The 461373-nt window shown below is 58.7% G+C and carries 357 protein-coding genes, 2 tRNA genes and 1 pseudogene (2 of these 360 running past the window's edge); 186 read left to right on the plus strand and 174 right to left on the minus strand.

All coding sequences use genetic code 11. From position 1 onward, the window contains the following. Nucleotides 1-191: the start of an arylsulfatase gene (locus tag LOC68_RS07730; protein ID WP_230217409.1), read on the minus strand. It extends 1369 nt beyond the left edge of the window; only the first 191 of its 1560 coding nucleotides appear in the window; it begins with the start codon at nucleotides 189-191; the stop codon falls past the left edge of the window. A gap of 253 nt (nucleotides 192-444) precedes the next feature. Continuing rightward, on the minus strand, nucleotides 445-1377 hold the full coding sequence (locus LOC68_RS07735) for a LysR family transcriptional regulator (protein WP_230217411.1): 933 nt from the start codon (nucleotides 1375-1377) through the stop codon (nucleotides 445-447). A gap of 225 nt (nucleotides 1378-1602) precedes the next feature. Here LOC68_RS07735 and LOC68_RS07740 point away from each other — a divergent pair, with 225 nt between their 5' ends. The 6 genes from LOC68_RS07740 to LOC68_RS07765 all read left to right on the plus strand — a co-directional run bounded on the left by LOC68_RS07740 (nucleotide 1603) and on the right by LOC68_RS07765 (nucleotide 10245). Then, a complete protein-coding gene (locus LOC68_RS07740; RefSeq protein ID WP_230217413.1) occupies nucleotides 1603-4056 on the plus strand; it encodes a PSD1 and planctomycete cytochrome C domain-containing protein in 2454 nt (817 codons plus the stop codon). A gap of 2 nt (nucleotides 4057-4058) precedes the next feature. After that, nucleotides 4059-5471, plus strand: coding sequence for a DUF1501 domain-containing protein (locus LOC68_RS07745; RefSeq protein WP_230218469.1), 1413 nt, complete (start codon nucleotides 4059-4061; stop codon nucleotides 5469-5471). A 40-nt stretch (nucleotides 5472-5511) separates the two neighbouring features. Next, on the plus strand, nucleotides 5512-6684 hold the full coding sequence (locus LOC68_RS07750; protein ID WP_230217415.1) for an aminotransferase class V-fold PLP-dependent enzyme: 1173 nt from the start codon (nucleotides 5512-5514) through the stop codon (nucleotides 6682-6684). Nucleotides 6685-6770: 86 nt separating this feature from the next. Then, on the plus strand, nucleotides 6771-8021 hold the full coding sequence (locus LOC68_RS07755) for a M20 family metallopeptidase (RefSeq protein WP_230217416.1): 1251 nt from the start codon (nucleotides 6771-6773) through the stop codon (nucleotides 8019-8021). A gap of 32 nt (nucleotides 8022-8053) precedes the next feature. Further along, a complete protein-coding gene (locus LOC68_RS07760; protein WP_230217418.1) occupies nucleotides 8054-9307 on the plus strand; it encodes an MFS transporter in 1254 nt (417 codons plus the stop codon). Continuing rightward, the gene (locus LOC68_RS07765) at nucleotides 9304-10245 is read left to right on the plus strand and encodes an amidohydrolase family protein (RefSeq protein ID WP_230217420.1); all 942 of its coding nucleotides are present in this window, start codon (nucleotides 9304-9306) and stop codon (nucleotides 10243-10245) included. Before LOC68_RS07760 ends, LOC68_RS07765 begins: the two co-directional genes overlap by 4 nt. A gap of 215 nt (nucleotides 10246-10460) precedes the next feature. On the opposite strand, the gene LOC68_RS07770 is transcribed toward LOC68_RS07765, so the two are convergent. Continuing rightward, a complete protein-coding gene (locus LOC68_RS07770; RefSeq protein WP_230217422.1) occupies nucleotides 10461-12599 on the minus strand; it encodes a DUF7133 domain-containing protein in 2139 nt (712 codons plus the stop codon). Nucleotides 12600-12630: 31 nt separating this feature from the next. Then, nucleotides 12631-14178, minus strand: a complete 1548-nt coding sequence (locus tag LOC68_RS07775) for a N,N-dimethylformamidase beta subunit family domain-containing protein (protein WP_230217424.1) — start codon at nucleotides 14176-14178, stop codon at nucleotides 12631-12633. Nucleotides 14179-14446: 268 nt separating this feature from the next. Between LOC68_RS07775 and LOC68_RS07780 the strand changes: the two genes are divergently transcribed. From LOC68_RS07780 to LOC68_RS07800, 5 genes are all read left to right on the plus strand, one after another. Then, nucleotides 14447-15889, plus strand: coding sequence for a purple acid phosphatase family protein (locus LOC68_RS07780; RefSeq protein ID WP_230217426.1), 1443 nt, complete (start codon nucleotides 14447-14449; stop codon nucleotides 15887-15889). A 225-nt stretch (nucleotides 15890-16114) separates the two neighbouring features. Then, entirely contained in the window at nucleotides 16115-16561 is a 447-nt protein-coding gene (locus LOC68_RS07785) for a hypothetical protein (protein ID WP_230217428.1), read from the plus strand. A 169-nt stretch (nucleotides 16562-16730) separates the two neighbouring features. Beyond that, on the plus strand, nucleotides 16731-18113 hold the full coding sequence (locus LOC68_RS07790) for an efflux RND transporter periplasmic adaptor subunit (protein ID WP_230217430.1): 1383 nt from the start codon (nucleotides 16731-16733) through the stop codon (nucleotides 18111-18113). 63 nt (nucleotides 18114-18176) lie between these two features. Continuing rightward, the gene (locus tag LOC68_RS07795) at nucleotides 18177-21380 is read left to right on the plus strand and encodes an efflux RND transporter permease subunit (protein ID WP_230217432.1); all 3204 of its coding nucleotides are present in this window, start codon (nucleotides 18177-18179) and stop codon (nucleotides 21378-21380) included. 71 nt (nucleotides 21381-21451) lie between these two features. Then, nucleotides 21452-21985, plus strand: a complete 534-nt coding sequence (locus LOC68_RS07800) for a hypothetical protein (protein ID WP_230217434.1) — start codon at nucleotides 21452-21454, stop codon at nucleotides 21983-21985. 83 nt (nucleotides 21986-22068) lie between these two features. Here LOC68_RS07800 and LOC68_RS07805 read toward each other — a convergent pair whose 3' ends face one another. The 6 genes from LOC68_RS07805 to LOC68_RS07830 all read right to left on the minus strand — a co-directional run bounded on the left by LOC68_RS07805 (nucleotide 22069) and on the right by LOC68_RS07830 (nucleotide 29105). Further along, nucleotides 22069-22593 (minus strand): hypothetical protein, encoded by a 525-nt coding sequence (locus LOC68_RS07805; protein WP_230217436.1) that lies wholly within the window; start codon nucleotides 22591-22593, stop codon nucleotides 22069-22071. A 100-nt stretch (nucleotides 22594-22693) separates the two neighbouring features. Further along, nucleotides 22694-23119, minus strand: a complete 426-nt coding sequence (locus LOC68_RS07810; RefSeq protein ID WP_230217438.1) for a hypothetical protein — start codon at nucleotides 23117-23119, stop codon at nucleotides 22694-22696. Between the two features lie 193 nt (nucleotides 23120-23312). After that, complete coding sequence (locus tag LOC68_RS07815) at nucleotides 23313-24767, minus strand: TolC family protein (protein ID WP_230217440.1); 1455 nt, start codon at nucleotides 24765-24767, stop codon at nucleotides 23313-23315. Between the two features lie 251 nt (nucleotides 24768-25018). Then, nucleotides 25019-25429 carry a hypothetical protein gene (locus LOC68_RS07820; protein ID WP_230217442.1) on the minus strand — a complete coding sequence of 137 codons (411 nt, stop codon included), beginning with the start codon at nucleotides 25427-25429 and terminating at the stop codon, nucleotides 25019-25021. A gap of 132 nt (nucleotides 25430-25561) precedes the next feature. Further along, entirely contained in the window at nucleotides 25562-26302 is a 741-nt protein-coding gene (locus LOC68_RS07825; RefSeq protein ID WP_230217444.1) for an IclR family transcriptional regulator, read from the minus strand. Between the two features lie 100 nt (nucleotides 26303-26402). Further along, entirely contained in the window at nucleotides 26403-29105 is a 2703-nt protein-coding gene (locus LOC68_RS07830; protein WP_230217445.1) for a sulfatase-like hydrolase/transferase, read from the minus strand. A 189-nt stretch (nucleotides 29106-29294) separates the two neighbouring features. Here LOC68_RS07830 and LOC68_RS07835 point away from each other — a divergent pair, with 189 nt between their 5' ends. From LOC68_RS07835 to LOC68_RS07850, 4 genes are all read left to right on the plus strand, one after another. Then, complete coding sequence (locus LOC68_RS07835; protein WP_230217447.1) at nucleotides 29295-31649, plus strand: RHS repeat-associated core domain-containing protein; 2355 nt, start codon at nucleotides 29295-29297, stop codon at nucleotides 31647-31649. Further along, nucleotides 31646-32074 (plus strand): hypothetical protein, encoded by a 429-nt coding sequence (locus LOC68_RS07840; protein WP_230217449.1) that lies wholly within the window; start codon nucleotides 31646-31648, stop codon nucleotides 32072-32074. The genes LOC68_RS07835 and LOC68_RS07840 overlap by 4 nt, the downstream gene beginning before the upstream one ends. Nucleotides 32075-32213: 139 nt before the next feature. Further along, nucleotides 32214-32651 carry a hypothetical protein gene (locus LOC68_RS07845; protein WP_390623353.1) on the plus strand — a complete coding sequence of 146 codons (438 nt, stop codon included), beginning with the start codon at nucleotides 32214-32216 and terminating at the stop codon, nucleotides 32649-32651. Further along, the gene (locus LOC68_RS07850; RefSeq protein ID WP_230217451.1) at nucleotides 32627-33367 is read left to right on the plus strand and encodes a hypothetical protein; all 741 of its coding nucleotides are present in this window, start codon (nucleotides 32627-32629) and stop codon (nucleotides 33365-33367) included. The genes LOC68_RS07845 and LOC68_RS07850 overlap by 25 nt, the downstream gene beginning before the upstream one ends. Before the next feature lie 197 nt (nucleotides 33368-33564). On the opposite strand, the gene LOC68_RS07855 is transcribed toward LOC68_RS07850, so the two are convergent. Next, nucleotides 33565-34179 (minus strand): MurR/RpiR family transcriptional regulator, encoded by a 615-nt coding sequence (locus LOC68_RS07855; RefSeq protein ID WP_230217453.1) that lies wholly within the window; start codon nucleotides 34177-34179, stop codon nucleotides 33565-33567. Nucleotides 34180-35422: 1243 nt separating this feature from the next. Here LOC68_RS07855 and LOC68_RS07860 point away from each other — a divergent pair. The 3 genes from LOC68_RS07860 (at nucleotide 35423) to LOC68_RS07870 (ending at nucleotide 38111) form a co-directional block, all read left to right on the plus strand. Further along, nucleotides 35423-36391, plus strand: a complete 969-nt coding sequence (locus LOC68_RS07860) for a hypothetical protein (protein ID WP_230217455.1) — start codon at nucleotides 35423-35425, stop codon at nucleotides 36389-36391. Nucleotides 36392-36734: 343 nt separating this feature from the next. Next, entirely contained in the window at nucleotides 36735-37232 is a 498-nt protein-coding gene (locus LOC68_RS07865; protein ID WP_230217457.1) for a hypothetical protein, read from the plus strand. Nucleotides 37233-37484: 252 nt separating this feature from the next. Next, nucleotides 37485-38111 carry a hypothetical protein gene (locus tag LOC68_RS07870; RefSeq protein ID WP_230217459.1) on the plus strand — a complete coding sequence of 209 codons (627 nt, stop codon included), beginning with the start codon at nucleotides 37485-37487 and terminating at the stop codon, nucleotides 38109-38111. A gap of 205 nt (nucleotides 38112-38316) precedes the next feature. Here LOC68_RS07870 and LOC68_RS07875 read toward each other — a convergent pair whose 3' ends face one another. From LOC68_RS07875 to LOC68_RS07900, 6 genes are all read right to left on the minus strand, one after another. After that, nucleotides 38317-39579, minus strand: a complete 1263-nt coding sequence (locus LOC68_RS07875) for a PQQ-binding-like beta-propeller repeat protein (RefSeq protein ID WP_230217461.1) — start codon at nucleotides 39577-39579, stop codon at nucleotides 38317-38319. 321 nt (nucleotides 39580-39900) lie between these two features. Continuing rightward, nucleotides 39901-40956, minus strand: a complete 1056-nt coding sequence (locus LOC68_RS07880) for a DUF3500 domain-containing protein (protein ID WP_230217463.1) — start codon at nucleotides 40954-40956, stop codon at nucleotides 39901-39903. A 399-nt stretch (nucleotides 40957-41355) separates the two neighbouring features. Next, on the minus strand, nucleotides 41356-41967 hold the full coding sequence (locus LOC68_RS07885) for an REP-associated tyrosine transposase (RefSeq protein WP_230217465.1): 612 nt from the start codon (nucleotides 41965-41967) through the stop codon (nucleotides 41356-41358). Between the two features lie 162 nt (nucleotides 41968-42129). Further along, nucleotides 42130-43380 carry an NAD(P)/FAD-dependent oxidoreductase gene (locus tag LOC68_RS07890; protein ID WP_230217467.1) on the minus strand — a complete coding sequence of 417 codons (1251 nt, stop codon included), beginning with the start codon at nucleotides 43378-43380 and terminating at the stop codon, nucleotides 42130-42132. A 25-nt stretch (nucleotides 43381-43405) separates the two neighbouring features. Further along, nucleotides 43406-44368 (minus strand): proline racemase family protein, encoded by a 963-nt coding sequence (locus LOC68_RS07895; RefSeq protein ID WP_230217469.1) that lies wholly within the window; start codon nucleotides 44366-44368, stop codon nucleotides 43406-43408. A 9-nt stretch (nucleotides 44369-44377) separates the two neighbouring features. Continuing rightward, on the minus strand, nucleotides 44378-45280 hold the full coding sequence (locus tag LOC68_RS07900; RefSeq protein ID WP_230217470.1) for a dihydrodipicolinate synthase family protein: 903 nt from the start codon (nucleotides 45278-45280) through the stop codon (nucleotides 44378-44380). A 141-nt stretch (nucleotides 45281-45421) separates the two neighbouring features. On the opposite strand from LOC68_RS07900, the gene LOC68_RS07905 reads away from it, so the two are divergent. The 4 genes from LOC68_RS07905 (at nucleotide 45422) to LOC68_RS07920 (ending at nucleotide 51612) form a co-directional block, all read left to right on the plus strand. Then, nucleotides 45422-46297 (plus strand): GntR family transcriptional regulator, encoded by an 876-nt coding sequence (locus LOC68_RS07905; RefSeq protein WP_230217472.1) that lies wholly within the window; start codon nucleotides 45422-45424, stop codon nucleotides 46295-46297. Nucleotides 46298-46471: 174 nt separating this feature from the next. Further along, nucleotides 46472-49135, plus strand: coding sequence for an AMP-binding protein (locus tag LOC68_RS07910; protein WP_230217474.1), 2664 nt, complete (start codon nucleotides 46472-46474; stop codon nucleotides 49133-49135). A 38-nt stretch (nucleotides 49136-49173) separates the two neighbouring features. Beyond that, entirely contained in the window at nucleotides 49174-49938 is a 765-nt protein-coding gene (locus LOC68_RS07915; protein ID WP_230217476.1) for an ABC transporter ATP-binding protein, read from the plus strand. Nucleotides 49939-50064: 126 nt separating this feature from the next. Next, nucleotides 50065-51612, plus strand: coding sequence for an ABC transporter permease/substrate-binding protein (locus LOC68_RS07920; protein WP_230217478.1), 1548 nt, complete (start codon nucleotides 50065-50067; stop codon nucleotides 51610-51612). Here LOC68_RS07920 and LOC68_RS07925 read toward each other — a convergent pair. The 4 genes from LOC68_RS07925 to LOC68_RS07940 all read right to left on the minus strand — a co-directional run bounded on the left by LOC68_RS07925 (nucleotide 51596) and on the right by LOC68_RS07940 (nucleotide 56134). Next, nucleotides 51596-52474: a hypothetical protein gene (locus LOC68_RS07925; RefSeq protein WP_230217480.1), complete on the minus strand. Its 879-nt coding sequence runs from the start codon at nucleotides 52472-52474 to the stop codon at nucleotides 51596-51598. The two genes, LOC68_RS07920 and LOC68_RS07925, sit on opposite strands and share 17 nt — an antisense overlap. Before the next feature lie 151 nt (nucleotides 52475-52625). Next, entirely contained in the window at nucleotides 52626-53852 is a 1227-nt protein-coding gene (locus tag LOC68_RS07930) for an esterase-like activity of phytase family protein (protein ID WP_230217482.1), read from the minus strand. Nucleotides 53853-54311: 459 nt separating this feature from the next. Further along, nucleotides 54312-54974 (minus strand): 3-keto-disaccharide hydrolase, encoded by a 663-nt coding sequence (locus tag LOC68_RS07935; RefSeq protein ID WP_230217484.1) that lies wholly within the window; start codon nucleotides 54972-54974, stop codon nucleotides 54312-54314. Nucleotides 54975-55069: 95 nt separating this feature from the next. After that, nucleotides 55070-56134: a PA0069 family radical SAM protein gene (locus tag LOC68_RS07940; protein ID WP_230217486.1), complete on the minus strand. Its 1065-nt coding sequence runs from the start codon at nucleotides 56132-56134 to the stop codon at nucleotides 55070-55072. 180 nt (nucleotides 56135-56314) lie between these two features. On the opposite strand from LOC68_RS07940, the gene LOC68_RS07945 reads away from it, so the two are divergent. Then, on the plus strand, nucleotides 56315-57184 hold the full coding sequence (locus LOC68_RS07945; protein ID WP_230217488.1) for a S1 family peptidase: 870 nt from the start codon (nucleotides 56315-56317) through the stop codon (nucleotides 57182-57184). Nucleotides 57185-57286: 102 nt separating this feature from the next. Here LOC68_RS07945 and LOC68_RS07950 read toward each other — a convergent pair whose 3' ends face one another. After that, on the minus strand, nucleotides 57287-58165 hold the full coding sequence (locus LOC68_RS07950) for an SMP-30/gluconolactonase/LRE family protein (protein WP_230217490.1): 879 nt from the start codon (nucleotides 58163-58165) through the stop codon (nucleotides 57287-57289). Nucleotides 58166-58457: 292 nt separating this feature from the next. Here LOC68_RS07950 and LOC68_RS07955 point away from each other — a divergent pair, with 292 nt between their 5' ends. Continuing rightward, nucleotides 58458-59408, plus strand: coding sequence for a 3'(2'),5'-bisphosphate nucleotidase (locus LOC68_RS07955; RefSeq protein WP_230217492.1), 951 nt, complete (start codon nucleotides 58458-58460; stop codon nucleotides 59406-59408). Between the two features lie 21 nt (nucleotides 59409-59429). On the opposite strand, the gene LOC68_RS07960 is transcribed toward LOC68_RS07955, so the two are convergent. The 3 genes from LOC68_RS07960 to LOC68_RS07970 form a co-directional block, all read right to left on the minus strand. Further along, the gene (locus tag LOC68_RS07960; protein WP_230217494.1) at nucleotides 59430-59744 is read right to left on the minus strand and encodes a Rieske (2Fe-2S) protein; all 315 of its coding nucleotides are present in this window, start codon (nucleotides 59742-59744) and stop codon (nucleotides 59430-59432) included. Between the two features lie 6 nt (nucleotides 59745-59750). After that, nucleotides 59751-60815 (minus strand): 3-deoxy-7-phosphoheptulonate synthase, encoded by a 1065-nt coding sequence (locus LOC68_RS07965; protein WP_230217496.1) that lies wholly within the window; start codon nucleotides 60813-60815, stop codon nucleotides 59751-59753. A gap of 174 nt (nucleotides 60816-60989) precedes the next feature. Then, nucleotides 60990-61439 (minus strand): hypothetical protein, encoded by a 450-nt coding sequence (locus LOC68_RS07970; RefSeq protein ID WP_230217498.1) that lies wholly within the window; start codon nucleotides 61437-61439, stop codon nucleotides 60990-60992. A 26-nt stretch (nucleotides 61440-61465) separates the two neighbouring features. Here LOC68_RS07970 and LOC68_RS07975 point away from each other — a divergent pair, with 26 nt between their 5' ends. From LOC68_RS07975 to LOC68_RS08040, 14 genes are all read left to right on the plus strand, one after another. Further along, nucleotides 61466-62839 (plus strand): ATP-binding protein, encoded by a 1374-nt coding sequence (locus tag LOC68_RS07975; protein ID WP_230217500.1) that lies wholly within the window; start codon nucleotides 61466-61468, stop codon nucleotides 62837-62839. Between the two features lie 74 nt (nucleotides 62840-62913). Continuing rightward, complete coding sequence (locus tag LOC68_RS07980) at nucleotides 62914-63447, plus strand: response regulator transcription factor (protein ID WP_230217502.1); 534 nt, start codon at nucleotides 62914-62916, stop codon at nucleotides 63445-63447. Nucleotides 63448-63715: 268 nt separating this feature from the next. Beyond that, nucleotides 63716-64417 (plus strand): cytochrome c3 family protein, encoded by a 702-nt coding sequence (locus tag LOC68_RS07985; protein WP_230217504.1) that lies wholly within the window; start codon nucleotides 63716-63718, stop codon nucleotides 64415-64417. Beyond that, nucleotides 64414-67590, plus strand: coding sequence for a TAT-variant-translocated molybdopterin oxidoreductase (locus tag LOC68_RS07990; RefSeq protein ID WP_230217506.1), 3177 nt, complete (start codon nucleotides 64414-64416; stop codon nucleotides 67588-67590). Before LOC68_RS07985 ends, LOC68_RS07990 begins: the two co-directional genes overlap by 4 nt. A gap of 43 nt (nucleotides 67591-67633) precedes the next feature. Continuing rightward, nucleotides 67634-69046, plus strand: coding sequence for an NrfD/PsrC family molybdoenzyme membrane anchor subunit (nrfD, locus tag LOC68_RS07995; protein WP_230217508.1), 1413 nt, complete (start codon nucleotides 67634-67636; stop codon nucleotides 69044-69046). Next, nucleotides 69039-70490 (plus strand): quinol:electron acceptor oxidoreductase subunit ActD, encoded by a 1452-nt coding sequence (locus LOC68_RS08000; protein WP_230217510.1) that lies wholly within the window; start codon nucleotides 69039-69041, stop codon nucleotides 70488-70490. The genes nrfD and LOC68_RS08000 overlap by 8 nt, the downstream gene beginning before the upstream one ends. 2 nt (nucleotides 70491-70492) lie before the next feature. Beyond that, nucleotides 70493-71725, plus strand: a complete 1233-nt coding sequence (locus LOC68_RS08005) for a quinol:cytochrome C oxidoreductase (protein WP_230217512.1) — start codon at nucleotides 70493-70495, stop codon at nucleotides 71723-71725. A 20-nt stretch (nucleotides 71726-71745) separates the two neighbouring features. Continuing rightward, a complete protein-coding gene (locus LOC68_RS08010; protein ID WP_230217514.1) occupies nucleotides 71746-72111 on the plus strand; it encodes a hypothetical protein in 366 nt (121 codons plus the stop codon). A gap of 6 nt (nucleotides 72112-72117) precedes the next feature. After that, nucleotides 72118-73005, plus strand: coding sequence for an SCO family protein (locus LOC68_RS08015; RefSeq protein WP_230217516.1), 888 nt, complete (start codon nucleotides 72118-72120; stop codon nucleotides 73003-73005). Between the two features lie 6 nt (nucleotides 73006-73011). Continuing rightward, nucleotides 73012-74010, plus strand: a complete 999-nt coding sequence (coxB, locus tag LOC68_RS08020; protein ID WP_230217518.1) for a cytochrome c oxidase subunit II — start codon at nucleotides 73012-73014, stop codon at nucleotides 74008-74010. Between the two features lie 11 nt (nucleotides 74011-74021). Next, entirely contained in the window at nucleotides 74022-75722 is a 1701-nt protein-coding gene (locus LOC68_RS08025) for a cytochrome c oxidase subunit I (protein ID WP_230217520.1), read from the plus strand. A gap of 14 nt (nucleotides 75723-75736) precedes the next feature. Then, entirely contained in the window at nucleotides 75737-76645 is a 909-nt protein-coding gene (locus LOC68_RS08030) for a cytochrome c oxidase subunit 3 (RefSeq protein ID WP_230217522.1), read from the plus strand. Nucleotides 76646-76661: 16 nt separating this feature from the next. Then, nucleotides 76662-77042, plus strand: coding sequence for a cytochrome C oxidase subunit IV family protein (locus LOC68_RS08035; protein ID WP_230217524.1), 381 nt, complete (start codon nucleotides 76662-76664; stop codon nucleotides 77040-77042). Between the two features lie 156 nt (nucleotides 77043-77198). Next, on the plus strand, nucleotides 77199-77789 hold the full coding sequence (locus LOC68_RS08040; RefSeq protein WP_230217526.1) for a cytochrome c oxidase subunit 3: 591 nt from the start codon (nucleotides 77199-77201) through the stop codon (nucleotides 77787-77789). Nucleotide 77790: 1 nt separating this feature from the next. Here the strand turns inward: LOC68_RS08040 and LOC68_RS08045 are convergent, their stop codons facing one another. Next, on the minus strand, nucleotides 77791-79686 hold the full coding sequence (locus LOC68_RS08045) for an ATP-binding cassette domain-containing protein (protein ID WP_230217528.1): 1896 nt from the start codon (nucleotides 79684-79686) through the stop codon (nucleotides 77791-77793). Nucleotides 79687-79807: 121 nt separating this feature from the next. On the opposite strand from LOC68_RS08045, the gene LOC68_RS08050 reads away from it, so the two are divergent. After that, nucleotides 79808-81196 (plus strand): sulfatase family protein, encoded by a 1389-nt coding sequence (locus tag LOC68_RS08050; protein WP_230217530.1) that lies wholly within the window; start codon nucleotides 79808-79810, stop codon nucleotides 81194-81196. Here LOC68_RS08050 and LOC68_RS08055 read toward each other — a convergent pair. Continuing rightward, entirely contained in the window at nucleotides 81193-83148 is a 1956-nt protein-coding gene (locus tag LOC68_RS08055; protein WP_230217532.1) for a vWA domain-containing protein, read from the minus strand. The genes LOC68_RS08050 and LOC68_RS08055 overlap by 4 nt on opposite strands. Before the next feature lie 280 nt (nucleotides 83149-83428). Next, a complete protein-coding gene (locus tag LOC68_RS08060) occupies nucleotides 83429-85255 on the minus strand; it encodes a vWA domain-containing protein (RefSeq protein ID WP_230217534.1) in 1827 nt (608 codons plus the stop codon). A gap of 284 nt (nucleotides 85256-85539) precedes the next feature. Here LOC68_RS08060 and LOC68_RS08065 point away from each other — a divergent pair, with 284 nt between their 5' ends. After that, complete coding sequence (locus LOC68_RS08065; protein ID WP_230217536.1) at nucleotides 85540-87045, plus strand: LysM peptidoglycan-binding domain-containing protein; 1506 nt, start codon at nucleotides 85540-85542, stop codon at nucleotides 87043-87045. On the opposite strand, the gene LOC68_RS08070 is transcribed toward LOC68_RS08065, so the two are convergent. Both LOC68_RS08070 and xylB read right to left on the minus strand, forming a co-directional pair. Next, nucleotides 87034-87993, minus strand: a complete 960-nt coding sequence (locus LOC68_RS08070) for an ornithine cyclodeaminase family protein (protein ID WP_230217537.1) — start codon at nucleotides 87991-87993, stop codon at nucleotides 87034-87036. The genes LOC68_RS08065 and LOC68_RS08070 overlap by 12 nt on opposite strands. A 30-nt stretch (nucleotides 87994-88023) precedes the next feature. Then, entirely contained in the window at nucleotides 88024-89550 is a 1527-nt protein-coding gene (gene xylB, locus LOC68_RS08075) for a xylulokinase (protein ID WP_230217538.1), read from the minus strand. A 243-nt stretch (nucleotides 89551-89793) separates the two neighbouring features. On the opposite strand from xylB, the gene LOC68_RS08080 reads away from it, so the two are divergent. Together LOC68_RS08080 and LOC68_RS08085 are read left to right on the plus strand one after the other, a co-directional pair. Then, a complete protein-coding gene (locus LOC68_RS08080) occupies nucleotides 89794-91203 on the plus strand; it encodes an ABC transporter substrate-binding protein (protein ID WP_230217539.1) in 1410 nt (469 codons plus the stop codon). Between the two features lie 131 nt (nucleotides 91204-91334). Then, nucleotides 91335-91407 (plus strand) — tRNA-Ala (locus LOC68_RS08085). Nucleotides 91408-91511: 104 nt separating this feature from the next. Here LOC68_RS08085 and LOC68_RS08090 read toward each other — a convergent pair. From LOC68_RS08090 to LOC68_RS08135, 10 genes are all read right to left on the minus strand, one after another. Beyond that, nucleotides 91512-91967, minus strand: a complete 456-nt coding sequence (locus LOC68_RS08090) for a hypothetical protein (RefSeq protein ID WP_230217541.1) — start codon at nucleotides 91965-91967, stop codon at nucleotides 91512-91514. A 32-nt stretch (nucleotides 91968-91999) separates the two neighbouring features. Next, entirely contained in the window at nucleotides 92000-92710 is a 711-nt protein-coding gene (locus LOC68_RS08095; RefSeq protein ID WP_230217543.1) for an ABC transporter permease, read from the minus strand. 194 nt (nucleotides 92711-92904) lie between these two features. Next, nucleotides 92905-93975 (minus strand): hypothetical protein, encoded by a 1071-nt coding sequence (locus LOC68_RS08100; RefSeq protein ID WP_230217545.1) that lies wholly within the window; start codon nucleotides 93973-93975, stop codon nucleotides 92905-92907. A gap of 49 nt (nucleotides 93976-94024) precedes the next feature. Beyond that, nucleotides 94025-94834 carry a PspA/IM30 family protein gene (locus tag LOC68_RS08105; RefSeq protein WP_230217547.1) on the minus strand — a complete coding sequence of 270 codons (810 nt, stop codon included), beginning with the start codon at nucleotides 94832-94834 and terminating at the stop codon, nucleotides 94025-94027. Nucleotides 94835-94896: 62 nt separating this feature from the next. Then, the gene (locus LOC68_RS08110) at nucleotides 94897-95616 is read right to left on the minus strand and encodes a hypothetical protein (protein ID WP_230217549.1); all 720 of its coding nucleotides are present in this window, start codon (nucleotides 95614-95616) and stop codon (nucleotides 94897-94899) included. A gap of 38 nt (nucleotides 95617-95654) precedes the next feature. Beyond that, the gene (locus LOC68_RS28505; RefSeq protein WP_230217551.1) at nucleotides 95655-97202 is read right to left on the minus strand and encodes a phosphate ABC transporter substrate-binding/OmpA family protein; all 1548 of its coding nucleotides are present in this window, start codon (nucleotides 97200-97202) and stop codon (nucleotides 95655-95657) included. A 90-nt stretch (nucleotides 97203-97292) separates the two neighbouring features. Continuing rightward, nucleotides 97293-98249, minus strand: a complete 957-nt coding sequence (locus tag LOC68_RS08120; RefSeq protein ID WP_230217553.1) for a vWA domain-containing protein — start codon at nucleotides 98247-98249, stop codon at nucleotides 97293-97295. Nucleotides 98250-98300: 51 nt separating this feature from the next. Continuing rightward, nucleotides 98301-100139 carry a hypothetical protein gene (locus LOC68_RS08125; protein ID WP_230217555.1) on the minus strand — a complete coding sequence of 613 codons (1839 nt, stop codon included), beginning with the start codon at nucleotides 100137-100139 and terminating at the stop codon, nucleotides 98301-98303. 153 nt (nucleotides 100140-100292) lie between these two features. Beyond that, entirely contained in the window at nucleotides 100293-102068 is a 1776-nt protein-coding gene (locus LOC68_RS08130; RefSeq protein ID WP_230217557.1) for an AAA family ATPase, read from the minus strand. Further along, nucleotides 102065-103159 (minus strand): aromatic ring-hydroxylating oxygenase subunit alpha, encoded by a 1095-nt coding sequence (locus LOC68_RS08135; RefSeq protein WP_230217558.1) that lies wholly within the window; start codon nucleotides 103157-103159, stop codon nucleotides 102065-102067. Before LOC68_RS08135 ends, LOC68_RS08130 begins: the two co-directional genes overlap by 4 nt. 103 nt (nucleotides 103160-103262) lie before the next feature. On the opposite strand from LOC68_RS08135, the gene LOC68_RS08140 reads away from it, so the two are divergent. Then, entirely contained in the window at nucleotides 103263-104174 is a 912-nt protein-coding gene (locus tag LOC68_RS08140; RefSeq protein ID WP_230217561.1) for an ABC transporter ATP-binding protein, read from the plus strand. 86 nt (nucleotides 104175-104260) lie between these two features. Here the strand turns inward: LOC68_RS08140 and LOC68_RS08145 are convergent, their stop codons facing one another. The 6 genes from LOC68_RS08145 to LOC68_RS08170 form a co-directional block, all read right to left on the minus strand. Next, on the minus strand, nucleotides 104261-106897 hold the full coding sequence (locus LOC68_RS08145; RefSeq protein ID WP_230217563.1) for a M1 family aminopeptidase: 2637 nt from the start codon (nucleotides 106895-106897) through the stop codon (nucleotides 104261-104263). Between the two features lie 117 nt (nucleotides 106898-107014). Beyond that, nucleotides 107015-109210 (minus strand): FdhF/YdeP family oxidoreductase, encoded by a 2196-nt coding sequence (locus LOC68_RS08150; RefSeq protein WP_230217565.1) that lies wholly within the window; start codon nucleotides 109208-109210, stop codon nucleotides 107015-107017. A 132-nt stretch (nucleotides 109211-109342) separates the two neighbouring features. Further along, complete coding sequence (locus LOC68_RS08155; RefSeq protein WP_230217567.1) at nucleotides 109343-110386, minus strand: glucose 1-dehydrogenase; 1044 nt, start codon at nucleotides 110384-110386, stop codon at nucleotides 109343-109345. A gap of 182 nt (nucleotides 110387-110568) precedes the next feature. Further along, nucleotides 110569-111453 (minus strand): carbohydrate kinase family protein, encoded by an 885-nt coding sequence (locus LOC68_RS08160; protein WP_230217569.1) that lies wholly within the window; start codon nucleotides 111451-111453, stop codon nucleotides 110569-110571. 108 nt (nucleotides 111454-111561) lie between these two features. Further along, entirely contained in the window at nucleotides 111562-112236 is a 675-nt protein-coding gene (deoC, locus tag LOC68_RS08165; RefSeq protein WP_230217571.1) for a deoxyribose-phosphate aldolase, read from the minus strand. 50 nt (nucleotides 112237-112286) lie between these two features. Further along, the gene (locus tag LOC68_RS08170) at nucleotides 112287-114728 is read right to left on the minus strand and encodes a cytochrome c3 family protein (protein WP_230217573.1); all 2442 of its coding nucleotides are present in this window, start codon (nucleotides 114726-114728) and stop codon (nucleotides 112287-112289) included. Between the two features lie 260 nt (nucleotides 114729-114988). Here LOC68_RS08170 and LOC68_RS08175 point away from each other — a divergent pair, with 260 nt between their 5' ends. Both LOC68_RS08175 and LOC68_RS08180 read left to right on the plus strand, forming a co-directional pair. Next, entirely contained in the window at nucleotides 114989-116833 is a 1845-nt protein-coding gene (locus LOC68_RS08175; protein ID WP_230217575.1) for a sulfatase-like hydrolase/transferase, read from the plus strand. A gap of 142 nt (nucleotides 116834-116975) precedes the next feature. Beyond that, nucleotides 116976-118493 carry an AAA family ATPase gene (locus tag LOC68_RS08180; protein ID WP_230217577.1) on the plus strand — a complete coding sequence of 506 codons (1518 nt, stop codon included), beginning with the start codon at nucleotides 116976-116978 and terminating at the stop codon, nucleotides 118491-118493. Between the two features lie 141 nt (nucleotides 118494-118634). On the opposite strand, the gene dcd is transcribed toward LOC68_RS08180, so the two are convergent. From dcd to LOC68_RS08205, 5 genes are all read right to left on the minus strand, one after another. Next, nucleotides 118635-119210, minus strand: a complete 576-nt coding sequence (gene dcd / locus LOC68_RS08185) for a dCTP deaminase (protein WP_230217579.1) — start codon at nucleotides 119208-119210, stop codon at nucleotides 118635-118637. A gap of 119 nt (nucleotides 119211-119329) precedes the next feature. Continuing rightward, nucleotides 119330-119989 carry an endonuclease III gene (gene nth / locus LOC68_RS08190; protein ID WP_230217581.1) on the minus strand — a complete coding sequence of 220 codons (660 nt, stop codon included), beginning with the start codon at nucleotides 119987-119989 and terminating at the stop codon, nucleotides 119330-119332. Nucleotides 119990-120073: 84 nt separating this feature from the next. Beyond that, on the minus strand, nucleotides 120074-122017 hold the full coding sequence (locus LOC68_RS08195) for a DUF4129 domain-containing protein (protein WP_230217583.1): 1944 nt from the start codon (nucleotides 122015-122017) through the stop codon (nucleotides 120074-120076). 16 nt (nucleotides 122018-122033) lie between these two features. Continuing rightward, nucleotides 122034-123347 (minus strand): DUF58 domain-containing protein, encoded by a 1314-nt coding sequence (locus tag LOC68_RS08200; RefSeq protein WP_230217585.1) that lies wholly within the window; start codon nucleotides 123345-123347, stop codon nucleotides 122034-122036. Next, a complete protein-coding gene (locus tag LOC68_RS08205; protein ID WP_230218470.1) occupies nucleotides 123347-124300 on the minus strand; it encodes an AAA family ATPase in 954 nt (317 codons plus the stop codon). Before LOC68_RS08205 ends, LOC68_RS08200 begins: the two co-directional genes overlap by 1 nt. A 272-nt stretch (nucleotides 124301-124572) precedes the next feature. On the opposite strand from LOC68_RS08205, the gene LOC68_RS08210 reads away from it, so the two are divergent. The 18 genes from LOC68_RS08210 (at nucleotide 124573) to LOC68_RS08295 (ending at nucleotide 144467) form a co-directional block, all read left to right on the plus strand. Further along, nucleotides 124573-125796, plus strand: a complete 1224-nt coding sequence (locus LOC68_RS08210; protein ID WP_230217587.1) for an SHD1 domain-containing protein — start codon at nucleotides 124573-124575, stop codon at nucleotides 125794-125796. Nucleotides 125797-125867: 71 nt separating this feature from the next. Continuing rightward, on the plus strand, nucleotides 125868-129365 hold the full coding sequence (locus LOC68_RS08215; protein WP_230217589.1) for a PVC-type heme-binding CxxCH protein: 3498 nt from the start codon (nucleotides 125868-125870) through the stop codon (nucleotides 129363-129365). A 277-nt stretch (nucleotides 129366-129642) separates the two neighbouring features. Beyond that, nucleotides 129643-130302, plus strand: coding sequence for an LON peptidase substrate-binding domain-containing protein (locus LOC68_RS08220; RefSeq protein WP_230217590.1), 660 nt, complete (start codon nucleotides 129643-129645; stop codon nucleotides 130300-130302). 198 nt (nucleotides 130303-130500) lie between these two features. Further along, entirely contained in the window at nucleotides 130501-130734 is a 234-nt protein-coding gene (locus LOC68_RS08225; protein WP_230217592.1) for a hypothetical protein, read from the plus strand. Nucleotides 130735-130751: 17 nt separating this feature from the next. Continuing rightward, nucleotides 130752-133712, plus strand: coding sequence for an FAD-binding and (Fe-S)-binding domain-containing protein (locus tag LOC68_RS08230; protein WP_230217594.1), 2961 nt, complete (start codon nucleotides 130752-130754; stop codon nucleotides 133710-133712). Further along, nucleotides 133709-133954, plus strand: a complete 246-nt coding sequence (locus LOC68_RS08235; protein WP_230217596.1) for a MoaD/ThiS family protein — start codon at nucleotides 133709-133711, stop codon at nucleotides 133952-133954. The genes LOC68_RS08230 and LOC68_RS08235 overlap by 4 nt, the downstream gene beginning before the upstream one ends. Before the next feature lie 42 nt (nucleotides 133955-133996). Then, a complete protein-coding gene (locus tag LOC68_RS08240) occupies nucleotides 133997-134428 on the plus strand; it encodes a molybdenum cofactor biosynthesis protein MoaE (RefSeq protein ID WP_230217598.1) in 432 nt (143 codons plus the stop codon). Next, nucleotides 134425-135426: a GTP 3',8-cyclase MoaA gene (gene moaA / locus LOC68_RS08245; RefSeq protein ID WP_230217600.1), complete on the plus strand. Its 1002-nt coding sequence runs from the start codon at nucleotides 134425-134427 to the stop codon at nucleotides 135424-135426. Before LOC68_RS08240 ends, moaA begins: the two co-directional genes overlap by 4 nt. A gap of 6 nt (nucleotides 135427-135432) precedes the next feature. Further along, nucleotides 135433-136605, plus strand: coding sequence for a cysteine desulfurase (locus LOC68_RS08250; protein ID WP_230217602.1), 1173 nt, complete (start codon nucleotides 135433-135435; stop codon nucleotides 136603-136605). Between the two features lie 55 nt (nucleotides 136606-136660). Continuing rightward, nucleotides 136661-137077, plus strand: coding sequence for a YkgJ family cysteine cluster protein (locus LOC68_RS08255; protein ID WP_230217604.1), 417 nt, complete (start codon nucleotides 136661-136663; stop codon nucleotides 137075-137077). 382 nt (nucleotides 137078-137459) lie between these two features. Beyond that, nucleotides 137460-137882, plus strand: a complete 423-nt coding sequence (locus tag LOC68_RS08260; protein ID WP_230217606.1) for an HU family DNA-binding protein — start codon at nucleotides 137460-137462, stop codon at nucleotides 137880-137882. A gap of 153 nt (nucleotides 137883-138035) precedes the next feature. Continuing rightward, nucleotides 138036-138254 carry a hypothetical protein gene (locus tag LOC68_RS08265; protein ID WP_230217608.1) on the plus strand — a complete coding sequence of 73 codons (219 nt, stop codon included), beginning with the start codon at nucleotides 138036-138038 and terminating at the stop codon, nucleotides 138252-138254. 163 nt (nucleotides 138255-138417) lie between these two features. Further along, complete coding sequence (locus LOC68_RS08270) at nucleotides 138418-139371, plus strand: dihydroorotate dehydrogenase (protein ID WP_230217610.1); 954 nt, start codon at nucleotides 138418-138420, stop codon at nucleotides 139369-139371. Between the two features lie 42 nt (nucleotides 139372-139413). After that, nucleotides 139414-140382 carry a tryptophan--tRNA ligase gene (gene trpS / locus LOC68_RS08275; protein WP_230217612.1) on the plus strand — a complete coding sequence of 323 codons (969 nt, stop codon included), beginning with the start codon at nucleotides 139414-139416 and terminating at the stop codon, nucleotides 140380-140382. 18 nt (nucleotides 140383-140400) lie between these two features. Beyond that, nucleotides 140401-140814: a holo-ACP synthase gene (gene acpS / locus LOC68_RS08280; RefSeq protein ID WP_230217614.1), complete on the plus strand. Its 414-nt coding sequence runs from the start codon at nucleotides 140401-140403 to the stop codon at nucleotides 140812-140814. 236 nt (nucleotides 140815-141050) lie between these two features. Further along, the gene (locus tag LOC68_RS08285; protein WP_230217616.1) at nucleotides 141051-141311 is read left to right on the plus strand and encodes a PLDc N-terminal domain-containing protein; all 261 of its coding nucleotides are present in this window, start codon (nucleotides 141051-141053) and stop codon (nucleotides 141309-141311) included. Nucleotides 141312-142305: 994 nt separating this feature from the next. Continuing rightward, nucleotides 142306-144138, plus strand: coding sequence for an ABC transporter ATP-binding protein (locus tag LOC68_RS08290; RefSeq protein ID WP_230217618.1), 1833 nt, complete (start codon nucleotides 142306-142308; stop codon nucleotides 144136-144138). A 122-nt stretch (nucleotides 144139-144260) separates the two neighbouring features. Beyond that, complete coding sequence (locus tag LOC68_RS08295; protein ID WP_230217619.1) at nucleotides 144261-144467, plus strand: hypothetical protein; 207 nt, start codon at nucleotides 144261-144263, stop codon at nucleotides 144465-144467. 96 nt (nucleotides 144468-144563) lie between these two features. Here LOC68_RS08295 and LOC68_RS08300 read toward each other — a convergent pair whose 3' ends face one another. From LOC68_RS08300 to LOC68_RS08315, 4 genes are all read right to left on the minus strand, one after another. Then, the gene (locus LOC68_RS08300) at nucleotides 144564-145463 is read right to left on the minus strand and encodes an FkbM family methyltransferase (RefSeq protein WP_230217621.1); all 900 of its coding nucleotides are present in this window, start codon (nucleotides 145461-145463) and stop codon (nucleotides 144564-144566) included. Between the two features lie 406 nt (nucleotides 145464-145869). Further along, on the minus strand, nucleotides 145870-146076 hold the full coding sequence (locus LOC68_RS08305) for a hypothetical protein (protein WP_230217623.1): 207 nt from the start codon (nucleotides 146074-146076) through the stop codon (nucleotides 145870-145872). A 73-nt stretch (nucleotides 146077-146149) separates the two neighbouring features. Then, entirely contained in the window at nucleotides 146150-146818 is a 669-nt protein-coding gene (locus LOC68_RS08310; protein WP_230217625.1) for a hypothetical protein, read from the minus strand. Nucleotides 146819-146927: 109 nt separating this feature from the next. Further along, nucleotides 146928-148979 (minus strand): hypothetical protein, encoded by a 2052-nt coding sequence (locus tag LOC68_RS08315; protein ID WP_230217627.1) that lies wholly within the window; start codon nucleotides 148977-148979, stop codon nucleotides 146928-146930. Nucleotides 148980-149261: 282 nt separating this feature from the next. Between LOC68_RS08315 and LOC68_RS08320 the strand changes: the two genes are divergently transcribed. Both LOC68_RS08320 and LOC68_RS08325 read left to right on the plus strand, forming a co-directional pair. Further along, nucleotides 149262-150218: a bestrophin family protein gene (locus LOC68_RS08320; protein ID WP_230217629.1), complete on the plus strand. Its 957-nt coding sequence runs from the start codon at nucleotides 149262-149264 to the stop codon at nucleotides 150216-150218. 102 nt (nucleotides 150219-150320) lie between these two features. After that, a complete protein-coding gene (locus LOC68_RS08325; protein ID WP_230217631.1) occupies nucleotides 150321-151292 on the plus strand; it encodes a hypothetical protein in 972 nt (323 codons plus the stop codon). Nucleotides 151293-151351: 59 nt separating this feature from the next. On the opposite strand, the gene topA is transcribed toward LOC68_RS08325, so the two are convergent. Beyond that, on the minus strand, nucleotides 151352-154141 hold the full coding sequence (topA, locus tag LOC68_RS08330) for a type I DNA topoisomerase (RefSeq protein WP_230217633.1): 2790 nt from the start codon (nucleotides 154139-154141) through the stop codon (nucleotides 151352-151354). A gap of 402 nt (nucleotides 154142-154543) precedes the next feature. On the opposite strand from topA, the gene LOC68_RS08335 reads away from it, so the two are divergent. Further along, nucleotides 154544-156976 carry a hypothetical protein gene (locus tag LOC68_RS08335; RefSeq protein ID WP_230217635.1) on the plus strand — a complete coding sequence of 811 codons (2433 nt, stop codon included), beginning with the start codon at nucleotides 154544-154546 and terminating at the stop codon, nucleotides 156974-156976. A gap of 319 nt (nucleotides 156977-157295) precedes the next feature. Here LOC68_RS08335 and glgB read toward each other — a convergent pair whose 3' ends face one another. Both glgB and LOC68_RS08345 read right to left on the minus strand, forming a co-directional pair. Continuing rightward, nucleotides 157296-159503, minus strand: coding sequence for a 1,4-alpha-glucan branching protein GlgB (gene glgB / locus LOC68_RS08340; protein WP_230217637.1), 2208 nt, complete (start codon nucleotides 159501-159503; stop codon nucleotides 157296-157298). Nucleotides 159504-159563: 60 nt separating this feature from the next. Then, nucleotides 159564-160076, minus strand: coding sequence for a hypothetical protein (locus LOC68_RS08345; RefSeq protein WP_230217639.1), 513 nt, complete (start codon nucleotides 160074-160076; stop codon nucleotides 159564-159566). A gap of 471 nt (nucleotides 160077-160547) precedes the next feature. On the opposite strand from LOC68_RS08345, the gene LOC68_RS08350 reads away from it, so the two are divergent. Together LOC68_RS08350 and LOC68_RS08355 are read left to right on the plus strand one after the other, a co-directional pair. Continuing rightward, on the plus strand, nucleotides 160548-160805 hold the full coding sequence (locus tag LOC68_RS08350; RefSeq protein WP_230217641.1) for an acyl carrier protein: 258 nt from the start codon (nucleotides 160548-160550) through the stop codon (nucleotides 160803-160805). 32 nt (nucleotides 160806-160837) lie between these two features. Beyond that, complete coding sequence (locus LOC68_RS08355) at nucleotides 160838-161425, plus strand: DJ-1/PfpI family protein (RefSeq protein WP_230217643.1); 588 nt, start codon at nucleotides 160838-160840, stop codon at nucleotides 161423-161425. A 218-nt stretch (nucleotides 161426-161643) separates the two neighbouring features. Here LOC68_RS08355 and LOC68_RS08360 read toward each other — a convergent pair whose 3' ends face one another. Continuing rightward, nucleotides 161644-162861 carry an anhydro-N-acetylmuramic acid kinase gene (locus LOC68_RS08360; RefSeq protein WP_230217644.1) on the minus strand — a complete coding sequence of 406 codons (1218 nt, stop codon included), beginning with the start codon at nucleotides 162859-162861 and terminating at the stop codon, nucleotides 161644-161646. A gap of 319 nt (nucleotides 162862-163180) precedes the next feature. Next, on the minus strand, nucleotides 163181-163939 hold the full coding sequence (locus LOC68_RS08365; protein ID WP_230217646.1) for a gamma-glutamyl-gamma-aminobutyrate hydrolase family protein: 759 nt from the start codon (nucleotides 163937-163939) through the stop codon (nucleotides 163181-163183). Between the two features lie 585 nt (nucleotides 163940-164524). On the opposite strand from LOC68_RS08365, the gene LOC68_RS08370 reads away from it, so the two are divergent. Further along, the gene (locus tag LOC68_RS08370; protein ID WP_230217648.1) at nucleotides 164525-165667 is read left to right on the plus strand and encodes a 3-oxoacyl-ACP synthase III; all 1143 of its coding nucleotides are present in this window, start codon (nucleotides 164525-164527) and stop codon (nucleotides 165665-165667) included. Here LOC68_RS08370 and LOC68_RS08375 read toward each other — a convergent pair. The 10 genes from LOC68_RS08375 to LOC68_RS08420 all read right to left on the minus strand — a co-directional run bounded on the left by LOC68_RS08375 (nucleotide 165642) and on the right by LOC68_RS08420 (nucleotide 176199). Next, nucleotides 165642-166445 carry an enoyl-ACP reductase FabI gene (locus tag LOC68_RS08375; protein ID WP_230217650.1) on the minus strand — a complete coding sequence of 268 codons (804 nt, stop codon included), beginning with the start codon at nucleotides 166443-166445 and terminating at the stop codon, nucleotides 165642-165644. The genes LOC68_RS08370 and LOC68_RS08375 overlap by 26 nt on opposite strands. A 4-nt stretch (nucleotides 166446-166449) precedes the next feature. Further along, complete coding sequence (locus tag LOC68_RS08380) at nucleotides 166450-166881, minus strand: 3-hydroxyacyl-ACP dehydratase FabZ family protein (protein ID WP_230217652.1); 432 nt, start codon at nucleotides 166879-166881, stop codon at nucleotides 166450-166452. 5 nt (nucleotides 166882-166886) lie between these two features. Then, the gene (locus tag LOC68_RS08385; protein WP_230217654.1) at nucleotides 166887-168338 is read right to left on the minus strand and encodes a phytoene desaturase family protein; all 1452 of its coding nucleotides are present in this window, start codon (nucleotides 168336-168338) and stop codon (nucleotides 166887-166889) included. Nucleotides 168339-168408: 70 nt separating this feature from the next. Then, nucleotides 168409-169800, minus strand: a complete 1392-nt coding sequence (locus LOC68_RS08390) for a phytoene desaturase family protein (RefSeq protein WP_230217656.1) — start codon at nucleotides 169798-169800, stop codon at nucleotides 168409-168411. A 77-nt stretch (nucleotides 169801-169877) separates the two neighbouring features. Continuing rightward, nucleotides 169878-170129, minus strand: a complete 252-nt coding sequence (locus LOC68_RS08395; protein WP_105334797.1) for an acyl carrier protein — start codon at nucleotides 170127-170129, stop codon at nucleotides 169878-169880. 25 nt (nucleotides 170130-170154) lie between these two features. Beyond that, nucleotides 170155-171408, minus strand: a complete 1254-nt coding sequence (locus tag LOC68_RS08400) for a beta-ketoacyl-[acyl-carrier-protein] synthase family protein (RefSeq protein ID WP_230217658.1) — start codon at nucleotides 171406-171408, stop codon at nucleotides 170155-170157. Between the two features lie 91 nt (nucleotides 171409-171499). Further along, nucleotides 171500-172486 carry an NAD-dependent epimerase/dehydratase family protein gene (locus LOC68_RS08405; RefSeq protein WP_230217660.1) on the minus strand — a complete coding sequence of 329 codons (987 nt, stop codon included), beginning with the start codon at nucleotides 172484-172486 and terminating at the stop codon, nucleotides 171500-171502. Between the two features lie 33 nt (nucleotides 172487-172519). Then, nucleotides 172520-173518: a zinc-ribbon domain-containing protein gene (locus tag LOC68_RS08410; protein ID WP_230217662.1), complete on the minus strand. Its 999-nt coding sequence runs from the start codon at nucleotides 173516-173518 to the stop codon at nucleotides 172520-172522. 37 nt (nucleotides 173519-173555) lie between these two features. Then, the gene (locus tag LOC68_RS08415; protein WP_230217664.1) at nucleotides 173556-175244 is read right to left on the minus strand and encodes a fatty acid CoA ligase family protein; all 1689 of its coding nucleotides are present in this window, start codon (nucleotides 175242-175244) and stop codon (nucleotides 173556-173558) included. 46 nt (nucleotides 175245-175290) lie between these two features. Continuing rightward, entirely contained in the window at nucleotides 175291-176199 is a 909-nt protein-coding gene (locus LOC68_RS08420) for an ATP-grasp domain-containing protein (RefSeq protein WP_230217666.1), read from the minus strand. A 178-nt stretch (nucleotides 176200-176377) separates the two neighbouring features. Between LOC68_RS08420 and LOC68_RS08425 the strand changes: the two genes are divergently transcribed. Further along, the gene (locus LOC68_RS08425) at nucleotides 176378-176746 is read left to right on the plus strand and encodes a hypothetical protein (RefSeq protein ID WP_230217668.1); all 369 of its coding nucleotides are present in this window, start codon (nucleotides 176378-176380) and stop codon (nucleotides 176744-176746) included. Between the two features lie 424 nt (nucleotides 176747-177170). Beyond that, on the plus strand, nucleotides 177171-178868 hold the full coding sequence (locus LOC68_RS08430; RefSeq protein ID WP_230217670.1) for a WD40 repeat domain-containing protein: 1698 nt from the start codon (nucleotides 177171-177173) through the stop codon (nucleotides 178866-178868). Here the strand turns inward: LOC68_RS08430 and mch are convergent. Continuing rightward, nucleotides 178865-179806 carry a methenyltetrahydromethanopterin cyclohydrolase gene (gene mch / locus LOC68_RS08435; RefSeq protein ID WP_230217671.1) on the minus strand — a complete coding sequence of 314 codons (942 nt, stop codon included), beginning with the start codon at nucleotides 179804-179806 and terminating at the stop codon, nucleotides 178865-178867. The genes LOC68_RS08430 and mch overlap by 4 nt on opposite strands. Before the next feature lie 138 nt (nucleotides 179807-179944). Here mch and LOC68_RS08440 point away from each other — a divergent pair, with 138 nt between their 5' ends. Next, nucleotides 179945-180607, plus strand: a complete 663-nt coding sequence (locus LOC68_RS08440) for a metal-dependent transcriptional regulator (RefSeq protein ID WP_230217673.1) — start codon at nucleotides 179945-179947, stop codon at nucleotides 180605-180607. Nucleotides 180608-180624: 17 nt separating this feature from the next. On the opposite strand, the gene LOC68_RS08445 is transcribed toward LOC68_RS08440, so the two are convergent. After that, on the minus strand, nucleotides 180625-181134 hold the full coding sequence (locus LOC68_RS08445) for a DinB family protein (protein ID WP_230217675.1): 510 nt from the start codon (nucleotides 181132-181134) through the stop codon (nucleotides 180625-180627). Between the two features lie 343 nt (nucleotides 181135-181477). Here LOC68_RS08445 and LOC68_RS08450 point away from each other — a divergent pair, with 343 nt between their 5' ends. The 8 genes from LOC68_RS08450 to LOC68_RS08485 all read left to right on the plus strand — a co-directional run bounded on the left by LOC68_RS08450 (nucleotide 181478) and on the right by LOC68_RS08485 (nucleotide 191837). After that, nucleotides 181478-182428 (plus strand): DnaJ C-terminal domain-containing protein, encoded by a 951-nt coding sequence (locus tag LOC68_RS08450; RefSeq protein WP_230217677.1) that lies wholly within the window; start codon nucleotides 181478-181480, stop codon nucleotides 182426-182428. A 4-nt stretch (nucleotides 182429-182432) separates the two neighbouring features. After that, on the plus strand, nucleotides 182433-182810 hold the full coding sequence (gene rnpA, locus LOC68_RS08455; RefSeq protein WP_230217679.1) for a ribonuclease P protein component: 378 nt from the start codon (nucleotides 182433-182435) through the stop codon (nucleotides 182808-182810). Then, on the plus strand, nucleotides 182807-183055 hold the full coding sequence (gene yidD / locus LOC68_RS08460; protein ID WP_230217681.1) for a membrane protein insertion efficiency factor YidD: 249 nt from the start codon (nucleotides 182807-182809) through the stop codon (nucleotides 183053-183055). The genes rnpA and yidD overlap by 4 nt, the downstream gene beginning before the upstream one ends. A gap of 127 nt (nucleotides 183056-183182) precedes the next feature. Next, the gene (locus tag LOC68_RS08465) at nucleotides 183183-184970 is read left to right on the plus strand and encodes a flagellar basal body P-ring protein FlgI (protein ID WP_230217682.1); all 1788 of its coding nucleotides are present in this window, start codon (nucleotides 183183-183185) and stop codon (nucleotides 184968-184970) included. Nucleotides 184971-185089: 119 nt separating this feature from the next. Beyond that, on the plus strand, nucleotides 185090-188719 hold the full coding sequence (gene smc / locus LOC68_RS08470; RefSeq protein ID WP_230217684.1) for a chromosome segregation protein SMC: 3630 nt from the start codon (nucleotides 185090-185092) through the stop codon (nucleotides 188717-188719). A 738-nt stretch (nucleotides 188720-189457) separates the two neighbouring features. After that, the gene (locus LOC68_RS08475; RefSeq protein ID WP_040351967.1) at nucleotides 189458-190030 is read left to right on the plus strand and encodes a helix-turn-helix domain-containing protein; all 573 of its coding nucleotides are present in this window, start codon (nucleotides 189458-189460) and stop codon (nucleotides 190028-190030) included. Nucleotides 190031-190268: 238 nt separating this feature from the next. Continuing rightward, nucleotides 190269-190781 (plus strand): cyclic pyranopterin monophosphate synthase MoaC, encoded by a 513-nt coding sequence (moaC, locus tag LOC68_RS08480; RefSeq protein WP_230217686.1) that lies wholly within the window; start codon nucleotides 190269-190271, stop codon nucleotides 190779-190781. A 39-nt stretch (nucleotides 190782-190820) separates the two neighbouring features. Next, nucleotides 190821-191837, plus strand: coding sequence for a polyprenyl synthetase family protein (locus LOC68_RS08485; protein WP_230217688.1), 1017 nt, complete (start codon nucleotides 190821-190823; stop codon nucleotides 191835-191837). A 189-nt stretch (nucleotides 191838-192026) separates the two neighbouring features. Here LOC68_RS08485 and nrdR read toward each other — a convergent pair whose 3' ends face one another. Next, the gene (nrdR, locus tag LOC68_RS08490; RefSeq protein ID WP_230217690.1) at nucleotides 192027-192503 is read right to left on the minus strand and encodes a transcriptional regulator NrdR; all 477 of its coding nucleotides are present in this window, start codon (nucleotides 192501-192503) and stop codon (nucleotides 192027-192029) included. Between the two features lie 243 nt (nucleotides 192504-192746). On the opposite strand from nrdR, the gene LOC68_RS08495 reads away from it, so the two are divergent. From LOC68_RS08495 to LOC68_RS08520, 6 genes are all read left to right on the plus strand, one after another. Continuing rightward, nucleotides 192747-193283 carry a PH domain-containing protein gene (locus tag LOC68_RS08495; RefSeq protein WP_230217692.1) on the plus strand — a complete coding sequence of 179 codons (537 nt, stop codon included), beginning with the start codon at nucleotides 192747-192749 and terminating at the stop codon, nucleotides 193281-193283. A gap of 220 nt (nucleotides 193284-193503) precedes the next feature. Further along, complete coding sequence (locus LOC68_RS08500) at nucleotides 193504-195123, plus strand: efflux transporter outer membrane subunit (protein WP_230217694.1); 1620 nt, start codon at nucleotides 193504-193506, stop codon at nucleotides 195121-195123. 192 nt (nucleotides 195124-195315) lie between these two features. After that, the gene (locus tag LOC68_RS08505) at nucleotides 195316-196611 is read left to right on the plus strand and encodes an FG-GAP repeat domain-containing protein (protein WP_230217696.1); all 1296 of its coding nucleotides are present in this window, start codon (nucleotides 195316-195318) and stop codon (nucleotides 196609-196611) included. Then, nucleotides 196608-197990, plus strand: a complete 1383-nt coding sequence (locus LOC68_RS08510) for a tetratricopeptide repeat protein (RefSeq protein ID WP_230217698.1) — start codon at nucleotides 196608-196610, stop codon at nucleotides 197988-197990. Before LOC68_RS08505 ends, LOC68_RS08510 begins: the two co-directional genes overlap by 4 nt. 227 nt (nucleotides 197991-198217) lie before the next feature. Then, the gene (locus LOC68_RS08515) at nucleotides 198218-198622 is read left to right on the plus strand and encodes a carboxypeptidase regulatory-like domain-containing protein (protein ID WP_230217700.1); all 405 of its coding nucleotides are present in this window, start codon (nucleotides 198218-198220) and stop codon (nucleotides 198620-198622) included. A gap of 181 nt (nucleotides 198623-198803) precedes the next feature. Beyond that, a complete protein-coding gene (locus tag LOC68_RS08520; protein WP_230217702.1) occupies nucleotides 198804-199790 on the plus strand; it encodes a DUF1559 domain-containing protein in 987 nt (328 codons plus the stop codon). Between the two features lie 95 nt (nucleotides 199791-199885). Here the strand turns inward: LOC68_RS08520 and LOC68_RS08525 are convergent, their stop codons facing one another. The 13 genes from LOC68_RS08525 to LOC68_RS08585 form a co-directional block, all read right to left on the minus strand. After that, nucleotides 199886-200983 carry a peptidase M42 gene (locus LOC68_RS08525; protein WP_230217704.1) on the minus strand — a complete coding sequence of 366 codons (1098 nt, stop codon included), beginning with the start codon at nucleotides 200981-200983 and terminating at the stop codon, nucleotides 199886-199888. Next, nucleotides 200980-201393, minus strand: a complete 414-nt coding sequence (locus LOC68_RS08530) for a hypothetical protein (RefSeq protein ID WP_230217706.1) — start codon at nucleotides 201391-201393, stop codon at nucleotides 200980-200982. Before LOC68_RS08530 ends, LOC68_RS08525 begins: the two co-directional genes overlap by 4 nt. Before the next feature lie 94 nt (nucleotides 201394-201487). Continuing rightward, entirely contained in the window at nucleotides 201488-204949 is a 3462-nt protein-coding gene (locus LOC68_RS08535) for an efflux RND transporter permease subunit (RefSeq protein ID WP_230217707.1), read from the minus strand. Nucleotide 204950: 1 nt separating this feature from the next. After that, a complete protein-coding gene (locus tag LOC68_RS08540) occupies nucleotides 204951-206996 on the minus strand; it encodes an efflux RND transporter periplasmic adaptor subunit (protein WP_230217709.1) in 2046 nt (681 codons plus the stop codon). 240 nt (nucleotides 206997-207236) lie between these two features. Then, a complete protein-coding gene (locus LOC68_RS08545; RefSeq protein ID WP_230217711.1) occupies nucleotides 207237-207689 on the minus strand; it encodes a hypothetical protein in 453 nt (150 codons plus the stop codon). 130 nt (nucleotides 207690-207819) lie between these two features. Then, nucleotides 207820-209244 (minus strand): TolC family protein, encoded by a 1425-nt coding sequence (locus tag LOC68_RS08550; protein ID WP_230217713.1) that lies wholly within the window; start codon nucleotides 209242-209244, stop codon nucleotides 207820-207822. Between the two features lie 247 nt (nucleotides 209245-209491). Further along, nucleotides 209492-209827, minus strand: coding sequence for a hypothetical protein (locus LOC68_RS08555; protein ID WP_230217715.1), 336 nt, complete (start codon nucleotides 209825-209827; stop codon nucleotides 209492-209494). Nucleotides 209828-209900: 73 nt separating this feature from the next. Then, nucleotides 209901-210818 carry a hypothetical protein gene (locus LOC68_RS08560; protein WP_230217717.1) on the minus strand — a complete coding sequence of 306 codons (918 nt, stop codon included), beginning with the start codon at nucleotides 210816-210818 and terminating at the stop codon, nucleotides 209901-209903. A 40-nt stretch (nucleotides 210819-210858) separates the two neighbouring features. Then, the gene (locus tag LOC68_RS08565; RefSeq protein WP_230217719.1) at nucleotides 210859-214308 is read right to left on the minus strand and encodes an efflux RND transporter permease subunit; all 3450 of its coding nucleotides are present in this window, start codon (nucleotides 214306-214308) and stop codon (nucleotides 210859-210861) included. 12 nt (nucleotides 214309-214320) lie between these two features. Continuing rightward, a complete protein-coding gene (locus LOC68_RS08570) occupies nucleotides 214321-215727 on the minus strand; it encodes an efflux RND transporter periplasmic adaptor subunit (protein ID WP_230217721.1) in 1407 nt (468 codons plus the stop codon). 130 nt (nucleotides 215728-215857) lie between these two features. Next, nucleotides 215858-216274: a hypothetical protein gene (locus LOC68_RS08575; RefSeq protein WP_230217722.1), complete on the minus strand. Its 417-nt coding sequence runs from the start codon at nucleotides 216272-216274 to the stop codon at nucleotides 215858-215860. A 914-nt stretch (nucleotides 216275-217188) separates the two neighbouring features. Beyond that, nucleotides 217189-217923, minus strand: a complete 735-nt coding sequence (locus LOC68_RS08580) for a hypothetical protein (protein ID WP_230217724.1) — start codon at nucleotides 217921-217923, stop codon at nucleotides 217189-217191. A 29-nt stretch (nucleotides 217924-217952) separates the two neighbouring features. Continuing rightward, nucleotides 217953-222257 (minus strand): NACHT domain-containing protein, encoded by a 4305-nt coding sequence (locus LOC68_RS08585; RefSeq protein ID WP_230217726.1) that lies wholly within the window; start codon nucleotides 222255-222257, stop codon nucleotides 217953-217955. Between the two features lie 645 nt (nucleotides 222258-222902). Between LOC68_RS08585 and LOC68_RS08590 the strand changes: the two genes are divergently transcribed. The 5 genes from LOC68_RS08590 (at nucleotide 222903) to LOC68_RS28755 (ending at nucleotide 229604) form a co-directional block, all read left to right on the plus strand. Further along, entirely contained in the window at nucleotides 222903-223928 is a 1026-nt protein-coding gene (locus LOC68_RS08590; RefSeq protein ID WP_390623361.1) for a phospholipase D family protein, read from the plus strand. Nucleotides 223929-224119: 191 nt separating this feature from the next. After that, on the plus strand, nucleotides 224120-225706 hold the full coding sequence (locus tag LOC68_RS08595; RefSeq protein WP_230217730.1) for a class I SAM-dependent DNA methyltransferase: 1587 nt from the start codon (nucleotides 224120-224122) through the stop codon (nucleotides 225704-225706). Next, on the plus strand, nucleotides 225696-226805 hold the full coding sequence (locus LOC68_RS08600; RefSeq protein ID WP_230217732.1) for a Fic family protein: 1110 nt from the start codon (nucleotides 225696-225698) through the stop codon (nucleotides 226803-226805). Before LOC68_RS08595 ends, LOC68_RS08600 begins: the two co-directional genes overlap by 11 nt. 327 nt (nucleotides 226806-227132) lie before the next feature. Further along, on the plus strand, nucleotides 227133-228293 hold the full coding sequence (locus LOC68_RS08605; protein ID WP_230217734.1) for a hypothetical protein: 1161 nt from the start codon (nucleotides 227133-227135) through the stop codon (nucleotides 228291-228293). 162 nt (nucleotides 228294-228455) lie between these two features. Then, nucleotides 228456-229604 carry a tyrosine-type recombinase/integrase gene (locus LOC68_RS28755; protein ID WP_390623362.1) on the plus strand — a complete coding sequence of 383 codons (1149 nt, stop codon included), beginning with the start codon at nucleotides 228456-228458 and terminating at the stop codon, nucleotides 229602-229604. On the opposite strand, the gene LOC68_RS08610 is transcribed toward LOC68_RS28755, so the two are convergent. Next, a tRNA-Ile gene (locus LOC68_RS08610) sits at nucleotides 229564-229637 on the minus strand. The two genes, LOC68_RS28755 and LOC68_RS08610, sit on opposite strands and share 41 nt — an antisense overlap. A gap of 177 nt (nucleotides 229638-229814) precedes the next feature. Continuing rightward, on the minus strand, nucleotides 229815-230309 hold the full coding sequence (locus tag LOC68_RS08615) for a hypothetical protein (RefSeq protein ID WP_230217736.1): 495 nt from the start codon (nucleotides 230307-230309) through the stop codon (nucleotides 229815-229817). Nucleotides 230310-230486: 177 nt separating this feature from the next. On the opposite strand from LOC68_RS08615, the gene LOC68_RS08620 reads away from it, so the two are divergent. Beyond that, nucleotides 230487-231110, plus strand: coding sequence for a hypothetical protein (locus LOC68_RS08620; RefSeq protein WP_230217738.1), 624 nt, complete (start codon nucleotides 230487-230489; stop codon nucleotides 231108-231110). A gap of 13 nt (nucleotides 231111-231123) precedes the next feature. Here the strand turns inward: LOC68_RS08620 and LOC68_RS08625 are convergent, their stop codons facing one another. The 3 genes from LOC68_RS08625 to LOC68_RS08635 all read right to left on the minus strand — a co-directional run bounded on the left by LOC68_RS08625 (nucleotide 231124) and on the right by LOC68_RS08635 (nucleotide 234126). Next, the gene (locus LOC68_RS08625) at nucleotides 231124-231582 is read right to left on the minus strand and encodes a hypothetical protein (RefSeq protein WP_230217740.1); all 459 of its coding nucleotides are present in this window, start codon (nucleotides 231580-231582) and stop codon (nucleotides 231124-231126) included. 55 nt (nucleotides 231583-231637) lie between these two features. Beyond that, nucleotides 231638-232705 carry a DUF1559 domain-containing protein gene (locus LOC68_RS08630; protein ID WP_230217742.1) on the minus strand — a complete coding sequence of 356 codons (1068 nt, stop codon included), beginning with the start codon at nucleotides 232703-232705 and terminating at the stop codon, nucleotides 231638-231640. A gap of 386 nt (nucleotides 232706-233091) precedes the next feature. Next, nucleotides 233092-234126: a hypothetical protein gene (locus LOC68_RS08635; RefSeq protein WP_230217744.1), complete on the minus strand. Its 1035-nt coding sequence runs from the start codon at nucleotides 234124-234126 to the stop codon at nucleotides 233092-233094. 204 nt (nucleotides 234127-234330) lie between these two features. Here LOC68_RS08635 and LOC68_RS08640 point away from each other — a divergent pair, with 204 nt between their 5' ends. Together LOC68_RS08640 and LOC68_RS08645 are read left to right on the plus strand one after the other, a co-directional pair. Further along, nucleotides 234331-235188, plus strand: coding sequence for a deoxyribonuclease IV (locus LOC68_RS08640; protein ID WP_230217746.1), 858 nt, complete (start codon nucleotides 234331-234333; stop codon nucleotides 235186-235188). A 194-nt stretch (nucleotides 235189-235382) separates the two neighbouring features. Further along, a complete protein-coding gene (locus LOC68_RS08645) occupies nucleotides 235383-236084 on the plus strand; it encodes an ankyrin repeat domain-containing protein (protein WP_230217748.1) in 702 nt (233 codons plus the stop codon). On the opposite strand, the gene LOC68_RS08650 is transcribed toward LOC68_RS08645, so the two are convergent. Genes LOC68_RS08650 through LOC68_RS08665 form a run of 4 tightly spaced genes read right to left on the minus strand, consistent with a single transcriptional unit; the run spans nucleotide 236081 to nucleotide 239801 of the window. Next, entirely contained in the window at nucleotides 236081-237622 is a 1542-nt protein-coding gene (locus LOC68_RS08650; protein ID WP_230217750.1) for a metal ABC transporter permease, read from the minus strand. The genes LOC68_RS08645 and LOC68_RS08650 overlap by 4 nt on opposite strands. Further along, nucleotides 237619-238404 carry a metal ABC transporter ATP-binding protein gene (locus LOC68_RS08655; RefSeq protein WP_230217752.1) on the minus strand — a complete coding sequence of 262 codons (786 nt, stop codon included), beginning with the start codon at nucleotides 238402-238404 and terminating at the stop codon, nucleotides 237619-237621. Before LOC68_RS08655 ends, LOC68_RS08650 begins: the two co-directional genes overlap by 4 nt. Beyond that, nucleotides 238401-238901, minus strand: a complete 501-nt coding sequence (locus tag LOC68_RS08660; RefSeq protein WP_230217754.1) for a hypothetical protein — start codon at nucleotides 238899-238901, stop codon at nucleotides 238401-238403. Before LOC68_RS08660 ends, LOC68_RS08655 begins: the two co-directional genes overlap by 4 nt. A 6-nt stretch (nucleotides 238902-238907) precedes the next feature. Further along, nucleotides 238908-239801, minus strand: a complete 894-nt coding sequence (locus LOC68_RS08665) for a metal ABC transporter solute-binding protein, Zn/Mn family (RefSeq protein ID WP_230217756.1) — start codon at nucleotides 239799-239801, stop codon at nucleotides 238908-238910. Between the two features lie 230 nt (nucleotides 239802-240031). Here LOC68_RS08665 and LOC68_RS08670 point away from each other — a divergent pair, with 230 nt between their 5' ends. The 7 genes from LOC68_RS08670 (at nucleotide 240032) to LOC68_RS08700 (ending at nucleotide 249647) form a co-directional block, all read left to right on the plus strand. Continuing rightward, nucleotides 240032-240640: a GNAT family N-acetyltransferase gene (locus LOC68_RS08670; RefSeq protein ID WP_230217758.1), complete on the plus strand. Its 609-nt coding sequence runs from the start codon at nucleotides 240032-240034 to the stop codon at nucleotides 240638-240640. A gap of 217 nt (nucleotides 240641-240857) precedes the next feature. Then, entirely contained in the window at nucleotides 240858-242117 is a 1260-nt protein-coding gene (locus LOC68_RS08675) for a M16 family metallopeptidase (RefSeq protein WP_230217760.1), read from the plus strand. Further along, nucleotides 242101-243333 (plus strand): M16 family metallopeptidase, encoded by a 1233-nt coding sequence (locus LOC68_RS08680; RefSeq protein ID WP_230217762.1) that lies wholly within the window; start codon nucleotides 242101-242103, stop codon nucleotides 243331-243333. Before LOC68_RS08675 ends, LOC68_RS08680 begins: the two co-directional genes overlap by 17 nt. Nucleotides 243334-243665: 332 nt before the next feature. After that, complete coding sequence (locus LOC68_RS08685) at nucleotides 243666-244070, plus strand: hypothetical protein (RefSeq protein ID WP_230217764.1); 405 nt, start codon at nucleotides 243666-243668, stop codon at nucleotides 244068-244070. Nucleotides 244071-244175: 105 nt separating this feature from the next. Beyond that, entirely contained in the window at nucleotides 244176-247619 is a 3444-nt protein-coding gene (locus LOC68_RS08690; protein WP_230217766.1) for a pyruvate carboxylase, read from the plus strand. A 3-nt stretch (nucleotides 247620-247622) separates the two neighbouring features. Continuing rightward, nucleotides 247623-248408, plus strand: coding sequence for a biotin--[acetyl-CoA-carboxylase] ligase (locus LOC68_RS08695; protein ID WP_230217768.1), 786 nt, complete (start codon nucleotides 247623-247625; stop codon nucleotides 248406-248408). Between the two features lie 87 nt (nucleotides 248409-248495). After that, the gene (locus tag LOC68_RS08700; RefSeq protein ID WP_230217770.1) at nucleotides 248496-249647 is read left to right on the plus strand and encodes an FG-GAP repeat domain-containing protein; all 1152 of its coding nucleotides are present in this window, start codon (nucleotides 248496-248498) and stop codon (nucleotides 249645-249647) included. Between the two features lie 132 nt (nucleotides 249648-249779). Here LOC68_RS08700 and LOC68_RS08705 read toward each other — a convergent pair whose 3' ends face one another. Both LOC68_RS08705 and LOC68_RS08710 read right to left on the minus strand, forming a co-directional pair. Continuing rightward, on the minus strand, nucleotides 249780-250577 hold the full coding sequence (locus LOC68_RS08705) for a TrmH family RNA methyltransferase (RefSeq protein WP_230217771.1): 798 nt from the start codon (nucleotides 250575-250577) through the stop codon (nucleotides 249780-249782). A gap of 194 nt (nucleotides 250578-250771) precedes the next feature. After that, nucleotides 250772-251053: a hypothetical protein gene (locus LOC68_RS08710; protein WP_230217773.1), complete on the minus strand. Its 282-nt coding sequence runs from the start codon at nucleotides 251051-251053 to the stop codon at nucleotides 250772-250774. A gap of 291 nt (nucleotides 251054-251344) precedes the next feature. On the opposite strand from LOC68_RS08710, the gene LOC68_RS08715 reads away from it, so the two are divergent. Both LOC68_RS08715 and LOC68_RS08720 read left to right on the plus strand, forming a co-directional pair. Then, nucleotides 251345-251575 carry a hypothetical protein gene (locus tag LOC68_RS08715; RefSeq protein ID WP_230217775.1) on the plus strand — a complete coding sequence of 77 codons (231 nt, stop codon included), beginning with the start codon at nucleotides 251345-251347 and terminating at the stop codon, nucleotides 251573-251575. Between the two features lie 100 nt (nucleotides 251576-251675). Next, complete coding sequence (locus LOC68_RS08720) at nucleotides 251676-252623, plus strand: NAD(P)-dependent alcohol dehydrogenase (protein ID WP_230217777.1); 948 nt, start codon at nucleotides 251676-251678, stop codon at nucleotides 252621-252623. Nucleotides 252624-252632: 9 nt separating this feature from the next. On the opposite strand, the gene LOC68_RS08725 is transcribed toward LOC68_RS08720, so the two are convergent. Then, nucleotides 252633-253091, minus strand: a complete 459-nt coding sequence (locus LOC68_RS08725; RefSeq protein WP_230217779.1) for a hypothetical protein — start codon at nucleotides 253089-253091, stop codon at nucleotides 252633-252635. A gap of 1521 nt (nucleotides 253092-254612) precedes the next feature. On the opposite strand from LOC68_RS08725, the gene LOC68_RS08730 reads away from it, so the two are divergent. After that, on the plus strand, nucleotides 254613-257465 hold the full coding sequence (locus LOC68_RS08730; protein ID WP_255671101.1) for a 2-oxoglutarate dehydrogenase E1 component: 2853 nt from the start codon (nucleotides 254613-254615) through the stop codon (nucleotides 257463-257465). 62 nt (nucleotides 257466-257527) lie between these two features. Next, entirely contained in the window at nucleotides 257528-258769 is a 1242-nt protein-coding gene (gene odhB / locus LOC68_RS08735) for a 2-oxoglutarate dehydrogenase complex dihydrolipoyllysine-residue succinyltransferase (protein WP_230217783.1), read from the plus strand. A 134-nt stretch (nucleotides 258770-258903) separates the two neighbouring features. On the opposite strand, the gene LOC68_RS08740 is transcribed toward odhB, so the two are convergent. The 3 genes from LOC68_RS08740 to LOC68_RS08750 form a co-directional block, all read right to left on the minus strand. Further along, the gene (locus LOC68_RS08740; RefSeq protein WP_230217785.1) at nucleotides 258904-260061 is read right to left on the minus strand and encodes a hypothetical protein; all 1158 of its coding nucleotides are present in this window, start codon (nucleotides 260059-260061) and stop codon (nucleotides 258904-258906) included. Nucleotides 260062-260119: 58 nt separating this feature from the next. After that, on the minus strand, nucleotides 260120-261253 hold the full coding sequence (locus LOC68_RS08745; protein ID WP_230217787.1) for a hypothetical protein: 1134 nt from the start codon (nucleotides 261251-261253) through the stop codon (nucleotides 260120-260122). 71 nt (nucleotides 261254-261324) lie between these two features. Continuing rightward, entirely contained in the window at nucleotides 261325-262494 is a 1170-nt protein-coding gene (locus LOC68_RS08750) for a hypothetical protein (protein ID WP_230217788.1), read from the minus strand. Nucleotides 262495-262847: 353 nt separating this feature from the next. Between LOC68_RS08750 and LOC68_RS08755 the strand changes: the two genes are divergently transcribed. Next, nucleotides 262848-263675, plus strand: coding sequence for a hypothetical protein (locus LOC68_RS08755; RefSeq protein WP_230217790.1), 828 nt, complete (start codon nucleotides 262848-262850; stop codon nucleotides 263673-263675). A gap of 5 nt (nucleotides 263676-263680) precedes the next feature. Here the strand turns inward: LOC68_RS08755 and LOC68_RS08760 are convergent, their stop codons facing one another. Beyond that, nucleotides 263681-263965 carry a hypothetical protein gene (locus LOC68_RS08760; protein WP_230217792.1) on the minus strand — a complete coding sequence of 95 codons (285 nt, stop codon included), beginning with the start codon at nucleotides 263963-263965 and terminating at the stop codon, nucleotides 263681-263683. A gap of 139 nt (nucleotides 263966-264104) precedes the next feature. Between LOC68_RS08760 and LOC68_RS08765 the strand changes: the two genes are divergently transcribed. Further along, the gene (locus LOC68_RS08765) at nucleotides 264105-264353 is read left to right on the plus strand and encodes a hypothetical protein (protein WP_230217794.1); all 249 of its coding nucleotides are present in this window, start codon (nucleotides 264105-264107) and stop codon (nucleotides 264351-264353) included. A gap of 598 nt (nucleotides 264354-264951) precedes the next feature. On the opposite strand, the gene LOC68_RS08770 is transcribed toward LOC68_RS08765, so the two are convergent. The 3 genes from LOC68_RS08770 to LOC68_RS08780 all read right to left on the minus strand — a co-directional run bounded on the left by LOC68_RS08770 (nucleotide 264952) and on the right by LOC68_RS08780 (nucleotide 267409). Continuing rightward, complete coding sequence (locus tag LOC68_RS08770) at nucleotides 264952-265137, minus strand: hypothetical protein (RefSeq protein WP_230217795.1); 186 nt, start codon at nucleotides 265135-265137, stop codon at nucleotides 264952-264954. A gap of 138 nt (nucleotides 265138-265275) precedes the next feature. Further along, on the minus strand, nucleotides 265276-266823 hold the full coding sequence (locus tag LOC68_RS08775; protein ID WP_230217797.1) for a bifunctional aminoglycoside phosphotransferase/ATP-binding protein: 1548 nt from the start codon (nucleotides 266821-266823) through the stop codon (nucleotides 265276-265278). 22 nt (nucleotides 266824-266845) lie between these two features. After that, entirely contained in the window at nucleotides 266846-267409 is a 564-nt protein-coding gene (locus tag LOC68_RS08780; RefSeq protein ID WP_230217799.1) for an aminoacyl-tRNA deacylase, read from the minus strand. A gap of 83 nt (nucleotides 267410-267492) precedes the next feature. Here LOC68_RS08780 and LOC68_RS08785 point away from each other — a divergent pair, with 83 nt between their 5' ends. Then, nucleotides 267493-267996: a hypothetical protein gene (locus tag LOC68_RS08785; RefSeq protein WP_230217801.1), complete on the plus strand. Its 504-nt coding sequence runs from the start codon at nucleotides 267493-267495 to the stop codon at nucleotides 267994-267996. A gap of 46 nt (nucleotides 267997-268042) precedes the next feature. On the opposite strand, the gene LOC68_RS08790 is transcribed toward LOC68_RS08785, so the two are convergent. Further along, entirely contained in the window at nucleotides 268043-270085 is a 2043-nt protein-coding gene (locus LOC68_RS08790) for a methyl-accepting chemotaxis protein (protein WP_230217803.1), read from the minus strand. Nucleotides 270086-270434: 349 nt separating this feature from the next. Beyond that, nucleotides 270435-271220, minus strand: a complete 786-nt coding sequence (locus LOC68_RS08795; RefSeq protein ID WP_230217805.1) for a DUF1028 domain-containing protein — start codon at nucleotides 271218-271220, stop codon at nucleotides 270435-270437. Between the two features lie 123 nt (nucleotides 271221-271343). On the opposite strand from LOC68_RS08795, the gene LOC68_RS08800 reads away from it, so the two are divergent. Beyond that, entirely contained in the window at nucleotides 271344-271637 is a 294-nt protein-coding gene (locus tag LOC68_RS08800) for a DUF2185 domain-containing protein (protein WP_230217807.1), read from the plus strand. Between the two features lie 9 nt (nucleotides 271638-271646). Here LOC68_RS08800 and LOC68_RS08805 read toward each other — a convergent pair whose 3' ends face one another. Next, the gene (locus LOC68_RS08805) at nucleotides 271647-272522 is read right to left on the minus strand and encodes an alpha/beta fold hydrolase (protein WP_230217810.1); all 876 of its coding nucleotides are present in this window, start codon (nucleotides 272520-272522) and stop codon (nucleotides 271647-271649) included. 179 nt (nucleotides 272523-272701) lie between these two features. Here LOC68_RS08805 and LOC68_RS08810 point away from each other — a divergent pair, with 179 nt between their 5' ends. Further along, nucleotides 272702-273400, plus strand: a complete 699-nt coding sequence (locus LOC68_RS08810) for a hypothetical protein (protein ID WP_230217812.1) — start codon at nucleotides 272702-272704, stop codon at nucleotides 273398-273400. A gap of 110 nt (nucleotides 273401-273510) precedes the next feature. Here the strand turns inward: LOC68_RS08810 and LOC68_RS08815 are convergent, their stop codons facing one another. From LOC68_RS08815 to LOC68_RS08825, 3 genes are all read right to left on the minus strand, one after another. Next, a complete protein-coding gene (locus LOC68_RS08815; protein ID WP_230217814.1) occupies nucleotides 273511-275055 on the minus strand; it encodes a sulfatase family protein in 1545 nt (514 codons plus the stop codon). 172 nt (nucleotides 275056-275227) lie between these two features. Next, nucleotides 275228-276808 (minus strand): sialidase family protein, encoded by a 1581-nt coding sequence (locus LOC68_RS08820; protein ID WP_230217816.1) that lies wholly within the window; start codon nucleotides 276806-276808, stop codon nucleotides 275228-275230. A gap of 60 nt (nucleotides 276809-276868) precedes the next feature. Further along, nucleotides 276869-278185: a HEAT repeat domain-containing protein gene (locus LOC68_RS08825; RefSeq protein WP_230217818.1), complete on the minus strand. Its 1317-nt coding sequence runs from the start codon at nucleotides 278183-278185 to the stop codon at nucleotides 276869-276871. A 232-nt stretch (nucleotides 278186-278417) separates the two neighbouring features. On the opposite strand from LOC68_RS08825, the gene LOC68_RS08830 reads away from it, so the two are divergent. Next, a complete protein-coding gene (locus tag LOC68_RS08830; RefSeq protein ID WP_230217819.1) occupies nucleotides 278418-278750 on the plus strand; it encodes a hypothetical protein in 333 nt (110 codons plus the stop codon). 129 nt (nucleotides 278751-278879) lie between these two features. On the opposite strand, the gene LOC68_RS08835 is transcribed toward LOC68_RS08830, so the two are convergent. Next, the gene (locus LOC68_RS08835; protein ID WP_230217821.1) at nucleotides 278880-280241 is read right to left on the minus strand and encodes an SGNH/GDSL hydrolase family protein; all 1362 of its coding nucleotides are present in this window, start codon (nucleotides 280239-280241) and stop codon (nucleotides 278880-278882) included. Nucleotides 280242-280789: 548 nt separating this feature from the next. Between LOC68_RS08835 and LOC68_RS08840 the strand changes: the two genes are divergently transcribed. Together LOC68_RS08840 and LOC68_RS08845 are read left to right on the plus strand one after the other, a co-directional pair. Beyond that, entirely contained in the window at nucleotides 280790-281704 is a 915-nt protein-coding gene (locus LOC68_RS08840; RefSeq protein ID WP_230217822.1) for a hypothetical protein, read from the plus strand. A 504-nt stretch (nucleotides 281705-282208) separates the two neighbouring features. Next, nucleotides 282209-282688: a hypothetical protein gene (locus LOC68_RS08845; RefSeq protein ID WP_230217824.1), complete on the plus strand. Its 480-nt coding sequence runs from the start codon at nucleotides 282209-282211 to the stop codon at nucleotides 282686-282688. Between the two features lie 794 nt (nucleotides 282689-283482). On the opposite strand, the gene LOC68_RS08850 is transcribed toward LOC68_RS08845, so the two are convergent. Beyond that, nucleotides 283483-283923 carry a hypothetical protein gene (locus LOC68_RS08850; protein ID WP_230217826.1) on the minus strand — a complete coding sequence of 147 codons (441 nt, stop codon included), beginning with the start codon at nucleotides 283921-283923 and terminating at the stop codon, nucleotides 283483-283485. Nucleotides 283924-284030: 107 nt separating this feature from the next. After that, nucleotides 284031-284918: a hypothetical protein gene (locus LOC68_RS08855; RefSeq protein WP_230217828.1), complete on the minus strand. Its 888-nt coding sequence runs from the start codon at nucleotides 284916-284918 to the stop codon at nucleotides 284031-284033. Nucleotides 284919-285587: 669 nt separating this feature from the next. On the opposite strand from LOC68_RS08855, the gene LOC68_RS08860 reads away from it, so the two are divergent. From LOC68_RS08860 to LOC68_RS08895, 8 genes are all read left to right on the plus strand, one after another. Then, nucleotides 285588-286085, plus strand: coding sequence for a DUF4240 domain-containing protein (locus LOC68_RS08860; protein ID WP_230217830.1), 498 nt, complete (start codon nucleotides 285588-285590; stop codon nucleotides 286083-286085). Nucleotides 286086-287420: 1335 nt separating this feature from the next. Beyond that, a complete protein-coding gene (locus tag LOC68_RS08865) occupies nucleotides 287421-288809 on the plus strand; it encodes a Gfo/Idh/MocA family protein (protein WP_230217832.1) in 1389 nt (462 codons plus the stop codon). 208 nt (nucleotides 288810-289017) lie between these two features. Beyond that, a complete protein-coding gene (locus tag LOC68_RS08870) occupies nucleotides 289018-290784 on the plus strand; it encodes a sensor histidine kinase (RefSeq protein WP_230217834.1) in 1767 nt (588 codons plus the stop codon). Nucleotides 290785-290913: 129 nt separating this feature from the next. After that, complete coding sequence (gene phoU / locus LOC68_RS08875) at nucleotides 290914-291579, plus strand: phosphate signaling complex protein PhoU (protein WP_230217836.1); 666 nt, start codon at nucleotides 290914-290916, stop codon at nucleotides 291577-291579. Nucleotides 291580-291653: 74 nt separating this feature from the next. Continuing rightward, nucleotides 291654-292397, plus strand: coding sequence for a response regulator (locus tag LOC68_RS08880; protein ID WP_230217838.1), 744 nt, complete (start codon nucleotides 291654-291656; stop codon nucleotides 292395-292397). Between the two features lie 143 nt (nucleotides 292398-292540). Beyond that, on the plus strand, nucleotides 292541-292999 hold the full coding sequence (ndk, locus tag LOC68_RS08885; RefSeq protein WP_230217840.1) for a nucleoside-diphosphate kinase: 459 nt from the start codon (nucleotides 292541-292543) through the stop codon (nucleotides 292997-292999). A gap of 303 nt (nucleotides 293000-293302) precedes the next feature. Next, nucleotides 293303-295210 carry a redoxin domain-containing protein gene (locus tag LOC68_RS08890; protein WP_230217842.1) on the plus strand — a complete coding sequence of 636 codons (1908 nt, stop codon included), beginning with the start codon at nucleotides 293303-293305 and terminating at the stop codon, nucleotides 295208-295210. A gap of 167 nt (nucleotides 295211-295377) precedes the next feature. Next, entirely contained in the window at nucleotides 295378-296274 is an 897-nt protein-coding gene (locus LOC68_RS08895) for an alpha/beta hydrolase (RefSeq protein WP_230217844.1), read from the plus strand. A gap of 484 nt (nucleotides 296275-296758) precedes the next feature. Here the strand turns inward: LOC68_RS08895 and LOC68_RS08900 are convergent, their stop codons facing one another. Together LOC68_RS08900 and LOC68_RS08905 are read right to left on the minus strand one after the other, a co-directional pair. Continuing rightward, nucleotides 296759-297556 carry a hypothetical protein gene (locus LOC68_RS08900; protein WP_230217845.1) on the minus strand — a complete coding sequence of 266 codons (798 nt, stop codon included), beginning with the start codon at nucleotides 297554-297556 and terminating at the stop codon, nucleotides 296759-296761. Between the two features lie 138 nt (nucleotides 297557-297694). Next, nucleotides 297695-298138, minus strand: a complete 444-nt coding sequence (locus tag LOC68_RS08905) for a hypothetical protein (RefSeq protein ID WP_230217847.1) — start codon at nucleotides 298136-298138, stop codon at nucleotides 297695-297697. 207 nt (nucleotides 298139-298345) lie between these two features. Between LOC68_RS08905 and mutS the strand changes: the two genes are divergently transcribed. From mutS to LOC68_RS08925, 4 genes are all read left to right on the plus strand, one after another. Next, nucleotides 298346-300967 carry a DNA mismatch repair protein MutS gene (mutS, locus tag LOC68_RS08910; RefSeq protein WP_230217849.1) on the plus strand — a complete coding sequence of 874 codons (2622 nt, stop codon included), beginning with the start codon at nucleotides 298346-298348 and terminating at the stop codon, nucleotides 300965-300967. Beyond that, complete coding sequence (pyrF, locus tag LOC68_RS08915) at nucleotides 300960-301874, plus strand: orotidine-5'-phosphate decarboxylase (protein ID WP_230217851.1); 915 nt, start codon at nucleotides 300960-300962, stop codon at nucleotides 301872-301874. Before mutS ends, pyrF begins: the two co-directional genes overlap by 8 nt. A 712-nt stretch (nucleotides 301875-302586) precedes the next feature. Beyond that, nucleotides 302587-303576, plus strand: a complete 990-nt coding sequence (locus tag LOC68_RS08920) for a DUF1559 domain-containing protein (protein WP_230217853.1) — start codon at nucleotides 302587-302589, stop codon at nucleotides 303574-303576. A gap of 262 nt (nucleotides 303577-303838) precedes the next feature. Further along, on the plus strand, nucleotides 303839-304153 hold the full coding sequence (locus LOC68_RS08925; RefSeq protein ID WP_230217855.1) for a hypothetical protein: 315 nt from the start codon (nucleotides 303839-303841) through the stop codon (nucleotides 304151-304153). A gap of 81 nt (nucleotides 304154-304234) precedes the next feature. Here LOC68_RS08925 and LOC68_RS08930 read toward each other — a convergent pair whose 3' ends face one another. Next, nucleotides 304235-304726 (minus strand): DUF423 domain-containing protein, encoded by a 492-nt coding sequence (locus LOC68_RS08930; protein WP_230217857.1) that lies wholly within the window; start codon nucleotides 304724-304726, stop codon nucleotides 304235-304237. Nucleotides 304727-305165: 439 nt separating this feature from the next. On the opposite strand from LOC68_RS08930, the gene LOC68_RS08935 reads away from it, so the two are divergent. From LOC68_RS08935 to LOC68_RS08985, 11 genes are all read left to right on the plus strand, one after another. After that, nucleotides 305166-305837 (plus strand): hypothetical protein, encoded by a 672-nt coding sequence (locus tag LOC68_RS08935; protein ID WP_230217859.1) that lies wholly within the window; start codon nucleotides 305166-305168, stop codon nucleotides 305835-305837. A 9-nt stretch (nucleotides 305838-305846) separates the two neighbouring features. Next, nucleotides 305847-307355 (plus strand): SLC13 family permease, encoded by a 1509-nt coding sequence (locus LOC68_RS08940; protein WP_230217861.1) that lies wholly within the window; start codon nucleotides 305847-305849, stop codon nucleotides 307353-307355. 160 nt (nucleotides 307356-307515) lie between these two features. Beyond that, a complete protein-coding gene (locus tag LOC68_RS08945) occupies nucleotides 307516-307863 on the plus strand; it encodes a Dabb family protein (RefSeq protein WP_230217862.1) in 348 nt (115 codons plus the stop codon). Between the two features lie 6 nt (nucleotides 307864-307869). Next, nucleotides 307870-308676: an SDR family NAD(P)-dependent oxidoreductase gene (locus tag LOC68_RS08950; RefSeq protein WP_230217863.1), complete on the plus strand. Its 807-nt coding sequence runs from the start codon at nucleotides 307870-307872 to the stop codon at nucleotides 308674-308676. A gap of 122 nt (nucleotides 308677-308798) precedes the next feature. Further along, complete coding sequence (locus LOC68_RS08955) at nucleotides 308799-310385, plus strand: OprO/OprP family phosphate-selective porin (RefSeq protein WP_230217865.1); 1587 nt, start codon at nucleotides 308799-308801, stop codon at nucleotides 310383-310385. Nucleotides 310386-310449: 64 nt separating this feature from the next. Then, nucleotides 310450-311016: a hypothetical protein gene (locus tag LOC68_RS08960; RefSeq protein WP_230217867.1), complete on the plus strand. Its 567-nt coding sequence runs from the start codon at nucleotides 310450-310452 to the stop codon at nucleotides 311014-311016. Nucleotides 311017-311308: 292 nt separating this feature from the next. After that, the gene (locus tag LOC68_RS08965; RefSeq protein WP_230217869.1) at nucleotides 311309-311620 is read left to right on the plus strand and encodes a hypothetical protein; all 312 of its coding nucleotides are present in this window, start codon (nucleotides 311309-311311) and stop codon (nucleotides 311618-311620) included. Nucleotides 311621-311819: 199 nt separating this feature from the next. Beyond that, a complete protein-coding gene (locus LOC68_RS08970) occupies nucleotides 311820-312476 on the plus strand; it encodes a carbonic anhydrase (protein WP_230217871.1) in 657 nt (218 codons plus the stop codon). A 55-nt stretch (nucleotides 312477-312531) separates the two neighbouring features. Then, on the plus strand, nucleotides 312532-314169 hold the full coding sequence (locus tag LOC68_RS08975; RefSeq protein WP_230217873.1) for a SulP family inorganic anion transporter: 1638 nt from the start codon (nucleotides 312532-312534) through the stop codon (nucleotides 314167-314169). A 90-nt stretch (nucleotides 314170-314259) separates the two neighbouring features. Beyond that, nucleotides 314260-315027 (plus strand): universal stress protein, encoded by a 768-nt coding sequence (locus LOC68_RS08980; RefSeq protein WP_230217875.1) that lies wholly within the window; start codon nucleotides 314260-314262, stop codon nucleotides 315025-315027. Nucleotides 315028-315087: 60 nt separating this feature from the next. Continuing rightward, complete coding sequence (locus LOC68_RS08985; RefSeq protein WP_230217877.1) at nucleotides 315088-316068, plus strand: bestrophin family protein; 981 nt, start codon at nucleotides 315088-315090, stop codon at nucleotides 316066-316068. A gap of 76 nt (nucleotides 316069-316144) precedes the next feature. On the opposite strand, the gene LOC68_RS08990 is transcribed toward LOC68_RS08985, so the two are convergent. The 4 genes from LOC68_RS08990 to LOC68_RS09005 all read right to left on the minus strand — a co-directional run bounded on the left by LOC68_RS08990 (nucleotide 316145) and on the right by LOC68_RS09005 (nucleotide 320564). After that, entirely contained in the window at nucleotides 316145-317272 is a 1128-nt protein-coding gene (locus LOC68_RS08990) for a redoxin family protein (RefSeq protein WP_230217879.1), read from the minus strand. A gap of 263 nt (nucleotides 317273-317535) precedes the next feature. Further along, nucleotides 317536-318807 carry a lactate racemase domain-containing protein gene (locus tag LOC68_RS08995; RefSeq protein WP_230217881.1) on the minus strand — a complete coding sequence of 424 codons (1272 nt, stop codon included), beginning with the start codon at nucleotides 318805-318807 and terminating at the stop codon, nucleotides 317536-317538. A gap of 100 nt (nucleotides 318808-318907) precedes the next feature. Continuing rightward, nucleotides 318908-319150 carry a hypothetical protein gene (locus tag LOC68_RS09000; RefSeq protein ID WP_230217883.1) on the minus strand — a complete coding sequence of 81 codons (243 nt, stop codon included), beginning with the start codon at nucleotides 319148-319150 and terminating at the stop codon, nucleotides 318908-318910. Continuing rightward, a complete protein-coding gene (locus tag LOC68_RS09005; RefSeq protein WP_230217885.1) occupies nucleotides 319137-320564 on the minus strand; it encodes a YeiH family protein in 1428 nt (475 codons plus the stop codon). The genes LOC68_RS09000 and LOC68_RS09005 overlap by 14 nt, the downstream gene beginning before the upstream one ends. 308 nt (nucleotides 320565-320872) lie before the next feature. Between LOC68_RS09005 and LOC68_RS28510 the strand changes: the two genes are divergently transcribed. Further along, nucleotides 320873-321844, plus strand: coding sequence for an HNH endonuclease (locus tag LOC68_RS28510; protein WP_230217887.1), 972 nt, complete (start codon nucleotides 320873-320875; stop codon nucleotides 321842-321844). Between the two features lie 93 nt (nucleotides 321845-321937). On the opposite strand, the gene LOC68_RS09015 is transcribed toward LOC68_RS28510, so the two are convergent. After that, a complete protein-coding gene (locus tag LOC68_RS09015) occupies nucleotides 321938-323605 on the minus strand; it encodes a hypothetical protein (RefSeq protein WP_230217889.1) in 1668 nt (555 codons plus the stop codon). Between the two features lie 286 nt (nucleotides 323606-323891). Between LOC68_RS09015 and LOC68_RS09020 the strand changes: the two genes are divergently transcribed. The 5 genes from LOC68_RS09020 (at nucleotide 323892) to LOC68_RS09040 (ending at nucleotide 328569) form a co-directional block, all read left to right on the plus strand. Then, on the plus strand, nucleotides 323892-324683 hold the full coding sequence (locus tag LOC68_RS09020; RefSeq protein WP_230217890.1) for a sensor histidine kinase: 792 nt from the start codon (nucleotides 323892-323894) through the stop codon (nucleotides 324681-324683). Nucleotides 324684-324754: 71 nt separating this feature from the next. Beyond that, on the plus strand, nucleotides 324755-325504 hold the full coding sequence (locus LOC68_RS09025; protein ID WP_230217892.1) for a (Fe-S)-binding protein: 750 nt from the start codon (nucleotides 324755-324757) through the stop codon (nucleotides 325502-325504). Next, nucleotides 325501-326889, plus strand: a complete 1389-nt coding sequence (locus LOC68_RS09030) for a lactate utilization protein B (RefSeq protein WP_230217894.1) — start codon at nucleotides 325501-325503, stop codon at nucleotides 326887-326889. The genes LOC68_RS09025 and LOC68_RS09030 overlap by 4 nt, the downstream gene beginning before the upstream one ends. Continuing rightward, the gene (locus LOC68_RS09035) at nucleotides 326882-327487 is read left to right on the plus strand and encodes a LutC/YkgG family protein (RefSeq protein WP_230217896.1); all 606 of its coding nucleotides are present in this window, start codon (nucleotides 326882-326884) and stop codon (nucleotides 327485-327487) included. Before LOC68_RS09030 ends, LOC68_RS09035 begins: the two co-directional genes overlap by 8 nt. A gap of 131 nt (nucleotides 327488-327618) precedes the next feature. Beyond that, entirely contained in the window at nucleotides 327619-328569 is a 951-nt protein-coding gene (locus LOC68_RS09040) for a hypothetical protein (protein ID WP_230217898.1), read from the plus strand. Nucleotides 328570-328722: 153 nt separating this feature from the next. On the opposite strand, the gene LOC68_RS09045 is transcribed toward LOC68_RS09040, so the two are convergent. From LOC68_RS09045 to LOC68_RS09060, 4 genes are read right to left on the minus strand one after another with little or no spacing between them, the layout of a single operon-like run. Then, on the minus strand, nucleotides 328723-330102 hold the full coding sequence (locus tag LOC68_RS09045) for a hypothetical protein (RefSeq protein ID WP_230217900.1): 1380 nt from the start codon (nucleotides 330100-330102) through the stop codon (nucleotides 328723-328725). A gap of 56 nt (nucleotides 330103-330158) precedes the next feature. Continuing rightward, nucleotides 330159-330554 (minus strand): hypothetical protein, encoded by a 396-nt coding sequence (locus LOC68_RS09050; protein ID WP_230217902.1) that lies wholly within the window; start codon nucleotides 330552-330554, stop codon nucleotides 330159-330161. Then, entirely contained in the window at nucleotides 330551-332080 is a 1530-nt protein-coding gene (locus LOC68_RS09055) for an outer membrane protein assembly factor BamB family protein (protein WP_230217903.1), read from the minus strand. Before LOC68_RS09055 ends, LOC68_RS09050 begins: the two co-directional genes overlap by 4 nt. A 44-nt stretch (nucleotides 332081-332124) precedes the next feature. Beyond that, nucleotides 332125-333114, minus strand: coding sequence for a DUF1559 domain-containing protein (locus tag LOC68_RS09060; RefSeq protein WP_230217905.1), 990 nt, complete (start codon nucleotides 333112-333114; stop codon nucleotides 332125-332127). Between the two features lie 312 nt (nucleotides 333115-333426). On the opposite strand from LOC68_RS09060, the gene aqpZ reads away from it, so the two are divergent. The 3 genes from aqpZ to treZ all read left to right on the plus strand — a co-directional run bounded on the left by aqpZ (nucleotide 333427) and on the right by treZ (nucleotide 337072). Further along, nucleotides 333427-334158 (plus strand): aquaporin Z, encoded by a 732-nt coding sequence (aqpZ, locus tag LOC68_RS09065; protein ID WP_230217907.1) that lies wholly within the window; start codon nucleotides 333427-333429, stop codon nucleotides 334156-334158. Between the two features lie 188 nt (nucleotides 334159-334346). Next, nucleotides 334347-334970, plus strand: a complete 624-nt coding sequence (locus LOC68_RS09070; RefSeq protein WP_230217909.1) for a hypothetical protein — start codon at nucleotides 334347-334349, stop codon at nucleotides 334968-334970. 239 nt (nucleotides 334971-335209) lie between these two features. Next, nucleotides 335210-337072: a malto-oligosyltrehalose trehalohydrolase gene (gene treZ, locus LOC68_RS09075; protein WP_230217911.1), complete on the plus strand. Its 1863-nt coding sequence runs from the start codon at nucleotides 335210-335212 to the stop codon at nucleotides 337070-337072. A gap of 125 nt (nucleotides 337073-337197) precedes the next feature. Here treZ and LOC68_RS09080 read toward each other — a convergent pair whose 3' ends face one another. After that, complete coding sequence (locus LOC68_RS09080; protein ID WP_230217913.1) at nucleotides 337198-338307, minus strand: alpha/beta hydrolase family protein; 1110 nt, start codon at nucleotides 338305-338307, stop codon at nucleotides 337198-337200. A gap of 182 nt (nucleotides 338308-338489) precedes the next feature. On the opposite strand from LOC68_RS09080, the gene LOC68_RS09085 reads away from it, so the two are divergent. The 3 genes from LOC68_RS09085 (at nucleotide 338490) to LOC68_RS09095 (ending at nucleotide 342174) form a co-directional block, all read left to right on the plus strand. After that, nucleotides 338490-339470 carry a Gfo/Idh/MocA family protein gene (locus tag LOC68_RS09085; RefSeq protein ID WP_230217915.1) on the plus strand — a complete coding sequence of 327 codons (981 nt, stop codon included), beginning with the start codon at nucleotides 338490-338492 and terminating at the stop codon, nucleotides 339468-339470. Between the two features lie 56 nt (nucleotides 339471-339526). Continuing rightward, on the plus strand, nucleotides 339527-340975 hold the full coding sequence (locus LOC68_RS09090; RefSeq protein ID WP_230217917.1) for a Gfo/Idh/MocA family protein: 1449 nt from the start codon (nucleotides 339527-339529) through the stop codon (nucleotides 340973-340975). A 119-nt stretch (nucleotides 340976-341094) separates the two neighbouring features. Further along, a complete protein-coding gene (locus tag LOC68_RS09095) occupies nucleotides 341095-342174 on the plus strand; it encodes a LacI family DNA-binding transcriptional regulator (protein ID WP_230217919.1) in 1080 nt (359 codons plus the stop codon). 123 nt (nucleotides 342175-342297) lie between these two features. Here the strand turns inward: LOC68_RS09095 and LOC68_RS09100 are convergent, their stop codons facing one another. Both LOC68_RS09100 and LOC68_RS09105 read right to left on the minus strand, forming a co-directional pair. Next, nucleotides 342298-343275, minus strand: coding sequence for an N-acetylglucosamine-6-phosphate deacetylase (locus LOC68_RS09100; protein WP_230217921.1), 978 nt, complete (start codon nucleotides 343273-343275; stop codon nucleotides 342298-342300). Between the two features lie 17 nt (nucleotides 343276-343292). Beyond that, entirely contained in the window at nucleotides 343293-344042 is a 750-nt protein-coding gene (locus tag LOC68_RS09105) for a glucosamine-6-phosphate deaminase (RefSeq protein ID WP_230217923.1), read from the minus strand. A gap of 199 nt (nucleotides 344043-344241) precedes the next feature. On the opposite strand from LOC68_RS09105, the gene LOC68_RS09110 reads away from it, so the two are divergent. The 5 genes from LOC68_RS09110 (at nucleotide 344242) to LOC68_RS09130 (ending at nucleotide 348264) form a co-directional block, all read left to right on the plus strand. Continuing rightward, nucleotides 344242-344490, plus strand: coding sequence for a hypothetical protein (locus LOC68_RS09110; protein WP_230217925.1), 249 nt, complete (start codon nucleotides 344242-344244; stop codon nucleotides 344488-344490). Between the two features lie 398 nt (nucleotides 344491-344888). Further along, the gene (locus LOC68_RS09115) at nucleotides 344889-345818 is read left to right on the plus strand and encodes a DUF1559 domain-containing protein (protein WP_230217928.1); all 930 of its coding nucleotides are present in this window, start codon (nucleotides 344889-344891) and stop codon (nucleotides 345816-345818) included. A gap of 99 nt (nucleotides 345819-345917) precedes the next feature. Further along, nucleotides 345918-346319 (plus strand): hypothetical protein, encoded by a 402-nt coding sequence (locus LOC68_RS09120; RefSeq protein WP_230217930.1) that lies wholly within the window; start codon nucleotides 345918-345920, stop codon nucleotides 346317-346319. Nucleotides 346320-346426: 107 nt separating this feature from the next. Beyond that, entirely contained in the window at nucleotides 346427-347710 is a 1284-nt protein-coding gene (locus LOC68_RS09125; protein ID WP_230217932.1) for an NRAMP family divalent metal transporter, read from the plus strand. 95 nt (nucleotides 347711-347805) lie between these two features. Next, nucleotides 347806-348264, plus strand: a complete 459-nt coding sequence (locus tag LOC68_RS09130) for a hypothetical protein (RefSeq protein WP_230217934.1) — start codon at nucleotides 347806-347808, stop codon at nucleotides 348262-348264. Nucleotides 348265-348274: 10 nt separating this feature from the next. Here the strand turns inward: LOC68_RS09130 and LOC68_RS09135 are convergent, their stop codons facing one another. The 3 genes from LOC68_RS09135 to LOC68_RS09145 form a co-directional block, all read right to left on the minus strand. Next, nucleotides 348275-349180, minus strand: a complete 906-nt coding sequence (locus LOC68_RS09135; RefSeq protein WP_230217936.1) for a fructose bisphosphate aldolase — start codon at nucleotides 349178-349180, stop codon at nucleotides 348275-348277. Between the two features lie 261 nt (nucleotides 349181-349441). After that, nucleotides 349442-350035 carry a DUF6940 family protein gene (locus LOC68_RS09140; protein ID WP_230217938.1) on the minus strand — a complete coding sequence of 198 codons (594 nt, stop codon included), beginning with the start codon at nucleotides 350033-350035 and terminating at the stop codon, nucleotides 349442-349444. Between the two features lie 38 nt (nucleotides 350036-350073). Further along, complete coding sequence (locus LOC68_RS09145) at nucleotides 350074-351594, minus strand: DUF1254 domain-containing protein (RefSeq protein WP_230217940.1); 1521 nt, start codon at nucleotides 351592-351594, stop codon at nucleotides 350074-350076. 264 nt (nucleotides 351595-351858) lie between these two features. On the opposite strand from LOC68_RS09145, the gene LOC68_RS09150 reads away from it, so the two are divergent. After that, nucleotides 351859-352296, plus strand: coding sequence for a hypothetical protein (locus LOC68_RS09150; protein WP_230217942.1), 438 nt, complete (start codon nucleotides 351859-351861; stop codon nucleotides 352294-352296). Between the two features lie 1081 nt (nucleotides 352297-353377). On the opposite strand, the gene LOC68_RS09155 is transcribed toward LOC68_RS09150, so the two are convergent. After that, on the minus strand, nucleotides 353378-355156 hold the full coding sequence (locus LOC68_RS09155) for a hypothetical protein (protein ID WP_230217944.1): 1779 nt from the start codon (nucleotides 355154-355156) through the stop codon (nucleotides 353378-353380). Between the two features lie 376 nt (nucleotides 355157-355532). Between LOC68_RS09155 and LOC68_RS09160 the strand changes: the two genes are divergently transcribed. From LOC68_RS09160 to LOC68_RS09190, 7 genes are all read left to right on the plus strand, one after another. Then, on the plus strand, nucleotides 355533-356903 hold the full coding sequence (locus tag LOC68_RS09160; protein ID WP_230217946.1) for a Gfo/Idh/MocA family protein: 1371 nt from the start codon (nucleotides 355533-355535) through the stop codon (nucleotides 356901-356903). Nucleotides 356904-357177: 274 nt separating this feature from the next. Next, nucleotides 357178-358284, plus strand: coding sequence for a choloylglycine hydrolase family protein (locus tag LOC68_RS09165; RefSeq protein WP_230217948.1), 1107 nt, complete (start codon nucleotides 357178-357180; stop codon nucleotides 358282-358284). Between the two features lie 542 nt (nucleotides 358285-358826). After that, nucleotides 358827-359852: a DUF1559 domain-containing protein gene (locus LOC68_RS09170; RefSeq protein ID WP_230217950.1), complete on the plus strand. Its 1026-nt coding sequence runs from the start codon at nucleotides 358827-358829 to the stop codon at nucleotides 359850-359852. Nucleotides 359853-359916: 64 nt separating this feature from the next. After that, nucleotides 359917-360453 (plus strand): hypothetical protein, encoded by a 537-nt coding sequence (locus LOC68_RS09175; protein WP_230217952.1) that lies wholly within the window; start codon nucleotides 359917-359919, stop codon nucleotides 360451-360453. A 214-nt stretch (nucleotides 360454-360667) separates the two neighbouring features. Beyond that, nucleotides 360668-361963, plus strand: a complete 1296-nt coding sequence (locus LOC68_RS09180; protein WP_230217954.1) for an aminopeptidase P family protein — start codon at nucleotides 360668-360670, stop codon at nucleotides 361961-361963. A 242-nt stretch (nucleotides 361964-362205) separates the two neighbouring features. Beyond that, nucleotides 362206-364821: a PSD1 and planctomycete cytochrome C domain-containing protein gene (locus tag LOC68_RS09185; protein WP_230218471.1), complete on the plus strand. Its 2616-nt coding sequence runs from the start codon at nucleotides 362206-362208 to the stop codon at nucleotides 364819-364821. A 14-nt stretch (nucleotides 364822-364835) separates the two neighbouring features. Further along, nucleotides 364836-366293 (plus strand): DUF1501 domain-containing protein, encoded by a 1458-nt coding sequence (locus LOC68_RS09190; protein WP_230217955.1) that lies wholly within the window; start codon nucleotides 364836-364838, stop codon nucleotides 366291-366293. 68 nt (nucleotides 366294-366361) lie between these two features. Here the strand turns inward: LOC68_RS09190 and LOC68_RS09195 are convergent, their stop codons facing one another. From LOC68_RS09195 to LOC68_RS09240, 10 genes are all read right to left on the minus strand, one after another. Beyond that, a complete protein-coding gene (locus LOC68_RS09195; protein WP_230217957.1) occupies nucleotides 366362-367084 on the minus strand; it encodes a YebC/PmpR family DNA-binding transcriptional regulator in 723 nt (240 codons plus the stop codon). Between the two features lie 205 nt (nucleotides 367085-367289). Further along, nucleotides 367290-368666 (minus strand): DUF1552 domain-containing protein, encoded by a 1377-nt coding sequence (locus tag LOC68_RS09200; protein WP_230217959.1) that lies wholly within the window; start codon nucleotides 368664-368666, stop codon nucleotides 367290-367292. A 33-nt stretch (nucleotides 368667-368699) separates the two neighbouring features. Continuing rightward, entirely contained in the window at nucleotides 368700-370946 is a 2247-nt protein-coding gene (locus tag LOC68_RS09205; RefSeq protein WP_230217962.1) for a DUF1592 domain-containing protein, read from the minus strand. 216 nt (nucleotides 370947-371162) lie between these two features. Beyond that, entirely contained in the window at nucleotides 371163-372992 is a 1830-nt protein-coding gene (locus LOC68_RS09210; protein ID WP_230217964.1) for an arylsulfatase, read from the minus strand. Between the two features lie 74 nt (nucleotides 372993-373066). Continuing rightward, entirely contained in the window at nucleotides 373067-374017 is a 951-nt protein-coding gene (locus LOC68_RS09215) for an ABC transporter permease (protein WP_230217966.1), read from the minus strand. Beyond that, complete coding sequence (locus tag LOC68_RS09220; protein WP_230217968.1) at nucleotides 374014-375558, minus strand: sugar ABC transporter ATP-binding protein; 1545 nt, start codon at nucleotides 375556-375558, stop codon at nucleotides 374014-374016. The genes LOC68_RS09215 and LOC68_RS09220 overlap by 4 nt, the downstream gene beginning before the upstream one ends. Beyond that, nucleotides 375555-376511 (minus strand): sugar ABC transporter substrate-binding protein, encoded by a 957-nt coding sequence (locus tag LOC68_RS09225; RefSeq protein ID WP_230217970.1) that lies wholly within the window; start codon nucleotides 376509-376511, stop codon nucleotides 375555-375557. The genes LOC68_RS09220 and LOC68_RS09225 overlap by 4 nt, the downstream gene beginning before the upstream one ends. Then, nucleotides 376508-377446 (minus strand): ribokinase, encoded by a 939-nt coding sequence (gene rbsK / locus LOC68_RS09230; RefSeq protein WP_230217971.1) that lies wholly within the window; start codon nucleotides 377444-377446, stop codon nucleotides 376508-376510. Before rbsK ends, LOC68_RS09225 begins: the two co-directional genes overlap by 4 nt. A gap of 4 nt (nucleotides 377447-377450) precedes the next feature. After that, a complete protein-coding gene (locus LOC68_RS09235; RefSeq protein ID WP_230217973.1) occupies nucleotides 377451-378512 on the minus strand; it encodes a nucleoside hydrolase in 1062 nt (353 codons plus the stop codon). Continuing rightward, on the minus strand, nucleotides 378509-379546 hold the full coding sequence (locus LOC68_RS09240) for a LacI family DNA-binding transcriptional regulator (protein ID WP_230217975.1): 1038 nt from the start codon (nucleotides 379544-379546) through the stop codon (nucleotides 378509-378511). Before LOC68_RS09240 ends, LOC68_RS09235 begins: the two co-directional genes overlap by 4 nt. Before the next feature lie 667 nt (nucleotides 379547-380213). On the opposite strand from LOC68_RS09240, the gene LOC68_RS09245 reads away from it, so the two are divergent. From LOC68_RS09245 to glsA, 3 genes are read left to right on the plus strand one after another with little or no spacing between them, the layout of a single operon-like run. Then, nucleotides 380214-381488, plus strand: coding sequence for an efflux RND transporter periplasmic adaptor subunit (locus tag LOC68_RS09245; RefSeq protein ID WP_230217977.1), 1275 nt, complete (start codon nucleotides 380214-380216; stop codon nucleotides 381486-381488). Continuing rightward, nucleotides 381488-384589 (plus strand): efflux RND transporter permease subunit, encoded by a 3102-nt coding sequence (locus LOC68_RS09250; RefSeq protein ID WP_230217979.1) that lies wholly within the window; start codon nucleotides 381488-381490, stop codon nucleotides 384587-384589. Before LOC68_RS09245 ends, LOC68_RS09250 begins: the two co-directional genes overlap by 1 nt. 9 nt (nucleotides 384590-384598) lie before the next feature. Continuing rightward, complete coding sequence (gene glsA / locus LOC68_RS09255; protein ID WP_230217981.1) at nucleotides 384599-385612, plus strand: glutaminase A; 1014 nt, start codon at nucleotides 384599-384601, stop codon at nucleotides 385610-385612. Between the two features lie 24 nt (nucleotides 385613-385636). Here glsA and LOC68_RS09260 read toward each other — a convergent pair whose 3' ends face one another. Together LOC68_RS09260 and LOC68_RS09265 are read right to left on the minus strand one after the other, a co-directional pair. After that, nucleotides 385637-388162, minus strand: coding sequence for a 4Fe-4S binding protein (locus LOC68_RS09260; RefSeq protein WP_230217983.1), 2526 nt, complete (start codon nucleotides 388160-388162; stop codon nucleotides 385637-385639). Nucleotides 388163-388242: 80 nt separating this feature from the next. Beyond that, nucleotides 388243-389550 carry an FMN-binding protein gene (locus LOC68_RS09265; RefSeq protein ID WP_230217985.1) on the minus strand — a complete coding sequence of 436 codons (1308 nt, stop codon included), beginning with the start codon at nucleotides 389548-389550 and terminating at the stop codon, nucleotides 388243-388245. Nucleotides 389551-389915: 365 nt separating this feature from the next. Between LOC68_RS09265 and LOC68_RS09270 the strand changes: the two genes are divergently transcribed. Both LOC68_RS09270 and LOC68_RS09275 read left to right on the plus strand, forming a co-directional pair. Continuing rightward, entirely contained in the window at nucleotides 389916-391580 is a 1665-nt protein-coding gene (locus LOC68_RS09270; RefSeq protein ID WP_230217987.1) for a DcaP family trimeric outer membrane transporter, read from the plus strand. A 134-nt stretch (nucleotides 391581-391714) separates the two neighbouring features. Continuing rightward, a complete protein-coding gene (locus LOC68_RS09275; protein ID WP_230217989.1) occupies nucleotides 391715-393526 on the plus strand; it encodes an SLC13 family permease in 1812 nt (603 codons plus the stop codon). A 21-nt stretch (nucleotides 393527-393547) separates the two neighbouring features. Here LOC68_RS09275 and LOC68_RS09280 read toward each other — a convergent pair whose 3' ends face one another. From LOC68_RS09280 to LOC68_RS09290, 3 genes are all read right to left on the minus strand, one after another. Further along, on the minus strand, nucleotides 393548-394402 hold the full coding sequence (locus LOC68_RS09280) for a transglutaminase family protein (RefSeq protein ID WP_230217991.1): 855 nt from the start codon (nucleotides 394400-394402) through the stop codon (nucleotides 393548-393550). Nucleotides 394403-394913: 511 nt separating this feature from the next. Then, nucleotides 394914-396221 carry an AAA family ATPase gene (locus tag LOC68_RS09285; RefSeq protein ID WP_315858829.1) on the minus strand — a complete coding sequence of 436 codons (1308 nt, stop codon included), beginning with the start codon at nucleotides 396219-396221 and terminating at the stop codon, nucleotides 394914-394916. A gap of 721 nt (nucleotides 396222-396942) precedes the next feature. Further along, nucleotides 396943-397416, minus strand: coding sequence for a DinB family protein (locus tag LOC68_RS09290; protein WP_230217995.1), 474 nt, complete (start codon nucleotides 397414-397416; stop codon nucleotides 396943-396945). A 430-nt stretch (nucleotides 397417-397846) separates the two neighbouring features. On the opposite strand from LOC68_RS09290, the gene LOC68_RS09295 reads away from it, so the two are divergent. Next, nucleotides 397847-398419, plus strand: a complete 573-nt coding sequence (locus tag LOC68_RS09295; RefSeq protein ID WP_230217997.1) for a hypothetical protein — start codon at nucleotides 397847-397849, stop codon at nucleotides 398417-398419. Between the two features lie 221 nt (nucleotides 398420-398640). On the opposite strand, the gene LOC68_RS09300 is transcribed toward LOC68_RS09295, so the two are convergent. Then, nucleotides 398641-400191: an amidase gene (locus LOC68_RS09300; RefSeq protein WP_255671099.1), complete on the minus strand. Its 1551-nt coding sequence runs from the start codon at nucleotides 400189-400191 to the stop codon at nucleotides 398641-398643. Nucleotides 400192-400364: 173 nt separating this feature from the next. On the opposite strand from LOC68_RS09300, the gene LOC68_RS09305 reads away from it, so the two are divergent. After that, nucleotides 400365-401408, plus strand: coding sequence for a carbon-nitrogen hydrolase family protein (locus LOC68_RS09305; protein ID WP_230218000.1), 1044 nt, complete (start codon nucleotides 400365-400367; stop codon nucleotides 401406-401408). 195 nt (nucleotides 401409-401603) lie between these two features. On the opposite strand, the gene LOC68_RS09310 is transcribed toward LOC68_RS09305, so the two are convergent. From LOC68_RS09310 to LOC68_RS09340, 7 genes are all read right to left on the minus strand, one after another. Next, nucleotides 401604-402506 carry a dihydrodipicolinate synthase family protein gene (locus LOC68_RS09310; protein ID WP_230218002.1) on the minus strand — a complete coding sequence of 301 codons (903 nt, stop codon included), beginning with the start codon at nucleotides 402504-402506 and terminating at the stop codon, nucleotides 401604-401606. A 30-nt stretch (nucleotides 402507-402536) separates the two neighbouring features. Further along, entirely contained in the window at nucleotides 402537-404267 is a 1731-nt protein-coding gene (araD, locus tag LOC68_RS09315) for an L-arabinonate dehydratase (protein WP_230218004.1), read from the minus strand. 99 nt (nucleotides 404268-404366) lie between these two features. Further along, on the minus strand, nucleotides 404367-406016 hold the full coding sequence (locus LOC68_RS09320) for a GntP family permease (RefSeq protein ID WP_230218006.1): 1650 nt from the start codon (nucleotides 406014-406016) through the stop codon (nucleotides 404367-404369). 260 nt (nucleotides 406017-406276) lie between these two features. After that, nucleotides 406277-407575 carry a DUF1552 domain-containing protein gene (locus tag LOC68_RS09325; protein WP_230218008.1) on the minus strand — a complete coding sequence of 433 codons (1299 nt, stop codon included), beginning with the start codon at nucleotides 407573-407575 and terminating at the stop codon, nucleotides 406277-406279. 10 nt (nucleotides 407576-407585) lie between these two features. Next, complete coding sequence (locus tag LOC68_RS09330; protein WP_230218009.1) at nucleotides 407586-410294, minus strand: DUF1592 domain-containing protein; 2709 nt, start codon at nucleotides 410292-410294, stop codon at nucleotides 407586-407588. 45 nt (nucleotides 410295-410339) lie between these two features. Continuing rightward, entirely contained in the window at nucleotides 410340-411323 is a 984-nt protein-coding gene (locus LOC68_RS09335) for a hypothetical protein (protein WP_230218011.1), read from the minus strand. Continuing rightward, nucleotides 411320-411835 carry a sigma-70 family RNA polymerase sigma factor gene (locus LOC68_RS09340; RefSeq protein ID WP_230218012.1) on the minus strand — a complete coding sequence of 172 codons (516 nt, stop codon included), beginning with the start codon at nucleotides 411833-411835 and terminating at the stop codon, nucleotides 411320-411322. Before LOC68_RS09340 ends, LOC68_RS09335 begins: the two co-directional genes overlap by 4 nt. Nucleotides 411836-412212: 377 nt before the next feature. Here LOC68_RS09340 and LOC68_RS09345 point away from each other — a divergent pair, with 377 nt between their 5' ends. The 8 genes from LOC68_RS09345 (at nucleotide 412213) to LOC68_RS09380 (ending at nucleotide 421165) form a co-directional block, all read left to right on the plus strand. Continuing rightward, nucleotides 412213-413487: a bile acid:sodium symporter family protein gene (locus tag LOC68_RS09345; RefSeq protein WP_230218013.1), complete on the plus strand. Its 1275-nt coding sequence runs from the start codon at nucleotides 412213-412215 to the stop codon at nucleotides 413485-413487. A gap of 284 nt (nucleotides 413488-413771) precedes the next feature. Continuing rightward, complete coding sequence (locus LOC68_RS09350) at nucleotides 413772-415100, plus strand: MBL fold metallo-hydrolase (protein ID WP_230218014.1); 1329 nt, start codon at nucleotides 413772-413774, stop codon at nucleotides 415098-415100. A 39-nt stretch (nucleotides 415101-415139) separates the two neighbouring features. Further along, nucleotides 415140-416012: a hypothetical protein gene (locus tag LOC68_RS09355; protein ID WP_230218015.1), complete on the plus strand. Its 873-nt coding sequence runs from the start codon at nucleotides 415140-415142 to the stop codon at nucleotides 416010-416012. Next, nucleotides 416002-417036 carry a helix-turn-helix transcriptional regulator gene (locus LOC68_RS09360; RefSeq protein WP_230218016.1) on the plus strand — a complete coding sequence of 345 codons (1035 nt, stop codon included), beginning with the start codon at nucleotides 416002-416004 and terminating at the stop codon, nucleotides 417034-417036. Before LOC68_RS09355 ends, LOC68_RS09360 begins: the two co-directional genes overlap by 11 nt. A gap of 296 nt (nucleotides 417037-417332) precedes the next feature. Continuing rightward, complete coding sequence (locus LOC68_RS09365; RefSeq protein WP_230218017.1) at nucleotides 417333-417839, plus strand: hypothetical protein; 507 nt, start codon at nucleotides 417333-417335, stop codon at nucleotides 417837-417839. An 86-nt stretch (nucleotides 417840-417925) separates the two neighbouring features. Further along, nucleotides 417926-418408, plus strand: coding sequence for a hypothetical protein (locus LOC68_RS09370; RefSeq protein WP_230218018.1), 483 nt, complete (start codon nucleotides 417926-417928; stop codon nucleotides 418406-418408). A 185-nt stretch (nucleotides 418409-418593) separates the two neighbouring features. Then, entirely contained in the window at nucleotides 418594-419985 is a 1392-nt protein-coding gene (locus LOC68_RS09375; protein ID WP_230218019.1) for a sodium:calcium antiporter, read from the plus strand. A 40-nt stretch (nucleotides 419986-420025) separates the two neighbouring features. After that, on the plus strand, nucleotides 420026-421165 hold the full coding sequence (locus LOC68_RS09380) for a PrsW family glutamic-type intramembrane protease (RefSeq protein ID WP_230218020.1): 1140 nt from the start codon (nucleotides 420026-420028) through the stop codon (nucleotides 421163-421165). Between the two features lie 59 nt (nucleotides 421166-421224). Here LOC68_RS09380 and LOC68_RS09385 read toward each other — a convergent pair whose 3' ends face one another. The 12 genes from LOC68_RS09385 to LOC68_RS09440 form a co-directional block, all read right to left on the minus strand. After that, nucleotides 421225-422658, minus strand: coding sequence for a hypothetical protein (locus LOC68_RS09385; RefSeq protein WP_230218021.1), 1434 nt, complete (start codon nucleotides 422656-422658; stop codon nucleotides 421225-421227). Between the two features lie 21 nt (nucleotides 422659-422679). Further along, on the minus strand, nucleotides 422680-424113 hold the full coding sequence (locus LOC68_RS09390) for a protein kinase domain-containing protein (RefSeq protein ID WP_230218022.1): 1434 nt from the start codon (nucleotides 424111-424113) through the stop codon (nucleotides 422680-422682). Continuing rightward, a complete protein-coding gene (locus tag LOC68_RS09395; protein WP_230218023.1) occupies nucleotides 424110-425474 on the minus strand; it encodes a PP2C family serine/threonine-protein phosphatase in 1365 nt (454 codons plus the stop codon). Before LOC68_RS09395 ends, LOC68_RS09390 begins: the two co-directional genes overlap by 4 nt. Before the next feature lie 39 nt (nucleotides 425475-425513). Further along, entirely contained in the window at nucleotides 425514-426188 is a 675-nt protein-coding gene (locus LOC68_RS09400) for a vWA domain-containing protein (RefSeq protein WP_230218024.1), read from the minus strand. A 96-nt stretch (nucleotides 426189-426284) separates the two neighbouring features. Then, nucleotides 426285-426941, minus strand: a complete 657-nt coding sequence (locus tag LOC68_RS09405) for a VWA domain-containing protein (protein WP_230218025.1) — start codon at nucleotides 426939-426941, stop codon at nucleotides 426285-426287. Between the two features lie 83 nt (nucleotides 426942-427024). Beyond that, nucleotides 427025-428044 carry a TerY-C metal binding domain-containing protein gene (locus tag LOC68_RS09410; RefSeq protein WP_255671097.1) on the minus strand — a complete coding sequence of 340 codons (1020 nt, stop codon included), beginning with the start codon at nucleotides 428042-428044 and terminating at the stop codon, nucleotides 427025-427027. Nucleotides 428045-428144: 100 nt separating this feature from the next. Next, a complete protein-coding gene (locus LOC68_RS09415; RefSeq protein WP_230218027.1) occupies nucleotides 428145-429230 on the minus strand; it encodes a vWA domain-containing protein in 1086 nt (361 codons plus the stop codon). Nucleotides 429231-429317: 87 nt separating this feature from the next. Then, the gene (locus LOC68_RS09420) at nucleotides 429318-430373 is read right to left on the minus strand and encodes a vWA domain-containing protein (RefSeq protein ID WP_230218028.1); all 1056 of its coding nucleotides are present in this window, start codon (nucleotides 430371-430373) and stop codon (nucleotides 429318-429320) included. Nucleotides 430374-430436: 63 nt separating this feature from the next. Then, complete coding sequence (locus LOC68_RS09425) at nucleotides 430437-431381, minus strand: hypothetical protein (protein WP_230218030.1); 945 nt, start codon at nucleotides 431379-431381, stop codon at nucleotides 430437-430439. A gap of 208 nt (nucleotides 431382-431589) precedes the next feature. Then, nucleotides 431590-432330, minus strand: a complete 741-nt coding sequence (locus LOC68_RS09430) for a hypothetical protein (RefSeq protein WP_230218031.1) — start codon at nucleotides 432328-432330, stop codon at nucleotides 431590-431592. Next, entirely contained in the window at nucleotides 432327-433328 is a 1002-nt protein-coding gene (locus tag LOC68_RS09435) for a cysteine protease StiP domain-containing protein (RefSeq protein ID WP_230218032.1), read from the minus strand. The genes LOC68_RS09430 and LOC68_RS09435 overlap by 4 nt, the downstream gene beginning before the upstream one ends. After that, nucleotides 433321-434139, minus strand: a complete 819-nt coding sequence (locus LOC68_RS09440; protein ID WP_230218033.1) for a phosphoribosyltransferase domain-containing protein — start codon at nucleotides 434137-434139, stop codon at nucleotides 433321-433323. Before LOC68_RS09440 ends, LOC68_RS09435 begins: the two co-directional genes overlap by 8 nt. A gap of 793 nt (nucleotides 434140-434932) precedes the next feature. On the opposite strand from LOC68_RS09440, the gene LOC68_RS09445 reads away from it, so the two are divergent. Genes LOC68_RS09445 through LOC68_RS09460 form a run of 4 tightly spaced genes read left to right on the plus strand, consistent with a single transcriptional unit; the run spans nucleotide 434933 to nucleotide 441627 of the window. After that, entirely contained in the window at nucleotides 434933-435319 is a 387-nt protein-coding gene (locus LOC68_RS09445; RefSeq protein ID WP_230218034.1) for a BlaI/MecI/CopY family transcriptional regulator, read from the plus strand. Further along, the gene (locus tag LOC68_RS09450; protein WP_230218035.1) at nucleotides 435316-437898 is read left to right on the plus strand and encodes a M56 family metallopeptidase; all 2583 of its coding nucleotides are present in this window, start codon (nucleotides 435316-435318) and stop codon (nucleotides 437896-437898) included. Before LOC68_RS09445 ends, LOC68_RS09450 begins: the two co-directional genes overlap by 4 nt. Before the next feature lie 41 nt (nucleotides 437899-437939). Continuing rightward, nucleotides 437940-440336 (plus strand): DUF1549 and DUF1553 domain-containing protein, encoded by a 2397-nt coding sequence (locus LOC68_RS09455; protein ID WP_230218036.1) that lies wholly within the window; start codon nucleotides 437940-437942, stop codon nucleotides 440334-440336. A 22-nt stretch (nucleotides 440337-440358) separates the two neighbouring features. Then, the gene (locus LOC68_RS09460; RefSeq protein WP_230218037.1) at nucleotides 440359-441627 is read left to right on the plus strand and encodes a DUF1501 domain-containing protein; all 1269 of its coding nucleotides are present in this window, start codon (nucleotides 440359-440361) and stop codon (nucleotides 441625-441627) included. Nucleotides 441628-441726: 99 nt separating this feature from the next. Here the strand turns inward: LOC68_RS09460 and LOC68_RS09465 are convergent, their stop codons facing one another. The 3 genes from LOC68_RS09465 to LOC68_RS09475 all read right to left on the minus strand — a co-directional run bounded on the left by LOC68_RS09465 (nucleotide 441727) and on the right by LOC68_RS09475 (nucleotide 446916). Next, on the minus strand, nucleotides 441727-442779 hold the full coding sequence (locus LOC68_RS09465) for a hypothetical protein (protein ID WP_230218039.1): 1053 nt from the start codon (nucleotides 442777-442779) through the stop codon (nucleotides 441727-441729). Between the two features lie 516 nt (nucleotides 442780-443295). Then, nucleotides 443296-445419 carry a vWA domain-containing protein gene (locus tag LOC68_RS09470; RefSeq protein ID WP_230218041.1) on the minus strand — a complete coding sequence of 708 codons (2124 nt, stop codon included), beginning with the start codon at nucleotides 445417-445419 and terminating at the stop codon, nucleotides 443296-443298. Nucleotides 445420-445539: 120 nt separating this feature from the next. Then, nucleotides 445540-446916 carry a hypothetical protein gene (locus LOC68_RS09475; protein WP_230218043.1) on the minus strand — a complete coding sequence of 459 codons (1377 nt, stop codon included), beginning with the start codon at nucleotides 446914-446916 and terminating at the stop codon, nucleotides 445540-445542. Nucleotides 446917-447351: 435 nt separating this feature from the next. Between LOC68_RS09475 and LOC68_RS09480 the strand changes: the two genes are divergently transcribed. Then, nucleotides 447352-448812, plus strand: coding sequence for a hypothetical protein (locus LOC68_RS09480; RefSeq protein ID WP_230218045.1), 1461 nt, complete (start codon nucleotides 447352-447354; stop codon nucleotides 448810-448812). 79 nt (nucleotides 448813-448891) lie between these two features. On the opposite strand, the gene LOC68_RS09485 is transcribed toward LOC68_RS09480, so the two are convergent. Both LOC68_RS09485 and LOC68_RS28760 read right to left on the minus strand, forming a co-directional pair. Next, entirely contained in the window at nucleotides 448892-451606 is a 2715-nt protein-coding gene (locus tag LOC68_RS09485) for a caspase family protein (protein WP_230218047.1), read from the minus strand. Nucleotides 451607-451783: 177 nt separating this feature from the next. Further along, nucleotides 451784-452296: pseudogene (locus tag LOC68_RS28760) on the minus strand (WD40 repeat domain-containing protein); the annotation flags it as partial. 119 nt (nucleotides 452297-452415) lie between these two features. Here LOC68_RS28760 and LOC68_RS09490 point away from each other — a divergent pair. Both LOC68_RS09490 and LOC68_RS09495 read left to right on the plus strand, forming a co-directional pair. Next, nucleotides 452416-453021: a sigma-70 family RNA polymerase sigma factor gene (locus LOC68_RS09490; RefSeq protein WP_230218049.1), complete on the plus strand. Its 606-nt coding sequence runs from the start codon at nucleotides 452416-452418 to the stop codon at nucleotides 453019-453021. After that, complete coding sequence (locus LOC68_RS09495; protein WP_230218051.1) at nucleotides 453018-456722, plus strand: serine/threonine-protein kinase; 3705 nt, start codon at nucleotides 453018-453020, stop codon at nucleotides 456720-456722. The genes LOC68_RS09490 and LOC68_RS09495 overlap by 4 nt, the downstream gene beginning before the upstream one ends. A 17-nt stretch (nucleotides 456723-456739) precedes the next feature. Here the strand turns inward: LOC68_RS09495 and LOC68_RS09500 are convergent, their stop codons facing one another. Then, nucleotides 456740-458947 carry a bifunctional serine/threonine-protein kinase/formylglycine-generating enzyme family protein gene (locus LOC68_RS09500; protein ID WP_230269184.1) on the minus strand — a complete coding sequence of 736 codons (2208 nt, stop codon included), beginning with the start codon at nucleotides 458945-458947 and terminating at the stop codon, nucleotides 456740-456742. Between the two features lie 205 nt (nucleotides 458948-459152). Between LOC68_RS09500 and LOC68_RS09505 the strand changes: the two genes are divergently transcribed. From LOC68_RS09505 to LOC68_RS09515, 3 genes are all read left to right on the plus strand, one after another. Beyond that, nucleotides 459153-460271, plus strand: a complete 1119-nt coding sequence (locus LOC68_RS09505; protein WP_230218055.1) for a CpaF family protein — start codon at nucleotides 459153-459155, stop codon at nucleotides 460269-460271. A gap of 188 nt (nucleotides 460272-460459) precedes the next feature. Then, nucleotides 460460-460636, plus strand: a complete 177-nt coding sequence (locus tag LOC68_RS09510; RefSeq protein ID WP_230218056.1) for a hypothetical protein — start codon at nucleotides 460460-460462, stop codon at nucleotides 460634-460636. A gap of 4 nt (nucleotides 460637-460640) precedes the next feature. Beyond that, on the plus strand, nucleotides 460641-461373 hold the 5' portion of the coding sequence (locus LOC68_RS09515; RefSeq protein ID WP_230218057.1) for a prepilin peptidase. 5 nt of this gene lie beyond the right edge of the window; only the first 733 of its 738 coding nucleotides appear in the window; its start codon is at nucleotides 460641-460643; its stop codon lies off the right edge, out of view.

Raw genomic sequence — 461373 nt, forward strand, 5'->3', positions numbered from 1 at the left:
CCTTCGCGGGCGATGCGGTCAATGTTGGGCGTCTTGTAGCCCATCATTCCCATCGAATAGGCGCTGATCTGGGGAATGCCGATGTCGTCACCCCAGATCACCAAAATGTTTGGCTTCTTGGCGTCTGCCGCCCAGGCGGATGAGGCGAATATCGCGCACGCGAATAGCGCAGTGACAAACAGTCTTTTCATGTGGAGAACCTTCGAAAGTGTACGGCGAAGAAAAGAAGAGCTACCGGGCTGGCCAGCAGTGTAATATGCCACAGAAATGGGGGAGGAGAAGACGGTTCTCTGGTTCCGGCTGCAAAATCGTTCTATTTTAACGGACTTCTCTAGCTTTTCCCCTGTCAAGCAGACGTTTTCGGGGGTTTGCCGAAGTCTCGGTTGCGGGGCAATACGGCTAAGCCCGAACGAGTGCCGTAGATTCGTCAGGCCAAGGCCTGGCCTACCGGGCCAAGCGTTCTTTCGCCAAATCCATGAACGTCCGCAAGACCGGATCTTCGGTGATCCGGCGATTGCGATAGCCGTTGATCACCGTCGGCGGGAGGCAATGTTTGAGCGAGCGTTCGACCAGTTCCGGATCTCCGACGGCGTCGGGAATGACGCGGCCGACCAGGCCGATGCCGTAGCCTTGTTTGACGCAACTGCGGATCGAGGAGGCGAGGATCAGATCGAAGCCGCGCTCTGGATTGTCGAAGACGCCGGCCTTGGTCAAGATCGCGCGTCCTTCGTCGTCGGCATAGGAGGCGCGGTGATTGAGGACCGGGTACTTGGCGAGATCTTTGGGCAGAATGCGGCGGCGTTCGGCCAACGGATGTCCGACCGGCATGATCACCATCGGCTCGATCTCGTACATCTTTTCGACCAGCAATTCTTCCGGGTTGCGGCAACATTTGCTGTCGCCGATCACCAGGTCGACTTCCCCGGCTTCAAGCATTTCGTTCCCGAGCGACTCGAACACTTCCCGCATCACCAGGCGGACGTCGGGATAGGAGGTGCGAAAGTCGTTGATCACGCCGAGCAGGTCGTCGGTGTAACTGCGCGGGGGAGCGGCGATCGAGAGGGTTCGCGGCGCCGTTTCGCAGGCATCCTGGAAACGATGCCGGAGAGTTTCAAATTCCGAGATGATCGGCATCGCCAGTTCCGCCAGAACGCGGCCGGCCGGGGTGATCTCGCTCCGGCGGCCGTCCGATTCGATCAACGTCTGCCCCAGGAGCTGCTCGAGGGCCCGGATCTGCTTCCAGACGGTGGGGTGGGAGACTTCCAGCGAGTCGGCGGCGGCCGACATGCTGCCGTGGCGGACCGTTTCGCAATAGCTGCGGAGCTGCGGGTAGGAGATGTCTTTGTAGAGCAGCGTTAGCGGCGTTTTCTGGGGCATCGATCGACTCCCGGGAGGTTATTGCATGGCGTGCAATCGGTCGTTGCAAATTATTGTATCAAATGAAGCGTCGATTTAAATCGTATCCAGGATATACTCGTTTTCATAGCGATCGACGCCAACTTTCGATTCGCTCGCTTTTGAGCTGCTGGAAACGCCCGCCCAAGAGAGAACTGCATGTCGACTCCCACCTGTTATCGACGACGCCTGGCAACGAGTGCCTTGTTGTTGATTCTTGTCGTTCTGTACAGCCTGCCTGGCAGCGCTGCGGCGGAAGAGCCGGGGGCGCCAAGCGGCGAGGCGCTGAAGATCTTCGAGACGAAGATTCGCCCACTGCTGGTAGGGAAATGCGTCGAGTGCCACGGGGCCGATTCTGCGGAGTCCGATCTACGGCTTGATTCCTATTCCGGAATGTTGACAGGCGGAGCTTCGGGCCCGGCGGTTGTGCCGGGGAAGCTGGACGAAAGTCTGCTGCTGACGGCGATCAGTTACAAACATGAACTGCTGCAGATGCCGCCGGACGAAAAACTGTCCGACGACGAGATCAAGCTTTTGCAGCAATGGGTCGAAAAAGGGGCGCCGCATCCCGATAGCAACGCCGGCGGTTCGATCGCACCACGCCGCGGCGCGATCGACATGAAAGAGGCCCGGCAGTATTGGGCGTTCCAGCCGATCGTCCGCCCGGCTGTTCCGCAAGTTGATGGCCAACCGGCCAAGCCGAACCCGATCGACGCGTTCCTCTTTACCAATCTGCAGAAGGAAGGGCTGACTCCCAGCTCGCCAGCCGACAAGCGAACGCTATTACGCCGCGCGACGCTCGACTTGACCGGTTTGCCGCCGACGCCGGAAGAGATGGAAGCCTTTCTGGCTGATGAGACCCCTTCGGCATTTGAACATGTCGTCGACCGGCTGCTCGCTTCCCCCCGCTATGGTGAACGTTGGGGACGGCATTGGCTCGACGTGGTGCGCTACGCCGACAGCAACGGGCTCGATGAGAACCAAGGGTTTGTCGACGCGTGGCGTTATCGCAACTACGTGATCGATTCGTTCAACGCTGACAAGCCGTTTGATCGCTTCGCCGCCGAGCAAGTCGCCGGCGATCTGATCGAGCTAGAAGAACACAAGGGAGAAAAGCAGGGAGACTATTCGTCGGTGATTGCGACCGGCTTTCTGACGCTGGGACCGAAGGTTCTGGCCGAGAAGGACGAGGTCAAAATGGAGATGGATATCATCGACGAGCAGATCGACACCTTCGGCCAGGCGTTTCTCGGCATGACGATCGCCTGTGCTCGCTGCCACGATCACAAGTTCGACCCGATCTCGACCGCCGACTATTACGCGTTGGCGGGGATCTTCAAAAGCACGAAGTCGATGCAGTCGTACAAGGTGATCGCCAAGTACAACGAGGCGACGCTCGCGACCGAAGCCGAAATCAAACGAAAGGCGGAGCTTGACGCCGAGAAAGCGACGAAGCAGAAAGAGCTCGACGCACTCGTAAAGTCGGCCAATGCCGAGTTGCTGAAGTCGATGGGCGTCGCCGCTGACGCGAAGGTTCCGGACGACGCCGAGCAAAAGTATCCGGAAGAAACGAAAACGAAGCTCGCCGGGTTGCGTGCAGAGATCGCAAAGCTGACCGCCGACGCGACCGAGTTGCCGACCGCGATGGCGGTCACGGAAGGAACGCCGGCCGATACGCGGATTCATGTCCGCGGCAGCCACTTGATGCTGGGACGTGCGGTCAAACGGGGCGTGCCGGAAGTGATGAATCTCTCGGACTCGCTGACGATCGCCGAGACCGAAAGCGGCCGTAAACAATTGGCCAGTTGGCTGACGAGCCCGCAGAATCCGCTCACCGCGCGGGTCTTGGCGAATCGCGTCTGGGGTTGGCATTTCGGCGAGGCGCTGGCGCCGTCGACCGACAACTTCGGCAAGCTAGGTGAAGCGCCGACGCAGCCGGAACTGCTTGATTGGCTCGCGGCCGAATTGATCGAAAACGGCTGGTCTCTCAAGAAACTGCACAAACGCATCATGCTGAGCGACGCCTATCAGTTCAGCAGCCAGTCGATTGCGGCGAATGAAAAGGTCGATCCCGAAAACCATGCCCATTGGCGGGCCAACGTGCAGCGAATGGACGCCGAGTCGCTCCGCGATTCTCTTTTGGCGGTGAGCGGTCAGCTTGACCCGAGTCGCGGCGAGAAGGTCATCGAGCTGGCGAAGTGGACGCTCGTTTTCGATCATACCTCGAAAGATGCGACCAGCTACGATACCAATCGCCGCTCGATCTATCTGCCGGTGATTCGCAATAACCTGTATGACGGCTTCTCGCTGTTCGACTTTGCGACCGCCGACGTGACGACCGGTAGCCGGGGAACTTCGACCGTGGCGCCGCAGGCACTGTACGCGATGAATAGCCCGATGTTTATTTCCGCTTCCGAAACGCTCGCAAAGCGGTTGATCGAAGAGTTTCCGAGTAACGTTGAGGCCCGCGTGCCGCGGTTGTACGAGATTGCACTAGGACGTTCGCCGGAGACGCACGAGACGACGCGTCTGCTCGACTATGCGACGCGGCTGCAGCCGCTGTTGACTGGGAAAGCGGAGATCGAGAATCCGGAGCTGGTCGTTTGGGCGGCGATTTGCCAAAGCGTCCTGGCGTCGAACGAGTTCGCATACGTGGAGTAATGATGCACGACCAAGGATCGCACAACTCGCTCAGTCGCCGCCAACTGCTCCGCCGATCGGCCGTTGGTTTCGGCTATCTCGCGCTGCAGTCGATGCTGCAAGGTCCAGCCGCCGCGTTTGCGGATGCGGCGCCGGCTCATTTTCCGGCGCGGGCCAAGCGGGTGATCTTCCTCTTTATGAAGGGAGGTCCGTCGCACGTCGATACGTTCGACTACAAGCCGAAACTACAGAAAGATGACGGCAAGCCGCTGCCGTTTGAAAAGCCGCGGGTGCAGTTCGCCCCGACCGGCAACTTGCTCGGCTCTCCCTGGAAGTTTCAGCAGTATGGCGAGAGCGGCATCCATGTCAGCGAGCTGTTTCCGAACGTCGCGAAGCATGTCGATGATATTTGCTTCCTGAATTCGGTCCACGGCACGAATCCGTCGCACGGGGGCGCACTACTGAAGCTGCACACCGGCAGCGACAACTTCATTCGGCCGAGCATGGGGTCGTGGGTTACCTACGGACTGGGGACAGAAAACGCGAATCTGCCGGCGTTCGTCACGATTTGCCCGACGTTCGCCCACGGCGGCGCCAAGAACTGGGACTCCGCCTTTTTGCCGGCCCGGTTCCAAGGAGTTCCGCTCGGCGTCGCTTCGCAGCCTTCGACCAAGGCCCAGGTCAAATACATCGCGAATCCTCGCTACAGTTCCGAGGTGCAGCGGCTGCAACTCGATCTGATGCAGGCAATGAACGAGGATCACCTGAAGACGTCAGGGCCGGAGGCTTCGCTCGAAGCGCGGATCCAGTCGTTCGAGCTGGCCTACCAGATGCAGACCGAAATGCCGCAGGCGCAGGATCTGAGCGAAGAGACCGCCGCGACCCTCGAGATGTACGGGCTCAACGATGCAGTGACCGAAGACTTCGGTCGGCAATGTCTGCTCGCTCGCCGGTTCGCCGAACGGGGCGTTCGCTTCATCCAGGTAACCCACAGCGACACGAAAGTGCAGTGGGATCAGCATGGCGACTTGAAAGCGGGACACACCAAGAACTCCGCCGAGGTCGACAAGCCGATCGCTGCGCTGCTGACCGACCTGAAACAACGGGGCTTGCTCGACGACACGTTGGTGTTGTGGGGGGGCGAGTTCGGACGGACGCCGACTTGCCAAGGCGCCGGCAACGACGGCCGCGACCACAACCCGGAAGGGTTCACCATGTGGATGGCTGGGGCTGGCGTCAAAGGTGGCTATCAATATGGCGCCACCGACGAGTACGGCTACTACGCCCTGGAAAACAAGATGCATGTCCATGACCTGCACGCGACGCTGCTCCACTTGCTGGGGATGAATCACGAGCAACTCACCTATCGCCACGCAGGCCGAGACTTCCGGCTGACCGACGTGCATGGCGTCGTTCATCACGGCATATTGGCTTAGCATAAAACGACCAGACTTTCCCCTCTCCCAAAGCTCCGACATGACTGCTACTGTTTCGATCAACGCGATTTCCAACGCCCAGCACTGGGAAGGAAAATCGTATCTGAATACGGCGGCCGAAGGGTTGCCGCTGCTATCGGCGGTCGACGCCGTGCAGGAGTATCTGTTCGACAAAACGCACGGCGAACCGGGACGCGTCCAGTTTTGGCATCGCTACGAGCGAGCGAAAGAACTGGCCGGCGAACTCTTCTCGGTCGACGCCGATCAAATCGCCCTGATTAGCAGCACCACCGAAGCGCTGAACACGATCGCCAACTCGATCGACTGGCGGCCGGGGGACGAAGTCGTCTTCACGTCGAGCGAGTTCCCGTCGAACATCTTCCCGTGGGTCACGCTGCAAAAGCGCGGCGTTAAATTGCGAATTGTTCATCCTGGCGCCGACGGCGTTTCGGTCGATGAATTGCTGGAGCAGATCAACGAGCGGACCCGACTGGTGACCGTCAGTCAGGTGAGTTACGCGACCGGTCAGCGAATTGACCCGGCGCCGATTTGGCGGCGGGTGAAAGACACGGAGACGCTGCTGTGCGTCGATGCGACTCAGGCGGCCGCCCGGGTTCCGATTGACGGCCAGATGGCTGACTTCACGGTCGCCAGCGCGTTCAAGTGGATGAACTCGATCCATGGCGCCGCAGTGATGTCGGTAAGTCGTCGCGTGCTCGCTCAAGATGTGGTCGGCCCGGCCGGTTGGCTCTCGACCGAGAACTGCTTTGCGGACGATCGCCTCGAAGCGTTTCATCCCCGCGGTGACGCGCAGCGGTTCCAAGCCGGCATGCCGAACTTCGACTCGATCTATTCGCTAGCGGCGGCTCTGGAGTTTCATACGCCCGATGCTGTTGCGGCTCGGGCGAAAACGATGGCGCCACTGGTCAGTTCGCTCCGGGCGAGCCTGGTCGAGATGGGACTTACGCCGCTGGTTCCCGAAAGCGAAGCGAGCCAGGCGGGGATCGTGCCGTTCGCCTACAACGGGTCGGCCGAAATGAAAAAACAACTCGCTGAGCGGGGGATTTTCGTCCAAGGGGACGATCGCCGGATCCGCGCGGCGCTTCATTGGTACAACACGGAAGAAGACGTGCAGCGTTACTTAGGGGCGCTGCGTGAATTGATCGATGAGTCGCAACTGCCGACGGCGCCGCTGGCCGGCAGTCGCCGTTGATCGAAGGCGGTTGAGCGAGAAGAACAGCGACCCAGCGGGTTGCGCACGGTGAGAATTGAAAGATACCCCGTAGAGGACGAACTGCAGTGAAAGTGGAACTCCGAAAAAAGCCCAAGTTTGTGGGCGCCGAATTCTTCAGCGACGCCGACCCGCTTGAGATCTTGCAGCAGTTGATTGCGATTCCGAGCGTCAATCCGTGCGGCGGCGAGGCGGCTGGTCCCATCTTCTATGAGCATGGGATGACGCGCTGGCTGATTCAGTTCTTTACGCAGCTGGGGACCCCGTACGAAGTGCAGGAAGTGGCCGACGGCCGCTGCAATGTGATCGCCCGGTTGGACTTTGATCCTGACGCGCCGACGATCATGCTCGAAGCGCATCAAGATACCGTGCCGGTTGACGGCATGACGATCGCCCCGTTTGTGCCGGAGCTGAAAGAAGGACGGCTCTATGGCCGCGGCGCCTGCGACGTAAAGGGGGGCATGGCGGCGATGTTGGCGGCGTTCGCGCGGCTCGCGACGGAACGCCCCGCTGGCTGCGCCAACGTCATCATGGCTTGCACGTGCGACGAAGAGTTCTCGGCGACCGGGGCTCGCCACTTAGGGCGAAGCTGGCATAGCGCCGAACCGGCCGATTCGTTTTTGACCGGTCCCCCTGATTTTTGCGTCGTCGCCGAACCGACCGACTTGAACGTGATCGTCGCGCACCGCGGCGTCGTTCGCTGGAAGCTGCAAACGTTGGGGTTGGCTTGTCACAGTTCGCGTCCGCACGAAGGCCGCAGTGCGATTTACGCGATGGCCGAAGTGATTCAGGCGTTGCAAAAATATGCGGCCGAATTGCCGCAGCGCGTCGGCGTCCATCCGCTTTGCGGCGCTCCGACGTTGAGCATTGGCAAAATCGTCGGCGGGACCAGCGTGAATATCGTGCCGCACGAATGTGAAATCGAGATCGATCGGCGGACCAGTCCCGGCGAGCGAACCGATCATGTGCTCGAAGAGCTGGAAGCGTATCTGCGACAGGAGACGAACGTTGAGTTCGTGATGCTGCCCCCGTGGATCGAAGCCGATTCGCTGGCTGATGACCAAGATCCGCGGTGGGTCGATCGGTTGCTGCAGCAGATCGAAGCGGTCTCGGGACCGCGAGAAAAGGTGGGAGCGTGGTACTGCACCGACGCGAGCAGCTTCGCCGCAGCCGGCGCTCCGTCGGTCGTCTACGGACCAGGTTCGATCGCCCAGGCGCACACCGCCGACGAATGGATCGAGGTCGAACAACTTCGCCAGGCGTGCGAGACCTACTATCAGTTTTGCACGAGTCCGGTCGTGACCGAAATCCCGGCTTAAACTTTTTCGCCCGCCGGCGTCAGGAAGAATACGTGACCACGAAATCGGCCAGTTCGCTTACGCTGCTCGTCTTGATGGTGTTGGCCATCGGCATCAACTACATCGACCGCGGCAGCTTGTCGATCGTCAAGACCGACGTGGCAGGCGAGTTTGAACTCGACGCCGCGCAGATGGGGCTCTTGTTCTCGGCGTTCTTTTGGAGCTACGCCCTGTCGCAAGTTGCGACCGGGTGGCTGGTCGATCGGTTCGACGTGAAATGGCTTTACGCCGGGGGCTTCTTGGTTTGGTCATTGGCGACCGTCTCGATGGCCTTCGCCAGCAGCTTTACCATCTTCCTGCTGTTGCGTCTGGTACTTGGCCTCGGCGAAAGCATCGCCTATCCAGCGACGTCGCGGATGATTGTGATGAACTTTCCAGAGCGGCGCCGCGGGCTCGCGAACGCGCTGATTGATGCGGCGACGAAGCTGGGGCCGATGTTGGCGCTGCTGTTGGGCGGGCTGTTGGTCGCCAGCAATGGTTGGCGTTCGCTGTTTATCGTGGTTGGTATCGGCGGGATGCTCTGGTTGCCGGCATGGCTCTGGCTCGTTCCGTCGCAAGAGAAGCCTGCCGAGGGGACCAAGTCGTCGATTCCAAAAGTACCGTACGTCGCGCTGTTCACACGTCAGGAAGTGTGGGGAACGTCGCTCGGCTTCTTCTGTCTCGGTTACACGTGGGCCTTTTTGCTCTCGTGGTTGCCGGCCTACTTGGAAGAGTCGCGCGGCTTTACCAAAGAATCGATGGCGCTGTTCGGCAGTTTGCCTTTTGCGGCGATGGCGGTCACCGCGATTTGCGGCGGTTGGCTCGCGGATCGTTGGATTCATTCGGGCGCCACGCCGACGACGGCTCGCAAGTCGTTCCTGATCGGCGGGCTCGTGTTGTGCTCGGCGTTCATGTTTGCCGCGGTGCTGGCGCAAGACGTAAGCGTCTGCATCGCACTCCTTTGTTTGGCGTGTGCGTCGCTGGGGCTTTACACGTCGAACGTCTGGGCGGTTACGCAGACGCTGGCCGGGCCAAACGCCGCTGGATCATGGACCGGACTGCAGAACGCGATCGGCAACATCGGAGGCGCCATTTCACCGGCGCTGACCGGTTGGCTCGTCAAAGAAACGGGAAGTTATTATTCGGCATTCGCCGCCGCTTCGTTTATCCTGGTGATCGGCGTCTTCGCCTACATTGCGCTGGTGCGACAGGTCGAGCCGCTCGACTGGGAACTGGAAAAACAAGAACTACAAGGTGCACTACGATGAGCCAATCTTCTGGTCAGCCGCTCCTCTCGCGTCGACATCTTCTGCAAGCAGGCGCCGCCGTCGCGGCCAGCGCCTCGCTCGGTCTGGCGAAGGAAGAGAAGAAGCCGGGCTACATCGACGCCCACGTTCATATCTGGACGCCTGATACGAGCGCCTATCCGCTCGGCAAGCATTACGACAAGTCGGCGATGAAGCCGGCCAGCTTTACGCCGGACGAATTGTTCGCTTATAGCCGTCCGGAAGGAGTGGATCGGATCGTCTTGATCCAGATGAGCTTTTACGAGACCGACAACAAATACATGCTCGACGCGATCGAAAAGTACCCCGACACCTTCCGCGGCGTCGCGATCATCGATCACGAGGCGCCCGGCGTGCTGGAAACGATGCGCGGCCTGAAAGAGCAGGGGGTCAACGGCTATAGACTGTATGCCGACGCCAAGTCGACCGCCTCTTGGGTCGATTCGCCCGAAATGGCGACGATGTGGAAAGGCGCCGCCGAAACCGGCCAGGCGATCTGCTTGCTCTCGAATCCCGACGCGCTCCCGTCGATCGAAAAGCTGTGCAAAAAGTTCCCCGAGACGACGGTCGTGATCGATCACTTCTCGCGGATCGGCGTCAGCGGCACGATTCAGGGAAGCGATCTCGATAACCTCTGCAAACTGGCGACCTTCCCCAAGACGCATGTGAAGACGTCGGCCTTCTACGCGCTCGGCAAAAAGAAGCCGCCGTATCTCGACCTGGGACCGATGATTCGCCGCCTCCGCGATACGTTTGGCGCCGATCGACTGATGTGGGCGAGCGACTGCCCCTACCAGGTCGAAAAGGGAAACACCTACGCCGCATCGATCGCGCTGATCCGCGACAAACTCGACTTCCTTACGGACGTCGATAAAGAATGGATGCTCCGCAAGACGGCGGAGAAGGTTCTCTGGAGCTAGGCGAGAATAATAGCCCGAAGCGCCAGCGAGGGAAATGCGGTCGCAATCAAGCCGTTTGAGCCAGCGCAGCTCAACACTAACCCGAGGCGCGAGCCGAGGGAATGTGCACGCAAGCAAACGCAAGATGTCGAAGCGCAAAATTAGAGCGATTCGACATTGCACTTTTCATCCGAGCGCATTCCCTCGGCTCGCGCCTCGGGTTAGTGTAACTATCGCTATTTCCGCGATTCTAGATAGGCGATTAAGTCGGCCAATTCTTGATCGCTCAGCGCCTTGTGGAAATCGGGGGGCATGATCGAGACGTCGCTCGCTCGGATCTCTTCGATCGCTTCGTTCGGGATGCGGACGTTGTTTTCTTTATCGACGCCGAGGTGCAGTTCCTTGGTGTTTTCGCCCAGGATGATGCCGCTGTAGAGCTTTCCTTCGTCGGTCAGAACGACGTACGGTGCGAAGCCGCGAGCGAAGGTGGCGTTGGGATAGAGAATCGATTCAAGCAGATCGCGTCGTTCGCGGCTGCGGCCGATGGTGGTGAGATCGGGACCGACCTGGCCCCCTTCGCCGGCGACCTGATGGCATTTATTGCAGGCGATCTTGGCCGAAGCGAAGACGAACTTGCCGCGCTCCGCATCGCCGGCGGCGAGATTCTCGACGCGAGCGAGCAAACTGCTCCGCTCCTCCTCCGTGAGCGGTTTGCCCATCGATGCGGCGGGAATCTCGAGCCAGTTCTGGCTCGCCAGATCGACTTGGGGACGACGGAGTTGTTCCAACGCGATGGCGGCGGCGCTCGATACGCTTTCGCGTGGGTCAAGAACCGACGTGCTAAGTTGCTGCCGATCTCCACTTTGAATTAGGCCCAGGATCAAGGCGTGACGCGTTCCGGCATCGTTGTCTTTCCGCGCCAATCCTTCCAACAACGGCAGGATGGTCGACGGCTGCTCTTTGACGAACGTCCCTAGCACCGTGGCCGCCACACGACGTTCACTCGGTTGGCCAACGCTAAGTTGCCGATACAGCCAGGGCGCAAAGGGAAGCACTTCGCTCGATCGGGGCCAATCGAGGAGCGATTGTGCGGCGGTCTGCCGGATCAAGCTGTTTTCATCACGCAGATACGGCGCGATCTGGGCGAGCGACTCGGCCGTTTCGGTCTGACGAAGGGACCAGATCTTCTGTTGCGTGGCCAGCACGGGATCGTCGTTCGTTGCATCGGCAGGCGACGACTTCGTCTTCCGAATCCGATAGATCGCCCCGCGAATATCAGGCTTCGCCAATTCCGATTTCGGACAACCGATCCGGAACCAACCGCCGGTGTCGATCACCAGCAGCGAACCGTCGGCGTCTTGCAGGACGTCGGTCGGGTGAAAGTCGTGACTTGGCGAGACGGCGAAGTCGGATTGATTGGCGACGGCGAAGGTGGAACCGCTCGGTTTGAGTTCGACCCGGACGATGCGGTTGGTGTTGAACTGCGTCACGAACACGACGTTCGGATTTGCCTTGTCGAGGCAAAGGCCCGAGACGGCGACATGGCCGAAGTTCAACACCTCCGGCAGCAGATCGCCGGTCCGGATGAATTCGCTTTCCAGCCCTTCGGCAAAGTCGGTGCGCGGGTAGACTCCTCCCTTTTGCCAATGGACCAGGCAATCGCCCCGCGGTTGCGAGTACATCAGGTTGACCGTTCCCAGCATTTCGCCGGCCGGGGTGAAGACGATCTCGACCGGGTTGTCCATCCCGCCGGCGCAGTACGTCTGCACGTCGCTGCCGTCGAAGTTCGACGAAAAAATGCGCGCCGCTTTTCCTTTGCTGATCAGGTTGCCGGCGGCGTCTTTGATCTCGTGACCATGCCGCCCTTCGCACCAATAAAGTCGACCTTCCGGGCCGAGAAACGGGCCATGGACGTCGGCCGCATTGCCGGTGTAGCCGAAGTCGCCGACCAGTTTAACCCGCTCATCGGCGACGCCGTCATCGTCGGTGTCGGTCAGCTTCCAGATCGCGCCGCTCGATGCGACGTAGAGCGAGCCTTTGTGCCAAAGACAACCTTGCGGAAAGGTCATCTTGTCGGCGAACATCGTCACCTTGTCGAAGACGCCATCTTTATCGACGTCTTCTAGACGCTGGACGAAGTTGGGAAGCTCTTTTTCGAGTTCGGCGCGAGGGAGGTTTTGACCGGAGTTTGCCGCGACATAGAGACGCCCCTGTTCGTCGAAGTCGGCCATCAGCGGATGGGCGATCAGCGACGAAGGAGCGGCGACTTCGACCGTGTAGCCCTCGGGGACCTCGAGGATCGATTCGGCGGCGTTGGTAACCGTCGTAGCGCCAAATAGGAGCAGGACCAGCACCGCGAAATATCGGCGATTCATCAGGAGTCTTCCGTCGTTCTAGTGAATTGAATTAGGCGGTGATCGCTCGCTGCAGCAAGTTGTGCGTGATCTGTTGGACGCGGGCATCGGGGCCATGCGGGCGACTCCAATGCGACCAGGGCAACACATGCCCCGGCGGAGAGCTTAGTCCCTGCGCCCAAAAAATCGTCGCCGCGTTAAAGACGAAGTTTCCTTTGGGGCCGGGATAGATGGTCGCGGTCCATTGTTGCGGATTGACGCCACCTTGCCACGCGGTACCAGCGCCGACCACTTGTAGGCCGGGGATATCGGCCGGTTCGCCGTGATATTCCCAGCCGATCAAACCGGGGATGGAGTCTCCTTTTTTGACGCCGGTTCCGGCGAACATCCAGTGATCCGGTTGCGTGACGATCCAGTCGCCGCCGCCGTTAACCGGCTCGACATTCCGGGCGCCCATCAGCAGTCCTTCGTCGGGACCGTGATGCGGAAACGGACCATGGTCTTTCTCGCGATTGACGGCGTAATCGTTCGTGCCGCCGTAAGGTCCACCGCGAGAAATGGTCCGATTCGGTATGCCGACGCTGTTGTCTTGGAACGGGGTGACCCAACAGACGGCGTTGCCGGAGAGGAAGAGGAGGTTGACCCCTTCGTCTCGCATTTTCTCGACCGAGCGGAATTGCCGGATGTCCCAGTATTCGTCGTGCCCGACGCTGATGAAGGTCTTGCAGCGCAGACCGCGATCAGGGGTCAGCATGTCGCTGTTAGAGCAATAGCTGACGTCGTAGCCATGTTGTTCGAGCCAATAGGCGAGCGGGAACTCGAACGGGAGGAATTCGCCGGAGCCGACGGTGCGAGGATCGTTGACGACCCCTTGATGTTGCGCTTCGCGGCCATAGGGGCGATCAAAGCTGACGTCGGCCCAGGGCCCCTGGTTTCCTTTCGGATGGGTGTAGATTGAGTAGTTGTTGGGCCAGCGGTTGTAGGCTTGCCAGGTGTTGTCGCTGACTTGAAACAAGATGTCGGCGGGACGTTCGTCGCGAACGACGAAGACGACGTAGCTTTGCCAGTACGCTTCGCCCGGTTCGGGGATGGTGGTGAGTCGCCCCAAGTAAACGCCGCTGATCCAGTCCGTTGGAATCGTCAGCGAAACCGTCGCTGGCCAGCGGCATTCGTGGATATTGCGTTCGCCGGGAGTCGGCGTCGCTTCGGTCTGGCTTTCCAGCGGACCGAGCGTCTTCATCAACCGCGCTCCGTCGCCGCCGTAGTACCCCATCCGGAAGATTTCGAGCTGAAACGACCGGGCCGGATTGGTCGAGACCATGATGTCGATCGACTCGCCCGGGAGGACGCTTTGCTTGCTGCAATATCCCTCGATCCAAGGAGAGCGGAAGCCGACGCTGTCGACGCGAACGCGGGTGATCTGCCAGTCCTTGGCGCCGGGAAGGGCGTTTTCGGCAGGGATCGTATCGCGGTTGGGCTTCGGCTCGTCGGCGCGAACCGATTGTGGGGCATGAGTGACGCCGGTCGCGAGCGTGGTGGCGGCGATCGCCCCTTGCAGGAACTGGCGCCGTGGCAACTTGGCCAAGGGATCGTCAGGCATGGCGAGACTACGCGTTTTGAGGTGGGAACGGGGGGAGGTGGACCTTCATCGTAGTAAAGAAAAAAGTCGATGTCACGTGGAATCTTGCTCTGGCCGCGAAGCTTGCGCTTTAAGTGGCTTTCGATGAGCGGGTGGTGCGCCGATTGTAAAGATTTGCAGCCTTTGGGGGCTCCCAGGGAGATAATCAAGCGGGGTGATTGGTGAAGCGAAACGGGTGAAGTAGCATTTTGTTGTTCAGGTTCTCCTTTCTTGATTTTGGAATCGTTGGATGACAAACATTCATTTGCTCGCTTGGTGTGCGCTGATTTTGGGTACGTCGGCGAGCGCGGTATTCGCTCACGAGGGAGAAGAGGGGCACGCGCACGAGCCAATCGCCGTCAAACCGGCTGAGATGTACCAACCGACCGCAATGCCGGACCGCATTGTTTTGACCTGGAGCGGCGATCCCCGCACGACCCAGGCCGTAACCTGGCGGACGTCGGTCGAAGTCGCCACGGGATTGGCTGAAATTGCCGAAGCGGAAGGAGGCCCGAACTTTCCGAAGCAGGCGACGCAGCACAAAGCGATTACCGAAGCGCTGAAAACCGATCTGAACACCGCCCACTTCCATAGCGTGAATTTCGAGAACCTGATTCCGGGAACGCGTTATGCGTATCGCGTCGGCGACGGAGTGAATTGGAGCGAGTGGTTCCAGTTTTCGACCGCCACCGAACAGCCGGAGCCGTTTTCGTTCATCTATTTTGGGGATGCGCAGAACAACATCCGTTCGATGTGGTCGCGGGTCATTCGCGAAGCGTACCGCGACGCTCCGAAGGCGGCGTTCCTGCTGCATGCCGGTGACCTGATAAACCACGCCGACTCGGACGCCGAGTGGGGTGAGTGGTTTGGCGCCGGAGCGTGGCTGAACGCGATGACTCCGAACGTGGCGATTCCCGGCAACCACGAGCTGGCGGAAGGTCCGAACGGAACGCGGCGCCTGACCCGACATTGGCGAACGAGTTTCGCGTTTCCCGAGAACGGACCGCGGGGACTGGAAGAAACCTGCTTTACGTTCGTCTATCACAACCTGCGGATCATTGGTCTGAACAGCAACGAACTGCACCAAGAGCAGACCGTCTGGCTTGAGAAGGTGCTGGCGGAGAACAAGTCCCCCTGGGTCATCTGTACGTTCCATCATCCGATTTACGCGACCAATAAGTATCGCGATAACGCTGATCTGCGGGCGCTTTGGAAGCCGCTCTTCGATCGCTACAAAGTCGATCTCGTGCTGCAAGGTCACGACCATGCGTATGGGCGAACCGGATTCAACGTCCCCGGCGTCAACGTCCCGCAGAGCGAGTTCTCGACCTTCGGAGCGGCCGTGGAGCAGGCAAAGCAGGGCGCGGATGGCAAAGTGAAGGTCGGGATGGTGAACGTTCCGACCGGCGTGCAAAACGTCGACCAACAGAACGGAACGGTCTACGTCGTCTCGGTCAGCGGGCCGAAGATGTACGACAACGCACGTTTTCCGTTCATGCTCCGCAACGGCGAAGACATTCAGCTCTACCAGATCATCCACGTCGACGGCGACAAGCTCCGCTATGAAGCGCGAACGGCGATCGGCCAGTTGTATGACGCCTTCGAACTGCGGAAGCAGGGGAAGGGAGTGAACAACCAGCTTGTCGAGATCCCGGGCGAAATTCCGGCAGTTCTCCGCGGAGCTAAACCGTAGAAACCTGCGCGGGATTGCCTCACTGGCGTATTGCTGACCTCTATATTCCGAAAGCGAGATAAATATGCTTGCGGATTTGCCCCTATTTTATCCCCGGAATCCTGCGGGAACGGCCAGTTTTCGCGGGGCCCGTCGTCGCAGGGGGCAAAAGTCCTGTTGATCGTTGAGGGCATTCGCCGATAATTTAGCCTAGTTGGCGGGATTTCCCTGACCGGAACTAGGTACGTGATGCGACATCTAGCAGTCATTCTGACGATAACGGCCATGCTGTGGCATGCGATCGTCGGTTGCTGCGCCCATCACGTCCATGCCGAAGACGCTTGCTGCCAAAGCACTTCCGGCAAATCCGCCGTCGCTGACGACCATCATGGTGGCTGCGGTCATCATCATGCCGTCGCCGAACCCGACGAAGTTGCGAACCAGACGCCGGCTTCCGAAGAGTCCGATCCGCATTCCCATTGCTCGGAACTGCGTTGCGTTTATGTGACGACCGGATCGGACGAGATGCCGAGTGCCGACGATTGCTGGTCGCAACCCTGTTATCTGGAAACGAGTTGCGCGATTAGCCTAGTCGCTGATTGCAGCCTGCTCGAAGCTCGCCAACGCGAGGATCTTTCGCCCGACGGCCCTGCTATGCGCCGTCATCTTCTGATGGGCGTTTTGCGGATTTAAGTCCGTTGTAGTGCACGTTTTCCGTTTGCGCTTAGCAGAGAGGGCGACTTGCTTGTCGCCGTCATTCGCTTCGCCTAAGCGTTCTGTCGAGTTCTGGGCTGATATTGAGTTTTTCGTGCAAGTCACGAAGCATGCGTGCGTCGCCTGACGCCGGATCGGAAACAAAGAGATGAACGTTCCGCAAAAAGCAGGTTCGAATGGTTTCGGGACGACGTTTGTCGTCGCCGTGATTGTCGCCGCGGTCGCGGCTGGATCGGTCTACGTCGTGATGCGGTCGACGCAGTCGGCGGCAGCTTCCGGCGATGCGCATGACGAACATGCGCATGAGGATGAACATGCCCATGATCACGCAGGGCATTCGGAAGAAGCGTCAATCAAACTAAGCGCCAACGGCTTGAAGAACATTGGCTACCGTCCCCTGACGCTGGAGTTGGGAACCTATACGCGCCGGATCAATTTGCCGGCGATGGTGGTCGAACGCCCTGGCCGGACGCAGATCTATATTTCATCGCCGCTCACCGGCGTCGTGTCGAAGATTTACCCGATGCCGGGTGCGGCGGTTGCGGCGGGGAGCCCGCTGTTTGAGATTCGGCTAACGTTTGAAGAACTGGTCACCGCTCAGAGCGACCTGATTCGCACGCAAGAGAACCTGGACGTGGTCAATGCGGAGATCGCGCGACTCAAGTCGCTGACCGCCGGGGTCGTGCCGGGCAAACGCGTTTTGGAACAGGAATACGAGAAACAAAAGCTGGAAGCGTCGCTCAAAGCGGAACGCCAGGCGCTGCTGTTGCATGGACTGACCCAGGCTCAGATTGACGCAATCACCGAAGAGCGGCAGTTGTTTCAGACCTTGACGGTGGTCGCGCCCGACTATGAACGAGACGGAGCGGCCTGCTCGATGGATCATTTCTTTCATGTTCAGGAGATCTCGGTCAACGTTGGCCAGCAAGTCAACGCCGGCGAGCGTTTGGGAATTCTCGCCGATCACTGCGAACTCTACATCGAAGGAAGCGCGTTTGAAGACGACGCGTCGCGTCTGCGTGAAGCGTCCGCCAAAGGTTGGCCGGTGACCGCCCAGCTGACGTCGGGCAAGGGAGAACGCGAAACGATCGAGGGATTGCAGTTGCTCTATCTGTCGGACGTGGTTGATTGGCAGTCGCGGGCATTTCGCTTTTACATGGCGCTGCCGAACGACGTCGTCAGCGACAAGGTCGCGGCGAACGATCAGCGTTACGTCGAATGGCGATTCAAGCCGGGGCAGCGAATGGAAGTTCGCGTGCCGGTAGAACAGTGGGAAAATCGGCTGGTCTTGCCGGTCTCGGCAATCGTCGACGAAGGCGCCGAGAGCTACGTCTATCAGCAAAACGGCGACCACTTTGACCGGGTTCCGGTCCATGTCGAGTTTCGCGATCAAGAGTCGGTCGTCGTCGCCAACGACGGATCGGTTTATCCGGGCGACGTGATCGCGGCCCGCGGAGCGTATCAGATTCATTTGGCGATCAAGAACAAGTCGGGTGGCGCGGTCGATCCGCACGCTGGGCACAACCACTAGGCCGTGCCGAAAGCCGCACGTCGTAACCACGCCTTCCACGACCTTTAACCGAAGCGCCGACGCATGCTCAATTCCATCATCCGATTTTCCCTGCAAAATCGCCTGCTGGTGATCGCCTTCGCCGTATTTCTGCTGATTTACGGCGGATGGCAAGCGTATCACCTGCCGATCGACGTCTTTCCGAATCTCAACCGCCCACGCGTCGTCGTCATGACCGAAGCGCCGGGGATGGCGCCGGAAGAAGTCGAAACGCTGATCACGTTTCCGCTGGAAACGGTCCTCAATGGTGCGACCGGCGTGCAAGCGGTACGCACGCAGTCGGGCGTCGGGCTGTCGGTCGTCTACGTCGAATTCGACTGGGGGACCGACATCTACAACGACCGGCAGATTGTCGCCGAGCGTCTCGCCCTGGCGACCGACCAATTGCCCCGCAACGTCAAGCCGCAGTTGATGCCGATTTCCTCGATCATGGGACAAATCATGATCATGGGGATGTACAGCGAGGGAGGGAAAACGCCGCCGATGGAGTTGCGAACGGTCGCCGACTGGGTCGTGCGGCAACGTTTGCTGACGATCCCCGGCGTTTCGCAAGTCGTGGTGATGGGGGGCGAACGGAAGCAGTTTCAGGTGTTGGTCAACCCGAACGACATGCTTCGCTACGGCGTGACGCTCCATCAGGTCAAGCAAGCGCTGGCCGAAAGTAATCAGAACACCGCTGGCGGTTATCTCGACGAACAGGGACCCAATGAGTACCTGGTTCGAGCGTTGGGACGCGTGACGACGGTCGACGAACTTTCCCGGATTGTGATCGCGCACCGTGAGGGGCAATCAATTCGGCTGTCGCAAGTGGCGCGAATTGTCGAAGGCGCCCAAACCAAGCGGGGCGACAGTTCCGCCTTCGCGCGTGACGAAGAAGGAAATTTCAGCGGCGGCCCGGCGGTCGTGCTGACGGTCCAGAAGCAGCCGAACGCCGATACGCGGAAGGTGACCGAGCAGGTCATCGCAGCGCTCGAAGAGTTGAAACCATCGCTTCCGGGGGACGTGCGGATCTTGCCTGATCTCTATCAGCAAAAGACGTTCATCGACTTGGCGATTCAGAACGTGATCGAGGCGCTCCGTGACGGAGGCATCTTGGTCGTGATTATTTTGTTCCTGTTTTTGATGAACCTGCGAACGACGTTCATCACGCTGACGGCGATCCCGCTTTCGATCGTGATTACGGCGCTGGTTTTTGCGTTTTTTGGGTTGTCGATCAATACGATGACGCTCGGGGGACTAGCGGTCGCAATCGGCGAATTGGTCGACGATGCGATCGTCGACGTCGAAAACATCTTTCGCCGACTGCGCGAAAACCGGCATAGCGATCATCCGAAGCACCCGCTGCTAGTCGTGTTTCAGGCGAGTTGCGAAATTCGGAACTCGATCGTCTACGGGACGCTGATCGTGGTGTTGGTCTTCGTTCCTCTCTTCGCACTGTCGGGGATGGAAGGGCGGCTGTTCGCTCCGCTGGGGGTCGCCTACATCGTGTCGCTGGTTTCTTCGCTGTTCGTCTCGCTGACGGTAACGCCGGTACTTAGCTACTGGTTGCTGGGAAACCAGAAGTTGTCGCACGACGAAAAAGATGGAATTCTGCTTCGCGTTTTGAAACGGGTCGCCGACGTGGTGATGAGTTTCAGTCTGCGTCTGGCCGGGCCAATTTTGTTGATTGCGGGGATCGTGGTCGCGGTCGCTGGTTGGGGAATGTTGCAACTGGAAAGCGACTTCCTGCCGCCGTTTAACGAAGGCGCCGTACAGATTAACGTCGTCTTGCCGCCGGGGACTTCGCTGGCGAAATCGAACGAAATCTCCGATCGCGTCGAACAGCGATTGCAGCAGATCGACGACATCGCCGCCTTCGTCCGGAAGACGGGACGCGCGGAACTCGATGAGCATGCCGAAGGGGTCAACATCAGCGAGTTCGTCGCGACGATAAATCCCGACACGACTCGTTCGCGGGAAGAGGTGATCGAAGAAATCAGCGAAGCGTTGGCCGACGTGCCGGGGATTGTGACTGCGGTCGAACAACCGCTGGCGCACTTGATTTCGCACATGCTCTCCGGGGTGAAAGCGCAAATCGCGATCAAGTTGTACGGAGATGATCTGGACGACTTGCGGCGCTACGCCCAACGAATGCAAGCGGCGATCGCGACGGTTCCCGGCGTCCGCGACTTGCAGATCGAGCAGCAAGTCAACATCCCGCAATTGCGGATCGAAGCGGATGGCCACAAGCTGGAACAGTACGGCCTTCGCCGGATGGACGTCAATGAGTTCGTCCAGACCGCAATGCAGGGGGAAATCGTTTCGCAGGTCTTGGATGGACAGCGGACGTTCGATCTGTTGGTGAAGTTGGACGAGCCGTTCCGGGAAGATCGGAGTGCGATGAACCGGCTGGTGTTAGAAACGCCGACCGGAGGCGCGGTGAAGCTGGAAGACGTTGCGCGGATCTACGAGTCGGATGGGCCGAACACGATTAATCGTGAGCAAGTTCGCCGCCGGATCATTGTGCAATGCAACGTGAGCGGTCGCGGGCTGGTCGACGTAGTCGAAGACATCAAGACGCGGCTGGAGCCGATCGAAGCGAGCCTACCGACGGGATACTTTACCGAGTACAGCGGCCAGTTCGAGAGTCAACAGTCGGCGTCGCGAATGATCGCAGTGCTTTTCGCGATCTCGATGATCGGCATGTTCCTGGTGCTTTATAAGATGTTCCATTCGGTCAATCTGTCGCTGCAGGTGATGATTGCGTTGCCGATGGCGTTTATCGGCTCGGTCGCCGCGCTCTACCTGACGCAGCAAACGTTGACGGTGGCCAGCATGGTCGGCTTCATTTCGTTGTGCGGCATCGCGTCACGCAACGGGATTCTGTTGATCAACCATTATCTGCACCTGGTGAAGTACGAAGGAGAAACCTGGTCGCAGGAGATGATTGTCCGCGCCGGCAAAGATCGGCTTGCGCCGGTGTTGATGACGGCCCTTACCTCCGGAATCGGCCTGGTGCCGCTCGCAATGGCGGCCGGCGAGCCAGGCAAAGAGATTTTGTACCCAGTGGCGACGGTGATCATCGGCGGTTTGATCACCAGCACCTCGCTGGAGTTTTTGGTACGGCCGGCGTTGTTCTGGACTTTAGGAATCGGCGCGGCGCGAGCTGTCGTCGAATCGAACGAGCGACAAGTGGAACTTGTGGAAGAAGACGAAGAGGGACGCCTGTACGAAGAGCAGGCGTCTTGATGCGATGATTTCAGTGCGATCGTCGCACGGCGATCGCTTTCCGTTTACTAGCAACTAGGGAGAGATGACTCATGAAATTGACTCAATTATTCGCCGGTCAGGCGATGCGACTTGCGGCGACAGGACTGCTTGCGTTGTCGCTCGCTTCGTTCGGATGCACTAGCGGTGGTCCGGCTCCGACGAAAGGCGACGCGCATGGAGATCACGATCACGGCGATCATGAACACCCGAGCGAAGGCCCGCACGGCGGCTCGTTGATCGAATTGGGGAACGAGGAATACCATGCCGAGTTGATCCATGACGAAAAAGCGGGAAGCGTCACTATTTACATCCTCGACTCGGCCGCCAAGGCGGCGATTCCGATCGAAGCGACCGAGCTGACGATCAACCTGAAGCACGACCGCATGGGCGAACAGTTCAAAGTGGCCGCGGCGCCAGACGCCGGAGATCCGGAAGGAAAGTCGTCGAAGTTCGTTTCGACCGACGCCGAACTGGCGGAAGACCTCGATCACGAAGGCGCCGACGCACAGTTGGTCGTCACGATCGACGGCAAGCAGTTCCGGGGAGCTGTGGCCCATGATCATGATCATGACCACGCTCACTAATCGTTATGAAAATGCGAAAGCCCGGCAGGACAAGCGAGTTGTCTTGTCGGGCTTTTTTATTGCGTGAGGAACGTACGCGATATTTAGCGGAAGCGGAAGTGGCGACGCATCTCAGTCGTCAGTTCGACCGCTTCAGCTTCGGGAAAGCGGCGTAGCAGCCGGCTTTGAACCACTTCGCCCAGATTCTGCACGACTCCGTCGTACTTCAAGACTTTGTCTACGCCGCAGAATTTGCCATAGCGGCGGGCGACCGCTTGGGGATTGGAGGAATAGAGCCAGACGATCGGCAGGCAGTGGTTCAGTCGCATCTTGTTGGCGATCAGACAACCTGATTCGTCCGGCATCGATTCGTTGATAATGACTAACTGCGGGTCGTAGATGTTCATGCAGGAAGCGACGTCGGCGGCTCGTTCGGCTCGGATCACTTTCCAGCCGAAATCTTGCAGTCGTGCTCGCAACTCCACGAACACTTCGTCCCGAAATTCGACGATCAGCGCCGTCTGGTCAAACGGGGTTTCTTCCAAACGGCGGACAATCGCGGGAAAGAAGGATGGATCGATGCGCGAGCTGAACAATTCTCGACGATCAGGTTTCTGGTTTCCGTGCATATAGGACTCTCCTAAGGAAGCGATCAACAGGTAAAGCGGGGCAGAGAAGGCCAGGCTCGACGCCGCTCTGCATAGGGGCGCGGCGAGCGGCGGCTTCGCTTTACAGCAGAAAGCGCGAGAGGGTAGCGCAGAGCGCTAGTGCGGGCAGTGCGCGTGGGGATTGGTCAGGGACCGAAAAGCGATCGTGCGGCATGTAGACGCAACGATGTTGCCGAGTGCATGCGGCCAGACGAACGGCGGAATCGATATCGTCGGCGGAGCGATTTTCGCGGGGCGTAATCGCCGTTTGTTGCGGCGATCGGTGATCGCACTGACACGGCGAGTGATCGCCGTCGGAGGACGACGCGGCGACATGCAGATGCGACGGCATCGCGTCGCAGTGCTGTGCGCCGGCGCCGCCGAAGTGTATCAGCGACTTCCAGCAAACGCAGTTGTCCAACCCTTGCCCCGGCAGAGAAAGCAAGATCCCCACGACCCAAACGGTGGTTCGCATCGCGAGCGATTTTAGGGAGAGGGACGATGACATGAAGTCGTCTGCCGTCACGTGAGGGAGGGAAGTGCGGGATCGTCGCGACGGGATCGCGTCGATCCACTGAGGCTAACACACAACGAGGCGCGTTGGAACTGCGTTTTCCATTAACAAAATTTAATCATGCAGCGAATGAGGGGGACGCTGTCCTCCGGCGTTCCCCCGCGATTGGCTTGTATTGTGAGATCGCTTACTTGCTGAGGCTGCCTTGCAGCATCAAGCCGCGAATCTCGGTCGCCGAGATCCAAAGTTCGCGCTGCGAATCGAGATAAGCCAGATTCGTTTGGAAGTAGGTGCGCTGTGCGCTGAGCAGATCAAGCACGCTGAACTCGTCCGCTTCGTAACCGACGCGGATCAGCTCGAGCGAACGCTGCGCGTTTTCCAGAATGCCGCCTGGCCGAGCGTATTGGTCGACCTGATTGCGAGCGCTCTCGTAACGTTGGAATGCGACGGCCAAGCGTGCCTGGAGGTCCATCGAGAGCTTGTCGGCGGCGCGGTTGGCGGCTGCCGCTTCGGCGTGCGCTTGTTGGATACCGCCTTGGTTGCGATTCCACAGCGGGAGCGGCAAGGTGACTTGCAGGTTGCCGTCGGTCCCGCGAGTGCCGCGGTCGTCTTGAATAATCGCTTGCACTTCGATGTTCGGAATAACTTCGGCGTAGGCGCGTTGGACAGCCCAATGAGCCGCTTCGACGTTGGCGAGCGCCGCCGCCAGTTCGGGGCTTTCCTGCATGAGATTGGCCAGCGTTTCGTCCCACTGCAAATTGATGTCTTCCGCTTTGATTTCTCCATGGACGGGCTGGATTTGCATCTCCGGCATGCCAAGGACGGCGGTCAATCGGCGCCAGGCTTCGATATGCTGATTGATCGAGTTTTGCAACACGATCCGCGCGGTGTCGGCTTCGACGCGAGCCCGCAGCGGGTCGGCCTGGCTTACTTCTTGCCCTTTGAAGAGGGCTTCGGCGCTTTGCTCCCCTCTTTCTGCGATCTGCACCAACTCCATCGCCAACTCGCGGCGGCGCTGGGCGATGAGGACGTCGTAATAGCCGATGCGGACGTCGGTCAGCACGCGGAGCCGAAACGCATCGAGATCACGCTCCGCCTTTTGAATCTCCCAGGCGGCGACTTCGCGGTTCAAGCTAAGCTTGTGACCGGTGACGAATTCCTGGCCGACGTACATGCCAGTTTGCGTCGCCAGGCCGCCGCTGCCGAGCTGTTGTCCCGAGTAACCAAGGACGGGGTTCGGCGCTAGCCCAACTTGCACCCAATTGCCGTGAGCTGCGTTCACCCGTGCGACCGCTTCGGCCATCGCGGGATTGTTTTGCAGCGCCATTTGTTCCAGTTCGGAAAGCGACCATGCGCCGGCCGGTTGAACCGGCGACGGCACGGCAGGCGGCGCGATCGGTTCGCCCGGTTCCGAATCCTGGTGGAACGAGACGAGCTTCGTGGCCGGAAGATCGTGCGGCGCGGTCGTGACCGGTGGAAGGTCGCTCGATTGCGAGAGCGCCTGTTCCGCCGAGGCGATCGCGGTCGCCGTCGGAGCGGCGGTGGAAACGATCGTCGGCGCTTCGTGTCGAGTCGAAGTGGTGCGACAACCGCTGGTGATCGCCGCTAGCCCAAGCGTGAAGGCGATGCTTGCCTTATGCATAATGTCCATCCAGTGGGATCTTGATGTTTGGGTTCGGTTCCGGTGGCGCGCAAGCGACATCATGTTCACGAGAGGGATATGATGGTTTATTCGGTTGCGACGATTGAAAGCGTTGATGGGATGATCCGCCGTGTGGCGATTAAGCCGCTCTGCCGTTCCGCTGGTTCGGGTTGGGAAAACCTTAACGCGCGGGCGCGTGACCGCTAGCGAAAGAGGCGCTGGCGCCGCTTAACTAACGCCAGGGAAAACCCTTACATCAGAAAACGGCAGAGCCGAGCGCAGTGATCGAGAGATCGCTGAGGAGGTCCGGCGAATGCGACGCCGGCAGATGTCGCTGGGGGTGAGAACGCGCGAGCCGAGGGGGTGGTCATGCCCCACTGAACTGCTACTTCGTGACGAAACTCGAACGACGGTGAGCCTGGTTGCTGCGGCTGCGAGCTACGTTGGCAACAGCAGTCGGAATGCCCCGGCGAGTCGTCGTGCTCATGCCCGATCGCGCCGTGATGATGGAGGTACGCGGCGTCGCAGACGTGCTGGCGACTGGCGAACTCGTGCTCGCGGCAATGTTCGCAGCGGCAGTGCAGCGCGAAGATCGCTTGGGCCGGCGCAAGCAGCGCCGCCATCCAAACGAAGCACTTCGCGATCAAGGAGATCCGCTGCACGTCGACCAACGCCTAGTGAGAAAATAAGGTTTCGCTCTAGGTCGGATCGGTCGTGACGTTTATGCCCCTTGAAGAATTCGTAGCGGCCGCGAAAAGGTTAACACTGGCTGCAGCATTCGCCGCCTCGCGACGCTAGCTCGCCAACTGCGTCGAGATCTTCGCGGCCGTCTGCTGAACTGCCGCGATTAACTCTGACTGCGGGGCGCTGTCGAAGCGAGCCGTTGGAATGCTGATGCTGACCGCGGCGACGATCTCGGATCCATCCCGGATCGGAGCGCCGATGCAGGTCACGCCGATGTCGTTCTGGTCCTGCTCAATGGCGAACCCTTCTGATCCTGCGCGCTGATGAATCTCGCGCAGCTGCTCCGGATCGATCACCGTCTGCGGCGTGCGCGCGACCAGCTTGGTATGGGCGATCAGTTCGTTCCAGTCGTCGTCTCCCAGGGCGGAAGTCAAAGCCCGGCCGAGGGCGGTCGAGTAAAACGGGTCGCGACTACTCGCGTCCGCCACGAGGCGAAACGGATGTTTGCTTTCGAGGATTTGCAGGTAGCGAACTGACGTCCCCCGCAAGACGCCCAGGTTGACCGTCTCGCCGGTTTGATCGTGCAGCTCACGCAGGAACGGATCGGCCGCTTCGAGCAGGTGGTCATCCAGCTTGCCGAGCGTCAGCCGCCGTAGCTTGCCGGTCAGTTGGTACTTTCCCTTGTCGATGCGGCAGACGTAACCCAACTCGACCAGGTCTTGCAGCAAGCGATGGACGGTCGGCTTGTGGTATCCCAATTGACTGACGATCTCGGCCAGCGGCAACTCGCCGTCGGCCGCGGCCAAGACTTCCAGGACGTGAAACGCTTTTCCTAGCGAAGATGTCAGCATCGATCGATCACAGGTTTGCGGGTGAGCTCTTGCGAACCCACAATTCTAAGCCGTGACCGGCGACTGTTCGACGGTAGGAGGAGCAAATTCGCCGCGTCAGCTATTTCGCCCCTTTTTTCCCGGTCGAAACGCCGTCGAGCGGCAGCGTTTCGTTCCATGCAAGGACCGCTTGTTTCAGGCGATTGGTGATTTTTGGGTGCGTACTGGCGACGTTCTTCGTTTCGCCGATGTCTTCGCTCAGGTCGTATAGCTGAACCGCCGAGCCGTTGATGTCGCAGAGCAGCTTCCACTTGCCGTCGCGCACCGCAAGGTCCGGATGGGGCGCCTTCGGCGGGCCAGGGCGATCAGGAGGGCGCCGCCAGAAGAGCGGCCCGCTCCGATCTTCCTGCGTTTTGCCGAGCAGCGCCGCGGCGAGATCTTCGCCGTCTCCTTGATAACCTTCCGGCGCCGTCGCGCCGGTTAGCGTGATCATCGAAGCGACCAGATCGACGCTCGAAAGAACCGTCGTATCGTTGGTCTGCCCGACCGCTTTCTCTTCCAGAAGGCTGGGCGACCAAACGATCAGCGGGCTCCGAATGCCCCCTTCGTACAGATTCCCTTTTTCGCCGCGCAGCGGACCGCCGCTGCCGGCGCCAGGTTCATGCCCATTGTCGCTGGCAAGCAGAATGAGCGTGTTGTCGCGCAGCTTCGGATCGTTGCGAACGCGATCGATCAGCACGCCCAGCTGTTCGTCCATCGTTTTCAGCACGCCGAGATAGAGCGTTCGTTTCGCCGCATCGCCGCGACGGGCTTGCGGGGGAAAGAAGGGGGAGTGGACGTCGTCGGGCCAGACGTTGATGTAAAACGGTTTGTCCTCGGCGACCGACGCGTCAATAAACTTCAGCGCCTCGGCGACAAAGCTGGCGGTGATCTGCGAGCGATCTTCCCACATGATCGGACCCCGGCCGAGGTTCGCGCTGCCCAGGTCGTGGCGCCGCGGCTGTTTGCCGTCGTAGGCGTCGCACAAGGGAAGGACCCGCGGGCCGAGCCCTTCAAAATTGGTGAGCGACGCGTCAAAGCCGTACTCGGTGATTAGCGGCGCTTCGCCGACGTCGCGCTGGCCGCCGAGATGCCATTTGCCGAAGTGCCCTGTCGCGTATCCTTTCGCCGACAGCATCCGCGGGAAAGTCGCCGCGTTCACATCAAGCCACTGCGCGATGCCGCGCTGGTCATTCATCTTGCGATCGGCCAGGTACGACGTGATCCGATGCCGCGCCGGATAATTGCCGGTCGTCAGGGCGGTGCGCGAAGGAGAGCAGATCGGCGAGTTGACGTAGAAGTTCGTGAACTTCAGCCCTTCGCTCGCCATCCGGTCGATATTGGTCGTCTCGACGTCGGTTCCACCAAAGCAAGAGAGATCATGCCAACCCATGTCGTCGATAAACATCATAATGACGTTCGGCGGACGCTTTGTTGGGGGCAACAAGGTCGGCGAGCCGTAGACGATCTGTTGATCGTTCTGAGCGATCATCCAGTCGTTGAGTTGCTTACGCAGTTGCTCGACAGTCTCCGCCTGCGCGGGATCGTCAATCAAGTTGTTTTGTTCAAGCGGATCGGCCTCCAGGTCGTACAGCTCTTCGGCGACCCGCTGTTGGTAGCGCTTCACCTTGCGGGCCGCTTCCTTACTCGTCTTCCCCTTTTCAACCCAGCTCTTCCAATAGCCTCCGTCTTTCTCGACCTTGGTGACGTGCGATTCGTAGAGAAACTCTGGATGGAGGTTGCGGATGTACTTGAAGCGATCGTTGCGGACGCTGCGCGTCGGGTAGACGTTGAAATTGCCGTCGCCGCTATGCGTGGTGAAGATCGTGTCGCGGTGCTTGTCGGCCTCGCCGCGCAGCACCGGCAAGATCGACTTGCCGTCGAGTTGTTCGTCGGGCTTACCGCCGGCCGCTTCGACGATCGTCGGCAGCAGATCGACCCACGAGACCATCGCCGCAGTACGCTTCTGCTTTTCGATCTGACCCGGCCAAACGACGATCAGCGGCGTGCGGATCCCGTCGTCGTACAAGTTCCATTTGCCAAACGGCCACTGGGCGCCGTGGTCGCTGGTATGAATGAAGAGGGTGTTGTCGCCCAGCTTGGCGTAGGCGGCGTCGTAAACCTGGCCGAGCTCGTCGTCCATGGTGCGGATCGCCTGGTAGTATTTCGCCCGGGCGTCGCGGGTCTCCGGCGTATGGACATGCTTCAGCGGAATCTGGATCGCATCGCGATCGATTGTCGTCGCTTGGGGCCACGGCACATGAGGCCAGTTGGTGCCGACAAACAGACAGAGAGGCTTATCGCTCTCACGAGCATTGAGCCACTCGATCGCCTTGCCGACGGCGACGTCTTCGTGATAACCGAAGTGCCGCGCGATGTCGAAACCATACTCCGGCGTCTGCGCGTAGTGGCCGACCTTGCCGAACGAAACGACTTCGTAGCCAAGCTCTTGCAGATAAGCCGGCAGCTTTTTGATTTCGGCCTGCGGGCGAGCATGGTTCCGTTCAGCGCCATTACGAGCCGGCATCAGCCCGGTCAACAGCGCGGCTCGACTTGGCGCACACGACGGCGAAGCGACGAACGCCTTGTCAAACGTCATCCCGGCGTCGGCCAGACGCTGCATGTTGGGGGTATCAATATCGGTCGCGCCGTAAACCGACGAATCGGCCAGCGTGTGATCGTCGGACAGGAAGACGACGATATTCGGCGGCGACTTTTCGGCGGCTGCGGCGATGCACGGAACCAAAGCGGCGACAGCCAATATCAAGAGCGACAGACGGGGCATGACGAGTTGCTCAGATGGGCGAAAGGGAATTACGAAGTCTTGAGTTTCATCGATCCGAAGGGCAACGTCAAACTACCGCAGCATTTGCGTGCGGATTCCTAAATCGGCTTGAGATTCGTTGTCAAAACAGGACCAGACCGCCGAAAAACTAGCCCGCAGCGCAAACAAGGGAATGCGGACGCTGGGGCAATGACGAATGTCGAAGCCCGAATGACGAAAACGGGACCCGGAAAAATAGGACCGGACCCCAAACGATTTTTTTTGCAGGGGTGGCCCACCCAGTCTCCCAGAGACTGGGCGGGTCGCGCAGCGACAAGATGCCGCGCCATCCGCCAGGATCCCTCGGTCGCATTCGCCCAACAAACTGGCGTCCTGACCCTCACGCTCTCTGACGGCCGGACCCTCACGTACGATCTGCTCTATAACGCTCCTGACGCCGAGATCACCCTCACGCTAGATGGAAGCGAAGTTTCTACCAGCGACAAGCTCGCGTTCGGCCTGACGGGCGAAGGTCAATCGGTCAACAAGTCGCTGGTGATCGCCAACAACAGCGCGAACACGCTTTACCTGGCGGACTGGGACATCCCCGCTGGATTCTCGATTGCCAATCTAGCGGGACTCGCGTCCATCGCCCCGAACTCCACGGCGACGCTTGCGATCACGTTGAATGCGATGATTCCAGGACTGAATAGCGGCACGCTCCAATTCGTCACCAATGACGATAACGAAAGCGCGTTCTCGATCGCTCTCTCGGGGTTCGTCACCAGCGACGGTGATGGTCAAAGCGTTGTGGCCGGCTACACCTATAGCTACGACGTCGGCAATCGCCTGACCGGATCCACCGTCTACGGCCATTCCACCGAAGACGCCGCGTATAGCTATGACGCGACCAATCAGATCACCGCCGCCGATCGGAGCGGATCTGCCAATGACGAGTCGTTTACCTACGACGACAACGGCAACCGAATCGACGGCAGCAAGGTCATCGGCGACAACAACCAGATCCTCTCTGACGGGACGTACACCTACGGCTACGACGACGAAGGAAACATTGTTCTTCGCACCAACATCGCCGACGGCAGCTACGCCGTTTACGAGTGGGACTACCGCAACCGCCTGACCAGCGTCACCGATTACGACGTTTCCGACGTCAAACAACAACAGGTCGTTTACGGCTACGACGCCTTCAACAACCTGATCAGCCGCGACTTCGACAGCGACGGCGACGGCACGTTCGACGTATCAGGCTATTTCATCTACGACAACGGCCAGATCCTGCTTCAGCTCGACAGTTCTGGCGATGTCGATCACCGGATGCTCTGGGGCCCGATGGTCGACCAGATCCTGGCCGACGAAAATGGCGCCGGCGACGTCTCCTGGATGTTGACCGACCACCAAAACACGGTCCGCGACGTCGTCCAGTATGACGACGTGAACGACATGGCGACCATCGTCAACCACATCGCCTACAACGTCGTCGGCGAGATCACCAGCCAGACCGACGATTCGCTCGATACGCTCCCCTTCCACTACACCGCCCGCTACTTCGACGAAGCGACCGGCCTGCAGTACAACACCAACCGTTGGTACAACGCGGAACTAAGTCGCTGGATGAGCCAGGACCCGATTGGGTTTGCGGCGGGGGACGCGAATCTTTATCGATATGTGGGGAACGCGCATCTGAATGGTGTGGATCCAAGTGGGCTTTACGTCTTCCCTGGTATTCTCGATCCAGATAGCCCGGGCGCTCCGCCGCTGCCCCCGCTAACTCCGGTCGAAGAGATGATGCTGATTGCGAACCGACCCGGCGGAATATATAACGACGAAAAGAACTACCGGGATTTGGTGAATTTTATTGCGAAACACCATATCCAAACATCCAGCGGATCGTGGGGCTTGGACAGAACGGTATTTGATGCCGCAGTAAACGAACTGGCTAGACAGAATAAGGAGGCTCGGCCAAACGAATGGTATTGGCTTATCCATTGCATGACAGACATGAAGCTCGCTGATCATGTGACTCAAGAAACACGCCGGATTACCGGAGCGCCACTCGTCACTCCTGCCGAAGAAGCGCGTATCGCGATAGCGAATGGTTCAGAACTCGGACCAGATGTTGCAGTAGTAGTACTTGGTAGACTCGGTACCAATGGAGGTCGCTGCCCATCAAGTAGTACTTCAAATAGAACTCCTAAGAATACACCTCCTTCTAAAAAGGAGATGGTTCCCCAAAAAGCACAGCTTCAGCAAGCAAAGGCCAGAAACGCTGCGAAACTGCCAAACGGATATTGGGATTCAGGAAAGCGGGTCTTTCCTACTAAGACCAACTCTGGACTCAGTGGCAATGCACTTGCAGCCGAGCAAAAAGAGTTCTTCAAAAAGGGACTTGCAGCAGGAACGGATTCTGGAATACTTCGCGGTCAAGCATCCGAGGCAGGATATGAACGTCTGGGGGGTACTGGTCGTCCCGGCGATCGTCTGACTGACCCATCAGCGGAGAAGGCTTTACAAGATGCAATTAGCGAAATCTTAGGTGGTAAATGAAAGTCCGCAAGTTAAATCATCAGATATTCGAATTGCCATCGAATCATCCAGCGAGAGCTTTTTTGGAGGAGTTTATTGAGTGTCGCACGGAATGCGTAGGTCGCGAAATTGCCCTCAGTGGCGATACTCCTGTAGATCAGGAGTGGTTTTCAAGGATCGATGGCAAGCACTGGCTTTTTTCCAATCTCATGTACAAGTACATATCGTTTGATATTCAGTTGGATGGCTGGCTAACCGGTGCGCCAACTCTTACGGATTCAGAACGATATGATCTTGAAATGATTCCAGTTGTACGTGGTCTCCTGCTTGAATGTCGTGAAGAGGCTATTCGACATAAAAATGATTCTGTGCTGGAATTGATTTCACGTGTCGAGCATCTTCTTTGGCTATGGGAGAATTGTATTCACTCTAGAGTATCGAATTGAGTCAGATCGATTGGATGCAACAAAACTTGGCGAAGAAAAGAGACCAGGCCCAACACTGTTCGGCACGCCATTTGCGCATCAGATTGAGTAACGTATCGCCTTGCCAGATTGGCAGTGGCAACTACCGTCTCGACCTCGCATGCGGCGATATTCAATCGTGCAGGCGCCTTCCCCCAACGACAACGCGGATGACCAACGACCGATCCATTTGCGGGGGCTGAAGCACTTCGCCAAGCCTCGGCCCTTGCTAGCGGAACTGCGTCACGACGCCACCGCTCGCGACACGTCGGGCAATCGAACTCTGCACTTTGACCAGTACTGCCTGCTGGTGCTGCTTTACGCTCTGAATCCCGGCATCTCGAGCCTTCGCGCCCTCTCACAGGCGAGCGAACTGACCAAGGTTCAACAGAAGTTGGGCAACGCGAAGGCCTCGCTTGGTTCGCTTTCCGAAAGCGCGCGGTTGTTCGAGCCGGAGTGGTTGAAAGCCATTATCGGCCAGTTGGCCGAGCAGGTTCAAGCCGGAGAACTTGACGCCCAATTAAGACTACTGACATGGGGCAGGTTGAGGATGTCGTGAAGTATTGGAATGTTGAAGAAAAGTTGAGGCCTTGGTACCCCATGAAATTCTACGGAGTCACAAAGATCTCCTGTTTCATCGACAACCCGCGAATTAAATCCTTCCACGCGAACATGTTTCATGGATTAGCTGAGCGCGATGGAAAAGAGTTTCCCGGTTGTCCCCCGGTTTACGCAAATACAGAGTCGCCAAGTCTTCTGACGATTTCACGTAACGCAAGTCGCGTGCCCAAGATTTTTCAACCCATGAATCACCTAGTCGTCCACGAGTCTTACGAGAAAACGCTCAGCGAACTTCCAAATATACGTCTTGCACCGGTCGAGTTCAGGAGACTTGTCGACGTCGAGTTCGCAGAGGGAGATATGTCGTGGGCGGAAAAATGGGGAAACGTAGACCCATGCCAACTCTTGCGAACGCTTCCTGACGTCCCCGAATTTCATCAAACCATCGGTCGCTACATTGAAGTGCAGTGTTATCGAAATTGTGATGCGGCGAAAAAATACCCGACCGCGTCGCCCGTTACCATTGTGGAAGGGACGCCGCCTTGGGAAGAAAAATCCGAAATGCGACTATCTGCGGAAATGCTGGAACAATTCCCGATCATGTGTGGATCGCTTATCGTTAGCGCGCCAGTCTACGAGCTTCTTAAAGAAGGACTAGATCCTACCTACTTTGTAGTGCGAGAATTCGACTTGGATTCTTGCCACAGCCAATAGAATTCGGCGGGATGGCATCCAACGCTGGCAACGATTGCATCTCCGCCCAGACAGTTTGGCGTACTTGACTTGCAGGCAAAGGAAAGGGAACCTTGGACTCGTCCTATGCAAAAAGTAAAAGCACGGGGAAGAAAAGAGGGGCCTCCTTCAGGCCGGCGAAACCCGATACCCTGCAGAGATTGAGGTCAATTCCACCGCTACAGTTTTCGATCCGACACCGCGCGTGACGACTGCAGGAGATGGTCGCGGCGATCGGGGGCGATGGTCAGCAGCTTTTCCAGCAGCATTTCGAGGACCGCTTCTCCGGCGATGATGGCGGGGATCTCGGCTTTGACCGGATCGCGATTGGCGGTGGTGAAGAGGGAGATGTCGGCGATCTGGCTGAGCGGGGAACTGGAAAAATTGGTCAGCGCAATGACGGTCGCCCCTTGCTGCTTGGCGACGTCGGTCGTGTGCAGGATATCCTTGGTGGCGCCAGAGGAACTGATCGCCACCAGCACGTCGGCATCGGTCAGCAGCGTCGCGTTGACCGCCATCACGTAGCCTTCGGTCGATGGACGCGCATCGATGCCGATTCGGCTCAACTTCCAGGCCAGACTCAGAACCAGCGGCGCCGAACTGGCGACGCCGACGATCAGCGCTCCCCGGCAGTTCAGCAGCCGGTTGGCCCCCTTTTGCAGATCGGCGTCTTCCAGCAGGCGGAGCGTTTCGCTGAGATCGCTCTTCAGCCGCCTGGCCGTCTCGCTGTCATGGCGACCGCTCGACTCTCCCTCAGACGACCGTTCGTTGACGGCGCCGTCGGTCGCCAGCATCAATTTGAACTCTTGAAACCCTTTGCAGCACGGGTGCCATTGCCACGGTCTTACGTGGCAATGATTGCGGCAGGACAAGCCTCGCGGGTGGATCCTGTTGACAAGGCGAATTGAAGCTCGAACCGTTTGACCGAATGCGGCTGCACGCGTCACGGTTTCAGTTCGCTCTGCCGAAAAACATAGCACGTCTACAAAGAGCGTTCCCTTCGGGGAGCCTCCAAAAGCCTGGCCATTTCGCCAGGCTTTTTTTGTGCGCACTCTTCGCGCCTCACGGCGGACTTATCCGCCAGCTCCACCCTAGTCGTAGGTCAGGCCTTGGCCTGACGAACCCGCCCTTCCTAGTCGTAGGCCAGACCTTGGCCCGACGAACCGCCCTTCCCAGGCTGTACCCGGCAGCGCCTCCCCGCCGACGAGCAAAGGAAGTTGCCGCCAAAGTTAAACCCAGAAAACGTCAAATAGGCGGAAGACAACATGAACATCTGGAAAGAGTTGTTTCATTTGTGCGAAGCCATTCGAGCCAACAGTGACCCAAGTGACTCTTTCGCAGTAAATCAGCGGCAGTTCAATGAATTAGAACGGTTGCTCAAGCTACTTCCTGCAGATGACGAATCGATTGATGGGGCAGAAGGGGGACGGCAAGGTCGCGCAAGGACAATTAAGACTGCGATGCACCTTTGAGCGGGATGTGGAAAAATAGCCGATCAAGCTTTTATTTACCGACCTGAAATCGGCCACGTGCGAGCGAGAAATCGACGTCCCCGGGCTGTTTTGCCGCTTGCGCATCAGAGGCGACTGACGCAACATATTGAGACAAAAGACGTTACGGGATTCACTTTCAAAGTGGAATTACCAATAGTTGTGTCCACGACTAGCGTTAATTCAACTTTCGTGATCCAGTCAGCGTGTCGACGATAGTCCTGTGAGTGCGGGAGGCAGGAGTCGCGCGTTCAAATCGCGCCACCCCGAACTTGATATGGATGGCTCGCCGCAGCAAGTTGCGGCGAGTCGTTTTTCGATTGGAAGCAGCGACTTACGAAAAAATCTGCGTCCCGTTCGAATGGTTCAAACAATATGTGATTTGCACGGACCAATGGGCCTTGTTGCAGCAAGCCCTTTATCTGCAATATGCTGCTGGGTTCAAATCCCATCGTCTGTTTCGCCATCCATCGACCATATGGTAGCAATGAACCTCAACGTCTGCCCCTGTCTCTGGTAAAATGAGTACGTGTCTGGAGGACCAGAGATGACCGCACAAGATGACCACGATCGACGCGAGGCGTACTTCGCCTCCCGCTACATGAAGATCGCCGAGCACTGGTTCCACACCGAGGTGAGGACCGAATTTCGCGACCACGAAGCGGTCACGGACCGCCGGTGCCGGTTCTGCGGTCGGGGCCGGCCCGAGGTACGGTTCAAGAAGCTCGCGCACGCGATCTCCGACTTTCTCGGCAACCTGTCGATCATCTCGATGAATGAGTGCGACGAGTGCAACACGTTCTTTGGTGAGGGGTGCGAGGACCACCTCAGTAAGGCGACGATGCTGCTCCGCACGCTCGTTGGTATCCCGCGCAAGAACAGCGTCGAATCGACCTTCAAGGACCGGATCCGCGACGAGGAGCTTCGTATCGACTCGAAACCCGGGGCGGTGAACATTCGCGTTCCTGAGCCGAACTCGATCGATGGCCTGCTCGTCGATGGTGTGTTGCCCGATATGATCCCGCTCCGTGGTGACCTCCGGTCGCAACCTTACGTCCCAATTGAGGCCGTGAAGGCCCTCGTCAAGTTCGCCTGTTCGGTATCTCCGAAGGTCGAGTTGGCCCAGATTCAGGGTGCGATTGATTGGGTCGGTGGCCGACACACGGTGCAATTCTCTTCATTTCCTGTTGGATTCGCGTTCACGCCGGGTGCCGAAGCAGCTGGCGAAAAGGTGAGTCACGTCATCTTGATTCGCCGGAGAGACGCCGGCCCGGAACCGTATCTGTGGTTCCTCATACAGTTTCGGAACTTTCGCTTCCAGGTTCCAGTGCCGTTCTGCTCGGCAGACGACGGCGTCACCTGGTTGAGAATGGAGCACTTCCAGTCGCTGTTCCAACCCTCCTGGCCACGTGGCGAGACCACGTTCTCGTGGCTGAACTGGTCGGGAGAGAAAAAAGTTCGGACTTCTTGGGACGTATCGCCGGGTGCCACTGTCGTCTGCGACAGTGCTCTTTAATCTGTTCAGGCGATGGGGGCGGCATCGCAAGGGTTTAGGCGATTCCCTTCAAGCCATTATTCTTTTGACGTTCCACAAATCATGCAATACTGAGATGAATTGAGGTCTCTGTCAGAAGGTAAAAGACACTGTCGCAGACGACAGTGGCACCCAAGAGGAGAATGGCTAACAGTGCCACCCCGCCGCGACGGACGGGGTTAGGCTATACGCTACGCGCGCGTGGTCGCCCTCGAAAACCCCAAACTGAAAAAGACCCCCGTCCCCTTTCTTCGCCATCAAATAGAACAATTTGTTGACGGAAACTGGATTTGCGTACCACCAAACAGTTCGCGAGGATAGCTCGATGAATACGAATTGGCTTCATCACGAAGAAGCAAGAAATTACGCCGTCGCGATTGAGGACAGACAAGCGCGAGCTGCATTGCGCGGCGTGCATACTTTGCTTCTGGAAAGCTGCGGCGCCACGCCGCTATATTCACTCGAGCGTCAACTACGTCCTATATTCCCGCTTGATCTTCGAGTCGTATATCGTTGCGTTGCCTCTCTCTTTTCGGAATGGAAAGAGAATGCCCGAGAAGCGCATCTCACAAAGAACGAGAATGTTAGAAATCTGGACAACGCCAAGGAATATGTTTCTCGGCTAAATGGCGAGCGAGAGAAAACGGCGCAGCTCAACTTCGTGCAGCTTTTATGCGAAGCCGCGCTCAAGGAGAACAAAGTTATTGACGTATTGTTTTGCTGCGAGCTTCTCCATCCAATTCTGTCGGATGATGATGCGCTCGACAACATCTTGAGTGGAAGAGCAGAGAATTGCTCCGTTGACGTCTGGCAAGACTATTAGGCTCTGACGAAGAAAAGGGGACGACGTGGAGAAGGGGACGACGTGGAGAAGGGGACGACGTGGAGAAGGGGACGACGTGGAGAAGGGGACGACGTGGAGAAGGGGACGACGTGGAGAAGGGGACGACGTGGAGAAGGGGACGGGGGTCATTTCCGAGCCCGACTTAAAAAGACCCCCGTCCCCTTTTCTTGCCCGTCCCCTTTTCTTACTCTTCGCCGTCCCCTTTTCTTCGCCACCCGTGGAGATTGCCCCATGACCAAACTACAGAAGCTTCTTTCGATAGCATCCGAGCCGTTGTCGCTACTTCGGCCCTCCGATGGCCATTCGCTGAAATTGTCCCGCCAACTTAAGACACTTGTCGAATGCCGGAACGGCTTCTCGGCCTTTGAGTGTGCGTTAGTCGTATTTCCGAGCATGGATTCCAAGGGGGTGCCCGGAATTCACGAGTGGAATGACCTGAACGGCTGGCGTGGCCATTATCGAGATGTGATAGACGATGAGGACTATTGCTTCGCTCAAGATCTGTTTGGATTACAATTCGCCTTGGCAAAATCAGGGATCGTCAGACTTAACCCCGAAAGCGGCAGTGTGAGCTTGTACGCCAAGTCAATCGAAGACTGGGCGAAACGGCTGTTGGAGAACTATGAGGAGGACACCGCTTGGCCGCTGGCCCACGAATGGCAGATTGTGAACGGAGTCCTACCACCGCAAATGCGACTGCTCCCAAAAATCCCTTTTGTTCTTGGCGGTGAATTCGAGGTGGACAACTTGGTTGCGGTTGAATGTCATCAGGCAATGGAATACTGGGGCAAGCTCTATGATGCCATTCGGAACGTGCCCGAAGGGCAAAGAGTCAGCATACCAGGCTGGATTGACTGATGGGCTCAACATGCGATCGAGCCGGGAAAAATTGTCGTCGCCGCGCGCTCTACTAGCCATTCTTTATTGACCACTGCGCCGGCAATCTAATTGGTGCGAACTCCCCTCGCTTCCTCTATGGAAAAGAAAAGGGGACGGGGGTCTTTTTTCGTTCGCGCCCTTTTTTCGCCCGTGGGTAGCGGTTCGCCGCGCCAGTTCGACAGGTTTACTCTTCGTTCGCTTGCCAGCGAAAGAGGTTGACGGCATTCAGATCCCGCACGATCACATCATTTCCGCTGATCGCAAGGTGCGCCCAGGCTTCGTCTTCGCTAACCTTTCTCTCGTCCAGCAACTCGAACTTTTCCGGATTGGCTCGCAGCAGTAAGAGGAGTCCACGTTCGTCGAGGGCAAGGATCTGGTCGTCCTGAGCGACCAGGCTGCAATACTTGCCGTACGGCTGGGAGGTCCATTGTCGTTCGCCGGTACGAAGATCGATGCAAGTGAATCGCTGGTTTTGCAAATGCAGGTAGGCGTGTCCGGCGATGACGACCGGAGTCGACATGTACCCAGCGGCGTTGTTACTCCAAGTCTCGTCGCAAGTGAACTTCCCGTCCGTTTGGGTGACCGTGAATAACCACGACTTGTTTTGGTAGGAGCTTGTAAAGACGCCGTCTTCAAATGGGGTGGGCGTGAGGATATTCATGCCGCGAAAACTTGGCACTTCATGTTCCCACAGGAGTGCGCCATTTTCGGGATCCACCCCAACCAGTTTCTCCCGCGTCTGTACGACGAGTTGACGCTTGCCTGCAAGGGTTGCGATGGTCGGCGAGGAAAATGCGCTCCCCATCATTCCTCCATCGTCGATCAGCACGCGCCAGACGATCTTGCCGGTCGCTTTCTCCAACTTGATAAACGAGGCGCCTGCCTGGACGTAGAGTGAGTCGCCGTCGAGCAGCGGAGAACTGGCGAACCCGAAAGAGGGCAACGGCGTTTTCAATTGCTCGACGAAATCGACTCGCCACTGCTCCTCGCCGGTTTGAGCGTTGAGAGAGACCAGGACGTCTCGCATGCCAGCCACGTAGAGACTTTCGCCATCGAAGGCCGGAGTGGATCGAATCCAGCTTCCATTGGCCGCGGCGAAGAACGGCACGGTCATCGCGCCAGGCCACTTGGTCTTCCATAACTCCTTTCCGCTCTCGCGATCGAGCGCATACGCGACTTCAAACTCGTTGTTCTCTGTGCCGGTCACAAAGATGGCGGAGTCCGAGACGACGGGACCGGAATAGCTGGGAGGGAGTTCGACTCGCCAGGAGCGCTTAAGCGTCTGCTCGTTTAAGGAAGATGGCCAGGCGGGGCCTTGGACCACAGCGTCACGTTGGGGACCGCGCCATTGATTCCAGAGTGGGAGCGTTTCCTGTCCGACAAGCGACGTCTGACAGGCCAGGGCGATCAATACGACGAACACGTCGCCGAGCAAACGCTTTAACATCCTCACGTTTTCCTTGTTGGAGCCGGATTGATCTGGGTTTGGTCGTCGTCATGGAGGCCGAAAGGTTTACCAGAGGGTTGTAGAGGCGACCTGCAAAATGACAACTGCATCCGGCGAAATCTTTTCCCTTGCTGGCGCTGCGAACTACGATTTCGAATTACAGAATCTGTTATCGATGGTGGGATGCCGGCTTCGTAGTATCGCAGGCGGAGGGCGGTAAATCGCCTACGATACTACTCGGCCAGTTTTGGTTCTTTGCGGCCGCATTTCCCTCGCTTGCGCTTCGGGCTACTATTGGGGCGGCTTGGCGTTTAGCCTCGTTTATTTAGGGCCGCCGGCTAGGCCGTTTACCCATGGTTCCGGTTGCAGGACGCCGCCGTAGTCGGTCGCTTTGTCGCGCCAGACGGCGTGCAGGTGAATCGGGAAGACCGTTTGGCTCGCCTGGCACGAGAGTTCGATCCAGAGGTGCGGGCCGTCGATGCGGACGTAGTCGCCCGCTTCTTTCAGGTCGCCGGTTCCGGAGAAGGCGATGCAGGTTTGATCCAACTCGGCGAAGTAGCGGCGTCGATAATCTTCCGCTTGGGGCGAATCGCCGGTCCAGGCGAGGATCGCTTGTTGGACGAAGACTTGCGATGCATTGCTGAGGCGGCTGTAGGCAATTCCATGTCGCGATTTCGGGAAGAGTCCGTCGCGGCCGGGACCGACGGCGACGTCATTAAATTGCCGTTTGATCCGAGCGATGCGAAGTTGCTCCGGCGTAAGCGATCGCATCAGACCTTGGATCGACTCGTGCATCGGCTTGAGAGGATCATGCGTGACGCGATCGCGACCGGTCCAGCGAATCGGTTCGACGCCGACGAAATAGGGAGTCGCCGAAGCTTGTGCGCCGTGGTAGTAGTGATTGACGGCGAGGTGATCTCCGCCGAACTGGAGCATCCAAGGCTTTTCCTTCGAGGGAACGCCGAGCATTGCGATCGAGTAGTTGTTGCGTCCGAACAAGTCGGTGTGGCCTGCGATGCCGGTATGGGCGAAGGCGTCGTCGGCCAGGCGAATCTCCATCATGCGGTCAAAGCCTTGCTGTCCCAAGCTGACGCGGGCGACTTCGAGTGCTGATTCCAGTTGCTCAGGAGACATATCGCGAAAGTCCAAGCCGTTACGCTGCACGATGTCGGCCGGAAAGTTCGACCAGCGGCTCGCGTTGGCCGGTGAGAAATCAGTCAACACTTCGCGGCGCTGAAAGCCGCGCAAGGATTCGAGAAACGCTTCCGCGGCGTCGACCACTGCATCGGTATGGCTCGCCGGGGGAAGGCCTGTATTGATCTGCGACGGTAAGAATCCAGAGCTTGCAAAGTTGTCGCCGCAAACTAATCGCGGCATCCAGGTCGTTAGAGCGGCAGTCGCCAGACCGGCCAGAACTGTGCGGCGAGTCGGCGGGGTCGAATCTGCGCATAATGAGCCACCGTTTTCCATAGGAAAAGTCCTCTTCTCTCCGAGTGAACGTGCGGCGGCGATCCAATCGATTGATTGTCGCCGCCGTCGGTCGGCATGCGTTCCAATAGTTAATGCGTAAACTATTTTGGCGAGAGGCCAGGAATTTGTATTGCAGCGTCGCGGTTCGCCGCGAGTGGTGAGAAAGCGTAGTCACCTTGGCCGGAAAGAGGCCCGGCAGAATGTGTGTAGAGGTAGAACTCTTGTTTCCACGAAGGAGTCAAGGCGGCGGGTTTACGCCGGCGAGCGCATTTCTTACTTGGGTGCCACTGGCCTTAGCCAGTGTCTTCACTCGGAATGCGGCGTTTGCACGCCCCCAATATCCCAAAACTCCGTCGGCGGCTTCGTTAGCCTGGGAAGATGCGAATCTTGAATTCCGGTCTGATAAAAGCGAACGCTCGACCATTTCCAATCAACGGCTCGACGGCAAAGTCCGCGACGAACCGGGTTTTCGTGAATGTATTCGATGGCCGCTTTGACCGCACTCGATTGGAACAGATTGCGATCGTAGCCGGAACCTTCCTGCCAGAATCGAAACGTCCGTTTGCCGGGCCGTTCTGCGATCGTCAATTCGTCCAATAGTCGAGACTGGGCCGTGATCAGGATTTCCTTAATCTGCACCGACGTCGGCTGTTTCATTTGTTGCAGCAGGCGGCTAATGTTGACGTCGAAGCCCGTCGGCAAAACCAGCAGATGAACGTGCTCCGGCATGAAGACCATCGCGATCAATTGGCATTGCTCGGCTTGGCAAGCGTCATCGATTGCACGAGCGAAAATAGAACGCCACGTGTCATTGGTCAGCAGCGGGCGGCGACGATAACAGGAAAATGTCAGTTCGTGGAAGTGCCCCGGCACATGAAAATGCTTGACGCGTTTTCGGTGTTGCGGCTGGCCGTTCATGTTCGGCAGGGTAGAGAATTATTGACTTCACGTCAAAAGAATTCTTGACTTAGGTAAGTGCGTATGAAGGGGTGTGGAATGGACGTCGGAGTTTGATATTCGGAAGAGAAGACACTGGCTAGGGCCAGTGGCACCCGTTCCGATCGTACTCTTGATCGCCGATTAGATCTTGCGTTTGAGGGAATAACGCGTCGCGTCTAGATGCGGCGTTTCGTCGTTCATGATCTCGGCGATCAGTTTGCCGGTGCCGGGGGACATGGAGAGGCCCAGCATGTTGTGGCCGGCGGCGACGTAGACGTTGCCGTATTTAGGGGAGCGGTCGATGTATGGCGTGCTGTCGGGGGTCATCGGACGCCAGCCGTACCACTTTTCGAGGATCGGTTCGCAGTGGGGAGTTTTTAGATAGACTTCGGCGCCGCGCGTCAGGATGCCAAGACGCTTCTCATTGATACGCGTGTCGTAGCCGGCGAACTCCATCGTCGAGCCCAAGCGATAGCCGCTTTCCCATGGCGTGACGCCGACGTGATGTTGTTCGAGCAGCATCGGGAACTTCGGGCAGATCTCCGGGCGGGGCATCGTCATCGAATACCCTTTGCCTGGTTGGATCGGAATCTTGCAGCCGAGTTGATCGTTCAGGAAGGGAGTCCACGCGCCGGCGGCGATCAAGAAGTCTTCCGCTTCGATCGTGTCGGTCGACGTTTCGGCCGCGGTCGCCGTCTTGCCGCCGCTGGTGAATTTTTGAAATTCGCAGTTCTCGCGGATCTCGACTCCCATCCGCTCCAGCACTGTCCGCCACGCCGTCATCAGGCGATCGGGACGGAGATGGGCGTCGCCCCCAAAGAGCCAACCGCCGGCCAGACCGGGTTTGAGCGCCGGCTCGAGTTCGTTGAGCGCTTCGCCGACATAGGGCGCGGCGACGACGTTGAACTCGCGGGCGAGGAGTTCGTTGACGTGGCCGAATTCATCGAAGTGCGGCTTGTCTTGAAAGACGAAGAGGAGCCCGCGTTCTTCAAACTCACACTCCATTTGCTCTTGCGCGATGATCTCGCTGTAGAGATGTCGCGACGATTGCAGCAGCGCATGAATGCCGGCGGCGGCTTGCATCATCGGCGCGCGGCGGCAGCGGAGGGCGAACTTCGTCAGCCAACTCCAGAGCGACGGCGAAAAGCGGAAGCGAATGGCGAAGGGGGAGTTCGACTGCAGCATCGACAACATCGACGGCAACAACACGCCGGGTTGCGCCAGCGGCAAGACGTGACTTGGCGAAACGTAACCGCAGTTCGCGTGCGAGCAGCCGGCGCCGAAGGTTCCTTTTTCGAGGATGACGACTTTACGACCTGACTTGGCGAGATAGTACGCGGCGGCGGCGCCGACGACCCCTCCACCGATGACGACGGCTGGCCGATTGCTCACGGGCGGTCTGCTTCTTGCTTGCGGATTAGCGGGGAGGAATGCCGAACGCAAATCGATCGGCCGGGTCGATGATCAGCTGGGAGACGGCCGTGACAAACGCCGAGCCGCGAATCGTGGGAATGATCTGACCATCGACTACAGCATAACTTGCTTGGAAAATGCTGCCAGTGATCGATTCTTGTCGCCAGACTTCGCCGGGCGCCAGTTTTTCTTCGGCGGCGAGGACCGCGACCTTGGCCGACGTGCCGGTTCCGCAGGGAGAACGATCGTATTCGCCGCCGGGGCAAAGGACGAAATTGCGGGAGTCGGCCGCGAGCTCGTTGCTGGGATTGCCATAGAGCTCGATGTGATCGATTTTCCCGTTACTCGCGCCGGTGATCTTCTGCTTGTCGATCGTTTTGCGAATCGCCTTGGTAAACCAGAGGAGTTCGTCTCGATCAGAGTAGTTGAGCTCCATCGACGGCGACTTCACCAGGAAAAACCAATTTCCGCCGTACGCGATATCTCCCACCACGTTGCCATAGCCGGGGACGCTCAGCTCGACGTCCGCCTTGTAGCGATAGCTGGCGACATTGCGGACGCTCACTTCGCCGTTGTCATGCAGCGTCGCCAAGATGTCGCCGACTGGAGTTTCGATCCGATGCGGGCCTGGCTTGATTCGCCCGAGATGGGCGAGGGTCGCGACGACGCCGATCGTCCCGTGCCCGCACATGCCGAGCACATCGACGTTGTTGAAAAAGATGACGCCGGCGGTAGCGTCCGGATTGGTCGGCGGCGTCAACAGCGCGCCGACCATCGCTTCCGACGCCCGGGGCTCGGTACAGGTGCTGCTGCGGATCCAGTCGAACTTCTTTTTGAAGATGGTGCGACGTTCCGACAGCGGTCCGCTGCCAAGGTCGATCTCTTGGTCAATCACGCGAGTCGGCTCGCCCCCGGTGTGCGAGTCGACCACCGAGAGCGTCGTTACCGAGCGGGGAGTTTTGGCCACGGCAGCCTCTTAAGCAGTAAGAACCGGACGCGTGGCGATCGCTTTACGAATCACGCTCAAGACCTTGTCACGTTCGGCGCCGACCAGCGGAAGCCGCGGCGGACGGGTCGTTTCGGTACCGTAACCGCATTCCTGAACCGCCAGTTTAATGTACTGGACCAGTTTGACGTCGGTGTCGAGGTGCAGCAGCGGCGTGTACCAGCGATAAACTTCGACCGCTTCGGCGTAACGCCCTTCGAGGGCCAGGTCCCACAGCAGGCGATTTTCGGCCGGGAAGGCGTTGACCAGGCCCGAAACCCAGCCGTCGATTCCCAGGACCATGCTTTCGAGCACGACGTCGTCGACGCCGCAGAAGAGCAAGTAGCGATCGCCGCAGACATTGCGGATGTCGGTGATCCGGCGGGTATCTTCGGTCGATTCCTTGATCGCGACGAACTTCGGCTCGTCGGCCAGTTCGGCGAATTCTTCCGGGGTAATGTCGACCTTGTAGGAGACCGGATTGTTGTAGATCATGATCGGCAGGTCCGACGCAGCGGCGACCGCGCGGAAGTGAGCGGCCGTTTCGCGGCTGTCGGAGCGATAGACCATCGCCGGCAGCACCATCAGCCCGTCGACCCCAATTTTTTCGGCGTCAGCCGCATAGCGGCAGGCGGTTGCGGTGGTAAACTCGGCGACGCCGGTCAAAACCGGGACTCGGCCGTTAATGTGGGCGACGGCGGCCTTCAGGACTTCCAGCTTTTCGTCGTAGCTGAGCGAACAATTCTCGCCGACGGTCCCCAATAGGATCATGCCATGCACGCCGGCTTCGATCATCGCGTCGAGGTGCTGCAGCGTGGCGGGGATATTCACGGAAAGATCGGCGTTAAACTGGGTAGTCGCAGCCGGAAAAACTCCGCTCCAATCGACGTTCATTCGTTTGGTCCTTTGGACGAACAAGATGAGGTTTTTTGTGTACAAAGACACGATAAGCGATCTGGTTCGCTTCGTCAACAGAATTGCGTAAAATCTTAGGTTTCGCTTTTTCGCCCACCGCCCCACTTAGGATTAGCGCCTGTGTCGTTGTCGGATCGCATTGCGGAAGAACTCTCGGATCGCATCAACGCTCGCGAAGACTTGCCAGAACCCTTTTCGATCGCCAATGTAGCCCGGCTGTTTGACGTCAGCGCCTCCCCGGTTCGGACGGCGTTCGATCAGTTGGTCGAGGAAGGGCTGCTCATTCGGGACGAGTCAGGGCGTTTGACCCCCAATCCAGGCCGGAAGCCGAAACGCCGCACCAATCGGAGCGACGCCCACGAGCCGTCGCTGGAAGTCCGGATCCGCGAATTCATTATTCGCCGCAGCCTGGCGGGAAACGACTCCTTTTTGCGAGAAGAGGCGACCGCCGAGCATTTTGGCATCAGCCGGACCGTCTTGCGACATTGGCTGGGGAAACTCGCCGGGCAGGGCTTCGTCGAACATGTCCAGCGGCGCGGTTGGCGGAGCCGACTCTTTTTGCCGCAAGACCTGGAGCATTACTCGGAAGTGCGGGAGACGCTCGAGCTGTTGGCGCTGCGAGACGTGCGGGAAAATCTCGATCCCGAAATGCTGAAGTCGATCTTGGCCGGCAATCAGCCGCTGCCGGACGGAACGCCGCAGCTCGACAACCGTCTGCACGCCTACTGGATCAATCTCTCGGGCAACTATTACATCCGCGACTTCTTCGATCGTCACGGCGTGTTCCACGCGGCGATCTTTGATCTGGCGACCACCGAGACCTCGGCCGTCGCCGAAATGGCGGAGCAGCATCGGGTGATCCTTGAGTCGCTGCTGGAGAAGAACTGGAAGAAGGCGGAAGCGGTTCTGTCGAAGCATATCCGCTCGCAGATCCCCCGCGTCGAGCGGATGCTCGAGGAAATTCGGTCGGAAGGGAAAAAAGGCCCGGCCGAATAGGGGGAAATGCCCAGTTGTGAGGGGCATTCGCCTGGATCTTGGCGGCTCAGTCGGGGTATAAACGTGCGTGCATTCAACCGATGCACAACTTTTCCCCGTTTCTTGTCTCTTCTCGCTGGCCTTTACGCCTAAGTAGGCGGTAGTCACGAAACTGCTTACGAGGAATCCCGGCCGATGAACGGTCTGCTGCAGAAAATCATGTGGGCGACTTTGCGGTTTTTTCTCCGCTTTCGCTATCGAGTCCGCGTGCATGGTTTGGAAGAGTTGCGCAGCGTCAAAGGGCCGGTCCTGGTCCTGCCGAATCATCCCGCTTACGTCGATCCGCCGACCGTGCTGAGCCATCTCCGCTTTGGGCGATCGCTCCGGCCGCTGGTCTTTACCGATACCTATCGCAGTTTGCTTTTTCACCCGTTCTGCATCGCGAGCAACGCGTTTGAAGTTCCCAACCTGAAAAGTCACAGTCGCGACGCACATCGTCAGACGACCGAGATGATCGACAAGGTGGTGGCCGGCGTTGAAGCGGGGAACGACTTTTTGATCTATCCGTCCGGACGGCTGAAGCGTCAGGGAACCGAAGTGATCGGCGGTGCGCGGATCGCCTACGAACTGCTGACCCGCTGCCCCGACTTGCAAGTCATCTTGGTCCGGACCGAAGGTTTGTGGGGGAGCCACTTTGGTTGCGCCCAGACCGGCGGCTTGCCCGATCTAGCCGGCGGCGCGAAAACCGCCTTCTGGAGCCTGGTCACGAGCTTGCTCTTCTTCGTGCCGAAGCGAGACGTTTCGATCACTGCCGTGGCGATCGATCGCGATCAACTGCCGCTCGACAGCAAAGAGTCGCTCAATCGTTATCTGGAAGCGTGGTACAACGTTCACGGCGGCGAAGAGCCGAAGTACGTGCCGTACAATCCCTGGTTTGGCCCTCGCGACTTTGACTTCGAAGCGGTGAAGCGAGAGAACGCGATCGATGCCGATGCGATCAAGCCGGCGACCAAAGAAGCGATCAACGCGATGTTGGTCGAACATCTCGGCCGCGAACTCGATCCGAGCGAACTGGCGCCGGAGACGACGCTCGACACGCTGGGGCTTGATAGTCTTGAGCGGATGGACATGGCGCTCGAGATGGAGCGGGAGTTCGGTTTCCGCAGCAACCATGTGCCGACCAACGTTGGCGAACTGTGGCTGTTGGCCGAAGGGCAGCTTTCGTCGGGAGACGACGAAGAGCTGATCGTGCCCGAGCTCTGGAGCAAACCTCCTAAGGTCAACAAAGAGGTTCCGCACGCGCTAGCCGACACACTGGCCGAAGCGTTCGTGCGACGAGCCTTGGAGCGCCCTGATTCGGCCGCCGTCGCCGATCAACTCTCGGGCGTTCTTACCTATCGCAAGTTGCTAACCGGCGCGACGCTGCTTTCCAAGCGAATCGCCAAGCTGGAAGGGCATGCGATCGGCATTATGCTCCCCGCTTCGGTCGCCGCCGACACGCTGTTTCTGGCGGTCCAGATGGCGGGCAAGTTGCCGGTGATGCTCAACTGGACGACTGGCGACGCCGGCTTGGCGCATGCGGTCGAAAAGTTGGAAGTGAAGAACGTCGTCACCTCGCAGCGGTTTCTCGATCGTTTGGGGATCGAAGTCCCCGGCGCCGACATCGTCGCCCTGGAAGAGATGCGGGAAGGAATCAGCAAGTGGGAGCAGACGACGACTTACCTGGCGACCTATATCGCGCCGAAGTCGTTCCTTCGCAGCTTGCCGAAAGTTGATCGCGACGCCCCGGCCGCGGTGCTGTTCACCTCGGGATCGGAGACGCTGCCGAAAGCGGTCCCGCTGTCGCATCGTAACCTGATCGCCGACATCGACGCCGGCGTCAAACTGATTCAATTCGATCAAAGCGACATCCTGTTCGGCTTCCTGCCGCCGTTCCATAGCTTTGGGATGACCGCCGCGTTTTTGATGCCGGTACTGACTGGGATTCGAGTCGTTCACTATCCCGATCCGACCGACGCACGGGGCTTGTCGCGAATCATTCGCGGGTACGGCGCGACGCTGATGTTCGCGACGCCTACCTTTTTGCAGTACATCTTCGGCGTCAGCACGGACGAAGACCTGAAGTCGCTGAAGACGGTGATGGTGGGCGCTGAGAAATGCCCCGACTCGCTGCATGATCGTTTTGAGGCGACCTTGCCGAGCGCGGTGCTGCTGGAAGGTTACGGCATCACCGAGTGCTCGCCGGTCGTCTCCGGCAGCAGTCCCACCGATAGCCGACGGGGGACGATCGGTAAGCCGCTGCAATGCGTCGAAATGCTGGTCGTCCATTCCGAAACGCATCAGCCGATCGATGACGGCGAGACCGGCTTGCTGTTGGTCCGCGGCGAAAGCATCTTCCATGGTTACCTGAAACATGACGGCCCGCAGCCGTTCCTCGAAGTGAGCGGCGCGTCATGGTACAACACCGGCGACCTGGTGATGAAAGATCCGGACGGCTTCTTCCACTTCCGGGGACGAATGAAGCGGTTCTTGAAGATCGGCGGCGAAATGGTTTCGCTGCCGGCGCTGGAAGAGCCGCTCGCCAAAGCGTTTCCCGCCGACGAGTCGGGACCGCAGATCGCCGTCGAAGGGATCGAGATGGAAGGGGGCCGCAAGATCGTCCTCTTCACTTGCCAGGAAATCTCGCTGCGTGACGCCAATGCGATGATTCGCGAAGCGGGGATGCAAGGGGTAATGCGACTCGACGAGGTTCGTCTGGTCGAACAGATTCCGGTCTTGGGGACCGGCAAAACCGACTATCGCACGCTGCGAAGTTGGGTCAAAGAAACGCCGTCTGGCGCCGAGCGAGAATCGGCGTAACGTCAGCGGATCAAGATAAAGACAGGGGATACTGCGCCATGATCGCATTACGCGACGTTTGCAAAACCTGGGACGGCGGAAAGTCGTTCGCGGTGAAGGATCTATCGCTCAGCATTGAGCAGGGAGAAGTCCTCGCCCTGCTCGGCGGTTCCGGCTCCGGCAAAAGCACCACGGTCAAGATGATCAACCGCCTGATCGAGCCGAGCAGCGGCGTCATCGAGATCGACGGCGAAAACGTGATCGAGCAAGACCCCGTGCAGCTCCGCCGCCGGATCGGCTACGTTTTTCAAAGCATCGGGCTCTTCCCCCACATGACGATCCTGGAGAACGTCAACATCCTGCCGAAGATGCTCGGCCAGGATCCCGCGGCCTACAAGGAAAAGGGATCGCGGCTGCTCGACATGGTCGAACTGCCGGCCGCGCAGTACGCCGATCGCTATCCGCATCAACTCTCTGGCGGACAGCGCCAGCGAGTTGGCTTCGCCCGGGCGTTGGCGGTCGATCCGAAGGTGATGCTGCTCGACGAGCCATTCGGCGCGCTCGATCCGGTGACCCGCGATAGTTTGCAAGCCGAATTCTTACGTCTGCAAGGAGAGCTGGGCTTTACTGCGGTGATCGTGACGCATGACATGGCCGAAGCGCTGCTGTTGGCTGACAAGATCGCGGTAATGAAGGATGGCAAGCTGCTCCGTTTTGGAACGCCGCGAGAATTATTGCAGGACGCCGGCGACGAGTATGTCGCGCAGCTGTTGGAAACGCCGCGTCGCCATGGACGTTTGATTCACGATCTGGAAACCACCTAAAACCAACCCGATGGAAAAACAGGGGCGGCACTGCTGGCTCGTTCAGCCGTGTAAAGCGTGTACCAACGCTCCACTGCTGGACGAGCCAGCAGCGCCACCCTGCGACGAAGGGCGAAGTAAATAATCATGTCCGAAGTTCTCGAACAACTGCAGTTCCTCCCCGATCGACTGGCGGGACACGTCTTTCTCTCCTTCACGGCGCTCTTGATCGGCGGTTTGATCAGCGTGCCGCTGGGGATCTGGTGCTCGCGCCGCAAACAGGTGGAGCGGATCTCGCTGACCACCGCCAGTTTGATTCAAACGATTCCGAGCTTGGCGCTATTGGCGGCGATGGTCTTCGCGTCGGGAGAAATTGGTTGGGGACCGGCGCTGGTCGCGTTGGTACTGTACAGCTTACTGCCGATGCTCCGAAATACGATCACCGGAATCCAGTCGGTCGATCCTGCCTGCCTGGAAGCGGCCGAAGGTTTGGGGATGGACAGCTACCAGCGGCTACGCATGGTCGAATTGCCGCTCGCGGCGCCGACGATCGTCGCCGGCGTGCGAACCGCGGCGGTCTGGGTGGTCGGCGCTGCGACGATTGCGTTTCCGGTTGGGGCGACCAGCTTGGGGGACTACATTTTCGCAGGGCTCTTCACGAACAACCCGTACGCGCTCGGCGTCGGTTGTTTCTTCTGCGCCGCGTTGGCGTTGGGGCTGGATGCGCTGTTGGGAACGCTTGAGTCGGGCGTACGCACCCGAAATCGTGCGGCGCGTATCGGTTCGGTTATCGGGATCGCGGCGCTGGCGATCAGTCCGCTGCTGGTCTCGTTCCTTCCGCTCGGCGGCGGATCGTACGAAGAGGCCGGGCCGCGACCTGTGGCGAATGCCACGGAGTTTGACGATCGCAAATACGTGATCGGCTGCAAAGGTTTCACCGAGCAATTGATCTTAGCCCAGGCTCTCTCGGACGAACTGGCCGAAGCGGGGCGCCAGGTCGAACGGAAAGAGGGAATCGGCTCGGCGATGATTTTCGAGGCGCTCAAGAACGGCAAGATCGACTGCTACGTCGACTACACCGGGACGCTGTGGGCGAATGTGCTGGAGCGGGAAGACCAGGTCTCGTCGCCGGAGATGCTGATCGACCTGGCGACCGAACTGAAAGGCAAGCATCAAGTGATTTCGCTTGGCCCGCTCGGTTTCCGCAACGATTACGTCTTTGTGATGAAGCGCGAGAAAGCGGAGGAGCTGGGGATCAAGACGCTCGACGACTTGGCGAAACATGCAAGCGAGCTGCGGGCTGTCTCGGAAGCGGAATTCTGGGAACGACCGGAGTGGGCCGCCGTGCGGAGCGCTTATCAGTTCGATTTTGATCAGAAGCGGGCGATGGACGCCGGGTTGATGTACGGCGCGGTCGCCAACGACAAGGCGGACGTCGTCGTCGCGTTCCGCACCGACGGGCGGATCGTCGCCAACGACCTGGTCGAAATCGCCGACCCGGCTCGCGCCTTGCCCCCGTATCAAGCGGTGTTGCTCGCATCGAAGCGTCTGGCCGAAGATCCGGACGCGGTGGAACAACTCCGCCGGTTCGTCAACTCGATTTCAACTGCCGAAATGCGCAACGCCAACCGTTCGGTCGATAGCGACGGAGCGTCGATCTCGGCCGCCGCGGACAAGATCAAACCAGAGGAATAAGCTCGATCGATTCGTCGCTCCCATAACGCGAGCCGATCAGAATCGTCCGCTCGTCGATTTGTGCGCCACGCACGCGGACTCGATCGCCGGGCGCCAGCGACGCTTCGTAGCCAATTTGAAACGAGACGACGTCGACGTGGTCGGTCGTCTCGTAAACGACCGGAAAGAAAAGGGATTGGCGATTGTCGGCGATCGTTAACTGGCGTTCCACCGAAGAACCGGCGATCAGCGGAAGGGACGAAGGCGTTTCATCCCAGTTGCGCACGCCGCGGACGCTGAATCGCGTGCCGCGGAAATAACCTTGATTCCATTTGCGTGCGCAGAAGTGGGCGAACATCGCATCGCTTAGATGCGGCGGACGCTGAATGAACTCCGGTGCGATCGGCTCGATCTCCGGCAATTCGAAGGCCGCTTCGGCGGACTGCAGCCAAGTGAAGCAGTTGGCCATGCCGTAGATCACCAGGTCGATATCGGAGTCTTCCGTCCCTTCGCCCCAGAGCAGCGAATCGGTCAGGCCAATTGCTTTCCGCGGCAGATTCAAGGTCTCCGCACACAGGTCGGCCAGCTCTACCGCTTTCTGCAGGAGCCCGCTTGGCTGCGAACTTCGCAATTGGGGAAGACGGTCTTCGCTACGGTAGATTTCGGCGACGTATGCGAAGGGAACGCGAATCAGCTCGTCGACGTAGTGCGGGTAATTCTCACGAAGATATTCGCTCGCTCGTTGGTAGCTGTCGAGCCATTTGACGCCGTCGACATATTTCAGTCCGCAGGTCGCCCCGTCATCGGCATGGTCATAACCGAGGACGTTAAAAACTAAGCCGTCAGTCGTGCGCAGATAATCTTTGTCGCGAAGTCGCATCACGGAAGTAGCCAATGCAGGGCAAAAAAAAGAGGGACGCCCGGTTCAGGCGTCCCTCGAGTGATCGACTTCGATCTAGGGTTTGACGCGGCGGACGCGCCGATATTTTACCTTACGAAGCGGCTTCGTTGGTCAGCGGTGCTGATGACGCCGGCTACCGAGCGGCGAACTGCGCGGTGTTGATGGCGAAGACCCAGAATTTCGACGGGGCGTTTCCTTCAAAGTCGTTGTCGATGGCGCAGACGATCGTTTGTCGTCCGTCCGGCAACTTCGGTCCGTAGGTGATTCCTTCGATCTTTTCGGGCATATTCGGACCAGCGAGCTTAAACTCAGGCGAGTTGAAATCGAGATAGGTTCGTTTCCGAACCGGCTTGATTTCGGCCGGCAACGCATCTGCCGGCAAAGCGTCGATCTGGGCGATGTCGGTCGCACCGCTCAGGTCAATCCAGTTCAAGTGACGATACTTGGCTTCTTCACCCTGTTTTCCGTCTCGCTCGAGCACGAGAAACTGCCCCGGCCCGCACTCCAGGATTTCGCTGATGCCGTAGCTGGGATCCTCCATCGGGTAGGCGAATTCGCGAATCGCGCCCGAAGCGACGTCGATTTCGATCAAGCGGCTGTAACGTCCCATGATCTTACCGCTGGGAGTGCGAACTCCATCCTGCAGCAGGCTGCTTTGCATGATGCCGTACAGCTTTTGACGATCTTGCGAGATCGCGAGTCCTTCCATGCCGCGATTGAAGACTCGGCCGCTGGAGTTCCCTTCGTTTTCCTCTTGCGGGGACGCGGACGGACGCGACACGCAAAGATGCGACGGCATCGTGAAGCGGCGCGTTTCGTGATCATCGGCGTCAAGCTCGATGACCAGCGGACCATATTCGTCGGCGAGATACTTCCGTCCATTGGCCAGGACGCGGATCCCTTCCGGGTCAAAACGGCCAGCGCATTTTTCGGTGCATTCGATCGCCGTCGACGCGCCCACGAAGGGGCGACCCTTCCCGTCGCACAGCATGTGGGTCTCTTTCAGTTCGACCTTCACGGGGACGGTCGTTCCCGGACGGACGACAATTTCGACAACTTGGTAGCGGCACCGATAATCGGTCGCGCCGTCATCCGGACCACGATCAGGCAGGGCGATGTAGCGGTTGCCGACGCCGGTATACTCCAGAGCCGAGATCCCGCCAAAGCGATTCTGCGGCTCCCCATTTTCGAGCGACTCGGCATGGCCCGATAAATCGGTCGCGGTTCCCGAGATCTGCGCTTCTCCAATGAACTCGATGACGGGAACTCCGGGGAATTCCGCGCCGGAGGTCACAACCGGGAAGAGGAGACACGCCAGGCTGATCGACAGCGGCCAGAGCGAACCAAAACCGAATTTCATAATCGGGAACTTTGCAGAAACAACGGATGGGGGAATCGGAAATCTTAGGTCAGGGAGAAGGAACCGGCCGCAGTTCTAGATGGCCCCAAGTTTGGTTATGGGGCGGCGATTGGGTGTCCCAGGAGCGTTGTCCAATTGGTCCCATCGCAGGGATGCGGTGGCCGACAGAGTTCAGGTTACGGTTCTCGTAGGAGACGTTGTATGTCCTTAAAAACTCTTGAATTCCTCCTGACATTTCGACGCGAATATCCTTGGCCGCAAATGTGAAGAATTGATGATGAGAGTATGTAGCTTGGGTGAAGTTGAGCGGTGGGAGGGTTTGCCTCCGGCAGCGGCAGGATTGCGGTGGGCCGCAACCCTTTTTACCAATTCAATTGGCGAGTTGGCGTCAGCGCAACAGAAAAGGGACGCCCTGTTGGGGGCGTCCCTTTTGTCGATTCGAGCTAAAGCTGCGTAAGCTTACAGCGACTTAATCTTGATGTTCTTCCAACGAACTTCAAACGGGCCTTGGCCTTTGCCGATGCCGTGGACCTGCAAACCGATGAAGCCGGTCGGGTGAGTCTTGTAGATTTCTTCGTCGGTCAGGTCTTCAATCGGTTCGCCGTTGATGAAGGTCTGAATACGCGGGCCCTTCGCGATGACGCGATAGTGGTTCCACTCGCCATTCTTGAAATGGTCGTGCGGCTTCAGGCGGCTTTCCGGGGTCAACCAACCGCGGCCGGTCGCTTCGCCGTAGACGTAGCCGGCTTCGCCGGTGCTCTTTTCGATTTCGACTTGCGGGCCGTTCACGCGACCGAACTTTTCGTCACCCTTGGCGGCGGCGGTCTGCGAACGAATCTGCACGCCCGAGTTCAGGCCATCGTCGCACTTGACGTCAAATTCGATTTCGAAGTCGCCGTAATCCTTGTCGGTGCAGAGGAACGAGTTCGGGCTTCCTTCGTTCGTCTTGCCGCGGATGACTCCGCCTTCTTCGACGACGTAGGTCGCGGTGCCGTTCTTTTGAGTCCAGCCGGTCAGATCTTTACCGTTAAACGGTTCAGTCCAACCTTCTGCGGCCGATAGGACGCCAGCAAAGCTCAGCGTCAGCGTGGTCAGCAGCGCCGGGATAATCATCTTACGCATTCAGAATTCTCCTGATTCACGGGGCGGGTAGACATGGGTGGGGGAGGGCGGAAGGTCGCATTATGTACCGAACCTGCCCGACTCGCAACTTGCCGCTAGAACAAGCTTTTCTGCCGTCCATTGGGATCCGGGCGGCGAAATTGGGTCGTATCGAAGCGAAATTCGCTGCGGTCGAGCTGGTGACGCTTCCGGAAAACCCGAAACGTCTGGTCAATCTGCTGGGCGATCAGCCCTTCGCCGCGCATCCGCGTACCGAACTGGCTGTCGTTCAGCTCGCCCCCGCGGACCGCCCGCAGTCGCGACTCGACCCGCTCTTTCGCTTCGGGCATTTGCTGCTCGAGCCAATGGAGGAAGATCTCCTGCACGCCGTGCGGCAAACGCAGGATGGTGTAACTTGCGCCGCTGGCGCCCGCTTCGGCCGCCGCTTCCAAGATCTTGGGAATCTCGCTGTCGTTCAGCCCGGGGATGATCGGCGCCGTCATCACATGGACCGGAACGCCGGCGTCGGTCAGTTCGCGGATCGCGCGAAGTCGCGCGGCGGGACTGCTGGTCCGCGGTTCCATCTTTCGCGTCAACGTCTGATCGAGCGACGTGACGCTGATGTTGACCTGCACCAGGTTACGGGTCGCCATGTCGGCGAGGATATCGAGATCACGCGTCACCAGCGCGTTCTTGGTGATCATGCCAAGCGGCTGATTCGCTGCGGCCGCAACTTGCAGACAGGCCCGCGTCACGCCGAACTGACGTTCGATCGGCTGGTAACAATCGGTGACGCCCGACATGACGATCAGTTGGCACTTCCAACTCGGCTGCGCGAGGAATTTGCGAAACAGCGCCGCCGCGTCGCGCTTGACCATGATCTTGGTCTCGAAGTCGAGCCCGGCGCTGAAGCCGAGAAACTCGTGATAGGGCCGCGCGTAGCAATATGAGCAACCATGCACGCAGCCCCGATACGGATTCAAGCTGAAGCGAAACGAAAGGTCGGGGCTGTTGTTCTCGGTAACGATCGATTGCGACTGATCGTCATACAGCTCCGTCGCTACTTTTCGGGGCGCGTCGTCGATCTCGGCTTCGTCGAGATGCTCCCAATCGTCGACCGTCGCCAAACGTTCAAAACGGTTGGTCGGATTAAAGTCGGCGCCGCGCCCGATTACGTCCATGGTCACTTCCCTGAAGATCGAATTACCGCCAGGGTAGTGTACGTGCGTATATATTTCAAGATGGTTTTCGTCTTAGAATCGGCGCAATTCGACCCATCTTTTCCTGACGCCTACGCGTCGGACGGTTTTGGACTAAGTTGGAAGCTGGTCTCCCTAACTGCTTTCTCTTGAGGTTGTCCCGTGCTCCGTTCGCCGCTGTTGGTTTTTTCGGCCCTGGTTTGCTTCGCGAGTTTCGCCGCTCCCTTGCTGGCCAAACCGGGAGATAAAACGCTCGTCGCTTCCGCCGTTTATCGGTTTGGGGGAACGGGATCGAACGCGACCGGCTGGGTCGTTAAGCGAGTCGATCCGAAGCATGCCGAAAAGACCGAGTATTGGCTGGTCACCGCGACGCACGTGCTGACCGCGATGCAAGGAGAGAAAGCGACGCTGACCCTGCGGAAGTTCGACGCGGAGAAAGATCTGTGGGAACGGGCTCCGCTGGAAGTGGCGATTCGCTCTGGCGAGAAAAACCTGTGGACCGAAGCGGGGGACCTCGACGTCGCCGTGATGCGACTGCCTGACGACATTGATCCGGCGGTCGACTCGATTCCGTTTGCGTGGCTTTCGCCGGCCTCGGATTGGGAATCGCTGCCGATCGAAGCAGGCCAGATGGTTCGCTGCGTCGGTTTTCCTCACGCGTCGCAATTCAACCCCAGCAAGGCGGGCTACCCGATGGTGCGACTCGGCTGCATCGCTTCGGTCACGCGAGAAAAGGAGCCAATGTTCTTGGTCGACTTCAACACGTTCGAAGGAGACAGCGGCGGACTCGTTTATCTTGAAACGGAGGCCGGCGACATCAAAGTGATCGGCCTGACCCGCGCACAGCATTTTCTCGATGAACGTTACAAGCTGGTCTACGGCGAAGGTTTGATCCGGCAGCGACTGGGCCTGTCGATCGTCGTGCCGAGCGAACGAATCCGCCAATTGATTGAATCAGCCGATCAGACCGAAGCGCCGACCGAACAAAAGACGAAGATCGAAGAAACGGTCAAATCGGCGGCGGTAGAGTAGGTACGCTTGGGTGGCACTGCTGGCTTGTCCAGCAGTGGGAACCTGGTGCTCGCTGCGCACTGCTGGACAAGCCAGCAGTGGCACACGATGCGAATCGCTCGTCTAATAGGCGAACTTCACGCCGGCCTTGCCGGTAACGCCGACGTCGGCGACGAAGATTCCGCCGGCGAGCGGTTGTTCGGCGACTTGTTCCGGCGTCAATCCTTGTCGCGCGCAGGTGATGTACAACCGATCCAGATTCTCTCCGCCGAAGCAGCAAGAGGTGACGTTAGAGCAGGGGAGCTCCACCTTCGCGAGCAGCTCGCCGCTATTCGGATTCCAGCGGCTCACGCCGCCGCCGCTCCACTGGGCGACCCAGAGCATCCCTTCGCTGTCGATCGTCATGCCGTCCGGTTTTCCCATGTCGTGCGGCAGGTCGAACGCTTTCCGGCGATTGCTGAGCGCGGCAGTGGCGACGTCGTAATCGAAGGCGTCGATCTTGCGCGTGGCGGTGTCGATGTAGTAGAAGGTCTTCTCGTCCATCGACCAGGCGAGCCCGTTCGAGTTGACGACCTTCTCGACCACACGTTGCGGCTGCAGCGATTCGTCGAAGAGGTAGAGACTCGACTCTTCGATCCGCTTGTCGGAAATGGTGCCGCCGAAGAGGCGCCCACGGGGATCGCATTTGCCGTCGTTGAAACGCGTCGTCGGAATATCGCTTTCCGGATCGACGACCGGCGTGACCACGCCGCTCTCGACGTTCAAGCGCACGATTCCCTTGCGCGTCCCCGCGATCACATCACCGGAGGTGGTTGGAATGGCGAACCCGACCTGGCAGCCGACCGACCATGATTCATTTTTTTCGCTGACCGGATCCCAGCGGTTGATGAGATAGCGTTCGATGTCGACCCACCACAACTTGCCTAAATCGGCGTCCCAGACGGGCCCTTCGGCCAAAATCGCCTTGCCGTCGAACGCACATTTTGCCTGGATGGTCTGCATCGGGTCTTCTCCTTCCGGCGACTCGCCCCTTGGGGAGCCGGTGAACTTGGCGTATTCTGGTTTCTCTTGCGAGCCCCACACTAGCCCGCAGCGCATGCGAGGGAATGGGGACGCAAGTGAATGACGAATGTCGAAGCTCGAATGACGAAGTCTTTTCCCATTCGACATTCTGGTTTCGTCATTCGTCATTTCCCACCGCGTGTGGGCCGCATGTTGAAACACTAGTGGGCGTTGTGGTTTCTGGCAACCATGGGCGCCATGCGACCTGACCCCAAGAATCAAAGCGAAACTTATGTCTGCTTACCAGCAAGAAGTCGAGATCGCCCTGCAGGCCGTGACGTCGGCTGCCGTTTTGTGTCAAAACGTTCGCCATGGCGACGATTTCGCCGCGCTGGCCAAATCGGATAAAAGTCCGGTCACGGTCGCCGATTTTGGGAGTCAGGCGATCGTTTGTCGCGCAATCCGCGAGGCCTTCCCCGACGATTTGATTATCGCCGAAGAGAACGCCGATGCGCTGCGTGCCGCGGATCAAGCTCCGCTGCTGGGTCGCGTCGTTGCCGAAGTGCAAAAGGTCTTGCCGGGCGCCGACGAGGCGCAGACCTTGGCCTGGATCGACGCCGGCGTCTCGCGCGACGCCGCGCCGCGGGTTTGGACGCTCGATCCGATCGACGGGACGAAAGGCTTTTTGCGCGGCGGACAGTACGCCGTGGCGCTGGCTCTGCTGATTGACGGTCAGGTCGAAGTTGCGGCGCTCGCTTGCCCGGCTCTCGATGATGATGGAGCGATCTTCTGGGCGGTTCGCGGGCAGGGAGCTTTTCATCGAACCGCCGATGGCGACAAAGCGATCGCCGTTACGCCGACCGTCAATTCGGCCGAAGCGGCTCTCTGCGAGTCGGTCGAATCAGGCCATAGCGACCACGACCAGTCGGCGCAAATCGCCAAGACGCTGGAGATCGCGCGTCCTAGCGTGCGGATGGATAGCCAGGCCAAATACGCGGCGGTCGCACGCGGCGACGCCGACATCTATCTGCGGCTGCCGACCATCGCCGGCTACGAAGAAAAGATCTGGGACCACGCCGCTGGTTTCCTGGTGATCAACGAAGCGGGCGGGAAGGTGACCGACATCGACGGCAAGCCGCTCGACTTCTCACTTGGTTCGACGCTGAAGAACAACCGCGGCGTGGTAGCGACGAATGGACGCTTGCACGACGTGGTGATCGCGGCGATTGCTTCGGCTTCGTAGTTGAAACTGCGTGCCACGGTTCTAGACGTCCGGCAGGTCGACTTCGATCTGCCCGTCGACGATGCGGACTGGGAACATCCGCAAGTTGTATCGTGGCGAATCTTCGTCGAGATACTTGCCGTCGCAGATCCGGAATCGCCAATGATGGATCGGGCAGGTAAGGATCCCTTCGCAGACTTCGCCGCGCGTCAGTAGCGCGCCGGCGTGCGGACAGCGGGCGTCGATCGCGAAGACTTGCCCGCCCAGTTGATAGAGCCCGACCCATTCTTCGCCGCTGACTCGAAAGAGAACCTCTTGCGAGAGGAGTTCGTCACGACGAGCGAGCGGCCGGAACATGGTTGGTTACGTCGCGCCGACGGCGGCTTCCGAAAGTTTGGCGTGGGCTTCACGCAACAGGTCGGCGGTTTCGTCCCAGCCGATGCAGGCGTCCGTAATCGAAACGCCGTAGGTCAACGCTGACGGTTCGCTGCCGAGCTTCTGGTTGCCTGGGGCGATATTGCTTTCGAGCATCATGCCGATGATTGAGCGGTTACCTTCGATCCGCTGGGCCAGCACGTCGCGCCAGACGTTCTTTTGTTGCGTGTGATCTTTGTTGCTGTTCGCGTGGCTGCAGTCGACCAGCAGGTTCGATTGCAGGTTCGCCTTTTCGAGCTGGGCGATCGCGTCTTTGATATCTTCGCGCGAGTAGTTCGGGCCGCTACGACCGCCGCGGAGGATCAGGTGACCCCACGGATTGCCGTTCGAGTGCACGACGCAAGTCGCTCCTTCGGCGTCGATACCGAGGAAACTGTGCGGACTGCCGGACGAGGTCATCGCGTCGAGGGCGATTTGCAGCGAGCCGTCGGTTCCGTTCTTATAGCCGACCGGCATCGATAGGCCGCTCGCCATCTGACGGTGGGTCGGCGATTCGGTGGTGCGAGCGCCGATCGACGCGAGCGAGATCAGGTCGGCGATATATTGCGGCGTGATCGGCTCGAGCGCTTCGCTCGCGGCGGGGAGGCCGATTTCGGCGATGTCGACCAGCAACTTTCGCGCGATGCGGAAGCCGGAGCCGACGTCGAAGGTGTCATTGAGGTGCGGGTCGTTGATCAACCCCTTCCAACCGACGGTGGTCCGCGGCTTTTCGAAGTAGACCCGCATCACGATGAAGATGCGATCTTTGACTTCTTCGGCCACTTCCTTCAGGCGTCGCGCGTAATCGATCGCCATCTTCGGATCGTGGATCGAGCAAGGGCCGACGACCGCCAGCATCCGATCATCTTCGCCTGAGAGGATGCGCTTGATTTGCTCGCGGGATTCGAAGATGAAGTCCTGCGTCTCCTCGGTCACCGGGATCTCTTGCTTGATTTCTCGCGGCGAAACGAGCTTTTCAATGCTACGGACGTTGACGTTGTCGGTCTGGTGCATGGCGAGTGGGCTATTTTTCACGGCGCGATTAACTGGACACGGTGGAAAGCAAAGGGGCAAACCTCCATTTTCGCACGGATCAGGCTAAACCTCTAGCCCAGCCGCACTTTTCGACGAAAAAAGAGGGGCGGAAAGCCGCTGTAACTTGGCCTTTTGGGGCCGGTTCTTGCGATTCTACGGATCTTGTCCCTGCTCGAACGAGATATCACGCGTCGCTCGGTGACCGCTAACTCGGCGAGCGGCCACGTTTACGTCGTTGATTTCGACTGCAGCCGGGTCAAACGGCAATCCGCTGCGACGGAGAAACGCCGTGACCGGCAGCGAAAGCTCCTTCCCCTGCGGAAGGGCATGTTTGTAGTAGTGGTAGAATGCCCCGTTGATCGAGACGCTCAGATTCGACCAGTCGCAATCATCCTGGTTATGGATCACCAGCGCCGGGGGATTGGCGTCACGGTCGATTTTCACGTCGACTGCCAGCGGTTTGCTCGAAGTGGCCGGCAGCGTGACGTATAAAATGCCGACAATCACAATCGGGAGGGTCGCCAGTCCGACGAGCAGCAGGGTCAAGCCGCGGCTGGTCAGCCGGGGCGAATCGGGTCTCGATTGAGCGACTTCGTCTGTCATTGTTTCACTTTTGGTCTAGTCAGCGCATGTCACCGAACACTGTTCCGCCGGTCACGCCTGTTTCCACAGGCGATCGGATGTCGATCAACGCCGCATGGTTGATCAAGTTGCGGTGGGTCGCCGTGTTTGGGCAGCTGGGCACCATTTTGGTGGTCGGTTTCCTGCTGCACGTTTCGATTCGCTGGGGCGTGCTATTGACCGCGATCGCGATCACCGCCGGCAGCAACATCCTGTTGACCCTCTTTTATCGACGAATACGTAGCTCGCCCGAAAGTGGGCGTTTGTCGGAAAAGGTCTTGCTGGGGGTCATGTTGCTCGACTTGTGTTCGCTGACCGCGCTGCTTTACTTCACCGGCGGCATGACGAACCCGTTTTGCATTTTCTACATGGTGAATCTTACGCTGGCGGCGATCGTTCTCCCAGGTCGCAGCGTCTGGGGATTGGCCGCGATTACCGCGGTGGCGATCGCGCTGCTCTTTTACGACCATGTCGACGTCCCGGTTTTGACGCAGCCAGAGCGGATGCAAACCCTGCGCGAGCTGGGTCTGATTCCGATGGCCCAGACCGGCATGTACGTTGCGTTTGTGACCTGTATTTTCGTGATCGTCTACTTCACGACTCGTCTGACCGACGAAGTTCGCCGCCGCGACGCCGTTTTGCGTCGCGCCGAGATGCAGCGAGCTCGTAGCGAAAAACTGGAGGCGCTCGGTACGCTCGCCGCCGGAGCGGCTCATGAACTTTCGACGCCGCTGGCGACCATCGCCGTGGTCGCCAAAGAGGTGCAGCGGGAATTGGCCGAAATGCCGGTTTCCGACGACCTGAAGTCGGACATTTCGCTGATTCGGACCGAGCTAGATCGCTGTCGGCACATTCTCGATCAGATGTCGACCGACGCCGGCCAGGCGACCGGCGAAACGTTGGCCGACGTCACTTCGTCGCAATTGGTCGAAGAGATCCGGAGCCTGCTCGACGCCCGCTTGATCGATCGGCTTCGCATCATCGATCGCTCGGACGACGCGGTAATTCGTTCGCCGCGACTGGTGCTGGCTCAGGCGCTACGCGGGTTGATCAAGAATGCGTTCGACGCTTCGCCGGAAGGACGCGAAGTAGTGGTGCTGCTCGAGCGGACCTCGAAGCACCTGGTGATGACGATTCGAGATGAAGGGCCAGGGATGCCGCCGGAAGTCTTGGCCCGCATCGGCGAACCGTTCTTCACGACCAAGGATCCCGGCGCCGGGACCGGGCTCGGAATTTTCCTGGCCAAGAACGTGATCGAGCGGATCGACGGGACCCTCCGAATCGAGTCGAGCTCGAATGACGGGACGACGGTCGTTGTGCAATTGCTCCGCAAACCCGATCCGTGGGATGCGACCTCCGCTGGGGGTGTAAGGGGAAAATAGCGGGGATCGAATGGCAATTTTGGAGCGGTCTTTTTATATTAGAGATCGCTGTTCACTTCGCTTTTGGGACCAACATGAGTCGCCCTACGCTACTGCTTGTCGATGACGACGACACTCTGCGAAACCGCCTGACGCGGGCCTTCTCGGCGCGCGGCTATGACGTGTATGCAGCGGCGAATTACGACGAGGCGATCGCCCAGGCGAGCGAAGCGAAGCCCGAACGCGCGGTCCTGGATCTAAAGATGCCGGGGAAGTCGGGCTTGGATTTGCTGCGCGATCTGCGAGAGGTCTCTCCTCACACGAAGGCGGTCTTGTTGACCGGCTACGGGAGCATCTCGAATGCGGTCGACGCGATACGGTTGGGCGCAGTCAACTACGTGACGAAGCCTGCCGACGCGGATGAGATATTGGCGGCGTTCGACGAGAAGGCGGCGGAGAGCACCGCTACAACTCCGATCGAATATCAGCCGCAATCGCTGGCCGAAGCGGAATGGGAGCATATCCATCGGGTTTTGGATGATTGCGGCGGTAATCTTTCCGAAGCGGCGCGGCTTTTGGGCATTCCACGACGCACTTTGCAGCGCAAATTAAAGAAGCTCGCGCCATAGCGCGGCGCGAATTTAGGGCGGCTGGGACAGCACCCCTCACAGTAGTGTGACTCTTTGACGCATAGCGCTCGGCGGATGATTTAGCTACCATCCAAGTCTTTCCGGGGCGGTTATATTAGCCGCCGAAGAGCAAAGCCAAGCAACCTTCTGTGGTAATTTTTTGCCCAATAGGTGGTTGTGGGCTTGGCGCTGGAAGGTCTCGCCGGAGAGACTTGTCAGTTTGCGTGCTCAAAAAAAGACCAGCCGTCCCCTAGGACGAAACGCAGTCATGGACCGTTTCTTATTTCCCCGTTGGGTAAACCGTTTTGTGCCGCTAGCCGGCGCCGGTTTTGTTGCGCTCGCCATCTACAGCGGCGTAGTTTTCGTCTTTGCGGTTGCTCCGGAAACGATTAGCGTCGGGCATGCCCCGATTCAGCCGGTTCCGTTCAGCCATCGGCTGCATGCCGGCCGCTTGAAGATGGACTGCCGCTACTGCCACAACACCGTGGATAAAGCGGCCCAAGCGGCGGTTCCGCCGACCGCGACTTGCGGCAACTGCCATAGCCCGGCCGCCGCCGACGGCAGTGCGAAGTTCGCCGCCGTGCTGACGAGCAGCCCGCTGCTGGAGCCGGTGCACGAAAGCATTGCGACCGGCGACTCGGTCGACTGGCAGCGCGTGCATGACCTGCCCGACTTCGTTTACTTCGATCACAGCGCTCACGTTACGCGTGGCGTCTCTTGCGTTAGCTGCCATGGCCGTGTCGACACCATGGATGTCGTCACCCAGGTGAAACCGCTCTCGATGGCCTTCTGCTTGGATTGCCATCGCAACCCTGACGCTCATGTTCGTCCGCTGGACGAAGTGACGAATCTCGCCTGGACCGCTCCGGGCGTTGATAAGGATCCGAACGCCGCGGCGCTGTTGGGCGCCGAAATTCGTAAAGAAAACGGCATCCAACCTTCCACGAATTGTTCGACGTGCCATCGATGAAGTCCGACTCGCAAAAAAAATATTGGCGAAGCCTCGAGCAGCTCGAAAACACGCCTGAGTTCGAGCAGTTCCTGCATCGTGAATTCCCTGTCGCCGCTTCCGAATTTCCGGAAGGCATGTCGCGTCGTCGCTGGATGCAGCTGATGGGAGCTTCGCTCTCGTTGGGCGTCGGCGTCGCCGGTTGCCGTTATCCGGAAGAGACGATCATCGGTTGGCGTTACCCGGAAGAAACGGTCGCTCCGTTCGCCGTGCGTCCCGAGAATCGCGTTCCCGGCAACACCGAGAAGTTCGCCAGCACGATTGAAATCGCCGGCGAAGTTCGCCCGATCGTCGTGACCAGCTACGACGGCCGCCCGATCAAAGTCGACGGCAACGCCGAGCATCCGGAAGGTCATGGTTCGAACCAGTACATGCAGGCGACGGTGCTGGAAGTCTACGATCCCGATCGTCTTCGCGGTCTCGCTGAAACGACCGGCGAAGAAACGTTTGACGATCGTAAGTGGGATGACTTCGAAGGCGCTTGGAAGAAGATCGCCTCAGAACTGGGCGCCGGCGGCAAGTTGGCCGTTCTGACGCAGAAGTCGGCTTCGCCCAGCTACCACGACTCGCTCGGCAAGCTGCGTCAGCGCTTCCCGCAAGCGAAGGTTTACCAATACGATTCGATCACCCGCGAAACCGAAACGGCCGGCGTTCAGAAGGCGTTCGGTAAAGCGGTCACTCCGAAGTATCACCTCGACAAAGCGGACGTGATCCTGGTCATCGACGAAGACTTCTTCGGCGATCATCCGACCGGACAACGCAACTCGCGCGACTTCGCGCAGCGTCGGGCTCCGGAAGAAGGCGAAATGAATCGCCTGTACGTGGTCGAAAGCCAGTTCACCACCTGCGGTCTGGCGGCCGATCATCGCGTGGCCGTGCCGGCTTCGCGGATCGCCAGCTTCGTGGCTGACTTGGAAGCGAAAATGGCCGGCGGCGAAATCGCCGAGCCGGGCGAAGACGCCAGTCGCCAAGAGAAGTTCATCGCCGCGCTGGTCGACGACCTGAAGAAACATCAAGGCAAGGCGGTCATCGCCGTCGGTCCTCGTCAGCCGGTCGAAGTTCAGGCCGCCGTCTGGAAGCTGAACCAACAGATCGGCGCCATCGGCGAAACGGTCGAACTGATCGACGCCGGTTTGCCCAGCTCGGGCGACGTCGGAACGTTGGCGGAACTGACCGCTCAGCTGACCGGCGGCGCGGTCGACACGCTGGTCGTCATCGGCGGCAACGCTTGCTACGACGCTCCGGCCGACGTCGCTTTCGCTGAAGCCCAGAAGGGGGCGGCTCGCCGCTTGTTCTTCGGCTACTACGACAACGAGACTTCCGAAGGCGCCACTTGGGTTCTGCCCGAAGCGCACGGCCTGGAGTCATGGGGCGACTTTATCGCCGCCGACGGAAGTTACTGCGTCGCGCAGCCGTTGATCGAATCGATCTTCGGCGGTCTGTCGAAGGCCGAATTCGTCGCGCTATTGGCTGGTTCGGACGAACGCGAAGGACGAGAGATCGTTCGCCGCGTCGCCAAGGATCGCATCGGTTACGCGACCGAATCGGCCTGGAAGAAGATTGTGCATGATGGTTTTGCGAGCGGAACCGCTGGCAAGACGCAAAGCGTTCAGCTGGCCGGCGACATCGCCGCGCTGACCGCCGACACGGAAGCCTGGAAGACGGCTCCTGCGAAAGACGAAGTGGAACTGGTGTTTACGCCGGGGACGTCGACCTACGACGGCCGCTTCGCCAACAACGTTTGGTTGCAGGAACTGCCCGACACGCTGACGAAGCTGACTTGGGACAACGCACTGTTGGTCAATCCGACGACGGCCGGATTGCTAGGTCTGCGGCAAGGTATTTTGGCGACGGTGACTTCTGGTGGGGAGTCCATTAACGCGCCGGTTTACCTGATGCCGGGCCTGGCTTTGGGAACGGTCTCGCTCGCGCTTGGCTACGGACGTACGCACGCCGGCAAGGTCGGCGGCGAAGTCGCTTCCGGCATTGACCCGGTCGGGGTCGACGCCGGCAAGCTGCGTAAGTCGGACGCGATGAGCGTCGTGACCGGCGTCAAGGTTGCGTCGACCGGCAGATCCTATCTGCTGGCGACCACGCAAGACCATCATGCCATCGACGAACTTGGCTTGAAGGAAATCGCTCGCCGCATCCCGACCCTCGTTCGCGAAGGGACGCTGGAGCAATTCAAGCATCACCCGGACTTCGCTCAGCACGTCGTCCATCACCCGCCGCTCGAATCGCTGTGGACCGAAGCGTCCTACGAAGGGCATGCGTGGGGGATGTCGATCGACCTGACGAAGTGCCTTGGCTGCAACGCGTGCGTCGTCGCTTGTCAGGCGGAAAATAACGTGCCGATCGTCGGTAAGGAGCAAGTCGCGAAGGGACGCGAAATGCACTGGCTCCGCATCGATCGCTACTTCGCCGGCGACGTCGAAGACCCGGTTGCGGTCACCCAACCGGTGACTTGCCATCACTGCGAAAACGCCCCGTGCGAACAGGTCTGCCCGGTCGCGGCGACGATTCACAGCAGCGAAGGCTTGAACGACATGGTTTACAACCGCTGTATCGGTACCCGGTACTGCGGCAACAACTGCCCGTACAAGGTTCGTCGCTTCAACTTCCTCGACTACCGCGCCACCGATTACCGCTTTGAAGCGTCGAATCGCCAGTTGGCCGAGTTGGTCTTCAATCCGGAAGTTACCGTTCGTAATCGCGGCGTGATGGAAAAGTGCACCTACTGCGTGCAGCGAATCCAGAACACCAAGATCGACGCTCGTCGCGATCGCCGTGCGATCGGCGCCAACGAGATCAAAGTGGCCTGCCAAGAGGCTTGTTCGACCGGCGCCATTCAATTTGGCGACTTGAACAATCCGGAAAACCTCGCCGCCAAGAACCATGCGAACCCGCGTGCTTACGCGATGCTCGCCGAGTTGAACATCAAGCCGCGTACGAAGTACCTGGCTCGCATTCTGAACCCGCATCCGTGGTTGGCCGAACCGTTCGTCGAAGACGAACACATCCCCGGCCACGAAGGACATGTCGAGTCGGATGGCGAACATGGGCACGATCATGACCATGATCACGACCATGAGAAAAAAGAAGAGCACGCGACCGAAGCCGGCGCTGAGAAATAGCGAATCCATCACACGCGAAACCCTGTAGTCCACGCGAAGAAACATGGCCACAGTAGAAGAAGTCGCCGACATTACGCTGGAAACCCCAGGCAAGCGCGCGCCGCTTGTCACGGGCGGGCTCAAGTTCGGCTCCATCACGGAGATCGTCGCCGGCGTACCGGAACAAGAGAAACCGCCGCTGGCGTGGTACATCGGTTTTTGCGTCTCGGTAGCCGCACTCGGCATGCTGTTCGCGCTGATCGGTTACCTGGTGATGACCGGCGTCGGGGTCTGGGGCAATAACGTCCCGGTCTACTGGGGCTGGCCGATCGTGAACTTCGTGTTCTGGGTCGGTATTGGTCACGCCGGTACGCTCATTTCGGCCATTCTCTGCATCTTCCGTCAGAACTGGCGTACGAGCATCAACCGCTTCGCCGAAGCGATGACGATCTTCGCGGTCGCTTGTGCCGGTATCTTCCCGGCGATCCACATCGGTCGCGTCTGGGTCTTCTATTGGCTGTTCCCGTATCCAAGCTTGTATCTCAACATGTGGCCAAACTTCCGCAGCCCGCTGCTGTGGGACGTGTTCGCCGTGTCGACCTACGCGACCGTGTCGATTTTGTTCTGGTACATGGGGATGATTCCGGATCTCGCGACCCTTCGCGACCGCACCAAGTCGCGCGTTCACCAGATCGGTTACGGCATCGCTTCGCTCGGCTGGACCGGGTCGGCTCGCCAATGGCATCGGTACGAAAAAGCGTACATCCTGCTGGCCGCGCTCGCCGCTCCGCTGGTTCTCTCCGTCCATACGATCGTTAGCTTCGACTTCGCCGTTTCGCAGTTGCCGGGTTGGCATACCACGATCTTCCCGCCGTACTTCGTCGCGGGCGCCGTGTTTAGCGGTTTCGGGATGGTGCTGACCTTGATCGTGCCGGCACGCCAGTGGTTTGGGTTGAAGGAGCTGGTCACCACGCGTCACTTGGAAAACATCTGCAAGATTCTGCTCGCGACCGGTTCGATGGTCGGTTACGCCTACGCGATGGAATTCTTCATGGCGTGGTACAGCGGCGTGGCGGCTGAGCAGTTCACCTTCCAGAATCGCGCCTTCGGGCCTTACTACTGGGCCTACTGGACGATGATCACCTGCAACGTGGTCGTTCCCCAGATCTTCTGGTTCAAGAAGTGCCGCACCACTCCTTGGATCATGTTTGTCGCCAGCATTTTTGTGAACATCGGCATGTGGTTCGAGCGGTTCGTGATTACGGTCACGTCGCTGTCTCGCGACTTCCTGCCGTCGAGCTGGGGTTACTTCACCCCGACTTGGGTCGACATCGGCATGTTCATCGGCAGCTTCGGTTTGTTTTTCACGCTGTTCCTCTTGTTCCTGCGGTTCCTGCCGATGGTAGCCATGGCGGAAGTCAAGAGCGTTATGCCGCACGGCGAACATGATCCCATTGCACAGGCCGACCATGTCTAAGAGCACGGAAAAGACGAGTCCTAAATCGCTCGGCCTTTTGGTCGAGTTTGAAGATCAGCACCAACTGCTGAAGGCATGCGAAGCGGTGCGTGACGCAGGGCTGACCAAGACCGACGCGCACGTTCCGTTCCCGGTGCACGGCATCGACGAAGCGCTCGGCATTCGCAAGACCATGCTGCCGTGGTTGGTGCTGGCGATGGGGCTGACCGGCGGTATCTCCGGCCTGGCGATGCAGTACTACATGAACGCGACCGAACAGCCGGGGATGCTGCTCTCGGGTTACCCGTACATGATCTCGGGCAAGCCGACCTTCAGCTTGCCGGCCAACATTCCGGTCACGTTCGAGCTCACGATTCTGCTGTCGGCGTTTGGCGCCTTCTTCGGCATGATCGCTTTGAACAAGTTGCCGGTATTCTCGAATCCGCTCTTCCGCCACAAGAACTTCGCCCGTGCGACGAATGATCGCTTCTTCCTGACGGTCGACGCGACCGACCCGAAGTACAAGGGGCAGAAGCATCGGGAAATGCTCGAGAAATTCTCGCCGGTTGCGATCGATGAGATCGAAGCCGATCCGAGCTGCGACCAGATTCCGAAGTTCATGAAATACGTCGTGATCGTCCTGCTGGCCGCGCTGACCGTGCCGCCGATGATGGTTTGGAACGCACGTAACACGACTTCGCCGCACCCCCGTATCCATCCGATTCAGGACATGGATAACCAACTGAAGAAGAAGACGCAGACCACTTCGCCGATCTTCGCTGACGGCCGTGCGATGCGTCCCCGCGTGCCGGGCTCGGTTGCTCGCGGAGAATGGCAGCCGCTCGAATTCTTGACCGGCGTCGTCCCCGGCGGTGAAGCGACCTCGAACGTCGCGCTGCTGCAAGACGAAGAGAAGCCAGCCGAAGACAAGCCCGCCGCCGAAGATAAACCGGCGGAAGAAAAGCCTGCCGATGAAGCCAAGCCGGCGGAAGAGAAACCGGCCGACGAAAAGCCCGCCGGCGACAAGCCTGCCGCTGCGGACGCCGCCGCCGAAGAGAAGCCGCCGGAACCCGATTGGGTGACGACCTTCCCGGAAACGCTCGAGATCAACGCGAAGTTGATGGAACGCGGGCAGCAGCGCTACAACATTTACTGCGCCGTCTGTCACGGCGTGTCCGGCGAGGGGAACGGACTCGTTTCGCTCCGCGCCTTTGAGTTGCAGCAGCCGACCTGGGTTCAGCCGACCAACCTGCATGACCCCAACGTTACGAAGCAGCCGGTTGGCCGAGTCTTCAACACGATCACCAACGGTATTCGCAAGATGCCGAGCTATGAAGCTCAGATCACGCCGGAAGATCGCTGGGCGATCGTCCTCTACCTGAAAGCGCTGCAGAAATCGCGTGACGCGACGATTCAGGATGTTCCGCAAATCGAAGCCGACGCGCTGAAGGGTCAAGGAAACTAACCATGGGCCATCATCAAAAACAGATCAAAGTTTCCAACGACGAAACGATTCGCCTGGGCGATATTCGCTCCGTCCTGATGGTCGGCGGATATGGCGCGGGTTTGGCCGGGATGCTGGTCGCGCTGGTGATGGGGATTATGGCTGGAGATCGCCTCCGCCATTTCTTCTTCGCCTATCTGACCAACTATCTGTTCTTCCTGAGCATCGCTCTCGGAGCGCTCGGCTTCATCGCCTTGCAACACCTCACGCGAGCCGGCTGGAGCGCCTCGGTCCGCCGCATCACGGAAATCATTGCAATGACTTTGGCGCCGATGGCGCTGTTGTTCCTGCCGATTTTGTTCTCGGTTCTGTCGGGCAGTCACTCGCTGTACGAATGGAATAACTCCGAACTGGTTGCGACCAACCATGTGTTGGCCGGGAAGGCCCCGTACCTGAATTCGACCTTCTTCGCGATCCGCGCGGTCCTGTACTTCGCCGTTTGGATTGCCGCGGCCCGCTTCTTCTTTGCGAAGTCGACGGCCCAGGACGAATCGGGGGATCCGAGCCTGACTCTGCGGATGGAGAGCAAGAGCCCGCTGGTCGTCGCCGCGTTCGCTTTGACGGTCACGTTCGCTTCGATCGACTGGGCGATGTCGCTCGACCCGATGTGGTTCAGCACCATGTACGGCGTCTACTTCTTCGCCGGGGCGATGGTGGCGTTCTTCTCGTTCACGCTGATCTGCTGCTCCGTTCTGCAATCGTGGGGCAAGCTGACCGAAGTGATCACGGTCGAACGTTATCACGACTTGAGCAAGTTTATCTGGGGCTTCACCCTCTTCTGGGGTTACATCGCCTTCAGCCAATACCTGCTCTATTGGTACGGCAACATTCCGGAAGAAACCGGTTGGTATTTAGTGCGACAAAATGACGCATGGCGGAACGTTTCGCTACTGTTACTATTTGGGATGTTCATTATCCCGTTCCTGGGAACGATGGGCCGTGCAGTGCGCCGCAATCGCGCGTTAATGGTCGCCTGGGCGATCTTCCTGCTGGTGATGCACTGGGTCGACATTTTCTGGCTCGTCATGCCGCAATACTCGCCGGATAAACTCCCCTTTGGGCCGATGGAAATCGCCTGCCTGATTGGTCTCGGCGGCTTCTTCATCGGGAACTTGGCTTGGATCGCTGCCGAACGTCCGTTGTTGGCCTTCCGTGATCCGCGTCTCACGGAATCGCTTACGCTGGAAAACATGTAATAAGCTAGGGGTTTTGCGTAATGTCGGAAACTGAACACGTCGAAACGCAAGTCGCGCCGGAAGTCCATGTGACCCACCAGGCCCCGCTGCCGGCTCAGGCCGACGACTTGAACACTCCGGTCATCGCGGTGGTTGGTTTCGTCAGCGCTATTTTGACGTTCGCCATCGTGATGGGGCTGCAAGCCGGTTATCATCAATTTGCGAACGCTTTGCGTACGGAAAAAGTGATCACCACGCAGACCGATCAGTCGGCTGCCGTCATTGCCGCTCAAAAGGCGACGATGAACAGCTACGGTTGGGTCGACAAGCAAGCGGGCAAGGTGAGCCTGCCGATCGACCGCGCGATGCAGTTGGTCGTGAACGAATACTCGACGAAAGCGAAATAGGATCCCATGTCGCCGGTCGCCAAGTTCGCCAACGCCGCCCTTCTGCTGCTCGCCCTTACGGCGACATCGCAGCAGTTGCGCGCCGCTGTGCCTGGGACCGACCCACCCGAAATTCGCGACCTCGAAATTGTTGAGCATCCGAACGAAAAGCTGCCGCTGGATCTCACCTTTCAAGATGATCGCGGCGAGACGGTTCGCTTGGGAGATCTCTTCCGGGGGACGAAGCCGGTCATTCTTTCGATGAACTACTCCAGCTGCCCGATGCTTTGCCGCGTGCAGTTGAACGCCTTGGTGGTTGGCCTCGATCAGGTGCTTTGGACCGCCGGGGAAGAGTACGAAGTGATCTCGGTCAGCATCGATCCGACGGAAACGTCGGAGAAGGCGCACGCGACCAAGGAAAAATATCTCGAACTCTACGGTCGGCCCGAGAGCGCCGACGGTTGGCACTTTCTGGTCGGCGACGAGAAGAGCATCAAGACGCTGGCCGATTCGATCGGCTTTCCGTTTCGATATTTGCCGGACGAAAAGCAATACGCTCACCCGGCGCTACTGACCTTGTGCACTCCCGACGGGCGAATCTCCCGTTACATGTATGGTGTAGAATTCCCGCCGCAAACGTTGCGGTTGTCGTTGGTGGAAGCGAGCGAAGGAAAGATCGGAACGACCACGGATCGGTTCTTGCTGTTCTGCTTTCATTACGACGCCACCAAAGGCGCTTACGGCCCAACGGCTGCGAATATTATGAAACTCGGCGGAGCGGCCATGTTGGTCGCATTGCTGGCATACCTCGTTCCGTATTGGGCGGCTTCTCATTTCCGTAAGCGAAAGCGAGCGGAAGAAGCGTCCGCGGCGAACTGGCCTGTCGAAGAGAACGTCTCTGTCACCACGCGCTAAAGCACGATGAACTTGCTCAGCAATTTACCTTTGTTGGCGGACGCCGGCAGTATGTTTTTCACTCCGTCGAACTCGACGTTCGCAGGAGAAGTCGATGGCCTGTTCGATTTTATCTACTGGCTCTCGGTCTTCTTCTTCGTCCTGATCATCGGCGTGATGGTTTACTTCGTCCTGGCGTACTATCGCCGTCCGGGGCATGAGCCGCAGCATTCGTCGTCGCACAACAACTTGTTGGAAATCACCTGGTCGGTGATTCCGTCGTTTCTGGTGGTCGTCATCTTCGTGATGGGCTTCACCAGCTACATGAACATCCGCACTCCTCCGGATGACGCCTACGAGATCAACGTCGTGGCGCGGAAATGGGCTTGGTTGTTCAAGTATCCGAACGGCGCCGAATCGGAAAACTTGCATATTCCGGTGGGCCGTCCGGTCCGGTTCATCCTGCAATCGGAAGACGTGATTCACAACATGTTCGTCCCGGCGTTCCGCACCAAGATGGACTGCGTGCCGGGCCGCTATAACGAAATCTGGGTCGAAGCGACCAACGTGACCGGTACCGGCATCAACCCGGAAGATCACGATCCGCTGTGGCTGTTCTGCGCTGAATACTGCGGCCGCGACCACTCGAACATGAAGGCTCAAGTCTACGTGTACGAAACCGGCGATTTCGACGCCTGGGCTGTAAAGGCGGCGAACTTGTACGAAGGCCGCACGATGGCTGAAGTGGGCGAGATCCTTTACAAGCGCAAGGGATGCGTCAGCTGCCATTCGGTCGACGGAAGTCGTAAAGCGGGCCCGTCGTTTAAAGCAGGCTTCGGCGTCGCGCATAAGATGGCGGACGGTAGCGAAGTCGAAATGGATGAAAATTACATTAGCGAGTCGATTCGCAACCCGCGGGCGAAAGTCGTTGCGGGATACGAGCCGGTCATGCCGGTGTTCTCAAGCTCACAGCTGAGCGACCAGGACATCACGGCGATCGCCGAATACATCAAGAGCCTTAAGTAACGAGAACTCCCATGAGCGTTGGCGCCACGCCAGATCGTTTTCAAGCCGCGGATGCCGGCGGCCACCATGACCGGGAAGACAACTACCTGTTGGCTTCCAGCGGGATTGGGTCGTGGTTGTTCACTCTCGATCACAAGCGGATCGGGGTGATGTACCTCGTTGGCATTATGGCCTCGTTTTTCCTCGGCGGCATCTTCGCATTGGTGCTGCGTGCCGAGCTGTTCACGGGGCAAAAGCTCTTCCTGTCGGAAGACGCCTACAACCAGATGTTTACGCTGCACGGTGCGGTGATGACCTTCTTGTTCATCATCCCGAGCATTCCGGCCGCGCTGGGTAACTTTGTGCTGCCGATGATGCTGGGGCAAAAGGACGTCGCGTTTCCGCGAATGAACCTGGCCAGCTTTTACCTGTGGGTGATCGGCGCCATCTTCTTCCTGGCGGCGATCATCTTCGGCGGTCTCGATACCGGCTGGACGTTCTATACGCCTTACAGCGTGACGACCAATACCCGCGTCATCTTGGCCCTGCTCGGCGTGTTCGTGCTCGGCTTCAGCTCGATTTTCACCGGGCTCAACTTCGTGGTGACGATCAATACGATGCGTCCTCACGGGATGACCTGGTTCAAGATGCCGCTCTTCCTGTGGGCGACTTACGCGACGGCGATCATTCAGTTGCTGGCGACGCCGGTTCTCGGCATCACCGGTCTGCTGCTGATCGCGGAACGTGCCCTTCGCATCGGCATTTTCGATCCGGAAATCGGGGGCGACCCGGTGTTGTTCCAGCACTTCTTCTGGTTCTACTCGCACCCGGCCGTGTACATCATGATTCTGCCGGCGATGGGCATTATCAGCGAACTGGTCGCCGTCTTCAGCCGCAAGCATATTTTCGGTTACCGCTTTATCGCCTATAGCTCGATCGCGATCGCCTTGCTGGGCTTCCTGGTTTGGGGGCACCACATGTTCGTCAGCGGTCAGTCGCAATTGGCGGCGGTGGTCTTCAGCGGTTTGACCTTTAGCGTGTCGATTCCGTCCGCGATCAAGGTCTTCAACTGGACCTCGACCATGTATAAGGGATCGATCAGCCTGGCGACGCCGATGTGCTACGCCTTGGCGTTCATCTTCCTGTTCACGATCGGCGGTCTGACGGGGCTCTTCCTGGGCGCCTTGGCGACCGACGTTCAGCTGCACGACACCTACTTCGTCGTCGCTCACTTCCACTACGTGATGATGGGCGGAACGCTGGTCGCGTTCGTCGGCGGTTTGTATTACTGGTGGCCGAAGATGTTCGGCGTCATGTACAACGAAAACGCCGGCCGCTTCTTCTCGTTGATCGTCTTCCTGGGCTTCAACCTGACCTTCTTCCCGCAGTTCATCATGGGCTCGCGCGGGATGCCGCGTCGGTACGCTCGGTACGTTGACGAGTTCCAGATTTATCACCAGCTCTCGACGATGGGCGCCTTCCTGCTCGGTATCGGCATGGTCGGCGCGATCGCGGTCCTGATCTATTCGCTCTATCGCGGCAAGAAGGCTCCGGCCAATCCGTGGGGCGCCAATACGCTGGAGTGGATGTGCAGCTCGCCGCCGCCGCTTCACAACTTTGAAACTCCGCCGCCGGTTGGCGATCCCTACGATTACAGCAATTTGCGTTACGACGAACGGGAAGGCGGATATGTCGTCGATCCCGGCTCGGGCAAGAAAACGTATAGCCACTGATGGAAACAAGCACGATGACGACGGTCGCTGAGACGACGCACGAACACCACGGGCACGGGCACGATCACCCGGAGCATGTCGCGCATCACTTTGAATCCGCGCGTCAGCAATACGATGCGGGGAAGCTCGGGATCTGGATGTTCCTGATTACGGAAATCCTGTTCTTTAGCGGGATGTTTTGCGCGTACGCGGTTTACCGGTCGCTGCACCCCGAAATCTTTATTGACGCGGCGAAAGAGCTCAACACGATGCTCGGCGCCTTCAATACGGTGGTGCTGATCGTCAGCAGCTTCACGATGGCTTGGGCGGTTCGCGCCGCTCAGCTGAGCCAGAAGAAGCTGTTGGTCGTGTTGCTCTGGTTGACGCTATTGCTGGCCGGCGTGTTCCTCCTCGTGAAAGCAAAGGAATACACCGACAAGTTCAATCACGGTCTTTACCCCGGCGTCTTCAATCGCTTCGCGCAAGAGCAATACCCGGCGGTCACCGAGGCGGTAATTAGCTCGTACGTTTCGACCGAAACGCCTGCCGCTCCAGCGGAAGAATCGAAGGAAGCTCCGGCCCATGGCGAAGAGCATGGCTCTACCGAAGAGCCCAGCTCGGGCGCCGAAGCGGGACATGAAGAGCATGCCGAAGAGCACGGCCACGATGACCATGAGCACGCCGCCGAAGGGGACGCGCATCATGGCGGGGCCCAAGGGGTGCACAACATCCATATTTTCTTCGGCATCTATTACATGATGACCGGGATTCACGCGATCCATATCATCGGCGGTATGGGCGTGATCATTTGGCTGATCGTTCGGGCCCATCGCGGCGAATTCAGCAGCGAGTACTTCGGGCCGGTCGACTTCACGGGGCTCTATTGGCACCTTGTCGACTTGATCTGGATTTTCCTCTTCCCGCTTTTGTACCTGATCCACTAATCGGAAAATCGACGCGATGAGCGATCACGCACAACATACGGACCATTCGCACGACGACCACGGCATCGCCCACGTGATGCCGATGAGCACGTTGATCGGCACCTTCGTCGCCCTGTTGGCGCTGACGGCGCTGACCGTGGCGATTTATGAAATCGACTTTGGCTGGATCGACATCTGGGTCGCCTTGGGAATCGCCACCGTCAAGGCGTCGCTGGTGGGGATCTACTTCATGCACTTGCGGTATGAAAAGCCGTTCATCACCCTGTCGTTCGTCTTCTCGCTGGGCTTCGTCGCGCTGTTTCTCATCATTACGCTGAAAGACACGCAGGAATATGAGCCTCAGGTCGAAGCGCTTCACAACGCCAAGTTGGAAGCGATGGCCAATCCCAACCCGTAATTGCGGGCTTAGTCGCCCGCCTGCGAAACGCCGATTTGCACTAGCGCTTCGGCGACGCGGATTGCGGGCTGCGTCCTCCCATTTTTCAGATGCCCTGGATTTGGGGCGGCTTAATCCTTGTTGCGGGCGTGAGTCGTCCCTTTCAGGAGTCCGCCGGTGATCAAAGATTCCCTCTCGGTCCTGCCGATGCGCCGTGACATTTATCAACTCCGGCTGGGATTCTTCCTCTTCATCGCGACGCTGACCGTCTTTTTTGCGGCCAGTCTGATCGGTTACTTGCTGATTCGGTTTTCCGATTCGGCTGACCGAGCAGTTTCGTTAAACGGCGTCCCCGTCAGCTTGTGGGTCAGTACCGTCTTCATGTTCGGCGTCGGCTACTCGTTGCATCGCGCGGTGGGCGCGGTTCGTTTCGAGAAGCAGACTTGGTTTCGCCGCTGGTTGTTTATCGCCGGCGGAATGGCGCTGGTGTTCCTGGTCTTTCAGTCGCTCGGTCTGCGCCGCCTGTTAGCGGAGCATGATGCGAGCGGCGGCGACATCAAGATGTATGGCCTGATGTTCTTCCTGGTTCTCGTTCACGCGCTACATGTGATCGGCGGTCTGACGACATTGGCGGTGGTGACCAATCGGGCCAACCGTGACGGTTACGATCACGAGAACTACGTCGGCGTTTCGATCTGCGCCGACTACTGGCATTTTCTCGACGCCGTCTGGGTCGTGATGCTGATCGTCTTCGCCGTGACTGGTTAGTCTAGCCGCCGGCGATCGTTTCCAGATCTTCCCATCGCTCCATCGCGGCGAGAACTTCGTCGCCGATCGCGTCTAACCGCGTCGTGATCTTTTTGATCTCTTCGGGCGACTTTTGATAGAAGGTCGGATCGGCCATCTTCTCTTGCAGCTCGGCTTGTTCCGCTTCGAGCGCTTCGATTTTGCCCGGCAGCGTCTTCAGCTCTTGCTGCTCTTTGTTGGTCAGCTTGCGGACGCGGCCGGCCTCTTTCTTGTCCAGCTCTTTGGCGACCGGCTTGGCCGCCGCTTTGGCGTCCTCTTCGGCCCGTTTCCGCTGGGCGAGCCAATCGTCGTAACCGCCGGCGTATTGTTTGACGACTCCGTTTCCTTCAAAGGCGATCGTCGACGTGACGACATTGTTGAGGAAGCTACGATCGTGGCTCACCACGATCAACGTCCCGGCGTAATTGACCACCAGGTCTTCCAGCAGTTCAAGCGTATCGGCGTCGAGGTCGTTCGTCGGTTCGTCGAGAATTAGCAGGTTCGACGGCTTGGCGAACAATCGGGCGAGCAGCAAGCGATTGCGCTCTCCGCCAGAGAGATGCTTGATCGGGCGGTTCGATTGTTCCGGCGTAAACAGGAACTCCTGCAAATAGCCGATCACGTGCCGCGATTTGCCGTTGATATTGATGAATTCGTTCTCTTCGCCGATGTTCTCGCGCAGCGTCTGCTCTTCGTTGAGCGCGGCATGCAACTGATCGAAGTAGGCGATTTCGACCTTGCTGCCGACGGTGACGTCGCCGGAGTCAGGCTTCAACTCGCCCAGCAAGATTCGCAGCAGCGTCGTCTTGCCGACGCCGTTGGGCCCCAGAACGCCGATCTTGTCGCCACGCATGATCGTGGTCGAAAAATCGCGGCAGATCACCAGGTCGCCGAATGAGTGGCTGATGTTCTCGGCTCGCACGACCATCTGCCCCGAACGTTCGGCCTGCTGAACGTCGAACTTGACCGTGCCGACCCGCGAGCGGCGGCTTTGGTATTCCTCACGCAGCTTTTTGAGGGCCCGGACGCGACCTTCGTTGCGAGTGCGGCGAGCCTTAATCCCTTGGCGGATCCAGGCCTCTTCAATCGCCAGCTTCTTATCGAACAGCGCGTTCTGCTTTTCTTCCGCTTCCAGGGCCGCTTCTTTGCGGACGACGTAGTCGTCGAAGCCGCAGGCCCAGCTGGTTAGCTTGCCGCGATCGATATCGACGACGCGGGTCGCGAGCTTCTGGGCGAAGGTGCGGTCGTGGGTGACGAAGACGATTGTTCCGTCGAACGACAGCAGGAAGTCTTCGAGCCAGAGGATCGATTCGATGTCGAGGTGGTTCGTCGGTTCGTCGAGCAGCAGGACATGCGGCTTGCTGGCGAGCGCCTGGGCGAACAACGCTCGGCGTTTCTTGCCGACTGACAGTTTCGCGAAATTGGCGTCCCCATCCAGCTTGGTCGACGAAATCGCCTGCTCGACCCATTGGTGCTGGTTCCAGCCATCTTCCATGTCAAGCTTGTGCTGCAGCTGATCGAGCCGCTGGATCTCTTCGTCGGTCGCCCCCTGGGCGATCCGCTGGGTCAGGTGGTGGTACTCGGCGAGCGTCTCCCCCATTTCCCCCAGACCGGCGGTGACCAGGTCGTAAACCGATTGGTCCTCGCCGGCGGTGGCGGTTTGCGACAGCGTGGCGACCCGGACCTCGGGCCCGACGATCACTTCGCCCGCATCGGTCGGCTGCTCGCCGGCCAGCATCCGCAGCAGCGTCGATTTACCGGTTCCGTTGCGACCTACCAGACAGATTCGCTCGCCCGGCTCAATCTGTAGATTGGCCTGATCCAACAGGGGCGCGGTGTGAAAGGAGATCGAAACGTCTCGAACAGAAATTAACGCCATTGCGGTCCTTCGAAAATCTCAAAATCGTCCCAATTTGATCGTGCGCGTCTCGGTTGACTAGAATAGGGGCCTTCGCCCACCGTTACCGAGTATCCCGCCACCCACCGAAACAGGACGAATCATGCCCCGGTTTTTGTCGCTTTTCCTTGCGGCGTTGTGTGTGACCAGCGCTTCGCTGGCAGTCGCCGAGCGTCCTAATTTTATCATTATTATCGGAGATGACGTGGGGTGGAATGACGTTAGCCCCTACGGTCATCCCCATGTGAAAACGCCCAATCTCGATCGGATGGCGGCGGCAGGAATGCGTTTCGATGCCGCATTTTTGACTTGCAGCTCCTGCAGCCCGAGTCGCTGCAGCATCATGACCGGGCGTTATCCCCACGCGACCGGCGCAGCGGAGCTTCATATGCCGCTGCCGGAAGAGCAGGTCGTCTTCGCCGGATTGCTGAAAGAGGCCGGCTACTACACCGGGGCGGCCGGCAAATGGCATCTCGGCAAACCGGCCGAAAAGAATTTTGATCGAATCATGGGGGGCGGGCCGAGCGGCTGCGAAAACTGGGAGACTATGCTCCGCGAACGTCCTATGGACCAGCCGTTCTTCTTTTGGTTCGCTTCGTTCGACGCTCACCGGCCTTACAAAGAAGGAACGATCGAAAAGCCGCACGGCCATGACGAGATCGTCGTGCCGCCGTTCCTGCCCGATCAGCCTCCGGTCCGGGATGACCTGGGGATGTACTACGACGAAATTTCGCGGCTTGACGACTACGTCGGCAAAGTGCTGGCCCTGCTGAAAGAGCAGAACGTTCTCGACAACACGTTCGTGATTTTCATGTCGGACAACGGTCGTCCTTTCCCGCGCAGTAAGACGACCATCTACGACAGCGGCGTGAAGACGCCGTTCATCGTCCAGTGGCCCGCCGTCGTGAAAGCCGGCGCCACGACCGACAGCCTGGTCAGTTCGGTCGATATCGCGCCGACGATCCTGCAATTGGCCGGGCTGCCGATGGCGCCCACCTTCCAAGGCAAATCGTTCGCGCCGATCTTGAAGGATCCGAAAGCGGAAACTCGCGACTACGTTTTCTCGGAGCACAACTGGCACGACTACCAAGCCTTCGAACGAAGCGTCCGCTCGAAGGAGTTTCTCTATATCTACAACGCGCTGCCGCAGCTTAGCGGATCGCCCCCGGCCGACGCGGTCAACAGCCCGACTTTCCAGACGATGTTGCAGCTGGAAGCGGAAGGGAAGCTGACCGCCGATCAGCGTGGGCCGCTGGTGACGCCGCGTCCGCAGGAAGAACTGTACGACGTGGTGAAGGATCCGTACCAGCTGAAGAACCTGGTCGACGATCCTGCCTACGCGAAAACGCTCGCGACGATGCGGAAGGAATACCAGGAGTGGGCCAGCCGGACCGAAGATGAGGTCCCGCAAGAGTTCACGCCTGACAAGTTCGACCGCCGCACTGGCAAGCAGTTGGACGCGTTCAAAGCGAAAAAGAAGAAAGCGAGCTAGAGCTTCGGGATCGGCGTCGGCGGCGGGGCGGGACCATTGCCTCGCCGCTGGGGGAATCGGGTCGTATCGAAGAACGACGGCACGAGCGCGATGCCGAAGCCGCGCTCCAGTTCCCACTTGGCCCGCGAAGCCCAAGGGGTGCCGGGATGTTCTTCGATAATTTCCTTCAGCAGTTCGCGGGAATGTTCGATGTCCCCCTGGGTGATCGATTCGGCAGACAGCTTATTAACCGTGTCGAGGGCCCAGCCGCGGAATTCATGTTTCGGCGTCGGCGGATTGGGGACCGGCGGCGGATTCTTGACGAACTCGGTCAGGTACGCGCCATACTCGTACGCACGGACGCGATAGGCGAGTAGCTGAGCGTACAGCAGGTCGAAGTTCGCCTGCTGACGAACGCTAGGGGACGCATCACGCAGCGGCTGCGCCTTCTCGGTCGCGGCGATCGCCTTGTCGAGGTAGTCGATGTAGGTGAGCATCTTCGCTTGTTCCATCCGAACCTGCGTCGATAGCTGATCAAAATTCGGAGAGAAGAAGCGGCGGATCTCGATGACGTTGGCGACCGACTCCTCATATGGATTGAGGTCGTAGATCACCTTCGAGATTACCCCTTGCAGCGGATCTTGCATCGCATCGCGGGCCTGATCGCGACGCGGCCGCAGGTCAGGGCGATAGGGCTCCATCGCGGCGACGTCGTAACGATGGTCGTTCAGCTCGTTGATGTTTTTCTCTTCGCCGGGGAGCATAAAGAAGATGCCGCCGGTTTCGCGGGCAAGGCGAACTTGCTCATACGGACCATAACCGCTCGGCATCGCATCGCGGCGAATCCCGAAGCCGTCGGTCTGCAGTTGTTCGATCAAGGCCGTTTCGGGACCGCGATCGATCGGCAGCAAGTGAATGTTGCCGTTCTGCGGATCTTCCCAGCGGACCTTCGCTTCTGGATAGCCGAACATCGCTTCGCGGCCGAGAACATAAACGCGGGCATCGGCGCGGCGGCAGGCTTGAATCGCGTCTTCCAGAAAACGCTGGTTATTGTCGCTATTGCCGCTCTCGTCGGTGACCAGAATGATCGCCATCTGGCGTTTGGCGATCTGGGCGTAGCGGCGATGACGATTGACCGCTTCGATAATCGCCTGGCAGGTCATCTCTTCGCCGCTGGGATCGACCGGAACTTCGGCGATCGCGGCGTCGATGTCTTCGCGATTGCTGGTCGGCGTGCGAGTATGCAGTTCAAAGCCGCCGCCATAGCTGGCGACGCCGGTCGTGAGCGCTTCGTCTTTGGCGACGCCGACAATTCCCAGTTCGTCATAAACGCGTTTGATGCGCTGACGGATTTTGGCCTGGTCGTCTTTCATGCTCTCCGATTGGTCGAAGAGCCAAACGGCGACGACTTCTCCCTTGTCGAGCATCCAGACCAATTCTTGCGTGAGCCGGTCCATCGCTTCGTTGTAGTCGCCGACGACGACGTTGGCGACCCCTTGCGTGCCGACCGGCAACTCTTTCATCAGCGAGTCGTTAGGCTTGTTGATCAGTTGCAGATCGACCTGCGAAATCTGAGGCCCGATCATGTCTTCCAGCAGTTTCGTTTCGAGCTGCGGCGCTGAAAGCGACGCCGGAGCCATTCCTGCCAGGCCCGATACTGCGCTCGGCATCTTCGTGATCGACATCTCGGTCGCCAGATGCTCAAGCTCATCGAGCTCATCTTCGAGCGGTCGTTCGAGCGGCTCTTCGACCACGTCATCCAGGATGACGGCGTGGGCGGCGCGGTCCTTCGGCGGATCGAACGTCAGCAGCGCCAGGAAGATCACCAGCACCATATGAAAGATCAGCGAGGCCAAAAAGGAACTGCTCCCCCGGAACAGATCGTTCGTCGCCCCATGATCATCCTCAAGGGGAGGGATCTCCGGAGCCGGCGCGTCAGCCGGCATTTGGATGGGTGCAGTGGCCTGAGACATGAATTGCTAGTAGGCGTGGGGGGATTGCTAGGGGGATATAAAGCTCCACCATTGAATATCTTACGGCGAAATGGGGATTTCGCCAAAGGTTTGTTTCTAACGAATTGCCCTGGAATGGGCTGCGCCGAATTCGAGACGGCTGAATCCGCCGGGTGGAGGAGGCACGCCGCCAAGAATGCGCGACGGAGCGTTTTGTCGCCACCGCGGCAAATGCGCAAGAGAAGGAGAAGATTCGATGAGCCGGGGAGGGGAGACTCTCTCCTCCTTTGCCGAAGCGGAACTACAGCTTCGGCACCTTGATCGGCGGCGCGTTCTTGGCGTCCGGGAACCGAGTTCCATCAAAGATCCAGGGAGAAAAGGTGCAACCGAAGCCGCGATTGAGTTCCCATTTCGCACGTTCCGCCCAAGGAGTTCCTGCGTATTCTTGCATGATTTCCTTGAGGAGTTTGGAAGAGCGGGCGACGTCCTCGGCGGTCTGCTCCTCGGCGAGCAATCTCTTGGTCGTATGGCGTTCCCAGGCGCGAAATTCATGCTTGGAAGAAGGAATCTTGGGCTGCTCCGGCGCCTTTTTCATGAACTCGGTCGCATACGCTCCATATTCGTACGCTCGAGCGCGATAGGCGATTAACTGGGCGAGGAGCAAATCGTAATTCGCTTGTTGCCGGTAAGAAGGAGAGGCGTCTCGCAGCGGTTTCGCCTTTTCGACCTCGGCGATCGCGCGGTCGAGGTACTTCACGTAGGGACCCATCTCCCCCAGTTCGACCTTGACCTGCTCGACAAGCTTAGGGAATTCGATCGAATAGCGGTGACGGATTTGAACGATGTCGGCGACCTCCTTGTTGTACGGATTCAGGTCGTAGATCACCTTGGTCATGATGGTTTGCAAGCGGTCTTTCGTCGCTTCGCGCATCAGGTCGCTCCGCTGGCGGAGATCGGGGCGATACGGTTCCATCGCTTCGACGTCGTATTTGAAGTCTTTCAGCGCGACGAGATTTTTTTCTTCACCGGGAAGCATAAAGAAAATGCCGCCGGTTTCCTTCGCCAGGCGAACCTGTTCGTAGGGACCATAGCCGCTGGTCAGCGAGTCGTACCGCTTTCCGAACCCGTCGGTCTGCAATTGTTCGATCAAGCCGGTTTCGGGACCGCGATTGATCGGTAACCAGTGAACCTCTCCGGTGCGGGGATTTTCCCAGCGAACATGGGAGTAGGGATAGCCGAACATCGCCTCGCGTCCCAGGATGTAGACGCTGCACTTCGCGATATTCGCCGCTTCAATCGTCTCTTCGAGATACTGCTGATTGCCGTCGGGATCGCCGCTTTCGTCCGAAACCAGAATCACCGCCATCTTTCGCTTGGCCGTCTGGGCATAGCGTTTGTGACGTCCGATGACTTCCATGATCGCCGGCAAGGTCATCTCTTTGCCGGACGCGTCGATCGGAATGCTGGCGATGGCGGCGTCAATTTCTTTGCGATCGCTGGTAGGAGTCGGCGTATGCAATTCGAAGCTTGCGCCATAGCTGGCGATCGCTGTGGTCAACGCTTCCTCTTTCGAAGCGCCGACAATCCCCAGTTCGTCGTAGACGCGTCCGATTCGTTCGCGAATTTTCGCCTGGTCGTCCTTCATACTTTCGGATTGGTCGAACACCCATAGGACGACGACCTCACCCTTGTCGAGCATCCAGACCAATTCCTGCGCAATTCGATCCATCGCTTCGCTGTAGTCGCTCACGACGGCGTTGGAGGCGCCTTGCGTGCCGACCGGCAGTTCCCGCATCAGCGTTTCCGTGGGTTGCGTCAGCAACTGAATGTCGACGTAGGCGACTTCGGGAGCGTCGGGACCGTCCAGCAGTTCCGTTTGCAGCTGCGGCGCCGAGAGTGACGCTGGCGCCATGCCCGCTAATCCTGCGACCGCTTCCGGCATGCTGGCGACCGTCATCTCGGTCGCCAACTCGGTCAATTCGTGCAGATCTTCCTCCAATAGTCGTTCCAGCGGTTCCTCGGCCGCTTCGTCCAAGATGATTTCCCGCACCCCTTTGTCCTGCGCAGAATCGAACGTTAGCAGCGCCAGCAGGATCACGAGGGCCAGGTGGAAGATGAGCGACGCCATGAACGAACTGCTATCGCGAACGAATTCGCCGTAAGTTCTTTTAAACGATCCCGTTGCGGCTTCTCTTGTCATGGGCTCAATCCAAAGAGAACGGTTGCATGGAATAGCGTCGGCGGAAGGCCGTTTATCGGGGGGGATAGGCCCCTGCGTTCGCCCAGTCTAGCGAAAGTAATCGCCAATTGCCAGCAACTGGTTCCAGCGAATTGCTCTAGAACGAGCTGCGCCGATTTGGTAATGGAGGTGACAGCATTGGAAGTTACCGACGCAAAACGGAGTGGGCCGCAGTGTCAATTGTTCGAAATCTGTTTGTTCTGGTACTGATCGCCTGCGTCGGATACTCGGGCTACGTGATCTATTTGACGCACTACGCCGGGGCGAATCAGACGCAGCTAGACTCGTCGCTGGACGAAGCGCCCCTGTTTGCGCCGCAGTCTTTTACGACGCTGGGAAGCAACAAGACGTCGCTCGAGCCGACGATCGTGTTGTCGACCAGCCCGGCGCCGGAGATTTCGTTGCCAAGTCCGGCCGATATCGCGCCGCCGATGGCGACCGAGCCGAAGATGGAAACGCCTGCCGCGGCCAGCGGCGCGATCAGTAAGACGCAAGCCGCCGAAAGCTGGGAGTCGCTGCCAACTGTCGAACTGTTAACGGAGGCTGAGAAAAATCTTGCCGATGGCAAACCCTTTCTCGCCTATCGGATGCTGTCCACCGCCTTGCAGCGGGAAGACCTCAGCGACGACGAGCGGACCAAGTTGCTGGCGACGCTTGAGCCGCTCGCCGACAAAGTCGTCTTCGCTCCCCACAAGCACTTGGCGCTGCCGCCGGTAACGGTCAAGTCAGGCGTCACGCTCGAACAAATTGCGAAAGAACATCAACTTCCCCTCACGTTCCTCTGTGCGATCAACGAACTGGGAGTTGGCGAGCAGTTGGAACCGGGCGACGCACTCAAGGTGATCGACGGTCCTTTGACACTGCGTCTGAAGGCGGATCGCAATGAGCTTACGCTCTGGACCGCCAATGGGTTCGCGCGACGTTTCGCCTTGGACCAATTGCCGGCCGAACTGCAAAATGGCCGCAGCCAACTGCAACGCACCGCCAACGCAGAGAAGACGACGCTGCAAGTGGCGGACGTAACGATCTTCGACAGCACCGCCGCTGCGACGGCTGAACCTTGGAATCAAATCGCCGCTTTGCTGGCTGCCGAAACGACGCTGATCGTTTCCGGCGTTCGCCCGGTCGAGGCCGAAGCGGTTGCGGCTGAGCCGCCGATGACGGAAGCTCAGGTCGTTTCGGCCGAAGCGCCGGTCCCGGCCGAGATGGCCGCGCCGGAAGAAGAGTTCTCGCTGGAAGCGACCGCGCCGACCGATGCGCTGCGAGTCGAAGTCTTTTCGCCGTCGAAGCCGATCGCGGTTGGCAATGGAGCGACCTTCGGTTTGCGGATCATCAACCTGAGCGATAAGCCGGCGCCCGACGTTGCGGCGATCGTCTTTTTCTCGGAAGGGCTCGAACCGATCAAAATCGAAGGCGCCGAAGGAAAGCTGGCCGTCGGTCAGGCCGCCTTCCGCCCGATGACGCTGGCTCCGCGCGGGCATGTCGATCTGGAGATTCTCGCCACGGTGAACGATTACGGCCGCCAGATCTATCGGGTCGAAGTTCGCTGCGACGCTTGGGAATCGCATCTGGTATCGGAAGTCGCCGTCTCGGCGCTGAACAAGGCGCCGGAACCGCCGAGCTTGGAGCTGACCGAGAAGCCGCAGGATCCGGCCAATCCGAATCCGTCAAAACGGTAGCGAGATGCCGAGCCCCGGATTGGCCGCGGCTCGCTGATAGAATTTTTCGGCCAAGGCGACGTCTTCAATCGCCAAGCCGACCGATTTGAAGATCACAACGCTATCTTTGTTGTTGCGACCGACCGCCAGGTTGGCCAGCACCGCGCCGAGTTCGACCGGTTTGTCCCAGTCGAAGTACCCTTTCTCCTGGGCGACGACGAAATCGCCGGCTTCCAGTTTGCAGGCTTCGATTGAGTCGCAAACGATGTTGTCGGCCAGACGAATGGCGTCGACGTCGAGCTCCGCCTTCTGCAGCCAGTTGCTCCCCATCGCACAGACCAGGGCGCCTTCGGCCAGCAGCGTGCCGTCAAACACCGGCGCTTTGGCGCTGGTCGCGGTGATGACCAGCGGCAGGTCTTCGACCGCTTCGCGCGGATCGTGCACCGGGATGATCTCGATTTTCAACTCTTCGCTCATCCGCGCGGCGAACGATTGCCGCCGCGACTCGTCCCGCGAATAGACGAAGGCCCGCGTCAGCGGGTGGACCGCCTTGATCGCTTCGAGCTGCGCTTCGGCCTGCCAACCGGTGCCAAAGAGGCCAAGCTGCGTGATCGGGCATGGCGCCAGATAACGAGCCGCAACTCCGGTCACGGCGCCGGTCCGCATTTGACCGAGACGATCGGCCTCGATGATCGCCTTCATGCGGCCGCTCTCACAGTCGTAGAGCCCCACATGAAAGCGTGCGCCATTCTTGGTCGTGGCGTACTCTTTCCAGCCGGCGACGTTCAGGTAGCCGGCCGTCGCGCTCATCGAGTGAAGAATGAAACCCGAGGTGCGAGAGCGATGACGCGGCACGTTTTCGGCGCCGCCGATCGCAAGTTGTTTCAGACACTCGTCGACCACTTCGACCGCGGTGGTCATGTCGAGAATCTGTGAGACTTCCGATTCGCGATAAAAACGAGGCGTCATCTGGCTCTCCTTCGCTGCGCTGGACTGAGCTTATTGGCTCAACGCCGAAATTCGCTGGAAGTCATTTTTCAGCGACTTATATAGTCCTTGATATACCGGAAACGCCTCGTTGTAAATCTTCGCCGCCTTGCGATCGACCGAGGTTTCGCTGACCACCTGGATCGTCGCAGCGCACGCTTCCTGGATATTCTTGTAGGCGCCGGCGCCGGTCGCGGCCAGCAAAGCGACCCCGTAAGCCGGGCCTTGCTCGGCGTTGATCGTCACCACCTTCTTGCCGAAGACGTCGGCTTGGATCTGTCGCCAGAGCGGGCTCTTGGCGCCGCCGCCTCCGGCGCGGATCTGACGAACCGGAACGCCGAGGTCGGAAATAATCTCCAAGCTGTCGCGGAGCGAGTAGGCGACCCCTTCCATGATCGAGCGGGTAATGTGCCCGCGGGTATGGCTAAGGGTCAAACCGATAAAGCAGCCGCGCGCGTTCGGGTCGGCGTGCGGGGTCCGTTCGCCGGCCAGATAAGGAAGCGTGAAAAGTCCTTGGCTGCCGGGGGCGATATCAGCCGCTTCGGCGTTCAGGATCGTATAAGGATCTTGCTTGCCGCGACCATTCCGCAGATCGGCGCAGAGACGCTGCACGAACCATTCGAGCGTCCCGGCGGCGCAGAGGGTGACCCCCATCATGTGCCACTTGCCGCGGACCGCATGGCAGAAGGTATGGAGGCGACCTTCCGGATCGATCGCAACTTCATCGCTGTGGACGAACATCACGCCAGAGGTGCCGAGCGAACTGGCGAGGACGCCTTGTTTGACGACGCCGTTGCCGACCGCGTTCGCCGCGCAGTCGCCGGCGCCGCCGACCACCACGCAGTCGGTGGTCAAGCCGAGCAACTTCGCCGCATCGGCGGTCAACTTGCCGGTCACTTCTTCCGACTCGTACACCTTACCGAGCAACGACTCATCGAGTTCCAGCTTCGAGAGTAGTTGCTTCGACCAGTCGCGCTTCGCGACGTCCAACAGCAACATCCCGCTCGCGTCGCTCACTTCGGTCGCGTACTCGCCGGTCAAGCGGCGACGGATTTCGTCTTTCGGCAACAGTACTTTCGCCAAGCGAGCGAAGTTGCGCGGCTCGTTGTTGCGGAGCCACAAGATCTTCGGCGCGGTGAAGCCGGTCAGCGCCGGGTTGGCGACCATCTTGATCAACTTCGATCGACCGCCGGCGCGCTCTTCGATCTCGGCGCATTCGGCGACGGTTCGCTGGTCGTTCCAGAGCAGGGCAGGGCGGATCACCTTATCTTCCTTGTCGAGGAAGACCGAACCATGCATCTGACCTGACAGGCCGATCGCTTTGACGTCGCCGGGGCGAGCCTTCGCTTCTTTGACGACGCGCCGCACCGTCTTCACCACGGCGTTCCACCAATCATCCGGGTCTTGTTCGCTCCACATCGGTTTGGGGTGATGCAGCGGATAGGTCGCGCTCGACTCGGCGAGGATTTCACCTCCTTCGCGGATAGCGATGGTCTTGGTGCCGGAGGTGCCGATATCAATTCCCAGATAGATGCTCACGGGGATTCCTTAGGTGCGGGGCGTAGCGAATCAGCGATAAGGGGTTGTGCGAATCGCCTATTGTGGCTCATTTTTCTTCTGCCACCAACGGCGCCGGAAAGTTTTCTTTTTCGTGAAGTTCGCCGAAAATTAGACTCGCGGCCGCTTCGCAGCGAATCAGACCCTTTGACCCGCGGCGAATTGGCCGACTACGATGCTTTCTGGACTATCCCTGCTCGTCTCTCTTATCCGATGCGCCGCCTCATGAGTCGCTATTGCTGTTTCGCATTATCTCTGATCACCTTAGTTTTCACGCTAGGTTGTCCGCAGCCGAAGCCGCCGGTAGTGGAAGAAAAACGCCCGTCCGGTCCGTTCAAACTGCTGGTACTGGATGATCCGCAGCTGGCCGACGCAATCGAACGCGAATGGCAAGCTCGCGAAGAGCGTCCGCTCGAACTGACGAAGTCGACCGCCGCTGAGTTGCTAAAAGGGGAGAAGGTCGACGCCGACGCAGTGATCTATCCGCCGCAGTTGCTCGGAGAGTTGATCGCGCGTGAGTGGATCGAGCCGCTGCCGGAGAGTCTGCAAGACAACGAGGCGCTCGACTTGAACGACATCTTTCCGGCGGTCCGGCGGATGGAACTCGATTGGGGCGGCAAAACGTACGGCGTTCCGTTTGGTTCGCAGACGTTGGTCTTGATGTATCGTCCGGAAGTTTTTGAAAAGCTGGAACTGGAAGTGCCGACGACCTGGGTCGAATATCAATCGGCCGTCGATCGAATCGCGAGCAGCGAGTTCTGCACCGGCGACGCGCCGAAGTTCGTCTCAGCGACGCTGGAGCCCTTGGCCGCCCAGTGGCGGAGCAAGTTGTTTCTCGCCCGCTCCGCCGCCTACGCGAAGAACCCAAGCAACTACGCCGTCTTGTTTGGGCTCAGTTCTGCAGACGCGCTGATTGGTCAGCAGTCGTTCGTCAAAGGAGCGGAGGAGTTGAAGGCGGTTGCGGAAACGATTCCTGCCGACCTGCAAGCGTTATCGCCGGCCGAAGTAGGGCGGCAGTTTCTGGCCGGCAAATCGGCGATGGCGATCGGTTGGCTCTCGCTGAAGTCGCAAGAGAACGAAGCGAAGCTGGAATTCACGCCGGACTTCGCGCCGCTCCCTGGCTCTGCGAAGTATTGGAACGAACTGACCGAGACCTGGGAGGAGCGTCGCGGCGGTCGCCCGGCCGAAGTTCCCTTTCTGACGATCAGCGGACGGATCGGCTCGGTATCACGCAGCAGCCGTAGCGCTCGCGATGCGGCGCTGGGACTGATTCTGCTGTCGGCCTCTGACTCGGCGGTCCAGGTTTCCCCCGCTAGTGAGGCGACCACCGTCTATCGCAATACGAACGTCGGCGGGATCACCCAGTGGATCGATCCGCGGCTGACCTCCGAGGGAGCCAGCACCTATGGCGAAGCGGTTGCGTTGACCCTCAGCTCGAGCGAAGCGATCAATTTGAACCTCCCGGGCGTCGAGCAGTACCTGGCGGCACTGGACGTCGCCGTCGGGAAGATCCTGGAAAGCGACGCAACCCCGCAGGAGACGCTCCAGAAGACCGCCCAGGAGTGGAACGATATCACCGACAAGATCGGCCGCCCTGCCCAAATCAAGGCGAACAGCGCCAGCCTGGGCCGCTGATGGAGGTCGATTTTGCGGCCCTTACGCTTTGTGCGAGCCGCGGCGCGAACCGAAAAGCTGGAAGGGGCGTCTAGCCGATGTGGGACCTAGACAGCCACTTGGCGACCCACTAAAATCCGACAATCCAATTTGGGGCTGTAGCTCAGCTGGGAGAGCGCTGCGTTCGCAATGCAGAGGTCGTGAGTTCGAATCTCATCAGCTCCACTTTTAAAGCCTTTCGTAACTGCTTGTTACGAAAGGCTTTTTGCGTTTCTTGGGTTCGGATGGGGGGAACTTGATCGAGCGAAAGCCGATTCGGATCGACACGCTCAAATCCCGACATGCAGTAGGTAAAACTCGCCAGAGATGGCCCCTTCGGCGAGTTCGGCGAGATCGAGGATCGTTTTCGCAATGGACTCCCTCGGCATCGTGATCTTTTCGTACTGACCGGATGATTCCGGGGCGCCTTCGAGCCACTGGTAGCTGCCGGTCAGCTCAATTTTGTCTGGCCCTTCTTGAAATAGCGAACCCCACATCAGAAAGATGCGCGCCGCTTTGGGGGCGCCTGTTTTGTTGATGACGGTCGGGCCATAGTAGTTGAGCCCGTAGCCGTTCCAGGCAGCTTGATTCGCCGGGTTGATGGAGGGAATCCAGTTCAGCGTATCGAGCATGTAGCGGATGAGGTCGTCCGAGACTTTGAGGGCTCGTGGGTCGCTGACATGCTGCGCGTAGGCGGCGTAGTCCCCTTCATTTTCGGGCAATAACAAGAACTTGTGCGTCGGCATCTCGCGATTCTTAACTAGGGCCGTTCCGGGCGTTAGTCGCCAAACCAAGGGCACGTTCTTCGTCGCAGTTGGATCAGCAGCCAATCAAGCGTCAGCCCGGTGACGCCGAGCAGGGCGAGGTAGGTGTAGACGATGTTCATGTTTTGCAGACGCGACTGCATGCGGAGGGTGTAGCCGAACCCCTGGTCCGCCAGAGCGAATTCAGCTGCGACCAGGAAGACCATCGCCGGGCCGATTTGCAGTCGGGCGTTCTCAATAATACGGGGGAGGATCTGGCGAATCACCACTTCCCAGACCACTTCAAAATCGGTCGCCCCCAGCGTGTACGACTTGTAGAGCGTGTGATCGTCGACATCTTTCTGGGCGGCTTGGGCGATCGCTTGGGCCAAGGTTGGAAAGATGCCGAACGCGATCAGCGCCACGAAGATCTGCATCCCCGTGACGCCGAAGAACACGAAATAGACCGCCAACATTGCGGTAGGCGGAATCTTGGCGAAGAAGGAGATCGGCGGCATCAGAATCGCTTCGACGATGGGAAAGCAGCCCATCGCCAGGCCGATGACGAAGGCCGCCAATACGCCGACGCCGACGCCCATGGCGAGCCGAGCGGACGAAGCTTTCACGTCGGCCCAGAGGTTGATTCCATTTTCGCCGGTCCAAATATTGCGCCAACCTTCTTGGAACTGCGAGAAATTGGGGATCGTCTTGTTGCGGGGATTCTCGACATGCGCGCGATGCGACATCCAAGAATACGCGACAAGCAGCAGAAAGAAGCTGGCGACTCCCAGCAAGAGGCGGTTCCGGTTGCTTATGGGCCGGCGAATCATTCGGGGCGTCTCACGGTGACAGGCAAGCGGGATGTCGAAACGCGCGAAGGCACGAAGCGACGCTTCGTGCCTTATCCGCGACTGGTTTAAATCAAGATGGAGCCAAGCGACTACTTGGACTCGATCTTCTTCATATACGACGCGTCGAAGTTGAGCTGTTTGTCCGCTTCGCCGAAACCAACAGTCGGTTTCTCCGCGACGATGTCGTGCGACACGCAAAATTCAACAACGTGCGGCATCGTCTTTTCCTGGAACTCCTTGTTTTCAAACAAGCCGACGCCTGCTTCCGGAGTCGCGTACATCTTGGTCTCTTCGACGACGACTTCCATGTCCTCGACGCCAAGGCTCGAGAACTTCTCGCCGAGCGCCTTGAGCGTGGCGTCGCGCTGCGACTCGTCGGCCAGCATCTTGTTGACGGCGTAGAAGGCGTCGATCACCGCAGCGGCGAACTTGTCTCCGCCCGGCTTGGCCAGGCTCGACTTGCTGACGACGACCATGTCGATGATTTCTTCCGGAATCTTCCGCGAGTCGAACAATCGCTTCGAGCCTTCGCGATCACGCAGCGTTTGCAGCACGAAGGGGTTCCAGACCATGATCGACTTCACGCTGGCGTCCCCCGACTGCATCGCTTGAGCGGCGACGCCGGGATCCATGTTCTTGAACTCGAAATCGGCCGGCTTGGCGCCTTCAAGTTCCAGGCAGCGTTCAAACGCGTATTGCGAAACCGACTTTTCGAGTCCGTAGGTCGGAACGCCTTTGAGCGCGTCGATCGAGTCGACGCCAACCGTGATGCAGGCGTCCGCGCCAACGCTGGTTGAGGTCGGCAAGATGGCGACTGAATCGCGGCCCGAGGCTGGGGCCAAGCTGTCCATGTTGGTCATGCAGACTGCATCGACGGTCGAGTTGCCGTATTGGCTGAGGCACGAATCGTAGTCGGCCTGAACCAAGACGATGTCGACGCCCCATTTCTTTTCAAGTTCGCCAAGGGCGCCTTCGTCTTTGTTGAGCAAGCCTTTTTCGTGAGCGACGCCGAAGACCGACCAGCTCGGATATTCGCTCCAGGCCAGGCTGAAGACCGGCGTCTCTTCCGAACCGCCGCCACCGACGTCTTTTTTGGTCGTGTTGCAGCCGACGGCGATCGCCAGCAGCGTTACGCAGGAAACTAGTTTGAAAACTCTCACGGGTGACTTCCTTTCTGTAGACATGAATATGCGTCCGCCAAGCTATTCGTTACGCCTCCGGAATTCTTGTCGCTTCCGGGCCGTTGTCGTCGGTTTCCTTGGTTTCGGTCAAGCCGATCAACGCGTCGAACTCGTCGTTGGCCTGGCTGTTGACCGCGAATTCCAAAAACTCCGCTTCCGCCTGTTTGGTGTCGAGGCCGGCCAGTTCGCGACTGACCCGGGCCTTGGCCGAAGCCTTCTGACGCAGTTCGCGCAGCTCACGCAGCTCTTCGCTGGTGCGATCTTCGGAGAGCCCGGTCATCAGGTCGGCGATTTGCTGCTCTTCGCGGGCCGAGAGGACGGTCGCCACGGCGTCGTGCTTCTCCTCCGCGAGCTTCTCCAGATCGCGAAGTTGCGTTTGGATTTGCAGCTTGTGGCCGTTGACGTTTTGCATCAGTTGCTCCAGGTCGGCTTCGATTTCGGCGATGCGGGCCTGTTTCTCGGTCAATGTGCTGCTGAAGTCGCGAAACGCCGTCTGGCACTTTTGGTATTCGGGGTCGTTGCGGGTCGCTTCCGCATCGCCGCTGTACTTGGCGGCGACTTGGCGCGCCTTGGCGGCGGCTCCGGCCTTCAGTTTTTCCAGGTGCTCGACCTCTTCCGTAAGCGTTTTGAGCTTGTTTTTCTTGTTCTCTTCCTGAGCGATCATAGCGCTGATCGCGTCTTTGTATTGGTTGATGCGGCTCCGCTTCTCATCAATGATGCGATCGTAATTGGCGGAGATCACGCCGGGGTTCATGCGCAGCGTTTCGCTCGCTTTGTCGATGCGAAACGTGACCAGGTACCATACCGCACGTACGTACTTGCCGACTGCCTTGAACATACAGAAACCTCGCTTCGGAAAAATGCGGTTCGTTTTACTAGGTGGTCAATATCTCGGTTCGTCTAACGTTCGTATTTCGCTTCATCATGGTCCGGAGGCGCGTCGATCGAATCCATGACCTGCTCGGCTCGACGAGCGACTTCCATCGTTCGGTCCAATTCTTGACGCAGTTTCGACAATTCGTGATCGTCATCCTTCAGTCGGAAGGAATGATACTGCTGAACGGTGCTGGCCAGGTGTTCGACCGTTTCGACCACCTCGTCGACCGCCTTTTGACGCTCGGTCAACAGGGGCCGACCTGCGCCGTGCGGCAAGCGGTTCGCCTTCTCCCAAAGTTCCAGCGATCGTTCCAGTTGTCGGATCGCCGCGTAAAACAGGGCGTCGACCTGCTCGCGAAACGCGTAGGCGGTCCCGCGCGGATTCGTTTCGGATTCAAGCGACGCGTAGAGCGTTCGCAATTTCATCAAACACTCTTCGCTGCGAGGATCCTCATCTTGTTCGAGTCTGCGGGAAAGTTCGTCCAGCCTCGCTTCTCGTTCGCGGCGTTGTTGCTCGGTCAGGTATCCGTACGCCTTTTGCGTCAGCTCCTCAAGGCCGAAAATCAGCCGAGAAGCTTGAATCCCGACGCCGGTCAACACGCCGACCAATCCTAGTAAGTTTAACGTTGTATTTCCGTCGACGCCCCATGAAATCAGCCATGCGCTCAAACCGCCGACAATCGGCACGATGGTCCACGGCGAGACGAAGAGATCAAGCAACACCTTTTTCTTAAGTTCGTCCATGGGCCCAAGTCGATTCGATTCGCTGCCGCCTGCCAGGCTCAATAGGCAAGTTCGCCAAGCACAAAGGAAACCGACGTATCGCCGCTCGGCTCGACGCCGACGGCGCGAATGCGATCGCGATCGACCCCTTGCTCGACCAGGTAACGTTCGACCTCCTGCGCGCGTTCGGCGGCGAGTCGACTGTTCGCCTCCAAATCGCCTTGTCGCGACGCATTTCCCCGTACAATCACGTAGTATCGCGTCGACTGCAGGGTCCCGGCAAGATCATCCAGCAGTACGCGACTCCGCTCGGTCAGGCGAGCCGTGCCGCGGGCGAACACCAAAGTCGGCGCTCGAGCCGTTCCGACGGGAACCAACGACGCCCACTGTTGGTCGCTCAACTTCGGCATGACCGCGCCCCGCACCGATTCGGCGTCTTCGCCGGGGTGGAAGTCGCTCAGGTCCTTGAGAATCGAGTCGTCATACAGATAGTTGGGGCGTCCGTCGGTTGGATCCTTGTCGATCGAACCTGATTCGAGCATGACGCGCGTCACGCCGGCGATCATATCTTCGATGTGGGGAAGTTTCGCCGCCGGCTTGGCGCCAATGTGGGCTAGGTTCTCCTGGGTGTTTTTCCACCAGACCCCTTCAACCAATTGAGCCGCTTCGTCGCGCGTCAGCGGCGCATCAAGGGCCGCCGCGTCTTCCATCACCAACTGAACGCGGTCGGGCTGATTGCGGTAATGGTAGTTGATCGTCAGGTACGCTTTCACGACCTCGAGGACCGTCTCGCGATTCTTGGCGATGAAGTCGTCGCTAGCGACCAGCACGTCGACGATCGCCGAGGGAAATCGGGAACTGTCGACCACCACGTGCATCCGCTGGTTCTTCAGCATCTGCGCGACGAACGGTTGCCAGACGACGTAGGCCTGCTTATCGCCCGGCTTGGCCGCTTTGTATTTTTCGACCACTGCGGCGGCGTCGGCCACCTTAATGAAAGGATCGGCGGTCAGTTTATCGAGTTGGAACCGGGAGATGACGACCCGCGTGAGAGTTTCGCTCGGAGAGTCCGGCGTCAGTACAAAACGGGTCTCCGAATCGTTTAGCGCATCGACGTTCGGATAGGTGTCTTTGTAAGCGACGATCGCGTCGGCGCCGACCGTTTCGTCGATCAGAGCGACGATGGTCGCAGGCAAGTCGCCTTCCTCAGCGCAAGTTTTGACCAACGCATCGATGGTGAAAACCGCCAGATCGGTTTTTCCTTCCTTGAGCGACTTCAAACGCTGCGGATAGTCGGCGCCGTCATCCGTCAAATCGAGCTTGATCCCTTGCTTGCTCAACTCTTCGGCGAATTCGGGAGAGCGGAGAACTGCGTAGCCGCTGAATCCGTCTAGCGCAATATTCACCTGGGTGTTGTAGCGACTGGCCGATCCGCCGCGTCGCAGCGCTTCTTCCCGCTCTTTACGGGCTTTTTCCGCCGCCAGACGCTCTTGTTCGGCGCGTGAGACTTCTACGGCCGGCGCAAAGACGACTTTCCATGTGACCACGCCGACTGCAAGGATCAGCAGCCAGACGATACCAGCGGCAAGCAGCTTGCCTTTCGACACTCAAGGGTTCCTCGGAGATGTTGATTGGACGAGTGGAAAAGTGCAGGGGGCGTCGCCGTTGCGAAGAATTTTTTCCCCATTGTGACTTGCCTAGCGTTGCTTGGCAATGAAGGAAAATGCTCGCAGCACGACGATGATGATGGCGATCACGATCACCATGCGGCCAAAAGTCAGGCCTCCTCCGCCGTTATCGCCGCCGCCATGTTGGGGTGGTGCGGGAGCGGCGTTCCCCGGAAAATTCGGTTGATTGGCGACTTGCGTCCCGGAGTTGGGATAGATTGGCGGCAGATTGTCCGCCCCGGCTCGTCCCGACTCTCCGACTGGATCGTTCGCCATGCCGGTCAGCGCCGCAAGCGAAGCGGCGGCCAACTCGGACGGCACGGACGCCAAGAGCTCGAAATCGGACTCTCCTGCGTCATTCGCGTTGCTCGCACTACTTTCCCCCAGCACGACCGCCGAAATCGCCTGTTCGAGCGATTTCGGATCGCCGGCGTTGCGATAAGTGCTGGTCCGAGTCGCCAGGCTATGTTCTCGCGCCATGTTGACGCCGATCACGTCGATCAACAGTCCGCGGGCCTGGATTTCCGGAAGGAAGCGTTCAACAAGATTGGCGTCGGACGCTTCGCCGTCCGAAACGATCAGCAACTTGTAGTCGCCGTAGCGCTGGCTTTCGCGCAACTGGAGCAGAGCGTCGGCCGCCGACTTCATCGACGCTCCCAAAGGAGTTCCGCCATCCGCACGCAAATTCGAGACGGCGTCTTTGATCTCACTTTTGTCGACCGGCGCAAGCGGGATCAACCAATTGCCGGTTGGTCCGGCGTTTAGCAGAAAAACGCCCACTTTGGCGCCGGCAGGCGTTTGATCCAAGACTCGCAGCAGTGCGCTCTTGGCGGCGTCGATACGCGTACCGCCTGAATGCATCCCCTCGTTCATCGAGCCGGAGTTGTCGAGGATCACGACCACGTTCAGGTTGTCGGCTCCCAGCGTAGAGGAGATCTGCGAGAGACCTCCTGCGACAAGGAACGCTGCGATCAGCAGACGGTTCATGACTTCTTCCTCAAGGAATATGTGAACGGATGCCAGCACGCACTCGCACGACTAAAAGTCGAAGTCCGACTCGCTTAACGTTTCCGGATTGACTTTGACGATTCGGAATTCGACGCGCATATTCTGCTTCGCTTCGGCCATGCTGGCTGGTTTCGAGACGACCGGGTCCGAGATGCCGGCGCCGACTGGTTGCAACTGCGACAGGTTGACGTTCACCCCTTTCTTCTCGGCGTAGTCGGCGATCGCTTGCTTGACCTGTTCGGCCCGGGCATGCGAGAGGTTGAGCGCCGCTTGCATCGTTTGCAGCGGGCTGTCGGCGGAACCTTCAAAGGCGCCGCTCTTGATCAATTTCACCATCGCCTCGGTCTGGCCCAGGTCGAGTTCATTCGAACCGTTTTGCGTGTTTAGGTAGTACTTGTACGCTCCTTGTTGGCCAGTGCGACGGATGATTCCTTTTTCCATCCCGGCTTTCAGCAGTTGAACGAGCGTCTTTGTCGGATCGGAGTGTCCGCGAATTACCACCGCGGCGCCGCCGAAGGTGCTGGCCGATTGCAAAGCTCGGTCAAACTCCATGCCGTATCGGTCGACCGAGAAGTCGGTCTGGTTGGGTTCAAACGAAATCGTGAAGCTGACGATCGTATCGTTGTCGAAGTCGTCGTCGGGGAATTCCATCACGCCTTCCCCCTGGACGATCCGCGGGGGCTCGGAGTATTCGATTTTCGCCAACTCGGCGATCTTGTGATAATCGAATCCAGAAGGATCAAATCCTTTGCGCGACGAGGCGTAACCCCATTGGGTCGCCAGGTCAAGCGCGGCGGACAACTTCGAGTTGAAACCGCTCAGGTTCCCCGTCTGTTCGAAGAAGGCGATCTGCCCCGGCAGGCTGACGAAGTTGCAGTCGAGCAACAAACCGTGGGCGTCGACTTCCAACGTAGGCAGCACTTCTTCGCCGAAGATCGTCTGGCATTGCGCCAGCAGGTTGCGATACTCGGGCGACATCCGCTGCGTCTTTTCAAAGTCGTCGCGAAGTTTCTTCACTTGGACGGCGCCTTGCAGATAACCGGCGACGAACTTTTCGACCTTGTCCCGGTTCGCTTCATACCAGTCGTGCCGAACAGCGTAGACGTCGGCGATCGAACGCGACATGTTCTGCGTCGAGACGAGGACGTGGGCGCCTTTGACGGTTCCTTCGGCGCCGGTTCCTGCCGAATCAACGCCGCCGGTCAAACCGATCATGTCTGGCGTGATCACGCAGCAGGCGTCAATCGTCGGATCGGTGCGGAATTTTTCGGCCGCGCCGTTGGGGCCGGTCAAGTCGTCGACGAAGACGATTTCAACGTCTTGGTTGGTAAGTTGCGCCGCTGCGAGCGCGTCATAGAGCAAGCCGACGTGCGGTCCGCCTTGCTGGCAAGCGATCTTCGCCTTCTTGCCATCGCGTTTCAGGTCGTTCAGAGTCTTCAGATTTTCGCGAGAGACGATATGGTCGCCGGCGCTCCACGAAAGTTGCAGCACGACGACCGGCTTGGTTCGCGGATCTGTGCCGATCACTTCGCTCGCCTGGCCGAGCATTCGCATCGTGCCGCGGAGGAACGGCGACTTGCCTCCCATGTAGTCTTTGACTTGCTGGACGAAGTCGTCGCCGGGAGTCAGCTTCAGTTTCAAGCCGCTCTTGCCGTAGATCGACTCAGGCTTTGTGTCGAGACCGCCGTTGGCGTAGAACGTCGCCGCGTCGCCACCCCACGTAATGAACGGGACCTGAATTGGTTCGCTTGCCTGGACCGGTTTTACGTCGAGCGGACCGGTAATGCTGGAAAACTTTTCCTGCGCGGTCGCTTGCGATGCGAAAAACAGAAGCGATGCTGTCAACGCAAATAGGGTCGTTCGGAACATCAATATCTCCCGTGAGTTGATTTACGCGTCTATTCGTCGGCGAAGCGTTGTTATTGCGGAAATTACGGGGCAAGGCTGCAATAGCCGCGGAGATCGCGGTACCGCATTTCGCCCATTATTGCATATCTGGCGATCGATCGCTGGCTTTCCCGACTAGCGAACGCCTTGAAGCTCTAGCTGCTGGATTCGTTTTCGCCAATCTTCACGAACTTCATCGGTGACGTCGGGATCCGGCAACAGAGAGCGCCGGGTGCAGTTTAGCAGGGCCTGCAAGGTCTGATACTCGCGCGTGGCGCCAATCTCAGGCGGAATTTGGTCGTGAATTGCGGCGCGAACTTCTTCCCAAGTCTTCGGTTCGAGTGCGGCGAGCAGTGAGCGGAGCGAAGCGAACGCCGCCGCCGAATAGTCCGGCGCCAGCACCGATTGGTCCAATTCCTGCACTTGCTGTTCGACCGTCGGCCCCTCTTCTACCTCGAACTCTACCGCGCCAAGCAGCCAGCGGATGAACGCGAGACGATCTTCGCCGACCGGATCGAGCACCGGAATGATCAAGTCGCCGACGCGGCCTGGGCGACGAATGTCGGGAGAAAGCAAGTGAATTCGGGCGGTCATTAGCAACCAAAGGACACGTCCACGAAGTTGTCGGTCGCTCATCATCGCCTGGATCTTGCCGGTCAGACGGCGCTCGGTCTCATGGGCGTTGGCGTCGACGCTGCCAAATTGCGTGTCCGCCTCGTCGACGAAGATGACGACTTTGTCGAGCGCATCGAGCACGCGGCGGAGACGTTCAAAAATAACGTCGGTCTGTCCGAACCATTGACTGCGAATGTTTTTCAAGACCAAGACCGGCAAGTCGAGTTCGGCGGCGACCGCCTCGAAGATGAACGTCTTGCCGCTGCCGATCGCACCCGCGACCGCCGCGCCAGGAAGCGCTTTGGAGCCCTTCGCCTTGAAGCGGGGAATCAGCTCTCGATGGAGAAAATCTTTGAGATCCGAAAACCCGACGACGTCCTGGAGCGTGTGGCTCGGTTTCTTGAATTCGACGACGTCGTCGCCGAGTTGCGTACGAATGTATTCTTCGACCTTGTCGAAAACGCGATCGACGGTGAGCGAATCGCCGGAATAGGCGGCGCCGGCCAGCATTTGCCGTAGGGCCTGAATCGAGAGACCAGCGGTGCATTCGGCAAGCGCCCTGGGCGTCGACCAGAGTTTAGGCGCCGGAGTCTTGTTTTCCAGGAAGTGTTTGACGTACCCCTCACGATGTTCAAGCGATGGAGCGGGCACGTCGACGCTGAGAACCTGCGGCATCCGCGAAATGCGGCTATGGATCAAGCTCCGCGATTCGGCTAACAAGCAGACCGAGTCCGAACCTTCGGCGAATTCGGGGTCGCCGAACCAATCATGGACGATGCTGATGCGGTGCAATTGACGGTCATTGAGCGCGGCGAGGTTCCCCGCTTCCGGAAGAAGCATGTCAGCCGCTTCGATGATGATCAGCAGATTCTCGCGAAGCGCCGCTCGCGAACAAATCGTTAGTTGCCGCAGCAATTCAAGCGCCAGCGTCGGATTGCCGGTGGCGTCGCGCATGTGGCGATCGAACTCGGCCTGATAAAACTCGAGTTTCGAGCCCTTTTGTTGGAGATCCTGCAAGGCGAGCAAATTGGCGTCGACGCCAGATTTCCATTCGACCCAAGCGCCGCGGAGCTTCATCAACGCGGCTTCGTCGGTACGGATCGGGCCGTTCAGTTCATAGACCAGTTGGATCAACCCGCTGGTTTTGGTCTTTTGAAACAGAAACGAGTTGAGGGGAACGTAATTGGATCCATCCCACAGCAAATCGTAAATATTTCCGCACAACACCACGCTGCGCGACTGGCCCGAGTTCAACAGACGCGCCAGTTCGGAAAAGAACTCGTGATTGGGGTTCATGACGGCAGGGCTTTCTGGATCTCGTTCCACAGCATCGAGTGAAAAGCGTGTACCGATCGTTCCAGCTTCGAGGAATATCGGCCGCGAGTGAAAGAGAGCGACTGCAACCCGACCTGCGCCGACTCGCATACGGCGATGTCTTCTAGTTGGATGACGTGACTCTGGTGGATCGAATTGCGAATCATCCGCTTGGCGCGCCACTCTTCGACGTCGTCAAAGTCGGCGTAAAAGTCGAATACGACCTGGCACTTGTCGACGCCGAGCGGCAGGACCAGGTTGGTATCCATCATCCTTCCATAGCGATTGATAAAAAAATTCGGATAAAGCCAGGCGTACGTAACCTTCTCGCCCAGCCGTCCATCGGTTCCCTTGGTTTGGCAGATCTGCACGGACGAGCGGTCATAAATATGAGTCGCGTAACCCTCAAATTCAAGCCCGGCCGCAAGTTGCTCGTGCGCGTAAGAGACGTGATAGCCTCCGTCGAGGGAGTTGTCGACGAAAACCTTCCAATTGCATTCGATCGTATAAACGCGCCGTTCAATCCAATTCATGTTCTCGAAGCCGAGTTCCTGAAGGGGCGCCACGATCGGATTGACGTCGCAGGGAAGGTCCCGAGGATTGTTTTCGCCTCCAGCCGGACCATCGAGATCGACCAGAACAAAGGGGCCCCACGCTTCGACGCTGATCGGCGGCAGCGAAAAATCAGGAAGGCGAAAATCGATCATTTTTCCCATCTGCGGCGCCCGTTTCAGGCGACCGTCCAAATGATACGTCCAGCCGTGATAGGGGCACACCAATTCACAGGCGCGTCCGCTCTCTTGGGCGACGACGGCGGCGTGATGCCGGCAAACGTTGTGCATCGCGCGCAACGTTCCGGCTTCATCGCGGAGGACGAGGATGGGATTGCCGCTCAGGTTGGCGGTGAAATAGCTGCCGGGTTCAGCGACCTGGTCGGCTCGGCCGACGACGATCCACGCTTTTTCAAAGACCTCCGCTTTTTCGACTGCCAGGAAAGTAGGATCGGTGTACCATGAGGCAGGCGGAGTCGGCGCCGCTTCGATCGGAATGGAGGGATCGAAAGAATAATCCATCGTTTTTGATTCCAAGACGCCCTACTGGTCCCAGCAAGTTCGCCGGTTGATAATTCACCGCCGTAGTATCTTCGCTCTTTGATCTCGAATATTCGTAAGCCGTATGACCGTTCTCGATATTGTTGACGTTTCGCACGCCTACGGTCCGAAAAAAGTGCTCAACCATGTCAACCTGCGCGTCGGCGCTGGGCAGATTATGGCGTTGATCGGCCCCAGCGGCTGCGGCAAGTCGACTTTATTGCGAGCAATTCTGGGGACGCACCCACCGACATCCGGCCAAGTTCTGGTTGGCGAGAGCGAAGTCACCTCCCCCAATCGCGACGTCGGCATCGTCTATCAGCATTACAGCTTGTACGATTTTTTAACCGCACGCGAGAACGTAGCGTTTGGACTCAAGCTGGATCAGACGTCGACGCCGTTTCGCGTGTTCAATTATTTCGCGTGGCGACAGCTTCGCAAGCTGCACTTGGAGCAAGCGGACGATTTTCTAGAGAAAGTCGGGCTCAGCGCAGCGCGAGATCTCTATCCCAATCAGATGTCGGGCGGAATGCGGCAGCGCGTCGCCATCGCCCAGGCGTTGATCATGCAGCCGAAGATCCTGCTCTTGGACGAACCGTTCGGCGCCTTAGACGAGGCGATGCGCGAGGAGTTGCAGTTGATGCTGTTGCACCTCTATGCGGAAAACGTCCGGGCTCGCGGCGAGGGGCTCGTTCCGCCGCATACGATCGTCATGGTGACGCATGAATTGAACGAGGCGTTGTTCGTCAGCGACCGCGTCGTCGGCCTGTCGCAATTTCATGAAGACGGCGCTAATGGCGCGACGGTCGTGTACGATCGCCCGGCGCCGATCTTCAAGCCGGACGAGCCAAAAGATATCAGCCGGTTCGTCGAGCAGAAGGAAGAGCTGATTCGCTGCATTTTCAGTCCGAAGTTCCAGCGTGATCACCGGAAGTTCATCACCTTCTGGGACGAGCTGGAAAAACAGCAAAACGCTCAGACGGCGTCCTCGTCGTAGAAACAGAGCGGAAATTCCAAAAAAAGAAGGCCTGACCGGTTTTATTGTCAGGCCTTTTTCGTTGGCGATTCGTCGCGTTCGCTTACTTAGCCGGCCTTCGCTTCGACCTTTTTCTTCAGTTGGTCGATATCCTCGGTCAGCTGCTTGTTCTGCTTTTTCAGCTCGTCGATCAGCTTCCGCAGTTCGGTCAGTTCGCGAGGAGCGGCCGGTTTGTCGGAGCGGAGCTCTTCGATCGCCTTTTTGGCCGCTTCTTCCGCTTCCGTTTCATCGGCGGTTTCGGCGAAGGTTTCCAGCACGCTCAGCGCTTCGACGTCGCCGAGCAACCCGAGCGCTTCCAAGGCGCCTTTGCGGACCGGCGTGCGCTGGTCGCTTAGCTGGGCGAGTAGCAATTTCCGCTGGGCCGACGTGTCGTCCAGGTTCTCGCTGATGCGGGCGAGCGTCGTCAGGGCCGCCGCGAGACCGCCGGTGGTGAACGCATCGCGGCGCGACTCAATGGTCGCCATCAAGGCGCCAGCCATGTCGGAGTCGCGACGAGCGTTGATCGCGGCGACGGCGGCGCTCAGCAGTTCGTTCCGGAAGGTTTCGGACTTCAGCAGCTCTTGCAGCAAGCGATCGACCTCTTTGTCGTGGTACTTGCCGAGCGAGCGGACCAGCGACGACTGAATCGCCGGGTTCGCTTCGCTCCGGACCATTTCGATAAAGTCGCTGACCTTTTCAGGGCGGTAGAAGCCGCCGATCGCATCGACTACCTGCAACCGCACGCGGGCGTCGCTCTGTTCGGTTGAGGCGAGTAACGCGTCAAACGCCTTGTCGCTATGGATCTTTTCGAGGGCGTCGGCCGCTTCGCGACGAACGCCGTAGAACGAGTCGTTTCGCAGCGCGTCGGCCAGGGCGGCGACGACGTCGTCCGACTTCTTCTTTTCGAGCTGTTCAATCGCCCAAAGACGTCCGATCACGTCGTCTTGGTTCTTCAGCTGAGCGAACAGCATCTCGTTCGGCTTCTCGAACGTCACCCGAGCGAGCAATGCGTAGTCGGGATCGAAGCGAACCACTTCCGGCTTTTCGGCGAGCGGGACGAACCACTCATGCTTTTTGCCGTCGGCCTGGAAGGTCTTGGTGACTGAGCCGTTCTTGCCGTCAAACCGGAAGGTCGCCGGGAAGCTGTAAAGCAGAACGTCGTCGTTCACTTCCTGCGTTTGTTCAAGCGTTAGGTGGGCCAGCTTTTCGTTGGGGAGCCAGCGGTAGCTGATTTTGACGTCGGGGAAGCGAGCGTGGTAAACCCACTGGTCGAAGAATTGGTCGAAGCTCCGGCCGCTCACTTCTTCGATTGTCGATTGGAGGGCCGGGGTGGCGACGCTCTTCAACGCGTTCCGTTCGAGGTAGGTCTTCACGCACTCGCGATAGAGATCGTCTCCCAATCGGTTGCGGAGCATGTGCAGTACCCAGCTGCCCTTGGGATAGGCGCGATAGTCGAACTGTTGTCCGGAGTTGGTGTACTTGTTCCAGACGATCGGCTTCTTGTCGCCGGTCTGCGTCAAGATGCGCCCCGACGCGTCGCGGTAGAGCCCGTACAGCATCGCGTCGCGACCTGACTTGTGCCCTTCGTACAAGTGCGTATAGTAGGTGGCGAACCCTTCGTTCAGCCAGAGGTGGCTCCAGTCGACGCAGGTCACATAGTCGCCAAACCACTGATGCGCCATTTCATGGGCGTCGAGCCCATGCGACGTTTTCACGTTTTCGGTCGCCGATGAATAGATCGTCTGGTCGGTCAGGGTGGTGATCGTCGTGTTTTCCATCCCGCCGGCCAGGAAGTCGGCGATGGTGACCTGGTCATACTTGGGCCAGGGATACGGAACGCCGATTTCCTTCTGGAAGAAGTTCATGATGTCGGCCGTATCGGAGAACGAGTTCTCGGCGTGCTCTTTCCACGACGGTTGCGTGTAGAAACCAAGCGGCACGTCGCCGGCCATCTTTTCGAGCTTTTCCAGGTTGCCAGCTACCAGGCAAATCAGATAGTTCACGTGCGGTTTGTCATGCAGCCAATGGACGACCCGCAGGCCCGACTCGGCGTCGACTTTGTCGCTCAGCTTGTTGCCGTTTGAGACGACCGACATCGCCTTGGGAACGCGGCAGATCACTTCGGTGGTCGAGCGTTCGTTCGGATAGTCGAAGCAGGGGAACCAGTGCCGTGCGAAGTGCGATTCCCCTTGCGTCCAGCAATGGACGTCCTCGGCCGGGTATCCCATCTCCGGCGTGCGGAAGTAGAAACCGCCGGTCGGTTGGTTGTGATGCGCGATCTCGATGAACGCTTCTTCTCCGACCGGGATCGGTTCGGCGAAGGCGATCGTCAGGTCTTTTTTGGTTGAGGAGTAATCGGAGATCTCGGCCGATCCGCGGACGCCGTCGATCGAAATGTCGAGCGCGTCGAGCGTCAGCGTTCGAAGCGGCTCGCGGAGCGGGATGAACTTAATCGTCGTCACGCACGAGACGGTCCGATTGGTGAAGTCTGGCGTAACGTCGAGCTTGATGTGCAGCACGTCGATGTGGCGAATCGGCGCGTAGCGACGTCCGTCTCCTTCCAGATCAACGCCGAACATCCCGGCGGCGTCGTGCGACTCGCCGCAGTACCGACAGATACGATACTCTTCGGCCGAGGCGGTGAAAATCGTAGAAAAAACGGCAAGAAAAGAGAACACGCCCAGCGCGAATAGGCGATGCGTCATAAGTCTGCTCTGACGTTGGGTAGGAGATTAGGGGGCTACCTAATAATTTAGTCGCCCCGCCCAATTCGTACACCCACCAATGGGCATTCTGCGCACAATGCGTGGCGCGACGACCAATTATGCGGGGGTCGCGCTGAGGGGCGCGACTTCGACGATCACCCCCTTAAATGCCGGGGTTTTCGACTTCGGATCGGCGTGCCGCGCAACCAGAACGTTCGCCTCGGGATAGTACATCAGCGCGTTGCCGGGGCGAATATCTGCGTACTCCCGCACCAGGAAACCGCGGATCGAACCAATGTCCGACTTGATCTCAACCGGCTGATCGTTGGCCACGCCCAAGCGGCGGCAATCGTCGGGATGCATCAAGATGACGTCGCGACGATCAATGCCGCGGTAGATGTCGGTCTCTTCGTAGACGACCGTGTTGAATTGACCTTCGCTGCGGACCGTCATCAATCGCAATTGGTGTGAATCTCCTTTCAGCGGAGGAATCTCATGCGTGAAGAGTTGCAGCTTGCCGGTCGGCGTCGGAAAGATCGGCGTGTGGAACGTGCGGCCGTCGATCTGGAACTCCTGCTTCGTCTTGTCGATCGTTTCGATCTTCGCAAAGCCAGGGACCACCTTGGCGATCGCATCCCGAATTTTGCCGGTGTCCTGCATCGACTGCCAATCAATCGGGCCGGCATTGCCAAGCACATCACTGGCGATCCTCGCGATCACTTCGACTTCGCTCAGTGGACCTTGCAGCCGTCGCGGACCGCCGTCGGAAAGTCGCACGTAGTTGAACATCGACTCCTGGGTGGTCGGATGGGGCTCTTCATCGCGCGCGAGAACCGGCAGGATCAACGTTTCTTTCGCCAGGCCGTTGGCATGGCCGGTATTGAGCGTCGTGCTCATGAAGACCAGCATCTCGAGTTGCTCGAGCGCCTCGGCTGCAAACTTTTGGTCGGGGTTGGAGCCATAGAGGTTTCCGCCTAAACAGAACCCCATCTTCAGCGCTCCGGTATGCGCCGCTTCCATGCAGGCGAGCGTATCGAGCCCGGTGGTGGTTGGCAGTTGGAGGTTGAAGTTCGACTCCAAGCGTTCAAAAATCGCCTGTTTCAGTTGCGGCGTTACGCCGACTGAGCCGATCCCTTGTACGTTGGAATGGCCGCGAATCGGCATCAAGCCAGCGTTTGGGCGACCGACCATGCCGCGCAGCGCCGCCAAGGCGGCGATTGCCTGGACGTTGTCGACCCCGTGGGCGTGATGGGTGATTCCCATCGTCCAGCTGAAGACGACGTTCTTCGCTTTGGCGTAGCGTGCGGCGATGTCGTTGATCTGCTCGCGGGTGACGCCGGACTTGATGACGATTTCTTCCCAGCTCAAGCCGCGGATGTGAGCGAGCCACTCTTCGTTGTTGTCGCAACGTTCCGCTAAGAAGCGGGCGTCTCCAGCGCCCATTTCGTCGATCTGCTTGGCGATCCCTTTGAGCAGCGCCAAGTCGCCGCCGATGTGAGGCTGCACATAAAGCGTCGCGATCTTGGTGCCGAAGAGCAGACTGATTGGATCGCTCGGTACGCGGAAGTTGACCAGGCCGGTTTCGATCACCGGGTTGATGACGATCACTTCGCCGCCGTGCCGCCGGACATGCTTCAGCGTCGACATCAGACGCGGGTGATTGCTGGCCGGATTGCCGCCGATCAAAAAGACAAGGTCGGCATGTTCGACGTCGTCCAGCAACAGCGTCGCGGTGCCGCTGCCGATGGTCGAAGCGAGACCGACGCCGCTCGCCTGGTGACAATAGTAGCTGCAATTGTTGACGTTGTTGGTGCCGTAGATCCGCGCGAAGAGTTGCAGCAGAAAGCCGGCTTCGTTCGAGCTGCGACCGCTGAAGTACCAGAAGGTGTCGTCGGCCGGCAGCCTCTTCAGTTTGTCGGCGATGCGGCGAAACGCTTCGTCCCACTCGATTGGCCGATAGTAGTTGGCGCCGCGCTCGTAGAGCATCGGCTGCGTCAGACGGCCGCTATGCTCCATTTGATAGGGAGTGAACTTCGAGAGCTGCGCGACGCTGTAGGTTTGCCAGAACTCCGGTTTAACGGCGCCTTGCATGTCGGCGACCATCGCTTGCAGCGACTTTTTGCAAACCTCGGGGAAGTTCCCCAGTTCGTTGACCATGCCCCCTTTTTGCCCGCCCATGCCGAGCGCGCAGGTCTTGCAGGCATTCTTGCTGCGCATCGCCTTCCAAAGCTTCCAGATACCGCCGGCCTGGCGGGCTTTGGTGAAGGTGTATTTGATCGCTTGCCAACCGCCGCCGCTGGAAAGTTTGCGCATGATGTTCGTGGGGAGAGGAGGGTGGGGTGGGGGTTCACCCGAATCATAGCAGACGGAGCGAATGCCGACAAAAAAACGCTCGGCGATTTGCGGTTCGCCGAGCGTTTTATGGTTCCGATTGTCGCGGCAAGGTTAGCCTTCGGCGACGTTGACGAAGACCTTGAGGGCCGAGCTGTCTTCGACCAAGAGACGCATCATCTCTTTGTAGTTGTCGAGACCGTCGACCGGGTTGGTCAAGATCTTTTCGATGACGCCGGGATAGGTGACGTCGCCGAGGGCCAGATCGCGAATGCCGAGTTCAAAGTGCTCGCGGTTGGCGTTGACCGAACCGAGGAGCAGCTTGTTGCCGAGCACCCATTCGATGTTCAACTTGTCGGTCGGCAGTTCGTGATGCACGTTGGCGCCGGTGATCGAGGTCCACGCCAGCACGCCGTTGTGACCCAGGTACTTCATCGCGTCGAAGGCCATGCGGCTGCTGCCGGTGGCGTCGACGATCAGTTGTGGGCGACCGGTCTTCTTGACCAGGTCGTCCAGGTCGGTTTCCTTCGAGCTGACGTAGGTCGCTTCCAGCCCTTCGACGATTTCCGACTTCAGGTGCGGGCCCGGAGCCCGAGCGATCGTGTAGACCTGCAAGCCGCGCAGCTTCAGCACCAAAGTCGAGAGCAAGCCAATCTGGCCGGCGCCCATCACCCACGCGACTTCCGGACGCCAGACCTTCATGCGGCGTTGAACTTCGTAGGCCTGATGAATCGCCTTGGCGGCGCAGCTCATCGGCTCCATCAGCACGTGCAGGTGTTTCAGGCCGACCGGCACTTTGACGATGTAGTCTTCTTCGTCGGCGAAGTACTCGGTCAGGTAGCCGTGCAGCAGGTTAATGCCGCGCTCGTAGTAGACCTCTTCGCTGGTCATGTCGTAGGTGCCGATCTGATCGTAGATCGAACCGCCGGGACGACGGACGGTGGCGGTGACGTAATCGCCCGGCTTGATGCGGGTGACGTTGGGGCCGACCGCTTCAACGATGCCGAACGACTCATGGCCGAGAACGAGATACTTGTCCCCGGGAGGGGCGCCGCCGTACAAGGCTTCGTTGATCTCTTTGTCGGTCGCATCAACGCCGACTTTCAAGACCTTCACCAAAACCCCGTTTCCCTTGGGAAACTGGTCCAGCGACGGCATGGGGATGTTTTCTAGGTGGACGCTGTGGGGGGTGCCGGGCGTGACCGCGACTGCCTTCATTGGTGAGTTACTCTCATCAGATGGTCCGAGCGACGCCGCTAGGATGCGGCTAAGACTGCTCATCGTACCAAAGGGGGCGGCCGATCGAAAAGTAGGCCCCGCCCAACCTTGAGGGCGTTTTCTTAGGAGATTTCCGCGATTTTGGCCCGTAAATCGGGCATGGCGCCAGCATGCGACGCGACCAGCGCCGCCACCTGATTGGCGAAACCGGCCATCTCCGCGACCGACTTTTCGTGAACCAGTCCATGGGCGATCGCCGCGGTAAACGAGTCGCCGGCGCCAACCGTGTCGGCGATTGTGATCGGAATGCCAGGCTGCCGGCACTGCTCATCGCCGCGAGCGACCAAACAGCCATCGCCCCCCAGGGTGATGCAGACCGCCTGGAGACCAAAAAATCGCTGGACCTCGGCGGCGAACGACTCGATCTCGGTCGGCAGGTCGAAGTTTTCGGCCAAGTAGGCGACTTCGTCCTCGTTCAGTTTCAACGCGTTGGCCAGCGCCAGCGAAGACTCGATCGTCTCTTTGCTAAACCACGGGGGGCGAAGATTGATGTCGTAGATCTTCCACGCGTCGGTCGGCGCGGCGCGGAGACAATCGTAGATCATCGACTGGCTATCGCGGCTCCGCTGAGCCAAGGTGCCGAAACAGATGACCGCCGCTTTCGAACAGAGGACCGCCGTCTCCGGCGTGAACTCCAAGTGATCCCACGCAACGTCGTCGACGAAGGTGTAGGTAGGATCGCCGTCGACGAATTCGACGCGCACCTGACCGGTTGCATGCGCCGGATCGCGCTGCACGTATTGGTCGCTCAGTCCGTGATGGGCAAGATACTGGAGGAATTCATCCCCTAACTCATCGGTTCCAACTCGCGACAGGACGACGCCGTTGAGACCGAGCTGACCCGCATGAAAGGCGAAATTGGCCGGGGCGCCGCCGGGACGTCGTTCGTCCGGAAAGCAGTCCCACAAGATTTCGCCAAGTCCGATTACGGGTCGAGAATCTGTCATCGCGTCGTCACTCGCCTGGATCTGTTCGTCAAAGGGAATAGCCCCAGTCTAGGGATCTGAAAGCGTGCGCCCAGTCGAAACTGAGATTTGGCGGCGAAGCGGCTGCTACTATTCGCTCGAAAAACGAGCGTCGTATTCGTGGAGAATCGCAGCGGTGCGGCTCAGCCCGATGCGATCGGCGCCAAGTTCGCAGTATTGAAAAAAGGTGGTGAGATCGCGGATTCCGCCAGCCGCTTTGACCAGACAACGCGAATGTTGCCACATCAGACGGACGTCGTCCAGCGTGGCGCCGCCGGTTCCGAAACCGGTCGAGGTTTTCACCCAATCGACGTTCGCTTCGTTGCAGACCTGGCAAAGCCGAATTTTTTCGAGCTGCGAGAGATAGCAGTTCTCGAAAATGACTTTGATCTTTTGCCCCGCGTCGTGCGTCATCTGGGTCAGCTGCAGGATCTCTTTGCGGATCTGACGCCAGTGCCCGCTTTTGACGTCGCTGACGTTGACGACCATGTCAAGCTCTTGGGCGCCTTCAACCAGCACCTGTTCCGCTTCGTGCAGTTTGACCCGGAGCGGCTGATTGCCGTGGGGGAAGCCGATCACGGTGCAGGTTTTGACGAAGGTGCCGGCCAACATCCGAGCGCACCGCCCGGCGAAGAAGGACGGTACGCAGACCGCCGCCGTTTGCAGGTGATGCCCCAGAAGGCAGGCGTCTTCCAATTGGTGCTGCGTCGCATTCGGCGCCAAAAGCGTGTGATCGATGCGGGCCAGCACTTGAGCGCGAGTCATTGTCACAGGCGAATCCATTCCAGAATGAACCTCAGGACGATGAAACCATTTTAGCGTTGATCGTCAGGTTGTCTCCGCTGAAGAATTTCTTGCTCCACCTCGGCCAGGCCGGGGTCATTCGGGCGAAGCTGACGCAGGGTTGCGATCGTCTTCTTCGCCTCCTCCCATTTTTCCCGTTTTTGCTGCAAACGAACCAACGCCGTCAGGAAGGTGGTCGAATTTGGTTGCAGCTCGGTGGCCCGGGCGATCGCTTCTTCGGAGGCCGACAGTTGGTTTGCCTGGTAAAGGGCCAGGCCGAAACGGTATTGAACCTGGGCGACGTTGGGCAATTGCTCGGCGTCGCGGGCCAGGTTGACCAATTCTTCTTCCCGCAGGTGGGCAATTTCAAATTCGCGGATCGCGAGCTCTTCCACCATCTGGCGAGCTTGATCGCGCTGTCCGCTGGCCGCCAACTGTTCGAAGCGTTGCCGCTGCGGCGCCATCTTGCGGGTGAGCAATTCGGCCAAGTTCGACCGGGGACCGGTCACGTTCGGCTGAATCCGAACGGCGTCGCGATAATACTTTTCCGCACCGGCGTCGTCTCCCATCCGTTCGGAAAGGGCGCCCAAGGCGAGCAATGCGCCGGCCTGATCGGCGTTACGCAGGAGCGACTCCTTCAATTCGCCTAGCGCCTTCTCGAACGCTCCCGCTTTGCCGTTCAGTTTCAGGAATTCGATCGGTGTTCCCGCGAGGGCATTCGCGGCGTCGGTCCGAACCAGGCGGGTCGGATCGTCGAGGCCCGCCATCATCAGCTTCAGCGCTTCCGGATGGGGGACGACCGACGGCGAGAGGAACTCGGTCACGATCATCGCGGCGCTGCGGAGCTGCGGGTCGGAATCGACTAGCGCCAGTTTGATGGCGCGGCCTGTTTCGGGTTGATCGGCGTAGGCGCTCAGCTGCGTCACGGCGCTGGCGCGGACGATCGGCGGTTGTTGGCGGTCTCTTGCGAGGTCAATCAGCTTCGGGAAGCTATGCGGATCTTCGTTCCAAGCTTGGGAAAGGGTGTAGGCGAAGCTCGGCTCTTCTTCCGAGTAGTCTCGGCCGTACCATTCTTTCACCGCTTTCGCCGCCCAGGCGTCGACTTCGGCGAGCGCCTTCGCGACTTCTTCGTCGCCGTTGCGAGCGGCGGTCATCCAGTCGCCGTAGTTTTTCAGACTGGCGCGTTTTTCGTCAGAAACCTTCGCCCGGTCGAGATGGCACTTGGTGCAAGCGTTCGGCGTTTGCAATGCGACCGACAGGTCAGGGCGGGGGACCCGAATGCTATGGTCACGACGCGGATCGACTTCCATGTAGGTCGTCTCCGGCATGTGGCATTCGACGCACGACGAGCCGGTTCCATCCGCTTTGTGGCGATAGTGGGCTTCGGTGTCGTACTTGCCGGCAGGGTGTTGATGGCACGACGTGCAGAGCTTGTTTCCTTCAAACTTGACTTTGGTCGAGTGAGGATTATGGCAGTCGGTGCAGCGGATGTTCTTGTGATACATCTTGCTTTGCAGGAACGAGCCGAAGACGTAGTCCTCGTCGAGGATCTGCCCGTCGCAGTAATAGGTCTGCGGCATGATCAGTTCGTTCGAGTATTGATCGTAGTAGCTGTCGCCGCGCTGGTAGGTGGGACAAACGACGCGACGTCGCGAATGGCAGTCGGCGCAAGCTTGTACCTGCGCGACGTTGCTCTCTCCCTTCAACTGCTTCAGGCCGTAGCCATGATTGCGGTCCCAGAAGAGCGAATAGCTATTGGCGAGTTCGACATGCAAGCTGCCGGGACCGTGACACGCTTCGCAGCTGACGTCGATCTCGGTGAAGGTGGTGTGGTAGCTGTTGCTCGCGAGGTCGAAGTTTTTGTGCAGATTGGTCGAGTGGCAATCGGCGCACATGTGGTTCCAGTTTTGCGCTGCGCCGGTCCAGTGGAGCGGATCGTTTGGCTCGAGCTTCTCATCCACGTCGGGCGGCGGAAGATAGAACCACTCTTTCTTGTTCGTATCCCACGAGATCCGCAGCACTTGCACGCGACCGATCGATCCAGCCGGCGAGCCCGGCGTCGGCGGTTCGATTTCGACCATGTATTGCTGCAGCGGATCGACGCCGAAGACGTACTTCACCTCGAAGTCGGCCAGCTTGCCGTCGGGGCCTTCGGTATTGATGAAGTACTTGCCATCTTTGCGGAACATCTTCGACGTGATGTCGAAGTGGGTGAACTCGGCGTCGTTGAAGTCGCCGAGGACCGTCTCTTCGGTCGCCAGGTCCATCGCCTTGTCATGGAACGAGCCCATGAAGTCCTTGTGCTCGGCCTGGTGGCATTCGATGCACGAATTGCGCCCGACGAAGGTCGCTTGGCGCGTGGTGGGAATCGCCCAATACCAATCGGCCAGCGCCAGTCCACCCAGCAGCAAAGCGACCAGAAATGGAATCGCGACGAGGGGGATGCGGCGGAATATCGACAAACGAGAGGGCATTCGATTTATCAAAAAAAGATGGGAAAATTGAGGCGGTTTCCACTATCATCATTAGCATAGCTCTCGGCTGGGGCCGAGGATGCTGACGAAAATACCGAAGAAATCGAGTGAAGGGGAGTCGAATCGGCCGCGATTCGCCTTAATTCGCTCGAGACCCACCCTTTTTCGCCAACAGCTATTCCCATCAAGTTAGCGGCCCGGCACGCCTTCGTCTGCCGCCCTTTCCCACCTTCCTGGTTTCGCACCCTCAGGCAAAATCGATGCGCAAACTGCTCGCCCTCGCTCTTCTTCTCGTTTCGCCCGCCATGTTGTGGGCTGATCAGAAACTGCCGAACATCCTCTGGATTTCGAGTGAAGACAACGGGCCGCAGCTGGGCTGCTATGGGGACAAGTACGCTGACACGCCGAACCTCGACGCGTTGGCCGCCAAGGGGATGAAGTATCTCCACTGCTGGTCGAACGCGCCGGTTTGTGCGCCGGCTCGCACGACGATCATTTCGGGCATCTTCCCGCCGGCGACCGGCGGCGAGCACATGCGCAGTGAGACCGTCTTGCCGGCGCAGTTCAAGATGTTCCCGGTCTACTTGCGACAGAAGGGGTACTACTGCACCAACAACAGCAAGGAAGACTACAACCTGCTGCGCACCGGCAAGGTCTGGGATCAATCGAGTAACAAGGCGCACTGGCGCGGTCGCGACGAAGGCCAACCCTTCTTCTCGGTCTTCAATTTCACCGTCAGCCACGAGAGCCAGATTCGCAAACGTCCGCATACGGCGGTCCATGATCCGGCGAAAGCGCCGCTGCCGGCGTATCACCCCGATCTCCCGGAAGTTCGCCAAGACTGGGCGCAGTACTACGACAATCTGACCACGATGGACGCCCAGGCTGGCCGCATCTTGCAGCAACTGAAGGAAGACGGCCTGGAAGAAGATACGATCATTCTCTACTGGGGGGATCATGGAAGCGGCATGCCCCGCAGCAAGCGGACGCCGGTTAATTCCGGTTTGCAAGTTCCGCTGATCGTCCATGTGCCGGAGAAGTGGAAGTCGCTCGCGCCGAGCGAATACAAGGTCGGCGGCGACTCGGAGCGTCTGGTCAGCTTTATCGACCTGGCGCCTACCATGCTGAGCCTGGCCAGCGTCGACGTGCCGGAGTGGATGCAAGGGGTCGCGTTCATGGGGGCCCAGGAAAAGCCGGCCAAGCCGTATATGTACGGCTTCCGCGGACGAATGGACGAACGTTACGATATGGTCCGCTCCTGCAGCGACGGACGCTACGTCTACGTCCGCAACTTCATGCCTTACAAGCCGCATGGTCAGGTCTTGGCCTATCAGATGGAGACGCCGACCACGCGACTCTGGCGCGAGATGTTCCTCCGCGGCGAAACGACTCCGGTTCAATCCGCCTTCTGGCAGTCGCGTCATCCGGAAGAGTTGTACGACCTGCAGAGCGACAAAGACGAAACGGTCAACCTGGCCGGCAGCGCCGAGCATGCCGAGACGCTGAAAAAGATGCGAGCCGCAATTCATGATTGGCAGCTCGAAATTCGCGACATTGGGTTCTTGCCGGAAGGAGAAATCCATTCGCGGAGCGTCGGCTCTTCGCCGTATGAAATGGGACACGATCCGCAGAAGTACCCGCTCGAAAAGATCCAAGCGACCGCCGAAATGGCGTCGATGATGCAGGCCGACAATCTGCCGGCTCTGCAAAAGCGGCTGAAGGACGACGATAGCGCCGTCCGCTATTGGGGCGCCTTCGGCGTCTTGATGCTCGGACAGTCGGGCGTCGACAAGTCGACCGAACAATTGGAAGCGATGCTGACGGACGAAGCGTACGGCCCGCGGGTCATCGCGGCGGAAGCTTTGGCCGAATACGGTTCGCCGGCCGATCGGGACAAGTCGCTGAATGTGCTGATCGATACCGCCAACATCGCCGAGAACGGCCATTACGCGACGATGTTCGCGCTGAATGCGATCGACGAACTGGAAGAGGTCGCGACTCCGCTGCTGCCGCAGGTACGCACGCTGGAAACCAAGGACAAGAACGTCCCGGGGCGAATGGCATCTTATTGCAGCCGATTGGTGGAGTACATCCTCGCCGATTGATCCGTATCCGTACGGGTTATAACGATTGTGCCGATTCCGAGCGAATTGCGACGTCATTTTTTGACCCAGCCGTGAGAGAACCTAGACTTCGGGTGATTCCCAAAGTTCCCATCCCTCTCGATCTCTTCTCGGCGATACGGCAATGACGAACACTCCGGCGAACGACCTTCTGGCGCGGTTGGCAGGCAAAAACGCTTCTTCTGACGGAGGAAGCGATCCCTGGGCGACGCTCGCCGCAACCACTCCTGCGCACGAACCGGTACAAGAATTCGAAACGGTCGGCGCGGACGAAAAGCTCGACTCGTTGCTCGATCGCTTGAACAAGATGGCGAAAGGGGGACGGGGTGAAGCGGGGGCCCTCGGCAAATCGACGTCTTACGATCGCGATGACGAACCGCTCGACGCGTTCATTCCACGCGAGCCGACCAACGCGCGTGAAGCGGGGCTGACCGATACCGAGATCGAAGCGCTCGCGCTCAAATATCTGGTTTCGCGTGGTGAAGCGAGCGGTCGACAGATTTCCGAACAACTGCGTCTGCCGTTTCTGATCGTCGAAGAGCAGTTGCGGAAGATGAAGTACGACCAGTTGGTCGTCTACAAAGATACGACGGTCGCCAACGACTACGTCTATTACCCGACCGATCTGGGCCGGGAACGAGGGAAGCGTTATTCGGAGCACTGCACCTACTTTGGCGCGGCGCCGGTGACGCTCAACGATTACATCGACAGCGTCAAAGCGCAGTCGCTCGAAAAGCAGCATCCCAGCATCGACGATCTCCGCCGTGCTTTTGAGGATCTGCTCATCAATCCCGAGATGTTCCGCCGCTTGGGCCCGGCCATCAACAGCGGCCGCGGTCTGTTCCTCTACGGTTCGCCGGGTAACGGTAAAACGAGCATTGCCGAGCGGGTGACGCGATCGTTTGGCCAGCACATCTGGATTCCGCGGGCGATCGGCCTCGACGGCGAAATCTTGCGGCTCTACGATCCGAGCAACCACGAAGAGGTTCCGTTGCCGCAAGAAAGCGGGCTGCTCAACAGCGCGAAGCTCGATCGTCGCTGGGTGCGGATCAAACGGCCAACGATCGTCGTCGGTGGTGAATTGACGATGGAGAATCTTGAAATCACCTTCAATACGACGACCGGCATCAGCGAAGCGCCGGTGCAGCTGAAAAGCAACTGCGGCACGCTGGTGATCGACGACTTTGGTCGTCAACGGATGCGGACCGACGAACTGCTCAATCGCTGGATCGTGCCGCTCGAAAAGCGTTACGACTACCTGAATATGGCGAACGGTAAAAAGATCCAAGTTCCGTTCGATCAGTTGGTCATCTTCTCGACCAACCTTGAGCCGAAAGATTTGTGCGACGATGCGTTTTTGCGTCGTATTCCGTACAAGATCGAAGTCACCGACCCGTCGGAAGGAGAATTCCGACAGCTCTTCAAGATCATGTGCCCCTTGATGGGCTTTGAGTATCGCGCGGAAGTGATCGACTACGTCGTGCAAAAGCACTATCAGACGGTCAATCGCCCCTATCGCTGTTGCCAGCCCCGCGACTTACTGCAACAGGTGCGCAACCTGTGCCTGTTCGAGAAAGAGCCGCTCGAACTGTCGCGAGAGCGGTTTGACGCCGCGGTTGAGAACTACTTCGCGGTGATGTAACGAAGTATAGGGCAGGCCGTGCCTGCCGATCTTCTTGCAAACGACATCGGCAGGCTCGGCCTGCCGTACGCGCTGGGCCTGGCAAACGCATTGTTGGGTTTCGCTGCGCTGCACCCAACCTACGGCTGAGGCGCCGGCTCTCTACTTCGGTGGAAAGCCAAAGTTCAGCGGCAGCTGCGGATCTTCTTTTTCCGCGTTGGGGTTTAGCTCTTTGAACAGCAAGCTCGGCTGAATGCCGGTATTGTTCTGGTACTTGTTGCTGACGTACTCGACGATGTCCCCTTTGATCTCGTGGTAGAAGATCTGGCAGATCGGGACGCCGGCGTAGATGCGGATCGGCTGGACGGCGAACATTTCGAGAGTCCAAAAGCCATTGAAGCCGACGTCGCCGAAGCCGGCCGTGACATGGACGAAGAGGCCGAGTCGACCGACTGACGAGCGTCCCTCGATCATCGGGACCAAGTTGTGCGTTTCGGTCCGTTCGACCGTTCGCCCCAGATAAAGCTGATTCGGAGAGAGGACGACCCCTTCTTCTGGAATCCGCAACCGCCGGACGCGATGCGGCTTTTTCATGTCGAGCACGATCTCTTCGTACACCATCAACTCGTCGTGGAGCGTCAAGTTGTAGCTGTTCGGATTGACCCGGTCGTCGTCGTACGGATCGATCTGAATATCCTTGCCGAGACGTGCTCGAATCTCATTCCCTGAAAGGATCATGGGTAGCCGTTTGGGGGCGGTTGGGGGCGAAGCGTACGAAACCGGGGCGCCGCCAGGGCGACCGCCGCATGACCGTGATTATAAAGATGTGGCGAAAAATTGAAATGATCGAACCTCCGCTACACGGCGACCCCCACCTGAGGGCAGAATTTGGCGAAGTGGCACTGATCGCATTTCGGCTTTCTAGCGTCGCAGATCGCGCGGCCGTGATGGATCATGCGATGGGAAAATTGGATCCATTCTTTTTTCGGCAGCAGTTCCATCAACTCTTCTTCAACCTTTACTGCGTCCGTCTTGGCGGTCAGCCCCATGCGGCGGCTCAATCGCCCTACATGCGTGTCGACGACCACTCCGGTCGGCATGTCGAAGGCGGTCCCCAGCACGACGTTCGCCGTTTTGCGTCCGACGCCGGGAAGGGCGACCAAGGCCTCCAGATCTTGCGGAACTTCGCCGTCATAGTCGTCGACCAGCTTCTGCGAGGCCGCTTTGATGTTTTTCGCCTTGTTCCGAAAAAAGCCGGTGGTTTGCACCAACTTCTCAATCTTTGCGATCGGTAGCGCCGCGATATCTTCCGCGGTCGGATATTTGGCGAACAGCTCTTTGGTCACAATATTGACCCGCGCGTCGGTGCATTGCGCCGACAGGATCGTCGCGATCAGCAGTTGATACGGCGTTTCGTAATTCAGTGCGCACTCAGCGATCGGGTAGTCGGTCGCGAGTTGTTTGACGACGCGGCGCGCTTGTTTCTTACGGTCTTCGAGCGAGATTTTCTTCGGCAACGTTCGTTCGGCGGCTGAGAGAAGTGGCGGTTTGACGCATTTTCAAACCTCCGCGGCGATGCGTCAATTGGGGCCGGTTGCAACTCAATAGGCCGATTGCAGGTTTCGCCAGAGTCGCTGGGCGCACTCGGTCGCCTCGCGAGGCGCTTTCCCCGAGCCATAGGCGACTTCGTCATATTGCCGGGCCAGTTCCCGGGCCAAGGGGCCAATTTCGGTGTTGGAGAACTCACTGGCCAAGCGCCGCGCGAATTCCTCCACCGTTTGATCGCTGTCGCGAGGGACCCCCTTGTCGGCGCCCCAGGCCTCCAGCGCCTGGAACGTGTAACGAACAAGTTGTTCCGGCGATCGCTTCTTCGCCCCCGGAGCAAATGGAGACGCGAAAGCAGGAAAGAGAGGGGTTTTGGCGACCGGAGCCGCTTCGGCTGTCGCCAGAACAGGCTGCGTGCGGCGGCCGAAGAGATAGTCCCACAGCTTCCGCATATCGTCGACAAACTTCGCCCAACTCTCGGCGATCTGGGCACGGAACTTCCAAGCGAAATAGAGCGCCGCGAGCGCTACCGCTCCGTAGATGATCAGTTTGACCAGATAACCGAGCGAACCGACGAGGCTCATCAAGTTGAACGGTGGACTGGACGGTTGCGGCGGCTTCGGCGCTTCGCTGGGAGGTTTCGCCGCGTTGTTCTGCGACGATTGGTTTTCGGACGACTTGTTCTCGTTTGGTTGTTGTTCCGACTTGTTGTTGTCGTTCGACTGCTCGCCATCCGATTTTTGCGTGTCCGATTTCTCCCCATCGGACTGCGACTGTTGTTGCGACTTACCAGAATCGGATTTCTGCTCCGACTTCTGATCGGATTGCTGCTGCGCGCTTTGAGAATCGCTCTTTTGGGAGGAAGAGTCGTTCTTCTGATCTCCCTGGTTCTGACTCTTCTGCGACTTGTCGTCGCCGCTTTTCCCTTGATCCGATTTCTTGCCGGAAGAAGATTGTTTGTCGCCGTCTCCTGATTTTGTTTGGGTCTCGCTCTTTTCGCCTTGATCGCCGTCGCCTGCTTCTTTTTGCTCTTTGCCGGCTTGCTGCTGATCGTTCGACTCGGTCGTCCCCTGTTTCTCATCGTCTTGCGTCCCATCTTTGCCGACGGCGTAGTTGGAAGCGGCCCGCTTGAGCATCTCACCGACGCTCGGGATCTTGGCGACTTCATATTCGGCATGCGGCCGCGGCAGGATCGCGGTGACCAGCATCACGACGGCGATCAATACGGCGCCGGTGCCGAGCCAGATGCCGACCATCGACGTCGGCATCTCCAAGTTCCGCTTGCCCAGGTAGCGACGCAGACTGAGAAAGCTGGTCGACATCAACAAGCCGAGGGCCGAGGCGACGTACGTGAAAAGGTAAAGAAACAGCCGCCAGCGGAGACTCGCATCACCGCTTGGTTCGAACGCCTGACCGAGACCAAACAGCGGCAGCGCCGCCATCGAGAAATAAATGATCCAGACGCCAGGGGCGAATCGGGTGGAAGTCGGATCGAGCACATCCCAGAGCCAACTCCGCTTTTTCTCCGGCTCTTCGTCGGCTGCGACCTGAGTTTGCGGCGGCGTTTTTTCTGGTTCGCTGCCGAGGCTGTCAAAATCGGCCCCGATCCACTGCATCAACCCTTTTTGCGACGTGTCGCGGGAGTCGTCGACCAGCGTGCAGTCGAAGGTCAATCGGTTGGCGCACCACCAGATCACGACCAGCAGAATCAGGCCGAGCCAGACGGCGTCGGGGACAAATCTCCACAGGGCCAGCAGCATTACGAATGCGAAGATCCCGCCGAGCCGCCCTGACTTTTCAAATCCTTCTTCGATCGTCAATCGCGACAGCAACACGCAGGCGAAGACGAAGTCTCCCATGATGAACTGCATGCGGCCCATATACGGTCCGCGGTAGAACAACTCGAGCAGAAACAGCACCAAACTGCCGACCAATAGCATGATCAGCGCCGGATTAATGGCGATGACCGCGTAGTCGAGTTCAGTTTGTCGTTTGCCCATTACTTTCGCCAAGTTGCTAGAACCACGAGAACGCTTGTTCCTGGCAGATGGTGCTGATGTTTTCCAGGTTGTTCAATTGGCGACAACGAATTCCCTCCGCCAGCAGTTTACCAGCCGCTTGGGCGAATTCGTATTCGTCAAAAATGTTGATGATGGCGGTGACGGTGTATCCGGCGCGGCGGAGATTGCCGAGCGCCAACGCCGTTTCGACCGTCGTCTCGGTCAAGACGGCGATGACCGTCGCGTCGCGGGGAATGCGACTGACCGTCTCGGTGATCAGTTGCGACATCGTCAGGCCGTCGGTCATTTCGGCCCGGGCCAGCATCTTGCGAATCAGCGCCATCTGCTCGTTGCCGCGGCGCGTTTGGACCAACTGCGGCACGAGATGGTCGTTGTTTTTTTCGACGTTGGCGACCGAGCGGGCTTCCGCCCGACTTTTCACTTCGGTGACCAGCGTTTCGCGCTTGATTCGCTCGGCGGCGTCGCGAGCGTTGGTAACCAGGCCAACTTGCTGGCCGGTCTCTTGCACCGCGCCGGCGATCGCGACCGCCAGCGAGATCGCCATTTCGGAGCGGATCGGCTCGTGCTGCGGTGCGAAGCTATCTTTGTGGAAGTCGAGGACGATCGTCGCGCCGGCGATGCTCGACGGTTCATAGACCTTGCTATGAAGCACGCCGGTCCGTGCGGTGGCGGACCAATTGACCCGGTTGATCGGATCGCCGGCCTGATAGGCGCGGACCCCGGCGATCCGAGTCGGATCTTCAAACAACCGATGGGTCATCTTGATTTCCCCCATCGGACGTCGCGACGCGATGTCGAACCCGTCGAGCGGAATTACTTTCGGCAGCACTTGCAGGTAATCAGGCGGCGCCAGGACGCGAAACAGCCGATAGAGCCCGAACAAGTCGCCGGTCTCGAGCATCGCTGGGCCGATCGGAAAATAACCGCGCCGATTGCAGCGGAGTTGGTAGTAAAACGACTTTGACTTCCGTGGGCCGAGCGAAGCGAGCGTGATCCGATCGCCGCTCGTCTCCAGGGCCGGAGGGCGATGCAGCGTCGCGCGGCGGGGAAGCGTATCTTCGACCAGCAGCCAGGGAATCGGCAGCGCCCCGGTGTTAGTGACCGTCACGTTCACCGCGATCGCGTCCCCTTCTTCCACTTCCAAGCGATTGACCGACCGGGTGATCGACAAGTGCCGCGACCAATAGCGAGTCAGCAGCCGACTGGCGATCATCACCGCCAGCAGGGCGTACATCGAATAGACGAGCAGGCTCAGTCCGAATAGGGACGAGATGATCAGAATCAGGATGGCGCCGACAAACCAGCGCACTACACTCGGGCCTCCATATCAAGAACCGGCGCCGGTACCGCGCTGACGATGTCGTCGAGCACTTCGGCGGCGGTGATTTTGCGGAGCCGACTCTCCGGCTTCAGAATCATGCGATGCGTCATCACCGGCGCCAGGATCCGTTTCACATCGTCGGGCGAAACGAACTTGCGTCCCAAAATCGCCGCCAGCGCTTGCGAAGCGCGGAACAGGGCGATCGATGCGCGGGGACTGCCGCCGAGCGCCAAATGTTCGTGCTTACGCGACTGATGGACGATTTCGAGAATGTAACGGCGAACTTTGTCGTCAATGTGAATCGTGCGAACCGCTTTCTGGCAGGCGACCAGTTCTTCGGCCGAAACGACCGGGCCGATCGCATCCAACGGGTTGCCGCTTTCGAGCGCGCCGAGCATTTTCATCTCGTCGTCCATGCTGGGATAGCCAAGACTGAACTTCATCAGAAAGCGGTCGAGCTGCGCTTCGGGAAGGGGAAAGGTCCCTTCGTGATCGATCGGGTTCTGAGTGGCGATGACCAGAAAGGGCGGATTGAGCGTGTGCGTCGTTCCATCAACCGTGACGCGCGACTCGGCCATCGCTTCTAGCAGCGCCGCTTGCGTACGCGGCGTGGTTCGGTTGATTTCGTCGGCGAGCACGATGTTGGCGAAGATCGGTCCCGGACGAAATTGAAACTCGCTCGTCTTCTGATTGAAGATTGATGCGCCGGTAACGTCGGTCGGCAACAAGTCGGGCGTGCACTGCACGCGCTTCAACGTGCAGCCGACGCTCTTGGCCAACGTGCGGGCTAGCATCGTCTTCGCGACGCCTGGTACGTCTTCCATCAGGACGTGCCCTTCGGCCAACCAGGAGACGAGCGAGAAGACGATTTGCTGTCGCTTTCCCATGATGACCCGTTCCGAATTGGCGATGATTTTTTTGGCGATCGAAGCGACGTCCATGGGCGAATTCACGAGATAAGGTTTGCAAGCGAATTAATGGCAGGAGGAGGAACTCTCATTATGCCCGGAAAAGCGAAATGACGCTTGCATAACGCGTGAAATCGAAAAGGAGAATTTTGGGAAATCCGATGTGAAAATTTGGACGATTTCGACAGTCAAATTTGATTGTTCTTGACCACCCGCCGATCAAAGGATTAGAATTCGGACTACCGCTGAAGAGGGAGGAGAGGCAAGCCATACCTTTTCATATTTGTTATGCAGGGGCTTATATCATGTCAGGGCGCATGAAGATCACGTTTTTGCTAGCGACGTTGATCGTTTCTGGGCTTACAAACTACGCGCAAGCTCGCATTTGGGTCGACGCCGAAGGACGTTCGGTCGACGCTGAATTCATCAAAATCGAAGGGAACACGGTTCATCTTCGCCGGAATGATACCGGCGCAGAGATCGAGGTCCTGTTCGCCAAGTTTAGTGAGGCCGACAAACGTCGTCTGGCGGTCCTGCGCGATCAAGCGGAAGGGACGAATTCGGCCGCGGATGACGCGGAAATGCCGGCCGATTACGCTTCGAGCGTCGGCAGCGACACGGCCGGTGACAAGGCCAGCGAATCGAAGAGCGACGTGTCGGAAGCCGACGCTCGTCGTGAACTAAGCCGGTCTCGCAAATGGACCGACGAAGACGGCAATCAGATTCAGGCCAAGTTCGTCCGCATCCATGACGGCAACGTGATTCTGTTGCAAGGGAACAAGGGGCACAACGTCGACTTCTACAAGTTGTGCGATGCCGACCAGGACTACCTCCGAACGCAGTTGACAGCGCTCGGCCAGGAAGACGACGTTCCGCCGGTCGTCGTGAAGAGCTATAGCCCGTCGGTCGGCGCCAATGGCGCGATCGCTGGGAATCCGTCGGGAATGTCGAACTTTCCCAACCAGTTTGGCCCGAATGGGATGTCGAACCCGCCTGGATTTTCGCGTCCGCCGGGCATGACCGGCCCGAGCGGAATTTCCTCGAATTCTTCGTCGCCGATCAATCCGAACGAGTCTGATCTCGATCGTCGTATTCGTGAATACAACGAAAACTTCGCGAACTCGAAGCTGGCGAACAATTCTGCCAATTCTGCGCCGCCGCAGGTTGCGTCCAGTTCGTCGAACTCGGGCATGTCGTCTTCGTCGTCGAGCTCGCCGAGCTACAATCCCTGGGCGAACAACAGCGGCAGTTCGAGCGCCGCTCCGCCGCAGAACAACACGGCGCCCCCGTCGATTCGACCTCCGTCGTTCCCGAACAACCCGATCGCGAATCAGCCGCCGATCAGCACTCCTACGATTCCAACGCCGAATCTCCAGAACCAAATGGTCTGGCAATGCAAGACGTGCGGTACGCAGTTCGATACGGTCGAAAAGCCGTCGTTCTGCCATTTCTGCACGTCGATCAAAATTGGCGGCTTCCTCCTGTTGTCGCTCGTCGGCGCTGCGATCAAGGGAGCGATGAGCAGCTAAGTTAACACCTCCTCAATAGCCGCGCGTCATCGGGTTGTGATGACGCGCGGGCACATCCAGCCCCACCCCCCATGCCCAAACTTCACGCCCCCACGCTTGGAGCGTGGCTTCTTTTCATTTCCGCCTGCGCATGCGCGGAAGATCCATTTCAAAGCAATGTTCGCCCAACCGATCCGCTGACGGCGGAAGAGGAACGGGCGACCTTTACGGCGCCCAGCGGATTTCGCGTTGAACTCTTCGCCGCCGAACCGCAGATCGCCAAGCCGTTGAACATGGCGTTCGACGCGCGGGGGCGACTCTGGGTCACCGAGACGCGCGAGTATCCTTATCCCGCGCCGCTCGACAAGCCGGCACGCGACGCGATCAAAATCCTCGAAGATACCGACGGCGACGGCCGCGCTGACAAGATCACGCAGTTCGCCGATGGGCTGAATATCCCGATCGGCCTTTACCCTTTCGCCGGCGGCTGCATCGTCTACAGCATCCCGAATATTTACCTGCTCCAGGATCTCGACGGCGATGACGTCGCCGACCAGCGCACCGTCCTTTACGGTCCGATGGGATACGAGCGCGACACGCACGGGATGAACAACTCGTTTCGTCGCGGTTTCGACGGTTGGCTCTATGCCTGCCATGGCTTCAGCAACGTGACGCGCGTCGCCGGTAAAGATGGACATCAAATCGAGATGACCTCTGGCAATACCTATCGGATGCGACTCGATGGCGAGCGGGTCGAGCATTTCACGCACGGCCAGGTCAATCCGTTCGGGATGACGACCGATCCGCAAGGGAATTTGTTCACCGCCGATTGCCACAGTAAGCCGATCTATCAACTGCTCCGCGGCGGGTTTTATCCCAGCTTTGGCCGCCCTGACGATGGGCTTGGCTTCGTACCGCCGATGATGAGTCACCTGCATGGCTCGACCGCGATCGCCGGCGTCGTTCGTTATGACGACAATCGTTTTCCGGCCGAATACCGCGAGGACTTTTTCTCCGGCAACGTGATGACCAGCCGGGTCAATCGCAATCGGGCTGAATACCATGGCTCAACGATCCTGGCTGTCGCGTGCGACGACTTCGTCAGCACGACCGATCCCTGGTTCCGCCCGGTCGACGTCCAGCTTGGACCCGATGGCGCACTCTACGTCGCCGACTTTTACAACAAGATCATCGGGCACTACGAAGTGCCGCTCGAACATCCTGGTCGTGATCGCGAACGCGGCCGCATCTGGCGTATCACCTACGATGGAGATGGCGCCGATCGCCCGCATCAGAAGACGCCGAACCTGGCGACTGCTGACGTAGCAACGTTGATCAATTCCCTGGCGGACGTGAACCTGACGACTCGGCTGCTGGCGACGCACGAAATCGTCGATCGGTACGGCGCTGCGGCGACGGAGCAGCTGCGTGCAGCGCTAAAGTCCGCTTCGCCAACGACGCGAGCGCATGCCGCATGGTGTCTGGCTCGCATCGGCGATATCCGCGCCAGCGATCTTCAGCAACTGGCCGGCGATCCAGACAAGTTAGTCCGCATTCACGCGATGCGAATTCTGAGCGAATTGCCGAACGCCGCTTGGAACGACGAAACGCGCACCCTCGCAATCGCCGGAACAAAAGACGAAGACGCATTTGTCGCTCGGGCTGCGGCCGATGCCCTCGGCATGCATCCCCAGTTGGAAAACGTTCGCCCGCTGATCCGGCTGTGGCAACTGACGCATCATGATGACAATCACCTGGTGATGACCGCGCGGATTGCGCTCCGCGAGCACTTCCGCGATCCGGCGACGGCGCCGCAACTGATCGCCGCCGACTTTGACAAAGCCGAAACGCTGATGCTGGCTGAAATCGCCATCGCCGCTCGTTCGCCGCAAGGCGCCGAGTTCCTGCTGACCCACTGGCCGACGCTGCGTGGGGAAGGGGAGCTCGCCAAGCAGGCGTTAGAAAATGCGGCGCAGTATTCGTCGCCAGAGTCGATCACGAAGTTGGGAGAAGTGGTGACGAGCGACTTGCCGTCCGATCTCGCCACGCAGCTGCGCGTGTTGCTGCCGCTGGCCCAAGGCGCCGCCGCGCGTGGTCAGTTAGCGGCAGGGTTGGCAGCCGCCGCGAATCGTTTGCTCGGCGGGATGGAAGCGGAAATCGACGAGAATTCGGCCGCGTGGCAGTATGAAAACATCGCCGATCCCGACGCCGCGCCGACATGGAACTTTGAGCCGCGAAAAGATGAAGCGGGCCAGACGCATCGGATGCTCTCGAGTCTTCCCGGCGGCGAGAAACGCACGAGTCGCCTGATCAGTCCCGAGTTCACATTGCCGGCGAAGTTGACGTTTCGGGTCGCAGGACATAACCGATTTCCAAATACGCCGGCCCAGGGTGAAAACTTCGTCCAGCTTCGTTTGGCGAACGGCGACGTGGTCGCGAAAGTCGACGCCCCGCGAACCGACGTCGCGACCCGCGTCGAGTGGGACTTGAGCGACTACGCCGGAGAGCAAGGACGACTGGAAGTGGTCGATCAGGACCATGGCAACGCCTATGCATGGATCGCCATCGGCGATTTACCGACCGAGACGATTTCGTTGCCGCAAGTTTCGCCGGCCGAGCGTTTCGTTGCGCAAGCCGCCTTCGTCCAACTGGCCGCAGCGCTGGGAGAAAAAGGGGATCAAACGGCCACCGTTCGTTTGTTGCAAAGAACGGCAGAGCCGCAGCTGCGCCGGCCGCTCGCAATCGAATTAACCCGCCGCGGTGATGCGGCGATCTATCGTCCGCTGGCGGAACGATTGGGCACAGGCCTCTGGCCGCAGCGGATCGATGACCTGGTTGTCGAGATCGCCTGCGATGCCAAAGAGGCTGACCCGCAGGAAGTCTATCGCCAATCGGCCAACTATTTTGATTTCGCCGGCAGCCGAAAACTAGCGGACGAATTGGCTTCGACTGTCGTCGGGGCTCGCATTCTCACGCAGCTGATCGACGAAGGAAAACTGCCGACCGCGCTGCTCGCGGATGCGGCGCTGCGAGAAAAACTGCTGCTGCATGCGGATGACGCGCTGCGAAAGATGGTCGAGAAACAGAGCGATGCCGCCGGCGCCGCCGATTCGGCTCGGATCGAAATGCTCGCTCAGCGTATCGCTCAATTCAAGCAAACCCCTGGCGACGTCACGAAGGGCGCGGCGATGTTCAAGAAGCATTGCGCCGCGTGTCATCAAGTGGCCGGCGAAGGAGCGATCGTCGGTCCGCAACTCGATGGAATCGGAAACCGTGGCGCCGAGCGCGTCCTGGAAGACGTGCTGTTGCCGAATCGCAATGTCGATCAAGCGTTTCGGACGTCGATCTTGCGTTTGGTTAGCGGCGAAGTGATCACGGGGCTGGTTCGTAACGAAAACGACGAGTCCTTGACGATCGTCGATCAGCGCGGCAACGCCCGAACGATTGCGGCCGACGACGTCGAAGAGCGTCGCGCGAGTCGACTCTCGCTGATGCCGGAAAACGTCGCCGACGCGCTAAGCGAGAGCGAGTTCTACGACTTGGCCTCGTTTTTGAGTTCGCAACGCAGCGAAGTGAAGAAGGAAGAGTAGGTCTTTCTTTCGGCGCCAGAAAGTTCATTCGAGGAACGATTCGGCGTATTATGATTCGCGCAATCCGGTAGAGATTGGCTAACTTTTTTTGCGGCGGATTTCCAGCGAATCTTTATACGAAGATCGCTAGGAGAGCGGCGTACCCTGTTCGGGGTGACCGGCTCCGAGAAGATTCCTGAAATACGGCATTCTTCGACAATCAGCGAGCGAAATTCGCATATTGCCGACTAAACTGGTATCAGTTCAATTACGATCGGTTTGTGCGGTTTTCTGCGATATGTCTTCGGCGTCCGCTTATCCAATTCGACTCTTTCCGCTTCCTAACCTGGTGCTATTCCCAGGCGTGCTGCAGCCGCTCTACATCTTTGAGCCGCGGTATCGCGAGTTGCTGGAGAGAGCGAAGGGGGATGACGGCCGGATCGCGATGGCCCTGCTCAAACCAGGCTGGCAACAACAATACGAAGAGAGCCCGGCGCTGTACGACATCGTGTGCATCGGCGAAATCGTCGCTTGTCAGACGCATGATGACGGCACCTCCAATATTCTGTTGCGAGGGAGCAAGCGGGCGAAAATCTTGCACGAGATCGACTCGCCGGGCGCTTATCGGATGGCGGTTGTAGAAGACCTGCCAGGCGCCGCTACCAACGGCACCAACGCCGCTGGCGAAGTCGCCTTGCGGTTGAAGAGGACGCTCGCCAAGACTGAATTTGCCCAAATGTTTGAACAGCCTTCGCTGGGGGCGAATCCGTCGCTTGACGTATTGAGCGACGCCGTCGCCTACGCACTGCCGTGGCCGCTGCTGATGAAACAGCAGCTGCTGGCCGAGACCAACGCGATTCGACGCGGCGAACAGCTGATCAGCTGGCTCTCGCAATCGGCCGCCGACCCGCAATCGCTCGGCCGTCCCACGTTTCCGTTGCGGGCCAGCGCCAATTGAGGCTGCGGTCGAAAGCCATACGTTTTGGATGTTTCTTCGGCGCCGTTGACGTGGCAAACGCTTGAATTCCCGCCTCGCCGACGCGTAACCGGTAGACTTTGCGCAGTCCCGATCTGCGTCTTCTTTGGGGATCTCCCCACGCAGCTACTATCCCAGGGCTTGCCCTATCCCTTATGATATAGAGAGGTTACGTCGATATTGGGCCGGCCCTGGGTGATCGACTGCGGACCCTTCGGCGTGACCTGGTACTACCGTCAAGTCATTTCGTTCGGTTCGGCCTTGTTGGACATGCTCTTGTTTTTGGTCGTCGGCAATCAGCGGATCGGTTATCGCTGCGGCGCAGAATATCGGAACGTTCCCGGATTTCCTGCCAATGATCCGTTGGATGGGGAAGCGTACGAACGTCGCCGTCAACAAGCGGCAGGCGCTTAAGCGGTTTTTGGAGATTCATGGATCCGGAACGGGAACGAATCCGAGCTGACCTGCGCGGCGTCATCGACTGCGAAGTCCTCTGCGACGATCTATCGCTGCAGATGTACTCGACCGACGCCAGCATCTTTGAGATCAAGCCGCTGGCGGTGGTCCGGCCGCGTCGCGCGCAGGAAGTGATCGCATGCGTCCGCTACGCGAACGAAAACAAGATCCCGGTCCATGCCCGTGGCGCCGGTAGCGGTTTGGCCGGCGAATCGCTCGGCAGCGGCATTGTGATCGACTTTGCTCATGCTCTGCGGCGCGTGGTCGAGTATGGTGAGCAAACTGTTCGCGTGCAGCCGGGGGTTGTTCTAGCCCAGCTCAATCGCCAGCTCGCCGAGATCAATCAGATCTTCGGCCCCGATCCGGCGAACCGCGCGATTGCGACCATGGGAGGCGTGTTGTCGGTCGACGCCAGCGGCAGTCACTGGCTGCTGCATGGTTCGGCTCGTGACCATGTCGAAAGCCTGCAGGTGATTTTGGCCAACGGCGACCTGGTGCAATTTGGCGCCGAGCCGGTCGAAGAGGCGCTGCAGGGAGACTCGAACAAAACGCGCATCTGCGCTGGGCTGGTCGACATCTTGCAGCGCAACAAGGCGCTGATCGAAAAGCATCGGCCGGCTACGGCGGTCAATTGCGCCGGGTATCAGCTCGACGGCGTACTCGAAAACGGGATGCTCGACGTTTCCAAGTTGCTGGTCGGCTCCGAAGGTACGCTGGGTTTGATTACCGAAGCGAAGCTCCGCGTTTCGCCCCGCGTCAAACATCGCGGTTTGGTCCTCCTCTTTTTTGAGAAGCTGGACTTAGCGGCGAAGGCGGCGCTGGAGATCCCGGCGCTCGGCGCCTCGGCGTGCGATCTGCTCGATCGCCGCGTGATGGCGATCGCGCGGGAAACCGATCGCCGCTATTTCAATCTGATGCCGACCGAAGCGGAAGCGATGCTGCTGGTCGAGATGCCGGGCGATTCGACCAGCGAAGTGCAGGATCGCTTGAATCAAACGGTCGATCGAATTCGCCGTCGTCGCCGTTGGGCCTTCCATGCGATCGTCACCACGTCGCCGGAAGAAGTCGGCATGTATTGGGAATTGGCGCGACGCATAGCGCCGATTCTCTATCGCCTGAAAGGAACGACTCGGCCGCTTCCTTACTTGGAAGACTTGGCGGTTCCGCCGCAGAAGCTGCCGGAGTTTTTGACGACGGTGCAGAACGTTTTGAAGAAGCATCACGTCACCGCGTCGTTGTTCGCGCATGCCGGACAAGGACAACTTCATATTCGTCCTCTTTTGAATCTGGCCGATTCGGAAGATGTGGCGCGAATGCAGCGGGTTGCGTCGGAGCTGTATGACGAGGCGTTCGCGATCAAAGGGACAATCAGCGGACAAAACGGCGACGGCTACAGTCGCACGCCGTACCTCGAACGACAATACGGGCCGCTTTACGCGGTGTTTCAAGAGATCAAGCGATTGTTTGATCCGGTCGGCATCTTGAATCCGGACAAGAAGATTGTCGTCACGCCGCATCCGTTGGAATCGCTGATTCGTCCGTTGCCCTCGTTTACGCCGAGCGAAAACGGCGAGACGCAACCGGTTCGTCGCGGCGTGCGGGACGAAGAGCTGACGTTGGCCTGGTCGCCGGAAGAGATGGGCGCCGCCGTTCGCGCGTGTAACGGCTGCGCGCGATGTCGAACTAGCGGCGCCGATGCGCGGATGTGCCCGATCTTCCGCTTTGAACCGAAAGAAGAAGCGTCGCCGCGAGCGAAAGCGAACCTGTTGCGCGGCGTACTGACGGGACAGATCGCGCCGGAAGAGATGGCGACCGAACCGTTCCGCAAGATCGTTGATCTTTGCGTCCACTGTCATCAGTGCCGCATCGAATGTCCGGCGACCGTCGACATCCCAAAGATCGTCACCGAAGTCAAAGCGCAGTACTACGAGACGAATGGTCTCTCCTTCAGCGACTCAGTCTTGGCGAAGATTGATCGCTGGGCGGCGTGGGGGCATTTCTTCCGACCGCTGGCCAACTGGGCGATTCGCAATCGGGGTGCGCGGTGGCTGATGGAGAAAATCTTCGGCATCGCGCAAGGTCGCAAGTTGCCCCTCTTTGCGCGGCGATCCTTCTTGCGACTGGCGCAGCGGCGGCGACTTAGTCGTCCGACGCGGCGAAGCGGGCGGAAGGTATTCTACTTCGTCGATATGTACGCCAACTTGTTTGATCCGCAGCTGGCCGAATCGCTCGTGTCGATCCTGGAGCATAACGGCGTCGCCGTTTACGTGCATCTTGCGCAAATGCCATCCGGCATGCCGGCGATCGCGCTGGGCGCCATTCCACCGGCGCAGAAACTGGCGCAGCAGAACTTGCGGCTGCTGGCCGAGGCGGTCCGCCAAGGCTACGAGATCGTCGCGACCGAACCTTCGGCCGTGATGTGCCTCAAGCATGAATATCGGCAGCTGCTCGGCAGCGAAGAGGCCGACCTGGTCGCCAACGGAACAACCGAGGCGTGCCACTACATCTGGGGGCTGCATCAAAGCGGCGAGCTGAACTTGGACTTCCGGCCGCTCCATGTGTCGGTCGGCTATCATACGCCTTGCCATATTCGTGCACTCTACCAGGAATCTGCCGGCGTTCGGCTTTTAAAGCTGGTGCCAGGACTGCAGTTGCGTTTAATTGAAAAGGGATGCTCCGGCATGGCGGGCGCCTTCGGGCTGTCGAAAAAGAACTTTCGCAGCAGTTTGCGGGCGGGTTGGGATATGATTTCGTCGCTGCGGGATCCGCAAATTCAAATCGGATCTTCGGAATGCAGCGCGTGTAAAATGCAGATGGAGCAGGGGACGGCGAAATCGACGGTACATCCCCTCAAATTACTGGCCGCTTCCTATGGATTAGGGCCGGGGCTCGACCAATTGGTCGCCCGGGCGCCGCATGAACTGACGATTTCGTGAGAGTTTGCGTCAAATTGTTCGCCGCGGTGCGGGACATCGCCGGGGATGAAAAGGTCGAACTGGAAGTTTCCGAATCGGCCGATATCGCCGAAGTTCGCGCCGCGATGATCGCCAAGTGGCCGAAGCTCGAGCCGTACTCGCGGTTTTTGAATTTCGCCGTTAATCAGAATTATGCGACCGCTGCAACTCGCGTAGCGGCCGAAGACGAGATCGCTTGCATTCCGCCGGTCAGCGGCGGCTAATGCAAGTCGAATTCGCACTTGTTAGTGAGAGATGACGTACCCGTGGCGAGCCTAACGCACGAAACGATCGATCTTCAGGCGATGTACGACCTGGTCGCCACGCCGACGGCTGGCGCTATCGTCACGTTTAGCGGCGTTACCCGCGAGTTGACGCACGGGCGACAGACCGATTCTCTCGACTACGAAGCGTACGCCGAAATGGCGCTGGCCAAGCTGCAAGAGCTGGAGCAAACGGCGAAAGAGCGCTGGCCAATCGAAAAGTGCGCGATCACGCATCGGCTGGGGCATTTGGAAATAGGGGAAGCGAGCGTCGTGGTAGCGGTCAGTTCGCCTCACCGGGATGCTTCGTTTCTGGCCGCCAAATGGCTGATCGACACGCTCAAAGAAGAAGTCCCGATCTGGAAGCGGGAGAACTGGAGCGACGGCAGCACCGAGTGGGTTCATCCCGGCTTGCCGACAGGAGACGCGTCATGACGAAACCAGCGCCGCTGGTCGATCGTTTCGGCCGCGTCCATACCAGTTTGCGAGTCAGCGTCACCGATCGCTGCAACATTCGCTGCTTTTATTGCATGCCGCTGGAGAACGTGCAGTTCAAGCCGCGAGAAGAGCTGCTGACGTTTGAAGAGATCGAGCGCGTCGCGAAGATCGCCGTCTCGCTCGGCGTACGCAAGTTTCGTCTTACCGGCGGCGAACCGTTGGTGCGCCATCAACTGCACGAACTGATCCGGCGGCTCGCTGCGATCCCTGGCGTTGAAGATCTGGCGCTGACCACCAACGGCTTGCTACTGGCCGATCAAGCCGCCGCGCTGCATGCCGCGGGACTTCGGCGGTTGAACGTGAGCCTCGACAGCCTTTCGGAAGAAGTCTTTCAGCGGATTACGCGGCGTCAGGGCGTCGAACGCGTGTTGCAGGGAATCGCCGCGGCGCAGGAAGTTGGATTCCGCGGTATCCGGCTGAACGCCGTTTCGATCCGGGGGCTGACCGAGAGCGAAATTGTCCCGCTCGCGCGTTTTTCCCGCGAACAAGATTTAGAACTCCGGTTTATCGAGTTCATGCCGCTCGACGCCGATCGCAACTGGGGCGAAACCCAGGTGCTGAGCGGCGCGGAAGTGCGGGAGATTGTTTCCCGCGACGTGGCGACGCTTTCGCCGGCGCCGCGGGACGACCTCAGCCAACCGGCGGTCGACTTCGTTTACTCCGACTCGCCGGCGCGAGTCGGCTTTATCAATTCGGTGACGGCGCCGTTTTGCGGCGCCTGCAACCGGTTACGAATCACGGCGGAAGGGCAGCTGCGAAACTGTCTCTTCTCGACCGAAGAATGGGACGTTCGATCACCGCTCAGGCAAGGAGCGACCGACATGGCGATCGCGGAAGTTTTCCGCGATTGCACCAGCGCAAAGAAACTTGGGCACGGTAGCGATGATCAACAGTTCGCCCCGACCGAGCGGGCGATGTATCAAATCGGAGGGTGACGCAGCATGAACGTAGAGGGGCAGCAGCGAATCTATCTGGATAACGCTGCGACAAGTTGGCCCAAGCCTCCCGGCGTGGTCGACGCGATGCGCCGGCACTTGGAAAAGATTGGCGCTCCGGCTGGACGTAGCGGCTACCATGAAGCGGCGGTCGTCGAACGTGCGGTGACCGAAACGCGGCGGCAACTCGCTTACTTGCTTGGCGTGCGCGAAGCGGATCGGGTCATCTTCACCTTCAACGGCACCGACTCGCTCAATACCGTCATGCATGGTTTCCTGCGCGAAGGGGATCATGTCGTCGCCACAACGCTTGAACATAACTCGGTGCTTCGTCCGCTCAACTATCTGGAGTCGCATCGTGGGATCGAAGTTCGCCATGTCGCCGCTGATGAACAGGGAATCGTCACGCCGCAGTCGATTGAAGAGGCGCTGACCCACAGGACCCGTTTGATCACGATCAGTCATGCGTCGAACGTCACCGGCGCGATCCAGCCGATCGAAGAGATCACCGAAATGGCTCATCGCCGCGGCATCCGCGTGTTGGTCGACGGCGCGCAAGCGGCCGGGCACATCCCGGTTCGCATGGATGATAGCGGCGTCGACTTTTACGCTTGCTCTGGCCACAAGGGCCTGCTCGGTCCGCTCGGCGTCGGCGTCCTCTATCTGGCGCCTGGCGCCGAAGAAGAGACCGAGAGTTTCCGCCAAGGAGGAACCGGCACGCTCAGTCAAAGTCCGCAGCAGCCTGACACGCTGCCGGACAAGTACGAGAGCGGCAATCCCAACGTCACGGCGATCTTGGGACTGCAAGCGGCAGTGGAGTTCCTGCGGGATAAGACGGTCTCTGCCGTCGAGCGACAGATACGCGAACGAACGGCCCATCTGCTCGAAGGTTTAGCGGGAATGCCGCAAATCGAAGTATACGGGCCTCTCTCCGCGGCGAGCCGCGTTGGCGTAGTCAGTCTGAACGTTCCTGGCTTTGACCCGCATGAGCTCGCGAGTTTTCTCGACTCGGCGCACCATATTCAGGTGCGAGCCGGGCTCCATTGCTCGCCGCTGATGCACCAGCAACTGGGGACCAGCGATCGAGGCGGCGCGGTCCGATTTAGCGTAGGCGCCTTTACGACGGCGGCTGAGATTGAGAAAGTGCTATCAGCGCTCAGCACGCTCGTTCACCACTAGCCAGTCGCCGCCGCTAGCCAGCGGCTTTGCAATAGCCAGATTGAAAAGGGATCTGATGTCGAACTCTCCTTGGTATCGCGACGGATTGCGTTTTGAGTGCTCGCAGTGCGGCGATTGCTGCACTGGCGCTCCTGGCTATGTCTGGGTCAATGACGACGAAATCGCTCAACTTGCGGCGAGCGTCGAGCTTCCGGTCGATCAATTTGAAACGACGTACGTACGGAAGGTGGGCTTACGCAAAAGTTTGCGTGAGTACGCCGGCGGCGAGTGCGTCTTCTTTGATACGAAGTCGCGCGGCTGCACCGTCTACTCAGCGCGGCCGCGGCAGTGTCGAACCTGGCCCTTCTGGGATTCCAACATCCGGAGCGAAGAAGATTGGCAAGCGACCTGCGAAATTTGCCCCGGAAGTGGGAAGGGGCCCCTCTACCAGTTGGAAGAGATCGAAGAGCGTCGAAGTCAGATTCGGATTTAAGCAATTCCCCGAATCGGGCCGAAGAGTTCAAGATTGACGGTTGTATCGCCGATAACGTCTAGTGGGTGCTACCAGCAGTCGCAGGCGAACAAAGTGCGTGACGACTGTCCCGGTGGTGTTACTTGTTTTCCCGTAAGGACTTACGGCTTTGCAGGTCCGCCCCGAGTCATCACTTGGCTCGTAAGCTCTTTGACAATCGAAACTTACTAAGATTTTCCCACGTCCCAAACGCGAACGATTTTTCGTGTTGTGACGTGACGATCTAGGCGAGAGAATTCGCCTAAGTCGTGATTGATCTTGACTCTAGTGCTTATGACACCTACACTTGGAGCGACGTTGGGGTCGTTTGGTTGGCCCGCAAAACTCGATCAGGAGCCGCGTCGTGACCAAGAAAGAGATAGTGAAGACGATTTCAGAAGAAATTGGTCTCACCCAGCTGAAAACCAAGGAAATCGTCCAAAAGACGTTCAATGCCATCGTTGATACCTTGGTGGAAGATGGTCGAATCGAGTTGCGAAATTTTGGCGTCTTTGAAGTCAAAAAGCGTGCGGCTCGCAAAGCGCGAAACCCGCGTACCGGCGAGAAGGTTTATGTTCCGTCGAAATTCGTCGTAACCTTCAAGCCTGGTAAGGAGATGGAAGAACGCGTCCGCCAAATGGAAGAAGCGGAACGTCGCCGCGAAGAGGCCGAAGCGATGGCCTCGGGTAACCTGGATATGATGGGCGGCTCACCGAGCCCCTCTAACCAGTCTCCTGAACCCCCAACCAATACATTCGCCCCCCCGCAAGGCGATTTCGACCATTGATCAATCGGCGCGTCCTACGTTGACGCGTTCTAAGATCTATCTGTATAAGCGTTTGCCGTGATTGGAGTCGCGGCTGCGCAAAACAAATCACGCTTGTCGGAACCGTAGGACGATTTGGAGTCCTGCGGAGCCACTGCTTCATGGAGGAATGCAATGCGCAAGTTGATCCTGAGCGCCCTGTTGGGCGTCACTTTGATGGCGAACGTCGGTTGCTTCGTGCCGATTTACTCGGCCGACCCCGCGCGTCGTACCAACCAATTGCTCTACACGTCGGAAGATCTGCGCACCGTGCTCGACGAATGGGAACGCATCTGGTTCCTCGATCAGCCGAGCCACATGAAGCCTTACCGTACCCACGGCGGCATCATCTAAGTCGTGAATACGCGGCTTGCGGATATGCGTAGCAAAGCGTGAGCGCGTCTCCCGACAGGGGAGCCGCGCGCTATGGCGCCGCATTGTCGCTAAACGCCCCAGGGGATAGGATGAACGCTCGTCGTTTGATCCGTATCCCCTTGGTCTGTTGATGTCTCTGCCCATGCCTGCCAGCTTGTCGGTCGAAATTGGTTCTCTGCGACTGGCAAACCCGATTCTGGTCGCTTCCGGCACCTTCGGATACGCGCGTGAAATGGCCGGCATGGTCGATGTCGGCCGGCTCGGCGGCATCGTTCCGAAGACCATCACCCAAGCTCCACGGCCGGGGAACGCTCCTTGGCGAACGATCGAAACGACCGCTGGTCTCTTGAATTCGATCGGGCTCGATAACGACGGCATCGACGCGTTCATCGCCCATCATTTGCCCTATCTCGGCTCGCTCGGTTCGCCGGCCATCGTCAGCATCGCCGGTCGCACCTCGGAAGAGTTCGCCCAGATGGCGGCTCGCTTGTCGCAGTATGACGAAGTCGCCGCGATCGAACTGAACATCTCCTGCCCCAACGTCAGCGGCGGGGTCGACTTCGGCATCTGTCCCGAAAGCTGCCGCGAATTGATCGCCGGCGTTCGCCAGCATTGCACCAAGCCGCTTCTCGCGAAGCTGACCCCCAACGTCGCGCGCATCGCCGACGTCGCCGCAGCGGCCGAAGACGGGGGCGCCGACGGCATCTCGGCGATCAACACGCTGCTCGGCATGGCGGTCGATTGGCGACGTCGCAAGCCGCTGCTCGGCAACATCATGGGCGGTCTGAGCGGTCCAGCGATCAAGCCGGTTGCGCTCCGCTGCGTCTATCAGATCGCCCAGCGGGTGAAGATCCCGGTCATCGGCATCGGCGGGATCGGCACGATCGACGACGTGATGGAGTTCCTGGTCGCCGGCGCTACCGCGGTGCAGATCGGCACGGCGAACTTCAACGATCCGACGGTGTCGACCAGAATACTCGATCAGTTGCCTGGGGCGCTCGCCGAGATTGGCGCTTCGTCGGTCCAAGAGATCATCGGCACGATCCAGACCGCGCCGCAGCCGGCGCCAAACGTGGTCGGCTCGCCGGTCGCGTAACGTAGTTTCTATATCCAATCCTTTACTCGCTGTACGTGAATCATGCGCGTTTTGTCCGGCATTCAGCCCACCGGAAGATTCCACTGGGGGAACTACTTCGGCGCCATTCGGCAGTACATCGACCTGCAGAATGAGGAAGCGTCGTACTACTTCATCGCCAACCTCCACGCGCTGACGACGGTTCGCGATAAAACGCAGCTCGAAGAGAACACGCGTGACGCGGCGCTGGATCTGCTTGCGCTTGGCCTCGATCCAAACAAGGCGAGTCTCTTCCTGCAGTCGGACGTGCCTGAAGTCTCCGAGCTCTGCTGGATTCTGATGACCGGCACGCCGATGGGACTGCTTGAACGCTGCGTTTCCTACAAAGACAAAGTCGCTCGTGGAATCAACGCCGGCGCGGGGCTGTTCACCTATCCGGTGCTGATGGCGGCCGACATCTTGGCGTACGACGCCAACATTGTCCCGGTCGGAGCCGACCAGGTGCAGCATATCGAAGTGACCCGCGACCTGGCTCAAAGCTTCAACCATCACTTCGGCGAAGTTTTTGTGTTGCCGCAGGCGAAGCTGCTCGACGCGTCGGCCAAGGTGGTCGGCACCGACGGCGAGAAGATGTCGAAGAGCTACGACAACACGATCGGCATCTTCGAAGACGCCAAAGCGATGCGGAAGAAGATCATGCGGATCGTCACCGACTCTCGGCCGATGGAAGATCCGAAGGATCCGGAGACCGATCATCTCTTCCTGTTGTTCCGCTTGTTCGCCACGCCGGAAGCGCTTCAGGAGATGGCCGACCTCTATAACAAAGGGGGCTTCGGCTACGGTCATGTCAAAAAGGCGTTGGCCGACGCCGCCGACGAATACTTTGGCGAGTTTCGCGCCAAACGCGCAGAGCTGGCCGCGCAGCCGGACAAGGTTCGCGAAATCTTGGGAGATGGCGCCGCCGCCGCTCGCAAACAAGCGGGCGCGGTTCTGCGTCGCGCTCAAGAGGCGTGCGGGCTGATGCCGGCGTAACAGGGCAGGGGAAGAGCAATGAACGTCGTTGGAATCGGTACCGACATCATCGAATGTCTCCGCATCGCCCAGATGATCGAACGCCATGGTGAGCTGTTCATCAACCGCGTCTTTACGCCGCGCGAGATCGACTATTGCAGCTCGCGGAAAGCGGCGACGCAGCATTACGCCGGACGCTGGGCGGCGAAAGAAGCGGTCCTGAAAGCGATCGGCACCGGCTGGATCAAAGGAATCGCATGGCGCGACGTCGAAGTTGAAAACCTCTTCGGCGGCAAGCCGCGCATCAACTTGAGCGGGGGCGCCCTCGAATCGGCCCAGCGCCGCGGCATCCTCGACATCATGATCAGCATCTCCCACTGCCGATCTCACGCGATCGCCTACGCGACCGCAATCGGCGGCGACGATTTCACGAACCTCGGCGGCCGCGAATAATCGATCGCCTGATCGTCCCCTCATTAGTAGCCCGAAGCGCCAGCGAGGGAAATGCGTCCGCAAGCTGAAAACACGGACGCCACGATTCATCCCGCCCAACGACCCGCCAGTCGACAAGAATCCGCCGCCGCCCGGGCGATTCATCGCAAGATCGACCGAAAAGAGTCGAACATCCTCTAGGTTGCGCGATGACCTATGGCGCATGCCGCTCGTCCTTCTAGTCGTGGGAGAGATTCATGGTCGATTGGTCCCTGCTTGCCCAACAAAACGATGGCGCCGCTGTAGTCGGTTTGGGGATGGGCCTTATCTGCATGCTGGCCTTCGGGCTGTTGCTCTCCATCTTCTGGGTCTGGGCTCTGATCGACGCGATCCGTAATCCTCGGTTGTCGAGCAATCAGCGATTGATCTGGGTGATCGTCATTCTGCTTACGCAAATCCTGGGAGCGATCATCTACCTGCTGATCGGGCGAGAAGGTGATCAATCGGGCTCCGGATAATCACGAAGCCAGAATCTTTGAGGAGTGGACCGCAGCGCCCAATTTTTTTCTTGGGATGCGCATCTTCCGTAGGGTCCGCTGTGCGGACCACTGATGCGACGATCGGCTTAGCCAATCGGCTTTCGCTTCCCGTGGACCACACAGCGGACCCGACGAGTGGAGTGGACTGGACCGCGGCGCATTTTTTTTCGGGACCACCTCGGAAGCCCTCAAAATGCGTTCTGGTAATCTGCGTCCCTTTGGCGATCTTGCATCTTGCCTGGTTTTCCTATCATGTGGACCGCTGCGCTCATTTTTTTTCAACACGGAGTGGACTGGACCGTGCGCGTTTTTTTTGAAACCGGGTGGCCCGTCCAGTCTCCCAAAGACTGGGCGGGTCGCGCAGCGACAAGATGCCGCGCCATCCGATCGGATCCCTTCATGGGACGTGCCCACGAAACTGGACTGGACCGCCGCACTCATTTTTTTCCTCACGGAGTGGACTGGACTGCACGCATTTTTTTTCTGCTCACGCATCGACTGGACCGCGGTAAGCCCGCTCCGTCCCGGCAGCGCATACCGGTAGCGCAAACGCGACCCCGATCGCGAATTCAAGTTGTTGAAAATCCGTCGGCCAACAAAGCCGACGGCACGCTCTTCCCAGAGCAAAACGCGCCGCAGAATAGACGCCCTGTTCCTTCAAGCCACCCCGAAGTCGACCACAATTCCGTGCGCTTTGTCAACAGACAAAGTTAGGGCGAAAGCAGCGTAACGACGCCTCGCCCTATTGAGCCTGTTTCCCTACTGGAAAACCCTCAACACTAGCCCGCAGCGCAAGCAAGGGAATGCGGCCGCAAGGTTAACAGAGATGTCGATACCAACATGACAAGCCGGGCAGAGCTCGTTATTTCGTCGAGCAAAGACTCGCCATTCTCTAGGCGATGCCATACAATCCGGACTGAAAACCTCTGCAAATGGGAATCGCCCTTGGCCGTCTCTCTTGAAGGCGCCCGGTATGACCAAAGACCTGCGTCCACTTTCCTTGGGCGCCGACCCGGCCGCTGACAAACCAGCCGATGCGCCCCAGCGTGCCGCCGTGTCGATCGCCGGTCTCTATCGTGCCCTTTGGCTTTATGCGTACGGCACGCGCTGGCGGTTGGTGTTGGCGATGGTGCTGCTCCTCGCTTCCAGCGCGGTAAAGCTCGCGGTTCCTTGGCTTTCGGCCCAGGCGATCAACGCGCTGCAAACCGAAGGGGGCGAGGCCGTGATGGAGGCGGGCAAATGGGCCGCCCTGGTGATCGCGGCTCATGCCCTCTCGTGGGCGATGCACGGGCCGGGGCGAGTGCTCGAACGCGTGGTTAGCGTCCATGTGCGCCAGCAACTTTCCGACGCGCTCTATCTCCACTTGATGCACGCGCCGCTCGCGTGGCACGAGCGGCAGCATTCGGGCGAACTGCAGCACCGCATCATGCAAGCGACGCTGGCCCTGTATGGGTTTGCGCAGAACCAGTTCGTCTACCTGCAGATCCTGGTCAACTTCTTCGGGCCGCTAGTGGCGCTCTACCTGCTGTCGCCCCCTAGCGGCTTGATCGCGATGGTTGGCGGAGTGGTCATCGCACTGATCGTCGCCCGGATTGACCGTACCTTGATGCGGCTGGCTGCGGAAGAGAACCAGGCGGAACGCCGCTATGCCGCGGCGCTGCTCGAAGCGCTCGGCCACGTCGGCACCGTTCTTTCGCTCCGGCTGGGGACAGCGATGCGGGGGCTGCTCGAGCGCCGCCTGCAGGCCGTTTTCGCGCCCCTCAAACGTCAGATCGTGCTGAACGAGGCGAAGTGGTTCACGGTTGATATGCTGGTCCTCGCGCTGACGTGGGGACTGGTCGCGGCCTACGTATGGCAGCATTACTCGGCCGGCGAGGCGCTGCTGATCGGCAGCGTCTTTATGCTTTATCAATACGCGCAGCAAGCGGGCGGCGTGCTCGGGCAATTGGCGGGGCAGTTCCAGAGCATGGCCCGCACCCGCACCGACTACGCGAGCGCCGACGTTGTCTGGAACGCGCCGCAGACGGCGCCGCCTGGGGCGGCCGTCCCCGAAGATTGGCAGCGTTTGCACGTCGACCGACTGCGGTACGAACATCCGCGTCATCACCAGGCGGCGGACGGTCGCGCGCCGAGCGGCCTGCACGGACTGAGCCTGACTTTGGAACGCGGCAGCCGCGTCGCGTTGATCGGCCCGAGTGGCGCCGGCAAGAGTACGCTGCTGCGCGTGCTGGCCGGGCTGTACGAACCAATCGCCGGCGACTGGACGTTGGACGACGCGTCGATCCCCGGTCTGCGTCAGCCGGCCAATGTCGCCGCCTTGATGCCGCAAGAGGCGGATGTGTTCGAGGCGAGCGTCCGCGAGAACATCGCCTTCGACTTCGCCCCCGACGAGACCGAGCTCGAGCGTGCGCTGCACGTCAGCGCCTTTGACGAGGTGGCGGAGCGCCTGCCGAGCGGTCTGGAGACGCCGATCTCGGAACGAGGTTTTAACCTTTCCGGCGGCGAGCGCCAGCGGCTTTGCTTGGCGCGCGGCGTCATCGCTTCCGAGGGTAGAAGCCTGCTGCTGCTCGATGAGCCGACCAGTGCACTCGACGCACTAACCGAAGCGCGGGTGCTGGAACGATTGCACGCCCATTTTCCGGAGGCCTGTATGGTCGCCTCCATCCATCGGCTCAGCCTGCTGCCGCAGTTCGACACCGTAGTGCTGATGGAAGCCGGCCTGGTGGTCGACCAGGGAACGGTCCGCGAGTTGACCGAGCGCCAACCGCTGATGCGGCGTTTGCTAAGCGGGGCTGACTCGGAGTAGATCGGTCAACGGTTGTCTGGCGATGTTGGATCTCGTCCAGTGGTCATGGTAAAGTGACGCCAGTCGACCCGTTCAAACGTCGCTTTCTCTTGTCCAGCACCAAACGCTCGAAGACATTCCGGATGACTCGCACCAAACTTCGCCCTGCTGCCCGCGTTCTGCTGACTTTGGCCGCAGGTTTGTTTCTGATGTACGGCTGCCGCGTGGGGTTGATTGAGGTGGTGATTCTGTTCGCGGTCGCCAGATTTGGGTACGGCTATTGGCGGAAGTTCGCTCGGTCGAAGACTCCTGTGCGACCGGCCGTAGCTTCCGGCTCAACCGTCAGCTGAACGCTGGCGCACCTAACATAGTGGCAGGTCAGGCCTTGGCCGGATGCAGGTTGACGCGACCGCCGCTACTTTGGCGACATCGCCGGCCGCACTACGTCAGGCGGAAACTTGACTGGCCTTTGGCGTGATTCGCGTCATGTCGCGTACTGGCGTTGCGGAGGTAGGACGCGCGCTGCGGCGCCAGGAGCACGCCGATTTGACGCGTGAGATCAGTTTGCGGGTCTTCGCTTTCGACTTTCGATCGAGATACCGCAAGAGGTATTGGAGGAGGGAGGTGGAACTGCTGGGCGCATCCTGGTTGGTTGCATGAATGTCCTTCCAGCCCAAGCCCTCGAGGGCGAGCACTTTCATGAAGTCGCGGCCGGACAGCCAATCGCCGTCGACGTCGTTACCGAAAGGCCCGGCCGAATGTTGGGGAAAGGAGATCGGTGTGGGACGTCCTTGTTGGCAAGTAATCACGCGATTCGCGTAGACGTCGCTGACAGTGCCGCCGTCGACCAGTTTGAACGCGTTGTAGCCTCCCTGGGCGACCAGCAGCGCAAAGATTTCAACCGAATGCGACTCGGAAGAGACGTAGGGCGGGAAAATGCCGGCGCAAAACAGTGCCCGTAAGATTTGGGCGTCGTAGTGTTCGATGTCAATTTTGACGTAGTGAGGCGTTCCGTAGCGTTCGACGACCTCGGTGATCGTTTGCGAGGGAAGCGTGACTCGCTCGAATTGCTCCATTTCGCTCGCCGCCGGCGGAGGCAACTGACTCAGGACATGGTTCGACCGATGAATGTAGAAGTCGACCTCGCCTGATTCCCCCTCGGCGTTAATGACGCAGTTCTCGACGACCAGGCGGCCTTGCTCGATTTCGGACTTGTATTTCTGGCCGATGAATTTGCACAGAACGGGGTTCGCTTCCACGGCGACGACCAGGTCCGACTTCAAGAGATAGTACGGAATGTCGTCGCCGGTATTGGCGCCCAGATCGTAAATTACCTTCGTCGTCATGGCGGCTAATCCATTTGTACCCAGGGCAAGTTCTCGAACGACGATTTTCGTTGGTTGATGGATTTGGCGGAGGCGATTGGGGCCACGCTATTTTGCGATCAGGCCGACGCCATTTCGTCGCTATCAGATCGATTGCTCGCCAAATTGACGGTTTTTAACTTTTCGTGCGTTCAGGCGGTTCATGGAGCTCCATACTGAGGGGTGTCGAAACTCTTTATCGACGTCAAATGCGGGGGGCGTTCAAAAAAGTCAGGGGGAAACCAGGAGCAGAATAACGCTTTCTTGGGGGGATCGATAGCAAATGGGCGGTCTACGTTAATTGCGAGTATTTCCAGATCACGAATGATCGATTTCGACGAGCGGCGAGCCCGTATTGGACCATGGCGTTTGTTGCTGCGAGCGAATGCTAATAGACGAGGAATACGCCCATGTCAAGATTGACGCAGCTTTGTAGCCAGTGGAGGAGCTCATGCAAGCAAGGCAGCGTCGACCGACTGAGGTAGGTCGGAAAGTCGGCGTGGAGCTGTTCGTAGATGGGAAGCTTGCGACTCCCTATGACGCGGCGGTCCCAACGGCGCTTCAGACCGGTTAGCCCGTAGATCGGTGCATGCATCGCTACCAGGGCAGGGCGGTCGAGCGGGATTGGAACGTCATCTGTTTGAAGCTTTGACTTCGGAGCAAGGTCGCTACGCAGACTTCTCCGTCGCTTGAATCAACGATTGCATCAGCGCCAGCGCCGTTTGCGTGACCGCTTTTCCCATCGGATCGTTTTGCATCGCGTTCATCGGTCCCATGCCGATATGAATGCCGGCGGGAGTGAGGATGTTGATCAGCATCATCCCTTGGCTCGGCGGATCAGGATGCGCTTCGTCCCATGGTTGGGTGTTGTCGCCGACTTGTTGGGCGACATCGAGAAAGATGTCGATCAACTCGTTCATCTCGGGCGTTTCGGTATCCCAGATGATGACCGAGCCTGCCTGGTTGAAATAGCGAGCCGAATGATCCTGGTACGCCGCGACTGAATCGACGCCCATTTCCAAGCCGACTTCGACGACCATGCCGATCGCTCGCCGGCGAGTTTCTTCGTCCGGCGTCACGCCGAGCGCTCGCAAGTAATGCCAGGCCTGCAGATAGGTGCGTGATTCGACCTGAGGCATGGTCAAGATATGGCGGAGGTGCTGCTCGGCCTCGGCTTTGTCGGTCGACGCAACCCGCTGAGCGGCGGCGAAGTGAAACCAGGGGGACGCCGGATCGTCCTCTCCCTTGTCGTACGAGGCGGCTTTCTCCAGCGTCTCACTGGCCAGGATCGAGCCGCGGAGTTGTTCGTAGGGGGAAGGAGGAGTGGTTGGATTCATTTTCAACCAGTTGGATATTGGCGGGGCGTCTTTGAGGGATCTTTAAGCAGCGGACGCAGGCGTGTCCGTTATGCGTCAGGCCAAGGCCTGACCTACAACTGACCTACGCTTACTGCGCCTGCACCGGCCCAATCAGCGGCGTTTTTACCGGTTTCGCCAATCCGTAAAAGACGACCGTGCCATTTCCACCGAAGCGGGTCGAGAGGGCCAGGTCAGGCTCTTCTTTAAAACCTTCGTCGGGGCGATCCCAGTTGTTGGCGACCCAAAGGTTGCCGGCCGGGTCGACGTCAACGTCGGTGATGATCTGCAGACCGCCGATGTAACCGCCAGGGGGCGAAATTGCGTCGCCGGTCTGGAAGCCAGGCGGGCAAGTTTCGGGACGGACGCCGCATAGCTGCGTGACCGATCGGCCGGTCGAGTTGGCGACCCAGATGTTGTCGTTGCCGTCGACGGCGATTCCCCAGGGACCGGTGATCGTCTTGCCGGCATGAAACGGTCCGAGCACTTTGCCGTCCGGTCGAATCAGCGAAACGTCGCCGCCGGGGAAACGCTGGAGGATTTCGTAGAGATTGATCCACTCTTTCGCTTCCTGATCCGCTTTCGACTCGGTACCGATTCGCGATTCAATCGCCGCTTTGAGTTTGGCCTGGATCAGGGCCAGTTTTTCGCGCGTATCGGGATGGCCGACCGTGTTGCAGACCCACGCGTTCCCTTGGCTGTCGATCGCCACCGCCCGCGGCGCAAATCCGACGGTAAAGACTTCGAACTTACTGGGGTCTTTCGCGGGAAAGCGAATCACGGTGTTGGCGCCGCTGTTGGTGATCCAGATGCGGTCTTGTTGATCGATCGCCAGGTGGAAGGGGGACTTGAGAGGAAGCGTAACGCCGCTGCCGTTTCCATTTTCCGTTGCGGTGAAAATCTTGCCGCGCGATGCGTCGCCTTGCGGGAGGTAAACAACTTGACTGTTGCCGTTGTCGAGGGCCCAGACGTCGCCGTTGGGAGCGACGATGATTCCCTGCATCGAACCAAGTTTGCCGCCGAAGTCGTAGCCTGACTCGGGCGAGAGAGGCTTGCCGGTCTTGCGATCAAAGACCGAGATGTTCTTGCCGGCCAGGCTGGTCGCCCAGACTTTATCATCGGCCGAAATGGCGATGCCGAAGCCAGGGCCGTCGATGCCGCCGCCCCGATAACCGAGGGTCATCGGCGACAGAGGACGACCATTCGGAGCGATTTTCCCGAGACCGCCGCCGAACGACTGGTAGATGGTCGATTGCGCGCCGACGAGAAAGTTGAGGTCGGCCCACATGTTTCCTTCGCCGTCGATCGCGATGCCGCCGAGCGAATTAAGTCCGCCGCCGGCGAAGACGAGCGACAACGTCCATGCGCGGGGCGCGAAGCTGAGATAAGGAATGAAGGGAGTATCGCGCCAACGCTTACCGGCCGGAACCGGGTGGAACTGATCGAGCAGCGCGTAGATCTCCTTTACGTTATGCCACGGATAGCGCGCGATGTTTTGCATCGCCGAGAGGGTATCGGTCGGAGTCGCTCCGCCCGGCGGCGTCGCCACGGCGAATAGTTGCTCGCACGCTTGCGGATCGTTTACGCAGGCCGACAGCAAAATCGCGAGCGTGTTGAACTTGGCGAGCGTCGTCGTTTGCGAACTGTTCAGCGGATCTTGAATGACAGGGCCGAGTTCGCCGGTTTCGAGGTCGACCAGATTCGGAACGTTGCCGGCGGCGATCCGTAGGCCGAGGGCGTTGCCGCGAAGCGCACTGCCGGACAGAAACTGCGCTCCGGTCCATGCCGATGCGAGGGTGGTCAATTCATTGACGGTGACGCGCTTGGGGGGCGATTCTCCCAGCGTCGCCATCAGCGTGATCGCGGGGCCCTTTTGAGCGATCAAGTAAAAGACTCCGGCGCCGACTTTCTTTGCGGGAAGCGGCATCTCGAAACTGCCGTCCTCCGCCGTCAGCACGGCGGCGATTTCTCGCGGCGCGTCGGGACTGGCCAACAACAGGGAAACCTTGGCGCCAGCGATTGGTTGGCGTCCCCCTGCAACGCGTCCTGCGATTTGGTCGGCCGCGACGACCGACGATTGCATGCCGACCAGCAAAAGGAAGATGGCGAACGATCGCAGCATTCTCGAGAAAGGGGGACTCATCAGTTTCTCGCTTCGCGGTAGATAGGCTAGGGCGTTACGTCAAAGGAGCGAAAGCGTCGCTGGTTTCCTTCGATGCGGGGGAAAAGCGAACGCATGGGGATGAGAATACCCGCTGCACCATGGCGGTTCAATCAAATTGCCCGATTGGCGCCTCTTGACGGCGTTTGCATCCGAACTTCACGATCGCCCGCCGAAAGGCTACGATTTTGCCAAGGAAAACGGACGCCGTCTTCTTTGGCTCGATGTATGGGCCGCTTTCAATGCGTCGGGAGGGGATCCGCGATGATCGTCAGTAGAAATCTTAGTTTTCAACAGGTGCTCTTCTACGCCTGGAAGAGCCTCCTCTATTTCTCCACTTTGTCGATCGCCGTTTATTTTCTGCATTACGAGTTGGCGATTCCGAATCTGACGGTCCCGTTCGAAGCGGTGGCGCTGCTCAGTACGGCGCTGGCGATCTTTCTCGGTTTTAAAAACAACAACGCGTATGACCGGTGGTGGGAAGCGCGGAAGATCTGGGGGATGCTGGTCAACTACAGTCGCGCCTGGGGACGCGAAGTGTTGACGCTCGGCATCGACGAATCCGGCAAGCCGAGCGAAGAGTTGGCCCAGTGGCAACGGCGACTGATTTATCGCCATATCGCCTTCGTTCACGCGCTGCGGGTCTTTCTGCGCCAGCGCCGCGCTTATAACAAATATCAGGACGAGTTCTTCGAAACCTCGAACACGTACGATGACATTCGGCCGTTCCTGACGACCGACGAAGCGGAAGAAGTGCTCGCCAAGGATAATCCGCCGAATTACCTGCTGATGATTCAGGGGCGGGAATTGCAAGAAGCGTATCAGCGCGGTTGGCTCTCCGACTATCGCTTCGTGAAGCTCTCGCAAACGCTGACCGAATTCAACAATCACCAGGGAATGAGCGAGCGAATCAAAAACACGCCGCTGCCGCGGGCCTACAGCTATTACTCGCGGATCTTCGTCTTTCTGCATGGGACGCTGGTGCCGTTCGCGTTCGTCGACTTCTTGGGAGTCTTCAACATTCCGCTGGCGATGCTGATCAACTTCATCTTTTTGAGTCTCGATCAGATCGGCGAACGGACCGAAGATCCGTTTGAAAATCGCCCCGGCGACACTCCGCTCACGTCGATCAGCGTCACGATCGAAGGAAACCTGAAAGAGATGCTGGGCGAGACCGATATGCCAGAGAAGCCGGCGATGATTAAGGGAATTGTGCTGTAGTCGGGCGGTCGCCGGGGGCCTTGCTTGTTTGGGGGATGCGGGGGGACTATAGTCGAAATCGCCCTCCATGCATCTCTTAGTTTTTACTGTGAGCCCCCTCTCATGACGTCTGTTCGTGTACTGATTGCGTTTGCCATTTTCTCTCTCTCCCTGATTGCGACGAACGCCGCTGAACCGACCGGCGATGCGAGCGTGGTCGAAAAGACTCCGGGACTGGTCGCGTTTTGGACGTTTGGCGAAGAGCCTGGCAATCCGCGGGCTTCGGTTGCCGGCGACGCGCCGCATCCATTGGCCGAAGAAGGGGGCGCAGTGGCTCGCGCCGATGGCGGGCCGTACTCTGGTTACTCGGCGCAGTTTCTGGGACGCCAATACTTTCGCATCCTGCATGACCAACTTGGCAAGCTCGATATCCATGGCAAAGATGCGCAGGTGTCGATGTTCGCCGTCGTTCGTCTCGAGGAGATGAAGAAGGGGGTGACGATCGCCGGGATCTGGAACGAAGGAGAAGGGAAGGGGGATGACCGGGGCGTTCGCCAATATGCGATGCTGCTGAACATGCCCACCTATGGCGGTCCGCGTCAGTTGACGCCCCATATCTCGGCCGAAGGAGGCGTTACCCGACGCGCCGACGGCAGCCCCTTCCCGTGGTGCTGCGACTACGCCGCGTCGATCTCGCAGGTGCCGGAGAAAGAATGGGTGACGCTGGGCTTTACCTATGACGGCAAGTACATTCGCGCTTACTTCAACGGCGTCTTGGAAGAGCGTGAGCTGGATGCGAAGAAGGACAAACGCGAAGATCGCTATTTCACGACCGAAGGCCCGGACGGGGGCGATCGCGGGATGAACCCGTACTACCACGGCCGCGGCATCTTCACGTACGACGTGGAGAAGCACAAAGAAATGAAGCCGAGCGGCCCCGCCGACTTCACCGTCGGCGCTCGTTACGCCGTCGGCAGCATTTTCAGCGAAACGCTGAAAGGAAAAATAGGCGGTCTGGCCGTCTTCGATCGCGCGCTGAGCGACGAAGAGATGAAGAAGCTGCACGATTCGGCGAATATCAAGGAATTGCCGTAACCCGCGCGTTGCCCGTAAACGGATGGTTGGGTGCGTTTCGCCGCACCCAACCTAACTGACTACCACTTGTCGGTGTTTTTCGGCTTCTTCGGTTTCTTTTCGGCGGTCGCTTTCTTCGTGGTTTTCTTGGTCGTCGCCTTCTTGGTGGCGGTCTTTTTCGGCGTGGCCTTTTTGGCGCTCGCCTTTTTGGTCGCCTTCTTTTTCTTCGGCGGCGCCTTGGCGGCCCGATCGGCCAACAGGGCGAGCGCCTGGTCGAGGGTCACCTCTTCGACCGTCACACCCTTCGGCAGCGATGCGTTCGTCTGACCGTCGGTCAGGTACGGTCCATAGCGGCCTTCCATCAGTTTGATCGGCTCTTCGGTGACCGGCGACGCTTCAAAGGTACGGAGCGGTTCTTTCGCCGCGCCACGGCCGCGACCAGCCGCTTTCGGTTGGGCGAGCAGCGCGAGCGCCTGTTCGAGCGTCACATCGACCGGCGAGATGTCGCCGAGCGAGCGGGTCTCGGCGCCGCACTTGATGTACGGGCCAAAGCGGCCGTTCTGCGAGATGATCGGTTCGTTCGATTCGGGGTGAACGCCCACTTCGCGCGGCAGCGACAACAGCTTTAGCGCCACTTCCAGCGTGATGTCGCTGGCCTGCATCCCCTTCAGCAGCGAGGCGTTTTTCGGCTTCTCTTTGTCGGCCGCCTTCTTTTTCCCCTTCGGCTTTTCTTCCGCTTCTTCTTCGACCGGCTCTTCGTCGGTTTCGAGCAGGCCCAGTTGGACGTAGTCGCCGAAGCGGCCGGTCTTGATGAAGACCGGGCGTCCGGTGGCCGGATCGTATCCAAGCGGCTCATCGCCGAGCTGCGCCTTGTCGAGCAGTTCGAGCGCCTTGTCGAGCGTCACTTCATCGGGGGCCAAGTCCGACGGAATGCTGCCGCGACGTTCCCCTTGTTCGACGAACGGTCCATAGCGACCGACGCGGACGACTACTTCGTCCTGGAACTGGCCATTGGCCGGTTTGCCGAGCGAAATCGAGTTCACGACGCGAGCGTCGACGTCTTTGATTTTCCCTTGGACGATCTCTTTCAGGCCATGTTCATCTTGGCCGAAGTAGAAGTCGCGCAAGTAAGAGCCTTGATCCGCTTCGCCGCGGCTGATCGCGTCGAGATCGTCTTCCATCTTCGCGGTGAATTGGTAGTCGATCAGCTTCGGCAGATGCTCTTCGAGCAGCTTGGCGACGGCGAAACCGAGCCAGGTCGGCGCGAGCGCCGTTCCCTTCTTGAAGACATATTCGCGATCGAGAATCGTATCGATAATCGACGCGTACGTACTCGGGCGACCGATCCCCATTTCTTCCAGTGCACGGGTCAGCGACGCTTCGCTGAAACGCGCCGGAGGCTGCGTGGTATGGCTCTTCGGCTCGAACGTTTCTTTGTCGACCGGCTGACCTTGCCTCATCGCCGGGAGCAGCGTTTCGCGATCGGCGAGTTCGGCGTCAGGATCGTCCGAACCTTCGACGTAAGCTCGCAAAAAGCCGGGGAATTCGATCGTTTTGCCGCTGACGTAGAACTTGGCGCCGCCGCCGCCCAGAGTGATCGCAATGCGGAAGCCGCGCGCGTCCGACATCTGGCTGGCGATCGTCCGTTTCCAGATCAACTCGAACAGACGGAACTCGTCGTTGTTGAGCGTTCCCTTCAGCGCTTCCGGCTTTTGGAACGGGTGACCGGCGGGACGAATCGCTTCGTGAGCTTCCTGCGCGTTCTTCACCTTCGAGGCGTACACGCGCGGCTTCTCCGGCAGATAGTCGGCGCCATATTCGCTTTTCACCAGATCACGGGCCGCATCGATCGCCACCTCGGCCAGGTTGGTCGAGTCGGTACGCATGTAAGTGATATGACCGTTTTCGTACAAGCTCTGCGCGATTCGCATCGTGTGACGCGCGGTGAAGCCAAGCTTGCGGTTCGCTTCCTGCTGCAGGGTGCTGGTCGTAAACGGTGCGGCCGGCTTGTTGGTGAACGGTTTGTTCTCGAGCGATTCGACCGAGAATTGAGCGCTTTGCAGACGCTGCAAAAGGCTCTCGGCGCCCGCTTCATCGAGCAGCAGCATCGCGGCCGGATTCTTCAACTGTCCATTGGTGGTGTCAAAATCTTTGCCCGACGGAATGCGGCGTCCGTCCGCTTCGGTCAGGACGGCGTTGAATTTTTTACCGTCGGCGATGAAGGTTCCGACGAGGTCCCAGTAGGTGGCCGAATGGAACGCCATCCGTTCCCGTTCACGCTCGACAATCAGGCGAACGGCGACGCTTTGGACGCGACCGGCGGAAAGCCGCGGGCGAACCTTATACCAGAGCAACGGCGAAACTTCGTAACCGTACAAACGGTCGAGAATGCGGCGCGTTTCCTGGGCACGGACCAGGCCGTCGTCGATCATGCGCGGGTGCGCAACGGCGTTCAGGATCGCTTCTTTGGTGATTTCGTGAAAAACCAGTCGTTTGACCGGGACTTTCGGTTGCAAAATCTCTTGCAAATGCCAGCTGATCGCTTCCCCTTCGCGGTCTTCGTCCGTCGCGAGGTAAAGTTCGTCGGCCTCTTTGAGTAGCTTTTTCAGCTTGGTGACTTGCTGTTTTTTGCCGGGCGGAACGATGTAGACCGGCTCGAAGTTCTCGTTGACGTTAACGCCAAGATAACTCCACTCTTCATTCTTAAATTGTTCGGGCATCTCCTTCGCGCCATGCGGCAGGTCGCGAACGTGCCCAATACTCGCTTCAACGGTATAACCCGAGCCCAGATACTTCGAGATCGTGCGCGCTTTCGCCGGAGATTCGACGATGACTAGTGCGTTCTTCGAGGGCTTTGCAGCTTTCGCCATGGGGTGTCATTCTCAATGTGGGGGAAGGCTTCACGCGGCGTCTTGCGTCTGTCGTCATTACATATCTGACAGATTGCGTGTTCTTCCTAAGTTACGTATTTGTGTGTTGGTTATTCGTTAATACCCGAGTAATCAAAATTCCCGGCACATGGGGGGCGAATTGTGAAAAAACAACGCTCCGCGCCGCGTGAAGTTTTGACTTCCGGCCAAGGCGCGGCCAAGGGGAACGACCCAACTTGAGCATCGCTAGGCGATACTGGGATTGAATTTAGGGCGCGTCCCCCTACAATCGGTCGAATTCGTCCGCGAGCCTGAGCCGCAGCAAACCAATAATGCGTCTGGTATCGCGATGTCAAGAGGTGACGCTGGCGCCAGAAGCGCCGGTGTTAAGGATTGGAACCTATGCGCAACCCGTTTCATTTCTTCCGTAAAAATCAAAAAGCCCTGCTGGCTGTCTTCGGCGTCTTGCTGATGATCGTCTTCACCATTGGTGGCGTCATCACCAGCTTTTTTCCGCAGCGTGCCGCCTATGAAGAGCAGGACAAAACCGTCGTCAAGATTGACGGCAATCCGCTGACCGCGCCGGAGATTGATCGGCTGCGAGCCGATGCGAGCCTAGTCTCGTTGATCACCGGATTGGCGATGGCCCGCACGCAGGAAGTGGGCGGTTTTCCGAATCCGCCGGCTCCGCCGATTTCGGGTTTGCGTTTTCAACCGGCCTCGGGTCCGAATTCGCCCGGCGGTCCGGTTCGCGAAGAAATCTCGACCCGTCAGGTCATCACCGACCATCTCTTCTCGCTGGAAGGGGACCGCTTGGGAATCGCGATCAGCGACGACATGGTTCGCGAGTTCATGACCTCGGTCACCGGCGGGATCATCACCCCGGATCAATACAACGAACTGCTGACGCAGGCCGTGGGTAACGAGGGGCAGATCACCTACGACCAGATGTTCGAGATGTTCCGTCGTGCGATCCAGGTGCAGAAGACGAAGCGTCTGCTCTTGGAAGGGATCAGCACTGCGACTCCGGCGACCGCGTGGGTCAACTATCGCAACTTGAATCGCACGATCGACGTGCAACTCTACCCGGTCAAGACCTCCGACTACTTGTCGAAGGTGACGCAAAAGCCGAGCGACGCCGAACTGCGTAAGCTGTTCAACAAATACAACGACCAGATCCGCAATCCGCAGACCGGCGATCCCGGCTTCCTGCAATTGGACAAAGCGGCGGTCGCCTTCGTGAAGGCCGACTACAACAAGTTCCTGGAAGCGGAATTGGCGAAGATCTCTGACGAGCAAGTCAAAGAATTCTACGAAGCGAACAAGGACAGCAGCTTCCGCAAGCCGATCACCGACGCCGAAACGCCGCTGGGCCAACCGGCCGCCGAACCGGCGACCGAAGAAAAGCCGGCGGAAGAGGCCAAGATGGAAGCTCCGGCGACCGAAGAAAAGCCGGCGGCCGAAGCTCCGATGACCGAGAAACCGGCTGCGGAAGAAAAGCCTGCCGCTGAAGAAAAACCGGCGACCGAAACTCCGGCGGAAGAGAAACCCGCTACCGAAGAGAAGCCGGCCGAAGAAAAACCGGCCGCGGAAGAATCGAGCTTCCTCAGCCGTGGTCCGGAAGCGATGCTCGTCGCGTTCCAGGACGAAACGCCCGCAGAAGAGGACAAACCGGCCGAAGAAAAGCCGGCGACCGAAGCTCCGAAGACCGAAACCCCGGCGACCGAAACCCCGGCGACGGAAACTCCGGCGACGGAGCCGAAGAAGGAAGAAGCCCCCGCGGCCGAAATGAAGCCGATGGGTGAAGCGGCCGCTCCGATGGGCGAAACGCCGGCTGCCGAACAGCCGCCGGTCGAATACCGTCCGCTGGATGAAGTCAAAGATCAGATCAAAACGTCGATCGCTCGCCCCTTGGCTCAGGCCGCGGTGAAGACGGCGCTGCAAAACGTGGCTGACATTTTGCAGCGTGAATACGACGACAACTTCTACGCCGACGTGCAGGAAGCGAACCCGTTCAAAAAGCTCGACCTGAAGAAGCTCGCGCAAGAAAACGGCCTTGAATTCGGTGAGATCCCGCTGATGGATTACCTGGCGGCGATGGAGTCGCCGTACGGTCAGATCTCGCACGCCGAGTTCAGCTTCAATCCGCAACAGGGCGGTCTGCAGCGGAACGATCAGCGGTTCATTGACGCGATCTTCGGTACGAAGTCGCAGCTCTACAGCCCGCAAGAATTTCCTGGTCCGAGCTCGGCCAGTATGTTCTCGATGCCGGCTGATCAGCAGTTCGTCTTCTGGAAGACCGACGAAAAGAAAGGCTTCGTGCCGACGTTTGAAGACGTGAAAGATCAAGTGCTCGACGCTTGGAAAGAGCAGCAAGCGGCGAAGTTGGCCGACGCCGAAGCGGAAAAAATCGCCGAATCCGCGAAGGGTGACGCTCCGCTGAACGAAGTCGTTCCGGCCAAAGACGCGGTAATCGTCGCCGACAACATCACCTACTACCAGGAAATTCGCCAACCGGGACAATACCTCCCGGCCGAAATCCCCGGCGTCGAAAAGACCGGCATCGAAACGCTCGACGCGGTCTTCGCCTCGCCGGTCGGTAAGACCTTCGTCGTGCCGAACGCCGACAAGTCGGTCTGGTACGTCGCTCGCGTCACCGGCGAACGAAAGACTGAAGCCGAACTTCGCGACCAGCTGAAGTCGGAAATGAACGGCGAGTACCCGTTCAGCGTCGTCTACCTGGAAGGGATGCGTTCGCAAATCCGCTGGGGCGAAGTGCAAGACGACCTGTTCGAGCGATTCAACGTCCAGTGGCAAATGATTCCGGAGAACTAATCCGGGACCTGGCAGCTAAAAATAAGAAAGAGCCGGCGAGCGATTGCCGGCTCTTTTTGCTTCTTGTTCTTCGACGTATGCGAGGCCGTGCAATACTAGCCCGAGGCGCGAGCCGAGGGAATGCATTGGGAAATGTCGAATGACGAAATCAGAATGTCGAACGCTTTAACATTCTGGCTGCGACAATCATTGTTTACTTGCGAGCGCATTCCCTCGGCTCGCGCCTCGGGCTAGTATCGGCGCACGGCGTGACTTGCGCAAAAAAAGAGCCGATCCAACAGGACCGGCTCTTTCGTCGTTCGATTTGTCGGCGTTCGCCTTAGCAGGGCTTCACCACCACGCAGGCCAGCGGCGGGATGTCCAACATGATCGAGTTGTCGCGGCCGTTCCATTGGACCGGGGCCGATTCCAGCTCGTCGATGTTGATGACGTTACTGCCGGCGTAGCGAGCGTTGTCGGAGTTGAAGATCTCGCGATACGATCCGGCCTGCGGCACGCCGATGCGGTAGCCGTTGTAGACGACCGGAGTGAAGTTGCAGATCGTGATTGTGAAGTCGCTCGGATCTTTTCCTTTGCGGACGTAGGCGACGACGCTGGCTTCCCAGTTATCGCAGTCGATCCACTCGAAGCCGTCTCCCTTGAAGTCGACCTGGTGCAGCGACGACTCGTGGCGGTACATCGCGTTCAAGTCCGAGATCAACTGCTGAACGCCCTTGTGCGATTCCCACTCGAGCAGGTCCCATTGCAGTTCGCCGTTGGCGTTCCACTCGTTCCACTGGGCGATTTCGCCCCCCATGAACAACAGCTTCTTGCCAGGATGGCTCCACATGTACGAGTAGAGCAATCGCAGGTTGGCGAATCGCTGCCACAGGTCGCCCGGCATTTGATCGAGCAGCGAACCTTTGCCGTGCACCACTTCGTCATGCGACAAGGGCAAGCAGAAGTTTTCGGTGAACGCGTAGATCAAGCTGAAGGTCAGTTCGCCGTGGTGGAACTTGCGGTGAATCGGATCTTTCCGCATGTAGCGGAGGGTATCGTTCATCCAGCCCATATTCCACTTCAGGCTGAAGCCGAGACCGCCGGTCGAGGTCGGGTGCGAAACGCCGCCCCACGCGGTCGACTCTTCGGCGATGGTCAGGATGCCTGGGTATTGCAGGTGAGCTTGTTCGTTAAACTCGCGGAGGAACGAGATCGCTTCGATGTTCTCGCGACCGCCGTACTGATTCGGGACCCACTCGTCATGCTTGCGGCTGTAGTCCAGATACAGCATTGAAGCGACGGCGTCGACGCGGAGACCGTCGATGTGGAACTTGTCGAACCAGAAGAGCGCGTTCGAGATCAGGAAGTTTTTGACCTCGTTGCGGCCGTAGTTGAAGATCAGCGTTCCCCAGTCGGGATGTTCGCCCTTGCGGGGATCGTCATGTTCGTACAGCGCCGTGCCGTCGAACTGACGCAGACCGTGATCGTCTTTGGGGAAGTGAGCCGGCACCCAGTCGATGATCACGCCCAAGCCATGCTTGTGGCAGTAATCGACGAAGTACATGAAGTCTTCCGGCGTGCCGTAACGGCTGGTCGCGGCGAAGTAGCCGACCGCCTGGTAGCCCCAGCTGCCGGTGAACGGATGCTCGGAAATCGGCATCAGCTCAATGTGGGTGAAGTTCTGCTCTAGGCAGTATTCGACCAACTGGTGAGCCAAATCGCGATAGTTGTACCAGCCCGACTTCGATTCGCTGTTCCACTTCCAGCTGCCGAGGTGAACCTCGTAGACCGAGATCGGTCGTTCCAGCTGGTTTTGTTCGGCGCGGCGAGCCATGTATTCGGCGTCGTCCCACGTGTAGGTCGACAAGTCCGAGACGATGTTCGCCGTGCGCGGCGGAACTTCGGCGGCGAACGCATAGGGATCGCACTTGTCGACGGTCCGGTCATGCTGATTTACGCGGTACTTGTACTGCACGCCCGCCGTCAGATCGGGGATGAAAAGCTCCCAGATGCCGCTGGAGCCGAGCCGGCGCATCGGATGGACGCGGCCGTCCCATTTGTTGAATTGGCCGACGACGGCGACGCTCTTGGCGTTCGGAGCCCAGACGGCGAAGTTCACGCCGCTGACGCCGTTCACCGTGCGCAACTGGGCGCCGAGTTTGTCGTACGACTTCCAGTGGGCGCCTTCGCCCAACAGGTAGAGATCGTAGTCGCTGAAGTAGGAAGGAAACGCGTAGGGGTCTCGGACTGAGTTCATCTGGCCGCTCTGGTCACTGGTGCGCAATTGATATTGTCCCGACTTCATGATTTCATCCTCTGGACAAATCGCCTCGAACAAACCGCTCGGATGGATCCGCCGCATGGGCATGCTGTTATTATGACCTGGATGGAACACCCATGCTTGCTCCGAATCGGGCAAGTAGGCCCGAACGGCGATCGCAGGTTCACCACGGTGCTCGACTTGATGGGGACCAAGAATGCGGAACGGGTCCTCCGAACGGCATTCAATTAAAGCCCCCATGTTATCTAATGTAACATTCGTCCGCACGCGCTTCTCCTCAGTGATTTTGTGTTCAGTAGGGGGGATAATAAATACCGCGATAGGAAATCAGCCCGCGGCGGCTGTAAGTTCTTGATCTTCAATGCGAATCGTGCGCCGGTTGCGACGCTGGCCAAAATGTGTTCGCTCGACTGGCAATTGGTCGTCGTCATGCTCCTCGGCGTCGATCGCCTCGAACCGCCAAGGGCGACAATCAACCCGGTGAAATTGCATCGCTTGGGCGATGCGCTGCCATAGATCAGCGTCGCGAACCGGGGCCAAGCGGCCGAACCGTTCCCAGCGGAAGCCCGACTCGCGCCAGACCGACAAGCCGTAGCGGAATCCGCGGCTGACGTAGCGCGAAGGAGTGAGCAGGGTGACGCGAGATGGCTCTGGAAGCGCTTCTAGTCCGCGGACGACCGACAAGAGGGCCAACCGATCACGATCGCGCCAAGTTTCCTCTCCCGAGGCGACAAGACGTTCCGATTGGCCAACGCATTCCAGGACGAATCGCCAGGTGCCGCCGTAGGGGCTATCGGCCGATTCGCAAAATAACAGGTAAAGGGGAGTCGATTCGTTCATCGCGGCATTCAGGTGGCGACTGCTGGATTGGTAAATCCGCTCCGTCCCCGACAATCTGACGATTGCTCGTCAAATGCTAGCTTTCCTTGCCCGCACGGTTTGCTTATCGGCAATCCAAACCTAAACTCCCCAGTTTATCCTGCGTGAAAACTTCACCTTCTTGGCACATTTTCAAGAATTGGGGGCGTTTGGTTCGCCGCTGACGCTGCAAAGTGCCTGTCCGCTTCTGCTCGCTCGTAGCAATTCCAGGACTGGATTGCTAGAATCTGGCTGAATCTCCTGTTCAATAATCACCACCTTTGGGCCTCCGTCGATGGATTTGATCGCGCACATTACGAATCACGAATTCCCCACTGTTTTGGTCGCTCTGGCGAGCGGCATCATGATCGGAACGGTTTTGACTTGGGCGACGATGCGTTTTTGGGGACGCGGCCGATAGACGCTTCACTCGACTAACTTGCGGAGGGGATGATGGGGACCGAAGCAAACTCACCGCCGCCTGAAGTTTTCACGTGGCTGCGCAAGGAAATCGCGGAACGACGTCAGATTCGGATCGACTTGATCCAGCCTGAGAGTTCCTTGGCCGAAGATTTGATTCCTGACTCGTTCGAATTGATCGAGTTGGCGACCGCCGTCGAGCAACATTTCGGCGTGCGGATCGACTTCGATGAAGTCGCCGACATTGATACGCTTGGCGACTTCAGCGCCTTGATCGAAAGCAAACGCTAAGTCTCTCTCCCTCTCCCAACGCGACGAACAACATGCCTGCGAAAAAAATCTTGATGCTGGTCGGCGACTTCGTGGAAGACTACGAAGTGATGGTGCCGTTTCAGATGTTGCTGATGGTCGGCCACCAGGTCGATGCGGTTTGCCCTGATAAGAAAGCGGGCGAATCGGTCGCTACGGCGATTCACGATTTTGTCGGCTATCAGACTTACATCGAAAAGCAGGGGCACAACTTCACGCTGAACGCGACGTTCAGCGAGATCGACCCGGCCAGCTACGACGCGCTGGTCATCCCCGGTGGTCGCGCTCCGGAGTACCTGCGGCTTAATCCCCGTGTGATCGAGATCGTGCAGCACTTCGCCAAGGCGGACAAGCCGATCGCTTCGCTCTGTCACGGACCGCAAATCCTGGCGGCGGCTGGCGTCCTCGACGGCAAGTCATGCAGCTGCTACCCGGCGGTCTCGCCCGAAGTGTCGCTCAGCGGCGGGACGTTCGTACCGGCGAGCGAAGGCTATGACAACGCACATGTCGACGGCAATCTGGTTACCGCGCCCGCCTGGCCGGCTCACCCGGCGTGGATCCGAGCTTTCTTGGAAGTGCTCGGGACGAAGATCACGCTGTAGCCGGCGAAGGTCCCAACCCAAACATTAGCCCGAGGCGCGAGCCGAGGGAATGCGTTGGGAAATGTCGAATGACTAATGACTATTGTCTAATGCTGAGAACCTCCTCTCATTCATTAGGCCTTAGTCATTAGGCCTTAGTCATTTGCTTGCTTGCGACCGCTTTCCCTCGGCTCGCGCCTCGGGCTAGTATTGCGGTTGGCATTTGGCGCCGCGTTGTTCTAGACCGCGTTGCGGAGCGGCATTTTGCCGCTGGGCGCCGTGGCGAGCTGCTCTAGGCAATACTGCCAGTTCGCTGGGCTGCCGGGCGTGATGCGTCCCAAGACGCGGGCCGCTTTCGATCCGGTCAGCATCGTCACGTCGGCCGGAAAGCGTTCGAGGAACGAGAAGGCCAGTAGTGCGGCGACGGCGGGGCCGTGAATGCGGGGGCTCCAGCCGAGATCTAGCGCCGTTTCGACCGTCAGCTCGGTTCGATCCCGAATCTTGTCGGCGATCTCGTCGACGCCAAGCGGTTCGCCTAGCAGCACAATTCGCTGAGCCGCAGCCGAGGTCGGCAAATCGGCTTGGATCGCGTGTGCGACTTGTTCTTGCCAGAAGCGGCGCAACAGCGCTTCTCCCTGGCTTTCGTCAACGCGCCCATCCGCTGCGGCGGCGAAAGGAGCGAGATCAAACAGATCGGGACGCCAGATCGGCGTTTGATAGAGCGATTCGATTTCGCGCCAAGCGCTGAGAACCGCTTCGAATTTGCTTTTGCCGGCGGCGGCCGGTTGAATCTGTTCTAGCTGGTCCTGAAGCAAGCGACCCGGCGCAACCGGCGACCAGTAGATCGCCGGAATCTCGACGCCGACGCGCCGCGGCGGAATGAAATAGGCGTCGACCGTTTCGTCAAACGTGACCGCGATCGTCGGGCGGCCGGCGCTGGACCATTGCGGCGGCGAGAACAAGAGCCAGAGCGGCAGCGCATCGAGCGGACCGCCGGTTCCGCCGGCGGCGATGTTTCGTTCCGCGAAGGCGTCGATGACCGTCGCGCCGGTCGCTTCGGCGACCAGTTCCGGTGCGCCGATCGTTTCGGGCGCCCAAGCTTCGCCCAGCGGACGCCAGGCGGTTGGCCCCGACAAGCCGACGGCAACTTGTCGTGCATCAAGATCGACCTCGTGGAGCAGTCGTTCGACGACGACTGTTTGCAGTTCGGCGATTTGCCGCGAGAGTTCAACCCGTTCGCTCGGCGAAATTGGTTCGCCATGCAGATGTTGGCGCAGCGTGATCGCGATCGGCTTCGGCAGTTCGACGTAGCCTTCGCTGACGACTTCGACGGTCGCTTCCAAGCCGCGGCCGCGCGTGGCGATCACCACGCCGTCAACCGTTTCAGCGCGCAGCCCTACGGCTGCGCCGAGAAACCAGCGACGTCGTTCGAGCGAGATGGCTGCGTCCGATCTCACGGCCGCCCCTTCGCGAAGAGGAATGGTTCAGCTATCCGTGCCAACGAGAAATTCCCCAGGGACCGGTCAGCATGTGCGCGGACCGATCCAATAGTTGGCCAGAAGAGGCTACGTCCCGCGACCGATTGCGGGCTCGGTCGCGGGACGCCCCAGCTTTTGCTTATCGACTATCTGCCTGTTGAAAAATGCCGTCGTGGCATTTTTCAATCTCGCCAGGCTCAGAGCGAAGCTCTTCGCGGCTCGCAAAATATCGACTTACGTCGCTATTTTGGGGTCGCATCCATGCGAGCCAGCAGCCTGCCGAGAAGTCAACAGGCTGCTAAGCGCCAGCGACGACCGGAGTGCGGGGGACGCCGTACTGGGCATGAATTCCTTCGATAAACTCTTCGAAGATCCGTTGATCCAGGGCCGAGGCCGATTCGGCTTCGGGATGGAACTGCGTGCCGATGGCGACCCAATCGTCGCCGGCCCATTCGATCGCTTCGATCAGGCCATCGGGAGCGCGAGCGGCGACTTGGAAACCGGGCGCGAGTTCGTCAATCGCCATGTGGTGCATGCTGTTGACGCGAACTTCGCCGTCACCATAAATGCGGTCCATGATCGTACCGGGAACCACTTCCAAGCCGTGACGATGACCCGCGTCGATCGGATCTTTGTGCGGCAAAGCGGTCGGCACGTCGGCCGGAATATGGAAGAACAAGTTGCCGCCCATCGTAATGTTGAGCAATTGCAGGCCAACGCCGATGCCGAACACGGGCATACGACGACGAACGACCAGCGACATTAGGGTGCGATCGAGATCTTCACGGCGCGACTCCATCGGGCGAACCGACGCGTGGCGCATGAATCCGTCGCGATGCGGATCGAGATCGGGTCCACCGATAAACACGATCCCATGCAGTCGATCGAGAATCGCTTCCATATCCGCCGCTTCGGCGACCGGTGGAATTACTACGGGAATGCCGCCAGCAGCGATAATCGAGTCGTAGTAACCTGCCCCGACAAACGAAAAGGCGGGACGGTCATGGGTAGCCGGGCGAAAATTGGCGTTCAAGCCGATCAACGGTTTGGATTGCATCTGGGACTTTCCTGTGTGGGCACATCATGTGCCGGAACATTGGTAACCTGCCCAAGACGACGGATCACAGGCTAGCGAACCACAGGTCAGATTTCACAAATCCAGTTTCTAGCGACAATCCTGCGCTGCAATGACGTTGATCTTGTCCAGAGATCACGGCTTTGCTACATAGATTGCCCGCGTAAATTCGGCTTATGTGGCAGGCATGCCGCAGTCCTTCAGAATGCCTTCCCTGACCGAATTCGCACAGAAACGAATTTTTGTTTGTGAAACCCTTTCTTGGTTTCGCTAACCACAGACCTCCATATCCGTAGCGTCTCGGGCAACGACCAGTCCAAGTCAGCCCAGATTGATAGCAAGACAGTCGCAGAGTTTAAGGATTGCGCCGACTTTAGCAATCGTTGTCACGATTTTGGGTTTGCGCCAAAGTGCTTGCACAACATCTTGTGTTGACTCGGTTTTCGAGTATTTCGGGGCCACAGCGACGCAACCTCGATTCTCCGCAGGCGAGCAGTTGCTTAATCGACCCTAAATGCTTACATTTAGTAGGGTTATCGCTTTCTTTACGCCCTACTCGGCCGCTGCATGAATTTTCATAACGTCTGTCTAGAGTCGTTCGGATACGTATTGCCGGCCGAAATCGTCACCTCGGATCAGCTGGAAGCCCGCTTGGCTCCGCTGTACGAGCGTCTGCGTCTACCGGCAGGACGGCTGGAATTGATGACCGGCATTCGCGAGCGACGCTTCTGGTCGCCTGAGACGATGCCGAGCGAGATCAGCATCGAGAGCGGTCGCAACGCGATCGAAGCGGCCGGTATCGACGTCGGCGAAATTGGCGCGCTGGTCCATGGTTCGGTCTGTCGCGACCATCTGGAACCAGCGACCGCTTGCCGCGTGCATCATGAGCTCGGGCTGCGACAAGACTGCGTCATCTACGACGTCTCGAACGCTTGCCTGGGCCTGCTGAGCGGCGCACTGCAGATCGCCAGCATGATTGAGCTGGGCCAGATCCGCGCCGGGCTGGTGGTTGGAACTGAAAATGGGCGTCAGCTGGTCGACAACACGATCCGCACGCTCAACGAAGATATGAGCCTGACGCGCAACCAGATCAAGCTGGCGGTCGCGTCGCTGACGATCGGCTCGGCCAGCTGCGCGATGCTGCTGTGCGATCGCGAGCTGAGCCAGACGCAGAACTTGCTGCATGCCGCCGCCGTGCGTGCTCATACGCAGCATCATCAACTTTGTCACAGCATCGCCGGATCAGGCGAGACCGGCGTCGGCAGCCCGCTGATGCAGACCGACTCGGAACGGCTGATGCTGGAAGGGATCGAAGTTGGCGGCGCCACGTTCGACGACTTCCTCCGCAACTCACGCTGGAGCCGCGAAGAAATCCAGCGGACCTTCAGTCACCAGGTCGGCCTGACCCATCGCAAGCTCGTCTTGGAACGTTTGGGCCTGACGACCGACAACGATTTCGCCACGGTGCAGTGGCTCGGCAATACCGGCTCGGCCGCGCTGCCGGTCACGATGGCGATCGGCGCCCAGACCGGACGAATCCGCCAAGGGGATAACGTCGCGATGCTCGGCATCGGCTCCGGCATCAATTGCGTGATGATGGGAGTCGATTGGCAAGAGGCCCGCGTCCGCGGGGCAGGGGAGTTGCCGGCCGAAGTACTGCAAGTCGATCGCGATCAAGACGCAACTACTTGTTCATCGTCCGCTCAATAATGTCGCGATCGAAGTAGTTGATCGACATCCCCGCGTCGACCACCAGGTTCTGCGCCTGGATGCCGCTGCTTCGCGGGCTGAGCAAAAAGATCGCCACGCTGGCCGCTTCGTCGGTTTGCAGCGCCTTCTTCCGCGGGATCGCTTGTTCGGCGAACAGGTAGGCGTCGACATAGCCGGGAATCCCGGCCGACGCCGACGTCTTCAGCAAGCTCGGACCCACGGCGTTGAAGCGAACGTGCGAAAACTGGCTGAAACTCTTCGCCAGAAACGCGAGCGACGAATCGAGCGCCGCTTTGATCGGGGCCATGAAGCCGTAGTTCTCGCTCGCCATCCGCGTGGTTGAAATCGAAATCGTCACCACCGATGCGTCGTGCGCGAAGAGATCCTTCAGCGCGTTCGATAAGGCGACTAGCGAGAAGCAACTGATGTCGACCGCTTGCAGGAACTGCTTCTTGGTCGTTTCGTGGAACGGCCGCATCCCTTCGCTGTAGTCGGCGAAGGCGATCGAGTGAACCAGCCCGTTGATCACCTGGTGATTCGCGGCGATCTTGTCCGTTAGGGCGGCGATTTCCTCTTCACGCTCGACGTCGCAGACATGCACTTCGCGGTCGGCCAGCAGCTTCGCCAGGCTTTCTTTGCGGGCCTCGCTACGGACGACGTAGACGACTTTGGCGCCTTCGCCTTCGAGCATCTCCGCGATCTTCCACGCGATGCTCTTCCGGTTGGCGACGCCGGTGACGACGAAGGTTTTGCCGGCCAGTTGCAGGAAATCGCTCACGCGGTTACTCTCCCGGCGCCGGAGCCAAGGTGCAGGCGAAATCAAACCGAACCGCGACTTTCCCTTCGCAGGTCGCTTTCCCCTGCATGAAGAAGGCGTCCGCCATCCGCTCGGTCAGCTTCACTTCCATTTCGATGGTGTCGCCGGGGCGGATCATCTTTTTGAACTTCACGTCGCTCAAGCGGGTCGCAACGGGAACTCCCTTGCCTTCGGCGGCGAACTTCGACAGCAGGATCGCGCCGCACTGCATCGTCGCTTCGCACAGGATGACGCCGGGGACGAGCGGGAAGTCGGGGTAATGCCCTTGGAAGAAGTACTCGTCAGCGTGGAAGGTCTTGCGGCAGACGATCGTATCTTCGGTTTGGCTGACGATCTCGTCGACCAGCAGCATCGGCGGTCGGTGCGGGATCGCCGCGTAAATAGCCTGGCGAGTCATGTAGCTTACTTCGTGGTGGTGGCGAAAGGATTCTTCTCGGCCGTCTTCAGCAGATAGGCGTCGACGTCGTTCGAGACGATCACGCCGTAGTTAATCGCCCCCAACCAGCCCGACATGATGATGCCGACGCTGCCGGCATGGTACAGGCCCGGAAGTTGATCCGGCAGCGCGCGGCTGACGGCCAAGCCTTCAAACTTGGTCCCGAAGCTGGAGCCCAGGTTGTGCTTGGTGTAATGCTGGAAGGTGCGGGGAGTCGACGCTTCGGCATGGTCAATCCGCTCGCGAATGTTCGGAACGTACTTCTCGATCGCGTCGAGGGTCGTTTCGACCAGGTCTTGCTTACTCGCTTCGTATTCGTCTTCCGGCAAGTTCGCCCAATCTTCGTAGCGAGCGTTCGTGCTGGAGACGATCAAGCAACGCGGGCGACCTTCAGGCCGAGTCCGTGGATAGTAGAAGCTGTACGTGCGGCTGGTAATGTCGCGGCTCAGCAGCAAGTCGGTACGGAACGCCGGGGCGGTGCTGCTGAAGAGGAGGTCGCCGGTCTCTTCCGGAATCGTGTCGTCCGGCTTCAGCGCCATATAGACCTGGGTGCTGGAGTTGTTCAGGCGAACCGCTTTCGTCTCTTCGACGAACTTCGCGTCGAACTTGTCTTCGCCGACCAGTTCGAGGATCGTGCCGCGCAGGTTCGAGTTGGAGATAACCGAACCGGCCTTGATGGTGCGGCCGTTGATGACGACGCCGTTGGCGCGACCATTTTCGACCAGGATTTTCTCGACGTCGCAGCGGATACGGATATCGACGCCGCTCTTCTTCATGTCCTCTTCCATCAGATGGATCAGGCGGTCGGTCCCACCTTCAAAGGTGAAGACCCCCTTCGACATGAAGTTCGAGAAGACGATGCCGTAGCTGATCGCCGGATCTTCCAGGGTCGAGCCGTTGGCGTAGGTGATCGGCTCCATCAGCAGCCGAATGACGTCTTCACGACCAGGGAAGAAGCGATCGAACAGCTCACGCGTCGTCGTCTGTTGGTCGTCGTAGAAGTTCATCTGCCGCGCGGCGTCGAAGAACGCATGGACCGTTTCGGTCGGAACCTGAAACTGCTCGATCAGCAGCCGGGTGAAGTCTTCGCGGTTGAAGGTGGTGGTGAGCGAGAACATCGGGTTGTCGAACCGGATGTTCTTCAGCTGCACGATCGAGTCGGCGATTTCCTTCGTCCAATAACGCTTGCAGCTTTTGATCATGCCGATCGGAAAGCCGTGGAGCGAAATGTCGAAGATGTGCCCCCCGGGTCGCTTGAACCAGGTCGCCATGCCCCCCAGCTTGTAGTGTTGTTCGCAGAGGAGGACCGAACGACCGGCGCGGGCCAGCGTGTTGGCGGCGGTCATGCCGGCCAGGCCGCTGCCTATCACCACGACGTCGTAATAGTCTTTGGCTCCGGCGAGAAAATCTTTCGGCATGCGTGAACTCGATCTGATTCTGAAGCTATTGGATGTGACTGGGCCGCGTCGCGAGGAGTACGGCGACCGACTAGCTGGCGGACTGCAAGACGTGCCGATTGGCGATCGACAAGCCGCTGACGATCGACCCTATGATACCGACAAAACCTTGGTCTGTCCCGCAGATGTAGAGGTCTTTCAGGTGCGTTTCGCCGCTCAATCGCTTGTCGGGGGCGCCATACACCGCGCCGTTGTCGTGCCACGTGTAACGATGGATCGTTTTCGGCGTGAACATGTCGGTCGCGACGATATGCCGGCGGAAGTCAGGGATAAACCGGACCGCCGAAGCGACCGCCGCGTCGTACCACTTGAGCTTCGCCAGTCGATACTCATCGTCCGACATCGTAGTCCAGCGGTCGAAATTGGCCAGGGTCGTGATTCGCATGAACCCTTCGTCCAGCTGCGCTTCGCCGGGATAGACGAAGTTGTTGGGAGAGCAGATCACGCCGGTCCGCGTATCGCAGATCTCGCCGCGGGGCATCTCCCAGTGGAACTTTTCGGAATCGTTGTAGAAGACGATGGTCGGATCGAAGCCGACGTCGCGCGGTTGCTTGTCGAGGACCGAGATGCTCTCGATAAAGCTAAGCACCCCCGGCGAGCCTTCCAGCTTCTCTTGAGGTTGCCCGCACATCCGCATCGTCTCGAACCAACCGGCCGAGGAGATGATCTTGCGGGCTTGCAACTCTTCGCCGCTGTCGAGGACGACGCCGACGGCGCGATCTCCTTCCTGCACGATTCGCTGCACGCCGTTCCGCAGTCGCAACTCGCCGCCGAGTTCGCGATACTTGCGAACCAGGTTCTTCAGCAGTAAACGAACGCCCTTGTACGGTCGGGCGAAACCTTCCAGGAAGATGCTGCGGAACATGATGCAGAACTGTCCCCAGTCCATGTCCCGTTCTCGCGCGTTGCCGTACCACATCAGCGGGCAGAGGATCATCTCGACCAACAGCGGATCGCCGAGCGTCTCGTACAAAATATCGCGAGCCGATCCGGCGTAGTTGTCGTCGGAGATGTCGTCGTAGTCGATGATGTTGTCGAGCAGCCGCTGAAACGCGTCGGCCTTGCCGGGGAACTTGGCGGCGACTTCGCTCTTGAGCAATTCGATATCGTTATCGAACGCCAAGGTGACGTCCGGAAACGAAATCAACGAGCCGCGTTGTTCGCAGAGGGCGAACTCTTCCCACTTGAACCGCAACTGCCGCAGCAGCCGACCGAGCGGACCGCGACGGTCTCCCTTCGGCGCATAGTTGGTCACCGCATGCAAACCGACGTCGAAATCGCGTCCGGCCATCCGGTAGAACGAGTTGAGCCCGCCGATCGTGTAGTGGCGCTCGAGGATGCAAACGTTCTGTCCGTAGTAAGCGAGCCGAATTCCGGCCGACAAACCCGACATCCCAGCGCCAATGATGATCGCGTCGTACATGGAACAATAGCTGGGAAAAGCGAACGGTTACGGTTGCGAGCGGCGCGCGAGACGCGCCGCTTGCCGATAGGGCCTGTTTACAGGTCTTTCATGAGGGGTTCGAGATAAGCGACGGTGCTCGCCATCGAACCGAGTTCCGGATAGTCTTCTTCCGGAATCTGAACGCGGTGACGCTTGCGGAGTTCCATGACGATGTCGAGGAAGTCCATGCTGTCGAGTTCGAGTTGTTCGCGAAACGGCTTCGCGTCGTCGATGTCGGAAATGTCGTCATCTGGAGCGATGTCGCGCAAGATGTCTAGAACTTCCTCACGAATTTCCGCTGGCGTCACTGCGTTATCTCTCCTGCGTTGCCGCTTAAAGTTTGCGAATGATGGCTACTGAGTTGATCCCTAACATACCGAACGAATTGTTCAGGATGTAACGGACCGGCCCGATTTCTTTGGGCTGATTGATCACGAGTCCTGGCAGTTCGCAATCGGGGTCGAGGTCGTCGACGTTGATGGTCGCATGGACGACGCCGTCTGCAAACGCCGGCAAGTTGCCGGCCATTTCCAAAGCGCCGGCGGCGCCCATCGCGTGGCCGATGAAGCTCTTCGTGTTGTTAATGTACGTCTTTTCGCTCTTACCGAAGATTCGCCGCAATGCGTCGCATTCCTGCGAGTCGCCGAGCGTCGTGCCGGTGGCGTGCGTGCTGACGATGTCGATTTGTTCGGCGGCGAGTCCGGCTCGCTTCAGGGCGAGTTCAACGCACTCGGCCTGACGTTCGGGGTTCGGCAGAACGAAGTCGGTCGCGTCGGTATTCATCGCGTAACCGGCCAGTTCGCCATAGATCTTGGCGCCGCGCTTCTTCGCGTCCGAGAGACGCTCCAGCACGTAAACGCAGCCCCCTTCCGCGACGACGATGCCGTTACGGGCTTTGTCGAAGGGGCGCGACGCCTTTTCCGGCGTGTCGTGATGGGCCAGCGCGCCTTGGCTTTTGAAGCCGGCGAAAATGCCGAAGGTGTGAATGCTTTCCGAGATCCCGCCGGCCAGGGCGACGTCGCATTCGTCCAGACGCAACATCTGGGCGCCTTGGATCAAACCCGCGTTCCCGGCGGCACAAGCGGCGCCGATCGTGTAATGCGGTCCGGTGATCGCCCGGTTCAGGCAGATTTCGCCGGCCGGGTTGTTGGCGACGGTCCGCGGGTTGTGGTGGTGCGACCAACAGCTGGTGTCGTAGTCGTACCCCTTCAGCTCGTAGACTTCGTTTTCGGTCTCGACGTTGCCATGTTCGGTGACGCCCATGTAGACGCCGACGCGGCTTTTGTCGGTGTTTTCCCAGTCGATGCCGGAGTCGGCGATCGCTTCGGCCGAGCAGTAGATGCCGATGCTGCCGGCTCGGGTACCGCGACGGACTTCCCGTTTCGTCTGGTAGCGTGTCGCCTCGAAGTCGCAGATGCCGGCCAGCGTGTCGCCGACATATCGGATGTGGTAGTTCTGAACGCCGCTCTTACCTTCCAACAGCGCAGACCGGTACTCGGCATACGAATTGCCATTCGGAGAGGTCAAACCGATCCCCGTAATGACGATGCGCTGCGAATCCGGAAGTTGGTCGGGGCCCGCGATCATGAAGTGCTACCGAAGGGTCCAGAGAAACAATCCAAACTACCGCTTCGCCTGCATGTTGACAAGATATGGACGACGAATGGAGGAGCGTCGATTAGAGGGTTTCGGCCAGTCGCCGCATCCCTTCTTGCGTGTTAATTTTTGGGGCATAGCCGAAATCATGACGCGCCGCGGCGATGTTGAAATAATGGTTGGTCGCCAACTGAGCCGCCAAAAATCGGGTCATCCGCGGTTCGCTGTTGTATTTCCCGAGGATTCGGTAGCCCCACTCCATCAGCCAGCCGATCGCATACGCGGCGCGATACGAGATTTTCCGGGTCAGCGGAGGAATTTTAGCCAATTTCAGCAGCTCATTAATCCATACCCAGCACATGACCGGCTCCCCCTGGCTGAGGAAGTACGCTTTTCCGCAAACCTTGCCCCCCTCGCGCAGCGCGTCGGCCGCCTGAAGATGGGCGAAGGCGGCGTTTTCGACATAAATCATGTCGACCATATTCCGGCCATGCCCGACAATCCGCAGTTTGCCTGATTTCGCGCGTTCGATCAGTCGCGGAATCAGGTGCTGGTCGCGTGGCCCCCAGATCAGATGGGGACGCAAGGCGCAGGTTAGCAGCTTGCCTGGCTGATTGGCCTTCAGCACGTACTGCTCGGCGATCGCTTTGCTGCGGGGGTAATGGGCGAGCCAGCGAGTCGGGTAGGGGACCGATTCGCCGACGCCGTTCTGATCGGTTCCGTCGAACGTGACGCTCGGGCTGCTGGTATAAACCAGGCGGCTGACGCCATGCTCGTGACAGCCGGCGACGACGTTCTCGGTCCCGACGACGTTCGCCTGATAGAAATCTTCCCAGCGTCCCCAGATGCCGGCGATCGCGGCGGTATGAAAGACGACGTCCATGCCGGCACAGGCCTGGGAGACAATGTTGGCGTCGGCGACGTCGCCGCGCACGCATTCGACTCCCAGCGCCGTCAAGTCAGGATAGTCGCGGCGTCCGAGAACGCGCACCTGATCGCCGCGCGCGAGCAATTGCTCGACGACGTATCGTCCAAGAAAACCTCCACCGCCGGTGACGAGCGCACGCACCAGATCCGCCTTTCTTTGCTGCTTTGTCGAGAGTTAGTCGAGACCTTGGATCATCGAGCGGGGGACTTTGAATCGGAACGATCCCCCTCCGCCGACTGCCTGACCCGGCAGGTCAAGATAGAGATTTTGCACCGTCTTCGGATTGAAGTTTTCGCCGACGTCGAAAACGATCGAATCGGTTCCGTCTTCCTTCGGCTCGAACGTCTTTTCGGGCGTGTTCCACTTCAGCTTGGCGATGTCGTCAAAGCGAAGGGGATAGTAGACATTCCGTTGTTCGTCCGAGAGCTGCGCGGTGCGGAAACCGGCCGGCGATTTGAACTCGGTGCCGTACCACGTTTTGAAGTCAATCGGTTTGCTGGAACGGTTGCCGATCTCGAGGAAGACGACCATGAACGGCTGTCCGGAAGTGACCAGTTCGCCGCGCTCATCCTGGCCGCGAACTTCGCCCCACTCGACGTGATGAACTTTGACCTTCAGGCCGTCAATGTTCAGGCTTTTCCTGGTCGCATCGGCCCAGTTGATGTAGAAGTCAGGATCGTTCTCCGCGCGATCCATCACGTCCTGAATCTTGTTGCCGACGTTGGTGTTGGTTTCGGTCGCGACCGTGTTGTCGGGCTCTTCAACGCTTCCGCTGCCGACAAACAGATACTTGCCGACCGCGAAGACCAGGAACAAGGCGACCGCGCCGACGCCGCCGGCCACGATGTTGAAGATCAGCTTTTCATTCTTCTTGAAGAACGAAACTTCTTCGTCACTTTCGGTCGCTTCTCCTTCAGCGCCGGGAGCGGCCGGTTTCGGCTTTTTCGGCGCTGGGGTCCGGCGACCAGGGGCGTTCGGTCGCGTTTGTAGGGACGGAGCTTGAAGAGTTGGCGGCTGCGGCGCTTGCATGACCGGAGGAGCCGGCGGAGCGGCCGGAGTCGCCGCGAGATCCGGAACCATGAACTGACCGCTGCAGCTAGGGCATTGCACCTGGGTACCGGCAGGCGATTGGATTTCGAGCACAGTCGAACAGTGAGGGCATCGCATTTGCATCGGGCAGGAACTCCAGACTCTTTGTAACGCTTCTATTTTAGTCTTGCGGCGGCTGGTCGAGTCGCTCCTCGGCCCAAACCGCCAGCTTTTCCCGGAAAATCTTCGCATTGTGGCGAATATCGACCGGAAACGCGGGATGTAAAAGGAAGTCGTGAATCGATTCGGTCAGCGGATGCGGCGCGCACTGCTCACCCACTTCGGCCAATAGCGCGGTAATCGCTTCTTTGGTCTGCGGATACTTGTCCGGCCATGGTTCCACGATCATCACGGGAAACTGTTGACCAGGTTCCCCCACGCCGACCAATGCGCTCCGGTAGATCGCGGGATGATTGTTGGCGATCGCTTCGCACGGAATTGTGAACATGTCGCCGTCGGGCGTTTGCACGCGATGCGCTTTACGACCGCAGAACCAGAAGCGATCGTCGGCGTCGAGATAACCGACGTCTCCCATTCGATGCCAGATCCGATCTCCATCAGCGATCTTCGCCAGCTTCGTCGCTTCTTCGCTGGTGAAGTAGCGCCGCGTAACGACCGGGCCAGAGACGATCAACTCGCCGATTTCTCCAGCGTCGACGGCTTCGCAATCGTCGATCGTCGCGATCGGCGCGTCGCTGATCCGGATAACGCGCCACTCGATGCCGCTGAAGCGACGACCAACGCAAGTGCCGGCGCCTTGTTGCGATTGCAGTTCGGTCCCTTCGAGCACTTCGCTCGCGGCAATCGAAGCGATTGGCAATGCTTCGGTCGCGCCGTACGGCGTGTGGATGTCTCCTTCGGGATGAATCACGTTCTTCATCCGCCGCAGCACATGCGGCGGAACTGGCGCGCCAGCCGAGAGGACGCGCTTCAGCGTGGGGAGACGAATCTGATGCTGCTCGCAGTAGAGTCCGACCTTGTTCCAGACGGCTGGCGATGCGAACGACTGCGAGATCTGCCAGTCGTGGATCGGTTCGATGATGTTCAGCGGATTAACCGCAGCGGGACGACTCGCGTCCATTTCCGGTATGACCGACGTCACCCCCATCGCGCTGTTGAACAGGCCGAACAGCGGAAAACCAGGCAAGTCGATTTCGCCCGGCTGAATGTCGTAGCGATCGCGAATCTGCTGGACTTGTTCGTAAAACCCTTCATGCCGGAAGAGAACGCCCTTCGGCGGTCCGGTGCTGCCGGTCGTGAAGATGATCGCCGCCGGATCATCGTCCGCTGCAGCGAACGGTTGAAACTGAGTGACGTCCGCTTTCCGCAGGTCTTCGATCGTCGGGCCGCCCCAAAACCAGCGGCGGCCGACGGTGACGTTCTTTTTCGCTCGGGCGTAGCGGCGTCCCATCAAGACGCGGACAGCCTGCACGATCGAGATCGCGACGAACCCTTCCGGCTCGACCTGATCAAGACAGCGAAGCAGATTTTTACGTCCCATGCCGGGATCGATCAGCACGCTCACCGCGCCGACTTTGAATAGGGCGAAGACGAGCGAGACGAAGTCGATGCTCGGTTTGACCAGTAGGGCGAGCCGCGTCCCCGGCGTTACTCCCATCTCCGCCAATCCAGCGGCCAGTCGAGTACTATCCGCTTCTAGCTGGGCGAACGTAATCGTCTTGTAGATGCGCCGGCCATCTGGTCCGCGACGACCTGGGGTCGCAATCGCGACAGCATCGGGGCGCTCCTCAGCGACTTGTGCCAGGAGAAAGCCGACGTTCTTGGTGGTGGTCGAAGCGGCGGTCGCCACTGATGTTACCGTTCGGGGAAAGCGAAAGGGATCAAAGCTCGGTAATCTAGGCCGATGAGCGGCTCTCCACAACCGCCCGAACGTGGGAAAGCGTTTCCGCGGCGATATCGGCCTGACAGGCGGCGGCCAGCGCTTTCCAGCCGGGAACGCCGTTCACCTCCAAGAGATAAAGGCTTCCATCCTTGCCTGGCAGCAGATCGACGCCGGCCATGTCGAGCTGCAGCGCGTCGAGCGATTGGAGGGCGATCTCGAGCTGTTCATCTGTTGGAGCGTGCGGTCGACTCTCGGCGCCGCGCTGGACGTTGGTTCGCCAATCGCTGACGCTATGCCGCGTCATTCCCCAGATTTTGCCGCCGATAGCGAGGACTCGGATGTCGTAGCCGTCATGCGGTACGAACTTCTGGAGAAAGAGAACTGAGTCGGTCCGCGATAGCGTTTTGAAGACCCGCTCGGCCAGATCGGGAGATTCGACCCGCAGAATTCCACGGCCTTCCCCTCCGAACAGCGGTTTGACGACGACGTCGCCGCCGAGGGTCTCGTAGGCGGCGAGGGCATCTTCCCACGTTTCGCAGAGATAGGTCTCGGGAACCAAGATTCCGCGAGCCGCGAGCCGCGAGAGGGTCAGATACTTGTCGATGGCGATTTCAAGACTGCGGGGGGCGTTCAGAACGACGGCGCCCTGGCGTTCATATTCGGCGAGCCAGTTCATGCGGTAGATGACTTGCTCGAGACTGCCGAGCGGCATCGTCCGGACTAGCAACGCTTGCAGCAGGTCGGCATTTTGCTGATCGCCGTGCGAGAATTGGGCCGCTTTGCCGACGGTCGCCTGCAGGCGGCGGAAGTCGACCGTCGTGACGTCAATCTCCCCCAGTTTGGCGGCGGCGCGGGTCAGATCTTGGGCGTACCAGCTATCTGGCGCCGCGAGCAATCCGACCTGTAGAGGGGGCTTGGCCATCGAAAACCGCCAGACGCGGGGCTTTGATCTGAATAATCAGGAAAATGGAAACAATCGATTCAATCGTTAGAGTCGAACTGCCGATCACCATAGTGACAGAATCTTATGCACGCTAGCCGTGGCCGCAAAACCAAGGGCAACAAGCCGAAGTCATAGTTCAGGGTCGGGAACCGAAAAAATGCAAGTCAAAGTCTACGTACCGAAAACCGTCGAAATTCCGAGCGAATACCTGCCGGCTCTCGTTCAACGCGCCAACGACAATCTGGGCGACGCTGGACGTAGCGTTGCGGCCTCGCGCGGTCACCTGGTTCGCCAAGCCGTTCGTGACGGCCTGCTTCGCGAACTGGATCACCTGATGAGCGAGGACGACGCGGTCGATCTCTACTGCGATCCGGGTAGCGAGATTCCGTTGGAAATCGAAAATCGCACCGTCACGCTAACCGAACTTCTCGAAGCTTTGCAGAACAAGAAAGCTTCCTGGGGGATTAAATCCGAAGATCTCTCCGACAAACAGCCCGGCATTACTCCGCGACGCCGGGCCGCCTAGTTTCCAGGATTGCGGCCGAAAATTGGGCATCGAAAACCAGGCAGGACGTGCTATCGCAGCACGTCCTGCTCTCATTTCTTGGGGGGCTGCATGGGGCCTAGTCGACTTTTCGGTTTGGCGGAACTCTAGCGGCCAAGTTAGCTGTCCCATCCAAGTTCGTTTGATGCCGCATGGTCCCTGTTAAAACCCGATCATCTCCTACATCAAGGAACACTGTTATTTCGATGGCAAGGATCGGAATAACTAGTTAGGGGTCAGCGAATACGGGCAGGCGGAACCGAAAATGCATACGGGGCTAACGAGTCGCAGGGCTGATTGTCCGCTATGCGGAACAGCTCTGAAGCGCGACGAAGATAGCGTCCGCGATTTGTGGAATTGCCACAGTTGCGGATTGTCGATCGAGCTTGCGCAGCCGCGTGACTCGATGCCAGATCTGGCCCCAGCCCGCAGCGGTCCGCTGTGCGACGACAAAGACGAAGATCAACTCGATCGTTGGCTCGCCGGCAAGCCGATCGAACGCAAAGTTCCCCCTCTGACTCGCCGGCTGCAGCGTTGGTCCCAGGAAAACTGGGGAGCGGTTACGTGCTTTCTGATTGCGATGCTCGGCGTCTCCGGCATTGCGGCTCATGCGATGCAAAACAGCGTCGTCGCCCAGCGACAATTGGCGGATGAACGTGCCGCCCATGCTACGACCCGCGAGCAAGCGGAACAGCGCGACGAACAGCTGCGGCTGTTGGTCGACTCGGCCCAAATCAAAGCGCGGGCGCTCGGTAAGCAGCTGGATCAGGCCCGCTTGGAATCGCGGCGCGACTTGTCGCTGCGTCTGGCGGATGAAGCGACGCGGCTGGAGCAAGCGGCGCCGCAACGTTCGCTGATGTTGGCGGCCGAATCGGTGCAGATCGCTCGCGACTCGCGGCATTTTCCGGCCGCCGGGGCGGTTCAAGTTTTGTTCGATCAGTTGCAGGATCAATCGCGGCTTCGCGCATCCGGACATAGCGACGTGGTCCGCTCGATCGCCTTTAGCGGCGACGGCACGATGTGGGCCAGCGGCGGCGACGACAATCGCGCCATTCTGCATAGCTTCGACGGACGACGAACTTCGATTCCGCTGGAAGCTCACTGGAGCCGCGTCAGCCAGGTCAAGTTTTCGCCCGATTCGCGCAAGTTGGCGACCGCCAGCTTTGACGCGACGATCTGCTTGTGGGACGTCCGCAGCAGCGAAGTGGCGCAGTCGCCGGTCGTGTTGTCGGGACATGACGAACGGGTCCTGTCGATCGACTTCAGCGCTGACTCGCGTTGGCTCCTCTCGAGCGCTCAAGCGGCGCCGGGGAGTCCGAGCGAAATCTTGTTGTGGGATCTGCAAGCGAAGGGGCACCCGCAAGTCACGCAGACGTTGGGTCAGCATTTCGGTCGCGTCCATGCGGCGCAGCTCAGCCCCGATGGACGCTGGGCCTTTACCGCTTCGGCCGATGGATTCGTCCAGCTATGGCGGCTCAATCCGAAGAGCGGCGATCGAATGACGGTCGCGATGCGGGCCCAGCATGGTTTGACCGATCGGGTCTGTTTCTCGCCCGATAGTTCGCAATTGGTGACGGTTTCGGAAGGGAGTAATGGGGAGTGCGTCATTCGCCGTTGGCAGTTGGGCGAAATGATTCGTCCCGAGACGATCGCAACCTTGAAGATCGCTCCCTTGGCGGCGGACGTTGATTTCAAGAATGAAAACGTCGTGATCGGCGGCCAGCGTGGCGAACTGAAGGTGGTCAATTGGAATCTGCGGACGATCACCCCGGTGGTTGGCCATGAGCAGCGAATCCAATTGGTTCGTTTTCTGCCGGATGGAGCGCTGGCCTCGGTCGATCAGCAAGGACTTGTACGCCGGACGCTTCTGGGTGGCAAAGACGAAATGGCGCTCGGCGTGAAGTTGCCGCAAGTTACCGGCCAAATCGAAGCGGCGGCGATTTCCGCCGATGGTCAGTGGGTCGCGGTGACCAATGAAAAGCGGGAAGTGATGATCCGCCAACTCGATCCAACGATCTTGATGGGGGTTGCGTTCGATCGACTGCAATCGCTCAGCGGCGACGTCGAAGTGATCGCCTCACAGCCGAGCGAAGAACGTCGCTAGAGTTCAAAACTCTCGCGTAACAGCGCTTCCGACGTTTCGCCGAATGAGTGAAGTCGGTCGTTATTGACGTTGATCCACGTCACCTGCGCTGGGCTGAAGAGCATCGGGTCGATTTGATAGAAATCGAACTTGGCGTCGCGCAAGATCTTCTCAAACGGCGTGCCGAAGGCAGGCGAACTGCTGCTGGGCAATTGGCGGCCGACGTCGCTGATTTCTTCGTCTTCGGCGTCGACCCATAACGTGACGTGTCCGCCGTAGAGGATCGCATCGTTGGTGCGGCCAATCCCTTGAACGTCGTTTTTCGCCAGCGGCGGCAGCGGGGCCGTTCCCTCGGCTTTGACAATCTTTTTCAGATCAAAATGAAGCTCGTGCAGCTTGTGCAAAGCTGTTTCGACGCTGCGCGCGACGATCTGCACATGCCCCGCGACGCTGGCGGTACGTGCGACGAGCAATCGCAACTGATTCGGCTGAACGCCGCACTGCTTGGCGATTTCAACGCAAACTTCCTCCGGCGGAAGCTGCGCCGTCTCTAGTACTCCGACCGCGACGTCGGCCGACTCCGCAAGTCCCAGTTCGGCAATCAGCGGCTCTTTGCCAGCGAGCGCTCGCATTGGACCGGAAGCCATCGCGAAGAACTCGCCGTGCAACACCTTCCAGCCGGCATATTGCGAACCCATGCAAGCGACGACCGGCTGATCCGTCTTCACATGCACGTCGAGAGGTACGCCGGCGAGACTTCCCAGCGTGAACTTGACTTCCCCTAATCCGGAAAGGCAAACCTCGGCCAACTTCAGTCCGGCGGATTGTCCGCCGGCCGCTCCGATTCCCAGGTCGAGAATCTGCGTCCCGCACGGGCTTTCGTGGACGATGGCCTGATATTGCTCGGGCTGGTCGATGATCGCCTGAGCGGCGGCCCATGCTCGTTGGTTAAGGTTCAAAAGGGGGCTCCGTAGATGAAATTGCTTACCCATGTTGTTTCAGCAAAACGGGTTACTTGCAAGTCCGGCGCGGCGGGTCGATTGTTCCGGCGGCCTGCTCTTCGTAGAATTGGCGGTCGCTACTGACAGGAGAGTTGAGTGCAAAATCTGACGATAGAGAATTACGTAAAAGCGATTTACCAGGTCTGCGCCCGCGGAGACAAAGAAGCGGCGTCGACCGGCGAGTTGGCGGTCGCGCTCTCGGTGTCGCCGGGGACGGTGACCAGCATGCTGAAGACGCTCAGCGAAGCGGGGCTGGCCGAGTACATGAAGTACGAAGGGGTCAGTCTGACGCCGGCCGGGCGAACGCTCGCGCTTCGCGTGCTTCGTCGGCATCGCTTGATTGAAGTCTTTTTGGTTCGGACGCTCGATCTGACGTGGGACGAAGTCCACGAAGAAGCGGAGCACATGGAACATGCCGTCAGCGATCTATTAATCGATCGGATCGACGAGTATCTCGGTCATCCCGAAACCGATCCGCACGGCGATCCAATCCCACGGGCCGACGGCAGCATGGTCAACATCGACACCAAGAAGCTGACCAAGTGGGAACCGTCGCAGCCGTTTCGGTTGATTCGGGTGATGGATCAGACTTCCGACTTCTTGCGTTATCTGACCGAAGAGTCGCTCGCGCCGGGCTGCGAAGGAAAGATTGTCTCGTTCCGCGCCGAAGCTGGCGTGATCACGATTGAAGTCGAAGGACGTCAGACGACGCTTGGATTGGACGCAGCAGAGAAACTGTTGGTCTCGGCCCTGACGTGACGACGGCACCCGTTAATTTACGTCTGCGGTTGCGGGGCGTTGATCGGTTCGTGACCGAGGGAGCGGCGCACGACGGACAACTGCCCGGTGTGCATCCCTTCGTGCCAGACCGCCGTTTCGAAGACCGCGCCGACGTCGTTTAAGAAGTCAGGCGATCCGGCCGGCGCCGCGGCCGACATCCCTTCTTCCGTGATTTCGTCGAAGGCGGCCATCAATGCGGCGCGACGCTGACGCAAATAAGCGAGCACTTCTTCCGCCGCCGGGTATTGGTCAGGATCAGCGACCGGATGCGAACCGACGCCGAAGAGCAACTGATACTCGTCTCGCGGCTCCGCCTTGTCGGGGGCGATTTGGCTGAGGAAGAAGTTGTCCATCAGCGCCAAGTGTCCGGCGATCCAAAGAGCGTGATTCGTCTGATGACAGACCTGCTGCGTCCATTCTTCTGGAGTGTGGAAGTCTTGCAGCAAGCGTTCGGTGAACTCGCGGGCCGCGATCAGTCGTTTGCGTAGTCGCTCTTTCGGAGTCATTCGCTGATCCTGTCAAAGTTGTCGGCGGGAAGGGGAACTTCCCGTCCTCTGTGATGCCGCGCAGCATCGTGAGAAACCGTTCGACTTGGTCATCCTGAAAGTTGGTAAGTGACGGGACGCATGGCGCCCCCAACTGATAGGAGAGCGAACGATCGCGGCAAGACGGCCTATAGGGCGCAAATAGTCGGAATACCAATAAACGAAATTCTAGGGATCGCCGTGGCGATGGGACAAGCGTCTTGATTGATCGAACGCCAGAGGCCTACAATACTTGCTGTCGATTTTTGCACTACGTAACGGATTTTACCGCAACGGTTTAGGGCCTTTAGCCCGCCTGACCTCCATGCCTGAAGACTTCTACAAAACCTTAGGCGTTTCGCGGGGAGCGACTTCTGACGAGATTCAGAAGGCGTACCGCAAGCTCGCCAAGAAATACCATCCGGACGTCAATCCTGACGACAAAAAGGCGCAAGAACGCTTCAAAGAGATCCAAAACGCCTACGACGTTTTGGGGGATGCGGAAAAGCGGACCAAGTACGATCAGTTCGGCCATGGCTTCGAGCAGATGGGCGCCGGCCCCCAAGGCGGAGCATGGCGACATGCTGGCGGCGGCGGTGGAGCGCAAGAGTTCGACTTTAGCGACCTCTTTGGTGGCGGCGGAGGAGGAGGAGGGGGAGACGCCGGCGGTTTCTCCGACATCTTCCGGCAATTTACCGGCGGAGGAGGGCGGCGTGCCCGTTCGGCCCCGATGCGCGGCGCCGATCTTCACCACGAAGTAACGGTTCCATTTCGGACCGCGGTTGAAGGGGGGGAAGTGATGCTGAGCGTTCGGCGCGGCAACAGCGTCGAAACGATCTCGGCCCAGATTCCCGCTGGCATCGAAGATGGCAAGAAGATCCGTCTCCGCGGCCAGGGAGAACCCGGCCCAAACGGCGGACCGGCCGGCGATATCCTGATCAACGTCCATATCGACTCGCATCGCTGCTTCGTCCGCAACGGCAAGAATCTGGAAGTCAAAGTGCCGATCACGCTCGAAGAAGCGGCGCTCGGCGGCAAGATCGACGTTCCGACTCCGCACGGCACGATCACGCTGACCATTCCGCCGAATTCCTCGAGCGGCAAACGTCTTCGTATTCGGGGCCAAGGGGTCAAGCAGAAGTCGAGCGAGCCGGGTGACCTGTACGCCGAATTGCAGATCAAAATGCCGGCCGAACTGGATGAAAAGGGGCAAGAGCTCGTTCGCCAACTCGGCAAGCTCTACACCGAAAGCCCGCGCAAAGACCTTGCCTGGTGAGTGGATGAATAACCAGGAGGATCGCGGGTTCGGCAAAGAAAAACGCCTGCTCCGCAGCGCTCAGTTTGACCAGGTCTTCGCCGGCAAGTGCTCGGCCGCCGACGGTATTCTGATCGTCTATGTCGCCGAAAATGAGGGGCTAGGGCCCCGAATCGGCCTGGTCGTTTCGAAGAAGGCAGGCAACGCCGTTCGCCGCAATCGGTGGAAGCGGCGTCTCCGCGAAGCGTTTCGGATCCAGCAATCTCGCCTGCCGGAAAACTGCGATCTGGTTGTGATTCCGCGGGCCGCAGTCGAACCGCCGTTCGAGCGCCTTTGCCGTAGCCTGGTCGAAACGGCGCGTCGTGCTCGCAAGAAGCTGCGCCAGCGAGGCTCGGAAGGATGAACTTGCTCGAAATCTTGCTGCAGGCCCTCGATGGGCTGCTAGCGGAGACGATGATCTTTGCGGTGCGGCTTTACCAATTCTTTTTGAGCCCGATCTTCGGGCGGCAGTGCATTTACCAGCCTACCTGTAGTCACTACTTTATCGGCGCCGTCAAAAAGTATGGGCCGATCAGCGGACTGCTGCGGGGAGCGTGGCGAATCTGCCGCTGCAATCCGTTCTGTCAGGGCGGTTACGATCCTCCGTAAAACGTTTCGTAAATCGGCCTTGACCGTGCTATCAGATTAAAATAGCCTTCGCCCCGAAACTTCGACCTCAATGCGCCGCAAGGATTCGCGGCGCGAGAAGCCACGTCGACACGGAGCGTCGCACGCTATGACTACTCGGGCACTTCAATCTCGTTCACGTACCGCCGCCGTTTTGCTGGTCGCCGGCGGCTTGCTGGTTTCGCCTGGGTGCGTCTCGTGGTTTCATGACGAGGAACCGCCGGCCATCGTCGACACTTCGCCCGCCGAGTGGGAACTATCGCGGGTTGTCGGCGATTTGACCGTTCCGGTTGGTCTAGAACCGGCGAAGATCCAAGCGGTTTCGATGGTGGTCGGTCTCGACAACACCGGTAGCGATCCCCCGCCGTCGCCGCTGCAAGAATCGCTGATCAACGAGATGCGGATTCGCAAAATCGCGAATCCCAATACCGAACTCGCGTCGCCGCGCACGTCGCTGGTGATCGCCGAAGCGTACATTCCGCCAGGTGCTCGAGCCGGCGACCGCGTTGATATCCGCGTGCTGACGCCGCGCGACTCGGAAACGACCAGTCTGGTCGGCGGCTGGATGTTGGAAGCGGCCCTGTCGGAATCGGCCGTTCTCGAAGGTCGCTTGCGTAAAGGGGAAACCTTCGTTCGCGGCCATGGCGCCATTCTCACGGACAACGTCCGCCAAGGTCAGGACGATGCTGAATTGCTCCTGAAACGGGGCGTGATTCTCGGCGGCGGCATCCTGAAGAAGGATCGTCCGATTGGGCTGGCGATGGGCGCCAGCGACGTTTCGATCCAGGCCAGCGCTCGCGTCGGCCAGGCGATCAATGGCCGCTTTTTCAGCTATCAAAACGGGGGCGGCAAGACCGGCGTCGCCAATCCGCTGGACGACAAAAAGATCGAACTGCGAGTTCATCCGAAATACTACGAAAACGTTCCCCGCTTTCTCCGCGTCGTCCGCTACATCCCGATCGGCGACACGACTGAAGAACGCTTGCAACGGATTACCAACGCCGAAGCGGAGATGCTGATCCCGGAAACGGCCGAAGCGGGCGCTATGAAGCTCGAAGCGCTCGGCAAAGATTCGCTCGATTCGCTGAAGAAGGGGCTCGTCTCGAAGAGCCCACTGGTTCGCTTCTGTGCGGCGGAATCGCTCGCCTATCTGGATGATCCGGCGGCGATTCCGACGTTGACCGAAGCGGCTCGCAGCCAAAGCGAGTTCCGCCATCGGGCGTTTCTCGCCTTCGGCACGCTCGACGATCTGTCGGTGATCGACGAACTGGAAGGACTGCTCCACTGCGAAAGCGTCGAAGCTCGCTACGGCGCGTTTGACACGCTGCTCAAAAAGACCGGCAAGGCGCCGATCGTCCGCGGCGTCGACATGAAGGGGCGATTCGTCTTCCATTCGATCCGCACCAACTCGCCGCCGCTGATTCACTTCCGCATGACTGAACGCTCGGAAGTGGTCGTCTTTGGCGATCAAATTCCGGTCCGGACCGACGCCGTCTTGCTAATGCCGAAGGGGTTGACCATCACCGGCACGACCGATGGCAAGCTGAAGGTGACCCGCGTGGTCGCCGGCCGCGAGAATCAGGCGTTCGTCTGCGAGCCGATCGTGGGCGAGCTGATCAAGGGAATCGTCGACGCCGAAGGGGACTATCCGGAGGTGATGAAGGCGATTTACAGCCTGAAGCAGCAGGGCGCCATCGACGCCAAGGTCGAAGCCGATTCGCTCGCCAGTAACGATCGCGTCTATTATCTCGATCGGGAGGAGATTGACGATTCGGCAGAATGGGCTGCGGATGAGTCGGAAACGGAAGCGGTTGAAGAGGATACGGCGGAGGCCGACTCAGAAGAAATTGCTTCCAGCGAGAAATCGGACGAGAAAAGTTGGTGGCGGTTTTGGTAAACTAAGAGACTCCGCGTACGTATAGTACGGGGAAACTCATTAACTACCATAGATGGCTGCCCGCGCTTGCGCGGTAGGCTGCCGGTTTACCTTTACCTCCCCCGCAATCGTCTGTTTCTATGCTGAAGGCGCTCGAACTTGTCGGTTTCAAGAGCTTCGCCGACAAAACGCGGTTCGAGTTTCCCCCCGGCATTACGGTGGTGGTTGGGCCCAATGGTTCCGGTAAGTCGAATATCGTCGACGCCATCAAGTGGGCTTTAGGCGAACAAAGCGCAAAAAGTCTCCGCGGCAAAGAGATGGCGGACGTCATCTTCAAAGGTGCCGCCTCGGGTGCCCGCAAGCCGGCCAATTCGGCCGAAGCGACGATCGTCTTCGACAATAGTGAAGGCCAGCTCTCGATCGACTCGCCTGAGGTCCATGTTTCCCGCCGCGTTTACCGCAGCGGCGAAGCCGAATACCTGATCAATCGCCATCCCTGCCGTTTGCGCGACGTCCGCGATCTGTGCAGCGGAACCGGCGTCGGCGCCGACGCCTACGCGATCATCGAGCAAGGGAAGGTCGACACGCTGCTGCAAGCGTCGTCGAAAGATCGCCGCGCGATCTTTGAAGAAGCGGCCGGGATCAGCCGGTTCAAATCGAAAAAGCTGGAAACGCAGCGGCGGCTCGAGCGAGTTGAGCAGAACCTGCTCCGCTTGGCCGATATCGTCGACGAAGTGGGCGGTCGTTTGAAAAGCGTCCGCGCTCAGGCCGGCAAGGCGCAGCGTTACCGGGAATATAGTCAACGTCTGCAAGATTTGCGGGTTAGCGTCGGCCTCGTCGATTGGCGAGCCCTCACCGCACGGCTCGAAGAATACGAAGTCGAGCTGTCGCAACTTCGCGAAGAAGCGGCCTCGCTGACGCAAGCAGTGAAAGCGTCGGAAGAGCGGAGCGCAGCGCTGGAGACCGAAGCGCGGGCTCTGACTGACGGCATGGCCCAGGCCGAAGGGGATCTTTCCCGCGCCGAACAGCGGGTTGCCACGCTTTCCGCCGCCTCCAACATGCAATATCGCCAGTTGCATGAGCTGACCCGCGACATCGCCAGCCGGCGTGAACGGGTTTCGCGGCTCAAATCGGCCGAAGCCTCGCTGACGATCGACGTCAAATCAATCCGCGGTTTGCTCGACGCGGCACGCTTGCAGTACGAAACGGTCGTTGAAGAACTCCATAGCGTCGAAGAAACGGCCGCCGACCTGGAGGCTGGCGTCGAACAACTTCGCAAAGACCGGGAAGAGCGTCGCCAGCGGCACGTCGAACTGCTGAAGGAAGCTTCGAGCCTGGAAAACTCGATCGGCGCCATCGAAGCCGAAGTCGCCGCCGCTCAGCGCCGGTTGAGCGAAGTGGCCGAGCAATACAGCGAGATCTGCGCCGCGATCGCCGCCCAGCAAAGCGAGCTGGAGGCCTTTGAAGAAGAAGGCGCCCGGGTCGCGATCGACCTGGAGAAGAAGCAGGAGCGGCTCGATCAGACGCAAGATCGTTTGTCGCGGCAGCGTGACGACCTGCGAACGCGGCAAGACGCGCTCACTACCCTTTCTCATCGTCGTGCGGCGATTCACGAGCGAGCCAAGGTCCTCGACGAGCTGGAAAAGCGGTACGAAGGGCTCAACGCCGGCGTGAAGGAAGTGCTGTCACGCGCTCGGGACGAAAAGGAATATCACTTCCGCTCGGTCGCCGGCCTGGTCGCCGACGTCTTTCAGGTCGACGTCCAAATCGCCACCCTGATCGAAATCGCCCTCGGCGACGCCGCCCATTACGTGGTGCTGCGCGACGCCGCGCTGGTCGACGCTATCGAAAATGGCCGCGTTCATTTTCCGGGACGCGTCGGCTTGATCGAGCTGGAAAGCTGTCTTCCCCGCGTTGGCGAAGATGACGAAGAGCAGCTAGCAGAAGATGGCGACGTTCGCGGGCGAGCCGATCGCTTTGTCGAGACGGCCGAAGAATTCGCTCCGCTGGTCAGCCAACTGTTGGGTGACGCCTGGATTGTGACCGATCTGGCGGCCGCTCGTCGTTTGCATCGGCAATACCCGCGTCGCCGCTTTGTGGCGGAGACAGGGGAAATGCTCGAAGCGGACGGCCGAATCTACGTCGGTCCACGAGCCAACGCCTCTGGCATCATTTCGCGACGTAGCGAACTGCGCTCGCTTCGCGATCAGCTGGCCGATTTGGACGAGGAAATTGAAACAGGCCGCGGCGAAATCACCGCGCTGCAACACGAAATCGCCGAAGCGGACGACGAACTGCGCAGCGCCATCGACGAACATCGTCAGGCGACCCTCGCCCAGTCGGAGCATCGCGCTCGTCTGGCCGCAGTGCAGCAGCAGCTCGAACATCTGGCCCGCGATCAACATCGAAGCGGCCAAGAGCAGGAATCGATCCGCCGGCAGATTGAGGATGGGGACTCGCGACTTCAGTCGGTGCGTCACTCCTTGGCCGAAAAACAGCGGGAAACGGCCAATTTGGAGCGAGCGGCCGACGACGACCACGCCAAGGCGGCGATGCTCGAGAGCGAACGAGCCCAGGTCGGGCAGCAAGCGACCAGCTTGAAAATCGAGCTCGCCAAAAGCGAGCAGCAGGTCACTTCGCTCGGGCAGCAAGCGAAACAGACCGAACAGGCCTTGGCCGAGAAATCGCAGGCGATCGCGGAAAACCGAGATCGTCTGACCGGCGAGCAAAAACAGTATTCGACCCTGGAGCGGGAAATCCTCTCCGCCAACGGCGAATTGGCCCATTTGTACCTGATTCGCGAACAGCGTTATCGCGAAGTCCACTCGGGCCGCGTCCGTCGCCGCGCGATTGAAACGCAGCGAGCCGAAATCACCGCCGATTCGCAACGGATGCGGCGCGAGATGGAAGGAATCGCCGAGCGAATGCATCGCAAAGAGCTGGCTGGCGGCGATCTGCGACATGAACGAGGAACGCTAGCGGCTCGTTTGCTCGAAGATTACGGCATCGAAATCAACAAGTATGCCGACAAAGAGGATCTTGAGCCGATCGAGGATCGCCAGGCGGTCGACGAAGAGATCGCCGACCTGCGCCGCAAAGTGACCAACATCGGCGCCGTAAACGTCGACGCGCTGCAGGAATTGGACGAGTTGGAGCAGCGTTACGCCCATCTGTCCGGTCAGCTGAACGATTTAACCGAAGCGAAGCAGTCGCTCGAAAAGATCATTCACAAGATCAACGCCGACAGTCGCCGGCTGTTTGAAGAGACGCTGACGACGGTGCGGGATAACTTCCGCCAGCTCTTCCGCAAGGTGTTCGGCGGCGGCTCGGCCGACATCATCCTCGAAGAGGGAGTCGACGTCCTGGAGGCCGGGGTCGACATCGTGGCGACTCCGCCAGGTAAGAACACGCTCCACATCTCGCTGCTGAGCGGCGGTGAGCGCGCGCTGACGGCAGTGACGCTGCTGCTAGCGATATTCCAGTTCCGCCCGAGTCCTTTCTGTATTTTGGACGAAGTGGACGGTCCGCTCGATGAAGCGAACATTGGACGCTTCGTCGACGTCTTAAGAGGGTTCCTCGACTGGACGCGGTTTGTGATCGTCACGCACTCCAAGGCGACGATGGCTGCGGCCTCGACGTTGTATGGGGTGACGATGCAAGAGTCGGGCGTGTCGAAGCGGGTCTCGGTGCAGTTCGACGACGTCAGCGAAGACGGCCAGATTTCGCAGGCCGCCGTCGACCGAGATGGCGGTGACGCGCAGGTTGCGTGACCGTATAACCCGCGTAATCGCTACCATCCGCACGACTCGCTCTATCTTCCGCGCCTATAATTTAAGTATTAGCGAAGAAATCGTTGGCGGGGGCATGCCTAGGGCTGTCCATTCTAACCCGGCTAATGAGAACGACTTGCATCGGCCCAATTCGATCGGATTCGGATGGCGACGGTCGCTCCGTAAGGCACGATTTTGCTTGTTGGCAGCATCTATCCGGAAAGATGCTAAAGAAAAGCCCCCGATTGATTCGAAATTAAGCTTCGGAAGGTTTGTTCTGTCGAGTCACGTCACCTAAACGCGGCTCAAAGACAAACCGGCAAGGGGGGTACATCTCAATCAGGGCGTAAGCCGCATCGTTTCGCAAACGGACGGGATGCGAAACGAGGTGGAGGTACGTCTTCTCTGAGGGGATCCCTTATGCCGCCACCTCGCCGAATCATTGGATTCGAAGCGACGCGAAGGCGATGGGAAAAGATTTCTCACCCTCTTCGCTGAGATTCGCTTTCAGTGGTTTAGAGACTTGAGGCGCGGAGTCAGAAGGAACTGAACACGAGCCACAGAGCGATGCATTTTTATCAGCCCTAACCCAGATGTTTGCGAACGCCGGACAAGTCCCACTGTCGACGCGAGGGAAGAAGCGTCAAGGCGATTAGCGAGCAAGGGCTGGACGCGTGTTTCCGATTTACGGGAACGCGGTGGAGGTCAACTCAACTAGAGAGTAACGGAGAGCCTGAGATGAAGGTCTTCACAACAGGACAGGTCGCGAAGATCTGTAAAGTGGCCCCGCGCACGGTAAGCAAGTGGTTCGATTCGGGCCGTCTTAAAGGTTACCGGATTCCGGGATCGCAAGATCGCCGAATTCCGCGGGAATATCTGATTAAGTTCTTGAAAGAGCACGGGATGCCCTTGGGCGACCTGGAAGACGAAGCCATGGCCAAGTGCCTGATCGTCGCTCAAGATCAAGTCTTGGTCGAAAATCTGCGTCGTGAATTGCCGCCCGAAAAGTCGTTCAAGGTCGCTGTGGCCGCGAGCGGTTTTGAAGCCGGTATTCAAGCCGAAGGTTTCCACCCGGACTGCATCATCGTCGACTTTTCAATCGGTCGCGTCGAAGCGTTGCAGATTTGCCAAAATCTGCGTCGCAACATCGACTTCGCCGAAACGATCCTCATCGCCCTGCTGCCGGATGACGGCAACCCGATGAGCTTCGATCGCTCGACGATCAATGAAACCTTTAAGAAGCCGTTCGACGCCGCTTTGCTGGCCGAGCGCCTTCGCACGCTGATTGGCGCCAAGAAAGAATTGGTCTAGTCAGTAATCGATATAGAATCGCCGATTCGCATTACGCCGCGGACAGACCCCCGCGGCGTTTTTTTTTGCGCTCGCCCCAATCTTTCCCACCTCCGGCCAAAAGTGCGGTTATCTACGGGCCCCGCTTACGGTTGGAAAGCTGGGGACCCGCAATGGTTTATGGTCAAAAGGCCTCTTTTCAAGGTCGGTTGGCAGGGTACCATGGTGGGTTGTCCTAAGTTCAACCCAGACAGCGGATATGGCCGGCGAACTGACCCATTTCGACGACTCCGGCGCCAGCCGAATGGTCGACGTCAGCGCCAAGCCGACGACGGTCAGAACGGCCAAAGCCGAAGCTTCCGTCGTTATGGCGGCGGCGACGGCGGCGAGGATCGCCCAACGCGATCTCGGCAAAGGGGACGTCCTGGAAGTCGCTCGCTTGGCCGGCATCATGGCGGCCAAGCGGACCGGCGAGTGGATCCCGCTTTGCCATCCGATTCCGCTGGAAGGGGTGACGATTGACTTTCGCTTTGTCGATGCGACGACCCTGGTGATCGAAGCGTCGACGCGAACCACCGGCAAGACCGGCGTCGAGATGGAAGCGCTTACCGCCGCTTCCGCCGCCGCTCTCACCGTGTACGACATGTGTAAATCGATCGATCGAGAGATGGAGATTCGCGCGGTTCGACTGTTGGAAAAGACAGGCGGGCGCTCGGGTCACTTTGTCCGATCTGCCGATGGCGACCAAGCGGACTCCGCATCATCGCGGTAACGCCGATTTTTCGACTGACAGTTTTAGGGCGATTTTGTTGTGAGCCAAGCAGCCAACGGCGTACCCCGCTCTTTACCCGCTGACGCCCAGTTTCTTTCCTCGGCGTACGGCGGCATCGCGCACGAAATGGCGGCGGTCGAAAAGATCCTGACCCGCGAGATGAGCTCGCGCTACGAAGCGGTCAACGAAGTCGTTTCGTACGGCTGCATGCTCGGCGGCAAACGGATGCGTCCCGCGCTATTGCTGTTGGCGGCCAAAGCCTGCGGCAACGTGACCGACGCCCACTACACGCTCGGCGCCGTGATCGAGATGATTCACACTGCGACGCTCGTCCATGACGACGTCCTCGATGAAGCCGATCAGCGCCGTCATTTGGCGACCGTCAACTCGCGCTGGAACAACGAGACCAGCGTCCTGCTCGGCGACTTCCTCTTTTCGCACGCGTTCTACCTGGCGACCACTTTGCCGACCACTTGCGCCGCTCGCATGATCGGTCGTTCGACCAACGTCGTCTGCGAAGGGGAACTGCGCCAGATCGCCAGTCGCCAGGCGTTTGAAACGAGCGAAGAGGAATACCTCGAAATCATCGACGCCAAAACGGCGGAGCTCTGCGCTTGTGCTTGTGAACTCGGCGCTCGCTACGCGGAAGCGAGCGAAGAGCAAGTCGCCGCGCTCGAGAAGTTCGGCCGTGATCTGGGCGTCGCATTCCAGATCGCTGACGATCTGCTCGACGTCGAAGGAAACGAAGTCGAAACCGGCAAGTCGCTCGGCACTGATCTCGAAAAGCAAAAGCCGACGCTGCCGTTGATCTACGCCCTGCAATACTTCCAGGGTGACGAACGGGAACAAGTTCTCGCGATCGTCGAAGGCCCGGCCGAACGCCGCGGCATCGATCTCAAGCCTTGGCTCGCCCAGTGCGACGCTCTGGGATATGCTCGCCGCCGCGCCAACGAATACGTCCAATCGGCGATCGACGCTCTCGCGGTTCTCCCGCCGTCCGAAGCCCGGACGACGCTGGAACAATTGGCCAGCTTCGTCACAGCTCGCTCGTGCTAAACGCACAACACTAGCCCGCAGCGCAAGCAAGGGAATGTGTTGGGCGATTCTAGGAACGGCGGAACCTGGCGTTCGAACGAAATAGGATTCGTCGTATGAGCTTCAACACTAGCCATTTGCTTGCGCACGCATTCCCTCGCTTGCGCTGCGGGCTAGTGGAAGAAGAGTGATCGCGAAGTCATCTAGCGCTTACTGCGGCGTATTCGGATTACGCGGCGTGTTCAGCATCGGCTGCAGCTCATCCACGAAGTCGTGAACGTCTTTGAACTCGCGATAGACGCTCGCGAAGCGGACGTAGGCGACCTGGTCGATCTTCTGCAGATGACGCATCACCAGTTCGCCGATGTAGTGGCTTTCGACTTCCCCTTCGCACTCGGCATAGATGTCGCTTTCGACGCCGGAGACGATGCTCTCAATTTGCGATTCGCTGATCGGGCGTTTCCAGCAAGCCAGGGCCAACCCTTTTTTGATCTTTTCGGGCTGAAAAGGCTCGCGGACGTTATCCTTTTTGATAATCTTGATCGACATTTCCTCGACCCGCTCGTACGTCGTATAGCGACGTTTGCAGCCCAGGCACTCGCGGCGGCGACGGATCGAGAACCCGTCCTGACTAGCGCGCGAGTCGATCACTTTGTCGTTATCCGTACGGCAAAATGGGCATCGCATGCTAAATGATTCCGCGAGGGGGGAAGAAGCCCGATCAACGAGCGATTTCCTCAATATACACAAACGGGCCCGTTTGCGTGCGAAAAATCGGCCCGTTTCCTGCCCCCAAAGGTCAGGGGAAGGGATGCGTGCCGCCCCTATTTTGAACCGCTATAATGGCCCACTGGAGGCGGCCAAGATTTCGCCGGCTGGAACGAATAAATAGACGAAATTCACCGTACGTCGCAGCAACAAGGTTACCCCATGGATAAAGATGACTTCGCTGACAAGATGAAGCCTCGCGATGACAGTCGCCGTGACGACCCGGAAGAAAAGCTGTGGTCGGGCGATTATTCGGCCAAAGATATGTATGGCTCCTGGATTATCGCGGCCGTGCTATCGATCACGGCGCTGGTCGTCTCCGGCATCTTTTTCTTTCCGGCGATCCTGCCGGTGATCGGCGTCGTGGCGCTGGTTTGGATCATCCTCCTCTTCCGGTTGATGTGGCGAAAGTGGAGCGTCCATTACGAGTTGACGACGCAGCGGTTCGTCCATGAAAAGGGAATTCTCAGCCGGACCACCGACCGGATCGAAGTGATCGACATCGATGACGTCACATTCACGCAAAGCATCTTTGATCGTATGTTCGGCGTCGGGACGATTTCGATTACGTCGAGCGATCGCACCCATCCCTCGTTAGTGCTGGATGGAATCGAAGACGTCCGCCGGGTCGCCGAGATGATCGACAGCGCGCGTCGAAAAGAACGGATTCGCCGTGGAATTCACATCGAATCGATCTAGTTTGTAAGTCAGCTTACGCAATCCGAAGAGTCGCCGGGTTTAACCGTTGTAAGCGGTGCTATCGGCGACTTTTCCGTTTCCATCCACCTTGCCGGGCCCTTAAAGAACTTTCATCCGGACTTTTCGGAATCGTCGATACGTCAAGCAGTATCGGAATGCCAGGAAAATGCGTTCCGATGATTAGCTTGCGAATTAGTCGACGCCCGGGGGCGGATGAACCGTGACGTGGAAACGAATCTTCTCGACGCAGCGACTGCTGGCGATTGCGTTTTTGGCGGCCGCATTGACGAGCACCGGCTGTCTCGTTGGGCCTGACCATTGTGATCCCGGCGCCCCGTTCTTGCCTCATTGGAGCCGTCCTCTTCCCGACGGAGTCAGTGACGCGCCGAACGATTCGGTCGCCTGGTGGACCAAGTTCAACGACCCGGTCCTCTCGGAAATGATGGTTAGGACCGCGCAGTCGAACTTGACCCTCGGTCAGGCCTACGAGCGGATCGCCCAAGCCCGCGCACGTCGTGCGATCGCGCGCGGCGGATTGTTTCCTGACTACTACATGGACGCCAGTTACTCGCGGGTCAAGTCAAGCGGCAACGGTAGCCCGTTCGGTTTGACGTTCAATACGCCGGCGTTTAACTACTGGAGCGCCTCGCTGGTCGACGCGTCGTGGGAAATCGACGTCTTCGGCGGCGTCCGACGTAACTTGCAAGCGGCCAACGCCGACATTGACGTCGCGATCGAAGATCACAACGCGGTCCTCGTTTCGCTGCAAGGGGAAGTTGGCGCCAACTACGTGCAAGCTCGTACCCTGCAGCATCGCATCTTGATCGCCCAACGCAACGTGCAGTTGCAGCGTCAATCGTTGCAGATCGCCGAAACGAAGTTGGAGGCGGGTACGGTCAGCAAACTCGACGTTTATCAAGCTCGCTCCAACTTGTACTCCACCGAATCGAACATTCCGACGCTGCGTCAGAACCTCGATCTCTCCTATAACCGCTTGGCCGTGCTCCAGGGAATGCCGCCGCAAGACTTGACCAACGAAGTGATGGGAGCGCGTCAGCTCTTCAAGATTCCGGACCATATTGCGGTGGGGCTGCCGATCGATTTGATCCGCCAACGTCCCGACATTCGTTCGGCGGAACGCCAGCTGGCCGCCCAGTCGGCTCGCATCGGCGTCGCGACCTCCGATCTGTTTCCGAAGTTTACTTTGACCGGCACCTTTGGCGTCAACGCGACCCATATCAACCAGTGGTTCACCACCGAGAGTATCGCGTACAACTTTGGTCCGACCGCTCGCTGGAACGTGTTGAGCTTTGGTCGCGTCTGGGGCGACATCGAGTTCCAACGGGCTCGCTGGCGCGAATTGGTATACGCCTACCAGCAAACGGTGTTGGACGCTTCGGAAGAAGTGGAGAACGCGCTCATCTCGTATCGCTTCACGCAGGTCCGTGCTGAAGAGCTTCGCAAAGCGGTTGAAGCGGCTCAAGGCGCCTCGCAGATTTCCGAAGTGCAGTACGAAGGGGGTATCATCCCGTTCCAAACCTTGTTGGACGCTCAGCGTTTCCAGGCTGACCTCGAAGATCAATACGTCGCGGCTCGCGGCGACACCTACTTGTCGCTGATCAACCTCTACAAAGCGCTCGGCGGCGGCTGGCAAGAACCGTTCGCCTTCGGTTCGATCGACGAAGCGGCCGGCGTTCCTGGCGAACTGCAACTGGATCCGCAAGCGACGCTGCCGGGGCCGAACGCTCCTGGCGCCAACCCGCTGAACCCGGTCAATCCGGTCCCGCCTGGGGAACCCGTTCCGCCGCCGATGGTCATCCCGGCGCCGATGAACAACTAGTCGCTTTCTTCGCACCGATGCGTGTTGAAACCGCGGGAGAGTCATCTCCCGCGGTTTTTTGCGTTCATGGCTCGACTTGCGTTGACTCGGCGGTGCGTTCAAAATGGCGACAACGCCTCCCAGTCCCACCGTCGCCGTCTTCCGCTTCTGCGATTCTGGCGTCCGCCCCCCGCTGCGAGAAACAACGACGCCATGCATGTTCGCCTGTTTCTGCTGATTGCGCTCGCGATTGCGATTCCGCTAGGAACGTGGTTTGCGATCCCTTATTTGCCGTCGGTTCGTCCCGAGAAGAGCGTCTTCGCTGGAGGAACGCACTATCCGGCGTCGCCGGTGAAGTTTGAGTTTCAGAATCTGGGAGGAGCGGTCGTCGACTTGCCGCTGATCGCCAATGTGCAAGTGATCGACTTCGACCAGGATGGACGAAACGACGTCATCGCCTGTGATGCGCGTGGCAATCGGGTCCTGCTGCTGAAACGAAACGCGGACGATACGTGGTCCGAATCGACGCTAATCTCGGACGTCGCCGTGCCGGCGCATGCGACGGTCGTCGACATTGATCACGACGGCGACCAAGATGTGATCGTCTCGGTCTTGGGAAACATTCTTCCCGACGACGGCGTCATCGGGCGGGTGGAGCTCTTTGAAAACCAGGGGGAGCAATTCGTGCGTCACGTTGTGCTCGACGACGTGCGACGCGTCGCCGACGTTCAAGTGGGAGACTTCGACGGCGATGACGATTTGGATCTTGCGGTCGCGGTCTTCGGTTACGCACGGGGCGGAGTCCTCTGGCTCGAAAACCAAGGGAACTGGAAGTTTCGCGACCATCAACTGCTGAGCGCGCCCGGCACAATTCATGTTCCCGTCGGTGATTTTGATGGAGATGGCGATCTCGACATTTCCGCGATCGTGACGCAGGACGAAGAAGAGTTGTGGGGGTTTGAAAATCAGGGAGACGGGAAGTTCGCCGCGCATCGAATCTGGATGACCTCCAACTTGGATCTCGGTGGCGCCGGCTTAGTCGCCGCCGATCTCGATAGCGACGGCGATCTCGATCTCGTGCTCCCGGCCGGCGACAACCTTGAAGACTTCGACGCCTACCCTCAGCCTTACCACGGATGCTATTGGTTCGAGAATCAAGGAAAGTGGGAGTTTGCGATGCATCGGATCAGCGATCTCGGCGGAGCGTATTCGGCCGCGGTCGCCGACATCAACCAGGATGGGTTTCAGGACGTCGTGCTGGTTAGTCTGACCAACGACTGGCTCTCGCCCGAGAACGCCGCGGTCGTTTGGCTGCAGAATGACGGCAAGCAGAAGTTCCAGTCGTGGCAGATCGCCTCGCAGCCGCTTCACCTGGTGACCGTGGCGGTGGGGGACTTGAATGGAGATGACCGGCCAGACATCGTCGCCGGCAGCTTGAACGTTCGTCGGCCGCATCAGCGTTTGGGGCGGATCTCAGCCTGGTTGAATCAGGGAGACTCGCAACCATGAGAATCGCGATACGCGTTTTGTTGGTCTTGGTGGTGATCGAAACGTTGGCGGCGGTCGGCGTCATCGGTTGGCGGATGCTGCGAACTCCGGCTCAACTGCCCTTGGTTCAGCTCAATGATCCGCTGATCATTCCGCAGCTGAAAGAATTGGCGGAGAAAGCGGAATCGGGAACCGCTCGCGACTGGACCCGATTGGGCGAGGCGCTGGTCGGCAAGGGTTTTTATGGGCATGCCGAATTGGCGTTTCGCGAGGCGCTGCAGCGCAATCCAACCAGTTTCGCCGCCCAGTTTGGGCTCGCCTTTTGTCTCGATCGAACGGGGCGAACCCAGGAAAGCTCCCAAGAGTACGAAAAGGCGTTGTCGCTGCAGGTCGGCAATTTTGAGCTTCCGTTCGCCAAGTATTACGCTTCCTACGCGATGGGGCGTAACGCACTGCGGCGCGAAAATGCAATCAACGCCCAGGATATGTTCGAGCGGAACGCCGATTTCGCCCCTGCCGACTATCAGTTGGCCAAGTTGCTGATCCGGTCGGATCATGCCGATCAGGCGTTGCCGATCATCGAGCGGAATCTACAACGCATTCCCTTCTCGCTCGAGTTCCATTTTCTCCGCATGCAGGCGATGCACGCCCTGGGGCGAGAAGACGAAGCGTTTGAGTCGGCGTTGAAACTCGAACGCTCGGCGGCGCTGGTCTCGATGAACTTCAGCACCGACTACGTCTCCCCGTTGGATGGACGCACCGGGTTGTCGGTTCCATTGCGAGAATTGGCGGAATCGGTAGAGAAGGGCGATCTCGACGAGATTGAAAAGCGCTCTCACGAGATCAAGTCGATCGTTGGCGAGAAGCCGGTCTTTGTGGTGCATGAAGTGGACGATCGATTGATGGAAGCGGCGCTTCGCAGGAATGATCCAAAAGGGACGCTGCAGATCATTGAAGAAGTTCGCAGCGCGGGGCGAGACGATGCGGCGCTGCGGGAGTGGGAAGGGGACGCGTATGCGCTGATGGAAGGCGGCGGCGAACGTGCCGCCGATTGTTGGGAGCGGGCGCTGTTGGTGACGCCCAGCGCCAGACTGCATGAGAAGCTGGCCGCCTACTATGGCGACGCTGAGCCGGCTATTCGCGATCAGCATCTCGGTCGCGCCGCGTTTCTCAACGGCGTGGCCGAATATCGAAGCAATCGCCTGGAATCGGCGATCACGGCTTTGCAACAAGCGGCCGAACTCAACCCTGCTGATCCCGATCCTTGGTTCTATCTGGGGCAACTTCGTTATTACCAGCGGCGATTCAACGATGCACAAGAAGCGTTCGATCGTTGTTTGTCTCTCCGCCCCGAACATGGACGAGCCGCCGAGATGTTTGATCATCTCCAGGGCAGATAGCAGGCCCATAAAACGGCGAAGCGGAAACCAGTCCGCTATTGGCTGGAATTGGAGTTCTACGGCGTAGTTTCTTGCTTTCTCTCAATCTATGGAAGGGAATATTTTCACTGGTTGTGTTTGTATAAAAATTCCTATAAAATTACTTTCACTGAGAATTTTTGCGTCGATTCGCAGTGAAACTGCATACGCCATATTGGCTATTTTAGATCCCCAAGAAAGAAGTAGGAATGACTGGTCCAATTCGACTCCTCCTGGTTTGCACTTTGTTTGGGCTGGGAGCTTGGGGTTGTGCGAAATCTGCGTCCGACTTGCCGAACCTCTCGGAGATGAGCGGCGCGGTGACGCTAGACGGAAAGCCGGTCACAAACGCCGCCGTTTCGTTTGAGTCGGCGAACGGCCAGGTCGCTTTTGGCAATACCGATTCGGAAGGACGCTACGAGTTGATCTTCCGCGACGGCGCCAAGGGGGCGGAGGTCGGCCCGAACACAGTCCGGATCGAAACGGTTCTGGAAGGTCCGCCTGCTCCCAACTATCGCGACCCAATTCCGGCCAAATACAACAAGGCCAGCACGTTGACCGTCGAAGTTACCCCCGACGCCCACACCCATGATTTCGCCTTAGAGTCGAAGTAAGACTCGGCGAACTCCATACCTACCGACAAACAGTCATATCCGCCGATTCGCCACTGGTCAGTCGGCTCCATTTCGCGGCGTTTTCGTCGCTGAATTTCACTTGCTCGTCGCCTGTTCGGCAGGCCGCGACGCACTACTTTCGTTTTTTATCTTCTCTTCCATTTTGATGTGAGACACGAACATGGTCGCGCGGACTAGTCGTGATCCGTCAAGCAACGCCGGTTTTACGCTGGTTGAGTTGCTGGTGGTGATCGCCATTATTGGAGTATTGATCGCTTTGTTGCTTCCCGCCGTTCAGCAGGCGCGAGAAGCGGCTCGTCGGATGAGTTGCTCGAACAACCTGAAGCAGATCGGGCTTGGTCTGCACAACTACCATGACACGCACTTGGCTTTTCCGGCCGGTTTTGTCGACAACAACCCAGACCACACCAGCGGTTCGGCACAGGGCGCCGACGGCAATCGTAACGGTTTGGCCTGGTCGGCGATGATTCTGCCGTTCGTCGAAGCCGGCAATCTATACGACCAGGTGCAAACGCAAACCGGTAACTTTGGACATCACTGGATGGACGGTAACCACGACGGCTCGGTGAACGATGCGATCGCTGCGTCTCGAATCGGCGTGGAAAACTATAGCTGCCCTTCGGACACGATGGACTTAATCAACACCAAGCGTAGTGGGTACGGCAAGACCAATTACCTGGCGAACTCAGGCAACTCCGCCGCGAACGACAAGAAAGGGATTTTCTGGGCCGCCTCGAACACCAGGATTCGGGACATCACCGACGGAACTTCGAATACGATGATGGTCGGCGAAAGCAGTGGGACGAAAGATGGCGCTAACCAGTTGAACTGCGGCGGCGCCGTCTGCGATTTCAAAGCGGGTCTCTGGATCGGTGGACGCTTCGCCAACGGCGGCACGGCCCAAGGTTGGCATCCCGGCATTTATGGGCATGACGTCCTCACCTTTGGCGGCGGCAGCGCGACCTATTTGATTGGACGCAGTACCGCGACTTGGGGACACGACTGGATCAACAGCAGCCTGCATCCCGGCGGCATTCAATCCGTTCAGTGCGATGGTTCGGTTGCGTTCATCTCCGAGAATGTCAACGTCAACACCTACAAATGGCTGCGCGCTCGCGCCGACGGTCAGGTGCTGGGCGAATACTAAGATCCTTTGGCGACAGCCAATCGATTCGAAAACAGAACAGGGCGCCGCAGTTGTACTGCGGCGCCCTGGTTCTTTCTGCGTAGCGGTCGCGTGATTTAGAGGAAGGTCGACAATAGCTGGATCGCCGCAGCGACCGAGTCGAGCGACGCCGTTTCTTCGGCGGTGTGGTAGCCGGTTGTCGGGATCTGCAGCGTCGTGCCGTTGATCTCGCCGTCGGTCGCAGCGACCAGGCGGCCCAGTTCTGTCCGGCCGAGCGAGAGTGGTTTGCTGCGGTCGACGTTTTGCGATTCGATGTAGGCGTCTTTGAACATCGTGGTGACGCCGAGCGCCTCACAACGTTTTTGCAGTTCGTCGGTAATGCCGGGGGCGAACTCGCCGCTGGCGTCTTTGCGCCGCAAGACCAGCTGCTGGGCAGTCGCGGATAGAGTGTCGGGAAATGGACTCGTGTCGACGACGATCAGCTTTTGCGTCGTCAGGTGTTGGCGTTTGAACCATTCCAACGCGTAACGCCAGCTGCGGCCCGCTTCTTCTTGCGCGGTAAACAGACAGGTGCCGCGGAAGCCTTTACGGAACATGTGAACCAGCATCGCGACCGAGAGGACGTTGTCGAGCTGGGCCGAGAGGAAGCCGTTTTCAATTTTCAGGCGATCGAGGAACGAGATCGGGGTCCCCGGCTGCAGGAACTCTAAGCCGTTCAACTCGAAGATCAGGTTGTGTCGCTGCGGGCAAACGTACGAGCGGGTGATCGACGCCTGGCCGAGGTAGGTTCCGGCGTAAGGCAAATGGGCCTGGACGCGCTGTCCGGCGAAGCGGTCGCCGATGTTGTACATCATCTGTTCCGAGACCGAGTCGCCGGTCAGGTCGCAACGGTTGCTGGCGATAAACGCGGCATACTGGAACTCATTCGGTCCGGTGCATAACAGGCCATGCCGGTCGATATGGGCCGATAGAATCAGGTCGTAGGGACGGCTCCCCTGGGCGACCAGAACCCCTTGGTAGTATTGCACCCGGGCGCCCACTTCCTCCAGTTCGCGGCGGAGTACCCGAAAGAATGAGTCCTCAGTCCCGACGACGCTCGGCTCCCGAATCAGCAGTTGGAGGATATCCAGAAAGTCGGCCAGGTCGGCATCGATCAGAGGGGAACTGCTCTGATTTTCGGCGCCGGCGATCCGGGAAAAGGTCGCAATGCTCATGGAATCAGCACTCCGCAGGTTGGGAAAACCGTCTGCAGAGAGCAATGCATTTTGCGAGCCAAATCTTGGCAAACGGCCCGGTCAACCAGGTTCGTTAAATAGCCTCTCCCCCCGACCGGGATGCGAGGATGGGAAGCGGCATAGTCTGGCAAGATGCGGCAGATCACCCGGCGCTCGTTCAGATCGGCCGGTCCGGTCAGCGGAATTTCGTCGTCCGTGTCGTAAAAGAGGTCATGCTCGTTCATGATGATCAGGCGCCCCTGAGCCTGTTCGCGCAGCTGTTTTACGATTAGCCGATTCGGCATGGTCGACTTCCCCTCGCTGCTGATGACGTTGTAGTCGATTCGACGCCATGGCTCATCTTGGAAGAAGGAGGCGTCGTCGGTGACGTAGGCCTCTCGCCAGTGCACGAATGCCCCCGGCCTCGCCGGGGTTTGCAGTGGAGTTGGGAACCGCCTGCGTTACCTTCGCTGAGACTGGAGTCGGGGGGCTTTGACGCCGCGGTCAATCGTCGCTTCCCGCCCAATGGCGATCGTGCATGCCGAGATTCATTTTGAGCTCCTTGAAGGCGGCGAAGACGACCGGCACGACGAAAAGCGTCAGTAGCTCGACGGTCATTCCCCCGACGACCGGCCAGGCCATCGCCTTGGCGACGTCGCTGCCGCGACCGGTCGAGAGGATGACCGGGATCAGCGCGATGATCGTCGTGAAGGTGGTCATCAAGCAGGGACGAATCCGCTTCATGCCGGCTTCGACGGTGGCGTTGCGGATATCATCGATCGTCTCCAGTCGCTTCCGCGTGAAGACCTGGTCTAGGTAGGTTGCCATGACCACGCCGTCATCGACCGCGATGCCGAACAACGCGATGAAGCCGACCCAGACCGCCGTGTTGATTTCGATGCCGTTGATCGCCAGGCAGATCATCCCCCCGGCGAACGCGACCGGTATGCCCGAGAAGACGGCCAGCGAGATCGGCAGGTGGCGAAACTGCAGATAGATGATGAACAAGTTGATACCGATTACGAGCGGGATGACCCACATCAGGCGCAGATTGGCTTCGATCTGGTTTTGGAATGAGCCGACCGCTTCGGTGGAGTATCCCTTTGGCAATGTGACGTCGCCATTTTGTTGCGCCTCCAGCAAGCTGCGCTCGACCGAATCGGCAGTTTCCAAGTCTCCCAGCGAACCGGAAGGTTGAAAAGAAACGTGAGCGACCAATCGGGCGTCTTCGCTGTTGATGACGCCGGGGCCCCAGGTCGTATTCATCGTCGCCAGGTTCGAGAGAGGAACGACTTCACCGGAATGGGTGACGACCGGCAAACTTTCGAGTTCATTGAGCTGTTCGCGCAGTTGGCGTTCGTAGCGAACTCGTACCGGATAGCGTTCTCGCCCTTCAACGGTCTTGGTGACGTTGGCGCCGCCGAGCGCCGTCTCGATCACCTGGTTGACCATTGCCGTCGACATCCCATAGCGAGCAGCCGCATCGCGATTGACGTCAAACTCGACGTACGGTTTCCCGAGCACGATGTCTGGATTTACCGTCGCGCCGTTGACTTGCGGCAGCGCTTTCAAGTGCTCCGCCACTTGCCGCGAAGCGTCGGCCAGTCCGTCCAGGCTGTCGCCGTAGATTCGGATCGCCATCGAAGCTTTGATGCCGCTTTGCAGCATCACGACGCGTCCTTCAATCGGTTGTAAGGGCGAAGCCGGGGTCACGCCGGGAAGCGTCGCCACGGCGTTGATCTGTTCCCAAATATCTTGCGTCGTGACTCCTTCCCGCCATTCTTCTTTTGGCTTGAGCATGACGTAAGTTTCGATCATCGCGGCCGGGGCCGGATCAAGCGCCGACTCGACGCGGCCGATCTTCCCCAACACGTTTTTGACCTCGGGGATTTCCTTGATCAACGCATCTTGCGTTTGCAGCACTTCCATCGCTTGCGAGAAGCTGGCGGCCGGGTAGAGGGTCGGCATATAGAACCAGCTTCCCTCGTCGAGCGCAATCCAATCGTCCGACTCGAGCCCGGTGAAGGAATGTTTGAGATCGACATAGCCGGGGACGCCGTTCAGGTCGGCGCCCAGGTTGGTCGCTCCACGTTCCAGGGGGGACAACACGGTCGGCAGTCCGATCCAAGCTCCCAGTCCGAGCAGGATCACCAGGCCGGGGAAAGTGAGGAATAACCCTTTGTGGGCGAGGAACAAACGCAAGAGCGGTTCGTAAATCGCCAGGATCAGACGACTGACCGGATTTTCATCGACTGGCCGCAGTCGCTCACTGAGCATCCAATACCCAGCAAATCCGAATAAGACGCCCATGCCGACGACGGCGAACAGCGGCGAAACGTTGACGATCGTCGCGATTTCCTTCCCGAGCATCCAGCCCACTAACAAGCCAGCCGCCGTCAGGGCGGCGGTTGCGATCCAGCGCGTTCCCCTGCTCACTTCGGAAGATCGCAGCAAGAGGCGGCTCAAAAGCGGCACCAACGTGATGGCGACAATCAGCGCCGCCGTCAATGAAAACGTTTTCGTCCAGGCGAGCGGAGCGAACAGTTTGTAGTCGCGGCCTGTCAGCATGAAGACCGGCAGAAAGCTGACGACGGTCGTCATCACGGCAGTCACCACCGCAGGGGCGACTTCGCCGGCGGCCTCTTGGATGATCTTGAGCCGATTCTCGGCGCCGCCCGGTCGGCCGTCTCGTTCCCAGATGGCAAGGTGATCGTAAATCGTCTCGGAGACGATGATCCCCATGTCGACCATGGTCCCGATTGCAATCGCGATCCCGGCCAGCGACATGATGTTGGCGTCGATGCCGAAGGTGTACATTGCCCCAAACGCCATGAGCACCGCAATTGGCAGCGTGACCGCCACCACAATGCTGGCCCGAAAGTGGAGCAGAAACAGCAGGATCACGACCGCCGTAATCAAAACTTCCTGGATCAGCGCCGTCGTCAGCGTTGCGATCGTTTCATTGATCAGTCCTGTGCGGTCATAGACGATGTTCAGCTTCACGCCATGAAGACTCGGCTCGATCTGCGCAATCTTCTCTTTCACCCGATCGATCACTTCGCGGGGATTCTCTCCGAATCGCATCACTATCACGCCGCCCACCGCTTCCGTGCCGTTCAGGTCGATCGCACCGCGGCGGAATTCCGGGCCGAGTTGAACATGCCCCAGATCGCGAATACGAAGCGGAATGCCGTCGCGCGACCGAACGACGGTCGCTTCGATATCGGCGATCGCTTTGTCGGTGTCATGATTCGCGCCGATGAATCCCCGGCCGCGGATAATGAATTCCATGCCGCCTGACTCGACTGTCTTGGCGCCGACGTCGATGTTCGACTTGCGAACAGCGTCGACGAGCTGATCGAGCGGCACGTCATGAAAGCGGAGGCGATCGGGATCAATTTCGATTTGGTATTGCCGCACATAGCCGCCGACGCTCGCCACTTCGCTGACGCCGGGGACCGCTTGCAGTTCGTATTTCACGACGAAGTCTTGCAGCGAACGGAGTTCGGCCAAATTCATCCCCGGCGGAGCGTCAAGCGTGTAATACAAGACCTGGCCCAAACCGGTCGCATCGGGGCCCAAGGTCGGAACGACTCCGTCCGGCAGCATCGCCGACGCCGTCCCTAACTGCTCCATCACGCGTGAACGGGCCCAATAGAAATCGGTGCTATCGTGAAAGGTAACTTGTACGAAACTATAGCCGAACAGACTCTTGCCACGCACCGACTCTGCATCGGGAACCGCCAACATCGCGACCGAAAGGGGATAGGTGATCTGATCTTCGACATCCTTGGGAGAACGCCCCGGCCACGCCGTAAAGATGATGACCTGGTTTTCGCCGATGTTGGGAATCGCATCGATCGGGACCTTCTGCGTCGCGTACCAGCCGTAACCGACAATGACGATCGTCACGACGAACATGATGATCGTTTCGCGGCTGCAGAAAATGATAATGCCACGCATCATCTTAGCGAACTCCTTCCGCCGCGGTCGGTTGTTGTGCCGGAGGCGCCATCGGCGTCATTGGCGGAGCGTCGGGAGAAAGCGTTCTGACATGCTCGCCGCAGCGAAGCATCTCGCTGCCATAGTAGGGATTCAGCAACTTGTCGTCCGCTTGCAGCCAATCCCCTTCGCCGCCCTTGACCATCGGGCAGAAGAATTGATGAAAGGCCTGCGTCGAACCGTCGCCGCGGACTTCGGTCGCCAAAAGCAGAGTCGCATGACTGATCGGCTTAAAATTTTTCCGAGCCTCGGCCAGCGAAAGATGATGGAGGTGCTCCGCGTTCTTGGCGACGTCGGCAAATTGCTTCCGCTCCGGCTCGCTCAATTCGGGCGACTTCGAGAGCTGGCCAGCGAGTTCGAAGAGCCGCTTTGCCGCGTCGGGCGCCGGCTGTTTATCGGCGGCCAATTGGCTTTGAATGGCAAAGTAAGTCTGGTAGAACGCTTCCAGGTTCTGACCGGTTTCCCCGCCGACTTTGGCTAGGTTGGTAGAGTCGACTTGCAGCGGCGAATTGCGAGTCTTTTTGTGCACGAGACGGGATGGATCGATCAGGCTCGGCTTGCCGGCCAGTTGCATTTGTGAGTCGATCAGGAAGTTGCCAGAAGTTGCGACCAGCTCGCCCGGTTTGATGCCGTCGAGGATCACCACTTTGTCTTTCAAAATGGGACCGAGCTTCACACTGCGAATCTCGAAGCGCCCCGGCTCCGTTTCGACATAGACGACGCTATTCTTTCCCGCGGTGAGGAGGGCCGAGCGGGGAATAACGGTCGAGGGAACGCGTCCGAGCGGCTGGTCGGAGTAGCCGTATCGCGACGTCGGCACGAGTTCCATGCCGCAGATCGGGCACGCCCCTGGTTCGTCGCGAATGATTTGTGGGTGCATTGGGCTGATCCACTTGCCTGCAAGTTGCTCGTCGTAGACCGCTCCTTGCGGACCAATCGGGATTTCGATCGTCGCTTCTGCGTAATCGCCTGGTCGTAGTCGTCCTGAGTCATTCTTGAACTCGACGCGGACGCCAACCGTCCGGTTCTTGTCATTGACTTTCGGATCAATGAATGCGACGCGGCCGATCAGCGTCTCCCCAGGTAAAGAGGGGAGTTCGGCGGTGACAACCTGGCCGAAACGAATCTGGGAGGCGTTTTCCGGATAGAGTTCCAGCATGAGCCACACCGTCGAGAGATTCGCGATGCGATAGATCGGTTCTCCTGCGGAAATGTATTCTCCTTCCTCGGTCAACTTCTCAATGACCGTTCCGCCGAAGGGAGCGTAGATCGTCAGACGCGACTCCGGTTTTCCCGATTTTTCGAGCTCAGCCAGTTGCTCCGGCGTCATCCCCAACTCGACCAGTTTTTGACGCGAGTTCTCCATCAACTTGGTTTGCGCTTCCCGGATTGCTGGGAGCGAGTTGGCGTTCATCCGCCCGACGGTGTTGCGCGACTCAAGGTACTCGGCTTGTGCAGCGTAAAGTTGCGGGCTGTAAACGATCGCCAAGTGATCTCCCTTGGCGACGAGGACGCCTGTGTAGTCGGCAAACAAACGCTCGACGCGCCCATTGATGTAGGCGGCGATCGTCGCTTCGCGGCTTTCGTCGATTTCGATGGCGCCGATCGTCTCGATCGTCGTTGAGACCGGCTCTGACGTCGCTGGCGCCGTTTGAATTTGGGCCAACCGTCTTTGCGCCGGCTGGATCGTCACGGCGAACTCATCCAGGTCGGCGGCGCCTGACGAAGCGGGAACCAGGGGCATCCCGCAAATTGGACATCGACCAGGACCAGGTTGCCGAATCTGGGGATGCATCGGGCACGTGTAGATTTGCTGAGCGCTGCCGCCGCTTGTCGCTGCAGAACTTCCTTCGACGCCGATCCAACCGACGCGCTGCGCCAGTCCAAGGAGAACTATCAGGATAATCCCGGCTGCGAAAAAGAACGCGATCGGCGTCAAGCGGGCAAACCACCACACAATCGACTGCTGCGTTGGCTCCGGCGCGTCTGCTTTATTTACCGGCGTTGACATCGGAATCTCACTGTCTGAGTCGTGAATGGAAACAAGGAGCGGCTGGACCGAGACGCTTACCCAGCGTTTGGACCGCGCCAGAAATTGCTCCGGCCAGCCGCCCCGATTCGGGTGAACTGTTCAAGTGGCGATGTTCGCATCCAAAGTCGATGTACGACCGTGGTGGCGAAACGACGAGCGCGCAATCGTAGACGTCGCAAATGGGGCGAATACGTTGCAAGCGGAAGAAGACCGGCCGGCTTAGGTCAGCCAGACGCAGAGCACGATTCGGCGAAAGTCCGAATCGGGAAAAGGGAGATGTGCCGTCGCAATCGCCGGGCGAGGAGCGCAAACCACTTCCAGTTTGGCGAGTTCGTCAGCAAACGGCGTTAGCGCGACTGCGTCAGCCAGAACCCCTTCCGAAGAAATCAGAGAGTCGCCAAGGTTGAGCGGAACAAGATGGCAGTGGCAGGTTGAATCGCCCCGAACGCTCTCTCCGTCACCGCACGACGTGTTCGCCGCAACGTGACGTTGGCAATGCGGACAACCGGAACGACGTTCGTTGGAAGCGGTTGAGCGGCAGCAACGATGGGCGGTTGTGGAATAGGCTTCTTTCGCACAGCAACAAGCGCTTGGCGCAGCGAAACTTGCCGTTTGCAGGAGCAACGACAAGATTACGGAAAGCACGGCGGTTTTGCGTAAGAGTCCAAACACTTCAGATTCCGAGAACGCCAAGCGATATCTTGAAGTCTAAGACGGGGTTCGGTCAGCGTCAACGTCGTTCCAAGCGGCTAAGCCCCACCTCCCTAAACGCTTGCGACTCAATTGGCCGCCGGTTCTCGACTTATGGCCCCGTGCGAACGCCGGTCGTCTGATAGATTTTGGCGATGGCGGTCGCCATATCGCCGATCGCCTGGTGGTAACCGATCTCCAGCGTGAGAAGATTGCGGTAGTCGCGGATCACGCGGTCAAATTCGACGGCGCCATTGGAATAGGACTCTTGGTCCGCTTTGAGCGTTTGCTGGGCCTGGGGCAAGATCGTCGATTCGTAGAGTTCCGCTGTCTCTTGGGCTCGTTTCGCTTCGGCCACCAGGTCGACGATCAACGAAGCGTAGCGATCGGACAATTCTTCGACGGTGTTATGAGCGGCCTGATGTTTCCAGAGCGCTTCGTCTTCGATGGCGTCGTACTTGTCGCGCCAAATCGGAATGCTGATCTGGGCGCCAAGCGCCCATGGGTCCTGACCGACGTCAACGACGTTGCTCGGCGGGCGATTGTTATCGGTGGGATAGTAGCTGGCCGACAGCATGAATTCGGGCCGCCGCATCAGCCGCGCGACCTCAACTCCCCACCGCGTCGCTTGGGTTCGCATTTTTGCGGCTTCAATCTCGGGCTGAGAATGCAAAGCGATCTGCGTCAGCTCACTCGTATCCATCGTCGGCATGACGCTGTGGATCCGCTCGGGCGATGCAATTGGGGTTTCCGCGGATTGGGCGAGCAGCCGATTGAACTCGGCGACAGTTCCTTGTCGTTGACGCCGCAACGTGAGCAGCCGCTCTTCCAACTGCGACAATTCGAGCGTGCCGAGCAGGACGTCCCCCTGCGAAGCGGCCCCGGTCGCGATTCGCGCGTTCGCTACGTCAATCAGCGACGTGAGCAACTGTTGATTGGCGACCGCAATTTCAATCTGTTTTTCCAAGACGTACAAGCGATACCACTGCGTGCGAACGGCCGCTTCAACGCGCAGAGTCTCCGCTTCCAGTTCCGCGTGGATCGCATACGCGTCAAAGATGGCCCGCTGTTCGTCAGCACGCAGACGCGCGATCCAGGGAACGGCCTGACTGAACGTCATGTTGGCCCGCTGCGAACCGGCCGCCGTTTCAATCGGATCGCCAAAGATGTTGGCGCCAAAGCGAGGGTCAGGCAACTTGTCGGCGTAACGCGACTTGGCGAGCGCCGCTTGGTACTCGTGATGCAGACGAATCAAACGGGGATTACGCTCGCGGGCTAACAGTTCAAAACCATGCAGCGCGTCGGACGAATCGCTCGCTTCGTGCGTCACCAACTGGACCGGCGCCACGCTGGGCGGCGAAGAAGCGAGTTTGGCGTCCTGACCAACCGCAGCATCCACAGGAATGTGCGGCGTCACCGCGATCGGCGGCTGAACCTCGTTACGAACAACCGCCAGGGGAGAGCCAGAGCTGGCGCACCCGCCTGCAAGGAGCAGAATCGAGAGCGACTTCAGAAACTTCGAGTTCAGTGCCAGCATTCTACGGTCTCACCATGCATGCATACGTTCTCGTGAGCGAATGCTACGCACAAGAGATACAAAGAGAGGGTGAAGTTGGCACGGTCCAGTAGAAAGATCGGGATCGGCGGCGGTCGGGCCACGGCCGATTGTATCGAAAGGAGGCGTTTTCCGGAAAATGACGGTCCGGTTGTTCCGGTTAGGCAAAGTTGAGCGAGAGACGCCGCGGCGGCGTCGCAAGGGTAATACGCTCCCAAATCGGGCGAGATCAGTTCTCTAGCTTCGGCCCGAAGGCGAACCAGAGGCCGATCGTGGTGGAGGCGAGGATCAGGCCGAGTGCAAATGCTCCCCAGAATCCGAGGCCGAGGCGTTGCGAAATCGCTAGTGGGATAAAGAGCGGGAGTCCCAGTGGGACGAGGACGAGCGTTTCGCGTGACAGTTTTGAGACGGTGGCCAGGTCTTGGTCTTTCCACCATACGGCTACGAACGCCACGATGCTGACGATGGGAAGCGTCAACAGTAGAGCGCCCAGTCGCGGGTAGCGGTCGGCGATTTGTGATACGGCGGCGACGACGAGGCCGGCGATGATGGCCCGGAGCAGCATGGGGAGGACCTTTCCGTGGAGTGACCCAGACCCGCAGCCATGTTTGCTGCGGGTCTGCAGAAACTGGGGACGACTATTCGACCTTGATCGGGACGTCGAAGCTTACCGGTTCGCCGCTCGACGGGACGATCCGAAAGCGAATGGCGACCTCCTTGGCGTCGGCCGGGATCTTCAGACCACCTTGAGCGTAGTGGGCAGGCTCTTCCGGCGTTTCCGGTTCGTAGATCGTGCCGACTTCCTTCGCCAAAACCGTCGCGCCATCCTTCGACACCAAGGCGTTAAAGACCTTCACGTCGGCGACCGGCTTGCCATCCTTGGTGATCGAAACGGCCGGTTCGACTTCTTCGCCGGCATGCAGATGCGAGCCGTGATGCCCCAGCTTGATCGTGAGCCCGTCATGTTCTTTCGGTTCGCCTTCCCAGACGAGGGCGTCGTCGCCGCTGTGGGAGTGGCCATGTTCGTGCCCATGCGCTTCTTCGGTGAAATTGCCAGCGTACGGAGTTCCGTCCACAGCGGCGCTCAAGGTTCCTTCATACTCTTTGACGGTCCCCAAGCCTTCGTGCTTGCCGACGAAGCGAGACGCTTTTCCTGCCGGATCGCCTTCTTGCGGCTGCGGCAGCAGATCGGTTTGGAGCTTCGGATCTTTGATGGTGAGCAAGACCGACTCGGCGGCGATCGGTACCGGCGTTTTCTCATCGCCCCCCAGGATGTAGACGGTCGCTTCTTGCTTGGCGTGATCGACGGTGAACTCGACATGATAGGCGCCGCCGCCCCAGTCGGTGAGAACGCCGTCGTGCGGACCGGGGGCATGGCCATGGCCTTCTTCGCTGTGGTCATGGGTGTGCCCGCCGGGTCCGTGGGTATGGCCATGATCGGAATCGGCGGCGGCGTCCGACTTAGCCGGCGTCGCATTGTCATTCTTGCAGCCGAGTATTGCGGCAGCTGCAAACAGGCCGGCCAAAAGTGTGTAGCGGAGAATGTTGCGTTTCACGAAATCGCTCCTTCTAACGGGGTGAAATTGAATTCTGTGTTTACGGAATGAGTTCCTCTCCCGACTGTTCGGCGCGGGCCAGACGCAACGCATCCTTGCCGCTTAGCCGCCAGAAAATGCCGGGATGAATGAGGAATTCACAAAAAGTGGAAGTGACGAGGCCGCCAAGGATCACCGTGGCGACGGGGTAAAGGATCTCGCGTCCCGGCTCCTGACCGCCGATCACTAGCGGCAACAGCCCGATGCCAGCGGTGAGTGCGGTCATCAGCACCGGAGCAAGGCGTTCTAAGCTGCCGCGGAGGATCATCTCTTGCGAGAAGTCCTCTCCCTCTTCCTTCATCAAGTGGAAGTAGTGCGTGACGAGAAGAATGCCGTTGCGAACGGCGATCCCGCCGAGAGAGATGAAGCCGACCAGGCTGGCCACCGTGAGCGTTTGCTGCGTGATCACCAGCGCCAGCACGCCGCCGATGAAAGCGGTCGGTAACGCGTTCAGAATCTGGAGCACGACGCGAACCGAAGGAAAGAGAACCATCAGCACGACGAACATCCCGACGACCGAAACCGCCGCGAGAATCGCGATCGTACGAGTCGCCCGCTGTTGGCTCTCGAATTGCCCGCCGTATTCGATGAAATAGCCTTCCGGCAAGCCGACATTGCTGTCGACGCTCCGCTGGATGGCGGCTACGGCGCTCGCCAGGTCGCGACCTTGCGTGTTGCAGCGGATGACCATCCGGCGCCGGGCGTTCTCTCGATTGACGGCGTTGGGACCGACGCCGGGGCCGACGTCGGCGATCTCGCGAAGCTCAATTTGCCCCTGGCCGTTCGGCAAGTCGATGCGGAGTCGTCCCAAGTTGGCGTAATCGGTGCGGTACTCCTCCTCTAGTCGGACCAGCAAATCAAATCGCCGCTGGCCTTCCAACACTTCAGAAACGATCGCTCCCTGCAGGGCGGTTTGCAGCACGTTGGCGACATAGCCGCGCGTCAGACCGTAGAAGGCCAGGTCGTCGGTACGCAGATGGATTTGCAACTCCTCCGTCTGCTGAATCGGCTCGATCACCGGAGGGGTGATCCCGTCGATTTGTTGGATCGTCCCTTTGACCTTTTCCGAAAGCTCACGCAGTTTGTCAATGTCGTCGCCAAAGATCTTGATCGCGATTTCGGCGTAGACGCCGGAGACCATGTGGCTGATCAAGTGAGCGAGCGGCTGCTCGACTTCGATCGAGACGCCGGGAACTTCGTCGCTTAGTTCTTCCAAGAGGCGCTTGATGATCTCGTCACGTTCATGATGACTATCGGGATTCATGCTCAGGATGTATTCGCCGGCGTTCACCGGCGAGGCGTGCTCATCCATTTCGGCTCGCCCGGTCCGCCGGACGAAATAGAGGACTGCTCCGTCCGGGTTCTGGGCGTTTTTCTGCATCTCGCGAATCTTGCCGTCGATGAGCGCCGAAACCTGGTTGGACGCGTCGAGCGATGAGCCTGGGGGGAGCGTCACGTTGATCTGCACGCTCCCCTCGTCGAACTCCGGCAGAAAGTTTTTGCCCAAGTTCGCGAGTTCCCACCCGGCGAAGCCGACGCCGATCCAGGTAATCGCCAGCAACAGTAAAGGAGCCGCCATGCTGAAGCGAATCAGGTAACTAGCGCCCCATTTCAACGAGCGCAGGAGCAAACCGTCATGTTCCGCATGGGCTGCGCTCGACTGCGGCAGCAAATAATACGAAAGGACCGGCGTGACCGTCAGCGAAACGAGCAGCGACGCAAGGATCGAAACGATATACGCGACGCCGAGCGGAGCGAACAAGCGACCTTCGACCCCCGACAACGCGAACAATGGCAGGAAGACCAGGATCACCACCGCGGTGCCGAAGACGATTGCGCTGCGGATTTCTTTGCTCGCTTCGTAGACGACCTGCACAGCAGGGCGGGGGTGCTCGAGCGCATTGTTTTCTTTCAGTCGCCGGAAGATGTTTTCAACGTCGACGATCGCGTCGTCAACCAGTTCTCCCATCGCCACCGCAATGCCGCCCAGCGTCATCACGTTGATCGAAAGCTCCGATCCAGACAGAAATCCAATCAGCCGAAAGACGAACGTCGTGATGACCAGCGACAACGGAATCGCCGTCAACGTGATGAACGTCGTACGGAAGTTGAGCAAGAATAGGAACAAAATGATGATGACCAGCGTCGCCCCAATGATCAGCGCCTCGCCGACATTAAAAATCCCGCGGTCGATGAACTTGCGCAGCTGAAACAGTTCGGGGTTGATAACGATATCGGCGGGCAGCGACTCCTCCGACGCGGCGAAGGCCTCTTCAAGCCGATCGGTCAAGCCGCGCGTATCGACGTGCGGCTGCTTCACGATGGTGAAGACGACGCCTGGCCGGCCATTCACGCTCCCGTCCCCTCTTTTGAATTCGGCGCCTTCGACGACCCGAGCCACTTGTTCCAGAAGGATGGGACGTTCACCGGTGTTTTTTACCGGCACTTGCGACAAGTCGTATAGCGTGCGATCGGAGTCTGGTCCCAGACGACCGAGAATTCGAATGGGACGCTCCGTTTCTCCCTTCACGGCGAAACCGCCGCTGGTGTTGATATTGCTCTCCTGAATCGCCTGTTCGACTTCCTGCAACGTGACGCCGTATTCCAGCAGGGCGGTGGGGTCGATGCGAACCTGGTACTGCTTGCGGTCACCACCCAGGATGAACGCTTCCGCCACCCCGGTCACCTTCAGAATGCGGGGGCGTATCACCCAGTCGCAAATCGTTCGCAAGGCAAGTTGGCGAGCTTCCGCCGAAGGAAGCGGGACTTCGTACGTTTCTCCGTCAATTCTCAACGTGGCGGACGGAGTTCCGGCGATTCCCGGAGCACTATCAGCCGGTGCACGCTCCCAACGCACAATCTCCGCCGCGACCGGCTTCCAGGTATCAACCTGGTCCCGAATCTCAGGCCGCCAAACTTGCAACGATTCCTGGCCACTTTCATCGGTCGCAATCTCCACCATCATCGGCGTCTTGCTGATCGGGTATAACTCGCCGCCGCGGGGTCCTTGTTGACGATAGATCCCGGCGACGACGATTTGTCCCATGATCGAGGAGGGAGGAGTCATCATCGGCGTGACTCCGCTGGGGAGAACTCCTTCCAGCGTCCCGAGTCGCTCCTGCACGGTTTGGCGAGCCGATTTGATTTCGGTGTTCCAATCGAATTCGATGTAGATGACCGCCAGGCCGGCCGTCGACTGGCTGCGAACAGCCTGCACGCCGCTCGCTCCGAGCAGCGCGATTTCGATCGGTTGCGTCACTAACGTTTCGACTTCTTCGGTCGCCAGGCCGCGGCATTCGGTCAGGATGATCACCCGTGGGCGATCGAGATCGGGGAAGACATCAATCGGCATCTGGGTCGCGAGATACGAACCATAGACGAGCATCGCCAGGCTGACGAGCAAGATCAGCAGGCGATATTGCAGTGAAAATCGAATAACGGCGTTGAGCATGCTTGCGTCCTCTTAGTGAGCGGCGTGAACGGTTCCATCCGCGTGAACGTGCACGTCGGCACGCACGCCGCTGGCAGCCTGAGCTTTCAGCACACGATTGAGGGAAGCGGCTCCGTTCTGAGCCAGGTACAAGCCTGGCGTCACGCTGCCGTCATCGGCCAGAATCACATTCAAGCGATCCTCTTGCAGCACTTGAACCGGAATGCGATTGAACAAGTCGCCGTTCTGTTGAAACACATAAGCGTCGGGCCCATCGCGGACAACGGCGGCGCTGGGAAGCACGAGCACGTCATGCAACTCTTCGACCGGCACATGGAGCCGTACTCGCTGTCCTGGACGAAATCGCCAGACGACGAAGGTCTCGCCGTTCTTTTCGTACAAGCGAGGTTGATTCGTCAAAGGAATATAAAAGTCGAACGTGCGGCTTTCGGCGTCGACCGCGTTCGAGAGATACTCGATCTCGAACTCCTGCGACAAATCGGGCCAATGCTCGGGAGAATCCTCCGCGAATTCGACCGTGACTTTCCAGCGGTTCTGGGCCGCATCTTCCAAGTAGGGAGCTTCCCGCTTGAATGCATGTCCCTGGATATAGAGCCGGCGATGATTCGAGAGCGTGGCGAGCAGATCGCCAGCTTGCACTTGCTGCCCGAGCGAAACTTGAAGTTGCTGGACTTCGTACGCGGCTTGGTCCTGTTCGTCGGAGGCTTCGCCAGGTTCGACGGCGCTGCCGGTGATTGACCCGCTTGCCGAGCGAACGGGAGGGGCAGCGATGTTGATTTCGCGGATGAATTCTCCGGCGGCGACTTCGTCAACTTGCTGTGGGGTAAGACCGCAGATGAGTAAGTCCTGGCGATAACTTTGGATCAGCGCCTCCTGGCGAAGCTCCTGGCTTTCGAGTTCGATAATTCGCGCCCCCGGCACCGCGCCGCTGGTCGCCAAGGGACGAAGTCGATCGAGTTGCTCGCGCACGATTTGCCGTTCCTTCGTCGCGGTGAAAAGCTCCTTCTGCGCGCTTTGGAGGTACTCACTGGAAAGTCGCAGTCGGAAGAGACTTTCTCCGGGACGTACCGTCTGGCCGGGATAGGCATGAATTTCCGTGACCACGCCCACGGCCGGCGCAGTGACGCCGCGATCGGTTTCGCCGGGGCGATTGGCCAGAATCCCCGGAATTTGAATCGTGCGCCAATAGGTCTGCGGCCGCGCCGGCTTCACAACCAGGCCCAGGTTCTTGCGGGCCTGCGGGGAAAGCTTAAGAACCTTCGGATCGTCTACGGGGGCGACGACTTCCGATTCTTCCTCGGCTACATTGCCAGGATTCACGAGCGGCAACCAACGCTCTTGGGTGAAGTAGGCGATCGCGGCCACAACCAGCATGACCAAGGGAGCCAGCGCGTAGCGAATCAAACTTGGGATAGGCATCGGATCAAACTCCAGACGGACGCAGAAGAGGTTCTGCGATGGTGGGGCCGACAGTTACGGCCAACGCAACGGCGTTTTTAGAAGGTGCGCGTACCGGAACAGTCCAGGATTCAGCACACCGCAGAAAGGTTTAGCAGCGAATCGAGAGAAGCTGCTCGTAGCGCGCGCACGAAGGGCGCAAAGGACTGTCCCAACCGAGACAATAGCGAGTTTCCGCTTTACAAGCCGCTTGAATAGAGCTGGCTGCAATCGGGCAGACGCTGAACCACGACCAGGTCAGTTTAGGGACCGAAGTCGAAACGTTGTCAATGACCGCGTCGTCGGCCGTCAGGAAAACAGCATCGCTGTCATGCTCCACCGGCTCCGGTTCCGGGGCCTGCGAAGCGTGCTCGTGGTGATGCCCCTTCTCTCCATGCAGATGAACATGAGGCCGAGCCGCATGCTCCTCGGTATCGCACCCTGTCTCTTCTCCATGCCAATGAGGCGCAGCCGCAAGCGACTGCCCTACAAGCAGAAAGATGAGCAAGATGGAAACGAAACGTCGCATACCGAAGCCAAAATGTTGTGCTGAGACAAAATAAAGGATAAGCCGCTGCTCACGGTTCGGCAAGTTGAATAGAAATGTACGGCAAATAGCCGGTACTGCAGATGGGTTTCGCATGCGAAGAGATTTGACCGAGTCGCAGGTCTCCGAAACCGCCTCGTAATCTTGGCCCTTCCACCAACTCACGATGCAGGTCGACGTGCGACTTCATACTGCCGAAGAGCATCCCATACGGTTCCAGTCCATGCGGTCGACGCGGCCAACCAAACTAGAAGCCCAGTATCCAACGCATTTCGTCTGCAAATAGCTGAGGAGCTCGTCGCCGATCGCCAGACGGCACCACCTGGAGACGACCCAGGCTGCTTTCGACACGGCGGCGACCGGAAAGGCCGACCAAAACGAGGGCTGCAACGGATGCGTCAGATTACGGAAATGGCGGGAATATCGGAGCAGGCAGTCTAGGCGATATGTCGGAAACCGAGATACGACAACAACTGGCCTCTATTTGCTCCAATCCCCCCTCTATCGAAGGTAGGCCAGGCAGGACTCGAAAGTGGGCCGAATTCCTCGGGGAAAACCGGGGTTGAGACCCAAAGCGGCGCAGAATCCGGCGCAGTTAGTGCATCAGGAGAGAAGATTGATGAGGACTTGGCAAAACTGGTCGCTGCCTGGCCAGGCTTGAGTCAGGAAAAACGGGCTAGAATACTCGTTATCGTAAGCCAAACGTCCTCAATACGACGCTGAGGGGGTTATCGATCGTTTGATTTGAAAGGATTGGCTAGGCACCGGAAGCTGTAGTGGTGCGTGACGTTTGACAATTAAGAGTGGTCCGATCTGCAGTGCTTCTACTGTACCGGTGTTACGGTTGGTGCCTCGTTGAGTTGCGGATGGGGGCATTCTATGGGGAGTCTGGAGATTTAGGGCTGTGTGTCCTCGTTGAGCACCAGTGCGTTCGTTACCACTTTGCCGTCGATCTGTTTTACGAGAGCGTTTATCGCCAAACGCGCTTCTGAGATTTGGGAATACGAGAGAGAAAAAGCCTCCCCTTCCTTTAATCCAACCTGCGGGTGTCGAGCCGCATACTCCGCATCAACGACTCCATTTTGGTGAACCAAAATGTGACGCATGTCAAGGTACGGCAACGCGGATTCCACAACTGCGACATCAAGCTGAAGGTTTAGCTTGGCGTCAATTGCTTCGATTAGCTTTATTGTGCTTCGCTCGTTCTCTAGCTTTCTAAATAGGTCATTGGCGATTTGTTGAACGACAGCATCCCATGAGCCCAGTTGAAGTAACTTATTTGCTTCGATCGCAAATCGATGGTCGCCGATCAAGCGATTGGGATCGAGTGACTTCTTTGCACAGCAACGAATTATTTCTACCAGAAAGTGGCTCAATTCCTCGTAGACGTCCTTGATGTAAGCCCCGCGCAGAGTTGTGTTGAGATGTTTGCAGGCAAGGGCACGGTTGTGATCCGACCGCTTTCTCTTCGCCAATCGAGGATGTTTGTGCTTGGCAATGCCATCAAATAGATAGATCTTCGATCGCTGGTGCTTCCAATGCGATGGCTGCGAGAAAGCATCGGCCAGTTCCAGGTCGGCATCGAATTGTGCAGTTCGATTCAAGTACTTTACGTACGCCTTCGTTTTCATGTGTACGTCCCACGTGTGCTAAAATGTGTCTATGTGAATCTCTTTGTCAAATCTATGCCAATTACATTAACATTTTCGATGTCAGGATAGTTAAGAGCTATTTCTTGCCAAAACTGACGTAGGGAACTGACCAAACCGTCAAAGTTCATTCTCTTTCTTGAGCCTGGAATCTTCCATGATTTCCTCTTCCCTTGGTGCACCAGAATGAAAACGCCTCGATTGGAGCGTGGATCGCGAAGGTAGTCTCCACAAAGCTGGTTTTCAAGTCGCTCAAATAGAACGGGGCCAGACCATTTGTCCGATAGTTTGAGTTCGCACGGCACAGGTGCGTCAAAAGTAATGCCGTGAACTCTCAGGTCTGGTCGCTTTGCATCCGCAAGTTCCTCCTCCTGAGGGATTGCGTATCTACCGAATGACTTTTCGCGAAGTTCTCGGCCGATGAAAACTCGCATATCGGTTTCGAGATTCACTTCCTGTAGTATCTTGGCGATGCTTGCGTCGCCGTCCTCGAGGTCAGTTTTCAGATCAAGTAATCGTAGATGTACCAGCTCTGCGAGCTGTCGGTGATTCTCCGGCGAGCACTCTAAATTGTCATAAAAATCGCGTACCTGAGCAGGCGTCCAGGTGCACAAATCGGCATCCGATTCGGCTTTCGCCTTGGCCAGCGAAGAAAACCACGGCCTATACTTGCTTGTCGGGTGCGCACTTGCGATCTCATTCAAGGCAATGAAGGCATCCTTGCCCGGAATGGTGCGGAGGATTTCGGCGAGGCCATTGCGTGCGTCTTGAGCTAGGTCTCGCAAGCCTGGGGAGTACGCTCCCTTGCCTATTCGATTGATATCGTCATTGGCCTGAATGTATTGATGCATCAGAAGGTACAACTGCTTCAGAAAGACTGGGAATCGATATGCGCCACGAACTCTTGAAAGTTCTCCGCGCCGACTTCCCATCAGCCTTGTGACGAATTCCATCGCGAAATCAGTGCGAGCTTCAGGGGCTAGGATTCTTTCTATGCGGTCCTCTAATGCGGGTATGGCCTTTTCTGGGGCCACGCCGACCCAAACTGCGAACCAGCATGCCGCATGCTGTTGACGCTTCAAGGTCTTGCTTTTCCTTGCTGCTAACTTGGCGATATCGCCATCCGATACTGACGAGTTTTGGACGATGCTAAGCAAACCAACGAGGTTGTCGAGATTGGCTGGTTCTTTGGCTTTCAATATCGAGAAGACATCCGGGCCAAGTTGATCCCAGGCCCATTCTCCGTGCCAGTTGATGTCGGAAAGTATATAGTGAGAGTTCTGACCGCTTTTGGTGGTCGCCGACTCATAACGGATTTCGTTGATCATGAAGTTCTGAACAACTGTTGGGAATGCATCGAAGAGTCGCGGCAGCCAAGTAGGAAATCCGTTGATTTCGTACGAGGCATAGCGACACGCCAACTCAGCATCTTGAGGAGTCAAATCGGCAGGCCAATTGTCCGTTTCCTGGGCCTCGATCAGTAGGCCAGTGAGTCCAAAAATCACGGGAAATGAAATCTTGTTTGCGGGGGCGCCTTCCGAACGCAATTTAGGAACGAACTTTCTCCAGAAACCAGTCACGCCATCGCGAAATGCTTGAGCAACGTCGTCTCCGAACTCTCCGATAAGACACCTCCAGTTTCCGTTGCCCAAGTGGCTGGACTGGTTGTTTTTATCTCTCAACTCCTCATGAAGGTGGTATTGGCAATTTGAGAACTCTCCTGGTGCTATGCCGTTGCCACGCAGCAAAGCGGTGTTCTCTTTCAAGAATTCCCGCCAATCTTCTCGTCGCTTTGCCTCCTTGGCTTGTCTTGCCTTGGCTTGGCGTTTAAATCTAGCATCCATCACTTGCCATTTTGATCTTCCCCTTGCCGGTGGCCGCAGGTAGTTTCTTAAACTGCCCTCAAGTACCTTGTCACCTGCGACGATCTTCTTGAGTCTGTTTCGTTGCCTTCGATCGCGACCTCCATCGACGTATAGCCGGAATGCGAGCGACAGTGCGATCCGTTTGTCAGTTGGGGAAAGGCTGTCGGTGATTCCTTTGACGGCAAATTCAAAGTCTGACTCGTCAAATTGCCAATATCCTCCCGGGATCGAGACTTGCCAAAACTCCGTTGGGGTGTCCTTGGTGGGGTTTTGAGATTGGTGCACGTCGTGCCAGAACAGGGCCCGGTTTAGTTCGGGCCACATAGGCACGAGCTCAGCTATGCGGAATGACGCATCGCTATAGTCCCCAAAATTGGAGCGATTGACTAAAGTGAGCTTGTGGAGGATTGACAGATTGGCGTCTTCCAGTGCCTCGGGAAAACGCTCCTCGATTAGCCGCTCGGCGGCATGTCCGGCAGCCCTCATTAGCCAGCCAAACCTTTGCGAGACGCCGCCGCGGTCTCGTTCTAAGCTTGGTGGCGTAGTGAGCAGTCTATTCAACTCTTTTACCCACATAGGGAGAACTTCAGGCGGGACGCGTAGGATATAGGAAACTACGGCGTCAAGCAGACCATCGGAGCGATTTAGATTGGGCTCATCGGCTTTGGCGAGGCAACCGAGTAACCATTGGGTTGATTCTGCGTTGGGCTCCAACTGATCTATTAGTTCCTCAAGCCAGTCTCGATTCAGAATGGATTCCTCACTGAGAAACTTCTGACGAATCTCATTAACGTCCTCGGTCGTTCCAATCGCTTTTACAGCCCTGAATGCTGCAATGCGTGTGTATTTTGACGAATCTGCATCTAGGGCAACCGCTTTGGCTTCGGGGAGGACTTCTCTAAGTTCTCCAATCCAAACCATGCGAAGCAAAAAGAACAAGAGTTCGTCGCTAGATCTATATTCCTTGATTAACTTCTTGATGTCAGGCACAAGGTCTTGATTGGCAAATCGTTGAATTGCTTCATTGCCTGTAGCACCGTGATTTGAGGCACCGTCGACAATTCGCATGCACACTTTCTTGAGAAGGCGACTGCGAAAACTCAATGGCAGCTTGTTGGGGTCTCCTCCTTCCAGGAGAACTTCAGGTGCGATGTCGTTAACGCGCTCACAGATCTTTTCGTCTTTAATTGCAAGCCAGGGGATCACGGGGCGCATTGTCGGTATGACGACATCCACGCCGTATTGATTACGGAATAGCAGAGCTTCAATCTTGTTTCGCGAGGTCGCGCGATCCAATAGCTCTAGCATCCACGCGGCAGTTAGGAATTCTCTAACGGAGCGATGATGAAACCGTACAGTGCCATAGATGGCATCGTCAAAAATTGGACGTTCCAACAAGGTTGCGATATCTTTGTCGTCCCAATCCGGCAAGACCTTTGAGATGGGGATTCCATCGGAGTTTTCGCTTCCGTCGGGCACGCAAATAGTCGGGACGCGACTTATGGTTGCCGCTGCAGCCAAAAGCATCGCCCCGAGTCTTGCACGATTCATCGTTAGGCGGCGTGCTTCAGCGCGGCCTTGATCTCTTTCGCTCAGCCGGCGGTCAATGCTGTGCTGTATTAGCTCTAGTCGGCTTCCAATTCTGCCGCAGTCGCTCCAAAACTCTGCTAGTTCAGCCAGGTCCTGAGGCCGAGTAGTAAAAGCCCATGCGTCAACCCTTTCGACGGCGTCAAGTAACGCCTTTGTGTCTTGAACGCCCTTTGCCGCGACGAACGTTTCGATTTGTTCCGCGTTTAGGTTGTCCAAGGCGAGAATCAGGAATCCATCCTGCTTGTTAGCAGCTTTCGAGTCGTCTGCGTCGAAATCTTGGCTAGGGCCATCCAGTTCGTCTGTAGTGCTGGGAACGACCGCTATCGATGAATCATACGGGAAGTGCTTCGTGCAGTGGTCGAGGTCTGTCCTGGGGCGCCACGCGGTCGTTCTGCTAGTTATGACGATGTGTGCGCGCTGGTGCGCCCTAGATATGCGTCTACCGAGTCTGCGTATAGCTCTTTCAAAGTCACCCGGGTGACGCAGCCTTGCTTCATCGACCGAGTCGAGTAGCAGCCATCCTTCTTCCTCCGAATTCAGCCACTCTTGGAATTCTTCCCACGAGCCAGTTTCAAACGCTTCCTCAAGGTCTTGGGGGATATGCTCGAGACGCAAAAAGAATGCTCTTTTCCCTTCATTACGAAGCGTATCGGCAATGTTTCGTATTTCCGCGGTCTTCCCCGAACCTGCTTCGGAAAGAATAACAACTCGGAATCTAGTGATAACGTCGTTCCATGTCATTTGCTCAGAAAAGAGACGAGTGGCGGCGAAGTCCAGGTTTTCATCGCTGCTGTCTTGTGAAAGCTCGCGAAAAGTACGATGAAGCTGAACGAATTGACGGTGTTCCGAAGTTTCTGACATCTCTTGTCTGCTCGTCATACGAATAATGTGTGAATGTTAAAATTACGGACTTCGTCATCGTTCAATAGAGCTGGTCTTCCTTTGTCGGCGGATAAGCATCTGCCATGTTTAGCAACCGAATAGTCGAAAAAGCAGTTTTCGTGCTCGCAGCGTAATCCAACATTGATTGAATCGGCTATTTGTGGGGAGTATGGAATTGGAGCCGGTAGCTCATCGCAGGAAAACTGGCGCATTAAACCATGGGTTCTCGCGCTGAAGCGTCGGCGATCGGATGTGGTTGATGGCTAGGTTTCGCTCGTTTTGAGCAATCTATTCAGCTCTCGCGTGATTTATCCGAGATAATCTCGCTGCCAGTAACGAGGTATTTTTTTCGCTATTGCGAGTGATACCGGCTATAGTAGCGTTCAGAACGGTACTACCCAAAATTCCGGTTGCAAATAGTAGTTGTTCTCGCCAAATATCGGCCTCGACTGGATTGGTAATGGTAACAGTCGTTGATGCTTTTAAAAATCTCTCGGCCCATGACAGGAGCAATCGGAAATGCCTGAATTGCTGATCGAGACCCCAGGCAAACAAATCCATCGCCGGCGCATTGAGGAGTTGCTGAACAAGTCAGAGGGTCCAATTCGCATTGCCAGTCCGTACATCACCGAGACCGACTTGCTGGCGCGTTTGGCACAGCGCGATTCTCGCATACTGACCAGCACAACGCCCGAAGATTTGGCCCGTACCAGTTCGTCTCTTTCAGCACTCGGCGAGATTCTTCGCTTGAATATCCCCTGTTGCTATTACGACGATGGATTTCTGCACGCCAAGGTCTACATCTTTGGCGAGAAGTACGCGATCGTCTCATCGGCGAATTTCACGAAAAGCGCTTTGGGCGAAAATCTGGAGATTGGCGTGCAACTGGATGGAGCGGAGGTGGCCGAATTGATTCGTTGGTTCGATGGTCTCTGGAATCCTGACCAATTGCTTACGATTGAAGAATTGGAGCGAATTCGGCCCCAGGTAGAAGCGGAAGAACTTGCGAAGGCCGCTGTTCCTGAATCTCAAATTGAGGGTTGGCGTTTTGAGAAGCCGGCCGGTAATGAACAGCCAGAGTCGCACGATTTCGTTGAGAGCGAGTACCCGGATTCTCCCGAACTCATTATTCATCCTACGTCGAAACTTATATCTCTCCTGAGAATGGATAGACCAGGCTGGGTATGCAACACGAAGCGTGAACCGCCGAATTATCCGCTTCCGATAAAGCTCGAAGAGTTGATGCGCCGGCGCTCTCTCGCCGCAACCTGGCAGGATAATGTAGCACATAAGCAAATGCGCCTTGTGCAAGAAGACGATCTGGTCTTAATGCACGGCAATAAAGGCGGAGCAGATTTGCCTGGATTGAAAAACGGAATCGTTGGAGTTGGGCTCGCCAAAGGCAGTAGTTTTCAAGCGCTCGATGGCTACGATCCTGAACGACTATCGATGGCGGAGCTCGGAGACTTCGGGCCATCGGAACTTGAAAAACATCCGGAGTGGCGAATTGGCATCAAGGAGTGGCTGTTTTGGGATCCTAAGAATCCGATCGAAATAGACGGGACGCAAAACAGTTTTCACGAACTGAAAGATGACCGTCGGAAAACGGTCATCCAGCGCCTCCGAGCCCGCCTCGCCGAACAAAAATAAATCCCGAGGCAAATTCTCCCCCACCGGACCAAATGTGTCCGCCACCTCTTCCATAATCCCCAAAGTCACCCGCCAAACCTGCTGCTCAAATGGCTGTTCGGCGACCCCGCGATGGGATAAAATCGCGGCGTTTTCCCTTTTCTCCCATTGCATGACGCACCGGGCGCCTCAGACAAGAACGTCATCCCACCATGGCCAAAAAGAAAGCCGCGGCGAAGAAAGACTCTTCGGCCGCCAATATCGGGTTTGAAGCCAAGCTCTGGCTCGCCGCCGATAAGCTCCGCAACAACATGGACGCCGCCGAGTACAAGCATGTCGTGCTCGGGCTCATCTTTCTCAAATACATCTCCGACGCCTTCGCCGAGCTGCACGGCAAGCTGATCGACGGCGAAGGGGACTACGCCGGCGCCGATCCCGAAGATCCTGACGAATACAAGGCCGAGAACTGCTTTTGGGTTCCGCCAGAAGCTCGCTGGCATTTTCTGCAGGATCATGCCCGCCAGGCGAAGATCGGCAAGATGATTGACGACGCGATGGTCGCGATCGAACGCGACAACGTCCGCCTGAAGGGAATTTTGCCGAAGGACTACGCCCGGCCGACCCTCGACAAGCAGCGGCTCGGCGAATTGATCGACCTGATCGGGACGATCGGCCTCGGCGACGCTGAGAACCGCAGCAAAGATATTCTCGGCCGCGTTTACGAATACTTCCTCTCCGAATTCGCCAGCGCCGAAGGCAAAAAAGGGGGCCAGTTCTACACGCCCCGCTGCGTCGTTCGCCTGCTGGTCGAAATGCTCGCTCCGTACAAGGGACGCGTCTACGATCCCTGCTGCGGCAGCGCCGGCATGTTCGTGCAAAGCGAGAAGTTCGTCGAAGAGCACGGGGGCCGCATCGGCGACATCGCCGTCTATGGCCAGGAATCGAACCCGACGACCCGCCGCCTGGCGATGATGAACCTGGCGATTCGCGGGATCGAAGGGGACATCGGTCCCGAGCATGCCGACACCTTCCGCCGCGATCTGCACAAAGATCTGAAGGCCGACTACGTGCTGGCCAATCCGCCGTTCAACGATTCCGACTGGCACCGTAGCGAAGAAGACGTCCGCTGGAAATATGGCGTCCCTCCCAAGGGAAACGCCAACTACGCCTGGGTGCAGCACTTCGTCCATCACCTGGCGCCAGGCGGCTTCGCCGGCTTCGTCCTGGCCAACGGCAGCATGAGCAGCAACCAGTCAGGCGAAGGAGAGATCCGCCGCGCGATCGTCGAGGCCGACCTGGTCGACTGCATGGTCGCCCTGCCGGGGCAACTCTTCTACAGCACGCAAATTCCGGTCTGCCTCTGGTTTTTGACCCGCGACAAAAAGGACAAAAAACGCCGCCAACGATCGGGCGAAACCCTCTTCATCGACGCCCGCAAGCTCGGCCAACTGATCGACCGGGTCCATCGCGAACTGACCGACGAAGAACTGCAGCGCATCGCCGACACCTACCACGCCTGGCGCGGCGATCTGAAGACGATCAACCCGAAAAGCAAGGTCAAGAAGTACGAAGACGTCCCCGGCTTCTGCTTCTCGGCGACCAAAGAACAAATCGCCGAGCATGGCTACGTCCTGACGCCGGGGCGCTATGTTGGCGCCGAAGAGCTGGAGGAAGATGACGAGCCGTTCGAGGAGAAGATGGCCCGCCTGACGCAACACCTTTCTGAGCAATTCGCGGAAGGCCGGAAACTGGAGAAGGCGATCCAAGCAAATTTGAAGGGGCTAGGCTATGGCTTATGATCCTCACAAACCGTTCAACGATCTCCCCCTGCTTCCTCCCAAAGAGGAACTGGAGACCAAGCCGGTTCTCAAGAGCTGTATCGCCGCCAATACTGCCCTGGCCGAACTGAAGGGAGCGGGCGGGCTGATCCCCAATCAAACGATTCTCATCAACTCGATTCCGCTCCAGGAAGCCCAATCAAGTTCCGAGATCGAGAACATCGTCACCACCCAGGACGAGTTGTTCCGCGCCGCGGCCGGCGCCGAGGATCTGTCCGATGATCCGGTGACCAAGGAAGTTCTCCGCTATCGGTCGGCGCTGAAGCTGGGGGGAGAACTCCTGAAAGCAGGACCCTTTCAACTTTCGGTGCTGCAGCAAATCTGCTCGCACCTGAAAGGGGAGGAGATGGCGTTTCGTAGCGACAAGCTCGTACGGCTCTCCAATCCCACCACCAAAGAGGTCATCTATACGCCTCCACTCACCCAGGCCGTCATTCAACAAAAGCTCGAGAACCTGGAAGCCTTTCTCACTGCTCCCTCCGATCTCGACCCCTTGGTGCAGATGGCGGTCGCACATTACCAGTTCGAGGCGATCCACCCGTTTGAAGACGGCAACGGCCGCACCGGACGGATCCTCAACTTGCTGCTGCTAGTCGATCGCGGCCTGTTGGAGATCCCCGTCCTCTACCTCAGCCGTTTCATCATTCAGAACAAGCAAGACTATTACTCCGGCCTGCTGGCCGTGACCGAAACGCAGCAGTGGGAGCCGTGGCTCTTGTACATGCTCGAGGGAGTGACCCAAACGGCCCGGTGGACCACCGCCCGCATCCAGGCGATCCGCCAATTGTTCGACGAAACCTGCGAACTGGCCCGCGAAAAGCTCCCCAGCCGGGTCTACAGCAAAGAGCTGATCGAACTGATTTTCGAGCAGCCGTACTGCAAAGGGAAGTTTGTCGTCGATCGGGGGCTGGCCAAGCGGCAAACGGCCGCCGACTACCTCAAAGAACTGGAAAAAGCCGGCCTACTGACCAGCGAAAAGGTAGGCAGGGAAACGATTTACCGCAATCCGTCCCTCCTCGAAATCCTAAAAAAGGGAAATGTCGACGATATCGACACATAGCAGTTTTGTGTCGATGAAATCCTATTTTGTCGACATATTTTCCGGATGTGTCGAAATCATCGACCTATTCAAAAGACGTGTCGAAGCCGCAAGAGATCGATCAAACGTGTCCCTATTTGGAGAAAACGTGGACATGTTGCGGGGTATATGTCCACGACTTGGACATGTCGTTTTGACGGTAATTGACCAAGGACCAGCGCCATCGCCAGAGCATTCATCCCAATTTATCGATCACCCAAGATCAAGGCGGTACGGGTACCAATTCCCAAGCCGTCGGCGAATCTGTTCGCCCGGATCATTCGCAATCCGACCAATCCCAATCGGCCGATGCGCGAGCGCAGCTGTGCCGAGATGCTCTGCGTCGTTTTGCTCAACTGTCCGCAGCTTCGCACCTTCATCTTCCAGCAGTTCGCCGATCAATGCGGCTGGCAAGATCTGCCTCTGGCGGAACTCGACTATGAGATTGAAACCGAACAGGCCGTCGGCGGCAAGCGCGACGACCTGCGGATCGTTGGGTTTGATCGCCACGATGAAACGCATACGCCGGTTTTGCTTTGGACGATCGAAATCAAAGTGCAGGCCGGCATTCATCACTCCTCCGGCGAGACCTACGGCGAAGAGGAAGAGCCGGTCGAAGATTTCGCGGCGTCGGTGACGCAGCTAGAAAACTACGACCGTTGGCTCGAGGTTCAAAACGTCGCCGCCGACCGCAAGGCGGGCATCGTCCTCTCCATTCCTTCGCACGCCCACCACATCGCCGAACTGGTCGCCGCCGGCAAGCTCCGGCCCCGTTGGCATTGTTTGCGTTGGACCGATCTAGGGAATTGGATCGAACAACAGCTCGAAACCAATTCGCTAGCTCCCAACGAAAAAGTCTTCGCCGAGCATCTGCTGGGCTTTCTCTTGAGATATTTGCAGGACCCAAGCGAAATGAGCGACCACCGCATCGACATCGAAGATCTCGCCCTGATTCGGGCCTATGCGCAGCAAGGGAAAGCGTGCGCCAGTCGCATTCATAGTCTCGTTTCGCCGCTGCGGCAGGTTTTCGAGCAATCCGGGATTTGGTTCGAAAAGGTGGCGCATCAAAAGGCCCTGTTCCGCCCCAGCGTCCGGAGCATGGTTTGGGGTTACTTGGTCCCCAACGGCAAACGCAAGCCGACCATGGAATTATCTCTATGTGCCGGGATACATCGCGACGTCGCTCGAGTTTGGATCGAGGTCAGCCCTAGTTCCCCCATTAGCAGCCAAGTTAGAAACGCAGTCGCCGATCACTTCGAGGCCCTGCAAAAGCGAAACCCGGAGTGGACGATTCCCGATCCCGAAGAATCGACCTGGCGCGTCGTCAATATCGTCAAGCCGTTGGCCTGGTTATTGATGCAAGAGGATCAAGCGGGCGCCGTAGCAGAGTTTGTCGAAGGCTGCCTGGAAGATCTGAAGCAGGCTGGCGTTATCGAGGCGGTGCAACGGGCTGGAGCGAGCGATGCTTGATTTCTATGTCGATAAGTTTTCCTATCGCCTTGATCTGAAGCTGTTCAAGCCGAGGGGCAAGGTCAAGAAGTGCAATGACGTTTTCGGGGCATGACTCGTGATGAGCGCGAGCTATCTTTTCTGATTGCCGATTTCGCCGATATCGGTTTGCCAGTCTCCAGCATGGTTGGTGCGGCGCATCAAGACCCGCAAACCTTTCTACGCCATCGAGACTGGAAGGGAGCGCCCGAACCACTCCGCGAAAAGCTGAAGCGGTTCTACAGTTTGGGCGAATGGCTCGACACCTACTTTAAAAGCCGGGGCGACTGGGAGCGCGCTACGTTGCTCAAGAATGGCGCGACGAAAAAGCATCTACTGGAATTCTTTGGAGCAGACAAACAGTTGTCGGACATCACTCCCGGTGACGCTGACGAGTTCCACCGCTACTTGCCGACGGTCGAAGGGATCAATTCAGCGGCGACGGTTCACAAGCATATCCAGACTGCCCGTACCTACTTCCGAGCGGCGCTACGAAAGCGCCTGCTGGATGAAAACCCGTTCGATGGCGTGAAGACTCGCGACAACGTGGGCGACGTCCATTTCGTCACGCCGGAAGAGACGGCCAAAGTATTTGAAGCGTGCTCGTCGACCCAGTGGCGCCTAGTGTTCGCATTGGCTCGATATGCTGGCGTACGCGTTCCCAGCGAGCTGAACAACTTGCGATGGGACGACATCTTGTGGGACCAGAACAAGATTCTGATTAGAAGCCCCAAGACGGCCCGTTACGGCAAGGCGGAGCGGTTCGTGCCTATCTTCAAGGAATTGAAGCCCTACTTGGATGAGGCCGATGCGAAAGCCCAGGGTGGCGAAATTTACGTCGTCAACGTGACACGCAAGAAGAACACCCTTAACGCCGCCTACCTGCGAAAACGGATGCGGATAATCATCGAGCGGGCAGGGGTGGTTCCGTGGCCCAAGTTGTTCCAGTCGATGCGGTCAACGCGTCAGACCGAACTGGAGGCCCAGTGGCCGACGCATGTGGTGTGCGGCTGGATGGGCAACAGCCCGCGAATTGCCACTCGGCACTATTTGAAGACGACCCAGAGCGATTACGACACCGCAGCAGCGGGAAAGGCCGCTGAGGATGCTGGCGAAAAACTGATGCTGGATTTGATGCGGCAGATTGCGGATATGTCGGGAATATCGGAGCAGGGCAGTTTAGGCGATATGTCGGAAACCGAGATACGACAACAACTTGCCTCTATTTGCTCCGATTCCCCCTCTATCCAGGTAGGCCAGGCAGGACTCGAACCCGCGACCAAGGGATTATGAGTCCCCTGCTCTAACCGACTGAGCTACTGGCCCACGACGTCTTACTGCTCGGAGGAGAGCAGTTCGGCGCGAAGGTTCATGGTACTCGGTTGGGGGCTGGGCGGAAATCCCTGGCTGGAGGCGCGTAACTTGTTGGCTGGTAGGTGGTTCTTGCCGGAATTCGCGGTTGCGCCAGCGTGCCGAGATGGAGGAGAGATCGCCGCCGCTGGTTTAGCGGACCGGGGCGGGGGCGGTTTCTGGGGTGTGGCGGTAGTGTTCGATCGCCTGGCGGGGGCTCAGATTGAAGATCGTGCGGCCGTCGGTCATCCAGTTGCCGTCGACGTACGAGAAAACGGCGGTCGCGGCTCGTAGATTCGAGACCGCTTCGACCTCTTCCATCTCGCCCCCTTCGATCGCTTCAAAGCTGATCGTAACCGCTACGAAGGCACGTAGTTGGTCATTGGCCGGATCGCGGGCAAATTGGACTTCGGACTGGAAATCGCACTCTTTCCAGATCAAACCGCGAGGGCGTCCCGATTGGCTGGCGATCGTTTCGAACTTCGCTTCCAGAAACTCGCGTTGCATCGAGAATCGCTTGCGTGCCGAGACGAAATCGACGCGGGCATTCTTCTTTTGGCTCTTCGCGCGCAGCCAAACTCCTAGGGCGATCGCGGTGAAACCGATCACCGCGAGACCGACGGCGATATAAAGAGAGGTGGCGTCCATTAGGCCACTCGCCGATTGCGGCGAGCCAGAGGGAATGACTGTGCCATTGATTTTACTGACGCGCGGCGATGAAAATCAACCATTTCGCGGTAAACTGACAGACAATGAACCTGTTTGTGCGCGTAAGTCCCGCCGTCTTGACGACTTCGCTAGATTCTCCTCTCCCCTCGGCTTTGCATGACCATCTCGCTCGAATGCCCCGGCTGCCATCGTCTGCTCGAACTGGACAGCTCGCCGACCGGAAACGTCCGCTGTCCGGCGTGCGGACATCAATTCAAGGCGGAGGGGCAAAGCGAGAGACCGCCGGTTCCGGCGATTGCGTCGCTCCGAATTCCAGAGGGGCGAATCTACGGACCCATGCCGGTGGATCAATTGGAAGAGTGGGTCTGCCAAGGACGCGTCGATGACAAGTGCGACGTGAAAATGACGCTGGATGGCCCGTGGCAAGGGGCGGCCGCCGTCTTTCCGGTACTGCGATTGCCGCCGGCCGTAAGCAGCGGCAATCCGTTCAAAGCGGCGCCAAGGGTGAACGTGCCCGGCCCCACCGGACCGCGGCTTTCGGAACGCGGGGTGATGATCGTCCTGTTTGGCATCCTGGGTTGGGTTGGCTGCCCGGTGTTCGCCGTGATGGCCTGGGGAACCGGCGCCGCTGACCTCGAAGCGCATCGCCAGGGACGACTCGACGCCGGCTCGGTTCTACCGACGCAGATCGGTTACTTCATGGGCGTCTTCGCCACGATCACGTGGGCCACGTTGATCTTGGGAATGGTAATGATGATTTTGTTTCATCAGTTGCTGTAAGCGGAATCGTTCTTTATTTGTCGACTAAGTCGAAGACGAAATCGCTTGGGCCTTCCTTCGACACGTCGACGGTCAGGCCCGACTTCATGAAATCGGAATAGCGAGCCGGGACATGATAGACCGCTTGGCTGCGTAAGATTCTCATGCCGGTTGGATCGTTGGGGTCGCTTTCCTCAATCAACTGACTCTTATCGACGGCGACTTTGTATTGTCCCGGAAAGACTCCGTCTCCCGGAGCGCTGGTCCCCATCCGCGCGACGCCATCGGAACCAGTGAGACCGTTGGCGTATTGTCCATCGTCGCTGACGAAGATGACGACCGCCTCGGCGATGGGGCCCCCCTTGTAATTGATTTGCACCTGGACGGGGACTTTGTTGGGATCCAGTCGCGGACCGCAGCCAGCGCTGACCAGCAGCGCCGCCGCTGCACATCCAGAGAGCAGGGCGGCATGAATCGATCGAATGCCAATCATGATGATTTCTCCAACCGCTTGAGATGAACTGTCGTTGAGTGGAGGGAAGCGACCGTTAGTTGGAGTAACTAATCGCTTCTCCGCCGGCCTTGGTGCTCATCGCGCCCCAGACGCCGTAAGGACTGGGAGAACTGGTGTCGGCGTAATCCCGATAGTTCGCGCCTTGATTGCCGGTATCGACAGTGTCGCTGATGAAGCGAACCGAGCCATCCATGAAGCCGGCGTTGACGCCGCCCGGATGGTAGCTAGTCGGGGAGAGCAGATATTGGCTGCCGCCATGGCTGGTGCCGTCGGAAATCAAAACCGAGTTCGGCGGCGTGGCGGCGGTAACTGCCGTGAAGAGAATCGCCCCATCCCAGGCGCGGAAGCCGCGCAAAGGTTGGCTGGAAAAGACCCCGACCGTCGAAATATATTGCTTGGTCGTGCGGTCATACAGCGGAGTCAGCGAAACGGGAAGCCAACTGGTCGCGCTCGGCTTGGTGACGATCGCTCCGAAGCTACGATTGGACGCGGGACGAACCCCTTCGGAGGTTCCCATGGTATTGCTGGTTCCATCGATGATCGACGACATCCGTGACCAGGCGTCGTTCAAAAAGACGCCGGAGTTTTGCGTGCCGGAAGTATAGGTGCCGCCGGGATAAGAACGGTACGGGCGATCGCCGGCAAAGAAGTAGTAGTCGGCGATGCCGGCCGTTTGCGTCGGCGCTTCCGGCGATTCGGTCGGGCCCGCATTGCTGGGGCAAAGGAAAGAATCGACGGTCGACTTCCAAATCGGATCCGAGCTGTCGTACGACCCGACGGCCGAGGCCATCCCTTGATCGTAAAGGGCGTTTTGTTCCATGAACGGCAAGACGGCGAAGCGAGCGTTCAGGCGATTGTTGCCTGCATAGCTCGCGGCGCCTTTGGGATTACCGGCACGCAGCGCCGGGAACGCATTGTAGGCGTCGTGATAGAGCTGAATCGCCAGGCCGAGTTGCTTCAGGTTGTTCGTGCATTGCATTCGGCGAGCCGCTTCCCGTGCCTGCTGAACGGCAGGAAGAAGCAGGGCGATCAAGACGCCGATGATCGCAATCACGACCAGAAGTTCCACCAGGGTAAAAGCATTTCGCCGGATGAGAGTCATACGAAATTCCCTGAAAAAGAAAAGGATATAATTGAATTGCCCTATTCTTAATGCCCTTTCGTTTGCGAATCAACTTCTAAGAACTTAAGGGTTTACGGCGTCAGCCGCTTCATCCAGGGCTATTAATGCGTCGGTAGTGTTCGTTGAATGGCCTGGACATTGTCATAATGGGGGTTGGAATTACACAGGCTTGGCGGAGGGAGTGGCCGTGCGTGTGAAATTTCTCTGGAAAAAAGAGATAATATGCAGGGCAGATGTCGCGTATTTCCCCCGCGGACGTTGGGGGGAAGGCGTTTACTAGGCGGAACGCCTCGGCGGTCGATTCGTATTGGGCGGCGCCGGAAAAGTAATCGATTTGAATTTCAGCTCGCTGTCGGAGCCACGACTCAGCACATTTGCTGGATCCAGGAAAACTCTTCGCCGCTCGGATTCAGAAAGAAGTAGTGAATGGTAGCGTCGCCGCAGTTCCAATTCTCGACGTCCAGCGAGTCAACCTGTAGCACAAACGAATCAAGCCACGCCACGCAGCCATTCTGTAGCCAGCCCGGCCAACCGCCCAGACGAGAAAGTAGTTTCTCATCATGGTGCAAGAGCATATCTCGATCATGGTCGACCAGGTATGCGGTGATTGCTGGAGGAAGGTCGTTTTCGTCGGGATAGACGGCATCGGATGGTGCAAAGGTCAACGCCGCTGGCTCGTCGAGCGGCGAGCAGGGAGGTTGGACTGATACGAGCGTTTCACCGGGACGGTAAGCGCGTAGCACGATGCCTTCTCCCAACTTCTGTGGAACGTCGTCGACAGCGAAAAGCGTTATCAGCGCAAACTGCTTGAGTGGACTATCGGCGAAGGGAATCTCGTTGCAGTCGATCTGTAGGATGGGATGGAGGGGCGTTCCCTGAAATGAAGGCCACTGCTCCGCTTCGCCAAGGAAGCCAACATGGTTCCAATACGACCCGATCTCGGCCCGATCTATGCTGGGGCTGACAGGCTTCTTGTTCAATCGCAGGGTGGGCCGACGCATCTCCGCTAGGACTTCGTCGATTCGGCTCGAAACCTCTTCGGTTTCGATTTCGATGTACGGTTTGATTGCGGCATTGAATTCCGGATTGCGGGTCGTGTCGAAGGCGGATCGAGGATATCCCCAGTAGAAGACGCCGACGATTTTCTCGTTACCAACTTCATCCCACTTCCGCCAAGTCCCGTGAAGTTGGTCCAGGTGGTACCACTGCTCCTCGACGAGTCGGCCGTCTTCAGTCCATTGCCGGAAGTAGCCTTCTTTGCGTCCGTTCTTATGCAGTCGTTCCCAATTCTTGTTTCCATCCGCAAAGTAGACGGTCCAGCGACCGTCTAGCTTGTCCCCAACGTATTCCTGTTCGCACCACTTCCCGTCGTCGTAATGCGTCGTGCGAATTTCTGACATGCTCTACCCTGAACTCGAGTGTGGAAGTCGCGGCCAGCCTGGATTCGCCAACTCGATGGTTGAAAAGGGGGAATGGCCGAATGGCTGTGGCGAAATTCGGCCGGTAGCGACTCCGGCGGAGTTTTGCTAGTTTACCAATCAACAAAACAGTCGGCTTCACCGACCCCCTAATTCGAACACAGATTTTCCAGATTGGTTTCTATCATGCCTATCTTTGGCGCCCACATGTCGATCGCCGGCGGCTACTACAAAGCGGTCAACGCCGCTGCGGAAGAGTCGATGGGGTGCGTTCAGTTGTTTACCAAGAATAACAACCAGTGGCGGGCCAAGGATATCACCGACAAAGAGGTGAAGCTGTTTAAGGACGCGTTGGCCGAGAAGAAGGTTGGGTATCCGCTGTCGCACGCTTCTTATCTGATCAACATGGGTTCGCCCAAGACTGAGCTGTGGGAGAAGTCGCGCGACGCGATGATCGTTGAGCTGCAGCGGGCCGATCAATTGGGGATTCCGTACGTTGTCGTTCATCCGGGCGCATATGTCGACAGCAGTGAAGAAGAGGGAATTGCGGCGGTGATCAAGGCGCTCGACGAGGTGATCGCGGCGACCGCGGATCTCGATTCGATCTGTTTGCTAGAAACGACGGCAGGGCAGGGGAGTTGCCTGGGGCACAAGTTCGAGCACATCGCGGCGATGCTCGACGGTGTGAAGAAAAAAGATCGGGTCGCCGTTTGTCTTGATACGTGTCACATCTTCGCCGCCGGATATCCGCTTGGTACGAAGAAAGAATACGAAGAGACCTGGAAGCAGTTTGAAGATTTGATCGGCGTCGACAAGTTGAAGGCGATCCATCTGAACGACAGCAAGAAGCCGCTCGGCTCGCGCGTCGATCGCCACGAACACATCGGCCAAGGTTGCTTGGGAGAAGAGCCGTTTCGTCTGCTGCTGAACGATGCGCGATTCAAGCAGATGCCGATGTATCTGGAAACTCCAAAGGGGGAAGAAGAGGGAGAGACGTACGACTCCCGCAACATCGCGACCCTCCGGCGGCTGTTGAAATCATAAACGTGCGTCAAAGCGTGACGTCATCTCCCCCCGTAGTAACGGCGTTTGATGAAGCGCTGATGAAGTCTCTTACTTCTTACGTTAAGCGAGGCTGATTTCGCGCTGAGCCGCCAGGTTGCTGCGATATAAACGTGGTAACGGGCTGGTATTCTTTCTACGAACGAAGTTTGGGCGGCGGTTGGGGACTGCTCCAGATGAACTATCGTTGTCCGCTGTGTCAGACCATGGGCGTCGTGCCGGACGAAGCCCGCGGTCATGAGGTGCTTTGTCTGAAGTGCCGCCGCAGCTTTTTTATTCCGGACAAAAGCGTGGAAGAACGGATGCTGCTGGGCGTCTTGTTCGCTGCCCGCCGCAACGACGGCGAAGTGATTCGCGAGTTCGCATTGCAGCAAGCCGATCTCGACGTGCAAGAGTCGAAGTACGGCCACACGCCGCTGCACCTCGCCAGTTTGCATGGCAAATTGCATGCGCTGCAGGAATTGTTGGAGGGAGGCGCTAAGCTGGAAATGCGCGCGACTCGCACGATGCAAACTCCGCTGCTTTACGCCGTGCGCGAAGGGCACGCCGAAGCGACGACGATGTTGATCAACAAAGGGGCGAATCTGGATGCCCGCGATCCCGACGGCTGCGGCGCACTGCACTGGGCGGCTCGCAAAGGGTTTTTGGACGTTGCGCAAGTGCTGGTCAAAGCGGGCGCCGATCTCGAGATGAACAATGTCAACGGACTGCGGCCGCTCCAGTTCGCGGTCGCCTATCATCAGCCGGCGGTGCGTGATTTTCTGGTTGCGGCGGAACGAGCCGCCGGCTTTTTGCAGCGGCAACTGGCCAAGGGAAACAAGAACGAAACGATGAATCGCGTCTTGTTCGGCGTCGGCTCGAAAAAGAAGAACGGTTAGTTCGGGTGCGGCTCGTGCAGCGGGTCGGCCAGACGAACAATCAACAGGTCCGCCGCATCGTGATCGAGTTTCAGCTTCTCGCCGCTCGGCAAGCGGAAGGTCCAGATCGTATCGTCCTGCTCGCGCGGGCCGGCGACGATCAAATCCCCGACGGCGACCTGATCGCTCTTCAAATCGTCCAGAATCGCGGTGACCGCGGCGCGATGGCCGTCCCGCAACAAGCTCGCTTTCACTTCGGCCCCGGGAACCAGGTCGACGAAATCCTCCGGTATCTCTTGCCCGTGCGGATCACGCGTCGGATGTCCCAAGCGATCGTCCAGGTAGTCGACCGTCGCCTCGTCGTTTAAATGTTCCAGCAGATGCGCGCGGTCGTGCAGCGTTTCTTCGGGCATACCGACGCGCTGCAAGTAGGTTTCCCAGATACGGTGTGCCCGCATCAACCGCCGCGCTTCGAGGTGCCCCGCTTCGGTCAGGATGTAGCCTTCCGGCGTTTGCTGTAGCAGCGAGAGGGACATCATCCGCTGCAGGACGCGGCGAAGCATCGCGGGATGAGCATGCACGTAAGCGCGGATCGTCTCGAAGCGAGTCGCGTGCGTTTCGTCGCGTCGCAAGCAGCCGAGGACGTCCTCAATAATATGTTGCGGCGCCTGACGCCAACGTCGGATCGTGCCGGCCAGCAAGCCATTGTGCGGCGCGAAAGCCAAGATCGTCATGAACTGCACCGTTCCGGCCATCACGATCGACGACCCGGCGCCGATGTTGAACCATGCCGAAGCGTAGATTCCCAGCACAACGCTGCTGACTCCCAGCACCGCCGAGAGCATCAGCATTCGGGACAGCCGATTGCAAAGCAAGTAAGCGGCCGCCGCCGGAGTGATCAACAGTCCGACCACTTGGATGATGCCGACGATCGAAACGGCCGAGACGACGACCAACGAAGTGCAAGCCGTCAGCAAATAGCCGACCAGCGTCGCCGACACGCCGACCGACGCCGCCATGATGGGATCGAAGCTGGTCAGTTGCAGTTGGCGGTAGAACAAGATCACGACGAAGAGGACGATCGCGGTGACCGTTCCCATCATCCAAAGTCGCTGCGCGTCGACGACCAGGACGTCTCCCATCACCATGTGCATCAGATCGACATGGATCTCGCTCGAAAAGACGCTCGCCATCGCGCCGCCGAACGCAAAGATCCCGGTGTACATGATGCCGATCGCTGTGTCGTCCTTGATGCGGGATGACCGCGATACGAAGCCGATCAGCAGCACCGTGACGAAACCGGCCAGCAGCGCCCCCAGGATCATGGCGCCAAAGTGCGCTTCTTCGCCGGCGATCAGCTTCATCACCAGGTATCCGCCGACAACGCCGGCGAGCATCGAGTGCGAAATCGCATCGCCCAAAAATGCCATCCGCCGCAATACAATGAAGCAGCCGATCATCGACGAGGCGATCGCCACCAAGGATCCCGCGAACATCGCGCGGAGCAAGTAGCCGCCCGAAGCGAGCGGTTCGACGAACAGATCGTAAAGGAAGTTCATTGTTGGCCTCCATCGGCGATGTCGCGCAGATGCTCGAACGCCTTGAGGGAGCCTTCGTAAACTTCCGACAGCAGTTCCGGTTGCAGCACTTGTTGCGGAGAGCCAAACGCAAAGAGCCGCTGCTTGATCAGCAGTAACGCGTCAAAGTACTCGGCGGCGGTCGCCAGGTCATGATGCACGACGATCAGCGTGCGCCCCGCTTTCTTCGTGCTGTCGAGCACGTCCAGCAACGCCCGCTCGGTCGCGGCGTCGACGCCGGCGAACGGTTCGTCGAGCAGCAGAATATCGGCGCCTTGGGCGAGTGCGCGAGCCATAAAGACCCGCTGTTGTTGCCCGCCGGAGAGTTGTCCAATCTGACGGCGGCGAAACGGCGTCATTCGGACCGTCTCCAGCGCGTCTTCGACCAACTGATGATCGTCGTGCGAAGGTCCCCAGGCCCACCAAGGGATCTGGCCGTAGCGACCCATCATCACCACTTGTTCGACCGTAACCGGAAAGTCCCAGTCGACCGCACCGCGCTGCGGAACGTAGGCGACTCGCTTACGCGCCTTTTCGCACGGCACGCCGAAGAGGCGAACCTCGCCGATGTCCGGTTTGTTGAAGCCGAGAATCGCCTTGATCAAGGTCGACTTGCCGGAGCCGTTCGGGCCGATGACGCCGACCAACTGTCCCGGTTCGATCTGAAACGAAATGTCGAGCAATGCCGGCGCCGGGCCATAGCTGACGGTCAGGTGATCAACTTGCACCGCCGGCGGACCGCTGCGCGTCATCTTGGCGATCATCGCTTTTCTCCCGCGACCGGCGGTTCGGTCGTCGCGAAATTAGCGACTCCAGAGAGGAGCGTCGATCCGGCCGGCGCCCAGACGAAGCGTTCGGCGATCGGCTCTTGAAGCTCGCTGGAGTAGATCGAAATCTTGGCGAAGAGCGGCGGGCCTGGGTTTTGCGGCGTCGCTTCGATCAGAAATTCATTCCGGCCATGCACCACATCGCCGATGTCGGCGACTTCGATTTTTTGTCCGGCGGCAACCGGTTTATCGGTCTGGAACAGCACGTCGCCAGCGAAGCGAATGCTGAGCGAGTTGGAATTGTTGAGATCGGACGCAAAGCGATCAGGCCCGGCGTCAAACGAGAGTTCCACTTCCAGGCGAAACGTTCCCGCGGCGGTCTCCAGCGTCTCGACATGCGGCGCAGCTCCAGCGGTCGGCTGATTTAGGGTGAGATAAGCCTTCACCAGGAACAGGGCGAGTGCCGCCGCAACGAAAGCCGCTAAGACGCGCATGATCGACTACTTTAATCCTGACGCTATCGTCAACACATTCTCGCGCATCATGCCGATGTAGGTCTCGCCGGCCGAACCGGGCGGGCCCATCGAGTCGGAATAAAGCGTGCCGCCGATTTCTACGCCTGCTTCGTCCGCGATCTGGCGGATCAACTGAGGGCTGACCGAGGTTTCGACAAAGATCGAACGGACGCCGAAGTTGCGAATCGAGTTGACGGTCTCTCGACGTCGCTCCGGCGTCACGCCGCCGCCAACTTCCGATCCGGTCGACCAACCGACCGGCGTCGCCGCCTTGAAGTGATACTCACGACAGAAATAGTTGAACGCATCGTGACTGGTGACCAGGATCCGCTTCTCGACCGGAATCACGTTCAGCTGTCGTCGCACCCAACCGTCCAGGGTGCGCATCTGGTCCAGGTAAAGTTGCGTACGCGCGTGGTATTCGTCTTGATGATCAGGATCATATTGGCTGACCGCATCCCGAATGTTCCGCACATAAACCGCCGCGTTGGCAGGCGAAAACCAGGCATGCGGATCATGCGCCGAGCCGCCGGGGATTTCCAACGGCGTCGCTCCGGTCACGCAACTGGTGATCGGCTTGCCGGCGTTCTCGGCCAGCTTTCGCATCCAGTCGGCGCCTTCCAGATGCCAGCCGTTGTCAAAGCAGAGGACAGCGCGAGAAACGAGGGCCGCGTCATTTGGTTTGATCTCGTAAACGTGCGGATCCTGACCGGCGGCGAGGATCGAACGAACCTCCATCCGATCGCCGACAACCTGTCGCGCGAAATCGGCCACCTGCGTGGTGGAACATACGACTAACGGCTTCGGCTCCTCCGCAGTCGCGAGCGAAATCGAGGTTAGCGCCAACAGAATCGCCGCTGGCGCAGATAGTCCGCGCATTGTTTTTGGTCCACAGAAAGTACTTTTTGATTCATCAAAAAGTATAGGTGGCGCTATGTAGCGGCGTCAATTCCTTTTGTAGAGGATTTCTAGAGGGATTGAGCGGCAGGATCCCCCCAATCGTTCGCGATCAAGGTAGTCTCGCCTGCGACTGCTAGCAGGGTCGAAAATTGACCCCAGGGAGCTAGCGGGATAAATTGCAACAATAGCTTCGACGGACGATGACCGTGATGAATCCTCAAATTCGACGCTACGTTTCGAGCGACGTGGTAGACCCGGTGACTCTGACGTACTTCAAACGTTACCGAATGGAAATCGACCTGGCCGAGGTTCCGGCCCAGCCGATTTCGCCTCCGTCCTCCTACCGCTTTACCGCTTGGCGACCCGATCTGGTCGAAGCGCACGCAACCAGCAAGTTCGAGAGTTTCCGCTGGGAAATCGACGCGAACGTCTTTCCCTGCTTGGGAGATCCGGAAGGTTGCCGCCGGCTGATGACCGAGATTTCGCACCGGGATGGGTTCATTCCCGCCGCCACCTGGCTGGCCGAATTCGAGGACGAAGCGAGCGGGATGATGGTTCCGGTCGGTACCGTTCAAGGTGTCGTCGATCGCTCGGGACTTGGTTCGATCCAAAACCTGGGGATTGTCCCCGCCCATCGCGGCGTCGGACTCGGCGGAAGTTTGCTGCTGAAAGCGCTGCAGGGCTTTTACGATTACGGACTGCAGTACGCTTTTCTGGAAGTGACTGCCCAAAACGAAGGGGCGATCCGGCTCTACGAACGGTTGGGCTTCCGCATCTCGCGCACCGTCTACAAAGCGGTCGAAGCCGCGTGTTCGTAACGTAGGATCCGTTGGTTCCCCCACTAGCCCGCAGCGCAAGCAAGGGAATGGGGTGAGCAATGCGGATATGGTTTGAAGTGGCTGACCGCATTCCCTTGCTTGCGCTGCGGGCTAGTATTGCTCCGTCGTCCCGCGAAACCGTCCAATCCACAGGTTGTCGATTTCCCAGGTTCCGTCTCTAATATGGGGCTTGTTTTCCCTGTCCCGCGGAATGCGTATGTCCTCTAGCGATTCGTCCACGATTCATAACGAAACCCTGGCCAACGGCATGACGCTGGTGGTTGAGCAGATGCCGTGGCTCGAATCGGCCGCGTTCGCTTTGCTGACGCCGGCCGGCAGTGCGACTGACAAAAAGTCAGAGCTGGGAGTCAGCAACTTGCTGTGCGATTGGGCGCAGCGTGGTTGCGGCGATCGCGACAGCCGACAGTTTATCGAAGACCTGGACAATTTGGGGGTCAATCGAGGCGCCGGAGTCTCGACTTCGCATACCAGCTTTGGCGGCGCAGTGTTGGCCGAGAATCTGACCAAAACGTTGGCGATCTACGCCGATGTGGTGCAGAAGCCCCATCTGCCCGAAGAGGAGTTCGACGAGTCGCAAGCGGTCTGTCTGCAAGAGCTGCGAGCGCTGGAAGACGATCTCTACCAGCAAGCGATGATTCAGCTGCGGAAGCAGATGTATCCCGATCCTTGGGGTCGCGCTTCGTATGGCGATGTGAGAAGCGTGACGGCGCTGACCGCCGCTACGACCAAAGCCCACTTCCAGTCGCACTATCGCCCTAACGGCACGATCCTGGCGATCGCCGGCAACATCGACTGGAATAAAACCCGCGACGACGTCGCGCGGCTGTTTGGCGATTGGAAAGAAGCGAAAGAGCCGCCGATCATCGAAACGCCGGCCGAAGGGGTCTACTGCCATATCCCGTTTGAGTCGAGCCAGACCCATATCGGCGTCGGCTTCGAGTCCCTTCAGTACAACCACCCTGACTACTTCCTGGCCCGCGCCGCCGTCGGCGTGCTGAGCGACGGGATGAGTTCGCGGCTCTTCACCGAAGTCCGCGAGAATCGGGGCCTTTGCTATACCGTCTTCGCATCCCTGCACACCCTGCTCGATCGGGGAAGCGTGTTGTGCTACTCCGGCACGAGCACCGAGCGGGCCCAGGAGACGCTGGACGTTTTGGTCGGCGAACTGGTTCGGATTCGCGAAGGGATCGAAGAGAGCGAGCTGACTCGTTTGAAGGCTCGGATCAAAAGCTCGCTGGTGATGCAGCAAGAATCAAGTTCGTCGCGTGCGTCGTCGCTGGCCAGCGATTGGCGTCACCTCGGCCGCGTGCGGACCCTTGATGAGTTGACCTCGATTCTGGATGGTCTCACCTGCTACGCGATCAACCGCTATTTAGAAGCTAACCCGCCGCGCGATTTCCGTTACACCACGGTCGGCGCTGAGAAATTGGAGATTCCCGTTGCAGTTTCGCCATGAAGTTCTCGACAACGGTCTGGAGATCGTCGCCGAGGTTAACCCGAACGCTTACTCGCTCGCTTCGGCGTTTTTCGTCAAAACGGGATCGCGGGACGAAACGGCCGAAATCGCCGGCGTAAGCCATTTTCTCGAACACATGGTGTTCAAGGGAACGCCGCGCCGTTCGGCATTCGACGTCAATCGCGAGCTCGACGAGATGGGCTCGCAGGCCAACGCCTACACCAGCGAAGAGCAGACGGTTTACTACGCGGTCGTGCTTCCCGAACTGCAAGAGAGGGTGATCGACCTGTTGGCCGACATCATGCGGCCGTCGCTGCGCGTTTCCGATTTCGAAACGGAAAAGCAGGTGATCTTGGAAGAGATCATGAAATACGACGACCAGCCTCCCTTCGGCGGTCACGAAAAGATCATGGCCTCGTTCTTCGGCAAGCATCCGCTGGGGAACAGCGTCCTCGGCACCGCCGAAACGGTTGGCGCTCTCACCGCCGACCAGATGATGCATTACTTCCAGCGTCGCTACAGCCCGCACAACATTGTGCTCGCGGCGTCGGGACGCGTCGACTTTGATGCGCTGGTCGAGCAGGCGAAACGTCACTGCGGCGAATGGGAACGCTTTGAAACCTCGCGTGATCTCTCCCGTCCGGAAGGTTGCCCCGGCTTTGAAGTCGTCTGCAAAGAGACCGCCGCACAGGAATACCTGATTCAATTGGCGTCCTGTCCAGCGTCGGAAGATGACGACCGCTATGCGGCTCGGTTGCTGACGACGATCTTTGGCGACGACACTGGCAGCCGGCTCTTTTGGGCGCTGGTTGATCCCGGTTTGGCCGAGTTCGCGTCGAGCGATCCGTACGAGTTCCAATCGGCCGGCGTTTACATGAACTACCTCTGCTGCAGCCCGGAAGAAGCGGCCAGCAACCTGGCGATTTTGAACGAAGAGATCGCCAAGCTCGAGAAGGGCGGGGTGACCCAGGCCGAACTCGACCAGGCGAAGAACAAGGTTTGCTCCAGCACGGTGCTCCGCAGCGAACGCCCAAGCAGCCGCTTGTTCTCGGTCGGCAACGGCTGGATCCAGCGCGGCAAGTACCACACCGTCGCCGAGGCGGTCGCCGCCTACAAAAAGGTGACGCTGGACGACATCCACAACGTCTTGGCGAAGTACCCCCTCTCCAAGTCGAACACCCTGGCGATCGGCCCGCTGGCGGAACTGGCCCACTAACAGTCGACCGGCGCAACACGAACCCGAGGCGCGAGCCGAGGGAATGTGCGTGGACCGGCCGAATGCTTCTATGATTGGTTCGAGCTGCAAAGTATCGCTGACCCGCATATAAGGCGCCACGCGAACTCCCTCGGCTCGCGCCTCGGGTTAGTATTTGCGGTTGCTGGCTCGCTCCCCATAAAACCGACAAGATCCGTCTCCCTGGAACGGCGGCCGCTCATTTCGTCGCTCGCCGGCTTCTTTCTCTCGTCTCCACGCGCAGTTCGCGGCGATAAAGATCGCTAGCACGAAGGCTGTTTCTTTTTGCGCGAGTGGTAACGGAGTCTTTCGCGATGGTTCTTTCCCGCCGTATTGCGCTGCTGTTGGCGTTTTCGTTTCTTGCCTTAGCCGTCGGCTCGGCGGAAGCGGGCTGGCCGAAGTTTTGCCGCTGGGTCGGCGAAGGGTGGTCGGACGGCTATCACGCGGTGGGGAGCCATTGGTCGCAAGCGACGATTAAGTCGTCACAGTACGGCGTCAGTACCGGAGAAGTTTACGTACCCGGTCAAATCGACCATCTGCCGCGACTGTGGCATTTGCCGTTTATGCCCCCTCCGACCGAGGCGATTCCGACCAACGATTGTCCCACTTGCCGTCAGCCGGCGATGCGAGAGATGCCGTATGATTCGGTCGAACCCCTCTTGAATCAGCCCCCCATGCTTGAGCCGGTTCCGGCTGTGCCCGCAACTCGTGGGACGTAGCTCCCTCGGCTGGAGAAGTTTTGCTATACTGCGGCCGTTTCTTTCGCGGCCGCTTTGTGCTGCGCGACTGTCGACTTCCTACCTCTTAGCGCCGTATTCCGCATCATGAAGAGCATCAAAAAACTGTTGGTGGCGAATCGTAGCGAAATCGCCATTCGCATCTGCCGTAGCGCCCACGAGTTGGGCATTCGCACGGTCGCGATGTACTCGTACGAAGACCGCTTTGCGCTCCATCGCTTCAAAGCGGATGAAGCGTACCAGATCGGAACGCAGGGAGAGCCGGTCCGCGCTTACCTGGACATCGACAGCGTGATCCGGCTCTGCCGCGAACACAAAATTGATGCGGTCCACCCCGGCTACGGGTTCATGTCGGAAAATCCCGAACTGGCCCGCGCCTGCCAAGAGAACGGCATCATCTTCGTCGGTCCCAGCGTCGACTGCCTGGAACGATTGGGCGACAAGACCGCGGCTCGCGCCATTGCTGAGCAAGCCGGCGTCCCCGTGCTGAGCGGCAGCCCGAAGGCGATCGCCGACGCCGCTGAAGGACGCAAGCTGGCCGAGAAGCTCGGCTTCCCGATCATTCTGAAAGCGGCCAAAGGGGGCGGCGGTCGCGGGATGCGCGTCGTCCGCGAAGCGAAGGACTTTGATACTTCATTCGAGTCGGCCACCCGCGAATCGCAATCGGCCTTCGGCAGCCCCGACATCTTCATCGAGAAGTACATCGAACAGGCACGCCACATCGAAGTGCAGTTGATGGGGGATACCCACGGCAACCTGATTCACTTGTTCGAGCGCGACTGCTCGGTGCAGCGTCGTCACCAGAAGGTGGTCGAAATCGCGCCGGCGCCCAATCTGCTTCCCGAAGTTCGCACCGCGCTGTGCGACGCGGCGATCAAGATTGGTAAGCAGGTCGGTTATCAGAACGCCGGGACGGTCGAGTTCCTGGTCGACAAGGCGACGAACCAGTACTACTTCATCGAAGTCAATCCGCGTATCCAGGTCGAACATACCGTTACCGAAGAAGTGACCGGCGTCGACGTTGTGAAAACGCAGATCCTGGTCGCGCAGGGAGAGCCGCTCAGCCATCCCGATATCGACCTGGCCGATCAAAGCAAGATCCAAACGGTCGGTTTCGCGCTGCAGTGCCGCGTCACTACCGAAGACCCGGCCAACAACTTTTTGCCTGACTATGGTCGCGTGAGCCATTATCGCTCGGCGAGTGGGATGGGGATTCGTTTGGACGCCGGTAGTGCGTTCTCCGGCGCTGTCGTGCATCCCTACTACGACTCGATGCTGGTGAAGGTGAGCGCTCGCGGTCGCAAGTTCACCGCCGCCGTTAAACGGATGGAGCGGGCCCTGCAAGAGTTCCGCGTTCGCGGCGTGAAGACGAACATTCCGTTCCTGATTCGCGTGATGTCGAACAAGACGTTCCTCGCCGGCGACTGCACCACGCGGTTCATCGACGAGACGCCCGATCTGTTCAACTTGCCGGTGCGCCGCGATCGCGCGACCAAGTTGCTCACCTACCTGGGCGAAGTCGCCGTCAACGGGAACGAACTGGTCAAAGGTCGTCCGGTCGCGACTCGCCGCGAGCCGGCGCCGCTGCCGCAGTACAGCACCAAGGGAGACGCGCCGGCCGGGCTGCGTCAGAAATACCAAGAGCTGGGCGCCGCGAAGTTCGGTCAATGGATTCGCGAGCAACAGCCGCTCCTCTACACCGACACCACCTTCCGCGACGCGCATCAATCGTTGCTCGCGACCCGCGTTCGCACCCGCGACCTGGTGAACATCGCCGAGGCGTATTCGCGTCTTTGCCCGCAACTCTTCTCGCTCGAAATGTGGGGCGGGGCGACGTTCGACACCAGCATGCGGTTCCTCAAAGAGGACCCGTGGCGTCGTCTGACCGAAATGCGCGAGAAGGTGCCAAACATCTTGTTCCAGATGTTGCTCCGCGCCTCGAATGCGGTCGGCTATACCAACTACCCGGACAACGTCGTGACGGCGTTCGTCGAAGAAGCGGCGCAGGCCGGCATCGACGTTTTCCGCGTGTTCGACGCGCTCAACTGGGCGCCCAACATGCAGATCGCGATGGAAGCGGTCGAAAAGACCCGCGCCATCTGCGAAGCGTCGATTTGCTACACCGGCGACATCTCCGATCCGAAACGGGACAAGTACTCGCTGAAGTACTACGTCGACCTGGCCAAGCAGCTTGAAAAGATGGGTGCCCATATCCTGGCGATCAAGGATATGGCCGGTCTCTGCAAGCCGTACGCGACCGAGAAGCTGGTCAAAACGCTCAAAGAAGAAATCGGTCTGCCGATTCACTTCCATACGCATGATACCGCCGGTACGCAGGCCGGTTCGATCTTGAAGGGCGCCGAAGTTGGGCTCGATATCGCCGACGCCGCGATGGCGCCTTGGTCGGGCGGCACGTCGCAGCCGAACCTCAACACGATGGTCGAAGCGCTCCGCAACACCGATCGGGACGGCGACCTCGATACCGACGCGCTCGACGGCATCGCCGAATACTGGCGCGCGGTCCGCGAGTTCTATACGCCGTTTGAAGCGGTCGTGCTGCCAGCCAACGCCGACCTCTACCGTCATGAAATGCCGGGCGGTCAGTACACCAACTTATTCCAACAGGCCCGCGCCTTGGGGCTGGCCGACCAGTGGGCCGACGTCTGCAAGGTTTACGCTGACGTCAACCAACTGTTTGGCGACATCGTCAAAGTAACGCCCACCTCGAAAGCGGTCGGCGACATGGCCCTCTTCCTGGTCGCCAACAACATCACGACCGCCGACGTCCTCGATCCGAAGCGGGAACTCGCTTTCCCGGCCTCGGTCAAAGACTTGATCGGCGGCCGGATGGGACAACCGCCGGGAGGTTTCCCGCCGGAAGTTCAGAAGCGGATCATGCGCGACGAGCCGATCATGACCGATCGTCCCGGCGCCGAGTTCTCGCCGGCTGACTTTGACGCCGCTACGGCGACCGTCAAGAAGATGCTCGGCCGCGAACCGCTGCGGCGCGAAGTCGTTTCGTACCTCCTTTACCCGAAGGTCTACGAAGATTTCGCCAAGCATGTGAAGAAGTATGGCGACGTCAGCACGTTGCCGACGCCGGTCTTCTTCTACGGCCAAGAGCCGGGCGAAGAAATCGCCGTTGATATCGAAGTCGGCAAGACGCTGATCGTGAAGTTCCTGACGATCGGCGAACCGCACGTCGACGGCGTCCGCGTCGCCTTCTTCGAGCTGAACGGTCAGCCGCGCGAAGTCGAAATCGTCGACCGCAGTTTGGAATCGGACGCGCCGAAGCGGATTCAGGCCGATCCGGACGATCCGAAGCAAGTGGGCGCCGCGATGCCTGGCATGGTGGTGATGGTCGCCGTCGAAGCCGGTGAGAAAGTCGCCAAGGGGCAGAAGCTCCTCTCGCTCGAAGCGATGAAGATGGAATCAACCATCTACAGCGAAGTCGAAGGGACCGTCGAACAGGTCCTGGTCAAACCGGGCAGCCAAGTGCAAACCGGCGACTTGCTGGTGAGACTGGCCTAAACGATGGATGCGTTTCCGCAGGCGGCGCTCGACGAGATCCGACGTAGCGTCGGCGCCGTTCGAGTGGAAGCGCTGGACGAATTGCCTTCGACCAGTCGCTTCACCAAAGAGAACGCCGAAGCGATCTCCGCGAGCATTCCGTACGTCGTCGTCGCGGAGCGGCAAACGGCCGGTCGTGGTCGCGGTGAGAACCAGTGGCATGCGACTGATGGCGCGCTCACCTTTACCGCCGTCTTTGATCAAGCGACCTTGCCGATTCCGCTTGAGCGTTGGCCGCAAGCGTCGCTGATGACGGCGGTCGCGGTGGCCGAAGCGCTGGAGTCGCTCGTCCCCGACGAGTCGATCTACGTGAAGTGGCCGAACGACATCTACAGTCGCGGTCGGAAGCTGTGCGGCATTCTGCTCGAACGGACCGAGTCGCCCCGTCCGCTGCTTCATCTGGGGATCGGCGTCAACGTGAATAACTCGCTCGAAGGGGCGCCCAGCGAAGTCCGCGATCGAGCGATTTCGTTGACCGAGATCAGCGGCAGCGAGTTTTTTCTCCCCGATGTGCTGCTCGCGATCTTGCAGCGGATGCAAGCGAACTTCGAATTGTGCGCAAGCGATCTGACGCCGCTAGCGGACGCCTGGCGGCGACGTTGTCTCCTGAGCGGTCGTAAGGTGGAAATTCAGTCCGGCGAACAGGCGATCGCCGGGATTTGCGGTGGAATCGATAATTCCGGCGCTCTGCTCGTCGATTCTCCGGGGGGAGTTCGGCGAATCTTGGCCGGTGTGGTGACGCGGTTCTAGAATTTCGAAATAATCTCGCGCAAAATAGATGCGCCTCAATTCACTTCTCACGCCTCCACCCCCGTCCTTGACTGAAAGGTCCACACGATGCTGCGTCGTTGTCTCACCGCAGGTTCCCTTCTGTTGCTCGCGCTGCCGCTGCTGGCTCACGGCGAAGAGCAACTGAAGTTCAAGAAGACTCAGGTTGAAACCAAATTCCGTAGCGAAGGTTGCGCCGTCGGCGACTTCAATCGCGACGGCTTGATGGACATTTCGGCCGGCAGCGTCTGGTACGAAGCGCCCGATTGGAAGATGCACCTGATTCGCGAAAAGGCGGATGAATACGATCCGAAGAACTACAGCGATTCGTTCTGCAACTTCGCCGAAGACGTGAATCACGACGGCTGGACCGACGTGCTGGTGGTCGACTTCCCCGGCAAGCAGACCTGGTGGTTCGAGAACCCGGGCAAAGAAGAAAAGACATGGGTTCGTCATGAGATGGTGCCGATCACCAACAACGAAAGCCCCGACATGCGGGACGTCACCGGCGACGGCAAGCGGGAACTGGTCTTTGCGTTTGATCCGGGCAAGAAGGTCGGCTACGCCGCGCCGGCCGAAGATCCGAACGCTCCGTGGATCATCACCGCGGTTTCGGAAGAGAACGCCCCCGGCACCGATCGATACTCGCACGGCATCGGCGCCGGCGACGTCAATAACGACGGCCGCAACGACATCCTGGTCACCGCCGGTTGGTGGGAAGCGCCGGAAGATCGAAGCCAAACGCCTTGGAAGTTCCACCCGGCTGACTTTGGCGAAAAGTGCGGCCATATGTACGTCTACGACTTCGATGGCGACGGCGACAACGACGTGATCAGCAGCAGCGCCCACGACTACGGCGTCTGGTGGTACGAACAAACGCCGGATGGTTTCAAGCGGCACATCATCGACAAGTCGTTCTCGCAGACCCACTCGTCCCACCTGGTCGACATGAACGGCGACGGTTTGCCCGACTACGTCACCGGCAAGCGTCACTGGGCGCACGGCGGTCGCGATCCCGGCGGCAACGATCCGGCCCTCATGTGCTGGTACGAACTGTCGCGCAAAGATGGCAAAGCGGTCTGGACTGCGCACATCTTCGACGACAACAGCGGCATCGGCACCCAGTTTGAAGTGGCCGACATGAACGGCGACGGTTTGCTCGACGTCATCACGTCGAACAAGCAAGGGGTCTTCGTTTTCGAGCAGGTTCGCGAGAAATAGTCTTCAACTTGGTGCCATGCTCTCGCGGCGATAGCCGAGTGAGCATGTCTTCAATGCGTTGTAAGCAGGGCAAAGACATGCTCATCCGGCGAAGACGCCGCAAGAGCATGGCACCAAGGGGAGAAATAATCGCTACAGCATGTAGCAGTAGTGGTAGAGGAAAACGCCGGCAGCCATCGACACGTTGAGCGAATCGCTGCCGCGCTCCATCGGGATCGTCACGCGCCGATCGGCCAGGGCGATCACGTCAGCCTCTAGCCCGAATCCTTCATTGCCAAACAGCAAGGCGGTGCGTGAACAGCGCACCGCCTCTTTCTTTAGGTGCGTGGCCGATTCGTCCAGCACGGTGGCGATCAGCTCAAAGCCGAGCGACTTGGCGGTCTGCAATTGCTCGAGCAGATGGGGCGTTTCGACGATCGGAATCTTGAACGCGTGTCCTGTCGAGACGCGTAACGCGCGGCGGGAGAAGGGATCGCCGCAGCGATCGTCGATCAGCAGAGCGTCGGCGCCAAAGGCGCTGCTCGCGCGAATCAAACTGCCGAGATTCTCTGGATCGACGACTTGAGCGGCGACCGCCAGGGTGAGTCGCTCTTGATCGGGCCAGTCGACTTGTCGCAGGTCGGTCAGATCAGGTCGACGCCCGCACGCCATCACGCCGCGGTGAAAGTTAAAGCCGACCAGTTCTTGAATCTGCTGCCGCGGCAGACAGTAGATCGGCGTTGCTTCCCGCCCCGGCGGCAAGTCAGGAACCTTGGCTGGATCGTCGACCAGGATCGACTCGACCTCAAGCGTACTGGCGAGCAGACGCTCGACCAGAAAGCGGCTCTCGGCGATCAACAGGCCGGTATCGCGATGATCGCGTTTGCCAGCCAGGCCGCAATACGGGACCAGCCGCGGATCGTTTAACGTTTCTAGATGCTCGACGTTCATTCGCCCATTACAGCCGAAACTGGGGTAACTGGGCAACGACCCAAACAGAGGTCGGCGACGCAGCGAAACCAGCTTCGAAATAAAAGAGGGAGAACAAGTATAGCCCTGTTCTCCCTCTTCCGCCTATTGAATCCGTCCTCGGCAAATCTTGGTCGCCAAGCGTTCATGCTGTGCGACGTGCGCTGGGCGCGAGCTTAGTTGCAACCGCCAACGGTGCATCCGCCGGTCGAGCAACCACCGGTGGTGCAACCGCCAGTCGTGCATCCGCCGGTGTAGCAACCGCCGGTTTCGCAGCTGCTATAGCAGCGACGGCCGCAGTGGCGATGGCCGCGATGACGACCGAACAGGGCGACGTCCGAATCGCTCGACGCGCTGACCATCATCGTGGGCAGGGTGAGAGCAACGACCAGCGCGACGGTCGCAGCGACAACGCAGAAAACTCGAACAGCCTTTTGAAGCGAACTTGCCGACTTCATACCACAATCCTCCCTGTGAATGGGGCAAATAGAAAATACTTACCGGTTACAGAGTCTGAGTCGTACCGGCGAAGTTTATTGTTGCATGCGCGCCAACCGCTGTGGATGCCCCACGATCAGTCTGCGGGTTGCTAGGACTTTGTAGATTGCCCGAACTGCCAAGAAATTTGGACAAAGTTGCGGTGCGAAGCGCTCTGGCACGTCGCTTGCAATCACAACGTCATCGCTTGAATATGCGGAGTTCGTTTCCTTTCAAGCGATACTCCTATCCCTCAATGATGGAGCAAAATCATGAAGAACGCCTTATGTGACGATTTGCCGCATTTGTCCGCCAAAGAAATTGCAACGCGCTGTCAGGCGATCCGGATGAAGTGGAGCGGACTCGAAACGGAGCTCCGCAAGATGGATGGCGAGCGGCGCATGCGGGTGTTGGATCGTACGTTGCAATATGGCTCCGTCGAAGCTCCTGTGCGACGTCGTACAAAGCCGTCGCTCCAGTTCGTCCAATTGATTGCTGGTTAAAAAAAAGGCAATCGAAGATTTGGGGGAAAGAAAATCCCCCGGTCGCAGCATAAGATGCAAAGAGGACTTCCTCGTTCGTCTTATCGAAGGATATGCCGCCGTGAAATGCATCGCGATTCAATCGTACGGACCTGCGACGCGACTCCAGATGATGGAGATGCCGCGGCCTGAGGTCGGCCCGCATCAGATATTGATCCGGGTCAAAGCGGCCAGCGTCAATCCGGTCGACTGGAAACTGCGGAGCGGCATGGTGCGGTGGATCGTTCCGCTAAAGTTTCCCGCGATTCTCGGCTTTGACGTCGCCGGCGAGATCGAGTCGGTTGGCGCCGAGTTGAGCGGCAAATGGAACGTCGGCGAGCAGGTCTGCGGTTACGCTCCTTCTCCGCCGGGTGGATGTTACGCCGAGTTCGTAGCGATCGACGCCGAACATGTCTTGCGAAAGCCGGAAAACCTCTCGCCGATTGAAGGGGCGTCGATTCCGCTGGCGGCGTCGACCGCCTGGCAGGCGCTGTTTGACCTTTGTTCGCTGCGTCCCGGCGACGACGTTTTGATCAACGGCGCTTCGGGAGGGGTCGGTATCTTTGCGACGCAGATCGCCAAGATTCATCATGCGAAGGTGACCGCCGTCTGCAGCGGAAGGAACGAAGGACTCGTCCGCGAGTTGGGAGCGGACGAAGTGATTAACTATCACGAGGTCGATTTCACCCAGCAAAAGCAAAAGTACGACGTGATCTTTGACGCGGTCGGCAAAGCGTCGTTTCGCGATTGCTGCCGAGTGCTCGATCGGTATGGACGGTTCGCAACCACCTTACCGTCGGTCGAGACGGTCGCTTACTCCGTCTTCTCAAAGCTCCAGCGTCGCAGCTGCGGGATGGTCTTGGCGTCGTCTCGAAAGAAGGATCTGCAAGCGATCTACGGACTCGCCGAGCAAGGAAAGCTACGCACGATTATCGACGAGGTCTTCCCGCTCGACCGCGCGGCCGACGCGCATCGCAAGAGCGAAGATGGTCACGCGGTCGGAAAGATAGTATTGCAAGTGGCCGATTAGTCAGGGCGGTTAATCTTTGTCGCCGCGATCTCGTTCCAGCGCCTCGATGTACCAGGTCGCCACCGCGTGCTCTTGTTTACGAATGGCGATGATAAACTGAATCGCCCGATCGGCGATTTCGCCTGCCAATTGTTCGACCAGCCCTTCGTTCGGTTCGGCAATCTCGGCGGTGGCGGCGGCTCGTGTGAACTCGCTGAGAAAATGCTCCGACTCGGTACGGAGTCGTTCGTCTTCCGCACGCATCGTCAGTACATGCGATTCCAACGACGGATCTTCCAGTTCGATCTGTTTGTAGATGCTGACGTGATCTTTCAGTTTTTTCAGCAACGACTCTTGGACGGTGACGCAATTTGACTGGGCGGACTGGCACCATTCCGGCAGCTCACCGGGGATGATCGGCGTCTCAAGAAGATTTTCAAAATCTTCTAGCGCCTGATGAAGATCAGGCTTTGTTTCTACTTTTCCCATGGTTCTACATCCTCGCTCTCGGAACCGGTTTGACGCGCGTCCTTTGAGCGACCGGCTCCCCGGTCCGCCTAAACGCCCAAGTTCCGCGCTCGCTTTCCCACGAAAGAAAGCCACATACTTTTATTGTTCGTTTGCTGCGACGGAAGGGAAAGAAAATGACGCCCGACGTCGAACTGGAATCGGCGCCGCTGCAATCATTTGCAGCCACTTGCGAGGGGGCACGGCATAAGTCGGAGGCGACATGCGATTTCTCCCCAATTCGCTGGCGACGGAATCGGGCTGCGCGAAATTGGCGACCGTTCCTGCGGGAGATTAAGAGTTGTTCAGATTGCGGTCAATGGTTGGTCACCGTCGCGGCGCAGGAGGTTTTGGCCGATTGGCACGCTTCAAGGCGAAACTGGCAGTAGTAGGACGGCTGATCGCTGGGAAGAAATCCCGCCCTCGTTAGTTGCGATGCCGCCGCTTAGGTTTGCCAGAATGACTCGCGGTCCAACTGGCGACAAAGCGACCCGTTCGACGCTCCGGATCGGGCAGGAATTTGCGCGCTTCGGCAGCAGGACCCTCTGGCAATCTTTTGGTCAGTAGCGTTGTCTGTGGGATGCCGCATTCGAGAGCCGCCGCCGGCGTGATCCGAGGGCCTTACGGGACGACTAGCTTGTTCGCGGCCCAGACGTCATCTGCCGCATGGCGGACTCCAGCGGCCAAGCGATAGAGAGCCGACGCACCCGCCGCGGTGCTGTTGGGTTCGCTCGACCGACGCCCAGGCGTCAAACGATATCGGCCGGGAATTGGCGATTTGTGCGCCGGATTCACGCCGTTATTTCTCTGGGGATCGTCGTAATGGCGGAGGACTCGGTTCGCTCTGCACTGGCAGATCTCGCCCCGGTTTAGAAAAAGACAAAAAGTCGCAAAATCATAGGCGTGCGTAACGGGTCCCATCAGCGTCGCGGCGAAACGGCCTGCGATTGCCTTGATGCCGAAGAATTCGGAGTGCAGGGAGGTCCAATGGCAGGGAAAACGAACCGGAGGCGATCATGCGGGCCCGTGTTCTTGAATTTATGTTGTCTTGTTGGCTGACGGCCAGTCCGTTTATATTTCATCTTTCAGACTGCGCACGCGCACTATGGTGGACCGCTTTGGTCGCCGCCATCGGCGTTGGCGGCGCCTCCCAATTAACCGGTTGACTCCCGACAGCCCTGTGAACGCTTGTTCATGTGCGTCGCGGCGTCCTGGCTAGTCGGCTTCAGGCGTTTCGGCTTGAAAGGGTCGCCTCGACCAGAAATGCAAAGAGAGATTGTCGTAGGGCTACAGTAGCTCATGTTTGCGCCATTTCCGAGTCACGCCGCATCATCGCCCCGGTTCCGGTACTCCGACTCCGTCAACTGCTTTTCCCCGAGAGACTGAGTAACCGAAAATAACCGACATACCTAAGAACCAAAGGTTCTCACGACCTGAGTTTCCTACGAATTCGTCGCGCACCTTCCTTTAAGGCTCCACCACTACACGGGAACGACCCGACCAATGCGCACACCACTTTCGAAACGTCTTGACATTGATGTTCAAAACATGGCCTATGCAGCCGAGCTGCTAGACGCCTACCGGGAGGATCCCAACAGCGTTCCGGATGACTGGCGCGAATTCTTCGGGCAACTGCCGAAGGCCAACGGCGAACCGGACGGTTACGCCAGCCTCGCTCCGCCGATCACGACCTCCAGCATGTTCAATCCGACCGGCGCAGCGGTCGAAGTCAACGGCGGACATGTCGCTAACGGCGGCTACGTCGCAATCAAGGGGGAGAAGGCGGGGAGCGCCGACGCTCTGTTGCAACATAGCGTCGACCGAATGATCACCGCTTTTCGCGCGTACGGTCACTTGCACTCGCGGCTCGATCCGCTCGGCCTGACCACCACGCCGGCGGCTCCGCTGTCGCCCGATCAGTTCGACATCAAGGATAGCGACCTCGATCGCTCGGTCTACGTCGACCGCGACGGCGAGATCGTTTTGACGACCGTCCGCGAACTGTTTGAACGTATGCAGCGGGTCTACTGCGGCGACGTCGGCATTCAGCTGCAGCACATCGACGACCACGTCGTTCGTCGCTGGCTGATCGAACAGGTCGAAGGGGACGATCGCAACACCTCGCTCGATCGCGACACGCAGCGGCGCATCTTGCAGCGTCTGACCGAAGCGATGGTCTTCGAAGAGTTCGTCCGCAAAAAGTACCTCGGCGCCAAGACCTTCTCGCTGGAAGGTTCGGAAACGCTGATTCCGCTGCTCGACCTGGCGATCCATGGTTTCGCCGAGCAAGGGGTGCGCGAGTTGGTTCTGGCGATGCCTCACCGCGGTCGCTTGAGCGTGCTGGCCAACGTGATCCGTCAGCCTCCCCGCGAAATCTTCTCGCAGTTTGAAGACGCCGATCCGCAACGTCACATCGGCGGCGGCGACGTGAAGTACCACATGGGCGCCAGCGGCGATTACGTCGCCTCGTCGGGCCAGAAGGTTCACGTCTCCCTCTGCTTCAACCCGAGCCACCTCGAATACGTCGATCCGGTCGCGATGGGCCGTATGCGGGCCAAGCAGGATCGCCGCGGCGATACCGAACGCCAACTTGGCGCCGTCGTGCTGATTCACGGCGATGCGGCGTTCGCCGGCGAAGGGGTCGTGCAGGAAACGTTGAACCTCAGCCAGCTGACCGGTTATCGCACCGGCGGTACGCTGCACGTGATCGTCAACAACCAGCTTGGCTTCACTACGCAGCCGCACGACTCGCGTTCGACCATTTACGCGACCGACGTCGCTCGCATGCTGCAGTCGCCGATTTTCCACGTCAACGGCGAAAACCCGGCCGCCGTGTCGCAGGTCGTTTCGCTGGCGCTCGAATTCCGCCGCGCGCATCAGCGCGACGTCGTGATCGACATGTACTGCTTCCGCCGCTTCGGTCACAACGAAACGGACGAACCGAGCTTCACCCAGCCGCTGCTCTATCAGGCGATCGAACATCACCGCTCGATTCGCGATCGGTTCCTCGACAACCTGGTCGAACTGGGGCAGTTTGAAGTGCAGGAAGCGGATGAGATGCTCACCCGCCACCACGACTTCCTCCAGACCGAATACGAAATCGGTAAGGACCTGGTAGTCGAAGACCGCAAGCCGCAGAACGCTTGGGAAGGGTACTTCGGCGGTCCGCAGCCGGCGATTGGCCTGGACGATCCCGACACCGGCGTGCCGATCACGAAGCTCTCGAAGATTCTGCACAAGCTGACCGAGATCCCGAAGGGCTTCCACTTGCATCGCAAGTTGACCCGTCAGATGGAAGCGCGTCGCGATATGGCCGACGGAAAACGTCCGCTCGACTGGGCTTCGGCCGAAGCGTTGGCCTTCGCCAGCTTGTCGATGGCCGGTCGTCGCGTTCGTCTGTCCGGTCAGGACGCTCAGCGCGGTACGTTCAGTCAGCGCCACGGCGTGCTGCATGACGTCGTCACCGGCAAGACGCACAGCATCTTCTCGAAGCTGTCGCCCGATCAAGCGCCGGTCGAAATGGTAAACAGCCCGTTGAGCGAAGTCGGCGTGCTCGGCTTTGACTACGGCTATAGCTTGGACTTCCCCGAAGCGCTCGTCGCGTGGGAAGCGCAGTTCGGCGACTTCGGCAACTGCGCCCAGGTGATCGTCGACGAGTTCATCTCCGGCGCCGAAGACAAGTGGAACCGCCTCAGCGGCATCATCATGCTGCTGCCGCACGGCTACGAAGGGCAGGGCCCAGAACACTCCAGCGGCCGCTTGGAACGCTTCCTGGCGATCGGCGCCGAGGACAATATCCAGGTCGCCTTCCCGTCTACGCCGGCTCAGTACTTCCACTTGCTCCGTCGTCAGACGTTGCGAAAGTGGCGTAAGCCGCTGGTGATTTTCACTCCAAAGAGCCTGCTGCGTCATCCATCGGCGGTGTCGACGCTCGAGGAATTGGCCGACGGCGAATTCCAAAACATTCTACCCGACGTTACGGTCGATCCGAAGAACGTCCGCCGCATCATGCTCTGCTCCGGCAAGCTCTACTACGAACTCGACGCCTATCGCCACGAGCATGGGATCGACGACATCGCGATCGTCCGGATCGAAAAGCTCCATCCGCTCCGCAGCGGCGAAGTGGTCGAAGCTCTGGAAGAGTACCCGAGCGATTGCCGCGTTACCTGGGTTCAGGAAGAGCCGATCAACATGGGCGCCTGGCCGCACTGGGCGACGCGTTTCTCTGGTCACCGCATCGGCGACCACGAACTGCACGTCGTGGGACGTCCTCGTTCGGCGAGCCCGGCGACCGGCTCGAAGAGCGCTCACCTTTGGGAACAAGCGGACCTGCTCGAGCGAGCTTTCGCCGACTAACCGCGCTGTCGATTCAACTTGTACACTCACCAATTAGCCAACCAGAATTTTTAAAGAAACCAATGAGCATTGAACTCAAAGTGCCCGACCCGGGCGAGTCGATCCAAGAGGTTCAAATCGGCCGCTGGCTGAAGAAAGAAGGGGACGCGGTCAAGGAGGACGAGTTCCTGGTCGAGCTCGAGACCGACAAAGCTTCGATGGAAATGCCCGCTCCGACCCAGGGCGTGTTGCGTGAAATCTTCAAGCGCGAAGGGGACCTGGTTACCGTCGGCGAAGTGATCGGCATTCTGGACGATGGCGCCGCGGCCGAAGCCCCCGCCGCCGCTCCGGCCGCGAAACCGGCCGCCGCCGAAGTCGAAAAGCCCGCTCCGACTCCGGAACCGACCCCGGCGCCTGCTCCGTCGCCGCGCGGCGCTCGTCCGACGATCATCTCTTCGTCGTCGACCGCCGCCAAATCGGCGCCGAGCACCAACGGCGAATCGGAAAACGCCAAGTACGAACATACCCGTCCCGAACCGAAGAAGCCGGCCCCCGCGCCGGTCCCGGCTCCGGTCAAGACGCAGGAAGTTGCGCCGCGCGTCGAATCGAACGTCGCTCCGCAAGCGGGCGAAAAGATCGTGCCGATGCCGCTGATCCGCCGCCGCATCGCCGAAACGCTCAAGGGCGCCCAACAGAACGCCGCGCTGCTGACGACCGTCAACCAGGTCGACATGTCGAACGTCATGGCGCTGCGAAAGAAGTACGGCGAATGGTTCCTGAATCAATGGGGCGTCAAGCTCGGCTTCATGTCGTTTTTCGTCAAAGCGACGATCGACGCGCTGAAGCAGCAGCCGGCCCTGAACGCCGAAATCCGCGACGGCGACAAGATCGTCTACCGCGACTTCTATCACATCGGCGTCGCGATCGGCAGCAAGAAGGGCCTGGTCGTGCCGGTTCTGCGTAACGCCGAACGGATGCGTTTCGCCGAGATCGAACTGGCGATCGCCGACTTCGCCGCTCGCGCCAACGAAAACCGTTTGAGCGCGGCCGAACTGTCGGGCGGCACCTTCACGATCTCCAACGGCGGCGTCTACGGCTCGCTGCTGTCGACCCCGATCGTCAACCCGCCCCAAAGCGGCGTGCTCGGCATGCACTCGATCGAAGAACGCCCGGTCGCTCGCAACGGCGAAGTCGTCATCCGCCCGATGATGTACTTGGCGCTGACCTACGATCACTGCATGGTCGACGGTCGCGAAGCGGTTCTCTTCCTGAAGCGGATCTGCGACGCGATCGAAGAACCGGCCCGCATGCTGCTGGAAGCGTAGGCCTCCGGCTGCAAACCGCGAAACTCCAAACGGCAGCGAGGCCAAGCTTTCGCTGCCGTTTTTTTATGCGCACACCTCCGACACTAGCCCGCAGCGCAAGCAAGGGAATGCGTCCGGATAACAATCGACGGCCGCTACAGCTTCCTCATCCGCCGCCGCGCCGCCTCTTCCGCCGCGGCCGACATTTCCTGCGCCGGTGCAGAACCGCCAACAGCAGCGGGGTCATGTAGGTCGATTTCGGACTGGCGTTGCGAGCGATGCAGCGGCGATTTTAACAGGAAGAGGCTCAATCCGATCCAGACGATCAACGTAGCGATCGCAATTCCGATCTTTGTCGGCGTTGGCGCTTGCTCCAGGAAGCCTGATAAGGTGGCGATCAAGAAACAGAAGCCCAGGAAGGGGACTGCGATCGCGCACGCTGCAAGGCCTGACAGCGCTAGATAACCAAGCACGATTTGGGGATTAACGCCAGGGGAATACGGAAGGCAGATCGCCGGCGATTCCGTCGACTTGTGCGCCAGCAGTTTGTCTCGCAGGGCGATGGCGTCGTGGATCAACGTCGCTCGGTCCTCGAAAAAAAAGACCACCGCAGGGATCCAGACCAACAGGTGGCTATCTGCGAATTCAAATTCCACGCGGTGATGCTCTTTCAGCCATTGCAGCGTCGGCGAATCAAGCATCCGTTCAAACTGCCGGTGGTTGGCAGGGTGGAGCGGGGTTACTGCAAAGTTCTGGTTGAACCAATTCAGCAACTCCTGCTCCTCGGGCGTCGCCGATGTTGCGCTGCCAATGGGTTGCGAATGTCCAAACCGCGAACCAGGCCAGGCGTCAGCATGCATGACGAAAAAGCGGAGGTCATCGTGGGGGCCGATCGGAATGGAGACGACCGTTTGCGAAATCTTTCGATTGTCAGGGGGGCGACTGGGGCCGTCCGGATCTCTGTTGGAGAATTCAAACTTGGGGACGCCGTGCGTCTCGTAGGTGAGCTCATAAACGTCAACGTCCACCCCTCCGTGCTGTTCGCGGGAAAGTTGCCCGATGCTGACTTCGCGATAGTTAAACAGACGAGCGTCGTGAAAGACGTCCTCCAGGGACGCTTCGACTTTCGTGGGAGTTCCACGTTCGGAGAAATGCACGATGGAATCCGTTAACCGCTTGCGATCGGCCCACTGCGTCACGATGAAGCTGATGACGGCGAACAGCACGGTCGCGATGACGGCCGCTGCAATTTGGGCCCAATGACCTCCTCCCCATAGATCGAAAACGTCCGAGAAAATCAACAACGTGCTCATGGGAGAGACCTGCAGTGGTGTTGCATTCGTTGCTGGGCGAGATTTCTGACGCCGCTAACTACATCTTCCTCATCCGCCGCCGCGCCGCCTCTTCCGCCGCAGCCGACAACTCGGCGGCGTCCGTTGCTCGGCCGACCGCCGCCGGGTCATGCAAGTTCATGCCCGCGACCGAGTGCGATCGCCGCATCAGCCATTTAAAGATGAAGACGGCTGACCCGCCCCAGACGAGCATTGTCGCGGCCATCAGCCCGAACATTATCGGCCCGGGCGCTTGCTCGATCAGTCCTGATAGACCAATGATCAAAAAGCCGCATACCGAGAAAACGACAGCGACGCCCCACGATCCGAAGCCGGAGATCGCCAGATAGATAACCAGGTTGTGCGCGTTTGACATCGTCGGCGCTTGGACGACGATGGCCGGCGAATCGCTCGATTTGTGCGCTGCTAGTTTTCGCATTAACGCGACGGCGTCATTGGCGAGCGACTCGCGCGCCGCTGGATTGGCGACCGTCTCCGGTATCCAAACGAGCAGGCGGCTTTCAGCCAATTCGAAAGCGAGATGCTTGCGAGTTTTTAGCCAATTCAGCAACGAAACGTCTAATAGCTGTTCGATTCGCGTCTGGTTGGCGGAATCGATCTGCGAGACGGCGTAGGCCTGGTTGAACCAGTCGACCGACTCGCGATCGTAGGCGGTTGCGTGTCTCCGGCTGTCGATCTTTCCCGTCAAGCCAAGCAGCCTGGCGAGCTTGCCCGACCAACCATGTAGCGGAGCGACGGTGAAGCGAAGTCCGTCATGCGGTCCGATCGGAAGAGAAGCGACCGTTTGCAAGATGGTCCTCGTCTCGGTTCCTCCGTCGCCATTGCTGGTCGTCGACTCGTAGGAAAGTTCGTAAACCTCCGCTTCGACGCCGTCGTACGTGGCGCGAGAAAGTTGCGTTATTTGCACGCGGTGATTTTGAAAGAGACTTGCGTCGTGAAAGACGTCGCCGATTGCGGCTTCCGCTTGAAAAGGAACTCCCCGTTCCGCGTAGTGTTTTCGGTTTTCTTCCAGTCGTCGCCGGTTCGATCGCGCTGTCCAAATCGCCGATACGATCGCGATAACGATCGACGTCAGGACTACCGCGCCGATGACCATCCAAAAGTAACGGTCCAACCCGCCGAATCCGGCTGCGAAAATCAAGGTGGCGTACATGGTGGTAATCCGAAATGGCCTTTACTTGTAGCGGCTCCAGCCTAGCGACGCGTAATCGCTATCGCCGCTGCTTACGGTTTCCTCATCCGCCGGCGAGTCGCTGCTTCTTCCGCAGCGGCGGATCGACTTGTCGCGAGCGAACTGCCGACGGCGGCTGGGTCATGGAGATTCATCTCCGCGCGTGTTCGCGACGACCGCGTGATTAGTTTCAGTAGGAAATATCCCGATCCCAACCAGATCACGCTGGCAGCGACGAGGATGACGATTGTCGTCTCCAGCGGGACTTGCTCGAGCGCGCCAAATGCGAAGGCGCTTAAAAAGCTCGCGATCAACACGATACTCACAATTGGCGTCGCGCCGAATGCCGATACGAAAATGTTCACCATCAGGCTTGGAGGAGTCTGGACGATCGGCTTATCGACGAAGATGAGCGGAGGGACTCGCTCTCTTTTCTGTCGCAAGGTGCGCATCAGCTCGATAGCTTCCTGGGCCAACGCTTCGCGCGCCGCGGTAGCTACGACCGTCCCAGGAATCCAGACCAGCAGATGGTTATCGGCGAATTCGAATTCCAGATGCTTGTGCGCCATTAACCAAGAGAGCACGGTTAAATCAAGCGTCTGTTCGACCTGCGTTCGGGTCGTGGCTTTGAACAGCCTTACGCCGAAATGCTGATTGAACCAAGTAGACGCAGCCTCCTCTTCAGGCGTTGCGTTTTGGGCGATTCGGAGGGAACGGAACAGGCCAAATGGTTTTGCGCATTTGCCATTCCAACCGCCCACACGTGTGACGCCAAAGCGGAGACCGTCGTGCGGTCCAATCGGCAGCGCGACGACCGTTTGCGAAATCTGCCGCGAAACGGACTCGTTTCCGTCGGTTTGGCCGAACTGAGTCACGGTCGACTCATTGTCGCCGGAATCGTAGGTTTGATACGTCAGTTCATAAACGTCAGCTGTGACGTTTCCGTACTTTTCCCGCGATAGTTGCCCGATGCGGACGTTGCGGTTCGTAAACAGATCGGCGTCGTGAAAGACCTCTTCGATCTCCGCCGAGACTTCAAAGCGAATGCCGCGCTCGGCGTAATGCTCGCTATTGGCCGTCGCCCGCTTTCGGTCCTCTCGACTCTTCGCGATGGTCGTGACGATGGCGAGGATCACAAATCCGAGGACGATGGCGCCGCTCACGATCCAAAAGTTGGGGTCCCATGGCATGAGATCTTTCGCAAGGATCGAGAGTGCGCTCATCGTAGAGACTCGTAGTGGAGCGCCAACGTGTTGCATCCGCGGGCGGTCGAAAGTTTCGAGCGAACGCTTGCCGCTGGCTTCGACGTTATTTTATCTCGACGACGGATTACGCAATCGGCAAACTGATCGAGATTTGCCGTAATGAAATCGGGAAGGGTTTTTAGCGAATTGGCAAAGTGCCCATTAACCAAGGGGGGGTGGTGAGGGACGATTCCCCTGGGCGACGAAGCGACGCTTCGCTTGCTAGAGGGGATTTCTCGGAATATAACGGACCCCGGTACTCAGTTCCGCATGCCGAACTTCGTCTTCGCTTCTTGGTAGTCCCGTCGGCCAGGCTTGGAAAGCCCCTAGTAATGCCAGCTCAACTCTTTGCATTTGCCGCGATCCTTTCCCTTCTCATCGCCGTGAGTCCGGCCTGGGCTCAAGAGCCGAAGATCAAGGATCCCGCGATTCAGGCCGCATGGGAAAAGTGTCTCTCGGATACCGCGAATGCAAAGAAGTCTCTCCAAGATCAACTGCAATCGAAAAAGGAAACGGCGGTGCTCCGCGGCGATCTAGAGCTCGTCGACGTCGTGACGAAAGAAACGGCTGCGTTCAAGGAGACTGGCGCCCTTCCTACGACGGTCTCGACCGATCGCTACGTGAGTGCGCTGCAGCGTGCGATTGCCGGGCTGGAAAACGCCTACGAACGCGTCATCAAAGAAATGGTGCGCGACGGCAAGGTGGAAGAGGCCCGCGCCGCTCTGGAAGAAATTGAACAGTTGAAATCGTCCAAAGCGTTTCAGCCTGAATTCGCTGCTGCGGAAGTTGAAATCATCTCCGGAGCTGAAAAATTTCAGACGCTCGCCAACGGCGGCAAAGCGTTGTCCGATCGAAAGTACGTTTGGATCGACGTGCCCCAAGACTTTTCGCTCAAGCGCTTTGCACGCGTCGCTGGCGATGGGAAGGGGGCGATCGTAGTCAAAGTCACAAAACCCGGTTATGCGTATTTTGCCTTGGCGGAAAAGGCGGCCCTGCAGACCCCGTTCATTCGCGAAGGGGAATGGGAGCCGACCGGGGAGAAGTTTGCATATAGCGATCGAACGAGAACGGTCCTGTATGTATTTCGACGCGTGGTCCCTGTCGGACAATATGAAATCCCACGTCTTGGTTTTACTGGACCGACCTGGCTTGCCCCTTGATTACCTTAGGCAAGTTTTTTTTCGGCGATGGTTTCGACAACGTAGGAGTTCGTCAAATCGACGGTCCGGTTGGACGACCGAATTGAACGACCGACAAGCAAGGCCGTAATGCCGACTTCCTGCACTCTGGCGAGAAGGATCATTGCCTTGGCTGTGGCAGAGGAGTACCTTGAAATTTGCTGGGGCAGGGTAGAGCGAATCGGCGCGGTTCGCTCCCCATCAGGTACGGTGTTACCGAACAGAGGAGTCTGCCCGATGGTAAAGCAGCTTTCTTCGGCGTTGGTCGCCATCTTGGTTTTCGGAACGCTCGCTCACGCCCAAAGTCCCTTCGCCTCCAGCCGCTCCTTTGGCGGACCAAGCTTCGGAGCCGGTGGATTCCGCGCGCCGAGCGTCATTAGCCGGCCTGGCTACCCGACGTATGGCGGCAGAATGAACTATTCCGCTCCGAACACCTACGGCGGTTTTCGCTACTACCAACCGGGCGGCGGCATGACCTACAGTTCGACCAGCGGCTACAGCGGACCCGACTACTACAACTTCTACCTGTACAACGGGCCGCGGAACTACATGACGAACAGCACGTTCTACCGTGGGCCGAATCCCGCCTACGGCTACCAGCCGGGCGCCTTTAGCCCGCCGAGCGCCTTTGGGGGTGGTGGAACCGCGTTTGGGCATTGATTCTAGGCAGCTCGATCTCAGCGCCCCCAGCGACGATCCGCCGTAAGAACGAACCGCCGCCGCCGGAACCATCCGGGGCGGCGTTATGCGTTCAAGTCTCTCTTTTTCGCCAAAGTCCATGAATCGGCAGGAATTTTGACCACTTGTCGGCCTCAATTCCGCTTCTGTTTGTGGTAGGCGAATGACGGATCGCCCTTTTCACGCGGCTCAGGGTACGGATCTCATTCGTACGTATAGGGTTAAGTGTCAATGTGGCGGCAAGTTGTGCGTTGGCCGGAACGACGAAACAGCTTCTCAAATGCACGACAACGCGGGCAGGTGGAGAAGTTCTCGCCTTACGGGGCGAACAGGGGCAGAGAGGAATAGGGAGAGAAAGATGGAGTCAGGGGTGATGGGGCCTGCGGTGATTCCGCTGACGCTGATCGTTAGCGGAATCGTTTGGAATACGGCCTGTTATATGATCGCTGGGAGGCCAGAGCCTTCGACACCGCGCGCGGATCGGTTGCGTTTGGTTGGTTGGATCGGCTACGGACTAGCGTTAGCGGTCGCAGCCGCGCTATTCGTCATACGATGGTGGTGACGTAGGAAACGCCGTAGGTCAGCTTTTCGCTCGAATTCGCCAGAGCCAAACCGCCGCGGCACAGGCGCCCAAAGCCGTCGACAAATACAACGCTTGGCGTCCAACGCCAGCCGCTTCCGGCGTCACCGCAAAGAAGAATGCGGCGATCAAGACGTAGAGGCCCGCACAAAACAGGAGGACGTTCTTGCGGTCTTGAGATGTCATGCGCTCTGCCACAACCCGCAATTTTTTTGATGCACGAATCGATGTGCGAACGATTTACAAACGAACTGGCGCCAAAGCGATCAGACTGGCTCGTGCGCGATCAACGAGCAGCGTTCGCGTGGCGATTCGCCGCTAACTCTAGTGGTGGATACGCAACGTGTTGATCGCCGCAGCGACCTGCTGATCGAGATCCGCCGCGGCGTCGATCTTGTGACTCTCCACGCCTTCCGGATCAGGTTCCTCCCGTTGTTGCTGTGCCGCCAAGATATCCAAGTGCGATTCCGAGAGGGAGTTCCCTTCCTGGGCTCGTCGCACGATTCGCACTTTGGCGATCTCTTCCGGACACTCGCAAACCAGCAGCGCCGGCGTCGCGTTGTGTTGTTCGGCTAACTCGACGGCGCGACTTCGCTGGGCCGCAGTGAGAAACGTCCCGTCGATGATGGTTGAATGCCCTTGTTGCAAGCGCTCGGCTGCGGCGGAAAAGAGTTGGTCATAGACGAACTCCCGATTTTCCGGACGATAGATCGCCTGGCCGTAACCGGCGCGCTCGTCGCTAGCGCCGAATAACTCGCGGCGAATCGCGTCGGTTTGCAGATGGTCGACGGCGTAGGTTGCGGCCAGACGCTCGGCCAGCGTCGTTTTGCCGCTGCCGGTGAGCCCGCGGATGATGATCAATTGCGGACGGCTCAACTGCCGGGCCGCTTTGTCGGCGATCTCCAGCCGCGCTTGTGCGCCTGCGAGCAGACTTCGCTGTACGTCTTCCGGCGCCGCGCCGGCTTGGATCGCGTTTACCTTGGCCCGCACGCAGGCCCGGTAACTGCGATAGAAGTGAGAGAGGGAGTCAGGCGGGTTGTCGTCGCTCGCTCCTTGGTAAGCCTCCAACAAAAACTCGCCAATCCAACCGGCGCCAAGCGTTTCGCATTCGACTGCAAAGAAACAGAGTTCGTCCCACAGATCGATCCGGCGGTAGTCGGCGTTAAACTCGATGCAGTCGATCACGACCGGTTCGGCGAGCAGAAACGCATGTTCAGGACGTAAGTCGCCGTGACCTTCCACAATTCGCCCTGACTCGACCCGCTCGTCAAAGAGATGGGGATGATGAAGGAGCAGCCGAAGCTGCGCTTGATGAATCCGGCGAATTGCGCCCTGATCGAGCGAAACGTCGCTATTGGCGAGATCATGCAAATTGCTGCGAACATGCTCCTCGAAATGGCGGCGATACTCGGCAGGTGCAATTTCTAGCGGAGGCTGAGCCGCGTAGAACCGCGAAAGGGTTTTCGCGAGCGGTTCGATGTCGTGCGGCTTCAGACGCTCTTCCGCAATCAGGCGGTCAAGCGAGCGATCGGCCGGCAGCCGCTTCATCTTCACCAGCCAATCGATGGGCGTCCCCTCGCCATCGATCGCCAAGCCGGCGTCCGACTGGGTGATCGGGACGACCCCGAGGTACGTATCACCTCCCAGACGGCGATTCAGGCGCACTTCCGCTTCGCACGCCGCACGGCGCATTTGCGGCGTGTGAAAGTCGAGAAAGTCGAACCGGACCGGCTTCTTCAGCTTGTAAGCGAACCGATTGGTCAGAAAGATCCACGAAATGTGCGTCTCCAGACGCTCGACGCGGGTTGTGCCGTCCGCATAGGCGGACGGCGTCATAAGCCACTCGACGAGGGCGTCGGAATCAATCGACATATCGTTGTTGTTTCTGGTCGCGTTAGCGGGCGAAATGGCCGACCAACGGCGATTCAATCATGCGGAAATCGCTCGCGGTCATCTGGATCGCCTCGTGGTGCGTGTTGCCTTCAAACACGATATTCTCGTATTCCAGCAGGCTCGCGTCCATAATCGTATGCATATGGTACTGCGAACCAAACGGGGGCAACGCGCCCACTTCGCAATCGGGACAATGTTGAGAGATTTGCTCCTCGGTGGCGAGCGTCAACTTGCAATCGCCGAGCATCTGCGCCGCGGCCCTCAAATCGACCGACTTATCGGCCGGCAAGACCGCCACGACCGAGGTGTAGTCTCCATCTGCATTCAGCAAAACCGTCTTGGCGACTTGATGTCCAGACACCCCAAGCGTCTGTGCCAGACGATTGGCGCCGTAGGCGTTCGGGTGCAGGATCTTCTCAAAGTTGACCTGTTTTTCATGCAGGTATTCGGTGACGTTCATGGTAATTTCTCCTTCAATCGAGCGATGGGATAGGTCTTCAATATTTTGCTGCAAATCGAGCGCCCAAAGCATGCGTCGATGGCCGGCCAAGAACGTGTCAGGCATTCCCCGACTCGTCAATTCTTGACTTTGTGAAAAAATGGTACAAGGGACGCAAAACGCTCCAACCATTTCAGCAGGGTAATGTCATGAACGCCGCCACTGTCTTCCGTCCCGTCGCGCTGCTGGCGATGCTCGCTTGTTTCCCAACCTCGGTCCTTTGGAGCGCTGAGCCGATGCGAGGCCCACTCCCCCCAGAGCAGCAAGCGCTGATTCACTACCTTGCTGACCATCACAAGGAACTGACGCGCGAAGTGAAGTTGCGCGATGATGGGTACGAAGCGACGACCACCACCAAAAACAAAGAAGTCGCCGCCAAGCTGAAACAGCACCTCGCCTATATGCAAAAGCGACTCGGTAGCGGCGCGATGGTCCGCCGTTGGGATCCGGCCTTCGTCGAATTGGTCAAATACCATGACCAGATCACGACGAAAGTGGAGCAACTGGATAACGGGATCAAAGTCGTCGTCACCGGCAAGACGCCTGACGCGGTAAAGGTCGCCCAGAACCACGCGAAGGTCGTCTCGGAATTCGCCGCGCTAGGCTACGACGCCGTTCGTGAAGCGCACGATCCGGCGCTACAGGGCAAGTAGGCCGGAGTCGCCTGGCGATCCCGCAGGTCCCGCCAGGCCTACCCACCTAGATCTTGAATTGTCCCACCAGCGCCCGCAGGTTGGCGGCCAGGTCCGATAGTTCGCGCCCCGCGGTTCGGGTCTGCTGGGCACCTTGCGACGTTTGCAGATTCGATCGACTCACGCCGTTGATGTTTCGCGAGATTTCTCCGCTGGCCTGAGCCGACTGGGCGATGCCGGTGGCGATCGACTCGGTGGCGTTGGAGGTTTGCGAGATGTTGGTGGCGATCTCGCGCGTCGTCACGTTTTGCTCTTCGACCGCCGAGGCGATCGTGCGAGAGATTTCATGGACGCGTCGAACGACGCCGGTGATCTGCTGGATCGACTCGACCGCGTTGTCGCTGGAACCTTGAATGCCCAGGATTTTGGCGCGAATCTCTTCCGTAGCGATCGCAGTCTGCTTCGCCAAGTCTTTCACTTCCGACGCGACGACGGCGAAGCCTTTTCCCGCTTCTCCAGCCCGGGCCGCTTCGATCGTCGCGTTTAACGCCAACAGGTTGGTTTGCTCGGCGATCTCCTGGATCACTTGGATCACTTTGCCGATGTCGGTGGCCGCTTCCCCCAGTTCCGTGATGGTCACGTCGCTCGCATGCGCCAGATTGGCCGCTTCGCCGGCGACGGTCGACGCATCGGCGGCGTTTTTGGCGATTTCGGCGATGCAAGTCGTCATCTCTTCAGTCGCAGAAGCGACGTAGCGGATCTTCATCGTCATCTCGTCCGACGCGGCGGCCATGCTCGACATGGTCATCGACATCTGCTCCGACGCAGCAGCGACGTCGGAAGATTGATGCGTCGTCTCTTCCGCTCCGCTGGCCAGTTGAGTCGCCGTGTCCGAAAGGACGGCGGACGAACTCGCTAAGGTGTGCGTGTTGAGCGACAGTTCGGCGACGATTCCCTGCAGTTTGGCGATGAACGTGTTGAACCAGCGGGACAACTCGCCGATTTCATCTTGCGAAGAGTCGTCCAACCGTTTGGTCAAATCCCCTTCGCCTTGGGCGATGTCTTTCAACAACTCGACCGTTTGGCCAAGCGGGTAGGAAATCGAGTGGGAAACGTAGCAGGCGATGATCGTCAAAATGACCAGCAACAGTCCGATTCCGCCGGCCAACAGCCAACGAAATTGGGCGTAGCGGTTCAGCATGCTCGTCAGGTCGGTCGCAACGACGACGGCGCCGATGTTCTCTCCTCGATAGTCGAGCACCGGCGAGATGGCGATCTGATAAGAGCCGACGCGCTGAATCACTTGTTCAGTGGCGCTAAGGTCGAGAATTTCTGCGTCGATCAAAGCGTCGGTCAGTTCCGCATTCGACGTCATAACGCGGATATGACGCTCATCTAGCAGCGGATACTTTTCGCGATCGTTCAGTTTTGTCGCGACTGGCGCGAGTTTCGCATTCATGTAGACGGCGATATCGTCTTCTTCCCGATCCTGCGCCGTCATGATCACCGGCAAATAGTCCGAGAGAACTTCCACCGAGCCGAGATGCTCGCCAGCAGGACCGGTCACCGGAGCAATGCCCCGGATGGCGAATCCGCCGCGGCCGACTTCGATGCCGACGATCGGATCATGATCGCCGTCGTTGATGTCGACGATCGTCTGGCGGAAGTCGGAGATGTCGTCGCTGGTCGTTTGATCGCTCTTCCAAAGTCGCAACAGGCTGCGCCCGGTCGGCAGATGGAAGTGGAGATTAAAAGGGCGCCCGTCGGTCGCGGCGGCGTAGCCATCGGCGAACGGTGTGAACTCAGTACGTAACAGCTCGCGCGCTTCGGCCGAGCGGGGATCGTCAGCGTCCTCCATCGAGCCTTGATGGGCGATGGCGTACGCCGCTTGCACTTTCGGCGCCTGGCTGAAAAGCGACGCGAGGACCAGACAGCGTTCGGCGACTTGGCGCTCCTTCTGCTGAATGTCCGTCAGCTTGGCGACGGTCGTATCGATCCGGTTGCGGTCGGTCTCGGCGTAGAACATGTAGTCCAGCGAGACGAATGCGACCAGCGAAACGACCGCGACGGACGTGATGATCGGCACGAGAATACGATTACGAATCTTCACGTTTTGGATTCCTTCGGATGGCTGCGGAAATCAGTTCACCAAACCAGATGCGCGGGCCAAGCGGGCCGGCGTCTGGCAAAGATAGCACCCCATTTTGGGCGAGGACTCCTGCCGAGATGGCTGGGGAGCGGCCGACAGGGCGCAGTCGACAAAGCCGGAAAACGTGGTGCAGCCGTATTACGCAGCGCTGACTTTAGGACGGGATAATCGCAGATATTCCGCTGTTGGCGGGGTCTGGACGCACGCGTGCGACTTGCCGCATCTTTTGCGCGGATTCGGTGGAAACGGCGTATCGAGAAGCGCATTCCGCGTGATGACGTAGGTCAGGTCTCGGCCTGACGCTCTCCGCTCATTCCTCATCCGACTCGCGGCGATGCGCATGGGCGAAGAATTCCTTGTGCACTTCCAACAGCCGCGCAAGCTCCTTCTCCGGCTCCTGGTGATCGTCCACTCGCAGATCAATGTAACGATCATTGCCGCCGTAGCCCGCGCCAGCCCGGTAGACCATCAGCGCCGCCGATTGTTTGCCTCGTTTGTCCCCGCCGGCGGCGACTCCGGCACCGAGGGCCGCCGCCAACCAGTCGCCCAGTTCCCCTTCGCCGCTTTCGCGGGCGGCGCGGTAACTGTCCGCCATCGCTTTCAGCACCTCTTCGCCGGTTAGCAGATTTCCCTGCACGGCGAAGTTCTCACCAACGATCTGTCCGGCCCATGCGTCGCAGCCGGCGCCGGTATAGCTGGCGACTCTTCCTTGGGAGTCGACGATCCCAAGTTGGCGAAAGTCTCTCCCCGGATCGGCGGTCGTCAGCAGTTCGACCACTTCGCTCGCCGACTTTTCCTTCAGCAGTTCCAGTCCCAGCGGACCATAGGCGGTGTTGGCGTGCGACTGCGTCGCGATCGCGCCGACGCCTGCTTTTCCCCAGGGAACGATGCAGCCGACGCCGAGCACCTTGCTCGCCACTGCGACCCCCAGATCGCCGTTCTTCGGGTCATAGGCGACGATCGAAAGCGTGTTGGCGGGAGGATCATCGGATGGGAGCGACTCGCCGGCGTACGGTTCACGCGGACTCCGTAACAACGGCCAGGCGGCGAAAAAAAAGAGCGAGAGCGTCATAACGGCGAAGAGGATGCGAAGCATGGCGGTCAACTGTTGTAATAAGGAAGGTGATGTCTCAGCGAATTACGCGCGAACCGTAACGCGGCCGCCATTCTTTGCTAGTATAATCTGCCGACGTCCCGCAAGTTTCTAGGAGAATCGATAGTGAACTGGCCATTCCCGGATGAACCTAACGTTGTCTGCTTCACGAGCAAAAGTGTTGTCGAGGAAGGAGCTTGGATTCATTACGTCAGCCATGATGAAGAGGACGGGGCATGGCAGTTCCACTCTCTCGACGGCATTCCCGAAAGCGAATCGGACGCTCGCATCGTCTCGCTGCGTACTATGTTGCGAATTGACCCGCGATTGGCCGAAATCGCCGATCTGCCGCTCGGCTGGATCGCTTGGCGAGACTCCGTCGACGAACCTTGGAAACGCTGCCGAAGTCCGGAAGATTAGCCGTTCGGGTTACTGGTGAATGTCGTCCGTACGTACTTTCTTGTGCTTCTCAAAAAACTCCTGAATCGCCGCCGCCGTGGGACGCGCGTCGCCAATAAAAAAATCGTGCCCGCCGAGCATCGCTTGTTCGTCGAGCAAGTCGCCGTACAGCTTACGCGTCTTGTCGAACTCCCACGGCTGAAAGATATAATCGCTCTCGCTGTAGAGAAGCAGTTGCGGCATGTCCTGCCGTGAGATCTTCGGCCGCAGCAACCAGCGAAAGGTAAGCTGCAAATACGACCAGAAGGGAGAGTGGGTCAGCTGACTGGTAGTCCGCCGGACCACTTCCATGTTGGCCGTCTCGTGAAAGAAGAGGCGCTTCACTTGCTCTGGCGTTTTCGCCAGCGAAAGCACGCTGAACGTCAGCGCCGCTTTGAGAAACGCGAAGGGATAATCACGCAGCAGTCGGAGCGAAGTTCGCAGCGCTCCGTTCTGAGGGATCGGCGCCATCATTACCGTCGGGCGCCGCAGTTCGGGATATTTCTCCCGCGTCTCTTCCCATATCTCGCCCCCCATCGAATGAACGGCGACGATCCCGATTTGCAGCGGCTCTTCGCTCGCGGCCAGCGCCGTTCGAATCGCGACGAGCGCGTCTTTCATCCCTTCGGCGTAGGCCCCCATCCCGATGCAGTTTCGCCAAAAGCCTGCGTCTTGCGATTGCTGCTCGATCATCACCGCATGGATTCCCAACTGGTTCAGCGCGGCGATCAAGTCGAGAAAAGTCGCCCGGGTGTGCAGGATTCCATGATGCAAAACCACCACCTGCGAACGGCTCGCGCTTTCTGCGAGATGCAGACTATACGTCACGCGTAGCTTCGAGCTCGTTTTGACCGGGACCGGCTCCATCGGCAGACTCTTTCGGCAAGCGGACCAGGATCGTTGGCGGCGTCCCACCAAGGTAGCGGGCTGAAAAGTTGGCGTCCAGGAAAATCGGCGCCGGCCTGTGTGGCGCCGGGCGTTGCCAGAGAGTAGGGTAAACGAATCGCGGCATCCCCCGTCATGTCAAATCGTTCAGGAAGACTACCATGCGAAAGTCGACTCTCGTTGCGTTTGGGTTTTGCTCCCTTCTGATGACCTCAGTCACCATGGCGAAAGAGCCGGCCGCGTCGTCCAGCCAGGCGGAGACGCTGATGTGCGAGCGAGGCAAGCAGCTGCTCAATGACTCGTTTGCCACCGGCGTGAGCAAACCTTGGCGAGCCGCCAAAGGAAAATGGGAAGCGGTCGACGGCGCGACGCAAGGTTCAGAACTGACGGAAGACATGCATGGCGCGGTCATTCGAGCCAATCTGAAGCAACGCAACGTGGTGGTTCAATACTCCTTCAAGCTGGAAGGCGCCAAGACGACGACGCTCAGCATCAACGACGCGAAAGGGCACAACTCGCGCGTCATCGTGAACGCACAAGGATTCACCCTCCGCAAAGATGACCACGACCATGCCGGCCCCGACAAAGCGGCGACGCTGCAAACGGTCAAAACGGCGATCGCGCCCAACGAGTGGCACACGCTGGTCGTCGAACTGAACGGTCCCGAGTTCCTGGCCCGACTCGATGGCAAACAAGTCGGCTACGGTTCGCACGAAGCGATCGACGTCGACAAAACCAACTTCGGCCTGACCGTCAGCGGCGAATCGGTCTCGTTCAAAGACTTCGGTGTTTGGGAAGCGACGCCGAAATCAGACTGGGCGTCGACGAAGAAGAAGGTGGTCGCCGAGTCGGGCAAGTAGAACGCTTCACTTGTCCGGGCGCCATGGCCACAGCCTTACGTGGCCATGAATGTGCGGGAAAGATTCTTGTAGGCTGGGGCTCGGCCCAGCCTACGCGATCAAAAGCCTGCTTACTTCTTCGCCGTCGCTTTCACCTTCGGCTTTTGCGTGTGCGGGATCTTCGGCCGGGCCACTTTTTCTTTCGGCTCGCGGAAGACGTACGGTTCCCACGCCGCTTTCACCTTTTTCCATTCCTCCAGCGTCCGCGTCGGGTACCAGCCGGGGAGCCCGGTCTTGCGGAAGTCGTACTCGTCGCCGTGGTCGAACGCCCATTGGCCGACGGTCGGAGTGGGGCATGATTCGGGGAAAACGCCGACGGCGCGGAACTCGTCCGAAACCCCCTGGTCGTGGATCACTTCTTTCCGCCACGTTTCGAGCTCGGCTAGCATCTCCGCTTTGACGGCGGCATAGGCCGGATCGTCGGCGACGTTGTTGATTTCGTGCGGATCTTTGGTCAGGTCGAACAGCTCAATCGGCGGTTTGCTCTTCGCCATGAACGCCGCTTGCACCGGCGTCAGCTTTCCTTCCAGGTTCAGAATATTCATCTCGGCGAGCGGCGGATAAGAACCTTCCTTGTAGAAGCTCAGTTGGCAGTAGGCCCGCTCCGGCATCAGGTTCAGAATCAACTTGTGCGTCTTCGAGCGAATCGAACGCATCGCGTCGTGCGTGTCGTCCATCTTGTCGCGGGCGGCGAACAGGTACTTCCGCTCTTTGACGTCGTTGCTAAACAAGCTCTTCCCATGCAGCGGAACCGGCGGCGTCACGCCGGCCACTTCAAGCAGCGTCGCGCAGATGTCGATCGAGTAGACGAGGTCGTCATTGACCTGGCCCGGCTTCACGCGTTCGGGCCAACGAAAGATCATCGGGATCCGCGTCCCTTCGTCATACAGGAACTGCTTGCCCCGGATATGACAGCGGCCGTGATCGCCGATGAAGAAGACGAGCGTGTTCTCCTTTAGCCCTTCGTCTTCGAGACGCTTCAGCAGGGCGCCGACTTCCCGGTCGACCAACTGCATCTGCTCGAGCCCGTTCGCCCAGTCGCGGCGAATGAACGGGGTATCGGCGTAGTACGGCGGTAGTTCGACATCCTTGCCATCGATCGGGCGAACCGGATCGCGGTTCCACGGCCGGTGCGTCCCTTGAAAGGTAATCCGGGCGAAGAAGGGCTGTCCCGGTTTCCGCTCGCTCCAATCTTTCCCCTGGAACAGTTCTTTGGGCGAGTCGGGCAAAAAGTTGCAGTCGGTCTTCTTGCTCATCAGGCAAGTGAAGTAGCCAGCGTCGGCCATCAGATGCGGGATAGGCCGAATGCCATAGGGGAGCGGCTGCTTGTCGTCGGTGCGATGTTGATGGGCCCCAATATAGTTCTGGTGAAACCCGGTCATCATCGCCGAACGGGACGGGGAGCAGACCGGCGCCGTCGTAAAGGCCCGCTGATATCGAATCCCTTCGGACGCCAGCTTGTCGACATGCGGCGTCTCAATCCCCTTCGTTCCATAGCAAGAGAGATCAGGACTCCAATCTTCGATCGTGATCCAGAGAATATTCGGGCGATCGTCGGCGGCGGCGATATTCGTCCAGGCCAACGCCAAGAGCAGGAGGAAGAAGACTCGCGTCATGTCGTCACTTTTCCGTGGTGTTCGGGGCGTAAGCGGGAGCAATTCGTGCGTCGAACTGTTTGGGAATCTACCTACAGTAACGGAAATGGATCGCCGTTTCAAAAAGAACGTGGACGAAGTCTGGGTGGCGCTGTCGTCTGCGACAGTGTTCTTCGGTGAGCCGTGCCGTCCTCTATTTCTCCGCCTGCGGGGCCGGCACTTCCGCAACGAAGACCGACGTATCCGGCGCCGCACCGGAGTAGTACGAGATGAAATGCTTGTCGCCGATCCACGTAGCGTTGGCGTTCCCGGCGTCGACCGTGAGCTGACTCCCGGCGGCGATCGCTTCCGACGCGGGCCAACTCTGCGGATGGTCGAAGATGAAGTTCGGATCAACCACGCGTCGCCGCAGCAGGCCGCGCGGGCCGCGCTGATAGTAGTAGTTGCTTAGTAGGCCCGTGTCAGCGTCAAGGATCAGGCTCGGCGTCGATATGACGACGTCGCTGATATTGGTCGGCGACCGTTTCCAGGTGGCGCCGTAGTCGGTCGAGACCATCTGGAATTGCGAACGCGTTGTGGAGTTGCCTCCCACTTCCGTTCGCCCGATCGCCAAAAGCTTGCCGTCTCCCAGGTAAACGGCCGACGGCTCGGTCGGCCAGTTCTCTTTGGTCAGTTCCGCTTCGATGACGTTCTGTTTCCAGGTCTTCCCATCGTCGCTGCTGGTCAGCGTTCCCCACGAGTGATTGGGGCCGGGGTCGCCGTAGCTTCCAGCGAACCAGAGCGCCATCAGCCCGACTGTCGGGACATCGATGACGTCGGTGATCTGGATCGGCGTCACTTCCATCTCTGGCGTCGCGATCAACTCAAACTTTACTCCGTCGGTGGTCCGGTAGAGATCATGATGCCACTGCTTGCCGACTCGCCGCACCCACAACAGCATCGCCCCGGTCGAGTCCAGACCCTTGCCGACGGTGACGTCGCCGTAGCCTGGCGAATTGGCGACCACCGTTTCCGGCGTCCAGCTCTTTCCCTGGTCGGTCGAAGTCCGCGCGTAGACGGCGCGGGCGTCTTCGCCGATCGTATGGCCCGAGCCGCGGCTGTAGGTGCAAACCAGCTTGTCGCCCATCGCTTGCATCATCGGCCACGAGTCATAACCTGGTCCTTCTTGCACGACCAACGGCTTGGCGAGCGCCGGCAGCGGCGTGACTCTCACCAGCGCCAAGCCGGTCGGCCGAGTGAAGGTGTCGGCCGGATCGCCTGGCTCGCGCTGCACGCGGACCGTGATCGGCGCGTGCGGCTTCACTTCGTAATACGACTCAAGGAGAATGGTCCGCGCGTAAAGAGGCGCCGGCGGCAGCGTCGTTCGCACGACGTCGCCCAAAAAATTCCGAGCGGTGAACGGGGCGCCCTCGACCATTTGCGAAAGGTGAACTCGGTAGACGTCGGAAAAATCGGAGCTCGTCTCTTTGTCGTTCGTGGTGACGACGATCTCGACTTTCACCGCGGCGACATCGCTGGGGAAGCCATCCACCACGCCGGAGACCGACTGCCCCACCGTACCTCCGGACAACGACCAGACCGGCACATGCGTCGAGCCGCTCGACATCAGCACCAGCGAAGGCTGGCCGGTCGCAATCGACATCTCGTTCGCCGTCAGCGAGACCGGCGTCCCGTTCCAGACGCTAGAAGTCGGCGTTTCCGCCTTCACGCTGTCGAACTCGCCGACTGCCAACATGGCAAGCAAACAGGAAAGGATAGAAATGGGGCGCGTCATTGGTTGTTCTTTCGTATCGATCATTTCTGGCGGCTCAAGCATTGGGACCTGTTTCCGCCGCTATTTCTTCTCGGACGCCGCAACCGCCTTCGCGGCGGCTCGCTGGATATCGGCGTCTGGATCACGTAGCAATTCCAGCAGCACTTCGCTTGATTCAGGGGTGGACCTTTTGATTTGCGACAACAGCTCCAGCGCGAAGAGGCGTTCCTCTTTGGGACGTTCCGTCGCGGCGAACTGAGCCAAGGAGACGACCGCCCACGCGTCCTCGCTACCTCGGCTGTAGACGAAAGATTGAACCGTCTGACGTGTGGGCGCCGCTGCCGACTTCCGGGCGGCGACCAGGACCGGCAGCACCGTTTCCACCTGGTGAGCGCACTCCCACAGAGCTGTCGCAGCGGCCAGACGCACGTTCTCGTCCTTATCGGCCAACAGCGCGGTCAACTCGGGCTCGGCTTCCGCCGCTTCGGCTCCATGTTTCGCGAGCGCTGTCGCGGCGCCGGCTCGAATGAGCCGCTCCGGACGCTGCAGCGCTTCCGTGAGTGGAGTCACGACTAGATCCGCGTCCGCCGCGGCCAGGTGAGTGATCGCCGCTTCGCGCGTTCCATCTCCCAGGTGATTGATGATTAGCGGGATCGTTTGTTCATTGATGGGGATCATGCCAACCCCGGCAGTCGAGCGGCCACCGAGCATCGCCGCTACATAATACTCCACCGCCTCTTGATCCTCCGGCCACAACCGGTAGAGCAGCTGGGCTGCCCATGGACCAGTTTCATTTCCCCAATTGCAGAACTGCGGCAACACGTCGCGCGCCTTGTCTGCGGCCGGCGAGCCTGGTTCAATTTGCATTGCGGTCAGAACCGTGATGGACTGCTTCACGACTTCCCCCTGCCGACAACCGTCGATCGCGTCCAGCAGTCGCTCGGCGCCAGGCCGCGCCTCAGCGCCGAACTCGCCAAGCAGGCGTGCCGCCATGCTGGACGTATACCAATCGGAGTCTCCCTTGGTGGCGATGACCGAGATCAACGCGTCCACCGCTTCTGGGCCGCCGATTTGCCCGATCGCTTTGGAGGCGGCGTTCCGGACGTAGTGCTCTTGGGGAAAGATCAGCATGGCGGTCGTCATGTAGACGCCGTCGTCGTCGAGCGCTGCGACTAGCGGCGGCACGGCAGGCCGCGCCGCCGCTCCCATTTCTCCCAATTCTTCCGCGGCCGCGTAGCGATCCTCCGCCTCCTTCGCTGTTTGCAACTGCCGGATAAGCCGCTGAAGACGCGGCTGGAACAAGCCCGCTTGCCAAGCCGCCAAGAAGGCAATCCCGATGAAACCGCTTGCGAAAACGGTCAACACGATTCCGGGCTTGGTCAGCAAACGTCGATTCATTGGCGGGGCGAGAGCAGGGAAGGTAGAAGGGAAGTGAACAATTCGACTTGGCGTTATGGTTAGGTTGCAGCGCCAAGACCGCGAAGGGATGAACTTGATAGTATAGTCCAAGAGAATGACATTGGATTCTTCCCATCGTCCGTTTTGGCCCGTGCTTCCGTCAAACGTTTGCGGCTACCTGAGCCGCGTGGAACGAAAATTCCCTCACACTAACCGCCGACGGAGAACTCCAGTGGATGCACGTGAAGTCCGCCAGCTAGTCCTGCAGGAAATCGACGACCGGTGGGACGAATCCAATTCGCACGCCTTCAATCTCCGCACGGCGCTGATCAAGCCGACGCCCACGCCGATGATCCACCGCCTGGTCCGCAACGGCAAAATCAAAGACGCGATCGTCGACGTCTGGATCGTGCTCAAAGAATTGCCGGAAGGGGACGGCTACCTCATCTTCTACGACGAAGATCGCAATCAATTTGGACTCGCGTCGAAAGGCTTTCCGGAGGATCGGTACCCGGTAATTTCCGGATACTACGGTAGCTTTTGGAATGCGTTCAAAGGGATGTGACCGGAGAAAATCGCGTAGGCTGGGTCGAGACCCAGCGTTCTTAAGTCCAAGCGTCAATATGCTGGGTCTCGACCCAGCCTACGGAACTTTTGTCTTTCCAGTGACGAGGAAATATCGTGCGCGCCTGCTTCACTTTTGCGGAAAGAGCTCCATCAATGCATCGGCGAAGATGCTTAGTCCCTCTGGTCCGGGATGATTGATGCAATTGACCATCAGGCTGTTGTAGGGAATCCCTTGGCGCCACAAGCGGCCATACCGTAGCGACGCATCGGCCAGCGCCACTGGATGCTTGGCGGCGAATTCGCGTAGCCCTTTCACATAGGGACGCGGGTCCTCATCGACGTCATTCTGCCGATCCAGTCCCATCCAGTCGGGGCGCACATAGTGCGGCGTCAAAATAATCCACTCGGCGTTGATCGCTTGAAAGTCGGCCAACAGTTTTCCGTAGCGCTCTTCGACCATCGCCGGGCTGAGACCTGCGTCGTTCACAAACTCACTGATGACCAGGTCCGGCTTGGCCCCCAAGACCGTTTCCTGGTAGTTGTGCTCCGCACCTGGCGGAACGCCCAGGTAGGAGGCCGTCGTGCGTCCACCCCAAGCTTCGGTCACCAATTCAATCTTCGCCATCGGGAAACGCTGCCGCAGCCGTGCGACGAACTGCTGCTGCCAGTGATCACGTTCTCGGTTCGACAAATACGCCCCCTCGGTCACGCTGTCCCCCCAAGCCAAAATTCGTAGCGGCTCGCCCGCACGCAACTTGGCCATGGCGTGCGGAATCTTCTGCTCGGCCAGCGAAGGCGAAGCTGCCGGCGGCTCTGGATACGCCGTTTCCAACAGCGGAAACAGATTCTGTTTGGTCAGCCGCTCGATTCGGCCCGGGATCCAGACGTTCGCCAAACGACGCTCGGATGCGACGATCTGGGGCGGGGCTGGCGCCGTGGCGGCCGGCTCGCCGGTTCGATATTCAATTTCTCCGGCGGCGTTCAGCACCACCGAATCGATTCGCGACAGCGAATGTTGGTAGCTGATGTAGACCGGGCTCCCCTCCGCAATTCGCCCGCCGACGATACGGCCCATCCCACCCCAGCGATTTTCAAATTCATAATCGCGACCACGTACGTAGGTTTCATCCGTATCGGCTGGTCCGCCGCGCACGACGACGCTGGACGGATCCAACAAGTCGGGCGCGGTCAGCGATTCCGCAATCAACGCCGTCAATCGTTCGCCTCGCAGATACTGCGGTCTGGCCGGGTCATAGACCGGCAAACTCGCGTGCCGCTCGGCCGTCACGGTATACAAGCCCGGCAATTCAACCGCGACCAGCGCCGAAAGTCCCGGCTCCGCCCCGTTGCCGACGAGATCGACCTGGACTTCCCAATCCCCCTTCAAAGCGACCTTCGCCGGCGACTCCGCCGCCGCAGCGTGCGACGCGGCCAGACCGCACAGGAGAATTGTCATTGCCGACAAACAAACGACTATCCAGCTTTTCATAGCATCACTCTGAGGTTGCGGACCGGCGGCGGGGCGGCGCCATTTACGCTTCTTTTCTATGGGCGCCACTGTCGTCTGCGACAGTTTCTGTAAGTCAGCACATTATTGCATCGGGGGTAGGAAGTCAAAACAGTCGCCGGATGGCAGTTGAGCGAACTTGTTAAGGCGCTGAGTTGATGGCGTGATTCGGCAGAAGGGCACTATCGCAGTCGCGTAACTTGGGTCGTGACCCAACACGCTGACGCTTGGCTTGAAGATTGCTTGACGATCAAGACAGTCGCTACGAAACTGTTGCTGTACAAAAGCGTCTCGACTTCGCGGTCACAAAGGGAAAGGACGATACCGGATTGCTGGCCGCATTCACAGCCACGCAAGGCCGTGACCATGGTGCCTGCGCTTGGACTTGATCCAGACGCTACAGATGCCCGATTTGATCGAAATCTGCAGCTGTATTACGGCAGTTCCAAGATGTGAGCCGTTGGGAAATGAGCGAGAACTGCTTTGCGTCATGTTGGCAGTAAATTGAAAAAATGGAGAGTCTAGATAAGATGCCGCCGACGCTTCCCCCTCACTTCGTTGAACTCTTATACGATGCGTTGCTGAAATCGTATTGGCGAAAGAAAGCGCTTCGCAACTTCCTGCGGCGATCGCATATTTCGGAGAATTTCTTGGCGGGATGTTCTGATGATGAAACAAAGCGAGATTGGCTGGATCGCCTCTTTCCAATACTAGAGCGATCAGATCGAGGTCAACGCTTGCTTCAGCAGATAGCTTGGTCACTTGCAGAGCAGGATTCATTTCCAGACCTTAGTAATTGGGAAGACTCTGCGGAGAAAATTAGGGATGCCAAGAAGGCCGTTGCTGCTCTCAAGGAATACCTTGAGAGGAAAGAAGAGGAAAGGCGTAATGACGCGGAGATTATACGGCGACGCCATGATGCGGAACAGCGTAAACAAAAGGCCTTGAGCTCTGCGAGCACTTTTGAGTCCTTGAAACAGCGACTTGATTCGCTTTGCAGTGGATTGGGAACCCAGCAAGCGGGTTACGACTTTCAAGACTGGTTCTACGACTTGATGAACTTTTTCGATATTGATAACCGACGCCCCTACGTGGTTGATGGACGTCAAATCGATGGTTCGATTACGCTAGACGGGACGACGTATCTCGTTGAATTAAAGTTCACCAGCAGTCAGGCCGACGCGACTGCGATCGACTCGTTGCTAAAAAAGGTGAACGATAAGGCGGACAATACGATGGGAGTTATCGTGTCCATGTCCGGATATTCTTCGGTTGCCATGCGGGAAGCTTCGTTTTCTAGAAGCCCGTTGCTGCTGTTCGATGCAAGTCACCTGTACTTTGTATTGAACGGAGTAGAGTCGTTTCCTGATGTGCTTCGTCGTGTACGTCGTCACTCCTCACAAGAGGGCGCATCCTATTTGCGTGTTTCCGACTTTGGAAAGTGACTACTGCGTCACGCTGCGCTACTGCAACTTGTTTTTCTCGCAGGCGGAATCTCTACCGAGTTTGCGATAAGTCCTCGAAATATACGAGAACTGCAACGGCGATGTTTGGCGTCTTGCAATTTCGGGTCAGGCGTTTGGCGATTTTATGAGCAACGGCTTTCCGCGCCGTGGTTTAAGCGTTTCGACTTGCGAAATGATATCTCAATGAACCGCTGGATACGGGAACCGCGGTAATCCTTGCATAGTTAGGGGCAGAATTGACGTTTTACATAGAAGAACGACGATAAGTAGTGGCTCGATATAGCATTCGCTTCAGTTACGAAGCGAGCCGGGATCTGTCTTGCTTATTCCGTGTTACTGAAACAGAGTCTTCTCGTACCGTCCGATCATATATTGACGTCCAAAATTGCGGTCCCTATTCTTTATTAAAAATGACGATGTACGATTAACTGATTTTGCTCAATTCTCGATAGAAAACTCGGGGAAAGATATCGCAAGGAACTCATGATGGATTATCAGATTGGCAAAGATATTCAGGCGTTAATAGAGCGGGTCGATCGACTCGAACAGATGATCTTGAATGCCTCAAACGCTCCCAGTCCTGACGTGCAATGTCCCGACAAATACTGGGAGGACGGTTCTACTGGAACGAAAGTTCATCTCGACAGAGCGAGAAATGATTTAACCAATTCTTGCTATCGAAAGAATGCTGAAGTTCACTTGGGGCAGAGTGTCGCTGTACAGATAACTCAAGGAGTTTCCGAGGCAACGCGAGCGATTGGTGGAGCGCTAACCGCATCTGGGTGCGGCGTTGCCGGCGTGTGGGTGATTGTTGCTGGTGAGTTGGTTAGGATTGGATACAATGCATTGAAGAATCAAGATGGTAGTATTGACTTGAAAATAGATTACACATCCATCAAGGCGAGCGGTTTTCCACTCGCGATCGATGCCGCAACGGCCGGTCAGGTATTAGATTCGTTTTAGTGTGTTATCTATAGTGTTAGATTGGTAACCAGGGCTGTGGCGAAATCCCTGTTGGACTTGCGCCACAGCACCCTTTCGTTAGGGGAGCTTTTATAGTTTTGTCGGGACTGGCTAGGCCCATTTCAGCACCGCCGCTCCACTAATACTGCTCCCTTCGCGAAATGCGGGATTTTTCCCGTCCGTTTGTCTCGTCGGAATCCGCTTATTTATTTACGGCGTCTGCGCTTTGCGTTCACTCGTGAAGGTGCGTCGGTGTTGTTGGGTGCAAAGATGTTGCGCTTCGCCGGCGCAGCGACGTTTGGGGACGGCGGGCAGGTCCGGACCGGATGGATGCAGGCTTCGAGAGTGCGATTTTGATCGCGATCTACATGATCGCCGGGGTTGACTTTTCTGGAATATCGCGTGCGTTGGCGTCGCACAGGTGACCGAAGACTGCAGCAAGGGGACGCGAACGACCTATTGGCTTCGCCCGGCTTGCTGGATCGGTTACACGGCGGCGATCGCCACGTCAGGCGTCATCTTTGTTCTGGCGATGCGGTGAACGGGAGGGTGCGCGGCGCCAAGGCCCGCGCCGAACAAAGCTTTGTCCATTGAAGTAAGAAAAGGGGACGGGGGGCATTTCCGAGCACGACTTAAAAAGACCCCCGTCCCCTTTTCTTCACGCCATGGATTCACCGCCTTTGAAAGCTTCTTCAGCCGCTCGCCGCTGAGGATTAATTGGTCGCCTCGCGGAGCTTCACAAACTGGCGGACCTTGAAGTTGCGCTGATTGGCGATCACGGCACAGCTGGCTCATTATAACTTTTTTTCATTTGTCTTGTCGCCGAGTAGGAACTCGGACGTCTCCTTCAATGCAATCAGGTGATGCGCAAAAATTACTCTGCCAATTTGGCCCACCTCATTCGCCGGTTCGATCCGCTTATCCAGTGGCGCCCATCGCCAATAGGCGACTCGGCCCGACAAATAGCTACGAGTCCGACATTGACAGGCGCCTTTGTTGAAATAGTCGAGATCAACTCCGAGTGCACACCCGATCTTTCCGCCAGCAATCTCTTTTTCAAAATAGCGATCCGGGAGCACAAAGACTTCCTTCTCTCCGCCGCCACGCGAGGGAGGTTCCGCAGCGATCGGCGAAAGCGTTGGATCCCAGCCAGCAACTTCGTCGAAGCCTTCATCTTTGAGAATCGCGATCAACCGATTTTCAACCTCTTCCTCGGAAAGACCGAGGTATTCCACGTAAACGTCCTTGTCGCTTCGCGCTTCGGAAGTGACTAGCCGAAGCGAATACAGCGGCCATCGCTAGAATGCCGACAAACATCCACTTGAGCGAGAATCGCATCTGCTTACTGTCCTGGAGGCTGACGTTCAAGGTTTCTTTTTCGGTCTCTGTTCATGCTCTCATCGTGATAGTATCGGTCCTTTTCCGACATGTTGGCGTAGCCGTCATACGGGACGACGTCGTCGGTGGGAACTTTCTTGCCCTGTTCACGCGCAGCTTTGCGGGCTTCGAGATGAAGCCGATGCAGTTCGAGCCCCTCGCTCGAAAGTAGTCCTGGGTCATAAACCTTCTTTAGGGACGTGAAATCGACGAGATGTCGCAAGCCTCTTGCCGTCACTTGCGTCTGATTTAAGTTGATTGACTCTAACCGGGGCAACCTTGGTAGGTTTTTCAGACCTTCGTCCGTAATTGGGCAAAAAGTAAGTACGATTTCCTCTAATGCATCTAGGCCATTGAGATAACGCAAGCCATCACCGTGGATCTGATTTCCGTGCAAACGAAGATATCGCAGGTTCCTAAAATGCGACAGAATTCGTAAATCCTCGTCGTCAAACCCAGAAGGGGACGAATAGATTTTCTCTACCGTCGTGTTGAGAGGAATGCCCTCAAAGTTCTCCGCAGTAGTCGTGCAATTGGTAAAGGTCACCTCTTTGACGGAGAGTTGCGACAGCAATTCCAATTCCTTGGGGGACAGCGCAAGATTTCCGAAAGTGAAGTGGTTTAACTCTATCTCGCGCAGTAGCGGCATCGCTTCGGGCAGAGCCGCTTTATCGGTAATGCCTACGGTGATGTTACGGAATCCGTTCTTCTCCAGCACTCTAACGTGAAGATGCTCATTCTTTTCCGCAAGAGCTTGCAGTCTCTCCAGGGGAGAGCTACAGCCGAGACATAGACATAGAAGCAAAGGAACTTGCCCACAGAGAAAGGAGTCCGAAATGCGGACGCGAATCATTGGTACGTACTCCCAAAGCCAGTCTTCTGTTTAATGCCAACCCAAAACTGGAATGTCGAGGCGGCATCGTGATGGAACTGGAAGGAGTGACTAGAGAACTTTCCACGAAGCGTTTTGTTGAGAGGATCAGGATCCGCTGGATCAATGTACATCGGCGGGGTGGCACTGTTAGCCAATCACTTTCTTCGGGCGCCACTGTCGTCTGCGACAGTGCTCTTCAACCAGTTCACGCGATGGGGTTGGTATCGCAAAACGTCCAGGCAATTACGATCCAGCCATTCTTTTGACTTCCCCTCCACAATGCAATACTGTGCTGAACTGAAGCTCTACCGGCAGGCAAAAGACACTGTCGCAGACGACAGTGGCGCCCGAAGCAAGAAACGTTAACAGTGCCACCCTGCCGCGATTAACATCGTCGTCATGAACCCTCGAAGCCCGCGCATTGGGTCATCAAGGGGAGTTTGGTTTGCGGTTAGATTGGCCACGAACATCTAAACGCTCGGATGGAAGTGGTTCTAGCGAAGTAGTAGTGTACGCTGGGGCGACGCCCACCACACTAAGTTTTTTCCGGGAAAGGAGAGTAAGCGTCGCTTTACCCGTGAAGTTCTTATGCATGTACGAACCGTCCCGTCCTAACGCCCTACGATGTAAAGCGACAAAGGAATAGCCATGGATCGAGAACAGTTCTGGACAATGGTCGATCAGAGCAGACGCGGAACCGATCGTATTGATGAGCAACTCGGTAAGCTGATCGCTCTCGTCACAACGCTCGACACAGAAGAGATTCTCGCCTTTGACCGCTGCTTTCACGAATGCGTGCGGGACGCGTTTCGGTCCGACTTGTGGGCGGCGGCCTACATCATCAATGGCGGCTGTTCTGACGATGGTTTCGACTACTTTCTCGGGTGGCTCATCACCCAGGGGCACGCCTATTATCTGGCGGCATTGGAAAACCCCGAGCGAGCCGGGGATCGCGTCGAACCAGGCGATTTTGTTGAGTGCGGAACGATGTGGTCCGTCGCCGCTCTGGCGTACGAAAAGAAGACGGGAAATTCCGATTTTTACGACATCGCCCCGGTTGTCCCCCGTACGTTGATCGGCGAGTTATTCGACGAAGAGAATGTCGCTGCTCTCTACCCTGAACTCGCAAAACGATTTCGATTCTGATTGGAACCGAAGAGGAGTTGCGTAGGGCCGGGGCGAAGTTGCTATACGTGACGCCCGAAAAGGGATGGGCGTCTGTGCCACTCTGCCGCTCAATCGGTGCTACTCATCCACCGCAACCGCGGCCCCAACATTCTTGCTTGACAAAGCGCACGGATTCGTGATCGATTGCGGGGTGCTGTTCGTCGCGCTGCGAGAGATCGGGCGGCGGGCAGCGCCGCGGGTTCCTAAAGCGTCGGGTGGCAACCGACGGGGCTCCGAAAAAAAATGCGCGGTCCAGTCCACTGTTCGTTTCGGCGCAAAAGAATCGTGTGGGTCCGGTTGGCAATTTCCGTGATGAAAAAAAAGTGCGGTCCAGTCCACTCGGTCATAAAAAAATGAAACGCTGCAGTCCACATGCTGGGAGGTGTAGGAGAGATGCGAAAGCATCGAAAGGCTGCCGTTTATCAGGCGAGCGTTTTTAACGTCTTCAGATTGCTGCCGGAAAAAAAGTGCGCCGTCGAGTCCACTGTTCGTTTGGGGGCGAACGGTCGTTTGGTTGATGGGGATGAAAAAAATTGCGTGCGGTCCAGTCCACTCCGTGGATCAAAAAAATGGAGCGCAGCGGTCCACATCATGGGTGGACTGGGCAGGATGCGAGGCGGCTAGATTTGCCTTGTTAGTCACGCGAGCTTTGGAGACGGAAAAAAAGATGCGCCGCGGTCCAGTCCGGTGGTTGAAGACATGCTCTTCTCGGGAAGACACGATAAGAGCATGGCGCCAGTCACCAGGAGGCAGAAAAAAAATGCGCTGCGGTCCAGTCCACTCACAGGCGGTGGTTGATCGATTGGACACGCGGATGGCGCTGCATCTTGTCGCTGCGCGACCCGCCCGGTTTTGGGAAGCCGGACGGGCCACCCGGTGAAAAAAAATTGGCGATCTGGTCCAGTCCTGGTTAGCGAGCCGACGGGGCGTCCCCGGCGATTCCGGCTTCCTTAGACATTAGTTATTAGGCATTCGTCATTTCCCCGATCTTGCGGCCGCATTCCCTCGGCTCGCGCCTCGGGTTAGTGTTCGTTGGCGTTTCGGTCAGTGGCCTGGATCTTGCCGCTAATGGGTTGAATTCTTCTTTCCTGGGGGCGGCGGAGGGAGAATTGGGTCGATTGGGGCGTTTTGACCAGATTAAGGGGGCTTTTCAATTACGCAAAAACTAGACAAGGGGAAGCATTTCTACGTAACTGCTGATTGATTGGTGGGAGAAACTAGTTTAGGCTGTGGGTTTGGGAATTTTCCCTCTCCTGCCCAAAGATTCTCACCTCTTGCATTTCTATCTCTAAGATTCCGGAGGATACCCGCCTCATGTCACAAGAGTCCAGCGCGAAACCCGCCGAACAAACCAGCGACGCCTCGACGTCGTCACGGCGCAATTTCATTAAGACCAGCTCTTCCCTGTTGATCGCCGGCGGCGCGATGGCAGGCTCGTTGCCGCTGGCCCGTGCGGCGCATGTCTTCGGCAGCGACGTGATCAAACTTGGTCTGGTTGGTTGCGGCGGTCGCGGTACCGGCGCTGCGACGCAGGCGATGAACACCGAAGGCCCGACCAAGCTGATCGCGATGGGCGATGCGTTTGGCGATCGTCTCCAATCGTGCTTGCGCGGCGTCACCTCGCGTCATGCCGACAAAGTCGACGTTCCGCAAGAGCGTCAGTTCGTCGGTTTCGACGCTTATAAGAAGGTGCTCGAACAAGACATCGACCTGGTCATCCTGGCGACCCCGCCTGGCTTCCGCCCGCTCCACTTCGAAGCGGCCGTCAACGCCGGCAAGCACGTCTTCATGGAAAAGCCGGTCGCGACCGACGCCCCGGGGATCCGCCGCGTGTTGGCCGCCAACGAAATCGCCAAGCAGAAGAACCTGGCGGTCGCCGTCGGTCTGCAACGTCACCATGAGCCGCGTTATGTCGAAACGATCAAGCGTCTGCACGACGGCGCGATCGGCGACATCATTTTCGCCCGCGCTTACTGGAACAATGACGGCGTCTGGATGAACACCCGCGACGCCAAGCAGACCGAACTCGAATACCAAATGCGCAACTGGTACTACTTCAACTGGCTCTGCGGCGACCATATCGTCGAGCAGCACATCCACAACCTGGACGTGATCAACTGGTTGATGCAAGGCTATCCGACCATGGCCGAAGGCATGGGCGGTCGCGAAGTTCGCGTCGGCAAAGACAGCGGTCAGATCTTCGACCACCACATGATCGAGTTCACCTACGGCGATCATGGCAGCGGCACGAAGATGATGAGCTGCTGCCGCCACCAGCCGAAGACCTGGAGCAGCGTCTCGGAACATGCTCACGGTACCAAAGGCTACTGCGACATCAGCGGCGCCAAGATCTTCAAGCCGAACGGCGAAGTCGCTTGGGCCTATGGCAACGGCGGCGGCAACGGTCACCAGGAAGAGCACCACGACCTGTTTGCGGCGCTGCGTCGCGGCGAAATCCCGAACGAAGGGGAATACGGCGCGATGAGCACCATGACCGCGATCTTCGGTCGTATGGCGACCTACTCGGGCAAGAACCTGAGCTGGGACGAAGCGTTCAACTCGCAAGAGGCGCTCGCCGACTTCGACAAGCTGACCGCGATGGCGGACGAAGCTCCGGTTCAACAGAACCCGGAAGGGAAGCCGACCCGCGTCGACGGTTCGCCCTACCCGACGCCGATTCCGGGCAAGACCGTCAAGGTTTAATGCGGCGATTGCCGTCCAGTAAAAATGAAAGAGGGGCCGTTCTTCGGAACGGGCCCTTTTTTACGTTGTGGGTTACAAGAAGTTCCTGTGAAGAGGCTTCTCAATATCGGCAGATCCGACTAGGTTACGAGATTACGCCGGTTTCGCGGGTTCGCATCCGCATGACGGCGTACCCCTGTTCCCCTGACGTACGAAGGCCTCTTCAGGAATGCTTCAATCTCGAATCGGCTGGGCCCTTTTTTTCTGGCTTGGGCTGATCATCTTCCTGTTTACGACCGGGGCGATCGCTCTCTTTTTGCTCGACGGGATGGAGCATTCGCGTTTGCGGCAGCTCGATGCGTTGCAAACGTCGGCCCGCTTGTTTCGCCGCGAACTGGAGACGATTGGTCTCCCGCTCACTTCGCCCAAGCTGGACGAACTGGTTCAGCTGCAAGCGAAAGAGTCAGGGCTGTACATCACCGTCGCCAATGAAGACGGCAACGTGTTGATCGATTCGCGGCAAGACGCCGCGCGGATGGAGAACGTCTTGCGGCTCTCCGAGTTCAAGGAGGCGCAGGAGAACGGATTCGGCGAAGCGACCAGCGACCCGCAATTGCCGGGACGCCCGTTTCACTTCATCGTGCTCCCGCTCGAAGCGGACGGCAAACCGATCGGCTTCGTCCGGGTCGGCCAGGACATCGAAGCCGGCGGACTGCATGCGTCTTACCATTTGGTGGTCGGCTCGATGGCGCTTGGGCTGGTGATTTTGACCGGCGCTTACTTTATCGCGCGGCGGTTTGAAGAGCGGGTCGTCGCTCCGGTTCAGCAACTGACAAGAGCCTGCGCCGGCGTTGAGCGGGGCGACTACACCGGCCATGTTTGGGCCGCCGCGGAAGACGAATTGGGAGATACTGCGCGGCAGTTTACCCGCATGCAGGCGGCGATCGACATGCGTGTCGATCAGCTGACGGCCGAGTCAAACCGCTTGAAGACGGTGCTCGGCAGTATGGTGGAAGGGGTGATCGCGGTCGACGCCCAGCAGCGCGTGCTGTTGGCCAACCGCGCCGTGCGGAAGCTGCTCGCGATTCGCGCCGATGACGTGGTGGGACGACCGCTGTTGGAGCTGACGCGTAACCGCTCGCTCGATGATTCGTTCCGCGCGGCGATCGCCAGCGACGAGCCGTATCGTCACGAGTTTGAAGTATCGACGACGCCACGCCGCATTTTGAGCTTGCAGGCGAATCGCTTGCCGGGCGATCCGTGCCCCGGCGTGGTGATGGTGCTGCATGACGTGACCGAGCTGCGGCGGCTGGAAAACATGCGCCGCGAGTTCGTCAGCAGCGTCTCGCACGAATTGAAGACGCCGCTGGCCGCGGTGCGGGCTTATACCGAGACGCTACAACTGGGCGCCGTGGAAGATGTCGAGAACCGCGGCTACTTCCTATCGCAGATCATGGACTCGGCCGATCGGCTGAACGACCTGATTCAAGATATGCTCCACTTGGCGCGGATTGAGTCGCGCGAGGAAGCGTTCGACATCACCGAAGTGCCGGTCGCCGGCGTGATCGAGAAGTGCCTCCATACGCAACGCGATACCGCCGCCGCACGTCAGATCGCGCTGCGGATCCATCCGCCGGACGAGGAGATCTCGGTGCTGGGGGACGAGGAAGGGGTTCGCACGATCCTGAGCAACCTGATCGACAACGCGGTGAAGTACACGTCCGAAGGGGGAACGGTCGACGTTGCGTGGGGTGAGGAAGGCTCGCACGTCGCGATCACGGTGAAAGACACCGGGATCGGCATCCCGCAGGCGGCGCTCGAGCGGATCTTTGAGCGGTTCTACCGCGTCGATAAGGCCCGTTCGCGGGAAATGGGAGGAACGGGGCTGGGGCTCTCGATCGTTAAACATACCGCCCAGGCGATGGAGGGCGAGGTGACCGTGCAAAGTCAGGTAGGGGAGGGAAGTACCTTTACCGTGCGGCTTCCCCGGGGATGATTTTTACAAATTAACGAAGTTGCTCACCTAGTGTTAACATGTTCTTAACGGGCCGTCGTTAATTTTTAACCCATCAGGAGATACGCCCCCCGGCTAAACAGCCGGCCCCCCCGATTGGAATCGCCCCGAATGAGCCGCCACTTGCAACGCGACCTGGACTCTCTCCATCGAGAGATTCTGTCGCTGTCCGGGCTTGTGGAAGAGATGATCGAGAAATCGATCCAGTCGCTGTTCAACCGCAGTTTTCCGCTGGCCGAAGAAGTAATCGCAGCCGATGAGCTGACCGACCAGAAGGAAGTGCTGATCGAAGAAGAGTGCCTGAAGATGCTGGCCCTTCACCAGCCGGTCGCGGTCGACCTGCGTCGCATCGCCACCGTGATGAAAGTGAACAACGACTTGGAGCGGATCGGCGACCTGACGGTCAACATCGCCGAGCGAGCCAAGTGCCTGGTCCAATACCCGAACTTTGAGATCCCGCGCCGCATGGAGCGGATGGTCGACATCACGCGCAAGATGGTCGCCGGAGCGCTTGACGCGTTCGTCGGGCTCGACAGTCAAGCGGCGATGAACGTACGTCATCTGGACGACGACGTCGATACGCTCAATCGCGAAATCATTTATGAGTTGCAAGAGCGGATGAAGGCCTCCCAAGCGGAGATCGAACCGGGCTTGCATTGTTTCTCGGCCAGCCGCCACATCGAGCGGATCGCCGATCACGCGAGCAACATCGCGGAAGACGTGATTTACCTGGTCGAAGGCGAAATCGTCCGGCATCAGCCGGGACTTTCGAGTTAGCAGGCATAGCCGACTAACGGCATCCAATACGCAACAGCCCTTTATTGCAACATAACGTTGAGGATTGACAACTGATGGCCCGTTTGAAGGTTCTTATCGTCGAAGACGACCGCTCTCTCGCCGACGTCCTGGCGTACAACGTGCGTCAAGCCGGATACGAAGTGATCTCGGCGTACGACGGCCAAGACGGACTGACCCAGGCTCAGATCAAAACCCCTGACCTGGTCATTCTCGACCTGATGCTGCCGGTGATCGACGGCCACGAAGTTTGCCGCCGACTGCGAGCCGATGCGTCGACCAAAGATATGATGATCCTGATGCTGACCGCCAAGTCGGAAGAGTCGGATCAGTTGATCGGCTTCTCGCTCGGCGCCGACGACTACGTCACCAAGCCGTTCAGCGTGAAGGTTCTGCTGGAACGAATCAAAGCCCTCGTTCGCCGCAAGCGTGGCGCCGACAACTCGCACGACGACGTGATCGCCAGCCAAGGGATCACGATCGATCGTCGCCGTCACCGTGCGACCGCCAGCGGTCGTCCGCTGCAACTGACCCGCAGCGAATTCCGCTTGCTCGAAACGCTGACCCGTCAGCCGGGCCGCGTCTTTGAACGCTCGGAGCTGATCGATGCCGCCCTCGGCGAAGATACCGTCGTGATGGAACGAACGATCGACGTCCACATTCGCGCCCTGCGTCGCAAGATGGCGGACGAAGCGGAACTGATCGAAACGGTTCGCGGCGTCGGCTACCGCTTCCGCGATCCGGGGGCCGTCACTGACACCACCGACGATGCCGACATCGACCACGCCGTCCAGCACTAAGGCGAAAATGAGCCCAAAAGAGCGATAGGCCAGCCCGCAAAGCTGGCCTATTTTCTTTCTATCGCCCCTTACCGCGGTTGAGCCGAATGCGAGGATTTTCTAAAATCGCTCGGTTCAGCTAACCCTTTTGAGATTAAATAGATATGGAACGCTCGCTCATTCTCCTGAAACCCGACTGCGTCCAGCGCCGTCTGATCGGCCGGATCATCAGCCGCTTTGAAGACAAAGGGCTGAACATCGTCGGCATGAAACTGATGCAGATCACCCCGGATCTGGCCAAACAGCACTACGCCGAACATGTCGCCAAGCCGTTCTACCCCGGCCTGGAAGCGTTCATCACCGCGTCGCCGGTCGTGGCGATGGTGCTGGAAGGTCTGGAAGCGATCCGCGTGATCCGCGACATCCTGGGCGCGACCAGCGGTCTGAAAGCGGCCGCCGGCACGATCCGCGGCGACTTCAGCAGCAGCCGCCAGATGAACCTGGTTCACGCCTCCGACGGCCCCGAAGCGGCCGCCCGCGAGATCAAACTCTACTTCACGGACGCCGAACTGTGCGACTGCACGCTCAGCCTGACCCCGTGGCTGCGAGCCGACGACGAGTAATCTCGTCGCGATAAACTCGCCCCAAAACAGCGATGCGGCGTCCTGACAGGTCGGGACGCCGTTTTCGTTTCTTGGCCTGTTGGGGACTCCAGGCTCGTAAAAATCCTTAGGCGGGCCGCCCCTCTTTGCTCCTAGTTCCGGCCGCCGCCGCGAAATGGGAGAATCTCTAGGAAATTCGCTTCGCTACGCAACCTTTGCCCCAGGGGGCTGGGTACGTCTATAGTGAACGATAGATTACGTGCCGACTGGGTGGAGCAAGCTGCTGGGTGCAGGTTTCGCCGGTCGCCTAACGGAGTGAAGATCTTGAACACGGATCGAATTGCCATCGCCGCTTTGTTGTCGCTTTCTCTCTCTTGGGTGAGCTTACACGCGGCCGAGCCGAATCCCAGCAAGCCGCTGGCCGAAAACATCTCGCTGCTTGACGCGACCGGCCAGATCCATCCGCTGGCGACCGTCTCCAAAAAGAAGCAGGCCCGCGTCTTCGTCTTCGTCACCGGCGAGTGCCCAATCTCCCGCAGCTACTTTCCGCTCCTTGGTCGGCTCGACAAAAAGTGGAACACGCCCGATAGCCCGGTCTCGCTGACCGCCGTCTGGGCCGACGTCACCGATACTCCGGCCGAGGTCCGCAAGTTCGCCCAAGAGTTCTCGGTCGATCTGCCGATCCTGATCGATCGCGATGGCGAGCTCGGCAAGCGTTTCCAAACCAAGTTTGTTCCGGAAGCGTTTGTGCTCGATAGCGAAGGCCAACTGGTCTATCGCGGCCGGATCGACGATATGTATCGCGAGATCGGTCGCAAACGTCCCGAAGCGACCGAGCATACGCTGGAAGACGCCGTCGCCGCGGTCGTCGCCGGTCAGCCGGTCAAGGAAGCGAAGACCGAAGCGGTCGGCTGCTTCTACGAATCATACGCTCCGCTGCCAGGCGAAGCGGCCGACGTCACCTATACCCGCGACGTAGCGCCGATTCTTTTCGCCAACTGCGTGCAATGTCATCGCGAAGGGGAGGTTGGTCCCTTCTCGCTGGTCACCTACGAAGACGCCGCCAAGCGGGCTCGCCAAATTTCACGGGTCTGCGAGTCGCGGCTGATGCCTCCCTGGAAAGTGGCTGAGCGTCACGGCGAGTTTGAAGGGCAGCGGACCCTGACCGACAAGCAGATCGAAACGCTCAAAGCGTGGGTCGCCGCCGATCGAGCGAAAGGGGACCCGGCCGACATGCCGGAACTGCCGAAGTTTCCGGAAGGTTGGTACTTGGGCGAGCCTGACTTGATCGTCGAGATGCCGATCGAGTTTGAAGTGCCGGCCGACGGCCCTGACCTCTATCAGAACTTTGTGATTCCGCTCGATGTGCCGGAAGACAAGTATGTCGCGACCGTCGAGTTCAAGCCGGGCGCCGCGAGCGTCGTCCATCACTCGCTCCTTTACCTCGACAAAAACGGCGCCGCGCGGAAGCTCGACGCTAAGACTCCAGAGCCAGGCTACGGCACCTTCGGGGGCCCCGGCTTTTTGCCGACCGGCAGCATCGGCGGTTGGTCGCCGGGCAAAACGCCGCGCAAGTTGCCGGAAGGTTTGGGACGCTTGCTCGGCAAGGGCTCGGACCTGGTGATGCAGATTCATTACCATCCGAGCGGCAAAGTCGAGAAAGATCGCTCGAAGGTCGGCATCTACTTCGTCGACAAGCCGAAGCAAGAGGCGTTCGCCCTGTGGACATCTTCCTTTCTGCATGACATTCCGCCTGGCGAAAGCGACTACAAGTTGAAAGCGGTCTACACGCTGACCGAAGACGTGACGATGCTCAGCATCATTCCCCACATGCACTTGTTGGGACAGACGATGAACGTGGTCGCCGAGTTGCCTGACGGTACGACTCGCGATCTGCTCCACATGCCGCAGTGGGACTTCAACTGGCAAGACGAATACGTCTACGCTGAGCCATTCTTCCTGCCGAAGGGAACCCGGATCGTCTCGGAAGCGACTTACGACAACTCCGAGAACAATCCGTCGAACCCCAGTTCGCCGCCGCAGCGCGTTACCTGGGGAGAAGAAACGAACGACGAGATGCTCTACTGCTTCTTCCTGGTGACGACGGAGAAGAAAGAAGTGATCGAGCCGATGGTCGTCGACCGACTGACCCGCGAAGGAATCGACCGCGCGGCGGCTCGTCTGCGGCTGAAAATGGCCTACCCCAGCGGACAGCTGAAATTATCGAAATAGACAAGGTAGGGTGCGTCTGGACGCACCACGCCCTGCTAGAATCTTAAGGTATCGATTCGCGTGGTAACGCAATTGCCTCTTTAATTGCACTACCATGCTTTGCACCTCATGCCCATCCCCGGCGCGTCCAGACGCACCCTCCCCAAGCTTCTCACAAAGGCCCCGTCATGCTGCGCAAGATTTCGGTTCCAGCGTTGTTCGCCTTGTTGGTCTTCCTTGTGGCGCCGCTGTCGGCCGAGTTGCCAAAAATCGAACGGGACGTCGTCTACGGCACGGTCGGCGACTTGAAGTTGCTCGCTGACGTTTACTCGCCGGCCGAAGAGTCGGACGAGCCGCGGCCGGTCGTCTTGTTGATTCATGGAGGGGGGTGGCGCGGCGGCAACAAGACGGCAGGGGCTGAAGTCGCCCTCGGAAATGCGCTGGCCAACCGCGGCTTCGTCGCCGTCAGCATCAGCTATCGTTTGGTCAAAGATGCCGGCAACGGCAAGTTCGTCAACCAATGGCCCGCCGCGATTGACGATTGCCGTCAGGCCGTTTGCTGGATTCGTGAGAACGCCGAGAAGCTGAACGTCGATGCGACCAAGATGGGCGCCGCCGGCGATTCGGCCGGAGGTCACCTCGTCTCGCTCCTCGGCACCACCGACGCCGCAAAAGAAGGCGAAACGTCGACCCGCGTCCAAGCGGTCGTCAACATCTACGGCCCCGGAGACCTGACGAAGGATTGGACGAAGTACGAGATCAAAGCGAACGTCGCCGTGCAGGGGATGATCGACAACTTCCTCGGCAAAGGAAACGAGGAAAACCAGAAGGCTGCTTCCCCAACGCTGCATGTCGACGACGAGAGCGCCAGCTTCCTGATCCTGCAAGGAGGAGAAGACCAACTCGTCCCGCCAGAACAGACGAAAGCGCTGCACGACGCCCTCACCAAAGCCGGCAGTTTTTCGGAGTTCGTCCTCTACGAAAAAGATGGTCACGGCTTCGGCCCAAACACGGCGCTGCGAGCGCTGGCGAAATCGATCGAGTTCTTCGAGCGTGAGTTGAAGGCGGTTCCTGCGACCAATTAGCGGCGGAATCGACGATTCTTTGGTAAGGTGCGTCCGTACGCACCATACCGAAAGATACGACCGTGGACGAGTGTTTGCCGGCAAAACGCCTGCTCGACAAACTGGCCTGTTCTTCCACAGAGGATTCGCCAGAGCGTCATGTCTTCGACCTGCCATGTCGTCCCGACGTCGGCGGGACGTTTCTCATCGTTTGGATCTATGTTCCAGTGAATAGGTTGATCCCGGCGCTGGTGGAGCGTTTGGCGAAGGATTGCGTGAAGGCGACATCGCCGCTACTAAAAGATTCGTGGCTGGCTCCCCGCTCCCATCGCGATATTCGCGGCGTTCAGATTGCGTTTGGCAATTGGGAAACGCGATACGGGAAACGGGTATGCGTTGATGTGCGGAGAGATGCCAGCGAGGAGTTGCTGAGTCAACCCTCGGCGTGGTTCGCGTCGGAGCATGTAGGTGAGGGCGTTTCCGTTTATTGGTACAAACGCACCTACTATCTGACTTCCTGTTCATCGATCTGATATAGCCAGCATATCCCATTGGATCGAAGGGCGAAGTTGAGCCCGTATAGCTGCATGGCGAACAAGCCCAGGATCAAGGCCTGCATCCCGTAAGAATCGGCAAGTCCACTGTCGAGTTGTCGCCCGATCAGATAGTTTGCGACCACTCGCAACAGCGGAGCCCAGACCGCCGCGCCGAGACAAACCGCCGTAACGTACGATCGCCGCTGCCGGTCTTTAACGCATAGCGGCAAACCAACCGCGGCAAAGCCAAAGGCGCTTGTTGCGGGAAACGCCCAGCAATCGATGAGCAACGCGACGTAACGTTGGCGGTAGTCGTCGCTCCACTCGGGGCTAGGTCGGTTCAATTCAAGAAAGAGCTTGTCCATTCCGGCAAGAAACGACTCCTTGTAGCAGGCCAGGGTGATTGCGACGCCGGCGACCATGGCGACCAGTTGCCAGATCGAAAACTTCCACCACGACCACTTCGCTTGGCGAACTACGCAAATAATGGCGACGGCGGTGTAATTGGCGATGATCGACATCAGCAGCAACTTGGCGAGCCAATGGTTATGTGGATCCCCAGGCGTCGCGCAGGAATAAGTGTTGGGAGAAAGTAAGTTCCAGGTCGAAATCGCCGCAAAGAGCATGCCCCACTTCAGCCAGAAGTTGATCCGAGCGAAACAGAAGAGGAAAGCGACGAAGCCGACTTGCGCAAAAGCCGAGACCTGAAACAGCGGCGTTTGCGGTAGAAGAAGCCAGATGGATAGGATCACAATCGCGACGATCATTGCGCCGATACGCGGCGGGAGCTTGGGAGGCGTTTCGATTGGCGATGGAGATATCATTCAGCTGTAGCGGAGAGTCGAACAGGGCTCTGATTTGACGGATTGCTGGCGTGCTCTAGTTTTGGCGCGACCGCAGCAAACTCAACTCTGCTCTCTTGTAAAAGCGATGCACCGGACCAATTCCGGATACCGGCTAGGAAATTCTAGTACTTCTGTCGGAACTTTCGCATCTCCCTGAATCGATTCAAAACCATCGCCCGCGAACAGGGCGATATTGCTGGCGAGCGCCGCGAGTAACACTTCGGCGTGAAAGCCGGTTTGATCGTTTCGGCGATAGGAAACCACCCGCTCGAAAACTTCGCGCGGCTCGGCGACATCCTCCGTCCAGTTGCGGTCGCTTCCTAAGATCGTCCAATCGCCAATCTGTTGGCAAATGACGAGGGCCCCCGGCATCGTTTGCAGATCGAGCAGCAACCGATTGGCGAGCGCCGTGGCGCTGGTGTCTCCGCCGGCGAGATACATCTCGGGACGCTCGCGGATATGTTCCAGCGGATCGACTATTTCGAGATCGGACTCGTCGTACATCGAGAAAAGATCCCCCAGATTAGTGCGGCGGCAGACTTGATTATACTTGGCTATTCTCCGTCGCCGATTTCACGCAGGGTGTCGCGTGACGAATCAGACCCAAATCCGGGGGATTCCCGCAACTCTTCCCAAACCCTCAAATTTCGCTTTAATTTCTTTCCCTGCTCGCCCCTTCATGGCTGCTTCGCATCGTGATAAATTGTCGCGATGAACGTCACCCCGATGATGCAGCAGTACCTCGAAGCGAAGGGAGTTTGCGGCGACGCGATCCTCTTCTTCCGGATGGGGGACTTCTACGAACTGTTTAATGACGATGCGAAAACTGCTGCGCGGGTGTTGGGGATGACCCTCACTAGCCGCGACAAAGGGGAAAACGCCACCCCGATGGCCGGCTTTCCGCATCATCAGCTCGACAACTATCTCGGCAAGCTGATCAATCTGGGCTATCGGGTAGCGATCTGCGATCAGGTCGAGAATCCCAAAGAGGCGAAGGGGATCGTCCGTCGCGAGATCACGCGGATCGTCACGCCGGGGACCCTAACCGACGACGCGCTGCTCGAGCCGCGGGAAAGCAACTATCTGGCCGCGGTTGCGCTGCCGGGCAAAAAGGAAACCGCCGCCGAGGTGGGCGTTGCCTGGGTCGAGATGTCGACCGGCCGCTTTTTTGCTGGGGTTTTTCCGACCGGCCGTCTCGGCGATCAGTTGGCCCGCATCGCTCCGTCGGAATGTCTTGTTCCGGAAGAGTCGAATGTCGTTCCGTCACACCTGCACGAGGCGATCCTGCTGACCTATCGCCCAGCTTGGGCGTTTGGGAAGGATGGCGCCCGGGAAGTGCTGAAGCGGCAGTTCGAGACCACAACCTTGGAAGGGTTCGGCTTCGGGGATGAGGATCAATTGGCCGTTTGTGCGGCCGGGGCGGTCCTTGAATACCTCGAAGAAACGCAGCGGACTTCGCTTCACCATATCGAGCGTCTGACGCCGTATCGCGCCAACTCGACCCTCGAAATCGACGAGGCGACCCGCCGTTCGCTGGAACTGACCCGCACGATGCGTGATGGTCGCCGCGACGGATCGCTGCTCGGCGCGATTGATCGCTGCGTGACGGTGATGGGAGGCCGACTCCTCGGCGATTGGCTCTCGAACCCGCTGACCGATCTGGAAGAGATTCAGCGCCGTTTGGACGGGGTTGAAGAGTTGGTGCAAGAGCCGGCGCTGGCCCGTGATCTGCGTGAGAGCTTAAAGGACGTTTACGACCTGGAGCGTTTGCTGGCCCGCGTGATGACCGGTCGCGCTTCGCCCCGCGATTTGGGTTACATCTGCCGGACGCTCGAGCGTTTGCCCCATATCAAAGCGAAGATCACCTCGCGCCGCAGCAGCATGTTGCGGGTGCTGGAGGAACGGCTCGATCTTTGCCCCGAGATCCGTGCGCAACTGAGCGCGGCCCTCGATGAGAGCTTGCCGATCTCGCCGCGTGATGGGGGCGTCATCCGCAACGGTTTTCATTCTGACCTCGATCACCTCCGCGGTTTGGCGGCCGGCGGCAAGCAGTGGATCGCCGAGTACCAGAAGAAAGAGATCGAGCGGAGCGGCATCGCCAACTTGAAGGTCGGCTTCAACAAGGTGTTCGGGTACTACCTGGAAGTGACCAACGTCAACCGCGAGCGGATCCCGGTCGACTACATCCGCAAACAGACGCTGAAGAACGCCGAGCGTTACGTCACGCCGGAGCTGAAAGAGTACGAAGAGAAGGTCCTCTCGGCCGACGAAAAGGCGAAGGACCTGGAGTACGACCTCTTCGTCCAACTGCGCGACGCCGTTCAGGCCGACGCCAAACGAATTCAACAAACCGCCGACGTGCTGGCGAACTTGGACTGTTTGTTGTCGCTCGCCGAACTGGCCCGCGAACGCAACTATTGCCGTCCGCAGGTCGGCGAGTCGTCGGTGCTGCGGATCCTCGACGGTCGTCACCCGGTCCTCGATCTGAAAGAGATCGAAGGGGGCTTCGTTCCGAACGACGCGCAGCTCGACAACGAGTCCGGCTTCATCGGCCTGATCACCGGCCCGAACATGGCCGGTAAGAGCACCTACATTCGCCAGGTGGCCCTCATCTCGCTGATGGCGCAGATGGGAAGTTTCGTTCCGGCTCGTGAAGCGCAGCTGGGGATCGTCGATCGGATCTTCGCCCGGGTTGGCGCCAGCGATGAGTTGTCGCGCGGGCAAAGTACCTTCATGGTCGAAATGACCGAGACGGCTCGCATCTTGAACACGGCGACCGATCGCAGCCTGGTGATCCTCGACGAAATCGGCCGCGGGACGAGCACCTACGACGGCGTTTCGCTCGCCTGGTCGATCGTCGAGTACCTGCACGATAAGATCGGCTGCCGCACGCTGTTTGCGACCCACTATCACGAGCTGACCGACCTAAAGAGTTCGCTCTCCGGCGTCATCAACTTGAACGTGGCGGTCAAAGAGTGGGACGACAAGGTGATCTTCCTGCATAAGATCGTCTCCGGCGCCGCCGACAAGAGCTACGGCATCTATGTCGCTCGTTTGGCCGGCGTTCCGCGCGAAGTGAACGAGCGGGCCAAGCAGATTTTGAATCAGCTAGAATCAGAGCATCTCGACGGCAGCGGCAACGCGAAGATCGCCGTCAAGAAGGATCGGCGCCCGAAAAGCGACCTGCAGCTGAGCCTGTTCGGTCCGCACGAGCATCCGCTGCTAGAGAAGCTGCGTGAGGTCGACGTCGACGACACGACCCCGCTGCAGGCGCTGCAGATGTTGCAGGCCTGGAAAAAAGAATTGAAAGAAGAGGGAGTTCACGGTGGCTAGTTTTGCAGAACGATTGGCGACGGCGGTCCGGCAAAAAGGGACTCCGACCTTGGTCGGAATCGATCCCCGCTTTGAGCAACTTCCTCCCTCGCTGCAAACTGACAGCTCGCTGGCCGGTCAGGCCGCGGCGTTCGAGAAGTTCTCGTGCGAGTTGATCGACGCGATCGCCGACCTGGTCGCCGTGATCAAGCCGCAAGCGGCGTTCTACGAACAGCTCGGCCCGCTCGGCATGGCGGCGCTGGCGAAGACGGTCAGCTATGCCCGCGAAAAAGGGCTGCTGGTGATCCTCGACTGCAAGCGGGGCGATATCGGCAGCACCGCCGAAGCGTACGCCAAGGCCTACCTCGGCGACGTCAGCGCCTGGGGCGCCGATTGCTTGACGGTCAGTCCTTACCTGGGTGACGACAGCCTGACGCCGTTCGTCGATCAATGCACCGCGACCGACTCCGGCATCTTCGTGCTCGTGAAGACTTCCAATCCGGGAAGCGGCACGCTGCAGGACCTGTCGATCGACGGCAAGACGATCTATCGACGGATGGCCGAGCACGTTGAGTCGCTCGCCGCGGCGACGAAAGCGCCGGGTCAGCAATATGGCGCCGTTGGGGCGGTTGTGGGAGCGACCTATCCGGAGCAGCTTTCGGAACTGCGGGAAGTGATGCCGTCGGCGTGGCTGTTGGTGCCGGGCTTCGGCAGCCAAGGGGGCGGGCCGAAGGATGTCGCCGCGGCGTTTGACGCCGATGGCCTCGGGGGGCTGATCAACAACTCGCGCGGGCTCAACTTCGCCTTCGCGAAAGAGCCGTACAAGTCGACCTACGGCGCCGCACGTTGGCAAGACGCCAGCGCGGCCGCGACGCGCGACATGATCGCAGCGTTGGCCGCCGAAACGACTGCCGGGCGATTGGCCTAAGGCTAGTCTTTGAATCGTATCGGATGGTGCGGTCCCGATTCTGTGGGGCCGCCCGTTGTGCTGAATTCGCCGCTTCTCGGCGAAACTCACTAGCGCGTTCTCAGCTGGCACGCTTTGTAATCAAGGTCACACCTGCGCCAGAAAATTGCGCAGAGTTTTACGAACGATTGCGATGCGCCTAGATAAAAGCCGGTGCTTCTCTGGTTTCTCATTAACGGACGATTGACCGCATCAGGCGTCAAAAAGCGGGAGACAAGGGGGGCGAAACCATCGTCTTCAACCACATCTTTCGCTCGAAGTCAAAAAAAATGTCGAAATAATTGCGAGTGATGATCAGGGGGGACAGAGAAGAAACGGGCAAAACTGCGCGTTTATTTCCAACTGCTGCAAAGCCCATGCTTCTATCACGATCGCGATGAGAAGGCGTAAATCCCTATCAGCCTCGCGTATTTGATCATAAGCGACTTTTGATAGGCTACGCCTCGCCGGGATGCAGATTTAGAGATGAAGAAAGATATTTTCCTGACGTCATGTTACGCAAAAGCGGCCCCCCAATCGGCAGTATAGATGCGTTTAAATCCCGTTCGTATTTTATCGTCTGCCCTCACAGTTGCAGCGTTTCCCCATCATGCCCACGCTTGCGAAACAACCGCCTAGCGCACGTGCGACAGGCGTCAACGTAATTATTTCCAAGTCTTAGGGGACGCTCACAATGCAGATTTCTTGGTTCGGCGGTCGTCGCCGTAGCGCTTTCACTCTGGTCGAGTTGTTGGTGGTCATCGCGATCATCGGCGTCTTGATCGCCTTGCTGCTGCCGGCCGTTCAACAGGCCCGCGAAGCGGCTCGTCGCATCAGCTGCACCAACAACTTGAAGCAGTTGGGCCTGGCGATGCATAACTATCACGACACCTATCAATCGCTGCCGGCCGGGCAGACGAACATGGGGCTGATGTCTTCGGACCCGATGAGCGGCGGCATGCAGGACAATCCGGCGGAATTCCCGCAGGGTGGGACCTGGTTCCAGGCGGTTCTGCCGTTCGTGGAACAAACGGCGATGGTCGATTTGATTCGAACCGAAATGATGACCATGCCGATGCGTCAGGTGAACGCGACGGTCCGCAACACGGTGGTTCCGGGATTCGTTTGTCCTTCCGATCCAAATGGCGGCAAGGTCGGCGCTTTCGGTTTCCAGGGAAATTATCTCGGTAGCTGCGACGTTCAAGTGCCGAACGCCGGTACCGTTCATGCGGCGAACCGGGTGGCCGGTCTGTTCTTCGTTCGCTCGCATATCAATTTCCGCGACATCGTTGACGGTACGACGAACACCGTAATGATGGGCGAATGCGTCCAAGGGGCTCCGGATGCGGCGGGGGCTTCGCAGTACGACGATATCGCCAGCTATTGGGACGGCGCCAATCTTCAGGCGGTCTTTACCGCCGCTCCGTGGTACGGCTTCAATAACTCCGTTCCGGACCTCGCTGGGCCGAATGGGTGTATCCCGCCGGGAAATCAAGTCGCCAAGAAACCTTGCAATCCCGGTCCGGGTTCGGCTTCGTGGTACCTGCTCCGCAGCTATCATCCGGGCGGCGTGATGGTAAACCGAGCTGACGCTTCGGTTTCGTTCCTCCCCAACACGATGGATGCGACGCTGTTTTCGAACTATATCAATCGAAACGACGGCAACGTGGTCGCCGCATTCTAGTTCCTGTTGGACGAGAAGCTCTTGTCCGCTGGATAAAACGAAATCGTCGCAGCGATCAGCCTGCGACGATTTAGGCGTTTCTCCCCACGGGGAAATTGCCAATGGCCTGGCGTGAATTGCTCGCTATTGGGGCGACATTCGCGCAATAACAATTGCAGGTTGCTTTAGGGGTACATCTAAAATGAAATTATATAAGACATACGTTGCGTTAGTACTGGTCGTCGCCTCTGTCGGCGCGATCGGCTGTTCTCGAGGTCCTGAGATGATTACCGTCGTCGGGACCGTGACGCTCGATGGCGATCCTTTGCAATCGGGTTCGGTAATCTTTTCGCCGAAGGCTGGCGCGGTTAATGATGCGACGTCCGGTCAAATTATTGACGGCAAGTACGAGTTGGACTGCGTGCCGGGCGAAAAGAACGTCATGGTGACGGGTACGACAGCGAGCAAAAAGATGGCGCCGTTTCGCTACCTTTCTCCTTCGGCGGAACTGACCGCCAGCGTTGAGAGCGGCTCCGAGCAGATGGAGTTGAATCTCGCCCTCTCCTCCAAGTCGACTCGCCGCGGTCGTTCGCGTTAAGCGTAGCGACGCTTTCAGTTGGTAGAATAAAAAAGGGAAGCGGCGAGTTTCGCCGCTTCCCTTTTTTCGTAGCGGCAATGATTACTCGCGGGTCGAGATGCAGGCGAGTCCCGTAAGTCCTGCCCATCCGGCCGCCAAGCAGAGAGCTCCGAGTCCGGAGAAGATCGCAAGCAGCGGTTGGTCGAAAACCGCGGAGGAGGCTAAGCCGAAGCAGTAGAAAATTACGCCCGCGGTGAAAGCGCCGCCGCTGATCCGCGAAACGAGTCGATTGCGCCCCGATGCGGCCGGAATCAAGCCGAGTGCAAGCATTGCGAACGACGCGTAGGTCAGGTTCCGCACTCCCAATTCGTAGTGCTGCCAACGCTGCTCGCTGTAATCGCGGTCGAGGTCGCTGATGACCAGTTTCTTCGGAGCGAGTACGTTTCCGTCTTCGTCCCTCTGTTCTGGAATTTCGACCGCTTTCGCAACCAACTCATCATCGAGTTTCGCTTTAACGCTCGGCTCAAAAACAAGTCCGACGAGTACCGCCGTCAGTCCGAAGAGGCTTCCGGCGATGAGATTGTACCGCAACATGCTTAGCCCTTAGTGAAGCTGGCCCTTGGTAAAGATGGATAGCGTAGAAGGGGCGTCTCTATTGTAAGTTGTTTGATGGATTTTGGTAGTACTGAATTGAACGTTTGCGATTAGATGTTGGGTGAGAGGGTTATACTGGATGTTATAAAATGTCGCGACAATTTAAGATTTGTCGCCTAACGTGTTTCGCCCGCTAAACGCTGCTGTGGGGCCAGTTTCTCGCGCTGGACGCCCTTTTTGCGGCCGTAGGCCGCGACGCAATTCCGCCCCAATTTCGCAGTTTTCTGAAGTACACTAGCGGGTAGCGGACGTTTCTGTCTCAGAGTCGACTATGCGGACTGCCTCCCGGTCGGTGTTCGTTCCTTTGTTGAACTGCGCGGCGAGGGACGTTCTAATGTTCGCTCCCCCAATTGCATTGCCCCCCGCTGGAGTTTCTCGTATGCACTTCCGGTACCTTCCGGCAGCCGCGCGACTGTTGGTTTTGGTCGTCGTCGCCGCGTTGTCGTTCGTCTCTTCGTCGCTGGCGCAAGGACGTGGTCGCCCACCGGCGCAGACTCCGCCGGAGCCGACGACCCTGGATCCGCGCTTGCTAAAGTTCCAGAAGGAGTTCGTCGAGAAGGCGGAAGACCTGGGAGACGAGTACGCTCGTAAACAGGAATGGGGTAAAGCGAAAGCGGTCTTCACCGAGATCCTGAAGCTGGCGCCGCAGTACAAAACGGCCCAGGACAAGATGGACGCGATCAATCGCAACTTGATTGGCTCGAATCGGAAGACCGTGACGATCGCGGCCAGCGGCGATTGGCGCGACACCGGCATTAACGTCAGCAAGGGGGCGCTCCTCAAGATTGCGGCCGAGGGAAAGTGGACCTTCGTTTTTGAGGGTGACGCTGACGGCATTGAGCCTCCGCGCGAACTGCGCGACATCAAGCTGGGAAGCCTGGTCGGGTATATCGCGATACCCGGCGATAAGAAGCCGCAACCGTTTATGATCGGCAAGTCGAAAGAGTTTAGCGCTCCGGCGACTGGACGTCTGTTCCTGAAGATGTTCGACATCGACAACTCGGATAATCAGGGAACGATGACGGTCGAAATCGGCGGCGAGTTCGAATAAGATTCCGACATGAGTGAGCAACCTGTAGAAGGCGCCGGCGGAATCGCTACGTTCGGACGCTGGGCGGGACTAGCGACTGCAATCGCGTTCATCGTCTCGCCGAGCTTCGGCTGGCAATTGCATCCGGTCGATCCAAAACTGAATTACATGGCGGGGATCGCTGCGCTGATGGCGATCTGGTGGTTGACCGAGGCGCTGCCGATGGCGGCGACGGCGCTCGTGCCGCTCGCGCTGATGCCGCTGTTTGGAATCGCGTCGATGGCCGACGTTTCGGCCAGCTACGGCAGTCGCTTCATCTACTTGTTCCTGGGCGGCTTCCTGATCGCCTTGGCGGTGGAAGAAAGCGGACTCCATCGCCGTTTAGCTCTTTCGATCGTCTACGCGATGGGAGACAAGCCGCGGCGAATCGTGCTCGGCTTCATGATTGCGACGGCGGCGCTGTCGATGTGGATTTCCAATACGGCGACCGCGCTGCTGATGCTGCCGATTGCGGCGAGCATTTTGACGCGCGTCGACGCGGGGAAGATGTCGCTGGAACGTCGCGTCAATTTGGGAGCGGCGCTGATGCTGGGAATCGCCTACGCGGCGAGTATCGGCGGGGTGGCGACGATCGTCGGCACGCCCCCCAACGTCGCCTTCGCGAGTTTTTACGCAACCGAATACCCAAACGGAGAACCGGTCAGCTTTTTGAGCTGGATGTTGGTCGCGACTCCATTCTCGATCGCCTTTCTCGCGATCGGCTGGTGGATGATGACCTATTGGATTTTTCCGTGCGGGTCGGAAGCGTCGATCGGCGGTCGTTCGGTCATTCGCGAGGAACTCGACAAGCTCGGCGCGATGGTGGCGGCCGAGTGGCGCGTCGGAGCGATTTTCCTGATCACCGCGCTCCTCTGGATCATGCGCGAGCCGGTGAAAGGTTGGGGCTGGGGACCGCTACTACAGAACAAGTTTGTCGACGATGGAACGGCGGCGATCTTCATGGCCCTCTTCTGTTTTCTACTCCCCAGCGGCAAAGAGGATGGCAGTCGGCTGCTGAATTGGAAATCGACCGCCAGGATTCCGTGGGGCGTGTTGTTGCTGTTCGGCGGCGGTGTGGCGCTGGCCGGCGGCCTGGAGGATACCGGGCTCGATCGTTACCTCGGCGATTTTCTCGCCACGACGATGCGCGGACTGCCGCCGGTGGTGATGGCGGCTCTGACCGCCAACGGTATGATCTGGCTGACCGAGTTGACCTCGAATCTGGCCAGCGTGCAGATGCTGAATCCGATTTTGGCCAGCACGGCCGACGAGTTGCAGGTGAGTCCGCTCCTATTGCTGATTCCCTCGACCTTGGCGGCCAGCTGTGCGTTTATGATGCCGGTCGCGACGCCCCCGAACGCAATCGTCTACAGTTCGGGCCGGGTGACGATGCGGCAGATGGTGAAGGCCGGGTTCCTGCTGAACCTGGTTTCGCTGGCCCTGATCATCCTGGTCATCTCGACGATCGGACCCCTGATTTTCGAGTCGCTGACGATGTAATCTCCGCCCAGTTGGGGGCGAATTTGTCGCCCGGGCGATGCGTTGGTATCCTAGAAAGTTCAATGTCCCCCGCTTCTTCCTACCCTTGCTGTGAGAGTTGGTCATGAAACGCGCCATCTGTCTTTCCTTTTTCGCTCTATTGGCCCTTGCGGTGGTCGCTATGAATTCTCGTTCGAACGCCGAAGAAGCGGCGAAACCGGAAAAGCTGCTGCGTCACGTCGTCTGTTTCAAGTTCAAGGAAGAAGCGAAGCCGTCGGACAAGAAGGCGGTCGAAGATGCGTTCGCCGCGCTGCCGAGCAAGATCAAGCAGATCTCCGACTTTGAATGGGGAACCAATAACAGCCCCGAAATGCTTGATCAGGGTTACACCCATTGCTTCCTGGTCACTTTCAAGAGCGAAGCCGATCGCGAAGCGTATCTGCCGCACCCCGCACATAAAGAGTTCGTCGAGTTGCTGCTGCCGCACTTGGAAGAAGCGTTCGTCATCGACTACTGGGCTACGAAGTAACTCGCCATGCGACCAACAGGTTCCGTTCAATTTGACAACTCCGGTCGCGTCGTACTCGTCACCGGAGGCGCCGGAGGTATTGGTCTGGCGATCTGTCAGGCCTTCGCCGCTTCCGGCGCGACCGTTTACGCCGTCGACGTCTCGCAGCCCGAAGGGGAATTGCCGGCCAAGCTGATCTCGGGAGACGTCTCTAATCGGGACGATTGTCGGCGCGTCATTGCGCAGATCGTCGTAGAAGCGGGCGCCGTCGACGTGCTCGTCAACAACGCCGCGATCCAGCCGCCGGCCTCGTACAAGCCGATCGACGAATTGCCGACCGAAGTTTGGGACAAGATGGTCGCGATCAATCTTTCCGGCTACGCCTATATGGCGATGGAAGCGGCCGCCGTTATGCGCAAGCAGCACAGCGGAGTGATCGTCAATATGGCGAGCGCGCAAGGTCACCGTACCGCGCGCGAGGTCCCTGCCTACGGCCCGATCAAGGCGGCCAATCTGATGCAGGCCAAACAGTGGGGAGTTGAACTAGCGCGAGAAGGCGTGCGGGTCGTATCGGTTTCTCCCGGGGCAGTGGGAACACCGCTGTTGCGGGCTTCGCTCGCCCAACAAGGGGGCGAGGAATCGCTGGCGAACCGACATCCCTTGGGACGAATCGCCGAACCGTCTGAGATTGCGGCGGCCGTCCTCTGGTTAGCGAGCGACGGAGCCTCCTTCGTTACCGCTACAGATCTCGAAGTCGATGGCGGATTGGGCGCATTTGCCGCATTTGCTGACCCTTTTTCTGTTACCACCATGCCTGGTAAGAACGACTGCTGAAATCGGCACAGCCGGCGCCACCAGCATTCGGGCGATCTTAATATTCGGTTATGCCGTCTCTGCCCGATGATCGCGACATGACGAGATTGATTGTTCTTCTCCCTATGTCGCGGATGGCTGAAATGTCGATGTTCCCAAATAAGATTGCTAGCACGGTTGCAGCGGGCCTTTTGCTCTATGGTGTGACGACGTTCGTTACGCCAGTGGAGGCCCAAGAAACCTACTTCAGCAGCTATGCGGCCGAGCAATACTCAGCCCCGCCGCAGGATGACTTTAGTCGCCGGCTGATGGACCTTGAGCGTCGGATCGATCAACTGGATGCGGCCCCGCCGCAAGCCGGACCGATGTCGCCGCCGATTCCCGGCAGCGCGATGCCGAACATGCAAAACATCCAAAACGTGCCGACGACCAACGTCTCGCACCTGATGGAACGGATCGAGCGGTTGGAAGCGGCTCAAACGGCGCAGTCGGCCAACTTGGCGAAGGCCATGGCCGAATACGAACCGCCGAAGAAGCCGACCTTCAAAATCGGCGGCCGCGTCCACTTCGATACGTGGGATTTCCCAACCAACACGCCGGGGATCGGCTACTTCGAGAATCCGACGACTGGCGACGATCCGCAGAACCGTTGGGCGTTCCGCCGCGTTCGTCTCGAAACGAGCGGCGATATCTTCGAGACGATGTTGTGGCGCATTCAAGTCGACTTCGCCGATCCGAGCGAACCGTCGATCAAAGACGTTTACATCGGCTGGGACGAACTGCCGGGCAACACCACGGTGCTGCTGGGTAACCAAAAGCGTCCGCTCGGTTTGGATCACTTGAACAGCTCGCGTTACAACATCTTCATGGAACGTCCGCTGGTGATCGAAGCGTTTAACGAAGACGCTCGTCGTCTCGGCCTGTGTGCGTACAGCTATTCGGACGACCTGGTCTACAACTGGCGGTACGGCATTTTTAACTTAGAAAACGTATCGCAGAGCGGCGCCTACATTGGCGATGCGTTCCAGGGAAGCGGCAACGCTCGTCTGGCGAGCAGCCCCTGGTACGACGATTCGTCGGACGGCCGCGGTTGGTATCACTGGGCGATTGCCGGTATGGTCGCCAATCCGGACGGCGACGCGTTGTCGAACGCCCCGCACAGCAATCAGGCCCGTTTCCGTACTCGTCCTGAAGCTCGCACCAGCAGCCGTTGGATCGACACCCGTACGATCGCCGATTGCCACTGGTACGAAGTATTGGGCGTGGAATCGATGTTGAACGTCGGCGCCTGGAATTTCTGCGGCGAATACCAGGCCAACTTCCTGCAACGCGACAATGGACGTTCGGACGCCACCTTCCATGGCGGTTATCTGCAAGTCGGCTACTTCCTGACCGGCGAACACATGGTCTTGGATCGCAAGAGCGGTACGCTCGATCGCGTTCATCCGTATGAAAACTTCTTCCTGGTGCCCGATTGCTACGGCGGTTGCGGCGGCGGCTGGGGCGCCTGGCAGGTTGCGGCTCGCATCTCGTATCTCGATCTCACCGATCAGGATATCCAGGGCGGTCTCGAGACCAATGCGACGCTCGGCCTGAACTGGTTCTGGACCTCGCACTCGAAGATGCAGTTCAACGCCATCTACGGCGACATCAGCGAACACGCTCCGGTGAATGGATACACGGGAGGCAACTTCTGGATCCTGGGTTGCCGCTTCATGGTCGACTTCTAATCGGTACCAGTAACCTTACTTCCTAGATAACCATCGCTGCGGCGAAATGATAAAAGGACGAGAAATGATGCGACGGATTGCGATCTTCATGTTGTCGGCCGTGTTGGCGGCCGCCGCCGGTACGACCTACGGGGGCGAAATGATGGGAGGCGGCTGCGGCCGTCCGACCGCTCACGGTCCCTGCTGCTGCGAACATCCCTGCGTCGAGTGCGCTCCCTTCTTGCTGAAGAAGTCGTGCGAAGACGAAACGAAGCATTGCTGGACGACTCGCTGCAAGCAAGTCGAAATCCCGCCGATTCGATTCCCCTGGGAAAAGTCGGATTGCTGCGGTTGCGAGCCGCCGCTGGTGAAGTGCGGCAAGGTTCGCACGGTCAACCAACTGTGGCAGAACGAATACAAAGAAAAGGCGCCGAAGTACGAATGGATTCGGACTTGCTTGAAGTCGTGCGTCCCTGCCTGCCTCTCGCCGTCGGAACCATGTGCTCCGACTGCTGAGCCGGCCGTCGATCCGGGCCTTCCGCCGGTTCCGCCGGTTGTGGAGCCTCCGGTCAGCGCCGGGGTGATTCCGCCGTACGACATCCTGCCGAGCGGCTATATCGTTCCGATCCTTTTGCCGGCCCCGACCAACTAACGCCTACCTAATGCGGCGATGAGATAGGCTTGCCTTCCCGACCAGTGGTCGTCGAAGGGAAGCCTATTCGTCGTTAAAAAAATTAACATCGGAAGAATTCATCTCTGGGGGAATCTTGCCGATATCTCTTTATGAACATTGAGTTGCGCCGCTTCGTATCCACTCTATGGGCGGAAATCAGACTTGACTTTCCAGCGCCTAGAGACGTAAATTTCTATACGTGATGTTGGCGGGATACCTTGGGTAGTCCCCCATTTTTCGGTCCAATTAACGCGAAAAGAAGGGGAGCCCAATGAGACGCGACGTTCGTCACTCTCGTTTGTCGATCGCTCCCCTCTTTTTCATGTTGCTGGCGATGGTCGTTGGTACGGTCGCCCCTCCTCGTTCCTTGGTCGAACAGGAAACGGAAACCTCGCGAGAGGTCGAAGTCGTCCTGGTTGGTCAACTCGTTTCGAGCGAGTTCCGACCGAAAATCGCCTCGGGCGATCGATCCGCCGACGTTCTTTCGGCGCCCCTGCCGGGCCGCATTTCGCGGACGGCCTCCAAGGCAATTCGCGGTGAGCGAAGCGCTTGGAATGGGATAGGCGCTGCGCTTCGGCTCTAAGCCTGCGCTCATTCTTGCCCCTCTCTGGGCTCTCGTTTGATTGTTGATTCAAACGTCCTTGTTTTCGTATTCGTCCGCCGCTGCGCGCTTGTCGAATGAACCGTAGGTTCCGCCCGGTTCCGGCGTGCGTCGGCGCGAATTCCAAGTCTTAGCAACTACTGACTGGCGCGCACTGGTGCGCCGAGAGAATAATCAAAATATGCAAAAGCTAATTCACGGCATTCGTCAATTTCAGCAATCCGAATATCGCCGCAAGCAATCGCTGTTTGAAGAGCTCGCAGGGGGACAAGCTCCTCCCACGATGTTCATCACCTGCGCTGACTCACGGATTGATCCCAATCTGATTACCGGCAGCGACCCGGGCGAGCTCTTCGTCCTGCGAAACGCAGGGAACATGATTCCTCGCCAAGACATGGCGAGCGGAGAAGCGGCGACCATCGAGTTCGCCGTCAAAGCGCTCAAAGTCGAGCATATCGTCGTCTGCGGTCATTCGCAGTGCGGCGCCATGAAGGCGACGCTCGAGCCGGAGTCGTGCGAGTCGCTCCCGTCCGTCGCCGGCTGGCTGCGAAACGTGAAGGGGGTGGTCGAACGGACGCTTCGCCGGCACGGAGAACAATCGCCGGAGCGGATGCTTGACTTGGTCATTCAAGAAAACGTCCGGATGCAGTTAGAGAACTTGCAGTCGCTGCGCTGCGTCGCCGAAGCGCTGGCCAGCGAGCAACTGCAACTGCATGGCTGGACGTACGACATTGGTCGCGGCGAAATCGAGTCGCTCGATCACGAGCGAAACGAGTTTGCGACGCTATTCAACGACGAGTGCTATCAGCCGGACGAGTCGGCCACTGGCTTCGCCTAGTCGAGACTGTCGCCGTTTCCCGTTGATCAAGTTCGGCAAAAAAGGGCGTAGTGCGATGTCAGATCAAACCAAGAGTTCCGAGTTTTTCCGTTGGCCAGCGATCCGCAACGACATTTTTCCGTCGATTGTGGTGTTTCTGGTTGCGCTCCCTCTTTGTTTGGGCATCGCGATTGCGTCTGGCGCTCCCCCGGCGGCCGGCTTGATCAGCGGGATTGTCGGCGGTCTGGTGGTCGGATTTTTGGCTGGGTCGCCGCTGCAAGTGAGCGGACCCGCCGCCGGCTTGACCGTGATCGTTTACGGCTTGTTTGAGAAGTACGACATCCAACTGGTGATGTTGACGGTTGTTTTGGCGGGGCTGATGCAGATCGCCGCGGGATCATTGAAATTGGGGCAGTGGTTCCGGGCGGTCTCGCCAGCCGTCGTCAAAGGCATGTTGGCCGGGATCGGCATGCTGATTTTTTGCAGTCAGTTTCACATCATGATCGACGACCAGCCGCGGAAAGGGCTGGAAGTCGGCGGCGTTCATCTCGAAGCGGGTCTGGCGAACTTGCTGACGATTCCGCAGGCAATCGGCCGCGTCTTCGCGTTCGACGAATCGAAGTCGCATCACCTGGCGGCGGGACTGGGCCTGCTGACCATCGTCGTGATCGTTTGTTGGAAGATGACTCCCAAGAAGTTTCAGTTGGTTCCGGGACCGCTACTAGGCGTGTTAGCGGCGACGTTGATTTCAGAGTTCTTCGACGTGCCGATCCGGCGACTCGGGGAAAGCATTCCGGACAGTTTCCTGAGCAGCTTCGTCTTTCCAGACCTTGCGATCTGGGGGACGGCGCCGTTCGGAGCAATTCTGGCGTCGGCCGCCGGTCTGGCGCTGGTCGCTAGCGCCGAAACGCTGCTGTGCGCAACTGCCGTCGACCAGATGCACGACGGACAGCGGACGAACTACGATCGCGAACTGCTCGCGCAAGGGGTCGGGAACTCGGTCTGCGGACTGATCGGCGGCTTGCCGATCACTGGGGTTATCGTCCGCAGCGCCGCGAATGTCGGAGCAGGGGGGAAGTCGCGCTGGTCGGCGATTATGCACGGAGCGTGGTTGCTCCTCTTTGTGGCGTTTCTCCCATTCTTATTGAAACAGATTCCTGTAGCGTGCCTGGCGGCGGTGTTGGTTTACACCGGCTACAAGCTCGTGAATCCGGCCTCGATTCGCGAGCTGGCCCGCTACGGGAAAAGCGAAGTGGCCATCTACTTTGCGACCATGATCATGATCGTCACGACCGATTTGCTGATCGGCGTGATGACCGGAATCGTACTGGCCGCGTGTAAGTTGCTCTACGTTTTTTCGCACCTGGAGATCAAACGGGTCGAAGATCCGTCTGGCGAGAACTTGACGCTCTATCTGATCGGCACGGCGACGTTCATGCGACTGCCGATGTTGGCGTCGGAACTGGAGAAAGTTCCGGCCAACTCGCAACTGCATATCAACCTTGAGCGGTTGAGCTACATCGATCACGCGTGTCTCGACCTGCTGATGACGTGGGAGAAGCAGCACGAAGCGACCGGCGGAAGCCTGGCGATCGATTGGGACGGCCTGGCGGCTCGTTTTTATGAGCGATATGGCGACAAGCGGCGGACGGAATCCAGCGGCGAGGCGGAAGATAGTCGCACTGCGATCAAAAATACGGTTGGCTCGAAATAATTTTCGCAACTTGGTTTGGGGATATGTAGGCGCACGGCGGCAATGAAGAATTTACTTGTACATCTTTGCAATTCCGGTCGGACGCAGTCCGTGATTCAGTCGGCGGTCGAACTGGCGTCGAACGCCAACGCAAGGCTCCGAGGCGTGACGATCGTCGATACGCGTCGCTTTTTGGAGAAAGCGTCGATGGAGTCATCCGGATATGCCGGGGTCGAAGCGACTCGTTTGACTTTGGCCAAACGCCGGCAGATGGAATCTCGGGACGAATTGCTCCGGCTTTGTCGAAGCCGCGCAGTGCGATGCGACGTGCGGGATGAGCGGGGCGATCCGCTCGACCTGCTGGCCGACGAGGCGAAGTACCACGATTTGACGATCGCATCTTACGCGGGAAAAGAAGGACGTCATGACGCGGGGCTCTCGGCGCAAGACTTGATTGAACTGGCGCAGCGACTCGTGCAGCCGCTGTTGATTCTGCGGCGCCGGCCGGCCCGACTCGATCGCGTGTTGCTGGTCTACGACGGTTCAGGCGCATCAAGTCGCGCCATTCGGTCCTTCGCGGCGCACTCGTCTTTTCTTGGCAGACAGTATCGACTAATTTGCGTCGGCGAAGCGGCCGATTCGCAGAGCGGCGCCTATCGCGAGATGACGGAATATTGCCATTCGCGAATCGCATCGCTGGAGACCGGACGCTTGCCAGGTTCGCCGCTGAAGACGGTCACAAAATACGCCCAGAAATGGGAGGCCGATTTGCTGGTGCTGGGGATTGCTCGCTCGGCCAACTGGTGGGGATCGCCTTACGGCCAACTCGCCAGCGACGTTTTGCAACAAACCGAATTTCCGATTTACGCGTTCGCATAGATTGCGACGGCTCGGCGGTTCGGTTCCTGGAAGAGGCTTTTTTTAAAACGGGTTTGGTGGATGTCTCGATACGAATTTTGGTTAGAAGTTTTCCGGCTGCGTGGCTCGGCCACGCCGTTGATTGCTGGTCGCGTGTTAGGGTTTACGCTGTTTTCGCTGTTGGTCACCTTGGTGATGACTTACCTAGGGAAGACGCACCTATTGGCCAACTCGCACTACGAATATATCGGCGCCGTGTTGGCGATATTGCTCGTGCTGCGGACCAACGCCGGCTACGATCGCTGGTACGAAGCGCGCAAAATTTGGGGAGGAATCGTCAACCAGTCGCGCAATCTTGGCCAAATGGGCGTGATCTACGGTCCCAGGGACCAGGAATGGCGAGAATCGTACGTTCGCTGGGTCGCCGCTTTTTCGGCCATTTGTCGCCATAGCTTGCGGAATCAACGGACCTACGACGAAATCGTCGATTTGGTTCCAATCGTCGGCAAGGTCGAAACCGAGCGTTTGGCCAAATCGAATCATATGCCGATGTATGTCGTTCGTCGCGTGGGAGAGTTGCTCCGTCAGGCGGTCGAAACCGGCGAGATGGACCGCTTCTTCTTCTTGAAAGCGGAAGAGGAACGCGCGAAATTGATCGACCATATCGGCGGTTGCGAACGCATCCTGAAGACGCCGTTGGCGGTCGCCTTTTCGATTAAGATCCGGCGATTTCTCTTTTTGTATCTGTTGTTCCTGCCGATGGCAATGATCGATTACGTCGGCGCATTCACGCCGCTGTTGACGATGCTAGTCACCTATCCGCTTCTGTCGCTTGATCAGATCGGCGTCGAACTGCAAAATCCGTTCTGCCATCGCCGGCTAAATCACTTGCCGCTGGGAGACATCTCGAAGACGATTCGCGAGAATCTGTTGGCGTCGATCGAAGAGTTGCCGGAGATGGTTCCGTTTGACGACGGCGACAACGACGCCGTTACGAACGGGGCGCCGAGAAACCCACGCAGCTTACGCGGGTTCGCCGTCCATGCGACTACCGGCAGCTAATCGAGGATAGCGCAAAAGAAAACGGGGCGCTGGAATTGTTCCAGCGCCCCGTTTTGCGTTCGAATGGATCGGCCGCCTAGTTTGCGCCGAGCAGCTTTTTGATCTCGGCGGTCAGGGCCTTGGAGTTGGCTTCGCCGAAGCCGACCTTCACCATCGCGATCTTTCCTTCCTGGTCGATCAGGACCATGTGCGGAATTCCGCTCACCGCGTAGTACTTCGACATGGTTCCTTCCGGATCGACGGCGAACACATGTTTCAGTTCATACTTTTCGGCGAACTTGTGCAGCATCGCTTGTTCTTCTTCCGCCGACACCATATCGCCGCGGACCGGTTCCGGAGCCATCTTCTCTTCGTTCCAGCCGTAGTTGTAGTAGCCGGTAACGCCGATGATCACCAACCCTTTGTCGCCGAATTCTTCGTTCAGTTCACGCAGGTGAGGGAACGACATGATGCAGGGGCCGCACCAGATGGCGAAGAAGTCAAGCAGCACGACTTTCCCCTTCAGCTCATCGTCGGTCAGCGGAGCGCCGTTGACCCACGCTTGGGCCGACAGCGGCATCGCCGGCTTGCCGATCAACTCGGCGAGCTTCTTTTGGCGTTCCAGGTTCGGAACGAGACGCGAGATCATGTTCTGGGCGCCTTGGATCGCCGCTTTCGCTTCATCGGTTTCCGCCGATTCCGCCAGCGACTTCAGATAGGCGGTCTCCGCATCTAAGGTCTTCTCGGCCTTCTGCCAATCTTCGTTGATCTCCGTCGACAACTCCATCATCACTTTGGTGCTGTACTTACCGATCAGGCTGACGTCTTGTTTGGCGGCGTCCAGCTGCGCACGCAGATCATTGAGCGAAATCTGCTGCAGTTCGACGCGTTGGATCAGCGCGTCGAGCGTGCGGTCCATTTGCCGGAAGTTGGCGACCGCCAGCGGTGCGGTCGGTTCCAGTTCGGAAAGAGCCTTCTTGACCTCTTCCAATTGCTTCAGCGCCCCTTTGGGGTCGTCGACGCTTTGTTTCATCGCGGGGCTGATCGTCGCTTGCAGGTAAGCGTTCAGCGCGGATTGGTCGTTCGGATCAGCCTTGAGCGCATCATACAGGCCGCTGGCCGATTCTTGGTCTTCCGCAGCGGCCGCTTCGGCGGCGTTTAGGAGCGAAACGGTGGGAAGCATGGCCAGTAGGAGGGCGGCCAAGGCAAGATGAGTGATCTTCATACGATGTCCTTTTGCGGTAGGGAATAACGGCGCCGAACTGAACCGTGATCGGCGCGTCGTCAAAGGCGCTCGCCGTATCGTAGCGATCCGCCGGGAAGGAGTCAGTGAACTCGGCAACACCCGACTGTCAGTTGTCATTGTTATCCCCTACGTGCCGGGATAACAACGTGAAGTTCAACGCTTTGCGCAAATTACGGGAAGCGTGCTGGATTTGTACAAATGGGGCGGACGCCCTCTGGCGGGGCTCCGCGGTCACTTTGCATTTACGGTCGCCACTGGGTCACCGCCGGCAGCATTCCCTGGCTGTCGAGTGGGATTTCGAGCGGCTCAAACAAAACTTCCAGGTCGTCCCGCGACTTCGCTTCGGCCAGAAACGCTTCGCTGCAGACGACTTCGTCGATCGAGAGGGTATGGGGAATCCACATGACGCGCGCGTCTTGCGGGGGACGGAGCCCGATCGTTTGCAGTGCGTTTTCGAGGATTTCGCGGTCGGTGTCGTAATAGATCGGAATCATCGCCGCAGTGACGTGTCCCGAGGTGACGCTGTTGATGTTGGTGATGTTGCGGTCCATTTGCTCGACCATCCGGGTCAAGCAGAACTCGCACATCCCTATACCTGACGCGTTACCATGCGTCTCTTCGGTCAGACCACGCAGCGCGATTCGTTTGATTCGGGGTTTTTCGTCGCCGGTGGCGGCATGATCGTTGAATTTGCGACCGACGATGTTGGTATCCATCCCGGCGCCGCTGATGTTCTTGCCAATCTCATCGATGATCAGCAGGTCCGCTTCTTCAAACGGCAATTTCGGCAGTAGGGTATTGGCCAGTCGCAACAGTTCCGGTTCCCGCTTTTCGATCTGATCGGCCGGGACGCCGATGATGTGCCCCGTCTCGTCATAGCCATTTTCGATGATGGCCAGACCGCAGAGGATGTTGCACTGGCTCAGCACTTCCCGCGCGACGCTTTGGACGATCTGCGTGAAGGTGTTGTCCATGATCGCTTTGTGATAGACCTTGGCGCCGTTGTGCTTGCCAAGACCGATCAGCATCATCTTCATCAGTCCGCTTTGGATTTCGCCGGTGAAGTCGGTATGCGCTTTGACGCGACCGCAGACGACGACATGGTCCGCTTCCGACGCATGCTTGTCAAAGTGAACCGGGAACCCTTCCTTCGCCTGGCAAACGATGATCGTCTCCATGCTGGCGCGAATTTCGCAGCCGCAGTATTCGGGCGTGATGCCGTACGACGCGAGAACGCCCAGTTGCCCTTCGGCGGTGCCGCCGCCATGGCTCCCCATCGCCGGCACGATAAACGGCTTGGCGCCGATTCCCTTCAGGTGGTCGACGATCGCTTTGATGATCTCTTTGATATGAGCGATGCCGCGGCTGCCGGCGGTGATCGCGACCGTTTCGCCCGGCTTGACCTGCTTGCTCAGCTCTAGCGACGCCAGTTGGCTATCGACTTCGGCGGGAATGTCGTCGACCAGGGGGCGGGGAAAGGTTTGACGCAGACGAAAGAGTTTCGGGAGTTGCATAAAACTGTGCGCAAGGGAATACAGGGAGGCCAAAACTGTATTCTACCGCCGAAGCCAAAGGCCGTCGATTGACGTTCGACGGCCAAATCGGAAGTGGGGGCTACTTTTGCGGCTGCAAAAAGAGGTGCGGTTCCAGCTCGGTGTAGTACATCGCGCTGGGGTCGATTCCGGCCGCTTTCATCGTTTGAATGTGGCGTTTGACCGGCGGCGCATCGGCCAGTCTGGGGAGGACGACCAGCCAGGTAAACGCCACCAGGCCGACGGCCAACCCCAAGCGGATCCAGCGCCGCCGCAGGTCGACCGGGCCTTGGTTCGTTTCGTATTGGACGTTAGTTGCCGCCATTGAACATCTTCTCGAGATAATCGCGGAACAACCAGCCGAACATCACGTACGCCATCAGGAAGGTGAGCAGCAAGTTGAGCGTCTGGCCGCAGACGTACAGGATCAGCGGCTTTCCCCCTTTCAGGTAGACCGCCAGTTCGCGGAAGTTGGTCTCCAGCCCAATGCTGACGAACGCCAGGCAGAAGAGCCAACCGCGGAGCGACTTGGTCATATCGGTCATCGCTTTCACCTCCGCTTCGCCGGTCGGCAGGAAGTAGGCGATCGCCGAGAAGACGACCGACGCCGCGACGAAGCCGAGCACAAACTTCGGAAAGCGATACCAGATTTCCATCGCATTGGGACGAGCGCCATCCTTCGTCTTTTCGACGAAGGCGACCCAGTACAGAGCGACGCCGAACGCCACCACGCCGATCAAGACGTTTTGAATCATCTTGACGGTGACCGCCACTTTCTCGGCTCGTTCGCCGAGGGCATTACCGGCGGCGACTACCGCGCCGGTCGCGTCGATCGTCCCACCGATCCAGGCGCCGCCGACCAGGTCGTCGATCCCGGCGATGCGAATCAAAGCAGGCTGGACCACCATCATGATTACGGTAAACGCAAGCGACATGCCGATCGCCAGCGACAGTTCTTCCTTTTTCGCGCGACATGCTGCGCCGGTCGCGATGGCGGCCGAAACGCCGCAGACCGACATGTCGGCCGAGATCACCATGTTGAGCGACGGCGAGGCCATCCGCAGAATCTTCTGTCCGAAGATGAAAGTCGTGATCAACACGATCGGCGTGACGATCCACGCGACCGCGATCCCCGGAACCGACAGGGCGAAGAGCTTGGCGAGCAAAACCTCGGCGCCAAGCAGCACCAGGCCGGTCTTGATATAGAACTCGGTGAGGACCGCCGGCTTCCATGACCCCGGAGTGCCGATCGTATTGCTGATGATCAAGCCGACCAACAGCGCCCAGAGAGCGTACTCCAGGTTGTAATACTTGATCACTTCCTGCGTTGATAGGAGATAGGCGAGCAGCGCCAGGGGAAAGACGGCAAGAAATCCCAGGGCGAATTTCGGGACTGACTTTCCCATCACCAGTTGGGCGACGGCGAACATCGCTAGAATCGCCGCGCCGACGGCAAGCATGCCGGGGATCAGCGACTTGCCTCCTTTGCTCAGCGAGTCGAGCGGGTTTTCATTCCAGGAGCTCGGTTTGACGATCCACGGCTTGAGCGCGCTGGTCGCTTCGACCGTCGCCTCGGCGCCATCCTTGCCAGGGACCTCCGTCATCTGTATCGAGAAAAAAACGACGGCCAGGATCAACGCGCCCAGCCAGATCGCCCACCAATCATCTTTGGTGCGCATTTCTAACAGGAGCGGGCGATGTTCATCGGCGGGCGCAGGGGGAGGAGAGGTTTCGCTCATCAGGTGTGATCTGTTCAGGGCGGGATGGGTAACGGGAGGGATTGATTATCGCGACTAAAAAAGAGACTGGTCAACCCTTCTTGTAGTATTGTTCCGACATATCGTAGCAAATCGGCCCAGCCGAGACCAAGTGCAATGGGAGAGCGAATGTGCCGATTGGCGCGATTTGACGATCTGAACGCTTGGTCGGCGCTACGAAATCGCCGGCTCCGGTCGCATGGCGACGGCTTGGTTTAGGGAAGCGGCCTAACTTTGAAATAGGGCCGTTTGGGCCGCAATTGTAATGGAACTCACCGAAAGGGAATCCCGTGTCTTCAGCCGATTCGACGCTGGCCTGCAATCAGAAGAAGAATGACGACGTAGAGTCGCGCGTACGTGCGATTACCGATCTTCTCGAAAGAGCGCTGGCCCAAGACCCGGAATCGTTCTCGGTGTCGACCGCCATGGCGGTCGGTTCGTACGATCCGCAGCAACTCGACCAGGCGAAGCAGGCCGTCTATCGCAAAGTGATTGTGCGAGCCTGGGAAGATGGCCAGTTGACTCCGGACGAACAGGAGACGGCTCGCTGGATCGCCGAAAAGCTGGAACTTCCGGAAGGGGAGTACACGGCGATTGAGCTGGAATTGGCGAAGAAGCAATTTGCGTCGGCGCTGAGCCGCGCGATGGCGGACGGCGTGCTCGACGCCGACGATCAGCGACGTTTGCAAAAGATCAGCGACACGATCGGCATGCCGATGTCGACCTTCGCCGGCGTCTTCTTCCAGGCCGAGGGAGAGAAGTTTCTCCGCGGCATGTTTTTGGAAGCGATCGCTGACAATCATTTGATGAGCGAAGAGTGGGCCTCGCTCCTCAGTTCGGCCGACAAGTTGGGAATCTCGCATCAGGAGTTCCTGCAAGCGATTCGCTTTCAAGCCCGCGAGTTCGTCGAGCATGTGATCGTCGACGCCAAAGCGGACGGAGTGATCTCGCCGCACGAAGAGGAGACGATGGTTTGGCTGCTCCAGCAACTGGAAATGCCGAGCGACTTCTGCCAGTACGCGGTGGGAGAGATGGCCCGCTTGAAATCGCGCGTCGAAGGTTCGCCTGCGCTCGAAGTGATGACGATCTCACGCGATTTGCGCGATCGCATTTGGCGAAAATACAACGGCCGCTGCGGCGCCTGCGGCGCGGGCAACTATCTGGAGATGGTCCGGATCATCCCGAAGGCGATGGGGGGCGGAGATGACGAAGCCAACATTCAACTGCTCTGTCGTCGCTGCGTGGGGCAGACGCACGCGTAACGCGGCGCGATCCAACTGAACAAGAACGAAAAAAGCCGACGGCTCGAAAGCCGCCGGCTCTTTTTCATTTCGGTCGGGGCAAATTACGTCGTCTTAGCATCCGCACTTCGGTACGGTGATCGTCTTGGGCACCATCTTGCAGACGGGAACCTGGACTTCTTTGGTCACTTGAACCGGAACCATGCAGGTGTACGAGACGACCTTTTCTTCCGGAACTTGCTTGTAGGTGGTGACGTTGCAGGTCTTTTCACGGGTTTCCGGACGGCAGACCGTGTACGGCACTTCCTTCGTCAGCACTTCGTTAACGTATTCGCACGTCTGAACCGTGCAGGTCTTTTGAACCGGCTTCATCACGCAGACCTTGTAGGTATACGGGACTTGCTCGGTGACCGGCTTGCAAACGGTGTAGGTCACGTCTTTCGACATCACTTCGTTCACGTATTCGCAAGTTTTCACCGTGCAGGTCTTTTCGACCGGCTTCATCACGCAGACCTGGTAGGTGTACGGGACTTGTTCGGTGACCTGCTTGCAAACGGTGTAGGTCACGTCTTTCGACATGACTTCGTTCACGTATTCGCAAGTTTTGACCGTGTAGGTCTTTTCGACCGGCGTCATCACGCAGACGTTATACGTGTACGGGACTTCTTCGGTAACCTGCTTGCAGACGGTGTAGGGGACTTCCTTCGTGACGACTTCCTTTTCATAGGTGCAAGTCGCAACTTCGTAGGTCTTTTCAACCGGCTTCATCACGCAGACCTTGTAGGTGTACGGGACTTCTTCCCGAACCGGTTTCATCACCGTGCAGGGGACTTCGACCTGGACGACGTTCGGAACCCACTTACGGCAAGTCTTTTCGCAACCGCAGCAGTCGGTCACGACGACGTCTTGCCAGCAGCCTTGGTCCTTGCAAACGGTCTTGGTGATCGTTTCCGGAACCATCTTGCAGACGGTGTGGGTCCCTTCACGTTCTTCGTACGACGGAACCATCACGGTTTCGGTGACGGTCTTGGTGCCGTGGACCGGTTTGCAAACGGTGTATTCGACCGTCTTGGTCGCCGTTTCAGAGACCGTCTTGCAAACGTTGCGAACTCCTTCGCGGGTTTCTTGCGTCGGAACCATGACCGTCTTGGTCACTTCTTTGGTGCCGTAGACCGGCTTGCAAACGGTGTAGTTTACCGTCTTGGTCAACGTTTCCGGAACGGTCTTGCAAACGTTGCGGACCCCTTCGCGGGTTTCATAGGTCGGAACCATCACCGTCGTGGTGACGTCTTTGGTGCCGTAGACCGGTTTGCATACGGTGTAGTTGACCGTCTTGGTCATCGTTTCCGGAACCATGCGGCAGACGTTGCGAACCCCTTCGCGAGTCTCGTAGGTCGGAACCATGACCGTCGTGGTGACGTCTTTGGTTCCATAGACCGGCTTGCGAACGGTGTACTCAACGGTCTTGGTCAAAGTTTCCGGGACCATCACCGTGTAAGTCCGCGTCACGGAAGTCGTTTCCGGCACGCAGCGATAGACGGTGATCGTCTTCTGGCGGACCTCAGGACGCATCTCCGTGCAAGTGATGGTGCGCGTTTCGTACGATTGCACCGGGACCATGATCGTCTTTTCGACGTAGGTAACTTCCGGTTCGCAAGGCGAACCGCAAGGCGCCGCACACGCGGGCGCACAGCCCGGGCGACAGTGACGACAGGCTTCGGCTACGTTCGCTGCGCCCAACGAGGCGGCGATCGTAGCGAGAAATAGCAAGCTGCGAATCATTTTTGTCTTCTCCCCGAAATTTAGTGAATTTCGCCCCGACCTTGCTGATTGTAGCGGTCCTAATTCGCGTTTTAAATCAAGCTTGGGTTAAATTGGAGAAATTATATGGGTGCGTTCGCAAGGGATTGGGTAGGAAGAGGGATCCCTTTCCGGTTCGTTTTCGGCTTCGATAAAGAGGGATAAAACGAAACCGATTTCGTCTTTTGCGCTACGTCGTTTGGTCGACTTATTGGAAGAACGGCGACCGAATCTATTTTTACGGGCCGGGAATCAGGCGAAACAATCGATGGCGGATAAATCGATGGAAGAACGAACTCGCGAATTGCAGAACCTGAACGCGAAGCTGGAAGCGGAGATTCGCGAACGCTCGCTGGTCGAACAGCAACTGCTGCAAGACAAAGTTTATTTGCAGTATCTTCTCTCGGGACATGAGCGGGACAGACAACTGATCGCTTATGAGATCCACGACGGCATTGTTCAGGGATTGACCGCGGCGATTATGCATTTGGAGATGGCGCCGGGACAAATTGACCAAGAGCGGATCGATACGGCGCTCCGGATCTTGCGCGGCAGCGTCTCGGAAGCCCGGCGGGTGATGAAAGGGCTCAGCCCGCCGCTATTGGAAGATATCGGCGTGATTGCGGCGATCGAAGGCATGCTGGACGAGCAGATGCCCGACAGCTGCGAGATCGACTTTCAACATGACGTGCAGTTTGATCGTTTGCTGCCGCTGTTGGAATGTACGATCTACCGCGTCGTCCAAGAGTCGGTCGCCAATATCATGCGCCACAGCCAGGCGAAACATGCGCGGATCCGGCTCGACGAAATGGGGGATCGGTTGATCCTGACGGTGGAGGATGACGGCATTGGATTTGACCCGGGCCGCGTCGCCGGGTCTGGATTTGGCCTGAAGGGAATCGCCGAGCGGGCCAAATTGTTCGACGTCGAGGCGAAAATCGAATCGAGCCCTGGTGCGGGAACGCGGCTGAAGATCGATTTTCCGCTGATTCGCGCCAACCAGGATTTCGACAAATGGAGCGTTATCTCGGGTAACCCCCCGGGGACGAAGGGAGTATAATACAGGGCTAGCTTTCGACCGGCAGGAGGCTCGGTCGGCATCCACCCATTCGTCTCCCCCCTCAAGCATCGATGCAAGTCGCGCTCTTCATTCCCTGCTACATCGACCAGCTTTATCCCCGCGTCGGCATGGCGACCTTGGAAATTCTCGAGCGTCGCGGCTGCGACGTCGTTTTTCCGTCGGCTCAAACGTGCTGCGGCCAGCCGATGTCGAACACCGGTTGTGCCTCCGACGCCAAACCGCTGGCCGAGCGGTTCCTGGAAATATTCGCTCCTTACCAGTACGTCGTTTGTCCGAGCGGCAGTTGCGTCTCGATGGTTCGCCGCCATTACGACGAGTTCCTGGAAGGACGTCCTGGATTTGAAGAGCTGAAGGGAAAGACCTTTGAGCTGTGCGAGTTTCTGGTCGACGTCCTGAAGGTCGACTCATGGAACGGCGCCTATCCGCACAAGGTTGGTCTCCATTCCAGCTGCCACGGTTTGCGTGAACTGGGGATGGGGAAGCCGAGCGAACGAGTCGGCCCGGCATTCAACAAGCCGCAGCGTCTGCTCGAAATGCTTGACCAGATTGAACTGGTAAAACCGCAGCGCCCGGACGAATGCTGCGGCTTCGGCGGAACCTTCGCCGTCGCCGAAGAAGCGGTCTCTTGCATGATGGGGGGCGATCGCTTGCGGGATCATCTTTCGGCCGGCGCCGAGGTTCTGACTGCGGCCGACATGTCTTGCTTGATGCATCTGCAGGGGCTCGCCAAACGGAAAGAGATGCCGCTGCAAATCAAGCACATCGCCGAGATCCTCAACGAGAGCGAAGCGAAATCATGAAAGCGGCTCAGCATCCGGAAGAGGCGGCAAAGTTCGTCGCCAACGACGCTCGCGCGCACTGGCACGACCAGGCGCTTTGGTTCGTCCGCGAAAAACGCGATCGCATGGCGGTCAGCTTGCCCGAATGGGAAGAGCTGCGCAACACCGCGTCGCAAATCAAATTGCACACCGTCAGCCGCATGGCCGACTACTTGGAAGAGTTTGAACGGAACGCGACCAAGCTGGGCGCCGTCGTCCATTGGGCGAAAGACGCCGACGAGCACAATCAGATCGTCTTGTCGCTGCTGCAAAAGATCGGCGCCAAGCATATCGTCAAAAGCAAGTCGATGTTGACCGAAGAGTGCCACTTGAACCCATTCCTGCAGGAGCATGGGATAGAAGTGGTCGACACCGATCTTGGCGAACGGATTGTGCAGCTTCGCGACGAAGCCCCCTCCCACATCGTCTTGCCGGCGATCCACATCAAAAAGGAAGAAGTCAGCGAGACCTTCCACGAACATCTCCATACCGAAGCCGGCAACAACGATCCGAACTACCTTACCGAAGCGGCCCGCAATCACTTGCGAGAGAAGTTCGTCGCCGCCGACGCCGGCATTACCGGCGTGAATTTTGCGATCGCCGAAACCGGCGGCCTGGTCGTTTGCACCAACGAAGGGAACGCTGACCTTGGCGTCTCGCTGCCGAAGCTGCACATCGCCTGCTTGGGGATCGAGAAGCTCGTCCCGAAGGCGGCCGACCTGAGCGTTTTTCTGCGGCTGTTGGCTCGCAGTGCGACGGGGCAGCCGATCACGACTTACTCCTCCCATTTCCATGGGCCCCGTCCCGGCGGAGAACTGCACATCATTCTGGTCGACAACGGCCGGAGCAACTTGATGGGGAGCTCGCAGTTCCGCAACTCGCTGAAGTGCATCCGCTGCGGCGCCTGCATGAACACTTGCCCTGTTTACAGACGCAGCGGCGGGCACAGCTACGGAACGACGGTCCCGGGTCCGATCGGATCAATTCTCGCTCCTTCGCGCGACTCGAAGCAACACAAGAGCCTGCCGTTCGCCTGCACGCTCTGCGGATCGTGCACCGACGTTTGCCCGGTGAAGATCGACCTGCATCACGAACTGCTCGAGTGGCGCGGCGAGATTCGCAAACGGGGCCAGTTGCCGATGTCGAAAACGGTTCCGATGAAGCTGACCAGCTGGATGATGCAGTCGCCTTGGCTGTTTCGATTCGTCGGCGCGGTCGGTCGTTGGTTCCTACGGCATTTGCCTCGCTGGGCGATCTACCACGGTTTGAATCCGTGGGGCAAACAACGCGAAATGCCGGAGGCTCCGAAGCAAAGCTTCCGCGAGCTCTATCAAATTCACGAGTCGAAAAAAGCCAGCGATGAGTAGCCGCGATCAAATCTTAAAAAGCATCCGCAACCAGATTGTCGCCGCCGTCGATCATCCCGGCTTGGCTGGGGATTGGATTCGCTACGACGATCGGGTCGCCCATTTCAGTTCGGTGCTGGCTGCTGTCGGCGGCGTCGCGCATGTCGTCGACTCGTCGGAACAGATCTTGGCTCAATTGAAACAGGTTCCAGCGTTCGCCGCAGGAAAGAAGATCGTCAGTCTCTGCGCGGAGGTCGCCGGCAACGTCGATTTCGCCGCGGTCGAAGATCCGCACCAACTGGAAGACGTCGATTTTGCGGTCTTGCCGGCGCAGTTCGCCGTCGCTGAAAACGGTGCCGTTTGGGTCGACGATGCCGACGTTAAGCACCGAGTTATCTACTTTATTCCGCAGCATTTGTCCTTTATTGTTCCCGCGCCGGCCAATGCAGCCGACGCGATTGTGGACAACATGCACCAGGCGTACGAACGGCTCTCGTTTGGCGAGCCCCGCTTTGGCGCGTTCATTTCGGGCCCCTCCAAGACGGCCGACATCGAGCAGTCGCTGGTGATCGGCGCCCATGGGGCCCGGTCGCTGAACGTCTTCTTTTTGCGACAATAATTTCGGCCCAAGCCGCCGCTTGATAGCTGCACAACCGGGCGGCGATCTCTAGAATGAAATTGGCCGAGCGGCGGTTGCGAACCTGTTGGAATAGTTCGCTTCCCGCGCGCCGTCTTCTCAGGACTCGATGGATGAGCGAAGTAGAACAGCAAACTTCTGATGCGCCCCGATTGAATTTGCTCCGACTAGCGTTGGACGGATCGCCGACCAAGCTAGAGATCGAATCGTTCCAGGATGACGAACTTTCTATCGCCGCCCGCAAGTGGCGGATGATCGCGACGCCGCTCGATCCAGACGGCGCGAAGAATTTGACCCGCGTCATGCAGCAGATGGTGCAAAACCGCACCGCGGTCAATCCTGGCATTCTGGCCGGCGACACTCCCGGCGTGCAGATTCATCGCTACCTGCGCGGCTACGGTTCGCACGGCCGCGCCGCCCACGGCGACTATTTGATCGAGTGCGGCGACGACTGGGTCTTCGTGATGGTGGTCGCGCGGGCGCCGCATGATGAATTTGAAGCGGCCGAAGTCGAACGAGTTTTGGCGACGGCCAGTCTGGCCGAAGAGCCCGCCTTGGATCGCCAGGTACTGCCGGCGTGGGAAGAGTTCCTGCAAAATCGCCAGGAGTCCGATCCGGACGGCAAGTTTCTGATTTCGCTCGAACCGGCGCCGATCATGATCGGCAACTTCGACCTGTTTGAAGAGCTGGAAGACCAGGCCGACTTGTCGCCCGATGATGACGACGTCCAGCGCGGCGGACGGGCGCTCGATCGCCAACTGATCGAGTTCTACGTCTTGGACGAGCCGCTCTCGATTCGCTGCGATCTGTGGGTCAATCGAGAGCCCGAAGTTTCGCAGCCGCGCGAACTGGTCTTTCGCTCGAAACTGGAAGTCGCCATTGGCCGCATCGAAATCTGGTCGGCCGATGAGATCTACCAGTACGAAGTCCCCAACGGCAAGTACGACGCGAGCATCTATGTCGTCGAACGCGGCAAGATCTGCGACGACGATCTGACCGACCGCGAGTTCTTCCGCCGCGACGACTTGGAACGATACGAGATCGTCCTTAAGCCGATCGGCTAATAGTCTTGACTAGCCCGCAGCGCAAGCAAGGGAATGCGGTCTCCATGTAATAACGAATGTCGAACGGGTATTCGTTCGACATTCTGGTTTCGACACGGTTCATTTCGCCCAGCGCATTCCGTCGCTTGCGCTGCGGGCTAGTGTTGGGGCGAGCTAGTTTCCGATCGTGACGATGCGGTTCGGAACGCCGTCGACCTTGATCTTCTCCAGCACTTCCAGTCGCGTCAGCGACATCACCCAGATCGTGCCGTCGCCGGGGTTGCTGATGCAGGCATATCGCCCGCCGGGCATGATGCAGATGTCGTGATGACCGCTATGGCCGACGATCTTGCTCTTGCCGATCGGAATATGCTTCACGATTTTGGCGTCGGAGAAGTCGCCGTTGCGATCGGGATCAAGGTTGATTGCGGTCAGTTGCTCCGTCGCGTCGCCGTCATGGCGATCTTGAAAGAGAAACGCCATCTTCAAACCGCTCGGCGTTTCCAAGATCTGCGGCGTCGTGAGGCGAAGCCCCTCGGCCGCTTCGATCGGCAGCTTTTGCACCTTCGGCTCGCTCGCCGTCGCATCGATCAGGCCGAGAAACGACTCTTCCGACGATTGCGAAGTGAAGAGTACCCAATGGCCGGCGTTGGCGAAGGCCCCAGTCCGGAGCGGCTTTTCCGTTTCCGGATCTTTGCCGAGCGAGACGTGATGCACCTGCGTGGACTTCTCGGTTTGGATCAGTTCGCGATCGGCGTCGACCCAGCAGATGCCGTCGGCCGGTGCGAAGAAGACGCGACCTGAATTGGCGGTGGCGCCATGCAGTCCGCCGGTCGGAGTGTGGATCTTGTAGTTCCCCTTGCCGTTCTCTGATTCACGCAGATTGACGACGTCGATACGCCCGCTGTTCTCCTCTTTCCCGTCAATCCAGGTCGAGTAGGCGACCTGATCGTTTACGGCCGCAAGCGTGATATGTTGGCCGCCGCCAGCGAAGAACTTAGCCGCTGCGGCCGTATCTCCCTTGGCGAGCATTTCGGGACGGAGCCGCGTAAACCCGTTCTTCTGATCGTTCGCCAGGTAAAAGGCGCCGTCGTATTGATAGAGATGGGCTGGGTTCCCTTGTTGGTCGTCGAGTTGGGTGGCGAGCACCTGCGGAGCTTGGGTAAACCGCCAATGCGTATGATCCCCATGTTCTTCTTCGTGACCGCCCCCGTCGATTGCGATCCAGCCGCTCTCGAGCTCTCCTTCTTCCATATCCCGCACGCCGGCGACCAGCACATTGCCGATCGCTTGCATCTGTACCAGCGTTTGCGAGTCGCGATCGAGCTGCGGGAAGCCGGGGATCGCTTTCGGCTCCAGCGCCCATTTTTCTCCGCGGGTCAGGTCCCCATAGGCGAGCGTCGCGTCCGCTTCGTTCTGCCAGAAGATGCGACCGATCAGGCGGGGTTCGCTGTGGTGGGAATGTTGTCCGGACGCTTCTTCGGCGTAGGAGCATCGATCGGAAAAGGAAATGAGTAATGCCAGCGTCGTGGCAATGGCTACGTAAGTTCTCATGGGAAAATCGCCAAGGAGTTGTGGTGGATAGATTGGCTAGGTACGAATGCGAACGATCAGTCGGCGCTGGAACCAAGCGGTCCGGCCCCATTGGTGATGCGAAAGCGTTTGTTCTCGAAATGGAGGCAAGTCCAAATCGGTTGGTCTTGGGCAGGGCGAATCCAGTAGTAACGCCGCTGTTTTTCGGTGGCGTAAACGACCGGCGTTCCCTCCAACTCGGTACTGTCGCGCCAATTGGGATGGCTATGGAAAAATCGGGCGAGATTCGCCTGGTCTTCCTCGGAAAACGTGTCCTGCTTAAGCCACATTTTGCCGGCGTCGACAAACTGCTCGACGGCTGCCGATGGAGCGTCGACCATCGGTTCTGCTGAACCGCGACATCCCAGCAGCAGGGCGCCAAGGATCGTTAGAACGAGCGCGGTCTGAATGGGCGAAGAGTCGATGCGGATCATTGCGGAAGCGGCTCTGCGGTTGGAGTTGCGAGGGGCGTATCGGACAAGCAGTAGAGACGCGTTCCGGTGCGAATCACGATTCGCCCGGCCGCCGCGGCGGCGCCATAGACGATCGGATCACGGGCGTTTTCCTGCGAGCTCGCGCGACGTTCGGCCATCGCTTTGCCGGCCGCTTCAATTTCAGCGGCGTCGAGTCGACCATCCTGGTCCTTGTCATTGCCGGCGAGGAGCGATTGAAAACGTCCCGGCAGTTCGTCCTTCGTCAGATAGCCGTCTTTGTCGGCGTCGTTTTTCTCCAGTAAGTCGTCCAGGCTGAAGGAACGTCGTTCGGAAGACACGTTTTCGACATAGCTCTCCGGCGCCGGCGGTGCGTCGCGATCCCAGAGCGTATTGACGACCAACTCTTGAAACTCGGCCCCTTCCTGCAGCACGACCGTCCGCCCATCCTTGCCGAAAAAGTAGACGCGATTCTCAGAAACGATCGGCGTCCCCCAACATTCGGCGCCAATGCGTTTGGCGTAGTGCAAGTCGCCGCTAAGCTTGTCGAGGCAATAGACGACGCCGACGTTGTTCAGGTAATAGACGCACTGGCCACAGACCACCGGGCTGGCGAAATCGCTGACCGCCTTCTCGGCTCGCCACAAGATCTGCGGCGTTTCGGCCCCGCTGCGCGTGATGCAGAGATTGGAGCGACTTACGTCGCCGCCGCCGGAACGTTCCGCGATGCGAGCGCCGACGTACAGCCGATCGCCATCCGGCGTTGGCGAGGGGACGCTGTTGCCGTCCAAGTCGCCGATATTCCAGAGTTGTTTGCCTGTTTGTGCGTCGTAAGCGGTCACCGCGCCGCTGGAACTGACGATGATCTGGCCGTCGAGGGCGATCGGCGACGACCAGGAGCTGGAAGAGGGACGCTCCGTCTTCCAGCGCGTATCGCCGGTCTTCTTATCGAGCGCGATCAGGTACGAGGGGCCTCGATGCTCGATATTGACGAAGACGAGCTCGTCGGTCTGCGTCGGCGACGCGCCGAGACCATGGTTGTTGTCGAACGCTCCGAAGTCCGCGACCAAATCGCGACGCCAAAGGGGATGCCCTTCATGATCGATCGCCGCGACGTCGCCGCTTTCAAAGAAGAGGTAAACCGCTCGGGCGTCGACCAACGGAGTTGGCGCCGCGCGGGCCATCATGAAGCTCGAAGGAGCCTGGTTGGCTGCGGGAAAACGATGTCGCCAGATTTGGCCGCCGGAATGGAGATCAAAGCAAGCGACATTGCAGGTCTCCTTGTTCAACCCTTCAACCGACGTGACGAAGATTCGCTCGCCGTAGATGATCGGCGTCGATTGTCCATAACCGTCGAGCTCGCGTTGCCACGCGATGCCGTCGTCTGGAGACCAGCGAAGCGGCAGCGGCGCTGCGGCGTGCGAACTTCCCCCCGCCCGAAATTCGGACCAGTTCGCTTGTTGGCCGTACAGGGAGGAGCCGGCCGCTGCAATCGTCAGTAGTGCAAGTAATGACGAAACCGATTTCATCGTGTGTTCCTAGTGCCTAAGAAAGGTAGTAGAAGAAGATGCGTTTAGAATTCGCCGACAACGTTGCCGTCATTGCGTGCGAACAGGTTCCGCCAAGTCGCCAGGTCGACCGTTTCGCTGACCAGGCGCACGCTGCCGTCGGCGAAGCTGACCATCGCGCCGCCGGGATGTTGGCTGCGGGCGCCCATCACGGCGTCGCCGTGATACAGGATGTCCGGTGAAGAGGAGTTGGGCGGAAAGTAGCCGTTGATGAACGACTGGTAAGTCAAATTGCGCATCCATTGTCCGGCGCGGCGACCGTCGTAACTGGCGACCGATCGAACGTCGAGATCGGCGGCGGACGTCGAACAAGGACTTCCCCCGCCGCTGGTCGAGCGGAGCTGCGTCTGGGCGTCGAGGAGATCGGTCGAGTTGGTCCGATTGCCGAACAGCGTCTCCGCCATCAGGATCGTATTGCTGGTTCCGTCAGTGATGTCACGAAAGCCGATGACGCTGCCGCGCCAGAAGAGCCCGCCGGTATCGCTGGTGCTGCAGTATTGCGTTCCAACTCCCGGCCCGGCGTTCATCATGTAGTTGCCGCCGGCCCAGGTAACGCCGCCATCCTCATAAAGCGGATCGCCGGGATCACTGGGGCAGATCAAGACGTCGATCTTGGTTCCGACCAGGTTGTTGTAGATCGGATTGAGCGTTTTCAGATAGCTGGCGCCGATCATCAGCGGCTGCGAAAAGTCGATCTGGTCCTGGAAATTCCCTTGTTCGATGAAGGGAAGGATCTTCGACTGGGCCGAATAGCCGTAATTGGAATCTTTGGCCGGGTAGGGGAAGACCTTGTAGGTCGATTCGTAGTTGTGGGCGGCGAGCGCTAGCTGTTTCAGGTTGTTGCTGCACTGCATCCGGCGAGCCGCTTCGCGGGCTTGCTGCACCGCAGGAAGCAAGAGTCCGATCAGTACGCCGATGATCGCGATGACGACTAGCAGTTCGACCAGGGTGAATCCGCGGCGTCGTCGCATCGAGGAATTAGGGTAGGGGATCATGCAGTTGCTCCAGTGGTTTTCGGTCAGGTCCTCCTCACTTTAAAGTGAATGTACCTGCAGTCAATATGCAAGTGCAAGAAAGATTGAAAACGGCGAATGGGCCTGTTTCAAGCGTGAGCTGAGTCACTAAAGGCGCCGAAAAGAGGAAGTCATCAGCTGGTGTTGCTGTAAAACGGCGATGAATTTTTCTGCGCGAATTTGTTTTCGTTCGTGACTTCCAGCCGCTACGATGAGCAAAAAGACGCAATCGGCGTCCTGCCGATCGCGCCGCTGAATCTCCAGGTGGAGCCTCTTTTTGCGGGGAGAGTGGCGATGGGTCTCGGAAAGCGCTGTACGGCGGAATTCATTGGGACGTTCTGGTTGGTCTTTGGGGGCTGCGGCAGCGCCGTCTTGGCGTCGGTCGTCGGGGCCAAGCTGGAAGGGACCGACGTCAACATCGGCATTACGCTCTTGGGCGTTGCGCTCGCGTTTGGGCTGACGGTGCTGACGATGGCCTTTGCGATCGGGCATATCTCCGGATGCCATCTCAACCCGGCCGTTTCGCTGGGGCTTGCCGCGGGAGGACGATTCGCGGCGAAGGATCTTGTTCCTTACATCGTCGCGCAGTTGTTGGGCGCGTTGGCCGGTTCCGCGGTGCTCTACGTGATCGCTTCCGGCAAAGAGGGCTTTTCGCTGGCCGATGGTTTCGCCGCGAACGGCTATGCGGAACATTCGCCGGCTGGCTATTCGCTGATCGCTTGCCTGGTCGCCGAGATCGTTCTCACCTTCATGTTTTTGATGATCATTATGGGATCGACCGACTCGCGAGCCCCGGCCGGTCTGGCGCCGATCGCGATCGGACTAGGGCTGACGTTGATTCACTTGATTGGGATTCCGGTCACCAATCTCTCGGTCAATCCGGCCCGCTCGACCGGCCCGGCAGTCTTTGTCGGCGGCTGGGCGCTGATGCAGCTCTGGCTCTTCTGGGTTGCGCCGATCATCGGCGCCATCGCCGCTGGGGCGCTCTATCGCGGTTGTTTTGAGGAAGTGAAAGCGGAAGAGTAGCTTTCTTGAAGGAGAAAATGGCGAACCTTTGAGACGGTTTTCCTATCTAGAGGATTGAGGAAGCGTCGCCTCGCATTCTGCCGCATTGGTTTCACAAGAGAGAAGTTCTATTCGCGAATTATTTTGATTCAACCGAGTTGCGTCGCGCCGTAGATATGCAGCGACGAAGCTACCGATTGCTTCGTTGGATGGCGGACTCCGTCACCCGGGGATTGATTCCGTTGGGAACAGTCCATCCCTATTCGGAATTGCCGAAAGCGACCGAAGCTTGGATTCGGGAACACTTCTTCAGTATTCCGCAAAACGCGCGTCCTGATTGGGATGATCTGCCCCAATTTGCACAATTCTTTACGACCTATCTGATCAATTCGTTTGATCTGATCGCTAGTCCAGGGATGCAGCGCTTTTCTCCTGGCGCCCATTGTTTTTGTCCGATATGCAGTTGGATGATCGCGGCGCCAAATCTGCAAGCCAGGAAGGTGACGGGAAAGCACAAAAGCTACGCCGATCGGCTGATGGTCGATGCGATTGCACAGTTAGCGATCGAACAGCAGGTGACGCTCGAGGAAACGGACATCGCCGCGTGGATCGAACAGCCGCCGCAGCGTGAGCCGGCGGCGCTGGTCGCGTACGGGCGCGATCTGTTTCTGCGAATGCAAGGCGTCGCAGAAGGTCCGGCCATTTTAGCGCTTTGGCGACGTTTTGCCTGGACGCCCCAAGGTTCGCCGAAACCCAATTTTCGACTGACCGTCAAAGTGATTCTTCAGGCGGAACAGCAACTTGCGACGGCGATCCTGGCGATGAAGGGGTAGGGCTATCGGGTGCCGAAACGGCAGCGTTGTCCACTCGCTTCCCGGCATGGCCCTGGGCTTGCGACCGCTTTCCCTCGGCTTGCGCCTCGGGCTACGATCGCTACTTCTTGGCGTCGCTTTGCTGCCAGGGTTTGCAGCGTCTGGAAATCGCCTAACATGAAATGCAGGGCGACTAACGGATTTCTGCACCTACCTACTTCCAAGAGCGAGCGACTGTGGCGATGAATCCGAAACCGGCAGTGAGAAACTATTCCTTTGGGGCGATTGTTCGGCAGTCAGGCGTTGATTTCTCGGTCTGGGCGCCGCAGCGCAACCAGGTTGAGTTGGCGATCGTCAACGACAAGGGAGAAGCTCAGCGATTCTTTTCGCTCGAACGCCGCGAGGATGGTTTCTTTTTCGCGCACCTAGGCGACATCCAGCCCGGTGCGTTGTACATGTACCGGCTCGACGGGGCAGGGCAGCTCTATCCCGATCCCGCTTCGCGGTTTCAACCGTTCGGCGTGCATGGTCCTTCGCAAGTGATCGACTCGTCGGCGTACGACTGGAAAGATCACGCGTGGGGAGGATTGCCGCTGGAAGGTCAGGTCCTGTACGAACTCCATCTCGGCACGTTTACCGACGAAGGAACCTGGGCCGCGGCGAAAGAAAAGCTGCCGTACTTGAAGAGCGTCGGCGTGACCGCGGTGGAGATCATGCCGGTCGCCGACTTTCAGGGAGAATTCGGCTGGGGCTATGACGGCGTCTATTGGTACGCGCCTTGTCGGTTGTATGGCTCGCCTGACGACTTTCGCGACTTCGTCGATGCGGCCCATCAGATCGGCATCGGGGTAATGCTCGACGTCGTCTACAACCACTTCGGTCCGACCGGCAACTATTGGGGCGCCTATTCTCCTTACTTTCCGTCGGTCAAACATGCGACCGACTGGGGCGACGCGCTGAACTACGATGGGGAGCATCGCGGGCCGGTTCGGCGTTTTGTGATTGAAAACGCCGCCTATTGGATACGCGAGTTTCACCTCGACGGGCTCCGTTTCGATGCGACGCAGACGATTTTCGATGATACGAGCCCGCACGTTTTGGCCGAGACGACGACCGCCGCGCGAGAAGCGGCCGGCGATCGCCCGATTGTCGTCGTCGCCGAGAACGACGCCCAGGAGATTTGCCACGTCCATTCGCCGGACGAGGGCGGTTACGGCATGGATGGTCTCTGGAACGACGACTTCCATCACGCGTGTCGCGTCGCGGCGACCGGCCACCGCGAGTTTTACTTCGCCGACTATGTCGGGACGCCGCAAGAGTTGGTCTCGGCGATGCGGTGGGGCTATCTCTATCAGGGGCAATGGAACCAGCGCAACAAGCGTAAACGAGGCTCGGCCGCCCTCGGGACGCCGCGGAAACGCTTTATCCACTTCTTGCAAAACCACGATCAGGTTTCCAACTCGGCCAGTGCGATGCGAACGCACGCGCTCACCTCGCCGGGACGGTTTCGCGCACTCACGGCGTTGATGCTGCTTGGTCCGCAGACGCCGATGCTCTTCATGGGACAAGAGTTCGCCGCGTCGAGCCCGTTTTACTTTTTCGCCGACCATGAAGTCGGGATCGATCAGCTGGCGCGCGACGGGCGACTCGAGTTCATGCGCTGCTTTCCCCGCGCGGCTGGTTACTTCAAATCGCACCTGCCGAACGATCCGATCGGCCGCGAGGCGTTCCAGCGCTCGAAGTTGAAGTGGGAAGAAGTGGAGACCAACGCGCAGGTCGTCGCACTGCATCGCGATTTGCTCCACCTGCGGAAGAATGACGTGACGATCTCGCAGCAGGATGACGTGATGCTGGAAGGCGCCGTGATCGGCGACGAAGCGTTCTTGCTCCGCTGGATCACGCCGAGTGGTGAAGACCGGCTGATGCTGGTCAACCTGGGACGCGACTTGCCGTGGGATCCGGTCGCCGAACCGCTGATCGCTGCGCCGCATGGAACGCAGTGGTCGCTGCTATGGTCGAGCGAAGAGCCCCGCTACGGCGGATCAGGAACGGCGCTGTTGGATACGCAGCGGTGGTTGATACCGGGGCATACGGCGGTGGCGATGCGCCCGGTGGAGCGGTAGTCGCTTCCTGGTGCCATGCTCTTGCCGCGTCTTCGCGGGATGAGCATGTCTTCCGCCCTGGCACAACGCATTGAAGACATGCTTACCCGTCGAAGACGCCGTAAGAGCATGGCACCAGTTCAATACTACGGTTTGTCCGCCACGTACGCGTTCAGCCAGGCAATCACCCGAGCGCCGGAATCCAACGAAAGCTTGTGCCCTTCGTGATGATTCCACAGCCCTATTCGCACTGGCTCTCCGTAGAGTGCGGCGACGCGTTGGCCGACCAGTAGTTCTGGCCAACTTCGCTCACCGTCGGCGCAGCCGGGACCTTGTTCGCCTCCCAAAACCAGAAACGGCCGCGGTGCGATTAGCGCTATCAAGTCGTCATGCCGCCGGATAAAACCGTCCGATTTGACGACCGGGCCGAGATACCAGGGAGCTTCCCAGTTGGTCGAGAACATCCCGATCCCACCTTCGCTGGCGACTCCGGCACAAACGCGATCGTCGAGCGCCATGAGGTACAGCGTTTCCTTAGCGCCAAGCGAATGCCCATAGGCGCCAATCCGCTGCGGATCGACATTCTTCTGCGCCAGCAAAACGTCAACCGCTCGAACGCCGTCGGCCAGCATCACCGCCATCCCTTTGCTTTCGGGATGCGGCTTCAGCGCCGCCGCGGTCGAAGCGAGGTACGACTCTTTCTCCCACAGATAGTTTTCGGGGCAGAGAACGACGAACCCTTGTTCGACGAGTCGCAGCCCAATGTGCCGCTCCGGTTCGGCGTCGAGTCCAACCAGCTTTTGAAACGTCTTCGCATTGGTCCCATGAAACGCCACGATCGCCGGCATTTTTTTGCTGGTCGATTGGTGCGGAACAAGTAGGTAGGCGCGGACTCGACGTCCCGGTTCGGCTTGGTAGCGAATGAGAGTGCGGGTGCAATGTTCGAGACGCTCCGTTTCCAGCGTTTCGATTTCGAGCGGCAAGTCGGGGTAGGCGTAGGCGCCAAGGAACTTCCGCCAGTCGGCTGCGATCGCGGCCCGCTTCTCTTTCCAGGCATCGAGCGAATCGATCTCGGCGCCGGCGGCGGTCTGCAGCGTTTGGCTGTCGTCGATCTTCGCGGCGGGGGGCGGCGTAACCGCCTGGGCGACCCAGGAAGGCTCCTCAGCGGCGGTAACGCGCAGCAGGGCGGAAATCATCGTCACCGCCAGGAAGCTGCGGCGCCAGGCACGAAGCGTCGGTTGCGTTAAAGCATTCATGGATATCAGCTTACGAGGAGGATTATGCGAAATCCAGCGGCAAAATTCGGCCGGGGAAGAAAAACCTTTACGCTTAAGATATCTCGTGGTATCTTAAATGCAATTCCTTTCCTGAAGTCGCCGGCGCATGCGTACGGCGAAGTTGCTCCTTCCCCAGCCACCCACCACCTGGAACGATACGTATGAAGATCCTCCTTTCCGCCGCCATCGGTCTGGCGGTCGCTGCTGTGATGAGCGGCGGCGCCAATGCTGCTGAGACGATTCGCATTGGTCTGATCGGTCTCGATAGCTCGCACGCGATTGCGTTCTCGAAGTCGATCAACGCCGAGCCTTCGAAGCCGGAACTGGCCGGCGCCAAAATCGTCGCCGCGTTCCCCGGCGGAAGCCCCGACATTGCGGCCAGCACCGACCGGATCGAAGGATTTACGAAGCAGATCAGCGACATGGGAATCGAAATCGTTCCCTCGATCGAAGTGCTGCTGAAGAAAGTGGACGCCGTCGTGATCAACAGCGTCGACGGCCGCGTTCACCTGAAGCAGGTCAAACCGGTGTTTGAAGCGGGGATTCCGGTCTTCGTCGACAAGCCGATGACCGGCTCGCTGGCCGAAGCGAAGGAGTTGGTGGCGTTATCGAAGAAGACCGGCACGCCGTTCTTCTCCTGCTCTTGCTTGCGATATTGCGATGACGTCGTCGCGCTGCAAAAAGAGAACGCCGCCGGCAATCTGGTCGGTTGCGTCGCGTTCAGTCCTTGCACCACCGATCCGACCCACCCTGACCTTTACTGGTACGGGATTCACGGCGTCGAAACCTTGTTCACGGTGATGGGGCCCGGCTGCGTCAGCCTTCAACGTACGAAAGTGGATGGAGTCGACGTCGTGACCGGCGTCTGGAAAGATGGACGCGTCGGCACGTTCCGCGGCATTCGCGACGGCTCCAAAGGATACGGCGTGCTCGCCTTCGGCGAAAAAAAGAACGAGTACGTCCCGATCCGCGTTTCTTACGAACCGATGCTGGTCGAAGTGGTAAAATTCTTCCACACGAAGAAGCCGCCGATTTCGCCCGAAGAAACGCTCGAAATCATGGCCTTCATGACGGCGGCCGACGTCAGCCGCGACCTGGACGGGAAGAGCGTGACGCTGGAAAGCGTGCTGAACGCGAAGTAACGTCCGCTTAAGATCTAACTACCAGTCAAACTATTTCCGCTTGTAAGGAAAACTGCATGGTTTCGGTCAATCGCCGCCATTTTCTCGCCGCCGCTTCGGCCGCCGCTTTCACTTCGATGACGTCGCTCGGTCGTTCGGCGGAAGCCAATGACGAGTTGCGCGTCGTCGTGATCGGCGTCAACAGCATCGGCAACACCCACTTGAACGGCTTTCCCAAGATTCCCGGCGTCAAAGTCGTGGGGGCTTGCGATTGCGACAGCGCGGTGCTTGGGACGCGAGTTGAAGAGTTTGACAAGAAGTTCGGCTATCAGCTGAAGAAGTACGAAGACCTCCGCCGCGTTTTCGACGATCAAGACGTCGACGCGGTGGTGGTCGGCATGCCGAATCACTGGCACGGGCTGGCGACCGTCTGGGGCTGCCAGGCGGGCAAAGACGTTTACACCGAAAAGCCCTGCTCCCACAACATCTGGGAAGCGGGCCAGATGGCCAAGGCGGCTGAGAAGTACGATCGCATCGTCCAGATCGGCATCCAGCGCCGCAGCTTCAAGCACCTGCAAGACTTCTTCCAGGAAGTGCACGAAGGCGCCCTCGGCAAAATCAAAAACGTGAAGGGGCTTTACCTGTCGCGTCGCGAATCGATCGGCCGTCCGACCTCGCAGCCGACGCCGCCGGCCACGGTCAATCATGACCTCTGGTGCGGACCGGGCTCGACGAAGCTCGAACGGGCCAAGTATCACTACGACTGGCACTGGTTCTGGGATTACGGCAACGCCGAACTCGGCAACAACGGCCCGCACATTCTCGATCTCTGCCGCTGGGCCGTAGGCGCCGAAGAATTTCCGACCGCCGTCTCCAGCATCGGCGGACGTTACGCGTGGGATGACAACGGCCAGACGCCGAATACGCACCTCCTGCGTTATGAATACGCCAAGGCGCCGATCACGTTCGAGATCCGCGACCTGCCGACCGCGACCGGTAAGAAAGATACCTGCGATTACATGGGTCTCAGCTACGGGATCGTGATCGAAGGGGAAGAGGGGACCTACCTCGGATTTGATACCGGGAAGGTGGTTGATCCCGACGGCAAGACGATTCGTGAGATCAAGGGAGACACCGGCAGCGATGGCGGACGTCAGCTTCATCGCGAAAACTTCGTGAAAGCGGTCCGTTCGCGAAAGACCAGCGATCTCAATTGCCCCGTGAAAACGGGTCATCTCTCGACGGCGCTGTGCCATTTGGGGAACATTTCGCATCGAACCGGCGAGGCCGTTTCCCTCTCGTCCCTCTCCGAACGGATCCAGGATCAGCCGCTGATGTCGGACGCCGCCGCTCGAATGACCGAGCATTTGGCCGCCAACGGCGTGGATGTGGCGACCGCCGCCGTCGAAATGGGGCGGACTTTAACGATTGATCCGACGACCGAAACCTTCCCGGGGGACGAAGCGGCCAATCGTCTGCTGCGGCGCGAATATCGGGCGCCGTTCGTCGTTCCAGAACAAGTCTAAGTCGCCCAGTTGGGCCATCGGGCCCGCCGAACTTCCTCGGCGGGCTTGCCTGAAGCGCGGTTTGTTACGTATTCTGGAGGGCTTGCGAATTCAATTGCGGCCCGAAAACGCCGGACGAAGTGGTCCGGCGCTGGCTGGCCGGCCTTGGCAAGTCGAAGTGCATGGCCGAAGAAGAACGAAAAGTTCGTCTAGTAGATATCGCCAATAAAGCTGGCGTCTCGCGCGCAGCGGTTGGACATATTCTGAACAACTCCGGGGTCGACAGCGTCCGCGTGTCGGAAGCGACGCGCCAAAAGGTGCTGAAGATCGCCGAGGAGCTCGATTATCGACCGAACCGAGCGGCCCAGCGGTTGCGCGGCATGCCGACCAAGATCATCGGCGTCGTGCTCGACACGGTGAACCGCGCGGTCTTCTCGGCTCGTCTCTCCGCGATCGAAGCCGAAGCGCACTCGCGCGGGTACCGCTTGATGATCGGTCAGGCCCATCACGACCCGGACGAAATCAAATCGTATCTCGACGACTTTGCGGATCACGGCATGGACGCGATCCTTTGCATGTTCGACTTGATGCAGGACTTCCGGCCGAAGTTGAAGAAGATCTTCCGCGATCGGAACAACATCATTCTCCACTCGCAGCCGATTTTGAAAACGCAGCCCTGCGTGCGCGTCGAAACTTCCTCGGCGATTGAGCAACTGGTCGATCACCTGGCCGACCGGGGACGCAAACGGGTCGCGATTCAACTTTGGTCTCCGACCGACCAATTGATGGCGATTCGCTGCGAGGCCTGGAAGGCGAACGTCAAACGTCGCAAGCTGGCGACCAGCGAGTCGCTGATCTGGACCAATCCCGAAGCGACCCAAAAGCCGTCGCGCGATGCGATCGACGACTGCATTCAGAAGCTGGTCGTGAAGAACAAAGCGGACGCCATCATCGCGTCGAACGACGAATGGGCGGTGCGCATCATGCAAGGCTTGCACCGCCATGGCTACAAGGTGCCGGAAGATTTGGCGGTGACCGGCTACGATAATCTCGACATCGCCGACGTGATCGAGCCGGGGCTGACGACGATCGATCAGTGTCACGCCGCCTACGCCAAAGCGACCCTCGACCTGGTCGAAGAGTCGCTGCAAGGAGAGATTCCCGCGGCGAAACGAGTCCGCGTGATTCGCCCCGAACTGGTCGTCCGCGAATCGACGTAGTTGGCTTCTGGTGGCATGCTCTTGCGGCGTCTTCGCCGGATGAGCATGTCTTGAATGCGTTTCGGAACTTCTCGAAGACATGCTCACTCGGCTATCCTCGTGAGAGCATGCAGCCCGCGAGTCTTACGGCGCGGTCGCCGGGTGAACGCCGTTCTTGGCGACATAGCGGGTTGGCGCCGGAATCGCGGCGCCCATGATTCGCCGCGGATTCATGCGGGTCAGACGATCGATTTCGACCGGCGTCAGGCCCAGCTCGCGCTCCAGGTTCTCGGCCATCCGCCGCATCGTCGTCCCCGACCCAATCAGGTGGCTGTCATCTTCGGCACGCGGCACGCCATCTTCGCCGACCTGCACGACTCGATCTCCCAGCGGATACAAGCCGGGACCGCAACCAGCGGCCGAGATTGCATCCGACACGATGAACGCGCGATCGAGGCCGGTGATTTGCAGGTAGTTCTTCAAAGCGAAGAAGGGAACGTGGGCGCCGTCGGCGATGAAGCCGAAGTAAAGCTGGTCGGCTCGACTAAGAGCACGCTGAATGATGTTGTCATGGCGATCCATCAGACGCGGGCAACCGTTCCCCAGGTGCGTGAACATCGAGAGCCCGGCGTCAATCGAAGCGTCGAGTTGGTCGAGCGACGCGTTGGTGTGCCCGGCCGAGACGACGATTCCTTGTTTGGCCAAACGACGCGTCACGTCATGTTCAGGATCTTGTTCAGGAGCCAGCGTGACGATGCGGGCCAGTCCGTCCGCGGCGTCGAGCAGCAGCGTCATCTCGTCCCAGGTCGCCTCTTTGGCGTGAGCCACCGGGTGAGCGCCGACGTAGCCGACCTTGGTGCTGATGAACGGACCTTCGATATGAAAGCCGGCGATCATGCGGCTAATCAGTGGATCGGCGATACGCAGTTGCACGAAGCGCGACAAGCGAGCCGCCATCCGCGCGATGTCGTCGGTAATGATCGTCGCCAGCACGCCGCCGACGTTGTCGCGCTCTAGCGCCGCGCAAGCGTTGTGCAGGTCGTCCGCCGAAATGTCGTCTTGATTGAAGTCGACGCCGAAGTAGCCGTTAATTTGCAGGTCGAAGAACTTGGAGTCAGGCATGCGGTATTCCAGGCGTTCTAGAGGGTCGAGGAGGCGGTCAATTCCGATGCGGAGGCTTTGTCGAGAAACAACGACGTCTCCGCATGGTTTTGCAAAATCGAGGCGGGAACATCCGGGGTTACGGGACCTTCCACCGAGTTGCGGACCGCAATCGCTTTGCGCTCGTCAGGGACGCTGCAAATGATGGTCTTGGTACGCAGGATTTGTTGACAAGACATGCTGATGGCCCGAGTCGGGACATCCTCTAGTGTAGCGAACCAACCTTCGCCCGCCTGCTGTTTTCTGCAGGCTTCGTCCAATTCGACCACCAGGTAGGGCGAATCGGTCTCGAAATCGGCCGGCGGGTCGTTGAAGGCCAAGTGCCCGTTCTCGCCGATGCCGACAAAGGCGACGTCGATCGGATGCTGGGCGATCAGCTCTGCTAAACGTGCACAAACCTGCTCCGGATTCGGATCGGAGCCGTCGACGTAGTGAAACGCTTTGAGCGGCACTTTGTCGACGAATCGTTCGCGCAGATAGAGACGAAACGAGGCGGGATGCTGATCGCTGATCCCAAGGTACTCGTCCAAATGGAAGCCGGTCACGCAGCTCCAGTCGATATCGGACTCGGCGATCAAGGCGGCCAAAGTCTCGAACTGGGAAGCGCCGGTGGCGACGATAATATTGGCGAAACCTTTCTCAGCGATGGCGGTTCGAATAGCGGCGGCGCCCTGACGTGCGGCGGCGACGCCCAGTTGAGAAGCGTCGTCGAAGATCTGGATATTCATGCAGGTTGGCAGGTCTGGGAGTGGGGATTAGCGGCAAAACGGAGAGAAGAATCCGCGATGCTAGTGATGTCACGCGATATCATTTTTGTCGCAACGGGCGACGATGTCAACTGATTTATTGGTAGGTCGCCCAGAGATTCTCAGGTCCGATTGTTAACAAGATCGGATTGCGCCGCCTGGGGATAGGGAAGAACGGCTTGTGCGCGAAACAGAGAAAAGCAGAGAATATTGCGCAATCTGGCGGAAAAACGGGAGGAAGCGTGATAATTTCTTTGCCAATCTGATATCAGCTGATATCATTGCCCTCAGTGAAATGACGAGTTGCACGCCGTCCGCACTTGCGGCGAACGGCGCCTTATCCAAACTCGGTCGTCGCAGCCAGAAACGTGATGAAGATGGGATTGCCCATTTTTCGCGCGATCTCCGAAATGCGACGACGAAGACGTAAGCAATCGCGTAGCGGTCGACCGCCGCAGAACGCGTAGTCGAGTAGAGAGAAGCCAGCGAATCGAGATTCGTGCGGACGAATACCGATTTGTTTGTGAGAGTCGACTCGAATGGCGCATCGTTTGCTTTTTAACTTTTAGCGTATTTGATCATGCGGATCGATGCGTCGCGAACGAAGCCGACGCGGTTGACCGTATCGAGTAGAGCTGAAAAAGAAATTGCCGCTTCCTGGTGGGGCGGTTTCGCTCGCGGGAGCGATTTTTTTTACACCCTAGATATCAGCTGACATCAACCTTGCCGCTTGGGGCGGCCGGCGAACACGAAATCAGTTTTGCGATCGAGAAACAGGCCAGTTACACGAACTTCGTATTCTTTATCTAGTCTTTGCGAGGATTGCTTATGAAACGGAACCACGGATTTACGTTGGTAGAACTTTTGGTAGTGATCGCCATTATCGGCGTTTTGATTGCGCTCTTGTTGCCGGCGGTGCAGCAAGCCCGTGAAGCGGCTCGTCGCATGCAGTGCAGCAACAACCTGAAGCAACTTGGCCTGGCGTTCCACAACTATCACGATACGTACGGCAAGTTCATGCCAGGCGGTCTAACGCCCAACGTCACGTATCCGCTTGGTTGGGTTCCCCGCTTGTTTCCCTTCTTCGAGCAAGGGACGCGTTACGACGCGATGGAAGCGCTTTACCCGGCGTACATGATGAATCGCAGCCCTTACCGCAGCCATGATCAGACCAATCCGATTTTCGGTCCGGTTCCTTCGCTGTCGTGCCCGTCGTCGCCGCTTGGGGATACCGCGTCGGACCATGCGGTCACGTCCTTTTTTCCCAACACGCAGATTCAAGGCGCACTGCACTATCGCGGCAACGGCGGTTCGGTCGATGTGGACATCGTTCCGGCGACGACGTCGGGACGCGATCCCTACGTGAAGTCGGGTATTTTCTATCCGGAAAGCAAAGTTCGCTTTGGCGATATTGTGGACGGCACGACCAACACGATCTTGCTCGGCGAATCGTCCAGCACCAAGGGCTGGACCACTTCCCAGGCGCAAGGCTTCGGCGGCATCAAGCCGTGGGTCTGGGGCTACTATCGTTACAGCGCGACCGAATGGCTGATGATCGACCACAAGATGGTGCAGTTCCCGATCAACTACTCCGGTTCGTTCACCAACAGCAACACGCCGTTTACCAGCTATCATCCGGGCGGCGCAATGTTCGCCAACTGCGACGGCAGCGTCGTCTTCTTGGCGGAAACCATGAATCTTGACATTCTGAAAGCGATGGCGACGCGCAAGAACGGAGAGGTCGTTCCCGGGAGCTAAGCTCGGACTGTTCGTTGGGGCGAGCGTCGGCCCGAACCGGCCGACGCTCGCAGAATGTTGGAGATTGCGCTTCGTTTTACTTTTCTGGGGATGCTGATTATGAAATACTCAACGCTGGCGACTTCGCTGTCCGCCGCCTTGATGATCGCACTCGTCGGCTGCGGCGCTCGCGGTCCGGAAATGGGCGATGTTATGGGAACGGTCACCTACAAAGGGAAGCCGCTTGGTACCGGAACGATAACTTTTGTGCCTGAGACGGACGGCTTGCCGATGGGGTATGCCAAAATCGGAGCCGACGGCACGTATGAAGGGTATACCGACGAATTCGGCAAAGGCGTGCCGATCGGCAAACACCGCGTCATGATCATGGCCGTGAAGGACAACGGTCCCGAAGCGGCCGCGATGGCCTTGATTCCCTTTAAATACAGCAGCGATCGTCAATCTGGTTTGACGGCCGAAGTCGCCGCCGGCGAGAATACGGTCGATTTCAAGTTGGAATAGTTGACGCACGCGTTACGAAAATTCTCCCACTCAGAATTCACACCAACTCTATCGACTGGGGCCTCGGCGGGCCTCAGTCGATCACTTCATTTCAAGGCAAGGTTTGAATGTCGGAAGCGACGATCGAAAAACAGAGCGGAATTTCTCTCCTGCGGGTCGTGAAGGCGATCGGACCGGCGATTGTCGTCGCGTCGGTTGTGCTCGGTCCCGGGAGCATTTTGTCGAACTCGAAAGTCGGCGCGGCTTACGGGTACGACATGATCTGGGTCTTGGGGCTCGCTTCGGTCTTCATGGCGCTGACCGTCTTTTTGGCGGCGGTCCTGGGCATCAGCTACGCCGAAACTCCGTTTACCGAAATCGCCAATCGACTGGGACGCCCTGTCTCGATCGTGATCGGCGTCGTCTTCTTTTTGATTACCAGTTGCTTTCAGTTCACCAATAACCTCGCGATTATCGACGTGGTGAACATCGCCACCGAGTCAGCCGGCGGTGGGATGCTGGCGAAATATGGATCGCTGGTCGCCATCGTGCTGGTCAATCTTGGGCTGATATGGGCCTTATACGGCAGCAGCGCCCCGTATCGGTTCATCGAAAAGCTGATGATGGTGATGGTCGGATTGATGCTGCTCGGGTTTATGGTGAACCTGATCTTCGTGCAGCCGTCGCTGCCTGGCGTGTTGGGGGGCATGGTGCCGAAGTTGCCGGAAGGGGGAACATCGCCTGAGAACATCGTGATGCTGCTCGGGATGTTCGGGACCACCTTCTCGATCGCCGGCGCCTTCTACCAGATTTACGCCGTTCGCGAAAAGAACTGGACTCGCGACGACTTGGCCAACGGCATCGTCGACTCGATCGCCGGGATCGCCGTACTGGGCGGGATCAGCTTCGTCATCATGATCACTTCCGCGACCGTTTTGCACGGCGCCAATCTGACCAACATTACCGATGTGGCGAAACAACTGGAGCCGCTGATCGGCCCGCAAGCGAAAGTGATGTTCTGCATCGGCTTGTCGGCCGGGGCGTTCAGTTCGCTGCTGGTCAATGCTTTGATCGGCGGTACGGCGCTCAGCGACAGCCTTGGGCTGCCGGCCAGCGTCAAAGATGGCCCGGTCAAAGCGATGACTGTCGCCGGGTTGATGATCGGCATGCTGGTCGCCATCGCAATCAACTGGCTCGAGATGTCGAACGTGCAGTTGATCGTCTTCGCCCAGGCGCTGACCGTGATCGGCGTGCCGCTGTTGGCGTTTGCGATGCTCTTTTTGTCGCTGAAACTGGAGCCCTCGAAGCTGAAAGCCGCCGCGATTGCGATCGCTTCCGCCTCGTTGTTGTTGGCGCTGCTGTTATCGGGCCGAATGCTGATGTCGCTGATTCAGAAGCTGATGGCTTCCTAGGCGATTTCGATTTTCGTTCGCTTCCGCAGGAGACGCGCGTTACGATTTCGCAACGCGCGTGCGTCTTTTCTTGCCCCATCTGCGGAGGTGTCGCCATGCAACTGCGAATGTTGGCCGTTCCTTTTGTTCTGCTCCTCTCGGCGGGCCTCGCGGTTGGTGAGGAGGGACCGGCCATCTTGTCGTCAGAACCGCTCGAGATTGCGGAGGACGCCGATCCGCTGCAAGTGCTGCTGGTAGAGCGTCTCAACGCCGCCGTGTTGGAGTTGAAATACGTCAAGCGAATGTACGAAAGCGGCATCGTCTCTTTTGGAGACCTGATCGAACCGGCGAAACGGGTGCGCGATTCGGGCTTGGAATTGAGCGACGATACGCAGAATCAAGTCGCGTGGCTCGAGCGGTTTTTGGAACTGGCCCGGTTTAACGAAGCGATCGTAGAGCGGCGAATCCAAAGCGGCTCGGAAACGCAGAACGCATTACAGACGGCCAAGTATCTGCGGCTTGATACTGAAATCATGCTTCTCCGCCTCAAACGGAAGGCGGAGAAGGAGAAATAGCTGCAGACGTTTACGTCATCGAAGCGTCGAAAATGCTCTGAATCGACTTGCCGAGGGTCGCATCGAACTCGGCGTCCGATTGCTGAGCCGAAAGCCCTTCGGCCAAAGCCCGGGAAAAGCTCGCCACGACGCCGTGATTGCGCCGCAGCAGATCATCCGCTTCGGCCCGCGTGTAGCCGCCCGATAGTGCGACCACTTTCAACACGCGAGGATGTTTGACGAAGTCGGCGTAAAAATCGTCGACGCTCGGCAGCGTCAGCTTCAGCATGACGTATTGCCCTTCGGGAAGCTTGTCGAGTTCGGCGGCCAGGCTCGCTTTCAAAATCGTTTCCGCCTCCGCTTTATCGGGGCAATGGATGTCGACTTCCGGCTCGACGATCGGCACCAGGCCGGCAGCGATGATCTGCCGGGCGACTTCAAACTGCTGATCGACGACCGCTTGAATGCCCGCCTTGTTGGCGTGCAGGATGACCGAACGCATCTTGGTGCCGAAGACATGCTTGGCGACTGCCCGCTTGAGCAACTCGTCGAGCCCCGGCATCGGCTTCATCACGCGGACGCCATCTTGCTCTGCGGCCAGACCTTTGTCGACCTTCAGGAAGGGGACGACGTTCTTCTTTTCCCAGAGGAAATCGGCGGTCGGAATGCCGTCGATGTCGCGATCCATCGTGTTTTCAAATAGGATCGCTCCCAGAATATGCTCGCCGGTGAAAGCGGGGCTGGTGATGATCCGGGCTCGCATCTGATGAACGAGCGCGAACATCTCGTCGTCACTGGACCAAGCGTCGTCGGTCAACCCGTACGCATGCAGCGCTGTTGGAGTGCTGCCGCCGCTCTGATCGAGCGCCGCGATGAAGCCGGGCTTCGTCTTGACCTTGTCGAACTGCAACTTGTTACCGGCAAATGTGGTGCTCATGGCGGTCTCCAATCAGTCATTCCATGTAGAAGAAACGTCCAGGGCTGCTACTTGTAGTTTAGGACTTTTCGACCCCGCTGTCGTGGGTCGGAGATTCGCTTAAGAGATTTTTCATCGAACCTGCACGCTGTCGGCGAAAACCAACACTAGCCCGCAGCGCAAGCAAGGGAATGCGGTCGCGCCGTCAGAGAAGGGCAGGGCGTGTTCAAGCGATATGGCCTTGCACATTCCCTCGCTTGCGCTACGGGCTAGTGTTGAGCCCTACGCCGCCATCCACCGGCGATACGGTTGGTACCCGTAATACTTCGGCGAGTCGTCCAGCCGCACATGTAGCCAAGAGACTCCGGCGCCAGCGGTGCTGAGCCAGACGGGGCGCGTTCCGAGTCGCCGTTTCACTTGTTCGCCGACCTCCTTCCAAAGCGCCAGTCGCTGCTCTTCGGGCCCTTGCCGAACGAACGCAGCTAGATGACCGTAGGCGTTCTCTTCCGCGATTGGCGTCGGGGCGATGAGTAGTGCGTCGCGACGGAGATTGGCGAAAGTTGCAACTGTACTGACCGAAGATGCGAAATGCTGGGCGAATTGATGCCGCTCTGGCGGTCTCGCCAGATTGGGACTATTCAGCACAACGAATTCCCATGGTTTGTCGGTCGTCGCGGCGTCGACCGGCGGCGTTTCCCAGCGAAACGCCGCGTACGGAGCGTCGGCCAGTTCGGCATTCAGCCAGGCGGCGAACTCGGCGTCTTTACGCAACCGGGAGATCGCCTCGGCGTTGGAAAGCGTTTGCTGCGAGTACCGGACGACGTAACGTCGGCCGGAGTGACCTGGCAATTCAGAAGTCGCGGCGTTCCATGACATAGGCGATCGAACCCTCGCGTTGAAGTAAGCCTTCGCGGTTAGTCAGCAGGATGAATTCCCGGCGGCTGCCACGATCCTTCGCCCGGCGGCAGGATCGACGGCGGCATTTCTTTCGGCCAATAAAGTCGCATCACCATGTAGATCGGGCCATCCGGCGCCGGCAGCCAGTTCGGCTCTTTCTCTTTGCCCGGCGAATCCTTTTGAATGTAAATCGTCAGCGAACCATCCTCGTTCTTCTGCAAGTTGGGGAGCATCGGCGAATTGATCAGGTAACGATCGATCGGGTTTTCGATCAGCAGTTGCGTCTTGCCGTCGTACATGGTGATCGACCAAAACGCTTGGACCGGTGGAAACTCGTCCTTGGCGAAGGTCAGCGTGTAATTGTGCTGACTGCCGTCGAGCGGATTGCCGGCCGCGTCGCTATGCGCCAGCGGATAAGTCGCTTCGATCGCATCATTGCCATAGATCCCCGCTTTGGCGGCCGCCGCACGCAGCGCCCAGTCCCCATGGAAGAAATCACGATCGCCGAACGCTGCGCCAATGCTCCAGCCGTTGATCAGCTTGCCGAACGAGCCGGCCCGCGCCGCGATCTTTTCCATGCCCGACTTCATCGCCGCGGCCAGAGATTCCTTTTGCGCGTCGGTCAGCTTGTCGACGTCAAACGGTTTGCCCGCTTCGACGCCGATCTTGGCGAACTTCGCCCGCAGGTCCTTTTCCGCTGCGGCCGGACCGGTCGCCGGACAAAGCTGCAGCACGAAATTCAAATAGGCGAACGGATTCGCTTTGATCGCTTTTTCGTCAACTGCCGGCCAGTCGATTTTCGCCGCTGATTCTGGGGCTGGTTGTTTCAGGAACGCAGAGAGGGGCTGGGCGTGGTAGCCAGCTTGAACCTCTTTCACGTTTTCCAAATCCGCCGCGTCGAACAACTGCGTACGAATGACGGCCAGCGAAAAGTCGGTTTCGCACGGAAAGACCTTGTCGATCCCTTCGGGCTTCTCTCCCTGCCAACTTGGTCCGGCGATCATGTAGGTCCCGCCGTCATTGCCGGTGGTGCGACTGCCGATGTAGCCGTAGTTGAAGGTGTACATGTCGATCAACTGAAACGAGAAGTAGCGTTTCGGATCGATCTTGGGAACGGTGAGCACGAGCGGTTCGGCTCGCAGGTCGGCGCAAATGAAGGAGTAGGGGGTATCGCTATTCGGCGTCACGACCGCGGTATCTTTGGGCGTATAGACCCGCGCGGTGTTGAACAACTGATTGATCGGGCACTTGTATTGGCTCGAGTCGGGATTGAGGAAGTATTCGTTCATCACACCATAGTTCATCACCATCGGAAAGCCGTAGATGAACGCTTCTTCGGCGATCTCACGATATTCGGCGTCGCTGATCACGGACTCCGTCGCAGCAGGCGGCGCGTCCTTGTCGGCAACCGTCATCTGCGCTTCGTTGTCGCTTTCGGCCGGCAGAGAGATGACTTTTTCTTCTTCCAGTCCATGGCAGCCGGGCGCAAGACAACTAACCGCGAGCAGGAGGGAAAAAGCAAGCATACGCGTGGGCATGATGGGCGATACTTTCGGCATGGGGGAAAGCGAGAACAACCCGATTGCCCGAGTCGTTTCCCGTATGATACAGGGACTCGCCAAACGCCGGCAGCAAGTTTCCGGTAAATTCAGCAAATTAAGAATCGAGGAAGGGAGTAAGGAGAAAGGGAGAACCACTCCTTCATGGCCCGCAGCGCCAGCGAGGGAAATGCGGCCGCAAATCGATTCGCTTCGGACTCGAACCAACTTCCCGCTCGAAGCCAAAGCCAAAAGGCGTTCACCATGAACAAAACCAATCCCGACTTCCTCCCCCGCACGATCCTGGCGTCCCTTTGGGTCTTCAGCATCTTGCTAAGCGGATGCATGCGCGTTCCTCCAACTCCGCTGACCAAAGACGACATCGCCAGGCTCGAAGCGGCCGAGCTATTTAACCTCGCAATCGAGAAACCAGGAGGCGGTACTGCGCCTCTGACGGATGCGGAAGCGAAAGCGTTTCTGCGCAGCTTGGCCAGCATCGTGGATACGACGCGTGGAAAGCTGATCGGCAGTCGCCTGCGCTGTATCGTCGTCATGCAGTCAAGCAAAGATCCCCTCTCCTTTTTCGTCTACGACGACGGCACGCGGATGATGGTGAGCGTGGAAGGGAGCGTCTTCTTGGTAGAAAGCGATGCGGATCTCCGGAGTTGGTTGGAGCAGCAACTCCCCGCGGATTCGCCGTAATCTGGGTAGGGTGCGTCTGGACGCACCGCGAACCTGCCGTTGGATACATTTTCTCCATCGCGTGGCAACGCAATCGGAACCGACATCGGCGTTCTCGCGAGACCCCGTTTTCCATGGTTCCCGCAGCGTCCCAACGCACTCTACCGCACCAACGTTTTTGCTTGCTCAATTCCCCCGGTTTTTGGTAAAATCCTCGCATGATGCGGGCGTCTGATCCATCGCCCAGGGCATCCTTTTTTCTTCCCACTTCGGATTGAGCCGAGGTGGTTTGGCGACTGGAAAATGACTTCCCAATCGCTACCTTTTTTTTTCGCCGCACGCGTTGCGGCTGCGCTAGACGTATGCGCCGAACTGGCCGGTCGAAAGTCGACGTATCCGATGGTGGCGGAGAAGCGAAGAATTGGAACGGTCCGGTCCAGTCCGGCCGGCAGCAATCGTAGCCCGAGGCGCGAGCCGAGGGAATGTCGAGAAAACAATCGACGAGAGTCCACGGCACTGTGGGCGGAGATTGGGATGGAGGCATTCTGGGGTCGCGAAACGCTTTCCCTCGGCTCGCGCCTCGGGCTAGTTTTGCCCTGCGGAGAAAAATGTCACGGTCCAGTCCACTGGGTGAGGAAAAAAAATGCGCTGCGGTCCAGTCCACTCACAGGCGATCGCTGATCGGTTGGCGACTGGGCCGGTAACAAAAAAATGCGCTTCGCGGTCCAGTCCAATCGGTGACGAAAAAAAACGAAGCGTTGCGGTCCACATGATAGGAGGACAGGCGGGGCTGGGTAAGATTGCGAGCCGGTTTGGGGTGAGATTGGTCAGCGCAAAAAAAAACGCGCGGTCCAGTCCACTCCGCCCGTAGGGTCCGCTGTGCGGACCATGGGAAGCGGTTGCGAGTTGGCCAATTCGTTCGGCGGGGCGCGGTCCGCACAGCGGACCCTACGGAAGATGTGCGAAAGAATAACTGCGCGGGGTCCGGTCCTATTTTTGACTCGGCCTGTTTTTGAACTGGCGAAGGCGCTTTGGGACATCCGGCCGCATTCCCTTGCTTGCGCTGCGGGCTACGAAGGTTCGGGCGACTGGCGAAGGACGGCTACTTGAACGGCTCGGTGCTGACTTCGATTTCGCCGATGACGAAGGGGACCGATTGTTCAGGGCGGATGGTGATGTCGTTGCCCCACATTTTGGCGAAGCAGGCCTCTTTGACGTGCCAGACGCCGGTTTGCCAGCCGGGATCGGCCGAGACGCCGAACCAGGTACCGACGTTCCGGTAGGGCGTTCCTCCCTGGGTGTCGGCGACTTCATACAACAGATTCATGCCGACGTTGCCAGCGCTAACGCGGCGCACTTTTACGCGAACGTAATAGTCGCGCGTCAGGATGCTGGCGAACGTCGGATGAACGAAGAGGCTAACGGGATGTCCGATGTCTCCCTGGACGAGCAAGCCGGAGCTGCCGTCGGCGAAGGTGACGGTCGGATAGGCGTCGCGATTAAGCGGAAAGAGGCCGGCCGTTTCGTCGGCGGCGCCAGCGGAAAAGCGAACCGTTTTCGCTTGGCGGTGGTCGCCTCCCCAGGGGAAGTTTTGTGCGGCGTTCGCCTTCGCTTGGCTGACCAAGGTGGGCGACAGCGAAGTGATGAGGAGCGGAGCGTTGGTCAAGGTGAGTTTTTCGCCTGCCTCGAAGCGGCGGAGGCGCCCGGTGATCGGATCAGCGACGACGACCATGGTGGGAAAGGTGAGCGTTTGCTCTTCACCGACCGGCGACCAGGCGATCATCAAGTTCGCCTGCGTTCCGGCGAAGACAAAGCCGTAACCGGCGCCTTGTTCGCCGAGAGCGAGCCAGCCGAGATATTTCGGTTTGGTCCCCAACTGCGTCGCCAAGGTTTTCAGCGCTGCGTAAGCGGGACGCGGTTCGCCCGAGCGATTGATCAGGCCGAAGCCTGACTCTTCGCCGTACGGATCTTGCGCTTCGAACCATTGCGTGCGGGCGATCCCCTGGGCGATCGCCATGGCGTACATCTTGACGAGCGACTGCGCGGCGTCGAGGTCGGTGGTCGGCGTGCGACCGTCCGCGTGAAGCTTGTCGCCGACTTCGCTGATCCAGATCGGCGCGTCGACTTTGTCAGGGGCCGATTCGGCCAGGATGGTGCGGAGAGTCTGGTTCATCCAGAGAAACGGAATCTCACCATTCTTGCTCCGCAGTCCGCCGGCGATTTCGTACGGATGAATGCAGAGGTAGTCGAAATGATCGGCGGCGCCGGCGTCGCGCAGCGCCAGAATCGTTTGATGCAGATAGGCCGGGTCGTAGCTGGCGACGGTCAAACCAACTTGGGCGTCGGGGTTTCCCTTTTTGGCTGCGACGTAGGTGGCCGCCGCGAGCTTGGCGTAGTCGACGGTCGTGTGGTGGGCGTCATTGAAGCCGCCGTTTCCTTCGTTCCAGACTTCCCAGTAGCGGACGTCACCTTTGTAGTGCGAGACGGCGCCTTCGACAAACTGCGACCATGCCGGCAAGTCGTCCATCGGAAACGCGTGGACATATTTCGAGTCAGGAGGAGAACCCATCAAAATTGCGTTGAGCTGCAAATTGTTTTTCTTCGCCGACTCGACCAGTTGATCCCCTTCTTTCCAGTTCCACTGATCGAGTTGCGGTTGGAAGGTGCGCCAGCCAGGGAAGAGTCGCACCGACGTAACGCCGGCTGTGGAAACTTTGGGGAACCACTCGGTGTGATTGCGAAATGCACTGGCCGAAGAACTGACGCCCCATGGTCCGACATCTCCGTCCGGCGACTCGGCCAGGGCAGGGGAGCAGAAGAGCGAAGCGAACGTGATCGCAAACGCATAAGCGGCGGCGAAGTAGCGGGGCGACAGGAACAAGCGGGACTCCAGCGTCGATTCTGGGGGCAATGGCAAAGCGCGTTCTCTATTAAATGTGTTGGCGGCGACGCGAAGGTTTCGGATTTTTCTCGTAACCAATGCGAAAAGAAACGCAATTTGAAGGAGGAATTTGCATGCGATAAGATTCGAACCTCCGCTCTGCCCGCGGTGGCGCCGGAAATGGGGAACGAATGCCAGTGTTTTGTGCACAATGTTTGGCCAGTAGGATGGAAAATACTTCCTGGGCCAGTAAAATCTCATAGATCAACGAGTACAATTGGACGTCATAACGAGGGGCGCCCCCGCTACTTGTCGATCCCACCCCACGTTCACCCAACAACGCTCCGTCATTTCACGCCAAAGGAAACTCATTCTCATGGTTAAGTCTGGTCACGCGACACGTCGCCAATTTTTGCAAGGCATGGCCGCGGCTGGCGCCGCCGGCGCTTTGGTTTCGCCTGCTTCTCTTGTGATGGGCGCCGAGTCGCCGAACGAACGTCCGGTTTTCGCGACCATCGGTCTGCGTAACCAAGGTTGGGGCATCACCAGCAAATCGTTGGGCTTGGCCGACTTCGCCGCTTTGGCCGATGTCGACGCCAACGTGTTGGGGACGAACGTCGAGCGCGTGAAAGAGCGTCAGAAGAAAGCTCCGGACGCTTACAAGGACTACCGCAAGATTCTGGAACGGAACGACATCGACGCGGTCATGATCGCGACCCCGGATCACTGGCACACCAAGATCTCGGTCGAAGCGATGCTGGCCGGCAAAGACGTCTACTGCGAAAAGCCGCTGACGCTGACGATCGACGAAGGAAAGCTGATCGAAAAGATCGTGAAGCAGACCGGTCGCGTCTTCCAGGTCGGCACGATGCAGCGGTCCGAAAGCGATAAACGCTTCTTGCAGGCGATCGCGCTGATTCGCGCCGGCCGTATCGGCAAGGTGCAGAAGATCACCTGCGGCATCAACGGCACGAGCGGTTCGCCGGAGATTCCGGTCGCTTCGGTTCCGGCCGAATTGGATTGGGACTTCTGGCTCGGCCCGGCCCCGAAGGTCGACTATCGCGCGTTGCCGGAAATTCGCCAAGGTTACGGCGGCGGCGTGCCGCTGTACAGCAACTGCCATTACTCGTTCCGCGAATGGCACGAATACGCCGGCGGCAAGCTGACCGACTGGGGCGCTCACCACGTCGACATCGCCTGCTGGGCGCTGGGCGAAGACGCCAACAGCCCGAAGAAGATTTCGCCGGTCAGCTATTCGTTGCCGGTCGAATACAAAGACGGCTACCCGTTGGTTCACGATCGTTACAACGTCGCGACGAAATTCAACATCAAAGTGGAGATGCCGAACGACGTCGAACTGACGATCACCAGCGAAGGGGACAACGGCATCCTGTTCGAGGGAACCGACGGCCGCTTCTTCGTCAACCGCGGCAAGATCGTCGGCGCTCCGGTCGAAGCGTTGGCCACGAACCCGCTGCCGGAAGGCGCCATCGAAGCGGTCTACGGCGGTCCGGTTCCGTCGAACCACACCGCGAACTGGATCGAAGCGATGAACGCGCGCAAGCAGCCGATTTCGGACGTCTGGTCGCACAACCGCATGCTCGAGATCTGCCATCTCTCGAACATCGCGATGCGTCTGGGCCGCGACCTGAACTGGGACGCGTCGAAGCGCGAAATCGTCGGCGACGACCAGGCCAACGCGTTCCTCGCTCGCGAAAGCCGCAAGGGTTACGAGATCAACATGTAGTCTTGGACTACCAAAGCTGAACCTTCAAAAGAGTCGCTGGCGCGGTTGCGTCAGCGGCTCTTTTCACGTATTGCCCGCACGATCGGCAGAATCGTCGCGACCGCAACAGCACTACGATTTGCGACGTTTGCGGCAGAAAACCGCAAGCAGGAACCCCGTTGTTCTCGAAATGTCGCGTCATTAGTGACCTAAGTTTTTGGGCAACAGTTTTGGCCGCTGCGGCGGCGTTCAACTATCCCAAACAGGGCGAGCAATCGCCGTTAGAAGGCACACCATGAAGACGCAATTTCGTACTTTCGCCCGCGTTGGTATCGTCGCAACCTTGTTGATGACGCTGATCGCACAGCCGTTGTCGGCTTGCACTGGATTGCGATTGATCTCGGCCGATGGCGGCACGGTGATCGGACGAACGATGGAGTTCGGTTTTGATCTGCAGTCGAAGGCGCTGGTCGTGCCGGCCGGAGTTCGCCTCCGTAACACGCTGACCGATCCGAGCCAGGGAATGAGCTACGACGCGAAGTACGGCTTCGTCGGGGCCAATGTGCTGGGGTTTGAGATGATCGTCGACGGCGTGAACGATCAAGGATTGTACGTCGGCTCGTTTTACTTCCCCGGATACGCTGGCTACGCGACCCTTGGCCCGGACAACCAAGACCGGGCCCTGGCGCCGGAAGATTACGGCATGTGGCTGTTGGCCAACTGTGCGACGGTGGCGGAAGTCAAACAGCGCTACAACGAAGTGGTGCTGGTTGATCGCCCGATCGAACAGCTCGGCGGCAAGAACTTCGACGGGCACTTTGTGGTGCACGACCATACCGGCGCCAGCGTGGTGATCGAACCGATCGACGGCGGTCTGCGGATCTACGACAACCCGCTCGGCGTGATCACCAACTCGCCGACCTTCGATTGGCACATGACCAACCTGCGTAACTACATCAACCTGAGCGTCTCGAACGTCCCGGCGGTGAAGATGGAAGATATCCAGCTGAGCGGCTTTGGTCAGGGGAGCGGCCTGCATGGTCTTCCCGGCGACTCGACCCCGCCGTCGCGATTCGTCCGCGCGGTCGCTTATTCGCAAGCGGCCAACCAACTGAAGACGACCGAAGAGACGGTCAACCAGGTCTTTCACCTGATGAATGCGTTCGACATCCCGGTCGGCTCGATCCGCGAGAAGGATGGAAGCACGGTGACCGAGGACTACACGTTGTGGACGACCGTTTCGGACCTGAAGAACGTCCGTTGGCTCTTCCGCACCTACGGCGACCAGACGATCCGCTGTATCGACGTCCGTAAAGCGACGAAGGAGGCCGGCGACAAGATCCAGGTGATCGAGATGAAATCGACCCAGCCGATCGCCGACATCTCGACTGACTTCAGCTAACGCAGTTAAGAGCGGCAAAACCATCGAGAGTGAAGAGCGGCGACCGAATTGCGGTCGACCGCTTTTCGCATGAAGGAGCCGTCGCGTTTTGAAGAATTGCTAGACTCGAATGGATCGCTACAGTTTACCGGCAGTGCAAAATAATTCTTATTTCGCGCAATGATCCGCACAGTTGGCGGAGCGACAGCATTGCCTTCGAAATGGAACCGAGGTTCTAACGGAATAGCGCCTCTGGAGAATTCCATTCACCCAAAGGTGTGGATCGCAATGCTGAATTGCGCATCACTTGCTTCCAATTAGGAGGCAGTTTCTCGGTCGTCCGCAAAATCGAGTGATTACGGGTAGATATCTCGTAACATCGTAAATCCAAGAGTGGAGAGGGGATTTCGAATGTTTCCCCATTTTTAGCTGGCAGCCTTGGCACGGAAAGTGCTAATCGCAATAGCGACACTTCTCAATAGATGCGCCCATTTTTCGGCTGATCAGCAGGACATAAATCTGGTCAGCGATTTATTGATATTCATTCAGGGCTGGGTCGAATCATGTCGCAAATTTCTCCCGATCGGCGTGGCTTCACGCTGGTGGAATTGTTGGTGGTGATCGCCATTATCGGCGTACTCATCGCACTCTTATTGCCGGCGGTACAACAGGCGCGCGAAGCGGCGCGGCGGATGCACTGCAGCAACAACATGAAACAGCTGGGGCTCGCCCTGCATAACTACGTCGACACGCATGGCAAGCTGCCGGCGTCGAGCCGCGGTTACGGCGGCTGCCTGGGCACGCCGGTAAACAGCGAAATCAAAAATGCCCATGGCTTGGTGTCGCTGCTTCCGTTCATGGAACAGAGCAATCTCTACGATCAGTTCAATCACAAAGAAGCCTATTCGGTCAGCACTAGCACCAGTTATCAGCGAGCGACTGGAACGATCATCGGCGATCCGGTGACCAATGGAAACGCAGCTCTGGCCGGCACGGTGGTCGAAGCGTTTATTTGCCCGTCGGACAACAACGACGCCACGGGACGTCTCGCCGGCGCGGCGTATGGCCCTGGGGGTTCGTACCAGGGCGCTGCGACCAACTACGACTTCATCGTCAATTGCAGCCTGGAGTTTGGAACGTGCAATGGGTACGCCACGACCTCCAGCGCCACCAAGCGGATGTTCGGCGCTGATGTAAACACCAGTTTCGCCGACGTCGTCGACGGTCTCTCGAACACGTTCATGATGGGGGAAACGACCAAGAACCACGTCAATGGAGCCGCGTTCGCCTGGTCGTATCGCGCCTGGGTGATGACCGGGATCGACACCTATTACAACAACGGGATTTACGGCGGCATCAACATCTGGCATCAGCCGGCCGTTCACCCGACCTGGCAAAGTCCTCCGTTCGTTCCCATTCGCGGTCGAGCCCGTAGCTGGTGGGTGCCGGCCGCTAGTTTGCATCCCGGCGGAACGCACTTTTTGATGGGAGATGGCTCGGTTCAATTCATTCAAGAGACGATCGACAAGACGAGCCTCTATCGGTTGACCTTCATGGCTGACGGCGAAGTCGTCTCGCTCCCGAACTAAATCTAAGAATCCATTTTCACGTCAGATCCTGACCATCGTTATCCTTTATCCTGGTAGGTGGGAGATGTATCAACTTTGGAAATTCGGGCTGCCGCTGCTGGTGGTCGCCCTTGTCGGCTGTAGTGATCCTGGGCCGCATCGTTTTGCCGTCGAAGGCACGCTGCTGCTGGATGGTAAGCCGCTTCCTTACAAGAGCCTGGCCCTGTTGCCGGTCGAAGGGACCACCGGACAAGGCGCCGCTGGGTTTAGCAAAGGGGACGGAACGTTCAACCTGCAAGCGATCGTGCCGGGTGCGGTCCGCGACTATCGGGGCTGTCCGCCTGGTCGATATCGCGTCGTCATCGGCGAACCGCTGATTCCGATTACCGATGACTTGGCGGTCGAAGAGCCAGTTAGCGAAGACGAAGGGCCGGCGCCTGCCATCGCTTTGGATATTACGCCGCGTCGTCGTCCGGCCAAGGGAGGCATCCCGGCGATCTACCGCACCGAAACGACGACTCCCTTGATCGTGGAAGTGAGCGAAGGGGTTGAAGCGTACGAATTCACGCTCGAATCGAAGCCGAAACCGGGCGCCGTCGCCTCGGTTCAATACAAACGCTGAGGAAACTCGGTCTAAAAACGAGAATTTCGCGAACGCCTCCGGGGCGGCTGCAACATTGCGGCCGCCCCTTTTTCGTGGGAAGGCCCGTTGGTTAGCGTCCGATTTTCGGCTATGAATGTGTACAAAATGCTGATGCGGCTTGCGCGGTTGGAACCGCGGCAGCCAGGCGGAAATAGGGCGTCAGCTTCGGCTACACTTTCTGGGAAATCTTGGGATGCGCCATCAACCGATCGATTCGAGTCTGTTTGTCGAAAATCGTGCCCGTCTGAAGCGACTTTTACCTCCCAATTCGCTGGTAATCGTCCATGCCAATGACGTGCTGCCGACGAACGCGGACGGCTCGTTCAAGAATTTTCCCAGTACCGACCTTTTCTACCTGACGGGGGTGGAGCAGGAAGAGTCGATTCTCCTTCTCTTTCCTGATTCGCCGGAACCGACGCAGCGCGAGATCCTGTTCGTACGTGAGCCGATCGAGATTCTCGAGATCTGGGAAGGTCACAAGCTGACGAAAGCGGAAGCGACCGAAGCTTCCGGCGTCACCACCATCAAATGGATCGGCGATTTTCCGAACATCCTGCGTAACTGCATGTTGACCGCCGAGCAGATCTTCCTGAATCAAAACGAACATCGCCGCGCCGCCGCAGTCGTGCAAACCCGCGACGATCGCTTTGTGGCGGAGTGTCAGAAACAATTCCCACTTCATACGTATCGCCGCTTGGCGCCGCTGTTGCATCAATTGCGAGCGGTGAAGTCAGATGCCGAGGTTGAACTGATTCGTCGCGCCTGTGGGATTACCAAGGGGGGCTTCGAGCGTCTGTTGGGCTTCGTCAAACCGGGCGTCTACGAACACGAAGTTGAAGCGGAATTGTCGCACGAATTCATCCGCAATCGCGGGGCGTTCGCTTACACGCCGATTATCGCATCGGGCAAGAATGCCTGCGGATTGCACTACGTTCAGAACGATCAGATCTGTAACGATGGCGATCTGCTGCTGTTGGACGTTGCGTCGAACTACGCCAACTACAACTCGGACCTGACCCGTACCATCCCGGTCAACGGTCGTTTTACGCCGCGGCAGCGCGACGTTTATGATGCGGTGTTGCGGGTGATGCGGGCCTCGATCGCGGGCGCGGTGGTTGGCAAGATGCATCGCGATTGGCATCACGAATCGCAGTTGATGATGAACGAAGAGCTCCTGAAGCTCGGCCTGCTGACCAAAGAGGACGTCGCCAAGCATACGCGGGAAGAACCGGCCTGCAAGAAGTACTTCATGCATGGGCTGGGACATTCGATCGGCCTCGACGTGCATGACGTCGCGCCGGGCAACGTTCCGTTCGCCGCCGGTTGGGTGATGACGGTCGAGCCGGGGATTTATCTGCCGGACGAAGGTTTCGCTGTTCGCCTGGAAAACGACATCCTGATCACCGAGGATGGTTCGGTCGACCTGATGGCCGACATCCCCGTAGAAGCGGACGAAATTGAAGCGATGATGGCCGCCTCGCGAAAATAGGAAGGCTAGACGAAAGAGCGACTTCGCTTCTGATTGCACGAACCGAAGCCTGGAATGCCGATCGCATTCCAGGCTTTGTGCTTTTGGGGGGAGGGGGGATGGTCCATTGCTGAGCGTGCGAGATTTTTTTGGGGTGACTCTTTCAGCCCGCACCACTATACTAAGGGTCACTCCAAACTCCCGCCTGCGTTACTCTCGCATTTTCCTCCACCCGCTTCCCGCCCAGGCAATCTCAGGTGAACATGATGTCTCGTGGAATCGCCGCTGCATTATTGATTGCGTTCGTCGGAAACTGCTACGCCCAGGACGAGTTTCATTTTGAAACGGACGTTCGCGGCATCTTCAAGAAGCATTGTTTCCATTGCCATGGTGAAGAAGAAACGGTCGAAGGAGGACTCGACCTGCGGCTGGTGCGGCGGATGGTCGAAGGGGGCGACTCCGGTTCGGCGATTATCGCCGGGAAGCCGGACGAAAGTTTGATCGTTGAACGCCTCGAATCGCGCGAGATGCCGCCGGACGAAAGCAAGCAACTATCGCCCGACGAGCTCGCCAAGGTAAAACGCTGGATCGCCGGCGGGGCAACGACCGCTCGGCCTGAGCCGGAGACGATCGGCAGCGAGTATCTGATCACCGATGAAGAGCGGTCGCACTGGGCGTATCAGCCGATCAAGCGGCCAGAAGTCCCTGCCGTTCAGCATGCCGAGAGCGTCGCGAATCCGATCGACGCGTTTCTGTTGGCCAAGCTGGAAAAACATGGGCATCAATTCAGTCCAAAGGGGACGCCGGATCGTTTGACGCGACGGCTTTCGCTCGATTTACTGGGGCTTCCTCCAGAAGAGGAATGGACGGCTGAATTGCAAACGAGCGAAGATCCGGCCCAGTGGAGCAAGTTGGTCGACCAATTGCTCGCGTCGCCCCATTATGGAGAACGTTGGGGACGGCATTGGTTGGACGTCGCCGGCTATGCGGACAGCGAAGGGTATAGCGACGTCGACGCCGACCGCCCCTACGCGTGGCGCTATCGCGACTATGTGATTCGAGCGTTCAATGAAGGGATGCCGTTCAATCAGTTCATTCGCGAACAACTAGCGGGAGACGAGTTGATCTCAAGTCCGCTGAACGATCTGTCGCTGCAAGATGTCGAACTGCTGGCCGCGACCGGCTTCTTGCGGATGGCGCCCGATGGAACCGGGGGCGCCGTCGATGACGCGCAGCAAGCGCGAAACGATACGATCGCCGATACGATTCACATCGTCTCTTCTTCGCTCATGTCAATTACGTTGTCGTGCGCCCAATGTCACGATCATCGCTACGATCCAATTTCGCAGGCCGACTATTTCCGCTTTCGCGCGATCTTTGACCCGGCATTCGATTGGCAAAAGTGGAAGAACCCGAAACAGCGTCTGATTTCGCTCTACACCGATGACGATCGGAAAGCGGCTGCGGAGATCGAAGAAAAGGCGAAAGTGCTCGACGCCGCCGTCGCGGAAAAGCGAAAGGAATTCATTCAGAAGACTTTTGACGAGCAGCTTGCCAAAATTCCTGCGGAAATGCATGAACTGGCGCGAGCCGCCTTCGCCGCTGACGCAAAAACGCGAACGCCGGAACAGAAGGATATCTTCAAGAAGCACCCCAATCTCAACGTTTCGGCCGGGTCGCTTTACCTTTACAACCAAAAGGCGGCGGACGAACTGAAGAAGATGCAGCAGGAAGCGACCGACGTTCGCAACACCAAGCCGAAGCAAGAGTACGTGCGAGCGCTGACCGAAACGCCGGGGCAGATTCCGACGACGCGACTGTTCTATCGCGGCGACTACGCCCAACCGAAGCAAGAGCTGACCCCGGCCGGATTGTCGATCGTCCGTCAAGCGTCTGGGCTGCCGGAGATACCGGTTCGCTCTTCCAATTTGCCCACCTCCGGCAGACGTCTGGCGCTGGCCGACTATCTGACCGATCCCAAACATCCGCTGACGGCCCGAGCGATCATGAATCGGGTTTGGATGCATCATTTCGGGGCTGGTCTGGTGACGACGCCGACCGACTTCGGCGTGCTCGGCGATGCGCCGACCCATCCGGAACTGCTCGATTGGTTGGCGGCCGAGTTCATCGAGAGCGGCTGGGATATGAAACACATGCACCGGTTGATCTTGAACTCCAACGCCTGGCGGCAAGAGGTTCGCAACAACACGGCGCTGCAAGAGCAGGATCCGGACAATCATTGGTACGGCGGCGCCCGACTGCGAAGGCTCGACGCCGAGGCGATTCGCGACAGCTTGCTGACGATTTCGGGCGAACTCAATCCGAAGCAGTTTGGCCCGGCGGTTCCGGTGATGCCGGATGTTGTCGGCCGCATTGTCGTTGGTCAGGAGAATACCGACGCGGGGCGACCAGGCCAGGTGATTGATATGAAGGGAGAGGATCTACGCCGGAGCGTTTACATTCAGGTCCGTCGGAGCCAGCCCTTGAGCATGATGGAGACGTTCGACCAGCCGGCGATGAGTCCGAACTGCGATCAGCGTCGCCCGTCGACCAACGCGACGCAATCGCTGATGATGCTGAACAGCGTGGAGCTGATCGATCGTTCGCGGAAGGCGGCGGCCAAGCTAATCAAGGAATTCCCTGAGGACTCGAAACGACGGATCGAGTCGGCCTGGCGACAAGTTTATGGTCGCGCGATCGAAGAGGAGGAGGTCGCCGGCGCGCAAGCGTTCGTGCAACAGGTTACGGAAAACCTCAAGACCCAAGCGGACTATCAGGCGAAAGGCGATAAGCCGCCGGCCCGGTCGCCGGATGAGGAATCGCTCGCCGTGTTGTGTCAGGTGCTCCTCAGCTCCAACGAGTTTTTGTACGTCCAGTAGCAGGAAAGAAGAGCATGACTTCACCCCACGATCTTGCTGTCGGAAGTCGCCGTCACTTTATGGCGACCAGCGCGATGAGTCTTGGCTCGTTGGCTTTCTCCTGGATGCAGCAGCAGGAAGCCTGGGCCGCTGAACAAATCAAACCGCCGATCGGGCCGCAGGTCTTCGACACGACGCCGAAGATTCCGACGGCGCCGCCGCGCGCGAAAGCGATGATCTCGCTTTGGATGCAAGGTGGTCCCAGCCATCACGACTTGTTCGATCCGAAGCCGGAGATGAAGAAGTACGACGGCAAGGTCTTTCCGGGCGAACTGAAGCAAGACAACGCCGCCCAGGCGAGCTCCAAGGTGTTCGCGTCGCCGTGGAAGTTTTCTCCCAGCGGTCAGTGCGGCATGGAGCTTTCGGAACTGCTGCCCCACCTGCAGTCGGTGGCGGACGACATCTGTTTGATTCGCTCGATGAAAACCGGCGTCAACAATCATGGGCAATCGATCCGGGCGCTGCAGGGAGGTCGCATCACCGGCGGTCGACCGACGCTGGGAAGTTGGATGACCTACGGATTGGGCTCGGAGGCGGACAATCTGCCGGCGTTCGTGGCGCTGATCGATCCGGGCCAACTGCCGGTGCTGGGAGTCGAGAATTGGTCGAATGGTTGGTTGCCGTCGATCTACCAGGGAACCGTGATCCGACCGACGGAGCCGCGGATTCTCGATCTTACGCCGCCAGCCCATCTAAAGGGCTTGGCCCAGACGAAGTCGCTGGAATACTTGGAGCAGTTGAACTCGCGCCATGTCGGGCAGTTTTCGGACGTTTCCGATCTGCAGGCCCGGATGGCGAGCTATGAGCTGGCCGCCAAGATGCAGATGGCGGCGACTGATGCGCTCGACTTGTCGCAGGAAACCGAAGCGACCAAGAAAATGTACGGCATCGATCAGAAAGAGACGACCGACTACGGCAGTCGCTGTTTGATCGCGCGGCGCTTGATCGAGCGCGGAGTACGGTTCGTCCAGGTCTATACGGCGAATCAGTTGTGGGACAGCCACGGCCGGATCACGACGCTGCTTCCCAATGCGTGTAAGAAAGTCGATCAACCTTCCGCCGCTCTGGTGGCTGACCTGAAGCAACGCGGCCTGTTGGACGAGACGGTCGTTCACTGGGGGGGCGAAATGGGACGCTTGCCGGTCGTTCAGAACGACGCCGGTCCCGATAAGATTGGCCGCGATCACAACACGTACGGCTTCAGCATGTGGGTCGCCGGGGGCGGTTTCCGCGAAGGATACGTTCACGGCAAGACCGACGAGTGGGGGCATCACGCGATCGAAGGGGTGGTCAATCATTTCGACTACCACGCGACGCTGCTCCATTTGTTCGGCCTGGAGCATGACAAACTCACCTTCCGCCGCAGCGATCGCGATCAGACCCTGACCGACGGGCAGCCGGCGCAGATCGTCCGCGAACTGCTCAAGGCGTAGTCAACAAAAAAGGCCGCGGAGATGATCCGCGGCCTCTTGCTTTGAATGGATCGCAAGCTCGGCGGCCGCTAGTCCGGAAGCTTCGCGTTGTGGTAGACGTTCTGCACGTCGTCGCAGTCATGGAGCAGGTCCATGAACTTCTCGAACGTCTTGGCTTCATCCTCGCTCAGCTCGCTGGTCGACTGCGGAACAAAGGTGATTTCCTGCACCTCGAATTCCACGTCGGGTAGCGTTTCCTGGAGCGCTTGCTTCGTTTTGAAGTAGTCGCTGGCCGCCGCGAAGACCGTCAAGTAGCCGTCTTCTTCTTCCACGTCTTCGACGTTAACGTCCGCTTCCAGACAGGCTTCCAGAACCTGATCCTGGTTTCCCCCTTTGAAGCGGAAGACCGCCAGGTGGTCGAACAGGTGGGCGACTGAACCGGTGTTCCCCAGCTTTGAGCCGGTCTTGGTAAAGCAGTTGCGGACGTCGGTGATGGTCCGATTCGCGTTGTCGGTCAGGCAGTCGACGATTACCGAGCAGCCGCCGGGGCCGTAACCTTCGTACCGCGATTCCGAGTAATCTTCGCCGCCGGCGCCTTTCGCCTTTTCGATCGCTTTGTCGATCACGTGGGCCGGGACTTGCTCACGCTTGGCCTTTTCCATCATGGCCTTCAGAGTCGGGTTCGACTCCGGATCAGGGACGCCGTTCTTGGCGGCGACATAGATCATTTTGCCGAATTTGGAGTAGAGCTTGGTCTTCTGAGCGGCCGTCTTGGCGATCGCGTGCTTCCGGTTCTCGAAACTTCGTCCCATGGGAGTGGTCTATCGACTCTGGCAAAAGTGGTGAAGGAAATGTCTCCCTAGAAAGATAGACAAGTTCCTGCTTTCGGGCAATCATGACTCGCCTTCCCCAAGCGGGGCGAGGCGTCACTGCCCCTAAAATGGCGAAAATCGTTCAATATTAACGGGTTTTCGGCGAGAGATCGCCGAGCGGTGCGGGCGAAAGTCGCTCCGCCACCTAGCTCCAACCTTCCAGCGGACCGGTGCTGTCGCCAAAGCTCTCCGCTTCGACCCCCATGTGATGCAGCAGCGAGACGTACATGTTGCAAAGCGGGGTCTTCTTCGCGGCGGTAATGCGGCGGTTGGTCTTGAACGATCCGCCCCCTTTGCCGGCCAGGAGCAGCGGGAGGTCTTCTTCCTTGTGCGTGTTGCCGTCTTTGATGCTGGAGCCGTACATCACCAGGCTGTTGTCCAGCAGCGAGCGTCCCCCTTCGTCGAGTCCGCGCATCTTGTCGATCAGGTAGGCGTACTGCGTCATGTGCCACAGGACGATCTTTTCATACTGCCGGCGTTCGTTCTCTTCGTTCCGGTGGTGCGACAGCCCGTGGAACGAGCCGCGGACCCCGTCGATAAAGCTGAAGTTTCGCCCGGTCTGGGCGTTCCCCAGCATGAAGGTCGAGATCCGCGTCGTATCGGTCCAGAAGGCCAGGACCATGATGTCGAGCATTAAACGGACATGCTCTTCGTGGCTTTCGGGAATCCCCGGACCGGGGCGCGGCACGTCGAAGCGGCCTTCATTGATCCAGCGCTTTTGCGGTTTGAGGGCGGTTTCGATGCGCTTCTCGACGCTCCGAACCGATTCGAGGTATTCGTCCAGCTTCGCCTGATCGGCTTCGCCCACTTTGCGGCGAAGGTCTTTCGCGTCGGTCAGGACCAGGTCGAGCACGCTGGCGTCGTCGCGGGCCAGCGAGTCGGCGACCGCTTTTTGATGCGGGTTGAATCCGGAGACGACCGGGCCGGCCGAGGTGGTGCGGAACAAGCGATCGAACGCCAAACGCGGGACGATTTCCTTCGGCACCGGAGTGTGCGGATCTCGCCACGCGATATGCGAACCGTAGATACGGGTAAAACCGCCGCCAACGTTGTCGACGCCGGTGTAGGCGGCGTCGACCCCCAGTTCCAACGACGGCAGCGGAGTCCGGTCGCCAATCTTGCTGGCGAGGACCTGGTCGACCGACACGCCGCCGGTGTTGATATCGCGGCCCGAGGTCCGCTGGACGAAACCGCCTGAGAGCCAGGCCGGCACTTTCGGCCAGTGGCCGTTCCGGCCGACCGTTTCCTTGTGCCAGAGGTTTTCGAGAACGGTGATTTCCTCTTTCACGCCCTTCAGCGGCTCGAGCATTGGAGTCAGCTCAAAGCTGCCGTCTTCCGTCTTCGCCGGATTCCATTGATCGGAACGAACGCCGTTCGGGACGAATAGAAAGGCCACCCGCTTCGGCGGTTCGCTGAGCGTTTCCGAGCCCCAACTGCTGCGGCTCATCGCTTCCAGCCAAGGCAAAGCGAGTGCGGCGCCGGTACCTTTTAGCAGCGTCCTGCGCGAAATCGGTTGAGGCATGAGGAACTCCTGGATGTGGCTTGCGAGGGAGGCTTAGTGGGAGGAAGGCTGGGACACGGCGGCGGCGGTCAGCTGACGATTGCGGAAGGGAGTGCTGAGGACGATTTGCTCGATCAGCGTCTGCATCCGGTAGTCGTTCTCTTCGAGCGACGTCACCAGCGATTCGATCGTGCAGCTATCCGGATCTTCGAGGCTCCGCCCTAACGCATAACCTAAGACTTTTCGGCTCAATTGACGAGTGAATTCCTGCTTGCGATCGAGCAGAATTTTTTTCAGTTCGGCTGGACCGGCGAACTTTTCCCCCGACGGCATGATGCCAGAGGCGTCCAGCGGCTTGCCGTTCTCGTTCTTATCGCGCCAGCGGCCCAGCAGGTCGTAGTTGTCGAGCCCGAAGCCGATCGGGTCGATCAGGTCATGACAGGCCGCACACGACGGGTTGTCGCGATGCTTTTCGAGCTGTTCGCGGAAGGTCTTCGCATTCGACGCACTTACTTTTTTCGGTAGGGGCGGGACGTCCGCCGGGGGGCTGGGTACCGGCGTGCCGAGCAGCGTTTCCAGAACCCATGCGCCGCGTAAGACGGGGCTCGAACGTTGCGGGTAAGAGGTCACCATGTGAACGCCCCCCAGCCCAAGCAGCCCGCCGCGCTGGCCATTGGTCACATCCACCTTGCGGAGCTGGCTCCCTTGGACGCCCGACACTTCGTAGTGCTTGGCCAGGCGTTCGTTCAGGAAGCAATAATCGCCGTCAATGAATTCCAGAATCGATCGATTCTCGCGGATGACGTAGGTCATCAGTTGAATCGCCTCCGCGCGAAAATCGGCGGCCAGTTCGCTGGAGTAGACCTCTTTGTACTCACCGTTGATCGGAGAGACGCTTCCGCCGACTTCCTTCGTGCCGAGCCATTGGCCGGTGAACGTATCAAAGAAGACGTCCGCTTTGGGATCTTGCAACATTCGCTGGACTTCGGCCTGAAGGACCGGAGTTTCATGCAGCTTGTTTTGCTTCGCCAATTCGATCAGCCGATCGTCCGGCATGCTCGACCAGAGGAAGTAAGAGAGACGCGTCGCGAGTTCGAAATCGTCGATCGGCTCGATCTTGTCGGACTTGGGCGCCTCTTCCATGCGGAAGAGGAAATTGGGAGAGACGAGGATCCCCTTGAGAGCGAGCTTGATACGCTCTTCGTACGGATCCTGCCGATCGGAGGCGCGATCGTACAGTGCGACGAACGGTGCGAGTTCGTCTTTCGTCACCGGGCGACGAAACGCGCGAGCGGCAAATTGGTGCAGAAGTCGCTCGGCGGCTTCGCGACTCTGTTCGTACTTGCCTTCCTTCGCCTGAAAGATGCGATCGTGAAACTTCTGGGCATCTTTGGGACGTTTAATGCCGACTTCTTTGAGCTTCAAGCGAAGCAGCTGAAATTCCGACTGATCTTTCGGGTTATGAATTCCGAATGCGTGAAAGCCGCGACTCAGTCGCACCGTGGTCTGGAGCGACTGGTCTCCCTGTTTGACTTTCAGCGTGAAACGATCGGCGGGGAGGCCGTCAAGCTTCAGGACGAGCTTTAGCTCCTTGTCCGACGGGTTGCGGACTTCGGCGGTCAGCTCGTAGTCGCCGGCAACATAGATGACGGAGCCGGCCGTTAGATCGGCGCCTGGTTTCAGGGGGCGAAATTCCCCTTTCGATTCGCTGGTCGGAATCAATCGATCCGCGGCGAACTCTTTTCGCAAGGGAGGCGTGATGATCGCCGCGTCGAGGATTTCCTGCGCCGCTTCGACATACCGTTCCATCAACATCGGCGGCAGAAAGAGGGTCTCGCCGTTGTTGTTGAAACCTTCGCCCCCGCCGCCGTCGGTCGGAAACGACTCGTCATAACCAAGCTGCGGTCCGACCAGATCGCGAATCGTGTTTTCGTATTCCAAGCGGTTCAGTCGGCGGGTCGTAACATGGCCCGCATAGGGACCCAGTTCGCACGCCGTCGCCCGCAGATGGTCGTCAATCCAGTTGGCGATCTCCAGACGCTCTTGTTCGCTCGGCTGCTCTTCGTCCGGCGGCGGCATCGTCCGATTGCGGAGTTGCGCCGAGACGCTTCCCCAACTGCTGCGCAGATGCTGCATCTCGGGCGCCGTCTTCGCTTTCAGGAAGAGAATGTGGTTGTCTGGATCTTCCGGATCGTGGCACGAGGCGCAGTACTGCGTAAGGACCGGGCGGATCTTCTGCTCGAAATGGTCGGCGGCTTCCGGCTCCATGGCGACGGCCGAAGAGATCCAACAATTGGCCATGAATGCGAGAGCCAAACAGAAGCTAAGTACGCGCAGCGACATAGATGCGAAGGTGGGAATAGGAAGGAGGGAAATCGGCGTGGGAGGTCCCTTTATGATAACCGCTGATTCCGCGTGTGGATATGGAGAAAACGCCCCGATTCACGGGGCGCATGCCGCGGTTTTGTCGGCATTTCCCGACAAAAACCCTGTCTGACGAATCGGCCGAGGATGCGGTTAGGGGGCGAGCCGCTCGACGTAGAGGTAATAGGCCCCGCAGATTTCTTTGCCGGAATCGTCCACCAGGTAGGTCTGCAATTCGGTGGGGCCTGCCGAAAGGGACTTTTGCGTCACGAAGGCGGTTCCCTCTTTGTTGCTGTCGGCCAATTCCAGAACTTCCTCGTTGACGCGAAGTCGAGCCGAATGAATCGGCAACGCGGCGCCGGAAACGAACGTGCCGTCGGTGACCTTCAGTTCGGGACAACCTTCGCTCAGCTTTAGCCCGCTCTCGCGCGGCCAACGACGGAGTTCAAACTGGTACGTTCCTGGTTGAGCGACCGTAACCTGCCAGGCGCCATTCTTGAGAACGCCGCGGCGAATCTGAACTTGCTGATCGACGAAGACGTCGAGCCATTCGCAGCCCGAGAGGAGGAGCGGGTTCTCGGCGTCAGCGCCGATGATGACCCGCTGCGGGGTCAAGACGTCCTCTTTGACCCCGTCCCACCAATCGTTCAGGTGAGATCGCATCTTGGCGACAACCTCTGGATGATCGGCGGCGACGTCGTGGTCTTGATGCGCGTCGGTCTTAACGTTGTAGAGTTCGCGGTTCTCGAGCAGGCGCCAATCATGCCACATCACGCAAGCGCCGTTGCGCTGCGGGATCGCCGGATTGCCGTCGGTATACTTCACCTTGAAGGTCGGCATGCGACTGTAGTTAATGACGAGCGTCCGATCCGCGGCGGACGATTTGTCGTCCTGCAGAAGCGACTTGAGGCTGACGCCATCGAGTGTGGGAGGGAGTTGCTCGGCGGCGCCGGCCAGGTCGGCGAGCGTTGGCAAGAGATCTTGCACGTGGCAGAGTTGGTCGATGTCGCGCGGCTTGTTCAGTCCCGCGGGCCAGCGAATAAAGCAGGGAACGCGATGGCCTCCCTCCCAGAGCTGCGTCTTGTGACCTTTCATCCCGGCGTTGTAGTAGTCGTGCCCCATCGTACTGCCGTTGTCGGTGAGAAAGACAACGATCGTGTTTCGCTTCAGGTCGTTCGCTTCCAGGAATTGATCGAGTTTGCCGATGTTGTCGTCGATGTTCGCCCCCATCGCCAGAAAGCTGATCAGGTCCTTTTTCTTTTGCGGGCCGAGGTGACCGGTGACTTTCGGATGGGAATTCACCGATTTGCGAACGGCGGCGCGATATTGATCCGGGACGAACCAAGGCCAGTGAGCGGCGTTCAGGGCGATGTACGCAAAGAATGGACGGTCGTCCTCCCTTTGATCCACCCACTTCATCGCCTCGCGAAAGAAGACGTCCGTGCAGTACCCTTCGTATTGCTGCGGTTTCGTGTTGTGGATATAGGTGTCGTCGAAGTAGTCGTTATCCCAATGGTCGGGCACGCTGTTGATATGCGACGAAGGAAACCAAACCGCTTCGTCAAAGCCTCGGTCTTCGGGGCGAAATGGGTAGTTGTCTCCCAGATGCCATTTGCCGAAATGCCCGGTGCGATAACCAGCGGCGCGAAAGACGTCGGCCATCGTCTTTAGTTCTGGTCTAAGTAGCGTACGCCCGCTGCTGACGTTGATCGCTCCGTTGCGAAACGCATCGAGCCCCGTCATCAGTTGCCCACGCGTCGGCGTACACATCGGAGAGACATGGAAGTCGGTCAGCCGAACGCTTGCTGCCGCCAATTGGTCGATGTTGGGCGTTTTGGCGATCGGATTGCCGTTGCACGAAAACTCTCCGTAGCCTTGATCATCGGTCATCACGACAATCACGTTGGGGCGGTCGGCGGCTTGACTGACGTGGACGTAGGCCAGCGAGACGAACAAGGCGAGCAGGGGGATGATTCGGTTCATAGGGCGTTCCTGATCGATAGGACGGGGATGCGATAGGGGGAAGCCGATTGATAAGGAGGTTTGCTTGGTTTGCGTTAGCGGTTGAGTTTGCTGCGTAGGGCGTCGATCAAGACGGCGACCACAATCACGCTACCGGTGATGATTTGTTTGTTGGCGTCGCTGACGCCGAGCTGTGCCAGGCCGGTTTGCAGAACCGAAATGATCAGCACGCCGATGAACGAGCTGATGACGCTGCCTCGTCCGCCCATCAGACTCGTTCCGCCGATCACGCAGGCGGCGATGGCCGATAGCTCCAGGCCGATCGCAGCGTTCGGATCGGCGCTCGAAAGTCGCGACGCTTGCACCAAGCCGCCAAGTCCGCACAGAAGTCCGCTTAAGACGAACACCGCGATCGAGTAAGGGGCGGTCCGAATGCCCGACATGCGGACCGCTTCTTCATTCGTACCGATCGCAATCAGGTAGCGTCCGAAGACCGTACGCGAAAGGAGAAACTGTCCGGCCAGAACGGCGCCGAGCGCAAGCAGGAACGCGGTCGAAAAGTGGATATAGGCAAGCGGCTCGCCGATCCCTTCGACCGCAGAGCCGATGTATTTCGTCTGCGAATCGGTGATGACCTTCGTCACGCCGCGGGCAATCTCCAGCATTCCGAGGGTCACGATGAACGAAGGAATGCCGAACCCGATCGAAACGCAACCATTGATCAACCCGCAGAAGGCGCCGCTGACAAGGCAGATTGGGATCGCAGCCCAAAGCGGCCAACCGGCGTCGACCATCAGCGCGCCAAGTACCGCCGAGGAAAGGGCCAGGATCGACCCAACCGAAAGATCAATGCCGCCGATGACCAACACGAACGTCATGCCGACGGCGACCAGCGTCAGATCGGGAATCTGATTGGCGATCGTCGTGAAGGTGGAACGCTGAAAAAAGTTCTCACTCTGCAAGCTGAATACGCCGACCATCGCCAGGAGAACGAGCAGGAGTCCTCCATATTGCAGGGCCAATGTTTTGAGGTATTGCGTTTTCACGCGTGGGAACTCCGATCGAGATAACCAGAGAACGCGGCCCGCATGATGGCGTCGTGCGACATGTCTGGTCGGGAGAAGATCTCACATAGCCGCCCGTTCGACATGACGGCGATGCGATCACAAGTTTCAAATAGTTCTTCCAAGTCGCTACTGACAATGACGATCGTTTTGCCTTCGTCGGCTAGAGTGTCGATCAGGCGATAGATTCGCCGGCGAGCCGGCACGTCAATGCCGCGGGTCGGTTCATCGAAGAGGAAGACCGACGCTTCGGTCGTCAGCCAACGAGCGATGACCACCTTCTGTTGATTGCCGCCGCTGAGGGCACTTGTGTGCTGTTCGATGCTAGTGCAGCGAATTTCCATCGACTCGCGGTGCGATTCGGCAGATTCGGCTTCCGCTTGCGAGCGAATCACCCCCCAGCGACTAAAACGTTTGCCCAACGCCGCCAAGGTGCTGTTCGCTCGGATCGATTGCGGTAGAAGAAGGCCGTTTTGTTTGCGGTCTTCGGTGACCATCGCCAACCCGGCGGCGACCGCTTCGCTCGGATGGCGAAAGCGACGCGGCGTGTCGCTGTTGTCGAGATAGATGTGCCCCCTGGAAGCGACATCGGCGCCAAAAATCAGGCGCAGCAGTTCCGTTCGTCCCGAGCCGACCAGACCGGCGATCCCAAAACGTTCGCCTCGGCGTACCTCGAACGAAACGTCTTGAACCTTTCCGCCGGAAATCCCTTCGACGCGCAGCGCGAAGTCGGAAGATTTCTCGCCGAGCGTTTCTTCGGGATTCGGATGGTGCGAAGCGGGATTGTGCACGTCGCCGGTCATCAAGTCGACCATCTGATCGGTCGTCAGCTGCGAAGTTTCGTACGTGCCGAAGTATTGGCCGTCGCGCAGGACGGTGATGCGATCGGAGAGCCGGGCGACTTCATCCAGCCGGTGGCTGATGTAGATAATCCCGACCCCCTTGGCTCGCAGATTCTCTAGCCAGGGAAATAACGCTTCCACCTCGGCGACGCTTAACGCGGCGGTCGGCTCGTCGAGGATCAGCAGTTTGCATTGGCGATCGAGGGCGGCGGCAATTTCGATCATCTGCTGCTGACCGACCCCGAGCGTTTCGACGATCGCGTCGGTAGAAATGTCGTGGAGATCGAGTCGCTCCAGCGCCGTTTTGGCTCGCCGGTGTAGTTCCTTCCGGTTGATCACGCCGCCGAGCGACGGCAACCGCGTCAGCAGCAGGTTCTCGGCGACGCTCAAGGTTGGGATAAGGTTGAACTCTTGCTGCACGATCTGGACGCCAGCTTCTTCCGCTTCGCGTTTTTGGGAAGGGGCGTAGGACGTTCCGTTGAGCTTCATCTCTCCCGCGGTCGGACTGACCAGCCCGGCGATGATCCGGACCAACGTGCTCTTGCCGGCGCCATTTCCTCCGAGCAATGCGTGGATTTCGCCGGCGCGTACCTGTAGCTGGCAATCGTTCAACACGGTCGCCTCGCCGTAGCGTTTGGTAACGCCTTGGACTTCCAGCAAGTTGGAGCCTGAGGAGATCACTTCGCCAACGACTCCTTGGTGATCAGATCAACCGGCGTTTCGACGTCTTCGATTTTCGCGTCGGGGTCTTCCAGCAGTTTGAGCGCATTCTGAATTCCAAAGACCGCGAGCTGGTCGCCATGTTGATCGGCGGTCGCCAAGATTTTCCCTTCGCGGATCGCTTCCTGAACGGCGGAGATATTGTCGAAGCCGATGATCAGGACGTCGCCGGATCGACCGGCCGCTTTCACCGCGGCGACGGCGCCGAGAGCCATGCTGTCATTGGCGGCGAGAATCGCCTTCGTTTCGGGATGTTCGCTGAGCATCGAGGCCGCAATGGTGTTCGCTTTGCTCATTTCCCATTCGGCCGACTGATGATCGACGATCTTCGCCCCGGCGTCGTTCATCGCTTCTTCAAAACCGGCGAAGCGTTGTTGCCCGTTGAAAGAGGTGCGGACCCCTTCCAGGATGCAAACCGCATCCCCCGGCTTCAGGCTTTGGGCGAGAAAACTGCCGGTCGTTTTGGCGCCGGCTTTGTTGTCGGGGCCGACGAAGGGGATTGATACTCCTTCCGCTTCCAGGATGGCGGCGTCTAAACGATTGTCGATGTTGACGACGATGACGCCGGCCTTCTTGGCACGACGCAGGGCCGGGACGAGCGCCTTGGAATCGGCCGGAGCGATGACGATCGCATCAACGTTGGCGGCGATCATTTCATCGACCAAGGCGACCTGGCGGCTCAGATCTCGTTCGTCCTTAATGCCGTTCACGACCAGGTCGAACTCCTCTGGATGTTCGGCCTGGTATTTCTCGGCTCCATCGGCCATGGTCGAGAAGAACTCGTTGGCGAGCGACTTCATGATCAGCGCGACTTTCGGCTTCTTTGGCGCATCCGTGTCAGGCTTGGCGGTTGAGTCGCCGTTGCACCCGATGAGTGCGAGCAGCAAGAGGCAGAGGAGGGGGGATTTATTCATGTCAGGGATTTCCAAAGTTGTTCGATTTCGGTGCGTGAGCCCATGCTTGGTTGGGCGCCAAGTCGTGTCGCGGCAATCGAGCCGGCGGCGTTTCCAAAGCGAATCGCTTCTTCCAGGTCGTCGGTCTCAATCCAGCGAATCGCCAGGGCGCCGACGAACGCGTCGCCGGCGGCGGTTGTGTCGACGACGGTCGTTGCGAAGGCCGGAATCAAGCGGCCTCCCTGATCGTCGTAGAGGTAGGCGCCTTGCGCGCCGAGGGTGATCACGACATGCCTGGCGCCACGTTGATAAAGCGATCTGGCGGCGAGCTCGATTTGCTCGAGCGACTCGACCGGCAGGCCCGACAATTGAGCCGCTTCCTGTTCATTCGGGCAAATCAGGTCGACCTGCAGCAGTTCGTCGGGACAAACGGTTGGCGCCGGAGCGGGGTCGAGGATGACGCGCGTCTCGCACTCGCGTGCAATCTCGATGACGCGCAGGACCGTCGCGAGCGGCGTCTCCAATTGCAGCAGGACGGCGTCGCTGGTTTGAATCAACTGCCGAAAGGTTTCGATATCGTCGGCCGACAGACGTCCATTGGCTCCGGCGACGATCATGATCGCATTCTGACCGCTATCTTCGACGCTGATCAGAGCCAGCCCGCTTTCGCAGTTGGCGGTTGGCTGGACCGAGTCGCAATTGACGCCGAAATTCTTCAGCCCCTGAATCAGCCGTCCGCCAAACGCGTCGTCCCCAACGCGCCCAATCATCGAAACGTTCCCGCCAGCACAGGCGGCCGAGACCGCCTGGTTGGCGCCTTTGCCGCCGGAAACCTCTTGCAAGGAACGAGCGGCGATCGTTTCGCCGGGCTGGGGGAAATGTGCGCACCTGACGACCAGATCCATGTTGATCGAACCGACGACGACGACTCGGGGAGGAGCGAGCGTATCGCGCATTCGACTATCTCTTGTCCGAGGAGGGGCTGGTCGCGTTATGCGGCGGTTCGCTCGAGAGGAGCGTCAGCGCTTCGGTCGCGCGAGCCTTCTGGTCGTCTCGCAAAATCAGGTAGCGATCGCGGCCGTTTTCCATCGGTTCGAAGGTCGAATAGCCATCCTCTTCAATGGTGACCCGTCCGGCGGGAGAGAGATCGAAGTAGCGATGTTCCGGGCGAATTGCAACCAATACCGATGTCAGATCCCATGTCGGGCGGTTGTGCGGCGGCGTGATATAGAGGTTGTACGACTCAGCGACCGGGTGATGCTCGACATAGTCGAAGTCATGCACAATGCTGTCGTACGGATAGGTAAGGTTCAAGCCGATTTCAAAACCGCTCCAGAGGATCGGCGTCGGCCAGTTGGAAAACAAGCGGCGCGCCGACGGGATGTCTTTGAAGACGTTGTATTCGCGGTAACGTTTCGGTTCGCCGGTTTTGTGATCCGGAATATCGGTGAAAGCCGCGGCCATGACCGAGAGAAGACGCACCTTCTTCTCGACCAACTCCTTGCCGCTCAAGGGGCTGATGTCATCGGCTGGCGAATCGATAAGGTTGGCGAGATTGGTCGAAAAACCGACCTGGCAGATCACCACCGAGCCATCCTCGGCGTCAACCAGCGCCTTGCGGAGTATGGCGACTGCGTCGGGCGCCGTTTTCCCCGACTTCAGATCGTGAGGGAAGCGGAAATGGCCATTCTCTTCGGCGGCGGCCAGGACGTTGAACTTCCCGGCTTCCGGAGTGACGCCGCTGCGGCAAACGCCGATCGGAATGTCTCCTCGGCCGTAGAACGTGTTCACGCAATCGGTGAACGGGGCGGCCAGTTCATGGTCTTTGGTGATGGTTACCGCGAGCAGTTTGCATTCGCCGCGCGACTCGAGGGCGTGCAGCATGGCGAGCGCCAACACGTCGTCGCAATCGTTGCCAATATCGGTGTCGAAAATGACCGGAATCGGTTGATGCGTTTCCTCCGCGGCGAGAACCGCGGGGACGAAGAGGCACATTACGGCGGAAATGAAAAGCCGTTTCATGATGGGGAAACCTTTCCTACGGACGCTCGTGACATCAAGGTTACGGGGACTTTGTGCATGGTTTGGAGCGGCGGCTTGCCGAGTCGCACTTGCTCGGTCACCAGGGATGCGGCGCGACGCCCCAGTTCGGGGACGTCTTGCGCGATGGTGGTCAGGGGAACTCGCATGAATTCGGCGAATTCAACGTCGTCAAACGTGACGAGCGACAAGTCGTCGGGAATACGCAAGCCGAGCTCGCAAATGGCGCGGATGGCGCCGAACGCGTTCGGCTTGCTCATTGCGAACAGGGCGGTAATGTCAGGATATTTGCTCAGCAACTGCCGAGCGGAACGATAGCCGGATTCCTCGGAGAATTGATCGCCGGCGATCAGCGACTCGTCCAAGCTGAGACCGATTTCGTCGAGAACTTCGCGGACGCCTTGAATTCGCAAGTCGCAGGGGAGCGTCCCTGGCAAACCTTGCAAGACGCCAATGCGGCGATGACCATATTCGACGAGGAGCTCAATCGCTTGACGCGTGCCAGTAAGATGGTCGGAGGTAACCTGGACCATCGACGATTCGGCTTTGCAGCGATCGACGTTCACCAGCGGAACGCCTTGCTCAGCGACCTGTTCTAAATGATCGAACTCAAGTCCCACCGGACAAACGACGAGCGACTCGACGTTGCGGCTCACCAGTTGATCGATCAGCTCTCGTTCTTTTTCCACCGAGCCATCGCTATCGGCCAACAGCGCAGAGAACCCTTCCGCTTCGGCCGAGACGGTTACCGCGCGAGCGATCGCCGAGAAGAAGGGATTGGAGAGATCGGGGACTACGATCCCTACCAGGCCGGTTCGCTGCAGGCGAAGCGATCGGGCGACCTGGCTGGGGCGAAAGCCGAGACGTTGGGCCGATTCCTTGACCAGTTTCGCCGTCGATTCGCTGATGCGATACTTGCTGGCCAAACCATTGAGCGCACGAGAGGCAGTGGAAGTGCTTACTCCGGCAGCTTTCGCAACGTCGCTGAGCGTCGAATTGGCGCGTGGTTTCGGCAATTTTCTAGAGGGGGCTACGGGGAGGGCAATGCGAAAAAGCGATGCTCAATCGATTGTGCAACCAGTATTATTCGATTTTTGAGCAGAATCAAGTAGGCGCGGATCTTTTTGGGGCAGGACGCTTCGTCAGGTTCGCACACGGTTGATGAACGTCGAGATTGTGCCGTGGATCATAGATCAGCGCGGAGCTTTCCCTTGGCGAACTTCGAAAGCAATTGAACAGTAACGCACGTTAATGACGTTAAGGACCGCGCCTTGTCAGGAAAACCGGTAATCGCGAATCGACGTTCAATCGATATGGCGGGATCCGCCAGGGGAATGATGTGAATTCAGACAAAGTTAACATCCAAAGCGACGAAGCAGGTGGCGTATGACAATCGCATTCTGTAGATTTCATAATTCAAAGAGCGGGGCCCGCCAGCCTCCGCTCTGTCATCTAAAAAAACGCTAATTAACTCCGCGTGTTTTAGAATATGGGCCGACGATCTGTCGCGAGAGGTTGGGCGTTTTTCCCGCCGCTCGCGCAAGCGAAGATCGATGGCATGTTGCCGGTAACGCGGCAAGTCTGCGGCGAGGATTGAGCAAAGGCTTGTTCGCTGGGCTCGTCTGACAGCGTCTCTTGTTTTCATCGTGCATTTTGCATCATGCGTAGAGGATCGATTTGAGCATGCACTCCGCTTATCGTATGCCCGCCCTTGCCGGGCTGCTTTCGCTCTGTTTCACCCTCGGCTGCGGCGGCGGAAAATCGCCCGACGTCGAAGTGGTTCGGCCCGTGAAGACGATCTTGGTTGGCGAAGGGGAAGATGTTCGGCAACGATCGTTTCCAGGTACCGTGGAAGCGTCGCGCCGCGTCGAACTTGCGTTTCGCGTGCCGGGACTGCTGGCCGAATTGCCAGTGAAGGAAGGAGACAAGGTCGTCGCCGGCGACGTAATCGCCCGACTTCGCCAGGACGAGTTTGAGGCGCGGCTCAAGACGTTGACCGGGGAACTGGATCAAGCGCGAGCGGCGCTGCGAGCGTTGCAAGCAGGCGAACGCCCTGAAGAAATCCGCCGCCGCGAAGCGGAAGTCCGAGCGGCGTCGCTACGGCTCGCGAACGGCCGAGCCGAATACGAGCGAGGCGTCGCACTGGCGCAGCGCAGCGGCATCTCGCAACAGGAACTGGAACGGCTGCGGACCGTCTATAACGTCGCTCAGGAAGAATACGCGGCCGCGCGGGAGTCGCTCGAAAAAGGGGCGATGGGGCGCGAAGAAGATATTGAAGCGATGCAAGCTCAGGTTCGCGGCCTCGAAGGACGGGTCGTCGAAGCCCAGATTCAGCTTTCCGATTCGACGTTGCTCGCCCCGTACGACGGCGTCATCGCCCAGCGGTTTGTCGACAAAGCGCAGAACATCGCCGCCGGCGACCGCGTCGTGCAGTTTCAAGACGCCGAAGAAATCGATATCGCGGTCGACGTCCCGGAAAACATCATGGTCGCTGATATTCAGCGTGCGGAAATCCTGCAACTGACGGCGACGCTGAGTGCGGCGCCGGGCATTTCGTTTCCGGTCCGGCTACGTGAGATCGCCCAGGTTGCCGATCCGGTGACGCAGACGTTCAACGTGCGAGTCGCGATGGAAGCGCCGGAGGATCTGCGCGTATTGCCGGGGATGACCGCCAGCGTCACTGCGGTCTATCGGCGGGCTCGCGTGCTGCAGCCGCAAGTGATGGTTCCGGTCGAAGCGATCGCACAGACGTCGTCCGGCGAACAGCTCGCGTGGGTATTGGGGGAAGAATCCAAGGTGACGCCGCGAACGGTAAAGCTTGGCGCAGCGGTCGGCGGCCGGATTGAAGTGCTGGAAGGTCTCGGCCCCGGCGATCGGATCGTTGTGGCCGGCGTTCGTTTTCTCCGCGACGGCATGCAAGTTCGCGATCTCGGCGACGCGCTCGGAGAACGACAGTAATGAATCCTGGCGTCTTTTCCGTAAAGTATGATCGCGTCGTCTTCGTCGCCATGGCATTTGTATTGGTCGGCGGGATCGTCGCCTACAACGCGCTCGGCCGGCTGGAAGATCCAGAGTTCACGATCAAAGAGGCGTTGATCATCACGCCTTATTCTGGAGCCAGCGCCGAGGAAGTCGCGCTGGAGGTGACCAACCCGATCGAGATCGCCTGCCAACAGTTGGGGCAGTTGGAGCGAGTCGAGTCGGAATCGGTACGCGGACGCTCGATCGTCAAAGCGGTGATTCGCGACCAGTACGACCGCAACAAGATTCCGCAAGTGTGGGATGAGTTGCGACGTAAGATCGCGGATGCGCAGCCGACGTTGCCTCCCTCAGTGCGTGGCAATTCGGTCGTGATCGACGATTTCGGCGACGTCTATGGCATCTTCCTCGCCGTCAGCGGCGAAGGGTTTACCTATCCCGAGCTGCGCCGCTACTCCGAGTTCCTCCGTCGCGAGTTGTTGCTGATCGACAATGTTAAGAAGGTCGAACTATTCGGCGAACAGCAGGAGCAAGTCTTCCTGCAAATCTCGCGACAACGGCTCGCCCGCTTGGGAGTCGACGAAGAGCAGATCTATAGCTTGTTGCGAGCCCAGAACATTGTCGCCGACGGCGGTCGTATCCGGATTGGAAGCGAACATCCGTCGCTCGATCCGGAAGGAGGCTTCCGCACTCCGGCCGATATGTTGGAACTGGTAATCGGCTCCAACCAATCGGGCCGGCAGTTTACGCTGGGGGACGTCGCCGAAATCGAACGGGGCTACGCCGACCCGCCGCGGAGAATCTTGCGGTTTGACGGCCAGCCGTCGATCGGGATCGGCATTTCGACGATCCAAGGGGGGAACGTCGTCGCAATGGGGACGGCGGTTCGGGAAAAGCTGGCCGAGCTTAAGCCTGAGCAGCCGATCGGCATTGAAATCGGCGAAATCAACTTCCAGCCGGAAGCGGTCAGCGCGGCGACCGGCGACTTCGTTTTCAACCTGGTGAAAGCGGTTAGCATCGTCATCCTGGTCTTGCTGCTCACCATGGGGCGGAAGACCGGCTTCATCATCGGGCTCGTCTTGTTCCTGACGATCATGGCGACGTTCCTGGTGATGTTCATGGACGGCAATCTGCTTATGGAGCGGATCTCGCTGGGCGCCTTGATCATCGCTTTGTGCATGTTGACCGATAACGCGATTATCGTGATCGAGGGGATCAAGGTCCGGATCGAAGCCGGCGAAGAAAAGTTGGAAGTGGTGCGCGACGTCGTTGCGCAAAACCAATGGCCCTTGTTCGGCGCGACGGCGATCGGCGTGTTGGCGTTTGCGGCGATCGCATGGTCCGAAGACTCGACGGGCGAATATACCAATTCGTTGTTCTGGGTGATTTTGATCTCGCTCAGTCTCAGTTGGCTCTCTTCGGTGACCGCGACGCCGCTGCTTGGCTATTTATTCTTCAAGCCGCAGGCCGACTCGTCGGCGAGTGCGAAACCGGCCTATTCGGGAACCGTTTTTCAGGCGTACCAAAAGCTGCTGATCCTGGCGCTGCGGAATCGCTGGGGGGTGGTGATTGGGGCGGTGATCCTGTTCATCATCTCGCTCTACGGCTTCACGCTGATTGATCAAAGCTTCTTTCCGCCGGCGACTCGGCCGCAGTTTATGGTCGACGTATTCCTGCCCTCGAGCGCCCATATCCGCGAGACGGAAGCGTTTGCCGAAGAGATCGAGCAATACGTTCAAGGGCAAGACCACGTGACGCACGTCGCGTCGTTTGTCGGCGGCGGCGGTTTGCGTTTCCTGTTGGTCTATTCTCCCGAGCCGGAGAATCGGGCGTTCGTGCAATTTCTGGTAGAAGTCGACGACCCCGATGAGATCAGCAAACTAGTCACGCAGGTGCAGCAGTATCTGGACGAGAAGTATCCGGACGCCAACGCTGTGGCGAAGAAGTTTCTGCTCGGTCCTGGGGCCGGCGGTCGCATTCAGGCGCGATTCCAAGGTCCCGATCCGGCAAAACTGCGCGAACTTGGCGAACAGGCCAAGCTGGTTCTCCAAGACGATGGCGGGGCCATTGGGGTGCGTCATGATTGGCGCGAACGGGAAAAAGTAATTCGGCCGAGTCTGTTTGAATCGCAGTCGCGTCGCAATGGTTTGACCCGCGTCGATGTGGCCAATGCGCTGCAAAGCAGTCTGGAGGGGCGCGTGGTTGGCGTTTATCGCGAACCAGGAAGCGCCGGAACCGGGATCGGCGCCTATCCGCAGGAGTCGCGACTCTTGCCAATCATCGCCAGGCCGCCGATTGAAGAACGGAGCGATGTCGCCGCGATCGACAGCATGCAGATTTGGAGCCCGATCGCCGGGCGGATGATTCCATTGAGTCAGGTCGTCTCCGGCGTGAATTTCGAGTGGGAAGATCCGATCGTGATTCGTCGTGATCGTTTCCCGACGCTCACCGTTCACGCCGATCCGCGGACAGGACTTCCCAGCCAGCTCTTCAATCGGGTTCGGGAAAAGACCGAGTCGATCGAACTGCCGCCGGGCTACAGTCTGGAGTGGGGGGGCGAATACGAAGACTCTGGCAATGCGCGATCTGCCTTGGCGGAACCGCTCCCGTACTTTCTGGCTTTGATGGTTTTCATTGTGGTCTGTCTGTTCAACTCGTTTCGCGTGACGGCGCTGATCTGGCTGATCATGCCGCTCGCGATTATCGGCGTCACCGTCGGGTTGTTGCTCACCGGGCAGCCGTTCGGGTTTATGGCGTTGTTGGGCGTGCTGGCGCTCAGCGGCGAGCTAATCAAAAATCAGATCGTCGTCATCAGCAAGATCGAGACCGAGATCGCCGGCGGCAAATCGCCCTACGATGCGATCCTGTACGGCGGGACCAGCAAGATGCGTCCGGTGTCGATGGTCGTTTTGACGACCGTGTTGGGGATGATTCCTTTGCTGAAGGATCCGTTCTTCGGGGCGATGGCGGTATGCATCATGTTTGGTTTGTCGTTCGCGGCGGTGCTGTCGCTGCTGGTCACGCCGGTGGCTTACGCCATCATGTATGACATCCATGAAGAGCCTGCGAAAAAGGGGTAAGGCGCCGCGATGACCGACGTATCGAACGCCTCGCCTGCGGGGCCTCCCTTCGTCTCGACAGGCGACTTGCCGCAGCCGGTTTGGATCCGGCAGTTGGTGGAGGAAGCGCACAAGCGGTTCAAGGAGAATCGCGACGGCGTCAACTCGCAGGTTTATCCGGCGCTGGCCCGTGTGCCGAGCGACTTGTTCGGCATCTGCATCATCGGAACCAGCGGCGCCGTATACCCGGTGGGAGACGTCGACCACGAATTCTCAATCATGAGCGTCTCGAAGCCGTTCGTCTTCGCGCTGGTTAGCGAGAAGCTGGGCGCTGACGCCGTGCGTCAATACGTTGGCGTCAACGCCACAGGGCTGCCGTTCAATTCGCTCGCGGCGATCGAGAAACATGGCGACGGGCGGACCAATCCGATGGTCAATTCCGGCGCGATTGCGACGACGAGTCTCGTCCCGGGGGCGACGCTCGAAGAAAAGTGGGACTTCATCTACGAAGGACTGTGCCGCTTCGCCGGGCGTGAGCTGACGATGAATGAGGAGGTGTATCGTTGTGCGATCACGACGAACTTCCGCAACCAAAGCATTGCGCGGTTGTTGCATTGCTTTGACCGGATCAACATCGATCCGGCCGACGCCGTCGAGTTGTATACCCGGCAATGCTCGCTCAACGTCAATGCGAAAGACCTGGCGCTAATGGGAGCGACGCTTGCGGATGGCGGCGTGAATCCGTTTACGAAAGAGCGGGTCGTCAGCCCGATGGTTTGTCACTACGCATTGGCGGTGATGACGATCGCCGGCATGTATGAGACGTCGGGCGACTGGTTGTTCGACATTGGCCTTCCTGGAAAGAGCGGAATCGGCGGCGGCATCGTCGCGGTCTCGCCGGGGAAGGGGGGACTGGGAACCTTCGCGCCGCCGCTCGACGCGGCTGGAAATAGCGTCAAAGGTCAGCTCGCAGCCAAGTTCCTCTCGCAGAATCTGGGGATGGATCTTTTCCTGGCGAAGTCGGAAACGACGCAGTCGAAGTAAGCAGGGAACTTCGCGGGGCTCGACTTAAAACGGACTCTCCTCCGCCGAAGGACTCGTAGGCGGCGTTGGCTCGGGAGCGTCGAGTCCAAACGGATCGTCTCCGGCTGGAGCGGGTTTGGGCGTCGATTCCGGCTCGCGATTTTCCTCCGTAACTTCGCGACTCGACTCTTCCGCTTCGCGTTGTTGACGCAGTTCGAGGTAGGACCCAGACATCAGCCGGTCTTCCTTTCCTTCGCCTGCTTCGACAATGATCGCCGACTTGGAGAGGACATGCCGTTGTTTCACATTGATCACGTTGCATCGGGTCTGACATAGCCCGCAACCAACGCACTTGTCGGCCAGCACGATCGGGGCGGCGAAGCCGGTTCCTTCAATCGGTTGCCCCTGGTCGTCAACTTCGACGCCGACTTGCGTATATTCGATGGCGTTGTAGCCGGCCGCGATGCATTCTTGCACGCACAAATCGCACGCTTCTTTGCCGGCGAGCGGGAGGCAAGTCGACTGGTTGACGATCGCCAGGCCCATTCGCGCGACACGTTTTTCTTCCAGCGGCAAGGGGCGAATCGCGCCAGTGGGACATACCTGACCGCAGGCGTTACAGCTAGATTCGCAGCCGGCCCAATCGGCGTTGACCATCGGCGTCCAGAGACCTTCCAGCCCTTGCTGGAAACTCTCCGGCTGCAGCACATTGTTGGGACACGCTTTGAAACACTCGCCGCAGCGAATGCACATTTGCAGGAACTCTTGTTCCGGTACGCTGCCTGGAGGTCGAACCGGCAGGAAAGTCGTCGGGCTCCCTGGCAGGATCGGCAAAGGAGTTCCGACTCCAGCGCCGGTCGCCTTGGTTCCGACTGCGACAGCCGTTCCGCCGACGATCGCCGCGGCCGTTCCAGCGGCGAGCGACAAGAAGCCACGGCGGCCGATCGCCGTCTCTCCGGTTGGGGGATCATTTTCGACCTTCAGCTGCACCAGGTTCCAACGTTCGACGAACTTGATCGCATGCGTCGGACAAACGCCGGCGCAGGTTTGACAGAGCGTGCAGTCGGTTTCGCGGGTTGTAAAGTCAGGTTTGATCGCATCGAAGGGGCAGACCTCGACGCATTTGTTGCAGTTGATGCAGCTCGACTCGACCTTCCGCTCCGTCACGCGAAACAGGTTCCCAATCGAGAAGACCGCTCCGCTGGGGCAGACGTATTTGCACCAAAACCGCGGCCGCAAAAAACCAAGGCAGAGGACGACGAGAAATAGCCCGATCGAAAGAAAGTGTCCAACATTGAAACCAGGAACCAGGTGCCAGCCGCGTCCGAATCCGCTTTGCACTGGATCGACCAGGAACAGCATCGCACGGGTGATGACCGGAATCGCGGAGAAGAAACCGGAAACAAGCACGCCGAAGATTGCAGCGACCAAGATGCCGGTGAGCAGATAGTACTTGATATGAACCCACCAGCCTTCATCGGGAACGCGAAAGCGCTTCGTACGCCCCGCGATGGCGAAGTCGAACAGATCGATCGTCGTCCCCAAGGGGCAGAGGTAGCCGCAGAACCCACGAGGGATCAGCACACAGACGATCAAGATCGCCGCGGCGCAAATCAGCGACCAAACCCAACTGCGGGAAGCGATCGCCGTCGACAGACTGACCAGCGGATCGATGGTCAAAAACAGTTCGGCAGGAATCCGCTCCTTGGAGGCCAGATTGTCGGCATAGTGCGAAGGCCAAGCGGTTGGATCGTTCGCGTGTACGGCGAACGTTTGATCGCGACCTCCACCAAGGATCAGTTGCATCATCGCCGGCGTCGTTGCGTCGGCAGGAGATAGTTCCAGCTTGATTGCGTTCTGGGCCGTGGACGTGACGCCCGCCACGACGAATTCCCCCAGCAAGCGGTCCTTTTCCGTCGCGAACGGCTGCGCTTCTTCGCGCATCACGAATACGCGCCGGCCGACCGTTTCGGAATTGGCGGCGGCGACGGTCGATTCGAACTCGAAGCGATTCTGCTCTTGTTCAAAGCTGACGAACCGCCAGGCTTCGCTGGTTGGTTCGGTATTCTTCGGTCGCGCGTCATAGGGCCAGCAAGCGTAGAAAAACAGCACCAAAAACGTAACCAAGCAAATGCCTTGCACGACGCGGCGTACGGGAGACGCCAGCCAGGACGGGCCGATCGCTCGTAATAGGCGACGAATCGGGCCGCGCTGCTTGGTCGTCCAGTTCGACTGCCAGGTCGTGGGGATTAGCTTGCGCAGGAGTGCGCCGGGCAAAGTTGGAGAACTGGGAACGCTCGTCTTCTGCTTCCGGATCATCGGCAGGAACCAGTCGATCCGCAGGATGGCGCCTCCCCGGCGATCGAAGCTGGTGGTCAACGCGATGACTGCTGCGGCGATCAACACGCCGACGATCGTCCAGCCAAATGCCGGATGGTCCAGTAGGAACGAAGCCCAGCGACGGCGCGTTGAATCGTCGGCTTGCGTCAGTACGATCGTCAACGCAATTGCGAGCGCCGCGAAGGCGACGCTGATGGCGATCGATTTCCAGCGGATGCGGTTTTCGTTCATGCCGAAATCCCGCTCAGCGGGCCGAAGAAGGCGTTCAGGAAGATCGTGGCGTTCGCTCTTTGAATTTGCATCGGCTGCGACTATCTGGCGCCTTTGGCCAATGCTTTGGCGGTTGCGCTGATGATCGCTTGCGACGTGATGGTCGCTCCGCTCGTGCCGTCAATGTCTCGGTAGCTTTGTTTTTCCAGGATTTGATTGGGGGTGTCGGTGAGCGCCGCGTAGAACTGTTTCTCGGAATGCTTCGTCACGCGGACCTGCGTGATCCGGTTGCTGTTGACGGTCAGTTCCACTTCCAACTTTCCGTTGTAGCCGGTCGCAGATTCGCGATACGTGCCGTCGGCGACCTTGCTGACGTCCGCTTTGTCGTACAAACGGATCGCTTCGATCGCCTCGGTCGCACGCCCTCGGAATCGCGCCAGATACTCTTGGTTGCGGGCCTGGTTCTGGTCGAGAACCTTCTGGTAGTACGCGACCGCTTCGTTCAACTTGCCTGCCGATCGCAGGGCGTCGCCGGCGTTCAGCCAGGCTTCGTTCGAGAGGTTCGTCTTTTCGTAGTACTTGGTGACGCCGATCGCCTTATCGGCTTCTCCCATATCGCCGAGAAGTTTGATGGCGCTAATGTGCAAACGCTTGCCGGGAAGCTCTTTCATCGCCAGCGGCTTACTTCCCAGACGCCAATAGCACTCGCAAAGATGAATGCCTGATTCGGTTGTCGGCTGAACCTTGGCTTGCTGCAGCCAATACGCGGCTCGCTCGTAATCTTGCAGAAGTTGGAAGTACATGACTCCCAACTTTTCTTTGTCGCGTCGCAACAGGTCCGGCTGCCCCTGATGGAGGCCGATGCAGTGGTGAACCAGTTTGATTCCTGACTTCCAGCGCGACGCATTCGGATTGACTCGTCCCCAGATGTACTGAGTAATGTTCTTCGATTCGTCCCACGGGCCACCCGGCTTCTCGGGCCAACTCAGGTCGAGCGTCTTCGGATGATTCATGTCGGTGCTGGCCAGCCAATCAGGGTCGGATGAACCAACCGTATCGATCAACTGCTGAACCTCTTCCGGCGTGCGTTGCGGACGGCCGTCGGCATCGACGCCTGGCGCAGCGACTGGTTCATTCTTGGGCGTCAGCACGAAACGCTTTCCGGCGAGCGTCACGGCATGAACCCGCGCATAGGGAATGGTTTGGGTGACTTCGCTGCCGGAAATCAAACACTTGAAGTCAAACTCCTTATCCGGCTTGCGAATTTGCAGGATCTCTCCCTTGAGCTGCGTGCCGTTAAGAAACTCCACCAAGTCGTCCGCTGCCGCGATCGACGTTGATAGCAAGGCAGTGAGGAACAGACCAAAGACCAAGCTCGACTTGGCGAGCGATGCCGTAGCTGAACGCATGCGCATTCCAGGTTCCAAGCAAAGAGGAGGAGCTCGTCCGACCGCAGGACGCGGCGACCAAGGAAGGAGGAGTATGGAGCGAAACCGTCCATAAGCAGGATTCTACCATTGGGTTATCGCCATTCAAGATGCGCTTTTTAGGAACCGCCGGGGAGGTTGGCGCCACCTTATAGATGTCGCAGGCCATGGGGCTAAGACGCCGCTAGCGGTCTGATTCCGCTCGCGTAATTCGGGAATGGATCACCTCCAGGCGAAATCCGCGGCGGCGCCATCGGAATAAGCGGTAAAGTTTACCCATTTCGCGGGACGATACTTAACTTCAAAAGGAATACGCGAAATCCAGCGGCAGTGGACTGGAGCCAGGAATGCACCGCCAGATAATCTCCGGGCTTGTGCATTGGGCGCCAGCGATGCTGACGTGTTGCCTGGCGATTGCGCCTGCGACCCTCCGCGCTCAAACCATCTACTCCGCCCCTCCTGCGGAACACGCCTACGCAAACGGCGAATTCCGGACCGGATTGGTTGCTGCCCGCGTCGACAACGCCGGTCTTCAGCCCCCATCTCCTCCGCCGATTCCCCAGGACGACTTGATCCGGCGAATCCAAGAGCTGGAAGCCAATCAGCGACGGCTGGAGCAAATGCTCGCTGTGCCGAACGACCAGAATTCGCCGGCGGCCAGTGAAACGCTTCCCGAGCCGATTCCGCAATACTTCTACGCCCCCTCCTATTACGACGCGATTGATGTTGGCGCCCGGCCGATTGCCGACTACGCCCCGCCTGGCTACATGCCGCGCGAGCAGCAAGATGGTCCCGGCGTCCCCGAGTTCACGCCGATCGTCCCTCCCACGTTTGAACCGACTCCGCAGGAGTTTGTTGAACGCGGCATGTTTCCCGGATCGTTTCTTGTTCCCGGAACCAACACGTCGATGCGTCTGCGGGGCTTCGTTCGCCTGGCGACGTTGTACGACTTTGAACCGATCAACACGGCCGACGCATTCGTCACCAACGCGATTCCGGTGCCGCAGCAATCGGGACAGAACTTCAACATGAGCGCGCGGCATAGCCGATTCGCGCTCGAGTCCTGGACGCCAACTTCGTTTTCCGACTGGAACGTCCACACGTTGATCGAAGCCGACTTCTTCAACGGTCCCGCCCAAGCGGCCGGCGGCGGAGGAAACCTGTTGCGACTGCGGCATGCGTTCATTGATTTTGGCGTCTTCCGTTTTGGTCAGCAGAACACGGTCTTTATGGATCCGTCGGCCTGGCCGAGCGTGGTTGATTTTCGCGGTCCCAATAGTCGCCCGAATCAACGGCAGCCGGCGCTGCGGATGACGCTGCCGCTCGGCTGCAACGGACTTTACTGGGCGGGAAGCATGGAACGCTGCTTTTCCGACATCACGACGAACGGTTTGGGGACCGGCGTGCAAGACATGCCTGACTTCGCGACGCATTTGCGGTACGAAGCGGATCGCGGACACCTGCAGCTTTCCGGTCTCTTCCGTCAAATCGGCTATCGCCCAACCGGCGGCGACGTACAGCATGAGTCGGCGGCCGGCATCAGTGGAGCGGCGGTGTTTCATCCTTGGGCCATCCTGTTTGGAACCGATCCGGTTCATGAACAGGATCCTTCTGGTCTCACGCGCAGTCGGATCTTGTTGCAAGGGACGTGGGGCAGCGGCGTTGGACGGTATATCAGCGATCTGACCAACTTGGGCCTCGACGCGCAGGTCGATCCGGCGACAGGCACGCTGGAACTGGTTGAAGTAAGCGGAATGAACGCCAGCTATGAACATTGGTTCAATGAGCATTGGCTGTCGAATATTACATTTGCCAACGTTAATGTAATCAACGCTCCCGGCCAGGCGGCCAATACGTACGACTCGGCGAAATACGTCGCGGGAAGTCTCTGGTGGATTCCGATTCAGCGCTTGTCATTCGCAATCGAGTACGTCTATGGCGAGCGCGAGAATCTCGATGGGGAGTCAGCCCAGGCCCGACGTCTCCACGGGTTGGTTCAATACAACTTCTAGCCTTCATCGGTTCTTCACTGGGTTGTCGTGAGGTTGGTTGCAATGCGCCCGCACATGATCTATCACTAAGGTCTGGTTTAGATTGCCGACGCAGTCTTGATTGAGCGTGCTTCCTTGGATGAGCGGTCGGGCGAATGATTGAATTGGGGATGGTCCTTGCGCTGTTGGCGACGGCGATCGCGATGTTCGCCATCAACAAGCCGCGAATGGACGCTGTGGCGTTGATCATGCTGGTCGCGCTGCCGCTGACCGGCGTTATCACGGTCAATGAGTCTTTAGCCGGTTTCAGCGATCCCAATATCGTGTTGATCGCCGCCCTCTTTGTGATCGGCGATGGTCTGGTTCGGACCGGCGTCGCGCGCACCTTGGGGGACTGGTTAGCGGGGAAGGCCGGCAGCAACGAAATTCGCCTGATCACGATGCTGATGCTCACGGTCGGTTCGCTCGGCGCCTTCATGAGTTCAACGGCGATCACGGCGATCTTCATTCCGGTCGTGCTGCGAATCTCGCAAGGAACCGGAGCCTCGACCGGCCGATTGATGATGCCGCTCAGTTCGGCCGCCTTGGTCAGCGGCATGATGACGCTGATCGCCACGGCGCCGAACCTGGTCGTCACCAGCGAGCTCGAGCGGAATGGCTTTGATGGATTTCATTTCTTTTCGTTCACTCCTTTTGGGATTCCGATCCTGTTTGTCGCTGTGGGCTACATGCTGTTTGCGCGAAATTGGCTGGGCGCGAGCGAAAAAATGGCCCAAGCCCCCGGCGGTACGAGCCTGGCCCAGTGGATTGACGAGTATCAACTAGCCGGGCGCGAGCATCGCGTCCTCGTCACGGCTGGCTCTTCTTTGGCGGGCAAGACGCTCGAAGAAGTCCGGAATGAAAACCAATCGGGCGCCAAAATCATCGCGATCGAGCGCGGCAATCTCCTGATCCAGCCGACGAACAAGACGGCCCTCGAAGCAGGAGACGTTCTGCTGATCGACTTGCGGGCGGAGGAAGCGACGGTCAAAGCGCTTCGTGAGCAGTACGCATTGGAAGCGCTGCCCCTCAGCGGCGGCTACTTTACCAGCCGCGCCCAGGATATCGGGATGGCGGAGGTCTTGTTGCCGGCCTCTTCTGCGCTGATCGGGAAGTCATTGGTCGAGTCTCACTTCTATGACGAGTATGACTTGCGAGTGGTCGGGCTGAGGCGGGGCACGACCGCCTGGCCGGGGAAACTGGAAGAGGAAGATCTACGCGTCGGCGATACGCTGCTGGTGATCGGAACCTGGCGTGCGATCCAAATGCTTCAGACTCACAGCGAAGACCTGGTCCTCTATAAAGTGCCGGTCGAGATCGAGGAAGTCTTGCCGGCCCCTGGCAAAGGGTTGCAAGCGGTGATTTGCCTGGTGATCGTTGTCGGCCTGATGGTCAGCGGCGTCGTTCCTAATGTGATCGCCGCGCTGATCGGCGGCTTGTTGATGGGAGCTTTGGGGATCGTTAATCTGACCAGCGCTTACCGTTCGATCGACTGGAAGACGCTGGTGCTGATCGTCGGCATGTTGCCATTTTCGATTGCCCTGCAGAAGACTGGCGGCGTCGATCTGTTGGCGGACGGGCTGATGATGGTGATCGGTGGAATGGAGTGGCGCGTGGTGCTGGCCGCGATTTTCGTCATCACCGCAGTCCTGGGGATGTTCATCTCCAATACCGCAACCGCCGTGCTGATGGCGCCGGTGGCGATTGCGCTGGCCAAGGAATTCGATGCGTCTCCTTATCCCTTCGTAATGATCGTGGCGCTAGCCGCATCGGCTGCGTTTATGACGCCGGTCTCGTCGCCGGTGAACACGCTGGTGGTGACGCCGGGCAATTACTCGTTCGGCGACTTCGTCAAGATCGGCGTGCCGCTCACGATTCTGGTGATGATCGTCAGCGTGATCCTGGTTCCGATCCTGCTGCCGTTCTAAGGCGCGGATGCGCGACTGGGACTAGTCGACGGCGACGACCTGGACCGAAACTTCAATCCCCTGGTAAGCATGGCCAGGTCCGGACCAACTGCCCGAAAGGGGCGCCGCTTTTTCCTGCTCGCGGGCGACGGCGACCGAAATGTGCTCGGCCCCGGCCAGCTTGTTGTTCGTCGGATCAAACCCGCGCCAGCCGGCGCCTGGCAGATAGACTTCGGTCCATGCGTGCGTCGCGCCATGCTGACCCGCTTCCATCTGGATGTAGCCGGTCACAAAGCGGGCCGCAAATCCCCAATGCCGGACCGCTTCCATCATCAGCACCGCATAGTCGCGGCAAGATCCGCTCCGCAGCGACAACGTTTGATGCGGAAGCTGGACGCCTGGCGTGTCGCGGGCGGCGTACTGCAGCGAATGGAAGATATGCGTGTTGAGTTGGCAGAGGAGCTGGAACGTGTCGACGATCTGCCCCGGTTGATAAAGCTCACGCAGCCAATCATGCAGAGCTCGCCCGTCGTAGGGATAGCTGGGCAAGCGGTAGGGGACCAGTTCGACTTGCTCTTCGGGAGGGTATTGAAACGGGAAGAGCCGCGACTGCGGATCAATCAGGCATTCGATCGGGTTGTCGTCCGAAACGTCGACGTCGATCTCGGCCAAGATCTTCAAGCGATCCGCCTTGTGAGGAAAAGTGAGGATCGCGACCGAATTCCCTTCGACGTCGCGCAGCCAGCGGATCGTCGCCTCCGGTTCCACCGTCAGCCGCGTGTCGATGATTCGCAAATCGTGACCTTCGCGCGGACGGAGCAGCGCGCGATGCGGGCCGAACTCGACCGGCTCGCTGTAGAGATAGGTGGTCGAATGGATGATCCGCTTGCGCTGCATGTTGGTGGGGGCGTTCAGTGTCCTTCTCCCGTTCGTCGATTTCTCCCCAGCGGACCCGGGCGTCGCCATCGCGACCCCAGAAGAGGCCGTTCCGCTGCGGCGCTTGTATTCTCTTCTTCGGCGAAACGCTTGGCAATGTGAGGACGCCGTCGAACGCGCGCCATCTGCGCCCAGTCGGCCGGGTGCCATGGCCACGGTCTTACGTGGCCATGAATGCGTCCCAAAATCACCAAGCGGGTGCCACTGCTGGCTTGCCCAGCAGTGCGAAGCGTCGACCAGACGTCCACTGCTGGACAAGCCAGCAGTGCCACCCCATTTTCCACCTCCCGTTTGATCACCGTCGCATGGGTACCGTTGCCACGTCTTCGTGGCAATGAATGCGTTATCCAACCCGCGTCGACGAAGACTCGGAGTTAATCTGGCCGAAGAATCCCTAAACTAGGTAAGAATCAAACGTTCAACTCAGGCACATTCATGGCCACGCAAAGCCGTGGCCATGGCACCCAGTCGCTTACCTCTTCCTCTTCTTCCGCTTCCCCCGTCGCCGTGGCCCGTTCCGGGCAGACTGGACTGGACTCGGCGCAGTTTTTTTCTGATCCGAGTTACTCAGGGCGAGCAATTCGGCGGTTGTATAGCTCACCCAACCGCCGCTACTTTCCGCCGGTGGACTGGACTCGTAACTTTTTTCTGCGACCAGTGGACTGGACTGCGATTTTTTTTCTGGGGGCGACGACTCGGCGGCGTCTTCCATTTCCTCCACAGCCGGAGAGTGGACTGGACCGCGCGCAATTTTTTCCGCCAGATCGATCAGGCGGTAGTGAGGCTCTTTACTCGTTCCCCCATTCGCCAGCACGATTTCGCCGTCAGCGACCATCCGGTCCCAGGTCACCCCAAACTTGCCGCCGCTCATGCCGGACAGCTCGCGGATCTTCAGCTTGGTCGCATTGGCCGGATCGATCTGCTGGATCACGCACCGGAGCCGCCACCACAACCGATCGGCCAACGTTTGCGCCTCCACCTCGGCCGCTTCCAATTCGACCGACGCGACATCGCGGATCGTCGCTTCCCACTGGGCGGCGGCCGAATCGACTTCCGCGTCTTCCTTTATATCTACGCCCCACTGGCCGCTTCGCCCGCTGCTCGCGCCGAAGTTGAGCCACAACCGATGACGCCCGCTTCCTGGCTCAAACGCGTCGCGGCGATTCACCAACAGCCATTGCCGTGCGATAGCGCCGCACGGCGCGTCGGCCAGATCGGCGGCATCCATCGCCCGCGGTTTTAGTTCCTTTCGCGTGCGGCAACAAATGATCGGCGTGGCGCCGACCGCCAGACAACAATCGGCGATCGCCCGCAGCTGCGCCGCTTCCGCGCGGCGCGTCATCGGCGTCAGATCGGCCGCGTCGATCAGCACCACCTCCAGTTGGTTCCGCGCAATCCAATCGCTCAGGCGATGCCCATTCACCGCGCCGCCAGGCTCCACCAAATTAAACGCCCAGACGATTTGCTCGAGCGCCGCCAGATCACCGCGCCGCTCCGCCAAACTCGTCACCGCCACTTGAGCCGCTTCGCCGCCGACAAACCCGACGCGAAACGCTTGCTCCGCAGCAAACTCCCCCAGAAATTCTCCGCCGCTCGCCAAGGCTGCACACAGATCCACCGCCAGCGACGTCTTCAAACAACGACTCGGCCCCAAAATCACCGCCGCTTCCCGCTGCCGCAACATCCCCGAGAGCAGCCACCCCGGCGAAGCCCGCCGCGACAGCAACTCGGACATCGACAAACTCTCGAGCGGCTCGTCGACCTGCCGACAAGCCGCCACTTCAATCTTCGGTAGGCTGGGTCGAGACCCAGCAAATTCGACGTCGCCAAGAGGAAGAGCTGGGTCGCGACCCAGCCTACCAAGACTACCCGGACCACTCGGAAGCAACTCACTCACCACCAGAGACATCGCCACCTCCTCGCTCAGTTTCCGGTGAGCGCAGACAACGAGCGCCACCGCAAACGGCGTTACCAAAAACAGCAGAGCCCAACCGCAGCGCTCGGCCCAATCCCCCAGACCCAACGCACCGCCAAAAGAAAACCGAACGCATCCCGCAAGCGCCGGCAAATGGAGAAAGGTATCGCCGATTTCGGGAACGCATCCGAAACCGGCAGGCATGTACAAATTTATACTAAATATCGAACAGCGCGTCAAACATTTTTGCGAGGAGGTAGAGCGTTGTTATCGGCAGGAAGAAACCACCCCAAAAACAACGCTCGATTCCCTTGGTGAGAAACCAATGCATCAACCTTTTGCATCCGACATCTGCGTAAATCTGCGCTCATCTGCGGTTCAAGAGTTTTGGAACCGCAGATGAGCGCAGATTTTCGCAGATTAGAAAAGAGTTGCACGAACGTATGCCGCGTGGGCTCTTGGCAACGTATTGCAGGGACCGCGGGAAGTCAGAAGAATTGTCGTGTTCGAGGATTTGCTGGTCTATTAGAATCGTCCAGCAGAAGAACACTGTCGCAGACGACAGTCGCGCCCAAGAGGAGATGGTCTACCAGTGCCACCCCGCCGCCGCTCGCTTCTCTTGGATGAACGTCACGTGATGCGTGATGTGGTTCGTCGCTCGTACGATCAGCTGTTCCAGAGTCAGTATCCCGGACTCGCTGTGCGTCCCCACACGATTCAGCGAATCGGCCGACAACTGCCGGAGCGTCCGCGCGGTGGAAGTGCGGATGGCGTCGACGACCGCCAATTCTTCGTCGATATTTCGTTCGTGGTAGAAGAGGTGCGCCGCGAACAGATTCTCGTCGGCGCCCAGCAGCGTTGGATTGTCATGCGAGATCACCCGCTTGATTCGGTCGGCCATAATCGGCTCGAAGTCGGCGATGTGGGCGACCACTTCCAGCGTGCTCCACTTCCCGGGAACGGGACGAGCGATCAGTTGCTCGCGGGTCATGCCGAGCACGGCCGCTCGCAGTTGAGCGGCTCCGGACAGATACGATTCGATAATTTCGGCGGAGTTCATTTCGATTGTATTTTCCTGAAGTCTACAGAAAGGTGCGGCGGGGCAAGCTTATTTATAAGAAGTTTTTGCCGGTCGGCGGAGTGGCGCCGTTAACGCTTCTTACTTCGGGCGGAATTCGAGACGGTCTTGGTAGATGCGGTTCGACGATTCTCGATGAACGGAATCGCAGCCTAGACCAGTTTCAATCGGCCGCCCGCCGTTCATGCCTGGCAAGCTATTGCAGGGGCCGCGGGAAGTCAAAAGAATTGGTGTGTTGGACGAAGTGCAGATCCGTTCTAATCGTCCAACAAAAGAACACTATCGCCGACGACTGTGGCGCCGAAGTGGAGAAGTTCTGCCAAGGCCGCCCCGCCGCGCAGTGTGGACAATGTCGTTTCATGCTACGCCCACGACCGAGGGAAAACAGGTGAGATTCGGGATTCGGAGTCTGATGCTGGCCACCGTCGCCGGCGCTATTCTTTGTGCGATCATCGTGGCCGGTCGCAACCACTATTTTGCCGAGAGGCTGCAAGCCTGGTCTGCCTTGGCTGACGTCCGCGGCATTTCGAATGTCGAGCTGCGCTCACGTGTTGACGTTATGGAAGAGGTAGACGGCGTTTCCTTCGCCATCGAGGGCCGACCCGATTCGGTTGTCGAAATTGGCAGCTTGGGAGAATACGAAAACTCGGGGCGGTTCCCGGTGAGGCGAATTGGCAAGTGGACGTTCCGGGTTTCCGGACGTCGTCACATGGGCGCCCATGCCAAAGCGACGGGCGAGCCGCTCGAGGCCAATTATTTCGGCAGCCACATCGGGCTCGGGCCTGACAACCCGTACAACGCCCTCGTTCCTTTCGAACTCAACACGCTGCAAGACGTCGTCGATCATTACGAAGAGATCGTCGAATTGCTGGAAACCTGGCCGCGCGAATCAGCGCCAGGAACGGTAACCCTGGAAGACGGGTCGATTCAGCACTACTACGTCATTGAGGATCCAGGATCTGAAAACTCGAATTCCGGGCAATAACTCGTGTTCGGTAACGCGTTTCTCGGCACGGGTGCCATGGCCACGGCCTTGCGTGGCCATGAATGGGGTCATCAATCCATTGCCGCTTGATCTATTTCTAGGTGATTGATCCATTCGATTGCGTTTCGCCGTCGCGTTTTCAAAAATTGTACGCACAATCATGGCCACGCAAGGCCGTGGCCATGGCACCCCAGTGTCCTGGCGAAACGTTGCTTGTCACCTCAAGAAACAGTTGGGCGGAACTGCGGCGGTCGCCGGACGCGAGTTGCCTGTTCGAATGCGAAGGCGTAGCCGAGCAGCCGCGGTTCGTGGAAAGCTGCGCCAAAAAAGGAGAGTCCAACTGGTAAACCGTGCACAAAGCCGGCTGGGACGGTGATATGGGGATAGCCGGCGACGGCTGGAGCGGTCGAGCATCCGTAAGGCAGAATATGGTCGCCGACGATCGGGTCGATTGCGAATGGGGGAGAGCCTTCGGTGGGGGCGAGGATCGCGTCGAGCTGATGTTCGGCGAGGGCCTGGTCGATGCCTTCGGTGCGCGACAAGCGGCGGAGTTCGTTACGGACTTCGACGCAGCGCGGATCGTCCCAGTCTCCCTGCTGAAGGGCCAACTCGAAGAACTCTTGCTGAAAGTAGGGCATCATCTCGGCGGCGTGAGTTCGGTTAAACGCGATCAGTTCTGCGAGATTGCGCACCGCTGCGCCGGGATGGGCGGCCAGGTAGGCGTTGATATTGGCTTTGACGCCGTACTGAAACAGCTCCAATTCCAGCGGGCCGAAGAAGGGTAACGTCGTCGCTTGAATCGGATCGATGATTTCGGCGCCAAGGTTTTTCAAAATTTGGATGGCGCTTTCGATGACGGCATTCGTCCCTTCGTGCGCGGAAAAGCAGTCCCGGGCGACTCCTAGCCGGGCGCCTTGCAGGGCGTCAGGCCGAAGCGCGGATAGATAGTTGTCGGGGCGAAGTTTATCTGCATCTGCGGTCGCCGTATCGGCGGGATCGGTGCCGGCGATGACGTTGAGAATCGCGGCGAGATCGGTCACGCTGCGGGCCATGGGACCTGCCGTATCTTGCGGCTCGGCGACGCCGATCACGCCGCGGCGACTGACCAGGCCGACGGTCGGTTTCAGCCCGACAATTCCATTGGCCGAGGCGGGACGGACGATCGAGCCATCGACCTCGGCGCCGATGGAGCCGATGCAAAGGTTGGCGGCGACAGCGACGGCCGAGCCGCTGCTCGATCCGAGCGGGCTGCGATCGAGAACGTACGGATTGTGCGTCTGGCCGCCGCGACTGCTCCAGCCGCTGCAGGCGCGCGTCGACCGCATGTAGCCCCATTCGCTCATGTTGGTTTTGCCGAGCAGGACGACGCCGGCTGCGCGGAGCTGTTTGACGACGAACGCGTCTTCCGCGGCGACGTTGCCGACCAGCGCCAGCGAGCCGCCGGTCGTCATCATTTTGTCGGCCGTATCGAGCGAATCCTTCACCAACATCGGCACGCCGTGCAGGGGACCTCGCGGTCCTTGCTGCTCTCGTTCCTGGTCCAGCTCGGCGGCGATTGCGAGTGCATCGGGATTGATTTCAACCACCGAGCGGAGCGTGGGACCGGCGTGATCGATGGCTGCGATCCGCTGCAGAAACGCTTCGCAGAGAGTGACGGCTGACCACTCGCCGGCGGCGAATCGATTCTGCAGGTCGGCGATACTGAATTCAGACAGGTCCACGACAACTTCCTTCTCGGACGCACGAATTCCACTTGGCCGAATTCTAACCAACCGGACGATGCAAAAGGAGAGGCGGGGAGATTCTCAATAGAATGCCAAGCGACTATGATCAAAACGTCTTGGCAAACTCCGTCGGATAGGTCAATGACGTTCGCACGCACCGCTAGTCGGGACGGCGAACGGTCGGCCGAAACAACAGGTCTTGCTGCAACGAGGCTATAACGATGGGCGATCAGTTTCCCACGGTGCGGATCGCGGCGGCCCAGGCGTCGCCGGTATTCTTAGATCGCGAACGATCGACCGAAAAAGCGGTCTCCTTGATCGCCGAGGCCGCTCGCCAAGGCGCCCAACTGGTCGCATTCAGCGAAGCCTGGCTGCCGGGTTATCCGTGGTGGATCTATATGGGTTCGCCGATCTACAGCGCGCCGTTTACGCAACAGCTGTACGCCAACGCGGTCAGGCTGCCGAGCCCGACCCTCACGAAGTTGTGCGATGCGGCGCGGGACAATCACATTTACGTCGTGATGGGATTAACCGAACTTGCCGGCGGCAGTCTTTACCTGGGGCAGATTACGATTTCGCCAGCGGGCGTAATGATCGGACACCGCCGAAAACTGAAGCCGACGCATGCGGAGCGGACGATCTGGGGCGAGGGGGATGGAAGCGATCTGTTTACGATGGAGACGAAGATCGGCGTCCTCGGTTCGCTGAACTGCTGGGAGCATCTCCAGCCGCTGACCCGCTATGCGATGAACTATTTTAATGAGCAGATCCACGTTTCGGCGTGGCCCTCGTTCTGTCTCTATACGGGGACGTTGCACTCTTTTAGCGCGGAAGCGAATCTCGCCGTTTCGCGCAGCTATGCGCTGGAAACGCAGACGTTCGTCATCCATGTCGGCGGACTTTGCGATCAGGCGACGTTTGATCTGCTCGCCGATGATGAAGAGAAGGCCCGGCTGCTGCGGGTCGGAGGGGGCGCGTCGGAGATTATTGACCCGATGGGACAGACGATCGCCGGACCGATGGGAGACAATGAGGAAGGGATTCTTATTGCCGATTGCGACATGGCGAAGATCGCGGGGGCGAAAATGGCGAACGATCCGGCCGGGCATTATGCCCGCGGGGACGTCACGCAATTGCTGCTCAACCGACGCCCGCGCCGCCCGGTAATTTACGCCGATGCGGCGACGCCTGAACTGCTGCCGGATGAACCGCCTCACTCGGGGGCGATTGCTGATGTTGATGCGGTGAAGGGGTATGAGAAGTAATTGTCCTGGCTCGGGTGCCATGGCCACGGCCTTGCGTGGCCATGAATGCGGTCATCAACCCGTTGGCGGTAGATCTATTTCTACACGCTAGATCAATCCGTTCTCGTTCTGCCGTGGCACCTTCGAAAATTCCGCGCACAATCATGGCCACGCAAGGCCGTGGCCATGGCACCCAGGTTTCACCCTACTTCGCGACTAGCTCATTTGCTGCAGCGCCGCCGCGATTTCTTCTTGGACCGATTCGCCCGGTTCCGAGAGGAGCGGGATGATTGGGCCGGTTTTGGCGATGCCGGACAGTTCGGTCGCGCGGTGGAGAATGCTGATCGGACCGAGGTTGTCGCGGAGGCGTTCCAGCGGCAGGAATCGTTCGCGAATCGCTTCCGCTTCGTCCCAGTTCTGAGCCTGAATCGCCTTCAGGAGGGCCGCCGACATCTGGGGGAAGATGCAACCGCAACCGGTCGTGAATCCGCCGAGGCCAAAGTCGCGCATGTGGACGATCGCCGGTTGATCGCCGAGCCCGCTTAGAATCAGGCCTTTGTCGATCTGGTCGGTCAGCCCGCGCAGATAGTCGTCTTGCGTGTAGTCTTTGCGAACGACGGCATATTTGATCGCCGAGATCACGCCGTCATTTACGAGCGCCGTGGCGTCGTCGACGGTCACGGTGCCGTCGTACTTCAGATAGAGGACGATCGGCTTGCCGAGCTTTTCCGCCATTTTGCGAATCGCGGCGGCGATGCCGGCCGAACTGACGACGTCGCGCTGCGGCAGCAGCATGACGGTCGGAAAGTTGAAGTCGAGCAGGATCTCGGCCTGGTCGAGCATCGTGCCGTAGGCGGGGCCGATCGCCGGGATGACGAGGGTATCGTCGGCGGCGGTCGTGCTGATCAGCTCGAGGGCGGTGCGATATTCGGCGAGCGTGAGATGATAGAAAATCGCATTGCCGCCATAGAGCAGCGTGGAGATTCCCCCTTGCTCGATATGTCGGATGATCTTCGCGTTTTCCTGCCGATCCAAAATCCCTTCGGCGTTGCGAGCGAGCGAGGGAACGGCCCAGACGCTGCGGGAAATCGTTTCAGTGGTTAGCGGTTTGGTATCCATGGCCAAGTCAGGTCCTTGAGGGTAGCAAGCTCAGTAAATATCGGGATCCGGCGTCTCGGCGCCGTGATGCAGGAAATCAAAATCGCAGCCGACGTCGGCTTGGGTAACATGCTTCAGGAACATCGCTCCGTAGCCTCGTTTGTAACGAGGAGCAGGCGGCGTCCATTGCTCGCGGCGCTTGGCGAGTTCGTCTTCCTCGACCAGCAGATTCAGACTGCGCTCTTCGATGTTGAGCCGGATCATGTCGCCATTACGGACCAGGCTGAGCGGTCCGCCGACCGCCGCTTCCGGCGCGACATGCAGCACGCAGGTGCCGTAGCTGGTGCCGCTCATGCGGGCGTCGGAGATTCGGACCAGATCGCGAACCCCTTGCTTCAGCAGGTGATCGGGAATCGGCAGCATGCCCCATTCTGGAAAGCCGGGGCCTCCTTGCGGGCCAGCATTGCGCAAGATCAAAACCGAGTCGGCCGTAATGCCGGATGCGGGATCGTTGAGCTTCGCCTTGAGTTCGGCGTAGTCGTCGAACACAACCGCAGGTCCGGTGTGATTCAAGAGTCGCGGCGAGGCGGCCGTCGGCTTGATGACGCATCCCGAGGGAGCGAGATTGCCCCGCAGGACGAACGTGCCGCCGCTCTCGGAGAGGGGATTGTCGAGCGAGCGAATGATGTCGTGGTCGATTACTTCGGCGCCGGCGATGTTTTCCGCAAGGGTATGGCCGTTGACCGTTTGACACGAACCATCAATGTGCGAGCCGAGTTCCTTCAATAGCGCCGGCAGCCCGCCGCAGTCAAAGAAGTCTTCCATCAGGAACTTGCCGGCGGGGCGAATGTTGGCCAAGACCGGCGTGGTGCGCGATAGTTCGTCGAAGCGATCCAGCGTCAACTCGTAGCCGGCGCGCCGCGCCATCGCGATGATGTGGACGATTGCATTGGTCGAACCGCCGATCGCCATGCTGGTGACGATCGAGTTATCAAACGAGGTCGGCGTCAGGAAGGAAGAAGGGCGGAGATCCTGCAGGGCCATCTCGACCGCGCGTCGTCCGGTCGCAACGGCCAGACGGGAGTGTTCGGCGATGACGGCCGGTACCGACGAAGCGCCCGGCAGCGTAAAGCCCATCGATTCGGCGATCGCCGACATCGTCGACGCGGTTCCCATCGTCATGCAGGTCCCGGCCGACCGGGCGATGCAGTTCTCGATTTGTCCCCACGCTTCATCGCACAAGTTGCCAGCGCGACGTTCGTCCCAATACTTCCAAGCGTCGCTGCCGCTGCCGAGCGTCTGGTCTTTCCAGCGGGCTTTGAGCATCGGGCCGGCGGGGAGGAAGATCGCCGGGCGGTTGGCCGAAATGGCGCCCATGATCAGGGCCGGTACCGTTTTGTCGCAGCCTCCCATCAAGACGGCGGCGTCAATCGGATGGCAACGGAGGACTTCTTCGGTCTCCATCGCCAGCAGATTGCGATAGAGCATCGTCGTCGGCTTCATCATCATCTCGCCGAGCGACATCACCGGAATCTCAACCGGGAAGCCCCCCATCTGCCAGATGCCGCGTTTGACCTCTTTGACCCGCTCGGGGAAATGCGAGTGACACGTGTTGAGATCGCTCCACGTATTCAGAATCGCGACGACCGGCTTGCCGCGGAAGTCTTCGTCGTCGTACCCCATCCCCTTGAGACGCGAGCGATGCCCAAAGCCGCGCAGACTATCGGGGGCGAACCAGCGACTGCTGTGCAACGGGGCGTTTTCGGATGGTTCAGCAGGCATGGCGGAATCTATGGTCTGGGAAGGAAGGAGCCGGTCGCGGGAACCTACTTATCTTAGCCTCTTCCGGTCGTCTCGAAACAGCGGTAGTGGGAAGGGGAGTTAAACCAGCGGAAAACAAAGGGCACAAACGACCGTCGCCAAAAACGAGACGAAACCCATGATCGTCAGCAGCACGGAAAACGTCTTGAGCGTTTCCTGTTCGGTGAAGCCGCTCATCCGGCTGATGACCCAGAAACCGCTGTCGTTCATCCAGGGAAGCGGCTTCGAGCCGCAGCCGATCGCCAGCGCCAAGTAAACCGGATGAAAGGGAAGCCCGATCTGCGTCGCCACCGGCACCACGATTCCAATGGCCGCGATCATCGCGACGGTCGCGGAACCTTGAATGACGCGAATGATCATGGTGACGAAAAACGCCATCGCGAGGAGCCCGGTTCCGCTGACCGATGCGGGGAGCGAATCCGCGATCGACGCGCCGACGTTGGTCTGACGAATCATCTCGCCAAACGCGCCGCCGGCACACGTAATCAAAATCACGACGCCCCCTTCGCCGAGCGCCTTTTGCACCGACTTCCCCAACTCGACCCAAGTCATGTCAGGCTTCAGGATCAACGTCAGCATCGCGAGCACGGCGCCAAGCGACAGGGCGACGTTCTTATCCCCCAGGAACGAGATCGCCGTATTCCAGATCGGCATCAGCGGACTGCTAAGATCGGACATCCACGTTTGATTGACCGTCTTCATCGCCAATAAAAAGATGGGGACGACGACCGGTAAGATCGAAAGACCAAAGCTGGGGAGTTGCGACGCTTGGGTCGGCGCCGCATCGGCGGAGCTGTTATGAACGCGAAGCGGAATTATCCAGCGGCGATTGGCCCAGATCATGTAGAAGTAGCCCGCGATTACGCCCCAGACCCCAACGGCGATGCCGCCGATCGCCATCGCGCCGATGCTGACGTTCAGTTCGCTCGCGACAAACAACGGACCAGGGGTCGGCGGCACCAGCGAATGCGCCAGCGTTCCCCCCACGATGATCGACATTACGTACTTCAGATAGTCGCGACCGGTGCGCTGGGCCATCGCTTGCGCGAGCGGCAGCATCAAGAAGAAGACGGTGTCGAAGAAGACCGGGATCGCCAGGATAAAGCTGCTGATCACGAACGCCAGCGCCGTCCATTTTTCTCCCAGCGACTCGCGAATGCTTTGCACAATCCGCTCGGCGGCGCCGCTCTGCAACAGACACTGGCCGATGATCGACGCCATCGCGATCAGCACCCCAATCTTGCCGAAGGTATCGCCGAGTGCGTTGGCGACCCGATTGGTGGGGCTGGTCTTGGCGAGCTGAACTGCCTTGTCGTAGGCGGTTTGCGAGATGAGCAGCGTGCCGATGGAACTGCCGGAATCGGAAAGGCCATCCCGCAAAATCGCCGTCGTCCCGTTGTCGGTCGCTTCGAACTTTTCGACCCAGACCGACGTTGTTTCGAGTTTGGCGATATCGTCGTCGTCGCGGACCAGGTAATAGGCGCCGGGCTTGGCGCCGAATTGATCGCCGACGCCGATAAGTTCCAACTGTTGATTGGAGGCGGCGGCAACCTGCGCCGTCTGATTGTCGATCGCGCTGTCGTAGACGCAGTGGGCGGTGGTCGCGGCGGCTACGACCAAGGTCGCAAAAAAGAGGGCCAGGAATGCATGCAGCCGTAAGAACAGCACGCCGCACACGACGATGAGCATTCCCAAAACGATCGCAAACATTTCTAGGAACGCCCAGTCATTTGGAGAGTAGCGGGGAGCAGGATGGGGAGCCAGTCAAAGCGGGGTCTTCGGCAGAAGAACCGCCGAGGAAAGCCTGGCGTTGCATGATTCGCCCGGCGAATTACCTTGCAGCCGAAGAAAAAAGGCAAAATGCCATTTTTTACGGCTTCCGAAAGGTATTCAGAGCGTAGCAGAAGAGGGCAGGGGAGGCAAACGGGGAGCGTCGCCTGCCGGTCGTGCTCAAAGAGGTAGTAAGTAGCCTACCCCTGCAATTCAGGGATCACTCCGGTGCTGTCGCCGTGACGTTCGGCGGGGACGCCGATCCCTTGCAGCATCGTCAACCACGCGTTGCAGAGCGGGGTATCTTTCTTCACGACGATGTTTTCGCCCAGTTTGATTCCGGCGCCGCCGCCGGTGAGGATCGTCGGGCAATTCGTCAGGTCGTGGCCGGTGCGGATGTTGCTGCCGTAGGCGAGCGCGACATGATCAAACAGACGGCTGCCGTCCGCTTCCTTCGTCTCTTTCAGCTTGTCGATCAGTCCCGCCAGCAAGGCGCTTTGCGCCTGGTCGCGCTGTTGCGAACAGACCAGCTTCTCGCCGCGGGTCGAGTGATAGTGGCTCATGTCGTGCGGCGCTACGTCGTTGCCGATGCTGGTCAGTAGCGTCGCAACCGGCTGGCGATAGGTGATCACCCGCGTGCTGTCGGTTTGGAAGGCGGCGACCAGCAGGTCGTACATCATCTTGATTTCTTCTTTGCCAGACAGGCTCGAGCTAGGCGCGCCAAACGGAGCGTCAGGACGGGGTCGATCCATCCATTTTTCTTCTTTGCTCAACCGCATTTCGATGTTGCGCACGCTCTCGAAGTACTCGTCCAACTTTTCGACGTCGTTTTGCCCCAGGCCGCGCTTCACGCTGCGGGCATTTTCGAGCACGGTGTCGAGGACGCTCCGTTTCTGCGCGATCAGCTTCTGGCGATGTTCCAGCGGCGTCGTCTCTTTGGAGAACATCCGGTGGAAAGCGGCCAATGGTCCGTTTTCTCCACCCATCGGTTTGCCGCTCGCGTCCCACGCGAGCGAGAGGCCGGGGCCGTGACCCGATCGATCGCCCGTTTCGCTGTGATTCAGTTGCAGCGAGGCGAACCGCGTTTCGCGGCCGAACTCTTCCGCGGCGACTTGGTCGGCCGAGATCGTATTGCAGTAGCTTTGCCCCGGCTGCGCGTACGGATTCGCTCCGCTCAGCCACCACGTGCTGCCGGCGTGACCTTCGACCGAAAACTTATTGCGCAGCCCTTGCACGATCGAGAAGTCGGCTTTGTGGCGCTCCAGCGGCTGGAGTCCGGACGGCAATTCGTAGCCAGCGCCCGGCGTGTTTTGGCTTGGGTACCACGATTCTTCGGTGACGCCCCAGCCGAAGCCCAAGAAGACCAAACGTTTGGGAGGGGCCGTGACCGTCGCCGCGCGTGCGAAGCGACGGAAGCCGAGCGATTCCAACAGCGGCAGCGCAACGACAGCCGTAGCGGATCGGAGAACCTGACGTCGACTCGGTTTCTTTGGAAACATGGTTTCCCTCTTATTTGGAATGGAATTCTTTGCTTTGGACCAGCGCGTGCACGAAGCTGCGCGCTGCGTATTTCTGTTCACGAGCCTGCTTCACGATGTCGTCGATCAGCGGCTCATCGCTGAAACCAATCGGGCGTCCCAGGGCGTATTGAATCAGCGCCTCGGTCATGCCGCGGGCGAACGCGTCCTCTTGGGCGGCGATTTTTTCGCGCAGCTCCAAGTAGTTGGCGAACGAGGGACCGTTATGAAAGGCGCCGGCGGGATCAATCTGCCAGGTTACCTTGCCATCCTTGATTGGTTTGCCGTTGTCGTCCAGCGCCTGGTAGCTGTCTTCGGTTCGCCAGATGCCGACGGCGTCGAAGTTTTCGAGCCCGAAGCCGATCGGGTCGATCTTGCGATGACAGCTGGCGCACTGCGGTTCTTCCTGATGGGCGATCAGACGCTGTTGGGTTGTGAGGGGCTTACCGGCAAGTCGCGCGAGTTGCGGCACATTGGCCGGCGCCGGAGGAGGCGGATCGTGCAGCAGTTTTCGCAGCACCCAGGCTCCCCGTTCGACCGGATTCGACGTGTCGCCGTTGCTCCCCATCAAGTGAACGGCCGCCATGCCTAACAGGCCGCCGCGAGGAGAATCAGGCGGCAGCGATACCTGGCGAAAGTGATCGCCATGCACTCCCTCGATGCCGTAGTAGTTGGCCAATACCGCATTGATGACGACGTAGTCGCTGCTGAGCAAATCGGTGAGCGATTCGTTCTGCGCAACAAGGCGTCCCACCGTTTCGTAGATCTCACGACAAGCGGCTTGCCGAGTGCTGTTATCAAACCGGGGATGATGTTGCAGATTGACCTGGAAAAAGTCGAGTCGGTCGAGCCCCAGCCACTGGTAGGCGAATGCATCGACAAAGTCCTGCGATCGCGGGTCGTCGAGCAAACGCGTCACTTGCTCGTCCAAGATCTTCGGATCCTGCAGCTTGCCGGCGTCGGCTAGGCTTTGCAGTTCACGATCGGCCGGAGATCCCCAGAGGAAATAGGAAAGTCGATTGGCAAGTTCCCGATCGGTCAGTTGCCGGGGCTCCGCCGCTTCGCTCGGCTCCGAGTGATAGAGGAACATCGGAGAAGCGAGCACCACCGCTAACGTTTCCTTCAGCGCGTCGCTAGGTTTCTCGCCAAGATCGCGATACGACTGATAGACCTGCACGAGTTGGTCGACGTACTGCGGCGAAGGGAGATCGCCGCGGAAGGCTTCTTTCGCGAATTGCTCAAACGCCGCATGCAGATCGGCTGCTTGGGGAGCGGCTGACTTGTCGTCGAGCGGCAGTTGGGCGATCGCGGCGATGCCGGGCGGTTTCGGTTGATCGGCGTCGGGAACGCGTTCGATTTCCATCCAGTCGACCCACAGGGCGAACTTTTGCCCAATGCCGTCGTTCTCGGCGCGCCCCATACCGGCGACGCGCAGCGCCTGCTCCCAGTTGTCTCGCGTCCCTTTTTCCCGCAGGAAGAGGGAGCGGTTGGCGCGTTCGGCGTTGGCTCGCGTCATCGTCAGGGGAAGCTCAATGATCTGCGGCTCCTCCATGGTGCCGGTCACTTCGTGCACGCTGATCGCTTGTTGCGTACGGGGGTTGATCCCAAACTCGATGAAGCGGCGATCGGGCGTCGCATGCTCGGTCGCGGCGATGCGGAACCGGACAACATAATTTCCGACGGGCCAATTGAACGGAACCAGCAGATTGAAAGTCGCGTTGTCGAGCACCGCGGGATGCTCGCTGGAAGCGGCCAGGTAGGCGCCGGTTTCGATCGCGGGCTGTTCCATGTAATAGCGGTGATAGGGAAGATGGAACGGTCGCGATGCGGCGAGCGCCTTATCGGCGTTGTTTTCCCCGGTTTGGAATCCGAACGATTCGGGGGCTGGCGCGCCGGCGATCTTCTTCCAATTGCGATACAAGATGTCGCGATGCGTGCCGAGCGGGCCCGCCTTAATCTCTTCGATCACCGCGGCGTTTTCGGGGCGAGCGACCGCTGCGTCAACCTCTTTGATCCAATTCTCGGCCCGCTCGCGAGCGTCGACCTGGTACTCGATAAACTTGGCGACTTTGGGCGTGATCTCCTCCGCTTCAAAGTGAACCTTTTTCTCGACTCCGAGCGCGGCTTGGCGGTCAAACGCTTCGTTGAGCGCCTCGCGTCCCAGACGCAGGTATTGTTCGAACTGCGTGCTCGACATGTATAAGTTGGAACCGACGGTGTCGAACGCGCTGGCGCTGGTATCGGCCGGCAGGTCATTGACGTTGATTTCAACGCCCAGAAGTTCTCGCAGCGAATTGCGATACTCGCGGCGATTCAATCGCCGCATGGTGATCACTCCCTTTTGATCGGCGAGCAGGCTCCGAGCGTCGACCATGGCGTTGGCCAGATGCTCCAGGAAGTTCGCCTTCGCCGCTTTGTCGATCGCCGGTTCCCCTTCCGGCGGCATTTCGCCCGAGTTCAAGGAATTGAGCACCTTCTGCCAACGCGCCGCGGTTTTCAGATCGGTGATCTGGAGCGGCAGATCATCGACGCGAAAGCCCGCTTCGGCGTCTGCCCCGACATGACAGTCGGTGCAATGTTTTTGCAGGAGGGCGAACTGCTTCTGCTCGACGGCGACGACCGGAGGCTCGGCCGCGAATGCCGTAGCGCTGCACGTGGAGACCGCAGCGAGCACGAAGCTGGCGAAAAGCGTTTTCATCATGAGGCTGGCTGGAATCGAGTGAGGGCGGGAGGTTCGAAGCGGAAACTAGCGAGGGAAGTTCGAGAGGGAAATCTGAATGTCGTCGACAAACTGGCCAGGAAACGTGATGCGACGAACGTCCGTGGCCATGTACCCGTAGGTAATGCCGACATGTATCAACACGAAATCGGTTTTGGCCGGGAGTCGCAATTCGGTTTGCGCTTTTTCCCACGTGCGTGGATCATTATCAAGCGGCAGGTTTTGGCGAGCGGTCGCGAGCGCGTATTCATCGAGGATCTGCGCCTCGTACTGCTTTCCGTCGGCAAGCAGGTCGGACGTCAGCGCCAGAATGCGAAGGGTGTAGCGGAGGTGTTCGTCTTCCGGTTGACGCGACATGTTGAACATCGCAGACGCATGGACGATCGTGCCGTCGCTGGAGAGCTGATCTCGTAGCGAGCGGACGTCAATGATTTGGTAGAGATCGCCGCAGTAGCTTCCCTCTGGTTGCGGCTTTCCTTCGTAGTCGGCCCGCAAGATTTGCAACATCTTCTCTCCCTCGGCGGGAAAGACTTCCTGCTTCGCCGTTACGACTTCGCTGAAGTCGCCGCTCCACTGGGCGGCGATCGTCGGCAGTCCGGTGACGGCAGGCGAGGAGCCGCTTTCAAAGCCCTCGGTCGTCAAGCGAGTGGGAGTCGGCAGCTGGGGCATGCCGCGAACCGGCCAGGCGAACGCCGAAATCAGTACGCCGAGCAAAACGCCGCCGGCCAGCGCGAAACCGGACTGTCGCCGACGCGTGAAGGAAGAGGCCCGGCTCCACATGCTAGGTTCCGCGTGTGCCGTCGCCGACGCGGCAAGCGAATCTTCGTCGAGATTTAGCCCCAGCATCGCGACCGCTTGCGGCGCCAAGCCGTGAATCTCGGCGAGTTCCCAAAAGCGGATCCGGGCTGATTCGGACTGCGACATGATCGCGGCGAACTCTTGCTGCTCCGGCTCGGTCAGCCCGTTATCGAGATAGGACTGGATCAGCCGATCGACATATTGGTCGTTCATTGCGGGCTCCCCGGCTGAACTTTACGGTCCAGGCAATCGCGCAGCGCAAGTCGCGCCTTCGAGAGGGCGACGTTGATCGAGTTCACCGTGCGCGACAGCATCTCGGCGATTTGCGACGGCGAATGTTCTCGTTGGTAGCGAAGCAAGATAATCTCACGCGCCTTGGGAGCAAGGTCTTGAATGCATTGGGTTAGCCGATGGAGTCGTTCATCGCTGCCCCAATTCTCGGGGCAAGCGGCGACCAGCGAGTCGAGGTAGTCAACCGTGGGAACGCCAGCCGCGCGGCGAGCTTCCAGCACTTTGAACCGGAGGATCGCCCGGCTCCAGGCCAGGAAATTGCTTTCCAGATCAAACTCATGCGCCTTCGCGGTGACCGTCAGGAACGTTTCCTGCAGCAGGTCATCGGCCTGGGCGAAGCTGGGGCTCAGGGCAATCGCAAACGCTTTCAGTTGCGATTGGTACTGCACAAAAAGTTGCTGTATCCGCAGCGTGTGGTCGGTCAATTCATTCATGGGTGATCTTCATAATGACGCCGGCAGCCGCAGACTTACCCAAGATTTTGAGATCTGCGCTAGAAAATAGCGTAGTCGGAGCGGAGTGCGTATATTAGCCCCCTAATGAACAGCATTCCCGGTTGCTTGGGAAAGATGCCATTCGCTTGCGAAGCATTGTCAGAGGCAGATCGAAGAGGCGATTGGGCGTCGTTTGTACAGAGATTGACTATTTTGCTTCCCAGCAGGAAAACCGAATCGCGAAATCACGAGGACTACCTATTTCCCTTGTAGACTTTGGGCTATCGTTCTGCCGATGGCAAGGAGACCGCCGCTACGACCTTTGACGCGAAGCCAAGGCGGTTTAAGAATTTCGATGGATACCAACGCAGACAAACATGGGCATTGAAGTTGCGATCGTCGGCGGCTTGATCGCGATGGCGATAGTTGCGACCCGTTTTTTTAAGGGCGTATCGTTTACCGCGTGGGTCCTTGTCGGCGTCGGGATGGCGTTCTGTTATCCAGACGCTTTTCAGGCTTGGTGGGGGATGCCGCTGTCGTTGCTGATCGTTCCGTTGATTCAATTGATCATGTTCGGAATGGGGACGACCCTGAGTCTCGGCGACTTCCTGCGGATCTTTCGAGAGCCTTGGCCGGTGCTTCTGGGAATTGTGCTCCAGTACGGCGTCATGCCGATCACCGGGTATTTGCTGGTGGTCGCATTTGGATTTCGCGGAGAATTGGCTGCCGGGATTATTCTCACCGGGGCGTGCTCTGGGGGAGTCGCTTCCAATCTGATGAGCTATATCGGCCGCGGGAATGTCGCCTTGTCGGTGACGATGACGGCTCTTTCGACGCTTATCGCTCCGATCATGACGCCGCTGGCGATGACGACGTTTGCAGGTCAATACATCAACGTCGACGCTTTGGCGATGCTGATGGGCGTGGTCAAAATCATCATCGCCCCCGTTTTGGCCGGAATCGTTGCGAATGCAATTCTCTATAGTCGGCAGGCATGGCTGCAACGATCGGTAGCGCTGCTCAGTTTTGCCGCGGCATTCTCGATTTTGGGGACGGTTACGCTCCTCTTGCCCTCACAGTACGAAGGGATCAAGCAGTGCCTTGCGCTTTCCCTATTTCTGATCGCGGTGATGTCGCTGGCGAAGATGATCATGCTGACCCGCGGAAGGAAAGACAATCAATGGCTTGATCGAGCGCTCCCCCTTTTGTCGATGTTCGGCATCTGCGCCATCTTGACCATCATCACGGCCCAAACCTACGACGTCCTGATTCAAGTGGGCGGGCTGTTGTTTGTCGCGGCCGCGTTGCACAACGCCATCGGACTCGCGCTCGGCTACTGGGGAGCGAAATTTGTCGGCAAGCTGACGGGCTTGGCCGGCTTTCGACTCGGCATTTTTGCCTCACCGAATTCAAGACTCTCGGAGGCGGACTGTAGGACCGTCGCATTTGAAGTTGGACTGCAAAACACCGGCATGGCGACCGGACTAGCGATCAACGTGCTCAAGAGCCATTTGGCCGCACTGCCTCCGAACGTTTTTGGAACCTGGATGAACATCTCAGGTTCGCTACTCGCCAATTATTGGGGGCGAAGCGTAGAGCCCAGTCAGGATGGGGTGGAAGAGATCGAAGTTGGACAAGAACCTCTTTCGTGAAGGGGTTTATTTTTTCAGGATTGAATCGTGATCCTTCCCCGGGCGTGGGCCATTTTCCACCAGCCCAACAAAAAGAACCGCTGGTCCGCATTTCTTGAATCGCCGGCCTTTTGAACGCGGAGTCTGCCAAGTCAAAGCGTGAAGTACGCCGTCGCCGGTCATTCCCCGCAACTCAATTCGGCGACTCACTACGATCAGTCGGTTTGGCAATTTGCCAACAAACCGCGAACCTTGCCGGCGGCTGTCCTATCTACAGACCGTGCGCCAAGCTTATCGAGCGAGTTTTGGATTTTCAAAAATCGCTTTGTAACCTTGAGCGGCGGCTGGCATCCGACCAGTCTCACTACCACGAAACCCCGGGAGATAATTTGACAGCAAACAGTCTACGTTGCCGCATCCATCGAGGATGCCATGAAATTGGCGGAAATTGCGTCGAGCTGGAAGCTTGCGGCCAGCGAATCATTCTCGATTTAGGGCTTCCGCTTCAGAATTCCAGCGCCGAGCTTCCCTGCATCGACGGCCTCCTTGCGGAAGATCGATCTCTCCTCGGCGTGTTTGTTTCCCACCCACACCCGGATCATTACGGGCTACTGGAGCAACTCACCACGCCTGTTCCGGTCTTTATGGGAAAGGCAGCGCGTCGACTGATCGAGACGAGCGCATTCTTTACCCGTCTGCCGACGCTCGGCGACGTTCAACCGCAGACCTACGAAGATGGATCGCCGCTTCAGCTGGGGCCGTTCACCGTCACGCCGGTGCGTATCGATCACTCGGCCTTTGACAGCTATTGCCTGCTTGTCGAGGCGGAGGGAAAACGGCTCTTCTACTCTGGCGATATCCGCGGGCACGGAGGCAACGCCCATCTATTCCAAAGCGTGCTCGACAACCCTCCGCCCAAGATCGACGTTCTAATCTGCGAGGGGACGCACATTGGGCGGATACCGGACTTTGCGTACCCCGACGAGAAATCGGTGGCAGATGGGATGCTGGAAGTCTTCCAGCAGACGGAAGGAATGTGCCTGGTTTGGTGTTCGAGTCAAAACGTCGACCGAATCGCCTCGGTTTGGGAAGCGTGTCGACGTTCCGGCCGAAATCTGATTCTCGACCTTTACACGGCCGAAATCCTGCGGGCGGTCGATGATCCCTCGCTACCGACGCCCGGCAAAGATGGCGTGAAGATGTTTCTTCCGCATAACCAACGCTCACGAATCATCCGGGAGAACGCCCATGACATTCTTGATCCCTATTCCAAACGCCGCATCTACCCGGAATACCTAAATGCTGCGGCGCCAAGTTCCGTCATGATCTTCCGTCCTTCGATGCTGGAAGATCTCAAGCGAGCCGAATGCCTAAACGGCGCAAGCTTGATTACGTCTGTTTGGTCCGGTTATCTTCTACGCAACGAAGCGGAGCTGACCGAATTGAAGAGGATGAATATCGAAAGATTTCAAATTCACACTTCCGGGCACGCCACCGCCGACGAAATACGTCGTTTCGTCGCCGCCTTTCCAGAATCCCGCGTTGTTCCGATTCACTCGGAGAATCCAAGCGGATTTACGGAAATGGCGGAGCGGGTGGAATTGAAAAACGATGGTGAGTGGTGGGTTGTCTAAGCACTTGTGCTTTGCCGCATTTCAAAGGGAGAGGATTACATGGCTCGCTATGAATTTTGGGACCCCAGCAATAGCGATAGACTGCAAGCGCTGAAAGACAATTCGCTATTTCGAAATAGACTCCTTCCCGACATCAAACAAGGAGACGTTTTTCCTGCTATGCGAAAGAGAAAAATCGATTTCTATTTTCGCGGACGCAAGTTGTGCTCATTTGACGGAGGAGAATTCAGGGCGAATATTGCATATCTGGCTGCCTTTGAGGATCGCCCGAAGGGCGAAATCAAAGAGGAAGAATTCAGGAATCTACGGGTCTGTAGTTCATTTGAAAGCGGCTATCCACAAATCAAGAAGAACATAGAGCTGCACGAACAACCAGAATCTGGTGGTGTGTTTAGCCTGTGCAGAGCGCATTCACTATTTAACGACAGCTATTCGGGGCCTGTGGGGGTACTGGACGTAGAGCTGTCCATAGAGGCCCTCGACAACACCAGAAGCCAAGATCGTATCGATTTAGTCCTATTTCACGGTGAGCAAAAGGAACTTCGCTTCTTTGAGGTGAAGACGTTCAGGAACAAAGAAATATGGCCCAATGAGGACAATGACGTAGATGTAGATCGACAAATAGGTCGTTATCGCGATCAACTAACTAAGCGGAAGAGTGAATTGCTTGAAGGATATCAGGAATACGTCAGCCGAATGAGTTTCCTTCTTGACGTCGCGCTACCGACGCCCGGCTCTCTCGATCTTGAACCTGATTTGCTGCTCATAGATTTTGATGGAGAACAACAGAAGACGATTAATGAGATCCTTTTGCCAGCGTTTAAGAATAGGTTTAGGTGTTGCTTGATCGGTGATCCCAAGCGTGCCACAGCGGCAACTCTCGAAAAGTGGTGGAAGAATCGTGCTACCTAAGTCAACTGATTTGCTTGGTCACACCGATCGCGATCGCCGCATCCGCCAAGCCGATCGCCTTGCGCGCATTCTCTCGGTCCTACGCCTTATTCAAACCCGAGGCCAATGGAACGCCAAGGCGATCGCGCAAGAGCTGGAGGTCGCCGAGCGGACGATTTATCGAGATCTGCAAGCTCTTGAGTTTGCCGGCGTTCCTTGGTTCTATGACGCGGACGCGCAAAGTTATCGTGTCCGTTCCGACTATCATTTTCCCGTGCCGAACCTGACCGAGGAGGAGATCATCGGTCAGGCCGTTGCGACGATCCTTTCGGAGACGACGGGGCTGGGCGTCGTCGGCAAGGCAAGCTCCGCGACGCAGAAAATAGCGGCCACGGCGAGCGAGGAAGTTCAGCAGCTACTTACGGACGTCGGCGGCGTCATCTCCGTTTTGGGGCTTCAGTTGGCGGAGCATCGCCATTCTGAGGAATCGATCCAGGGAATTCGGCAGGCGCTGTTGCGAAAACGGCAGTTGAAAGGGCGCTATGTTAGTCCCTACGAAAGTTCGGCCGTAGAACTGGCGCTTGATCCGATTCGATTGTGCCTGGTGAAAAACGCATGGTATTTGATCGGCCGGCCGGTGGAATCCGAGGAGCTGCGAACCTATCGAGTCGCCCGATTTGAGAGCGTCGAAGTCATGGACGCGGCAGCGAATATTCCCACGGACTTCGATCTAAAAGCCTACTTCGGAAATGCGTGGGCCGTTTACCGCGGTTCGCAGGCCTACAAAGTCGCCGTTCGTTTTCTGCCTGAGGCGGCGCGAATCGTTACGGAAACCAACTGGCATCACACCCAAAAGGTCATCCCTCAGGAAGACGAAAGCGTCCTGCTGACATTTCAGGTGGATGGTCTGCAAGAAATCTGCAGCTGGCTTCTCGGCTGGACGGGACGCGTCGAAGTTATTGAGCCGCCAGAGCTTCGAACCATGCTGCTGGATCGATCAAAAGCGGGAATGGAACTAAATCAGGAAAACGTTTCCGTCCACTGACCCGCGCATGTCAGTGACGTTTTCTAATATTTATAGGTAGCCCGCGGAGAGACGCAGGCCCGGCTGTCGGGCAGCGAGTCGGCGACATTCACGCCCAAAAGGCGAACGGTGAATCGCGCCGACGTTGAGCGTCGAAACCTTCTATGCTCTCCGCGGGCTTTTTCCCCTTTTAGTAGAGTTAAAAATTGAGGAACCACAGCCGTACCAGAGTCAATCGACGGTCGTTTCTCGGGTTCGCGGCTTCGGCCGCTACCTTTGCCGTTTCTCCACTGAGTTGGAATTCGCAGCAAGCGGCGTTGCAACGGCGCCTGCAAAAGTTCACGTCGTTTGACGAACAAGTGGCGACGATCGGCGCCAACAAAACCCTGCAGGCCCTGCGAAATGGTCTCTTTCCGATCAATCACAAGCGGTTCGTCGTGTGGCTGAATCCGAAGCCGCCGGCGACCAAGCGACTTCCGTGGGATGGACTCTGCATCGATCCCCAAGAGATCTGGAGAAAGCCGCCGACCTCGGTGACTTGCCGCTTCGCCTCGTTCGTGGCGAAGCCTCCAGCCAGAACATTCCATCGCTGGTGGCTGTTCGCCGTTCCGGACGACGCCGGCACGCATTTCAAACTGAAGGTCTATTACAACTGCTCGGACTCGTCGCTGGAGCACGGGAGTCTGGCCCTGCCGTTGATCGGAGATCTTGCGGCGCGCCTGGGAAATCTGCGGAGCAATCTCCCTTGCCCGGTATTTGAGTCGGAGGAACTGCTCCGCACGGTGAATCGAGAAATCATCGAAACGATGTTGAATCGAGAATAACTCGGCGTCCTGTTCCTGGCGTTCTCCATTGGGGAGAGCCAGGAAATGCACTTCTTTCAATCAACCAGGGAGCATCGCCGCGCACTTTGAATTCGAAAACCGCACCAGCGTCCGAGGAAAGCCGGGAAGGGCCGTTCACAGGTCCCTACTATTGGATTCCCTTGCCAGATGGGGACTGGGAATTGGTTGCATTCGCCGAAGATGCGTCCGGCCGTGAGATTGGTCATGTTCATATCTGGCCGGACGTCCTCCGCGTGATTGGGCGGAAATGGGGCATGGAGCCCGAGAAACTCGTTCGTCGAATGGGTGACAATCCCTATGCCCTTCCTCGAGGCCGCGTGGTCAGTCAGGAAAAACGCCGATGGGGAATTGCTCATGGCGCAGACACGCCGCCAGGGATGACCCTGGATGCCGTCCTGCGTCGTTTTCATCTTCCGCCAGGCAAGACCACGTTTTTTTTCGATGAACACGAGGTGATGATTGGGGAGCACTTACGCTTGCTGGAGAACGACTTGAAAATCAAGCTGAATCTCAAGGCTCCGCCGACGCCGGACTTCGACGACGACTGATTTCTTTCTGAGGCGGAAATTGAGTCTTGGACATTGCGGCAGTTGCGATCTTGGGGCGTCCTGGTTCAATCTTTTTGTGGTCAGATTTTTCGAGGAATTACTTGCTTGTGGGCGGATGGCGCCCCCCCTATAATCTTCCCGAATCTACGAACGCGTCCTACGTGTCACAGCAACGGGAAATACGAATGGCATCCGCTGAGCAGCAAGAGAATCACGACGAAGAAGAAGGCGGCGATTGGATCGGATTGGGAGTCGCCATTGCGGCGGTCGCTGCATTAGGCGCGTTTTGGCTAATGTCGTGGCAGTTGGCGTTTCTCTTGACCTCCGTCGTGGTGATCTCGATCGTCATTTGGCAGGCCTGCGACCCGTTCGCGGATGCGGCTCAGTGGATTGGAACGACGTTGGGGATTCCGGGTTCGGTTCGCGGGGCGACGCTGGATGCGATTTCCAGTTCGTTGCCGGAGCTATTTAGCGGCATCTTTTTCGTGGTGATCGCGATCAGCGCGGTTCAGGGAAACGACCCTGCCGCCATCGAAGCGGCCGGCGCCGAAGGTTTTGGTTCGACAATCGCCACCTGCGCCGGCAGCGCGGTCTACAACATGATCCTGATCCCGGCGATTGTGACCATGACGATCGCCTTTTATCGCCGCACTCGGCCGACCATCGATGTGGAAGACGAAGTTTTGGCCCGCGACGGCATCTGGTTCCTGCTGTGCGAACTGGCGCTGCTGGTCTTCCTCTTCCAGAACAAAATGTATTGGTGGATGGGGTTGGTGCTGATGGGGATGTACGTCGTCTACATTTGCCAGCTGTATCGAGATACGATCGTTTATCGCAAGCGTTTGCACGCCCTGAAAGAGTATTTCACCGCCAAGGGATTAGATACGCCGACCCCGACGGTCATCTCGGAACTCGCCGCTCAGAACGTGAAGGTGCACTACCTGTTGGTCGACAAGATCCGGGAGGAAATCAAAGAAGGGAGCTTTGATGAAAACGAGGACGAGGACGAAGAGGAAGCTCCGGAAGGCGCCGGCGCGTTGTTTGGATTTGTCGAGATTCCGCTGAGTCATGTCACCGCTTGGTTGATTATCCTGGTGAGCACGGTGGTCGCCGTCGTCGCATGTTACTTTTTGGTGGAATCGACCCGCCATACCGCCGTCGCATTGAACGTTCCGACCTTCTTCGTGGCGGTGATTCTCGCCGCAGCGGCCTCCAGCGTGCCCGATACGTTTTTGTCGATTGGATCGGCGATGCGCGGCGACGACTCCGGGGCGGTCTCCAACGCGTTTGGGTCGAACATCTTCGACATTTGCATCTGCCTTTCGGTTCCGCTTCTGGTGAATTCGTACCTGGTGAACTGGGGGCCGGTGTCGCTCACGCAGGATGGCGAACCAATTGCCGGTTTGGTCGGTTTACGTATCAGTCTCTTCGTCTTGACCGGCGTCACGTTGGCCATCATGTGGCACAATCGACAGCTGACTTTCCGCAAGTCGTTGGTGCTTTGCGGACTGTACGGGTTGTTTATTGCGTACGCCGTGCTCGGTTCGCTGGGGATGCTGGAAGCGATCGGCCTCTAAGCGAGTTTTCTCCGTAGGAGCGGCCATGCCAGAGTGGAGCATGCCAGTCTCGGCGGGCTGGAAATTACGCGTCACTACCGGCACGTCCGCCGGGAAAGAATACGATCTGTCGCCTGGCTCCTACCTGCTCGGTAGCGGGCCAATGGCGACGATTCGTATTCCTGACGCGAGTATCGCCGAGCGGCATGTCGAGTTGGACGTGCAGCCGACCCAGGTCGTCGTCAGCGACCGTTCCGGCCGAACCGGCGGCGTCCTGGTGAATGGGAAACCGGAAGTCTGGTATCAAGCCGGGCCGGGAGACGAAGTTGCCATCGGCATCTTCCGGTTTCAGCTGGTCAACGCCGGACTAGCGGCCGCCAAACCGGCGGCAGCGAACGACTGGCTCGATAACCAGGTCGATTCCGCCTCCCAGCGGCTCAAGAAGCTGCAGCCGCATTGGCAAGTCGCCCTCGTCTCAGGTTCACTGGCGACGTTGTTGCTCATTCTGTTGGCCGCGACGTCGAATCCCATTATCGCGCCGATCACCGTGTTGGCGGCCAGTCTCGTCGCTCCGGCGACGATCATGACCTATCTGGTCGAGAAATACGACAAGACGGGGATCTCGCTGCGGACCTTGGCGCTCACCTTTTTGTTCGGCGGCGCCATTGGATTTGCGGTCACGATCATCGCCGGTTCGCTGGCGGGAGCGTTCTTAGGGGGACTGCTTTTGATTCCCGTTTTCGCCGGCGTCTTGGAAGAGCCGGCCAAGTTAATCGCGACCGCTTGGCGCTGGCGGCACCCGGTCTACGATCGTCCGATGGATGGTCTGATTCTGGGGGCGATGAGCGGGTTCGGCTTCGCCGTCTTTGAGACCGCGGGCTACTTTCTGACGATCATGATGCTCGAAGGAGTCGGCCAAGGAATCATGGTGGTGATCATTCGCAGCATCAGCGCGCCATTCACGCATGGCGTCTGGTCCGCCATCGTTTGCGCGGCGTTTTGGCAATCAGGGCGAAAGTTGAAGACGGCGATCTTCGACCGGCGATTTCAGATCGCGATGGGAACCGCCGTCGGCTTGCACGCGATGTGGAATCTGGGGGCGAGCGTCGGCGCGATTGGGATCTTGTTTTGCCTTGGTTCTGCGACGCTGAGTTGGCGAGCCTTCCGCTCGCGGCTCAAAAACAATGGCTATATGACGTAGTCGCCGCTACGAAGGAAGCGAATTCTTTCCGGTCGCAAGCGTTGCCGCCGAGGAGCGCGTTAGCTAAACGCGCCCCCTAAACCCGACTTCTTTTCTCGCTTGGACGAAGTCGAGTCGCTGGAACTCGCGTCTGTCCCATCTCCGTTTGCCGGGGCATTCGGAACGACTGGCGTGGAGACTGGATCGGAGCCCGACTGTTTTGGCGGTGGTGGCGGTACGACGCTGCTCTCCGGCTGCTTGGGAGGAGATGGCGGCACAACGCTGCTTCCCGGCGACTTCGGTGGAGGTGGCGGAACGACGCTGCTCTCTGGCGGCTTGGGGGGAGATGGCGGTACGACGCTGCTCCCGGGCGACTTCGGTGGAGGTGGCGGTACGACGCTACTAACCGGCGGCTTGGGCGGTGGCGGAGGGACGACGCTATTGGGCGAAACGCCTGAGGGCTGGGGGCTCTCGGATGATTCGCCCGTGCCGAAGAGACTGGAGCCCATGCCAGGGCGGCGCCGCTGCGATTGAACGGGAGCGCTCGACGGGACGTCGGCGTCGTCATCGCTTGGGGCCGGCTTCGTTGGGGCTGCTGGCGGCGATGGGGCGAAGACGTTTGGTGGCGGAGCGGTTGGAGCAGTGCGCGCCTCAGGCTCCAACCGATCAGGGATCGTCACATCGGGGCCGGACTTCGGCCGCTGCGGATTCTTGCCAGGTTTTGGGGGCGGAGGAGGGACCGAGACCGAACTGGCGGCAGGAGTTCCAGTCGGCGCCGGAGGAGAAGCCGCGGGGGAATTGCCGCCGCCGTTTGGAGCGATCGCTTCGTCGCCGGTAAACAGCGTCTGCCAGTCGTTGGGGACGTAGACGTCCTGTCCGCTTCCGACCGCTTCCGTTCCGGTGGCATGGACCGGAGTCGACGCGTTGACGTTGATGGTCCGCGTAAGCGACGCCGTGCGGATCGTAATGACGCCCCGCAGGATGGTGCCGGGCGATAGCGCGTCGACTTCCAACAATAACTTGACCGCTCCGCCGGCGCAGCTGCTCGGCTGCACGCTTAGCCCGGCAATCTCGCTATGAAACTTACAGGGAGCAGGGACGACGAGTTTGGCGGTAAAATTGTGGGAATGATTCGACTGCAAACGCCCCAATCGAAGCGAGCGCGGATAGCGCCACTCGCCTTCTTCCGCAGCAAGGCCGATGACGTTGCCGCGGATGGAAACGTGCTCGAGCGAGACGCTCTTCCCTTTCGTCACTTGCAAGGCGCAAGCGTCGTCTCCTTCTTGGTCGTCGGGACCGGTCACTTCGACGTTGAGCGATTTCAGCACCACCCCGTCCGATTCGATCGACAGGACCGGCCCTTTTTCGGCCCACAGCGTGCACGACTGACCTTCAATCGTCAACGGCTTGCGAATAACGGCAGGCCCCTGAAATTCCTTTTTCGCCGGGGTCAGTTTCAGAACGCCGCCGGAGCCGGTTTGATCGATTAGTTGTTGGATTTCGTCGCTGCTCATCAGCCTATTCCACTCTGCGCCTTATTTCGTAAACCGGACTTTCATCAGGCGGCCGCGGTCTTCCTTGGTCAGCAGGATCTCATCTTCGTCGCGAAGGACGCGAAACTGCTTGCGCGGAACAGGACTACCTGACGGAGAGACGAGCGAATCGAGCGCAACGTTTCCGAGCAGCCATTGACCCTGATGCTGTCGGATCGTCGCCAGCATCGACTTGTCTGAAAGTTCATTCAGTCGGCGGTTTTGATAAATGTGCCATTCGTGTAAGGGGCGCTTGTCCCAGCATACCAGAACATGCGACTCGGAACGAAATTGTCCCGTTCTCGGGGCGTAGTAGAAATCGAGCAGCGGCAATTGATGGGGGAGGGTAGTGCCGCACCACGGACAGCGCGGTTTTTCTCCCTCGATATAAACGAACCATTTTTCCGGGCAATTCGCGTTGGCGCAAGGAATCATCAAGTCCAACGTCTTGGCGAACGCCTCTTCCCACTCGAAGGCCGATGGTCTGGCGCTCGGTTCATGCAGTCCGTCGACGAAGGCCTTCAGGAAGGCTTTGCTCAAATAGGGGCCGAGTCGATCAAGACCAGGCTCCAACTTCGGCCAGTCTTTGCCCCGGTGCCAGCTATTGGAGTCGTCGTGCGGGTTCTCAATGAAGAGCGCTTTTTCGCCCATCGAAAGGAGCGTGTCCTCTTCCGTTGAGACGGTCGAGTTGACCTTCGGACCTTCCAGGGGATGACGCCGCAGCAGGTATTGGTAGAAGAGGACCGCCATCGCGTGTTGATCGGTTCGCGTGGAGGGCAGGACGCGCAGCTTTTCTCCCTGGTCCATCGTCCGCAGCACTTCCGGAGCGATATAGCCCGGCGTGCCTAAGACCTCGGCGTCAAACTTGCCAGGGACGACCAGGGCGTCGACGTCGATCACGGCGCAGCGCCGGTTCGGCGGGTCGACCAGGACGTTCTTGGGGGAAAGGTCGGAATGGGCGAGCCCGGCCGCGTGCATGCGTCGTACCGCCTGGGACATCAACATGCACATCTGCACGTAGTTGACCCAGTTGCCGAGGTGCTCGTTGCCGAGCATCTTGCGCAGCTTCGGTTTGCAGAACCAGGTTCCTTCTTTTTCTTTCCCTTTGAAGCGGCCGGAATCAAAAAAGAAGTTAGAAGAGTAGGTGGGCGCCAGCACGCCCAGTTTCGGCTGAACGACGATGCCAGTCGGCCAGCAGAACAAATCTTTGAAGTAGTCGCCGGTGGAGCTATGGGTTGTGGGGTTATAGTCCCCCAGAATCGCCTGCAGACGCTGCATGCGATGAGGATCGCTGGAGGCGTTTTCGTCTTTGAAGAAACAGACGACCGAGGACTTGTCGGCGGTGAAATAAACGCGCTTCATTCCCCCTTCGCCAATTTGGGTCGGAATGTATTCAATGCGTCGGCCGTCGGAGAGAATCGCGACTTCGTTTCTCACGCGAGACTCCTGTGCAACAGAACGAGCGTCCGGTCATCGAAGGACCCCCGCTTTTCATACTGCAGCCACTTAATGAGCCCAGTTCCGAGATCGTCGTCCGGCGCGGAGTCTTTCAGCAAGCCCTGCATGACTCCGGCGACTGGCTCTCCATCGCCAGAGACGAACCCTTCGACTTCGATCGGAGCTCCGCAAAAGAGTTGGACGAGACGTTGATCCTCGGGAAAGAAGTCGTCGCTCACCCCATCCGACATCACGCCGATGCAGCCGATTTGCCGCTTCAGCGTAAACTTGACGCGACTGGTGAATTCGCGTTCGATGCCAGGCGTGGTCAAAAAGCGGGTTTCGCTCGAATAATCGCCATGATCCGCATCTCCGAGGACCGTACACGCCCAGTCGTCGGCGTCCGCTTGATGGAGGACGCCGATTGCTCCATCTCCAACCTGCAAGGCGGCGACGATCTCGTGTTCGCCCCATTTCGTATGCAGCATCACAAGCAGCGTCGCATACATGTCGCGAACTTCAATTTCGCGCCGGCCGACTTCGCGGAGGACCGCCTCTTGCGCGGTGCGCGCGGCGTCGACCAAAAAGCTGCGGAGTCGAGTCAGGTCGCTGTTCAGGTTCTCCGTATCGCCCGGCGGGGCCGACAATTTGTAGTTCGCCAGCGTCGACTTGAGGCTGACGATCGCCGCGTCGCAGGCGATTTGCGACGCGATCCTGGACAAGCGAGAAGAGCCGGCGCCGTCCGAAACGACGACGATCGTCCACGCGCCGCACTCGGCGAAACCAAACGCGTCATCGCGAAATGTCCCCTTATGTGCGTGCGATTTGCCCCGCACGCTCGCGGCGATGACCTTCCAGTCGTTGGCGCTATCGACTGCCGACGCCTCGTTCGGCACAAAATCGGGATCGTCGCTCGGGGGATCGATGTTGAGCCACTGCGCCTTGACGGGGGTAAGGGGCGGCGGATCTGGCGCCGGCATTTCCTCTCGGTGCAACTCGGGGCCATCATCCTCGAAAGCCGAGTCGGCGGTGGAGGCAGCTTCGCCAGTTGGGGACGCTTGCCCTGTGTCGGTCAAATCGGCAGGATCGACCGGATGCAACGCAGCAATGAACTTATTTTTGTCGTAAAGCTTTTCCCAGCGACCTTCCGCCGTTTCTAGATCGATCTCCTTTCTGCCGAGAGGAGATAAGATTTCATCACGCAGTTGACTTCGAATGGACCGGTCTTCAATGTTTAGCGGCCATCGTTGGTTTGCCGCCGAGAGTTTGACCCCTTCGATCAATTTCCGTATCGCCTCGATTTGCGAAACCGAATTAGCGGTCGGATCAACTTGTTCGCCGGGTTGCGATTGCGGGTCCATATCTCAAAATTCTCCTGGCCGCGGAAGCGACTCGTTCGATTACGGCATGATGTTGATGCCGTCGCCTGCGGGCAGATTGGCTGCGTAGTTGTCTTGGGCTTGCGGATGGGCGCCTAGCGACTTGCTGGTGCTGGCGACCGCTTGCGTCACCCACTGCATGAAGTTGATCAGCGTGCCGGGGTGCGTATCTTTGAGGTGAATCACCGTATCGCTCAACTGCTTGAGCGTTTCGTCCTTGATGTCGGGGCCTGCGCCGCAGACGATCAGCGAAGCGAGATCGGCGTGGCGAAATTGGCCGGCCGGTTCTTGCCAACGGTCGGTCGGCTCGCCGTCGGTGAAGAGGAAGGCCATGGGACGAAAGTCCCCTTTTTGCTCGGTGGTCGTCTTCCGGACTTCCGCGTCGATGCACTCGGTCAAAACTTCGAGCGCTTCGCCTAAGGCGGTGGCGCCGTGCGGTTCGAGCTCTGGCGGACGGAATTCTGTCACTTCCATCAGCGGCACGCGCTGCTCGGCGACGCTGGCGAACGAGATCACGCTGACCCAGACGGTTTCGATCGCCTGGGGATCGCTGTTCAGGGCGCTGACGAATCCTTGCAAGCCTGTCTTGATCGCTTCGATCGGCTCGCCGACCATCGAGCCCGAACAATCGATCAGCAGATAAACAGGAAGCCGCCGCGAGATAGGCAACGCCGAACCGACCATTCGTCCTGTCACTTTCCTGTCCGGGCCAAGGGCCGCACTCGACTCTCAGCGTCCCTTCCCCTGGTTACCATCCCCGACGGTTTGCGGTCGACGGGGATGCCTGCTTCGTTACGGTACGATGACGATTCCTTCTTCGGCGGACGGCATCGGCATGTTGACCGGCGCGTCCCCTTTGGCGGAAACGCTGGCGCTCGTCGTCGATACCGACGCGGTAACCCAGCGGAAAAAGGCTTGCAACGTGCCGGGGGACGTGTCGGTCAGCTTGACGACAATTTCGGTGGCCCGCTTGAGCGCTTGCTCGTCGGCGCCGGAGCCTGCGGCACAGGCGATGATGTTGCCAGGGCGTCGCTTCTTGAGTTCGTCGGCGGCTCCTTCCCAGTTGTCGGTCGCGATACCGTCGGTCATCAGGAAGACGAGCGGCTTGAAGTCTCCCTTTTGCGTGGCGCTCGTCTTGCGGACTTCGCGATCGATGCATTCCATCAGCAACTTGATCGCCGCGCCCATCGAGGTGGCGCCGCTGGCCTGGAGCGTCGGCTCCGAGAATTGATCGATCGGCGTCAACGGAACGACTTGCTTGGCGTCAGTTTCAAAGGTGATGACGCTCAGCCAGACCGTTTCCAACGCCTGGGGATCGCTTTGCAAGTCGGAACGTAAGAGCGACAAGCCCTGGCGTACGGCTTCGATCGGTTCACCGAACATCGACCCAGAGCAGTCGAGCAACAAATAGACGGGCAAGCGTCGCAGTCCGGGGCTTACGTCAGACATGAAAGTATCCTTATGAGATATCGAAAATGGGGGAGCAAGCGAGGGGAGGAGGCGCGTAATGCCTGGCCCTATTCGATGGCAAGCTACCCTTCAGCGCCACTAATATCAAATCCGCCGTAACCCGGGCCTACCTCGCTGGTGATCTTGCACTTCGGGCAAGTGAGGACGGCATGGGGATCGGTCGGACAGCACGATAACGTTCCGCAGTCGCACATCACGGCGATTGGGTTGCCGCAATAGGGACAGGGAGGGACTCCATTGAGTTGCGAGGTGTTGATCGACTGCGATACTTCGCCCGACCATTCTTCGACCGCCTCCAACTTGTGAGAAGCGGCCGCGTCATAGATATGACTATGTTCCGCGCGAATGAATCGCATCAAATAGGGTTGCCGGGTACGGCAGCACCAGGAGTAGAGGAAGACTTGTCGTGGCCGCGGGTCGCGGTATCCGGTCGATGGCGGGGCCAACTCCATGACGTCGCGGGGAAGGCTCGGCATCGACAGCGGTTTCCCTTCGCCGCCACGTTCTAACGCGACGCTGGTGCTCTGCACCGACGCCGTCAACCAGACGAACATCTTCTTCCAGCCTTCCGGCGTCATGTCTTTCAGGTTGATGACGATGTCGGTGAAGCTCCGCAGCACGTCGGTGTCGACGTCAGGACCGCATCCGATCGCATAGATGTTCGCCAGGCTCGGCTTCGCCGTTCGCAACTTGGCGGCAGCGGCCTGGTACTCGTCGGTCGGCTGTCCGTCCGTGAAGAGGAAAACGATCGGGCGGTAGTCCCCCTTTTCCGTGGCGGACGTCTTGCGGACTTCTTTGGTGATCGAATCGGCCAACAGTCGCAGCGCATTGCCCATCGCGGTGCCGGGACGAACGGTCAGTTTCGGCGGTTGGAACTGGACGAGCTCCGTGAGCGGAACGTCTTGCTTGGCGTAACGCGAGAAGGTGATGACGCTGATCCACGCCGTTTCGAGCGCGCTGGGATCGCTCATCAATTCCGTCACCATCGCATTGATGCCTTGTTCCACTTGCTGGATGGCTTCGCCGGCCATCGATTCGGAACAATCCAATAGGAGATATACGGGCAGCCTGCGTAGAAACATAGTATCGCCTTGCGAAAAACGTTAACCGCCTAATATGTCGCCGTCGAGTTTAGCATTCCCGTTTGGCGTTATCAAATTGAATCACTACGTCGCATCGCGACTACTTCTTGGGGAACTCGATCGTTTGTTTGATTCGTTTGCCGCCGGCCTCCAATTCAAAGAAAGTGGAGTTCGCCGGCATGGTGAATGCGACCTTGGCGGGTAGCCCGTCGGAATACGATTTCACTACATTTCCGAAGCTGTCGAATATTCGTCCGTGCGGTGCGACAATTTGATTTTCGCTCACCAATTCCGCAAAAATATCCATCATGGTGCGCATTTCGCGGGCGATTTTGTGATCCCAGATGTCGACGTCGGTTCCGGAGTCGAGATCGTCCAGTTCCTCCATCTGCTCGACGTTGATGTCGTCGCCGATCCCGATGAGGACGCACTTCATAAAGTTGCGTTTGCCGGCTTTCACTTGGCGGCAGATCTTGATCGTCTCTTGCTTCACTTCCTCCAGATCATGCAGCGCGCCGTCGGTGATGAAGATATAGATCCCCATTTTCGCGTCGCGGAATCGTTCTTCGAAGTATCGCAGGGCCGGCGCCAGGCGGGTCCCTTGTCCCATCTTGATGCGCTGCGGGCCTTTAAACGAAGCGGTTTCGCAATCTGCGGCCGTCAGGTCGCCGATTTCTTCCAAACCGCCGCCATCGCCGCAGGCCCAGTAGAGACAGGTCGTACCGCCGTCCGCGTCCAGTTCCGACGCTAGATACGCAGTAACGCGGCGGATGATCGGCTCGACGATGTTTTTCGACCAAACGCAATTGCCGCGGCGAACCAGGTCCTCTTGCGCTTCGTCCGAAAAAATCGGATAGTGTTGCCCCTGGTGCTCGATAACCTGAAGCCACCCTTTTTTCTGGTACTCCATCATCAAAGCTTGATCGGGCCACTTTCGAGGTCCTTCTTCCAGCCCGCGGCCGAAGACATGCGACATTGACGCACTCGCGTCAATCGCCATGCCGGTTTGCCAACCTTCCGAGGCGGAACCAGTCGGTTCCATCAGAATCGTGAAGTCGACTTCGGCAAGCTCTCTGCCGACGCAAATGTTGATCTCCCCAAATTCCTCCGCCACGAGGTTGCTGGGAAGTTGGCGTTTTTTCGGCGTCGAGTCGCCCCAGCCAAACAGTCGATCAAACAATCCCATACCGGCCCTCAAAGGAAGAAGTAGGTGCGAAAGCAGCGTGCCGCGGAAGCGGCGGTGGAAGTTCTGGTCGCCGCTGCGGCGCGAACCTTAGAAGACCACGGTCTGTTTGATTCGTTGTCCGCCGACTTCCAGCTCGAAGTACTCGGAAGCGGCGCCCATCGAGAACGAACCGCGCGCCGGCAGTCCGTCCGAGAAGCGTTTGACCTCGTTGCCATCGGAGTCAAAAACGGTTGCGGTGGGGGCGACAATGCGATTCTCGCCGACCAACTCCACGATGATTTCGCTCAGGGCGCGCAATTCGACGGCGATCTTATGATCCCACAAGTCGACGTCGACGCCGCTATCGAGATCGTCGAGCTCCTTCATTTGCGCTTCGTCGATTTCATCGCCCACGCCGATCAAAACCAATTTGACGAAGCTCCGCTTTTCGGCGGCGATCTCCTGCGCCAATTGGATCGAGTATTGCTTTACCTCGTCCAGGTCGTCGATTTTTCCATCGGTGAGGAAGATGTACATGCCTCGTTCGGCGTCGTCAAAGCGATCGACAAAGTACTTCATGGCGGGAGCGAGACGCGTTCCATTGCCGAACTTTTCGGTTTGCGGGCCATTTAACTCCAGCGATTCGCACTCATCTGACGTGAAGTCTCCCAGCACTTCAAACGCTCCGCCGTCGCCGCACGCCCAATAGATGACGGTAGTCCCACCGTCCGCGTCCAGTTCCGAAGCGAGATAGCTGACGAACTTGCGGGCCCACGGCTGGACGATGTTGTCCGAAAGCTTGAGGAAGCCGCGCTTCATCGCGTCTTTATAGGCTTCCGGCAAGGCGACGCTGACGGTACGACCATCCTGGTTGCGATTGACGATCAGACCCTTCTTGACGTATTCCTTCGTCACGTCGTCCGGGATCTTCCCAACCAAGGCGCGGCCGTACCAGTTCTTCATCGATGCGCTGGCGTCGAGCGCGACGCCGGTCTGCCAGCCTTCGGCCATCGAGCCTTCGAGCTCTTGAATCCAAACGGTAAAGTCGACCTCGCAACGGTCGTCCGTCCGCCGCACGTAGACTTTGCCGAATTCCTTCGAGACGAGATTGCTGGGCACCTGAATGGCTTGGCTGCGAGCAGCTTGGCCTTCGAGATCGGTCATCGTTTTCCCTTCGCCGCAGTTGGAAGTACTTGGATCGCGATATGAGCAGCCGTCGTCGAATTGTTAGCCGCCAGCTAACGCCTCGCTAATATCCTGGGCGACTTCTCCTTTGGCGGTGCTGACCTTGAATCCTTTGGCGCCCGCGGGAAGCTTAAAGCGAAACTTGCCAGGGAGCCCGTCGCTGAAGCTGGAGACTTCCGTTCCCTTGTCATCGAGCACGCGACCATTGTCGGCGACGATCACTTCTTCGCTCATCAGCTCGCCGAACACGACCCCTAAGATGTCGTCTTCATCTTGCATGTCGGCGGCGACTCCGGACGACCACAGATCAATGTCGCTGGCGAGCGCCGTTTCTTCGAACATGTCGTCAAACCGTTCCAGCTGACCTACGTCGACTTCTTCGCCGATGCCGATGAGAACGAGTTTGAGGGAGTGCTTGCGTCGTTGCCCCGCTTCGACTTGTTGCTTCAGACCTTCGCCAAGTTGCAGGCAATAGCTGATGCAATCTTGTTCGTCTTCAATGATGCCGTCGGTGATGATGACCCCCATCACCCAATCGGCTTGAGCGAAGTCGTTGTCGACGATCGACTTGATGACCGGCAGCAGTTTCGTTCCTTTGCCCCAGTTTCGCTTCGGGCCGCTGATGTTCGCCTTCTGGCAACCGGCGGCGTCGAACGACCCGATCACTTCGGTTTCTTCGCCAAGTCCCATCGCCCAATACATCATCGAGACTTTGCCATCCTTGGTCGTGTCGGAGAGGATCTCGCCGATTTTTCTCGCAACGGCCTGCACGTAGTTCGGACTTCCTCCACCAAACGGGCCTGAATCGCCGTAGGCCGCCTTAATCGAACGCGAAGCGTCGAGCGCCAAGACGGCCCGCGAACTCCCTTCGCCGGCCAGCAGGTCCGGGTCCGGCATGAAGCAGGCTTCCACGTCGATGGAACCGTCCGACTGGGGAAAGACATTGACGGTCGCCAGCGGCTTATTGGGAGATTTGACCTTCGGCATTTTGCCACTCCGTAACAGGTCCAAATTTAGATGGAATCGAGAGAAGAGAGAGGTGAGCGTCGCTAAAAAGAAGTACGGAAAGCGTATCCTGGCCCCCCCAGAGAAACAACCCCTTGCCGGGGCGTAAATGGCACATTCTTCGAAAAAGAGAAGAGGCTGTTGCGAGCGAAATTTTTGCTTGCAGGCGCCGCGAAAAAATGATTGCCCGTCACTCGCTTTCGCGGTCAACGACAATCAACTCGCGGTGAATGTGCGCGAGAATCTCGGCGGCGCCGCGATGAGACGTGTGCGTTGATAGCGTCCCGCGCCGCTGTTGCACCAGTTCGATGATCGACGGGGCTGCGGATTGCAGCGTATAGCAACGCTTTGCGCTGGCAAGCAGCGACTGATCATAGACTTCGTCATCACCGGCGGCGAAATCGATCTCCTCGACGCCCAGTCGCTGCAGGCCGGCCAATTTGCAGAGTGGCGCCGGATAGAGGAACGTCTTGTGGCGCTCACGGTGCGAGATCCAACGGCTCGTCGAGGGATGCGACGAGGCAATTTGCTGAACAATTGGTAGTGCGTCAATGTGGGAAGGAGCGACGCAACAAATCATTTCCTCGTACCCAGCGACGACATCCCAATCGGGATAAGTGCTGGCGATCTTTTCCGCCAATTCGACTTGCGCCGGCGCTGGCTTAGGGGGAGAGAAAATGTCTGCGCGACAGACGAGTCCTCCTTCCAGGACAAATCCGGCAAAGCGAACTTGCGGCAATGCACGCACGAGTCCCGCAACGCTCGCCGCACTTCTTGCCGATGCGATATAGAGATTGCTGACGGCGCCGATACGCTTGAGCCAATCAGCCGTAGCGGTCGAAAGGTAGCTGCATCTTGAGCGGCCCGGAATTGGGATTTCGGCTGGCTCCGCGAACACGACGGTGCCGTCCAGGTCGAGTACGCAGTTCATGACGCTGCCTGTAACCGCAAAGTGCAAGCGACTTGAACGTTGAGGGACGCGAGATCTTTCACAGAAAAAAGTTGCGGAATGTTTTGGCTGTCGGCTAGTTCAAGGAGCAGCTCAAATCGCTCGCGAGCCTCTTGCGGAGTGCATGCGAACATGATTTCGCTCGGATTGGAGTTGATCAGCGCCCGGCAGACTTCGTTGCTGTGGACGCGTAGCGGCGTTTCCTGTGGCGGCATCACGTGACGTCGTTCAGGGGAACGGGAGCCGTTAGCCGTCAGGTTGCCGCTGGGGCAAGATTCCATCCAGGCCTGCGTAATCGTCGGTTCCAGCAAGTTGTCTGGAAACTGATACGCCGCAAAGGACTGGTCCGGCTCTCGCGTGAAGGTGCGAGAGAATCCCAGCGTCGTCGGGCCAGTAAAACAGGCGGACGGAGAGAGAATATCTTCCTGGGTTCCCCGGAAGGTCGCCAAGCGCCAGGGATCGCTGAGTACGGCGAGAGGTCCAAGTCCATGTCGCGCAAGCTCGCCGGCGACGCCTCCTTTGCCGGTCCAGCCGTCGACAAAGACGATCTTGCGGGTCGGGTAATCGGCTTGGATGTTCGCATAGGAGGCCCGATCAATCCCATGGCCGACAAACAGCGAGGTTGCGACGCCGACGCTTCCCGGCAAAAGACTAGTCAGCCATTCGACGACCGGCACGCCGGCTCGCAAGATCGCGACGAACAGCAACTCGGACGGCTCAAATTGTTTGGCGATTTCTAAAGCCAAGTTCGCGGCGGCGACGCAGATGGGATCTTCGCTGGGAAGAGGCGTCGCCAGGCGATCGCAGAGCGCGCGGTTGAGTTTGGGCTCTGGCGACGGGGTCGCCCAAAACGATTGATCGCCGGTGTAGCCGACCGTACGTTTGCGGAAACGGTCCAAAGAGGCGTACGGGTGAACTTCTTCGGCCAGGCTGGCGTAGATCGATTGGTTCCAAAGCGCAGCAGGGAAGCAGTTAGACATGTTCCCCCCAAATCTGCTTCGGTTCGTCGTTGAGCGCATTGTAAATGTAGTAGCAACCATCCCAGGACTGACGAGAAACGACATGCTCGCCGTCGATCGCCCAAGGACTCAAGGTGATATGTTGCAGACCTTGCAGGTCGCCATAGAGGAGGGAAGGGAGGGCTGCGGCGATTGATTCGCCAACGACAAAGTGTTGCGTAACTGGAGCAGCGCTGCTCGTAGGGTCACGTCGCTTGTTCAAGACGACGGAGGAGGGGGCCATTCGCAAAATGGACTGGAGCGTCACATCCCAATCGCGAATTTGACAGAGGTCGTCGAACCTCTGACGGTCGGCCTCGCTGCGAGCGTCAAGCAACGCGAAGACGCGACATTTGCGGATGTTGCTGGAATCGTAAACGCACTCCAGCAGATTCTCGATCGTGCGGCCCGACGTTACCTCGTCTTCGACGATCCAGAGCTCCTCGCCAATTTGATCCAGGAAATTGTGCGGCAAGAAGTGCTCTGGCGCATGGGAATGAGATTCGCGAAACCTCAGTCCGCCGGTATCGTCGCGACTGCTGCAGCGCCACTCCGAGTCGATTCCAGCAGCTTCACAGGCCTTCTGCATCGCGAAGGAAGGGACGATTCCTGATTCGGTCAGTCCAAGCACGGTGCAGGACGGCGAAGGGGGGGCGTCGATGAACGCGCGAAAGCACTCGATCAGATCATGCAAGTGAATCGCGTTGATCGGGCCGAGCTTCGCGAGATGCTCGAAGGTGATCGCATGGGTCCGTTTCGGATTCGCATCCCGCTGAACGATTCTTGTCCCCAAAGCAATGCGCTCGGCAGCTTTTCTGCATGACGGCGTTTGGAAGATGGGGTTGAGAGAGAACATGTTTAGCGGAGTCTGCTCTTGACGAGAAAAGAAGCGGAAGGGCTGCGCGGAAAGCGGGTATTAAGACATTTCAGGACTGGCGTTTCGTTCTCATCGACTCGGTGGACGTTAAGGTTTAGCTATTCTTGCCCGCCGCAACCTCCGCCGTATCGACGAATGTCTTGGATTGAACTCGGTCTCGGAGCGTCGCGAATTGCTATCGTTCGTGAGTTGGCAATATCATAGTTGCGAATGAGGTCGGTTTCATCCTGGAAGCGAAGGCTACGGCGACGATCGGCTGCAGGAAAAAACTACGATTTCCATCCGGATCGACCTTACATGGGAGAGGGCCGAGTTCGCGGCGAATGGCGCCCGGCCTTCATGCGTTGATCAAAGGAGGATAAGGAGTCGATCGCTGTTCTCGGTGCGTTGCAATAACATCGACGTCAGGCAATGAGTTTCCCGCTGGCAACGCGAGCGCGAACCGGAAGTAGCTTCCGGTCGAAAAGGTGAGATTTCAGCCCCCTGCGTTGCGATCAACCCACCGGCGCCACGTAGAGTTCCGACGGAGCGCTTGAACGCGAATCGCCCGCTGTAGGCCGACTCGCCAGGGCCGCTGGGATCGGGGAATTTAGGGGGCAGCCCACTCGCCGAAAGATTTTTCTCGTCCGCCCCAAAAAAATGTTGACGGGTTCTACTACAACCTGTAGTTTTACATTTGTAATACTCAGGCGGAGAACAGGAGTCGATCGTGAAATTAGGCGGCCGTCAGCTGGCAATTATGAATATTCTCTGGGAACGGGGGGAAGCGACCGTTGCCGATGTTCAGGCGGCGCTCGACGTCGAGCGTGATCTCGCCTATTCGACCGTCGCGACCGTACTTTCGCGGATGGAGAAGAAGGGGCTGGTCACGCATCGCGTCGAAGATCGCGTCTATTTCTACCAGCCGGCCGTGACCAGAGATGGCGCCGGCAAGTCGATGATCGGCGATGTGATCGCGCGGGTCTTTGGGGGGAGTCCGGCCGAATTAGTGAATCACTTGCTCGAAAGCGAGAGTATCGATTCGTCGGAACTGCAGCGAATCAAGGAATTGCTTCGCAAGCATGAAGCCGAGCAAAAACGAGGAGATTCTCGATGATCGAATCGACCTTGCTCGCTTTCTTCGTCACCTACCTGATTCATTCAACTGCGTTCGTGCTCGCCGCTTGGGGGATTCTGCACTTCTGGGCGAGCAGCTTTCGCCCCGAGATTCGGATTTTTGCCTGGAAGGCGGCGCTCGTACTTCCCTTTGCGTCGGCGCTGGTCGTATCGACAAGTGCGTTTCCACACTTCGGTTTCCGTTGGGCGATTCATGACGCTGCAGCGAGCGTCGCGACGCTTTCCGAAGGGGGAGACGCGACCGCGATTCTAGATCGACCCGACCTTGTTTCTCTTCCGATAGAGAACAACTCGTTCGATTCTGCCGAGATGAGCCGTATGGACTCGTCGGCCGAGCGAGTTGATTACTCAGCAAAGATCGGGACGACGAAACCTTGGATCCGGTGGCAGGATGCCGTTTGGCTGCTATGGGGAACGATCGTCTGCGGTTTCTTTGGGCGGCTCGGCTTCCAGGCAGTACGGCTTGAACGACTGAAACAACGAGCCCGGAAATTGACCGGCAGTTACCTGAACGCTTCCCTCGGCAAGATTCAAGCGGCGATGGGAATACAACGCACGGTCGATTTGTATCTCTCGACCGAGATCGACAGTCCCATCACCGGCGGCGTCTGGAGGTCGTTTATTCTGCTGCCAGAAGATTGGCAACGTGAACTCGCCTTCTCGAACAGCAGCTCGCATGAGAACCGTTACCGAGACGCCGAAGCGATCTTAGGACATGAACTCGCGCATGTTGCCCAGGGGGACGCCATCTGGACTTTGATCGCGCACCTGGTGGTAGGGCTCATTCCCTGGCAGCCGCTGAACCGTCTCGTCTGCCGACAAGTCCGCAAGGAAATGGAATATGTCGCCGATCGCTTCGCCGCTCGCACGTTGGGAGACGGCGTTTCGCTCGCCAAGTGCCTGGTAAGCATTGGCGAACGACGCGCGATCGCCAACTGCAAGCCGCAAAACTCGATCCTGGCGACCGGAATGGCGACTTACCGTTCGGAACTGGGACTACGCGTTGAGGAACTACTAACTCGCAGCCACGAAAATCCCAGCCGCAGCAGCTGGAATCGAATTCTTGCTTGTCTCGCCGTGGGAATGATCTGCTTGTTTTTGATCATTCCGAAAGCGGTCTCCCACTCTTCCCACTTAGATACCAGGACCCTCTCCATGAGAAATCAGGTTCTCACTCTGGCTGTTCTCGTCGGCCTCACCTCTCCGCTGGCCGCTGAAGAGCCGAAATCGCCCCAAGCCGAACGTGAAGCGGTTGCTCTGCAAACGTCTCCTGATGAGTTGCCTGCTGGCATCCGCAAGTTCAGCGGTATGGTTGTGGGAAGATTAGCCGCCAAGGATGTCGAACGGGGGACGTTCGTCGTGCAGGTCGACGCGATCCCGCGCGTTTGGAAAAATAATGGCGCCGAGAACCCGAAGTCAATCGTCGGAAAGACGATCGAAGTGAGCGGCGTGGCCGGCAAGTTCCTGGACGTGCTCGTCGTCCTGCGGCCGGGCGAAACGGTCGAGTTCGAGTGCAAGCATGACGGCGAACGTCTTGTCTTTCCGGGAGAACTGCTCCGCAAGGTCGCTCCTTACAAGGTGGAAGACTATCCGGTTTTGCCGGAAGAATTTCGAGGATTTCGCGGGGAAGTCGTCGGCGATGTCGTACAAAAAGACCCCGAAACGTTTGAGTTGATCATCAAGGTCGCCAAGGTCGCGAAGACCTGGAATGAAAATGGCGCCAAGAATCCGGAAAGCATCGAAGGCAAAACGCTGATGCTGGCCGGTTTCTGGAATCGTCGCGAAGCGTATCACAACCTGAAGGTTGGCGATCGTATTCAAGTCGGCATGCAGCACATCGGCCGGCAGAGCGATCATCTGACGGTCGCCGAAGGGGTCCGGAAGGTTGATTCGCTAACCAGCGCTCCCGACGCGGAGATGGAAGCCCCGGAACCGAAGATGGAACGCACTGACGGACAACGCGGCTTCCGCGGTCTGCTGGTCGGCAAGTTGACCGCCAAGGATAGCGAACGCGGAACGTTCTCGATCGTCGTCGATGCGGTGCCGCGGGTTTGGCGTAACAACCAGGCGCGCAATCCGAAAGGTCTGATCGGCAAGACGGTCGATGCGAGCGGCGTCCACAGCAACTTGTTAGACACGCTCGTCGTCGCTCGAATCGGAGATACGCTCGAATTCGGCGCGTTGGACAATGGAGAAGGTGAAATCCGCGTCGGCGAGGTTCTGCGCAAGGTCGCGCCGGTCGAGCCAGGCGACTATCCCGAACTTCCCGAAGCGTTCCGAGGCTTCAAGGGGCTGTTGAAAGGGAAGGTCGTCAAGAAAGACGATAAGATGCTCGACCTGAAAATTGAAGTCACCGGAGTGGTTCGGACCTTCGAACAAAACCGTGCGAAAAACGCCGAGTCAATCGTCGGCAAAACTGTCGTGCTCTCCGGCTTTTGGCAACGCAAAGAAGCGTTCTACGACCTCAAAGAAGGGGACGTAATTCAGTTTGGCGCCGAGCATCCAGTGATGCTGACCGACAACCTCACCGTGATTGAGGGCGTCAAGAAGGTCGACTAGGAATTCGTCGCTGATATTACTCGAACCTGTGAGCCGGTCGTATGAAGCGTTTGCTGGTCGCCTTTGTTGGAATCGTCTGCTTGTTGGCGGGCGCCTTGGAATCGGTTCGATCCGAGACGCTTCCGGCGAAAGGCGATCAGCCGTTCTTCAAAGACCCTTCGCAGGTCCCCGATTTTCAGCGTCACGTGATTCCGCTGTTAGGTCGGTTGGGATGCAACGGAAGGTCGTGTCACGGTTCGTTTCAGGGACAAGGAGGTTTCCGGCTATCGCTGTTTGGATTTGACTTTCGCATGGACCTGGCCGGATTGACGGCCGACGATCGAATTGATCGGGCGCATGCGGCTGATAGTCTCGTGCTTCAAAAGGGGACGCTCCAGATCGACCACGAAGGGGGCAGACGATTTGAAGTTGGCTCTTGGGAGCACGGACTACTTCAGCGTTGGATCGAGTCTGGCGCAAAGGGGATTGCTGTCCCGAGCAAACTGTCGCGGCTGGAAGTGACGCCTGACGAAGTGGTCTTTCATTCCAACGGAGCTTCCGCGGCGCTTCAGGTGATCGCCGTTTGGGAGAATGGCGATCGTGAAAACGTGACGGAGCTTTGCCGCTTTCGCACGAATGACGATTCGGTCGTATCGGTCGACGGAAGTGGGGTCATGACCTCACAGGGCGTGGGCGACACCCATGTCGTCGTCTTTTACGACAATGGAATCGCCGCTGTGCCGGTGATGCGTCCGCGAGACGCGTCGCTCAAGCTTTCGTCCCATCAAACGCTCGCGCCGGGGATTGATTATTTTGTCAATGAAAAGCTGGATAAGCTTGGGATTATCCCTTCGGATATTTGCACCGACGCCGAATTTCTTCGCCGCGTGAGCATCGATCTCACCGGAACGCTGCCGACGCCTGACGAAGTGACTCGCTTTCTGGCCGACGCGAGTCCTGAAAAGCGACAGCGGAAGATTGATGAACTCTTGAATCGGCCTGCCTACGCGGCATGGTGGGCGAACAAGCTGTGCGACTTCTCGGGATGCAACCCGCAGCAGCAAGCCGAACTGGGGCAGGAGACCTCGGTCCAGTGGTACATGTGGACCTACAAGCGGTTGCTGGAGAACGCTCCCTATGACGAATTGGTGAGACGCATCGTTCTGGCCGAAGGTCGTCAACAGGGGCAGTCGTACGAGGAATATGCCCGCGAAATGTCGAGTTACTATCGCGAGCAAGACCCGCAAGATTTCGCCGATCGCGAGTTCATGCCGCATTATTGGACGCGTCGCAGCATGCAGAAGCCGGAGGACGCCGCTCAGGCGTTCGCCCACAATTTCCTGGGCGTTCGACTGCAATGCGCCCAGTGCCATAAGCACCCGTTCGCTCCCTGGACCCAGGATGACTTCAAGCAGTTTGCCCGCTTTTTTGAGCCGATCAAGTTTGGCGTCCAGTCGCCAGACGAAAACCGCTATCGCGAGATCGCCAAGACGGTGGGCTTGAATGTGTCGGACAAAAATGGGGCTCCGATTCGTGACGACGTCCTGCGTCATGCACGGAAGGGACGAGTCATTCCTTGGCGTGAACTTTATGTCGCCGACCGCAACTCGGAGGTTAATCTGGACTTGCTCAGAAGCAGAAAGATTTCCCTTGCGCCAGAGCTTGATCCGCGCACGCCGATCATGGAGTGGATGCTCGAACCGGAGAATTCGTATTTCGCCAAGGCTTTCGTGAACCGCGTCTGGGCCGGTTACTTTCATGTCGGAATCGTCGATCCTCCGGATGATCTAAATCCAGCCAATCCTCCCAGCCACCCGAAGCTGCTCGATTGGCTGACGCAGGGCTTTGTCGAAAGCGGTTACGACATGAAGTGGCTCCATCGCACGATTGCGTCCAGCGACGCGTATCAGCGGAGTTGGAAGCCGAATGAAACGAACGAAGAAGACCGGCGCAACTTCAGCCGTGCGATTCCGCGGCGACTGCCGGCCGAAATCGTCTATGACTCGGTCAAACAATCCCTTGCCGCCAGCGATCAGCAACAAGAGGTGCGAACCGATCTGTCGCGCCGCGCGATTGGGCATCTCTCGATGCGTCTGGCCGGCACGTACGCGATGCAGGTATTTGGCAAGCCCGATCGCGCCGTCAATTGCGACTGCGAACGGTCGAACCAATCGACCCTGTTGCAGTCGATCTTCCTCCAGAACGATCCCCTGATCGACCAACGTCTGGAAGGGAGCGGCTGGCTGGAAGAACTCTCGCGACAAGAAGAGAGCTTGACCAAGGCGGATCACCCGGCGCTGGTGCGCGAGGCGTGGCTGAGAACGGTTTGTCGCCTCCCAAGTCCGGACGAAGAGACGCGGGCGCTCCAGCATCTCAGCTCCGCCGAGTCGACCGTGGATGGGATGCGTGACCTGCTTTGGGCGCTCCTGAACACCAAAGAGTACATCCTCAACAAGTAGCCCAATCCTCAGAGGCTCGAAAATGACGCTATCGCGACGAAGTTTTTTGAAGGTGGGGGCATTGGGCGCCAGCTTGACGCTGAGCCAATACCTGGAGCTTCAAGCGGCGACCGGCAATCCCGATCTGGGAAGATCGGCGATTCTGGTGTTTCTGATGGGCGGCCCCGCCCACCAAGATACGTTTGATCTCAAGCCGGGCGCTCCTGCAGAGTACCGAGGACAGTTCCGTCCGATCAAAACCTCGGTGCCGGGGATCGAAATCTGCGAGCACTTGCCACGGCTCGCTCGTCATGCCGATCGCTATGCTTTGATTCGCGGCGTCACGCACAGTCTGGCCGATCATGGCTTGGGAACGCGCTATCTCATGACCGGAAATCTACCGACGCCGGTGGTCAATTATCCGCTGTATGGATCGGTGGTCAGCAAAGAGTTTTCCTCACGTCCTGACATTCCCTCCTTCGTTTCGATTGACCGGCCGGTCGAAGGGCCCGGCTACTTGGGCGCCGAGTTCGGACCGCTCTCTACCGGAGAAAAACCGCAACACGGACATCCCTTCCGCGTGCGGGGCATCACGCTGGACGGTTCGCTTACGCTGGAGAAGTTTAACTCGCGCAAGGAGTTGTTAGGGGACATCGATACCGCTTTCGCGGGCTTCGAGTCGTTAGACGATTCTGTCCGCGGTTTGAATCGTTTCTCGGAGCAAGCGTACCAAATCATCGCTTCCAAGCGGTCGCGGGATGCGTTCGATTTGTCCCTGGAACCGGATCGCGAAGTTGACCGCTTTGGCCGGCACGATTACGGACAAAGCATGATGCTGGCGACGCGGCTGGTAGAAGCAGGCGTTCGATTTGTGACCGTACTGCTGGAGGGTTGGGATACGCATCAAGACAATTTCACCCAACTCGGCAGAGAACTGCTCCCGAAATTCGATCAAAGCCTAGCGGCGATGTTCGATCGCTTGGAAGAGAGCGGCCGCTTGGATACAACTTCGATTCTCGTCACCGGCGAATTCGGTCGTACGCCCAAGGTCAACAACAACGCCGGTCGAGACCATTGGGCGCGAGCGATGTGCAGCCTCATGGCCGGAAGCTCCGTCCGCACCGGGCAAGTCCTGGGGGCGACCGACGACAAAGCCCAAGGCCCCTTACACGAAGGCTTTAGCCCAGACGACCTTGCCGCCACCTTCTTCCAAAGCATCGGTATCAATCCCAAGACCGAGTACGAAGCGAACGTGGGGAGACCCATTACGCTCGTTCGCGATGGTTCGGTGATTCCCAACTTGCTGACGTAGTCGTCCAGCGACGAATCGACGCTGGAACTACTTCTTCAACTTGGCCCTGCCAAGCAACGAAAATGAACGAGTTTCAGGCAGTTTGGAAAAACATTGCCGTTACTCGTAGGCAAAGCGAAGAACGCGGTTGTTATAGCTGTCGGCGATGTAGAGCCAGCCATCCTTCACCCTCGCCCCGTGAGGCCGCGCCAATTGTGAGGTCAAGGGATCGTCCGTAAGGGTAGATCCTTGGCTCTCAGGAATTCCCGCCAGTCGTTCAATCAATCCGGTATCGGGATCGTAGCGGCGGATCACGTGATTCTCTGCATCAGCGATGATCACACGATTCTTCGGGTCAATCGCTAGATGTTTCGGGCCATTCATTTTGGCCTCAATCGCCGGCCCGCCATCACCGGAATAGCCTTTCTTCCCGGAGGCGTTCACTACGGTTCGGATGCGACCTTTCGTATCCACTACCGCAAGTGAGTTCCCATTTCGCGAGAGGATGTAGACATTTCCCTTGCGATCGGCCAACACGGCTCGTGGGTCCCTAAGCGAGGACTTCGCGGCCAGCGCGCCATCTTCTGATACGGCGTCTTCACCATTGCCCGCAAAGGTGTCGATTCGGCCTGTTTCCATATCCACGACACGGATACGACGATTCCCCAGATCGGTCAGATACAATCGCTTGAATTCCGGACCAAAGGAGAGCGAGAAGATGCCGCCCAGTTTGGCCTCCACCGCAGGACCGCCGTCGCCGGAAAAGCCTTTCTCGCCCGTGCCCGCGACTGTTGAGAGTTGGCCCTTCGCCATGTCCAGTTTACGGACGCGGTAGTTGAGAGTATCGGCAATGAACAGGCTGCCGTTAGGGCCGAGCACGATGTCATGCATCGCCGTGAAAGTAACTTTTCGCGGATCTGGTTCTTCCCGAGCGCGCTCGGCGTTGTTTTTCGCTGTACCGGTAGCCCCGGCGATAAAGCTCAGCTCCCCTTTGGCGTCAATTTGGAACACGCGGTGGGGATCCATGAACTCGACGCCATAGATCTGCCCGGCATCATCGATATCCACACTGAAGGGCGCGACCAGGCCCACCTTATTTAAAGGTTCAACGGCCAGAAGCGACGCGCCGCTGACAGGTATTGCCAGTAAACAAAGCGTGATGACGGTTCGCATATATTCTCTTTTACGGATCATTCCAATGACCTTTGCTTGGCCAGACTGCTGAAAAAACAGGAGGCAACCCAGGAAGCCCTGCCTTTTTCACTTGAAACTGTGTGACAGACACAGTCTACGACGATTCGCGAAACATTGCCAATCATCGCATTCAATTGCGTAAACTTCGGTGACCTGACCCCTTCAGCCGCGTCCTCGCAAACCGTTGCGAGTTCGTGGGACAAAACGACGCACGTCTATCCCTGCCTCAGCGAGCGCACGAAAAAACCCTGGTTCGGCTTCATTTGCTGAACCAGGGTTCAAGTGGAGTTTTCAGAAACCAGTTAGAACTTTTCAGCCTTGGGGTTTCCGCTACTGGCAACCGGCGGTGCTCGCTTTCCCATGGGCGAGCGTCTTGATGCGCCGTTTCATACGATTGCGAGGCGTTTGTCCCGTGCCGTTAGCGTGCGTCGATAACTAATACGCGGAGTAGATGACGCTGACGAAACCCCGCGATGTCGAGAAGTCTACTACGAACTAATCTTCCATGACATTTGATTTTGCATAATTCTCCAGCGGCAAATTTGGATGTCGGGTTCCTTCTTCGTCATCCCACCGTAATACGCTTTTCAAATACTCCGCTTCCCGGCTATTGGCCCAGTTGGCGAGGATTTGAACGATATGCTCGCGGGATTTGACGGGATCGACAAATTGCATGTCGACGCCCCAATCACCAGCATAAATCCCGGCCAGCATCCAGTGAGATTTCAAACCCAGTTCCAACTGATCCGTCTTTTCGCTCAGCAGCGCTTCGTAAACTTCGATCGCTCGCGCGGCGTCTTTGGCGACGACAAGCGAATACTGAGCTTCGATCAGCTGCTGGTAAGGTTCGTAAATCAAATTCGCTTTGCACTCATTCGCTTTTTCCAGCGACTCGCGGTAGGCGTCGGCGTATTTTTCGCCGCCATCCTGGCCGGCCAGGTTAAATTGAGCTGACGCGAGCCAGGCGTGAGCCATCGCGTTTTCCGGATCGTAAATCAGCGCCGAGCCAAATTTTCGTTCCGCCCGATCCAAGTAAGGCTTCGCCTGCGGGTCGCCAAGGTTGAAGGCCAAGGCTTGCTCGAGTTGTCCGAGCCCCGACAAGATTTCTCGCGAGGCGCGAAGATTCTCGGAAAGGGGCGCCGAAAACGCTTTGGCCATGTTTTCGTCCTGGTCCAAGCGGTCATACGCTTCGGCCATGCCGTCATTGACCCCCAGCGCGTCGAGTTCTCCCTTGGCCGACTTCAGCAGCTTTTCGGTGACGGTCTGAATCAAGCTATTCATCGCCGTATCGTTGGTCGGAGGAGCGCTCTGCATCGCCGCTCCAACGGCCTGGGCTTCGGCCAACGCCTGGTTGTCGAGCCGTCGAAAAAGCGACGACTTCAATTGCGACTCTCCCCCTTGGTTTCCTTCTTCTCCCCAAATCACGTAGTCGACGCGGAGATCGTTGGCCAGCTTTTGCATCGCCTCGCCATCGTTCAGATTTAACGATGCGATCGACTTATACGCTTTCGCCACCGAGCTGGGGTCTTTGACTTCCAAGTCAGGAATCAGACGCAGCTTTTCCTGGATCATGGTCGCGATTTGGACCTCGGGCATATCGGCGTCGAACTTCATTTTTTCCAACGAAGTGTGGGGCAAGACGGCGACGCTGACGGGAGCGACTTCCAATCCTACTTTTTGCCCACTTTTGGCGGCGAGCAGGTCGTCTTTCGTAATGACGTCCATCTTCGTGTAGGGGACCTCGGTCCGTTCGGCTTCCGCAAGCATCGTCTTAACGACGTCGTCTTGGCTGAGATCGAGGAAGACGCCGCCGGTCTTCGAGCAGAGGACGCTCATGAAAGGACGCGTCGCCTTTACGGCCGCCGTTTCATAGGAAGTTTTCAGCTTCTCGTTTTTCCCGTTGTTGTTCTGAAAACCGCTGCTGCAAAGGATGCTGTGAATGGTTGCATCCAATCCTTTCGCTTGCTTGATCAGATCGTCATCCGAGTAAACGCGCTTGGCGCCGTTTTTGTTGAAACCGACCGGATACGGAGGAGCGTCGCCGAAGAGAATCACCCAGTGCAAAACGCCTGGCGTGGTGTCCCAGGCCAGCGACTTGAACGCGTCGTTCAGGCCGAGATCAACGGCCTCTTCAAAGTAAGGTTCTCCCGACTCGGTAGCCGTGACGGCCAAGGCTTTCTTCAACACGTCGATGTCGCTGGTAAACTGACCGCCAATCGGCAGCGTCACGGCGCCGGACCGCGAGTTGACGTCGCGATAAACGACCAGGCCGAACGAGATCAGCGTTTGATCGTCTTTGTGGCGCTGCAAATCGCTGACCATATTCGGAAGCGAACCAAGCACTCCTTGAATGTCCTGTCCCATGCTGTCGGTCCCGTCGATGACGAAGGCGATTTGCAGTCGCTGCTCGCGCGTGCCGACATTGTCCAGAAAACTTCGTTGCATCAAGCTGCGCGACTTGATGCGGGCCGAGCGGGAGACGTCGAATACCGAACTCAAGACGGCGCCGGCGTTGACCCCGCTCGATTTTTCCTTCGCCGCGCCAGGCGTCTGCAGGCAAGCGACCAGCGTCGTCGTCAGCAGCAGGCAAATCGTCGCTTTAAGGTTGCGAATGCACATTTTACTTACCCTGATTTCGCAGCAGTTTGAATTGGTCGAAGCGGAATTACGTGGCGTCGTGTTCAGCCAGCGGCGTGATCGGCGACGCCGCCGATCACGCCTGACCTTCGAGGTCGGACGTTAGTCAATCTTTTTCGCGTCCAGCGGAGTCATCGCCAGGTCTTCTTCCGCGTTGCCGTTCAAGATGTCCTGGATTTGCTCCCCGGTGCGGTAATACAGCGTCTGGGCGCCCAGAATAATTCCGCGGGTCTTCTTCCCTTTCATCGGAAATTCCAGCGTCTTGTCCTTGCGTTCGCCGGTACCGGTGCCGAATTCGGCCTGGGGAAGGCCGCGATCTTTCAATTCGTCATCATCCGGCAGATCAATGCCGTCCATGCCAACGGTGTAATAGATCGCAGTAATCATGCCGATTTCCTTCGATGCGCCGAGCGAAGCCGCAACCGACTCAGAACTTGGTACGATCTTGAATTCGTCGTAGTACTGGGTCGAGGTTGGACGATCGTTGTTATCTCGTTCGATCACGTGCCAGCCAAGGATTTTGCGGCTGCCGCTGTTTCCCTCAACATACCAGTGTCGCCACACTTCCGTGTCTTCTGGTTCTGCACGCACCTTGTCGATCGTGTTGACGCCGTCAACGTAGAGGAGCATGAAGATCGGTTCGTCCCCTTGATTCTCAACTTTCAGTTGATATGTCTCGTCCGGGTTTAGTTCGACCACATACTGCTTGCCTTGAATGCCGTAGACGGGTTGCGGCTGACGCTCTTGCCCATCGACGATCACCTTTAGCATGTAGGGAAAGTCGGCGATATCCTGCGGATGTTCCAACTCGTCCTTAATGCGAGCGTATTGCCATTCTTCCCAGCGATAGCCTTGTCCGAACGCTTTGGCTCCTTCGAGATCGATCCCGTCGTTGACCAGTTTTCCATTTTCCCAGTGCCGCAACTGCCAACTTGCTCCGCCATAAGCCATCTTGCTCAAGGTGCGAGTGTCAGTGAAATCCTGCGAATAGGCCGACGAGTTATCGCTCGCGTCGATCATTTCCGCATTGATGAAATCGTGTTGGGGATTGTTGCCCTCGATAACGCTAATCTGGTTCAGGTTCGCTACTTCGTCGTGCGTCAAAGTTACGATCGCGTCGAGCCCGAGTTTCTTCGAGATGTCCTTAAGATCATCTGGGTCCGCGATATCCAAACCGCCGCGGGCCTTAATCGCAGAGCGAAGGCTACGCTCTTGGACGACCTGAAACTTGCCTCGATAGGCGCCTTGGTTCGAGGCACTAACCAGCTTCTTGTAAAGTTCTTGGCTCATTACGGCCCCGCGGGCGCCTAATTCGCCGGTGTTTGATTCGATGTCGCCACGACGATTAACGACGTTTGGCATAACAGCGACCCGCCGATACCCCTTATCTACCATCGCTTTCGCGATTTCGTTCGCCTCATCAGCCATGGCGACTCCGCCGATGACCAGCGACAGGCAAGCTGCAATTAACGTCTTCATTGGACTACATACTCCCGAAAAGCTGACCGTTTGCTCAATGTTCACGGTGGTGAACTACTTTTGAATGGGCAAAAGAGATTGGAATGAGACACCTTGGGCGAAAAAATCATCATCCCATAAATTCACCTAGATGCATCACCGCCAGGGGGGATTCACGAAGTGGTTATTCCTGGGGGTAAGAGTTGAGTCTATGCCCATCAGCGGAGATTTCCAGGGCAATTTCACGATTTTACTGGAGTTAGGGAGCAAAACGATCGTCTGGCCCCGCCCGCCGGGGTAATCGTCACCGTCGTTATAGTCCTCCGCAAAACCGTTAACCCACTAACTACACTGGGGAGTTGGGAAACTTCCGGAAGTTCTGGATTACGGACCGACTACCCTTAATGCAGGGGACGCCGCGCGCCGAAATATCTTGTGACGGATCGGTGTTCAAACATGTCCCGCCATGAACGCTCGTTCCACTTTCCAACCCAGTCTGTCGGCATGAAGCCGTTAGGAGAAAGTGCAAGCATGGATCGCCAAGGATTTCTGACTCGGAGCTCAATCGAGCGATGGCTCACCAAGACTGCCGGTGCGGCAGCATTGCTCGCAGCCATGATGGGGGAAGCTCCGGCGCAGGAATTGAAACCTGCAATGATCGCTCCCGCGTCTTACAACGCCGCCGCCGTCTGCCCCCTGTGCCGTCGCCGCGGCGGTTGCGATTGCTATCCAATCGCTCCCACTCCGCCGCCGGTCACTGGCAAAGTCGGAGACATGGAAGGTGATATGGGCTCGGCCGACAATGGGATGGGAAATCCCATTGAAGATCGCATCGTCGACCAATATGACACGCAATCGCCAGTACAGAATTACACAAACTACGATACTGTGGCGAACACGTCACAGCCTTTAAGCCAGACGATGGTTGGGGATCTCTTTGGATCTGGTGCAGCTTTTCCACTCTATGATTACTATGACGATATTGTTGGCTATTCAACCGTCCCGGTTGGAGCTGGCGATCGCATATTCAAACCGTCTGAAAACTCTTCGCCAGTTCCTCAGACGCGATTTTTCTTTAGCTACCATCATTTCGATAACGCGTTGCAGCCTACGAATATCGATGGCGTGCAGCGATTTATGGACGTAAATCGGTTCGTCTTCGGATTCGAAAAGGCGAATGCGGATCGTACCGCATCCATTGAATTCCGAGCTCCTTTTGCGGCAGGTATGGCGCCCGACCAGGTCTACGGCGTTCCCTCCGCAGGATCGGCTTTTGGCAATATCACCGTGACTCCGAAGGTTGTGCTCTACCAGAATTCCAGCACGCTATATTCCCTCGGACTGGGTGTTTCACTTCCCACAGCAAACGACGCGACGCTTTGGTTCAATGGTAGCCCCTTAGTGCGCTACAACAACGATTCCGTACACTTGATTCCTTTCCTTGGTATGTACCACCACGATGCTGAATCCGCTTGGTACACGATTTCCTATTTGTCGCTCGACTGCGATGTTAACGGTAGCCGCGTAGACACCGTTTACGATGGGACTTCTGGCGTTTACCAAGATCAAACGGTGATGCACGCGGACTTTGCATTGCTCTGCGATCTTTACGTAAATCCGAATGCGTCGTTTCTGACTCGCGTGACGCCGTTGATCGAGCTGCACTATACGACTGCGTTGCAAGACTCGGACGTCGTCTATGATTCCGTCATGGAGGAAGTCGTGACGAACCCCTTTGGCCGTTACGACGTGTTGAATTTGACGGCGGGTACCCACGTGATGTTGGGAGCCCATTCGACAGTGACCTTCGCCGCTGTCACCAAGTTGGTCGACGACAACTGGGAAGTCCCAATGTTTAACACGAGAGGCGATTTTCCTGATGTAGAACTCGCCCTGCAATACAACTTCCGCTTCTAAGCAAAGTTAGAAATCAGGATCTTAGACGCATTGCGCCCCTCGATGACTTGCCGGTTATCGAGGGGCTCTTTATTTGGATTTAGTAGTCGACCAGCGGCAGGTAACCTAGTTCGGTATTGCTGACCGTGGGAGTTTGTCGTCCCTTGGTCTCAGCGGCTTCGGCAAGGGAAGGAACGCGCGTGAGGACATAGTTCGTCAATTCGCGAAGTTCGATGGTGCGATCCTTGTTTTGCGAGTCTCCATGTCCGTCGGCGAATCCTTGTAGACTTTCGAGCACCGCTTGCGTGAAGAGTCCATGAGCGAACGCCTTCGATTGATACGAAGACTGTCCAAGACTACAACCGGTAATGACCATCGTCTCTCGTTGACGCAATGGACGAACGGCGTATTTAAGGCTGTCCGCGGTTTTCGCCATATCGCTTGCTTTCAGACGAGGAGTGTCCGCCTCAAAGCATGTGTCGATCATAAAGATTTTGCGGCATGGCAAATCGGCGATTTGACGGATAGTCGACCATGGAATCGAATGATCCAAACCGGCCGCCGCACGAGCGCCATTTGCGTTTCCCGTATTTTCAATCGCATCGATCGTTATGAAGTAGTATTCCGGATTTTCTCGGTTGGCGACCTTGGTTGCGCCATGCCCCGCGACATATACGATCAGCACATCGCGCGGATCAATCGACTGAAACTGCGACTGTAATTGGTCAGGAAGTTGATCGATCGACTCCTTCGTCACTTTTTGATCAAACATCAATGAGATGTTATCTTGCGCTAGTCTGAAGTGACGCGTCGCTCCCCCCTGGAGCAGCCCCAATACATCGCTAACGTCATCCCGACAATACTCCAGCTTTAAACGGCCGGGGTAGTCGTTTGCGGCGATGCCGACGTAGTAGAGATTCGGCTTGTACGGTGTGGTCTTCGCCCGAACCGAGACTCGGGCATCGGAATAATCGCCAACCGAGTTGCCCGACTTTTGCGACGCAACGACCCGCACGAGATTTCTTTCATTGGGGGGAACCACATTCCAGGTTAGCGTTACGACATTTCCATGGATGTCCTTCTTTTTGGGCTTCTGAGCCGGTATGCCGTTCACATAAAGCGCCAGTTCGTAGTTGTCGATATCCTCCTCATTGGTGAACACAAAGTTCGCTTTCGCTTCGATCGTTCTCCCGGAGGCAAGTTGCTCGTTCGGCAAGGGACTTTCGATTTCGACTCGCGGCAGACGCTTCACGACCGGCGACACTCCGTCTTGCAAATCGGTCGGAAGTTGTTGCTTGGCCGTTTGAAAAGCGGCTGGTAAACTTCGCGCCGTCAAAAGGTTCTTCATTACCTCCGGCTTTTCGAGTTCCCGACGAAATCGGTCAGCTTGAAAAAAGCGGGCTACAGGATGGTCGTGCTTGTCGTTCAGTATCCAGCCGATAAGCTCGTCGCCCCCGGCGGACGCGTTGTAGAATCCCTGGGGCGTCCACATTACCCACTCGTTACGATTGTCCAACACGAGACTGGCGACCGGCTCCCATGCAGGTTTTAACAGGATTGCCTGCGATCGCCGATCGCCTGGCTTCTGGACCGACAGAATCACCGTTTGCCACAGCTTCGTATTTTCGAGAGCGCGAAACATCCCGTCAGCAGTATTTGCTTCTGCGAATCCCCCATTCCCTTCGTAGACGACTTTCAGAATTTCATCACCCGGATTAATTCCTCGACGAGCGATGATTCCAGCGGAATCGACGCCGCCGACCGTAAGGGTATTGGCGCCCTTTTTCCGAAAAACGGCGCCCCAACCTGCTTCCTGGCTAAACTCTCTTCCCGGCGCATTCAATCCATTGAGGCTCCAGATTTTCGCCGAACCATCGACCGAAGCGGAAGCCAGGTAGCGTCCATCGGCGGAAACGCAGAGCGACGTAACTTGGCCATAATGGTCACGAAAGTGTCGCAGCAGCCGACATTCGTTGGCGACGCTGACGGAATACACGAAGATCCCGTGTTGCGACGTGCCAATTGCAATTGCGTACGGAGCGCCGGTCGCGTCTGAGATCCAGGCGTAGCATTCCGCTAAGCCTTGTAGAGAAGGGTCTAGGTGAATCAGCTTCCGCACCGCGCCGTTTCTCAATTCGACCGAATAGTCGCTATTGGAGCGGGTGACGCGCCAATTCGACGCGTTGTCGCTTCCCGAACGCCATTTTCCCAGATTGGCGGCCGGGTCATAAATCTGGACTTCTTTCAGGTCGAATCCATGCGTCAATTTGGCGTCGAGAGTTTCCCAGGAGTCTTCCGTTGGAATCGTCGACATTCCTAATCTGTACGTCGAATTGGAATCGAACGCGACGCGATATAGCTTGCGAGTACTACCGGCAATCGGTACCGGCGATCCGTCGGTAAACGGACGGCTCAGGAAATTCCCTTGGTCGTCCTTCAAGGGAAATAGGGAGATTGATCCATCGTCGGAAGGAGTCGCAAAGCAACTTCCATCCGGACTGACGGCAGACGCCAATAAATGATCGCCGGTCGCCAGCTTCAATTCGTCGAGCTTTCTACGACCGCTCAAATCCCAAAGTTCAACATAGGCGTCGCCAGTTTCGTTTTTCATCGTCGTGACAAACAACCTTTGGGAGGATGCGAAGGCGAGCGTCGCGACGACTCGCCCTGTTCGTAACAGACGGGCCGTGGTCGACCCAACGTCGCTCCAGTAGTAGAGATTGCCCGCACGATCGGCCGAAGCCCAAACGCCGGAATCTGGCGCCTTCGCGATCGCATGTACCGCACCAACATGAATCTGTTTTCGAGTCTCCAAACGCTTGCTCGTCAAATCGTAAGTCGCGACATACCAGCGATCCTTGTCTCCCTGATTCGTCGCTACCGCAACGGTATTGTTAGAAAGAAAAACAGCGGGCCGATTGCCCATCAAGCGTCCACCGAGGGGCGGCAGATCTTGCTTCGCGGTCCAATTGGTGGTTTCCCAAATTTTCGATACCCCATCATTGCTGACGGAGATGAGATGACGACCGTCCGGGGAAAATGCAAGCGAACAGACCGTATTTTTATGCCCAGGTAGTCGGTAGGCCCATTGATGCGTGCGCAGATCGTAGATCTGAATATCGCCGCCGGTATCTCTCGCTCCGTATCCACCAATTGCTACATATTCTCCTCCGGGGGAAATGGCGAGTGCGTAGATAAAACCACGCGAGCTGCGAGATATCTCCCAAAACAGCCTGCCAGACAACGTCGGACGCAACTGTTTGTTCGCTCCCTCGCGTGTCAGGCCCCAAATGCTGACGAATTTGTCCGATCCCCCCGATAGCAATTGTCCGGAGTCAGGCGTAAACGCCAGCGACTGAACCACTCCCACCGGACCATTGCCCGTCAGTAAGAATCGCGGTGGTCCTTCTTGTCCCCAACTGGGGACTGACAGTGCCGTCAGGACCAGTGTTGCGACCACTCCCCCCGATAAAATACGGGTCGGGAAAAGAGACTGCTGGCGCATGGGACGTCTCGAAATATGGATGAAATTTTATGCTAGACGTGTTATTCTAGGTCCTTTCAGGGGGTATAGCAACAAAAGCCGGGCCGGCTTGTTTCGCATCCAATCAAGGCGCAGCAAATATGCACGGAGAGTCGAGCGAAGAAGAAATTCAGGCGTTCATCCAAGGAGATCCGGACGCCATTGAGCAGATGTGGGACGCGTATCGGGACCGTCTATTCGCGCTCGCCAAGCGGAAGCTCGGCGCCAAGCAATCGCGCGTCGCTGATGAGGAAGATGTCGCGATCAGCGCCTTCACCAGCATGGTCCGCATGGCGAACGAAGGAAAGCTTGAGAAGATCGCCGACCATCAGGACCTCTGGGGACTTTTCGCAACGGTCGTCGTGCGCAAAGCTTACGCGCGGATCCGCTACAACAAGGCTGCGAAACGGGGCGGCGGCGCCGTGCGCGGCGAGTCGATCTTTGAGAACCCGGCCGCCGGCGCCGAACGAAACGGCCTGGCCCAGTTCGACGCCGAACAGTTGACGCCGGAGACCGAAGCGATCGCCGAAGAAGAATTTTGCCGCTTGCTTTCGAAGCTGACCGACGTCGAGCGTGAGATCGCCCTCATGAAAATGGAGGGAAGTACGAACGAGGAAATCGCTGAAAAATTGAATTGCTCGACACGGCGAATTACTCGAAAATTAACCCTGATCCGGGAGCGGTGGGCGGACGAGAGCCAGACATGAGCGGAAGCAAGGGCAAGCTTCAGGCGTTAGGCAAGATTGACGCGATCTGCGATCAATTTGAACAGGCGTGGAGCGTCAAATCGCCGGCCAACCCGGTCGATTTCGTCGCCGATCTTTCGGGAGAGGATCGCCGCGCAGCGCTCGCCGAATTGTTCTTGCTCGATCATGAGTTGCGGCTGAAATTCAATCTGAATTGCTCGATCCAGTATTACCGCGAGCGTTTTCCCGCCGAACAAAGCGTCATCGAAGGCTTGGCTCAAGAGCTGGAAGCGACGTTACCGCCGTCGCAAGGGAGCGACCTCGTTTCGACCCGTCACATCTTTTTCTCTCCCGGCGACGAAGGTATCCCGGTCACCTCGCTTTCGGAGGGAATGATCGTCGGCAACTGCGAGATCATTCGCGAACTGGGACGAGGAGGTATGGGGGTCGTCTTTCTCGCGCGGCAACTGAGCGCTCATCGAAACGTCGCCCTGAAGATCGTTCGGCCCGACTATATCGAGTCGTTGACGGAAAGCGATCGCGAGTCGCTGATCGACCGGTTTCAAAACGAAGTGATCGCCGCTACCCGCGTCGAACACCCAAACGTGATCGCCATCTACGAAGTTGGGAAGTTCGGCTCGTCCCCCTACTTTACGATGCAGTTCGCCGCCGGCGAAGCGCTCTCGAGGAAGTTGCGGAAAGGTCCGCTCGATTCGGAAACGGCCGCGCGCTACTTGCTGCAAGTCGCCCATGGCGTTTACGCGGCGCATCAACGGAATATTTTGCACCGCGACTTGAATCCGAGAAACATCCTCTTCGACGACGCATCCGACCGGGCGCTCGTGGCCGACTTCGGCCTCGCCAAGCTGCTGGACGGCGCTTTGACGCGAACCAACGACGGGGCGCTGATGGGATCTCCTCCCTATATGGCGCCGGAGCAAGTTGCGGACAGCGCCAACGTGACGACCGCCGCCGACGTCTATGGCCTCGGAGCGACTCTCTATCACATGCTGACGGGGCGTCCTCCTTTTCTCGCCGCAAGTCCCTCGGCGACGCTCTACCAGGTGGTCAATGATCATCCGGTGCTGCCGCGCGAACTCAACCAAAGTTTGGCGCGGGATATCGAAACGATCTGCATGAAGTGCTTGCACAAAGAGCCCCGCATGCGATATACGTCGGTTGCGGCCCTGGCGGACGACTTGCAAAGGTTCCTCGATAACCGACCGATCGTCGCTCGGCCGATCAGCTCGATGGAGCGATTGTGGCGTTGGTGCCTCCTCAACCAAGGAACCGCAATCGTTTTCGTCTGCATTATGACGTTGCTGACGATCGCTTGCTTGATCGCGTCGAACCGGTATATCGTCGCCAGCCGGAATCAGATTCTCGCTGAGCAGCGCCAAGCGGAGTCGTTGCGGTACTTTCAACTGACGTCTCAGCTCGCCGAGGAAACGGTTGAGTGGATCTCGCAGGACCCTCGGCTTCGCGCTCATGGCCTGGAAGAAGCGCGCCGAGTCCAGTTGGAGCGTGCGGCTCGTTGCTACGAACAACTGGCGCTCATACGCTCGGAAGACCCCGAGCTTCTAGAATCGCAGGCCGCCGCTTTTTTGCAGCTCGGAAAGATTAATCTCAATCTTCAAGAGTTCTCCAAGGCGGAAGTCGCTCTCCGGCAATCGCTTCGCGTTCTCGATTCGATCGTCGATTCGTCCAGCGTCGACCCGCGCATCTCTTCCGAAGCGTACGCCACGCTGGGGGACGTACTGCTGAACGTCGGAAAGCTCGAAGACGCCGAGGCGAGTTACCTGCTTGCCCGTACGCAACGTGAAGCGTCGCTCGCCAAAAATCCCACCGATCGCCAGGCGATTATCGACGTGGCGAAGAGTCTCAGCGATTCGGGACGAATCCTGGAAACGCGCGAAGCGTTTGTCGATGCAGAGAGAGAATACGAGAGCGCTATCGCACTCTTTCAAAGCGAAACGATGCAGTCCAACCGCACTCATGACGAGTATCTGGCGCAAGCGAAGTTGCAGTCCGATTTAGCGCGGGTATTAGCGCGTCAGGAACGACTGGAGGAGAGCGTCTCGGCCAATCGCACTGCGCAGCAGATCGCTCAAGAGTTGTTGAGGGCGCTCGATCGTGATCCTGATGTGCAAGAGCTGATCGTCGCCTGCCAGAACAATCTGGCTGATTTGTTTCAGCGACTTGGCCGTTCCGAGGAAGCGGAGAACGAGTATCTAGCGGTCATCCAGACATTGCGTCAGATGACCACGACCCATCCTGACGTCGACTACTACGGTCGCAACTTGGCGCTTACGCAGCACAATCTGGCCAGCGTCTACATGGAGAACGACAAGCTGGAGGAAGCTCGTCAGCAGCAACAACTCGCTATCGACTTATTAGCTTCGCTAGTTCAGAAGCGACCGGAGTCGATCGATTTTCGACATCACTTGAGCCGCGCTCAACTGCTGCTGGCGAACATCTTGCTATCGCTGGATCAAGCGGCCGAGGCGATCGCTACGCTTGGCTTCGCTTCTGAGGAACTAGAACAGCTTTCGCACGATCACCCGGACGTCGTCGATTTTCAACGCGATCGCGCTCAGTGCTACGGCATTTTGGCCAACATTCGCCTTGATGAATCGGACTTTGTCGAAGCGAAACGACTGCTGCAAAGCGCACTGACGGCGCTGCAGTTCGCCTTGGACTCGCCCGACTGCTTTGAGGCGAAGCAAGACGTCGCGGCGTTATACGTTCGCCTTGGCGGACTTGATCTCATGACGGACGATATCAGCGCTGCGACTGCCGAATTTCAAAAGGCGAGTGCGCTCTATGCAAATCTGCGGGAGACCGGCGACTCGGTCTACCTGCAACAAGCCGACGCAATCACGCACCAAAATCTCAGCCGGCTCTATTTCGATCGAGAAGAATGGACGAAGGCGACGGAACACGCCGCGCAGTCGATTCAGTTGTTGGAATCTTTGCATCAGATGGAGGGAGGAGAGAACTTCGCTGACGACCTTTTAGATGAATATTGCTATTTGACGACGTTGCCGACGGAGTCGCTACGATCGGCGGCGCTGAATAAAGGTTCGGTCTTAGTCACGCAATTGGTAGAAAGCGACGCATCGTCCCGTTACGCCGCGATTCATTGGCAGATGTATACGAAATTGGCCGAAGGGGCGCTGCAAAAAGACGGAGACCGCTCAGCCGCATTGCAACATTACTCGACGGCGTTGGTCATCGCTGACCGCTTTTGCCAGGCGAACCCGCAAGACGAAAACGCGCGACACCGACTGTTTCGCGTCTACCAGGCCCGTGGACGAATTCAGACCGAAATGGGCAAGCTGGACAACGCCCTGGCCGATCTGAAACAAGCGGTGAAGTACGCAGACGACGCGAGTTCGCAATTTGCGAAAGTTCAGCTTGCCTGCGGTTTGGCTCGCTTGAAACAGTGGACCGAAGCCGATCGAATCGCTGGGGAGCTTGTCGCTTCAACCGATTCCCAGTCGATGCTGGAAATGGCCCGCTTCCACTGTTTGGCGGCAGCCGGACGAAACAAGGAAACGTCCGCTCGGACGGAATCCCATCTTCAGCAGGCGATCAAAACGCTGACCCCGATGATTCAACACGACGATCAGCTATCCAAAACGCTGGAATCGGACGACGAGTTTTCGGTTCTGTTAGCCGCCGATGTCTGGAAGTCGACCTTCGGCTTGAAAAAGGAATAGTCGCTCTTCGCGTCGAGTTACTTCTTGGCGTTCGCGACAGGAATCATAAGTCGGAATCCGATGTCGTCAGCGCCTGACGCTTTTTCCGTGGCTCGCCAGGTAACGCGAGCGTCGTCGCTCGACTTGGCGAAACTGCAGCCGCGAATTGCATGTTGATCTGCGAAGGAGGCGGCTTGGGCCTGTTCGCCATGTCCGGGGGCGTAAATGTCGCTGCACCACTCGGCGACGTTTCCTAACAGGTGCGAAAGTCCGGTCGGGGTCGCTCCGCTCGGGAGCGAATCAACCGCCACGGGGCCAGCGATATCCGAACCGAAGAAGAGATTCGCGTGCTCCATGTCGAGCATCGGAGATCCCCACGGGTAAGGAAAGCCCGCGCCTTCAGCCCCACGAGCGGCGAACTCCCATTCGACTTCGGTTGGCAGGTCTCCGCCGGCCCAGTTGCAGAAGGCTTGCGACGCCTCCCAAGAGACGTCCCGAATCGGCTGATTCGCGGCCGATCCCGCTTCTCCCCAGGTAGTCAGCCAAGCTCCTTCCTGGAACTGCTTCGTCGCCTCCGCGAACTGCTCAAACTGTTCGTTCGTCGTTTCGGTCGTCGCCAAATAATAAGGTCGCTCCGGCAGACGGTCTTCGGCCGCCAATTCGCCAGGCTGCAAATCCCCTTCCACTCCGTATTTGAAGTTGGCAGGCTTGATCAATACCAGGACCAGCGGCGCCTTCTCGGCCAGCGCGACAACCTCAATCCGCGTCGGCAGATTCAACTCAGGATCGATCTCGGCGTCTTTGACGCCTCGCACTTGGGTCGGCAACGCCGGCCTGGGGTCGGGCATTTCGTTCCCCTGATCTTGTCGCTGAACCAATTGGAAAGGCCCCAGCGGCAGTTCGTTGACCGATTGCACCTTGAGCACTGGCTCTAAGCTTTTATACCCCTCTTTGCTGATCAACGCTTTGTGCTCACCGACCGGAATGTTGTAGTACTTTCCAAGCTTGGTTTGACCGGCGGACTCAATCTCCTGTCCGTCGATCGAAATGATGGCGTCGTCGGGCGTCACCTTGATATGAACTTCGACTAGTTCTTCGCTAGGAAATTTCGCTATTTCCTCGTTTTGAACTTCCGTAATTTCCTCCGGATGTCTCGCAGCACGTAGCTTTAACCCAACAATGACCGCTCCAATCAGGATCAGGGCGCAGAGCGGGTAGAGTACGTACGGCTTGCCCAGGAAATCGTTGAGCGATTGGGACGACTTGGCAGAGGGCTTCGCCGGAGACGACTTCGCGGAAGACGTCGTGCCTGAACGCGTTGGCGCGGTGGAAGCGGCAGCGGCGGCAGTTGCCGTGGCCGCGTTCGTTGACGTCGGCTTCGAAGCCGATTCCGCCGGCTTGCTGACCGGTTCGGCGGCGACTTCGAAACTCTTGATCGGCACGTCGCGCAGCAGGTCAAGCGCCTTCTGAGCCGTCGCCGGTCGTTCGGCGACATGTTTCTTCGTCATTTTTTCGATGACCGTCGCCAGATCGTCGGGGATGCCCGGGGCGATCTGACGGATCGGCGGCAACTCGTCGTCGGACGTGTGCCAGCGCATCCACGCGGTATTGGCGTCGATGGCGCCAACTCCGGTTCCAGGGAAGAGCGAGTCGAAACTAGGGCCTTTCAACAATTCCAGCGCCGTAAACCCAAGACAATAAAGATCGAGCGCCGGACCGAACGGGCCGAACTCCGACTTAAGGAGTTCCGGCGCCAGGTATTTCATGCTGCCGGTCGGGACACGAATCTCGGCGTCGACGCCAACCTCTTCAAAATCGCTCAACTTGACCCGGCCTTCGCTGTTGATCAGCAAATTGGAAGGTCGGACTTTGCCGTGGAGCTTTCCTTTTCGGTGCAAAAAGTTGAGCGCCCTAAGTACTTGTTGCAGGACGCTACGAACCAGGTCGAACGACAACGGACCTTGCGCAACCTTGTCGGCAAGGGTTCCTTCCATCATTTCCATCACAATCCAGCCGCGACTGCGGTCGACGCTGTAGACCGTCAGGATGTTCTCATCTTGGTGCTGGGCAAGGAATTGGGCCTCTTTCAGGAACTGTTCCAGCATCCGTTCGTCGCGCTGCGCCTGCGGAGAAAGTTGCTTGACGGCGACCTGTCGGTTGAGTGTCAGATCATGGGCCCGATACACAATGGTATTTTCCCCACGACCAATTTCCTCGAAAGTCTCAATCGAGTTTGGCGAGCTCATCGAAGGTGTTCTCCACGTCGTCGTTTTTAGCGTGCTTTAGTCGAACTCCGACGTAGGGCACTAGGAAATCCCCGCCAGAATCGGCAAGCGATTGTCTTTATAATGTCCGACTTCCACGTAAACTAGACATTCAATAGGGAAATCCTTATGCGATGTCGGCCGCATATTCCATTTGCGGCGACGGTTCTTCGGAAGAGCGAACCCTGTGAATTCAAAAGAGATTTACGCGCGGACTACTCGACATTTCCTGGCGCCGATTATCCCGTTGCTGGATGATCCATCGGTCAGTGAAGTGCTGATCAATGGCTGCGACGTCGTTTATTACGAGAAGGCTGGTCGGCTTCATCTTTCCGATTGCAAGTTCGAGAGCGAGGCGGCGCTGCAAGCCGCTGCCCGCAACATCGCCGAATTTGCGAACCGCACGATTGACGGCGCCAATCACAGCGCCGACGCGCGTTTGCCCGACGGCTCACGCGTACACATCATCGTCCCCCCAAGCTCCCGCAACGGCATCTGTCTTTCGATTCGCAAATTCCAGCGATCGTCGTTCGATTTAAGTCGTTTGGTAGAGGGCGGTTCGATGACGTCGGAGGCGCGAGAGTTTCTTACCCTCGCAGTCGCGCTGCATAAAAACATTGTCATCGCCGGGGGGACAGGCTCCGGAAAGACGTCGCTCTTGAACGCCTTGTCGGCTGAAATCCCGGAATACGAACGAATCGTCGTGATCGAGGATAGTTCGGAGCTGCAATTGCGTCAGCCGCATACGGTTTACCTGGAAGCTCAGCCGGCTCGGCCCGATGGAACCGGGCAAGTGACGATCCGCGACTTGTTCGTCGATTCGCTCCGGATGCGGCCTGACCGCATCGTCGTGGGCGAAGTCCGGCGGGGGGAAGCACTCGACCTGATCCAATCGATGATTTCCGGTCACGCCGGGGCGCTCACGACGGTCCATGCGACTACCGCTCGAGACGCCGCGGTCCGCCTGGAAACGCTGAGTCTGATGAGCGACGTGTCGCTTCCGGTTCATGTCGCCCGCACGATGGTCGCGTCTGCGATCCACCTGATCGTGCAGATCGGACGTTTTCCCGATGGCAGCCGACGCCTGAAGGCGATCAGCGAGTGCCTGGGGATGGATGAGCGAGGAGAATACGTCTTCCAAGATCTGTACGTCTTTCACGCGAGCGGTACGGACGAAGCGGGAAAGGTTACTGGGGAGCTGGCATTTACCGGGATTCAGCCTCAGTTTCGGCGGGAAGTCATCGAGCAGGGAATGGCCGATCGGCTCGATCTGACTCGAAGCGTCTTCCTAAGTCCGGACCCCTAGGAAAAAATAGTCGTGCAGGGGGGTGTGTTGCGGTGATGCCCTTGATTATTTTGATGAATTCCAACGAAAAGGTGTCTGGCTAACGGATCGGCTTGCCATGTAGCTGATGTGCGGAGAACGCACGATGGATTACTTAAAAACACGCCCCAAGGCGTTCACCAAAAGCTTCATTAACGCGGAGTACGACAATGTTGACCCAGATGAAAAGCGCGGTAGACAAGTTCCACAACGACGAAGATGGCATCGAGGCCCTGCAGGTCGTCATGATCGTCGCATTGGCCGCGATTATCTTGATCGCCTTCATGACGCTTGGCGACAAAGTGATCCAATGGATGCAGGAGAGAGTCCAAGAGTTGATGGGATAGTCGCATGTCTAGCGAAACTGCGAACGCCGCTAATGATCTGCCAGAGCGATCCAATCGCCTGGCGACGCTTTGGCGGATCGGTTGGCTTTTGCCGGCGGTCGCCTTGGCGGTCGCAGCGACGCTGACGCTGGTTCCACTGCAAGGGGGCTGGAAGACAGGCGGCGGATTGATGCTGCTGATCGCGGTTGCGATCGCAGCATTCACCGATATTCGGCAACGCCGGATCTATAACTGGCTCACCTATCCGTTATTCCTTTGGGCTTTGGGATTGAATCTTGTCGCCAGCATTGGTTGGCCGCAAGAAGGGACGGCGGCGTTCGCATTTACAGAGGCGATCCCCGTTGGTCCTGCAGCGCTCGGAGCGATTGGGATTGGCCAATCGCTAAGCGGCGCCGCGACCTGTTTCACGATTTTGCTGGTCGCTTACTTGCTTTCCGGCGGGGGCGCCGGCGACGTCAAGATTGCGGCTTGTATTGGGGCTTGCCTCGGAATGAGAGCCGGCCTGTTCGCTTTGATCACGTGCTACCTGGCGGCTGCCGCCGTCTGCGTCGTCTGGTCGATGTGGAAGCATGGCCCGGTGAAAATTGGCGTCGGCTTCGCTCGTAAGGCGGCCGCGATCCTCATTCCCGGATTCGTCGCCCCTCCGGATCAGGATCAAACCTTGTTGTTGGAGAAGCCGGTTCCCCTGGGACCGTTCTTCGCCTTGGGCAGCATTGTCGCTCTTTCCGGAGTTATCT

Origin of the sequence: Blastopirellula sediminis, assembly GCF_020966755.1 — a bacterium.
Taxonomy (GTDB): Bacteria; Planctomycetota; Planctomycetia; order Pirellulales; family Pirellulaceae; genus Blastopirellula; species Blastopirellula sediminis.

Coding starts and splice junctions, on each gene's coding strand:
- LOC68_RS07735 (WP_230217411.1), bottom strand. CDS start 1,377: ATGCCCCAGAAAACGCCGCTAACGCTGCTCTACAAAGACATCTCCTAC.
- LOC68_RS07745 (WP_230218469.1), top strand. CDS start 4,059: ATGCACGACCAAGGATCGCACAACTCGCTCAGTCGCCGCCAACTGCTC.
- LOC68_RS07750 (WP_230217415.1), top strand. CDS start 5,512: ATGACTGCTACTGTTTCGATCAACGCGATTTCCAACGCCCAGCACTGG.
- LOC68_RS07765 (WP_230217420.1), top strand. CDS start 9,304: ATGAGCCAATCTTCTGGTCAGCCGCTCCTCTCGCGTCGACATCTTCTG.
- LOC68_RS07770 (WP_230217422.1), bottom strand. CDS start 12,599: ATGAATCGCCGATATTTCGCGGTGCTGGTCCTGCTCCTATTTGGCGCT.
- LOC68_RS07775 (WP_230217424.1), bottom strand. CDS start 14,178: ATGCCTGACGATCCCTTGGCCAAGTTGCCACGGCGCCAGTTCCTGCAA.
- LOC68_RS07780 (WP_230217426.1), top strand. CDS start 14,447: ATGACAAACATTCATTTGCTCGCTTGGTGTGCGCTGATTTTGGGTACG.
- LOC68_RS07790 (WP_230217430.1), top strand. CDS start 16,731: ATGAACGTTCCGCAAAAAGCAGGTTCGAATGGTTTCGGGACGACGTTT.
- LOC68_RS07795 (WP_230217432.1), top strand. CDS start 18,177: ATGCTCAATTCCATCATCCGATTTTCCCTGCAAAATCGCCTGCTGGTG.
- LOC68_RS07800 (WP_230217434.1), top strand. CDS start 21,452: ATGAAATTGACTCAATTATTCGCCGGTCAGGCGATGCGACTTGCGGCG.
- LOC68_RS07805 (WP_230217436.1), bottom strand. CDS start 22,593: ATGCACGGAAACCAGAAACCTGATCGTCGAGAATTGTTCAGCTCGCGC.
- LOC68_RS07810 (WP_230217438.1), bottom strand. CDS start 23,119: ATGTCATCGTCCCTCTCCCTAAAATCGCTCGCGATGCGAACCACCGTT.
- LOC68_RS07815 (WP_230217440.1), bottom strand. CDS start 24,767: ATGCATAAGGCAAGCATCGCCTTCACGCTTGGGCTAGCGGCGATCACC.
- LOC68_RS07825 (WP_230217444.1), bottom strand. CDS start 26,302: ATGCTGACATCTTCGCTAGGAAAAGCGTTTCACGTCCTGGAAGTCTTG.
- LOC68_RS07830 (WP_230217445.1), bottom strand. CDS start 29,105: ATGCCCCGTCTGTCGCTCTTGATATTGGCTGTCGCCGCTTTGGTTCCG.
- LOC68_RS07835 (WP_230217447.1), top strand. CDS start 29,295: ATGACGAATGTCGAAGCCCGAATGACGAAAACGGGACCCGGAAAAATA.
- LOC68_RS07840 (WP_230217449.1), top strand. CDS start 31,646: ATGAAAGTCCGCAAGTTAAATCATCAGATATTCGAATTGCCATCGAAT.
- LOC68_RS07845 (WP_390623353.1), top strand. CDS start 32,214: ATGCGGCGATATTCAATCGTGCAGGCGCCTTCCCCCAACGACAACGCG.
- LOC68_RS07850 (WP_230217451.1), top strand. CDS start 32,627: ATGGGGCAGGTTGAGGATGTCGTGAAGTATTGGAATGTTGAAGAAAAG.
- LOC68_RS07855 (WP_230217453.1), bottom strand. CDS start 34,179: ATGCTGGCGACCGACGGCGCCGTCAACGAACGGTCGTCTGAGGGAGAG.
- LOC68_RS07860 (WP_230217455.1), top strand. CDS start 35,423: ATGACCGCACAAGATGACCACGATCGACGCGAGGCGTACTTCGCCTCC.
- LOC68_RS07865 (WP_230217457.1), top strand. CDS start 36,735: ATGAATACGAATTGGCTTCATCACGAAGAAGCAAGAAATTACGCCGTC.
- LOC68_RS07870 (WP_230217459.1), top strand. CDS start 37,485: ATGACCAAACTACAGAAGCTTCTTTCGATAGCATCCGAGCCGTTGTCG.
- LOC68_RS07875 (WP_230217461.1), bottom strand. CDS start 39,579: ATGTTAAAGCGTTTGCTCGGCGACGTGTTCGTCGTATTGATCGCCCTG.
- LOC68_RS07880 (WP_230217463.1), bottom strand. CDS start 40,956: ATGCCGCGATTAGTTTGCGGCGACAACTTTGCAAGCTCTGGATTCTTA.
- LOC68_RS07885 (WP_230217465.1), bottom strand. CDS start 41,967: ATGAACGGCCAGCCGCAACACCGAAAACGCGTCAAGCATTTTCATGTG.
- LOC68_RS07900 (WP_230217470.1), bottom strand. CDS start 45,280: ATGAACGTCGATTGGAGCGGAGTTTTTCCGGCTGCGACTACCCAGTTT.
- LOC68_RS07910 (WP_230217474.1), top strand. CDS start 46,472: ATGAACGGTCTGCTGCAGAAAATCATGTGGGCGACTTTGCGGTTTTTT.
- LOC68_RS07915 (WP_230217476.1), top strand. CDS start 49,174: ATGATCGCATTACGCGACGTTTGCAAAACCTGGGACGGCGGAAAGTCG.
- LOC68_RS07920 (WP_230217478.1), top strand. CDS start 50,065: ATGTCCGAAGTTCTCGAACAACTGCAGTTCCTCCCCGATCGACTGGCG.
- LOC68_RS07930 (WP_230217482.1), bottom strand. CDS start 53,852: ATGAAATTCGGTTTTGGTTCGCTCTGGCCGCTGTCGATCAGCCTGGCG.
- LOC68_RS07935 (WP_230217484.1), bottom strand. CDS start 54,974: ATGCGTAAGATGATTATCCCGGCGCTGCTGACCACGCTGACGCTGAGC.
- LOC68_RS07940 (WP_230217486.1), bottom strand. CDS start 56,134: ATGGACGTAATCGGGCGCGGCGCCGACTTTAATCCGACCAACCGTTTT.
- LOC68_RS07950 (WP_230217490.1), bottom strand. CDS start 58,165: ATGCAGACCATCCAGGCAAAATGTGCGTTCGACGGCAAGGCGATTTTG.
- LOC68_RS07955 (WP_230217492.1), top strand. CDS start 58,458: ATGTCTGCTTACCAGCAAGAAGTCGAGATCGCCCTGCAGGCCGTGACG.
- LOC68_RS07960 (WP_230217494.1), bottom strand. CDS start 59,744: ATGTTCCGGCCGCTCGCTCGTCGTGACGAACTCCTCTCGCAAGAGGTT.
- LOC68_RS07965 (WP_230217496.1), bottom strand. CDS start 60,815: ATGCACCAGACCGACAACGTCAACGTCCGTAGCATTGAAAAGCTCGTT.
- LOC68_RS07970 (WP_230217498.1), bottom strand. CDS start 61,439: ATGACAGACGAAGTCGCTCAATCGAGACCCGATTCGCCCCGGCTGACC.
- LOC68_RS07975 (WP_230217500.1), top strand. CDS start 61,466: ATGTCACCGAACACTGTTCCGCCGGTCACGCCTGTTTCCACAGGCGAT.
- LOC68_RS07980 (WP_230217502.1), top strand. CDS start 62,914: ATGAGTCGCCCTACGCTACTGCTTGTCGATGACGACGACACTCTGCGA.
- LOC68_RS07985 (WP_230217504.1), top strand. CDS start 63,716: ATGGACCGTTTCTTATTTCCCCGTTGGGTAAACCGTTTTGTGCCGCTA.
- LOC68_RS07990 (WP_230217506.1), top strand. CDS start 64,414: ATGAAGTCCGACTCGCAAAAAAAATATTGGCGAAGCCTCGAGCAGCTC.
- nrfD (WP_230217508.1), top strand. CDS start 67,634: ATGGCCACAGTAGAAGAAGTCGCCGACATTACGCTGGAAACCCCAGGC.
- LOC68_RS08000 (WP_230217510.1), top strand. CDS start 69,039: ATGTCTAAGAGCACGGAAAAGACGAGTCCTAAATCGCTCGGCCTTTTG.
- LOC68_RS08005 (WP_230217512.1), top strand. CDS start 70,493: ATGGGCCATCATCAAAAACAGATCAAAGTTTCCAACGACGAAACGATT.
- LOC68_RS08010 (WP_230217514.1), top strand. CDS start 71,746: ATGTCGGAAACTGAACACGTCGAAACGCAAGTCGCGCCGGAAGTCCAT.
- LOC68_RS08015 (WP_230217516.1), top strand. CDS start 72,118: ATGTCGCCGGTCGCCAAGTTCGCCAACGCCGCCCTTCTGCTGCTCGCC.
- coxB (WP_230217518.1), top strand. CDS start 73,012: ATGAACTTGCTCAGCAATTTACCTTTGTTGGCGGACGCCGGCAGTATG.
- LOC68_RS08025 (WP_230217520.1), top strand. CDS start 74,022: ATGAGCGTTGGCGCCACGCCAGATCGTTTTCAAGCCGCGGATGCCGGC.
- LOC68_RS08030 (WP_230217522.1), top strand. CDS start 75,737: ATGACGACGGTCGCTGAGACGACGCACGAACACCACGGGCACGGGCAC.
- LOC68_RS08035 (WP_230217524.1), top strand. CDS start 76,662: ATGAGCGATCACGCACAACATACGGACCATTCGCACGACGACCACGGC.
- LOC68_RS08045 (WP_230217528.1), bottom strand. CDS start 79,686: ATGGCGTTAATTTCTGTTCGAGACGTTTCGATCTCCTTTCACACCGCG.
- LOC68_RS08050 (WP_230217530.1), top strand. CDS start 79,808: ATGCCCCGGTTTTTGTCGCTTTTCCTTGCGGCGTTGTGTGTGACCAGC.
- LOC68_RS08055 (WP_230217532.1), bottom strand. CDS start 83,148: ATGTCTCAGGCCACTGCACCCATCCAAATGCCGGCTGACGCGCCGGCT.
- LOC68_RS08060 (WP_230217534.1), bottom strand. CDS start 85,255: ATGGCGTCGCTCATCTTCCACCTGGCCCTCGTGATCCTGCTGGCGCTG.
- LOC68_RS08070 (WP_230217537.1), bottom strand. CDS start 87,993: ATGACGCCTCGTTTTTATCGCGAATCGGAAGTCTCACAGATTCTCGAC.
- LOC68_RS08080 (WP_230217539.1), top strand. CDS start 89,794: ATGAGTCGCTATTGCTGTTTCGCATTATCTCTGATCACCTTAGTTTTC.
- LOC68_RS08090 (WP_230217541.1), bottom strand. CDS start 91,967: ATGCCGACGCACAAGTTCTTGTTATTGCCCGAAAATGAAGGGGACTAC.
- LOC68_RS08095 (WP_230217543.1), bottom strand. CDS start 92,710: ATGTCGCATCGCGCGCATGTCGAGAATCCCCGCAACAAGACGATCCCC.
- LOC68_RS08105 (WP_230217547.1), bottom strand. CDS start 94,834: ATGTTCAAGGCAGTCGGCAAGTACGTACGTGCGGTATGGTACCTGGTC.
- LOC68_RS08110 (WP_230217549.1), bottom strand. CDS start 95,616: ATGGACGAACTTAAGAAAAAGGTGTTGCTTGATCTCTTCGTCTCGCCG.
- LOC68_RS08120 (WP_230217553.1), bottom strand. CDS start 98,249: ATGAACCGTCTGCTGATCGCAGCGTTCCTTGTCGCAGGAGGTCTCTCG.
- LOC68_RS08125 (WP_230217555.1), bottom strand. CDS start 100,139: ATGTTCCGAACGACCCTATTTGCGTTGACAGCATCGCTTCTGTTTTTC.
- LOC68_RS08130 (WP_230217557.1), bottom strand. CDS start 102,068: ATGAACCCCAATCACGAGTTCTTTTCCGAACTGGCGCGTCTGTTGAAC.
- LOC68_RS08135 (WP_230217558.1), bottom strand. CDS start 103,159: ATGGATTATTCTTTCGATCCCTCCATTCCGATCGAAGCGGCGCCGACT.
- LOC68_RS08140 (WP_230217561.1), top strand. CDS start 103,263: ATGACCGTTCTCGATATTGTTGACGTTTCGCACGCCTACGGTCCGAAA.
- LOC68_RS08145 (WP_230217563.1), bottom strand. CDS start 106,897: ATGACGCATCGCCTATTCGCGCTGGGCGTGTTCTCTTTTCTTGCCGTT.
- LOC68_RS08150 (WP_230217565.1), bottom strand. CDS start 109,210: ATGCGCAAACTTTCCAGCGGCGGCGGTTGGCAAGCGATCAAATACACC.
- LOC68_RS08155 (WP_230217567.1), bottom strand. CDS start 110,386: ATGCCGTCGCTGGACCAGTTTCCCAAGGGAAACGGGGTTTTGGTGAAG.
- LOC68_RS08160 (WP_230217569.1), bottom strand. CDS start 111,453: ATGACAGATTCTCGACCCGTAATCGGACTTGGCGAAATCTTGTGGGAC.
- deoC (WP_230217571.1), bottom strand. CDS start 112,236: ATGACTCGCGCTCAAGTGCTGGCCCGCATCGATCACACGCTTTTGGCG.
- LOC68_RS08170 (WP_230217573.1), bottom strand. CDS start 114,728: ATGCCCTCTCGTTTGTCGATATTCCGCCGCATCCCCCTCGTCGCGATT.
- LOC68_RS08175 (WP_230217575.1), top strand. CDS start 114,989: ATGCGCAAACTGCTCGCCCTCGCTCTTCTTCTCGTTTCGCCCGCCATG.
- LOC68_RS08180 (WP_230217577.1), top strand. CDS start 116,976: ATGACGAACACTCCGGCGAACGACCTTCTGGCGCGGTTGGCAGGCAAA.
- dcd (WP_230217579.1), bottom strand. CDS start 119,210: ATGATCCTTTCAGGGAATGAGATTCGAGCACGTCTCGGCAAGGATATT.
- LOC68_RS08195 (WP_230217583.1), bottom strand. CDS start 122,017: ATGGGCAAACGACAAACTGAACTCGACTACGCGGTCATCGCCATTAAT.
- LOC68_RS08205 (WP_230218470.1), bottom strand. CDS start 124,300: ATGGACGTCGCTTCGATCGCCAAAAAAATCATCGCCAATTCGGAACGG.
- LOC68_RS08210 (WP_230217587.1), top strand. CDS start 124,573: ATGTCAGGGCGCATGAAGATCACGTTTTTGCTAGCGACGTTGATCGTT.
- LOC68_RS08215 (WP_230217589.1), top strand. CDS start 125,868: ATGCCCAAACTTCACGCCCCCACGCTTGGAGCGTGGCTTCTTTTCATT.
- LOC68_RS08220 (WP_230217590.1), top strand. CDS start 129,643: ATGTCTTCGGCGTCCGCTTATCCAATTCGACTCTTTCCGCTTCCTAAC.
- LOC68_RS08230 (WP_230217594.1), top strand. CDS start 130,752: ATGGATCCGGAACGGGAACGAATCCGAGCTGACCTGCGCGGCGTCATC.
- moaA (WP_230217600.1), top strand. CDS start 134,425: ATGACGAAACCAGCGCCGCTGGTCGATCGTTTCGGCCGCGTCCATACC.
- LOC68_RS08250 (WP_230217602.1), top strand. CDS start 135,433: ATGAACGTAGAGGGGCAGCAGCGAATCTATCTGGATAACGCTGCGACA.
- LOC68_RS08255 (WP_230217604.1), top strand. CDS start 136,661: ATGTCGAACTCTCCTTGGTATCGCGACGGATTGCGTTTTGAGTGCTCG.
- LOC68_RS08265 (WP_230217608.1), top strand. CDS start 138,036: ATGCGCAAGTTGATCCTGAGCGCCCTGTTGGGCGTCACTTTGATGGCG.
- LOC68_RS08270 (WP_230217610.1), top strand. CDS start 138,418: ATGCCTGCCAGCTTGTCGGTCGAAATTGGTTCTCTGCGACTGGCAAAC.
- trpS (WP_230217612.1), top strand. CDS start 139,414: ATGCGCGTTTTGTCCGGCATTCAGCCCACCGGAAGATTCCACTGGGGG.
- acpS (WP_230217614.1), top strand. CDS start 140,401: ATGAACGTCGTTGGAATCGGTACCGACATCATCGAATGTCTCCGCATC.
- LOC68_RS08285 (WP_230217616.1), top strand. CDS start 141,051: ATGGTCGATTGGTCCCTGCTTGCCCAACAAAACGATGGCGCCGCTGTA.
- LOC68_RS08290 (WP_230217618.1), top strand. CDS start 142,306: ATGACCAAAGACCTGCGTCCACTTTCCTTGGGCGCCGACCCGGCCGCT.
- LOC68_RS08295 (WP_230217619.1), top strand. CDS start 144,261: ATGACTCGCACCAAACTTCGCCCTGCTGCCCGCGTTCTGCTGACTTTG.
- LOC68_RS08300 (WP_230217621.1), bottom strand. CDS start 145,463: ATGACGACGAAGGTAATTTACGATCTGGGCGCCAATACCGGCGACGAC.
- LOC68_RS08305 (WP_230217623.1), bottom strand. CDS start 146,076: ATGCATGCACCGATCTACGGGCTAACCGGTCTGAAGCGCCGTTGGGAC.
- LOC68_RS08310 (WP_230217625.1), bottom strand. CDS start 146,818: ATGAATCCAACCACTCCTCCTTCCCCCTACGAACAACTCCGCGGCTCG.
- LOC68_RS08315 (WP_230217627.1), bottom strand. CDS start 148,979: ATGAGTCCCCCTTTCTCGAGAATGCTGCGATCGTTCGCCATCTTCCTT.
- LOC68_RS08320 (WP_230217629.1), top strand. CDS start 149,262: ATGATCGTCAGTAGAAATCTTAGTTTTCAACAGGTGCTCTTCTACGCC.
- LOC68_RS08325 (WP_230217631.1), top strand. CDS start 150,321: ATGACGTCTGTTCGTGTACTGATTGCGTTTGCCATTTTCTCTCTCTCC.
- topA (WP_230217633.1), bottom strand. CDS start 154,141: ATGGCGAAAGCTGCAAAGCCCTCGAAGAACGCACTAGTCATCGTCGAA.
- LOC68_RS08335 (WP_230217635.1), top strand. CDS start 154,544: ATGCGCAACCCGTTTCATTTCTTCCGTAAAAATCAAAAAGCCCTGCTG.
- LOC68_RS08345 (WP_230217639.1), bottom strand. CDS start 160,076: ATGAACGAATCGACTCCCCTTTACCTGTTATTTTGCGAATCGGCCGAT.
- LOC68_RS08350 (WP_230217641.1), top strand. CDS start 160,548: ATGGGGACCGAAGCAAACTCACCGCCGCCTGAAGTTTTCACGTGGCTG.
- LOC68_RS08355 (WP_230217643.1), top strand. CDS start 160,838: ATGCCTGCGAAAAAAATCTTGATGCTGGTCGGCGACTTCGTGGAAGAC.
- LOC68_RS08365 (WP_230217646.1), bottom strand. CDS start 163,939: ATGCAATCCAAACCGTTGATCGGCTTGAACGCCAATTTTCGCCCGGCT.
- LOC68_RS08370 (WP_230217648.1), top strand. CDS start 164,525: ATGAATTTTCATAACGTCTGTCTAGAGTCGTTCGGATACGTATTGCCG.
- LOC68_RS08380 (WP_230217652.1), bottom strand. CDS start 166,881: ATGACTCGCCAGGCTATTTACGCGGCGATCCCGCACCGACCGCCGATG.
- LOC68_RS08385 (WP_230217654.1), bottom strand. CDS start 168,338: ATGCCGAAAGATTTTCTCGCCGGAGCCAAAGACTATTACGACGTCGTG.
- LOC68_RS08390 (WP_230217656.1), bottom strand. CDS start 169,800: ATGTACGACGCGATCATCATTGGCGCTGGGATGTCGGGTTTGTCGGCC.
- LOC68_RS08400 (WP_230217658.1), bottom strand. CDS start 171,408: ATGATCGCGGGCCCCGACCAACTTCCGGATTCGCAGCGCATCGTCATT.
- LOC68_RS08410 (WP_230217662.1), bottom strand. CDS start 173,518: ATGCAAATGCGATGCCCTCACTGTTCGACTGTGCTCGAAATCCAATCG.
- LOC68_RS08420 (WP_230217666.1), bottom strand. CDS start 176,199: ATGGCCAAGCCCCCTCTACAGGTCGGATTGCTCGCGGCGCCAGATAGC.
- LOC68_RS08425 (WP_230217668.1), top strand. CDS start 176,378: ATGCAAGTCAAAGTCTACGTACCGAAAACCGTCGAAATTCCGAGCGAA.
- LOC68_RS08430 (WP_230217670.1), top strand. CDS start 177,171: ATGCCAGATCTGGCCCCAGCCCGCAGCGGTCCGCTGTGCGACGACAAA.
- LOC68_RS08445 (WP_230217675.1), bottom strand. CDS start 181,134: ATGACTCCGAAAGAGCGACTACGCAAACGACTGATCGCGGCCCGCGAG.
- LOC68_RS08450 (WP_230217677.1), top strand. CDS start 181,478: ATGCCTGAAGACTTCTACAAAACCTTAGGCGTTTCGCGGGGAGCGACT.
- rnpA (WP_230217679.1), top strand. CDS start 182,433: ATGAATAACCAGGAGGATCGCGGGTTCGGCAAAGAAAAACGCCTGCTC.
- yidD (WP_230217681.1), top strand. CDS start 182,807: ATGAACTTGCTCGAAATCTTGCTGCAGGCCCTCGATGGGCTGCTAGCG.
- LOC68_RS08465 (WP_230217682.1), top strand. CDS start 183,183: ATGACTACTCGGGCACTTCAATCTCGTTCACGTACCGCCGCCGTTTTG.
- smc (WP_230217684.1), top strand. CDS start 185,090: ATGCTGAAGGCGCTCGAACTTGTCGGTTTCAAGAGCTTCGCCGACAAA.
- LOC68_RS08475 (WP_040351967.1), top strand. CDS start 189,458: ATGAAGGTCTTCACAACAGGACAGGTCGCGAAGATCTGTAAAGTGGCC.
- moaC (WP_230217686.1), top strand. CDS start 190,269: ATGGCCGGCGAACTGACCCATTTCGACGACTCCGGCGCCAGCCGAATG.
- nrdR (WP_230217690.1), bottom strand. CDS start 192,503: ATGCGATGCCCATTTTGCCGTACGGATAACGACAAAGTGATCGACTCG.
- LOC68_RS08495 (WP_230217692.1), top strand. CDS start 192,747: ATGGATAAAGATGACTTCGCTGACAAGATGAAGCCTCGCGATGACAGT.
- LOC68_RS08505 (WP_230217696.1), top strand. CDS start 195,316: ATGCATGTTCGCCTGTTTCTGCTGATTGCGCTCGCGATTGCGATTCCG.
- LOC68_RS08510 (WP_230217698.1), top strand. CDS start 196,608: ATGAGAATCGCGATACGCGTTTTGTTGGTCTTGGTGGTGATCGAAACG.
- LOC68_RS08515 (WP_230217700.1), top strand. CDS start 198,218: ATGACTGGTCCAATTCGACTCCTCCTGGTTTGCACTTTGTTTGGGCTG.
- LOC68_RS08520 (WP_230217702.1), top strand. CDS start 198,804: ATGGTCGCGCGGACTAGTCGTGATCCGTCAAGCAACGCCGGTTTTACG.
- LOC68_RS08525 (WP_230217704.1), bottom strand. CDS start 200,983: ATGAGCATTGCGACCTTTTCCCGGATCGCCGGCGCCGAAAATCAGAGC.
- LOC68_RS08535 (WP_230217707.1), bottom strand. CDS start 204,949: ATGATGCGTGGCATTATCATTTTCTGCAGCCGCGAAACGATCATCATG.
- LOC68_RS08540 (WP_230217709.1), bottom strand. CDS start 206,996: ATGTCAACGCCGGTAAATAAAGCAGACGCGCCGGAGCCAACGCAGCAG.
- LOC68_RS08550 (WP_230217713.1), bottom strand. CDS start 209,244: ATGCTGGCACTGAACTCGAAGTTTCTGAAGTCGCTCTCGATTCTGCTC.
- LOC68_RS08555 (WP_230217715.1), bottom strand. CDS start 209,827: ATGCTGCTCCGGGCCATCATCGCCGGCCTCGTCGTCGCCGCCGTATCA.
- LOC68_RS08565 (WP_230217719.1), bottom strand. CDS start 214,308: ATGCTCAACGCCGTTATTCGATTTTCACTGCAATATCGCCTGCTGATC.
- LOC68_RS08570 (WP_230217721.1), bottom strand. CDS start 215,727: ATGCCTATCCCAAGTTTGATTCGCTACGCGCTGGCTCCCTTGGTCATG.
- LOC68_RS08575 (WP_230217722.1), bottom strand. CDS start 216,274: ATGCGACGTTTCGTTTCCATCTTGCTCATCTTTCTGCTTGTAGGGCAG.
- LOC68_RS08580 (WP_230217724.1), bottom strand. CDS start 217,923: ATGAAAACGAAGGCGTACGTAAAGTACTTGAATCGAACTGCACAATTC.
- LOC68_RS08585 (WP_230217726.1), bottom strand. CDS start 222,257: ATGTCAGAAACTTCGGAACACCGTCAATTCGTTCAGCTTCATCGTACT.
- LOC68_RS08595 (WP_230217730.1), top strand. CDS start 224,120: ATGGCCAAAAAGAAAGCCGCGGCGAAGAAAGACTCTTCGGCCGCCAAT.
- LOC68_RS08600 (WP_230217732.1), top strand. CDS start 225,696: ATGGCTTATGATCCTCACAAACCGTTCAACGATCTCCCCCTGCTTCCT.
- LOC68_RS08605 (WP_230217734.1), top strand. CDS start 227,133: ATGCGCGAGCGCAGCTGTGCCGAGATGCTCTGCGTCGTTTTGCTCAAC.
- LOC68_RS28755 (WP_390623362.1), top strand. CDS start 228,456: ATGGTTGGTGCGGCGCATCAAGACCCGCAAACCTTTCTACGCCATCGA.
- LOC68_RS08615 (WP_230217736.1), bottom strand. CDS start 230,309: ATGGACGCCACCTCTCTTTATATCGCCGTCGGTCTCGCGGTGATCGGT.
- LOC68_RS08620 (WP_230217738.1), top strand. CDS start 230,487: ATGACCATCTCGCTCGAATGCCCCGGCTGCCATCGTCTGCTCGAACTG.
- LOC68_RS08625 (WP_230217740.1), bottom strand. CDS start 231,582: ATGATTGGCATTCGATCGATTCATGCCGCCCTGCTCTCTGGATGTGCA.
- LOC68_RS08630 (WP_230217742.1), bottom strand. CDS start 232,705: ATGACTCTCATCCGGCGAAATGCTTTTACCCTGGTGGAACTTCTGGTC.
- LOC68_RS08635 (WP_230217744.1), bottom strand. CDS start 234,126: ATGTCAGAAATTCGCACGACGCATTACGACGACGGGAAGTGGTGCGAA.
- LOC68_RS08640 (WP_230217746.1), top strand. CDS start 234,331: ATGCCTATCTTTGGCGCCCACATGTCGATCGCCGGCGGCTACTACAAA.
- LOC68_RS08645 (WP_230217748.1), top strand. CDS start 235,383: ATGAACTATCGTTGTCCGCTGTGTCAGACCATGGGCGTCGTGCCGGAC.
- LOC68_RS08650 (WP_230217750.1), bottom strand. CDS start 237,622: ATGAACTTCCTTTACGATCTGTTCGTCGAACCGCTCGCTTCGGGCGGC.
- LOC68_RS08655 (WP_230217752.1), bottom strand. CDS start 238,404: ATGATCGCCAAGATGACGCGCAGCGGTCCGCCGGCGGTGCAAGTTGAT.
- LOC68_RS08660 (WP_230217754.1), bottom strand. CDS start 238,901: ATGCGCGTCTTAGCGGCTTTCGTTGCGGCGGCACTCGCCCTGTTCCTG.
- LOC68_RS08665 (WP_230217756.1), bottom strand. CDS start 239,801: ATGCGCGGACTATCTGCGCCAGCGGCGATTCTGTTGGCGCTAACCTCG.
- LOC68_RS08670 (WP_230217758.1), top strand. CDS start 240,032: ATGAATCCTCAAATTCGACGCTACGTTTCGAGCGACGTGGTAGACCCG.
- LOC68_RS08675 (WP_230217760.1), top strand. CDS start 240,858: ATGTCCTCTAGCGATTCGTCCACGATTCATAACGAAACCCTGGCCAAC.
- LOC68_RS08685 (WP_230217764.1), top strand. CDS start 243,666: ATGGTTCTTTCCCGCCGTATTGCGCTGCTGTTGGCGTTTTCGTTTCTT.
- LOC68_RS08690 (WP_230217766.1), top strand. CDS start 244,176: ATGAAGAGCATCAAAAAACTGTTGGTGGCGAATCGTAGCGAAATCGCC.
- LOC68_RS08695 (WP_230217768.1), top strand. CDS start 247,623: ATGGATGCGTTTCCGCAGGCGGCGCTCGACGAGATCCGACGTAGCGTC.
- LOC68_RS08700 (WP_230217770.1), top strand. CDS start 248,496: ATGCTGCGTCGTTGTCTCACCGCAGGTTCCCTTCTGTTGCTCGCGCTG.
- LOC68_RS08705 (WP_230217771.1), bottom strand. CDS start 250,577: ATGAACGTCGAGCATCTAGAAACGTTAAACGATCCGCGGCTGGTCCCG.
- LOC68_RS08710 (WP_230217773.1), bottom strand. CDS start 251,053: ATGAAGTCGGCAAGTTCGCTTCAAAAGGCTGTTCGAGTTTTCTGCGTT.
- LOC68_RS08715 (WP_230217775.1), top strand. CDS start 251,345: ATGAAGAACGCCTTATGTGACGATTTGCCGCATTTGTCCGCCAAAGAA.
- LOC68_RS08725 (WP_230217779.1), bottom strand. CDS start 253,091: ATGGGAAAAGTAGAAACAAAGCCTGATCTTCATCAGGCGCTAGAAGAT.
- LOC68_RS08730 (WP_255671101.1), top strand. CDS start 254,613: ATGCGCACACCACTTTCGAAACGTCTTGACATTGATGTTCAAAACATG.
- odhB (WP_230217783.1), top strand. CDS start 257,528: ATGAGCATTGAACTCAAAGTGCCCGACCCGGGCGAGTCGATCCAAGAG.
- LOC68_RS08740 (WP_230217785.1), bottom strand. CDS start 260,061: ATGAGCACGTTGTTGATTTTCTCGGACGTTTTCGATCTATGGGGAGGA.
- LOC68_RS08745 (WP_230217787.1), bottom strand. CDS start 261,253: ATGTACGCCACCTTGATTTTCGCAGCCGGATTCGGCGGGTTGGACCGT.
- LOC68_RS08750 (WP_230217788.1), bottom strand. CDS start 262,494: ATGAGCGCACTCTCGATCCTTGCGAAAGATCTCATGCCATGGGACCCC.
- LOC68_RS08755 (WP_230217790.1), top strand. CDS start 262,848: ATGCCAGCTCAACTCTTTGCATTTGCCGCGATCCTTTCCCTTCTCATC.
- LOC68_RS08760 (WP_230217792.1), bottom strand. CDS start 263,965: ATGGCGACCAACGCCGAAGAAAGCTGCTTTACCATCGGGCAGACTCCT.
- LOC68_RS08765 (WP_230217794.1), top strand. CDS start 264,105: ATGAACTATTCCGCTCCGAACACCTACGGCGGTTTTCGCTACTACCAA.
- LOC68_RS08770 (WP_230217795.1), bottom strand. CDS start 265,137: ATGACATCTCAAGACCGCAAGAACGTCCTCCTGTTTTGTGCGGGCCTC.
- LOC68_RS08775 (WP_230217797.1), bottom strand. CDS start 266,823: ATGTCGATTGATTCCGACGCCCTCGTCGAGTGGCTTATGACGCCGTCC.
- LOC68_RS08780 (WP_230217799.1), bottom strand. CDS start 267,409: ATGCCTGACACGTTCTTGGCCGGCCATCGACGCATGCTTTGGGCGCTC.
- LOC68_RS08785 (WP_230217801.1), top strand. CDS start 267,493: ATGAACGCCGCCACTGTCTTCCGTCCCGTCGCGCTGCTGGCGATGCTC.
- LOC68_RS08795 (WP_230217805.1), bottom strand. CDS start 271,220: ATGCTTCGCATCCTCTTCGCCGTTATGACGCTCTCGCTCTTTTTTTTC.
- LOC68_RS08805 (WP_230217810.1), bottom strand. CDS start 272,522: ATGGAGCCGGTCCCGGTCAAAACGAGCTCGAAGCTACGCGTGACGTAT.
- LOC68_RS08810 (WP_230217812.1), top strand. CDS start 272,702: ATGCGAAAGTCGACTCTCGTTGCGTTTGGGTTTTGCTCCCTTCTGATG.
- LOC68_RS08815 (WP_230217814.1), bottom strand. CDS start 275,055: ATGACGCGAGTCTTCTTCCTCCTGCTCTTGGCGTTGGCCTGGACGAAT.
- LOC68_RS08820 (WP_230217816.1), bottom strand. CDS start 276,808: ATGACGCGCCCCATTTCTATCCTTTCCTGTTTGCTTGCCATGTTGGCA.
- LOC68_RS08825 (WP_230217818.1), bottom strand. CDS start 278,185: ATGAATCGACGTTTGCTGACCAAGCCCGGAATCGTGTTGACCGTTTTC.
- LOC68_RS08835 (WP_230217821.1), bottom strand. CDS start 280,241: ATGAAAAGCTGGATAGTCGTTTGTTTGTCGGCAATGACAATTCTCCTG.
- LOC68_RS08840 (WP_230217822.1), top strand. CDS start 280,790: ATGCCGCCGACGCTTCCCCCTCACTTCGTTGAACTCTTATACGATGCG.
- LOC68_RS08845 (WP_230217824.1), top strand. CDS start 282,209: ATGATGGATTATCAGATTGGCAAAGATATTCAGGCGTTAATAGAGCGG.
- LOC68_RS08855 (WP_230217828.1), bottom strand. CDS start 284,918: ATGATTCGCGTCCGCATTTCGGACTCCTTTCTCTGTGGGCAAGTTCCT.
- LOC68_RS08860 (WP_230217830.1), top strand. CDS start 285,588: ATGGATCGAGAACAGTTCTGGACAATGGTCGATCAGAGCAGACGCGGA.
- LOC68_RS08865 (WP_230217832.1), top strand. CDS start 287,421: ATGTCACAAGAGTCCAGCGCGAAACCCGCCGAACAAACCAGCGACGCC.
- LOC68_RS08870 (WP_230217834.1), top strand. CDS start 289,018: ATGCTTCAATCTCGAATCGGCTGGGCCCTTTTTTTCTGGCTTGGGCTG.
- phoU (WP_230217836.1), top strand. CDS start 290,914: ATGAGCCGCCACTTGCAACGCGACCTGGACTCTCTCCATCGAGAGATT.
- LOC68_RS08880 (WP_230217838.1), top strand. CDS start 291,654: ATGGCCCGTTTGAAGGTTCTTATCGTCGAAGACGACCGCTCTCTCGCC.
- ndk (WP_230217840.1), top strand. CDS start 292,541: ATGGAACGCTCGCTCATTCTCCTGAAACCCGACTGCGTCCAGCGCCGT.
- LOC68_RS08895 (WP_230217844.1), top strand. CDS start 295,378: ATGCTGCGCAAGATTTCGGTTCCAGCGTTGTTCGCCTTGTTGGTCTTC.
- LOC68_RS08900 (WP_230217845.1), bottom strand. CDS start 297,556: ATGATCGTCGCGATTGTGATCCTATCCATCTGGCTTCTTCTACCGCAA.
- LOC68_RS08905 (WP_230217847.1), bottom strand. CDS start 298,138: ATGTACGACGAGTCCGATCTCGAAATAGTCGATCCGCTGGAACATATC.
- mutS (WP_230217849.1), top strand. CDS start 298,346: ATGAACGTCACCCCGATGATGCAGCAGTACCTCGAAGCGAAGGGAGTT.
- LOC68_RS08920 (WP_230217853.1), top strand. CDS start 302,587: ATGCAGATTTCTTGGTTCGGCGGTCGTCGCCGTAGCGCTTTCACTCTG.
- LOC68_RS08925 (WP_230217855.1), top strand. CDS start 303,839: ATGATTACCGTCGTCGGGACCGTGACGCTCGATGGCGATCCTTTGCAA.
- LOC68_RS08930 (WP_230217857.1), bottom strand. CDS start 304,726: ATGTTGCGGTACAATCTCATCGCCGGAAGCCTCTTCGGACTGACGGCG.
- LOC68_RS08935 (WP_230217859.1), top strand. CDS start 305,166: ATGCACTTCCGGTACCTTCCGGCAGCCGCGCGACTGTTGGTTTTGGTC.
- LOC68_RS08940 (WP_230217861.1), top strand. CDS start 305,847: ATGAGTGAGCAACCTGTAGAAGGCGCCGGCGGAATCGCTACGTTCGGA.
- LOC68_RS08945 (WP_230217862.1), top strand. CDS start 307,516: ATGAATTCTCGTTCGAACGCCGAAGAAGCGGCGAAACCGGAAAAGCTG.
- LOC68_RS08950 (WP_230217863.1), top strand. CDS start 307,870: ATGCGACCAACAGGTTCCGTTCAATTTGACAACTCCGGTCGCGTCGTA.
- LOC68_RS08955 (WP_230217865.1), top strand. CDS start 308,799: ATGTCGATGTTCCCAAATAAGATTGCTAGCACGGTTGCAGCGGGCCTT.
- LOC68_RS08960 (WP_230217867.1), top strand. CDS start 310,450: ATGATGCGACGGATTGCGATCTTCATGTTGTCGGCCGTGTTGGCGGCC.
- LOC68_RS08965 (WP_230217869.1), top strand. CDS start 311,309: ATGAGACGCGACGTTCGTCACTCTCGTTTGTCGATCGCTCCCCTCTTT.
- LOC68_RS08970 (WP_230217871.1), top strand. CDS start 311,820: ATGCAAAAGCTAATTCACGGCATTCGTCAATTTCAGCAATCCGAATAT.
- LOC68_RS08975 (WP_230217873.1), top strand. CDS start 312,532: ATGTCAGATCAAACCAAGAGTTCCGAGTTTTTCCGTTGGCCAGCGATC.
- LOC68_RS08985 (WP_230217877.1), top strand. CDS start 315,088: ATGTCTCGATACGAATTTTGGTTAGAAGTTTTCCGGCTGCGTGGCTCG.
- LOC68_RS08990 (WP_230217879.1), bottom strand. CDS start 317,272: ATGAAGATCACTCATCTTGCCTTGGCCGCCCTCCTACTGGCCATGCTT.
- LOC68_RS08995 (WP_230217881.1), bottom strand. CDS start 318,807: ATGCAACTCCCGAAACTCTTTCGTCTGCGTCAAACCTTTCCCCGCCCC.
- LOC68_RS09000 (WP_230217883.1), bottom strand. CDS start 319,150: ATGGCGGCAACTAACGTCCAATACGAAACGAACCAAGGCCCGGTCGAC.
- LOC68_RS09005 (WP_230217885.1), bottom strand. CDS start 320,564: ATGAGCGAAACCTCTCCTCCCCCTGCGCCCGCCGATGAACATCGCCCG.
- LOC68_RS09015 (WP_230217889.1), bottom strand. CDS start 323,605: ATGATTCGCAGCTTGCTATTTCTCGCTACGATCGCCGCCTCGTTGGGC.
- LOC68_RS09020 (WP_230217890.1), top strand. CDS start 323,892: ATGGCGGATAAATCGATGGAAGAACGAACTCGCGAATTGCAGAACCTG.
- LOC68_RS09025 (WP_230217892.1), top strand. CDS start 324,755: ATGCAAGTCGCGCTCTTCATTCCCTGCTACATCGACCAGCTTTATCCC.
- LOC68_RS09030 (WP_230217894.1), top strand. CDS start 325,501: ATGAAAGCGGCTCAGCATCCGGAAGAGGCGGCAAAGTTCGTCGCCAAC.
- LOC68_RS09035 (WP_230217896.1), top strand. CDS start 326,882: ATGAGTAGCCGCGATCAAATCTTAAAAAGCATCCGCAACCAGATTGTC.
- LOC68_RS09040 (WP_230217898.1), top strand. CDS start 327,619: ATGAGCGAAGTAGAACAGCAAACTTCTGATGCGCCCCGATTGAATTTG.
- LOC68_RS09045 (WP_230217900.1), bottom strand. CDS start 330,102: ATGAGAACTTACGTAGCCATTGCCACGACGCTGGCATTACTCATTTCC.
- LOC68_RS09050 (WP_230217902.1), bottom strand. CDS start 330,554: ATGATCCGCATCGACTCTTCGCCCATTCAGACCGCGCTCGTTCTAACG.
- LOC68_RS09055 (WP_230217903.1), bottom strand. CDS start 332,080: ATGAAATCGGTTTCGTCATTACTTGCACTACTGACGATTGCAGCGGCC.
- LOC68_RS09060 (WP_230217905.1), bottom strand. CDS start 333,114: ATGATCCCCTACCCTAATTCCTCGATGCGACGACGCCGCGGATTCACC.
- aqpZ (WP_230217907.1), top strand. CDS start 333,427: ATGGGTCTCGGAAAGCGCTGTACGGCGGAATTCATTGGGACGTTCTGG.
- LOC68_RS09070 (WP_230217909.1), top strand. CDS start 334,347: ATGGCGGACTCCGTCACCCGGGGATTGATTCCGTTGGGAACAGTCCAT.
- LOC68_RS09080 (WP_230217913.1), bottom strand. CDS start 338,307: ATGAATGCTTTAACGCAACCGACGCTTCGTGCCTGGCGCCGCAGCTTC.
- LOC68_RS09085 (WP_230217915.1), top strand. CDS start 338,490: ATGAAGATCCTCCTTTCCGCCGCCATCGGTCTGGCGGTCGCTGCTGTG.
- LOC68_RS09090 (WP_230217917.1), top strand. CDS start 339,527: ATGGTTTCGGTCAATCGCCGCCATTTTCTCGCCGCCGCTTCGGCCGCC.
- LOC68_RS09100 (WP_230217921.1), bottom strand. CDS start 343,275: ATGCCTGACTCCAAGTTCTTCGACCTGCAAATTAACGGCTACTTCGGC.
- LOC68_RS09105 (WP_230217923.1), bottom strand. CDS start 344,042: ATGAATATCCAGATCTTCGACGACGCTTCTCAACTGGGCGTCGCCGCC.
- LOC68_RS09115 (WP_230217928.1), top strand. CDS start 344,889: ATGAAACGGAACCACGGATTTACGTTGGTAGAACTTTTGGTAGTGATC.
- LOC68_RS09120 (WP_230217930.1), top strand. CDS start 345,918: ATGAAATACTCAACGCTGGCGACTTCGCTGTCCGCCGCCTTGATGATC.
- LOC68_RS09125 (WP_230217932.1), top strand. CDS start 346,427: ATGTCGGAAGCGACGATCGAAAAACAGAGCGGAATTTCTCTCCTGCGG.
- LOC68_RS09130 (WP_230217934.1), top strand. CDS start 347,806: ATGCAACTGCGAATGTTGGCCGTTCCTTTTGTTCTGCTCCTCTCGGCG.
- LOC68_RS09135 (WP_230217936.1), bottom strand. CDS start 349,180: ATGAGCACCACATTTGCCGGTAACAAGTTGCAGTTCGACAAGGTCAAG.
- LOC68_RS09140 (WP_230217938.1), bottom strand. CDS start 350,035: ATGTCATGGAACGCCGCGACTTCTGAATTGCCAGGTCACTCCGGCCGA.
- LOC68_RS09145 (WP_230217940.1), bottom strand. CDS start 351,594: ATGCCCACGCGTATGCTTGCTTTTTCCCTCCTGCTCGCGGTTAGTTGT.
- LOC68_RS09150 (WP_230217942.1), top strand. CDS start 351,859: ATGAACAAAACCAATCCCGACTTCCTCCCCCGCACGATCCTGGCGTCC.
- LOC68_RS09160 (WP_230217946.1), top strand. CDS start 355,533: ATGGTTAAGTCTGGTCACGCGACACGTCGCCAATTTTTGCAAGGCATG.
- LOC68_RS09165 (WP_230217948.1), top strand. CDS start 357,178: ATGAAGACGCAATTTCGTACTTTCGCCCGCGTTGGTATCGTCGCAACC.
- LOC68_RS09170 (WP_230217950.1), top strand. CDS start 358,827: ATGTCGCAAATTTCTCCCGATCGGCGTGGCTTCACGCTGGTGGAATTG.
- LOC68_RS09175 (WP_230217952.1), top strand. CDS start 359,917: ATGTATCAACTTTGGAAATTCGGGCTGCCGCTGCTGGTGGTCGCCCTT.
- LOC68_RS09180 (WP_230217954.1), top strand. CDS start 360,668: ATGCGCCATCAACCGATCGATTCGAGTCTGTTTGTCGAAAATCGTGCC.
- LOC68_RS09185 (WP_230218471.1), top strand. CDS start 362,206: ATGATGTCTCGTGGAATCGCCGCTGCATTATTGATTGCGTTCGTCGGA.
- LOC68_RS09190 (WP_230217955.1), top strand. CDS start 364,836: ATGACTTCACCCCACGATCTTGCTGTCGGAAGTCGCCGTCACTTTATG.
- LOC68_RS09195 (WP_230217957.1), bottom strand. CDS start 367,084: ATGGGACGAAGTTTCGAGAACCGGAAGCACGCGATCGCCAAGACGGCC.
- LOC68_RS09200 (WP_230217959.1), bottom strand. CDS start 368,666: ATGCCTCAACCGATTTCGCGCAGGACGCTGCTAAAAGGTACCGGCGCC.
- LOC68_RS09205 (WP_230217962.1), bottom strand. CDS start 370,946: ATGGCCAATTGTTGGATCTCTTCGGCCGTCGCCATGGAGCCGGAAGCC.
- LOC68_RS09210 (WP_230217964.1), bottom strand. CDS start 372,992: ATGAACCGAATCATCCCCCTGCTCGCCTTGTTCGTCTCGCTGGCCTAC.
- LOC68_RS09225 (WP_230217970.1), bottom strand. CDS start 376,511: ATGAATAAATCCCCCCTCCTCTGCCTCTTGCTGCTCGCACTCATCGGG.
- rbsK (WP_230217971.1), bottom strand. CDS start 377,446: ATGCGCGATACGCTCGCTCCTCCCCGAGTCGTCGTCGTCGGTTCGATC.
- LOC68_RS09235 (WP_230217973.1), bottom strand. CDS start 378,512: ATGAAACGGCTTTTCATTTCCGCCGTAATGTGCCTCTTCGTCCCCGCG.
- LOC68_RS09245 (WP_230217977.1), top strand. CDS start 380,214: ATGCACTCCGCTTATCGTATGCCCGCCCTTGCCGGGCTGCTTTCGCTC.
- LOC68_RS09250 (WP_230217979.1), top strand. CDS start 381,488: ATGAATCCTGGCGTCTTTTCCGTAAAGTATGATCGCGTCGTCTTCGTC.
- glsA (WP_230217981.1), top strand. CDS start 384,599: ATGACCGACGTATCGAACGCCTCGCCTGCGGGGCCTCCCTTCGTCTCG.
- LOC68_RS09260 (WP_230217983.1), bottom strand. CDS start 388,162: ATGAACGAAAACCGCATCCGCTGGAAATCGATCGCCATCAGCGTCGCC.
- LOC68_RS09265 (WP_230217985.1), bottom strand. CDS start 389,550: ATGCGTTCAGCTACGGCATCGCTCGCCAAGTCGAGCTTGGTCTTTGGT.
- LOC68_RS09270 (WP_230217987.1), top strand. CDS start 389,916: ATGCACCGCCAGATAATCTCCGGGCTTGTGCATTGGGCGCCAGCGATG.
- LOC68_RS09275 (WP_230217989.1), top strand. CDS start 391,715: ATGATTGAATTGGGGATGGTCCTTGCGCTGTTGGCGACGGCGATCGCG.
- LOC68_RS09280 (WP_230217991.1), bottom strand. CDS start 394,402: ATGCAGCGCAAGCGGATCATCCATTCGACCACCTATCTCTACAGCGAG.
- LOC68_RS09290 (WP_230217995.1), bottom strand. CDS start 397,416: ATGAACTCCGCCGAAATTATCGAATCGTATCTGTCCGGAGCCGCTCAA.
- LOC68_RS09295 (WP_230217997.1), top strand. CDS start 397,847: ATGCTGGCCACCGTCGCCGGCGCTATTCTTTGTGCGATCATCGTGGCC.
- LOC68_RS09305 (WP_230218000.1), top strand. CDS start 400,365: ATGGGCGATCAGTTTCCCACGGTGCGGATCGCGGCGGCCCAGGCGTCG.
- LOC68_RS09310 (WP_230218002.1), bottom strand. CDS start 402,506: ATGGATACCAAACCGCTAACCACTGAAACGATTTCCCGCAGCGTCTGG.
- araD (WP_230218004.1), bottom strand. CDS start 404,267: ATGCCTGCTGAACCATCCGAAAACGCCCCGTTGCACAGCAGTCGCTGG.
- LOC68_RS09320 (WP_230218006.1), bottom strand. CDS start 406,016: ATGTTTGCGATCGTTTTGGGAATGCTCATCGTCGTGTGCGGCGTGCTG.
- LOC68_RS09325 (WP_230218008.1), bottom strand. CDS start 407,575: ATGTTTCCAAAGAAACCGAGTCGACGTCAGGTTCTCCGATCCGCTACG.
- LOC68_RS09330 (WP_230218009.1), bottom strand. CDS start 410,294: ATGATGAAAACGCTTTTCGCCAGCTTCGTGCTCGCTGCGGTCTCCACG.
- LOC68_RS09335 (WP_230218011.1), bottom strand. CDS start 411,323: ATGAACGACCAATATGTCGATCGGCTGATCCAGTCCTATCTCGATAAC.
- LOC68_RS09340 (WP_230218012.1), bottom strand. CDS start 411,835: ATGAATGAATTGACCGACCACACGCTGCGGATACAGCAACTTTTTGTG.
- LOC68_RS09345 (WP_230218013.1), top strand. CDS start 412,213: ATGGGCATTGAAGTTGCGATCGTCGGCGGCTTGATCGCGATGGCGATA.
- LOC68_RS09355 (WP_230218015.1), top strand. CDS start 415,140: ATGGCTCGCTATGAATTTTGGGACCCCAGCAATAGCGATAGACTGCAA.
- LOC68_RS09375 (WP_230218019.1), top strand. CDS start 418,594: ATGGCATCCGCTGAGCAGCAAGAGAATCACGACGAAGAAGAAGGCGGC.
- LOC68_RS09380 (WP_230218020.1), top strand. CDS start 420,026: ATGCCAGTCTCGGCGGGCTGGAAATTACGCGTCACTACCGGCACGTCC.
- LOC68_RS09385 (WP_230218021.1), bottom strand. CDS start 422,658: ATGAGCAGCGACGAAATCCAACAACTAATCGATCAAACCGGCTCCGGC.
- LOC68_RS09395 (WP_230218023.1), bottom strand. CDS start 425,474: ATGGACCCGCAATCGCAACCCGGCGAACAAGTTGATCCGACCGCTAAT.
- LOC68_RS09405 (WP_230218025.1), bottom strand. CDS start 426,941: ATGTCTGACGTAAGCCCCGGACTGCGACGCTTGCCCGTCTATTTGTTG.
- LOC68_RS09410 (WP_255671097.1), bottom strand. CDS start 428,044: ATGTTTCTACGCAGGCTGCCCGTATATCTCCTATTGGATTGTTCCGAA.
- LOC68_RS09415 (WP_230218027.1), bottom strand. CDS start 429,230: ATGGGATTGTTTGATCGACTGTTTGGCTGGGGCGACTCGACGCCGAAA.
- LOC68_RS09420 (WP_230218028.1), bottom strand. CDS start 430,373: ATGACCGATCTCGAAGGCCAAGCTGCTCGCAGCCAAGCCATTCAGGTG.
- LOC68_RS09425 (WP_230218030.1), bottom strand. CDS start 431,381: ATGCCGAAGGTCAAATCTCCCAATAAGCCGCTGGCGACCGTCAATGTC.
- LOC68_RS09430 (WP_230218031.1), bottom strand. CDS start 432,330: ATGAACTGCGTACTCGACCTGGACGGCACCGTCGTGTTCGCGGAGCCA.
- LOC68_RS09435 (WP_230218032.1), bottom strand. CDS start 433,328: ATGTCTAACTGCTTCCCTGCTGCGCTTTGGAACCAATCGATCTACGCC.
- LOC68_RS09450 (WP_230218035.1), top strand. CDS start 435,316: ATGATCGAATCGACCTTGCTCGCTTTCTTCGTCACCTACCTGATTCAT.
- LOC68_RS09455 (WP_230218036.1), top strand. CDS start 437,940: ATGAAGCGTTTGCTGGTCGCCTTTGTTGGAATCGTCTGCTTGTTGGCG.
- LOC68_RS09460 (WP_230218037.1), top strand. CDS start 440,359: ATGACGCTATCGCGACGAAGTTTTTTGAAGGTGGGGGCATTGGGCGCC.
- LOC68_RS09465 (WP_230218039.1), bottom strand. CDS start 442,779: ATGCGAACCGTCATCACGCTTTGTTTACTGGCAATACCTGTCAGCGGC.
- LOC68_RS09470 (WP_230218041.1), bottom strand. CDS start 445,419: ATGTGCATTCGCAACCTTAAAGCGACGATTTGCCTGCTGCTGACGACG.
- LOC68_RS09475 (WP_230218043.1), bottom strand. CDS start 446,916: ATGAAGACGTTAATTGCAGCTTGCCTGTCGCTGGTCATCGGCGGAGTC.
- LOC68_RS09480 (WP_230218045.1), top strand. CDS start 447,352: ATGTCCCGCCATGAACGCTCGTTCCACTTTCCAACCCAGTCTGTCGGC.
- LOC68_RS09490 (WP_230218049.1), top strand. CDS start 452,416: ATGCACGGAGAGTCGAGCGAAGAAGAAATTCAGGCGTTCATCCAAGGA.
- LOC68_RS09495 (WP_230218051.1), top strand. CDS start 453,018: ATGAGCGGAAGCAAGGGCAAGCTTCAGGCGTTAGGCAAGATTGACGCG.
- LOC68_RS09500 (WP_230269184.1), bottom strand. CDS start 458,947: ATGAGCTCGCCAAACTCGATTGAGACTTTCGAGGAAATTGGTCGTGGG.
- LOC68_RS09510 (WP_230218056.1), top strand. CDS start 460,460: ATGTTGACCCAGATGAAAAGCGCGGTAGACAAGTTCCACAACGACGAA.